419 protein-coding genes, 5 tRNA genes, 1 other RNA gene, 2 pseudogenes, 2 riboswitches and 2 other annotated features (2 of these 431 running past the window's edge) are annotated in these 461,373 nt (G+C 54.8%); of the genes and pseudogenes, 339 read left to right on the top strand and 88 right to left on the bottom strand.

The window, feature by feature from the left end:
• The 7 genes from alaS to MKY74_RS28365 form a co-directional block, all read left to right on the top strand.
• A protein-coding gene (alaS, locus tag MKY74_RS28395) for an alanine--tRNA ligase (RefSeq protein ID WP_076169643.1) crosses the window boundary here: on the top strand, positions 1–299 show its 3' portion. 2,326 nt of this gene lie to the left of the window's left edge; the window shows 299 of its 2,625 coding nt (coding positions 2,327–2,625); its start codon lies beyond the left edge, outside the window; the stop codon is at positions 297–299.
• A gap of 203 nt (positions 300–502) precedes the next feature.
• Entirely contained in the window at positions 503–763 is a 261-nt protein-coding gene (locus tag MKY74_RS28390) for an IreB family regulatory phosphoprotein (RefSeq protein ID WP_076169644.1), read from the top strand.
• A gap of 9 nt (positions 764–772) precedes the next feature.
• Positions 773–1,189 carry a Holliday junction resolvase RuvX gene (ruvX, locus tag MKY74_RS28385; protein ID WP_076169645.1) on the top strand — a complete coding sequence of 139 codons (417 nt, stop codon included), beginning with the start codon at positions 773–775 and terminating at the stop codon, positions 1,187–1,189.
• 11 nt (positions 1,190–1,200) lie between these two features.
• Positions 1,201–1,512 (top strand): DUF1292 domain-containing protein, encoded by a 312-nt coding sequence (locus tag MKY74_RS28380; RefSeq protein WP_076169646.1) that lies wholly within the window; start codon positions 1,201–1,203, stop codon positions 1,510–1,512.
• Positions 1,505–1,816, top strand: a complete 312-nt coding sequence (locus MKY74_RS28375) for a DUF1292 domain-containing protein (RefSeq protein WP_076169647.1) — start codon at positions 1,505–1,507, stop codon at positions 1,814–1,816. Before MKY74_RS28380 ends, MKY74_RS28375 begins: the two co-directional genes overlap by 8 nt.
• A gap of 111 nt (positions 1,817–1,927) precedes the next feature.
• Positions 1,928–2,995, top strand: coding sequence for an endolytic transglycosylase MltG (gene mltG / locus MKY74_RS28370; RefSeq protein ID WP_076169648.1), 1,068 nt, complete (start codon positions 1,928–1,930; stop codon positions 2,993–2,995).
• Positions 2,996–3,168: 173 nt separating this feature from the next.
• Positions 3,169–3,771 (top strand): DUF1349 domain-containing protein, encoded by a 603-nt coding sequence (locus MKY74_RS28365; RefSeq protein ID WP_076170128.1) that lies wholly within the window; start codon positions 3,169–3,171, stop codon positions 3,769–3,771.
• 197 nt (positions 3,772–3,968) lie between these two features.
• On the opposite strand, the gene MKY74_RS28360 is transcribed toward MKY74_RS28365, so the two are convergent.
• The 4 genes from MKY74_RS28360 to MKY74_RS28345 form a co-directional block, all read right to left on the bottom strand.
• A complete protein-coding gene (locus MKY74_RS28360) occupies positions 3,969–4,694 on the bottom strand; it encodes an HAD family hydrolase (RefSeq protein ID WP_076169649.1) in 726 nt (241 codons plus the stop codon).
• Between the two features lie 43 nt (positions 4,695–4,737).
• Complete coding sequence (locus tag MKY74_RS28355; protein ID WP_076169650.1) at positions 4,738–5,775, bottom strand: zinc-dependent alcohol dehydrogenase; 1,038 nt, start codon at positions 5,773–5,775, stop codon at positions 4,738–4,740.
• Positions 5,776–5,831: 56 nt separating this feature from the next.
• Entirely contained in the window at positions 5,832–7,070 is a 1,239-nt protein-coding gene (locus MKY74_RS28350; protein WP_076169651.1) for an aspartate aminotransferase family protein, read from the bottom strand.
• A gap of 99 nt (positions 7,071–7,169) precedes the next feature.
• Positions 7,170–8,369, bottom strand: coding sequence for an MFS transporter (locus MKY74_RS28345; RefSeq protein ID WP_076169652.1), 1,200 nt, complete (start codon positions 8,367–8,369; stop codon positions 7,170–7,172).
• A gap of 456 nt (positions 8,370–8,825) precedes the next feature.
• Between MKY74_RS28345 and MKY74_RS28340 the strand changes: the two genes are divergently transcribed.
• On the top strand, positions 8,826–11,000 hold the full coding sequence (locus MKY74_RS28340; protein WP_076169653.1) for a methyl-accepting chemotaxis protein: 2,175 nt from the start codon (positions 8,826–8,828) through the stop codon (positions 10,998–11,000).
• 229 nt (positions 11,001–11,229) lie between these two features.
• Complete coding sequence (locus tag MKY74_RS28335; protein WP_084203864.1) at positions 11,230–13,008, top strand: penicillin-binding transpeptidase domain-containing protein; 1,779 nt, start codon at positions 11,230–11,232, stop codon at positions 13,006–13,008.
• Here MKY74_RS28335 and MKY74_RS28330 read toward each other — a convergent pair.
• Positions 12,974–14,131, bottom strand: a complete 1,158-nt coding sequence (locus tag MKY74_RS28330) for an AI-2E family transporter (protein WP_076169654.1) — start codon at positions 14,129–14,131, stop codon at positions 12,974–12,976. The genes MKY74_RS28335 and MKY74_RS28330 overlap by 35 nt on opposite strands.
• Positions 14,132–14,327: 196 nt before the next feature.
• Here MKY74_RS28330 and MKY74_RS28325 point away from each other — a divergent pair, with 196 nt between their 5' ends.
• Positions 14,328–15,740 carry a polysaccharide deacetylase family protein gene (locus MKY74_RS28325; protein ID WP_076169655.1) on the top strand — a complete coding sequence of 471 codons (1,413 nt, stop codon included), beginning with the start codon at positions 14,328–14,330 and terminating at the stop codon, positions 15,738–15,740.
• A 210-nt stretch (positions 15,741–15,950) separates the two neighbouring features.
• On the opposite strand, the gene ilvD is transcribed toward MKY74_RS28325, so the two are convergent.
• Together ilvD and MKY74_RS28315 are read right to left on the bottom strand one after the other, a co-directional pair.
• A complete protein-coding gene (gene ilvD / locus MKY74_RS28320) occupies positions 15,951–17,636 on the bottom strand; it encodes a dihydroxy-acid dehydratase (RefSeq protein ID WP_179232034.1) in 1,686 nt (561 codons plus the stop codon).
• A 261-nt stretch (positions 17,637–17,897) separates the two neighbouring features.
• Positions 17,898–18,143: pseudogene (locus MKY74_RS28315) on the bottom strand (KGG domain-containing protein); the annotation flags it as partial.
• Positions 18,144–18,515: 372 nt separating this feature from the next.
• Here MKY74_RS28315 and MKY74_RS28310 point away from each other — a divergent pair.
• From MKY74_RS28310 to mgrA, 4 genes are all read left to right on the top strand, one after another.
• Positions 18,516–19,484: a sugar kinase gene (locus MKY74_RS28310; protein ID WP_076169656.1), complete on the top strand. Its 969-nt coding sequence runs from the start codon at positions 18,516–18,518 to the stop codon at positions 19,482–19,484.
• Positions 19,485–19,562: 78 nt separating this feature from the next.
• Positions 19,563–20,231: a bifunctional 2-keto-4-hydroxyglutarate aldolase/2-keto-3-deoxy-6-phosphogluconate aldolase gene (locus tag MKY74_RS28305; RefSeq protein WP_076170131.1), complete on the top strand. Its 669-nt coding sequence runs from the start codon at positions 19,563–19,565 to the stop codon at positions 20,229–20,231.
• A 199-nt stretch (positions 20,232–20,430) separates the two neighbouring features.
• The gene (locus MKY74_RS28300; RefSeq protein ID WP_076169657.1) at positions 20,431–21,174 is read left to right on the top strand and encodes an NAD-dependent protein deacylase; all 744 of its coding nucleotides are present in this window, start codon (positions 20,431–20,433) and stop codon (positions 21,172–21,174) included.
• Between the two features lie 180 nt (positions 21,175–21,354).
• The gene (gene mgrA, locus MKY74_RS28295) at positions 21,355–22,359 is read left to right on the top strand and encodes an L-glyceraldehyde 3-phosphate reductase (RefSeq protein WP_076169658.1); all 1,005 of its coding nucleotides are present in this window, start codon (positions 21,355–21,357) and stop codon (positions 22,357–22,359) included.
• Positions 22,360–22,648: 289 nt separating this feature from the next.
• Here the strand turns inward: mgrA and MKY74_RS28290 are convergent, their stop codons facing one another.
• On the bottom strand, positions 22,649–23,545 hold the full coding sequence (locus MKY74_RS28290) for an AraC family transcriptional regulator (RefSeq protein ID WP_076169659.1): 897 nt from the start codon (positions 23,543–23,545) through the stop codon (positions 22,649–22,651).
• 173 nt (positions 23,546–23,718) lie between these two features.
• Between MKY74_RS28290 and MKY74_RS28285 the strand changes: the two genes are divergently transcribed.
• The 4 genes from MKY74_RS28285 to MKY74_RS28270 all read left to right on the top strand — a co-directional run bounded on the left by MKY74_RS28285 (position 23,719) and on the right by MKY74_RS28270 (position 28,791).
• The gene (locus MKY74_RS28285; protein ID WP_076169660.1) at positions 23,719–24,897 is read left to right on the top strand and encodes a galactokinase; all 1,179 of its coding nucleotides are present in this window, start codon (positions 23,719–23,721) and stop codon (positions 24,895–24,897) included.
• 1 nt (position 24,898) lies between these two features.
• Positions 24,899–25,888, top strand: a complete 990-nt coding sequence (gene galE, locus MKY74_RS28280) for a UDP-glucose 4-epimerase GalE (RefSeq protein WP_076169661.1) — start codon at positions 24,899–24,901, stop codon at positions 25,886–25,888.
• Between the two features lie 12 nt (positions 25,889–25,900).
• Positions 25,901–27,490 (top strand): UDP-glucose--hexose-1-phosphate uridylyltransferase, encoded by a 1,590-nt coding sequence (locus MKY74_RS28275; RefSeq protein ID WP_076169662.1) that lies wholly within the window; start codon positions 25,901–25,903, stop codon positions 27,488–27,490.
• Between the two features lie 137 nt (positions 27,491–27,627).
• Positions 27,628–28,791, top strand: a complete 1,164-nt coding sequence (locus MKY74_RS28270) for an iron-containing alcohol dehydrogenase (protein WP_076169663.1) — start codon at positions 27,628–27,630, stop codon at positions 28,789–28,791.
• Between the two features lie 183 nt (positions 28,792–28,974).
• Here the strand turns inward: MKY74_RS28270 and MKY74_RS28265 are convergent, their stop codons facing one another.
• The 4 genes from MKY74_RS28265 to MKY74_RS28250 form a co-directional block, all read right to left on the bottom strand.
• Complete coding sequence (locus MKY74_RS28265) at positions 28,975–30,210, bottom strand: MFS transporter (protein ID WP_076169664.1); 1,236 nt, start codon at positions 30,208–30,210, stop codon at positions 28,975–28,977.
• Between the two features lie 100 nt (positions 30,211–30,310).
• Entirely contained in the window at positions 30,311–31,066 is a 756-nt protein-coding gene (locus MKY74_RS28260; RefSeq protein ID WP_244169250.1) for a helix-turn-helix transcriptional regulator, read from the bottom strand.
• 296 nt (positions 31,067–31,362) lie between these two features.
• Complete coding sequence (locus tag MKY74_RS28255) at positions 31,363–31,554, bottom strand: hypothetical protein (RefSeq protein WP_144025404.1); 192 nt, start codon at positions 31,552–31,554, stop codon at positions 31,363–31,365.
• Positions 31,555–31,818: 264 nt separating this feature from the next.
• The gene (locus MKY74_RS28250) at positions 31,819–32,664 is read right to left on the bottom strand and encodes an SDR family NAD(P)-dependent oxidoreductase (protein ID WP_076169667.1); all 846 of its coding nucleotides are present in this window, start codon (positions 32,662–32,664) and stop codon (positions 31,819–31,821) included.
• A 172-nt stretch (positions 32,665–32,836) separates the two neighbouring features.
• Here MKY74_RS28250 and MKY74_RS28245 point away from each other — a divergent pair, with 172 nt between their 5' ends.
• The 3 genes from MKY74_RS28245 to MKY74_RS28235 all read left to right on the top strand — a co-directional run bounded on the left by MKY74_RS28245 (position 32,837) and on the right by MKY74_RS28235 (position 35,473).
• Positions 32,837–33,256, top strand: a complete 420-nt coding sequence (locus MKY74_RS28245) for a MerR family transcriptional regulator (protein WP_076170132.1) — start codon at positions 32,837–32,839, stop codon at positions 33,254–33,256.
• A 145-nt stretch (positions 33,257–33,401) separates the two neighbouring features.
• A complete protein-coding gene (locus MKY74_RS28240) occupies positions 33,402–33,938 on the top strand; it encodes a protease (RefSeq protein ID WP_076169668.1) in 537 nt (178 codons plus the stop codon).
• Positions 33,938–35,473 (top strand): flotillin family protein, encoded by a 1,536-nt coding sequence (locus MKY74_RS28235; RefSeq protein WP_208629287.1) that lies wholly within the window; start codon positions 33,938–33,940, stop codon positions 35,471–35,473. The genes MKY74_RS28240 and MKY74_RS28235 overlap by 1 nt, the downstream gene beginning before the upstream one ends.
• Before the next feature lie 187 nt (positions 35,474–35,660).
• On the opposite strand, the gene MKY74_RS28230 is transcribed toward MKY74_RS28235, so the two are convergent.
• Together MKY74_RS28230 and MKY74_RS28225 are read right to left on the bottom strand one after the other, a co-directional pair.
• On the bottom strand, positions 35,661–36,428 hold the full coding sequence (locus tag MKY74_RS28230) for a sulfite exporter TauE/SafE family protein (RefSeq protein WP_076169669.1): 768 nt from the start codon (positions 36,426–36,428) through the stop codon (positions 35,661–35,663).
• Complete coding sequence (locus MKY74_RS28225) at positions 36,425–37,897, bottom strand: carboxylesterase/lipase family protein (protein WP_076169670.1); 1,473 nt, start codon at positions 37,895–37,897, stop codon at positions 36,425–36,427. Before MKY74_RS28225 ends, MKY74_RS28230 begins: the two co-directional genes overlap by 4 nt.
• A gap of 129 nt (positions 37,898–38,026) precedes the next feature.
• On the opposite strand from MKY74_RS28225, the gene MKY74_RS28220 reads away from it, so the two are divergent.
• From MKY74_RS28220 to ptsP (MKY74_RS28205), 4 genes are all read left to right on the top strand, one after another.
• The gene (locus MKY74_RS28220) at positions 38,027–38,929 is read left to right on the top strand and encodes a LysR family transcriptional regulator (protein ID WP_076169671.1); all 903 of its coding nucleotides are present in this window, start codon (positions 38,027–38,029) and stop codon (positions 38,927–38,929) included.
• A 116-nt stretch (positions 38,930–39,045) separates the two neighbouring features.
• Positions 39,046–39,900 (top strand): glucose PTS transporter transcription antiterminator GlcT, encoded by an 855-nt coding sequence (gene glcT / locus MKY74_RS28215; protein WP_076169672.1) that lies wholly within the window; start codon positions 39,046–39,048, stop codon positions 39,898–39,900.
• A 322-nt stretch (positions 39,901–40,222) separates the two neighbouring features.
• Positions 40,223–40,498 (top strand): HPr family phosphocarrier protein, encoded by a 276-nt coding sequence (locus MKY74_RS28210; protein WP_076169674.1) that lies wholly within the window; start codon positions 40,223–40,225, stop codon positions 40,496–40,498.
• Complete coding sequence (ptsP, locus tag MKY74_RS28205; protein WP_076169675.1) at positions 40,491–42,200, top strand: phosphoenolpyruvate--protein phosphotransferase; 1,710 nt, start codon at positions 40,491–40,493, stop codon at positions 42,198–42,200. The genes MKY74_RS28210 and ptsP (MKY74_RS28205) overlap by 8 nt, the downstream gene beginning before the upstream one ends.
• A gap of 285 nt (positions 42,201–42,485) precedes the next feature.
• On the opposite strand, the gene gcvPB is transcribed toward ptsP (MKY74_RS28205), so the two are convergent.
• From gcvPB to gcvT, 3 genes are read right to left on the bottom strand one after another with little or no spacing between them, the layout of a single operon-like run.
• A complete protein-coding gene (gcvPB, locus tag MKY74_RS28200) occupies positions 42,486–43,943 on the bottom strand; it encodes an aminomethyl-transferring glycine dehydrogenase subunit GcvPB (protein WP_076169676.1) in 1,458 nt (485 codons plus the stop codon).
• Positions 43,940–45,292: an aminomethyl-transferring glycine dehydrogenase subunit GcvPA gene (gene gcvPA, locus MKY74_RS28195; protein ID WP_186381892.1), complete on the bottom strand. Its 1,353-nt coding sequence runs from the start codon at positions 45,290–45,292 to the stop codon at positions 43,940–43,942. The genes gcvPB and gcvPA overlap by 4 nt, the downstream gene beginning before the upstream one ends.
• A 57-nt stretch (positions 45,293–45,349) precedes the next feature.
• Positions 45,350–46,456 carry a glycine cleavage system aminomethyltransferase GcvT gene (gene gcvT / locus MKY74_RS28190; protein ID WP_076169677.1) on the bottom strand — a complete coding sequence of 369 codons (1,107 nt, stop codon included), beginning with the start codon at positions 46,454–46,456 and terminating at the stop codon, positions 45,350–45,352.
• A 280-nt stretch (positions 46,457–46,736) separates the two neighbouring features.
• Positions 46,737–46,833, bottom strand: a riboswitch (glycine riboswitch).
• Positions 46,834–47,092: 259 nt separating this feature from the next.
• Between gcvT and MKY74_RS28185 the strand changes: the two genes are divergently transcribed.
• The 7 genes from MKY74_RS28185 to MKY74_RS28155 all read left to right on the top strand — a co-directional run bounded on the left by MKY74_RS28185 (position 47,093) and on the right by MKY74_RS28155 (position 54,793).
• Positions 47,093–47,932 (top strand): ROK family protein, encoded by an 840-nt coding sequence (locus MKY74_RS28185; RefSeq protein ID WP_076169678.1) that lies wholly within the window; start codon positions 47,093–47,095, stop codon positions 47,930–47,932.
• A 110-nt stretch (positions 47,933–48,042) separates the two neighbouring features.
• A riboswitch (glycine riboswitch) is annotated at positions 48,043–48,155 on the top strand.
• A 175-nt stretch (positions 48,156–48,330) separates the two neighbouring features.
• Positions 48,331–49,005 (top strand): L-serine ammonia-lyase, iron-sulfur-dependent subunit beta, encoded by a 675-nt coding sequence (sdaAB, locus tag MKY74_RS28180; protein WP_076169679.1) that lies wholly within the window; start codon positions 48,331–48,333, stop codon positions 49,003–49,005.
• Between the two features lie 7 nt (positions 49,006–49,012).
• Complete coding sequence (gene sdaAA, locus MKY74_RS28175; protein WP_076169680.1) at positions 49,013–49,933, top strand: L-serine ammonia-lyase, iron-sulfur-dependent, subunit alpha; 921 nt, start codon at positions 49,013–49,015, stop codon at positions 49,931–49,933.
• Between the two features lie 48 nt (positions 49,934–49,981).
• Positions 49,982–50,374 (top strand): glycine cleavage system protein GcvH, encoded by a 393-nt coding sequence (gene gcvH, locus MKY74_RS28170; RefSeq protein WP_076169681.1) that lies wholly within the window; start codon positions 49,982–49,984, stop codon positions 50,372–50,374.
• A gap of 411 nt (positions 50,375–50,785) precedes the next feature.
• Positions 50,786–53,122, top strand: coding sequence for a type I pullulanase (gene pulA, locus MKY74_RS28165; RefSeq protein WP_144025405.1), 2,337 nt, complete (start codon positions 50,786–50,788; stop codon positions 53,120–53,122).
• A 287-nt stretch (positions 53,123–53,409) separates the two neighbouring features.
• Positions 53,410–53,868 (top strand): cupin domain-containing protein, encoded by a 459-nt coding sequence (locus tag MKY74_RS28160; RefSeq protein WP_076169683.1) that lies wholly within the window; start codon positions 53,410–53,412, stop codon positions 53,866–53,868.
• A 292-nt stretch (positions 53,869–54,160) separates the two neighbouring features.
• Entirely contained in the window at positions 54,161–54,793 is a 633-nt protein-coding gene (locus MKY74_RS28155; protein WP_076169684.1) for a 50S ribosomal protein L25, read from the top strand.
• 133 nt (positions 54,794–54,926) lie between these two features.
• Here MKY74_RS28155 and abc-f read toward each other — a convergent pair whose 3' ends face one another.
• Positions 54,927–56,900 carry a ribosomal protection-like ABC-F family protein gene (gene abc-f / locus MKY74_RS28150; protein ID WP_076169685.1) on the bottom strand — a complete coding sequence of 658 codons (1,974 nt, stop codon included), beginning with the start codon at positions 56,898–56,900 and terminating at the stop codon, positions 54,927–54,929.
• A gap of 90 nt (positions 56,901–56,990) precedes the next feature.
• Positions 56,991–57,140 carry an RAxF-45 family protein gene (locus MKY74_RS28145; protein WP_279628456.1) on the bottom strand — a complete coding sequence of 50 codons (150 nt, stop codon included), beginning with the start codon at positions 57,138–57,140 and terminating at the stop codon, positions 56,991–56,993.
• Positions 57,141–57,412: 272 nt separating this feature from the next.
• Here MKY74_RS28145 and MKY74_RS28140 point away from each other — a divergent pair, with 272 nt between their 5' ends.
• From MKY74_RS28140 to MKY74_RS28125, 4 genes are all read left to right on the top strand, one after another.
• Entirely contained in the window at positions 57,413–58,486 is a 1,074-nt protein-coding gene (locus tag MKY74_RS28140) for an undecaprenyldiphospho-muramoylpentapeptide beta-N-acetylglucosaminyltransferase (RefSeq protein ID WP_076169686.1), read from the top strand.
• Positions 58,487–58,630: 144 nt separating this feature from the next.
• Positions 58,631–61,951 carry a DEAD/DEAH box helicase gene (locus MKY74_RS28135; protein ID WP_076169687.1) on the top strand — a complete coding sequence of 1,107 codons (3,321 nt, stop codon included), beginning with the start codon at positions 58,631–58,633 and terminating at the stop codon, positions 61,949–61,951.
• Between the two features lie 226 nt (positions 61,952–62,177).
• Positions 62,178–63,260 (top strand): hypothetical protein, encoded by a 1,083-nt coding sequence (locus MKY74_RS28130; RefSeq protein WP_076169688.1) that lies wholly within the window; start codon positions 62,178–62,180, stop codon positions 63,258–63,260.
• Between the two features lie 369 nt (positions 63,261–63,629).
• Positions 63,630–65,567, top strand: coding sequence for a DUF2207 domain-containing protein (locus MKY74_RS28125; RefSeq protein WP_084203866.1), 1,938 nt, complete (start codon positions 63,630–63,632; stop codon positions 65,565–65,567).
• Between the two features lie 220 nt (positions 65,568–65,787).
• On the opposite strand, the gene trhO is transcribed toward MKY74_RS28125, so the two are convergent.
• Positions 65,788–66,690, bottom strand: a complete 903-nt coding sequence (trhO, locus tag MKY74_RS28120) for an oxygen-dependent tRNA uridine(34) hydroxylase TrhO (protein ID WP_076169690.1) — start codon at positions 66,688–66,690, stop codon at positions 65,788–65,790.
• A gap of 472 nt (positions 66,691–67,162) precedes the next feature.
• Here trhO and MKY74_RS28115 point away from each other — a divergent pair, with 472 nt between their 5' ends.
• Positions 67,163–68,863 (top strand): DUF4127 family protein, encoded by a 1,701-nt coding sequence (locus MKY74_RS28115; RefSeq protein WP_076169691.1) that lies wholly within the window; start codon positions 67,163–67,165, stop codon positions 68,861–68,863.
• Positions 68,864–69,025: 162 nt separating this feature from the next.
• Here the strand turns inward: MKY74_RS28115 and MKY74_RS28110 are convergent, their stop codons facing one another.
• The 7 genes from MKY74_RS28110 to MKY74_RS28080 form a co-directional block, all read right to left on the bottom strand.
• Positions 69,026–69,871 (bottom strand): carbohydrate ABC transporter permease, encoded by an 846-nt coding sequence (locus MKY74_RS28110; protein WP_076169692.1) that lies wholly within the window; start codon positions 69,869–69,871, stop codon positions 69,026–69,028.
• 27 nt (positions 69,872–69,898) lie between these two features.
• Complete coding sequence (locus tag MKY74_RS28105) at positions 69,899–70,801, bottom strand: carbohydrate ABC transporter permease (RefSeq protein WP_076169693.1); 903 nt, start codon at positions 70,799–70,801, stop codon at positions 69,899–69,901.
• A gap of 93 nt (positions 70,802–70,894) precedes the next feature.
• Entirely contained in the window at positions 70,895–72,277 is a 1,383-nt protein-coding gene (locus tag MKY74_RS28100) for an ABC transporter substrate-binding protein (protein WP_144025406.1), read from the bottom strand.
• Between the two features lie 243 nt (positions 72,278–72,520).
• Positions 72,521–73,816 carry an ABC transporter substrate-binding protein gene (locus MKY74_RS28095; RefSeq protein ID WP_076169694.1) on the bottom strand — a complete coding sequence of 432 codons (1,296 nt, stop codon included), beginning with the start codon at positions 73,814–73,816 and terminating at the stop codon, positions 72,521–72,523.
• A gap of 29 nt (positions 73,817–73,845) precedes the next feature.
• A complete protein-coding gene (locus MKY74_RS28090; protein WP_076169695.1) occupies positions 73,846–74,829 on the bottom strand; it encodes a substrate-binding domain-containing protein in 984 nt (327 codons plus the stop codon).
• Between the two features lie 5 nt (positions 74,830–74,834).
• On the bottom strand, positions 74,835–76,634 hold the full coding sequence (locus MKY74_RS28085; RefSeq protein WP_076169696.1) for a cache domain-containing sensor histidine kinase: 1,800 nt from the start codon (positions 76,632–76,634) through the stop codon (positions 74,835–74,837).
• Positions 76,631–78,247, bottom strand: a complete 1,617-nt coding sequence (locus tag MKY74_RS28080; RefSeq protein WP_076169697.1) for a helix-turn-helix domain-containing protein — start codon at positions 78,245–78,247, stop codon at positions 76,631–76,633. The genes MKY74_RS28085 and MKY74_RS28080 overlap by 4 nt, the downstream gene beginning before the upstream one ends.
• Positions 78,248–78,471: 224 nt before the next feature.
• Here MKY74_RS28080 and MKY74_RS28075 point away from each other — a divergent pair, with 224 nt between their 5' ends.
• The 6 genes from MKY74_RS28075 (at position 78,472) to MKY74_RS28050 (ending at position 86,034) form a co-directional block, all read left to right on the top strand.
• Positions 78,472–79,482, top strand: coding sequence for a LacI family DNA-binding transcriptional regulator (locus MKY74_RS28075; RefSeq protein WP_076169698.1), 1,011 nt, complete (start codon positions 78,472–78,474; stop codon positions 79,480–79,482).
• 246 nt (positions 79,483–79,728) lie between these two features.
• Positions 79,729–81,054: an ABC transporter substrate-binding protein gene (locus tag MKY74_RS28070; RefSeq protein ID WP_076169699.1), complete on the top strand. Its 1,326-nt coding sequence runs from the start codon at positions 79,729–79,731 to the stop codon at positions 81,052–81,054.
• 119 nt (positions 81,055–81,173) lie between these two features.
• Entirely contained in the window at positions 81,174–82,070 is an 897-nt protein-coding gene (locus tag MKY74_RS28065; RefSeq protein ID WP_076169700.1) for a carbohydrate ABC transporter permease, read from the top strand.
• A gap of 15 nt (positions 82,071–82,085) precedes the next feature.
• The gene (locus MKY74_RS28060) at positions 82,086–82,925 is read left to right on the top strand and encodes a carbohydrate ABC transporter permease (protein ID WP_076169701.1); all 840 of its coding nucleotides are present in this window, start codon (positions 82,086–82,088) and stop codon (positions 82,923–82,925) included.
• Positions 82,926–82,968: 43 nt separating this feature from the next.
• On the top strand, positions 82,969–85,170 hold the full coding sequence (locus MKY74_RS28055; protein WP_076169702.1) for an alpha-L-rhamnosidase-related protein: 2,202 nt from the start codon (positions 82,969–82,971) through the stop codon (positions 85,168–85,170).
• Positions 85,171–85,428: 258 nt separating this feature from the next.
• Positions 85,429–86,034, top strand: coding sequence for a pentapeptide repeat-containing protein (locus tag MKY74_RS28050; protein WP_076169703.1), 606 nt, complete (start codon positions 85,429–85,431; stop codon positions 86,032–86,034).
• 37 nt (positions 86,035–86,071) lie between these two features.
• Here MKY74_RS28050 and MKY74_RS28045 read toward each other — a convergent pair whose 3' ends face one another.
• Together MKY74_RS28045 and MKY74_RS28040 are read right to left on the bottom strand one after the other, a co-directional pair.
• Positions 86,072–86,485 (bottom strand): GNAT family N-acetyltransferase, encoded by a 414-nt coding sequence (locus tag MKY74_RS28045; RefSeq protein ID WP_341013315.1) that lies wholly within the window; start codon positions 86,483–86,485, stop codon positions 86,072–86,074.
• Between the two features lie 142 nt (positions 86,486–86,627).
• Entirely contained in the window at positions 86,628–87,377 is a 750-nt protein-coding gene (locus MKY74_RS28040; protein WP_076169705.1) for an SDR family NAD(P)-dependent oxidoreductase, read from the bottom strand.
• Positions 87,378–87,747: 370 nt separating this feature from the next.
• On the opposite strand from MKY74_RS28040, the gene MKY74_RS28035 reads away from it, so the two are divergent.
• The 8 genes from MKY74_RS28035 (at position 87,748) to MKY74_RS28000 (ending at position 96,268) form a co-directional block, all read left to right on the top strand.
• Positions 87,748–88,821 carry a lactonase family protein gene (locus tag MKY74_RS28035; RefSeq protein ID WP_076170137.1) on the top strand — a complete coding sequence of 358 codons (1,074 nt, stop codon included), beginning with the start codon at positions 87,748–87,750 and terminating at the stop codon, positions 88,819–88,821.
• A 162-nt stretch (positions 88,822–88,983) separates the two neighbouring features.
• A complete protein-coding gene (locus tag MKY74_RS28030; protein ID WP_089550326.1) occupies positions 88,984–89,301 on the top strand; it encodes a metal-sensitive transcriptional regulator in 318 nt (105 codons plus the stop codon).
• Positions 89,302–89,503: 202 nt separating this feature from the next.
• A complete protein-coding gene (locus MKY74_RS28025) occupies positions 89,504–89,704 on the top strand; it encodes a cation transporter (RefSeq protein ID WP_076169707.1) in 201 nt (66 codons plus the stop codon).
• A gap of 28 nt (positions 89,705–89,732) precedes the next feature.
• Positions 89,733–92,195, top strand: a complete 2,463-nt coding sequence (locus MKY74_RS28020) for a heavy metal translocating P-type ATPase (protein WP_076169708.1) — start codon at positions 89,733–89,735, stop codon at positions 92,193–92,195.
• Positions 92,192–93,085, top strand: coding sequence for a hypothetical protein (locus MKY74_RS28015; RefSeq protein ID WP_076169709.1), 894 nt, complete (start codon positions 92,192–92,194; stop codon positions 93,083–93,085). The genes MKY74_RS28020 and MKY74_RS28015 overlap by 4 nt, the downstream gene beginning before the upstream one ends.
• A gap of 62 nt (positions 93,086–93,147) precedes the next feature.
• A complete protein-coding gene (locus MKY74_RS28010; RefSeq protein WP_076169710.1) occupies positions 93,148–93,804 on the top strand; it encodes a nitrite reductase in 657 nt (218 codons plus the stop codon).
• Positions 93,805–93,940: 136 nt separating this feature from the next.
• A complete protein-coding gene (gene sigK / locus MKY74_RS28005; RefSeq protein ID WP_076169711.1) occupies positions 93,941–94,642 on the top strand; it encodes an RNA polymerase sporulation sigma factor SigK in 702 nt (233 codons plus the stop codon).
• A 393-nt stretch (positions 94,643–95,035) separates the two neighbouring features.
• Positions 95,036–96,268, top strand: coding sequence for an MFS transporter (locus MKY74_RS28000; protein ID WP_076169712.1), 1,233 nt, complete (start codon positions 95,036–95,038; stop codon positions 96,266–96,268).
• 54 nt (positions 96,269–96,322) lie between these two features.
• On the opposite strand, the gene MKY74_RS27995 is transcribed toward MKY74_RS28000, so the two are convergent.
• Both MKY74_RS27995 and MKY74_RS27990 read right to left on the bottom strand, forming a co-directional pair.
• The gene (locus MKY74_RS27995; RefSeq protein WP_076169713.1) at positions 96,323–96,685 is read right to left on the bottom strand and encodes a winged helix-turn-helix transcriptional regulator; all 363 of its coding nucleotides are present in this window, start codon (positions 96,683–96,685) and stop codon (positions 96,323–96,325) included.
• A gap of 227 nt (positions 96,686–96,912) precedes the next feature.
• On the bottom strand, positions 96,913–97,929 hold the full coding sequence (locus MKY74_RS27990; RefSeq protein ID WP_076169714.1) for a LacI family DNA-binding transcriptional regulator: 1,017 nt from the start codon (positions 97,927–97,929) through the stop codon (positions 96,913–96,915).
• A 405-nt stretch (positions 97,930–98,334) separates the two neighbouring features.
• Here MKY74_RS27990 and MKY74_RS27985 point away from each other — a divergent pair, with 405 nt between their 5' ends.
• The 8 genes from MKY74_RS27985 (at position 98,335) to MKY74_RS27950 (ending at position 107,707) form a co-directional block, all read left to right on the top strand.
• Entirely contained in the window at positions 98,335–99,471 is a 1,137-nt protein-coding gene (locus MKY74_RS27985) for an ABC transporter substrate-binding protein (protein WP_144025407.1), read from the top strand.
• Between the two features lie 16 nt (positions 99,472–99,487).
• Positions 99,488–100,429, top strand: coding sequence for a carbohydrate ABC transporter permease (locus tag MKY74_RS27980; protein WP_076169716.1), 942 nt, complete (start codon positions 99,488–99,490; stop codon positions 100,427–100,429).
• 15 nt (positions 100,430–100,444) lie between these two features.
• The gene (locus MKY74_RS27975) at positions 100,445–101,269 is read left to right on the top strand and encodes a carbohydrate ABC transporter permease (RefSeq protein ID WP_076169717.1); all 825 of its coding nucleotides are present in this window, start codon (positions 100,445–100,447) and stop codon (positions 101,267–101,269) included.
• 32 nt (positions 101,270–101,301) lie between these two features.
• The gene (melA, locus tag MKY74_RS27970) at positions 101,302–102,603 is read left to right on the top strand and encodes an alpha-galactosidase (RefSeq protein ID WP_076169718.1); all 1,302 of its coding nucleotides are present in this window, start codon (positions 101,302–101,304) and stop codon (positions 102,601–102,603) included.
• The gene (locus MKY74_RS27965) at positions 102,600–103,556 is read left to right on the top strand and encodes a carbohydrate kinase family protein (RefSeq protein WP_076169719.1); all 957 of its coding nucleotides are present in this window, start codon (positions 102,600–102,602) and stop codon (positions 103,554–103,556) included. Before melA ends, MKY74_RS27965 begins: the two co-directional genes overlap by 4 nt.
• Positions 103,557–103,690: 134 nt before the next feature.
• Entirely contained in the window at positions 103,691–105,229 is a 1,539-nt protein-coding gene (locus MKY74_RS27960; protein ID WP_076169720.1) for a right-handed parallel beta-helix repeat-containing protein, read from the top strand.
• A gap of 256 nt (positions 105,230–105,485) precedes the next feature.
• Positions 105,486–106,457, top strand: coding sequence for a D-2-hydroxyacid dehydrogenase (locus MKY74_RS27955; RefSeq protein ID WP_076169721.1), 972 nt, complete (start codon positions 105,486–105,488; stop codon positions 106,455–106,457).
• Positions 106,458–106,570: 113 nt separating this feature from the next.
• Positions 106,571–107,707, top strand: a complete 1,137-nt coding sequence (locus MKY74_RS27950; protein WP_076169722.1) for a glycerate kinase — start codon at positions 106,571–106,573, stop codon at positions 107,705–107,707.
• Between the two features lie 220 nt (positions 107,708–107,927).
• Here the strand turns inward: MKY74_RS27950 and MKY74_RS27945 are convergent, their stop codons facing one another.
• A complete protein-coding gene (locus MKY74_RS27945; RefSeq protein ID WP_076169723.1) occupies positions 107,928–108,281 on the bottom strand; it encodes a LytTR family transcriptional regulator DNA-binding domain-containing protein in 354 nt (117 codons plus the stop codon).
• 222 nt (positions 108,282–108,503) lie between these two features.
• On the opposite strand from MKY74_RS27945, the gene MKY74_RS27940 reads away from it, so the two are divergent.
• A complete protein-coding gene (locus tag MKY74_RS27940) occupies positions 108,504–109,085 on the top strand; it encodes an NADPH-dependent FMN reductase (protein ID WP_076169724.1) in 582 nt (193 codons plus the stop codon).
• A gap of 158 nt (positions 109,086–109,243) precedes the next feature.
• Here the strand turns inward: MKY74_RS27940 and MKY74_RS27935 are convergent, their stop codons facing one another.
• Complete coding sequence (locus MKY74_RS27935; protein WP_076169725.1) at positions 109,244–110,317, bottom strand: M42 family metallopeptidase; 1,074 nt, start codon at positions 110,315–110,317, stop codon at positions 109,244–109,246.
• A 511-nt stretch (positions 110,318–110,828) separates the two neighbouring features.
• On the opposite strand from MKY74_RS27935, the gene spoVAC reads away from it, so the two are divergent.
• From spoVAC to MKY74_RS27785, 30 genes are all read left to right on the top strand, one after another.
• Positions 110,829–111,332: a stage V sporulation protein AC gene (gene spoVAC, locus MKY74_RS27930; RefSeq protein WP_076169727.1), complete on the top strand. Its 504-nt coding sequence runs from the start codon at positions 110,829–110,831 to the stop codon at positions 111,330–111,332.
• The gene (gene spoVAD / locus MKY74_RS27925) at positions 111,329–112,351 is read left to right on the top strand and encodes a stage V sporulation protein AD (RefSeq protein ID WP_076169728.1); all 1,023 of its coding nucleotides are present in this window, start codon (positions 111,329–111,331) and stop codon (positions 112,349–112,351) included. Before spoVAC ends, spoVAD begins: the two co-directional genes overlap by 4 nt.
• Positions 112,352–112,354: 3 nt before the next feature.
• Positions 112,355–112,705: a stage V sporulation protein AE gene (gene spoVAE, locus MKY74_RS27920; RefSeq protein ID WP_076169729.1), complete on the top strand. Its 351-nt coding sequence runs from the start codon at positions 112,355–112,357 to the stop codon at positions 112,703–112,705.
• A 285-nt stretch (positions 112,706–112,990) separates the two neighbouring features.
• Positions 112,991–113,947: an AAA family ATPase gene (locus MKY74_RS27915; protein WP_076169730.1), complete on the top strand. Its 957-nt coding sequence runs from the start codon at positions 112,991–112,993 to the stop codon at positions 113,945–113,947.
• A 3-nt stretch (positions 113,948–113,950) separates the two neighbouring features.
• Positions 113,951–115,195 (top strand): DUF58 domain-containing protein, encoded by a 1,245-nt coding sequence (locus MKY74_RS27910; protein ID WP_076170138.1) that lies wholly within the window; start codon positions 113,951–113,953, stop codon positions 115,193–115,195.
• Complete coding sequence (locus MKY74_RS27905; RefSeq protein ID WP_076169731.1) at positions 115,192–117,423, top strand: DUF4129 domain-containing transglutaminase family protein; 2,232 nt, start codon at positions 115,192–115,194, stop codon at positions 117,421–117,423. Before MKY74_RS27910 ends, MKY74_RS27905 begins: the two co-directional genes overlap by 4 nt.
• Before the next feature lie 119 nt (positions 117,424–117,542).
• Positions 117,543–118,070, top strand: a complete 528-nt coding sequence (locus MKY74_RS27900) for a YqeG family HAD IIIA-type phosphatase (protein ID WP_076169732.1) — start codon at positions 117,543–117,545, stop codon at positions 118,068–118,070.
• A complete protein-coding gene (gene yqeH / locus MKY74_RS27895) occupies positions 118,067–119,194 on the top strand; it encodes a ribosome biogenesis GTPase YqeH (protein ID WP_076169733.1) in 1,128 nt (375 codons plus the stop codon). Before MKY74_RS27900 ends, yqeH begins: the two co-directional genes overlap by 4 nt.
• A gap of 55 nt (positions 119,195–119,249) precedes the next feature.
• A complete protein-coding gene (locus MKY74_RS27890; protein ID WP_076169734.1) occupies positions 119,250–120,122 on the top strand; it encodes a shikimate dehydrogenase in 873 nt (290 codons plus the stop codon).
• Positions 120,123–120,164: 42 nt separating this feature from the next.
• Positions 120,165–120,455 carry a ribosome assembly RNA-binding protein YhbY gene (gene yhbY / locus MKY74_RS27885; RefSeq protein WP_076169735.1) on the top strand — a complete coding sequence of 97 codons (291 nt, stop codon included), beginning with the start codon at positions 120,165–120,167 and terminating at the stop codon, positions 120,453–120,455.
• 15 nt (positions 120,456–120,470) lie between these two features.
• The gene (nadD, locus tag MKY74_RS27880; protein ID WP_076169736.1) at positions 120,471–121,073 is read left to right on the top strand and encodes a nicotinate-nucleotide adenylyltransferase; all 603 of its coding nucleotides are present in this window, start codon (positions 120,471–120,473) and stop codon (positions 121,071–121,073) included.
• Complete coding sequence (gene yqeK, locus MKY74_RS27875; protein WP_076169737.1) at positions 121,045–121,623, top strand: bis(5'-nucleosyl)-tetraphosphatase (symmetrical) YqeK; 579 nt, start codon at positions 121,045–121,047, stop codon at positions 121,621–121,623. Before nadD ends, yqeK begins: the two co-directional genes overlap by 29 nt.
• Positions 121,620–121,967 (top strand): ribosome silencing factor, encoded by a 348-nt coding sequence (gene rsfS / locus MKY74_RS27870; RefSeq protein ID WP_076169738.1) that lies wholly within the window; start codon positions 121,620–121,622, stop codon positions 121,965–121,967. Before yqeK ends, rsfS begins: the two co-directional genes overlap by 4 nt.
• Entirely contained in the window at positions 121,964–122,884 is a 921-nt protein-coding gene (locus MKY74_RS27865) for a CvfB family protein (protein ID WP_076169739.1), read from the top strand. Before rsfS ends, MKY74_RS27865 begins: the two co-directional genes overlap by 4 nt.
• A gap of 48 nt (positions 122,885–122,932) precedes the next feature.
• Entirely contained in the window at positions 122,933–123,700 is a 768-nt protein-coding gene (locus MKY74_RS27860; RefSeq protein WP_076169740.1) for a class I SAM-dependent DNA methyltransferase, read from the top strand.
• Positions 123,701–123,881: 181 nt separating this feature from the next.
• The gene (locus MKY74_RS27855) at positions 123,882–124,601 is read left to right on the top strand and encodes a 3-ketoacyl-ACP reductase (RefSeq protein ID WP_076170139.1); all 720 of its coding nucleotides are present in this window, start codon (positions 123,882–123,884) and stop codon (positions 124,599–124,601) included.
• A 266-nt stretch (positions 124,602–124,867) separates the two neighbouring features.
• Entirely contained in the window at positions 124,868–125,716 is an 849-nt protein-coding gene (locus tag MKY74_RS27850) for a PHP domain-containing protein (protein WP_076169741.1), read from the top strand.
• Positions 125,717–125,729: 13 nt separating this feature from the next.
• Entirely contained in the window at positions 125,730–126,371 is a 642-nt protein-coding gene (locus MKY74_RS27845) for a DapH/DapD/GlmU-related protein (protein ID WP_076169742.1), read from the top strand.
• Positions 126,372–126,393: 22 nt separating this feature from the next.
• Positions 126,394–127,095 carry a GntR family transcriptional regulator gene (locus MKY74_RS27840; RefSeq protein WP_076169743.1) on the top strand — a complete coding sequence of 234 codons (702 nt, stop codon included), beginning with the start codon at positions 126,394–126,396 and terminating at the stop codon, positions 127,093–127,095.
• A gap of 58 nt (positions 127,096–127,153) precedes the next feature.
• Positions 127,154–127,579: a phosphonate C-P lyase system protein PhnG gene (phnG, locus tag MKY74_RS27835; RefSeq protein ID WP_076169744.1), complete on the top strand. Its 426-nt coding sequence runs from the start codon at positions 127,154–127,156 to the stop codon at positions 127,577–127,579.
• Between the two features lie 12 nt (positions 127,580–127,591).
• Positions 127,592–128,200 (top strand): phosphonate C-P lyase system protein PhnH, encoded by a 609-nt coding sequence (gene phnH, locus MKY74_RS27830; RefSeq protein ID WP_076169745.1) that lies wholly within the window; start codon positions 127,592–127,594, stop codon positions 128,198–128,200.
• Entirely contained in the window at positions 128,188–129,336 is a 1,149-nt protein-coding gene (locus MKY74_RS27825) for a carbon-phosphorus lyase complex subunit PhnI (RefSeq protein WP_076169746.1), read from the top strand. Before phnH ends, MKY74_RS27825 begins: the two co-directional genes overlap by 13 nt.
• Positions 129,327–130,190 (top strand): alpha-D-ribose 1-methylphosphonate 5-phosphate C-P-lyase PhnJ, encoded by an 864-nt coding sequence (locus tag MKY74_RS27820; protein ID WP_076169747.1) that lies wholly within the window; start codon positions 129,327–129,329, stop codon positions 130,188–130,190. Before MKY74_RS27825 ends, MKY74_RS27820 begins: the two co-directional genes overlap by 10 nt.
• Positions 130,187–131,032, top strand: coding sequence for an ATP-binding cassette domain-containing protein (locus MKY74_RS27815; protein ID WP_076169748.1), 846 nt, complete (start codon positions 130,187–130,189; stop codon positions 131,030–131,032). Before MKY74_RS27820 ends, MKY74_RS27815 begins: the two co-directional genes overlap by 4 nt.
• The gene (phnM, locus tag MKY74_RS27810) at positions 131,001–132,305 is read left to right on the top strand and encodes a phosphonate metabolism protein PhnM (protein ID WP_279628462.1); all 1,305 of its coding nucleotides are present in this window, start codon (positions 131,001–131,003) and stop codon (positions 132,303–132,305) included. The genes MKY74_RS27815 and phnM overlap by 32 nt, the downstream gene beginning before the upstream one ends.
• A complete protein-coding gene (locus MKY74_RS27805) occupies positions 132,253–132,999 on the top strand; it encodes a phosphonate C-P lyase system protein PhnL (RefSeq protein ID WP_076169749.1) in 747 nt (248 codons plus the stop codon). Before phnM ends, MKY74_RS27805 begins: the two co-directional genes overlap by 53 nt.
• 406 nt (positions 133,000–133,405) lie before the next feature.
• Positions 133,406–134,464: a phosphate/phosphite/phosphonate ABC transporter substrate-binding protein gene (locus MKY74_RS27800; protein WP_076169750.1), complete on the top strand. Its 1,059-nt coding sequence runs from the start codon at positions 133,406–133,408 to the stop codon at positions 134,462–134,464.
• Positions 134,465–134,512: 48 nt separating this feature from the next.
• The gene (phnC, locus tag MKY74_RS27795) at positions 134,513–135,301 is read left to right on the top strand and encodes a phosphonate ABC transporter ATP-binding protein (protein WP_076169751.1); all 789 of its coding nucleotides are present in this window, start codon (positions 134,513–134,515) and stop codon (positions 135,299–135,301) included.
• Positions 135,273–136,079, top strand: coding sequence for a PhnE/PtxC family ABC transporter permease (locus MKY74_RS27790; protein WP_244169258.1), 807 nt, complete (start codon positions 135,273–135,275; stop codon positions 136,077–136,079). The genes phnC and MKY74_RS27790 overlap by 29 nt, the downstream gene beginning before the upstream one ends.
• A gap of 20 nt (positions 136,080–136,099) precedes the next feature.
• On the top strand, positions 136,100–136,948 hold the full coding sequence (locus tag MKY74_RS27785) for a PhnE/PtxC family ABC transporter permease (RefSeq protein ID WP_144025413.1): 849 nt from the start codon (positions 136,100–136,102) through the stop codon (positions 136,946–136,948).
• 129 nt (positions 136,949–137,077) lie between these two features.
• On the opposite strand, the gene MKY74_RS27780 is transcribed toward MKY74_RS27785, so the two are convergent.
• On the bottom strand, positions 137,078–137,236 hold the full coding sequence (locus tag MKY74_RS27780; protein WP_076169753.1) for an asparagine synthase: 159 nt from the start codon (positions 137,234–137,236) through the stop codon (positions 137,078–137,080).
• Positions 137,237–137,660: 424 nt separating this feature from the next.
• Between MKY74_RS27780 and MKY74_RS27775 the strand changes: the two genes are divergently transcribed.
• A complete protein-coding gene (locus tag MKY74_RS27775; RefSeq protein ID WP_076169754.1) occupies positions 137,661–139,274 on the top strand; it encodes an extracellular solute-binding protein in 1,614 nt (537 codons plus the stop codon).
• A 79-nt stretch (positions 139,275–139,353) separates the two neighbouring features.
• Here the strand turns inward: MKY74_RS27775 and MKY74_RS27770 are convergent, their stop codons facing one another.
• Positions 139,354–140,196 carry an NAD-dependent epimerase/dehydratase family protein gene (locus tag MKY74_RS27770; RefSeq protein WP_076169755.1) on the bottom strand — a complete coding sequence of 281 codons (843 nt, stop codon included), beginning with the start codon at positions 140,194–140,196 and terminating at the stop codon, positions 139,354–139,356.
• Between the two features lie 117 nt (positions 140,197–140,313).
• On the opposite strand from MKY74_RS27770, the gene MKY74_RS27765 reads away from it, so the two are divergent.
• The gene (locus MKY74_RS27765) at positions 140,314–141,150 is read left to right on the top strand and encodes a helix-turn-helix transcriptional regulator (RefSeq protein WP_076169756.1); all 837 of its coding nucleotides are present in this window, start codon (positions 140,314–140,316) and stop codon (positions 141,148–141,150) included.
• Positions 141,151–141,163: 13 nt separating this feature from the next.
• On the opposite strand, the gene MKY74_RS27760 is transcribed toward MKY74_RS27765, so the two are convergent.
• The 3 genes from MKY74_RS27760 to MKY74_RS27750 form a co-directional block, all read right to left on the bottom strand.
• Positions 141,164–142,138 carry a phosphotransferase enzyme family protein gene (locus tag MKY74_RS27760; RefSeq protein ID WP_076169757.1) on the bottom strand — a complete coding sequence of 325 codons (975 nt, stop codon included), beginning with the start codon at positions 142,136–142,138 and terminating at the stop codon, positions 141,164–141,166.
• A 73-nt stretch (positions 142,139–142,211) separates the two neighbouring features.
• Positions 142,212–143,075 carry an AraC family transcriptional regulator gene (locus MKY74_RS27755; protein WP_076169758.1) on the bottom strand — a complete coding sequence of 288 codons (864 nt, stop codon included), beginning with the start codon at positions 143,073–143,075 and terminating at the stop codon, positions 142,212–142,214.
• A 153-nt stretch (positions 143,076–143,228) separates the two neighbouring features.
• Positions 143,229–145,529: a helix-turn-helix domain-containing protein gene (locus MKY74_RS27750; RefSeq protein ID WP_076169759.1), complete on the bottom strand. Its 2,301-nt coding sequence runs from the start codon at positions 145,527–145,529 to the stop codon at positions 143,229–143,231.
• A gap of 178 nt (positions 145,530–145,707) precedes the next feature.
• Positions 145,708–145,944 (top strand) — a binding site (T-box leader).
• 110 nt (positions 145,945–146,054) lie between these two features.
• On the opposite strand from MKY74_RS27750, the gene leuS reads away from it, so the two are divergent.
• A complete protein-coding gene (leuS, locus tag MKY74_RS27745; protein WP_076169760.1) occupies positions 146,055–148,499 on the top strand; it encodes a leucine--tRNA ligase in 2,445 nt (814 codons plus the stop codon).
• Here leuS and comER read toward each other — a convergent pair.
• Positions 148,496–149,329: a late competence protein ComER gene (gene comER / locus MKY74_RS27740; protein WP_076169761.1), complete on the bottom strand. Its 834-nt coding sequence runs from the start codon at positions 149,327–149,329 to the stop codon at positions 148,496–148,498. The genes leuS and comER overlap by 4 nt on opposite strands.
• Positions 149,330–149,523: 194 nt before the next feature.
• Here comER and MKY74_RS27735 point away from each other — a divergent pair, with 194 nt between their 5' ends.
• From MKY74_RS27735 to murA (MKY74_RS27705), 7 genes are all read left to right on the top strand, one after another.
• Positions 149,524–150,201 (top strand): ComEA family DNA-binding protein, encoded by a 678-nt coding sequence (locus MKY74_RS27735; protein ID WP_076169762.1) that lies wholly within the window; start codon positions 149,524–149,526, stop codon positions 150,199–150,201.
• Positions 150,202–150,308: 107 nt separating this feature from the next.
• Positions 150,309–150,827, top strand: coding sequence for a deoxycytidylate deaminase (locus MKY74_RS27730; protein WP_076169763.1), 519 nt, complete (start codon positions 150,309–150,311; stop codon positions 150,825–150,827).
• Positions 150,828–151,025: 198 nt separating this feature from the next.
• Positions 151,026–153,725 carry a ComEC/Rec2 family competence protein gene (locus tag MKY74_RS27725; protein WP_076169764.1) on the top strand — a complete coding sequence of 900 codons (2,700 nt, stop codon included), beginning with the start codon at positions 151,026–151,028 and terminating at the stop codon, positions 153,723–153,725.
• A gap of 364 nt (positions 153,726–154,089) precedes the next feature.
• The gene (locus tag MKY74_RS27720; protein WP_076169765.1) at positions 154,090–154,638 is read left to right on the top strand and encodes an RNA polymerase sigma factor; all 549 of its coding nucleotides are present in this window, start codon (positions 154,090–154,092) and stop codon (positions 154,636–154,638) included.
• Positions 154,635–155,888, top strand: coding sequence for a zf-HC2 domain-containing protein (locus tag MKY74_RS27715; protein WP_076169766.1), 1,254 nt, complete (start codon positions 154,635–154,637; stop codon positions 155,886–155,888). Before MKY74_RS27720 ends, MKY74_RS27715 begins: the two co-directional genes overlap by 4 nt.
• 378 nt (positions 155,889–156,266) lie before the next feature.
• Positions 156,267–157,286 (top strand): DNA polymerase III subunit delta, encoded by a 1,020-nt coding sequence (gene holA, locus MKY74_RS27710; protein WP_076169767.1) that lies wholly within the window; start codon positions 156,267–156,269, stop codon positions 157,284–157,286.
• Between the two features lie 239 nt (positions 157,287–157,525).
• The gene (gene murA / locus MKY74_RS27705) at positions 157,526–158,821 is read left to right on the top strand and encodes a UDP-N-acetylglucosamine 1-carboxyvinyltransferase (protein WP_076169768.1); all 1,296 of its coding nucleotides are present in this window, start codon (positions 157,526–157,528) and stop codon (positions 158,819–158,821) included.
• Between the two features lie 139 nt (positions 158,822–158,960).
• Here the strand turns inward: murA (MKY74_RS27705) and MKY74_RS27700 are convergent, their stop codons facing one another.
• On the bottom strand, positions 158,961–160,175 hold the full coding sequence (locus MKY74_RS27700) for an MFS transporter (protein WP_076169769.1): 1,215 nt from the start codon (positions 160,173–160,175) through the stop codon (positions 158,961–158,963).
• Between the two features lie 219 nt (positions 160,176–160,394).
• Positions 160,395–160,667, bottom strand: coding sequence for a 30S ribosomal protein S20 (rpsT, locus tag MKY74_RS27695; RefSeq protein ID WP_076169770.1), 273 nt, complete (start codon positions 160,665–160,667; stop codon positions 160,395–160,397).
• A gap of 230 nt (positions 160,668–160,897) precedes the next feature.
• On the opposite strand from rpsT, the gene gpr reads away from it, so the two are divergent.
• The 18 genes from gpr to MKY74_RS27605 all read left to right on the top strand — a co-directional run bounded on the left by gpr (position 160,898) and on the right by MKY74_RS27605 (position 179,577).
• Entirely contained in the window at positions 160,898–161,893 is a 996-nt protein-coding gene (gpr, locus tag MKY74_RS27690) for a GPR endopeptidase (RefSeq protein ID WP_076169771.1), read from the top strand.
• Between the two features lie 134 nt (positions 161,894–162,027).
• Entirely contained in the window at positions 162,028–163,410 is a 1,383-nt protein-coding gene (locus tag MKY74_RS27685) for a stage II sporulation protein P (RefSeq protein WP_076169772.1), read from the top strand.
• A gap of 29 nt (positions 163,411–163,439) precedes the next feature.
• Positions 163,440–163,850 carry a hypothetical protein gene (locus tag MKY74_RS27680; protein WP_084203869.1) on the top strand — a complete coding sequence of 137 codons (411 nt, stop codon included), beginning with the start codon at positions 163,440–163,442 and terminating at the stop codon, positions 163,848–163,850.
• A gap of 81 nt (positions 163,851–163,931) precedes the next feature.
• Complete coding sequence (gene lepA / locus MKY74_RS27675) at positions 163,932–165,749, top strand: translation elongation factor 4 (protein WP_076169773.1); 1,818 nt, start codon at positions 163,932–163,934, stop codon at positions 165,747–165,749.
• Between the two features lie 98 nt (positions 165,750–165,847).
• The gene (gene hemW, locus MKY74_RS27670) at positions 165,848–167,044 is read left to right on the top strand and encodes a radical SAM family heme chaperone HemW (protein ID WP_076170142.1); all 1,197 of its coding nucleotides are present in this window, start codon (positions 165,848–165,850) and stop codon (positions 167,042–167,044) included.
• A 72-nt stretch (positions 167,045–167,116) separates the two neighbouring features.
• Positions 167,117–167,584 carry an N-acetyltransferase gene (locus MKY74_RS27665; protein ID WP_076169774.1) on the top strand — a complete coding sequence of 156 codons (468 nt, stop codon included), beginning with the start codon at positions 167,117–167,119 and terminating at the stop codon, positions 167,582–167,584.
• Positions 167,585–167,690: 106 nt separating this feature from the next.
• Positions 167,691–168,725, top strand: coding sequence for a heat-inducible transcriptional repressor HrcA (gene hrcA, locus MKY74_RS27660; RefSeq protein WP_076169775.1), 1,035 nt, complete (start codon positions 167,691–167,693; stop codon positions 168,723–168,725).
• A 14-nt stretch (positions 168,726–168,739) separates the two neighbouring features.
• Complete coding sequence (locus tag MKY74_RS27655; protein ID WP_076169776.1) at positions 168,740–170,293, top strand: TCP-1/cpn60 chaperonin family protein; 1,554 nt, start codon at positions 168,740–168,742, stop codon at positions 170,291–170,293.
• 65 nt (positions 170,294–170,358) lie between these two features.
• The gene (grpE, locus tag MKY74_RS27650) at positions 170,359–170,982 is read left to right on the top strand and encodes a nucleotide exchange factor GrpE (RefSeq protein WP_076169777.1); all 624 of its coding nucleotides are present in this window, start codon (positions 170,359–170,361) and stop codon (positions 170,980–170,982) included.
• Between the two features lie 66 nt (positions 170,983–171,048).
• Positions 171,049–172,902 (top strand): molecular chaperone DnaK, encoded by a 1,854-nt coding sequence (gene dnaK, locus MKY74_RS27645; RefSeq protein ID WP_076169778.1) that lies wholly within the window; start codon positions 171,049–171,051, stop codon positions 172,900–172,902.
• A 112-nt stretch (positions 172,903–173,014) separates the two neighbouring features.
• Positions 173,015–174,133, top strand: coding sequence for a molecular chaperone DnaJ (gene dnaJ, locus MKY74_RS27640; protein WP_076169779.1), 1,119 nt, complete (start codon positions 173,015–173,017; stop codon positions 174,131–174,133).
• 232 nt (positions 174,134–174,365) lie between these two features.
• Complete coding sequence (locus tag MKY74_RS27635) at positions 174,366–174,734, top strand: hypothetical protein (RefSeq protein ID WP_076169780.1); 369 nt, start codon at positions 174,366–174,368, stop codon at positions 174,732–174,734.
• 68 nt (positions 174,735–174,802) lie between these two features.
• Positions 174,803–175,000: a YfhD family protein gene (locus MKY74_RS27630; RefSeq protein ID WP_076169781.1), complete on the top strand. Its 198-nt coding sequence runs from the start codon at positions 174,803–174,805 to the stop codon at positions 174,998–175,000.
• Positions 175,001–175,137: 137 nt separating this feature from the next.
• Positions 175,138–176,112 (top strand): 50S ribosomal protein L11 methyltransferase, encoded by a 975-nt coding sequence (prmA, locus tag MKY74_RS27625; protein ID WP_076169782.1) that lies wholly within the window; start codon positions 175,138–175,140, stop codon positions 176,110–176,112.
• Entirely contained in the window at positions 176,112–176,801 is a 690-nt protein-coding gene (locus MKY74_RS27620) for a site-2 protease family protein (protein WP_076169783.1), read from the top strand. The genes prmA and MKY74_RS27620 overlap by 1 nt, the downstream gene beginning before the upstream one ends.
• 117 nt (positions 176,802–176,918) lie before the next feature.
• Positions 176,919–177,683, top strand: a complete 765-nt coding sequence (locus tag MKY74_RS27615) for a 16S rRNA (uracil(1498)-N(3))-methyltransferase (protein WP_076169784.1) — start codon at positions 176,919–176,921, stop codon at positions 177,681–177,683.
• Between the two features lie 2 nt (positions 177,684–177,685).
• Entirely contained in the window at positions 177,686–179,026 is a 1,341-nt protein-coding gene (gene mtaB / locus MKY74_RS27610; protein ID WP_076169785.1) for a tRNA (N(6)-L-threonylcarbamoyladenosine(37)-C(2))-methylthiotransferase MtaB, read from the top strand.
• A gap of 122 nt (positions 179,027–179,148) precedes the next feature.
• The gene (locus tag MKY74_RS27605) at positions 179,149–179,577 is read left to right on the top strand and encodes an NUDIX hydrolase (protein WP_076169786.1); all 429 of its coding nucleotides are present in this window, start codon (positions 179,149–179,151) and stop codon (positions 179,575–179,577) included.
• Between the two features lie 64 nt (positions 179,578–179,641).
• Here the strand turns inward: MKY74_RS27605 and MKY74_RS27600 are convergent, their stop codons facing one another.
• Complete coding sequence (locus MKY74_RS27600) at positions 179,642–180,613, bottom strand: Na/Pi cotransporter family protein (RefSeq protein ID WP_076169787.1); 972 nt, start codon at positions 180,611–180,613, stop codon at positions 179,642–179,644.
• A 149-nt stretch (positions 180,614–180,762) separates the two neighbouring features.
• On the opposite strand from MKY74_RS27600, the gene MKY74_RS27595 reads away from it, so the two are divergent.
• Positions 180,763–182,133: a class I SAM-dependent rRNA methyltransferase gene (locus tag MKY74_RS27595; protein WP_076169788.1), complete on the top strand. Its 1,371-nt coding sequence runs from the start codon at positions 180,763–180,765 to the stop codon at positions 182,131–182,133.
• 168 nt (positions 182,134–182,301) lie between these two features.
• Positions 182,302–183,426, top strand: a complete 1,125-nt coding sequence (locus MKY74_RS27590) for a hypothetical protein (protein WP_076169789.1) — start codon at positions 182,302–182,304, stop codon at positions 183,424–183,426.
• Positions 183,427–183,610: 184 nt separating this feature from the next.
• Here MKY74_RS27590 and MKY74_RS27585 read toward each other — a convergent pair whose 3' ends face one another.
• Positions 183,611–183,931 carry a MazG nucleotide pyrophosphohydrolase domain-containing protein gene (locus tag MKY74_RS27585; protein WP_076169790.1) on the bottom strand — a complete coding sequence of 107 codons (321 nt, stop codon included), beginning with the start codon at positions 183,929–183,931 and terminating at the stop codon, positions 183,611–183,613.
• A 192-nt stretch (positions 183,932–184,123) separates the two neighbouring features.
• Positions 184,124–185,215 (bottom strand): hypothetical protein, encoded by a 1,092-nt coding sequence (locus MKY74_RS27580; RefSeq protein WP_341013290.1) that lies wholly within the window; start codon positions 185,213–185,215, stop codon positions 184,124–184,126.
• Positions 185,216–185,486: 271 nt separating this feature from the next.
• On the opposite strand from MKY74_RS27580, the gene MKY74_RS27575 reads away from it, so the two are divergent.
• The 31 genes from MKY74_RS27575 (at position 185,487) to rnpB (ending at position 222,549) form a co-directional block, all read left to right on the top strand.
• Positions 185,487–185,912 (top strand): SRPBCC family protein, encoded by a 426-nt coding sequence (locus tag MKY74_RS27575; RefSeq protein WP_076169791.1) that lies wholly within the window; start codon positions 185,487–185,489, stop codon positions 185,910–185,912.
• A gap of 2 nt (positions 185,913–185,914) precedes the next feature.
• Positions 185,915–186,292: an ArsR/SmtB family transcription factor gene (locus MKY74_RS27570; RefSeq protein WP_076169792.1), complete on the top strand. Its 378-nt coding sequence runs from the start codon at positions 185,915–185,917 to the stop codon at positions 186,290–186,292.
• A gap of 296 nt (positions 186,293–186,588) precedes the next feature.
• The gene (gene addB / locus MKY74_RS27565; protein WP_076169793.1) at positions 186,589–190,119 is read left to right on the top strand and encodes a helicase-exonuclease AddAB subunit AddB; all 3,531 of its coding nucleotides are present in this window, start codon (positions 186,589–186,591) and stop codon (positions 190,117–190,119) included.
• A complete protein-coding gene (gene addA, locus MKY74_RS27560) occupies positions 190,100–194,170 on the top strand; it encodes a helicase-exonuclease AddAB subunit AddA (RefSeq protein ID WP_144025409.1) in 4,071 nt (1,356 codons plus the stop codon). The genes addB and addA overlap by 20 nt, the downstream gene beginning before the upstream one ends.
• Before the next feature lie 306 nt (positions 194,171–194,476).
• Positions 194,477–195,649: an exonuclease SbcCD subunit D gene (locus tag MKY74_RS27555; RefSeq protein ID WP_076169795.1), complete on the top strand. Its 1,173-nt coding sequence runs from the start codon at positions 194,477–194,479 to the stop codon at positions 195,647–195,649.
• A 1-nt stretch (position 195,650) separates the two neighbouring features.
• Complete coding sequence (locus MKY74_RS27550) at positions 195,651–199,103, top strand: SbcC/MukB-like Walker B domain-containing protein (protein WP_076169796.1); 3,453 nt, start codon at positions 195,651–195,653, stop codon at positions 199,101–199,103.
• A 100-nt stretch (positions 199,104–199,203) separates the two neighbouring features.
• On the top strand, positions 199,204–199,779 hold the full coding sequence (locus MKY74_RS27545) for a hypothetical protein (protein WP_076169797.1): 576 nt from the start codon (positions 199,204–199,206) through the stop codon (positions 199,777–199,779).
• 185 nt (positions 199,780–199,964) lie between these two features.
• The gene (locus MKY74_RS27540; protein ID WP_076169798.1) at positions 199,965–200,324 is read left to right on the top strand and encodes a histidine triad nucleotide-binding protein; all 360 of its coding nucleotides are present in this window, start codon (positions 199,965–199,967) and stop codon (positions 200,322–200,324) included.
• A 138-nt stretch (positions 200,325–200,462) separates the two neighbouring features.
• Positions 200,463–200,636: a 30S ribosomal protein S21 gene (gene rpsU, locus MKY74_RS27535; protein WP_005547957.1), complete on the top strand. Its 174-nt coding sequence runs from the start codon at positions 200,463–200,465 to the stop codon at positions 200,634–200,636.
• A 16-nt stretch (positions 200,637–200,652) separates the two neighbouring features.
• The gene (locus MKY74_RS27530; RefSeq protein ID WP_076169799.1) at positions 200,653–201,096 is read left to right on the top strand and encodes a GatB/YqeY domain-containing protein; all 444 of its coding nucleotides are present in this window, start codon (positions 200,653–200,655) and stop codon (positions 201,094–201,096) included.
• Positions 201,097–201,256: 160 nt separating this feature from the next.
• A complete protein-coding gene (locus tag MKY74_RS27525) occupies positions 201,257–202,573 on the top strand; it encodes an NfeD family protein (RefSeq protein WP_076170144.1) in 1,317 nt (438 codons plus the stop codon).
• A 96-nt stretch (positions 202,574–202,669) separates the two neighbouring features.
• Positions 202,670–203,677 carry a flotillin-like protein FloA gene (floA, locus tag MKY74_RS27520; protein WP_076169800.1) on the top strand — a complete coding sequence of 336 codons (1,008 nt, stop codon included), beginning with the start codon at positions 202,670–202,672 and terminating at the stop codon, positions 203,675–203,677.
• A gap of 13 nt (positions 203,678–203,690) precedes the next feature.
• Positions 203,691–204,311 (top strand): hypothetical protein, encoded by a 621-nt coding sequence (locus MKY74_RS27515; RefSeq protein ID WP_076169801.1) that lies wholly within the window; start codon positions 203,691–203,693, stop codon positions 204,309–204,311.
• A gap of 239 nt (positions 204,312–204,550) precedes the next feature.
• The gene (gene yqfC, locus MKY74_RS27510) at positions 204,551–204,844 is read left to right on the top strand and encodes a sporulation protein YqfC (RefSeq protein ID WP_076169802.1); all 294 of its coding nucleotides are present in this window, start codon (positions 204,551–204,553) and stop codon (positions 204,842–204,844) included.
• Positions 204,841–206,037: a sporulation protein YqfD gene (gene yqfD / locus MKY74_RS27505; RefSeq protein WP_076169803.1), complete on the top strand. Its 1,197-nt coding sequence runs from the start codon at positions 204,841–204,843 to the stop codon at positions 206,035–206,037. The genes yqfC and yqfD overlap by 4 nt, the downstream gene beginning before the upstream one ends.
• Positions 206,038–206,097: 60 nt before the next feature.
• Positions 206,098–207,015, top strand: coding sequence for a PhoH family protein (locus tag MKY74_RS27500; protein WP_373309598.1), 918 nt, complete (start codon positions 206,098–206,100; stop codon positions 207,013–207,015).
• A 14-nt stretch (positions 207,016–207,029) separates the two neighbouring features.
• Positions 207,030–209,285: an HD family phosphohydrolase gene (locus tag MKY74_RS27495; protein WP_076169805.1), complete on the top strand. Its 2,256-nt coding sequence runs from the start codon at positions 207,030–207,032 to the stop codon at positions 209,283–209,285.
• A 3-nt stretch (positions 209,286–209,288) separates the two neighbouring features.
• Positions 209,289–209,786 carry an rRNA maturation RNase YbeY gene (ybeY, locus tag MKY74_RS27490; RefSeq protein WP_076169806.1) on the top strand — a complete coding sequence of 166 codons (498 nt, stop codon included), beginning with the start codon at positions 209,289–209,291 and terminating at the stop codon, positions 209,784–209,786.
• Positions 209,786–210,160 carry a diacylglycerol kinase family protein gene (locus tag MKY74_RS27485; protein ID WP_076169807.1) on the top strand — a complete coding sequence of 125 codons (375 nt, stop codon included), beginning with the start codon at positions 209,786–209,788 and terminating at the stop codon, positions 210,158–210,160. The genes ybeY and MKY74_RS27485 overlap by 1 nt, the downstream gene beginning before the upstream one ends.
• Positions 210,156–210,599: a cytidine deaminase gene (locus tag MKY74_RS27480; protein WP_432206605.1), complete on the top strand. Its 444-nt coding sequence runs from the start codon at positions 210,156–210,158 to the stop codon at positions 210,597–210,599. Before MKY74_RS27485 ends, MKY74_RS27480 begins: the two co-directional genes overlap by 5 nt.
• 149 nt (positions 210,600–210,748) lie before the next feature.
• The gene (gene era, locus MKY74_RS27475; RefSeq protein WP_076169809.1) at positions 210,749–211,648 is read left to right on the top strand and encodes a GTPase Era; all 900 of its coding nucleotides are present in this window, start codon (positions 210,749–210,751) and stop codon (positions 211,646–211,648) included.
• Positions 211,649–211,775: 127 nt separating this feature from the next.
• On the top strand, positions 211,776–211,931 hold the full coding sequence (locus MKY74_RS27470; RefSeq protein ID WP_076169810.1) for a YqzL family protein: 156 nt from the start codon (positions 211,776–211,778) through the stop codon (positions 211,929–211,931).
• A 36-nt stretch (positions 211,932–211,967) separates the two neighbouring features.
• Positions 211,968–212,729 (top strand): DNA repair protein RecO, encoded by a 762-nt coding sequence (gene recO / locus MKY74_RS27465; protein ID WP_076169811.1) that lies wholly within the window; start codon positions 211,968–211,970, stop codon positions 212,727–212,729.
• Between the two features lie 373 nt (positions 212,730–213,102).
• Complete coding sequence (gene glyQ, locus MKY74_RS27460) at positions 213,103–213,990, top strand: glycine--tRNA ligase subunit alpha (protein WP_076169812.1); 888 nt, start codon at positions 213,103–213,105, stop codon at positions 213,988–213,990.
• Positions 213,983–216,058 carry a glycine--tRNA ligase subunit beta gene (gene glyS, locus MKY74_RS27455; RefSeq protein WP_076169813.1) on the top strand — a complete coding sequence of 692 codons (2,076 nt, stop codon included), beginning with the start codon at positions 213,983–213,985 and terminating at the stop codon, positions 216,056–216,058. The genes glyQ and glyS overlap by 8 nt, the downstream gene beginning before the upstream one ends.
• 264 nt (positions 216,059–216,322) lie before the next feature.
• A complete protein-coding gene (locus MKY74_RS27450) occupies positions 216,323–216,781 on the top strand; it encodes a YaiI/YqxD family protein (RefSeq protein ID WP_076169814.1) in 459 nt (152 codons plus the stop codon).
• 48 nt (positions 216,782–216,829) lie between these two features.
• Positions 216,830–218,650, top strand: a complete 1,821-nt coding sequence (dnaG, locus tag MKY74_RS27445) for a DNA primase (protein WP_076170145.1) — start codon at positions 216,830–216,832, stop codon at positions 218,648–218,650.
• Positions 218,651–218,691: 41 nt separating this feature from the next.
• A complete protein-coding gene (gene rpoD, locus MKY74_RS27440; protein WP_076169815.1) occupies positions 218,692–219,825 on the top strand; it encodes an RNA polymerase sigma factor RpoD in 1,134 nt (377 codons plus the stop codon).
• 363 nt (positions 219,826–220,188) lie between these two features.
• Complete coding sequence (locus MKY74_RS27435; RefSeq protein WP_076169816.1) at positions 220,189–220,965, top strand: tRNA (adenine(22)-N(1))-methyltransferase; 777 nt, start codon at positions 220,189–220,191, stop codon at positions 220,963–220,965.
• A complete protein-coding gene (locus MKY74_RS27430; RefSeq protein WP_076169817.1) occupies positions 220,941–222,056 on the top strand; it encodes a Nif3-like dinuclear metal center hexameric protein in 1,116 nt (371 codons plus the stop codon). The genes MKY74_RS27435 and MKY74_RS27430 overlap by 25 nt, the downstream gene beginning before the upstream one ends.
• Before the next feature lie 82 nt (positions 222,057–222,138).
• Positions 222,139–222,549: RNase P RNA component class A (rnpB, locus tag MKY74_RS27425), an RNA gene on the top strand.
• A 513-nt stretch (positions 222,550–223,062) separates the two neighbouring features.
• On the opposite strand, the gene MKY74_RS27420 is transcribed toward rnpB, so the two are convergent.
• The gene (locus MKY74_RS27420) at positions 223,063–224,952 is read right to left on the bottom strand and encodes a S8 family peptidase (protein ID WP_076169819.1); all 1,890 of its coding nucleotides are present in this window, start codon (positions 224,950–224,952) and stop codon (positions 223,063–223,065) included.
• 249 nt (positions 224,953–225,201) lie between these two features.
• On the opposite strand from MKY74_RS27420, the gene MKY74_RS27415 reads away from it, so the two are divergent.
• The 6 genes from MKY74_RS27415 to thiI all read left to right on the top strand — a co-directional run bounded on the left by MKY74_RS27415 (position 225,202) and on the right by thiI (position 230,177).
• Positions 225,202–225,708 carry a YpuI family protein gene (locus tag MKY74_RS27415; protein WP_076169820.1) on the top strand — a complete coding sequence of 169 codons (507 nt, stop codon included), beginning with the start codon at positions 225,202–225,204 and terminating at the stop codon, positions 225,706–225,708.
• A 136-nt stretch (positions 225,709–225,844) separates the two neighbouring features.
• Positions 225,845–226,063, top strand: coding sequence for a DUF1540 domain-containing protein (locus MKY74_RS27410; protein ID WP_076169821.1), 219 nt, complete (start codon positions 225,845–225,847; stop codon positions 226,061–226,063).
• Positions 226,064–226,121: 58 nt separating this feature from the next.
• Entirely contained in the window at positions 226,122–226,763 is a 642-nt protein-coding gene (locus tag MKY74_RS27405) for a hypothetical protein (protein ID WP_318672617.1), read from the top strand.
• A gap of 163 nt (positions 226,764–226,926) precedes the next feature.
• Entirely contained in the window at positions 226,927–227,658 is a 732-nt protein-coding gene (locus MKY74_RS27400) for a lytic transglycosylase domain-containing protein (protein WP_076170147.1), read from the top strand.
• 132 nt (positions 227,659–227,790) lie between these two features.
• Complete coding sequence (locus tag MKY74_RS27395) at positions 227,791–228,951, top strand: cysteine desulfurase family protein (RefSeq protein ID WP_076169822.1); 1,161 nt, start codon at positions 227,791–227,793, stop codon at positions 228,949–228,951.
• On the top strand, positions 228,948–230,177 hold the full coding sequence (thiI, locus tag MKY74_RS27390; protein WP_076169823.1) for a tRNA uracil 4-sulfurtransferase ThiI: 1,230 nt from the start codon (positions 228,948–228,950) through the stop codon (positions 230,175–230,177). Before MKY74_RS27395 ends, thiI begins: the two co-directional genes overlap by 4 nt.
• An 84-nt stretch (positions 230,178–230,261) precedes the next feature.
• Here thiI and MKY74_RS27385 read toward each other — a convergent pair whose 3' ends face one another.
• Complete coding sequence (locus MKY74_RS27385) at positions 230,262–230,951, bottom strand: TerC family protein (protein ID WP_076169824.1); 690 nt, start codon at positions 230,949–230,951, stop codon at positions 230,262–230,264.
• Between the two features lie 132 nt (positions 230,952–231,083).
• Between MKY74_RS27385 and MKY74_RS27380 the strand changes: the two genes are divergently transcribed.
• From MKY74_RS27380 to MKY74_RS27360, 5 genes are all read left to right on the top strand, one after another.
• Entirely contained in the window at positions 231,084–231,746 is a 663-nt protein-coding gene (locus MKY74_RS27380; RefSeq protein WP_076169825.1) for a TerC family protein, read from the top strand.
• A gap of 251 nt (positions 231,747–231,997) precedes the next feature.
• A complete protein-coding gene (locus tag MKY74_RS27375; protein ID WP_076169826.1) occupies positions 231,998–232,507 on the top strand; it encodes a hypothetical protein in 510 nt (169 codons plus the stop codon).
• 151 nt (positions 232,508–232,658) lie between these two features.
• On the top strand, positions 232,659–234,500 hold the full coding sequence (gene typA / locus MKY74_RS27370) for a translational GTPase TypA (RefSeq protein ID WP_076169827.1): 1,842 nt from the start codon (positions 232,659–232,661) through the stop codon (positions 234,498–234,500).
• Positions 234,501–234,545: 45 nt separating this feature from the next.
• Complete coding sequence (locus MKY74_RS27365; protein ID WP_076169828.1) at positions 234,546–234,842, top strand: YlaH-like family protein; 297 nt, start codon at positions 234,546–234,548, stop codon at positions 234,840–234,842.
• A 93-nt stretch (positions 234,843–234,935) separates the two neighbouring features.
• Positions 234,936–236,015 (top strand): LCP family protein, encoded by a 1,080-nt coding sequence (locus MKY74_RS27360; RefSeq protein ID WP_076170148.1) that lies wholly within the window; start codon positions 234,936–234,938, stop codon positions 236,013–236,015.
• 273 nt (positions 236,016–236,288) lie between these two features.
• Here the strand turns inward: MKY74_RS27360 and MKY74_RS27355 are convergent, their stop codons facing one another.
• A complete protein-coding gene (locus MKY74_RS27355; RefSeq protein ID WP_256993151.1) occupies positions 236,289–236,846 on the bottom strand; it encodes a YhcN/YlaJ family sporulation lipoprotein in 558 nt (185 codons plus the stop codon).
• Between the two features lie 114 nt (positions 236,847–236,960).
• On the opposite strand from MKY74_RS27355, the gene MKY74_RS27350 reads away from it, so the two are divergent.
• Both MKY74_RS27350 and MKY74_RS27345 read left to right on the top strand, forming a co-directional pair.
• Complete coding sequence (locus MKY74_RS27350; protein ID WP_076169830.1) at positions 236,961–238,295, top strand: PhoH family protein; 1,335 nt, start codon at positions 236,961–236,963, stop codon at positions 238,293–238,295.
• 409 nt (positions 238,296–238,704) lie between these two features.
• Positions 238,705–239,925, top strand: coding sequence for an extracellular solute-binding protein (locus MKY74_RS27345; protein WP_076169831.1), 1,221 nt, complete (start codon positions 238,705–238,707; stop codon positions 239,923–239,925).
• Positions 239,926–239,964: 39 nt separating this feature from the next.
• Here the strand turns inward: MKY74_RS27345 and MKY74_RS27340 are convergent, their stop codons facing one another.
• Together MKY74_RS27340 and MKY74_RS27335 are read right to left on the bottom strand one after the other, a co-directional pair.
• Positions 239,965–241,065 (bottom strand): coiled-coil domain-containing protein, encoded by a 1,101-nt coding sequence (locus tag MKY74_RS27340; RefSeq protein WP_144025410.1) that lies wholly within the window; start codon positions 241,063–241,065, stop codon positions 239,965–239,967.
• Between the two features lie 219 nt (positions 241,066–241,284).
• Positions 241,285–241,521: a DUF2626 domain-containing protein gene (locus MKY74_RS27335; protein WP_076169833.1), complete on the bottom strand. Its 237-nt coding sequence runs from the start codon at positions 241,519–241,521 to the stop codon at positions 241,285–241,287.
• 329 nt (positions 241,522–241,850) lie between these two features.
• Here MKY74_RS27335 and MKY74_RS27330 point away from each other — a divergent pair, with 329 nt between their 5' ends.
• The 38 genes and pseudogenes from MKY74_RS27330 (at position 241,851) to MKY74_RS27145 (ending at position 285,388) form a co-directional block, all read left to right on the top strand.
• Positions 241,851–242,501: an RsfA family transcriptional regulator gene (locus MKY74_RS27330; protein WP_076169834.1), complete on the top strand. Its 651-nt coding sequence runs from the start codon at positions 241,851–241,853 to the stop codon at positions 242,499–242,501.
• Between the two features lie 153 nt (positions 242,502–242,654).
• Positions 242,655–243,623: a ketopantoate reductase family protein gene (locus tag MKY74_RS27325; protein ID WP_076169835.1), complete on the top strand. Its 969-nt coding sequence runs from the start codon at positions 242,655–242,657 to the stop codon at positions 243,621–243,623.
• A 6-nt stretch (positions 243,624–243,629) separates the two neighbouring features.
• Complete coding sequence (locus MKY74_RS27320) at positions 243,630–244,022, top strand: DUF3397 domain-containing protein (protein WP_076169836.1); 393 nt, start codon at positions 243,630–243,632, stop codon at positions 244,020–244,022.
• Positions 244,023–244,187: 165 nt separating this feature from the next.
• Positions 244,188–245,861: a peptide ABC transporter substrate-binding protein gene (locus MKY74_RS27315; protein ID WP_076169837.1), complete on the top strand. Its 1,674-nt coding sequence runs from the start codon at positions 244,188–244,190 to the stop codon at positions 245,859–245,861.
• Between the two features lie 234 nt (positions 245,862–246,095).
• The gene (locus MKY74_RS27310) at positions 246,096–247,028 is read left to right on the top strand and encodes an ABC transporter permease (RefSeq protein ID WP_076169838.1); all 933 of its coding nucleotides are present in this window, start codon (positions 246,096–246,098) and stop codon (positions 247,026–247,028) included.
• Between the two features lie 2 nt (positions 247,029–247,030).
• Entirely contained in the window at positions 247,031–247,978 is a 948-nt protein-coding gene (locus tag MKY74_RS27305) for an ABC transporter permease (protein ID WP_076169839.1), read from the top strand.
• Between the two features lie 14 nt (positions 247,979–247,992).
• A complete protein-coding gene (locus MKY74_RS27300; protein ID WP_076169840.1) occupies positions 247,993–248,988 on the top strand; it encodes an ABC transporter ATP-binding protein in 996 nt (331 codons plus the stop codon).
• On the top strand, positions 248,985–249,914 hold the full coding sequence (locus MKY74_RS27295; RefSeq protein ID WP_076169841.1) for an ABC transporter ATP-binding protein: 930 nt from the start codon (positions 248,985–248,987) through the stop codon (positions 249,912–249,914). Before MKY74_RS27300 ends, MKY74_RS27295 begins: the two co-directional genes overlap by 4 nt.
• A 143-nt stretch (positions 249,915–250,057) precedes the next feature.
• Positions 250,058–251,689 carry a bacillithiol biosynthesis cysteine-adding enzyme BshC gene (gene bshC / locus MKY74_RS27290; RefSeq protein ID WP_076169842.1) on the top strand — a complete coding sequence of 544 codons (1,632 nt, stop codon included), beginning with the start codon at positions 250,058–250,060 and terminating at the stop codon, positions 251,687–251,689.
• Positions 251,690–251,716: 27 nt separating this feature from the next.
• Positions 251,717–252,988, top strand: coding sequence for an adenosylhomocysteinase (locus MKY74_RS27285; RefSeq protein WP_076169843.1), 1,272 nt, complete (start codon positions 251,717–251,719; stop codon positions 252,986–252,988).
• Between the two features lie 215 nt (positions 252,989–253,203).
• Positions 253,204–253,641 carry a division/cell wall cluster transcriptional repressor MraZ gene (gene mraZ, locus MKY74_RS27280; protein WP_076169844.1) on the top strand — a complete coding sequence of 146 codons (438 nt, stop codon included), beginning with the start codon at positions 253,204–253,206 and terminating at the stop codon, positions 253,639–253,641.
• A 20-nt stretch (positions 253,642–253,661) separates the two neighbouring features.
• Positions 253,662–254,612, top strand: coding sequence for a 16S rRNA (cytosine(1402)-N(4))-methyltransferase RsmH (gene rsmH / locus MKY74_RS27275; RefSeq protein WP_076169845.1), 951 nt, complete (start codon positions 253,662–253,664; stop codon positions 254,610–254,612).
• A gap of 86 nt (positions 254,613–254,698) precedes the next feature.
• The gene (locus MKY74_RS27270; protein WP_076169846.1) at positions 254,699–255,115 is read left to right on the top strand and encodes a hypothetical protein; all 417 of its coding nucleotides are present in this window, start codon (positions 254,699–254,701) and stop codon (positions 255,113–255,115) included.
• 18 nt (positions 255,116–255,133) lie between these two features.
• Positions 255,134–257,413 carry a penicillin-binding transpeptidase domain-containing protein gene (locus tag MKY74_RS27265; protein ID WP_076169847.1) on the top strand — a complete coding sequence of 760 codons (2,280 nt, stop codon included), beginning with the start codon at positions 255,134–255,136 and terminating at the stop codon, positions 257,411–257,413.
• A gap of 93 nt (positions 257,414–257,506) precedes the next feature.
• Positions 257,507–259,528 carry a stage V sporulation protein D gene (locus tag MKY74_RS27260; protein WP_084203872.1) on the top strand — a complete coding sequence of 674 codons (2,022 nt, stop codon included), beginning with the start codon at positions 257,507–257,509 and terminating at the stop codon, positions 259,526–259,528.
• 47 nt (positions 259,529–259,575) lie between these two features.
• Entirely contained in the window at positions 259,576–261,063 is a 1,488-nt protein-coding gene (locus MKY74_RS27255) for a UDP-N-acetylmuramoyl-L-alanyl-D-glutamate--2,6-diaminopimelate ligase (RefSeq protein ID WP_076169848.1), read from the top strand.
• Positions 261,063–262,463, top strand: a complete 1,401-nt coding sequence (locus MKY74_RS27250; protein WP_318672623.1) for a UDP-N-acetylmuramoyl-tripeptide--D-alanyl-D-alanine ligase — start codon at positions 261,063–261,065, stop codon at positions 262,461–262,463. The genes MKY74_RS27255 and MKY74_RS27250 overlap by 1 nt, the downstream gene beginning before the upstream one ends.
• A gap of 19 nt (positions 262,464–262,482) precedes the next feature.
• The gene (gene mraY / locus MKY74_RS27245) at positions 262,483–263,448 is read left to right on the top strand and encodes a phospho-N-acetylmuramoyl-pentapeptide-transferase (protein WP_076169850.1); all 966 of its coding nucleotides are present in this window, start codon (positions 262,483–262,485) and stop codon (positions 263,446–263,448) included.
• A gap of 3 nt (positions 263,449–263,451) precedes the next feature.
• The gene (gene murD, locus MKY74_RS27240) at positions 263,452–264,873 is read left to right on the top strand and encodes a UDP-N-acetylmuramoyl-L-alanine--D-glutamate ligase (RefSeq protein ID WP_076169851.1); all 1,422 of its coding nucleotides are present in this window, start codon (positions 263,452–263,454) and stop codon (positions 264,871–264,873) included.
• 48 nt (positions 264,874–264,921) lie between these two features.
• Positions 264,922–266,019: a stage V sporulation protein E gene (gene spoVE / locus MKY74_RS27235; protein WP_076169852.1), complete on the top strand. Its 1,098-nt coding sequence runs from the start codon at positions 264,922–264,924 to the stop codon at positions 266,017–266,019.
• Positions 266,020–266,024: 5 nt separating this feature from the next.
• Positions 266,025–267,134, top strand: coding sequence for an undecaprenyldiphospho-muramoylpentapeptide beta-N-acetylglucosaminyltransferase (gene murG / locus MKY74_RS27230; RefSeq protein WP_076169853.1), 1,110 nt, complete (start codon positions 266,025–266,027; stop codon positions 267,132–267,134).
• Between the two features lie 159 nt (positions 267,135–267,293).
• The gene (gene murB, locus MKY74_RS27225) at positions 267,294–268,199 is read left to right on the top strand and encodes a UDP-N-acetylmuramate dehydrogenase (protein ID WP_076169854.1); all 906 of its coding nucleotides are present in this window, start codon (positions 267,294–267,296) and stop codon (positions 268,197–268,199) included.
• 16 nt (positions 268,200–268,215) lie between these two features.
• Complete coding sequence (murA, locus tag MKY74_RS27220; RefSeq protein WP_076169855.1) at positions 268,216–269,499, top strand: UDP-N-acetylglucosamine 1-carboxyvinyltransferase; 1,284 nt, start codon at positions 268,216–268,218, stop codon at positions 269,497–269,499.
• Between the two features lie 61 nt (positions 269,500–269,560).
• Complete coding sequence (locus MKY74_RS27215; protein ID WP_076169856.1) at positions 269,561–270,328, top strand: cell division protein FtsQ/DivIB; 768 nt, start codon at positions 269,561–269,563, stop codon at positions 270,326–270,328.
• A gap of 195 nt (positions 270,329–270,523) precedes the next feature.
• Positions 270,524–271,804: a cell division protein FtsA gene (gene ftsA, locus MKY74_RS27210; protein ID WP_076169857.1), complete on the top strand. Its 1,281-nt coding sequence runs from the start codon at positions 270,524–270,526 to the stop codon at positions 271,802–271,804.
• A gap of 61 nt (positions 271,805–271,865) precedes the next feature.
• Positions 271,866–272,993: a cell division protein FtsZ gene (ftsZ, locus tag MKY74_RS27205; protein WP_076169858.1), complete on the top strand. Its 1,128-nt coding sequence runs from the start codon at positions 271,866–271,868 to the stop codon at positions 272,991–272,993.
• Between the two features lie 479 nt (positions 272,994–273,472).
• Positions 273,473–274,438 carry a sigma-E processing peptidase SpoIIGA gene (gene spoIIGA, locus MKY74_RS27200; protein WP_076169859.1) on the top strand — a complete coding sequence of 322 codons (966 nt, stop codon included), beginning with the start codon at positions 273,473–273,475 and terminating at the stop codon, positions 274,436–274,438.
• Between the two features lie 375 nt (positions 274,439–274,813).
• Positions 274,814–275,536 carry an RNA polymerase sporulation sigma factor SigE gene (gene sigE / locus MKY74_RS27195; RefSeq protein ID WP_076169860.1) on the top strand — a complete coding sequence of 241 codons (723 nt, stop codon included), beginning with the start codon at positions 274,814–274,816 and terminating at the stop codon, positions 275,534–275,536.
• A gap of 77 nt (positions 275,537–275,613) precedes the next feature.
• A pseudogene (gene sigG, locus MKY74_RS27190) lies at positions 275,614–276,395 on the top strand (RNA polymerase sporulation sigma factor SigG).
• A 296-nt stretch (positions 276,396–276,691) separates the two neighbouring features.
• A complete protein-coding gene (locus tag MKY74_RS27185) occupies positions 276,692–277,009 on the top strand; it encodes a YlmC/YmxH family sporulation protein (protein WP_076170149.1) in 318 nt (105 codons plus the stop codon).
• A gap of 86 nt (positions 277,010–277,095) precedes the next feature.
• On the top strand, positions 277,096–277,962 hold the full coding sequence (gene pgeF, locus MKY74_RS27180) for a peptidoglycan editing factor PgeF (RefSeq protein WP_076170150.1): 867 nt from the start codon (positions 277,096–277,098) through the stop codon (positions 277,960–277,962).
• Complete coding sequence (locus tag MKY74_RS27175; protein WP_076169862.1) at positions 277,959–278,651, top strand: YggS family pyridoxal phosphate-dependent enzyme; 693 nt, start codon at positions 277,959–277,961, stop codon at positions 278,649–278,651. The genes pgeF and MKY74_RS27175 overlap by 4 nt, the downstream gene beginning before the upstream one ends.
• Complete coding sequence (locus tag MKY74_RS27170) at positions 278,651–279,097, top strand: cell division protein SepF (protein WP_076169863.1); 447 nt, start codon at positions 278,651–278,653, stop codon at positions 279,095–279,097. The genes MKY74_RS27175 and MKY74_RS27170 overlap by 1 nt, the downstream gene beginning before the upstream one ends.
• Positions 279,098–279,104: 7 nt before the next feature.
• Complete coding sequence (locus MKY74_RS27165; protein ID WP_076169864.1) at positions 279,105–279,377, top strand: YggT family protein; 273 nt, start codon at positions 279,105–279,107, stop codon at positions 279,375–279,377.
• A 9-nt stretch (positions 279,378–279,386) separates the two neighbouring features.
• Entirely contained in the window at positions 279,387–280,169 is a 783-nt protein-coding gene (locus MKY74_RS27160; RefSeq protein ID WP_076169865.1) for a YlmH family RNA-binding protein, read from the top strand.
• Positions 280,170–280,317: 148 nt separating this feature from the next.
• Positions 280,318–280,809 (top strand): DivIVA domain-containing protein, encoded by a 492-nt coding sequence (locus tag MKY74_RS27155; RefSeq protein WP_076169866.1) that lies wholly within the window; start codon positions 280,318–280,320, stop codon positions 280,807–280,809.
• A gap of 977 nt (positions 280,810–281,786) precedes the next feature.
• Positions 281,787–284,879 carry an isoleucine--tRNA ligase gene (ileS, locus tag MKY74_RS27150; protein WP_076170151.1) on the top strand — a complete coding sequence of 1,031 codons (3,093 nt, stop codon included), beginning with the start codon at positions 281,787–281,789 and terminating at the stop codon, positions 284,877–284,879.
• 179 nt (positions 284,880–285,058) lie between these two features.
• A complete protein-coding gene (locus MKY74_RS27145) occupies positions 285,059–285,388 on the top strand; it encodes a DUF5665 domain-containing protein (protein ID WP_089548180.1) in 330 nt (109 codons plus the stop codon).
• On the opposite strand, the gene MKY74_RS27140 is transcribed toward MKY74_RS27145, so the two are convergent.
• Positions 285,385–286,122: a TraR/DksA C4-type zinc finger protein gene (locus tag MKY74_RS27140; protein WP_076169867.1), complete on the bottom strand. Its 738-nt coding sequence runs from the start codon at positions 286,120–286,122 to the stop codon at positions 285,385–285,387. The two genes, MKY74_RS27145 and MKY74_RS27140, sit on opposite strands and share 4 nt — an antisense overlap.
• A gap of 227 nt (positions 286,123–286,349) precedes the next feature.
• On the opposite strand from MKY74_RS27140, the gene lspA reads away from it, so the two are divergent.
• The 12 genes from lspA to pyrE all read left to right on the top strand — a co-directional run bounded on the left by lspA (position 286,350) and on the right by pyrE (position 299,509).
• Entirely contained in the window at positions 286,350–286,847 is a 498-nt protein-coding gene (gene lspA, locus MKY74_RS27135; protein ID WP_076170153.1) for a signal peptidase II, read from the top strand.
• 47 nt (positions 286,848–286,894) lie between these two features.
• The gene (locus MKY74_RS27130; protein ID WP_240913311.1) at positions 286,895–287,803 is read left to right on the top strand and encodes an RluA family pseudouridine synthase; all 909 of its coding nucleotides are present in this window, start codon (positions 286,895–286,897) and stop codon (positions 287,801–287,803) included.
• Positions 287,804–287,898: 95 nt separating this feature from the next.
• Positions 287,899–289,152 (top strand): LL-diaminopimelate aminotransferase, encoded by a 1,254-nt coding sequence (locus MKY74_RS27125; protein ID WP_076169869.1) that lies wholly within the window; start codon positions 287,899–287,901, stop codon positions 289,150–289,152.
• A 219-nt stretch (positions 289,153–289,371) separates the two neighbouring features.
• Positions 289,372–290,115 (top strand): twin-arginine translocase subunit TatC, encoded by a 744-nt coding sequence (gene tatC / locus MKY74_RS27120; RefSeq protein ID WP_244169251.1) that lies wholly within the window; start codon positions 289,372–289,374, stop codon positions 290,113–290,115.
• Positions 290,116–290,206: 91 nt separating this feature from the next.
• On the top strand, positions 290,207–290,464 hold the full coding sequence (locus MKY74_RS27115; RefSeq protein WP_076169871.1) for a twin-arginine translocase TatA/TatE family subunit: 258 nt from the start codon (positions 290,207–290,209) through the stop codon (positions 290,462–290,464).
• A 346-nt stretch (positions 290,465–290,810) separates the two neighbouring features.
• Positions 290,811–291,365: a bifunctional pyr operon transcriptional regulator/uracil phosphoribosyltransferase PyrR gene (gene pyrR, locus MKY74_RS27110; protein ID WP_076169872.1), complete on the top strand. Its 555-nt coding sequence runs from the start codon at positions 290,811–290,813 to the stop codon at positions 291,363–291,365.
• A gap of 1 nt (position 291,366) precedes the next feature.
• Positions 291,367–292,275 (top strand): aspartate carbamoyltransferase catalytic subunit, encoded by a 909-nt coding sequence (locus MKY74_RS27105; RefSeq protein WP_076169873.1) that lies wholly within the window; start codon positions 291,367–291,369, stop codon positions 292,273–292,275.
• 110 nt (positions 292,276–292,385) lie between these two features.
• Positions 292,386–293,669, top strand: coding sequence for a dihydroorotase (locus MKY74_RS27100; protein WP_076169874.1), 1,284 nt, complete (start codon positions 292,386–292,388; stop codon positions 293,667–293,669).
• 98 nt (positions 293,670–293,767) lie between these two features.
• Positions 293,768–294,898, top strand: a complete 1,131-nt coding sequence (locus tag MKY74_RS27095; protein WP_076169875.1) for a carbamoyl phosphate synthase small subunit — start codon at positions 293,768–293,770, stop codon at positions 294,896–294,898.
• A 1-nt stretch (position 294,899) separates the two neighbouring features.
• On the top strand, positions 294,900–298,112 hold the full coding sequence (gene carB, locus MKY74_RS27090; RefSeq protein ID WP_076169876.1) for a carbamoyl-phosphate synthase large subunit: 3,213 nt from the start codon (positions 294,900–294,902) through the stop codon (positions 298,110–298,112).
• Positions 298,113–298,133: 21 nt separating this feature from the next.
• Positions 298,134–298,871, top strand: a complete 738-nt coding sequence (pyrF, locus tag MKY74_RS27085) for an orotidine-5'-phosphate decarboxylase (protein WP_076169877.1) — start codon at positions 298,134–298,136, stop codon at positions 298,869–298,871.
• Positions 298,868–299,509, top strand: a complete 642-nt coding sequence (gene pyrE, locus MKY74_RS27080; RefSeq protein WP_076169878.1) for an orotate phosphoribosyltransferase — start codon at positions 298,868–298,870, stop codon at positions 299,507–299,509. The genes pyrF and pyrE overlap by 4 nt, the downstream gene beginning before the upstream one ends.
• Positions 299,510–299,647: 138 nt before the next feature.
• Here pyrE and MKY74_RS27075 read toward each other — a convergent pair whose 3' ends face one another.
• Complete coding sequence (locus tag MKY74_RS27075; RefSeq protein ID WP_076170154.1) at positions 299,648–300,514, bottom strand: YitT family protein; 867 nt, start codon at positions 300,512–300,514, stop codon at positions 299,648–299,650.
• Between the two features lie 211 nt (positions 300,515–300,725).
• Here MKY74_RS27075 and MKY74_RS27070 point away from each other — a divergent pair, with 211 nt between their 5' ends.
• From MKY74_RS27070 to MKY74_RS27040, 7 genes are all read left to right on the top strand, one after another.
• Positions 300,726–300,890, top strand: a complete 165-nt coding sequence (locus MKY74_RS27070) for a hypothetical protein (protein WP_163879495.1) — start codon at positions 300,726–300,728, stop codon at positions 300,888–300,890.
• 106 nt (positions 300,891–300,996) lie between these two features.
• A tRNA-Met gene (locus tag MKY74_RS27065) sits at positions 300,997–301,073 on the top strand.
• A 38-nt stretch (positions 301,074–301,111) separates the two neighbouring features.
• A tRNA-Ile gene (locus tag MKY74_RS27060) sits at positions 301,112–301,188 on the top strand.
• A gap of 25 nt (positions 301,189–301,213) precedes the next feature.
• A tRNA-Leu gene (locus tag MKY74_RS27055) sits at positions 301,214–301,299 on the top strand.
• A 152-nt stretch (positions 301,300–301,451) separates the two neighbouring features.
• A tRNA-Leu gene (locus MKY74_RS27050) sits at positions 301,452–301,537 on the top strand.
• A 163-nt stretch (positions 301,538–301,700) separates the two neighbouring features.
• Complete coding sequence (locus MKY74_RS27045) at positions 301,701–302,369, top strand: uracil-DNA glycosylase (protein ID WP_076170155.1); 669 nt, start codon at positions 301,701–301,703, stop codon at positions 302,367–302,369.
• A 32-nt stretch (positions 302,370–302,401) separates the two neighbouring features.
• Positions 302,402–302,812, top strand: a complete 411-nt coding sequence (locus MKY74_RS27040) for a hypothetical protein (protein WP_076169879.1) — start codon at positions 302,402–302,404, stop codon at positions 302,810–302,812.
• A gap of 30 nt (positions 302,813–302,842) precedes the next feature.
• Here the strand turns inward: MKY74_RS27040 and MKY74_RS27035 are convergent, their stop codons facing one another.
• Positions 302,843–303,925: an AI-2E family transporter gene (locus MKY74_RS27035; protein WP_076169880.1), complete on the bottom strand. Its 1,083-nt coding sequence runs from the start codon at positions 303,923–303,925 to the stop codon at positions 302,843–302,845.
• Between the two features lie 213 nt (positions 303,926–304,138).
• Here MKY74_RS27035 and MKY74_RS27030 point away from each other — a divergent pair, with 213 nt between their 5' ends.
• Positions 304,139–304,252, top strand: a complete 114-nt coding sequence (locus MKY74_RS27030) for a sporulation protein YjcZ (protein ID WP_084203873.1) — start codon at positions 304,139–304,141, stop codon at positions 304,250–304,252.
• A gap of 104 nt (positions 304,253–304,356) precedes the next feature.
• Positions 304,357–304,848, top strand: a complete 492-nt coding sequence (locus tag MKY74_RS27025; protein WP_076169881.1) for a hypothetical protein — start codon at positions 304,357–304,359, stop codon at positions 304,846–304,848.
• 32 nt (positions 304,849–304,880) lie between these two features.
• Here the strand turns inward: MKY74_RS27025 and MKY74_RS27020 are convergent, their stop codons facing one another.
• Positions 304,881–305,042 (bottom strand): mechanosensitive ion channel protein MscL, encoded by a 162-nt coding sequence (locus tag MKY74_RS27020; protein ID WP_076169882.1) that lies wholly within the window; start codon positions 305,040–305,042, stop codon positions 304,881–304,883.
• Between the two features lie 173 nt (positions 305,043–305,215).
• Between MKY74_RS27020 and MKY74_RS27015 the strand changes: the two genes are divergently transcribed.
• A complete protein-coding gene (locus tag MKY74_RS27015; protein ID WP_076169883.1) occupies positions 305,216–305,956 on the top strand; it encodes a glycerophosphodiester phosphodiesterase in 741 nt (246 codons plus the stop codon).
• A gap of 77 nt (positions 305,957–306,033) precedes the next feature.
• Here the strand turns inward: MKY74_RS27015 and MKY74_RS27010 are convergent, their stop codons facing one another.
• From MKY74_RS27010 to MKY74_RS27000, 3 genes are all read right to left on the bottom strand, one after another.
• On the bottom strand, positions 306,034–306,207 hold the full coding sequence (locus MKY74_RS27010; RefSeq protein ID WP_167372867.1) for a hypothetical protein: 174 nt from the start codon (positions 306,205–306,207) through the stop codon (positions 306,034–306,036).
• A 166-nt stretch (positions 306,208–306,373) separates the two neighbouring features.
• Positions 306,374–306,568: a hypothetical protein gene (locus tag MKY74_RS27005; protein WP_076169884.1), complete on the bottom strand. Its 195-nt coding sequence runs from the start codon at positions 306,566–306,568 to the stop codon at positions 306,374–306,376.
• A 203-nt stretch (positions 306,569–306,771) separates the two neighbouring features.
• Positions 306,772–306,951: a YjfB family protein gene (locus MKY74_RS27000; RefSeq protein WP_412973929.1), complete on the bottom strand. Its 180-nt coding sequence runs from the start codon at positions 306,949–306,951 to the stop codon at positions 306,772–306,774.
• A 174-nt stretch (positions 306,952–307,125) separates the two neighbouring features.
• Between MKY74_RS27000 and MKY74_RS26995 the strand changes: the two genes are divergently transcribed.
• Positions 307,126–307,443 (top strand): hypothetical protein, encoded by a 318-nt coding sequence (locus MKY74_RS26995; RefSeq protein ID WP_143811878.1) that lies wholly within the window; start codon positions 307,126–307,128, stop codon positions 307,441–307,443.
• Positions 307,444–307,534: 91 nt separating this feature from the next.
• Here MKY74_RS26995 and MKY74_RS26990 read toward each other — a convergent pair.
• Positions 307,535–307,607 (bottom strand) — tRNA-Val (locus MKY74_RS26990).
• A gap of 167 nt (positions 307,608–307,774) precedes the next feature.
• Between MKY74_RS26990 and MKY74_RS26985 the strand changes: the two genes are divergently transcribed.
• The 3 genes from MKY74_RS26985 (at position 307,775) to MKY74_RS26975 (ending at position 309,133) form a co-directional block, all read left to right on the top strand.
• The gene (locus MKY74_RS26985; RefSeq protein WP_076169887.1) at positions 307,775–307,972 is read left to right on the top strand and encodes a hypothetical protein; all 198 of its coding nucleotides are present in this window, start codon (positions 307,775–307,777) and stop codon (positions 307,970–307,972) included.
• Between the two features lie 387 nt (positions 307,973–308,359).
• The gene (locus MKY74_RS26980) at positions 308,360–308,803 is read left to right on the top strand and encodes a GNAT family N-acetyltransferase (protein WP_076169888.1); all 444 of its coding nucleotides are present in this window, start codon (positions 308,360–308,362) and stop codon (positions 308,801–308,803) included.
• A 90-nt stretch (positions 308,804–308,893) separates the two neighbouring features.
• Positions 308,894–309,133 carry a DUF3892 domain-containing protein gene (locus tag MKY74_RS26975; RefSeq protein ID WP_076169889.1) on the top strand — a complete coding sequence of 80 codons (240 nt, stop codon included), beginning with the start codon at positions 308,894–308,896 and terminating at the stop codon, positions 309,131–309,133.
• Positions 309,134–309,239: 106 nt separating this feature from the next.
• Here MKY74_RS26975 and MKY74_RS26970 read toward each other — a convergent pair whose 3' ends face one another.
• A complete protein-coding gene (locus MKY74_RS26970; protein WP_076169890.1) occupies positions 309,240–309,977 on the bottom strand; it encodes an MBL fold metallo-hydrolase in 738 nt (245 codons plus the stop codon).
• Positions 309,978–310,109: 132 nt separating this feature from the next.
• On the opposite strand from MKY74_RS26970, the gene MKY74_RS26965 reads away from it, so the two are divergent.
• The 3 genes from MKY74_RS26965 (at position 310,110) to MKY74_RS26955 (ending at position 311,459) form a co-directional block, all read left to right on the top strand.
• Positions 310,110–310,301, top strand: a complete 192-nt coding sequence (locus tag MKY74_RS26965) for a hypothetical protein (RefSeq protein ID WP_076169891.1) — start codon at positions 310,110–310,112, stop codon at positions 310,299–310,301.
• A 195-nt stretch (positions 310,302–310,496) separates the two neighbouring features.
• Positions 310,497–311,048: a copper amine oxidase gene (locus tag MKY74_RS26960; protein ID WP_076169892.1), complete on the top strand. Its 552-nt coding sequence runs from the start codon at positions 310,497–310,499 to the stop codon at positions 311,046–311,048.
• Between the two features lie 93 nt (positions 311,049–311,141).
• A complete protein-coding gene (locus tag MKY74_RS26955; protein WP_076169893.1) occupies positions 311,142–311,459 on the top strand; it encodes a DUF1292 domain-containing protein in 318 nt (105 codons plus the stop codon).
• Positions 311,460–311,560: 101 nt separating this feature from the next.
• Here the strand turns inward: MKY74_RS26955 and MKY74_RS26950 are convergent, their stop codons facing one another.
• Complete coding sequence (locus tag MKY74_RS26950; RefSeq protein WP_076169894.1) at positions 311,561–313,036, bottom strand: aminotransferase class I/II-fold pyridoxal phosphate-dependent enzyme; 1,476 nt, start codon at positions 313,034–313,036, stop codon at positions 311,561–311,563.
• Between the two features lie 180 nt (positions 313,037–313,216).
• On the opposite strand from MKY74_RS26950, the gene MKY74_RS26945 reads away from it, so the two are divergent.
• Entirely contained in the window at positions 313,217–314,500 is a 1,284-nt protein-coding gene (locus MKY74_RS26945) for an MFS transporter (RefSeq protein WP_076170156.1), read from the top strand.
• Positions 314,501–314,586: 86 nt separating this feature from the next.
• Here MKY74_RS26945 and MKY74_RS26940 read toward each other — a convergent pair whose 3' ends face one another.
• A complete protein-coding gene (locus MKY74_RS26940; protein ID WP_076169895.1) occupies positions 314,587–315,213 on the bottom strand; it encodes a YktB family protein in 627 nt (208 codons plus the stop codon).
• A gap of 306 nt (positions 315,214–315,519) precedes the next feature.
• On the opposite strand from MKY74_RS26940, the gene MKY74_RS26935 reads away from it, so the two are divergent.
• Positions 315,520–316,116 carry a hypothetical protein gene (locus MKY74_RS26935; protein WP_076169896.1) on the top strand — a complete coding sequence of 199 codons (597 nt, stop codon included), beginning with the start codon at positions 315,520–315,522 and terminating at the stop codon, positions 316,114–316,116.
• Between the two features lie 181 nt (positions 316,117–316,297).
• Positions 316,298–317,710: an NADP-dependent phosphogluconate dehydrogenase gene (gene gndA / locus MKY74_RS26930; protein ID WP_076169897.1), complete on the top strand. Its 1,413-nt coding sequence runs from the start codon at positions 316,298–316,300 to the stop codon at positions 317,708–317,710.
• Here gndA and MKY74_RS26925 read toward each other — a convergent pair.
• Positions 317,701–318,036 carry a hypothetical protein gene (locus MKY74_RS26925; RefSeq protein WP_076169898.1) on the bottom strand — a complete coding sequence of 112 codons (336 nt, stop codon included), beginning with the start codon at positions 318,034–318,036 and terminating at the stop codon, positions 317,701–317,703. The two genes, gndA and MKY74_RS26925, sit on opposite strands and share 10 nt — an antisense overlap.
• A gap of 178 nt (positions 318,037–318,214) precedes the next feature.
• On the opposite strand from MKY74_RS26925, the gene MKY74_RS26920 reads away from it, so the two are divergent.
• On the top strand, positions 318,215–318,730 hold the full coding sequence (locus MKY74_RS26920) for a shikimate kinase (protein WP_244169252.1): 516 nt from the start codon (positions 318,215–318,217) through the stop codon (positions 318,728–318,730).
• A gap of 242 nt (positions 318,731–318,972) precedes the next feature.
• Here MKY74_RS26920 and MKY74_RS26915 read toward each other — a convergent pair whose 3' ends face one another.
• Complete coding sequence (locus MKY74_RS26915) at positions 318,973–319,275, bottom strand: rhodanese-like domain-containing protein (RefSeq protein WP_076169899.1); 303 nt, start codon at positions 319,273–319,275, stop codon at positions 318,973–318,975.
• A 135-nt stretch (positions 319,276–319,410) separates the two neighbouring features.
• On the opposite strand from MKY74_RS26915, the gene aroA reads away from it, so the two are divergent.
• The 4 genes from aroA (at position 319,411) to ptsP (MKY74_RS26895) (ending at position 325,005) form a co-directional block, all read left to right on the top strand.
• The gene (gene aroA / locus MKY74_RS26910) at positions 319,411–320,703 is read left to right on the top strand and encodes a 3-phosphoshikimate 1-carboxyvinyltransferase (RefSeq protein WP_076169900.1); all 1,293 of its coding nucleotides are present in this window, start codon (positions 319,411–319,413) and stop codon (positions 320,701–320,703) included.
• A 65-nt stretch (positions 320,704–320,768) separates the two neighbouring features.
• Complete coding sequence (locus MKY74_RS26905; RefSeq protein WP_076169901.1) at positions 320,769–321,212, top strand: CoA-binding protein; 444 nt, start codon at positions 320,769–320,771, stop codon at positions 321,210–321,212.
• A gap of 131 nt (positions 321,213–321,343) precedes the next feature.
• On the top strand, positions 321,344–323,230 hold the full coding sequence (locus tag MKY74_RS26900; protein WP_076169902.1) for a glucose PTS transporter subunit IIA: 1,887 nt from the start codon (positions 321,344–321,346) through the stop codon (positions 323,228–323,230).
• Positions 323,227–325,005, top strand: a complete 1,779-nt coding sequence (ptsP, locus tag MKY74_RS26895; RefSeq protein ID WP_076169903.1) for a phosphoenolpyruvate--protein phosphotransferase — start codon at positions 323,227–323,229, stop codon at positions 325,003–325,005. The genes MKY74_RS26900 and ptsP (MKY74_RS26895) overlap by 4 nt, the downstream gene beginning before the upstream one ends.
• Positions 325,006–325,113: 108 nt before the next feature.
• Here the strand turns inward: ptsP (MKY74_RS26895) and MKY74_RS26890 are convergent, their stop codons facing one another.
• Entirely contained in the window at positions 325,114–325,638 is a 525-nt protein-coding gene (locus MKY74_RS26890; protein WP_076170158.1) for a type 1 glutamine amidotransferase domain-containing protein, read from the bottom strand.
• A 353-nt stretch (positions 325,639–325,991) separates the two neighbouring features.
• On the opposite strand from MKY74_RS26890, the gene MKY74_RS26885 reads away from it, so the two are divergent.
• The 4 genes from MKY74_RS26885 to MKY74_RS26870 all read left to right on the top strand — a co-directional run bounded on the left by MKY74_RS26885 (position 325,992) and on the right by MKY74_RS26870 (position 328,765).
• The gene (locus tag MKY74_RS26885; RefSeq protein WP_144025411.1) at positions 325,992–326,297 is read left to right on the top strand and encodes a hypothetical protein; all 306 of its coding nucleotides are present in this window, start codon (positions 325,992–325,994) and stop codon (positions 326,295–326,297) included.
• Between the two features lie 112 nt (positions 326,298–326,409).
• On the top strand, positions 326,410–326,757 hold the full coding sequence (ytxJ, locus tag MKY74_RS26880; protein WP_076169905.1) for a bacillithiol system redox-active protein YtxJ: 348 nt from the start codon (positions 326,410–326,412) through the stop codon (positions 326,755–326,757).
• A 90-nt stretch (positions 326,758–326,847) separates the two neighbouring features.
• Entirely contained in the window at positions 326,848–327,861 is a 1,014-nt protein-coding gene (gene ccpA, locus MKY74_RS26875) for a catabolite control protein A (protein WP_076169906.1), read from the top strand.
• Positions 327,862–328,066: 205 nt separating this feature from the next.
• The gene (locus MKY74_RS26870) at positions 328,067–328,765 is read left to right on the top strand and encodes a 5'-methylthioadenosine/adenosylhomocysteine nucleosidase (protein ID WP_076169907.1); all 699 of its coding nucleotides are present in this window, start codon (positions 328,067–328,069) and stop codon (positions 328,763–328,765) included.
• A gap of 177 nt (positions 328,766–328,942) precedes the next feature.
• Here MKY74_RS26870 and MKY74_RS26865 read toward each other — a convergent pair whose 3' ends face one another.
• Positions 328,943–329,575, bottom strand: coding sequence for a GNAT family N-acetyltransferase (locus tag MKY74_RS26865; RefSeq protein ID WP_076169908.1), 633 nt, complete (start codon positions 329,573–329,575; stop codon positions 328,943–328,945).
• Between the two features lie 283 nt (positions 329,576–329,858).
• Between MKY74_RS26865 and acsA the strand changes: the two genes are divergently transcribed.
• Complete coding sequence (gene acsA / locus MKY74_RS26860) at positions 329,859–331,583, top strand: acetate--CoA ligase (RefSeq protein WP_076169909.1); 1,725 nt, start codon at positions 329,859–329,861, stop codon at positions 331,581–331,583.
• A 203-nt stretch (positions 331,584–331,786) separates the two neighbouring features.
• On the opposite strand, the gene MKY74_RS26855 is transcribed toward acsA, so the two are convergent.
• Positions 331,787–334,903 carry a transglycosylase domain-containing protein gene (locus MKY74_RS26855; RefSeq protein ID WP_076169910.1) on the bottom strand — a complete coding sequence of 1,039 codons (3,117 nt, stop codon included), beginning with the start codon at positions 334,901–334,903 and terminating at the stop codon, positions 331,787–331,789.
• 148 nt (positions 334,904–335,051) lie between these two features.
• Positions 335,052–335,315: a binding site (T-box leader), on the top strand.
• 57 nt (positions 335,316–335,372) lie between these two features.
• On the opposite strand from MKY74_RS26855, the gene tyrS reads away from it, so the two are divergent.
• Entirely contained in the window at positions 335,373–336,626 is a 1,254-nt protein-coding gene (gene tyrS, locus MKY74_RS26850; protein ID WP_076169911.1) for a tyrosine--tRNA ligase, read from the top strand.
• Positions 336,627–336,768: 142 nt separating this feature from the next.
• On the opposite strand, the gene rpsD is transcribed toward tyrS, so the two are convergent.
• Positions 336,769–337,368: a 30S ribosomal protein S4 gene (gene rpsD / locus MKY74_RS26845; protein ID WP_076169912.1), complete on the bottom strand. Its 600-nt coding sequence runs from the start codon at positions 337,366–337,368 to the stop codon at positions 336,769–336,771.
• A 476-nt stretch (positions 337,369–337,844) separates the two neighbouring features.
• Here rpsD and MKY74_RS26840 point away from each other — a divergent pair, with 476 nt between their 5' ends.
• The 5 genes from MKY74_RS26840 (at position 337,845) to MKY74_RS26820 (ending at position 343,099) form a co-directional block, all read left to right on the top strand.
• On the top strand, positions 337,845–339,830 hold the full coding sequence (locus MKY74_RS26840; protein ID WP_076169913.1) for a sensor domain-containing diguanylate cyclase: 1,986 nt from the start codon (positions 337,845–337,847) through the stop codon (positions 339,828–339,830).
• A gap of 136 nt (positions 339,831–339,966) precedes the next feature.
• A complete protein-coding gene (locus tag MKY74_RS26835; RefSeq protein ID WP_076169914.1) occupies positions 339,967–340,788 on the top strand; it encodes a hypothetical protein in 822 nt (273 codons plus the stop codon).
• A 207-nt stretch (positions 340,789–340,995) separates the two neighbouring features.
• Positions 340,996–342,111, top strand: a complete 1,116-nt coding sequence (locus MKY74_RS26830; protein WP_076169915.1) for an aminopeptidase — start codon at positions 340,996–340,998, stop codon at positions 342,109–342,111.
• A gap of 143 nt (positions 342,112–342,254) precedes the next feature.
• Complete coding sequence (locus tag MKY74_RS26825) at positions 342,255–342,500, top strand: HPr family phosphocarrier protein (protein ID WP_076169916.1); 246 nt, start codon at positions 342,255–342,257, stop codon at positions 342,498–342,500.
• Between the two features lie 308 nt (positions 342,501–342,808).
• Positions 342,809–343,099 carry a YlaN family protein gene (locus tag MKY74_RS26820; RefSeq protein ID WP_076169917.1) on the top strand — a complete coding sequence of 97 codons (291 nt, stop codon included), beginning with the start codon at positions 342,809–342,811 and terminating at the stop codon, positions 343,097–343,099.
• A gap of 215 nt (positions 343,100–343,314) precedes the next feature.
• On the opposite strand, the gene cax is transcribed toward MKY74_RS26820, so the two are convergent.
• The gene (gene cax, locus MKY74_RS26815) at positions 343,315–344,388 is read right to left on the bottom strand and encodes a calcium/proton exchanger (RefSeq protein WP_076169918.1); all 1,074 of its coding nucleotides are present in this window, start codon (positions 344,386–344,388) and stop codon (positions 343,315–343,317) included.
• A gap of 152 nt (positions 344,389–344,540) precedes the next feature.
• Between cax and MKY74_RS26810 the strand changes: the two genes are divergently transcribed.
• Positions 344,541–344,927: an Asp23/Gls24 family envelope stress response protein gene (locus tag MKY74_RS26810; protein ID WP_076169919.1), complete on the top strand. Its 387-nt coding sequence runs from the start codon at positions 344,541–344,543 to the stop codon at positions 344,925–344,927.
• A 97-nt stretch (positions 344,928–345,024) separates the two neighbouring features.
• On the opposite strand, the gene ftsW is transcribed toward MKY74_RS26810, so the two are convergent.
• Together ftsW and MKY74_RS26800 are read right to left on the bottom strand one after the other, a co-directional pair.
• Positions 345,025–346,284, bottom strand: a complete 1,260-nt coding sequence (gene ftsW / locus MKY74_RS26805) for a putative lipid II flippase FtsW (RefSeq protein ID WP_076169920.1) — start codon at positions 346,282–346,284, stop codon at positions 345,025–345,027.
• A gap of 11 nt (positions 346,285–346,295) precedes the next feature.
• Positions 346,296–346,643 carry a YugN family protein gene (locus MKY74_RS26800; RefSeq protein ID WP_076169921.1) on the bottom strand — a complete coding sequence of 116 codons (348 nt, stop codon included), beginning with the start codon at positions 346,641–346,643 and terminating at the stop codon, positions 346,296–346,298.
• A 206-nt stretch (positions 346,644–346,849) separates the two neighbouring features.
• Here MKY74_RS26800 and MKY74_RS26795 point away from each other — a divergent pair, with 206 nt between their 5' ends.
• The 9 genes from MKY74_RS26795 to thrS all read left to right on the top strand — a co-directional run bounded on the left by MKY74_RS26795 (position 346,850) and on the right by thrS (position 357,836).
• Positions 346,850–348,025 (top strand): M20 family metallopeptidase, encoded by a 1,176-nt coding sequence (locus tag MKY74_RS26795; protein ID WP_076169922.1) that lies wholly within the window; start codon positions 346,850–346,852, stop codon positions 348,023–348,025.
• 182 nt (positions 348,026–348,207) lie between these two features.
• Positions 348,208–349,971 (top strand): DNA repair helicase XPB, encoded by a 1,764-nt coding sequence (locus MKY74_RS26790; RefSeq protein ID WP_076170159.1) that lies wholly within the window; start codon positions 348,208–348,210, stop codon positions 349,969–349,971.
• Positions 349,968–351,881 (top strand): helicase-associated domain-containing protein, encoded by a 1,914-nt coding sequence (locus MKY74_RS26785; protein WP_076169923.1) that lies wholly within the window; start codon positions 349,968–349,970, stop codon positions 351,879–351,881. The genes MKY74_RS26790 and MKY74_RS26785 overlap by 4 nt, the downstream gene beginning before the upstream one ends.
• A 114-nt stretch (positions 351,882–351,995) precedes the next feature.
• A complete protein-coding gene (locus MKY74_RS26780; RefSeq protein WP_076170160.1) occupies positions 351,996–352,433 on the top strand; it encodes a YlbF family regulator in 438 nt (145 codons plus the stop codon).
• A gap of 35 nt (positions 352,434–352,468) precedes the next feature.
• Positions 352,469–352,732, top strand: coding sequence for a YlbG family protein (locus tag MKY74_RS26775; protein ID WP_076169924.1), 264 nt, complete (start codon positions 352,469–352,471; stop codon positions 352,730–352,732).
• Positions 352,733–353,046: 314 nt separating this feature from the next.
• A complete protein-coding gene (locus MKY74_RS26770; protein WP_076169925.1) occupies positions 353,047–353,484 on the top strand; it encodes a hypothetical protein in 438 nt (145 codons plus the stop codon).
• A 171-nt stretch (positions 353,485–353,655) separates the two neighbouring features.
• On the top strand, positions 353,656–354,561 hold the full coding sequence (locus tag MKY74_RS26765; RefSeq protein WP_076169926.1) for a selenium metabolism-associated LysR family transcriptional regulator: 906 nt from the start codon (positions 353,656–353,658) through the stop codon (positions 354,559–354,561).
• 59 nt (positions 354,562–354,620) lie between these two features.
• Entirely contained in the window at positions 354,621–355,481 is an 861-nt protein-coding gene (locus tag MKY74_RS26760) for a PHP domain-containing protein (protein WP_076169927.1), read from the top strand.
• A gap of 438 nt (positions 355,482–355,919) precedes the next feature.
• The gene (gene thrS, locus MKY74_RS26755) at positions 355,920–357,836 is read left to right on the top strand and encodes a threonine--tRNA ligase (protein ID WP_076170161.1); all 1,917 of its coding nucleotides are present in this window, start codon (positions 355,920–355,922) and stop codon (positions 357,834–357,836) included.
• A 168-nt stretch (positions 357,837–358,004) separates the two neighbouring features.
• Here thrS and MKY74_RS26750 read toward each other — a convergent pair whose 3' ends face one another.
• Complete coding sequence (locus tag MKY74_RS26750; protein ID WP_076169928.1) at positions 358,005–359,762, bottom strand: Rqc2 family fibronectin-binding protein; 1,758 nt, start codon at positions 359,760–359,762, stop codon at positions 358,005–358,007.
• Between the two features lie 190 nt (positions 359,763–359,952).
• Between MKY74_RS26750 and MKY74_RS26745 the strand changes: the two genes are divergently transcribed.
• The 19 genes from MKY74_RS26745 (at position 359,953) to spoVM (ending at position 381,050) form a co-directional block, all read left to right on the top strand.
• A complete protein-coding gene (locus MKY74_RS26745) occupies positions 359,953–362,748 on the top strand; it encodes a calcium-translocating P-type ATPase, SERCA-type (protein WP_076169929.1) in 2,796 nt (931 codons plus the stop codon).
• Positions 362,749–362,827: 79 nt separating this feature from the next.
• Positions 362,828–363,667 (top strand): diaminopimelate epimerase, encoded by an 840-nt coding sequence (dapF, locus tag MKY74_RS26740; RefSeq protein ID WP_076169930.1) that lies wholly within the window; start codon positions 362,828–362,830, stop codon positions 363,665–363,667.
• A gap of 211 nt (positions 363,668–363,878) precedes the next feature.
• Positions 363,879–365,762, top strand: a complete 1,884-nt coding sequence (locus MKY74_RS26735) for a bifunctional homocysteine S-methyltransferase/methylenetetrahydrofolate reductase (protein ID WP_076169931.1) — start codon at positions 363,879–363,881, stop codon at positions 365,760–365,762.
• Positions 365,763–365,797: 35 nt separating this feature from the next.
• Positions 365,798–366,694 carry a YicC/YloC family endoribonuclease gene (locus tag MKY74_RS26730; RefSeq protein ID WP_076169932.1) on the top strand — a complete coding sequence of 299 codons (897 nt, stop codon included), beginning with the start codon at positions 365,798–365,800 and terminating at the stop codon, positions 366,692–366,694.
• Positions 366,695–366,752: 58 nt separating this feature from the next.
• Positions 366,753–367,013 carry an extracellular matrix/biofilm regulator RemA gene (gene remA, locus MKY74_RS26725; RefSeq protein ID WP_006209218.1) on the top strand — a complete coding sequence of 87 codons (261 nt, stop codon included), beginning with the start codon at positions 366,753–366,755 and terminating at the stop codon, positions 367,011–367,013.
• 16 nt (positions 367,014–367,029) lie between these two features.
• Positions 367,030–367,602, top strand: a complete 573-nt coding sequence (gene gmk / locus MKY74_RS26720; RefSeq protein ID WP_076169933.1) for a guanylate kinase — start codon at positions 367,030–367,032, stop codon at positions 367,600–367,602.
• Positions 367,603–367,647: 45 nt separating this feature from the next.
• Positions 367,648–367,872: a DNA-directed RNA polymerase subunit omega gene (gene rpoZ / locus MKY74_RS26715; protein ID WP_076169934.1), complete on the top strand. Its 225-nt coding sequence runs from the start codon at positions 367,648–367,650 to the stop codon at positions 367,870–367,872.
• Positions 367,873–368,032: 160 nt separating this feature from the next.
• A complete protein-coding gene (gene coaBC, locus MKY74_RS26710; protein WP_076169935.1) occupies positions 368,033–369,259 on the top strand; it encodes a bifunctional phosphopantothenoylcysteine decarboxylase/phosphopantothenate--cysteine ligase CoaBC in 1,227 nt (408 codons plus the stop codon).
• A 5-nt stretch (positions 369,260–369,264) separates the two neighbouring features.
• On the top strand, positions 369,265–371,802 hold the full coding sequence (gene priA, locus MKY74_RS26705) for a primosomal protein N' (RefSeq protein ID WP_076170162.1): 2,538 nt from the start codon (positions 369,265–369,267) through the stop codon (positions 371,800–371,802).
• Between the two features lie 87 nt (positions 371,803–371,889).
• Entirely contained in the window at positions 371,890–372,372 is a 483-nt protein-coding gene (def, locus tag MKY74_RS26700) for a peptide deformylase (RefSeq protein WP_076169936.1), read from the top strand.
• A 6-nt stretch (positions 372,373–372,378) separates the two neighbouring features.
• Entirely contained in the window at positions 372,379–373,311 is a 933-nt protein-coding gene (fmt, locus tag MKY74_RS26695) for a methionyl-tRNA formyltransferase (protein WP_076169937.1), read from the top strand.
• A gap of 56 nt (positions 373,312–373,367) precedes the next feature.
• Complete coding sequence (gene rsmB, locus MKY74_RS26690; protein WP_144025416.1) at positions 373,368–374,693, top strand: 16S rRNA (cytosine(967)-C(5))-methyltransferase RsmB; 1,326 nt, start codon at positions 373,368–373,370, stop codon at positions 374,691–374,693.
• 154 nt (positions 374,694–374,847) lie between these two features.
• Positions 374,848–375,888 (top strand): 23S rRNA (adenine(2503)-C(2))-methyltransferase RlmN, encoded by a 1,041-nt coding sequence (gene rlmN, locus MKY74_RS26685; RefSeq protein WP_076170163.1) that lies wholly within the window; start codon positions 374,848–374,850, stop codon positions 375,886–375,888.
• Between the two features lie 7 nt (positions 375,889–375,895).
• Positions 375,896–376,672, top strand: coding sequence for a Stp1/IreP family PP2C-type Ser/Thr phosphatase (locus MKY74_RS26680; RefSeq protein ID WP_076169939.1), 777 nt, complete (start codon positions 375,896–375,898; stop codon positions 376,670–376,672).
• Positions 376,669–378,852 (top strand): Stk1 family PASTA domain-containing Ser/Thr kinase, encoded by a 2,184-nt coding sequence (gene pknB, locus MKY74_RS26675; protein WP_076169940.1) that lies wholly within the window; start codon positions 376,669–376,671, stop codon positions 378,850–378,852. Before MKY74_RS26680 ends, pknB begins: the two co-directional genes overlap by 4 nt.
• A 120-nt stretch (positions 378,853–378,972) precedes the next feature.
• A complete protein-coding gene (rsgA, locus tag MKY74_RS26670; RefSeq protein ID WP_076169941.1) occupies positions 378,973–379,887 on the top strand; it encodes a ribosome small subunit-dependent GTPase A in 915 nt (304 codons plus the stop codon).
• Between the two features lie 4 nt (positions 379,888–379,891).
• Complete coding sequence (rpe, locus tag MKY74_RS26665) at positions 379,892–380,554, top strand: ribulose-phosphate 3-epimerase (protein WP_076169942.1); 663 nt, start codon at positions 379,892–379,894, stop codon at positions 380,552–380,554.
• A 4-nt stretch (positions 380,555–380,558) separates the two neighbouring features.
• Positions 380,559–380,819 carry a hypothetical protein gene (locus tag MKY74_RS26660; protein ID WP_076169943.1) on the top strand — a complete coding sequence of 87 codons (261 nt, stop codon included), beginning with the start codon at positions 380,559–380,561 and terminating at the stop codon, positions 380,817–380,819.
• Between the two features lie 150 nt (positions 380,820–380,969).
• The gene (gene spoVM / locus MKY74_RS26655; RefSeq protein WP_036707696.1) at positions 380,970–381,050 is read left to right on the top strand and encodes a stage V sporulation protein SpoVM; all 81 of its coding nucleotides are present in this window, start codon (positions 380,970–380,972) and stop codon (positions 381,048–381,050) included.
• A 354-nt stretch (positions 381,051–381,404) separates the two neighbouring features.
• Here the strand turns inward: spoVM and rpmB are convergent, their stop codons facing one another.
• Positions 381,405–381,593, bottom strand: coding sequence for a 50S ribosomal protein L28 (gene rpmB / locus MKY74_RS26650; protein WP_047910965.1), 189 nt, complete (start codon positions 381,591–381,593; stop codon positions 381,405–381,407).
• Between the two features lie 284 nt (positions 381,594–381,877).
• On the opposite strand from rpmB, the gene MKY74_RS26645 reads away from it, so the two are divergent.
• The 8 genes from MKY74_RS26645 (at position 381,878) to MKY74_RS26610 (ending at position 390,546) form a co-directional block, all read left to right on the top strand.
• Positions 381,878–383,683: a DAK2 domain-containing protein gene (locus tag MKY74_RS26645; RefSeq protein WP_076169944.1), complete on the top strand. Its 1,806-nt coding sequence runs from the start codon at positions 381,878–381,880 to the stop codon at positions 383,681–383,683.
• A gap of 57 nt (positions 383,684–383,740) precedes the next feature.
• Positions 383,741–384,598 (top strand): DegV family protein, encoded by an 858-nt coding sequence (locus MKY74_RS26640; RefSeq protein WP_076169945.1) that lies wholly within the window; start codon positions 383,741–383,743, stop codon positions 384,596–384,598.
• A 13-nt stretch (positions 384,599–384,611) separates the two neighbouring features.
• On the top strand, positions 384,612–386,663 hold the full coding sequence (recG, locus tag MKY74_RS26635) for an ATP-dependent DNA helicase RecG (RefSeq protein WP_076169946.1): 2,052 nt from the start codon (positions 384,612–384,614) through the stop codon (positions 386,661–386,663).
• 62 nt (positions 386,664–386,725) lie between these two features.
• Positions 386,726–387,013, top strand: a complete 288-nt coding sequence (locus MKY74_RS26630; RefSeq protein WP_076169947.1) for a stage VI sporulation protein F — start codon at positions 386,726–386,728, stop codon at positions 387,011–387,013.
• A 309-nt stretch (positions 387,014–387,322) separates the two neighbouring features.
• Positions 387,323–388,111 (top strand): gluconate 2-dehydrogenase subunit 3 family protein, encoded by a 789-nt coding sequence (locus MKY74_RS26625; RefSeq protein WP_076169948.1) that lies wholly within the window; start codon positions 387,323–387,325, stop codon positions 388,109–388,111.
• A 67-nt stretch (positions 388,112–388,178) separates the two neighbouring features.
• The gene (locus MKY74_RS26620; RefSeq protein ID WP_076169949.1) at positions 388,179–389,858 is read left to right on the top strand and encodes a GMC family oxidoreductase; all 1,680 of its coding nucleotides are present in this window, start codon (positions 388,179–388,181) and stop codon (positions 389,856–389,858) included.
• A 68-nt stretch (positions 389,859–389,926) separates the two neighbouring features.
• Positions 389,927–390,118, top strand: coding sequence for a twin-arginine translocase TatA/TatE family subunit (tatA, locus tag MKY74_RS26615; protein WP_076169950.1), 192 nt, complete (start codon positions 389,927–389,929; stop codon positions 390,116–390,118).
• A gap of 41 nt (positions 390,119–390,159) precedes the next feature.
• Positions 390,160–390,546, top strand: coding sequence for a cupredoxin domain-containing protein (locus tag MKY74_RS26610; protein ID WP_076169951.1), 387 nt, complete (start codon positions 390,160–390,162; stop codon positions 390,544–390,546).
• A 127-nt stretch (positions 390,547–390,673) separates the two neighbouring features.
• Here the strand turns inward: MKY74_RS26610 and MKY74_RS26605 are convergent, their stop codons facing one another.
• Positions 390,674–391,348, bottom strand: a complete 675-nt coding sequence (locus MKY74_RS26605) for an SOS response-associated peptidase (RefSeq protein WP_076169952.1) — start codon at positions 391,346–391,348, stop codon at positions 390,674–390,676.
• Positions 391,349–391,650: 302 nt separating this feature from the next.
• On the opposite strand from MKY74_RS26605, the gene MKY74_RS26600 reads away from it, so the two are divergent.
• The 8 genes from MKY74_RS26600 to MKY74_RS26565 all read left to right on the top strand — a co-directional run bounded on the left by MKY74_RS26600 (position 391,651) and on the right by MKY74_RS26565 (position 402,380).
• Complete coding sequence (locus MKY74_RS26600) at positions 391,651–392,919, top strand: DNA polymerase IV (RefSeq protein WP_076169953.1); 1,269 nt, start codon at positions 391,651–391,653, stop codon at positions 392,917–392,919.
• On the top strand, positions 392,916–393,416 hold the full coding sequence (locus MKY74_RS26595; protein ID WP_076169954.1) for a hypothetical protein: 501 nt from the start codon (positions 392,916–392,918) through the stop codon (positions 393,414–393,416). Before MKY74_RS26600 ends, MKY74_RS26595 begins: the two co-directional genes overlap by 4 nt.
• A gap of 870 nt (positions 393,417–394,286) precedes the next feature.
• Complete coding sequence (locus tag MKY74_RS26590) at positions 394,287–396,521, top strand: hypothetical protein (RefSeq protein ID WP_076169955.1); 2,235 nt, start codon at positions 394,287–394,289, stop codon at positions 396,519–396,521.
• 36 nt (positions 396,522–396,557) lie between these two features.
• The gene (locus MKY74_RS26585) at positions 396,558–397,751 is read left to right on the top strand and encodes a HEAT repeat domain-containing protein (protein WP_076169956.1); all 1,194 of its coding nucleotides are present in this window, start codon (positions 396,558–396,560) and stop codon (positions 397,749–397,751) included.
• 43 nt (positions 397,752–397,794) lie between these two features.
• The gene (locus MKY74_RS26580) at positions 397,795–399,162 is read left to right on the top strand and encodes a glycosyltransferase family 2 protein (protein WP_179232149.1); all 1,368 of its coding nucleotides are present in this window, start codon (positions 397,795–397,797) and stop codon (positions 399,160–399,162) included.
• A gap of 49 nt (positions 399,163–399,211) precedes the next feature.
• Positions 399,212–400,018: a response regulator gene (locus MKY74_RS26575; RefSeq protein ID WP_076169957.1), complete on the top strand. Its 807-nt coding sequence runs from the start codon at positions 399,212–399,214 to the stop codon at positions 400,016–400,018.
• Positions 400,019–400,087: 69 nt separating this feature from the next.
• The gene (locus MKY74_RS26570) at positions 400,088–401,449 is read left to right on the top strand and encodes a nucleotide sugar dehydrogenase (RefSeq protein WP_076169958.1); all 1,362 of its coding nucleotides are present in this window, start codon (positions 400,088–400,090) and stop codon (positions 401,447–401,449) included.
• Between the two features lie 16 nt (positions 401,450–401,465).
• The gene (locus MKY74_RS26565) at positions 401,466–402,380 is read left to right on the top strand and encodes a hypothetical protein (protein WP_076169959.1); all 915 of its coding nucleotides are present in this window, start codon (positions 401,466–401,468) and stop codon (positions 402,378–402,380) included.
• A gap of 134 nt (positions 402,381–402,514) precedes the next feature.
• Here MKY74_RS26565 and MKY74_RS26560 read toward each other — a convergent pair whose 3' ends face one another.
• Positions 402,515–402,898 carry a hypothetical protein gene (locus MKY74_RS26560; protein WP_076169960.1) on the bottom strand — a complete coding sequence of 128 codons (384 nt, stop codon included), beginning with the start codon at positions 402,896–402,898 and terminating at the stop codon, positions 402,515–402,517.
• A 345-nt stretch (positions 402,899–403,243) separates the two neighbouring features.
• On the opposite strand from MKY74_RS26560, the gene MKY74_RS26555 reads away from it, so the two are divergent.
• Positions 403,244–403,741: a Crp/Fnr family transcriptional regulator gene (locus MKY74_RS26555; RefSeq protein WP_076169961.1), complete on the top strand. Its 498-nt coding sequence runs from the start codon at positions 403,244–403,246 to the stop codon at positions 403,739–403,741.
• Positions 403,742–404,035: 294 nt separating this feature from the next.
• On the opposite strand, the gene hmpA is transcribed toward MKY74_RS26555, so the two are convergent.
• A complete protein-coding gene (gene hmpA / locus MKY74_RS26550; protein ID WP_076169962.1) occupies positions 404,036–405,238 on the bottom strand; it encodes an NO-inducible flavohemoprotein in 1,203 nt (400 codons plus the stop codon).
• Positions 405,239–405,892: 654 nt separating this feature from the next.
• Between hmpA and MKY74_RS26545 the strand changes: the two genes are divergently transcribed.
• Complete coding sequence (locus MKY74_RS26545) at positions 405,893–406,597, top strand: YitT family protein (protein ID WP_076169963.1); 705 nt, start codon at positions 405,893–405,895, stop codon at positions 406,595–406,597.
• 152 nt (positions 406,598–406,749) lie between these two features.
• Here MKY74_RS26545 and MKY74_RS26540 read toward each other — a convergent pair whose 3' ends face one another.
• On the bottom strand, positions 406,750–407,214 hold the full coding sequence (locus MKY74_RS26540) for a DUF2188 domain-containing protein (RefSeq protein ID WP_076169964.1): 465 nt from the start codon (positions 407,212–407,214) through the stop codon (positions 406,750–406,752).
• Positions 407,215–407,341: 127 nt separating this feature from the next.
• Between MKY74_RS26540 and MKY74_RS26535 the strand changes: the two genes are divergently transcribed.
• Positions 407,342–408,133 (top strand): lipid II flippase family protein, encoded by a 792-nt coding sequence (locus MKY74_RS26535; protein WP_076169965.1) that lies wholly within the window; start codon positions 407,342–407,344, stop codon positions 408,131–408,133.
• 131 nt (positions 408,134–408,264) lie between these two features.
• Here MKY74_RS26535 and msrA read toward each other — a convergent pair whose 3' ends face one another.
• Together msrA and MKY74_RS26525 are read right to left on the bottom strand one after the other, a co-directional pair.
• A complete protein-coding gene (gene msrA, locus MKY74_RS26530) occupies positions 408,265–409,230 on the bottom strand; it encodes a peptide-methionine (S)-S-oxide reductase MsrA (protein WP_076169966.1) in 966 nt (321 codons plus the stop codon).
• 84 nt (positions 409,231–409,314) lie between these two features.
• Positions 409,315–409,929, bottom strand: coding sequence for a TVP38/TMEM64 family protein (locus MKY74_RS26525; RefSeq protein ID WP_076169967.1), 615 nt, complete (start codon positions 409,927–409,929; stop codon positions 409,315–409,317).
• A gap of 397 nt (positions 409,930–410,326) precedes the next feature.
• Here MKY74_RS26525 and MKY74_RS26520 point away from each other — a divergent pair, with 397 nt between their 5' ends.
• The 3 genes from MKY74_RS26520 (at position 410,327) to MKY74_RS26510 (ending at position 412,372) form a co-directional block, all read left to right on the top strand.
• On the top strand, positions 410,327–411,013 hold the full coding sequence (locus MKY74_RS26520; protein ID WP_076169968.1) for a TerC family protein: 687 nt from the start codon (positions 410,327–410,329) through the stop codon (positions 411,011–411,013).
• Between the two features lie 92 nt (positions 411,014–411,105).
• Positions 411,106–412,071 carry a Gfo/Idh/MocA family protein gene (locus MKY74_RS26515; protein ID WP_208629291.1) on the top strand — a complete coding sequence of 322 codons (966 nt, stop codon included), beginning with the start codon at positions 411,106–411,108 and terminating at the stop codon, positions 412,069–412,071.
• Positions 412,064–412,372: a hypothetical protein gene (locus MKY74_RS26510; protein WP_076169969.1), complete on the top strand. Its 309-nt coding sequence runs from the start codon at positions 412,064–412,066 to the stop codon at positions 412,370–412,372. Before MKY74_RS26515 ends, MKY74_RS26510 begins: the two co-directional genes overlap by 8 nt.
• 98 nt (positions 412,373–412,470) lie before the next feature.
• Here MKY74_RS26510 and MKY74_RS26505 read toward each other — a convergent pair whose 3' ends face one another.
• The 3 genes from MKY74_RS26505 to MKY74_RS26495 all read right to left on the bottom strand — a co-directional run bounded on the left by MKY74_RS26505 (position 412,471) and on the right by MKY74_RS26495 (position 415,823).
• A complete protein-coding gene (locus MKY74_RS26505; RefSeq protein WP_076169970.1) occupies positions 412,471–413,544 on the bottom strand; it encodes a glycosyltransferase WbsX family protein in 1,074 nt (357 codons plus the stop codon).
• 75 nt (positions 413,545–413,619) lie between these two features.
• Entirely contained in the window at positions 413,620–414,795 is a 1,176-nt protein-coding gene (locus MKY74_RS26500; RefSeq protein ID WP_076169971.1) for a glycosyltransferase family protein, read from the bottom strand.
• A 179-nt stretch (positions 414,796–414,974) separates the two neighbouring features.
• Positions 414,975–415,823, bottom strand: coding sequence for an AraC family transcriptional regulator (locus tag MKY74_RS26495; protein ID WP_076169972.1), 849 nt, complete (start codon positions 415,821–415,823; stop codon positions 414,975–414,977).
• 155 nt (positions 415,824–415,978) lie between these two features.
• Between MKY74_RS26495 and MKY74_RS26490 the strand changes: the two genes are divergently transcribed.
• The 9 genes from MKY74_RS26490 (at position 415,979) to infC (ending at position 423,642) form a co-directional block, all read left to right on the top strand.
• A complete protein-coding gene (locus MKY74_RS26490) occupies positions 415,979–417,028 on the top strand; it encodes a Gfo/Idh/MocA family protein (protein WP_076170166.1) in 1,050 nt (349 codons plus the stop codon).
• A 49-nt stretch (positions 417,029–417,077) separates the two neighbouring features.
• The gene (locus MKY74_RS26485) at positions 417,078–417,845 is read left to right on the top strand and encodes a sugar phosphate isomerase/epimerase family protein (protein WP_076169973.1); all 768 of its coding nucleotides are present in this window, start codon (positions 417,078–417,080) and stop codon (positions 417,843–417,845) included.
• Positions 417,838–418,932: a Gfo/Idh/MocA family protein gene (locus tag MKY74_RS26480; protein WP_076169974.1), complete on the top strand. Its 1,095-nt coding sequence runs from the start codon at positions 417,838–417,840 to the stop codon at positions 418,930–418,932. The genes MKY74_RS26485 and MKY74_RS26480 overlap by 8 nt, the downstream gene beginning before the upstream one ends.
• A gap of 62 nt (positions 418,933–418,994) precedes the next feature.
• On the top strand, positions 418,995–419,963 hold the full coding sequence (locus MKY74_RS26475) for a sugar phosphate isomerase/epimerase family protein (protein WP_076169975.1): 969 nt from the start codon (positions 418,995–418,997) through the stop codon (positions 419,961–419,963).
• Positions 419,964–419,975: 12 nt separating this feature from the next.
• On the top strand, positions 419,976–420,707 hold the full coding sequence (locus tag MKY74_RS26470; protein ID WP_076169976.1) for a ThuA domain-containing protein: 732 nt from the start codon (positions 419,976–419,978) through the stop codon (positions 420,705–420,707).
• Between the two features lie 273 nt (positions 420,708–420,980).
• A complete protein-coding gene (locus MKY74_RS26465) occupies positions 420,981–421,301 on the top strand; it encodes a winged helix-turn-helix transcriptional regulator (RefSeq protein ID WP_076169977.1) in 321 nt (106 codons plus the stop codon).
• A gap of 165 nt (positions 421,302–421,466) precedes the next feature.
• On the top strand, positions 421,467–422,189 hold the full coding sequence (locus tag MKY74_RS26460; RefSeq protein ID WP_076169978.1) for a hypothetical protein: 723 nt from the start codon (positions 421,467–421,469) through the stop codon (positions 422,187–422,189).
• 130 nt (positions 422,190–422,319) lie between these two features.
• Positions 422,320–423,048, top strand: a complete 729-nt coding sequence (locus MKY74_RS26455) for a hypothetical protein (protein ID WP_076169979.1) — start codon at positions 422,320–422,322, stop codon at positions 423,046–423,048.
• A gap of 111 nt (positions 423,049–423,159) precedes the next feature.
• Positions 423,160–423,642, top strand: coding sequence for a translation initiation factor IF-3 (infC, locus tag MKY74_RS26450; RefSeq protein WP_076169980.1), 483 nt, complete (start codon positions 423,160–423,162; stop codon positions 423,640–423,642).
• A gap of 63 nt (positions 423,643–423,705) precedes the next feature.
• Here infC and MKY74_RS26445 read toward each other — a convergent pair whose 3' ends face one another.
• Together MKY74_RS26445 and MKY74_RS26440 are read right to left on the bottom strand one after the other, a co-directional pair.
• Positions 423,706–424,590 (bottom strand): hypothetical protein, encoded by an 885-nt coding sequence (locus MKY74_RS26445; RefSeq protein ID WP_076169981.1) that lies wholly within the window; start codon positions 424,588–424,590, stop codon positions 423,706–423,708.
• A gap of 438 nt (positions 424,591–425,028) precedes the next feature.
• Positions 425,029–425,745, bottom strand: a complete 717-nt coding sequence (locus tag MKY74_RS26440) for a Crp/Fnr family transcriptional regulator (protein WP_076169982.1) — start codon at positions 425,743–425,745, stop codon at positions 425,029–425,031.
• Between the two features lie 247 nt (positions 425,746–425,992).
• On the opposite strand from MKY74_RS26440, the gene MKY74_RS26435 reads away from it, so the two are divergent.
• The 7 genes from MKY74_RS26435 to MKY74_RS26405 all read left to right on the top strand — a co-directional run bounded on the left by MKY74_RS26435 (position 425,993) and on the right by MKY74_RS26405 (position 436,284).
• Positions 425,993–427,378, top strand: a complete 1,386-nt coding sequence (locus MKY74_RS26435) for an ABC transporter substrate-binding protein (protein ID WP_179232148.1) — start codon at positions 425,993–425,995, stop codon at positions 427,376–427,378.
• Between the two features lie 126 nt (positions 427,379–427,504).
• Positions 427,505–428,389: a carbohydrate ABC transporter permease gene (locus MKY74_RS26430; RefSeq protein ID WP_076169984.1), complete on the top strand. Its 885-nt coding sequence runs from the start codon at positions 427,505–427,507 to the stop codon at positions 428,387–428,389.
• Positions 428,389–429,216: a carbohydrate ABC transporter permease gene (locus MKY74_RS26425; protein ID WP_076169985.1), complete on the top strand. Its 828-nt coding sequence runs from the start codon at positions 428,389–428,391 to the stop codon at positions 429,214–429,216. Before MKY74_RS26430 ends, MKY74_RS26425 begins: the two co-directional genes overlap by 1 nt.
• 25 nt (positions 429,217–429,241) lie before the next feature.
• Complete coding sequence (locus MKY74_RS26420) at positions 429,242–431,089, top strand: cache domain-containing sensor histidine kinase (protein WP_076169986.1); 1,848 nt, start codon at positions 429,242–429,244, stop codon at positions 431,087–431,089.
• A complete protein-coding gene (locus tag MKY74_RS26415) occupies positions 431,064–431,852 on the top strand; it encodes a response regulator transcription factor (protein WP_234489329.1) in 789 nt (262 codons plus the stop codon). The genes MKY74_RS26420 and MKY74_RS26415 overlap by 26 nt, the downstream gene beginning before the upstream one ends.
• Before the next feature lie 44 nt (positions 431,853–431,896).
• Positions 431,897–433,510: a beta-N-acetylhexosaminidase gene (gene nagZ, locus MKY74_RS26410; RefSeq protein ID WP_076169987.1), complete on the top strand. Its 1,614-nt coding sequence runs from the start codon at positions 431,897–431,899 to the stop codon at positions 433,508–433,510.
• Positions 433,511–433,797: 287 nt separating this feature from the next.
• Complete coding sequence (locus tag MKY74_RS26405) at positions 433,798–436,284, top strand: copper amine oxidase N-terminal domain-containing protein (RefSeq protein ID WP_076169988.1); 2,487 nt, start codon at positions 433,798–433,800, stop codon at positions 436,282–436,284.
• A 148-nt stretch (positions 436,285–436,432) separates the two neighbouring features.
• On the opposite strand, the gene MKY74_RS26400 is transcribed toward MKY74_RS26405, so the two are convergent.
• Both MKY74_RS26400 and MKY74_RS26395 read right to left on the bottom strand, forming a co-directional pair.
• Positions 436,433–437,491, bottom strand: a complete 1,059-nt coding sequence (locus MKY74_RS26400; RefSeq protein WP_076169989.1) for a FecCD family ABC transporter permease — start codon at positions 437,489–437,491, stop codon at positions 436,433–436,435.
• Positions 437,488–438,501, bottom strand: coding sequence for a FecCD family ABC transporter permease (locus MKY74_RS26395; protein WP_076169990.1), 1,014 nt, complete (start codon positions 438,499–438,501; stop codon positions 437,488–437,490). Before MKY74_RS26395 ends, MKY74_RS26400 begins: the two co-directional genes overlap by 4 nt.
• 300 nt (positions 438,502–438,801) lie before the next feature.
• On the opposite strand from MKY74_RS26395, the gene MKY74_RS26390 reads away from it, so the two are divergent.
• From MKY74_RS26390 to MKY74_RS26355, 8 genes are all read left to right on the top strand, one after another.
• On the top strand, positions 438,802–439,779 hold the full coding sequence (locus MKY74_RS26390) for an ABC transporter substrate-binding protein (RefSeq protein WP_076169991.1): 978 nt from the start codon (positions 438,802–438,804) through the stop codon (positions 439,777–439,779).
• A 140-nt stretch (positions 439,780–439,919) separates the two neighbouring features.
• Positions 439,920–440,387: a Fur family transcriptional regulator gene (locus tag MKY74_RS26385; RefSeq protein ID WP_076169992.1), complete on the top strand. Its 468-nt coding sequence runs from the start codon at positions 439,920–439,922 to the stop codon at positions 440,385–440,387.
• A 4-nt stretch (positions 440,388–440,391) separates the two neighbouring features.
• On the top strand, positions 440,392–440,673 hold the full coding sequence (yidD, locus tag MKY74_RS26380; RefSeq protein WP_076169993.1) for a membrane protein insertion efficiency factor YidD: 282 nt from the start codon (positions 440,392–440,394) through the stop codon (positions 440,671–440,673).
• 447 nt (positions 440,674–441,120) lie between these two features.
• Positions 441,121–443,103 carry a methionine--tRNA ligase gene (gene metG, locus MKY74_RS26375; protein ID WP_076169994.1) on the top strand — a complete coding sequence of 661 codons (1,983 nt, stop codon included), beginning with the start codon at positions 441,121–441,123 and terminating at the stop codon, positions 443,101–443,103.
• 261 nt (positions 443,104–443,364) lie between these two features.
• The gene (locus MKY74_RS26370) at positions 443,365–444,324 is read left to right on the top strand and encodes a metal ABC transporter substrate-binding protein (RefSeq protein WP_076170168.1); all 960 of its coding nucleotides are present in this window, start codon (positions 443,365–443,367) and stop codon (positions 444,322–444,324) included.
• Between the two features lie 32 nt (positions 444,325–444,356).
• Positions 444,357–445,109 carry a metal ABC transporter ATP-binding protein gene (locus MKY74_RS26365; RefSeq protein WP_244169253.1) on the top strand — a complete coding sequence of 251 codons (753 nt, stop codon included), beginning with the start codon at positions 444,357–444,359 and terminating at the stop codon, positions 445,107–445,109.
• A gap of 57 nt (positions 445,110–445,166) precedes the next feature.
• Positions 445,167–445,970 (top strand): metal ABC transporter permease, encoded by an 804-nt coding sequence (locus MKY74_RS26360; RefSeq protein ID WP_076170170.1) that lies wholly within the window; start codon positions 445,167–445,169, stop codon positions 445,968–445,970.
• Between the two features lie 13 nt (positions 445,971–445,983).
• Positions 445,984–446,697: a cytochrome c biogenesis CcdA family protein gene (locus MKY74_RS26355; protein WP_076169995.1), complete on the top strand. Its 714-nt coding sequence runs from the start codon at positions 445,984–445,986 to the stop codon at positions 446,695–446,697.
• Here the strand turns inward: MKY74_RS26355 and splB are convergent.
• Positions 446,694–447,764: a spore photoproduct lyase gene (splB, locus tag MKY74_RS26350; protein WP_076169996.1), complete on the bottom strand. Its 1,071-nt coding sequence runs from the start codon at positions 447,762–447,764 to the stop codon at positions 446,694–446,696. The two genes, MKY74_RS26355 and splB, sit on opposite strands and share 4 nt — an antisense overlap.
• A gap of 202 nt (positions 447,765–447,966) precedes the next feature.
• Between splB and mntR the strand changes: the two genes are divergently transcribed.
• The 3 genes from mntR to MKY74_RS26335 all read left to right on the top strand — a co-directional run bounded on the left by mntR (position 447,967) and on the right by MKY74_RS26335 (position 451,239).
• Positions 447,967–448,392 carry a transcriptional regulator MntR gene (mntR, locus tag MKY74_RS26345; protein WP_076169997.1) on the top strand — a complete coding sequence of 142 codons (426 nt, stop codon included), beginning with the start codon at positions 447,967–447,969 and terminating at the stop codon, positions 448,390–448,392.
• Between the two features lie 263 nt (positions 448,393–448,655).
• On the top strand, positions 448,656–450,239 hold the full coding sequence (locus tag MKY74_RS26340) for a family 10 glycosylhydrolase (protein WP_076169998.1): 1,584 nt from the start codon (positions 448,656–448,658) through the stop codon (positions 450,237–450,239).
• Between the two features lie 79 nt (positions 450,240–450,318).
• Positions 450,319–451,239, top strand: a complete 921-nt coding sequence (locus MKY74_RS26335) for a patatin-like phospholipase family protein (RefSeq protein WP_076169999.1) — start codon at positions 450,319–450,321, stop codon at positions 451,237–451,239.
• A gap of 86 nt (positions 451,240–451,325) precedes the next feature.
• Here MKY74_RS26335 and MKY74_RS26330 read toward each other — a convergent pair whose 3' ends face one another.
• Both MKY74_RS26330 and MKY74_RS26325 read right to left on the bottom strand, forming a co-directional pair.
• Complete coding sequence (locus MKY74_RS26330) at positions 451,326–451,646, bottom strand: hypothetical protein (RefSeq protein WP_076170000.1); 321 nt, start codon at positions 451,644–451,646, stop codon at positions 451,326–451,328.
• 6 nt (positions 451,647–451,652) lie between these two features.
• Entirely contained in the window at positions 451,653–452,648 is a 996-nt protein-coding gene (locus tag MKY74_RS26325; RefSeq protein ID WP_076170001.1) for a DUF1385 domain-containing protein, read from the bottom strand.
• A 129-nt stretch (positions 452,649–452,777) separates the two neighbouring features.
• Here MKY74_RS26325 and MKY74_RS26320 point away from each other — a divergent pair, with 129 nt between their 5' ends.
• The 5 genes from MKY74_RS26320 to MKY74_RS26300 all read left to right on the top strand — a co-directional run bounded on the left by MKY74_RS26320 (position 452,778) and on the right by MKY74_RS26300 (position 457,106).
• Positions 452,778–453,287, top strand: a complete 510-nt coding sequence (locus tag MKY74_RS26320; protein WP_240913293.1) for a YqhR family membrane protein — start codon at positions 452,778–452,780, stop codon at positions 453,285–453,287.
• 81 nt (positions 453,288–453,368) lie between these two features.
• Positions 453,369–453,815, top strand: a complete 447-nt coding sequence (gene aroQ / locus MKY74_RS26315) for a type II 3-dehydroquinate dehydratase (RefSeq protein ID WP_076170002.1) — start codon at positions 453,369–453,371, stop codon at positions 453,813–453,815.
• Positions 453,816–453,865: 50 nt separating this feature from the next.
• Positions 453,866–454,942 (top strand): M24 family metallopeptidase, encoded by a 1,077-nt coding sequence (locus tag MKY74_RS26310; RefSeq protein WP_076170003.1) that lies wholly within the window; start codon positions 453,866–453,868, stop codon positions 454,940–454,942.
• Between the two features lie 40 nt (positions 454,943–454,982).
• Positions 454,983–455,540, top strand: coding sequence for an elongation factor P (efp, locus tag MKY74_RS26305; protein WP_076170004.1), 558 nt, complete (start codon positions 454,983–454,985; stop codon positions 455,538–455,540).
• Positions 455,541–455,852: 312 nt separating this feature from the next.
• Entirely contained in the window at positions 455,853–457,106 is a 1,254-nt protein-coding gene (locus MKY74_RS26300) for an aspartate kinase (protein WP_076170005.1), read from the top strand.
• A gap of 76 nt (positions 457,107–457,182) precedes the next feature.
• Here MKY74_RS26300 and MKY74_RS26295 read toward each other — a convergent pair whose 3' ends face one another.
• Positions 457,183–457,920, bottom strand: a complete 738-nt coding sequence (locus MKY74_RS26295; RefSeq protein WP_076170006.1) for a 2-phosphosulfolactate phosphatase — start codon at positions 457,918–457,920, stop codon at positions 457,183–457,185.
• Positions 457,921–458,287: 367 nt separating this feature from the next.
• On the opposite strand from MKY74_RS26295, the gene MKY74_RS26290 reads away from it, so the two are divergent.
• The 6 genes from MKY74_RS26290 to spoIIIAE all read left to right on the top strand — a co-directional run.
• The gene (locus MKY74_RS26290) at positions 458,288–458,557 is read left to right on the top strand and encodes a YqhV family protein (protein ID WP_373309594.1); all 270 of its coding nucleotides are present in this window, start codon (positions 458,288–458,290) and stop codon (positions 458,555–458,557) included.
• A gap of 78 nt (positions 458,558–458,635) precedes the next feature.
• Positions 458,636–459,679 carry a stage III sporulation protein AA gene (gene spoIIIAA / locus MKY74_RS26285; protein WP_244169254.1) on the top strand — a complete coding sequence of 348 codons (1,044 nt, stop codon included), beginning with the start codon at positions 458,636–458,638 and terminating at the stop codon, positions 459,677–459,679.
• Positions 459,672–460,190: a stage III sporulation protein SpoIIIAB gene (gene spoIIIAB, locus MKY74_RS26280; RefSeq protein WP_076170007.1), complete on the top strand. Its 519-nt coding sequence runs from the start codon at positions 459,672–459,674 to the stop codon at positions 460,188–460,190. Before spoIIIAA ends, spoIIIAB begins: the two co-directional genes overlap by 8 nt.
• A gap of 14 nt (positions 460,191–460,204) precedes the next feature.
• Positions 460,205–460,408, top strand: coding sequence for a stage III sporulation protein AC (spoIIIAC, locus tag MKY74_RS26275; RefSeq protein ID WP_076170008.1), 204 nt, complete (start codon positions 460,205–460,207; stop codon positions 460,406–460,408).
• A gap of 12 nt (positions 460,409–460,420) precedes the next feature.
• Positions 460,421–460,810 (top strand): stage III sporulation protein AD, encoded by a 390-nt coding sequence (spoIIIAD, locus tag MKY74_RS26270; protein ID WP_076170009.1) that lies wholly within the window; start codon positions 460,421–460,423, stop codon positions 460,808–460,810.
• A 17-nt stretch (positions 460,811–460,827) separates the two neighbouring features.
• On the top strand, positions 460,828–461,373 hold the 5' portion of the coding sequence (gene spoIIIAE / locus MKY74_RS26265) for a stage III sporulation protein AE (RefSeq protein WP_076170010.1). Its footprint extends 645 nt past the window's final position; only the first 546 of its 1,191 coding nucleotides appear in the window; its start codon is at positions 460,828–460,830; the stop codon falls past the right edge of the window.

The following is a 461,373-nucleotide window of genomic DNA, read 5'->3' as shown; positions in this document are numbered from 1 at the left end:
TCAATGCGGGAAGCATGGACGCCCTGCGCTCGATTGCCGACGAACTGAAGGGCAAGCTCCCGAATGCCGTGCTGGTTCTCGGCGCAGCGATGGACGAGAAGGTGAACTTCGTCGTTTCCGTTCCGCAGGAGCTCGTGAAGTCAGGGCTTCATGCAGGCAAGCTGGTGAAGGAGATCGCGGCAGTCTGCGGCGGCGGAGGCGGCGGACGTCCCGATATGGCCCAGGCTGGCGGCAAGGACGCCAGCAAACTGGAAGACGCTTTGAAGCTGGCTGAGCAATTGGTTGGATCTGGAATTTAGGCATATCATCTTTGCCTTCTGCATCCAATACATTGTAAAGACTCCGGCGGCTACCCGGAACTTTGTAAAATTTTTGTTTTTTCTTTCCGTGGAATTTCCTTCGGCGCGGCCCGGTATGGTATGATAGAAAAAGTAGGAAACCTTAAAGATTCAATTCGTCAAAACATGCATGGACATGTTTTTGAAGAAGCGAGGTGTCACAAATGGATTCCATGGATAAGACAGTCAAGTTTAACGTGAAGGGTGATGAGAAGGAGGCCTCCGCGAAGGATATCCTTCTGACGGTATACGACGCGCTGGTGGAGAAGGATTATAACCCGATCAACCAGATCGTCGGCTACCTGATATCCGGAGACCCCGCTTATATACCGCGCCAGAACAACGCGAGAAGCCTGGTTCGAAAAAAAGAGCGTGATGAGTTGATTGAAGAGCTGGTCCGGTTCTATCTAGCCAATCACCGATAGGAGAGCTTTATGAGAATTATGGGACTCGATTACGGGGACCGCAAAATCGGGGTGGCCGTGAGCGATATGTTCGGCTGGACCGCCCAGGGGCTTGAAGTGGTCGAACGCCGCCGCGACGGGGCGGAAATGCAGCGAATTGCGGATCTGGTCCGCGAGCAGGAAGTGGAAGAAATCGTGGTTGGCCTCCCGAAGAACATGAACGGCAGCATTGGTCCGCGCGGCGAAATCTGCATTGCGTTTGCAGATCAGCTGAGAGACATGCTGAACTTGCCGGTTCATCTGTGGGATGAGCGGTTGACGACGGTATCCGCCGAAAGGACGCTGCTTGAAGCGGATGTCAGCCGGAAGAAACGCAGGCAGGTCGTGGATAAAATGGCTGCCAGCTTGATTTTGCAAAACTATTTGGACTCTAAGAGTAAAAGGTGAGGGTGATACAAATGGCTAATGACCGTAATCGTATGGAAGAAGAAGAACCGGAAATTATTTATATTCCCGATGACGAAGGCAATGAAGAGGAGTTTGAAGTCATCATGAAATTCGAGGTCGACGGCTCGGACTCCAAGTATATGATGGTCGTTCCGCTTGACTCCGAGGATGATGACTCCGACGAGGTCTATGCCTTCCGCTATGAGGAGGACGGAGACGATCTGAAGCTGTATATGATCGAGGACGACGAAGAGTGGGAAATCGTCGAGGAAACGTTCAATACGCTGGTTGCCGAACTTGATGGAGGGAATGAACATGAATGATTTCTCTGCAGATCAGGCCGTATGGACTTCCAAACTGAAGGAAGCCTTTGGTCCAACTGTGGAACTGGAAGATGAGAACGGAGCGACTTCCGTCTATGATCTTACAGCTGAGTTTGAAATCAACGGTCAGAGCTATGCTGTGCTCCAAAAGCCAGGAGATCAAAGCGGAGAATTCGATATCCTGAAAGTGGTCTCCTCGCCTGAAGGAACTCTTGGGCTTGTCACCATAGATGATGACGATGAATGGGAAAATATCAGCGAGCTGTACGACGAAATGACCTTTCCTGAGGACAGCGAAGATTAATCGGGCACAAGGTTTGATCAAGTACCAAAATTGATAACTCCGGAGTCCCCGCAAAGACAGCGGAATGCGTGAAACGGAGCATTGCGCTGCTTTGTGGGGATTTTTTTGGTTATGGAGGGTTGGATCGGTTTGAAAGCTGCCAAAAAGGCTCTGGTAGTGCTGGTGATCGTCTTGGTGATCATTGCCGGCGGGGCCTATTACGTCTGGAACGGCATGCAGCCGGTGAAGGCTTCGCAGAATGCCGTCAAGTTCACCATTGAGCAGGGGATGGGAACTTCGCGAATTGCCGGGGTTCTTAAGCAAAGTGGACTCATTAAAAACGATATGTTCTTTAAAATCTACTTGAAATGGAAAAACCAGGGCTCCCGTTTTCAGGCGGGAACCTATGAGGCGAAGCCGGGGGTAACCTACGACCAGCTGATTGCCAAGCTGAACAGCGGCGAAGTGGTAAAGGCGGAGATGATCCGCATTACGATTCCGGAAGGCTATACGCTGGAGCAGATCGCAAAGACGGTGGGAGAAGCAAGCCAGAGTGATCCGGCCGCGTTCGTAAAGCTGGCGGATACCGGCGGTCAGACGGACGTACCGGCCTTTAAGGAGATCCCCGCGGATACTTCGTTAAAGCATAAGGCGGAGGGGTACCTATTCCCGGACACGTACGAATTTAAAAAAGGAACCGGGCAGGAAGAGATCCTGACCCGAATGCTGGAGCAAATGCAGAGCAAGCTGGATCAGATCCCTGATCTGGAGCAGAAGCTGAAGGCTCATGGCCTTACATTGCACGAGATGCTGACGGTGGCTTCGCTCGTCGAACGGGAGGTTGTGGCCGACAAGGAGCGTCCGCTTGTTGCGGGGGTCATCTACAACCGTCTGCACAAGGAGATGAAGCTGGAAATCGATGCTACGGTGCAGTACGCTTTGAAGGAGCCGAAGGAACGGCTGCTGTATAAGGACCTGAAGGTGGACAGTCCATATAACACGTATTTGCATCCAGGGCTCCCGCCAGGACCGATCTGCAGTCCGAGCATCGCTTCGATCGAAGCCGCATTATCGCCGGAAGCCTCCGATTACTTGTATTACGTGACCAAGAAGGACGGCTCGCATGAGCATTTATTTGCGAAGACGTACCAGGAGCATTTGAACAACATTAAGAAAAGCAACAGCAATGCAAAGCAGTAGCTGCAGGGCAATGATCGACTAAAGTCCGTTTGCCGCTGCGAGCACCAAAGCACCTCAGACTCTGCCGGAGACACGCGCTTCCGCCGGGTCCGGGGTGCTTTTTAAGTACTGTGGATTCGTCATGGAAATCGTTCAAAATGGTAAAATTCGATTGGGGAGAGGGTGGCATGAAGATGACTAGACAAGTGATACCGTGGGCTAGCGGCCGCTGGTCGACGGAACCGGCTGCTTATGAAGAGAAGGACGGGGAGCTGATCGTTGAAGCGTGCCAGGGCAGTGACTATTGGCAAACGACCATGTACGGTTTTGAACGGGACAACGGCCACTCGCTTCTGCTGCCATGGGATGGGGAAGAGGCGGTAGAGGTAACCTTTCGTTTGACCGCCTTCGATCATTTGTATGATCAGGCAGGGCTGATGTTATGGAGCCATGGGCAGCAGTGGATCAAAGCTGGAATCGAGATGAATGACGGAGTCCCTCATCTCGGAGCGGTTGTGACCCACGGCTATTCGGATTGGTCGCTTGCGCCCGTCCCGGAGTGGATGGAGAAGATCGTGACGATCCGGGCGTCCCGTCTGAAAGATGCGGTTATTATCAGAGCCCGGACGGAAGGGGAAGACTGGAGAACCGTCCGCGTATGCCGGCTTACTCCGGATGAATGGCAAGCGGGACCGTATTTGTGCGCGCCGACGAGTGCTGGGCTCAAAGTGGCTTTTACCCGATGGGCAACGGCCCAGCCGGATGCGGATGTGCATGAACAGCCGCCGAAATTGTAAGGACGGCCATGCCTGACGGCCATGCCTGACGGCCATGCCTGACGGCTGAGCCTGCCCTTCGCTGGAGCAGGTCGACTTCATCGGCGAAAAAAGGCTGCAGACTCTTGTCCGAACCCGGACGGAGGCTGCAGCCTTTTGATGGTTGATTTCAGATCGGTTGTATCTTGAAGCCGGGCCGTATCAAACAGCCGCCAGCGTTATGCCTGCAAATCCAAAGGGACTGGAGCGAGCGGTTCGATGGACAGCATGTCCCGGATCGCTTCCATTTCAAGGTAGCTGGTGATGACATGGTCCGCCTGGGACAAATCCTGCCGGCCGGATCCGGGGTTAAGGTATCCGATGCAGCGCATGCCTGCGCTCTTTGCAGCCTTGACCCCATTGCGAGAATCCTCGATGACCAGGCATGATGAGGGCTCGGCTCCCAGCAGTTTGGCGGCCTGCAGAAAAATATCGGGTGCCGGTTTGCCGGACTTCACTTCTTCCCCGGAAAGCCGCACGCTGAAAAAGGCTCCAAGTCCGGTACGTTCCAAGATGAGCCGGATCAGGGACGGAGGCGAGGAAGAAGCTACCGCAAGCGGCACCTGACGGCTGCGCAGCCAATCCAGCCAAGGCGTTACGTGGGGAATCGGCTGCAGTTCGGGGTGTGCAGCCATGATGTCCAGCACGTTGTTCTGATGATAGGCGAGCACTTCTTCCAGCGGGAAGGAGAGCTTATGCTTCTCCAGCACCTGCCTCCACATGGACTCCAGCGTTACTCCCACGTAGCCGTGATGCTCCTCTTCCGTTACGGGAGCGCCGAAGTGGGCGAAAGAGCTGCGCTCAATCTCAAAATAGATCGGTTCGCTGTTTACGAGCACGCCGTCCATATCAAAAATAACGGCCTTTACCGGCGGGGCCTGCCATTCCTGCTTCTGCAATGTCATAAGCTTAACGCTCCTTTGTCGTTATTTTTCGGGATAAACGGCTTCAGACCGATTGCAGAATGACCTTGATCGCCTGGGACGAAGGGCTCAGCGAACGCCCGTCCAGATCACAGCCCAGGGCTTGGAAGGCTTCCCGGTATCGGGCCAAGGGATAGGTGTGGGTTATGATTTTTTGCGCGGGAATAATTTGGCGCTCGATCATGTAATGAGCGGTGGAAAAGGTGCCCAGGGAATCGATCGAGCCGATGATTTTGAGGCTCCGGTCGACGACCTCTTTGGGATTAAAGGTGCTGACGCCGTCTCTTAAGCCGACAAGCATGAGGTAACCGCCGTTTGCCAGGCTTGGAAGCACCTGCGTTCCGACCACGCCGGTCGTATCGACGATAAGATCCACTTGGCCGCCGCCGGATGAAGCCTCTGCTACGGCCGTTTCGAACGAATCGTAAGTTCTCCAGCGTTCCGGGGCGATACTCCCGGCGATGGCGAGCCTTTCTTTGGAGATGTCCACAATGCTTCCCGTTACGCCTTTGGAGGCCAGGGCATAGCTGTACAGAATGCCGATGGGCCCGGCGCCGAGAACGACCGTACGAAAATTCGGCAGGAGCCGGATTTGGTTGATTCCTGTCAGAATGCAGCTTAGCGGCTCCGTTAAGGTGGCCTCCTCGTAGCTGACATGATCTTTTAATGGATATAAAAAGCGGTCTTCGGTGACGTAATAATCGGTAAAGGTTCCGTTGGCGCTGACCCCGGTTTCCGTCACAGACTTATGGATGCAGTGATTTTGCCGGCCGGTTCGGCACATCTCACAGTGCCCGCAGTAATAAGTCGGGTCGATTACGACCCGATCGCCTGGCTTCAGCGTTGTGACTCCCCTGCCGACGCTAACGACATCTCCTGCCGATTCGTGGCCCAGGATGACGGAAGATACCGCATGATATTTGCCGCTCACAATGCCCAGATCGGTTCCGCACACGCCGGTGGCGCGAATGCGGACGAGAACCTGATGTTCCTCAGTAATGGACGGCTCCGGCCGTTCCTCAAGCGTTACGTCCCATGCCGAGTTGTATACCAATGCCTGCATCACGTATTACCTCCTTGGATATGGTTATTTGACTTATGCGAACATTAGCAGACCTGTTAACCGACGCTGGCCAGAACCGCGTCCAGTCTTTCCACGATCGTTACGATCTCATCCGTCGTTACGGTCAGGGACGGTCTGACCTTGACCACATTTCCGAATCCGTATCTGGACCCGCGAAGGATCAGATGCTGATCGGCAAAGGCGCGATCGATGACCGCGTTGGTCTTGGCGACATCCGGTGCCCCGTCCTCGTCCACGATTTCCAAACCCCACATCAGCCCGACTCCGCGTGCTTCGCCGATGCAGCCGTATTTGGTCTCAAGCTCATGCAGCAGGTCGCCGAGTATTTCCCCTTTCAGTTTGACTTCATCCAAAAATCCAGGCTCGGATACGACCTCCAGGGTGGACTTGGCTGCTGTAACGGATATCAGATTGCTGCCCGAGGTGAAGGAATGCTCATGCTTCTCCAGCACGTCCAGGCGGGATTGCATCAGCACGGCCGCCACCGGAACGCCGATACCGCCCAGGCCCTTGGCAAGGGTGATCATGTCCGGCTGAATGTCGAACCGTTCGCTGGCGAACATGTAACCGGTCCGCCCGATTCCGGTCTGAACCTCGTCGGCGATCAGAAGCAGCCCGTGTTCGTCGCAAAGCTTGCGCAGCAGCTTGAAATATCCTTCGGATGGAACGATATTCCCTCCGTTGCCGAGGATCGGCTCGATGATGATGCAGGCGACCGATCCGGAGCTTGCGTATTCGAGGTGGTCATGGATCGATTCGATGCATTGAAAACCGCAGTTCGGGCGGGAGGCGTTGAAGGGACAGCGGTAGCAGTAAGGAGCGGGAACGTGTATGCTGTTCGCTGCGGTCGAGTTGGGGAAGTGCTTGCGCCGGAAGGCGTTGCCGGAGATGGCGGTGGCAAACTGGGTTTGGCCGTGATGGGACAGAAACAGGCTGACGATGTCGGTGGCCTGCGTATATTTTTGCGCAATCTTGGTCGCGCATTCGTTGGCTGTGGAGCCGGTAATATCCCGCATCCAGCCGGTATCGATCCCATTCGGGGCGTGCTCGGTCAATTGGTCCAGCACTTCGTTCACATACGGCTCGGTAAAAGTGGAGGACATGTGAGTCAGGCGTCCCACCTGCTCCTGAACCTTTTCGACGACATGCGGATGGTTGTAGCCGAGCGAAAGATTGAACGTTCCGGACACGCCGTCCAAATACTCCGTGCCTGCATCATCGACCAACGTAATCCCTTTTCCAAACTTGAAACGATTTGTGGTTAAGGTTTGCATCCGTCTTCCCTCCAAAGGTTAGTTTTGATTACGATAATACGTTGTTAGAAGAATATTGTATTTCCGTATGGAACATCGAATTTCCCAAAAAGGGGGCCATCATCCCTCGTGGCCGTGCCCTATAAGGCTGCCTCCCAGCTTATGTTTCCTGGACTGCTGCTGCTTGGTCAGGATCAGGGACGCCAGCAGGATCAAGCTGAATCCGGCAAGGATCCAGACAGCCATTCCGGCCGACCATTGATCCATCGACCAGCCGATCAGATACTGCAGCACCGCGCCGCCGATCCCGCCGGATGCGATCAGGATGCTGGTGGTTGTCTCCGTCATTCCCGGAATGAGCACGTTGGCATACACGAGGGCGATGGAAAACAGCCCGGACATCGAGACGCCGACTCCAAAGACGAGCAGGTAGGCCGTCCATGCGTTCGCCCATAGAGCGAACCCGATGGTAAAGGCGAGGGTAGCCGCCGTGCTCCAGACCAAAAACGGGATATACCTTACCGTTTCCGCGATTCTACCCACGAACAGCCGCCCGATGACCATAGCAATCCACAGGATGGTGACGCCAAGGGAAGCGAGTGAATCTTTAACGTGCACCTTCTCGATCAGAATGGAAGGCAGAAAATTCATCAGACCCAGCTCAAGACCCATATATACAAAGAAAAAGATGATGAATATACCCAGCAGCCCGGCGTATCTACCCCGGTAGCGGCTTTTCTCCGGAGAACCAGCGGTTACCGCCTTGCCCAGCCGTGCGGAGCTCTCTGCCGGCATGGCCAGCCACAGGATCAACAGCATCAGCGATACCAGGGCAACCGTAAAAAAGGTGAGGAACCAGGCGTCCATCGTAAGAAACAGGCTGACTGCCGCGGGAATAAGGAGCGCGCCCAGACCGAAGTAAACGTCGAGCTTGGTCATGGCGACCGCTTTCTGTTCTTCGGCAAATTCAATCGTAAACGCGCCGATCGAAGACTCAATGATGCCGGAACCGAAACCGACGAGCAGGGTCATCAGAATGATCCAGGTCCAGGACGGAAGGCTTCCCATGACAATGCAGGCTGCGGTGATGCAGGCCAAGGAAACAGCAAGCATCCGCTTTCGGCCGAGCTGGGCCGACATGAAAGGCGAAGCCGTAACTCCGGCGAGAAAACCGAGAAACTGCAGGAAGAGCAGCGTTCCGCCGTCACCGTAATCCTTATGGTAATGGGCCAGGAGGACGGGAAGCATCGCGCCGAGCACCACGCTGGTGATTCCGATCAGCAGGTAAAATCCGCAGCTTAAGGCAAACAACCTCCGCAAGAATTCACGCTCCTTTGTCGATATTTTGGGAGATCTCCAAATCTATCAGCTGATGTAATACAATTTATACCATATTAGCCATAAAATAAATATGTTATTTTGTAAAATAATATTTTAAATGTAAAAAATATGTAATTAGAAGGAGAACGCAGCATCCGCATGGTTCCTTTCTCATACGAAAGAGAAAGAAGAGGCTTGACTGTTTTCGTCGAATAATAAGGTCTTCCGCCTCTGGCAGCCTCTGTTTCATCATCTTTAATGGGCATTCCAATTCATAGTTCAATAGAATTATGAGGTTTAGGAAAAAAGTTATAAAAAAATTGCCAAAAAAGCAAAGGTTCGAGATGTAAAATGTCGAAGAATAAAGTAGGCATTCGTTTTTTAAACTTACATACGACGTAATGCAAGAAATTGAAACGGCGGTGAGTGAGAGTGGGATGGATTCGAAAGAAAGATATGGGGGAAGAAAAACAGAAACAGAATAGCTCCAGCTCAAAGGAGCGAAGCGGCAGCAAGCGGAAGGCTTCAGCAGCATCAGGAGGGCCGGGAGATCCGAAAAAGCCGTCACGGTTCGCCAGCCTGCCGGGCATCAGCGGGGCACAGCTGCAAAATTTAAACCCGTTCAAGTCGGTGGGCGTGAAGCTGTTCCTGATTTTTTTCGTGGCGATAGCGGCGATCGTGCTGACCCTGGGTCTAACATCCTATAGCAAAGCCAAAAGCACCATCAAGAACAATACGGCGCTGGCGAACAGCCAGACGATCCAGCAAACTCAGGAAAAATTGGATATCATTCTGAAGCAGTATGAAGATATGGCGATGCAGATGTTTTTTGATCCGGAAATGCAGAGCGTCATCGACGAGCTGGCACGGAACCGGCAGGATGAATACCAGAATTTCGTGCTTACGGATCAGATCAATAAAAAATTGTCAAACCAGCTGAACAGCAACTCTTCGATCAAAGCGATTTATCTGGTTCCGCCCGAAGAGTCGCAGCGGATCATCTCTTCCGGTTCAGGCGGCCTGGACATCAATACGATCCGCGAAGTCGACTGGTTTAAAAATGCGAAGAAAACAAATCAGACATCATGGGTTCCTTCTTCAAAGGGTAAGGATGGAAGCGTTTCCTTCGAGCTGGTCCGCTCGCTGCAGAGCTTGTCCCGCGGCGGAGCCTACGTCATTATCGTGGAGCTTAAGACCGACGTCATCGAAAACCAGCTCAACGGAATCAGCCTGGGTGACGGAAGCAAGCTGCAGGTTGGCGACGCGAACGGTCAAGTCGTTGCCTCTACCGTGAACAGTGAAGCAGGAACCAAAGCCACACTTTCGTTCATGCAGGGACAGACAGAACCGACCAAGACCCTGGAAACGCAGGATAACGAAGGGAATGAAATCCTTGCCGTATACAACACCCTCGAGACGACAGGTTGGAGGCTAGTCGGAACCGTTCCGGTCGAAATGCTGGTCAAGGACGCTAAGGGAATTCTGGTTTTGACCATGGGAATGGCCGTTGGAGCGATCGTGGTCGCCATCCTGATCGGGTTCTGGATGGCCCGCATGATCGCAACCCCGCTCAGCAAGCTGAAGGATCTGATGCTGGAGGGAGCCAAGGGCAACCTGAACGTGCGGACGCAGCATAAGTCCAAGGATGAAATCGGCCAGCTGGGACAGGCTTTCAATCTGATGGTGGACCAAATTACGAAGCTCGTTCAGCAGACGAATACGACGGCCCAGCTCGTGCTTGAAACGGCGGGCGAGTTGACCGATGCTTCCAAGAAGACGGCGATCTCGGCCAAAGAAATTGCCATTGCGACCGAGGAAATCGCCAACGGGGCAAGCAGTCTGGCTACCGAGGCGGAGCGCGGAAACGAGATGACCGAGCATATGGCCAAGCAGATGGGATTGGTGATCACGGCCAATGAGGAAATGGGCAGCGCCGCGCGGCATGTTGAACAATCCAGCCAGTACGGAACCAAACAGCTGAACGAGCTGCTGGACAAAACGCATCAAACGGAAGAAATGACGCGTGAGCTGATGCACAAGGTGGATGCCTTGAAGCAGACGGCAAGCTCTGTCAACAAAGTGCTGGTCGTGCTGCAAAATATTACGAAGCAGACGAATATTCTGTCCCTGAACGCAACGATCGAAGCGGCGCGGGCCGGGGCGGCCGGACGAGGCTTTATGGTCGTGGCAGACGAAATTCGCCAGCTTGCGGACCAGTCCAGACAATCGATTGACATGGTAGGGCAGATCACCGGTCAAATCATGTCCGAGATGAATGAAACGGTCGAAGCGCTGTCGGACGCTTATCCGCTGTTCCAGCACCAAATGACTGCGGTGAAAGAAACGAACGAAATTTTCGTATCGGTTCAGGAACAGATGGGCGATTTCACGCAGCGGCTGCAATCCGTAACCGAGTCGATATCGGCGCTGCATGATTCGCACAGCGTTCTTTCGGAAGGCATGAGCAACGTCAGCGCGGTCGCAGAGGAATCCTCAGCGACCTCCGAGGAAGTCGCCTCGCTCAGCAATGAGCAGCAAAGCGTGGGCGATCATCTCGTTGAGCTCTCCGCCAAGCTGGAAAATGTATCGATTCAGCTGAAGGAATCGCTGTCCCGGTTTACGCTGAACTAAACGAAACATACGGAAGCATGTTCAAAACTTAGCTTTATTCGCAAGCAGCAACGTTTGCAGTGTAGAGCCAACCCAATAAACAGTTTTCACAGTGAGCCAACGTGTCCTCCGCTCGGGGATGCGTTGGCTTTCTGATTCTCTCCGGGAAATGGGCTGGTCTAAGCTTGGCGGGTTGGACATGCCTGCTGAAGGATATACTGAGTGGAAAAGGCATAAAGAGGGGTTCTTCTTGAGCGTAAAACATAAGCAGCGCATTTTCTATGTGCTGGTCATCCTTTCGTTTATGATGACGGTACTCATATTGAGGTTAGCCTACATCCAGCTCGTTATGAGGGTGTCGGAGCTGCCCGGAAGCCGGTTTACGATGCAGGAAATGTCGGTGCTGCAGCGGGAGCGAGGCGTGGTTTTGGACTCCGGGCGGGGCAAGTTTTATGACAGAAACGGCGAGCCCTTAACAGGGAAGACGGTTTCCGCCGCCGTGCTGTTCCCGGTTTCCGGCTCCATCCGGCAAGAGGCGAAGGACAAGCTGAATACGGTCACCCGGGTCCTGAAGACGGATCAGGCCGGCTTCCTGAAGGTATGGGACCACTTGAGCGTCCCTCTCGTGTGGCCGGACTCCCGCAAGAGCGATCCGCTGGGGTTGAAGGACAGCGAAGCGAAGCAGGTAAGGACGGCCGGAATCAGCGGCATCGAAGTGCTCCCGTATACCAAGCGGTATGAGGATGCTTCCAGCGGGATGCAGTGGCTCGGCTATTTAACGGAGCAGCCCGGGCAGAAGCATCTGATCCACACGGGATATGCCTTCCAGGAAGGGGCGGCCGGGCTGGAAAAGACGCTGGAGCCGCTTCTGCGCGGGATGGGTCCGACGACCGCCTATTATACGGTCGATGGAAGCGATCACCCCATTCCGGGTACGGGCATCCGGATTAAAGGACCGGGTAACGCCTATTATCCGCTCAAATTCCGCACCACGGTGGATCTGGAGCTGCAGCGGCAGATCGAGCAGCTGGCCAAGGAATCGGGGATGAAGGAGGGAGCCGTTGTCCTCCTTGATGCACAGACGGCCGATGTGGTGGCCATGGTATCGTTACCGTTCTACAATCCCTTGGACGTTAATCCGCAGCAAAGGGCATGGAATAACCGCGCTTTGCAGGCAGCCGTGCCTGGTTCCATATTCAAAACGGTCATCGCGGCAGCGGCGCTGGAGGCAGGCGTCACTACTCCGGGTGAAACCTTTACGTGCACCGGCGCATACGGTAAATATGGACTTTCCTGCCCCAAAGAGCATGGCGTGATTACGCTCGCGGAGGCTTATGCCGAATCTTGCAACGCCGTGTTTGCCGAACTGGCGGAGCGGCTGACAGCGGGCGAAATCGAAGCGGCCGCTCATAAGCTGGGCCTGGCGAGAATGGTGGGGTGGGAGGAAAAGGACATCCTCGGCCTGCCTCTTCTGCGCCCGTTCGATCATGAGGACAGCGGAAAAGTCTTTGCCGATCCGGATAAGGCCGACCGGGACGGGGGGATCCGCGCACAGACCGGCATCGGTCAGCGCGATGTACAGGTGACCCCGCTGCAGGCCGCCAACATGATCGTGACGCTTCTTCAGCAGGGACAAGTCCACGCGCCACGAATTCTGGAGAGCGTTTCGTATGCGAACGGCCAGCTGATGAAAGAGCTGAAGCCCCATTTGGCCCCGTCGTCCCTTGGTACCGTCCAGCCGGCAACCGCGGATTTGATTACCGGCTGGATGGAAAAGGTGGTCACCGAAGGAACGGGTCAGTCGATCCGCGGCGCGGCATGGCCGCTTGCCGGCAAATCGGGAACGGCCCAGGTGACCATAAACGGGCAGCCGCGTAATCATCAGTGGTTCATCGGGTACGGACCCTTGAACCAACCGAAATACGCGGCTGCAGTACTGTATCAAAATATGTCGCCGTCCTCCCGGAACCAGGCGACGGTGCTGTTCGGACGCATTATGAACCTGCTTGCGGCTCATCCGGCGGCGTAGCATCCGGCGTGCGGGTGGTCATATCAAACGGCGAGACGTCGAACTCTTCCTTCGGAAGGCGGATCCAGCTCTGCAAATATCCCTGCTGGAGCAGTTCCTTGATCAGGATCAGCAGCACGGGAGAGAGGATCAGTCCGGCGATGCCAAAGATCGACAGGGAGATGATCATGAACGAGAGCATCAGGAACGCCGACGACACGCCGATCGAATTGCCTGTAATCCGCGGTTCGAGCAGCTGGCGGGTGAGAAGCACCACGACGAGAAGGACGGAAAGGCCGATCGCCAGACTGAGATTGCCGACAATAAACAAATAAATGATCCATGGGATCAGGATAACCGGAACCCCGACGAGCGGCAGAATATCAAATACGGCACAAACCAAGGCTAGTGCAAGCTCGTTGCCTGTGCGCAGAATCAACAGCCCGGCATATACGAGCACGAGGGTGATGAGCACCATAATCAGCTGGGCCTTGATGTAGGAGCCGATGGCTTTCAGGACATATGTCTTCAGAAATGTATAGGCGTTCTTCAGCGTCTTCGGCGACTTGTCCCGCATCACTTTTCTCCAGCTGCCGATTTCGGTGCTGAGGAAAAACGCCAGGATGATCGCGATGCCGAAGTTGCCCATAAAGGACGAGAACGAACTGAACAGTCCGACCATATATTTAAAGAAAGCGGTGGCCCACCCGCTGGCATAATCCGTTAACGTTGTAAAATACTCATTCATTTTTGCAGTGACATTTGGCGGCAGGGCTGCGATTTTTTCCTGAAGAAATTGCGTCAGCTTGGTAAATTCCGTTTGAATCATATGCGTGTATTTGGGCAAATTATCTTGGACCTGGGCGAACTGGGAAACGACGATCAGTCCGACCCCGAACAGGATCCCCAGAATCACCAGAATAAACACCAGTACGGAAATGGCGGAAGCGAACGGTTTGGGCATGCCCCTCTTGTGTAAAAACTTGGCCAGCGGTTCGATCATAAAGAAGACGACGAAGGATAAAAATACGGGCGCGGCGATTTGGTACAGCTTGCTGAATATGTACATGACGAGGAAAACGGTAAGTACGATGAACCCGATATCCACAAAGGTTCGCCAGTATTTTTTGTACAGTGGAAGCATCGCGGGCGGATCTCTCCTTTTCACAACAGATTATTTTTCATTGTACACGATTTATAAAAAAACGCCTATTTCTTCAGTCACTGTGATAAAATAAGAGGTAGCGATTTTTATAGGGTGCCTATGAAAATTAAAGTTATTAAATAACACATGCCTTTCGGCAAGTCAAAGTCAATACAGAGAAAAGTGGGGATATGACATGCAGACTTTGCTGCTTTGGTTATTTTACATCTCATCGTTTTACGCGTTTATTCCCGGCTTGATCACCCGGATATTCGGTTTCCGCGTATTTCGCAGAGGGATCACGGAGCATGAATACGCGCTGACCTTCGATGACGGTCCCGATTCGGTGTACACTCCGAAATTGCTGGACCTGCTGAAAAGATACAACGCCAAGGCCACCTTCTTCGTCGTCGGCTCGCACGCGGAGCAGCATCCCGAAATCGTCAAGCGAATCTATGACGAAGGCCATCTGATCGGCATTCATAATTATGTCCATAAATCGAACTGGCTCATGCGGCCGGGAACGGTCAAGAAACAGATTATGAAGACCGACAAGGTTATTCATACGATTACCGGGGAGCGCAGTTCTTATTACCGTCCGCCGTGGGGAATCGTGAATCTGTTCGATTTTGCCAAGCGGAGCCAGTTCAAGATCGTCCTGTGGTCGTCCATGTTCGGCGACTGGCGGGAACGCATCGGCGCGGACCGGCTGACCGAGCGGATGCTGAACAAGCTTCAGCCCGGAGAAGTGATGCTGCTGCATGATTGCGGCCTCACGGCCGGAGCTAACCCGGACGCGCCGCAGCAGATGCTAATCGCTTTGGAGCGGGTGCTGGAGGAAGCGGAGCGCCGCGGAATGAAAGCCATCCGGATCGACGAGATGATCGAAGCGAAGGAGAAAGCGCCGGAGCGAAAGCTGCCGCGGCTGAAACGGGCTTCGGTCAAAGTTTGGCTGCTGTGGGAAACGCTGTTTCATGCGATGTTCCGGTTGAAATCAATCCGGCCTTATGATCCGTTCATCCATTACCGGCTGCGCACCTATAAGGGACAAACGGTGGAGATGAATGACGGCGCAACGCTGTCCAAGGGAGATAAAGTGATCGAGCTGCACTTCGATAACGAGAAGCTGTTCCGGCTCGGTGTCCGGTCCAGATCGATGGTGCACCTGGCCATCCAGATGATCCGCGCCACCGAAGATCAGTTCCCGGAACTGGCCCGGATCATCCTGAGCGACCCTGAACTGCAGCAGGCGAAGGCCATATACGGAATCACGATGATTAACCGGGGGCCAAAGAACTTTGGCTTCAAAATCGTCGATTTGAAAGACGGCTTATTCGCTAGATCGACGACGATGTATTTGAAGTTCCTGCTGCGGATCATTAATCCGTCCGGACAGGAACGGCTGAAGGACCATGCGGAACAGATGGTTCCGAAACTGCTGGTCATGTCTGTTGCTCAGCTAATCGAGCGGTTTTCCGAGAGCGGATCTCACCGCCGGCAGCAAGTGAAGGAGCCGTCCGATCCGCAAGAGGAGAAGAAGGGCGAGCTGCTTGACCTGAATCTGGTTGCTTCGTCGCAGGGTATCGGCAGCACGCCGCCTGCTATGTAAATCAAACAGCACTTATACGAAAATATGGATCGGGGCTGTCCCGGCTGTGGTAAAGACCGCAGCTGGAGACAGCCCTTTTGATGTTGAACCGGAAACCGAATGAAGCAGCCTTACTATTTAAAGCTTTATGCTTGATATAAAAAAGGTGCTTCATAAGTCGGAGCGACTTATGAAGCACCTCGGATGCATCTCACTTCGATGCAGAGTGGATTAGATTTTCATGACGCCGCCTTGGCTGGCGTTGGTAACGAGCTTGGAGTAACGGGCGAGATAGCCTGTTTTCACCTTCGGCTCGAAGCCTTTCCAATGGGTGCGGCGCTCGGCCAGCACTTCGTCGCTGACAAGAAGCTCGATTTTACGGTTGTTCAGGTCGAGCTCGATGATGTCCCCGTCTTCGACGAAGGCGATCGGACCGCCCTCAGCTGCTTCCGGAGAGATGTGGCCGATACTGATACCGCGGGATGCGCCGGAGAAGCGTCCGTCCGTGATCAGGCCGACTTTGGCTCCAAGGCCCATGCCGACGATTTGGGACGTAGGCGCCAGCATTTCCGGCATGCCTGGGCCGCCTTTAGGTCCTTCGTAACGAATAACGACGACGTGGCCTTCTTTAACCTTGCCGTTTGCGATGCCTTCCAGCGCCTCTTCCTGGGAGTCGAAGCAGATGGCAGGACCTTTATGATAGCCGCCGACGGATGGATCCACGGCGCCGACTTTGATGATGGATCCTTCCGGAGCCAGGTTGCCGTAGAGGACCGCCAGGCCTCCACGCTCGGAGTATGGCTGGTCGATCGGATGGATGACGTTCTTGTCCTGGATTTCGCAGCCGGTTACGTTCTCGGCCAGCGTCTTGCCGGTAACCGTCATGCAGTCGCCGTACAATGCGCCCGGCTTCTTGAGCAGCTCGTTCAGCACGGCGCTTACGCCGCCTGCGGTATGAACGTCTTCGATGAAGTAATCCGAAGCCGGTGCGAGCTTGGAGATATGCGGCACGCGGTTGGCGACTTCATTGATCCGCTCCAGCGGATAATCGATGCCGGCTTCCTGAGCGAGAGCCAGGGTGTGAAGCACGGTGTTCGTGGAGCCGCCCATGGCCATGTCGAGCGCAAAGGCGTTGTCGATGGATTCCCTGGTCACGATGTCACGCGGCTTCAGGTCCATCTTCACGAGTTCCATCAGCTGGCGTGCAGATTGCTTGACGAACTCTCTGCGTTCTTCGGCTACCGCCAGAATCGTGCCGTTGCCCGGCATTGCCAGTCCAAGGGCTTCCGCCAGACAGTTCATGGAGTTCGCGGTGAACATGCCCGAACAGGAACCGCAGGTAGGACAGCCGTATTGTTCAAGCTCCAGCAGATCGTCGTCGCTGATTTTGCCGACTTGGTGGGCACCGACGCCTTCGAATACGGATGTCAGGGACAGGCGGCGTCCTTTGCTGTCTACGCCGGCCTTCATCGGACCGCCGCTGACGAAGATCGTAGGGATGTTGACGCGCAGCGCGCCCATCAGCATGCCCGGCGTAATTTTGTCACAGTTCGGAATGCAGACCATGCCGTCGAACCAGTGTGCAGAGACGACGGTTTCGAGCGAGTCGGCGATGATTTCGCGGCTCGGCAGGGAATAACGCATGCCGATGTGCCCCATGGCGATGCCGTCATCGACGCCGATCGTGTTGAATTCAAACGGAACGCCACCGGCTTCGCGGATGGCCTCCTTGACCAATTTGCCGAATTCCTGAAGGTGGACGTGGCCGGGAACGATATCGATGTATGAGTTGCACACGGCGATAAACGGCTTGCCGAAATCCTCCTCTTTCACGCCCGCCGCGCGGAGCAAGCTGCGGTGAGGCGCGCGGTCAAAGCCCTTCTTGATCATGTCAGAGCGCATTTTATTAGCTGCCATGATGTCTTTTTCCCCCTAACTGTAAGTATCGCGCTTTAGCGCGGTTAACTATGAAAGTGCCCGTATAGAACGAAACGGTTTTAAATGAGTCTATCACAAAATGAAAGCTTTTTCTAGCAATGGTTCGAAAGATTCGGGGAACTTTAGGCCCAGGCAGGCGAACAGGAAAAGGCACCTTCCATTCGCTGGGAATGAAGGTGCCTGTTGGCTTATGTTCAATCCATCACTCGTTGTTGGCTGATGGTCAGGCAGGGATTAGTTTTTACCGCCTTTGCGGCCGATTTCTTTGTAGAACTCCTTGTCGTGAGACTCGGAAGTGGCTTCGCCGCCTTTTTGGCCGATCTCCTGATAGAATTCACGGTCGTGGTTTTTGGAAGTGGCTTCGCCGCCTTTGCGGCCGATTTCCTGATAAAATTCCTTGTCATGATTTTTGGCCGTTGCTTCCCCGCCCATACGACCTGCTTCTTCTCTGCTCATTTTACCGTTATTATCGTTGTTACGTGCCATTTCAAATCACTCCTTGGAAAGTATTTTTGATGGATATAGATTGAACTAAAGTGCACCTCCGGACCCGAAGTCCGTGCCCGCCTTCCGAAGAAGGCGCGGATGACGTTAGCCTTAGCTCACTCTATATTAGTTGCGCGCATCCTTTACTTACCACAGCCCTACTGGAGTGAAACAATTAAATTATGAAATCATTGGTAAATAACTTGCTTGGATACAGCCCCGTCGGAAGGAGGCATATCAGATCAGCCCTAGCGGATAAGCCCGTGGAGAGGAGGAGACAAATACGGCTCCGCTTCTATTGTTACATATTGACAACCCTTCTTCCTCCGCTGACAATAGGGACAGACCAAGTAACGGAAAGGGGAAGAAAACATGCAGGATAGTAACCTACCTGGATCACCCGAGCTTGTCACGTTCGGAGAAAGCATGGGGCTGTTCACGGCGCAGGATTCCCGCGGCCTGGAGTATGCTTCCACCTTACATAAATCCTTTGGCGGAGCGGAGAGCAATGTGGCCATCGGCGTCGCCCGTCTGGGTCACACCTCAGGCTGGTTCGGGGCGCTCGGAAAGGATCCTCTCGGGGATATGATTTACAAGTCAATCCGCGGCGAAGGCGTAGACGTGTCGCAAACGGTCCGCAGTGTTGACGCGCCAACAGGCATGATGATCCGTGAAAATACGGCGGGCCGCACATCGGTGTACTATTACCGGAAAGGCTCCGCGGCAAGCCGGATGCAGCCGGATCAGCTGAATGCTTCCTATATTGCCGGGGCCAAAATGCTGCACGTGACCGGCATTACGGCGGCGATCAGCCCGTCCGGACTGGCCTGCGTCGAAGCGGCTATAGACATCGCCGCGGCAGCCGGCGTCAAAATCAGCTTTGACCCCAATCTCCGCCTAAAGCTGTGGAGCCTGGAAGAGGCGCGGGGCGTGCTGCTGCGTCTGGCCGAAAAGGCGGATTACTTTTTACCGGGCCTCGACGAGCTGAAGCTGCTGTACGATACGGACGATGACGCGGCGATTTTTGCAAGCCTTTCCAAGCTGAAAGCCGTATCGATCGTCAAAGGCGGTCCCGACCTGACTTATGTGCTGGAGCAGGGGAACGTAACGGAGGTTCCGTACTTTAAAGCCGATAATGTACTGGATACCGTCGGAGCGGGTGACGGCTTCTGTGCCGGCTTTATCGCCGGGCTATTGAAGGGCGAAAGCGCCGTGGAAGCGACCCGTCTGGGGAATCTAACCGGATCTATGGTTATTCAAGCCGTGGGTGATTGGGAAGCGCTTCCGACTTGGGAGCAGGTCGAGGCGAAGCTCGGCAACAAGGCGCATATTGAGAGATAAAGCGAATGTTTGCAGGGTACTTTGGAAATAGACATCTTTCAGGCTTTTCCATATAATGAACACAAAGGAGCGGTCATTGTGAAAAAAATCCAGCTTTTGCAAAAAATTATCGATAACGGCGTCGTTGCCGTTCTGCGCGGAGATTCGGCCGATCAGGTGTTTGACATGGCGGAGGCGGCGATTGCCGGCGGGATCAAGGTCATCGAGGTTACGCTGACCGTGCCGGGGGCGCTGCATGCGATCGAGAAGCTCAGCCGGATGTACAGCTGGGAGACGAGCGACCCGGACAAATTCGCCATCATCGGAGCGGGAACGGTGCTGGAGCCTCAGACGGCGCGCGCTTCCATCATGGCCGGAGCCCAGTTTGTCGTCGGTCCTTCGCTGAATCCCGACACGGTTAAGCTGTGCAATTTGTACCGGGTGCCGATTCTGCCGGGCGTCATGACGATCGCCGAAGTGCAGCAGGCACTCGAGCTCGGGGTCGACATCGTGAAGCTGTTCCCTGGCAGCCTGTACGATCCGTCCATCATCAAGACGATGAAGGGGCCTCTGCCTCAAGCGGACTTTATGCCGACGGGCGGCGTATCGCTGTCCAATCTCGGCGACTGGATCAAAGGCGGGGCGGTGGCTGTGGGCATCGGCTCGGACCTGACCAACGAGGCTGTGAAGTCTGGGGATTTAAGCCATGTCCGCACGAAAGCGGAGCAGTACATGGAGGCTTACCGCAAGGCAAAGTCGGAGCTGTAAGCCGGCCGGAATGTTGTGAGCGGAATTATTGTATCATAAGTAAAACCGAAGCATTGTGAATCAAACCCGATCGTAACGGGTACTACACCATACAGCCTGCCGTCCCGCATGTGGAGGCGGGCTGGTCCCTTATTCCATTTGAAGCGAGAAGCCGCGGATCGGATCAAAAGGACCAACACTTGTGGAGGTGCACCATATCGTGCAGAACATAGATACGCTTGCCTCTTGGATTGAACAAAGCGGCAATATCGTTTTTTTTGGTGGAGCGGGAACGTCGACGGAAAGCGGCATTCCCGACTTCCGTTCCGCCGCCGGGCTGTATCAGACCGAACAGCATCTTCCATACCCGCCGGAGCAAATGCTGAGCCGGTCCTTTTTTATGAAGCTTCCCGAGGTGTTCTTTGATTTTTACCGCAGCAAAATGCTGCATCCCGATGCGGCTCCGAACGGCTGCCACCGGATGCTGGCCAAACTGGAGCAAGCCGGCAAGCTGAAGGCTGTCGTGACCCAGAACATCGACGGATTGCATCAGAAGGCGGGAAGCAAAGAGGTGCTGGAGCTGCACGGTTCTGTTCACCGCAACTACTGCATGGGCTGCGGGGCGTTTTACGACCTGGAGCACATCATGGCGACGAACAAGCTCGTTCCGCGCTGCCCAAGCTGCAGCGGGATCATCAAGCCCGATGTCGTCCTGTACGAGGAGCCGCTGGACCAGCAGGTGCTCTTTGGTGCGGTGGAGGCGATCTCCCAGGCGGATCTGCTCATCATCGGCGGCACCTCCCTGACGGTTCAGCCGGCAGCGGACCTGGTGTCCTATTTTCAAGGAAGCCGCACCGTCCTCCTGAATATGGACCCTACTCCATATGACCGCAAAGCGGATCTGCTGATCGCTGATAAAATCGGCGAAGTGATGGAGCAAGTGGAGCGGAAACTGGGTATTTAATGGGTGGCAGATGTTCATAGCGCGGTAAGCGTGGTAACAGCTTAGTCCATCCCTTTTTTAACAGGAAGGATATCAGTCGGGACCTCCAGCCCGTGTAATCGGTTTCTTGTCAAATGCCTTGCCGAGGATTTATGATGGTTCTAGTAGTCTATTAACCGTGAGAGAGAAGGGCGGATATCAATGGCATATACACCAAGCGAATCACGTTATGAAGAGATGACTTATAACCGCTGTGGCCGTTCGGGACTGAAGCTCCCGGCCATATCGCTGGGACTCTGGCATAATTTTGGCGGAATCAATACGTACGAAAATGCGCGGAACATGGTCACCCGCTCGTTTGATTTAGGAATTACCCACTTCGATCTGGCGAACAACTACGGTCCTCCACCAGGCTCGGCGGAAGAAACGTTTGGCCGGATTCTGGCCCAAGACCTGAAGAGCCACCGGGATGAATTGATTATCTCGTCCAAAGCCGGGTATTACATGTGGCCCGGTCCTTACGGGGAGTGGGGATCACGCAAGTATCTCGTCTCCAGCCTGGATCAAAGCTTAAAGCGGATGGGTCTCGATTATGTCGACATTTTTTATTCGCACCGCTTTGACCCGGATACTCCACTGGAAGAAACGATGATGGCGCTTGACCATATTGTGCGTTCCGGTAAAGCGCTGTACATCGGCATTTCGAATTATTCGGCGGAGCAGACGGCGGAAGCGGCCGCGATCCTGAAGCAGCTGGGAACGCCGCTCTTGATCCACCAGCCAAGCTATTCCATGCTGAACCGCTGGATCGAGAACGGCCTGCAGGACGTGCTGGATGAGCAGGGGATCGGCACGATTGCCTTTACCCCGCTGGCTCAAGGGCTGCTGACGAACAAATACCTGAACGGCATTCCGGAAGATTCGCGTGCCGCGAGCCCGTCGGTCTTCCTGAACGAGAGCAACATTACGCCGGATGTGCTTCGCAAAATTCGGGCGCTGAACCAGCTTGCGGCCGCCCGCGGCCAAAGCCTGGCCCAGCTGGCGCTGGCCTGGGTACTGCGCGGAGGGCGCGTGACTTCAGCCCTGATCGGAGCCAGCCGCGTCAGCCAAATCGAAGACAACGTGGCTGCACTGAAGAATCAGGAATTCAGCAAGGAAGAGCTGGACCGGATCGAAGCGATTTTGAAGACGGAAACCGAATCCTGATCCTGTGTATATCCTGCGGATCGATGAGAGGCAAATTCCGGTGACGGAAACTTAAGTCCATATTAGCGACCATCCTCGATTAACCCGTTAACACGGATAACTCGATTGCGGTTGACCTTGGCGTATATCAGGTGTATGACCGGCCTGGACTAAACTTACGCACATCTTAGGTGCAATAACTCTCTTGTCTGGCCCTTAGGCGGAATAACCCGCTTGTCATGGGCCTAACACACAATAACCCGCTTGTCTGCCAGAGGGCAGGGCATGCGGGTTATTGTGTGCCTGGCGCTTAGGATCCGCGCTGCGAGTCCGGCCGGGCGGAAGCGACGAGGTCCGGAGCCGTTACGACGGCGCGGTACGCCGTCGGGGACTGCCCGCACAGCCGCTTGAATTGGCGGGAAAAATACAGAGCGTCCGTCAGCCCGACGGAGGCGGCCACCTGCTCGATCGACAGCTCCGGCCGTTCGCGCAGCAGCTGGCGCGACTTATCGATGCGGAGCTTAAGCAAATAGGTCACCGGCGAGCATCCGGTTTCTTTCTTGAAAATCCGCGAAAGATAAGCCCGGTTATAGCCGAGGCTGTCGCACATTTGCTCAATGGAGACCGGATGGGCGTACTGTGCCGACATGTAGTGGATCATCTGCTTGACGGTCCGCTGCACCTGCGATTCCGTTCCCGTCAGCCGGGAATGGCTGGACAGGATATTCTGCGCTTCCGAGAAGATCAGGTACAGATAGCCGAGCGACGCCAGATCGGCGCTTTCCTGCTTCGTATAGAACGCTTCCTGCATCCGTTCAATAGAGCCGGGGATCATGGTGTCCCCGTCGGTAAAAAGCACCGGATGCAGCGGGTCGAAGCCGGCGTTCACCAGGAGACCCTGCGCCTCTCTGCCGGAGAAGGCGGTCCAGCGGTAGCGCCAAGGCTCGCCGGCGTCGGAGGCGTAGCTGACCAGCTGGCCGGGATGAATGAGAAAGCAGCTCCCTTGTCCGAGCTCGTAGGTGCGCTGCTCGGTTCGGAACGTCCCTTTTCCCTCTTCTACATAATGAAGCAGATAGTAATCATAAATTTTTGGCCCGACGGCATGCACAGGCCTGGTCTGGCTCTCTCCCGCAAACAGCACGTGCAGCGGGCCGTCGTCATGATAGACGGGGTTTGAAGCAACGGAGTAGGTCTCCTGCGGAATCATGGATTCATCGATCCTTTCACAACCATCAAAATAAATGCGGTCCTTCTTACACCATTATATGCTCCAAGGTCACATAAATCCATATCCAGTCAACATAATTGCATTAACGCGGACAGGAAGTCCTTTTATAATGAAAGAGCAGAACCATAAGGAAAGGATGGGTGCATATCCCTATGACATCGGAAACTTTATTACAGCAATTCATGACGAAATACGGTGACAGCAGCGAGGAAGTACGTGTGTTTCATGCTCCGGGCCGGGTTAACCTGATCGGGGAGCATATCGATTATAACGGAGGTTACGTCCTTCCCGCAGCGCTGGAGTTCGGCACGACGCTGCTCATTCGGGAGCGCGGGGACGATGTGATTCAGCTGGCCTCCACAAATTTGCCTTATGAATACAAACTAGCCGTCAAGGAAATCGGCAGCCACAAAACGGGCGAGTGGGTGGACTATGCCGTCGGCGTCATGGTCGAGAACGCGAATATCGGCTGTCCGGTTACGAAAGGCTATGACATCCTCTATCACGGCGATATTCCGAACGGCGCCGGATTGTCTTCTTCCGCCTCGATCGAAGTGGTCACTTCGTATGCGCTGCAGTCGATGGAAGGGTGCAGTACGGATACGGTGCAGATTGCGCTCCTGTCGCAAAAGGCCGAAAACCAGTACGTCGGCGTCAACTGCGGTATCATGGACCAGTTTGCCGTCGCGAACGGAAAGAAGGACCACGCGATCCTGCTCATGTGCGACACGCTGGAATACAAGCATGTTCCGTTCCAGACCGGGGTCTACAAGTTGGTGATCAGCAATACGAACAAGCGCAGAGGCCTGGTGGATTCGGCTTACAACGAACGCCGCTCGCAGTGCGAAACCGCCTTGGCCCAGCTTCAGGCAAAGATGCCTTCGCTTCAGTATTTGGCCGGCCTGACGCCCGATCAGTTCGAATCGCTGAAGGATGCTATCGCCGATGAGACGGTCGTAAGACGTGCCCGGCACGTGGTCGAAGAAAACCAGCGCGTGCTGGATTCCGTGGAAGCGTTGAAGCAGAACGATTTGCATACCTTCGGACAGCTGATGAACGCTTCGCACGCATCGCTGCGTGACCTGTACGAGGTCAGCTGCGAAGAGCTGGACGTTATGGTCGAAGAAGCGCAGCGGATCGAAGGCACGCTGGGCTCGCGGATGACCGGAGCCGGCTTTGGCGGCTGCACCGTGTCGCTCGTGCATGAAGATGCGGTGGAACGGTTCATTCAGCAGGTCGGCGAAGCGTATCAGGCGAGAACGGGCCTCAAGGCCGATTTCTATGTGTGCAGCGCAGGCGACGGAGTCAAAGAACTGAAGGGGGATCACTAACATGGCTATTCTCGTAACGGGTGGAGCAGGATATATCGGGTCGCATACGGTAGCGGCTCTTCTGGAGCGCGGCGAGGAAGTAGTCGTGCTGGACAATTTGCAAACGGGGCACCGCGGGGCGCTGCTCGGCGGCAAGCTGTACGAAGGAGATTTGCGGGACAAGGAGCTGCTGGCGAAGCTGTTCGCCGAGAACGAGATCGACGCGGTGATCCATTTCGCGGCGAATTCCCTCGTGGGCGAAAGTATGCAGAAGCCGGTGAAGTACTATGATAACAACGTCTACGGCACGCTCTGCCTGCTGGAAGCGATGGACGCGGCGAACGTGCGCCGGATCGTCTTTTCCTCCACAGCAGCGACTTACGGTGAACCTGAACGGGTGCCGATTGTCGAGAGCGACCGTACGCAGCCTACGAACGTGTACGGGGAGACCAAATTGATGATGGAGCGTATGATGTCCTGGTTCGACCAGGTGCTCGGCATCAAATACGTAGCCTTGCGTTATTTCAATGCGGCAGGGGCCCATGACAGCGGCAAAATCGGCGAGGACCACCGTCCTGAAAGCCATCTCATTCCGCTGGTGCTGCAAACCGCGCTGAAGCAGCGCGAGAGCATTGCCGTCTTCGGCGACGACTATCCGACGGCGGACGGATCCTGCGTCAGAGACTACATCCACGTGAGCGACCTGGCGGACGCGCACTTGCGGGCGGTCGATTATTTGCGCAAGGGCGAGGCCAGCAACGTGTTTAACCTGGGGATCGGGGAAGGCTTCTCCGTGAAGGAAGTGATCGAGACGGCCAAGAAGGTCACCGGGTTGGACATTCCGGTCGTAATGCAGGCCCGCCGTGCCGGCGATCCCGCTGTGCTCGTTGCATCTTCTGAAAAAGCCCGCACCGTGCTCGGATGGAACCCTTCGCGCACCAAGCTGGAGGACATTATCGAGAGCGCCTGGAGCTGGCATCAAAGCCATCCTGACGGATACGGCAAAGAATAAGGGGGAAGCGCATTGAATTCACAAACCGACACCACGAATCCCTTGAAAGAGCAAGCCTTGCAGGCAATCGACCGCCTCGTGCGTTTCGCCCTGGATCACCGGCTCATTCAGGCTGAAGACGCCGACTACAGCCGCAACCTGCTGCTGGATATGTTCGGAGCAAGCGAGCCTTCGCTGAACGAAGCTGTGCCGGAGGCCGCGGACAGCCCGCAGCCGATGATCGACACGCTGCTGGATTACGCATTTGAGATCGGACTGATGCCGGAAAACACCGACACCTACCGCGACCTGCTCGACGCCAAAATCATGGGCCTGCTCATGGCGCGGCCTTCGGAAGTGATTGCGGAGTTTGAGCGCACGGCACGAGAACAGGGAATCGAAGCGGCAACCGACCGATTTTACCGGCTGTCGATCGACTCGAACTACATCCGGATGGACCGGGTCAGCAAAAACGTATACTGGACGTATCCTTCGGAATACGGCGATATCGAAATGACCATCAACTTGTCCAAGCCGGAGAAAAGTCCGAAGGAAATCGCTATGGCAAAGCTGCTGCCGCCGCCGGTCTACCCCAAATGCCAGCTGTGCCGTGAGAACGTCGGTTATGCCGGCCGGGTCAACCATCCCGCACGCCAAAACCTGCGGATCATTCCGCTTGAGATGAACAACGAAAACTGGTTCTTCCAGTATTCGCCTTACGTGTACTACAACGAGCACTGTATCGTGTTCCACCATGATCACGTGCCGATGAAGCTGACGAAGGACAGCCTGCGTCGCCTGCTCGCTTTTGTAGACGTCTTCCCGCATTATTTTATCGGCTCGAATGCCGATCTGCCAATCGTGGGCGGGTCCATTCTAACCCACGACCACTTCCAGGGCGGGCGCCATACGTTCCCGATCCAGAACGCGCCGAAGGAAGCATCCTTCGCTCACCCGCAGTTCCCGGGCGTGACGGCCAGCATCGTCAAATGGCCGATGTCTGTGCTGCGGCTTGCGTCGGCGGACAGTGCCGTCCTGCTGGAATGCGCCGATTCCATCTACGAAGCCTGGAAGCAGTACAGCGATCCGGAAGCCGAGATTTATGCTTTTACAGAAGAAGGCGGGCAGCGGGTGCCGCATAACACGGTGACCCCGATCGTCCATCGGACGCCGGACGGGGCTTACGAAATGGACTTGGTGCTGCGCAACAACCGGACCAGCGAGGAGCATCCGGCGGGGATTTTCCACCCGCATGCCGAAATGCACCATATCAAGAAGGAAAACATCGGCCTCATTGAGGTGATGGGCCTGGCGATTCTGCCGGGACGGCTGAAGGAAGAGCTGGATCAGGTCGCGGATATTCTGTCCGGAAACCGCGGGCTGTATGAAGCGCTGCTCCAGGACGACAACCATCCGCTCCAAGTCCACAAACCGTGGATCACCCGCCTGGTGGAAGAACAGGGCATGGAGCGGGACAAAGCTGCCGCCGAAGAATGGGTCCGCGAGGAGGTTGGACGCATTTTCGTGGAGATTTTGGGCCACGCCGGCGTCTACAAACGGACGGAGGCCGGGCAGCAGGCGTTCCGCCGCTTCCTTACTGCGATGGGTTATACCGAGGCGTAATTTCTTATATCCGGGGGATGCGCCCCCTTCCTTACAAACCGCTTATTCCCTGCACGGGAAGGGCGGTTTGTTTCTTCTGCGGCCGGAGGGTTATAATATTTAGGGCAACTCATTACATCATGGAGGCGAATCCGACAATGAAAGCATTTGAATTTCATAACCCGACCAAGCTGATTTTCGGCCAAGGTCAGCTGGATAAATTAAAAACCGAAGTTCCGAAATACGGGAAAAAGGTGCTGCTGGTATACGGCGGCGGAAGCATCAAGCGCTCCGGCCTGTACGACAACGTGCTTGCGCTGCTCAAGGAAATCGGCGCCGAGGTGACCGAACTGGCAGGCGTAGAGCCGAATCCGCGCTTATCAACTGTACATAAAGGGGTGGACCTGTGCCGGACAAAAGGCATTGAGCTGATTCTTGCGGTAGGCGGCGGCAGCGTCCTGGACTGCTCCAAGGCGATTGCGGTCGGCGCCAAATACGACGGCGATATGTGGGACTTTGTGGAACGCAAAGCCGCTCCGCAGGCTGCCCTTCCGCTCGGCACGGTGCTGACGATGGCGGCGACAGGCTCGGAAATGAACGGAGGCTCGGTCATTACGAACGAGCAAACGAAAGAAAAGATGGGCTGGGGCAGCCCGTTTGCCTTCCCGGCATTTTCCATCCTGGATCCGGTGAACACGTATTCCCTGCCGAAAGACCAAACCGTTTACGGCATGGTAGACATGATGTCCCACGTGCTGGAGCATTACTTCCACCAGGAGACCAACACGCCGGTTCAGGACGGATTCTGCGAAACGGTCCTTCGTACCGTCATCGAAACCGCGCCGAAGCTGATTAACGATCTGGAAAACTACGAGTACCGTTCTACGATCATGTACTGCGGCACGATGGCGCTGAACGGTGTGCTGAACATGGGCATGTCCGGCGACTGGGCGACCCACAACATTGAACACGCCGTATCGGCCGTGTATGACATTCCGCACGGCGGGGGTTTGGCCATCCTGTTCCCGAACTGGATGAAATATAACCTGAGCGTGGATCCAGGCCGCTTCAAGCGCCTTGCCGTCAACGTGTTTAACGTGGATCCGGCCGGCAAGAGCGACGAGCAGGTCGGGGAAGAGGGCATCCAGGCGCTTCGCGATTTCTGGAGCTCTATCGGTGCGCCGGCCCGCCTTGCCGATTACGACATCGACGACAGCCAGATCGAAGTGATGGCTGAGAAGTCGGTCCGCTTCGGTCCGTTTGGCAACTTCCGCAAGTTGAACAAGGAAGACGTCATCGAAATTTACAAAATGTCGCTGTAAGCCGATAAGCGATCCGTCAGTGACCGGAGAGTTGGAGCATACTTCTTTTCTCTGCCAATATAGCCAAGGGGCTTCCCATAAGGTCGATCCGACCCGGGATAGCCCCTTTTTGCCGTTCCACATCTTTCCCGTGTCGAGGGTTCGGGTTGATGCTGCCCACGCCTAGGTCACTGAATTCACGGCTTACTTTATACCTCCTGATCCGGCTTGGATCTCTCGGCCTTCCATAGGGTCGGCCTCATGATAGCCCAGTCTCTTTCGGGAGCGCGCCAGCATCACTAAGCCCAGGAGGGCTGTCAGAACGGCAATCATGACCATAGGGCTGTATCGGTTGACCTGATAGAGAGTAGTGCTTGCAATAGGGGCGATAATGGCGGAAATCCCCTGCATGGCTGCAACCATGCCGGCAACGCCTCCTTGCTGTTCATGACTTACCGACAGAGAAGCGCCTGCCATAAATCCGGTCATCATAAGCCCAGCTCCTAAACCAAACACCAAAAACGCCAAATAGAAAAAGGGAAGCTGAATGGCAAAAAGGAATAGGAGCATGCTTGCGACGAGAATCAAAGATCCGAGCAGGATCATCGCCCGTGGTCCCCATTTCAGCCATTTGGACTGAACGACTTGTGAGATGAGCATAGCCAGGCCCGTAAACATGAGCCCGAAGGAAACGACCCCTGCCAACCGGTCAGACGGGAGACCGAGCTGATCCTGCAAATAAAAACCACCGACGACTTGAACCGTGACGAGCCCGATCATTGTCACCAACGCTGCAAGTAAATAGAGCCGTAAACCGGGTTGGAACGGACTGACTTTGACGCCCCCACCCCGAAGCGCCGGTTTCGTTGCAGGCATTAGCAGCAGAGTGACGACACAGGCGACAGCTGCCATCGTAATGCCAAAATATAAAGGCCACAATAAACCAATGATGGTGAAGATGCCGGCAACGGCCGGCCCCAGAACAAGCCCAAGCCCATTCGCAGCGCTGATGATCGCCATACCGCTTCCTCTGTTTTTCCCCTCAGTCACATCGCCGATATAAGCCTGTGAGGAGGACAGGATGGCCGGAATGAAGAAACCGACCAGGCTGCGGGCACCAATCATAAGAGACAGCAGGAGCCCGCCGCTAAGCCAGTGTTGGAGACCGGCATAAAACACGGCCGTCAACAATAAAGTACTGATGCACATGCCGATAAACCCGATCAGTATAACCGGTTTCCGTCCTTTCGCGTCACTGATATTCCCCCATACCGGAGCCATGACGGCCATCATGACCGATCCGCTGGAAATCAGGATTCCGGAGTAAATTTCCTTGAGCCCTAATTCCCGTATTAGTGAGGGTGTGATTGGAGCAAGAAGCATAAGCCCTAACATCGCTACAAAAACGCTGAAAAAGACACTTCCCTTTATTTTATTCATTCGCTGCACTCCTTTTCTCAAATGGATCATTTGAGTAGGAGTATAAGCAAAGTGGGCTGTGTGTTCTCCCTCGTTACGGATGGAACTGCGGTCAAACGGATTAAAATTGTTTTTTTACCTCGGAAGGCTTCATGCCGTATCTCCGAAAAAACTGCTCGGAAAATGCGCTAACGTTGCTGTACCCTACGGTCATCGCAGCCTTGGTCACATTGGCGGCCCGGTTTCGCAAAAGGCTCATCGCATGGTCGAGGCGGATCTGTCTTACATATTCGAACACGGTCAAGCCGAAGCATGCCTTGAATCCCATCTTCAGTTTAAAGTCGTTTAACTCGACCATCTTTGCCAATGCCAACAGCGAAGGAGGGTCTGCCATACACGATTCAAGGATTTGCTTTGCCTGGTGCAATTTTTGGACATCCCCTTTAGACAAACCGCTCGGAATAGGCGTCACAACAAATAGTTGATGCATATGCCGGTTCAGCAGCTCCAGTGCAACTGCTTCCATCATTAGCGGGGATCTGTCGGCATGTTTTAAATCCGAGATTAATTGCTCTATCAATATCATGCTTCTCGCATCGGGTTCAACATCAAAAGACCGGAATGTTTGCCCTTGCAGGAGCCGGTTAAAATCCAAATGGTTGTTTGGCGACGCTGCCGAGGGACTAGCCGCATAATCGAATAGAGCTACCGGGATAGCCAGTGATAATGAAGTATACGGCTCTTCAGCCGATGGATAAAACTGGGCTTGAAAGTCCTGAACGAAGGCAAGCGTACCCCGCCCGACCGGAGTTTCGTGTTCCCGGCCCGATACCACCACCTGCCGTTGACCGGACAGAGTGAACTGAAGTTCAACCATACGCCCTTTTGAGGCAAAACGAAAAGGATACGGCTTGTGATAGTGAACCTCATGGTATACGATTTCGATCCCGCTGTAAGTCGTGACCTTGTATGCTATGCCGGTGCCGACTTCGGGTCGAAGCTTATAAGAGATTCCGTTGTTTTGGCCGAATAAGGTTTCACCGAAATATCGCTGACAAATGGAAGTCAACGGTTCCACAATCATCACCTCTGACGACGATTATACCGGACGTTTGATTGCGTTTCGAGGGGATCATTCGAATCACGCAATCAGACAGGAATGAACGAGAGCTCTCAATGGTTCACCGGGCGGCTTCGCCGCACCCAATAATGAAGCCGGACCAACCAAATCGTCTTCATCATTCCCTTCAGTGGCAGAAGAACGGCCATCATCTTCAGCCAAAGGATGACGTCCGGCTGATAAATTTCTGCAATATGCCAAACCGGCACGACCTGAGTCATGCTCAATATGAGCACAATAAACAAACCTGCGAATTCCAGAACGATGTTGGCTATCACTTTGAAAGATTTTGCGGACGAGGCGGAAGGGTCAGGTCTCCATGGTCCAAGGCAGTTCCTGGCGGTTCGAGCGACCGTGTATAATAACCACGCGCTGAGTATGATTATAATTCCGTTAACAAGCAGATATTTCTGCATAATGCTTAGAAATGATCCACCTATCGGCTGCCCATTCAGGATGCTGATGACCCCGGTTGCGATGTGGGTCGTCGTGTTATTCCCGTCTCATAATCATTGTGCCCGTGCGGCATACTCGTTTTTGTAAATGCCCTGAACAAGTTCCAGCACTGGTCTGCCGGCTTCGGCATACTTCAACTCCGTGGGCTCGTTTTTCAACAGAAATACGCCGTTCAGGTTCTTGTGCTTGCCGAAAGCCGCTTCATACAGAAGCGAAGCGCCCTTTGAAGGAGGACTCATGACCAGTTTCATCGCTATTTTTATATACCAGGGCAGCCCGGAATTTTTTCCTTTTCGCATCGTATTGTTACCCCCGGGGTCGGCACTGCGGATCGTCAAGCCTTCGGCGGCTGCCAAGGGGGCGATTTCGCGGGTCCACAGTGACAACGCCAGCTTGGAAGCGGCGTAGGGACCGAACAACTTCTTGAACGTCCGCGGAGAGGCCAGCTCTGCCGGCTCGAAGCGGCGGACCATTTTCATTGCTGAGGACGACGTGTTGATGATCGTTTTGAAGGAACCTTGCTTTACCAAATCTTTCAGCTCCATAAAGATGATATAGGGAACTACGGTTTGAAGTTCGAAGTGCATCTCACGTCCCTGCTTGGAATACACAAGCTCAGGGAAGCTGCCCCCGGCATTGTTAAACAGTATGTCGATTTTGTCCTCCTTGCTCTTGATCTCGTCCAGCGTGCGCTGTAAGGCGGAGAAATCGGCGAGATCGGCTTTATATGGTCGAAGCTGCCGGGTGGCGAGAGCTTTCTGGATTAAGGCGTCGTCGCTGGGGAAAGCGGAACGAACCAAGGCAAGGACAGTCCAGCCTTCACCCAGCAGTCTGCGGGTCAGCTCCAGGCCGATGCCGTTGTTTGCCCCGGTAATCAGTGCAATTGAGTTGGTTTTCATATGTGCCTCCTAGCAGATGAATAGGTTTTTGTATTTGCGGTAAAGCCACTCTACAACTTGTAGTCGGCTACAAGTCAATCCCTATTTTCGAAAAACCTACCGGACTTGACCTGGAGTCAGCTCCAAGTTGTATGATGGTATGAACAGACCAGAAACGAAAGGGAAGAAAGCCATGACTGATGCATATACGATCAAAGAAGCCGCGGAGCATACCGGCATCCCCGAAGAAACGATTCGCTATTACGAACGGATCGGGATTCTGCCGCGCGCAGAGCGCAAACCAAACCGCCACCGGGTGTACCGGCCAAAGGATTTGGAGACGATGAAGCTGGTCACCTGCCTGAAGAAGACGGGTATGCCGCTGGAGGAGATGAAGCCGTTTTTGAAACTGTCGGTCGGCGATGACATCAGCGAGTATCCGGAGCTGCACGGTTTGATTTTGGAGCACCGGGCAAAAATCAGGGAACAGATGGACTCTCTTCAGCAGATCCTGGATTTCATTGATTCTCAGGTGATTGGAACAGCGCCTGAAGCGGAGTGTGGTTTGGCTGACCAGCCGAAACGATTCGGCTTCCTGAGCTTGAAACCGTGAGCCAGCCGGAAGGAAAAGAAAAGGAGGATTTTGGCGGAAAATTCCCGGAATCTTAACGAAAAAGGAAAATTTTGAAACAATTTAGGCACTTCTAACGTATACCCTTATATAGACAGTCAGGAATACGCGCAGGGGGGAACGGTGGATGGAAACGCTTTATTGGAGCTGCCTGGCAGGCGGAGTTATTTTTGCGGTGGTCAGCGTGGTGCTCGGCGATATTTTGAGCCATGCGCTGGATGGGTTTCTCGATTTTTTGTCCGTTGACGTGCTGAAGCCGATGGTGATTGCGACGGCGGTGACTGTATTCGGTGGCGCAGGGATTCTGCTGCTGCGTTACACCAATTTGCACCAGGGCTTAAGCGCACTCATTGCTGGAATCGGCGCCGTTGCTATGGCGGGTGTCGTCTATGTGGCGTATGTCAGGCCGATGGAGAACAGCGAAAATTCCACGGGATATTCCATCCGCGAGCTCGAAGGCCGCATCGGTGAAGTGACGATTCCCATTCCGCCGGAAGGGTTCGGTGAGGTGATGGTGAAGCTGGGGGCAGGCAACACGCTGCACATCGCCTCCAGTCTGGAGCGCCTTCCGCTGCCCGCCGGAACCCGCGTCGTCGTCGTGGATGTGCTGGACGGCGTCCTGCGCGTGACCGGACTTGAAGAGAGAAAAGGAGATGTGGTTTGATGACAGTGCCTGAATACCTGGTAATACCGCTGATCGTCATAGGGGTAATCGTCGTGCTAGGCTTGGCTTTCTGGGCCCGTTACAAAACGGTGGGACCGGATGAAGCCATGATCGTGACGGGATCGTTTCTGGGAAGCAAAAACATATCGGAGGATGAATCCGGGCGCAAAATCAAAATCGTTCGGGGCGGAGGGGCTTTTATTCTGCCCGTCTTCCAGCAGTCGGAATTCATATCACTGCTCTCCCACAAGCTGGATGTGTCTACGCCGGAGGTATACACGGAGCAGGGCGTGCCCGTCATCGCTGACGGCGTGGCCATCATCAAAGTAGGCGGCTCGATTGAGGACGTCGCGACCGCAGCCGAGCAGTTCATTGGCAAGCCGATCGAAGCCCTGAAGGGCGAGGCGCAGGAAGTGCTGGAAGGGCATCTGCGGGCTATTCTCGGTTCGATGACCGTGGAAGAGGTGTACCGGAACCGCGATAAGTTTGCCCAGGAGGTTCAGGGTGTAGCGGCGAGAGATTTGAAAAAAATGGGCCTGCAGATCGTCTCCTTTACGATCAAGGACGTACGCGACAAGCAGGGGTACCTCGATGCGCTCGGCAAGCCGCGGATCGCAGCGGTGAAACGGGACGCGGAGATCGCCGAGGCGGAAGCGATGCGCGATGCGCGGATCCAGAAGGCGAACGCCGAGGAACAGGGGCAGAAGGCCGAGCTGCTGCGCGATACGAATATCGCCGAAGCGACGAAGGCGAAGGAATTGAAGGTAGCTTCCTTTAAGAAGGAACAGGACACTGCCAAGGCGGAAGCCGACCAGGCGTACCACATCCAGGAAGCCCGCGCCAAGCAGACGATGGTGGAAGAGCAGATGAAGGTAGAGCTCGTTCGCAAGGAGCGGGAGATCGACCTGCAGGAGAAGGAAATTCTGGTGCGGCAGAAGCAGTATGATGCCGAAGTGAAGAAAAAAGCGGACGCCGACCGGTATGCAGTCGAAGTCGCGGCCGAAGCAGACAAGGCGAGAAAAATGCTGGAGGCCGAGGCGCTGCAGTACTCCATCGAAACCCAGGCGAAGGCATCGGCCGAGCAAAAGCGGCTGGACGGCCAGGCCATTGCCGATGCAGAACGTGCCAAAGGTACCGCCGAGGCGGAAGTCATCCGCCTGCGTGGTCTTGCGGAAGCCGATGCGAAAGAGAAGCTGGCTGAAGCCTTCCAGAAGTTCGGCGAAGCGGCCATCCTCGATATTATCGTGAAAATGCTGCCGGACCTGGCGGGCAAAATCGCCGAGCCGATCGCTTCCATCGACAAGCTGACGGTGGTGGACACCGGCAAGGGAGAGGGCGCGGCACGCGTGAGCAATTACGTTACGGAGTTGATGTCGACGGCTCCGGAAATGCTCAAGAACGTGTCTGGCATCGACGTGGAGAGCCTCATCCAAGGCTTGACGGGACGGAAAACGCCTCCGGCTGCATCCGCGGCGCCTGCGGCCGTGCAGCAGGATTTGGTTACCCTGGAAGTGGGGGCAACGAAGGAATCATAGAACTCTACGCGGGATAACCGGCGCTTCGCGAGCCGAATGATCGGCATGCGAAGCAGACGACGGGGATCCGATCCTCGATCAAACAGTAAAAGAAAGATAGTTTAAACGGCGGCTTTGGCTTTGGGTGTTTTTCCAAAGAAAAGCCGCCGTTTTTGTTTGAGGGATTTATCATAAGCATGGATTTACATTACAGCAGCAGTATCGCCGCACCCATCATCGGGGTGATGACCATGCATGTTTTCAGCCAACGGGCGGGAACACGCTTCGTAAATTTCGCCCCGACGTAAGAGCCGACCATCGTTCCGCACACCACCGCAATGAGCAGCCGGAAATCCAGGTACCCGATCGTAAAATAGCCTGCTCCGCCAGCCAGCGCGATCGGAATGATGACCATCATCGTCGTTCCTGCCGCATAGCGCATCGGCATGCCAAGCAGCAGCATGAGCCCCAGCTGGATGAACGGCGTGGAACCGATGCCGAACAGGCCGGACAGCATGCCGGTAACGACGCCGATCAGCAGCGCGAATGACCAATACCGCAGTCCCTTGGCGACAGGCGGAGCCTGGTTAACGGTCGCAACCGGCCGACGCGAAACGACGGCCATCCGCAGCCACAAGGCGAGCCCCGAGGCGAACAGCATGCCGGAAGTCATCCAGCCCAGTCTATCCTCCGGAATGAGCGTTGACCAGCTGGAGCTGACCCACGCCCCCGCCGCTCCGGCCAACCCGACGACCGCGCCCGACTTCAGCAGCATATTTCCTTCGCGGTAATGGCTGACCGAACCGGAAAGGGACGAGAAGAACATCGCCGCCAGCGCGGTCCCCAGCGCGATATGAATCGGATATCCGAACACAACGGTCAAGATCGAGATGATAAAACCGGAGCCGCCCGCGCCCACGAAGCCCAAGAGCAGACCGAGCAGAATCATAACGGCAGAGATATCGATCAACTTCATCGGTCCACCCTCCACACCTGATGGGGAACGCCGATTCCAGCCGGTTCCGGCAGGTCATCAGCAACGCGGCTGGCTGTGTCCAGCACCATGATGGCTGGTTTTGTCCCATAGACCGGCCATGCAGGCAGCGCATCGACATTGGGATCCCCGCTTCGTATGAACGTGACACAGGCTTCCCGCATACTTCTTGCGAGCGGGTATTGCTCAGCAGGTACTGCGTACGGGTCGCCGGCTGCAAGGGCAGCTGGAGGCTGCGCTTCCGGATCCCAATGAATTAGGCTGCCCTCATAGCCGTGCGTCGCTCCGAGAGCGCCGCCAGCGCGAAGCCGGTACATCCATACCGGCGTTCCTGAGGAAGCGAGGGCCTGTGCAAACTGCACAGCTCCAATCGTGTACAGATGCTCGGTTAACGTTGTACACCATGCGTCGGCTGGGGACATCCCCTCGGCATAATGCTGATAGGCATCCCATACGGCGGGAGCATGGCTTCCAAAAAATCTGTCGAGCGGTTCCATGCCAGGGGAGTGGAGCATGGAATCGTCCCGGATGAAGATCGACGCTTCGTTTTCGTTCGTGCCGATCAGGAGCGGCGGCAGGCCGGAACTTGCGGCAATGCCGGCCAAAGGGTCCAAGGGAATGACCCGGCCGTCTGCCACCGGGCCGAACATGTGCAGGCTGCGCGACGTATCCGATCCGACGGCGGACTGCGCTGCGATGAGCTGCTCGAACGGAAGCTCCAGCAGTTGGCTTGGATCTGCACCGGACAAGCCCAGCTCCTCGAGAATCCGGAGGGTGGTGACGTTGGCGGTGCGCCGATCCCGGATTGCTTGGGTGGCGCCGCTCTGTGCCACGGCCCGGTGGAATAACCCGCGTGCCGCTTCCGTGGCATAAAGCGAAGCGGTGCACTTGGCACCGGCGGAATTCCCGATCACAGTCACGCGGGCCGGATCACCGCCAAAAGCGGAAATGTTACGCTGAACCCACTGCAGCGCGGCCGCAATATCGAGCAGACCGTTGTTTCCCGAGGCTGCATATTCCTCGCCCAGCACTTCGCCCAAGTAGAGGAAGCCTAACGCGCCAAGGCGGTAATTGACCGATACGTAGACGATGCCATCCTCCGCCGCATGCCGCAAACCGTCGCAGTCCGCGCCGGTGCCCGATACGAATCCGCCGCCATGAATATACACCAATACGGGCATCGATTCTTTTTCGCATCCCCGGGTCCACACGTTCAAATACAAACAATCTTCGGACTGTATACGCGCAGCCCCTACTGAAGGATCGGTTTGCTGGGGGGCGAGCGGACCGAAGTGATCGCATTTTCTTACGCCGGGCCATGGTTGCGGAGGCGCCGGGGGCTGGAATCTCCGTTTGCCCGTCGGCGGCGCTGCATAGGGAATGCCCCGAAATACATAGGCCCCTTGTAAAGGTACTCCTGAAACTTTGCCTGATGCGGTTTGTACGATCAAGGTGCTCGACTCCTATTCCTGTTGATTTGTGAACTATTATAACTTGTTTATGCCATGAACTATAATATATATTGAATTATATTTATCATAACTTAAAGGTTATTATCGAGATCGAAAGAGGGATATGGAATGGAACTGCTGCAGCTAAAATATTTTCAGGTTGCCGCCCGGATGCAGCATATGACCCAGGCGGCCCGCAGCCTGCATATTTCGCAGCCGGCGCTCAGCAAAATGATCGCCTCGCTGGAAGCCGAGCTGGGGACGAAGCTGTTTGAGCGGGAGCCCAAAAGCATACGGCTGAACGAGCACGGCAAGTTATTTTTGCGCCAGGTGGATATCGCCCTGCAGGCCCTTGAGGACGGCAAGCTGCAGCTGCAGGACCTCGGCGGTACTGCTTCTCCCGCCGTCTCGCTCGACGTCCGTGTTTCCTCGCATCTACTGCCGGATCTGCTGGCCGATTTCCGCAAAGAATGCCCGGCCGCCGAGTTCCATTTGCTGCAGCATTCGACGTTCGAAGGGGCGGCGAGCTTCGATCTTTGCCTTTCCGACGGGGCCGAACTGCCGCCGGGAACAACGTCATTTTCTTTGCTGGAAGAGGAAATTTTCGTTGCGGTTCCCGCGGACCATCCGCTCGCTGACCGGACGCAAATCGGCTTGAAGGAGCTGAGGGAGGAGAGCTTCATCTCGCTGCCCCCGGGCAAATCGCTGCGCGAAACGACGGATGCTTTTTGCCGCCTAGCCGGTTTTACTCCGCGTATCCAGTTTGAGAGCGACGACCCGGCCATGGTTCGCGGTTTGATCCGCGCGGGTCAAGGCGTCGCGTTTCTGCCGGCTATTACTTGGGGCGGCTCAACCGGGCCGGACGTCGTTCTGCTGCGGCTCGAAGAAAGCTGGTGCAGACGCTCGATTGCCTTGTCCTGGCCGCAGGAACGGTATTTGACGCATACCGCTGCGCTATTTCGCGATTTTGCCGTGAACTATTTTGCCAGGCTGGCTGCATCGCATCATCAAGATGGTGGCCGAGGCGATTAAAACAGGGAATGCACGGTTCATGTCCGCCCGGTTTGACGAATCGGCCGATTTCTGATATTTTTTCTGTCTGTCAGAGATGATAAACTTATCAGGCGTCAGCAAACGAGGTGCATAGTGTGAGCAGTCTGCAAGTGAGCAAGGTGTTAAACAACAATGTCATCATTGCCGAACATCCCCAGCACGGCGAGGTGGTGGTCATCGGCAAAGGGATCGGCTTTAATCGGAAGTCCGGGCAGGCCATTCCGCTGGCTGAGGTAGAGAAGATGTTTATTTTGACCAAGCCGGAGGAGCAGGAGCAGTACAAACAGCTGCTGCCCCAGGTCGACGAGAAACTGATTGAAGCAGTCAACGAAATATTGCTGCATGCCGACCAGACAAGCTCAGGGGCATTGAACGAGCATGTCCATATCGCACTGACGGATCACATCGCATTTGCGATCAAGCGCATGCAGCAGGGCATTCATATCCATAATCCCTTTTTGTACGAGACCAAAGAAATGTACCCCGAGGAGTTTCGAATGGCGGAGTTCGCCGTCCGGCTGATTCATCAGAAGCTTGGCGTGGATCTGGGTGAAGAGGAAGCCGGATTCATCGCGCTGCACATCCACGGCGCGCTGACCAACCAGCATATTTCCGAAGTGCGCAAGCATTCCGAGCTGATCAGCGATCTGGTCCACATCGTGGAGACGGAGATGGACTTCCGGGTCCCGCGGGATTCGCTGGACTACTCGCGCCTGATTACGCACCTCCGCTTTGCTTTGGAGCGAATCCGCAGAGGCGAGGCCGTAGAGGAAACAGACACGCTCGACGCCTTGATGCAGCGGGAATATCCGGATACGTACCGGCTCGCTCAAAAGCTGACCGGAGTGATGGAGGAGCGCCTCGGCCGGCCTGTATATCCGGCGGAAGTGGGATATCTGACGATCCATCTCCAGCGTCTGGTTCACAAAAAGCAGGGGCGCGTGGAATGATCGATTGATCGTGAGTAGCGTATTGCGCCTTTGATCACGAAGGGTACCGCCGCGTTCGAATTGGAAGAAGCGCAGGCGCCTTTTTCGAATATCAAGCGCTTGCAACTTGGCGGGATGGGTGCTACAATACTGACTGTAATGAACCCAATTGAACATGCATACGTGTTACTGATACGATCAGGCATGAGTAAACCTGTAGATCTTGGTTGTTTTGCCCAATACTGGGGCAATCTAACGCTTAGCGGTAGAGACCAGGATCCCGAGCGGATACTCATGCCTTTTTGGTATTTACAAAATCTCAGCAGAAAGCAGGATGATCCTCATGCAGCAAACGTTTAAAATTATCGATGAAGACGGAATTCATGCGCGTCCGGCGACAGCGCTTGTCAATACAGCTACCAAATTCAAGGATACGGAGTGCTTTGCCGAGTCCGGCGGGAAGAAGGTTACTTTAAAATCGATTTTGGGCGTTCTGTCTCTGGATCTGGAGCAGGGCGACATCATTTCTCTGATCGCGGAAGGCGGCGATGAGCGCGCAGCGCTGGAAGCGCTTGAGCAGGTTATGGTTGGCGAGGGGCTGGGCGAGATTCATGAATAAGATCAAGGGAATCGCGGCATCGGCGGGAATTGCGATCGCCCGCGCATTCATCTTGGAGCATCCGGATTACGCGGTAAGCCGCAAGCAGGCGGATGACGTTCAGTCCGAGCTTGCGAAGCTGGATGATGCGCTGGCCAAGTCGCGGGTGGAGCTTGAGGCCATCAAGGCGCGGACGCTGGCGGAATTGGGCGAGAAAAAAGCGGAAATTTTCGAGTCGCATCTGCTTATTTTAAGCGATCCGGAGCTCATTGACCCGGTGAAGGACAAGATCCGGAGCGAATCGGTCAATGCGGAATATGCCCTGGATGAGACGGCAGCGCAGTTCATCCGGATGTTCGAAAATATGAAAAGCGCTTATCTTCAGGAACGCGCCGCGGATATGCGGGACGTGACCAAGCGCATTCTGAAGCATCTGCTCGGCCTTCAATACGTGAGCCCGTCGGAGATCGATGAGGAAGTGATCGTGATCGCCGAGGACCTGACTCCATCGGATACGGCCGGCTTAAACCGCAAGTTCGTGAAAGGCTTTACGACGAATATCGGCGGTCGAACGTCGCACTCGGCCATCATGGCCCGTTCGCTCGAAATTCCGGCGGTGGTCGGCACGAAAAGCGTTCTAAGCTCCGTGCAGAGCGGTGAGCTGGTGATCGTGGACGGGATGGAAGGTGATGTCATCATCCATCCGACCGAAGAGGTGATCGCCGAGTACACGGCAAAGCAGCAGGCCTATGCGAAGCAGATGGAGGAATGGAAGCAGCTCCGTACGGAACCGACCGTCTCGAAGGACGGGATTCATGTGGAGCTGGCGGCCAACATCGGTACGCCAAACGACGTGGCGGGCGTTCTTGACAACGGCGGCGAAGCGGTCGGATTGTACCGGACCGAATTCCTCTACATGGGCCGCGACAAGCTGCCTTCGGAGAATGTGCAGTACAACGCTTACAAGACCGTGCTGGAGCAGATGGAAGGCAAGCCGGTGGTCGTGCGCACGCTGGACATCGGCGGCGACAAGGAGCTGCCTTACTTGGACTTGCCGAAGGAGATGAATCCGTTTCTCGGATTCCGCGCGATTCGCCTCTGCCTGGATCGGCAGGACATCTTCCGGATCCAGCTGCGGGCTCTGCTGCGGGCCAGCGTGCACGGCAACCTTCGCATCATGTTCCCGATGATCGCCACGCTTGCCGAGTTCCGGGCAGCCAAGGCCGTTCTTCTGGAAGAGAAGGACAAGCTGGCGGCGGAAGGCATCGCCGTCGCACACGACATCCAGATCGGAATCATGGTCGAAATTCCCTCGACAGCCGTCCTGGCGGACGTATTCGCCAAGGAAGTGGATTTCTTCAGCATCGGCACCAATGACCTGATCCAGTACACGATGGCGGCCGACCGGATGAACGAACAGGTATCGTACCTGTATCAGCCCTATAATCCGGCGATCCTTCGTCTGGTCAAAATGGTCATCGATGCCGCGCACCGTGAGGGCAAATGGGTCGGCATGTGCGGTGAAATGGCCGGGGACGCCGTGGCCATCCCGATTCTGCTCGGCCTCGGGCTTGACGAGTTCAGCATGAGCGCCTCGTCCATTCTTCCGGCGCGCAGTCAGATCTCCAAGCTGTCCCGGGCGGACATGGAGCGGCTCGCCGAACAGGCGCTGCAGCTCGGCACGGCGGAGGAAGTGACGCAGCTGGTGCAGAGCCTTCAGTAGTGGATGGTTCTGCTGTTGACCCGCGGGATTTAGAAGGGCATCACGATTGATAACCCTTAGTTATCAACCTGAGCTTAGCTAAGCTCTGCACGCATAACGCATATCTTTATCCGAGCTTGGCCGGTATTCTTCGGAATGCCGGCCTTTTTTCATGCGGGTATGTCTCCGGTTTACAGAAAGTATATAAAAAAGAACACCCTCAAAAGGGTGTTCTTAGGTATTCTCTCCAATATCTGAATCCGCATTGAATCCGAATTAAAGCGAATCCGAATCCAAATCCGAAAATCAGCTGCAGGCGCAGTTCAGCACCGGCTTGCGTGCCGCGGTCGTTTCGTCCAGCCGCGTCACTGGCGTATCGTATGGCGCGTTCAGCAGCAGCTCCGGCTGCTCCTCCGCTTCCTTCGCGATGCGGATCATCGTATCGATAAAGGCGTCGAGCGTGTCCTTGCTCTCCGTTTCGGTCGGCTCGATCATAATGCACTCCTCCACGTTCAGCGGGAAGTAAATGGTCGGCGGGTGATAGCCGAAATCCAGCAGGCGTTTCGCCACGTCCAGCGTCCGGATGCCGTACTGCTTGAGCGGGGAGCCTGACATGACGAATTCGTGCTTGCAGACGCCCGGATACGGAATGTCGAAGTATGGCGCGAGCCGGCTCATCATATAGTTAGCGTTCAGCACGGCGCACTCCGATACGCGGCGAAGACCTTCCGGGCCGTAGCTGCGGATGTAGGTGTAAGCGCGGACGAGAATGCCGAAGTTGCCGTAGTACGCCTTGACCCGACCGATGGACTGGTCGCTGCCGCCTTCGAGCGTGTATTTGCCTTCAGCCGTTTTCGATACGAGCGGGCGGGGCAGGAACGGAATCAGGCGGCTCTTCACGCCGACCGGACCGGCTCCCGGACCGCCGCCGCCGTGCGGCGTGCTCATCGTTTTATGCAAATTCAGGTGCACGACGTCAAAGCCCATGTCTCCCGGGCGGGTGATGCCCATGATCGCGTTGGAGTTGGCTCCGTCGTAGTACAGCAGGCCCCCTGCCTCGTGGACGATGGCGGCAATTTCCTGGATCTGCTCCTCGAACAGGCCGAGCGTGTTCGGATTGGTGAGCATCAGCGCCGCGGTGTCGCTGCCGACGGCGGCACGCAGGGCGTCAAGGTCGACGAGGCCTTTGTCGGTCGACGGGATCGTGATCGTCTTCAGCCCCGCGACGGTGGCGCTGGCCGGATTGGTGCCGTGCGAGGAATCCGGCACGATGACCTTGTCGCGCTGCTCGCCGCGGCTTTCATGGTAGGCGCGGATCATCATGAGACCGGTCCATTCGCCATGCGCGCCGGCGGCCGGCTGCAGGGTCACGGCGTCCATGCCGGTCAGACCGGCCAAATCGTCCTGCAGGCGGTATAGCAGCTCAAGCGCGCCCTGAATGCTGTCCTCCGGCTGATACGGATGGATTTTGGCAAAGCCCGGATAACGGGCGACATCTTCGTTCACTTTCGGATTATATTTCATCGTGCAGGAGCCGAGCGGATAGAAGCCGTTGTCCACACCGAAATTGCGGCGGGACAGCTCGGTATAGTGACGGATGACGTCCACTTCATACACTTCAGGCAGCGCGGCCGGCTCCGACCGCAGCATCGAGCTTGGGATCAGCTCTTCGGTTTCCTCAACAGGGACGTCAAACTCCGGTAAAGAGTAGGCAATCCGTCCGGGATGGCTCAACTCGAAAATCAACGCTTTTTCCTGAATCATATGCAGCCCTCCAGCGCTTGAGCGAATTGGTCGATCTGTTCTTTGGTGCGGCGTTCCGTGACAGCAATCAGCATATGTCCTTCCAGTTCGGAATAAGCTCTGCCGAGGTCGTAGCCGCCGAGGATGCCTTTCTGCAGCAGCTTCGCATTGACTTCGGCCACGCGGGTTCCTTCCGGCAGCTTAATGACAAATTCGTTAAAATACGGGGACGTGAACGGCATGCTTACCCCTGAAATGCTGCCCAGCCGGCGTGCGGCGTAATGGCTCTTCTGCAGATTCAGCTGGCCGACCTCGATCATGCCCTGCTTGCCCATGACCGACAGGTATACGGATGCGCAGAGGGCGAGCAGCGCCTGGTTGGAGCAGATGTTGGACGTCGCTTTCTCGCGGCGGATATGCTGCTCGCGGGCCTGCAGCGTCAGAACGAAGCCGCGCTTGCCGTTCCGGTCGACCGTCTGGCCTACGATCCGTCCGGGCATGCGGCGCATATGGTCCTGCGATACGGCAAAGAATCCGCAGGTTGGCCCGCCCAAGGAAGATGAGATGCCGAGCGGCTGCGCGTCGCCGACGACGATGTCGGCTCCGAGCTTGCCCGGCGCTTCGAGAATGCCGAGGGAGATCGGGTTGGTGCTGACGACCATCAGCCCTTTGCTGGCATGGATGAGGTCGCCGATGGCGGCCAAATCCTCGATCGCTCCGAAGAAGTTCGGGCTCTGCACGAGTACGGCGGCCGTTTGGTCGGACACGGCTTCAGCCAGCTCGGCCAGGTTGGTGACGCCGTTTGCGGAAGGGACCTCCACGACGTCGAGACCGAGCCCTTTGGCATACGTGCGGACAACCTGACGGGCTTCCGGATGCACCGTGCTGGACACGAGCAGCTGCTTGCGCTTTGTGGCGGCGCTGGCCAGAGAGCCGGCTTCAGCGAGGGCGGTGGCCCCGTCATACATACTCGCATTGGCGACGGCCATGCCGGTCAGCTCGCAAATGTAAGACTGAAACTCGAAGATCGCCTGCAGCTCGCCTTGGCTGATTTCCGGTTGATACGGCGTGTAGGCCGTGTAAAATTCGGAACGGGACACGACATGGTTGATGACCGAAGGGATGTGGTGATCATAAATTCCCGCGCCCAGAAAGCTGGCATATTGGTCCGTATTGGCATTTTTCGCGGCAAGCTCCGACAGGTGCGTCGTCAGCGCGTATTCATTCAGTCCCGGGGATACGGGCAGGTCCCCTTTGAAGCGGATTTCTTCAGGAATGTCCTTGAACAGGTCCTCCAGAGAGGAGACGCCGATCGTATCCAGCATTTCCTGCTGGTCCTGTTCGGTCATAGGCAGATAACGGTGTTTCAAGTGGAGTCAGCTCCTTTAGATTAGGTTGAAAATCGTATCATGCTGTTAGCCTGCTATTTATTTGCGCTCGCGTTTGTAGAAAGGGGTGCTTACGACCTTGGCTTTGAGCCGCTTGCCCCGGACGTCGACTTCCACTTCGGTTCCAAGGGCGGAATAGCCGCTTTGAACGAGCGCGAGACCGAGATTACGCTTCAGCGTCGGGGACTGGGTTCCCGTCGTCACTTCGCCGATCTGCTCATCTCCCGCATATACGGGATAATGGGGGCGGGGGATGCCCCGGTCGATCATTTCGATGCCGACCAGTTTGCGCGGCACGCCGGCGTCTTTCTGCTGCTGCAGGGCCGCCTTGCCGATAAAATCGGCCGCTTTGCCCAGCTTGACGAAGAAGCCGATGCCGCCTTCGAGCGGGGAAATGTCCTTGGACAGCTCCTGTCCGTACAGCGGCAGCTTCGCTTCAAAGCGAAGCGTGTCGCGGGCGCCGAGCCCTGCTGGAATCAGGCCTGAGCTTTCGCCTTGCTCGAGCAATCCGCTCCAGACCGCAGGAGCATCCTGTGCGGCAAGGTAGATCTCAAAGCCGTCTTCCCCCGTATAACCGGTGCGGGAAATCAACGTACTAGCGCCGAACAGCTTCACATTTTGGATAAAATGAAACGGGGAAAGTTGCCCCAAATCGGCATCGACGAGCGGCTGCAGCACCGCTTCAGCTTTCGGCCCCTGTAGAGCCAGCAGTGCAGTTCCATCGGACTCGTTCACCATGTTCACGCCGTCCGGCCGGTGCTCCTGAAGCCAGGCCCAATCCTTGTCGATATTGGAGGCGTTCACAACCAGCATGTAGGACTCCACGCCCAGCTTGTAGACGAGCAGGTCGTCGACAACGCCCCCGTCCGGATAGCACAAAGCGCTGTACTGCGCCTGACCCGGCTCGAGAACCGATACGTCATTGACGGTCACGAGCTGGAGAAAATCTTCCGATCCCGGGCCGTCCACCTTGAACTCGCCCATGTGGGAAACGTCGAAGAGCCCGGCGGCCTCGCGGACCGCCTCATGCTCTTTGTGGATGCCGCTGAACTGGACGGGCAGCTCCCAGCCGCCAAAATCGATGCAGCGGACGCCGGAAACCTGTGCATAGAGCGGAAAAAGCGGTGTTCTTTTCAATTCGGACATGAGTCACCTCGGTTTTCACGTGTTACCACGGATTGTTTAGGCTTTTCATCATAAAAGTTCTTCCAAGCAGCACAAAAAGGACAGGGCGAAAGAATAAGCATGCGTGCTCGCATACTTTCTTTCAAGCTCTGTCCTTGGTACCTGAGAGTTACCTTACGGATGCCGGTGAATGGAGCGGCCCGGGGACTTCACAGGCGAAATTCGGGCTCCACATCAACCCCGGGCAACAAGCAAGTTTCCCCTTGGGTGATTCTTACGTTCAGAATTCTCTCCAGAGATGCGTCCGGTAATCGTCCTTTTGCCTGAGAGATTCACCCGGGTCCGGGCTTACTCCTTCGGCGTTACTGCTCGGCAGTAATCTCTCCCATTACCATCATCCGCTATACGATTGTTTGTTCACGACATCATAAAGCTCGAATCAAATGTTCGAGTTCGTTCTATATATTATTAATACTCAAAGTACAAACCGGTGTCAACAACATTATCATAATGCCTATTTACGAATATTACAATCAATTTATGTTCATAATGTTCGATTTTAGGTATTTTGGTCCAAGCGGCACTCCGGGGAGACTGTATCGTCCCAGAGCTGTCCGCCGAAGGTGAAGCGAATTAGAATATTTGGGAGGAGCCGTGATGATGAAGAACGTAGTAGGCGTCGATATGGGATGTACGAAAATGCTGATGGTTGCCGAGGTAGATGGGCAGCTTGTCGAGGGGAAGGTCCCTACCGGGCTTGATTGTTCGCTGGAATATCTGGCGGGGGAGATTGACCGTTTTATAGCAGGGCTCCCGTATGAGCCGGAGGGGCTGGGAATCGCGCTTCCGGGACTCGTAGAGGGAGACCGCCGCCTGCAGTTTTCCGATATCCGCGCGCTGTGCGGGGTGACGGCTGACGATTTTGCCAAAGGGCGCTTTCGCTGCCGTCTGATCAATGACGTGAAAGCGGCGACAGTTGCCGAGGCGGCCAATTATCCGGAAAAGGATACGGTCGCGGTGATGATGGCCGGCTCGGGGCTGGCGCTCGGGGTCTACTCCAAACAGCGGATGTATACCGGTGCAGGCGGGTTTGCCGGGGAGCTGGGCTACACCGTTATTGCGACTGAAGCCGGGCCGCGCAAGGTGGACGAATTGGCAGGCGGCATCGGAATTCTCGATAGGGCGGGCTGCGATATCGACGCCTTCCTCGCCAAGATCCGGGATGGAGACGGCGATTCGTTGGCCTTGCTGGAACGTGCCGGCTTTTACTGCGGGCTGGCCATCACCAACGTGCTGCACCTGTTTAACCCGGACGTTCTGGTGATTGGCGGCAGCACCTCCACTTACCCGGGATACATGGACACCGCTTTGCGGACGGCCGAGAAGCATACGCTGCCGGACATGTTCCAAGCGTGCTCCTTCGCATCCCCGAAAGACGGCAAGCGGATCGCGGCGCTCGGAGCGATGCAATTTTTGCGCACGGGAATGGAGTTTTAGACGAGGCCGCATATGTTATATTGACACCCGTATTCGCTCTGCTTTATTCTTAGTTCAGAGTTTAGAAAAGTAGAGCGGATGCTTGGAAAGTAATTGAATATTCAGCGGATGAACGCGCGCGGGAGAGACCGCCCATCGTTTAAGGGCGGCACCGAAGGAGCAAGCTGCAGGTAGGCACATGCAGGCAGCTAATCTCTCAGGTACAAGGAACCGCCGCGGGACGCGGCTCTGGAGAGAGCTATACGGCCACCCAAGGGGAACGCGGCGCACGATGCCGCACAAACTCTCAGGTACAAGGGACAGAGAAAAGGTGCTGACGCCTTTTTTGCTGTCCTTTTTTTCTGTCTAATTCATCGCAAAGCGCGTCGAAAAATAGCTAACGGGGAGCGTAGAACGAAGTGAGATTTAAAAATGTGTTTTCCATCATCGGTCCCTCCATGGTGGGGCCTTCCAGCTCGCACACCGCTGGAGCGGTACGCATCGGCAGAGTGGCGCGTCAGCTGCTGGGCAGCCAGCCGGAGACGGCCAAGATGACGCTGTTCGGTTCTTTTGCAGAGACGTATTGGGGACACGGAACCGATTTGGCGCTGACCGCCGGGCTGATGGATTATGAAACGGATGATCAGCGGATTCCGCAGGCGGACGTGCTGGCTGAAGAAGCAGGCATGACCCTGGAATGGGTTCAGGGCCGGGGCAACGGACCGCATCCGAACTCGGTCAAAATCCAGCTGACCGGGGGCGGCCGGACCGCTGAAATCGTAGCCGCCTCGATTGGCGGCGGGACGATCGCGGTATATTCGCTGAACGGTTTTGACGTCCAGATCACGGGCGAATACCCGACCCTGGCGGTGAAGCATTCCGACAGCCAGGGCGTTCTGGCCAACATGACCGCGCTGCTCAGCCGGGACGGATATAATATCGGATATATGGATGTGGACCGCAAGGGACGCAGCGGGGATGCGATGACCGTGTTCGAGCTGGATTCCGCTCCGGAGGAGACCACGATTCAGGCCATCCGCAAGCTTCCCCACATCAAGGAAGTAACGATGATCGATTTGACCAAAAGGAGCTAACCATCATATGAGATTCGAGACCCTCGAACAGCTGGCGGACATTTGCCGCCAGGAGAACAAGACGATTGCCGAGGTTATGCTTGAGGATCAGGCGCGAGAAACGGGCGTCTCCCGCGAGGAAGTATTCCGGCAAATGGCCGAATATTACGGTGTGATGAAGGAAGCGGTGCGCCAGGGGCTCACCGGCAATACCAAGTCGCGGAGCGGACTCACCGGCGGCGATGCCAAAAAGGTGTCCGATTATATGCAGCAGGGCGAAACATCGCTTGGCGGCCCTGCGGCCGAGGCGATGGCCTACGCGCTGGCGGTGTCGGAAGTGAACGCCTCGATGGGACGCATTATCGCGACGCCGACAGCGGGCTCGTGCGGAATCATCCCCGGCGTATTCGTCAGCGCCCAGGAACGCTTCGGCTGGGAAGACGAACATTTGGTCAAGGGCTTGTTCTGTGCCGGCGCCATAGGTTATGTTATAGCCAACAACGCCTCGATCTCGGGGGCGGAAGGCGGCTGCCAGGCAGAAGTCGGTTCGGCGATCGGCATGGCCGCGGGCGCGATGGTCGAGCTGCGCGGCGGTACGGCCCAGCAGGCCGTTCATGCTGTTGGCCTGGCGCTGAAGAACTGCCTCGGCCTGATCTGCGATCCGGTCGCCGGGCTGGTGGAAATTCCCTGCATCGTCCGGAACGGGCTGGGGGCCGTCACGGCCCTGGCGGCTTCGGACATGGCTCTTGCCGGCGTTGGCAGCGTTATCCCGGCCGATGAAGTGATCGGCGTCATGCTGGAGGTCGGAAGCGCCATGCCGGCCAAGCACCGCGAGACCGGGAAGGGAGGACTCGCCCAGACGCCAACTGGCCGCAAGCTGACCAAGGAACTGGTGGAACAGCGGCGCAGAAAGGCCAAAGAAGCCAAAGCGCCTGCCAAGGAAGATTAACTTATTAACGGCAGCCCCAAAATTGAAATCAAAGGAGACGCGAAATCGATGAGCAATGTGAAGGAGAACCGTTGGTACAGCAAGGATCATGAATGGGTGGAAAAGGCAGGCGGATCTGTGGTCCGCATCGGGATCAGCGACTTCGCCCAGCACCAGCTGGGGGACATCGTGTTTGTGGAGCTGCCGGAAGCCGGCGCCGACGTCGCGGCCGAAGAGAGCATCGGAACGATCGAGTCGGTCAAAACCGTGTCGGATCTGTTCAGTCCGGTGAGCGGGAAAGTGACCAAAATCAACGATGCGCTGGAAAGCGAGCCGGAGCTCGTCAATAGCGAGCCGTACGACGGAGGCTGGATGATCGAGGTAGAGGTTGAAGGAGATTTGGACGAGCAGCTGCAATCGCTGCTGACGGCAGAGCAGTATGAGCAATTTTTGAACGAATAATAACGATATCGAGACAGGGGCTGGGGCACATCGTGCCGCAGCCTCTTTGATTTTATACGACGATTTTATACGATGGCCCGATATCCCCGCGCAGCTTATTCCACCTGCAGCGCGGGTTATTTATGACCAAGGTTCGGTTTGTCGATAACAAGAACAAGAGGAGGGTACATACGCCGTTAAATGGAAGCTGCCCTGCATCTATTATTCTATGATTTGAAAGAACCGTGCAACTATGGGGTAAATGCTAGCGTACAAGCATATAATGATTTAACCATGCAGTCACAGCTGTCCCGTAAATTTGGGCAGGGAAAAGCTTATAGAACCCCTTACAAATGGCAAGAAAGTAACATAGGATGTAGTGAAAGCGATTTTTTGAGGCATTTATTCAGGTAAACCATGGTGGTGAGATGAATGATGATGAATAACGTGGAAATATATGAAGGCGGCGACCTGGGATGTCATTATACGCATCTTGAAAGTATATTCAAAGTTTGGGCGCCGACGGCGGCGAAGGTAACCCTCGCCTTGTATGACGATGCCGGAACTTATGACGGTGGAGCGCTTACCGATCACGCCGGAGGGTTCGAAATCGGCATGAGACGCGGGGAAGGCGGCGTATGGTCACTTCATTTCAGAGGCGATTTGGCCGGAAAATATTATATGTACAAGGTGGAGCACCCGGACGGACGGGAAGTTTATGCGGCCGATCCTTACGCCCGGGCGGTCAGTGCCAACGGGCAGCGGACGGCGATCGTCGACGTGAAGGCCGCAAGCCCGGAGGGCTGGGAAGAGGATGAAACTCCCGGTCTTCTGGGGGTGGAAGACTCGGTACTCTATGAACTGCATGTCAGGGATTTTTCGATCAGCCCGGATTCCGGGCTCCAGTATAAAGGCAAGTTCAAAGCGTTTACGGAGACAGGTGTGCGGGACGCAGCCGGGAGCCGGCTCGGCATCGATCATTTGGCCGAACTCGGCGTGACACATGTCCATCTGCTGCCGATTTTTGATTATGCGACGGTGAACGAGCTGACGGTCGATGATCCGGACTCGGCAGAACCGAAATTCAACTGGGGTTATGATCCCCAGCATTACAACGTGCCGGAAGGCTCCTACGCGACCGACCCGTCAAGCCCCGAAGTCCGGATCCGGGAATGCAAGGAGATGATCATGGCGCTGCACCGCAAAGGAATCCGGGTCGTGATGGATGTGGTGTACAATCATACCTACTCCGCAGGGGACGGCCTATTTGAGAAGCTTGTGCCGGGTTATTTTTACCGGACCGATGCGTCAGGGCGGTTCAGCAACGGCTCCGGCGTCGGGAACGAGCTGGCAACCGAGCGCCCGATGGTCCGCAAATACATCAAGGATTCCCTGCGGTATTGGGCGGAAGAATACCATATCAACGGATTCCGTTTTGACCTGATGGGTCTGATCGACACGGACACGATCGCGCAGATCACCGAGGAGCTCCGCCGCGAGCATCCGGGACTGCTGATTTACGGGGAGCCTTGGACAGGCGGTGAAACGCCGCTGAAGCAGCAAACCTTGAAAGGATCCCAAAGGGGCAAAGGCTTTGCCGTTTTCAACGACAATTTCCGGGGGGCCATCAAGGGAGACAGCGACGGTGCGGGAAAGGGCTTTGCCACGGGGCAGCCCGGCAAGGAAGCGGCGGTATTGGCCGGCGTTCAGGGGGCAATCGACGATTTCACCGGATCACCTACAGAGACGATCAACTATGTGACGGTTCACGACAACCTTAACCTGTGGGATAAAGTACTGATTACGCAGGGACTGGAAGGTGATCTGATCCGGGGTATCGATAACGGCCAACTTGCCGGAGGTGGAAGCCTCGAAGAAGCTGTCGCAGCCACCGATCCTTACCGGAGCATCGACCAGGACCTGCTGCTGGAGAACGAAAGCGTTCGGAGAGCGCTGCTGGCCAACGGCATCGTGCTGACTTCTCAGGGGATTCCGCTCATTCATGCGGGTGACGAGATGCTCCGCAGCAAATTCGGCGACCACAACAGCTACCGGAGCGGGGATGCGATCAACGCCATCCGCTGGGGCAACAAGTCCCGGTTCCTGCCGGTATTCGAGTACTACCAGGGGCTGATCGCGCTGCGCCGCGCCCACCGGGCGTTCCGTATGACGGACAAGGAGCAGATCAAACGGAGCATGGAGGTCATGCGCTGCGACGGCAATGTCGTCGCTTACCGGCTGAAGGATCATGCCAACGGCGATACGTGGAAAAATATCATCGTCATCTACAACGCAAACGTTCGGGAGGCGCAGGTCGACATTCCGTTTTCCATTACCGGCTGGAAGGTAGCCGTCAAAAACCTTCAGGCCCGGAACGGGGCGCTGGAGATGATCGTCGACGAAACGGTGAGCGTCCCAGGCCTGTCGGTCATGGTTCTGTATGAGGAAGAAGGCGGCCGTCCGCGCCTGCTCAAGACGGTGGAGCTGCATTATGAGCGCCAGGACCGCAAATATGACGGCTGGAACTTATGGGTATGGGGCAGCGGCATGCGGGAACGCCGGGTCGATTTTGACCGGATGGAGGACGGACGCGCTGTGGCGACGATATATGTCCCGCTGAACGTGCAGGAAATCGGATATATCGTGCGGCTGAACGAGTGGGAGGCGAAGGACTGCGACCAGGACCGGTTTATCAAGCTCGGATGGCATCACAGCAAGCTGAAGGTGCTTGTCCGGAGCGGATCGGACGACTGGAAGAAGATCAGCTGACGCCCGGGTGCCGGGAGGAGTGCGGCCGGCTGTGTAAGGGGGGCTGGCTGGAGCGTACGGCAACCTGGGAATGGAGCTGCTTAACAGGTTGGAAGGTTTGGCCGCTTTAGAAGCTTGCAAGCTGAGAAGCCTAGAAGCTTGGGGCGACGGTATGACGGAAATATGGAGCTTTCTTTTCTGTATCCGGGGATAGGGATGAATGCATTTTACAAAAACGGGTGATTCCTATAAAGTAAAGTGAGATTCCCTTGGATAGGGTGATATATAACAGAGAAAGAAGGCTTACGATGACCGAGAAACTGCTGTCGCCTCTGGTGAAAACCTTTGACATGCTGCCCCATCCCGAGGGCGGGTGGTACAAGGAGTTATGGAAAGCGTCCTTTGAAATCCCGAAAGACGTGCTGGATCCCAAGTATTCGGGTTCGCGCCCTTCGGCGACTTCGATTTATTTCCTGCTGCATCCGGAGGAATCCTCCGCGTGGCACCGCGTTTATTCCGATGAATTGTGGCTGTGGCATTCCGGCAGTCCGCTCGAGCTGCTGCTCGGAGGCGATGGGGAACAGCCGGGCGGGGAGACCAAAATCATTTTGGGAATGGACGTTGAGAACGGCCAGGTGCCGCAGGCGCTCGTTCCGGCCAATGTCTGGCAGGCGGCCAAGCCGCTGGGCGACGAGCCGGTGTTCGTCTCCTGCGTCGTTTCCCCAGGCTTTCATTTTGACGATTTTACGATGATATCCGGAAAATAAAACCTTCGGCAGCGGCATGTCCCGCTTCGCCGGGCCAGCCTAAATCCCGCACGGTTGAAATGACCGATGCGGGATTTTTTGTGATATTGGAAAGGACCGCTGCTAGACGTTTTTATTTAGATATACTGCTCCTTCCTTCAGTGTACTCCAGGCTAAGCAGCGTACTCCGTTTGTCTCAAAAGCAGCTGGCTGTTTTGCGCTGCAAGGTTTTGATTTCGCCAAAAATGGGTAATACATAGATATGCCTGTGTACTGCAGGGGACAGATTAAATATCAGAGGAGGTTGTAAAAGATGACATCTCATTCTCTTACAGCAGAACGAAGAACCGACACGAAGCATTCGAGCCTGCGCAGCTTGAGACAAAGCGGACGCATTCCGGCGGTGGTCTACGGGACACAGACCGAGAGCATGCCGGTCAGCGTCGATGCGAAGGAGCTGGCGAAAGTTGCCAGAACAGGCCGGTCCGAAGTGTTCAAGCTGAAGGTGGAAGGCTCGTCGGATCTGGACGTGATCATCAAGGATTACCAGCGCAAAGCCGGTGAGTGGATGCATGTGGACTTCATGCACATCTCCGCCAACAAGCCGATCAAGGTTCGCGTTCCGATCGACTTCCAAGGTACGGCTGCCGGCACCAAGGTGGGCGGCGTGCTTCAGCATCAGGAGACCGAGCTTGAAGTCGAGGCGCTTCCTGCAAATCTGCCATCCGCGATCACCGTGGACGTATCGCATATGGAAATCGGCGACAAGCTGGTAGCCGGAGACATCCAGCTGCCATCCGGCGTAACGCTCGTAGCCTCACCGGAAGAGCTGGTTGCTTCCGTAACGGCATCCCGCATGGCGACGGAGGCACAGGCTGCGGACGAATCCGTGGCAGCGGAGGGAGAAGAAGCGGCGGAAACGGCTGCAGAAGACAACAACGAATAAAACGTCTTATCATATACATGCTTGTGCAGGAAAACCCCTGGTCGTTCACGACCAGGGGTTTCTTTGCATGAGACATGTGTGAGATGCACTGCGAATCGCCTGTGTACGTTTCGCCCGCATAAGCATCACCTGCTTACGCGTCCTGCAGCTCGAGCCACTGCTCATACGCCGCGTCCAGCTGTGCCTGCAGCTGCTCCCGCTCCGCATGAAGCTGCTGCAGGCGCCCCAGATCCGTGGCGGCGCTTTCCTCGAGCATGTCGGCGTCGATCTGCCCCAGACGGCCCTCAAGCTCCTTGATCGACTGCTCGAGTGAAATAGAGGCGGAGGCGTCGCTTTTCCGGGAACGCCGCTCGCCGGTATCGGGGCGCGCAGCAGCCGGCTTGGATACCGGCTCCTTGCCCTGGCTGCCGGCTTCCGCGCCCTTTGAGCCAGCGGCCTCTGCCTTCCACGCCTGCGCCGCCGTTTCGGCTTCGCTCAGCTTGCGGATTTCCTGTTTGTAATCCTCGAAGTTACCGATGAAGGAACGGACCCGCCCGTGATCCAGGCTCCAAATTCTGGCCGCCAGCCTGTTGATAAAATACCGGTCGTGGGATACGCCGAAGATGGTGCCGGGGAACTCCTCGAGCGCCTCCTCCAGCGCTTCCCTGGCGTCAATGTCCAAATGGTTGGTCGGTTCGTCCAGAATCAGCAAATTCGGCTTCTGCTCCATCAGGATGGCGAAGCGCAGCCGCGTCCATTCCCCGCCGGAGAGGCTGCGGATGTCTTTGAATACATCGGCGCCGTAGAACAGGAATCGCGCCAGCCGGCCGCGGGCTTCACCTTCCTCGATGCCGGCCTGTTCCCGGTAGTACTGAAGCACGTTCTGCTTGACGGATTCCGGCGTTTCCTCCTGCGCGAGGTAACCGATGCTGACGCGCGAGCCGACGGCCACGCTCCCCTCCGTCGGTTCGAGCTCGCCCAGGGCCAGCTTGATCAGCGTACTCTTGCCGCTTCCGTTGCCGCCGAGCAGCATGACGGTTTCCCCGTACCGGAGCGTTTCGTTGACGCCTTGGAACAAGGTGCGCGTGCCGTACGATTTGCCCAGCTCCTCGAACACGAGCACCTGCTTGCCGGAGCGGTCTTCCTGCTGCAGCGACAAATCCATCGTCTTTCGTTCAAGCACTGGCCGCTTCAGCTTCACCATACGGTCGAGGGCCTTCTGCATGGAGGCGGCACGGCGGTGGAACCCGGCGTTCGGCGGGTTGGACCGGTTGCCCCACTCGATCAGCTGTTTGATGCTTTCCTGCATCTTTTTGATTTTTTTCTGCTGCTCCTGGTAATCGGCAAACTGCTGCAGGAGCCGTGCTTCCTTTTCCTTCTGATAACCGCTGTAGTCGGTGTGGTAGGTAAAAGCTTCTCCGTCTTCAATCTCGACCACCTTGGTCACGAGCTTGTCGAGAAAGTAACGGTCATGCGATATCGTAAGCACGGTGCCGCGGTATTCCTTCAGGAACTGCTCCAGCCATTCGATCGCCGCCATGTCCAAGTGGTTGGTCGGTTCGTCCAGCAGCAGCACATCAGGTTGCTCAAGCAGCAGGGAGGCGAGCCCGATTTTGGTCTTCTCTCCCCCGGAGAGGGAGGCGAAGGGGCGGGTGTACTGGCCCGCGGGGATGCCAAGGCCGCCGGCGATGCGGTCAATGGTCGCTTCCATTTCATAACCGCCGGCTGCTTCAAAGCGTTCCTGCAGCCTGCCGTATTCGGCGAGCCACTGCTCCGGCTCTTTGGCGCCGGAAGCGGAGGGGCCGGACATCAGCGCCTCCAGCTCGCGCATCCGCCGCTGCCATTCAAGCGGCGCCGTAAAAGCGCGCAGCAGGATGTCATACACCGTTTCGCCGTCTCCGGCTTGGGGAATTTGGGCGAGGAAGCCAAGCTTGGCGCCCCGCGAAATGGAGATTTCGCCTTGATCCGGCTTGTCTCCGCCGTTCAGCAAGTGGAGCATCGTCGTTTTTCCGCAGCCGTTGCGGCCGATCAGGGCCGCTTTTTCCCCTTCGCGGATTTCAAAGGATACATCGGACAAAACGAGCTGGGCACCATGGTATTTTTGTATGTTTTTGCATTGAATCATCATTGTATTTTCCTCCATAGATGCCGCATCTACAGAAAAAAACCGCAGGGAAATGTCCCTGCGGCTTGAACGTTCAACGCTTATCCGTTGAAGTTAAGGTAGGAGCGGCATTTCGCAATTTTGTAAAACAACCGGATTGTTAAAAATGGACAGACGGATCCCGTTAACGGGAACTCTGTAAAAAATGCCGGACAAAATCATCGGCAGTTGATTGATCCGGTCGTTTCCAAAATTGCGTACCACTTCTACCTCACCTCCATGTTAAAAAAAGTTAGCTTTATTGTATCCACAACGAGTGCTAAAAGCAAGCAATGGATGAAACATTTTATGAAAATGGCCATATCACCCGGATCAGAACCCTCAGCAGGCTTTGGATGTGTGGTTCCAATTCGGCTTCGGGCTGTCGAAGGGGTGTCGGTGTGTACAGCTGATTTGTAATAGCGGGACGGGCATTTATCTCCAGACCGGCATTATAATACAATAAGATGCAGTGGTTGAAACGAGTGGAGGTCCTCATGAAGAAAAAAATAATGTTTACCGGCGGAGGGTCCGCCGGACATGTCACGGTCAACCTGGCGCTGATCCCGCTGTTCCGGCAGGAAGGCTGGGCGGTGGAGTATATAGGCTCGGTCAATGGGATCGAGCGGGAGCTGGTGTCGCCGCTGCCGGACGTGGCGTATTTTCCGATATCGACTGGCAAGCTGCGCCGGTATTTGGACTGGCAAAACGCCAAGGATCCGTTCCGGATCGCCAAGGGCGTCTATCAGGCATACCGTCTCATCCGCCGCCGGAAACCGGATATTGTATTTTCCAAAGGCGGGTTCGTATCGGTGCCCGTCGTCATCGGTGCCTGGCTGAACCGGGTGCCGGTTATCATTCACGAGTCGGACATCACGCCGGGGCTGGCCAACCGGATTGCCATCCCGATGGCTGAAGCGGTGTGCACGACGTTCCCGGAAGCGGCTGCGCATATCGGCAAGGGCAAGGGCCGCCATGTCGGCGCCGTCATCCGGAATGAGCTGAAACAGGGCAGCGCTGCCGCCGGACGGAAGCTGTGCGGGTTCACCCCGGGGAGGCCCGTTCTGCTGGTGATGGGCGGCAGTCTTGGCGCGCAGAGCATTAACCGGGCGGTGCGCCAGGCGCTGCCTGAGCTGACGGAAGCTTTTCAAGTCGTGCACTTATGCGGGAAAGGGCAGCTCGATCCGGCGCTGACGGTTCCCGGCTATTGTCAATTCGAATACATTCGCGATGAACTGCCGGATGTGCTGGCGATGTCGGACTTGGTGATCACCCGTGCCGGCTCCAATTCGATCTTTGAGTTCCTTTCCTTGCGCAAGCCGATGCTTCTCATCCCATTGACCCGGCAGCAAAGCCGGGGCGATCAAATCCTTAACGCGCATTCGTTCGAAAAAGCGGGTTATGCCGAAGTGCTGGAAGAGGAAGGTCTGTCTCCGCAAACGCTGCTCGAGCGGGTTCGGGCATTGCATGCCCATCGGGATGCCTATGTATCGGCCATGGCGAGCGGCCAAAAGACGGACGCGCTTGCGGAAGTATTCAAGCTGATCAAAGAAACCGCAAAAAGCCGTTAAAGATCGTCTGCGCCAAGAAAAGGAACCTTATTTTACCTGAACGGATAGAGAACAAGAGTTCCTAATTTTTCGCTTTCCTGAGCCGAACTATGGTATATTGAGTACACGAGATTTTAGGACAGGAGACCGGAAAGGACGGAAGACATGCTGGCTTTTACTTCGCAAAGAATCAGATCATTATGCGGCGCATCCGCCTTTAAACGGGGTGAGGAATACTGCGCCTACGGTCAGGTCATGATCGTGGAACGCGATGACGATAACCGTTACATTGAAGCGGTAGTGCAGGACGAGGATATATACCGGGTGGAGGTCGATATCGACGGAGCGGATTTCAGCGCAACCTGCCACTGTGCGGGCTTCGGCGGATATTATCCTTACTGCAAGCATATCGCCGGCGTCTTGATCTATCTGCTGGAAGAAGAAAAGGGCGGGGCGGACCGGCTGCAGCCGCGGGGGGAGGTCGTCCCGATTCCGACGCCTGCGGTTTCCTCCAGGGACGTGCGGCTCACCAGCGGACTGATCGAGCTGTTTGAGCAGATGGCGGACAGCGAACGGCTGAAGACCGGCCAGAAAGCGGCGAGCGTGCTTAAGGAAACGCTGGCTGTGGAATGGACCTGCAAAGTGACGGACGAGTATCAGCCGGAACCGAAGTTCCGGATCGAGATGAAGGTCGGACCGAACCGGCTGTACGTCGTGCAAAATATCAGGCAGTTTCTGCTTCACATCGAGGAAGGAAGAAGCCTGCCCTTTACCAAGCTGTTCACTTACAACCCGAAGCAGCACACGTTCCGGCCCGAGGACTGGGCGGTCATCGACATGCTGATCCGGATTTGCGGCAGCGAGTTCGCGTATGATGAAGCAGGACGATCCATTCCTGGCTTCGCTGCCTCAGGCAGCCAGCGGATGCTGACGATCCCGCCGCTGGGCTGGAACGAGCTGCTGCCTTTGCTGGTCAAGGCCGGGGCTGCGATGGAGCGCGAGTATGCTTCACCTCAGCCGATTCAGCTGGGTGAAGGCCAGATCCCGCTGTCGTTCCATGTGGGCAGCATCGATAGCGGCGACGCCTATCATCTGGAAATCAACGGGCTGAAGCGGGTCGTTGTGATGACCGCGTACGGCTGCGCAGCTGTTGACGGCACGATATACCGGCTGCCGGTGCGCGACCTGCTCCTGCTGTCAGAGATGAAAACCTTGATATACCGCTATGACCATAAGCGGATTAACATATCACCGCACCAGATGGACGCACTGATGGAGAAGGTGGTTCCCGGCTTGCGGCGCATTGGGAAGGTCGGCATGGACGCCAGCGTCCGGGATCAGCTGGTGCAGCCGGACCTCGTGGCCAAGCTGTATTTGGACAGGGACGAAACCGAGCTGACCGCAAGGCTGGAATTCGTGTACGACGGGATTGTGATCGACGCATTTGCCGATACGGATGCCCGGAAAGACGGCGACTTTATTTTGGTCCGGGATACGGACAAGGAGCGGCGGATGATCGAGGCGTTGAAAGGAACGGACTTTGTGCAGAACGGACACGAAATGGTGCTGGACCTGTCGGAAGAAGACAGCGTATACGACGTCCTGTTTCATTTGCTGCCCAAGCTGGAGAAATGGGTCCAAGTATACGCCACTCCCGCTGTCAAGCAGCTGATGCACAATCCGAACAAGCCTCCGAAAATCAAGGCGGACACGGACCATGCGACCAACTGGCTCGAGATCAACTTTGAGCTGGACCATGTGAGCGACAAAGAAATCCGCAAGCTGCTGCTGAGCGTGATTGAGAAGCGGAAGTATTACCGTCTTCCCGGCGGTGCGTATGTGTCCCTGGAAAAGGAAGCCTTCCAAACCTTCGGCGAGCTGTATGACGAGCTCGGGATGAAAAAAGGCGATATTACCGGCAGCCGTATCCATCTTCCTCTGGTCAAGGGTCTGCAGCTCCGTGACAAGGAAGGCCGGGCTTATGGGGTACAGATGGGGAAATCGCTGCGGCAGCTGATTGATCATATGACGCATCCCGAGCAGATGGACTTCAATGTGCCCGAGGAGCTTGCCTCCGTGCTCCGGGATTACCAGCGCGACGGCTTCCAGTGGCTGAAGACGCTTGGCCATTACCGGTTCGGCGGGATTCTGGCCGACGACATGGGACTGGGCAAAACGCTGCAAAGCATTGCCTACATTGTGTCCGAACGCAGGGAGAAGGAAGGCGGGCACCTTCCGGTCCTGATCGTATCCCCCGCATCGCTCGTATATAACTGGGAGAGCGAGTTCCAGAAATTCGCTCCGTCCGTTCAGGTTCATGTGGCCCTTGGCGCACGGAAGGAGCGCAGCGATTCCCTGCTTCGCATAGCGGCTGCGGGCGCAGAAACCGAATCTCCTGACAGCCTTGCTGCGCAGCAGGCGGACGTAATTATCACCTCATATCCGTCCCTGCGCAAGGATATCCGGCTGTACCGGGAGATGGGCTTCAGCACTCTGTTTCTTGACGAAGCCCAGATGATCAAAAATTACGCGACGCAGACCGCTCAAGCGGTGCGGGAAATCCGTGCGGAGCGGCGGTTTGCGCTGACGGGCACGCCGATCGAAAACGCGGTGGATGAGCTGTGGTCGATTTTCGAGGCGGTATTCCCGGGTCTTTTTACGGGTCAGAAAGCTTTCCGCGGCCTGACCCGCGGCCAGATCTCCCGGATTGTGCAGCCGTTCATTTTACGCCGGTTAAGGGCTGATGTGCTGGACGAGCTGCCGGAACGGATCGAGACGGTTCAGCGCTCGGAGCTCAGCCTTGAGCAGAAGAAGCTGTACGCAACTTACCTCGAGGAATTCAAAGAAGAGACGATCCGTGACCTGGAGATGGAGGGGTTCCAGAAGAGCCGGATGAAAATATTGGCCGGCATCACGAGGCTTCGTCAGCTGTGCTGCCATCCCTCGCTGTTTGTGGACGGGTACGAAGGTCCGGCCGGCAAGCTCTCCCAGCTGCTGGACGTGGTCGACGAATGCCTCAGCAGCGGGCGGCGGATCCTGATCTTTTCCCAGTTTACGAGCATGCTCCGGATCATCCGCAGCGAGCTGGGTCAGCGGGGGATTCCGGTCTTTTATCTGGACGGGCAGACTCCGGCCAAGGAGAGGGTAGACACGTGCTCGCGGTTTAACCAGGGAGAGAACGACGTATTCCTGATCTCGCTCAAAGCGGGCGGGACAGGGCTGAACTTGACCGGAGCGGACACGGTCATCCTGTACGATTTGTGGTGGAATCCGGCGGTGGAAGAGCAGGCCGCGGGACGCGCCCACCGGATGGGGCAGAAAAACGTGGTCCAGGTTATTCGCCTGGTGACGAAGGGCACCGTGGAGGAAAAGATGCTGGAGCTGCAGCAGCGGAAGAAGGATTTGATCCGCGAAGTGATGGAGTCGGCGGATGACGCGGTCACGACCTTGACTGAGCAGGAAATCCGCGAGCTGCTTGCCTTATAGAGAGTCATTTTTATTCATGGAAGTACCATGAACCGGACCTGGGAGGGGCCGGTTTTTTTTCTTGTCCAGCTGCGAGAACCGGCTGAGCTCCTTTTGATCCCGATAAATTTTCATGAAAAAGATGCAGGAATATGAATGGCAATGGCGAAATTTACCTCTATGCTTTAGTATAAATGACCTATTACTTGTGATCCATTCACGGACTTGGGAATGAGGAGAAGAATGTATGCGAAATCGATACAATTACGGTATCCTAACCAATTCAGGGCCTCATCTGTACAGCATGGATACAGGGGGAAGCCGCGAACAGGGCGCAGATTCGACGCCTGTCAGCGGATATATGCCTCGTGACGAACATGCGGCTGCGTCAGCGGCAGCTGGCTCTATAGCCTCTCTTTTTTCGACCACACCGACATACAGCAGCGCTTATCTTAAGCGCCGTGAACTTATAAACCGGCAGCAGGGGCAGACCGCCTGGAACGAGGCGGAAAAGTTAGCGTTTGAGGCCGATTGGTATGACAATCAGCTGGAGTGGATCGCGACGATCGATCAAACTTACGGGGAGCCGGTATTCTGGGATGTTCTTGCCGCCATGGCTCCTCCGTTCCCGAGAGGGGAACAGGGACCGAAAGAGAAGCTGGCTGAGGGGAATTTGGCTGCGTTCCAGCCGACCCGTATCCAGAAGCTCCTCAAGCAGGACGCCATGATCCGGGAGGAGCTCGAAAGGCAGGTTCAGCTGGCCCGGGAAGAGGATCGTAAAGACTATCTGGCATGGAAAGCAGCCAACGATTTTGCACACGACATCCTGGACGGCAACCGTACCGCCTATTTGCGGGTTCTGGAAGAGATGGCCCCGCTGCAGGAATTGACGATGCTTGGGAGCGGCCTCGAGTTCAGCGTCCGAAGCAGCTCCGAGGTGGAAGTGGAACTGGATGTCAATTCCCAGCAGGTGATCCCGCGCGAGGCGAAAGTCCGCACCGAAGCAGGGGTAGCTTCGCCTGAACTGACCGTTCCCGAACGCAATGAACTGGAGCTGAAATACATCTGCGGCTCCGTCCTCCGGATTGCAGGCGAGCTGTTTGCCCTGCTCCCGCTGGAGTCGGTCGTCGTGCAGGCGAGGGACACCAAACTGAACGGAAAGACCGGGCAGGAGGAATACATTACGGTGCTGTCGATCCGCATCGAGCGGAAATTTTTTGCCGGCTATCATGCAGGACGTGAACGCTGCCTGGAAGCACTGATGCACTGCGCTCACCGGATGGAGTACGATCCCGGTACCGGTTTTGAAGCGGTTGACGACCTTCTGTAATCAGCATGTTCATTTACTGTAGGCTGCCTTTGGGTGACTGACCTTTTGTGTCGGTTGATCATCCGGGGCAGTTTTTTTTAGGTTATAACGCATAAAATGAGCAATCTGTCCTCCAATGAACACATACCGAAAGACGCTGACAGTATGCGACGGAAGACGTATATTCCAACAATAAATGGCGAAAAAACTCATATTTTGGTACCATATGCACTTGTTTTCCACTAGGGGGCATTTGTTAATATAATAGCAAAGGTCTATGGCAGCCGCTGTAAACGGAGAATACAGCTCTTTGAATGACAGGGAAGCGGCATTTTGAATCTGTGCATAGTCAGTAGAGAGAGCAAGAAGTATGGAGATGGGAGTGAGCGCATGAGGAGATGGTGGCTACTGCTGGGCAGCCTAGTCCTGGTCCTTGGGATAACCGGCTGCGGAGACAAGAAGAGCTACTCAATGGACCGCGTGGAATCCAGGGCTTACCTCGGGCCGGATGGAGACTTGTATGTCGAAGAACTGTTTACGTATACCTTTAAGGGCAGTTTTAACGGAATGACGCGTGCGATTGATCGGGCGGATCAGAAGGGGGTTGAATTTTTTGAAGCCTATGTACCCCCGGAACATCCGAAGCTAGGCAGTTTCTCCTACGAAAACTTGCAGCGGCTGGATGTCCAATGGGACGACGACGATGATACGTATTACATATACGATGCCGCGCAGAACGAAACGAAACAGGTTTATTACCGTTACCGGATTGACCATGCGGCAGTCAGGTATGGCGAAACGGGCAAGCTGGAATGGAGCTTCTTCAAAAATAACCAAGAGGATCTTCACCAGGTGTCCGTCGACTTGTTTATGCCCAGCGATTATAAGGACGGAGACGTTCATGCCTTTTTGCATGACCGTTCGGGCGGGAAGATTACAAGCGAAGGGCCGCCGGCGGTTCACTATGAAACCGATGATTTGAAGAGTGACGGCACGGCGCATATGGTGGTCTATTTTCCACCGGATCAGCTATCCCAAATGACGGCTTCCGAGGAACAGGTTTCTTTGCAAAAGCAGCTGTCTGCCGAGCAGAAATACCAGGAGCGGCTTGCCGCCCGTGACGATCGAATGAACGCCATCCGTCCGGTTGTGCAAGTCGGCATGGCTGTTTTCATTGTAGGTGCGCTGCTGTACGCTTTGTCGTGGAGAAAAATTTCGGCCTGGCTGCGGCGCGGGGATGTCACCCGGCAGGACATCGATGAAGCGGATCCGCTGCTTCTCATGTATATGCTGCGCAAAGGCCGGTTAAAAAGGGAAGACTTCATGGCCGGATTGTTATCGCTGCGCCAGAAGGGTTACGTGACCGTGAAGCAGGTCCCGGCTTCCAAACGCTTCCAGGAAGAGCCGACGGCGCCCGAATTCACGCTGCAGTTCACCTTTACGGGCAGGATGGACCAGCTCAACCCGGCGGAGAAGCATCTTGTCGGCTGGCTGTTCGAAGAAATCAACGGCAGTCTGATCTTCAAGCTGGATTCCTTGGCGGGACCAACGTTTAAGGAGCGGCAGAGCGCAAGGATCGTCAAGCAGTACCGGGCAAAGTCGGTTAAGCATGCCGACCGGCTGATGAAGTGGATCAGGCTGCTGTCGCGTACCCAGCCTTATTCGGGGCAGGTCCGGCCTAATCCGCTGCTCAAGCTGTTCATTCCGCTGACGGCTGCGGTGAATTACGGCCTGCTGCTGTATCTGCTGTTCACCGACGCGGCGTCCACGCTCATGATCGTGCTAACCGCCGTGCTGCTTGGTGCCGGAGGGGTATGGGCGTCCATCCGTTTCCGGAATAAGCTGTGGATCTTCCTGTTTCTGCTCGCATGCTTTATTATGGGCTCCCAAATCGTGCATGATATTTCGGGCGACTACCTGATCCTGACGGTATGTTCCGCTCTGTTTGTATGGAGCATTCCCGTTCATGTGCTGTCCTGGGAGACGCATCGCTATCGTTATGCACTCAAGGCACTTCGGAGTACGCTCGGAAAAGGAGAGATGTCCTACGCAGGCGAACCGCTGGAAACAGAGCAGGCCGCGGAATATGCCGCCCTGCTTGGGACCGTTCCGCGGTATATTAAACACCGTAAGCAGACCGGAACGTCAGGCGCCGCCTTGGCCGCAGCCGTGCCCGCACTATTCAGCGTGGAAATTATGGAATCCCTGAATTATACGCAAAATCACCTGCTCCTGAAGCCGATGGGCGTCGGAGGAAGCAGCAGCAGCTCCTCTTCCAGCTTCAGTGACGGCGGGGGAGGCGGAGGCGGGGGAACCGGCGCGTTCTAGCATACGCCAAATCGTCAACTGCACCGCCCAAGGAATAACGATAACGATTGAGATGACCACGTAAATCCGCAGCAGCCCGTTCCCTGGCATTCGAGGGACGGGCTGTTTTTATGCCTGGAGGATGGAAGAAAGCGGCTTTCCGCCCGCTACGTATTAACAAAAAAACGGCAAGCTCCTCTCAGAGAGAGGAACTGCCGTTTATTTGGATAGGTGGACCCGATCAGTTGGTCTTGGCCGCCATGATGACGTCCCGGCACTCGTCGGAGCAGAAGGACTGATGGATCTCTTCGCACTCTTCGCAGCAAACATGCTGTTTGTTGCAGGTCGGGTTGGCGCAGTTGATATAGCGGTCATGCGTTTTGCCGCAGTGGATGCACTTGGCGATCACGACGTCCTCTTCCGTACGGTTGATCGGCACCGAAATGCGCTCGTCAAAGACGTAGCATTTGCCGTCCCACAAATGTCCTTTGACTTTAGGGTCCTTGCCGTATGTTACGATGCCGCCCTCAAGCTGGGCAACATCTTGAAAGCCTTCTTTGATCATGAAGCCGGTCAGCTTCTCGCAGCGGATGCCGCCAGTGCAGTAGGTCAGAATTTTCTTGTCCTTGAACTGGCTCATATTGTTGCGAATCCATTCCGGAAATTCGCGGAACGATTCGACATCCGGACGGATGGCGCCGCGGAAATGTCCGATTTCGTATTCATAGCTGTTGCGTCCGTCCAGGACGATGACGTCATCCTGCTGAAGCAGCTCATGGAACTCTTCCGGAGACAGACGCTTCCCGCCGATGACGTTGGGATCAAGCGGCTCCTCGTAACGGAACGTGACGAGCTCTTTCTTGTGACGGACAAACATTTTCTTGAACGCATGGCCTTCCGACTCATCGATCTTGAAGACGATATCAGAGAACAGCGGATTCGCTTTCAGGTCGTTCATATACTTCTCGGTTTGTTCCACGGTGCCGGACAGCGTGCCGTTGATGCCTTCAGAGGCGATCAGAATGCGGCCTTTGACGCCCAGATCTTTGCAGTACTGCAGATGCTCCGCAGTGAACTGCTCAGGATCAGGGATGTTGACGAATTTATAATATAACAAAATACGGTATTCTTGCTTCGTTGTCATTGCTTCTTCACCTGTTCTTGTAAATTTACCTTATATATTGTAGATGAACAGGGCATACATAGTCAACTTGAAAGTATAGTAAGTGAAGGGAGGATTCCTAATAGCTTAGCTGAAAGACGCCATTTCGATGCGGTCTATAGATGAGAATGAATCCGAGAAATACTGGAAAATGCTCCGTCTGCTTGCGCAAATTTAGAGGGCGGCTATCCTTCTCATTGGAGGAATAAAAAACCAAATATTATATTGCGTATCGTAACGGTATATGATATTATAGGTTCACGGATCCGAATCAGCCGAAGATGGAAGGTGCCTCCCCTTAAAGAACGACGCGGCAGCGTCGGATATCCGGAAGTCCGATGCAGCTGTCCATGGAGTAAGCTTTCCTTCGGCATGATAAGCCATCTTGAGTTTAACCGTATTCAGCAGCGCCGCGTAATAGGACAAATCAAGCATGCAAAGGAGATGTTCTCTTATGAAAAAAGTGCTTTATGTGCCGCTGGACGACCGTCCTGCCAATTTGGATGATGTGATCGTGCAGGGGAGATCCGCAGGGATCCAGCTGATAGTCCCCGACCGCGAGGATATTGCCAATCGCCTCGATTCCAAGGCCGTGGCCGAAGGCGGCCAGCTGGTGAGCACCTCATCGCCGACGTACGGAAAGACGCGGAATATCCGCCGTTTTATCAGGGAACACGCCGCTCAGGCAGACGGATTTATCATTTCGACCGATATGCTGGCCTACGGCGGGTTAATCGGCAGCAGACGGCTTCGTTCAAGCGCGGGCGGCGCCTACCCTGATTACGACCCCGAGACCACCAAACTGCTGGACGTCGTTCGGGAAGTGAAGCGGGCCTACCCGCATAAGCCGGTCTATGTGCTGGATACGATCATGCGGCTGGCGACCACCGTGTTTGTGGAAGGCCTGACCCAGGCTGCATACGATGAAGCCAGAGCCTTTGCCCAGCAGCCGCGGGCGGTCGCAACTACGTTCGAGGGCATTTTGGAAGGGTATGACACGAAGCCCGACGGCACTTCGTTTGGAGAGCCAACCCTTTTTGACAAAGAGCAGTACTATAATGCCAGAAGGCATAAATTCAAGACCAACCGATATATCATTGAAAGGCTCGTCCGTGAGGGATACGTGGATTTTCTCGCAGTGGGGGTGGATGACTCCTACACCCAAGGGGTACAGGCTAACGAGATTGCTTACCTGGAAGCCTTTGTGAATGAGCATTTGGGCGGCACCGGCGGCCAGAATCCGGACAAAGCGATTATTCTCCCCGATGCCGATGCGCTGGGATACTCGCTGCTGGGCCGGATGGCGAAGGAGCTTCACCGGTACAGCTCCCGTCCGAAATACGGCGTCAAATATTTTGGGCCGGACGGGTCGACCATCGTCAATCCTTACGAGTATATGAGCGTGCACGATAATATCCGGCATCATGTGGATATCGTCGGCGGGGAGTTCGTTGACACGGCAGCCTATGATATCGAAATCGTGGCGGTGACCAGTGCCAGCGAGATCGGCGCCGCCGTGAGCCGGATGGAAGAGAACAGCGCCGGCCGGATCCCGACGCTGGTGATTGATTTTGTCGGGGGAGGCGCCGCCGATGCGACAGTAACCGAAGCGCTGCTCGACAGCGTGTCCACCGGACAGCTTCTGGGATACAGCGCGTGGAACACGGCCGGCAACAAAATCGGTATGGCCCTCGGCATGGCCCAGGCCCGATTCGTATACCTTGGCACGGAGAAGCGGCCGCCGGCGCTGCAGGAGGCAGTGAATGCACACGGATCGCTGCTGTTCAAGCGATTCCTCAAGGACTACTACTATAAGAAGATCACGATTGCCGAAATTCGGACGTACTCGCGGGCACACACTCTATACTCCAACGTACCGTATGCGGACCAAAACATTCGCCTGTTTAACTCGCCGGAAGACTATAAGGTTCTGGTCGAGATGCTTCGCGAACGCATGCAGGCGAACACGGAGGCGCTGGCTGCCAGAAAGGCCTTCGAGCTCGGCGTGTCGCAGAACGTGTGGCGGATCAAACCGTCCGGATGGTCATATGCGACGTATGCTTGCGCGACTCTGGACTACGACAATCCGGCATTCATTTGGGAGCGGGCGTTTGAGATTACGCTGGGGCCGGAAGTGACGCTGAAAGAGTGCTAGGGCGGGAAACGACTGGCGGCTCGTGGGGGCTGCAGGCATCCGGTGCCAGAGCGAGCACGGATACAACCGCATAGCTTGTTGACGTGCAGAACAAAAACAAAGCCCGGGGATTCCGGGCTTTTTTCTGTACGGCTGTGAGCGATGTCACCCGGCAACCCGGGATCACTTGATGGCCCCGGCCGTTATTCCGCTGGCGATCTGCCGCTGGAAGAACATGTACATAATCAGGACAGGGACGATGGTGATGAGCAGACCGGCGAAAAGGGGGCCCCATTCGGTACGGTACTGCATCTGGGCCTGCATCATTGCGATGCCGACAGGGAGGGTATAGTGCTTCGGATCGTTGACCAGAATCGTGCCGATAATGTATTCGTTCCAGATGTTCAGGACGTTGACGATGCCCACGGTAATAAGCCCCGGCTGCGAGAGCGGCAGCATCACCCGGAAGAAGATGCCGAAGTAGGAAGCTCCGTCCATGGCGGCGGCTTCTTCCAGCTCTTTGGGCAGGCTTTTGAAAAATCCGACGAGCACGAAAATGCCAAACGCAATCAGCGTAGAGGCATACACCAGGATCAGCCCTAAAGAAGAATTCGTCAGATGCATGGAGTTCATCAGGAAAAAGAGCGGGATGAGCGCCAGGCTGAACGGGATCATCATGGAGGCAATGTAAAGCAGGAACAGCGCCGTGCTTCCCCGGAAAGGGTAGCGGGCCAGAACGTAGGCGGTAGTGGCCGACAGCAGCAGCCCGAGCAGCGTGGAACCGATCGTCACCACGACGGAGTTCAGGAAGTAATCACCGAAGCTGAACTCCCGCCACACGTAGCTGAAGTTGCTCCACAGCAGCGGAAAGTCCGGCAGGGACCAGGGCATTTTGCGGAAAAATTGGTCGTTGTTTTTCAGCGAGTCCAGCAGGGTCCACAGCAGCGGATAAATCACCGATATGCCCCACAGGATCAGGATGGCGTAAAACACGATTTTGACCATCGGATTGGAAAGGCCTGATTTCATTATTTGTTCCTCCTGTGCCTAGAAAAATCAGCTGATTTCGATCGTTTCCTGGCGCATGAGCCGCTGCAGGATGATCGTCGTGATCATCGATAAGACCAGAATCAGCACGCCAATGGCCGCACCATAGCCAAAGTGGTACTGCGTGAAGGCCATTTGATACAAGTAGGACCCCATGACCTGGGTGGTGTTGTCCGGCCCGCCGTTCGTCATAATCATCACGATGACAAAAGAGCCGTTGAGCGTGGTCATCATAATGTTGAGGATGGACACCTTCATCTGTTCCCAGATCAGCGGCAGCGTGATATGGCGGAATTGGTGCCACTGGCCAGCGCCTTCAAGGCTTGAGGCCTCGTAGTAGGATTCCGGTATCCCCTGGATCGCGGCGATCAGGAGAATCATATAAAAGCCGATGCCGGCCCAGATGGCGGGCGGAAGCAGCATCCAGATCGTGTGGCTGGTGAAGCCGAGCCACGTAATGTCCACTTTGTCTTTGGTGAACAAGGACAGGAAGGAGTTCAGAAAGCCGATTTGCGGATTATAGATAAAATTCCAGAGGACGCCGATGACGACGACGGAAATGACGTTCGGAATGAAAAAAATCGAGCGAAAAAAATTGGCGAGCCGAAATTTGAAGCGGGTCAGAGCGACCGCAAAAAACGTCGCCAGAATCATGATGCCGATAATTTTGCCCGCGACGAGAAAATAGTCGTTGCCCATCCCGATCCAGATGATGGGGTCGTGAAGCATCTCCTTGAAATTGTCCAGGCCGATAAACGTTTTATTGTCCGAGGAGCCGGACCAGTCATACAGCGAGTAATACATCGCCTGCAGTACGGGGTATACCGTAAACACGCAGAAGAACAGGAACGTGGGAATGATGAAGGTTGCGATAAACAGGTTGCGCTGCCAGGCGTTCGTCCCCAATTTCATCTTCGTTCTCCCTGCCTTTCACCTAAAATGTACGGAGGATAACAGAGAGCGTTCATCCCCGTCATCCTCCGCGTTTCCTGCCGGTCTATCGCATTATTTTTTCACTTTCTTGGCGACGTCCACGACGCGCTGTACCCACTCTTCCGGCGTAATTTTGCCGATGGTCAGGGCATCCGTGGCATCCTGCATCGCCTTATCCACGTCCGCGTTAAAGGTAATGGACGGAACGACGACGGTGTTGGAATCGGTTAAATACCGCGCTGCATCTTTAACATGGCTTGGCGCGCTGGAGCTGCTGATGTCGCCCTTGATGTTGGACGGAGCGCCGCTCAGCTCGGCCCACTGCGAAGCCTGGGCTTCGGAGAAGATGAACTGCAGGAATGCTTTGGCCGCTTCCTTGTTTTTGGCGTTCTTGGCGATCGCCACGTTGGCGGTGGAAGTGTTGGCGACGACCTTGCCGCCTGAATCCTGCGTCACCGATGGAATGAAGCCGAAGGAGAATCCGCCCGGGACGTCCTTGGCCATTTCGTTTGGCAGCCAGAGGCCGTTCGGGATGAAGGCGTCTTTGTGCTGCAGGAATAGCATTTGCGAATCCGTGTGGTTGATCTGGATGGAGGCTTTGTCGATAAAGCCTTTGTCGCGAAGCTCGACGATTTTGTTCAGTGCGGTCAGCACGGCGGGCTGCTGGAAGGCTTCCACTTTGGAATCGGCCATGTCCTGCAGAATGGAAATATCGTTGTTGTTGGCGGATACGATCGCCGGGTACAAAATCGCACCGTTGATGTAGTACGGATATTTGCCGGTATGGATAAACGGAGTCACGCCCGCCGCTTTGATTTTGTCGCTGACGGCCAAGAAGGACTGCCAGTCTTTGGGCTCTTCCCAGCCTTTTTCCTGGAAGAGGGCTTTGTCCCAGAACACGCCCCAGGAGTTCAAAACGAGCGGGATGTCGTAGACCTTGCCGTCAAACAGCTGCGGCGGCTGCGCCAGAATGTCGCTGATTTTGGTGCCGTCGATGTTCGTGGCGTCCTTCATCCAATCCGTCAGGTCCTCCAGCTGGCCGTCCTCCACCATTTGGCGGTCGTTCAGGTTCGGTCCGTCAATATACACGAAGTCCGGCGGATTGCCGCCGACCCAGCGGGGCTTCATCTGGTCGTTGATTTTTGGCCCGCCGCTTTCTTTAACGTTCAAATCGGGGTTGGCCGCTTTAAAGTCGGCGATGACCTTTTTCCACCACTTATCGCCGTAGCCGCCGACGAAGTACTGGATTTCAAAGTCTCCGGTCAGTTTTTTGGTGCTGTCATCGTTCGTCGTGTTCGAGCTGGAATCGGTGTTGGTCGTTGTGGCGGTGGTTGAGGAGGACGCGTCTTCGGTTTTCGTCGAAGTAGACGAGTCCTTGGAGCCGCATCCGGCCAGCGGGGCGACGATCATCAAAGCCGCAAGGCTGAGTGCCGCCAAATGTCTCTTGAACATCATAAAAGCTAACCCTCCTTAAGTGATTGTTCAACGCCATAGTGGTTGTCTAACTTGGATTACAGCGCCTAAAACCATCATAAGGATTCGGGGGGAGAGGCTCTATCGAATATCTTCCATGAATTCTTTGTTATTTTCTGTTCGTGGGGAAAAAAGGAGGATAATCTTCTACTTGGGATGAGGCAGGAAAATGTGAGGTTGTGGAGCGGCCCCGTGCAGTGCTGCTGGGCCGCTGCCGCTTTCCCCTTACTCCGTTCCATGGACCTCCTTCTGCACCTTCTCGGCGTAACGCTGCAGCTCGTCCAGCGCCTCCTTCGGCGAGACGTGGTCGTGTAGGACCGCGTCGCCCATTTTCCGTGCGGTATCCATGATCGACTGCCATTCCGGCTGCTGGATCGGATAAAAGCTGGATTTCCGCAGCTCCGCCAGACGCTGCTTCACCATAGGATCCGCTGCTGACAGCTTGGCTCCGGCCTCCTCCATCACGGGCAGGAAGCCTTCCTGCGCGATGATTTCCTCATACACCGGGCTGGAATACAGATAATCCAGGAACGCGGAGAGCGCCTCCTTGTTGGTATGGTCTGTTTTGAACGAGACCAGGTTATCATGCACGCCGAACAGGAGCGGCTTGCGGCCGTCCTTGACGGGAATAGGGCCGGTGCCCCACTTCAGATTCGGGAACTCCCTCGGCATGACGGTGCCGAAATAATTGCCCGAAATCATCATCCCCAGTTTCCCGTCCCCGACGATGCGCTGCTTCTCGTCCCGGGTGGTGACGGTCGGCTCGGGATCGGTTAATCCTTCGTCGTACAGGTCCTTCAGAAAGGCCAGGCCCTCGACGTTTTCCGGCGAATTGATCGTCCATTTCCCGTCACGGAACCACCCGCCGCCCGCCCCAAGGAAGAAATAAGAGAGATAGGCCTGGATTTCGTTATCGCTCAAATCGACGCCGAAGCCGTGGGCCTTGCCGGTGTTTTTGATTTTGAGGGCATCCTTTTTCAGCTCCGACCAGGTGGCCGGTGCTTCGGATATGCCAGCCGCCTCGAAAAGGTCCCGATTGTAATACATATTCCGGGTGGACGAAACGTACGGAATGGCATACTGCTTGCCGTCCCATTGGTCGAGCTTCATCAGGTCCGGATAAAATTTCCGCTTCAGCTCCGGCGAAATGATCTCGTCCATGTCGTTCAGGAGGCCGTCCTTCGCAAAATGTGTGTACACGTTCGTGTTCAGCAGGTCCGGCGGCTGATTTTTACTGATCATCGTAGTATAGATGCCGTCGAGGATATCCCAGTTGGCCACCTGCAAATTGATGACGATCGACGGGTTCTTCAGCATGAAGTCCTGCACCAGGCTTTCGAGCAGGGGCCGCGTCTCCGAGCTGTACTCGGAGGCGACAAAATTGATGAGCGCAGTCTGCTCCTCCGGCGGCTTCATCACCGGTTTGGAATCTTGCGGGCCGGAGCAGGAGAGAAGGAGCGCCGGAATGCCCAGCAGGCAGAGGGAGATCCCGGCAAGCCGGGTCAGAAAACGGGAAGTCATCGGCTCTCGCACCTTTCGATGGTTATTGTTTATTTATCGATAAATGGAAAGAGGAGTTTCTGATTTTCCGGGGAATACATGTTGGCCTTGGTGACGACGATCGAATTGGTGTAGGTTTCCGGCTTGACCTTTTTTCCGTTGATGAGGTCGAGCACGGTTTGTACGCCCAAATATCCGATGTTAAAAGGCTGCTGCACGACGGTCGCGTTCAGGGTGCCTTCCTCGAGCAGCCGGATTTCACTGGCGGACGTGTCGAAGCCGATCAGCTGGACAAGCCCGGTCCGATGGGCTTCCTTGACCGCTTTGGCGGCGCCGAGGGCTGCGGATTCGTTCAGCGCGATGATGGCGTTCATGTCGCGGTGGTCCCGGATCAGCGTCTTGGCGATCAGGTACGAACGCTCCTCGGAATCGGAGCAGTAAAACGTGCCATAGATCGCCGAGGACGAGGCCTCAAGCGCTTGGCGGATGCCCTTTTCCCGCTCGGCCGATACGCCGGACGTCACGAAATCGCTGATGATCACTGCCCTTAGCGAACCGCCGGTCTGCTCCAGCGCCACTTTGCCGGCCTGGACGCCGGCAGTGACATGATCGTTCGACACGAAGGCCGGCGGCGATTTCAGGCTGAGGGGCGTATCGATAATGACGAGCGGGATGTCCTCATCCTGGATGTTCTTGAGCTCGTCCATGATGCGGTCGTCGTTGATCGGGGCGACGACGACGGCCTGCGGCTTCTGCTTGAGGACGCCCTTCAACAGCTGGAGCTGCGACTCGGCGTCCGTCTCCTGCAGCGGGCCGGTGATGCTGATGCTGGCCCCGGCCTCCTTGGCGGCCGCTTCGGCCCCGGCGCTCACCGTCTGCCAGAATTCGGAGCGGATGTTGTGCTCCTTGAGAATCACCGTCACGCTTCGCTCCTGAGGGGGCGTCGGAATAAACAGCTTGAAGTACAGGATGATGTAGACGCAGGATATGACAAAAATGATGGCCAACAGCAGCGTGGCACGTTGTATGCGCATGGGTGTTACTCCTTCATTTTGGGGATGGTGATGGTGACGCAGGTCCCTTCTTCCAGCTCGCTGCGGATTTGGATCCCGTACGTATCGCCGAAGTACAGCTTCACGCGCTCGTTGACGTTGGCAATCCCGATGCCGCTGGATTTCGTCCGGCCGGTCGTCCTGTCCTCCGGCGGGTTCCAGATGCGCCCGATTTGCTCCTCCGTCATGCCCAGCCCATCGTCCTCCACTTCAAATTGGATCATCTGGCCCAGGTCGCGGGCCCGGATGACGATTTTCCCCGGTTCGGGCTTGTTGCGGATGCCGTGATAAATGGCGTTTTCCACAAAGGGCTGCAGCAAAATTTTGAGCGTCATGAAACCTCTGATTTCCTCCGGCACGTCGATGTCGTATTCCAGCTGCTCGTTGTACCTCATCTTCTGTATAAGCAGATAGTTGGTGATATGCTCGACTTCCACCTTGATCGGCACCAATTCTTTGTCTTTCGTAATGCTGGCGCGGAACAGCTTGGCCAAAGCCGAGGTCATCAGGACGACTTCCTCGTGCTTCTTTTGCTCGCCCATCCATACGATCGAATCGAGCGTGTTGTACAGGAAGTGCGGATTGATCTGCGATTGGAGCAGCATCAGCTCGCTTTTTCGTTTGTTCTCCTGGTTGTGGATGATTTCCTGCATCAGGTTCTTGATCTGGGCAAGCATCAAATTAAACGACCGTCCGAGCTGGCCGATTTCGTTCGGCTGGTCGATCTTCGTGCGGATATTGAAGTTGCCGCGCTCGACCTTTTTCATATCCCGCTGCAGAATGCGGATCGGCTTGGACATGCGGTATGACAGCACGAGCGACAGCAGCAGGGAGAAGAGGATGCCCATGATGGCGTACAGCAGGATAGACCTGCGGATCGTGCCTTCGTTCGCGATCAGGTCGTCCGCATAGGCCACCCCGACGATTTTCCAGCCGAAGTTCGTGTCATGCACCGAGTAGATGCGCTTGCCCTTGTCGTCGTTGATCGTGAAGGAGGTACCGCTCTTGGCACCGGTGACCTTGGCGATCTGCTCCGTGCGCAGGTTGCTGTATATCAGCTGCTGCTGCGGGTGGTAAATGATGTTCCCGTTCTGGTCGACGATGAATACGTAGCCCTTTTTGCCCAGGTTAATCTTGCTGCAAATATCGTTGATGATGCTCAGGTTCAGGTCCACGAGAAAAATACCCTCGCCCCGGATCCCGTCCGTGCTCTTCAATTCGCGGCTGAGGGAGACGACCCACCGGTATTCGTTCTGGATGACGTTCTGCACGTGAGGCGGCGAAATGACGGATTGTCCGCCCTTGCTCTTCGCTTCCTTGTACCAGGACTGGTCCTCCAGCTTGGTGTTCGGGTTGAGCAGGGTAATCCGGCGGTCGGACACGTAATGGCCGTTGTATCCGAACACCATGATGGCTGAGATATCTTTGCGCGAGTACAGGATGGCCTGGAACAGGTCGGAGATGCGCTTTTCGTACGGCCGCCGGTCGCTTGTGCTGATAAACGTGTTGTTGGAGATGTAATACTTGACGTCTTTGTTGGTCATGGCCAAGAGGCTGATATTTTCCATGTTGTCGATGTAAGACTGGATGTTGGAGTTGACCTGCGTGATGATTTCCTGGACGTAGCTCTCCGAATTGGTCTCCATCGCGGCGACCGACAGGTTGTAGCTGTTCAGGCTGATGACCAGGACGGTAATCAGGATCAGGCAGGAGAAGGTGAAAAAGATGCTCGACTGGATGCTCTTAAACGGCAAAAAAGGAAGGAGGGAGGCGCGCTGTCTGGTCATGGCTGCGAGCTCTCCTTGGCCTGCCTGTCGCGGAATTCCCGCGGCGTCATGCCCGCATGCTTCTTGAACAGGATGCTGAAATAGTTCGGGTCGTTGTAGCCGACCTGACCGGCGATTTCGTAAAATTTGAGTCCGGTGTGTGCCAGCAGCTCCTTGGCTTTGTCCATTCGGGTCCGGGTCAGGTACTCGACGAAGGTTTCGCCTGTATGCTGCTTGAAGACGAGGCTGAAGTAGCTGGTGCTCATCAGGACGTGGCGGCACAGGTGCTGCAGCGAGATGTCTTCATCGGCATAATGCGTCTCGATGTAGTCGACGGCCTTGCGGATCTGCATACGGGTCAAATGATGGCGGTTTTCAGCAACGGCGTTCATGACGGAGGTGACCGTCTCTGTGAGCCAGGCTTCGATCTCGTCGAGCGTTTTGTATTTGTAGACGTCGGTCAGCAGGATCGAGCGCGATTCGTGCAAGCCCAGCTCCTGAATGGTGTTCATGAGGGAAAGGATGACCTTTTGGATGTGAAAAATGCATGAATCCATCGGTTCCATGCCCTGTTTCAGGTCGCAGACGAATTCCCGGATCAGCTGGCGGATTTCCTCCAGGGAGCCGGTCTTGACGGCGGAAGCCAATTGGCGGTCCCAATCCGCGCGGAGCCTCCCGGCGAGGGCGGGCCGGCCCTCCATGTCCAGCAGGCTGATCACCCGGTTTTTGCCGAGCAGAAAGCGGTAATCCAGCGCGGAAAGGGCGCTTGTGTACGATGCGGGAAGCTGCTGCGCTGCCTGTACTGCTTGTCCGACGCCGATGGTAACGGTGAATTTTAAATATTTATGAATGTAGAAGCGTGCTTCTTCGGCCACCCGGAACGCCTTTTCGTACACATCGGTATCCTCGGCGCCGTCCGAGACGACCAGCGCGATGCGCTCCTCGCGTGTGCGGAACAGCAGCAGGTCCTCGCGGAGGGCGATTTCCTCGAACACGTTGTAAGCGGCATAGCGTAGAATTTCCGTGTCCTGGCCGCTCTCGCTCTGCAGGGAACGGGAGCCGAAATCGTCGATATCAGCCACCATGGCCAGGCACGGCGAAGCCAGCGGTGTCAGGCCGAAATAGCGGAAGCGCTCCTGTGCTTCCTCGGCTTTCATCCCGGTAACGACGAGACGCTCCAGGAAGCGCTCCTTTAGAAGCGGCAGGCTCTGCTTTAGCTGGCTGTAGAGCCGGCTGAAATCCTCGCGCCTGCGCGTCTCTTCGTCCATCTCGGTCTTGACCTTCAGAAGCAGCTCGCGGATTTCCTGGGCAGTAATCGGTTTCAAAATAAAATCGGAAACCTTGAGGCGAATGGCCTGCTGCGCGTATTCGAACTCGTCGTAACCGGTCAGGATGATCATTTTGATATGCGGATATTTGGAGCCAGCGGCGGCCGTCAGCGCAAGACCGTCCATAAACGGCATGGAGATGTCCGAAATGATGAGATCCGGCATGTTCAGATCGATCGCCTCCAGCGCCTCGCGGCCGTTGGCGTAATCGCCGATCAGCTCGAAGCCGAGCTCCTGCCAGCCGATCGTTCGCTTCAGCCCGTCGCGGACAACCGCTTCATCGTCGACGATGAATACTTTGTACATGGTATGCCCCCTGTCTTTTGTTCGATGCCGTAAGGCTTCCGGACCCAGGGTCCTTGTTCACAAAAGCGTAATAATGCTGGAATAATTATACTGTAAAAGCGGATTTGTGGATATGGGGAATGTGCGAGTCAAAGATGGAACGTCCGAATTGCCGTATTTTGACATGATGCCAGCTCTATGCTTTAATATGAAAATATTAAGCCGGGACGGGAGGTGAGAGAAACATGGCAACGATCAAGGATGTGGCCAAGCATGCCAACGTATCGACGACGGTCGTCTCCAAGGCGCTGAACGGGTATTCGGACGTGAGCGAGGAGACGCGGAAAAAGGTGCTGAAAGCGGTCGAGGAGCTGAACTACTCCCCCAACATGCTGGCCAAAAATCTGAAGCAAAAAGTCACGAAATCGATCGCGCTGATCTTCTCCAATTTTGAGGGTTCAAGCGGCAAGGACGGCGTGCTGTTTCAGATGATGACGGGGATTTTCGAGGCGGCGTCGCATTACAATTACGAGGTTTTGCTGTACACACGGAACCTGTCGGAGCAGCAGGACAAGTCCTATTGGCAGTTCTGCAAGGAGCACAAGGTATCGGGCGCGGTTATAACGGGACTGAAGACGACCGATCCGTATTTTCAGGAAATCGTGGACAGTGATTTTCCGTGCGTCGTGATCGACGCTGACATTACGGGAAGCCACACCAGTTCGGTGATGACGGATAACGTCGGGGCGGCTCAGGCGGCCATCCAGCATCTGGTCGATCTCGGACACCGCCGGATCGGCATGGTCAACGGCCATAATTTTGCCGTGGTCAGCAACGAGCGTTTGAAGGGTTACCGACAGGCATTGCAAGCAAACGGCATCGAATTCGATCCAGGGCTGATCGTTAACGGCGATTATACAGAGGAGTATGCCTATGGTTCTGCAGAGTCCTATTTGCAGGATCATCCGGACGTGACGGCCGTTTTCTTCGCAAGCGATCTGATGGCGATCGGCTTCATGAACCGCTGCCGCGAGCTGAACGTCCGCATACCGGAGCAGCTGTCCGTGATCGGGTTTGACGATATCGTGCTGTCCAGCTACACGTCACCCAAGCTGACGACAGTAAGGCAGGATTTTAAGCGGATGGCTATGACGGCATTCGAGCAGGTCATTCATCTGCTGGAGCACAAAGGCACAGGAAAACATTTGAAAATTCCATTTCAAGTGGTTGACAGGGAAACGACGGCGATGCTATAATTTGCACGGAAGCGCTTTCAAATTTTCATATTTTTTTGTGGTAATCGAAATCGATTTCGGATCAAGGGTACCAATGCATTTCACCTTCATGCCAACAAGGAGCCGACAGGCCAAACTGCAGGGAGGGTGAATATTTTTTTCAAGGTTCCGAAATCGATTTGGGACCGCATCAGTACTCATTTTTTAGGTGATTGGGTTGCACGGCTTTCATATCGTTTCCAGTGAAAAAACAGGGAGGTCTATCCAATGAAAAAATGGTCTGCAAGTGTTGCGTTTGTTCTGCTGTTCAGCGTCATCCTGAGCGCCTGCTCATCCGGCTCGGGTTCCAAGGGAAACGACAGCGCCCAGGGGAGCGGTTCTTCTGATGGCGGCGGGTCCGGCAAGGTGGTTGAGCTTAAATTTACGACCTGGGGAGAGCTGTCGGCCGATTCGGTAGAGAAAAAGCTGGCCGACGAGTTCAATGCATCCCACCCGGGCATCAAGGTCACGTTTGAACCGGTTCCAGGAGACGGCTATGCCACGAAGCTGACGACTTCGCTGGCGGCGGGGCAGGCACCGGACGTCTTTTTGATCGGTGAAGGGGATTATTTCAAATACGTCGACAAGGGCGTGGTGGAGCCTCTGGATGAGTACATCAGCCAGGACAGCTCCTTCAAGACGGATATGTTCCAGCCGGATCTGCTGAACATGGGCAAAATCGGCGGCAAGCTGTACTACCTTCCGAAAGACTTCAATCCGCTCGCTTTATGGTACAACAAGCGCATGTTCGACGCCGCCAAGATCCCTTATCCGACCGACGACTGGACCTGGGACGACATGATCAGCGCAGCCAAGAAGCTGACTCAGAAGGACGGCAGCGGCAAAATCAAGGAATTCGGCTTTAACGCAACTAAATGGGAATATCCGATTTACATATACCTGTGGCTGAACGGAACCGACATCGGCAATGAAGACGGAACGAAAGCGGAAGGCTTCATGAACAGCGAGAAGACGGTGGCAGCCATGGAAAAATACGTGGCGCTGGCGCAAGGCGACGACCGCGTATCCCCGACGCCGCAGGACACTGAGACGCTGGGCGGGGACTCGTCGATGTTCATGACCGACAAGCTGGCCATGATGATTACCGGACGTTGGGTCAAGGGCGATCTCGACAAATCCGACGTGCAGTACGGTTCGGCATTGATCCCGAAAGGGGCAAGCGGAGAACGCGCAAGCATTATTGCCGCCGCCGGCTGGGCGATGAACGCAAACGGCAAGCACAAGAAGGAAGCGTATGAGCTGATGAAATGGCTGTCCGGCACCGAGGCGCAAAAGGCCCGCTCCGAAAAGGGTCAGGTGCTTCCGGCTACCATTGCGGAGCTGGATCAGGTCAAGAGTACGGAAGTGGTCGACAAACCGGTCATCGAAATGATGGATTATGCCAAAAAGCCGATATCCATGCGTTCGGCGAATGCGCCGACCTTTACGGAGGAATTCAATAAGGCGGTTGAAAAGGTGCTGCTGAATAAATCCACGGTGAAGGACGCCTTAAATGAGGCGGCCAAAAATGTGGACAGCAAGATCGCGAAGTAAGGATGACACAGGAAGCCATGAGTCTCCGATTCATGGCTTCCTCCTTCGTCGAACATCCAGATGCAACAGCCCGTGCTGCACCAGCCGGGCGCCATCCGTATCATCAAGGAGGTTACTTTATGCGGAATTCACGATCGGAAAGGGCGGGATACCTGTTTATTCTTCCTTGGTTTCTGGGCCTGCTGCTGTTTACGCTGGGTCCGATGCTTTTCTCGTTTGTCCTGTCCTTCAGCAAGTGGGACATCATTACCGGCATCGGATCGATCGAATTCGTCGGCCTGGACAACTTCAAGGCGATTTTTCACGATGAGCTGTTCTACCAGTCGCTGAAAGTCACCTTCATCTTTGCCCTCGTCTCCGTCCCTTTATATCAGATTGTCTCTCTTCTCATCGCGCTGCTGCTGAACATGCGGACCCGGGGCATGAAGCTGTTCCGCCTGATCTATTTCATGCCGTCGGTCATTCCGGCCGTAGCCGTGTCGATGATGTGGATCATGATTTTCAATCCGGAATACGGCATATTGAACCGGGCGCTGGGATGGTTCGGCATTCAGGGTCCGGCCTGGCTGCAGGATCCGAGCTATGCGCTTGGGGCGCTGATCGTCATGGGCATCTGGGGTGTCGGCAACACGATCATCATTTACCTGTCCGGGCTGCAGGGCGTTCCCGAGGAGCTGCATGAGGCGGCGCAGCTAGACGGTGCGGGAAGCATCCGCCGCTTTTTCAGCGTGACGATGCCGATGATTTCCCCGACGATTTTTTTCAATTTGATCATGGGGATCATCGGGGGCTTTCAGTACTTCACCCAGGCCTTTGTCATGACAAATGGAGGCCCGCTCAACTCAACGCTGTTCTACAACCTGTATTTGTATAACAAGGCGTTCGTGAACTACGAAATGGGATATGCTTCAGCTTTATCCTGGATTTTATTTGCGATCATCCTGTTCTTCACGCTTATTGTCATCCGCAGCTCCTCCATGTGGGTGTACTACAACGGCGATGACGACCGGGATTAAAAGGAGGGATCGCGTATGCATACGGCAATTCGAAAATGGAGTTTGTCGCGGATCCTGACGCTGCTGCTGCTGACTGCGGGCGCTGCGATCGTCCTGGTGCCGCTGCTCTGGACCGTATCCACCTCACTGAAAACGCCGGCCGAGGTCTTTCAGGATTCGTTCTTCCCCAAAACGTGGAAGTGGGGGAACTACCGGGACGCAGTGACCGCGGTGCCGTTTTTTCTGTTCCTGAAAAACACGGTGCTGATCCTGATTCCGGTCATGATCGGAACGGTGTTTACTTCAGCCCTGTGCGCATACGGCTTCGCTAGATTCAAATTCAAGGGCAAGCGCTGGCTGTTTCTCGTGCTGCTGGCGACGATGATGCTTCCGGGCCAGGTGACGATGATTCCGATGTTCATCATGTTCAAGGAGGCGGGCTGGGTCGATACGTTCCTGCCGCTGATCGTTCCGTCCTTTTTTGGCGGGGGCGCCTTCAACATCTTTTTGATCCGGCAGTTTATGCGGGGAATTCCCCGGGACCTTGATGAAGCCGCGTATATGGACGGGGCCAACCGGTGGAGCATTTTTACGCGGATCATGCTTCCGCTGAGCAAACCGCCGCTTATCGCGGTATCGATTTTTACCTTTATGGGCGTGTGGAACGATTTCCAGGGGCCGCTGATTTATTTGAACTCGAACGAAAAATATACGCTGGCCCTGGGGCTGTCCATGTTCAAGGGGCTCTATAACGTCGAATGGAACATGCTGATGGCCGCTACCGTGCTGATCATGCTGCCGGCGATCATCGTGTTTTTCTTCCTGCAGAAGTATTTCATCGAGGGGATTTCCCTCTCGTCCGCGATGAAGGGCTAGCCTTCGCGAAAGACCAATACACAAGAAGAAGAGGAGATTCCGAATGATAAAGCAAAGCAGCAGGCATCCATTCCCGATTTATTTGACGGCGGGTGAATATATCAAGGCGGTTGGTACGCAGGACGGCTATTTCCCCGACTTTGGACATCACGTTGCCGGTGAAATGGGGGGAGTATGGCTTCATCCCATCAAGCTGCTGGACGGCTTCTGGCTCCGGCTGACCGATCACCGCCGGAACATTTCCGTCTGGTCCAAGGCGGACGAGTTCATCAATCATCCTTGGGGCGCGGAATTCCGTTACGATCATGGCCTGGGTCATATCCCGGTCTCGATGAAGCGCGTCCAGTTTGCGCCTGACGAAGAAAAGGGCATGGTCGTCCGGTACGAAATCGTAAACTATGCGGCAGAGGAAACGGTGCTGGAGCTGGAAATGCTCTTTCGCTCCGATCTGCGCCCGGTGTGGTTTTCGGAGCAAATCGGTATCGAGGACGGGGAAGAGGACCGGTTTGAAGCAGTGTCGGAATCGGCCCTGATTGCCAAAGACAGCGGCAGCGAATGGTACGTGATGGTGGGTGCTGAAATGCCCGGCATCGGACCGGTCCAGATGACCACAGACCGTGCCCTGTTCGGCCCGGAGCGGACCGCAGGCGGCGGTTCCGGGGCTTCGCTCACTGCTTCTCTGAAGCTGGATCCAGGCGAAACCTTTGCTTTTCACGCCTTTATCGCGGGCTCCTACACATCCCGAGACGAATGCATCGCCACGTTCGACCGTCTCAAGCAGGAGCATGAACGGCTGTTTGAACAAAAGCTGCGCCTGCTGGAGAGCATCGATCAGAAATCCAAGCTGATCATCGAGGGGGAAGACGAGCTGAATGAAATCTTCTCCTGGACCAAATGGAATACGCAGTGGCTCGTGCAAAAGGTCGATTTTATCGGGCGCGGCCTGACTGCGGGCTCCCCGCATTATCCGTGGTGGTTTGGCTGCGACAACTCCTATACGGTGCAGGGACTTGCCGCTATGGGGGATTTTCGGCTCGCCAAGGATACGGTAGATATCCTCAGAAGCATTTCGCAGGAAGCCAACGGTAATGGACGCATCGTTCACGAAATTACGACGATGGGTGTGGTTGCCAACCCGGGGAATACGCAGGAAACCGCCCATTTCATCACGATGATCTGGGATCTGTTCACCTGGACCGGTGACCTGGAGATGCTGAGAGAGAACTACAACATTTGCGTGCAGGGTATGGATTGGCTGCTGCATGAAATGGACCCGGACGGCGATCTGTTCCCATCCGGCTACGGAATCATTGAAATTTCCGGCCTGAATATGGAATTGATCGATACCGCTGTGTATTCGGCGCAGGCGGCCGGAGCTCTCGCCAGCATGAGCGTGGCGCTTGGCGAAAGGCAGCGGGCGGAGGCGTACGAAGCGCTGGCAGACCGGATGAAGAAAGCCATCAACCGGGTATACTGGTCCGAGGAGGAAGGCCTATACGCCGATGCGGTCGCTCCGAAGAGCGACATTGTGCCGAAGGTCGACCATCTGGTGTCCGTTGCGGAGAAGCACGGCGTCCAGGGCTACCGGGACGTTCTGAACCGGGTGCTGGGCCGGGTGCAGGATGAGCAGGAAGACCGCGGCTGGCTGCTGAACAAAAACTGGGTGATCGTGACCCCGATGGAAACGGGGATCGCGGAGCGGGAGAAGGCGGTCCGGGCTCTCGGCAACATGAGAACGGAGGAATTCATTGGTCCGTACGGCACATACCTCTCAGGGGTATACCGGACCGAAACGATGACGATATCTACGGGCGTGCACGCCGTGGCAGAGGCGGTATACGGCTTTGCCGATGAGTCGCTTGATCTGCTCCGGCGGATGATGCGCACGTTCTCGATGGCGCTGCCGGGCTCGATGAACGAGATGTCGCCGGATTACGGCTGCGCAGTCCAGGCATGGACGCTGTATGCGATGGCCGTTCCGCTGATCCGCCACTTCTTCGGCGTTAAGCCGCATGCGCATCTGAACACCGTGCACATTGCGCCGCTCATTCCGTCCGTCTGGAATGGAAAAAAGATGACGCTTCAGCAGCTGCATATCGGCCAGGCAGTGATCGACCTGGAGCTCCGCTCCGAGGCGGGACGGCTGCATGCCGATATCGCGAATCCCGGTGGCCTGAAAGTTATCCTCGAATGGGCCGGCCAGACGGTGATCCGCGATGAGCCGCATATTCGGATGACACTGTAAGCAGGCGGCAGCACCTCAGAGCGCTGTACAGACGATTAGAAACAGACCATTCCCAGCAATGGTTACGCAGGGTAAAGAACAGAAGGCCCGGGATATGACCCCGGCCTTCTGTTTTTGTTTTTTTTCAGGGGAGGACATCGGAATGGTGCACCATAAGGCTTCACGACGATTGAGAAAGGAACATATGTTTGATAGGATAGAAAATAAGCTGTCTAAACAAACTTAAGGGTTATCGAATAAAACGTGGGGGATGAGCGGATGTATCAGTACATAGATGAGGAATACGTAAAGGTGGACTTTGGCCAAGCCGATCTGAAGGAAGGGGAACTGAAGGGATGCACCTTCCATCAGTGCAGCTTTCGCGGAGCCGCGCTGGATGAGGTCTGGACGACCGGCTGCCGGTTTATCGAATGCGACTTTGGGGGAGCGACGCTGAACGCTTCTGTTCATGCCCGGTCGGCGTTTACAAACTGCCGCTTTGCGGGAGCCAATTTGTTCGTAAGCAAGTTTGAGGATTGCAAAATGACGGGCAGCGACTTCTCCGGCGCATCGCTGGACGGCATCACAATCCAGGGCGGGGACTGGTCGTACACGAACCTGCGGCACGCCAATCTCGTCAAGCAGCAGCTGCGGGGCATCCGTTTTGTAGAGGCGGACTTGTCCGAATGCAATCTGCAAAAAGCGGATCTCCGTGAGGCGGATTTGAGCGGCGTCCGGCTGGCGAAGGCCGCGTTGAACGGTGCGGATCTCCGGGGCGCGAAGCTGGACCGCTTTGATTTCCGGTCGATCGACCTCACCGGGGTGCGGATCGACCTGGAGCAGGCGGTCGGCGTAGCCCGGGCCTACGGCGCCAAGGTGGACTAAGGACTTCACCGAGACTGCCGCCGATGGCCGCTCCGCCTTAGAACCGCCTGTACATGCCGACCGATGCCGGCGCCGTCTCCTCGAAGCCGAACTGCCGGTACAGCCGGTCGGCCGGCACGTCGGCGATCAGGCTGACATAGGCGGTGGGCGGAGCGTTATGGTCCAGGTAGCCGGTGATTTCGGCCATGATCCGCTTGCCCAGGCCTTGGCCTTGATGATCGGGATCAACAGCGATGTCCACGACGTGGTACATGCAGCCGCCGTCCCCGATGACTCGGCCCATGCCGATCAGTTTCCCTTCCAGGCGGAGGGTCACGATGAAGAGGGAGCCCTGAAGTCCTCTGCGGGAGGCCTCGATATCCTTGGGACTGAGACCGGCTTTTACCCGCAGCTTGTTGTACTCCTCGGCTTCCGGGACACCATGTCCTAGCTGAATGTGTGAATTCATCATCTCACTCCTTTGCTCCCAAGTATATCTGAAGCTATGGAAGGTGTCACCGCTCAACGGACAAGCAGGCGACTTGCTTACACCGCTGTGCCCGGGAGCCGCCAATCCACGCAGCGGGATGCTGCTTCCCCATCAAGCTTGAACGCTACCGCAGCATTATGGTGCCGCCGTCAACCATGATGGTTTGCCCGGTAATAAATTTGGCGTCCCTGCTTAGCAGGAAGCAGACGACCCGGCCGACGTCGTGCTCACAGTCGCCAAGCCGCCGCAAAGGGATGTTGTTGACCATTTTTTCGTAAGCTTCGGGCATCTTCTCTTTCCATTCCAGCACGCCTTCGGAAGCTGCGATCGGGCAGACGATGTTGACATTGATCTGATCCGGCCCCCATTCCTTGGCCGCCACGCGGGAAATGCCGCGCAGGGCTTCCTTGGCGGCTGCGTAGGAGGTTTGCGTGGGCATGCCTTCGAGCGCCGCTCCCGATGCAAAGTTCACGATCGAGCCCTGCGTTTCTTTTAAATAGGGGTAGCTCCATTTCATCAGATGAAAAGCGGGCAGAAAGCCTGTATGCAGCGCCAGTCTGAGCTCTTCTTCAGTCGTATCCAGAAAGGGCACGTTCCTGGAAGCCTGCGCGCAGTTCACCAATCCGTGGAGCGTTTTGAACCTTCCGATAACCTGCTTGAAGCCTTGAGCGACCTCATCTTTATCGAGCAGGTTGACTTTCACAAACATGCATTCCGCTCTTTCACTAACCTCCTTCTCCGTGATGCGTCCCTTTTCTTCGCTGCTGTCGAAAAAGGCTACCCTGGCGCCCTCTTTGGCGAGAGCCATAACGACCCCCCTGCCGATGCCCGCCGCGCCCCCATTGACGAGAATCGTATGATCCGCTAATTTCATAGGTTTGATCAGCCTCCTGATGTTGGGTTTGTTTGCGTTCGATCGCTCTATCCGAAGCGCCGTAATGATTTTTACATCCGGCTGTGATCCCAGATATTCCTTATGTTTAAGGATGATGTCGCCCGTACCATAATGACTGTAAGACGATTGAACAGATCCGCCAGTGATGCAGCAATTCCCGTTACACGCATCCGCCAATAACACCGACCGTATTACTATGTTCCTTCCCGAGGATAATTACACCATGGACCCGATGATCCGTCCCTTTCCCTTATGGATGGGTGAAAAAGAAGGCTGAGCCCCTTTTGCCGTATTCCACTAACAATGATACAATCATTTATACAAACACAAAGAGAGAGGCGAAGTGATCATGACAGCAAACGATCGCATGCTGGTGTTCGTCGGTTCATATGCCGAAGCGGCATCCGACGGAATCTACGTATACGAATTGAATGAAGGGAAAGGCGAGCTGACGCTGCTCGACAAGGTGGACGGCAACAAAAATCCGACGTTCCTGAACGTGGATCAGGCGGGAAACCTGCTGTACGCGATCGGCGAAACGGCAGACGAAGACGGAACGAAGACGAGCGAGGCCGCAGCTTATACGATCGATCCGGAAACAGGCAAGCTGACCGAAGCCAGCCGGGCGTACGGACTGAACGGTCCGGCATGCCACATTCAGCGGAGCGCAAACAACAAATATTTGACGCTGACCAGCTATCATAAAGGCACGATCAGCCTGGTGGAGCTTGCCGCCGGCGGCAAGGTGGGAAGCGTGCTGGATATCCAGCAGCATGTCGGACAAGGCGACTACAGCGGAGTGGCTCCGCATCTGCATTCCTCGTTCTACAGCCCGGATCAGCGCTTTTTGCTTGCGTGCGACCTTGGTCTGGATCTCATCCGTACATACCGGATCGACAAAGCCGAAGGCAAGCTCGTGCCCGTGAGCGACGCCCGGGTGGAGAAAGGCGCCGGACCGCGCCATCTGACTTTCCATCCGAACGGAAAATTCGCGTATGTCATCAATGAATTGAATTCGACGGTTACAGCCTTTCAATACGATGCGGAACACGGAACGCTCGAGACGCTGGAAACCGTGCCGACGCTGCCTGCCGAGTGGACGGGGAATAACGGCTGCGCGGAAATTACGATTTCTGCCGACGGCCGGTTCCTGTACGGCTCCAACCGCGGTCACGACAGCATTGTCGTCTATGCGGTCGATCCGGAATCCGGCAAGCTGACAACGGTGCAGCACGTGTCGACGGAAGGCCAGCACCCGCGCCATTTTTCCATCGTTCCCGGCGGTAAGCATGTGATCGCGGCCAATCGGGATACGAATAACCTGACGCTCTTCACCGTAGACCAGGATACCGGCAAATTAACGTATACAGGCCATTCGGTCGAAGTGTCCAAACCGGTCTGCGTGTGGGCTGTCCGCTTCTAAAACGATATTCCCCTGAAGATCCGGCGGGCTTTCGATGCCCGGCTGATCAAAGATCTTTACGAAACCGGACACCGGATGCACGATCCGGACTCATCAATCGGGGAAACGGATGGTACAATAGAGATAGCCAGTAAGAAAGGATGGATGCGTGTGGAAGAGACCATGGAAGAATCCGTCAAGCACGAGTCTTGCGGAACAGGCGAACGGAAGAGCCACCATTCCCCCAAAACGAAAAACAACCTGATCAGCCGCTTGAACCGGATCGAGGGGCAGATCCGCGGCATTAAAGGCTTAATCGAAAAGGATACGTACTGCGACGACGTGCTGAACCAGATTTCGTCGGTCCAATCCGCTTTGAACGGGGTCAGCAAGCTTCTGCTCGAGCATCATATGAAGAGCTGCCTGATCGAACGCATTCAGGACGGGGAGAATGAAGTAATCGACGAGCTGCTCATAACGATTAATAAATTGATGAAATAATCGAATACGGCTCGGATGATCAAAGGATTCGAAAGAATCCTTTTTTTGTAGGCAAAAATATAGATTAGGGGGGTATAGTAAAATAATGGTTGACTAATTATAGGGTAGGGGGGTGTACTTCATTACAAGGAGATGGTGATCGATGATTCGGGCTCATGCCAATACCATCTTCCAACTAAAACGATCCGAGGAGAGATGATATATGAACCAAGTTACATTACAGGTTAACGGCATGTCCTGCATGCACTGTGTCAATTCCATCGAAGGCTCGATGAAGGCGCTGGGTGCGGACGCCAAGGTCAACTTGGCCGACGGGACAGTCACGGTTGCGTATGACAGCGGCAAGCTGTCGCTTCAATCCATTAAGGAAGCCATTGAAGATCAAGGCTATGAGGTCGCCTAACGAATAAATGAAACGGGGTGTCGTTGCAATGGAAACTTACGGTAGGGAGCAGGAGCAAGCGTCTTTGCAGATCACAGGCATGACTTGTGCCGCATGTGCCAACCGGATTGAGAAGGGGCTGAAAAAGCTGGATGGCGTGTCTGAGGCCAACGTGAATTTTGCGATGGAGCGCGCCACGGTTACGTATGACCCGGACCGGACCAGCATGGATCATATGGAGGAAGCCGTCAAGAAGCTGGGGTACGATACGGCCAAAGAAGTGGTCGATCTGGATATTACCGGGATGTACTGCGCGGCCTGTGCGGTCAAAATTGAAAAAACGCTCAACAAGATGCCTGGGGTAAAGAGCGCCAACGTCAATTTTGCGATGGAGACGGCCAGAGTGGAATTTAACCCGCTGGAAGTCAACGCGGGCGACATGGAGAAGCGGATCGACAAGCTGGGATACAAGGCGACTCCCAAGCGGGAACAGACCGCTGATCCGGCAGAGCAGCGCAGCCGGGTAATCACGCAGCAGAAGCGCAAGCTGCTGATCTCCGCTCTCCTGTCTCTGCCGCTGCTGTGGTCCATGGTCAGCCACTTCTCCTTCCTGTCCTGGATCTGGATGCCGGAGTTGTTCATGAACCCGTGGTTCCAGCTCGCACTCGCCACCCCGGTACAGTTTTATATCGGAAGGCAGTTCTATAAAGGGGCGTTCAACGCCCTCCGCAACAAAAGCGCCAATATGGACGTTCTGGTCAGCCTGGGCACATCGGCCGCTTACTTTTACAGCCTGTATCTAACCATCGAGTGGGCTGCCGGAGGCGGAAGCCTTCATCACGGCCCGGAAATGTATTATGAAACAAGCGCCGTGCTGATTACGCTGGTCATTATGGGTAAGCTGTTCGAGCTGCTCGCGAAAGGACGGACGTCCGAAGCGATCAAAACGCTGATGGGGCTGCAGGCGAAGAATGCCGTCGTTATCAGAAACGGTGAAGAGCTCACCGTTCCGGTCGAAGAGGTTCTGGCCGGGGACATCGTCCTTGTAAAGCCGGGCGAAAAAATTCCGGTCGACGGACTCGTGCTCGAAGGGGCGTCGGCCGTCAACGAATCGATGCTGACCGGCGAGAGCATACCGGTTGAGAAAAAGGCCGGGGATTCCGTATTCGGAGCGACCGTCAACAAAAACGGGCGGCTGAAAATTCAGGCGACGAAGGTCGGCCGGGAAACGGCCCTCGCGCAAATTATCAAAGTGGTGGAGGAAGCGCAGGGCTCGAAGGCGCCGATCCAGCGGGTGGCGGACGTCATCTCCGGCATCTTCGTCCCGATCGTGGTCGGCATTGCCCTCCTGACGTTCGTCGTCTGGTACTTCTGGGTTTCCCCGTACGACTTTGCCAGTGCGCTGGAGAAGGCGATTGCGGTTCTGGTTATCGCCTGCCCGTGTGCCCTCGGACTCGCGACACCGACGTCGATCATGGCCGGGTCGGGCCGCGCCGCCGAGCTGGGCGTCCTGTTTAAGGGCGGCGAGTATCTGGAGTCGACGCACCATATCAATACGGTCATCCTGGACAAAACGGGCACGGTCACGAAAGGGAAGCCGGAGCTGACCGATGTGCTCACTGTATCAATGGATGAGCGCGAGTTTCTGCGGCTGGCCGGCTCGGCGGAGAAGCCTTCGGAGCATCCGCTCGCTGAGGCCATCATAGACGGCATCAAGGCCCGCGGCATTGCGCTTACCGAAGCCGGGGAATTCGAGGCGATCCCGGGTTACGGCATCCGGGCCGTCGTGGACGGCCGTGAGGTGCTCGCCGGAACCCGCAAGCTGATGGAGAAGCATGGCATCCTTGCCCGGGATGCCGAGAGCAGCATGACGAAGCTGGAGGAAGAGGGCAAAACGGCGATGCTCGTCGCAGTAGACGGTCGGTACACCGGACTGATCGCCGTTGCGGATACGATCAAGGAAAGCTCCAAGGCGGCGGTCGGCCGGTTGAAAGGCTTAGGCATTCAAGTGGTCATGATCACCGGGGACAATGAACGTACCGCCCAAGCGATCGCCCGGCAGGCGGGCATTAACGAGGTGCTTGCGGAGGTTCTGCCGGAAGGGAAAGCCGCCGAAGTTAAAAAGCTGCAGTCGCTTGGCAAAAAAGTGGCGATGGTCGGCGACGGCATCAACGATGCACCGGCCTTGGCGCAAGCCGATATCGGCATGGCCATCGGAACAGGGACGGACGTCGCCATGGAAGCGGCGGATGTGACGCTGATGCGAGGTGATTTGAACAGCATTGCCGATTCCATCGAAATGAGCCGGAAAACGATGCGCAATATCCGCCAAAACCTGTTCTGGGCGCTTGGCTACAACACGCTGGGCATTCCGGTCGCGGCCCTCGGACTGCTCGCTCCCTGGATTGCAGGGGCAGCGATGGCGCTGAGCTCGGTCTCGGTTGTCCTGAACGCACTCAGACTGCAGCGGATGAAACTGCAGATGAACCCGAAAGGAGAGCGGGCTGCATGAAACGTTCATTGGGACTCGCCGCACTGCTCGGACTCGCGGTGCTGACCGCCTGCGAGTCCGAAACAAAAGCGATAAAAGGAGATGGAGAACAAATGAACATGTCACATGATCATCACTCGGCCCATGGGCCGGCAAAGACGAACGGCGCAGAGGGCAGTACGCATAACCACGGCGGCGGCCAAACAGGAGAGCTTCAGGAAAAGGACGTGAACGTAAGTTGGACGTACGCAGATGGCCAAGCGCCGGAAGCCGGTGTAGATACGAAGATCACCATGGCATTTACGCATGACGGCAAGGCGATTGAATCCTTCGAAACGACGCATGAACAAAAAGAGCATCTCATTATCGTCAGCAAAGATCTGTCATACTTTCACCATATTCATCCGGAGTACCAGGGAGGAGGCGTGTTTGAAGTGAACAACCGCTTCCCCGCAGGCGGAGATTACAAGCTGATCGCCGACTTTGTTCCGGAAGGCGGAGGCGCGATGAATAAATCGGCGTGGCTTCAGGTGAAGGGTGCACCGCTGCCGGCTGCTCCCGTGAAGCCGGACGGGGAGCGGGTCAAAACGGTGGACGGACTGCGGGTGACCCTGGATTTTGACCGGCTTGCGGCAGGGCAGGAGCTGATGCTCACGTACACGATCGAGGATGCCGAGACCGGCGCACCGGTCACCGACCTGCAGCCGTACCTGGGCGCCGTCGGACACGTGGTCATTCTGTCCGAGGATGCGGAGCAGTACCTGCACGTCCACCCGATGGATGAAAAAGGCTCCGGGCCAAAGGCCGAGTTTATGACGACCTTTCCGCACGCCGGCATCTATAAAATATGGGGGCAATTCCAGCGTGACGGACGCGTCATTACCGTTCCCTTCGTCGTGAACGTGCCGTAATCTGCTGCCGACTGTCACCAGGTACCAGGTATATTCATCGAAGCGATAAGGAGTGAGGAAGGTTGGGTCAGCGCAAATTTGCGGTTACCCCCGGCTTCGGGGTCGGGGGAACCGTGTTCTCCCCGAAACAGCTTGCAGCGATCGGCGGCATGGCCGACAGAGTCGTCAACGTGGAAATGACCGGCTTCAAACAGCTGTACGTGACGGCAGAAGAAGAACGTCTCGCAGAGGTTCAGGAGGAACTCAGGGCCGCCGGGCTTCAAATTCACCCGGCGGGCTTTGTGACTAAGAGCCTGATCGCCTGCCAATTTTGCCGCGGAGCGGAAGAGGCCGGTTTGGATGTGGCGAGAGCTCTGGATCTGGCGATCGCGGGCATAGCGGTACCGAGTCCGCTGAGGATCGGGTACGCCGGCTGCGCACTCGGAACGAGCGAACCGCTGCTGAAGGATATCGCCGTTGTCAAGATGAAAGACAGCTACGATCTCTATGTCGGAGGTGAGCCGAAAGGGATCAAGGCCGAATTGGCCAAGCTGCTCTTGACGGGGCTTCAGGCGGAACAGCTGATTCCGGCCGTCACTCGGCTCATTGCCCAGTTTCAGGAGCATGGAAAAAGGAAGGAGTCCTACCGCCGTTTTGTCCAGCGGTTTACCCTCGAGAAGCTGCGCGAAGCCGCAGAGGACGCCGCCGGGGACACATCCTCGCAAGCAATGCAGGCCTAAAACGGCAGGATTTTCTTTTATACGTACAGGCACAGATGGGCCTTCGCCCACATAGAATGAACAGACCGCAGCCTAACAGCAGGAAGCAGCAGCCATGTTTTCGCGGTGCCCAGTCATTCAGCAGGAGGTGTCATCTTTGCCCGGACTTTTCAGCTTTATCGCCCTTTTCATTAAAGAATTAACGCTGCTGGTATCGTACGTCAAAAACAACGCCTTTCCGCAGCCGCTGACAGAGAAAGAGGAAAGTAAGTACCTTCAATTGATGGCGGAAGGAGACGCCCACGCCCGCAATATGCTGATCGAGCATAATCTGCGGCTGGTGGCGCACATTGTGAAAAAATTCGATAATACCGGCGAGGATCTGGAGGATCTGATCTCGATCGGTACCATCGGGCTCATCAAAGCTATTGAGAGCTTTCAGGCAAATAAAGGCACGAAGCTGGCCACGTTCGCAGCCCGCTGCATCGAAAATGAGATCCTGATGCATTTGCGTTCCTTGAAGAAAACGAGGAAGGACGTTTCCCTGCACGATCCGATCGGAACGGATAAAGAGGGAAATGAAATCACGTTGATTGATATTTTGGGCAGTGAGGCGGACGACGTGGCCGACATGGTCCAGCTCAAGATCGAGAAGAGCAAAATTTACCGGAACTTGGACATTCTCGATGAGCGCGAGCAGGAGGTCATCAAAGGCCGCTTCGGCCTGGAGCACGGCGGAGAAGAGCGGACACAGCGCGAAATCGCCAGGGAGCTCGGCATCAGCCGCAGCTACGTGTCGCGGATCGAGAAGCGTGCCCTGATGAAGCTGTACCATGAATTTTATAAATCCAAGCAATAGCTTGCAGCGCAGGAAACACCGATACTTTTGTCTAATTGACATAGGAAGCAGTGAGTTTGAGAAGATAAAGTAATGATTGATAGTCCGAAGGTTCGTGGCGTTTAACGTCACGGGCCTTTTTCTTTTTCTCGCCGATGGTCTTTGATGACTCCCATAATCCAGTATCAAAAAGTATCCTACCTTACAAAAATGATCGGACCATACAAAAAAGTGCGTACTATTCAGGCGTAGAGGAACTTGATAATCTTACCTATAGAACGATCGATCCAGATTTCGCCGAGCGGTGCGGTCGTTTAAATCACAGGTGAGGTGCGAAGGTATGCAGAAATATTAGCTTACTTTGAAAGATAAGAACGGCACTGTCCATAGAGATAGAGTAGGAGGGGATTTATATTGACTAGACAACATAAGCTTCTGACTTTGAATTTATTTTTATTGACTTTTGTCTTGGGAACCAGTGAATTTGTGATGGTCGGGTTGTTAACCGAAGTGGCCACGGACATGAAGATCGCCATATCGATCGCAGGTTCCTTGGTGTCGGCCTTTGCCCTGTCTTTTGCCATCGGTACCCCGATCTTCACGGCGTTATTCAGCCGATTCTCCAAGCGCCCGCTCATCCTTGCTCTGATCGGCGTATTTATTATCGGGAATATGATCACGGCGATATCCGGATCCTATGGTTTGCTTCTGTTTTCCAGAGTGATCACCGCCGTGGTTACTGGCGTCCTGATTGCACTTGCGATGGCTGTGGCCAGCGAAACGCTGCCACCGGAAAAGAGAGGGCCTGTGATCTCTATCATCTTTACGGGTTTCACTGTGGCCAGCGTTCTTGGCGTCCCCCTTGGCACATTCATCGGGCAATGGGGCGGGTGGCATATGTCTTATTGGTTTACGACGCTATTGGGGATTGTTTCACTGATAGCAAGCTCTGCAACGATCCCGAGGGGACTGAAGGGGGCGCGGAGTTCACTCAAAAACCAACTTCGATTATTTACCTATCCCAGAATTGTGCTTGCCTTCTTTATTCCAGCATTTAGCATAGCGGCAACCTATAGCGTCTATACGTATTTAGCTCCTATGCTGCAGGATGTGCTTTTTGTGCCGGCACGGTATATTAGCCTAGTCTTTTTGCTTTATGGTATCGTGTCCATCTTTAGTACCTTAATCGGGGGGAAGCTGGCTGCCGGTGGCGGGATGGGAAAAATTCGCTATATCTTCCTGGCCCAGGCTGTCATTCTCGCGTCGCTTTATGTATCTTCCGGCTCGCTTGCCGGGGGGCTCGTCAGCATCTCATTGATCGCCCTCGCTGTGTACCTTATGAACTCGACGATGCAGCTGTATTTCATGGATTGGGCCGATCGGCACGTTCCCGAGGCCAAAGACTTGGCTTCCTCCTTAACTTCCGTATCCATCAATGTCGGGATCGCGATGGGATCCGCTTTGGGAGGTGTCGTCACGAAGAATATGGAGCTCATTGATCTTTCCTGGTCCGGGGGAATGATGGCTGTTTTAGCATCCTTATTGGCTTGGATGACCTATCGTTTAGATCGGGGAGCCCGCAGCGTATCTAGAGAGAAGAATGGGCTGCGCACCAATACGAAGGAAGTTGGTGATCACGGAATATAAGAAGAAGAGGTACCCTTCCAGGGTACCTCTTTTTTCCACATTCGAAGCGGCTGTTCAGGCATGCTTTGGGCTGGTATAGGATACTTCATCGGGATAACTTTCGATATAGGCAGTGCCAAAATCGCATAACATCGTGAGCATGGGAGCAAATTGTTCGCCCAGCTTGGACAAGCCGTATTCCACTTTTGGTGGCGAAACCGGGTAAACCTTGCGAATAATGAGTCCGTCGTTTTCCAGCATCCGCAGCTGCATCGTGAGCATGCGTTGGGTCGCTTCGGGAAGCAGCCGCTGCAGCTGATTAAACCGTACCGGACCATTGGCTAATTCGTTTAATATGGATATCTTCCATTTACCGCTAACTAAGCTTAGTATAATTTCCGAGGTACAGCGATATGTTTTGTCTCTAAAGGTTATCATCTGTCGACACATCCCCTACAGAAGAATAGAAAAACCATGGGTTTTCCAGTTCAGTCAAATTATAGATCAGTCATTCCATATATTATGTTGAACCATGCCCCTTGTCAAGAACTTCTGGATCGACTAGTACATAATTAATGAAGGAAGCCCCTGCAGCCGAAAAAAGGCCTCTCTTACCGTCTGAAGTTCATTCTTCAGAGCGGAAAGAGGGGCCTTTTGCGCTGCGACTACACCTGCCAGATGCTGGACTGGCGGAAGATCGGTTCATACGGCAGCACGATTTTGACCGGCAGTGGGAAGGGATCCCCGGTGATCTGCAGGATCGTTCGCGCGGCCATGACGCCGATTTCGAACGTCGGAATATGAATGGTGGAGAGCGGAGGAACGGTATAGCGTGACGGTTCGTTGTCGTCGAAGCCGACGACGGCGAAGTCCTGGGGCATGCGGTAGCCTTTCTCGGATATGGCCCGCATGGCGGCCATCGCCATGATGTCACTGGCCGCGAAGACCGCCGTCGGGAGCTTACCCTGATGCTCCTCCAAAAAGGTCAGCATGAGTCGGTAGGCCCGGTCGGGCTCCCATTCGGCATTCAGCACATACTCCGGCTGAACCGGCAAGCCGGCCTGCTCCAGAGCCTGCTTGTACCCCCGGTACCTTTTCTCCCGGTCGAATTGGCCGGACAAGCCCGTACCTCCGATAAACATAATCTCGCGGTGGCCCTGTCCGGTCAAATGCTTGACGGCAATCGACGCCGCTTCGACGCGGTCGTACGAAATGGTCGGGATGCTCGGGTCGGAAACGTCGATTCCGACGACATGCGGAACGTGTTTTTTGAGATAGCTGTATAATTTGGGCTCAATGCCCTCGATCACGATTAAACCGTCGATTGAATCTTTGCCGGAGATTTGCTGCGAAATTTCATTTTTTTGCAAATCTTCTTGCGTGTAGGTAAAAGCGATCTGGTATCCGTGACGGGCCAGTTCCTTCTCAATCCCTTCAAAAATAACCGAAAAATAGGGATGGTAGCGCCGTCCCTGCATGGTGGATACGACGCATCCGATTTTTTTGACTGCGGCCTGGTCCTGGGGCGGCACCTTCGCCATGTATCCGAGCTCCTGCGCCGCGTCCCAGATCTTCCTTTTGGTCCCGCTGCTTGAGGAGCGATTCGAATCGTCGGCCAGTACGCGGGAAACGGTCGATATGGAGACGCCGACGCGTTCGGCAATATCTTTTAATGTGGGCATGTCATGACCTGCCTTTAATGTCAGATGAGGATTCTGCAAAACCTGTCGTTTGGATTGCTTACTCTATATGTTAAGTAAAATAAAATCACAGGTCAACTGAAAAACGGTGATAATGTTTTGCAAATTATAATAAAATTATTGCAAAATAGTTGCAAAAATTGATTGACTAACTTTTTCATCAGAGGTATGATTTTCATGAGATTGAGGTGATATAAGCAAAAAAATAAAGGGAAAGGGGTTATGTCATTGCGATATTTCAAAAGTTTCTCTGTTTTTGCTCTAATTTGCGTGTTATTTTTGCTGATTGGTTGCGCAAAGAATGATGGTTCTGATGCTTCCGCTACCTCTGCCGGTTCAACAGGCAAAACCAAACTTGTGTTTTGGAGTCATCAGGAAGATGCCATTATGAACGCTTATAAAGCGCTGATCGCCAAGTATCAATCTTTGCATCCCGACATTGAGATCGACTACCAGACTTTCCCTTACGACGTGTACAATCAGAAGCTCAAGGCATCCTTCTCCGCCAAAAATCCGCCCGATATCGCAGAAATGTTCGGTACCTGGGTACCGGAATATTCGAGAAACGGGGCGCTTGTGGAGATCCCGGAGGCCGAGCAGCTGCGGAAGGAGTATTACGAAGCCCCGCTCGGAGGGTACACGTTGAACGACAAGCTGTATGGACTGCCGCTCGAATTTAACATCGAGAACGGCGGAATGCTGATTCACCCGCAAATGCTGAAGGATCAGGGCATCGCGAGCCCTCCGGCTACATGGGACGAACTGGTTGAAGACGCCAAGAAACTGACGGTGCGGGACGCAAACGGCATCAAGGTGAAGGGATTCGATTTCGTCTCCAGCGACAATATTACCTTCACGTTCCTTTCCTTGATTCTGCAGCAAAACGGCAAGTATTGGGGCGATAATGACCATGTGGACTTTCAAACCCCTGAAGCACAAAAGGCGATGACCGCCTTAACCTCTTTGATCGCCACCGATAAAGTGGCGGACCTCATCACGTTTGGCGGTGAACTTGACACCTCAGACTACTTCTTTCAAGGCAGCTCGGCAATGACCTACCGGGGTCCATGGACGATTGCTGCAGGGCTGAATACATACAAGGTGAAAGACTTTGAGTATGTGCCCGTTCCTTCCTTTACGGCAAATCCGCCTTCATATGCGGCCGAATCAGGCTGGGGGCTCGTAGCTTCCCAGAAGGGCAAGCATCAGGATGCGGCCGTCGATTTTATCAAATTCATGTCATCCGACGATAATCTGCTCGAGTGGAACCAGGGAACGTTTACGGTTCCGGCCAAAAAAGCGGTGGCGCAAAATCCCGATTACGTCAAAGCGAATCCTTACATGAAAACATCGCTGGATATTTTGGAGCTGGGTCAGTGGATCGGGCCCATTGCCGACCGGGACTTTTTCTTTAAAACGATCAATGATCATTTCCAATTGATGGCGACCGGCCAGGAATCGGTGGAAAGCGGTCTGCAGCAGATTGAAAAAACCATCAACGACAGTCAGGATCAACATAAATGATCGGAGTGGTGTTTCCATGAAGCATGATGCTGCAGCAAGCAGCAGTCCAGGGATCGTCCCCGGTACCCCGAACCGCAGAGGGGAGAAAGGAAGGGGCCGCTGGTTCATCTATTTATCGCTGGCGCCGATCCTGCTGCTATTTGGTGTATTCGCTTTCATTCCTATTGGATGGAGCTTGGGACTTTCGGTATTTAAGTATAATCCGCTCAGCGCAAGCGCGCTGTTCGTCGGGGCGGACAATTATATCCGCATGCTGGGCGATTCCATTTTTATCAAGTCGCTTTGGGTCACCTTTAAGTTCGTCGTCATTGCCGTTGCGGTCAACATCCTTATCACCTTGATGTTTGCCGTCGCGATCCAGCGGATCCGTACGGGGTGGCTGCGGAACCTGATGCGAACCGTCTTTTTTCTGCCGACGATCGCGCCGCTGGCGGGAACGGCGATCGTATGGAGCACGATGTTCAATTACAATCACGGATTGTTTAATATCGTGCTGACCCAGCTCCACATGGCTCCCGTGCAGTGGCTGAGCGATCCTCATTATGCGCTGTACTCGGTAATTCTGATGACGCTGTGGGCTGATATCGGGTATAACATCGTGCTCTTTATCGCCGGTCTGGATTCCATTCCGGATATGTATTATGAAGCGGCCATTCTGGACGGGGCGAGCCGCTGGCATTCGTTCTGGCATGTGACGCTGCCGCTGCTCCGGCGCACGATGCTGTTTGTTTCGGTGACGACGGTCGTCTCCTATTTCCAGGCTTTCGCCCAGTTCCAGATCATGACCAAGGGTGAGCCGTTTAACGAGACCCGGGTGCTGGCGCTCCATATTTATGAGCAGGCGTTCTCCAATTCCAACATGGGATATGCGTCCGCGATGGCCACGGTGTTTCTGATCATTATTTTAGTGGTGACCCTGCTGCAGCTGAAGTTGGGGCGCACCGAGTGGGAGTACTGACAAGGGGGACTTTCGATGCACCGGAGGAATAGATGGTTCGACGGCATCGTCATGCTCGTGCTGATCGCAGCCGGATGCCTGATGCTGCTGCCGTATTTGTGGATGGTTTTGTCTTCTTTAAAAAGCAACATGGAAATCGTGTCCGGCTCGCATGCGCTTCTGCCGCAGCATCCCAGCCTGGAGGGGTACCGGACCGTCCTTGAAGACGCACCGTTCGGAAGGTGGTTTTTGAACAGCGCGATGACGTCGGTTGTCATTACGGCCGCGACGTTATTTACGAGCGCCCTGGCGGGATACATTTTCGCCAAGCATCAATTCAAGGGGCAGAAGCTGCTGTTCATCCTGATCTTGGCTACGATGATGATTCCGTTTCAGGTGGTCATGATTCCGACGTATTTAATTACGGCCAAACTGGGGCTGGTCAATCATTTGCTGGCGATTATCCTCCCCAATCTGGTCAGCTCCTACGGAGTGTTTCTGGCAAAGCAGTTTATCGAGGACATTCCCCAGGATCTGCTCGATGCCGCAAGGATCGACGGGGCGGGCGAGCTGCGGCTGATGGTCCGGATCATTGCGCCTCTGATTCTGCCGATGCTGTCGGCGCTTGGCATTTTTACGTTCATGAATGCCTGGAACAACTATTTATGGCCGCTCATTATTTTGAACGACGAGAGCAAAATGACCGTGCCGCTCGCCCTTGTTTATTTTAACGGAACCCATATGGTCAACTATAACGTCGTCATGTCGGCGGCTGTGCTCATCACCCTGCCGGTCATTGTGGTGTTCCTGATTTTCCAGAAGCAGTTTATTAAAGGACTTACGATGACAGGCATGAAATAAAAAGAGAAGAGACCATGAGGAGGAGAAACTGCATGACTAAAATATCGATTATCGGCGCAGGCAGCGCCTTTACGCAGGACATCGCTACGGACATTTTACTGATTGAAGGCATTGAGGGCGGTACGATCGCTTTGGTGGATATCGACGCGGAGCGGCTGGAGATCGCCCGCAAGCTGGTCGAGAAAATCATTGAGCTGTCCGGCAAGCGATGGAACGTTATCGCTTCGACCGATCGCAGGGAGGTCATCGGGGGCTCGCAGTTCGTCATCAACCAAATCGAAGTGGGCGGGCTGCAAACGGTCCGCTATGAGTACGAGATTCCTCTGAAATACGGGGTCAATCAATGCATCGGCGATACGCTGGGGCCGGGCGGACTGTTTAAAACGCTGCGCACGCTTCCGAGCTGGATGGACATCATCCGCGATGTGGAGGATTTGTGCCCGGATTCGACCATTCTGAACTATACGAATCCGATGTCGGCGGTGACCCTGCTGACGTCGCGGGTGACCTCCATTCCGGTCGTCGGCCTGTGCCATTCCATCCAGAATACGTCCCGGCAGTTAGCCAAATACGCCGGCGTACCTTACGAAGACATGCAGTGGAGGGCCGGAGGAATCAACCATATGTCCTGGTTTGTGGAGCTGACCCACGAGGGAAAAGATCTGTATCCTGTGCTTCGGGACAAGATCCAGAATCCCGACCTGCTGAAAAAGGACCCTGTGCGCTTTGACGCCATGAAGTACCTGGGCGCTTTTGTCTCGGAGTCCAGCGGGCACTTTTCAGAGTACATTCCGTACTACCGCAAACGGCAGTCCTTAATCGACAAGCACTGCAGCACCGGGTATAATGGCGCGACAGGCTACTATGCGGATAACTGGCCGATCTGGCGCAAGGAAAACGACGAAAAAATCGTCAAGCAGCTGGAAGGCTCGCTCCCGATCGAGCTTGCGCCAAGCAATGAATACGCGGCTATCATTATTGAAGCGATGCTGAAAAATGAACCGAAGGTGATTTACGGAAACGTGCCGAACGAAGGGCTGATTCACAATCTTCCCGGGGACGGGATCGTCGAAGTAGCCTGCATGGTCGACCGTAATGGCGTCAATCCATGCCGTTTCGGCAGCCTGCCTGAGCATCTGGCCGCGCTGTGCCGGTCCAACATGGCGTTCTTTGACCTGGCCGTCGGCGCTGTGCTGAATAACGACAAGGAAATGGCCCGCCATGCTCTGATGGTCGACCCGCTGTCCGCCGCTGTCTGTTCGCTGGATGAGATCAGCGGCATGTTCGAGGAGCTGTATGAAGCGGAGCGCGACTTCATACCGGTGCTGAAATGATGAGAGGGGACAAGAATAAACCGATTGTCGTTGTGGCCGGCGAGCTGAACGTGGATATCATTATTTCAGGAACGGACGTGATCCCGGAATGGAACCGGGAGAAAATCGTCGACGGTTTTGACGTCGTTCTCGGCTCCTCATCGGCGATTACCGCGAGCGCGCTGTCCAGCCTCGGCCTGGACGTGCGGTTCGTCAGCGTGGTGGGGGCGGATGACTTCGGCCGCTTCTGCCTGGGCGAGCTGCAGCGGCTGGGGGTGAACACCGATCATGTAGCGGTGCTGCCGGAGATCACAACGGGGGTTACCCTCTCGTTTACGACGCCTTCCGACCGCGGTTTGATCACGTATCCCGGAAGTATTCCGCTGTTGACGCCCGGCTATATTCCCGATGCTTTGATTCAGGAGGCGGATCATTTGCATTTTGGCTCCTACTATTTGCAGGACGGCATGCGGCCGCATTGGAAAGAGCTGTTCGGGAAGGCGCAGGACTTAGGGGTGAGCACATCTTTTGATACCGGATGGGATGTCCGTGGCCGGTGGGATGCTGCCGGGATCCGCGCACTGCTGGCCGTTACAGATTTGTTTATCCCCAGCGAGGAGGAGGCGCTGCATATTTTTGAGCGGGACAGCGTAGAAACGGTATTCGGCCAATTGGCGGCCGTTCCCGGTCTGATCGCCGTCAAACAAGGCTCAAAGGGTGCATCGCTCCGGTCTCCTGATGGTTCTGTCGTGTCGGCGCCCCCTTATCCGGTTACCCCCGCAGACACGACAGGAGCGGGGGATTGCTTCAATGCCGGCTTGATTTGCGGTTTCCTCCAAGGCTTGACCGGCAGAGAGCTGCTTGAGTACGCCAATGCCTGCGGCGCGTTATCCACGCTGGGCGTGGGGGGGACCGGCCATTTGCCGACAGCAGCGGCGGTATCGGCCCTGCAGGGAAGGCGGCAGCTCCAGTAAGCGCCTCGGCGGTGGAAGCTCAGGCAAAGGTTCATGAGAGTCCGGGCAAAGGGGGTGATCGACACATTACATAGCAAGTCTAAATCGGATTTTTTCATTTCAGTTCAAACTTTAATCATGGGAGTTGATATTTCGTGAAATTCGGTAAAACACTGATTGCAGGTATCAGTCTGGCTGTATTGGGGCTTGGCATCGGGTATGCGGCGTCGCAGACCGTCGAGGCTTCGGGCGCCGAGTACTACGTTGCTGTTAACGGAAGCGATTCGAATGCGGGTACGAGCGCCGCACCGTGGGCAACGCTGCAGCATGCAGCGGACACGGCCGGGCCGGGGAGCACGGTCTATGTCCGGGGCGGGGTGTATAACCAAAAGCTGAAGGTCACCAAATCCGGTTCCGCGGATCAAGGGCCGATCACCTTTGCCAATTACAGCGGCGAGACGCCGGTTATTGACGGTACGGGACTTTCCGTAAGCGGAACGGAAGGCATCGTTGACCTTGCCGACGTCAACTATGTGACCATTCAAGGTTTCGAAATTCGCAATTATACGACGACTGCTAACAACGTCATGCCCGTTGGGATTTATGTTCACGGCGCAGGCGGCAACATTACGCTGTCCAAAAACAAGATCCATGATATCAAAAACACGTCGACTCCTGCCGGCACCGACCTGCTGGGCCGGGATGCGCACGGCATCGCCGTGTACGGAACCAAGGCGCCGGAATCCATTCATGACGTGACAATCGACGGCAATGAGCTGTACAATCTGGTGCTGGGGTCCAGCGAAACGCTCGTTCTTAACGGAAATGTGGATACTTTTGCCGTGACGAACAATATCATTCACGACAACGACAACATCGGTATCGACGTGATCGGATTCGAAGGGAAGTCGCCGAACTCCGCCTACGACCAGGCACGAAACGGAATCATCAGCGGCAATAAAGTGTACAATATCACCTCCAATAACAATCCTTCCTACGGCAAAAAGCTTCCGAACAACAGCAATTCGGCGGACGGCATTTATGTCGATGGAGGTAAGGACAGCATTATCGAGCGAAACTACAGCTATAACAACGATATCGGGGTGGAAATCGCCTCCGAGCATGCCGGCAAGGCGACCAGCAACATTACGATCCGCAGCAACTTCATTTACAACAACCGTTTGACGGGTATCGCCATGGGCGGATACGACACAGATCGCGGCTCGACGGTAGGCTGCCACATCGTCAACAATACGCTGTACAAAAATGACACCATTGGCGACGGCAGCGGTCAGCTCTACGTGCAGTATGACACCCAGAACAACGTCATCCGTAACAACATTTTTGTGGCCAGTTCTACCGATGTGCTCATTTATAATGAATACACGAAAAATTCCGGCAACGTCGTGGATTACAATCTGTACTTCGCTCCCGGCGGAAGTTCGGATGCCAGCTGGACCTGGAAAAACAAAGAATACACCGGCTTTGCCGCTTATAAAAATGGAACGGGCAATGATGCCCATTCCGTCTTCGCCGATCCACTCCTTGTGAACGCCGCTGCCGGCGATTTACATCTGAAGGCAGGGTCTCCTGCCATTGATAAGGGCTTGACGAATTCGGACATCGGGTCGCTCGATATCGACGGGCAGCCCCGCGTTCAAGGGGCAAGCGTCAATATTGGCGCGGACGAATAACGTTCCTTCATCGTCACCGCTTGCCTAATTAGCAGCCTCCTTTCGCGGGGGGCTGCTTTTATTTTATGAGGAAAAGTCTAGTTCTCAGCAAAGGTTTCGCATCCGGATCTTAAAATGATTTCCCGCTTGGCGGGACTGTTGTCGAAACGGACTTGTTCACCCGGTACTGCCTGAATGGTATAGTAGATGTAACTATCCTGCTGCTAGCTGAAGAGGCGGGAATCTATTACACTTTCAGGAACAGGAGTTGACTGTAATGAACATCGTCGTGCTGGACGGACATACGCTGAACCCTGGGGATTTAAGCTGGGACGAGCTGGGAAAGCTCGGTTCTGTGACGGTCTATGACCGTACTCCTGCCGGGCTGATTCAGGAGCGGATCGGGCTCGCCGAGATCGTGCTGACGAATAAAACCCCGCTGACGCGGGAGGTGCTGGAGGCGGCAGAGAACCTCCGCTACGTCGGCGTGCTTGCGACCGGCTACAATGTAGTTGACATTGAAGCCGCTGCTGCGCGCGGGATTACGGTGACGAATGTTCCGACATACGGAACCGAGTCTGTCGCGCAGTTTGTGTTCGCGCTGCTGCTTGAGCTCTGCCACCAGATCGGGCGGCATGGAGACAGCGTACGCTCGGGAGATTGGGCGAAGGCGGTGGATTTCTCCTATGCGCTGACTCCGCAAATCGAGCTCTGGGGGAAAACGATGGGGATCGTCGGTTATGGCCGGATCGGCCGCCAGGTCGCGCGGCTGGCGGAGGCTTTCGGCATGCGTGTACTGGTATCCGGCAGACCGGGGAAGGCGGGCGGGAACGAAGACAGGGGCGTCCGGCGTGTCCCTCTCGAGCAGCTGCTGGCCGAGTCGGACGTGGTGAGCCTGCATTGTCCGCTGACGGCGGAAACCGACGGGCTCATCAACCGCGAACGCCTGGCGCTGATGAAGTCTTCGGCCTTCCTGATCAATACCGCCCGCGGCGGGCTGCTGCAGGAGCAGGATGTGGCTGATGCGCTGAACGAAGGCCGGCTTGCGGGCGCGGCACTTGACGTGCTTGCGGCAGAGCCTCCCGCCGCAGACCATCCGCTTGTGCATGCCCCGCGCTGCATCATAACCCCGCATATGGCATGGGCGGCGGTGGAAGCGCGGGAGCGGCTGATGAGAATCGCTGTGGGTAACGTCGCCGCGTTCCTGGAAGGCCGGCCGGTGAACACGGTTGGGCCGCATTCCCGCTGAGAATGGCGTACTGCCGGAAGGCGTGAAGGCTCTTTTGATTGTGCGGGGAGGATCCGTGCAAGGGAGGCATAGACATAATGCAAGGGAAGATTGTAAAAGGAGGGTTTAGCCGAATGAAAATCGTGATCGCTCCGGATTCGTTCAAAGGCAGCATCCGTGCCGCCGACGCGGCGGCCGCCATTGACAGGGGCATAAGACGCGCACTGCCTGGCGCGGAAACGGTACTTGTTCCCATGGCGGACGGCGGAGAGGGGACGCTGGACAGCTTGACCCGCTTTGGCGGTACCAAGGCCAACGTGCAGGTGTCCGATCCGCTGGGAAGGCCGGTCGACGCCGAGTACGGCCTCATCCACGGAGGGTCCACCTGCGTGGTGGAGCTGGCCAGCGCGTCCGGGCTTGAGCTGATCGCCGCTGAGGAGCGGGACCCGCTGCATACGACGACGTACGGAACCGGCGAAGTGATCCGCCGAGCGCTCGATGCGGGCTGCCGCCAATATATTATGGCGATCGGCGGCAGCGCCACGAACGACGGAGGCGCCGGCATCCTGCAGGCGCTGGGCGTGCGGCTGCTGGATGAGGACGGGCAGCCGGTCGGACGCGGGGGCCTGGAGCTGCAGCGCGTGGCGGCGATCGACATGGGCGGAATGGATGCACGGCTTGCCGAATCCACCTTCGTGATCGCTTCCGATGTGCAGAACCCGCTGCTCGGCCCTTACGGCGCGTCCCATGTGTATGGCCCGCAGAAGGGCGCAACGCCGGAGATGGTTGCGGTGCTGGAGCAGGGGATGCGCGTCTGGGCGGACCGCATCCTGGAGGCGACGGGCCTGCGCGTGCATGACCTGCCAGGAGCGGGCGCAGCCGGCGGCGTTGGAGCGGCGCTGCTCGCTTTTTTCAAAGCCGGAATGAGGAGCGGCATCGATCTCGTGATCGAGCATTCGGGATTCATGGCGCACTTGGAAGGCGCGGACCTCGTTATCACCGGCGAAGGCCGGATGGATGCGCAGACCGCATCCGGCAAGACGCCGGTGGGCGTCGCCCGGGAAGCGCGGCGGCACGGGGTTCCGGTCATCGCCCTGGCCGGATCGGTGGGGCCGGGGATCGATCCGCTGTATGATGCGGGAATCCTCAGCGTGCACAGCATCGTGAACGGACCGATGGCACTGGAGGAAGCGATGGCCCAGGCCGGAGAGCTGCTGGAGATGTCGGCCGAGCAGGTGATCCGGACTTTTGCCGGAATGGTCAGCGGGTAGAAATATGCCGTCAACGAATCGTCTTTTTAAAGGGCAATCTCATAAAGACTATCGAAGTACATGCCAAGAAGCCAGACCGCGTTTAGCGGAAAATGATTTGCGAGATCAGGATGTTTAGCCCAGGAAGATTATACTTTCGGATATAAAAAAAGCGGCAGTGTCCGGAAAGCCCGGCCAACTGCTGCTTTTTTCTGTGATGACCCCTTGATTCTGGCTTGTGTTATTTCTTCAGCGTCATATCCGTCAGCGGGCTGGACATCCGTTTCTTAATCTGCTCCAAAATGCGTTTGGAAACGGAAATGGTGCGGGGGTAAGCAAAATCATCGCGGAAGTGAAGGACGTTGCCTTCAAAGGAAGTAATTTTATTCACGTTGACATGGATGTTGGATGCGGCTCGGACAAAATTGGGCTGCGAGATCAAAGCGGAGATTTCCTGGCTCGTTAACCGTTTCTTGATAATATAGTTTCTGCCGTGGAAAATAACCTGTCCCTGACCGCCGACTTTAAAGAAAAACGCGTCCGTCACCGGATCAAATTGATGATATTCCTGCAGCACCTTGTCGGATGAAGTCATCTTACCAAAGCCCCCTTTTAGAAGATGATAAAGTGTTAGCGCTTTCATTCTACCACACTTTTTCGTCCTGCATAAGAGTAAATTTGTGAATTTTATGATTTTTTTTGTGAACTTGGACAAAAGCGCTCGCGGTATTGACCAAATTTTCCATTACGGCCACAATGGTCATAGACGGCTGCGATAAGCGCGGCCGCCCGCCAATGTCAAACCGAGAAAGGACGAATGCCTTTGAATTCAAGTCCTATAAAGATCACGGCGATTTCCGGAAGCCTCCGGAGACAATCGTCCAATACGAGCCTGATTCACGCCCTCTATCCGCTGGCGCCGGAAACGATGGAGATTTCGATATTTGAAGGCATCGGAGACCTGCCCCATTTTAACCCGGATATGGATGGAGACGACCCGGCCCCTTCGGTGGCACGGCTTCGTGACACGATCCGTCAGGCGGACGGCGTGATCATCAGCACCCCCGAATATGCCCATGGCGTGCCCGGCGTGCTGAAGAATGCGCTCGACTGGCTGGTATCGTCCGGAGAATTCGTCTACAAGCCCGTCGCTGTCGTCAGCGGATCGCCGATGGAAACCGGTGGAGAGAAGGCGCATGAATCCCTTCAGATGACCCTTAGGATGATGACGGCTGACCTGGTGGAGGGCGGGTCTTTCACGATACCTTTCCTCAATCAGAAACTTCGGGGCGGAGAGATTAAGGATGAGGAGCTGAACGAGAGGCTGAAGGGCATGCTCGGGAAGCTGGAAGAGGCTGTACGAGAGGCAGCTGCAAATGGTATGAACGGGTTCAGGTAAGTTAGATAACCGCATTTCGAAATACAAAAGCCTGCAACGCTCCAACTCTGAGATTTGGAGCGCGCAGGCTTCTTTGTGTTGCCGTGTCGGAACTTCGGACGGGGAAGCATGCTGTTTAGCAAGCAATGAGCTTTCGCCGCCGGAGGGAGAGCCGTGCTTCAGGCATTTTCGATAATGGTGTTCAGCGTCGTGCGGTCGAGGCCTTTGACCAGTTTGGTCAGCAGCTCCTTGGCTGCATCGTAATCGTCGGTATGGATAATCGACGAAGACGTATGAATGTAGCGGGCACAAATGCCGATGACGGTAGACGGCACACCGATTCCGCTTAAATGCACCTGCCCGGCGTCCGTGCCGCCAGGGGATACGAAATACTGATACTTAATGTTGTGGGTATCGGCCGTATCCTGCACATATTCCACGAGTCCGCGGTGGGTGATCATCGTCGGGTCGAATATGCGCAGCAGCGCTCCCTGTCCGATATGGCCGAAGGCACTCTTGTCGCCGGTCATATCGTTGGCTGCGCTCGCATCCAGCGCGAAGAAAATATCCGGCTGGATGAGGTTGGCCGACGTGCGCGCGCCGCGCAGTCCCAGCTCTTCCTGAACCGTTGCGCCGCAGTACAGCGTATTCGGCAGCTTCTCCTGGTGGAGCGCCTCCAGCAGTTCGATCGCAAGGCCGACCCCGTAGCGGTTGTCCCAGGCTTTGGCCATGATTTTCTTCGGATTGGCCAGCGGCGTAAATTCGCAGACCGGCAGCACCTGAAGCCCTGGACGGATGCCGAAGGATTCGGCTTCCTCGCGGTTATCCGCACCGATGTCGATGTACATGGCTTTGATGTCCACCGGTTTGCTGCGCTGCGATTCGTCCAGCAGGTGGGTCGGCGTCGATCCGACGACCCCGAATACCGGACCGTTTGGCGTGATGATCTGCAGCCGCTGGGAGAGCACGGCTTGGCTCCACCAGCCGCCGAGCGGCTGAAAGCGCACCATTCCGGCTTCGGTAATGCCGGTGACCAGGAAACCGACCTCGTCAAAATGGCCGGCCACCATGACTTTCGGGCCGTTCTCATCCCCGCGGAGAACGCCGAACAGACTGCCGAGGCGATCCTGTACGAACTCGTTCGTGAACGGGCTCACCGCCTCCTTGAAATATGCGCGCAGGTCTTTTTCAAATCCGGAAGCCGCGGGGAATTCCGTCAGCTTGCGGAACATATCTTTCGTTTTTTGATCCATTGTACCTTATCTCCTTTATCATGAATGTGGTTATGTATATAGATTGAACCAAAGTTTTGCATTGAACTTCCTGTTATTACGGCTCTTAGAGGCCTATAATATTCATTTCTTTAGTTCATTCTATGCAGTTGGCTGCACTCCTTAGTATGAACCCACTTGATCCGAATGTCCACGTCCGGCGGGCAGAAGCACAAATGGCGAACCTGATGAATAGGATATCCTGGACGGATGCCCTGAAGTCAGCCGGAAGGAGCCTGGTTATGGAACCGATACACATGGATCGCCGCCAAGAAAACATCCTGATCCTCGTATTGTTGATTTTGCTGGTCATTGTGCTTCTCTTCTTATTATAATCCGCCTGCCATGGATAGCCCTCATTAAACAGCCGCCAGGTTTCAAATATTAGCGCCCGGCTGCCTGGCGCTGTTTGCTGCCCGCCTCCGCATAACATACATAACTCTCCTGCAAATGACAAATAATGAAAAGGAATGATGAATAGGAGGTGCCTGTAATGCCTGCCAATACGAAGAACAGGGGAACCGGATTCAAGATCGATTCCTTGACGCCCGAGGAATATAAATCCATCAGCAAAAAGCATTCTCCTTCGCGCAGCACATTCAAAAACTGCGTAAGTGCTTTTGTGGTCGGCGGCTTGATCTGTCTGATCGGACAAGCGATTCAGCGGGCGTTCATGAGCTGGTTTGACATGACGGTCAAAGAAGCGGGCAATCCGACCGTTGCGGTGCTCATTATTATATCGGTCATCCTGACCAGCTTTGGCGTGTACGACAAAATCGCCCAATGGGCCGGAGCGGGAACGGCGGTACCGGTTACGGGCTTCGCCAACTCCATGTGCTCGGCGGCGCTTGAGCATAAAGCGGAAGGCTATGTCCTTGGCGTCGGGGCCAACATGTTCAAGCTCGCCGGCTCCGTGATCGTGTTCGGAACCGTCGCCGCCTTCGTCGTGGGACTCGTCTACGCCATCTTCGGCATCCAGGGAGTGCATCAGCCATGAAGCTGACAGGCCAGACCTGGGAGTTTGACACCAGGCCCGTTCTGATCGGAAGCGCCGCCGTCGTCGGTCCTGATGAGGGACAAGGTCCGCTGTCTCCCGATTTCGATTATGTGTATGACAATCTCGAAATCAATGAGAAAACATGGGAGAAAGCGGAGCGGAGGCTGCTGGAGCAGGCCGCCCAGCTTGCCGTCATCAAGTCGGGACTGGACAAGGAACAGATCCAGTTCTATGTTGGCGGGGATCTGATGAACCAGATCATCAGCAGCACGTTCTCCGCCCGCAAGCTTGGCGTGCCATACCTGGGCGTGTTCGGGGCCTGCTCGACGTCCATGGAAAGTCTGGCGATTTCCGCCCTGATGGTCGACACAGGGGCCGCGGAACGGGTGATGGCCGGAACGGGCAGCCATAACTGCACGGCCGAAAAGCAGTTCCGGTATCCGACCGAATACGGCTCGCAGAAGCCGCCGACCGCCCAATACACAGTCACCGGGGCGGGCTGCGGCGTTATCGCCAAAGGCGGGCAGGGCCAAACCGGCCCGAGAATCGCCCGGGCGACCATCGGCAGGATCATGGACCTTGGGGTCAAAGATCCGTTCAATATGGGCGCCGCGATGGCGCCGGCCGCTGCCGATACGATCGCCGCGCATTTCCGGGATACGGGGCTGTCTCCCGATTATTATGACTTGATTGTAACCGGCGATCTGGCTTCGGTCGGTCTGCCGATTGCGCAGGAGCTGCTGGAGAAGGAAGGTTACCAGATGGACGAGACGAAATTCGGCGATTGCGGGCTTATGATTTATAACCGTGAGAAGCAGAAGGCCGTCCTGGCCGGAGGAAGCGGCTGCGGCTGCTCGGCGGCGGTGACCTACGGCCATTTGGTCAAACGGATGTTACAACGCGAATTACATAAAGTGCTGGTCGTGGCGACCGGCTCGCTGCACTCCCCCTTGTCGGTTCAGCAGGGAGAGAGCATTCCGTGCATCGCCCACGCCGTAGCGCTGGAAATGGAGGATTAACCAATGCAGTTTTTATGGGCGTTTATTATCGGCGGTCTGATTTGTGTTATCGGCCAGCTCATGATGGACTTGTTCAAGATGACGCCGGCGCATACGATGAGCACGCTGGTGGTGGCGGGAGCGGTGGCTGACGGTCTCGGCTGGTACGATCCCCTCGTCAAATTTGCCGGTGCCGGCGCTTCCGTTCCCATCACCAGCTTCGGCAGCTCGCTTGTTCACGGAGCGCTGTCGGAGCTTCAGAGGGACGGCTGGATCGGGGTTGTGACAGGCATCTTCGAGGTCACCAGCGCGGGGATATCGGCGGCGATTATCTTTTCGTTTATCGCCGCGCTGTTCGTCCGTCCCCGCGGGTAATTCCACCAATCCGCCGTTTGCATTTCCTTGCTTGAACCGAAAATGGGTTGCCAGAATAAACACCCCGGAATTGTGTATTCCGGGGTGTTTTGCCGTTCATTTCGGCGGGTATGTGGGGGTATACGACGATTTTAGGAAATGTGCCCAATATACTTTCTGTTCTTCCTTCATGTACAATGTAAAATATATACTTATATGTATCCAGCTATTTTACGATGTTATCGATTTACCAGTGAACGCATCTGCGAGCATGTTCATTGATTACGAATTCTAGGAGGAACTGATATGCCCGTACGCAGCGAATTTCTTCACATTATTGCAGCAGTAAGATCCAATCTCGAATCTTGCATATTGGGAAAATCATTTGAAATACAGCTCCTTCTAACTGCTCTGCTGGCCGAAGGGCATGTTTTGATCGAAGATGTACCCGGAACGGGGAAGACGCAGCTCATCAAGGCGCTCGCCCGGTCCATGAGCGGCGATTACCGGCGTGTCCAGTGCAACCCGGACATTCTGCCGAGCGATATTACCGGCGTTTCCGTATTTCATCCGCGCGAGGAGCGGTTCTACTTCCGTCCGGGTCCGGTGATGACCAACATTCTGCTGGCTGACGAAATTAACCGGGCCACGACGAAGACCCAGTCGGCCCTGCTTGAGGTCATGGAAGAGCGCAACGTGACGGTGGACGGCGAAACGTATGAGCTTCCCCGTCCCTTCATGCTGTGCGCCACCCAGAACCCGATCGACTTTGAAGGCACTTACATGCTGCCCGAAGCGCAGCTTGACCGTTTTATGATGAAGATCAGCCTCGGCTACCCCGACGCGGCCACGGAAAAAAGCCTGCTGTACCAGCACAAGCAGGGCCAGCCGGTCGACCGGCTGACTCCGGTGACCAACATGGAACAGATCGCGGAGATGCAGCATGAAATCCGCAGCATTTATATCGACGAGGCGGTGACGGACTATCTGCTGAGCATCGTCCGCCGTACCCGGGAGCATGCCTCCGTCCTGCTCGGAGCCAGCCCGCGCGCTTCCCTGTCGTTTCTGAACGCGGTCAAGGCGTTTGCATTCCTGCAGCAGCGGGAGTACGTCCTTCCGGACGATATTAAGACGCTCGCTCCTTATGTTCTCGCCCACCGCATCATCCTTCGCCCGGAGTCCCGGCTGGACAACGTCAGTCCGGAATCCGTGCTGAAAAACATCCTTCAGCAGGTGCATGTGCCTGTGGCGATGGAGCGATAAATGATGACAAGGCTGTTAACCGGTATCCGATCCGGACTCAAAACCCCGAGGTATTGGGCCGTACTGCTCGTATGGGTCGCCAGCCTGTTCTATGTTCTGTTTCAGGGGGGCAAGACGTCCCTGATGCTGTTTGTCATGATCAGCGTCATCGTGCTGTATTTGATCGTGCTTGGCATCAGCGGCGTCCGGCTGACGCGGGGAACGCGCCAGCTGTCCACCGAAAGGGGACAAGGCACCGTGCTTCACGCCGGCGAGCAGATCAAGGTCAGGCTCCATTTTTCGATTCCGGGATTTCTGCCGATGCCCTACATCATCATCCGTGAAGTCATGAAGCGGCATAACGGAGATTCCTGGTCGTTTGAGGAAAGCGTCATTCCCAGTTACAGAGGCAGCGGTACCCTGATGTTCCAGACGCCGCCGCTGGAGCGGGGAAGATACTATTTTACCGAAACAGAATGTGTCAGCGAGGATATTTTCGGTTTTATCGAGCATAAAGGCCGTTTTCATGTGCCCGGCCAGTTTCGCGTGATGCCCCGGACCGTGTTTATCCCCACCTGGAAGCTGTTCGACCGGAATTCCCCGCTTGCGGGGCCGCAAACCGCCTCGGCAGCTTCACGCAAAGAAACGACCCAGATTAACGGCGTCCGCGATTATGTGTACGGGGACCGGATTTCCCGGATTCACTGGAACGCTACCGCGAAGACCGGACAGTGGAAATCCAAGGAATTCGAGTACGATTCCGTTCCGAAAACGATGCTTCTGCTGGACGCCACGAAGGCTCACTACGGCTCCGACGCGCAGTTTGAGCTGGCTGTTTCCACAGCGGCTTCCCTGCTCGAGTATGGCGGGCGCGGGAGAATGAACATGGGCCTCGCTACCCTCGGCGACACATTCAAATTGTTTCCGCCAAGCAGTGTGCAAGGAGACCGCCAGCGGATGATGCATCATCTGGTTGACCTGTCTGCCGACGGTTACGGTAAGCTGCTCCCGAAGCTGGAGCAGAACGCACGGTTTCTTCCGGCGGGGGCCTTCCTCGTTTTCATTTCACCGGCCAGCGGCCAGCAGGTGCTCGACATTCTGCGCTGGGCTGAAACCCGGGGTATGAGCTCTTCGCACATTCGGATCAGCTCAGGACGAGAAAAGGGCGTAGAAGGCTGGGGAGCGATGCTCGCTTCCCGCGGAACCTTTGCGTGCAGCATTCAATCGCTGAGTGAGCTGCCGGCCGCATTAGGGGGTGGAAGGGTTTGATCAACTGGCTGTATTCGCTGCGCACTTCGTTTTTCCGCACCTTATCCCTGGTGTGGTTGTGGATTATGGCGCTGCAGTGGATTTACTTTATGAACAACATTTGGTACAGCGAGACGACGGCCATCGTCATCATCAGCGTGACGGTCATCACGGCGATCGAAATTTTGCTGCCAATCAAAAGCATTTACCGGTACGCGCTGGAAGGCATCGCCGTGCTGTACATCATTCACCGGGAGATGATCGCGTACTGGATTTACTTTCCGGCAGGAAGCCTGCCGAACCGGATTCAGCAGTTTACGGGCAACGCGCTGCCGTACCTCGGTTTTGCCGTAGGCGCTTGGATTCTGCTGCTGTTCAGCGCCAAGCTGGTCAACAATCAGCGCAGAATCCTCGTGTTCACAGGCATGCTGATCGTGGCGTTCTCCATACTGGATTCCTTCACCGTGTACGATTTATGGAAGGAAGTCGCCTGGACGGTGTTTGCGGCGCTCGGCTGGCTGGTCAGCGAACATTTCCGCCGCTTCCAGCAGAAATACCCGCATGGCTGGCGCTATCTTCGGCAGTACCCGCTAAAAATGCTGCTGAACGTAGCGGTCATTTTTTCGCTCGTGTTTGCCGTCGGTGTTAACATGCCGGAAGTGCCGCCGTCCTTGACCGATCCCTATACGGCTTGGGTTGTCCAAGGCGAGACGGCTGCAACGGCAGGCATTGACGGGGATCCGGCCGAATCGGTGCTGCGGACTTCCTCGGGATACAGCCGCAATGATACCAAACTCGGCGGCGGGTTCAACTTTGACTACACGCCGGTGATGGAAATCAGCTCCGACCAGCGAAGCTATTGGCGCGGGGAGACCCGCAGGCTGTATACCGGCAGCGGCTGGGGGGACGAGCGCAATTCCGGCAGGGAGACCGATGAGGTGACGGCGGATACGAAGCTTTCCGGAGATGGACCAACCGCCGGCGATTCGATGACGGTAAAACAGACGGTTACGATGCTGAGTGACAATCAATACCCCGTTTTGTTCGGTGCGTATAACCTGTCCAAAGTAGAGCTTATCGATGACGGGAAAAATACAGGCAGCCTCCGCTGGAACAGTTCCCAGTCGGAGCTTCGCTGGACCGCCGAGTCAAAGCGGGACCGTTATCCGAAAACCTACACGGTGGTGTCCGAGGTTCCGGTCGTTTCGGAGGATGAAATCCGCCAGAAGTCGTTCGCCGACCTGTACGGCTCCCAAGGGACCGAGGATGCCTATCTGCAGGTGCCGAACGATTTTCCGAAGCGGGCCCGCGACCTTGCGGAAGAAGTGACGGCTTCCGGGGCAACGCCGTATGAAAAGATCGGTCTGCTTCAAAACTATTTAACAACGAATTACACATATACAAACGAGCCCGACTTGTCCAAAAAGGTGAGCGACGATTTCGTGGACAGCTTCCTGTTTGAGATCAAGGAAGGATACTGCGATTATTTCTCGACTTCGATGGTGATGATGGCCCGTTCCCTCGGCATCCCGGCGCGGTGGGTCAAAGGGTACGCTCCCGGCCAGGTGCAGGGAAGCAGCGCCGACGTGCAGGTCCAAGGCGTACAGGGCACCTCGGACTCCGGCGTGTATACGGTGACCAATGCGGATGCGCATTCGTGGGCCGAGGTCTATTTCGGGCCGTACGGCTGGATTCCGGTGGAAGCGACCCCCGGCTTCAGCATGCCGCTGCTCACGCATGACGCCCAGGCGCAAGATCCGGCCGAGCCGGAGAAACAGCCGGAAGTGGAGGAGGACCAGCCTGAGCAGGCGCCGCAACAGTCAGCGCAAGGCCAGGATCGCGGACCCGTGGTGCAAATCGTATACGGCGCTTCCCTCCTCATCCTTGCAGCATTTGCAGTGTATGTGTTGTGGCGGAATCGGCTCCAGCTCCGCTTTGGATGGCTTCGGCTTCGTACGGGACAGAAGCTGTCTCCCGACCAGAAGGTCATTGTCATGACCGAACGGTGGATCAAGGAGCTGCGCCGAAGAGGACTCAAACGCGGCGCGGACGAAACGCTCCGGGAGTCGGTCAGCCGCTGGGAAGGACGGTCCCCGGCGCTCGGATCCTTCCTGGAGCCCCTGCTGCAGCTGTTCGAGAAGGCGCGCTACAGCCCTTCATCGGTGTCAGAATCGGAATGGAGAAGCGTCCATGCCCATGCGAAGGAATTGAAAGCTGCGATGAAAAAGATACCGAAGAATGCAGCGTGATGGACTTTTTAGAAGGCGCCCTCCGGGCGTTTTCTTTTTTGTTTCGCCCGAACATAAGTTTTTTACTAACTACGCAGATTATGGTATAGTTTGTCCTATGAAACTGAGGTGACATCAATTTGTTTGAAATGCTTATCCCGAAAATGAAGGTAAAAACGGTGTTTGATCTGGATTTGGAGCGGCTGTACTCGCAGGGATTCCGTGGAATCATCACGGATCTGGACAATACGCTGGTCGGTGCCAAGGCTCCCTTGGCCACCCCCGAGCTGATCGCTTGGTTCGAAAAGGTGAAAAAGGCAGGGTTTCAGCTTGTCATCGTGTCCAATAACCAAATGGCGAGGGTATCGACTTTTGCCACCCCGCTGGATATCCGGTTTGTCCATGAAGCCCGCAAGCCGTCGAACGCGCCTTTCCGGAAAGCCATGCAGATGATGGGCCTGAAGAGCGAGGAGACGATCGTGGTCGGCGACCAGATGCTGACCGATGTGTATGGCGGTAACCGGCTCGGCCTGTTTACCGTGCTGGTGCTCCCGATATCCATTCAGGATGAAGGCTGGGGTACGCGCATGAACCGGCGTCTGGAGAAAATTGCGCTCGCACGATTGCGGAAAAAGGGATTATGGCTGGAGGAGGAACACCAACAATGAAAGACCCGATAGACGGCAGTCAAGCCGTAAAATGCAGCGGCTGCGGGATTGCCATCCAAACGGAACAGCCCGAGCTACCGGGGTATACCCCGGAGAAAGCGATGGACCGGGATCCGGTCATCTGCCAGCGCTGCTTCCGGATTAAAAACTACAACGAGGCTTCTTCCGTTGCCGTCGACCAGGATGAATTCCTGCGTCTGCTCAGCCAAATCGGAGGGAAGAACGCGCTCGTTATTCATATTGTAGATCTGTTCGATTTTGAAGGAAGCCTCATTTCAGGCTTGCAGCGGTTTGTCGGTAACAATCCGGTCATTCTCGCCGTGAACAAAATCGACCTTCTGCCTAAAGTGACGAACTGGAATAAGGTGCTTAACTGGGTGCAGAAACAATGCAAGGAGCACGGCCTCAAGACAGAAGAAATCGTCCTTTGCAGCGCCAAGAAAAATCAGGGCTTCGACCGCCTGCTGGACACGGTTGCCTCATATCGCGGAGACCGCGACGTTTATGTGGTAGGGGCGACCAATGTCGGCAAATCGACGCTGATCAACCGGCTGATCCGGGATTACAGCGATTTGGAGCAGGAGCTGACCGTATCGCGTTATCCGGGAACGACCCTGGATATGGTCAACATTCCGCTCGACGACGGCCGCTTTATTATCGACACGCCGGGGATCGTATACCCTTGGCGCTACAGTGAGCTCGTCACTCGTGAGGACCTGGGCGCCGTCATGCCGGACAACCCGTTGAAGCCGGCCGTGTACCAGCTGAACGAAGGACAGACGCTGTTTTTCGGAGCCATGGCACGGTTTGACTTTATTCAGGGCGAGCGCCAGTCGTTTACCTGCTTTGTCGGCAGCCGCGTAGGCATACACCGCACCAAGCTGGAGCGTGCCGATGAGCTTTACGCGGAGCATGCCGGAGAATTGCTGTCCCCGCCGAACCGGGAGAACATCGGGAAGCTGCCGGAATGGACAAGGCATGAATTCCGCATCAAGCGCGGTATGCGCATGGATCTGTTCGTCTCCGGATTGGGCTGGGTTAAAGTGAACAGCGATCAGGGAGCCCTGTGCGCTATTCATGCGCCGCGGGGAGTCAAGGTGCTGGCAAGACCTTCTTTAATCTGACGCTGCCTTTGAACGTTGCAAGAGCTGACAGGTGAGAGCAGGGAAAGGGGAAACCATGAATTTGGCTAAACCGGAGTTACTGAAACATACAGGGGAGCTGCTGCTGGGCGTCATCGGGGATCCGATCGCCCATTCCAAATCGCCCGTGATGCATAAGGCGGCGCTGGCCGCACTCGGCATCCCGGGCGCCTATGTTCCGATGCGCGTATCGCGGGAGCAGGTCGGAAAGGCGCTGGAAGGCATCAAGGCGCTTGGCTTTCGGGGAATCAACGTCACGATTCCGCACAAGCTGGAGGTTATTCCGTTCCTGAACGAGCTGGACGAAACGGCCTTGAAGATCGGAGCCGTCAACACGATCGTGAATGACGGAGGCTACCTCACGGGGTATAATACAGACGGTATAGGTTATGTCCGTTCCCTGAAGGAAGAAGCGATTGCCGAGCTGAAAGGCAAAAGCATTCTGGTGCTCGGAGCCGGAGGTGCCGCTCGCGGTATCGTATACGCCCTGACGCTGGAGCATCCGGACCGGATTTATGTCGCCAACCGGACGGCCGATAAAGCCGAGGCGCTGGCGGCTGAATGGAAAGCGCTGGCGGACATTCGCGGGATGGCCATGGACGGCATTCCGGCCATTCTAGGCGAAGTAGATGTAATCATTAATACGACATCGGTCGGCATGCATCCGCATATGGACGGAACACCGCTAGATTCCGAGCGGATTCCTCCGGGAATCGTGGTTAGCGACCTGATCTATAATCCGCTGAAGACCCGGCTGCTCGCTGACAGCGAGAAGAAGGGCTGCGTCATTCACGGCGGTCTCGGGATGTTTGTGAATCAGGGAGCCTTTGCCCTGGAGTATTGGACCGGACTGCCCGCCCCGGTAGAGGCGATGCGCAGCGCGGTTCTGGCCAGTATGAAGGAATCATGATTATTGAATTGTACATTGAAGATTAAGGAGTTTTGACATTTTATGTTAACAGGTAAGCAAAAACGCTATCTCCGGTCCCAGGCGCATCATTTGGACCCGATTTTTCAAGTCGGCAAGGGCGGAACGAACGACCAGTTAATCCGTCATATCGTCGAGGCCATTGAGAAGAGGGAGCTGATGAAGGTCAGCATTCTCAACAACTGCTTGGAAGACAAGCACGAAATCGCCGAGGAATTGGCCGAAAAATCGGGCTCTGAACTGGTGCAGGTGATCGGCAGCACGATTATTTTATATAAAGAATCCAAAGATCATAAGCAGATTGAATTGCCATAAGCGGGAGGGATCAGCATGAAGGTAGGTATCATGGGAGGTACCTTTGATCCGATCCACATCGGACATCTGCTCGCTGCCGAGGCGGCCCGGGACACGTTCGGACTGGACGAGGTTTGGTTTATGCCCAGTCATATTCCGCCCCATAAGGAACAGGCGGGAGCTACCGGCGAACAGCGTCTCGGCATGGTCGCTGAAGCGATTGCGGACCATCCCTGCTTTCGGACCCTCGATATTGAAATCAGAAGAGGCGGGGTTTCTTATACGATCGACACGGTCAAGGAAATCCGCAGCTCGTTTGACAACATCGAATTTCATTTCATTATCGGGGCCGATATGGTCAATTATTTGCCGAAGTGGGAGGGCATTGAGGAACTGGTTGAACTGATGAGCTTTATCGGTGTCGGGCGTCCGGGCTCCACGCTGAACTTGGACGCGCTCCCCGCTTATTTGAAGGGAAAAATTCTACTGGCCGACATGCCCGAGGTGGACATCTCGTCGACCGAAATCCGGGAAAGACTGGCCACCGGACACTCCATTCGTTATATGGTGACAGACAGTGTCTACGACTATATCAGAAGGAGGGGAATGTATGGCATTCAGCCGCGAAGAACTGATTAAAGCCGTGTCCGGACAAATGCCGGCCATGCGCTGGAAGCACACAGAAGGCGTGATGCAATCCGCAGTCATGCTTGCGGAGCGTTACGGAGCGGACCCTGTTAAGGCCGAAACGGCGGCGATTCTTCACGACGTGGCCAAATACTGGCCCGTGAAGCAAATGGAAGCGATCATTAAGGAAAACGATCTGTCCAAGGATCTGCTGTTTTACGATAAACCGCTCTGGCATGCCGAAGTAGGTGCGTTTGTAGCGGAACGGGATTACGGGATTACCGATCCTGAAATTTTGGATGCGATCCGGTATCATACCTCCGGCCGCATCGGCATGACCCTGCTGGACAAGGTCGTGTGCCTGGCGGATTACATCGAACCGGGAAGGGATTTTCCGGGCGTGAATAATATCCGGGAACTGGCCAACCATAGCCTTGAAGAGGGATTGATCGCCGGGCTGGACTCCACGATCAGTCTGCTCATCTCCCGCCGTCAGATCATTTACCCGCTGACCGTATTTGCCCGCAATGATCTTATTAAACAGTTGGAGGCGAATGTATGACCTTGAAACCTGAAGAATTGTTAAACCTGGCCGTGGCTGCCGCTGAAGATAAAAAGGCCATGAACGTCGTGGCGCTCGACCTGCGGGGGATTTCCCTCATTTCCGATTATTTCGTCATCTGTCACGGGAATTCGGATACCCAGGTCCAATCCATCGCGACCGAAATCCGCAAGCGCGTGCATGAAGCAGGCCTCGAAATCCGCGGCGTGGAAGGAATGGATTCCGCACGCTGGGTGCTGATGGACCTGGGCGACGTGATCGTGCACATTTTCCACCGGGATGAACGGGATTATTACAACATCGAACGCCTGTGGTCGGATGCCAAGGTCGTGGAAACGGTATGAGTCCGATTGCAGGAACGATTCAAACCTATGAGGTGATGCGCGAAGTATCGCCTTACGGCTATTTTCTCGATGCTGGCGGACAAGATGTTCTGCTCCATTACACGGAGCTGACCCGGAAGATCGAGCCGGGAGATCGCGTGGAAGTGTTTATTTTTTACGATACGGAAGACCGGCTGGCGGCAACGATGAAAAAGCCGTATTTGACCTTGGGCGAGATGGCGAAGCTGGTTGTGGCGGACGTGCATCCAAGACTGGGATGCTTTCTCGAGATGGGGCTAGGCCGTCAGCTGCTGCTGCCGATCCGCGAGCTGCCCGAACTGAGAGAGCTTCATCCACGGGTCGGGGACTCGGTGTTCGTCATTATGGAGCATGACAAGCAGGGACGGCTGCGGGCGAAGCTGGCCGGCGAACAGGAGCTGTCGCAGCATACGTTCCAGGCGCCGCAGTCCTGGGTAAACCAGTGGTTCACCGCCACGGTGTACCGCCCGCTGCAGATGGGAACGTTTGTAATCGTGGACGGGGGAGTGCTCGGCTTCGGCGCCATCGGCATGATCCACTCCTCGGAGCGAACCCGCATGCTGCGTCTGGGCGAAGAGCTGCAGGTGCGGGTCAGCCACATTCGTGAGGACGGACGCGTCAACCTATCCATGGCGCAGCGCAAGGAAGTTGGCCGGGATTTGGATGCCGACCGCCTGCTGGAGTTCCTGAAGGAACGTCCGAACGGAGGCATGCCGTATTCGGATGCAACGCCTCCGGACATTATCAAGCAGCGCTTCGGCATCAGCAAGTCGGCATTCAAGCGCGCACTCGGCAAATTGATGAAGGAAGGTCTTATCACGCAGAAGGAGAACTGGACTTATCTGGTTCAGCCGGAAAGTTCCAAACCGGAAACGGGCGGGAACGCCGATCCGTCCTAACAGGGCTGGGAGGATTTTCGGAACGTTAACAGAAAGTGCGGTGTCATCATGTCCTCTTACAGAAAATTTGCATATGTTTACGATGAACTGATGGAAGATATGCCGTATCCCGATTGGCTCAGGTTTGCACGACAGGCCTGGGAAAAATACGGCATGCCGAAAAGTGTGGTAGAACTGGGATGCGGCACGGGCAGCATCACGATTCCGCTTGTGAACTCGGGGTTCGAAGTGACAGGGATCGACCTGTCGGCGGACATGCTGTCCGTAGCAAGGCGGAAGATGGAGAAGACGCCGCAGGGCAGCCGGCTGTTCCGGGAGGGCTCCATCCGCTGGGTGCAGCAGGATATGCGCGCTTGGGAGCTGCCCGAGCCCGTCGATGCGGTCATTTCATTTTGCGACTGCATCAGTTACCTGCTGGAAGAAGCCGATATCGTCGCGACCTTTAGACAGACCTACAACGGGCTGAAGGACAAGGGGATCTTCGTGTTTGACGTGCATCATCCGAATACGATCATCCGCTATGACGAGGAGCAGCCGTTCGTATGGGACGACAAGTCGGTTTCGTACATCTGGACCTGCGACCTGGACGCGCCGCGGTGCGAAATCGAGCATCATTTGAGCATCTTTGCGAAGGAAGAAGACAGCGATTTGTACCGCCGCTTTGAAGAAGTGCACGTGCAGCGGGGCTATGATCCAAAATGGATGAAGAGCGAGCTGCTCAAGGCCGGATTCCGGGACGTGCAGACGTATGCCGACTTTGAGTGGGTGGAAGCGGACGACGAGGCGCAGCGGCTGTTTTTCGTCGCGGTCAAATAGGCTGAGAATATCATGTCCTTGCAAAGCATCTGGTCTATATTGGAGAGGATGCTTTGCGGGATTTTGCCTCGGAACGAAGGTTCCGGGGCTATTTGCGGCTAATAGTATAATGGGAGATGCCTACATGGAGGCATCGTCTTCAACAAATTCAAACAGAAACGGAGAGAACATGATGAGTTTGATGGATCTACAAGGAAAAACGGCGGTTATTACCGGAGCGGGCAAAGGAATCGGCTTGGCGATTGCTGAGCTGCTGGCCAAAGAAGGCGTGAATCTGGGCCTCATTTCCCGCACCGCCTCCGATTTGGATGCGCTGAAGGCTTCGCTGGCCGGCGAACACGGCATCCGTGTTGCGACAGCAGCGGCGGATGTATCAAAGCGGGAGGAAGCGGAAAGCGCGGTGAGTGCGCTGAAGGCAGAGCTCGGCACGATCGATATTCTGATCAATAACGCGGGCATCGCTTCGTTCGGGACCGTACTCGAAATGGATCCGGCCCAGTGGGAACAAATCATTCAGGTAAACCTGATGGGTACATATTACATGTCCCGGGCCGTCCTGCCGGATATGGTGGGGCAAAACAGCGGCAGCATCATTAACATCTCCTCCACAGCCGGGGAAAAAGGCTTTGCCACGGGCTCTGCATACTGCGCGTCCAAATTTGCGGTCATGGGGCTGACAGAATCGCTGCTTCAGGAAGTGCGCAAGAACAACATCCGCGTCGTTGCCTTGACGCCAAGCACCGTCAATACGGCGCTGGCCCGCGACAACAACCTGAAGATCGGCGATGAGGACCGCATGATGCAGCCGGAAGACGTGGCCGAGCTGGCGCTCGCCACGCTGAAGCTGCCGCAGCGCGTATTTGTGAAATCGGCCGGCATCTGGACGACCAACCCGCAATAACAACATTGTACGGACTGTAAGCCTGTCTCTTATGGATCGGAAGCCGATCTGCTAAGAGGCAGGCTTTTTTTGTGCGAAAAATCTAGAGACGAGGCAAAATTTACGGTTACGGCGTTTATTTTTACAGAAGCTTTACCGTGCCTTAACCCTTGCAACTTGGCACCAAGTTAGACTGTCACTACAGACAGCCGAAGCGATGCAGCGGGCGTGAATCATCGGTTGTGGCGTCGGTTGTCTGCTTATCCAAGATAAGGTGGTGCTGAGCGATCAAGACGGAACTGCATTGTCATACGACCATTTCGGACGGTTCGTATTCATTTGAGGAATTGGCCGAGGCAGCATTGAATGAGAACATTGGTGTGCTGGCGGTCACAAACCACGATACGACAAAGGGACTTGTCGCCATGCTGGAACGGGGAAGAGACCTTGGCCTTGACATGATCCCGGGGATCGAAATATCCGCCTATGACATGGAAAGAGGCAGGAGGGTACATATCCTGGGCTATTTCATCGAGCCGGGGCATCCGGCTCTGGAGCAGCTATGTAGCCCGATGATCGCTAAGCGGCATGAAGCTTCCCGTGTGATGGTGGAACGGCTGATTGAGGCGGGGTACGGCATCACCTGGGACCAGGTTCTGCGGTATGCGGATGGGGGAACCGGCGTATACAAGCAGCACATTATGCACGCGCTGATCGACAATGGCTATGCCAAATCCATATATGGTGAGCTGTACAAAAAATTGTTTTCCCGCGGAGGAAACGGAGAAGAGCCCGGTATGGCTTACGTCAAGCTGGACTACCTTCACGCCCGTGACGCCATTGAGGCCGTCATTCAGGCTGGCGGGGTGCCCGTTCTGGCCCATCCTGGCCAATACGGCAACTTTGAATATGTCCGCGAGCTGGTGGGCATGGGGCTTCAGGGTATTGAAGTGTGGCATTCGCTGCATGGTGTCGATGACGAGGAGCGGGCCATGGAGTTTGCGCGCCGTTACGATCTCGTCATGACCGGAGGATCCGACTTTCACGGGTTCTATGGGGAGAAGGAGGTTCGGCTGGGAAGCAAAGATCCGGGCATTTCCTGTGTCGAAGAGCTCAAGAAGCGCAGACCGAAGTAAAGGGGGAACATTCATGGAAAAGCATTCGATTCATCGCCCCGCGGAAAATAAACGGCTGAGCCCGGATCCTGATATTCACGAAAGCGCGCATATTCTTCACAGCACGTTCGGATCCTGGACCTCCGTCGGTCCAGGCAATCAAATTATCGAATCCGATATCGGGGATTACACCTACACCATGGACGACGTGACGATCAACTACACGGAAGTCGGCAAATATACTTCGATTGCCTCGCATGTATGCATCAACCCGGTGGATCATCCCATGGAGCGGGTTTCGCAGCATCATATGACTTACCGGAGAAGGGATTACGGTTTTGCCGGCACCGATGACGAGGCGATTTTCAACCGGAGGCGGGGCAACCGGGTAACGATCGGGCACGATGTCTGGATCGGTCACGGCGCGATCATCATGAAGGGGGTTCATATCGGCACCGGAGCGGTGATCGGATCCGGAGCAATCGTCACCAAAGATGTCGAACCGTATGCCATCGTCGTCGGCGTTACCGCCAAACCGGTCCGAAAGAGATTTTCGGAGGATGTCATCGCGAAGCTCCTGCAGGTCGCATGGTGGGATTGGCCGCGGGAGGTCATCCAGGAGCGGTTCGAAGAGTTAAACGATACGGATTCTTTTATCCGGAAGTACGGGGTTTAAAAGAGGAGGGTGAGCATAAGGGATGCATGACGAAATGGAGATCATGGATAAGCTCATAGCCGATATGGAGGCAGGCATCTATGAGCCGGATGACAAGCTGCCGTCGGAGAACGATTTGGCCAGGTTGTTCAAAGTGCCCCGCATGACGGCCCGAAAAGCTTACGAGAAGCTGCAGGACCTGGGGTATGTGTACTCCAGGCAGGGCAAGGGCAGCTTTGTCCGCGACCAGCATCAGCGCATCCCGCTCCTCTTTTCGGGTAACGAAAGCTTCAGCCGGAAAATGATCCACATGGGGTATGACTATCAGTCGCGCAACATTTTTTGCGATCCCATCGAGTATAACCACAAAGTGTATAAAGCGCTTGAAGCACAGCCGGAAGAGAAGGTATACCGCATCGGCAGGCTCCGTCTCATCGACAACCGTCCGATTGCGATTCACACGTCGTATGTGGCGGAGTCGATGTTTCCGGACATCGGACGGACAGGCAGGGACATTACCTCGATGTTCGATTTCTACCGGGGAAAAGGGTATACGGGGTTCGAGTCGATGAAGACGCTGCTCAGCGTGACCTATCCCGGCAGGAAAGAAAGGGAGCTGCTCGCCTGCACCAGCCTCATTCCACTGCTCGTCGTGGAGACCGGCTGTCTGGACAGCCAGACGAACAAGCCGCTGGAATATACGAGAATTATGTACCGGAGCGACTACTTTACGTACGAGCTCTAAAAGTGCGTGCTCAAAAGCGGATTTTTTGAACAACCTCAAACAGGGAGGCCGGGAATGGATGAAACGAAGACAACGGACTGAAATTCTGGTTGAAGGCTCCAGGGAACTCGCCGCCCGTATGGCGCAGGCTATTGCTGACCGTTATGAAGTGAAGCTGGTCGAGCAGCCAAGCCAGGGACTGGTCATGGTCAAAGTGAGAGAGACCGCCAAGCGTAGCTTGTTCTATCTGGGGGAAGTGCTGGTGAGCGAATGCAAGGTGCAGGTCGAAGGCAGCATGGGCATCGGCGTGGTCAAAGGGCATGACCATGAGCTGGCCTATCAGCTTGCACTCATCGATGCGGCGTATCAGGCCGGACTGCAGGAGACCAGGGCATGGGATCAGACGCTGCTGGACGAAGAAGCCCGGATCGCTGCTACGCGCAGCCAGGCTTTCGCCGAGATCGCCAAAACGAAGGTCGATTTTGAAACGATGGATGTGGATTAGGGGGAGAGAGCGATGAACTTCGACGCAGTTCATGATATACAGCGCGCCTACCGCAAAGTGGTAGATTCCATGTCGAGACCCGGCTTGATTTCGGATCTGACGGCGGAAGCGGCTAAGGCCGACGCACAGTGGGGAGGGCTACCCGTCACCTGGGTGCTCGCATTGATGCTGCTGGATACGGAGGTTACGTTCTGCATCTGCTCGCAGCGGGAAGCGGAGCTTACGCGGCTCCTGAACCAGCTGACCTTCGCCGTCCGGACGGAGCCGGAGAAAGCGGATTACATTTTTGTCCTGCATGATGCCAAGGAAGGGGAGTTGCTGAAGGCTCTGCAGAGCGCCAAAGTCGGTACGCTGGCCGATCCGCATGCCTCTGCCACTGTGATCGTGGAGTCGGGGGAGCTGTCCGGAGACTTTGAGCTGAGCCTCAAAGGGCCGGGCATCGAGGGTGAAAGCTTTGTCCGGATTCCGCTGGCTCCCGGTTGGCTGGAGGCGCGGGCGGAGAAAAACGCGGAGTATCCTCTGGGAATTGACATGCTGGTCGTCGACAAAAACAACAAGCTGCTGTGCCTGCCCCGGACGACGCAAATCGAGGAGAGGGAGGTGCTTCTATGGGATATGTAGCGGTAAAAGGCGGAACGCTTGCGATCGAGGAATCCTTGAAGCGGATCAAATTCGAACGGATCAAGCAGGGAAAGGTACTGGACGTCACCCGCATTGAAGGCGGGATGAGAGGGCTGATCGATCAGATCATGTCGGAGAGCAGTCTGTACGATGAAACGCTGGCGGCGCTGGCAATCAAGCAGGCGGAAGGAAGCCCGGAGGAAGCGGTGTTTCTGCTGAGGGCCTACCGCTCTACGCTTCCCCGGAAGCATTATTCTCGAGCGGTGCACACCCGCGAGATGAGGGTTGAGCGGCGGATCTCCGCCAGTTTCAAGGACATCCCGGGCGGGCAAATTCTCGGCGCTTCGGTCGATTACAGCCATCGGCTCCTGGACTTTGACCTGATGCATGAAACGGATGAGGATGCCGCCCGGTGGTTGGAGGCTTTTGCGGGTGAGCTCGGAAGCTTGCCGGAGGCCGGCCGCCCGCCAGAGCTGATGAAGGTCATGGACTATTTGATCGAGCAGGGACTCATGGCCTGTCCCGTGGACGATCATACCGAACCGGATGATGTGACGCGCCGAAGCATCACGTTTCCGGCAAGCCGCAGCCAGAAGCTGCAGGTGCTGACCCGGGGCCAGACCGGGACGGTTACCTCGCTCGCTTACGCGGTCATCCGCGGATACGGCGTATCGCATCCCACCGTTGGCGAGCTGCGGGTCGGGCGCGTGCCGGTATGCATCGATGATCCACTCGGATCCAGTGCAGATGCTGAGGACAGTTATTACATCGGCGAAATCAAGGTAACGGAGGCGGAAATGCTCATGTCTGCCGCGGTGGTGAAGGAGCAGGGCGGGAAGGAATTGTCCTTTGAGATTGGCTACGGGCTCTGCTACGGGCAAAACGAGACGAAGGCGATTGCCATGGGCATTCTGGATCACAGCCTGGAGCAGGGAGACAGCCGTTTTCCGACCCAGGATCAGGAGTTTGTGCTGTACCATATCGATTCCGTGGAATCCACCGGTTTCATGTCCCACTTGAAGCTGCCGCATTACGTCACGTTCCAGTCCAAAATGAACGACGTGCGGAAAACGAAGACGACTGCGACGACTCCTGAGGCGGACGAAACGGAGGAGGTAGAGAAACTATGCAAATAAACTACAATTTCGCGTTTTTTGACGAAGGCTCCAAAAGGGAAATCCGCCGAGCGACGCTAAAGGCGATCGCCATTCCGGGGTACCAGGTTCCTTTTGCCTCCCGGGAAATGCCGATTGCCAGGGGATGGGGAACCGGGGGGCTGCAGCTCACCCTGTCATTGATAGGTCGAGACGATATAGTCAAGGTAATTGACCAAGGCTCCGATGAGTCCGTCAATGCCGTCAGCATCAAGAAGCTGGTCCGGAACACGACGGATATCCGCACGACGGATGAGACGGCGGAGGCGACGCTGATTCAATCCAGGCACCGCGTTCCGGAAATTCCGCTTCGGGCGGGTCAAATTTTGGTGCTGCAGGTGCCCATGCCGGAACCGCTGCGGATGTATGAACCGCGGGAAGCCGAGACGAAGAAGCTGCACTCCGAAAAAGAATACAGCGGTGCCTGGCTCATGCTGTTCGAGCAAATTATGAATTACGGCAGCATGACGACCGGCGCTGACCACCCGGTGATGGTCCATGACCGGTATGTGATGGCACCAAGCCCGATCCCCAAATTCGACAATGCGAAGCTGAATGCTTCCGAAGCGCTCATTCTGCTCGGGGCCGGACGGGAAAAGAAGATTTACGCGGTGCCGCCTTACACCAGGGTCGTATCTCTTGATTTTGAGGACTACCCGTTTGAAACGGAGTCATTTGAAGACCGGTCCTGCAGGCTATGCGGAGCTACCGGCGTGTTTATGGATGAACTGTACGATGATGCCAGCGGCACGGCTTATTTTCAATGTAATGATACGAGCTACTGTTTGGAGCGGATGAATGAACAATCGTGGCGGGAAGGTGCTGAGAGCCGATGATCCAGACGGAACAACCGATGATTTCCGTAAAATATTTAAACAAGCAGTTCGGGCCGGGCTGTCCGCACTGCATGAATCCGGAGAGCCGGAAGCTTCACAAAAACTTTTGCACCGTCTGCCATACCGTATATTCCTGCCAAGACGTGTCGTTTGACCTTTATCCGGGAGAAATCATTGGAGTGGTGGGGGAAAGCGGCAGCGGAAAATCCACCATGATGAGATGCCTCTATTTTGACCAGGAGGCGACGAGCGGCGAAGTCTATCTCCAGGCTTACAAAGACGGTTCTCGAAACCTGTTTGCAGAGTCGACGCAGCAGAAGCGTTATATCCGGAATCACCTCATGGGAAAAGTGTACCAGAACCCGATGCTCGGTCTGCGGATGGATTTCACGTCCATCGGCAACATCGCGGAGAAAATGATCGCTGCGGGCAGCCGCCGCGTCTCCGAGATGGAAGATCGGGGCATGGAGCTGCTGGAAAAAGTCCATATCCCGCTTCACCGGATCAAGGAAGCGCCTAAGCATTTTTCCGGGGGGATGCAGCAGCGGGTCCAGATTGCCAAAGCGTTGTCGAACCGTCCCCCGGTGCTGCTGCTCGATGAAGTGACCACCGGCCTCGACCTGTCCGTTCAGGCCAGCGTGCTGGATCTGATCAAGGCGCTGCAAAGGGAGCTTGGCATCAGCATTGTGCTCGTCTCCCATGACCTCGGCGTGGTCCGGATGCTCGCCGACCGGACGCTGGTCATGCTCGACGGGAAAGTCGTGGAGGAGGGCTTGACCGATCAAATTTTGGAGGACCCGCAGGAAGCTTATACCCAGCAGCTGGTTCACTCCCTGCTCTAGCTTATTTTCGAAGGAGGAGTCGCCTTTGTATCTCATTACGAACGCACGCATTATCACGGAGGAAGGGGTTCTGAGCGGATACGACCTGCTTATTCAGGGAGACCGCATCGGCAGAATCGCCCCGCATGGCGTCATTGCTGTGGATACGCAAACGGAGGTCTTGGACGCCGCAGGCGGGTATCTGTCCCCGGGGTTCATCGATATTCATTCCGATTACATTGAGCATATGGCTGCCCCGAGGCCGACATCGCTGATGGATTTTCGTCTGAGCCTCAGGGAAACGGAAAAAGAGCTGATCACGCACGGCATTACGACGATGTTTCATTCCTTGTCTATTTTCAGGGGGTCGGAGTACAAATACCGCCCGATCCGCGAGCCGGAAAACGTGCGCAAGCTGCTGGAGCTGATCGAGGAATCGCATACGAGCCAGCATTTGGTACGCCATCGTTTCCATGCAAGGTTTGAAATCGATAACCTGCTGGAGGTAGACAATCTTAGAAACTACATTGCCGAAAAGAAGGTTCACCTCGTTTCGTTTATGGATCATACTCCCGGCCAAGGACAATACAGGGATCTGGAGATTTACAAGGCCACCGTGAAAGGCTATGACGATATGACCGACGAGGGGATCGACGAGTTGATTCGGAAGCACCAGAGCAAGGAGAAAATGACCATCGAAAGCATCCGCGAAATTGCCGGACTGGCGCGGGAAGCCGGAATCGCGGTCGCTTCGCATGATGACGACTCTCTCGATAAGCTGGAGCTCGTCCAGGGCTTCGGCGCAACGATCAGCGAGTTTCCGATTACGCTGGAGATTGCCCGGCGGGCCAAACAGCAGGGCATGTACACCGTGGCCGGGGCGCCGAACGTCATCCTTGGCGGCTCGCACAGCGGGAACTTGTCCGCAGCTGAGGCGATTCAGGAGAAGAGCATCGACATTTTGTGCAGCGATTATTATCCGGCGGCACTGCTTCACGCGGTATTTTACCTCGTGGACCGCTGCGGGCAGGAACTGGCCGACATGTTCCGCCTGGTGACGCTTCATCCCGCGCGGGCCGTCAATCTGGATCATGAAATCGGCTCGGTGCGCGAGGGAAAAAAAGCGGATCTGATCCTGATCGAGAAGATCGACGGGGATTTCCCGGTCATTACGGCCGTATTTGTGGACGGAAAGCTCATTCAGAGAACCCATTACAGGGATCATGAAGGGGGTAAAGGGATTGAACAGTCTGCTCACGATCGAACACTTGTCCAAAACGTTCACTCTGTATAACCTGGATCAGCAGATCGAGGCCGCCGCAGACGTCAGCCTGCATGTGGACGAAGGCGAATTTATCGGCATTACGGGCAAAAGCGGGAGTGGGAAGTCGACCGTCCTCCGCTGTATTTACCGGACCTATCTCCCCCAGAAAGGGACCATCCGGTACCAATCGGCAGCGTACGGTGAAATCGATCTGGCCTCTGCGCCGGACCGGGTGATGATCGACCTGAGAAAGCGGGAGATTGGCTACGTCTCGCAGTTTCTGAACGTCATGCCGCGGACGACGGCCCGGGAGCTGGTCACGCAGGCTCTGCTGGAAATGGGCAAGGATCCCCATCAGGCTGCCCGGGAGACAGAGCGCATGCTGGATCATTTTGAGCTGGATGCCAAGCTCCGCGACAGCTATCCCGCCACGTTCTCCGGAGGGGAAAAGCTGCGCCTCAACATCGCCAGAGCAATGGTGAAGCGGCCCCGACTGCTCCTTCTTGACGAGCCTACCGCCAGTCTGGACCATGCCTCCAAGGTCAAGGTGAAAACGCTGATCGAGCAGCTGATGCACGAAGGAACGACGATGCTCGGGATCTTTCACGACCTGGAATTTATGGAGGGCCTGTGCAGCCGCCAATACCATATGCAGGACGGCCGGTTTCATGAAGGCGGCAGACCGGAAGTGGCGGGTCGTTTCTTAAGAGATCAGAAAGTATGAGTTTCGGAGCCTTGGTTTCCTGATCTCGCAAGAAAGACTTCCGCTAAAAGCGGTCTGTCTATTTTGAAGGTACGGCGATAGACGTTTTTCTTATGATATCAACAAGTATAAACACAAGAGCCATGGCTTCCTGATATTGCAAGAAAAATTACCTTTAAACGCGGTCTGTCTACTTTGAAGGTACGTCGATAGACGTTTCTTATAATATCAGAAAGTATAAACACCAGAGCCTTGGCTTCCTGATCTCGCAAGAAAGACTTCCTTTAAACGCGGTCTGTCTACTTTGAAGGTACTGCGATGGACGTTTTTCTTACACAAACATGTCCCCCCGTTAATCTTCTGCTGACCGTTCATCTTCATCATGAAATTGTATCCCATTATCCAAGGAAAAAGGGGCGCTGAAACCATGAAAAGATCGATTTCACTTCTCTTGATGCTGATACTGGCTGTGACCGTTGCCGGATGTTCTTCAGGGGCGGCTTCATTAGGCCTGAACGTTGGCGGTTCGAAGGACAAAAACACCCTGACAATCGTGTGGTATCCGAACGAATCCGCAGCGGATTTGAAGGATGCGCGCGACGAGGTCGGAAAGATCGTGGAGCAGGCTACAGGCAAAAAAGTGGAGCATAAGATGACGACCGATTACAACATCGCCATCGAGGCGATTGCAAGCGGAAGCGCAGACCTGGCCTATATGGGCCCTCAGGGTTATGTGGAAGCAAGAAACAAGACCGAGGACGTGAAGCCGCTGTTCACCAACAGCGGGGAATCGGGAACGCTGGACGACGCCGTATATTATTCCTGGCTGAACGTCCGGAAAGGCGACGAAGGCGAGTTTAAAAGCGGGGACGGTTTTACCCTGGACCCTCTTCCCGGGAAAAAGTTCTCCTTTGTATCGAACAGCTCGACTTCGGGATTCAAGGTGCCGTCTGCAGGCATCATCAGCTATTTTGGAAAGATGGACAAGTACAAGGATTTGAAGGAAGACGATTTGATGCAGGGCGGCAAAGATAAATTTTTTAGCGACGTTCTGTTTGGCGGCTCCCATCAGGGTTCGGCGGTGAATCTGCTGACCGGCAAGGCGGACGTCGCCGCGTTTTGCGATACGTGCGTATCCAATTACGTGGAGCTGGCGGACGGAACGGCCAACAAACCCGGGGCTGTCTATAAAGTAAAGGATGGCGCTTCTGAACCTTTCAATACGCTCTCCGGAAAAGAGTTTGTGGTGATTTCCGTGACACCGGTCCTCAATTCCCCGTTTGTGGCGAACACGAAAACGGTGAGCGAGGATGAACAGAAGAAGATTACCGAGGCGTTTACATCCGATGACGTGACGCATAATCCGAAAATTTTCCTTCCCAAAGATTCCAAAGACAGCGGGCTGTTCAAGCAAAAAAGCGGGAATGAACGGTTCCTGCCGGTCGACGACGCCTGGTTCGAACCGATCCGCGAGCTGTCCAAATAACCGGCAGCCGGCATATGAACTCCATACCAAACCGCCTGGAGGTGTACGATGACTGCGTTATTGGAATTCAAGCATGTGTCCAAGCAGTATGGATCTGAAACACGGGCATTAACGGATGTAAGCTTTTCGGTGAGGAGTGGGGAATTTGTATCGATCATCGGCCCCTCGGGGGCCGGGAAATCGACACTGCTCCGGTGTATCAACCGCATGATCGATGCCAGCAGCGGAGAAATATGCATCGAAGGCAAAAATGTGCTGGAATTTAGCAAGAAAGAGCTGAAGCGGATGCGGACGAGCATCGGTATGATTTTTCAGCACTACAATCTGGTAGACCGGCTGAGCGTGATGGAAAATGTCCTGCACGGCAGGCTCGGCTACAAATCCACGCTTGCCGGCATGCTGGGGCTGTACCGTGAAGAGGAGAAGCAGCAGGCGTACCAAATTCTCGGCATTCTCGGCCTGGAAGAGCAGGTCTACAAGCGCTGCGACCAGCTCAGCGGGGGACAGAAGCAGCGGGTCGGTATCGCCAGGGCGCTGATTCAGGGGCCCAAAATGCTCCTCTGCGATGAGCCGATCGCTTCCCTGGACCCGAATGCATCCAAGGTGATCATGGATCATTTAAGGCACATCTCCACGAATTTGGGCATCACCGTGATCGTCAATCTGCATCAGGTGGAGACCGCTCTGAAATATTCCGACCGGATCATCGGGGTCAATCAAGGGAAAATCGTCTACAACGGAACACCGGGACAAATGACATCCGAAGAGCTCCAGCGAATTTACGGAAGCGAGAGGAGAGAGCCGCGTGCTGATCAAGGCGAGACGCAAGCAGGTTGATTACTTCACGGCCAAACGAAGGCATGCGTATTTGTTTTGGGGGCTTCTTCTGTTTGTAACCTATGCTGCAGCCGTACTGACCCAGTATGATTTCGTCCAGGGGCTGAGCTCCATCCCGGGCGCATTGGTATGGGGCGTCACCCATTTTTATCCCAATGCCGAATCTCTGGCCAAGTTTCCCGACGTTCTCCGCACGCTCGTCGAAACGCTGCTGATGTCCATCGCCGCTTCAACCGTCGCTTCGGTGTTTGCGCTCGTGTTCGCCCTTCTGGGCTCCCAGACGATCGGCGTTCACGCGGGGATTAAGCTGGTCAGCCGTTCGATCGCGACCGTATTCCGGAATATTGATGTCACGGCGTGGTCGATGATCCTTCTGTTTTCATTCGGGCAAAACGTAATGACCGGTTATTTCGCCTTGTTCTTTGGATCCTTCGGGTTTTTGACCCGCGCCTTCCTGGAGTCCATCGATGAGACGGGAGGCCATTCGGCGGAAGCGCTGCGGGCAACCGGGGCCGGTTATGTCTCCGTCATTTGCCAATCCGTCATCCCGGCGGCGCTGCCCCAGCTCATCAGCTGGATCCTGTTCATGATCGAAACGAACATCCGCAACGCGACGCTGATCGGCATTCTGACCGGCACCGGCGTTGGGTTCCTGTTCAATCTGTACTATAAAAATCTCGATTACAACGCAGCCAGCCTGATTGTATTCGTCATCGTGATCTCCATATTGGTCATCGAATTCACCTCGAATTATATCCGAAAGGTGATGATCGGATGAGCACCGAGGCCGTCGACAAGATGATTGCCGCCGAACTCCATCTCCGTCCGGACCGAAGACTTCCGGACATCCCGCTTAAGAAGCCTTTTAGCAAGACCAACTTAACGATCAGGCTGACCTTAATAGGGCTAAGCCTGCTGACCGTGCTCGCCTTCGTCAGCTTTGACTACAAAGGGATCCAGGTCTTTCAAGGCATCTACGCCACGCTGCTGAACCTGAAGACGATGTTTCTGCAGCCCCGTTTACACCATTTCACCTTTGCCGCCGCTTTGTTCGAAGTGCTGATTACGCTGGGGCTTGCTTTTCTTTCCACCTTGTTCGGAGCGGTTATTGCGCTGTTTCTCGGCCTGTTCTCGGCCCGCAATTTGTCATCGCCGCTCGTGTCCGCCGTCATTAAAGGCCTGGTCGCGTTCATCCGCGCGGTGCCTACGGTCATGTGGGTGCTGATTTTTGCCGTCGCAGCAGGACTTGGCAGCGTCGCCGCCGTCATCGGCATGACCTTTCACTCCATCGGTTATTTGATCAAAGCCTACTCGGAAGCCTTTGAGGAGATGGACAAGGGCACGATCGAAGCGCTGAAGGCCAGCGGTGCGAACTGGTGGCAAATCGTGTTCCAAGCTGTCATTCCGTCCTCCTTATCCTATTTGATGTCCTGGACGCTGCTCCGGTTCGAAATCAACTTCTCCGTGGCGGTTGCCATGGGAGCGGCCGCGGGGGCAGGGGGGATCGGATACGATATGTTTATGGCCAGCGGCTTTTATTTTGATCTGCAGGAAATCGGAGCGATCACCTACTTTATTCTGGGCTTTGCCATTCTGCTGGAAATCGCCGCAAACCGTGCAAAGCGGAAGCTCAAGCAGGGAAAATAACAGGCAGCCGCAGGGTGTGCGTCTCCATTGGGATCGGCCGCCTGCACAAATAAAGAACCTTGGACAGGGAATGTCCAAGGTTCTTTATGTCCGAAGCGCGTAACACTTGCGGACGGTCCTCCAAACGGATTACCGGTGTTCGATCAGATCGATCGCACCCAGTACGATGTGGGCCAGACCGAATCCGACAATCCCCGTGGCGGCAAGCTTATACTTGCTGCCCAGCAGTGCGGCGCCGGAAGCGGTAACTACAGTTCCAAGAACGGCAGGAATCATTCCTTCACGCATGACGACACTCCTTTGGCTGTTGGTTTGGATAGACAAAGGTTATTTTTGTTTACCGTCCGGCGAATTATTCACCGCCAGCAAACATGGTGGGGGTGGAATTCAGACCGATATGTAGATTTTCCCAATGGCATATTTGACATACTTGCTATACAATGGCTTAGCACTGCTATTTTCCGCATCCCTGTTAAACATTGGAGTTTGTATACATATTCAACATATCAAAAATAACATATTTACGCGAAACCGGCCTGTTACTACACTTTTTGTAAACGCTAACAAACAAAGCGCAGCAGCAGCCGAAACCATCCTTCACCCAGAGCTGCGGAGAAAAAGCGTGGAGTAGGCTTTAGTCCGAATTCAAGGGGGGAAACTCCGAAGGGCCAACGTAAAGCCGCGCACAACAATGAACAGGAGGAATCATCTGATGAGAAAACGTTTAAAGCCTTGGGCCATCGTATTGTGCCTGTCCATGGTCGTCTCGCTGCTGGCCGCATGCGGTTCCGGCTCGAAAGATAGCGGGGACGGCGGTCAAGCCTCCGGCTCGGCGGATAGTGTACACAAGGAGGGCTTCCCGATCGTCGACAAGCCGATTACGCTGTCGGTATTTGCGCCTGACGTGGGCAGCGCCAAGTGGGATACGATGCAGGTATTTAAAGACATGGAGAAAATGACGAACATCAAGCTCACATTCCAAACGGTTCCGGTCGACAGCTTCGAGACCAAGAAAAATCTGATTTTTGCGAGCGGCGACCTGCCGGATATTTTCTACGCTTCGGCTTTGACGCCGGCTGAGCAGGTGACGTACGGAAGTCAGGGAACGCTGATTCCGCTGGAAAAGCTGATTGATGAATATGCGCCGAACATCAAGAAGCTGCTGGACGAAAATCCGGACGTGCGGAAGTCGATCACGACCCCCGACGGTCATATTTACGCCCTGCCTTACGTGGATAAAGGTGCGGTATGGTACAAGAGCCCGCTGTACTATAACGGCAGCTTCCTCAAGAAGCTTGGCGTAACCAAGCTTCCGGAAACGCCGGACGAGCTGTACGATTACCTGAAACGGGTCAAGACCGAGGATCCGAACGGCAACGGCAAGGCGGATGAAATTCCGCTCACGTCGACCAAGCTGAAGGATATCCGTGTGCAGATGCTGGGCTTCTGGGGCATCTATGACGAGGTGTATTATGCCGACAAGCAGGGGAAAGTTCACTACACACCGCAGGAGGAAGGCTTCAAAGAGTATCTGACCTTCCTGAACCGGCTGTGGAAGGACGATCTGCTTGACCATGAAACGTTCTCCCAGACCGACGACCAGAAGAAAGCCAAGGGCAAAAACAATCAGGTGGCCTTGTTCAACGACTGGCTGCCGTACTTTATGCTGGGCGGTGAGCCGAACACCGACAACCCGTTTATGGAGCCCCTGAAAACGGGCTTCCCGGACTCGCCGGTGGTGGCCAAGAATTCGGGAATTTCGAAGAACGGAACGTTTGCCATTTCGAGCACCAACCCTGCTCCGGAGGCAACGATGCGCTGGGTGGACTACCAGTACAGCTATGAAGGTTCTACGCTGTTCAACCAAGGGCCGGAAGGCGTGTTGTGGAAATACAAAGACGAGGCAAACCACGTCAAAGAATGGCTTCCGGTACCGGATGGAGGCGACCGCGAAAACTACCGCGGCAAGCTGACTCCGAACTACGGCATCACGACGCCGGGCGTCAGCCTTCCGGAAGTGAGCAAGGGGCTCCGTTCCGACATCGACGAATGGGTCGAAAAGGAGAACCAGGATAAAATTTTGCCATATGCCAAAGTGCCGTATCCGAACGTATTCCTGACGGAAGAGGAACAAACCGAGGTGACTTCGCTGCTGTCGGACCTGAACAACTACGTCGAGCAGATGGAAGCCAAGTTTGTGACCGGGCAGGAGCCGCTGTCGAACTGGGACAAGTATAAAGCCCAGGTGAAGAAAATGGGCGGAGACCGCATCGTGGAAATCTATCAGGCAGCCTACGACCGTTGGGACGGTCAGGAATCCAAGTAGATCAGCCAGTGAACTATGCAACGCATAAAAAAGAAAGGTCGCCGATATGGCGGCCTTTCTTTGATAAATGGGGACTGATCTATATTGCACCTGCATCCCTTGCCGAATAGAACGACGGGTAAATTGGTCGATAGTGTAATTCATCTCTTATACGCGTTGTATCGACGACCATGTCCCATGGATCAAAATCCTGCTGCAGCGCTTCGCACGATATATCGCTATGATAAAGCTGAAGCAGCTCCGAAACCGAGATCGGGGCATCGTCGCCAACATTGTAGATTCGCCCATCAATACCTGGTGTGGAAGCTGCGAGCATCAGGGCTTGACTTACATCCGCATGGTGCGCCATAGAGAATCGTTTGGCTGGATTCCAATTACGCAATATCGGCAGAAATTCTGCGATATGGGGGTCGCCATCACCATAGACAAATGGAAGCCGTAGAATTCGTACGCCTAATCCCTGTTCGCGATGAAGCCGCAGCAGTGCCGCTTCGGCTTCAACTTTGGATTGAGGATAAGGAAAGGCAGGCCTAGGCTCGTCATCTTCACGGTTGGGTCTCGAATGCTGCCCGGAACCGTACACATGATTGGTGCTGGAAAAAACAAACCTTGGCACTTCCGCCATGAGTGCAGCGCGAGCTAGAGCTATGCTGCCATCGATGTTTGAAATTCTGGTGGTATGTTCGTCCACACCACGGAACTGTGCTGCCAAATGAACCACTGCATCCGTGCCCCGGAGAGCATCAGCATAACTGTCCGGCTGTAAAAGATCGCCTTCTACAACGTCAGCCCCTTGCCGCTGAAGCCAATCCGCCTTGGCAGCGTCCCTAACCAACAATTTAACGTGATGACCGCGCTGTAACATACGCGGAACAAAACGGCTTCCTACTTTACCCGTGGTTCCTGTTACGAAAAGGTTCATTTTCATATCCTCCTAAGTTTTTTAAACGGTATATCGGCAGTATAATAGAATGAGCCAGCAGCTACCTTCCTGCGTTTATCGTACGATTGAAAGTGTCAGGATAAGGAGGAGTTAATCATGGAAGGGACTTCTTCCGGAATGTCATTAGGTGAATTTTTGCGTTCGCGGCGAGAACGTCTTACACCAGAAGATGTCGGGTTAATATCCTATGGAAGACGACGGACCTCGGGCCTTCGAAGGGAAGAAGTTGCCCAGCTTGCCCATATTGGAACGTCGTGGTATACCTCATTGGAACAAGGCAGAAGTGTCAATCCATCAGAGGACGTACTTAATAACATCGCCAAAGCGCTGCGTTTGACGGAGGATGAACGCCACCATCTCCATCTTCTTGCAAGACCGGTGCAACAGGAAAAGGTAGAAGATCAGCAATTAAATATTGGTTTGGAACGGGTAATAAGGGCTCTTGAACCTAATCCGGCATTCGTAATCGGAAGATACTGGGATTTATTGCTGTGGAACAAAGCAGCTGAGATCGTTTTTCGAATCCCGCCGCTTTCAAATCATATGCAGCTGAGACCCAATTGGATGAGACATCTCTTAATGGATGCCAAGCTCGGATCGGACATACAGGACTGGGAATCCAGAGTACAGGTCTTGATTGCACACTTTCGTGCAGATTACGCGCATTTTCCTAATGATACGAGGTTTAAAGAGCTTATTGAGGAATTTATGCAGAACAGCCCGTTGTTTCGCGAGCTCTGGCCCCTGCATGACGTTCAGGCCGTAACGGATCGCCACAAACAAAGGTACGACCCTCGAATCGGAGAGATGGAGTTTGAACATGTGACCTTGCAATCGTCAGCCAATCCGGACGTGAAAATTATGATTTATACAGCTTCAAGGGATACGGCTGCGCGTTTAAAACGTATAATTAGCAATCTGGAGAATGGATAAGTCTATTGGCGTTTTATTCCCAACATGGCGTACCTGTAAATAAAAAACCTTCCCCATTTACATACCTGCCAAATTCGCGAGAAGCACACTTTTTCGCATGCGTCGGCAATCCCTGCTTCGATTCAGGCATACCAAGAGCGTTCCTCATCCCGATTAGCCCTAGCGAAATAAATAATGCTTCGATCTGGGCCACATACTCATTGGGCAGCGGAAAGTGCTTTCCGTACCAATCGATGTACTGCTGTCTGGCAGTGGGATGAATAAAGGTACATGTGATGGCCAGGTCAGTGAGAAAAGGACCGAATCCGCACGCGCCAAAGTCAATGGGATGGGCAGCCCCGTCTGCAAACACGATATTGGGAGGAACGATATCGCCGTGCAATACACCCCAAGTCATCTTGTTTTGAGGGAGTGTGTCCAGCAAAGCCATCGCTTTTTCCCCGGCGGCTTCAAGAATCTGAACATCATGTGCATCTAATAAGCCTTCCCGTACCTTCGGCTTGAGCAGGTCCAGCGCATTCTGTATGCGTTCACGATGAACCGTTGGCCGGATAAAAGACGAAGGGGGCTGCCACATACTGGCATGCTGATGCAAAGCTGCCGTCATTTCAGCGGTGGACTTCAATTCCTGATCGCTGGTAAAATATTGTTTTTGCTCGCCTTCCACCCAACTGAGCATCGTACAACTTATATCGTCCACTTGTGTAACATAAGAACCCAGCCGATTGCGTTTTGGCATAGGGAGGGTGAGATGGGTGTCACGGTTAAGCGCATCCAGCCATACCAGCTCAGATTCCAGTACATCCCGGCGCGTCCACATGGTTTCAAGCGTACTGATTTTAGATTTGTGAACACGCAGGCTGTACAGCAGCCCATGATGATCTTCAATTTTGAAAACCATGGCACCGCTTTGTGCTACGGGCGACACGGATACAGCATTTATATCGTACTGGGCAAGCGCATGCTGCGCGATGATTGCAAGATCCATTCGATTCACACCTTCTAAAGGAAATAGCCCCTAACACCGGGGGATTGATATAATACTGCGCTCTAGAGCTGAACTACAGCTTAACGACAGGAATCCAAACCTCCATTTCGTACAGGTTGTTACCGCGATCGTAAGTCATTTCAAATTCGGGACCGTTTGCAGCTTCGTAATGAGCGCTTGGAAACCACTCGCCCCAGATCCGCCTCCACAATCCATGAATGTCATTCTGTCCACTCGGATTGATTCCGGTTGAAAAAATCGCATAAGACTGCGGGGGGATTTGCAGCTTTTCAAATCCTTCAGGCAAGCCGCTTTGGGGTAAAAAGTAACCGATCATGTACGAAAGTTGTTCTCCTTGCTTGTTGTATAAAACTGCATGGAGCTGGCCGTGTTCGCCTAAACCTGCGGCAGCGCGGATTCGTTTGACGGTTCCATCGGAAATACACTTTTGCCAAAACGCGGGTATTTCGATAAACGGATTCTCGCCGTCGGCATGGATCACAGTCGAAACACCGAACATTTCAAAGGCAGGTTTTCCTTCCATTCTGTAGTTCATCTCGACATCTCCGCGAATCGAAATGTGAAAGGATAAGCGAGGATAAGCCTTAAGGGATACACCGTTGTCGCGAGCAGCCTTTGGCATGACTCCGTGCATTTTTTTGAACGCCCTGGAAAACGCCTCGGGTGATTCGTAACCATACTTCAGTGCCATATCGATCACCTTTACGCCACCGGATTGCAGTTCAAAAGCGGCAAGGGTAAGCCGTCTGCGCCGAATATACTCGGACAGCGAAACGTTTGTGATGAACGAAAACATGCGTTGAAAATGGTAAGCCGAGCAGCAGGCCGTTCCGGCCACTTGGTCATAGTCGATCTCTTCCGACAGATGCGTTTCGATGTATTCCAACGCATGATTCATGCGTTTCAGCCAATCCATACAGATCATCCCTTCAACATTAATTATACGGAGTACCGAAAATAAAGCCTTGCATTCCATGCACAGAAATATCAGGTATTCCGCCTTGCCTTACCCCATACGCTGCACTTCCTAAAAGAAAAACGAACAGCTGAACAAATCAGCTGTTCGTTGTCAGTCCTGGAGCATTTCGCCGAGCAACACGCCGTCCGGATGGTTCAGCTTGCGGAATTGTCCCGGCGTGTAGCCGGTTTCCTTTTTAAACTTACGGATAAAATTCGGGGTGTCGGCATACCCGACCCGGCCGATGATTTCCTTGAGCGGTTCCTGGGTCGTCATGAGCAGCCGCTTGACCTCCTCCATCCTTTTCTGCCAGATATACTGGGTAAAGTTCAGCCCCACATTTTCCTTAAACGTCCGGCTGAAATGCGAAGGAGAAATTTCAAACAGATCCGCCAGGCTCTCCAGGCTCAGGCTGTGATCCATAAAGTGCTGGTCAATATAGCCGAGCATCTGGTCCTTGAGCGAGCTCTCCTTATGCTTCGTCTCCTGCTGCACCTGCGTGCAAATATGGGAGGCCAGCTTCCTGAGCTGCCCCTCGAATTCATCCAGGGACTGAAAGGCGCTGCTGGTCGGAATCTCCTGCGTAATATGGTGGATGCCAAGCTCTGATGCGGTCTTGAGCATCGTATTGAGAATGTCAAAGCAGATGCAGCGGGAGAGCAGCGGTGACGGGCTGCCCTCTTTCAGGCTCGTCATCGCTTCGCCGATCATATGGGCGGAGACGTCATGGCTGCCCTGTTTCAAGCTTTGGGACAGCTTCAGCAGCACGTTTTTCGGAATCCAGAAGGCTTCCTCGCTCGCCGGCGCCAGTTTTTCAAAAAACGTAATACCGCCTTTCTCCGACGGAGTATGGAATTCCAGCGCCGAGCAGGCTTCGATAAACGACTGATTAAGCTGCCCCGCCTGTGAATATCCGGTACCTACCCCCATGATGGGGTTAAAGTCGAACGCCTCCAGGATATTGCTGCGGACGGCATCGACGATCCGGCTCATATGGATGAAGCTCCCCATCGCCGGGTGCGGGTCAAAGGAGACGATGAGGGCCATCTGGTCCCGGCGCGGGAGCTCCACGCTGTAAGCGGATGCCCGGAGCCCGGGGATGTCCACTTCGGCTAGGAGGGAAGCGAGCGTCTGCCAATCCTGGTAATCCTGGGAAGGGTCAGCAAGCTCGCCTCGTTCCATGGCGATGACAAAAAACTGCGAACGGTCAAACCGGATATTAAAGGCTTCCAGCAGATTCGGCTCGAGCTCCCGGTCTTCTCCCTGCTGGAGCAGTCTCAGCAGAAGATGGTTCCGTGCGTACGGTTCCTGCAGATCGGCACGGGAGCTGTATTCCTGCAGCGCGGAGCGGATATGCTCCAGTTCATTGCCCGGAAGGAGCGCATCTCCCGTTCCCCGGTCGTTTCTGGACTTGGAATTGGCGAAATCGACCAGGGCCGAAATCGGGTGATATTGTCTGCGGGCCAGAAGCAGGGCTATGCCGATGCCTGCCAGCACCACGATGCTAAACAGCATGATGATAAAGCTGCGGATGTGCAGCACGCTGCTGAAAAACTGATCGCTCGGCATCAGCGTCACATACGTCCAGCCGTTCATGTCCGATTTGGTGGACACGACGGAATGCGCTTTTCCGCCCAGCTCCACGCTGTGAATGCCCGGATCGAGGGAAAACAGATGTCCCGTGTCCAAGCCGTTGATCGTTTCACCGTGATTGTTGGCGGCCAGCACCTGTCCGTGATTGTCAAAAATGTACGCCAGCCCCTTGTAGCTGCCCAGAATGGAATCGATCAGACCCGTGAGCTCCGACTCATCGATCAAATACATGACCGTTGCATGGGGATTCGGGCTGTTCGGCGTAATCGGCACCAGGTAGGCAAGCAGCGACTGCTGCCTGTAAGTGCCCCGGATCACCCGGTCCGCCGGACGCATGGTGGGAAAAGACACGTCGTTCAAATCGCCCATCAGGCTGTCTTTGGACCAATTCTGGAATATGTACTTCTCGCTGAACACGTCCAGGCTGCTAAGCCCCTGCGAGGAGTAAATCCGGTCGTCATGATGAAAATATAAAAATACATCTCCGATGATGGAGCTGGTTGACTTATATTGATCCAGAGCGTCGATCGCCTCCCGCGAATAGAACGGATCATGAACCCGGTAAGAGATCAGGCGGTCGTCATAGGCGATCCTTGAGGCGATGTCGCCGAGCTCCTTCATCCGGCCGTCGACGATGCTTTCCGCCTGCGTCAGCTGGTTCAGATGGCTTTGTTCGATTTCCTCCCGGAGGTTGCCCGCGGCGCTTTGGTAGATGAAGACGGTTACAAAAACGAGAGGAAGCAGCAAAATAAACAGATAAGACCATATATATTTTAAAAACAGCTTCGATTTCAAGTACCTTCTGAGGTTACGCTTCAAACTTTCCGCCTCCCTTTGGTTTAATCATAACAAAAAATTCCCTATCGGACATGGAATAATTCCGGCTGGCGGGGGTTTCGGCGGGAAAAGCGGGGCTTGTCCGCCAGGCTGGATACGTTGACTCGATGGATTTTTTTATATATAATATGTTTCAATGTTTCAACCATGAAAAACTGTAAATGAAGCGATGATAAGGGGTATTAGTTCCAGGGATGTCATACAGAGAGCCGGCGGTGGGTGCAAGCCGGTTGACGATTTGGGATGAACTCGCCTTTGAGCTATGATGTGAAGCGCGTGCGAAAGCGCGTCAAGGATCATCGATTCACCCGCGTTAAGGGTGCAAAGGGAGCGGGGATAAAGCATGTCCTCCGCTAACTAGGGTGGTACCACGGGAATCAAACCTCTCGTCCCTAGCGATGATACGCTATGGATGAGAGGTTTTTTTGTTGCAAACATGAAAGACGAGCGCCGTGCCGTACCGTAATAACGGGCGGGCAGCGGGCGCATTTTAGGAGGCAAATGAGCATGAGTAACCAAGAGCAGGTTCAAGGCCAGGGCTACCAGCACAAGGTGATTGAACCGAAATGGCAGAAGTATTGGGATGAGCATCACACATTCAAGACGACAGAGGATCCTGAAAAGCCGAAATTTTACGCGCTGGATATGTTTCCTTACCCGTCCGGAGCCGGACTTCATGTCGGCCACCCGGAAGGGTACACGGCGACGGACATCGTCTCCCGCTTCAAACGGATGAAGGGCTATAACGTGCTGCATCCGATGGGTTGGGACGCATTCGGCCTGCCGGCGGAGCAGCATGCGATGGATAAGGGCGAGCACCCTCGTGAAATCACGATCAAGAACATTAACACGTTCCGGCGTCAGATCAAGTCGCTCGGCTTCTCTTATGACTGGGACCGCGAGATCAGCACAACCGATCCGGAATATTATAAATGGACGCAGTGGATTTTCATCCAGCTGTACAAACGCGGCCTCGCCTATGTTGCCGAAGTGCCCGTGAACTGGTGTGAAGCCCTCGGGACCGTACTGGCCAACGAGGAAGTCATCGACGGGAAGAGCGAGCGCGGCGGCCATCCGGTCGTCCGCAAGCCGATGCGCCAATGGATTCTGAAGATTACCGAGTATGCCGACCGGCTGCTGGAAGATCTGGATGACCTGGATTGGAGCGAAAGCCTGAAGGATATGCAGCGCAACTGGATCGGAAGATCGAAGGGAGCTGAAGTGCAGTTCGACATCGAAGGGCATGACGCCAAGCTGACGGTATTTACGACCCGTCCCGACACGCTGTTTGGCGCTACTTATTGCGTGCTCGCTCCGGAACAGGAGCTGGTAGAGCGCATTACGACGCCTGAACAGAAGGATGCGGTGAAGGCCTACCAGGAGCAGGCAGCCCGCAAGAGCGATCTGGAGCGCACCGATTTGGCTAAAGACAAAACCGGTGTGTTTACCGGAGCCTATGCCGTCAATCCGGTGAGCGGCGAGAAGCTGCCGATCTGGATTGCGGATTACGTGCTGGCAGGTTACGGAACCGGAGCCATTATGGCGGTGCCGGGGCATGATTCCCGCGACTGGGAATTCGCCAAGAAATTCGGCCTGAACATCGTGGAAGTGGTCAAAGGCGGAAACGTGCAGGAGGAAGCTTATACCGGGGACGGAGAGCATGTGAACTCAGGCCCGCTGAACGGACTGCACACCGAAGAAGCCATCGCTGCAATGATCGCGTGGCTTGAGGAGAACGGCAAAGGCCAGGGCAAGGTAACCTACCGCCTGCGTGACTGGCTGTTCAGCCGCCAGCGCTATTGGGGCGAGCCGATTCCGATTCTGCATCTGGAGGACGGCACGATGAAGACCGTTCCGGAGGACCAGCTTCCGCTGCTGCTGCCGGATGTGGATCAAATCAAGCCGTCGGGTACAGGGGAGTCGCCGCTGGCCAACGTCACCGACTGGGTGGAGACGATCGATCCCGAGACGGGCATGAAAGCCCGCCGCGAGACCAATACGATGCCGCAATGGGCCGGCAGCTGCTGGTATTACCTGCGCTACATCGATCCGCATAATGCGGATGAGCTGTGCTCGACGGAGAAGCAGGAGGCATGGCTGCCTGTCGATCTGTACATCGGCGGAGCCGAGCATGCGGTGCTTCACCTGCTGTATGCCCGTTTCTGGCATAAATTCCTGTACGACCTCGGTGTCGTCACGACCAAGGAACCGTTCCAGAAGCTGATCAACCAAGGCATGATTCTGGGAACGAACAATGAGAAAATGAGCAAATCGCGCGGCAACGTCATTAATCCGGACGAAATCGTCGAGCAGTTCGGTGCCGACACGCTGCGCGTGTACGAAATGTTTATGGGGCCTCTGGAAGCGACCAAGCCTTGGAACGAGAACGGCGTGGAAGGCGCGCACCGCTTCCTCTCCCGCGTGTGGCGCCTGATCGTCAGCGAGGACGGCAGCCTCAGCAGCAAAATTACGGACGGCGACGGCAGCGATGAATTCAAGCGGACATGGCATAAAACGATTAAGAAAGTGACCGACGACCTGGAGAATCTGCGCTTCAACACCGCGATCAGCCAGCTGATGATTTTTATCAACGAAGCCTACAAAGCGGATGCGCTGCCGCGTCTGGCGATCGAGAACTTCGTGCAGATGCTGTCGCCGCTCGCTCCGCACATCGCGGAAGAGCTTTGGGAGCGTCTGGGCCATCAGGAGAGCATTACTTACGTACCGTGGCCGTCCTATGACGAATCCTGGACTGTGGAATCGGAAGTCGAAATCGTCATTCAGGTCAACGGCAAAATCGTTCAGCGGGCGATGATCGCCAAAGACATGAGCCAGGAAGCCATGCAGGAACACGCCATGTCGCTGCAGAACGTACAGCAGGCCATTGACGGGAAAACCGTCCGTAAGGTCATTGCAGTACCCGGCAAGCTTGTGAACATCGTCGCGAACTAATCGGCACCGGGGCCGCCGAACTGGGCGTCACACTTTTCCAGATCTTCTTTGTATTTGCCGTGGGTTGTGGCGATCAGACGGTGAAAGACGCCGGTTAAGCTGCTGTCCAGCAGGGCAAGCGCCTCGGCGGTAATGCCGCCGGGAACGGTTACCCGCTTCTGCAGCTCAAGGGGCGTAAAGCCTCCCTGCGTCAGCAGTTTACCCGTACCGAGCAGCATTTCCCCGGCGATCCACGTCAGTTCGCCGCGGTCCATGCCGGTCGTTTCTACGGCGGCGTTGATCCACTGATCCAGAAAAAAGCTTAAAAAGGCAGGCCCGCAGCTGGATAAATCCGATGTGATCCTGACAAAGGATTCATCGATGAGGATGGGCTTGCTGATGGGAGACAGGAGATGCTCGATGAGCTGCCTGTCTTCCTCTTTTATCCGGCTGCCATACATACATAGACAGACGCCGCTTTGAACGCGGTGGGCCACGCTCGGAATGATCTTGGCCACCTTACAGCACAAAGCCGACTCCAGGTGATGGATCTGCACCGGACTCGTGATGGATACCACCATTTGATCGGGCCGAAGCGTGCTTCCGATTTCATCCAGAATTGCTTTAAATTGAAGCGGCTTCACGCACAAAAAGATCAGATCGCTGTTGTGCGCGGTTTCCGCGTTGCTGGTGCATACATGCAGTCCGGGGTGTCGCTGCTGGAGCCGGATAACCTTCTCGGGGGTACGGTTGCTGGCATAGACCTGGTTTGGAGCGAGCGAACCCGAATCAATCAGGGCCTCAAGCAGCAGGCTGCCCATGCTGCCGGTTCCGATAAATCCTACCTTCATATAGGTTCCCTCCTTTCGTGCTTCGCAGTAACGACATGATCGTTCCCATTAGTGTATGCGCTATAACTTGGCCACCATGACGGCTAATTCCGCATTATAGAGTTATAAATTTTCAGTGTATGTTATTCTGTACTTCATCTATGGACCGACAGCGAGTCATTTCAAGTCATTTCATAGAATCGGGGTGTCATGTTGTGAAAAGAATATCGGCAGTCGTCAGCATCGTTTGTGCCGTGCTGGGAAGCGGGGCCATTCTGCTGTCTGGAGTTCATACAAGCAGCGGCATGGAGCAGTGGCAGCCGCTCAACGGCAGGGTTGAAAGCGTGCTGAACGAAAAAGCGGGCGGTTCGGCAGGCGATTTGCCTAAAGGCGCCGCGGCAGCGGATGACAAACAAAAGCAGGAGCAAGGTTCTAAGCAGGACGCCAACCCGGCTGCCAAACAGGACGCCGTACCCTCAGGACCCGCGCAGGCGAATGAAAGCCGAAATACGGAAGATAAAGCGCAGAGTTCGGGGGATGAAGCGGCGGCGGGCCAAGCGGCAAACGGAAGCACTCATTCTGACGCTGGACTTGCGGCGAATGCCGCTTCGGGGCCGTCAGAAACTTCGTCCGAGCAGCCACCGGCTGGAGGTTCGGCAGACGCGGTGTCCGGTTCGCAGACAGATGCCGGAGGGCAGGGCAAAAAGGTCAACGTCAATACCGCAGGACTAACGGAGTTGACCGATCTTCCGGGGATCGGTGAGGCCAAGGCCAAAGCCATTCTGGAATACCGCAATCAGCACGGGCCGTTCAAATCGGTTGCGGATTTGGACAAGGTCAAAGGCATCGGACCCAAAATGCTGGAAAAAATGAAGCCGTACATCCAGCTGTAGGTTATCCGTTAGACGCTAAATGCGTTGTCTCCCATGCAGGTATATCGGTAAACGTTTTTCTTGTGATACAATATGTACACATTCTACGGAAATCAGGTGATGGATTCATGACGGTTGATACCCGAAAAGACTGGGACACTTACTTTATGGATATTGCATATATGGTATCGACGCGTTCCCGCTGTTCCCGGCGCCATGTCGGAGCCGTGCTCGTTCAGGGGAAGAAGCTGCTGGGCACCGCGTATAACGGAGCGCCGATGGGCGTGCCGGACTGCTCGGAAGCGGGTTGCATGATCGCTGAGGAGTACGAGCTTGTGGACGTGGACGGAAAGCAGGAAATGGTGAAAAAGCAGCGCTGCGTCCGGACGATTCATGCCGAGCAAAACCTGCTGCTGTTCACCGACCGTATCGACCGGGAAGGCAGCTCCGTCTATGTTACGGACGAGCCCTGCTGGACCTGCGCCAACATGCTGGCGAACAGCGGCGTGACCGAGATCGTGTATCACCGTCCGTATCCTAAGGATACGGAGAAGGTGACGGAAATGATGCGGCAGAAGGGCATTACCTTCCGCCGGCTGCCGGTCTATGAGCCGCCACGGGAAACGGTGATGACGGTGGCGGATTAAAAATTGGCGGTAAGACTGAACATACGGTTACACAGGAATATTCGGAAATATGGAATAAATCATCAATAGGGGAAGGACCTCTGTCCGCAGCACGGCTGCCGGCAGGGGTCCTTTTTTGGTTTTTGTAAAAGAAGGCGCAGGCGAAGTGCGCATGAGAAACCGTCGGAAGCCTATATGCAAAGAAGGGAAGTGTGTGATATGAAACAAAGACCGCTGATCGTATTCACGGTAAGCTGGATCGCCGGCAGCAGCGCAGCGTATGCCTGCTCGGGTTCAAGGCTGCTTCTTCTGATCGCAGGCGCATCGCTGCTGCTGGCAGCGCTCGGTATGTACCGGAGAGACTTCCTCCGGACCGTGATCATCATCTGGTGTGCCTTAGCCGCGTCGGGAGCGTATTGGGAGCTGCAGGAAGCCGCAAATGTATCCAAGCTTCCCGAAGCCCTTCAGGCGGCTGATGCTGCCCAAATGGACGGAGCCAGTGCCCGAATGACAGGCATGATCGCCTCCGCCGTCGAAGTCGACGGAGACCGAGCCGATTTTGTCATGAGCGTACGGCAAGCGGTACCCATCGGCGGGACCGCAGCGAACGGCAAACCTAACTCACGGGATGCCGGAACGAGTACGGGCAGCGAGCCTATGGTGTCCGAAAAGGTCATGGTGCAGGTCAAGCTAAAGAGCCGGCAGGAGCAGGAAGCAGCCCGCCAATGGCAGCGGGGGGACCGGGTCCGGATTTCCGGCAGCCTTGCGCAGCCGCAGAGCGCACGGAACTTCGGCGGCTTCGATTACCGTCAGTACCTGGTGACCCAGAAAATTCACTGGTTGTTTAAAGCGGCTGGTGCCTCCAATGTTCAGGCTTCAGCTCCGTCCGGCATTGGCATGACCCTTCTTCTGCGCTGGAACGATCAGGCGAGGAACGGCCTGAGCGGAATGATCGACCGGATTTTCCAGGAACCCCATGCCGGTTATATGAAGGGGCTGATCATCGGGCTTCAAGACGACCTGGATCCCGAAACCTACGCAGAATTCTCTCAACTGGGCCTGACCCATATTTTGGCGATCTCGGGTATGCACGTCGCCGTGTACGTTGGCTGTTTGCTCTATATCTTTTCCCTGCTGCGGCTCTCCCGTGAAAAATCGCTGCTGCTTGTCATGCTGCTCGTACCCCTGTACGTTCTGCTGTCCGGTGTCAGTCCGTCCGTCGTGCGGGCGGGGATTATGAGTATGATCGGGCTGTATGCAGCCAGAAAGGGGTTGCTGAAGGACGGATTGAACATCCTCAGCGCGGCGGCGCTGCTCATGCTGCTCTGGAATCCATATTATCTGCTGAGCGTAAGCTTCCAGTTGTCATTTCTCGTGACGGCAGGCCTGATGGTCTATGTTCCCTTGATACATCCGCAGCTGTCCTTTCTGCCGTCCAAAATCGCCGGTGCGGTCGGCGTTACCCTCATTGCCCAACTCGTGTCTTTTCCGCTGACGATCTATTACTTCAATCAGTTCTCATTACTATCGTTTGCAGCCAATTTTGTGCTCGTTCCCTTCATTACCTTTCTCGTTCTCCCTGTGGGGACGGCAGCGCTGCTCATCGGCTCGCTATGGCTGCCCGGGGGCAAGATGCTGGCGGCGGCAGCCGAGTGGCTGGACGATCTGTCTTTCTGGCTGGTGAAATGGATGAACGGGTATCCGCAATTCGTGACGATCTGGAAGTCACCTTCGCCAGTTTGGATCGCTTCCTATTTTATAGCGTTGTATGGGCTGCTCTATTTCGGAAAAGGGTGGTCGCTGAGCCGGCGGCAGATGGCAGTAGAGCCGGACGCGACCGTGCCGCTGGGCGTGCCCCCTGCAGCCCGCCGCCCGGAAGCGGCTTTGCCGTCCAGGACGAAAACCCGGCTTGCCGCCGGAGCGCTTGGGGGACTATGCATACTCATCGTTCTTCTGTACGCGGGATACCAGCCGGAGCACTTCCGCGGGGCCGGAGCGGTTCAGGTGCTGGATGTGGGGCAGGGTGACAGCATTTTGATCACGACTCCGCAAGGAAAGCACCTTCTGGTCGACGGGGGCGGAACCGTCAGCTTCCGCAAGGCGGAGGACGGGTGGAAGGAGCGGAAGCAGCCGTTTGAGGTCGGCGCCAAGGTTCTTGTTCCATTATTAAAGAAGCGGGGAATCCATAGGCTGGACGCGGTCATCGTGACGCACGGGGACCAGGATCACGCCGGAGGTATGCAGGCGGTGCTGGAACAGATTCCGGTCGGGGCGTTTTTATTCAATGGGACGATGGCCGGTACGGCTGCCTTTGATCGGCTGATGGCTGCCGCCGTAGACAAGGATATTCCGATTTATGCCATTCACCAAGGAATGAACTATGACCCGGACGGCCGGACGCAGCTGGTTTTTCTCGGCCCGGTCCTGTCGCAGACCGATCAGGAGGCGCTGCCGGTCGTCAAGGACCAGAACCATGACTCGGTCGTGTTCCTGCTCGAAATGAACGGGGGACGCTTCCTGTTCACCGGAGATATGGACAAGGCGTCCGAGGAGCAGCTTCTTGAGACACTGGACTCTGGCCGGTTTGGTGAGGCGGTGGCGGATAATGGGCAAACCGTCGATGATCGGGCACTGCAAACCGTAAGCGAGCTGCTGGAAGCACCCGTGGATGTGATTAAAATTGCCCATCACGGCAGCAAGACAGCCAGTTCAGCGGAATGGCTGAGCCGGTGGAATCCCGCCGCAGCCGTTATTTCGGCCGGCGTGAACAATCTGTACGGACATCCGCATGCCGATGTGCTGCAGCGGATTTCCGAGGAAGGAGCGGCCGTTTACAGGACCGATCTGCAGGGGGAAATCCAATTTTCGGTAAAATCCGGGAAAATCCGTGTCAGAACCAAGCTGATAACAAAATCGTAATGATTTGTCTATGAAAAACGCTTAGAATGATGAAGTTGGCCGCAGAATCTTCAGGTGACTCCGCCTCTGGAATTTGGTATTCTTAATTGTGGTTTTCATCAGCAGAGATGAAGTAAAACGGTGGTGTCACCCTTGACGTACATACCTTCCGGATTTTTACGGGAAGCAGATTTAACAAAACGATTACGGGTGGATCGAAGCAGAAGAAAAAACCGCTTTCGGTTGAAGGTTATATCCGGTTTTATTAGGAATGGCAAGCACTCCCGGGGCCTGCCTTTTCAGCAACTTTAAAAATGTGGTTACAAATTGCAACAATTTGCTGGTCTTACACGTCTGTAAGATTGCAGGGAGAGGGGGATCCTTTGTGGTAGAGCAGGGACTCATCAGAGCCGCTCAATCGGGCGATCGCGACGCTCTAATCACCCTATTAAGAGAAATTGAACAACATGTTTACAGGACAGCTTTTTATATTCTGAATAATGAGCAGGATGCGCTCGACGCTTCCCAGGAAGCATTGATTCGGATTTATACCAAAATCGATTCCTATGAAGAGAAGGCACAGTTTAAAACGTGGATACAGCGGATCGTCACGAACATCTGTATCGACAAGTTCCGGCGGACGAAGCCTACAGTTTCGATCGACGAACATGAGCTCGTTTTTCAGGACAAACAGAATGTTGAGAAAGAGGTTTTATCCTCTTATTTGGCCCAGGACATCCAGGAGGCCATCAATCAACTGCCGGATCATCACCGGACTGTGATCGTCCTTAGATATTTGCAGGATTTCTCCTACAATGAAATCGCTGACTGTCTCAACCTGCCGCTGAATACGGTGAAATCCTATTTATTCAGGGCCAGACAGCAGCTACAGAACATGCTCCAAGAGCATCAGAAAGGTGGTGTATCAGGATGAAGTGTCCAGAGGTGGTGGAGTGGATGCACCGTTACTTGGATTACGACTTGGACGAAGAGGAAACCGTCAAGCTCTATGAACATTTGAAGACATGTCCTGAGTGTGCGGATACCTTTCGGCTGCTGAAATCGTTGTCCAGAGACCTCGAAGATTTGCCAAAAGTAACGCCTAAGTTCAGTCTCGTCGATGCCATCATGCCTCAGCTGGATGCGATCGATCAGGCGCGCCACGAGAAGAGCGCATCGCTCGAAGAAATGCCGGCACCTGCCGAAATGGTACCTGTTCCGTCCCGTCCGGCCCGCAAGGGCAAGTTCTGGAATACGGTAGCTGGACGTACAGCGCTCGGAGGCGCTGCGGCTGTAGTCATTCTTGGGGTGGCGGTGCTGAATTATAATCCGAAGCAACTATCTACGGCGGAAGAGCCGCCTGTTAATACGGCAGCCTCCAAGGAGGCAAGCGGCATGGACGCGGCGGCGACCTCAGGCGCAGAACAATCCAAGAGCAATGTTGTCGAACAAAATACGGGTTCTTCCGAGCCCGCACAGGATCCTTCAGAAGAGAAAACGCCGGCATCATCGGATCCTTCGCAGCTCAGCGAGAGCCAAGACGCCGGCAGCGACGCAGCGTCTAGCGACAAGGCCACCGGCCAGGAGGCCCAGACCTATGCGCAGCAGCAGGACTCGTCCAACACTCCGGCCCAGGATCCGGAGACCAGCCGGAAAGCGGACACCGGGAGCCAGGACAATGCCGGCAAAGCCGGGTCCACCGAGTCGGCTGACAATAGCACCGGCAACCAGGAAGGGGATGGAGGCCAGGCGACGCTTAGCGCTCCAACCGACACGGAGAGCCCGCCTCCGAAAGGGGATGGGGTTCAGAAGGATATCGTTCCTCCGAATGGAGACGGTGGTCAAGCGGCCGATAGCACCGCCCCTGAGGTTAACGGATCTCAAGAAGGCGACACGTCGGGACAAATGGGCATTATGGCCATCAAACCTAAGGAAGATTCGAACAAGTTCTATTCTCCTGACGGTCAGTATGCGGCCTCTGTCGAAAACAAAAAGCTGGTCATCTACAGCGTAACTTCGGACGGAAGCTCCAAGCAGGTAAGTTCCCTTGATCTGCCGGGAACGTGGGTATCGGGCGTGTGGTCTGCCGACAGCACCGTTTTTACGTACCAGACCACGGATGCCAGCGGCTCGACGGTAAGCCAGACGTATCAGGTGGGCAAACAGGACGGCTCCACACCGTAAGCCGCCTGATGACAAAGCATAAAAAATGTGCTGCTCATGATGCACACATGATAGAGATATGGAATAGGTTATATTACGCAGGATCCAAAACGTCGTATGACCACCGGCGGTTAAGTTTCTAGAGCTTTTCACGCCGGTGTTTATAATAGATGTGCTGGAACAAAGGGACCTTATGCGAACCGCAGGGGTCCTTTTGTTGTTGCGCGTTCACCCACCGTAATTCGGCCTGACGGGGGAGGCCTGTTTTTCTTCCCCGCCGTTTTTGGTAAAATGGATGTATCGCTTTTTTGGCCGGATGGACAGGGTATCGGAATGATGTACCTTGCGGAACGGGATTAGCAGATATCAATGGGCATGGATAGAGAAGGGGGAGCAACAATGGATGTAAAGGCGGCGGTGAAAGCGATCAGACAGGGTGATGTATCGCCGGTCTACCTCCTGTACGGAACTGAGAAATACCAGATGAATGAATTTACCTCACTGATGGAGGACCAGCTGCTGCAGAAGGAGGAGCGGGATTTTGCGATCGTACACTATGATCTGGCCGACACCCCGATCCAGGAAGTCGTGGAAGAGGCAGAAATGATTCCTTTTATGGTGCAGCGAAAGCTTATTTTCGTTCGGGATGCAGCCGTATTTACCGCAGGGAAGGACTCAGGCAAAGTCGAACACCGCATGGAATCACTGCTTGAGTACATCGGCAATCCGGCAGATTACAGCGTGCTGATCTTCCTGGTGAACAACGAGAAGCTGGACGAGCGCAAAAAGGTCGTTAAGGCCGTTAAAAGCGCCGGCACGGTGCTTTCCTTTATGCCGATGGGCAGCGACGAGCTGCTGCGGTGGATCGAGAAGAAGGCCAAGCAGCGCGAATGCAGCTTCGCCCCGGGGGCGGCGGAGATGCTGGTCCGCAACGCGGGCACACAGCTGCAGACGCTTGCAGCCGAAGTGGACAAGCTGTGCCTGTATGCCGGCAGCGGCGGCACCGTGACGACGGACATCGTGGACCGGCTGGTGGCGCGGAGCACGGAGCAGAACGTATTCGCCCTCGTCGAGGAGATCGCCAACCTGCGGCTGGACCAGGCGCTGGGCATCTTCTATGAGCTGTTGAAGCAGAAGGAGGAGCCGATCAAAATCGCCGCGCTGATCGCCCGCCAATTCCGCATTATTTTGCAGGTGAAGGACCTCGGCGGCCAAAGCTTTTCGCAGCAGCAAATTGCTTCCCAACTGGGACTGCATCCTTATGCGGTCAAGATTGCCGGGGAGCAGGCGCGCAAGTTTCAGCCGAACCAGCTGAAGGCGATCCTCAGCAGGCTCGGAGATCTGGATTACCAGATGAAGACCGGGGCTATTGATAAAGTGCTCGGCCTGGAGCTGTTCCTGCTCAGACTGGCGGGGTAGCAGCGTAACAATCGAATTGATGTGAAGGAGGCACCGTTTTTGCGCTTTGGAGCGTAAGGGCGGTGTTTTTTATTCTATCATTCATTCCATCAGGTCAGAGGGCAAGGAGGCATGCTGCTGTGCCTTAACCGGGGTGCGAGGCTATTTCTCTAATTCAGATTGTCCTCCGGCAAGTGTGCAGCATATTCTACCTTATGATTGTTCCAGACCAAAAACTATATAGAAATGGTGGAGTTCGCATGCGCTGGTTAGAAGTGAAGCAGAGAGGCCCGCTCGACGGGAGCGTGATCATTCCAGGGTCCAAGAATAGTTCCCTCGCCCTCATCGCCGCTGCCGTTCTTGGAGACACACCGACAATACTGGAGGGCATACCGGATATTAACGATATCCGCGCCATTGGAGAAATTGGAAGCCGCATCGGCCTGCAGGTGAGCAAAAATGATGACGGCCATTTTGTTGTGGATTCAACCCGGATTCATTCATCCGTCCTCGATCAGGCGCTGACGTCTTCGTTCCGCGCTTCCTATTATCTGATCGGGGGGCTTCTTAGTAAGTACAAGCGGGTGACGCTCGGTTATCCGGGGGGGGATAATTTCGTGGAGCGGCCCATTGACCAGCATATGAAAATATTCAGGGCGTTCGGGGCGGACGTGACCCTGGAAGAGAAACAGTACACGGTATCGGCAGAAAAGCTCACGGGCACCGACTTTTGCTTCGATCTGCTGACATCCGGCGCAACGATCAATGCGGTGCTGCTCGCTTCGCTGGCGGCCGGAATCACCCATCTGCACAACTGCGCGACGGATCCGGAAGTGGTGGACGTCTGCCAGCTGCTGAACCGGATGGGAGCCGACATCACTGGAGCCGGTACGGACACGATCCGTATACGCGGCGTGAAGTCTCTGACAGGATGCCGGTATCGGGTGATCCCCGATCGTCTCATTGCGGGGGCGTTTATGATGACGGTGGGCATCACGGGCGGTACGCTGACACTAAAGCAGGTCATTCCCGAGCATATGCGGTCCATCATGGCCAAGCTGAGCGAAATCGGCATTGAATTTGAAAGCGGGGACGATTACATTATCGCCAGCAGCCAGGGGAATATCAAGCCGACGCGGGTACGGACGGGCATGTATCCCGTGTTCAACTCCGACATGCAGCAGCCGATTACGAGCCTGCTCCTGAAGGCGCCGGGCTACAGTGCCGTTAGGGAAAAGGTGTACCCGTACCGTTTCAGTCATGTTGCCCAATTAAACCGGCTTGGCGCCGATATCCAGGCGAAGAACGGCTATGCCATCATTAAAGGCGGCAGACCGCTGCACGGCGGCTACGCCCATGCGACCGATGTCCGGGCGGGAACCTGCCTGATCATGGCCGGCCTGCAGTCGGAGCAGGCAACGCGAATCACGGGCATCGAGCATATTGAGCGCGGCTATGAGGACGCGGTGCATTTGTTCGGCCAGGCGGGGATCGGGCTGGTGATCCACGAAGGCGAACCCGCTCCGGACGGCACGGAATATACGACAACGGCGTGAGCGTCGGCCGGCTGCTTAGGGCTGTTTTAGCTTACGTGTTCTTGACGGCAAACAGCCCCCAAACCGGAAGAACGGCAGAGGGGGCTATTTCGATTAGTTTTATGACTCGGATCAATCTTATACGAGACACAAAACGGTTCTAGCCGTCAATCGCTTTAGTCGAGGCCTGCTGAGCGGACAAGCTCCCGAAACGCTGGGACCAGTAGGCGAGGCCCATCGTCAGCAGCAGGAATAACCCTGTAATGAGGAACACGGTATGAATGCTGAACACGCCGCTGATCGCGCCGCCCGCAAGCGGTCCCAGCATGCCGCCGAGCTGGTTCGCGGTCTGGTTGAGGCTGAAGGCCCTTCCGCGGAAATCGCTCGGCGTAGACCGGACGACAAGCCCGTTCAGCGCCGGGAATACGGCGCAGAAGAAGCAGCCGTACAGGAAGCGGACGACCGAGAACGCCCAAATGTTATGAAACGGGATCTGGAGGAGCGAACCTATGCCTCCGGCGAACAAGCCGATCATCAGTATTTTCTGGAACCCGACCTTGTCGGCCAGCTTGCCCCAGCGCGGGGCGAAGATGATGCTGGCGATTCCGACGAGCGAGAAGATGAAGCCCGCCAGGATGGACGCATCCGATGCCGAGTGGCCGATCTCCACAATATAGAGGGAGAGCACCGGCTCGATGGTCATGACCGAGAACTGTGTCACCATGGTGAGCACCAGGACAATCATCAGCATTTTGTTGACAGCTGCCTGCTTCAGCGTGTTAAACACCGAAAGTTTGCCTTTGCTCGGGACGAATTTTTCCTCTTTGACATAAAAGATAACGAGCAGCGTGGCCAGAAAGCACAGCACGCCCGCACTGCCGAAGGCCAGCCGGTTGTCGAACACCTTGGAGAGCACGCCGCCGAGGAGGGGCCCCATGATGCTTCCCGTAGCCGTGGCCGTGGACATGGTGGACAGCGCGTAGCCCACCCTTTTCTCCGGGGTGTTGGTACCGACAATTGCAATGGCTCCCGGAATAAATCCGGAGAGAAGCCCCTGCAAAATACGCAGGATGAGCAGCTGCACCGGATGCGTGACAAACGCCGTCAGCAAATAAATGATGCACAGCACAAAACCTGCGCGGATGATCATCGGCTTGCGGCCGTATTTGTCGCCGACGGATCCCCAGAACGGAGATGAAAGCGCTCCCGCAAAAAACGCTGCGCTGAACAGCAGACCGGACCACATCTCAATGTTTTTGGTGACACCGATTTCAATCAGAAACAAGGGAAGAAAGGGTACCACCATCGAGAAGCTTGAGGACACGATCAGCGAGCCGAACCATAAAACCCATAGATTTTTCTTCCAGCTTTCCATAGACGTCATCTCCTGTTAAACCTAGTATACAGCACATGGGTTGTCCACTTGCTTCATGAGGCTGCTTCGAACATGGCTGTCCGTGCTATATAAAAGAGCAAAAGGCGCGCCGCTATGGCGTTGTCAGCTCTGTACGCGTTTCGAAAGAAAATTTAAAAGTCCTGATCAGCTTGGGAGCTGCTCAGGACTTTTCCATTTCATCGTATGGATAGCGCTCCCTTAGGCTTGTGCACTGAGAGCGTTAAGTTTTTTCGCCAGGCGGGACTTCTTGCGGCTGGCTGCGTTCTTGTGGATCAGGCCTTTAGTTACGGCTTTGTCCAGTTTTTGGGATGCAGCTTGAACAGCAGCTTTAGCAGCTTCGACTTCATTATTCGTCAGCGCAGAATCGGCAGCCTTCACAGCTGTACGAAGCGCGGATTTTTGGGAAGCATTAAGCGCACGGCGTTTGTCGCTTGTTTTCACGCGTTTAACGGCGGATTTAATGTTTGGCATTGCATTCACCTCCTGTAAGGCATTCGAATAGCTCGAAATGATTCACAACTTAAAATAGTTTAGCATGGGGTACTCTAAAAAGCAATACTATCATCGCGTTCCAAAGGTTTGGATTTTAAGAGGCACATGGATCGGCGTCGTATGAACGGTGTCCGGTGTAAAAAGGTTGTGCATAAACTGGCCGCCGCTCCCGCAAACTATCCATAACAAGCCAAAGGAGGCAGATGTATATGGAGTTGGATTTGCAGCGCTATTCCGTGCGGACCGACCTGGCGGTCGACGCCAGGGAAATGGCGGGCCATGCCGGACCGATCCCGGGGGTCGATGAAGAGATTACGGAGAAGGACGGCATCAAGATTACCCGCCTTAACGTGCTGAATGAGGCCGGTTCCCAGGCCATCGGCCGCGTCAAAGGGCATTATATTACCTTGGAGGTTCCCGGACTCCGCAACGGGGACACGAAGCTGCAGGAGCAGGTAGCTGAGGCCTTCGCGCGCGAGTTTGAGGATTTCCTGGCGCTGATCGGGATTCAGAAGAAACAGACGGTTCTGATCGTCGGGCTTGGCAACTGGAATGTGACGCCCGATTCGCTGGGACCGCTTGTGGTGGAGAACGTTCTCGTCACCCGGCAGTATTTTCAGCTGATGCCGGATCAGGTGGCCCCGGGATACCGGGAAATCAGCGCCATCGCCCCGGGGGTGCTTGGACTGACGGGGATCGAGTCCAGTGAGATCGTGCAGGGGATCGTGGAACGGACGAAGCCGGACCTGATCATCGCGATCGACGCGCTGGCATCCAAATCGCTGGAGCGCGTCAACACGACGATCCAGATCGCCGACATCGGCATCCATCCCGGCTCTGGCATCGGCAACAAGCGCCGCGGCCTCACCAAGGAAGTGCTTGGCGTTCCGGTCGTTGCCATCGGCGTGCCGACCGTATGCTACGCTTCGACGATTGTGAACAATGTCATGGAAATGATGAAGAATCATTTCGGCCAGGAGACGAACCAGACCCGGCAAATTATGGGGATGCTGGACGATATCAACGAGCAGGAGCGCCTCGCTCTGGTCAAGGAAGTGCTCGAACCGCTCGGCCACGATCTGATCGTCACGCCGAAAGAGATTGACGAATTTATCGAAGATATCGCCAATATTGTCGCGAGCGGTTTGAACGCCGCCCTGCATGACGCGGTAGACCCCGGAAACACGGGAGCCTACACGCACTAGGAGGTGCAGCTCCTCCTCTCTCTCTTCTATCATAAATGAGGGAGCCCGAATCTATCGGGCTTTCTTTTTTTGGTTCTATCGAATCTCTCCGGCTCATAGAGTTGAAGTATAAGAGATTTCAGGAGGACAACAGAATGAAGAGGAATGGTTTTCAGCTTTGGAATATCGGCAAATGGAGAGCCAGACTGCTGTATTTTCTGTCTATGGGACGTACCTTTGTGCTGCTGGTGGTCGGATCGCTGCTGTTTTTCTTACTTCTGGGATTGGGAGGGATGGCCGAGCAGAAAATCAACGATTCTCCGGTTTCTTCTATGAAAGGATTCGCCGGCTCCGTATCAAGCAATTTCTTCATTGATATGTTAGGCATGGAACTGCCCCACCTGAATAAAGAAAAAGGGAACTCGACTTTCTCCGGGGAAAACATGACGACATTCGTATTCCAGATGCTGACCAGCGTCAACCCTAAGGATCCGAAAAGCCTGCTGGCCCGGGAAATGCCGGGCATGGGGGCGAACGATCCGGTGCTGCTGAGGCATTCGGCAGGCAATGACAACGTCGTTCCTCCCGAAGATTATAATCCGCCTGCGGAAACGGCGGGACAAACGGATACGGCCGGACAAAGCGATAACGCTTCAGCCGATCCTCAGAAGAACGGTGCGGGTCAGGCCGGAACCGATCCCGGAAAGATCACCGACTCCGGCAAGGGCACAGACAAGCAGCAGGATGCGCCGTCCGGTCAGGTACCGGACGCCGGCGGCAAGAAAGGTGCCGGAGAAGGAACGCCTTCCAAGGACAATGGAGGTACGGGACAATCTTCGGCGGTGAACTCCAAAAACAAATCGATCCTGATCTATCACTCTCATCCGAGAGAAGCGTACAACCCGCTGCTGGGTAAAACCAGCGACAACCCCAGCTCTACGTCTCCGTCGCAAAACGTTATGCTGGTCGGAAGCTATGTGGCGAAGAAGCTTGAGCAGCTCGGCATCGGCACCGCCCATTCGGAGCAGGATTACATGACGACGGTGGCCGACTATAACTATAACTTTTCCTATAAATATTCCCGCGAGACGGTGAAGGCTGCGATGAGCCAGAACAGCGGCATGAAATACCTGATCGACATTCACCGGGATTCTCAAGGGCACAGCCGGACGACGAAAGACATTAACGGCAAAAGCTACGCACAGGTCTTCTTCATCATCGGGCACGGCAACAAAAACTGGCGCAAAAACGAAGCCTTCGCCAATTCCATCCATGAACGGCTGGAAAAAGCCTATCCCGGATTGTCCCGCGGCATTTGGGGGAAAGATTCCTCCATGGGCAACGGGGAATATAACCAATCGCTGTCGGAGAACAGCATTTTGATCGAGGTCGGCGGGATCGACAGCACCGATGCGGAGCTGAAGCGGACGTCGGAAGTATTGGCACAGACGATCGCGGACGTCTATTACGCGGATCAAAAGGCGGAAAAGGCCAGCACCGATCAAACGGCTCCCGCCAAGAAAGATAATAAAAGCTGAGAAAGCAATGAGCCAAGGGAGGTATGATCATGTCAAAATGGGCTAAAAAAGTGTGCGTGCTTGGAATTTGGGCAGGCATCGGCGTACTGGTCGGCATGCAGCTGGCCAGTCCGGATGCTCCGGCGCCCGCGCCGCAGGCGCAGACGGCGGCTGCCGCGGTGCAGGCCGGGCCGCAGCAGGGAGCTTCTACGCAGCAGCGGCAACAGCCTTCCCAGCCGCGCCAAAGCTCGAACCGGTTCAAGGCGGCGGACGAGCAGCCGCAGCAGGAACAGGTCGAGGTCCAGGACTGGCATGAGAAGACTCCCGAACAGTTGCTGGTGGACCAGGGCGGCACGCCGACGGTCGACGTGCTGGCAGATAAGACGGCAGGCCTGCTGCAGGAGCTGTCCCAAAAGGGAATCCGCCTCGTCGTCTCCCTCTTCAGCAACGTGACGGAATAATGCGGCAGGTGGGATTGCTGGCCTTTCCTCCAACTGTTATAATGAATTGATTACACATCAGGCTGTTTTTGGGGGTAAGGCATGACAGACGTACAAGCAAGGCAAAAGAACATTCGAAATTTCTCCATTATCGCCCATATAGACCATGGCAAGTCGACGCTTGCGGACCGTATTCTTGAATATACGGGCGCCCTCACCTCGCGTGAAATGCAGGATCAGGTGCTGGACCAGATGGATCTCGAACGCGAGCGGGGGATTACCATCAAGCTTCAGGCCGTTCACCTGACTTATCGCGCCGATGACGGCGAGGAATATTTGCTGAACCTGATCGATACTCCCGGACACGTCGACTTTACGTATGAAGTTTCCCGAAGCCTGGCCGCCTGCGAAGGCGCGCTGCTGGTGGTGGACGCCGCCCAGGGAATCGAAGCGCAGACGCTGGCCAACGTCTATTTGGCACTGGATAACAACCTGGAGATTCTTCCGGTCATTAACAAAATCGACCTACCGAGCGCCGATCCGGACCGCGTGAAGCAGGAAATTGAAGACGTTATCGGTCTGGACGCAAGCGACGCCGTTCTCGCCTCGGCGAAGGCCGGCATCGGCATCAAGGAAATTTTGGAGCAGATCGTCCAGCAGGTACCGCCGCCAAACGGTGATCCGGATCAGCCGCTGAAGGCGCTCATTTTTGACTCGCATTATGATCCTTACAAAGGCGTTATCGTGTATGTGCGCGTCATTGACGGCAGCATCAAAGCGGGCTCGAAAATCAAGATGATGGCTACGAACAAGACGTTCGAGGTCATCGAAGTCGGCGCGTTTAAACCGCGGATGACGATCGTGGACGAGCTTAGGGTCGGCGATGTCGGCTTTATCGTAGCGGGCATCAAGCACGTGGGTGATACCCGGGTCGGCGATACGGTCACTGATGCCAAAAATCCGACACCCGAGGCGCTGCCCGGCTACCGCAAAATCAACCCGATGGTATACTGCGGTTTGTACCCGATCGAGACGTCCGATTACAATGACCTGCGCGAGGCGCTGGAGAAGCTGCAGCTGAACGACGCTTCGCTGAGCTTCGAGCCGGAGACGTCGAGCGCGCTCGGCTTCGGCTTCCGCTGCGGCTTCCTCGGGCTGCTTCATATGGAGATTATCCAGGAGCGGATCGAACGCGAATTCAACATCCCGCTCATTACGACGGCGCCGAGCGTTATTTACCGCATTACGCTGACGAACGGCGACACGATCGAAATCGACAACCCGTCCAACTATCCGGAAATCGGGAAAATCGAATACGTCGAGGAGCCGTACGTCAAGGCGGCGATCATCGTGCCGAACGATTACGTGGGCACCATCATGGAGCTGTGCCAGAGCAAACGCGGCGAATTCGTCAATATGGAATACCTGGATACGACCCGGGTTACGATCACGTACGAAATTCCGCTGTCCGAAATCGTGTACGACTTCTTCGATCAGCTGAAGTCCGGCACGAAGGGCTATGCTTCCTTTGATTACGAGCTGTCCGGCTACCGCCGCTCCAACCTCGTGAAGATGGACATCCTGCTGAACGGGGAGCAGGTCGACGCTCTCTCCTTCATCGTGCACCGCGACCGCGCATACCACCGCGGACGCGGCATCTGCGAGAAGCTGCGCGAGCTCATTCCGCGGCAAATGTTCGAGGTGCCGATCCAGGCTTCGGTCGGGACGAAGGTCGTCGCCCGCGAGACGGTCAAGGCGATGCGCAAGAACGTCCTCGCCAAGTGTTACGGCGGCGATATTTCGCGGAAGCGGAAGCTTCTCGAGAAGCAGAAGGAAGGCAAGAAGCGCATGAAGCAGGTCGGCAGCGTCGAAGTGCCGCAGGAAGCCTTTATGGCTGTCCTGAAAATCGACGACAACTAGTCAGTTTTTACCAAGCTTATAGAGATCATTGGACCATTCCACGGGAGAGCCGCTGCGGCTTTCCCTTTCTAAATATAAGGAGGGAATTTGCGATGGCGATGTTGAATCCGCAAGGGACGCCAAGAGTTAAGTATCAGGGGAACCGTAAACCCCAAGCGGTTTATCTGCACATTCCCTTTTGCACGAATAAATGCTTTTACTGCGATTTCAATTCCTATGTGCTGAAGAACCAGCCGGTGATGGAATATTTGCAGGGGCTGGAGCGGGAAATGGAACGAACCGTCAAAGAGGTTCCTCCCGGTAAAATAACGAGCATTTTCGTCGGCGGGGGAACCCCGACCGTGCTGAAGCCGGACGAAATGGAGTATTTCCTGAAGACGGTCAAGACGTATTTTCCGGACTGGTCGGAAGATATTGAATTTTCGATGGAGGCCAATCCGGGGACAACTGACCTCGAGAAGCTGGCTGTGATGAGAGCGGGCGGCGTTAACCGCGTAAGCTTCGGCGTACAGGCGTTTCAGAACGAGCTGCTGAGCGGCATCGGGCGTATCCATGATACGGATGATGTGTACCAGAGCCTGGAGAATGCGCGCAAAGCCGGCTTTGACAATATGTCGATCGACCTGATGTTCGGCCTGCCAAACCAGACGGTGAACATGCTGGCAGAGAGCGTGAGCAAGGCGCTTGCGCTGAATTTGCCGCACTATTCGATCTACAGCCTGAAGGTTGAGGAGAACACGCTTTTCCATACGATGTACCAGAAGAATCAACTGCCGCTGCCCAATGAGGACGACGAGCTAAAGATGTATTTGCTGCTGATGGAGAAAATGAAGGAAGCGGGTTACGAGCAGTACGAAATCAGCAACTTTGCGAAGCCCGGATTCCACAGCCGCCACAATATGGCCTACTGGCTGAACGAAGATTATTACGGCCTTGGCGCGGGTGCCCACGGGTATGTCGGCGGCATGCGGCATATGAATATCAAAGGGGTTAATCCGTATACGGAAGCGACCAAAGAGGGACTGCCGAGAATGGAGAGCTTCGAGGTGCCCCGGGAAGAGGCGATGGAGGATTTCCTCATGGTCGGCCTGCGTGTCTTGAAGGGAGTGTCCCGGACGCATTTCGAAGAGCAGTTCGGCGTATCGATGGAAGACATGTTTGCCAAACCGCTGCATAAAATGCTGAATGCGGGGCTGCTCGAGGAGACGGGCGACGGGTACCGCCTCAGCGAACGGGGAATCCTGTTCGGCAATGACGTTTTCGGCGAATTTATAGGCTCGCTCACCGTAAAATAACCGCTTGAACTTCTATGCGTGTTGTTGTATATTTATTCATATCATTGACAGCACGTGTGAGGGGGAATGGCCATGCCGGCGGTAGTTATTTGCCGTAAAGCGGTGCCAGAGGACGTAGAACCGCTTTTCGAAATGATCGATGGTTATGCACAGAAGGGGATCATGCTGCCGCGCTCTCGCAAAGTGCTTGAGGAGCAGCTGGACCAGTTTGTCGTGGCCGAGGCGGACGGGAAAGTGATCGGCTGCGGCTCGCTCTGCCAGTTAGGCGCAGACCTGGTGGAGATCCGCTCCCTGGGAATTGCGGAAGGGCACAAGGGGACGGGAATCGGCTCCAAACTGGTGAGCAAGCTCACGGAAGAGGCGAGAAGACAAGGCATTCCCAAAATTATGGCCCTGACGTACGAAGTATCGTTTTTTCTGAAAAACGGATTTTCGGTTGTGGAAAAAGAGATTTTTCCCGAGAAGGTTTGGACCGATTGCGTGAACTGCGCCAAGCAGCATGCATGCGATGAAATAGCTGTTCTTAAGATGCTGAACTGACTTGACAATGCTCATGTCAGTTTGGTATTTTTGTATTAACGGTTAGCACTCATCTCTTTAGAGTGCTAACGATGCTCGAAATAAAGGTCACCAAGGGGGGAATGGTATGCTTACCGAACGTCAAAGAATGATACTGAATGCCATTGTGGACGACTATATTCGCTCCGCTGAACCCGTAGGCTCCCGCAGCATTTCGAAACGAGGCGATGTCGGCTACAGTCCGGCGACAATCCGCAACGAAATGGCTGATCTGGAAGAGCTGGGCTTTTTGGAACAGCCCCATACTTCGGCCGGCCGCATTCCATCTCATAAAGGTTACCGGTATTATGTCGATCATCTGGATCCGGCCTATTCGGCGCCTCCGGGGGAAATTCGGCTGCTCCGCAAGTTTTTTGCCGAGAAGCTCAGCGCGATGGAGCAGGTGATCCAGCATGCAGCCATGATACTATCCCATATGACGAATTACACTTCCATCCTGCTTGGACCGGAAGTTTTTCATACTTCACTGCGGCATTTTCAGCTGCTTCCGCTTAACGAGGAAACCGCCGTCGCGATTATCGTGACGAGCACGGGACAGGTGGAGAACAAGACGGTTCAGCTTCCGCCGGATGTGCCGGTCTCCGAGATCGAGAAAGTCGTCAACCTGCTGAACAGCAAGCTGATGAATGTACCTATATATAAGCTGAAGACAAGATTATATACAGAACTCGGCCAGGAGATGGAGCGCCATATTTCCAACTATGAAGAAATCATGAAGGTGCTGGACAACATATTCCTGGACGGTGAGGCCGACCATCAGCGGCTGTATTTGAGCGGAACGACCAACATGCTGACCCAGCCGGAGTTCAAGGATGTCGATAAAGTGAAGACGATCCTGGACCTGCTCGAAGAGACGCCGACGCTTACGAAGATGATGGCGCCCCAGGATGGGGGCGGCATTCAGGTGCGGATCGGCACGGAGAACGACCATGAGGCGTTTGCCAACTGCAGCCTGATCACGGCGACTTACTCGCTTGAAGGGGAAGCGCTCGGCACCATCGGCATTTTGGGCCCGACGCGGATGGAATACGCAAGGGTCATGAGCATTTTGAACATATTGTCCAAGGATCTGACGGCCATGCTGTCACACTGGTATAAATAAGGGGGAGAGGACGGATGAGTCAAGGCCAGCAGCCGGTTCGCGAGGGTGAAGAACGCTACGCAGCCCTGCTTAACAACAGCAATGCGGTCCGTGCCATCACCTCTGCGGTGGAAGGGACGCTCGGCCCCAAGGGGCTGGACGTCATGCTGGTCGGCTCCCGCGGGGAAGTCATTATTACCAATGACGGCGTGACGATCCTCGACAAAATGGACGTAACGCATCCCGCCGCCAGATTGCTGATCCAGGTGGCCCGCAGCCAGCAGAAGCAGGTCGGCGACGGAACGACGACGGCAACGGTGCTCGCGGGAGCGCTGGTGCAGGAAGGCGTTGCGCAAATCGTCAGAGGTGTCCCTGCTTCCAAAGTGGTCGCCGGGATGCAGCAGGGCATTCGCATGGCGGTGGAAGCGCTGCGGCGCCGGACCCGGGTTATTGAAGGGCTGGACGATCCGCTGCTTGCCAAGGCGGCTTATGTCGCCGGACGCGAGCGCGAGGATATCGTCCGCCTTGTCATGGAAGCCGCTTCGAAGGTGGGGACCCGGAAGCTGAGGGAACCCGGCTATTTGCTAGCCGATGCGGTTACCGCCCACGAGAAAGGCGATAATGAAGTATATGAAGGCATTCTTTTGAAGCAGAAGCCGCTTCATTCGCATGATAGACCCGTGCTGAAGAGCACGAAGATTCTCGTCCTGCACGACGCGCTCGAGCCGGAGACGCTGGATGAAGAGGTTTTGACGACGGAAGCCGGCTTTGCCCGGTACATGGAGCTGCGCGACCGCTTCAGCAGCGAGCTTCACGTGCTGGCCGACCTCGGGGTGGGGCTTGTTCTGCTGGAACGGGGAATCCATCCCGATGCCGAGCAGTTCTGCATGGACCACGGCATCATGGTGGTGCCGCGCGTGAGCCGCAGCGACCTGCTGCGCGTCAGCGAGATGACAGGGGCGGTGCCCATGCGGCGCACCGCCTTACATAAGGAGCGCGATTCGCTTGCCAAGCTTCTGGGGAATTCCCCCTATGTGGCTTATGACGAAAGGCTGGAACGCGTGCGGGTCAGCAGCGGGGGGCAGGAGCGCGAGCCGTTTGTCACGCTGATCGTCGGGGCGAGCACCGCGGAAGTCGTCGGGGAATCCGCCCGGATTGCCGCGGATGCGGCCTCGGCTGTACAAGCCGCCGTTTCCGGCGGGGTGCTTCCGGGCGGAGGTACGGCCGAGCTGGCCGTCTCCTACGAGCTGGAGCATCAGCGGGAGGCGGTGAAGGGCATGGAAGCCTTCGGCATTGCCGCCGTGGCAGCGGCACTGCGCAAGCCCATGGCACAGATTTTGCTGAACGCCGGCTACAACCCGCTGGAGAAGATGGAAGAGGCGCGTGCCGCCCAGCTTGCGGAAGACTCCGACTCCATGGGCATCGACTGCGATACCGGGCTCGTCATTCGCTATGAGGAGCGGGGGATCGTCGATCCGGCCCTGGTGAAGATTCATGGGCTGGAGGCCGCGGGTGAGGTGGCGGCTGCCGTGCTCCGCATTCATAATGTCATCAAAATGAGAGGCTATGGCGGTCAGGATGAAGATTGAGTTCTTCGGACCGCATGAACCGATGAACAAAAGCATGATCAGTTTACCAAGGAGGTGAAGACATCTTGAACGAAAATCAACCATTTCAAGACAGTGAAAACGAATTGAACCAACAAACCAATGAAGAAGTGAATGAACATACAGCCGAGGCGGAGGCTAGCCAAGCTGGTGAGACAGCTTCGGAGGATGCTTCTGAAGGGACGGCTGCGGAGAATGAAGCATTGGACGCTGCTGCTCTGAAGAGCGAAGTGGAGCGTCTGCAGGGGCTGGCTGACGATTATCAGCAGCGTGCCATCCGTACGCAGGCCGACTTCGACAATTTCCGCAAACGGACCCAGAAGGAAAAAGAGGACCTGGCCAAGTATGCATCCACTAAACTCGTGACCGAGCTGCTGCCTGTCGTGGATAATTTCGAACGGGCTCTCGCCGCTGCCGGCGAAGGCAGCGAAATAGAGTCCTTTACGAAAGGCGTAAGCATGATTTTCCGCCAATTGGAAGGCGTGCTTCAAGCGGAAGGGCTGCAGGCTATGGTTACCGTCGGCGAGCCGTTTAATCCGGAATATCATCAAGCCATCATGCAGGTGGAAAGCGATGAATACGAGGAAGGCATCGTCGTTGAGGAAGTGCAAAAAGGCTATATGCTGAAAGACAAAGTGCTTCGTCCAGCCATGGTTAAAGTCAGCATGTAAATCCCTGCTGTTTAACATATAAGTATTGATCCACCATTTCTTATATCCCAGAGGAGGAAACCATACATGAGTAAAGTTATCGGTATTGACCTTGGTACGACTAACTCCTGCGTAGCCGTCATGGAAGGCGGCGAGGCTGTCGTTATCCCGAATCCGGAAGGTGCGCGTACGACCCCTTCGGTTGTCGGCTTCAAGAAAGACGGCGAGCGCATCGTCGGCGAAACGGCAAAGCGCCAGTCCATTACGAACCCTGACCGTACAATTATTTCGATCAAACGCCACATGGGTACAAACCATAAGGAAACGATTGACGGCAAAGAGTTTACGCCTCAAGAAATTTCCGCAATGATTCTGCAAAAGCTGAAATCCGATGCCGAGGCTTATTTGGGCCAACCGGTAACCCAAGCGGTTATTACGGTTCCGGCATACTTTAATGACAGCCAGCGCCAAGCGACCAAGGACGCCGGTAAAATCGCCGGTCTGGAAGTGCTGCGGATCGTCAACGAGCCGACAGCTGCGGCTCTCGCTTACGGTCTGGAAAAAGCGGAAGATCAAACGATCCTCGTATACGACCTTGGCGGCGGTACGTTTGACGTTTCGATCCTGGAGCTGGGCGACGGCTTCTTCGAAGTTAAAGCGACGAGCGGGGACAACCACCTCGGCGGCGACGACTTCGACCAAGTGATCATCGATTACCTCGTAAGCGAATTTAAGAAAGACCAAGGCATCGACCTGAGCAAGGACAAAGCGGCAGTTCAACGTCTGAAAGACGCTGCGGAAAAAGCGAAAAAGGAATTGTCCGGCGTTCTGACGACGACGATTTCCCTGCCATTTATTACGGTGGCGGACGGCGTACCTCAGCACTTGGAGGTTAACCTGACCCGTGCCAAGTTTGAAGAGCTGTCTGCCGATCTGGTGGAACGTACTCTTGGACCAACCCGTCAAGCGCTCAGCGATGCGGGCATGAGCTCCAGCGACATCGACAAGATCGTCCTTGTCGGCGGTTCCACGCGGATTCCGGCCGTACAGGAAGCGATCAAGCGTCTGACCGGCAAAGAGCCTCATAAAGGCGTTAACCCGGACGAAGTGGTGGCCCTCGGTGCTGCGGTGCAAGCCGGCGTGCTGACAGGCGACGTGAAAGACGTCGTGCTTCTCGACGTCACTCCGCTCTCCCTCGGTATCGAAACCGCAGGCGGCGTATTTACGAAAATGATCGAGCGCAACACGACGATCCCAACCAGCAAATCGCAAATTTTCTCGACGTATGCGGATAACCAGCCAAGCGTTGAAATCCACGTACTGCAGGGCGAACGCCAAATGGCGGCGGGCAACAAAACGCTCGGACGCTTTATCCTGGGCGACATTCCGCCAGCACCTCGCGGCGTACCGCAAATCGAAGTTACATTCGACATCGACGCCAACGGTATCGTGAACGTATCGGCTACCGATAAAGGAACGAACAAAACGCAGAAGATCACGATTACGTCTTCGAGCGGTCTCAGCGACGACGAAGTGGAACGCATGATGAAGGACGCCGAGGCGCATGCCGAGGAAGACCGTCAGCGTAAAGAACTGATCGAAGCGAAGAACAACGCCGACCAGCTCGTGTACTCCACCGAAAAAACGATTAAGGACCTTGGCGACAAAGTCGACGCTTCCGAAGTCGAAAAAGCCAATGCTGCGAAGGACAAAGTCAAAGCGGCCATCGACTCCGACGACCTGGAGCAGATCAAATCCGCTACCGAAGAGCTGACCGAAATCGTGCAGCAGCTGTCCGTGAAGCTGTATGAGCAGGCTGCTCAAGCACAGCAGGCTCAAGGCGGCGAAGGCAATGCCGACGGCGCAGCAGGCTCCGCGAAGAAGGACAATGTCGTTGACGCGGACTACGAGGTTGTTGACGAGGACAAAAATCAAGGTTAACCTATAGAAAGTTATGTTCAGGAATAGGGAAGTCAAAGCCGGGGCATCCCGCTGCTTTGGCTTTCCTTTTGTCCATGAACCGGAGCATGACTGAAATATTGGGGGTGGAAGAGTGGCTGAAAAGCGTGACTATTATGAAGTCCTGGGCGTCGGCAAGGACGCTTCGGATGATGATATCAAAAAAGCTTACCGGAAGCTGGCCAGGCAGTATCACCCGGACGTGAACAAGGCGGATGACGCCGAGGCCAAGTTCAAAGAGGTCAAGGAAGCCTACGATGTGCTCAGCGACGGGCAGAAGCGTGCGACCTACGACCAGTACGGCCATATCGATCCGAACCAGGGCATGGGCGGAGGATTCTCCGGTGCGGACTTCGGCGGCATCGGTGATATTTTCGACATGTTCTTCGGGGGCGGAGGACGCCGTGACCCGAACGCGCCGCAGCGGGGGAACGATCTGCAGTATACGATGACGATCGAGTTCAAGGAAGCGGTATTCGGCAAGGAATCGGATATTACCATCCCTAGAACCGAAAACTGTGACACTTGCCACGGCTCGGGAGCCAAACCGGGAACGAAGCCGCAAACCTGTTCCGTCTGCCACGGCAGCGGGCAGCAGGAAGTCGTCCAGAACACGCCGTTCGGACGGATGGTCAACCGTCGTACCTGCTCCAACTGTAACGGTACGGGTCAAATCATCAAGGACAAATGTACGACCTGCCACGGCAGCGGCAAAGTGAAAAAGCAGCGCAAAATTCACGTGCGCATTCCTGCGGGCGTGGACGACGGCGCCCAGCTGCGCATGACCGGCGAAGGGGAAGGCGGTCTGCGGGGCGGCCCGTCGGGCGACCTGTACATCGTCATCCGCGTGAAGCCTCACGACTTCTTCGAGCGGGAAGGCGACGATATTTACTGCGAGGTTCCGCTCACCTTTGCCCAGGCGGCGCTTGGCGACGAGATCGAGATCCCGACGCTGACCGAGAAGGTCAAGCTGAAAATTCCAGCCGGTACGCAAACGGGTACGTTCTTCCGACTCAAAGGCAAAGGCGTTCCGCGTCTGCGCGGCATCGGACAGGGCGACCAGCACGTGAAGGTCGTCGTCGTTACGCCTAGCAAGCTCAGTGACGAGCAGAAGGACCTGCTGCGCCAGTTTGCCTCCCTGGACGGCGAGCAGACGCATGAGCAGGAGCAGTCTTTTTTTGACCGCATGAAAAAAGCGTTCCGCGGGGAGTAACCGCGCAATTGCAGTATATAGGTAAGACGTCTTCCGATAACCTTCAGGAAGATGGATCGTATTTAGAAAGTCCGGCCGTGGCGGCCGGGCTTTTTTTGCATGCAAACCCATAGACGTTTCCAGTTCCCGGCCCGGTTGTTTCCTGCGCATAAAAGGGACCGCGCTTGCACAGCCTAAAACCGCACGTGAGAAGCCGTAAACGCTTAATCCATATAAAAAGCAGGTGATGCAAGTGTCTGAAAAGAGCATTCTGGCCTATTTTAAAAGTCCGGAAGAAGCCGAGGGTGTAGCCAAAAAGCTGCGCGCCCTGCGGGTGGTAGACCTGTCCATCGACCGCTTCAGCCGGTTTCCGAGGGCTTCGATGTACAGCACCGGCCCATTTACGGGTGGGATGCCCAGCCTGACGTCTGTGACTTATGGCACAACATACAGCGATAAGGATGTCTCCATTCTGGCCGCAGCCGATCCGTCCGCAAGCGGGATGAGCGACGGCGGACAGGGAGGGCCGACCGGCCGGGATATCATTCTGAGCGTTGTGGTCGAGGAAGAATCGTTCGAGAAGGCAAGGAGAATCGTCGAGGAAGCCGGCGGCTTCGTCTAGGCGCGAAAGTGGGACCGTAACATTTTCTAAAGGTGAATAGTTTCGTTCAAGGAAAGGATGGGAGCTTGATGGCTAGCCGCGATAAAAAAGGCAAAATCATGACCAAGACGGAAAAAATCAAGGAACTGATGTCGATGAAAAACGAGGATGTCGAGTTCTCAGGCGTTCTGGCCGATGCGGACGATGTGGAAGCGCTCCGCCGCAGCGAGGAGGCTGACGAGCGTCAGCTCCGCAAAATGGATACCGGCTGGACGGATGAAGATTAAGAATGCATAAAACCGTGGGAAAGCGCGATGCGGACCTGCGGTTTTTTTGTTAGCGGGGAGCCCTAAATTTTGTACTCGGCCGCCGATGTATAGTACAATGGTACTTATGCATAGGTCGAGGAGGAATTTAACGAATTATGTTATGGCATGAATTTACAATACATACCACGGAAGAAGCCGTGGAAATGATTTCAAATTTTTTGCATGAGGCCGGCGCTGGCGGTGTATCCATCGAAGAGTCGGGAACCCTGAACAAGAAACGGGATACGTCGTTCGGGCAATGGTACGAGATGCCTCTCAACGATATTCCGGAAGGACAGGCGGAAATCAAAGGGTATTTTTCCGAGGAGTCCCCTGTGGAGCAGATCATTGCCGAGGTTAAGGAACGGATCGGGCAGCTGCATGAGTACGGAATCGACACGGGAGAACTGCGCTACGAGCTCAAGACAGTGAATGAGGACGACTGGGCTACCGCCTGGAAAGCTTACTTTAAACCGCTGAAGGTATCGGAGCGGCTGACGATCAAGCCGACCTGGGAGGACTACACGCCGGCGAATGAGGCGGAGAAAATCATCGAGCTCGATCCTGGAATGGCGTTCGGCACAGGAACCCATCCGACGACGGCGCTCTGCCTGCGCACGCTGGAGAAGGTTATCCGGGGCGGGGAGGAAGTTATCGACGTCGGAACGGGCTCCGGCATTTTGGCCATTGGGGCCGTCCTGCTCGGCGCGAAGCATGTGCTTGCACTGGACCTGGATCCGGTGGCGGTGTCGAGCGCCAAGGAAAACAGCCAATTGAACGGCATGCTGGATCATCAGATTACGGTCAAGGAAAGCGATCTGCTGTCCCTGTTAAGCGGTGATCAGCGCGAAGATCTGGGCGTTACCCTGCCGGTCCAAGTGATCGTCGCCAACATTTTGGCCGAAATCATTCTGCTCTTTATCGACGACGTGTACCGTGCACTCGAGCCGGGAGGCGTCTACATCGCCTCAGGCATTTACAAAAATAAGGAAGACGTCGTTCAGCAGGCGCTGAAGGACTCCGGGTTTGAGATCGAGGACGTTTGCCGTGACGAAGACTGGGTAGCCTTTGTCGCGAGAAAGAGGTCGTGATGGATTTTCTGAACAATATTCTCAGGTTTCCGCTGGAAGAGCTTCCGTTCGTCCTGATCGTGCTGGTGATCGCCTTTACGGTGCATGAATTTTCGCATGCGTATTTTGCCTATAAATTTGGAGATCCTACAGCCAAACTGCTGGGCAGGGTAACGCTGAATCCGGCGGTTCACTTCGATTTTCTCGGCGTCCTGCTGCTGGTGATCGCAGGGTTTGGCTGGGCCAGACCAGTCCCGGTCAACCGCGACAACTTCAAAAATCCCCGCCTCATGGGCGTGGTCGTGTCGGCGGCGGGGCCGCTGAGCAACTTCGTTCTGGGTATCATCGGGGCATTCATTTACGCCCTCCTGATCGCCACGGGGGTGCTGGACGGGATTACGAACGAAAGGCTGCTGTTCGCGATCACGACGTTTTTGCGCTATTTCTGCTTCATGAACTTTTTCCTGTTCTTATTCAACCTTATCCCGCTTCCGCCGCTGGACGGATACCGCATCGTCGAAGATATCGTTCCGCCGCGGGTACGGATGAAGCTGCAGCAGTTTGAGCAGTGGTCCATCTTTATTTTCCTGCTGATTCTGTTCATTCCGGTGCTGCAGATGTATACAATCAGTCCGCTGTATATGTGGGCTAACAGCATCAACTACCAGTTCGTGTTCTCCTTCCTGAAATTGTTCGGCGTGTCGATATAATCGGAGCGGGAACGCGAACGTTCGAGGCCGTATTCGCTTGTTGAATAGGGTCTGGTCATGCGAACCTAAAAGTTGTATGATGAAGTTTGTGATTTTGGAAATAGGATGTTGATAAAGGTGCAGAGATATTTTGTATCACAGGAGCAGTTTAAAGGCGATACCGTCGAGATTACCGGTGAGGATGCACGGCATATCGCCAAGGTTATGCGCAGCAAAGAAGGGGACACCTTTATCGTCAGCGACGGCCGCGAGCGGGAAGCGCTGGTGGAAATCCGGTCGATCGACCAAGGGGTTGTCACCACCGCTGTCGTCGAGATGCTGGCGATGACCCAGGAGCCGCGGGTTAAAGTCACTATTGCCCAGAGCCTCCCTAAAGGAGACAAGATGGAGACGGTGATCCAGAAATGCACCGAGATCGGTGCGGCGGCATTTGTTCCTTTTTTGTCGGAGCGAACCATCGTGCAGTACGATGCCAAGAAGGAAGAGAAGCGCATCGTCCGCTGGAGCAAAATCGCCAAAGAGGCGGCTGAACAGAGCCACCGCAACCGGGTGCCCGAGGTCGGTTATCCGATCCATTGGAAAAACCTGCTGGCTTCGTTTTCGGCGTATGATGCGGTATATTTCTGCTATGAGAAAGAACACGGTCTTCAGCTGCGGGATGCAGTGAAGCCTTGGATAGAGAAGACCGGCGCTGCCGCAGGCCTGCAGGTGCTTCTGATCGTGGGGCCGGAAGGCGGCTTCAGCGTAGAGGAGTGCCGGGCGGCGGAGGAAGCCGGCGCGGTCAGCATCGGCCTGGGACGGAGAATCCTGCGCTGCGAGACGGCGGGTATGGTTGCCCTGGCCTGCATACTTTATGAATCCGGAGAAATGGGGGGAGCTTGAACATGCCATCCGTTGCATTTTATACGTTGGGCTGTAAAGTGAATTTTTACGATACAGAGGCCATTTGGCAGCTGTTTAAAAATGAAGGCTACGAGCAGGTGGATTTCGAACAAAACGCAGACGTTTATTTAATTAATACCTGTACCGTAACCAATACAGGCGATAAGAAGAGCCGGCAGATCATCCGTCGCGCCGTGCGCCAAAATCCGGAAGCGATCGTCGCCGTGACGGGCTGTTATGCGCAGACCTCACCGGCCGAAATTTTGGACATTCCCGGGGTTGACCTCGTCATCGGGAACCAGGATCGGGATAAAATCATTCCGTACGTGAATCAAATCCGCCAGTCCCGCGAGCCGATCAATGCGGTACGCAACATTATGAAGACGCGCGTATTTGAAGAAATGGACGTTCCTGATTTTGCTGACAGAACCCGGGCGTTTCTGAAAATCCAGGACGGCTGCAACAACTTCTGCACGTTCTGCATCATTCCATGGTCGCGCGGGCTTTCACGCAGCCGGGATCCGAAGAGCATCGTGACTCAGGCGCATCAGCTGGTGGAAGCGGGATACAAGGAAATCGTTCTGACCGGCATCCATACCGGCGGCTACGGCGACGACCTGGACAGCTACCGCCTGTCGGACCTGCTGTGGGATCTCGACAAGGTGGACGGGCTGGAACGCGTACGCATCAGCTCCATCGAGGCTAGCCAAATCGACGAGCGGATGCTCGACGTGCTGAACCGTTCCTCGAAAATGTGCCGCCACCTGCACATTCCGCTGCAAGCGGGGGATGACACGGTGCTCAAGCGGATGCGCCGCAAGTATACGACAGAAGAGTTTTACAACAAAATGCAGCTGATCCGCCAGGCGATGCCGGATGTCGGCATTACGACGGACGTTATCGTCGGGTTCCCGGGCGAAACGGACGAAATGTACCGGAACGGCTATGAGCTGATGAAGGCGATCGGGTTCTCGGAAATGCACGTCTTTCCGTATTCCCAGCGGAACGGCACGCCGGCCGCGCGGATGACCGACCAGGTGAGCGAGGAAGTGAAGCATGCGCGGGTGCGCGAATTAATCGCGCTGTCCGAGCAGATGCAGCTGGCGTATGCCCAAAAATTCGTCGGCCAGGTGCTGGACGTCATTCCGGAAGGCACTTCCAAAGGAACCCATGGTCCGGGCAAAATGCACGGCTTCAGCGATAACTATCTGCAGCTGATCTTTGACGGTCCGGAAGACCTGCAAGGCAAGCTGTGCCGAGTTAAGCTGACCAAAGCCGGCGTTCACGAGTGCGAAGGTCAGCTGGTGCGTGTGCTGGACGAAAGACCGGGACAAGCGGTTTAATTTGTATATAGCAAGGTCCCTGTGCATTTCGGGATCTTGGGCGAATGGCAAGGATTTCATTTCCGGCAGCACCGGAGGTGAAATCCTTGTTTGTACTAGGGCATGAGGAGGAGGAGCGGGTGATGAGGAAGGAAATATCGGCAGGAGGTGTCGTGTTCCGCCGCATCGGCGGCCAGCTGGAGATTCAGCTGATTCTGGACCGCTACGGCAAAATTTCGATGGCCAAAGGCAAAATGGAGCCGGGCGAAACCGTTGAGCAGACCGCGCTGCGCGAAATCGAGGAAGAGACGGGCATTATCGGCAGCATCATTTCCCCCGTGGACATTATTAAATATATGTACAACCATCCGATTCATGGCCAGGTTCAAAAAGAAGTTCATTATTACCTGGTAGAGGCGGTCGGCGGATCGCATCGGCCTCAGGTGGAGGAGATCAGCGGTGTGGCCTGGTATGAGCCGCTGGAGGCATGGCTCCGGCAGGATCAGAACGGGTATGATAATAATGACCGGATCGTGCGGAAAGGGCTGTCCTTGCTCGGCATCGAGGTTTAAGACTTATCTTAGGTCGGCCTGAGGAACTGTCCTCCTACGAAGCGCTTAAGGGTGAGCTATACACTCAGGCGTGTGCGGCTTTTTTCCAGATGGGCAGGTAGCATAGAGGCAGAGCGGCCAAGGAGCTGATCACATTAAACAGCGTCTGGGCGTGGGCGATTTGCGCGCCTTCACTGCCGGTGATGGCCGCTATAGCCCAGTGCAGCTGCGGAATCAAGGGCATGAAGACGAGGGCTCCGCCGACGTTCAGAACCACATGGGTCCAGGCGACGAATCGGCCAGAGGCAGAGCTGCCGATGGAGGCGAGAACTGCGGTCACGCAGGTGCCGACGTTCGCGCCGAGCACGATGGCGATGCCGACGTCGACTGGCAGCGTTCCCGAGGAGGCCAGAGCGATAGCCAGGCCGATGACGGCGGCGCTGCTGTGCATCAGGGCGGTTAGTACCGCGCCGGCGGCAATGCCCCACCATACGCTGTCGGCTGCGCGGTCCAGGAACCAGCTGAACAAACCGGACTGCTCCAGGGCCGGACCAATCTTCTGCATGACGCGGATGCCCAGCATGACCAGGGCAAAGCCGGCGATCGCCAGCGACAGGAACTGGACGGGCATCATCAGGTGCTGAATGCGGCGGATTCCCGGCGGGGAGCTCTCGCTGAAAAAGACGGCGGCCGCCCACACGATCAGGGAGACGGTCAAGAGCGGCAGGGCGATCCGTCCGATCTGCAGGCCGATCAGCTCGGTGGTCAGGCAGGTGCCGATGTTGCTGCCGAGTATAATGCCGAGGGTGCGTTCGTACGTCAGCAGCCCGGCGTTGACCAGGCCCATCGTAATGACGGTGACGGCCGTGCTGCTCTGCAGGACGGCCGTGATGCCGGTGCTGAAGAGGAGCCCCTTCAGCGGCGAAGCGGTAGCCTTTTGCAGGAAGGCGGACAGGAGGGGCCCTGCCCATTTGCCGAGGGCCGCCTCCATCACCTTCATGCCGGCCATAAAAATAACAAACCCGTACACGACGGGAAACACGACAGTTTGAAACACGCGGTAAGTCCTCCTTGGGGTTGTTTATGGAGTCAACCATAATTACGTATATGTCCAGCCCTGGACAACCATGACTCCAAGAGGGGCTTCAGCCGGGGACTTGCCGGAATCCATATATCCATTTTTGAAACGTTGAAGGAGTGAATCGATTGGCATCGGTCGTATTGGAGCGCAGCCGGAAGAAGCGGCTGGAACAGGGGCATCCCTGGATTTACAACAATGAAATTGCCTCGGTGGAGGGCAGCCCGGAGCCGGGCGACCTCGTGAATGTGGTCAATCATCAAGGGCGGTACCTGGCCACAGGCTATTACAATCCGGCCTCGCAAATTACGGTCCGGGTCATCTCGTACCGTCCCGTCGAGACGATGGACCGTGCCTACTTTGCCGAACGCTTCCGCGGCTGCCTTGAGCACCGGGAGCGTTTCCTGAAAGGAGACAATGCATACCGCCTCGTGTATGGGGAAGCGGATTTTCTTCCCGGGCTGATCGTGGACCGCTTCGGCGATGTACTGGTCGTACAGCTGCTGACGCTGGGTATGGACGTGCATCGTACGGATATCGTCGACGCGCTGGTCGAGGTGCTGAGCCCGCAGGGAATCTATGAACGCAGCGACGTTCCCGTGCGCGAGCTGGAAGGGCTTGAGCAGACCAAGGGACCGCTGTACGGGGAATGCCCGCGCCACGTGACCGTGACGGAGAACGGTCTGTTCGTGAAGGTCGACATTGAAGAAGGCCAGAAAACGGGCTATTTCTTCGACCAGCGGGAAAACCGGGCTTCGATCGCTCCGCTGATGACCGGCTGGGGAGGCCACAGTGGAATTACGCTGCAGGAAGTAGAACAGGACGGAGAGCGCGTCAGCCTTCCGGTGAACAAAAGCGGCAAAGTCGTCACCTTCCCTTATTGGGACGGGGCCACAGTGCTGGAATGCTTTTCGCATACGGGCAGCTTCACGCTGAACGCCTGCAAATATGGAGCCAAAAAGGTCACCTGCCTCGATATTTCCCAGCACGCGATTGAGAGCGCCAGGGAAAACGTCGTGCTGAACGGCTTTGAGGACCGGGTGGAATTTGTTGTCGCCGACGCCTTCCAATATTTGCGTGATCAGGTTAAAGGTGTGGAGGAACGGCGGCAGCGGGCGGCAGGGAACGAGGAGAAGGTCGATACCTCGAAGAAAATGACCGCAGGGGGCGGCCGGACGTGGGACGTCGTTATTTTGGACCCGCCGGCTTTTGCCAAGACGAAAAGCGCCGTGAAGGGCGCCTGCCGCGGCTATAAGGATATCAACCTGCACGGCATGAAGCTGGTGAACGAGGGAGGATACCTCGTCACGGCCAGCTGCTCGTACCATATGCGCCCGGACCTGTTCCTGGCCACGATCCAGGAAGCGGCAGCCGATGCCGGCAAAATTTTGCGCCTGATCGAATGGCGTGCGGCCGGCAAGGACCATCCGCAAATTCTCGGCGTCGATGAAGGCCATTACCTCAAGTTTGCTGTATTTGAAGTTCGCAGCAGGGCTTAACTTTGATCTTGAAAGACCAAACCTTTCCGTGATGGACGGAAAGGTTTTTTTGTTTTCGCAGCGGCAGCTCAGCTGAAAAAGAAGCAAGCGTAACCTTCGGGGGATTGTTAGCGTCTAGGAAGTAAGACGTTCCAAAAAAAGGGATTCAGCATACGACGGGGTGACGTAATGAAAAAAGCAGTCATCGCATTAACCTTACTGATGATGTTAACAATAGCAGCCTCAGGCTGCACCTCACCAGCTGCCAACCATTCGGAAGGGTGCTGTACATACCCGGTTACCCAGACGGCGCCGGGGCAATACCGGGACGCTGCAGGCTTTTCGAATTTAGAACAGAAAACCATCGATCCGATCGGGGTGAAGGAGCCGTTCTATGGCGTGCGCCTTCTGAACCGGGACGGAACGACCGTTCAGGAGTGGCCGCTTGATTCCTTAACATCGTATCAACCCGTTTGGGACGATGAGGAGGAGCATGGACCCGGGATGCTGGTGTACAGCTTGAGTGGCAGGCTGCCTTCGATTTTGCAGCAGAACGGTTCGATAAGCGTGCTATCCCAGCCGAAATGGGCGCCGCCTCAGGTGGAGTTTACGAACGATTTTGGGCTGAATGTTCAATATGCGGACCGGCTTGGTGAGCATGAGATCTATGCCGTCAATGGCCATTTGAAGCTGTACCGGGTAAATACCCGATCCGGAGTGTCCCAGGAGCTGTACGAGTCCGCCCGCCCGGTCTACGGTATAGCCGCATCACCTGACAACGACCGTGTGGCGCTGCTGGTTGCTTCGGACGACACGTTTGGCCCGGATGCCGACTTGATTGTGCTGGACCGGGACGGGAACCAGCTGCTCCACCGGCCGAGAGTGAGCTATTTGTCACACAGCGACGGATTCCTGTTTATTTATCCTTTAGCCTGGAACGATAACGAGACCGTTTCGGTCCCTGTTGACGGATATAAGGAGGGCCGAACCCGTGGCGTTCTTCATATCCGTCTGAACCGGGAGGAGGCGTCCTACGAAGCCGATCCCAAGCTGCCGGCCGCGGCCAGGCGAATATTAGCTCAGCACGCAAGGGTTGCAAAGGAAACGGACATCACCAGATTTACCGCCGCATCCGGGAATCCCTCCGGTTTGTATGCGGTCCAACTGGCCAATCGTGACGTATGGATTGTCGATATTCTGAAAGGGAAGGCGCTCGAAGCAGGCGTCGGCTATCCGCTGCGCTGGACGAAGGATAACCGGCTGTGGCTGGCGGCCAACCGCTCGGAGCTGCCGGTCTATTACAGCGGTATGTAATATGCCAAGCGAGGCAAAATGATGATGCATTCGATGATCCGCGTATCATTTATCCAAACCCCGAACGCCAAAATGTTAAAAATCCCTTCTCGCCGGATGCGAAAAGGGATTTTTGAATTTTTTACCCAGGCTAGTGTGCTTTTTCAATTCCAGGGCTAGCGCTATTGCTTTGTCCGGGTTACCATCATTCCTCCTTATAGCGATGAACCAGCTTGTCCCGGTGGGAAGCAAAAATGTCCTCCAGGCCGATGTCGTATTTGTTCGCGATCACAATCAGATTCCCCAGCACGTCGCCAAGTTCTTCCACAAGCTCCTGCTTATGCTCGTCATACGTACCCGCGGCCTCATCCGGCCGGTCCCGGCCGATTTCAAGCGCCCGAATCGCCCGGGCCACTTCGCCGGTCTCCTCCGCCAAAAAGCCGATCCGGATAAAGATATCGAGCTCCGACCAGCCCCGCTGTTCGTAATACTCCTTGACCCACTGCTGAAATGCGTTCACATCCACAGTTTCTGCCTCCTCCTGCAATTCATGTTCTAGTGATAGGCACTTCTATAAGTATAAGGGATGGAGGCAAGAGGTTGGTGTGTTATTCAAAGGCTGGATTGAGGGCAAAAACCATTATTTATATTTTGGTACACATTAAATAGACTGAAAAATCATTGAAAGGAAGGGAAATCCGAATAGGCTGCTAGGAGATCACGTGGAACGGCCGGTAATTTCAGGGTTGGACGCCATGATCGTTTCCGCCGCGCGCCATATCTCCGGCAAAAAGTCGATGACCGCAGCGGCACGCGTGCTGAAGTCCTGGACGGAGTGAAAGCCGAGATCGGCCAGAAATGCTTCCAGACCGGGGGCAAGCTCCTTTTGCACTTTCGGATCGCTGTCTGCGGCGAGAATTTTATGGCAGCGCGCGAAGGTGGCTCCCATCCAAAACACCGCCTCGCGGTGGAGTCCTTGTTCAATTAACGTTATGCTCCCGTCGATGGCGATCGGGCGGGAAACCGGGGAAATATCGCTGCTGAAGAAAAAGGGCGTTTTGGCGGCCGCGGCCGCGGTGTCGAAGGTCCGCTCGAGCGACCTGACATGCTGCATCGCCCGCTCCGGCTCCAAATCGGCACAGCCGAGATGGCGAAGCAGCTCGGGGTACAGCGAGCTCAGGCCGTAATCTTCCAATACGCCGCGGACGGCTGCATAGCGGAGCCGCACCGTCGGGTTTTTCAGGGCGGCGAGCAGCAGCACATGCGTGGTGATGCCCGTAGGGAAGAGCCAGGATGTGAACAAGTCATGCAGCGGCAGGGACAAGTCGAGGCCGAGCAGAGAACGCTTGATTTGCTGCAGGACGTTTTCGCACCGCTGCCTCACCCAGACCTCATCGGCAAAATGCCGGGATACTTCTGAATACAGGCGATGCAAATGGCCATGGGGATCGGAGATGATCGTATTCACCCGGAACGGGCCTGCCAGATGGTGTGAGACGAGCACCTTCTGCACCGAGGACAGCTCGGATAGGGAGATGTAAGAGCCTTCGATCAGGGTATTCCGATATATGAACTTACCCGGTTTTAACGGCGGCTCCGCCAGTTCAGACACGACCATCACGTCGATATCGGAGCTTGGAGACATCGGGGCATCTTCCGGCATTCCGATTGTGGAACCCGTGAAATAAGCGCCCATAAATCCTTTTTCCTTTGAGGCTTGGTGCATCACCCAGTCCGCTGCAGCGGCTCTTGCGGAACCGACCGTCCCGGGCTGATTTTCAGACGAGCTTGAAGAATCCTTGATATCCACCGTCTTTCCTCCCTTTGCCTTAAAGTGAGAACGTCCTCATTATAGAATGTCAGGTGAAAAATGGTAGACTGTTTGTTTTTGGAAATATGAGCTATAATAACAATATAAGGAGCCGAAAGGCTCCTTTTTTCGTTGAATTCCGGCTTACGGGCCGCAGAAGGACAAGGGGTTGACATGAAACCAAAAGGTTTCGTATAATTCATATGAAACCAAATGGTTTCGCATTCGAATGTAAACCGGGTTGATTGACTGCATATGGAGGTACTTATACATGGAAAACTCAACAAACAATGCTTTGCCTGATATCCGCCACACTGGCGTATTCCAGGCTCCGATCCAGAAAGTGTGGGAGGCGGTGGCGACTCCCGAAGGGCTGTCCGCCTGGTTCATGCCCAATGACATGCAGCCCGTCGTAGGCCACGAATTTCACATTAATGCCGGTCCGTACGGCATGTCGCCGTGCAAGGTGACCGAAGTGGATCCGCCGCACCGGCTGGCGTTCCGCTGGGGCAAGGACTGGACGCTTGTTTTCGAGCTGAAGGAGCTGGACGGCAAAACGGAAGTGACGCTCATCCACTCCGGCTGGAGCGCGGACCAAGTGACCGAGTTCAACCAGCCGCATACGGTCGTGCGCGAGACGATGGACCAAGGCTGGGCCGGACTCCACCAGAAGCTGGGCAGATACGTCGAGGCTTAAGCATGACGGCGACTGCGTCCAAGCACGACGTGTTTCAGGCCGTGGCCGACCCGACCCGGCGCCAGCTGCTCAAGCTGCTGTCCGATCAGGAGATGCCCGTAACGGTGCTCAGCAGCCATTTTCCGATGAGCCGGACGGCGGTTTCCAAGCATCTGCGGATTCTGTCGGAGGCAGGGCTGGTGAAGGAAAGGAAGGTCGGCCGCGAGACGAGGTACCGGCTGGACCCGGGGCCTTTGCAGGAGCTCAAGGATTGGTACTCCTATTTTGAACGCTTCTGGGAGAACAAGATGGCAGCCCTGCAGCACTTCGTGGAGTCGGATGGTTCCGAACGCTTCCCTGCCCCGCTGACCCTTGTGGATAAGGAGAAGGAACAAAATTAGCCGGTGATTCAATCGCTCTATACTGAACCATGATCCCTGCATGATGGCCATGGAAACTAGCATTCGTACAAATCAAGCAAAACAAGAGACAGCGGTACAAGAGGATCACCTCCTCCTGTACCGCTGTTTGGCATGCCGGGACACGGCGTTCCTTCGGGTTGAGCGTATCGGATAAATGCAAAAAACGGTAAGTGCCTCCTTTTTACAGTTCCGCAAACATACGTTCTTTTCAAAAAAGGTTGTGTTATACTTATATTTAATAGTTTTCAAGGTTTACATACGAAGGAGGCAACACCATGTCGGTTCATTTTCTGATCGGACGATCCGGTAGCGGCAAGACGACGGCGATCCTAAGCGAGATTACGTCCCGGCTGAAAGTAGAGCCTAAGGGCAGCCCGCTGATCCTGCTCGTTCCCGAGCAGGGCTCATTCCAGGCGGAGCACAGCCTGGTATCGTCGGGCGCTGTCAAAGGCAGCGTCCGTGCGCAGGTTCTCAGCTTCCGGCGCCTGGCGTACCGGGTGATGCAGGAGACCGGCGGGTCGGCGAGAGTCGGCATCAGCGAAGAAGGCAAAAAAATGCTGCTGTACAAAATCATTCAGCGCCGCAAAGAGGAGCTGAAGCTGTTCGGCGCCTCCGGTGACCAGCTGGGTTTCATAGGCAAGCTGAACGAGTTGTATACCGAGCTCAAGCGGTACTGCGTAGATTCCGCCGTGCTGGAAGAGCATTTGACCCAGCTGACGGAGCAGAAGGCGGCCGCCCCGATCCTGCGCTATAAGCTTGAGGATTTATGGACGGTGTACCGCGACTTTGAACAGGAAATATCACCGCTTTATATAGATGATGAAGATACGCTCGTCACTTTGGCTGAAGGGATTCGCAGCTCGTCGTATGTCAAAGGTGCGGACGTATGGATCGACGGCTTCCACGGGATGACTCCGCAGGAATACGGGGTTGTTCGCGAGCTGATGGCCCATGCGTCATCGGTCACCATTGTGCTCACGCTGGACAAGCCGTACCACGGCAGCATGCAGCCGCATGAGCTGGACCTGTTTCACCCGACTGCCACGACTTACATCAAGCTGAGAGGAATGGCCGACGAGCTGGGCATCGAAACGAACGATTCGATACTGCCGGCATCGGACCTGCCCAAATTCCGCCTCAGCCCGCGGCTTGCTCATTTAGAGCGCGGTTATGACCGGCGGATTCCCTGGAAGGGGCAGGAGAGAGAGCAGGTTCAGGAAACCGAAGGGATTTCCCTCTATGCCGCCGAGAATCGGCGTACCGAAGTGGAAGGGGCTTTGAGGGAGATGCTGCGCCTGGCCAGAGAGGAAGGGGCGAGATACCGCGAAATGGCCGTGTTCGTCCGTAATTTGGGCGATTACGAGCATTTGGTGGAGCCCCTGTTCCGGGACTACGGCATTCCGTTCTTTCTCGACCAGAAGCGAAGCGAGCTGCACCATCCGCTGGTGGAGTTTATTCGTTCCGCACTGGATGTCGTGCGCCGGAACTGGCGGCATGAGGACGTATTCCGCTGCATCAAGAGCGACCTGCTGCTTCCGCTGGACGGGTCGCTGGGGCGGGAGGATATGGACGTGCTCGAGAACTATGCCCTCGCCTGCGGAATTCAGGGATACCGCTGGACGGACGGCCGCCCGTGGAAAGCTATTCCGAGCCTGTCCCTGGAGGAAAACGGCGGAGAGCGACGCAGATCCGGAGAGCAGCTTCTCAGCCTGATGGAGCACTGCCGGAGGGTGGTCAGCGAGCCGCTGCTGGCCTTCGGCAAGCGGGTGAAGAAGGCGGGCAGCGCCGAGGAGCTCAGCACAGCGGTCTTCCGTCTGCTCGAGGAAGCCGACATTCCCGAGAAGCTGGACCTGTGGAGCCGCGAAGCGCTGGAGTCCGGGCGCCCGGAGGCGGCGAGGGAACACCGCCAGCTGTGGGATGCGGTCCTGGAGCTGCTGGATCAGATTGTGGAAATGATGGGTACGGAGAAGATGGCCTTCGAGCTGTTTGCCGGCATTCTGGAAACGGGACTGAGCGAACTGAAGCTGGGCCTCGTTCCGCCTGCGCTCGATCAGGTGCTGGTCGGCAATATGGACCGGACGCGGACGGGTGGCGTAAAGTACGCGTTTCTGCTCGGCGTCAACGACGGAGTCATCCCGGCCGTGTTTCAGGATGACGGGGTGCTGACCGAACAGGAGCGCTCCCTGCTGTCGCAAACCGGAATGGAGCTGGCGCCTGGCATTTCGCGCAAGCTGCTCGACGAACGGTTCCTGATTTACAACGCCTTGACCTCGGCCAGCAGGCATGTATGGGTCAGCTATCCGGCCGCAGACGATGAGGGCAAGGAGCTGCTGCCGTCCGAAGTGGTGCGGCATGTCCGTAAAATGTTCCCGGGTCTGCCGGTTCGCCGCCTGTCGGCGCAGCCATCGGCAGAGCAGCGGGAAGAAGAGCTGCTTGCGTATTTGTCCCACCCCCGCCAGAGCCTCAGCCATTTGATCATTCAGCTGCGCAAATGGAAGCAGGGCGCGGAAATTCCGCAGCTGTGGTGGGATGTGTACAACTGGTATATCCGGGAACGGGAATGGAAGGGACCGCTGGATATGCTGCTGCGGTCGCTGTTTTACCGCAACGATACCCGCCAGTTGGAGCCGCAGACCAGCCGCAGGCTGTACGGTGCCAAAATCCGGACGAGCGTATCCCGCATGGAGCGGTTCGTGGCCTGCCCGTTTTCGCACTTCGCTTCACACGGGCTGAAGCTGCGCGAACGGCAGCTGTACCGCCTGCAGGCGCCGGATATCGGCCAGCTGTTCCACGCGGCGCTGACCCAAATGGCGCTGCGGCTGCAGGAACAGAAGCGGAGCTGGGGAAGCCTGACGGCCGAAGAGTGCCGGCGCGAAGCGGAAACAACGGTAGAGCGCCTCGCTCCGATGCTGCAAGGAGAGATTTTGATGAGCAGCAAGCGGTACGGCTACATTTCACGCAAGCTCAAAAATATCGTAAGCCGCGCCTCCGTCATCCTGGGCGAACAGGCACGGCGGGGAAGCTTTGAGCCGATCGGCCTGGAGCTGGATTTTGGCCCGGGTAAACCGCTGCCTCCGCTGACCTTCTCCCTCGAGAACGGAACGGTGATGGAGGTCATCGGGCGAATCGACCGGGTGGATATGGCCCAAGGTGAAAACGGACTGCTGCTGCGTGTAATCGATTATAAGTCCGGACAGAAGGACCTGCGGCTTCATGAGATTTACTACGGCTTGTCCCTGCAGATGCTGACCTATCTGGACGTGCTGTTGACCTATGCGGAGCACTGGCTGGGCAGCAAGGCGCTGCCGGCGGGAACGCTGTATTTTCACGTGCATGATCCGATCCTGCAGTCGAGCAACGGGCTGACGATGGAGCAGGCGGCGGAAGAGCTGCTCAAACGGTTTAAAATGAAGGGGCTGCTGCTGGCCGACCGCGACGTCATATCCAAAATGGACGCATCTCTGGACAAAGGCCATTCATCCATCCTTCCGGTTGCCGTCAAATCGGACGGAAGCTTCTACAGCTCCGCATCGGTCGCTACGCCAGAGCAGTGGGATACGCTGCTGTCTTCCGTCAGGGACAATATCACCCGGATTGGAACGAGAATTACCGAGGGGGACGTGGACATCGAGCCTTACCGCATCCAGCAGGAGACGGCATGCACGTTCTGTCCGTTTAAGCCAGTGTGCCAGTTTGACGAAAATGTCGAGGGTAACCATTACCATATGCTCGGCAAGCCAAATAAATCGCAGGTATGGGAAATGATGTCCAGCCGCCAAGGAGGAGATGCGCATGATCGAAATTGAAAAGCCGGCAGGCAGCATGTGGAGCGACGATCAGTGGAAGGCGATTTCGCTTCACGGCGATCACATTCTGGTCGCGGCGGCGGCAGGCTCAGGGAAAACGGCCGTACTGGTCGAACGGATCATCCGGAAAATTTTGAATGAGGAGCAGGGCTTCAGCGTGGACCGGCTGCTTGTCGCCACGTTCACTAAGGCGGCTGCGGCCGAGATGCGTGAGCGCATCCGCGACGCGCTGGACCGGCAGCTGGAGAAGGATCCGGAGAATACCCACCTCCGGCGGCAGCTGTCCCTGCTCGGGCGTGCTTCCATCACGACGCTTCACTCCTTCTGTCTTGAAGTGATCCGCAGGTACTATCAGATGATCCCGATCGATCCGGGGTTCCGGATCCTGAACGAGAATGAAGCCGAGCTGATGCGCCAGGAAATCCTGGAGGAGCTGTTCGAGGAGAAATACGGGGAGCAGCCGGAGGACAGCGATTTTATCGCGCTGGTGGATTGGTTCAGCGGTGAGCGTACGGACGATGCCGTCCGCCATTTAGTGCAGAGGCTCTACGATTTCTCACGCAGCCACTCCTGGCCCGATCAGTGGCTGCGGAATATGGCCGAGTCCTTTTTGCTGCCGGATACGGCAAGTCTGGGCGAAAGCCAGTGGGTCAAGAGCATCCTTCAGGATGCGAAGCTGGCGCTTGCCGGGGCCGAAGGACTGCTGGAGCAGGCCCGGCGTCTGACACTGCTGCCCGGAGGACCGGGGCCCTATCTGGATAACCTGAACGCGGATCTGGAGGTAGTTCAGTCGCTCAGGGATGCGCTGGACAACCGTCCGTGGGACGAGCTGTTCGAACGCTTTCAGACGGTGTCGTTCAGCAAGCTGAAGAGCTGCCGCAAGGAGGAGACCGACCCGGCACTGCAGGAGAGGGTCAAGGAACTGCGGGAAGCGGTCAAGAAAACGGTGCAGGATCTGAAGGGGGCGCTGTTTGGCCGGCCGGCCGATGCCTTTCTGGCCGAGCTGCACAGGGCGGCGCCGCTCATGAAGGAGCTGGCGGAGCTCGTCATTGAGTTCGGCGACCGGTATCTTCATGAAAAGCAGAGAAGAAACGCGGTGGATTTCAGCGATCTGGAGCACTACTGCCTGCAAATTTTGCGCCACCCGGATTCGGTGCCGGGTCAGCCGCTCCCTTCGGACGCAGCCATGGAATATCAGGAACAGTTCGACGAGGTGCTGCTGGACGAGTATCAGGACACCAACAGTGTGCAGGAAGATATCGTCAAGCTGATTTCGCGCGAGCTGCCGGGGAACCGGTTCATGGTCGGCGACGTCAAGCAGAGCATCTACCGCTTCCGCCTGGCGGAGCCTAGCCTGTTCTTGGACAAGTACCGCAGGTATGCTTCCGCCGAGGGCGGCGGCATCCGTATCGACCTTGCCCGTAACTTCCGCAGCCGGCTGGAAGTGGTGCATGCCGTGAACATGGTGTTCCGCCAGCTGATGAATGAGACGGTGGCGGAGATCAGCTACGATGAGCGGGCGGAGCTCGTTTACGGAGCTTCTTATCCGGAAGCCCAGCCTGAAGGGGCTTCAGGGCCGTCTCCGTACGTGCCGGAGCTGGTGCTGATTGACAAGGCCAGAGGCGGGGAGGTGTCTGAGGAAGAGCCTCAGGACAGCGACAACGGAGGTCTGATCCAGGAGAGCGAGGCCGCCGAAATGGAGACGGCTCAGCTTGAGGCCAGAGCGATTGCCAAAAAAATACGCGCGCTCATGGGTGACACATCACCTAGGCCAATGCAGGTGTTCGACAAGGAGACCAAAGCGATGCGGCCTGTCCGTTACGGCGACATGGTCATCCTGCTTCGGTCCGCCTATATTTGGGGGCCGCTGATCATGGAGGAGCTGCGCCAGCTCGGCATCCCTGCCGACGGGGAGCAGAATCAGGGGTATTTCCAGGCGACCGAAGTGGAAATTATGCTGTCCCTGCTTCAGATTATCGATAACCCCCGGCAGGACATTCCGCTTGCAGGCGTGCTGCGCTCGCCGATCGTCGGCCTGACCGAAGAAGATCTGGCACAGGTCCGGTTATGCGGGAAGGGGACGTTCTATGAGGCCGTCATGGCGGCTGCAGGAGGGACGGTTCCCGCGTCTGCGGAGCCTGGAGATTCAATTTCGATTCCGGACGAAGAAGGGACGCTCTCTGCCTACGCTGAAAGTGCCGCCGCCCTGGAGTGGGCGGAACAAACGGAATCAGTGGATGAGGAATTCAGCCTCTCTCCAGAACTGCAGCGGAAGCTGGCAGGGTTCCTGGCTTCGCTGGAACGCTGGCGAAATATTGCCCGTCAAGGCGGCCTGGGGGATCTGATCTGGCTGCTGTACCGGGAAACGGGATATTTGGATTGGGTAGGCGGCCTTCCGGGAGGAATGCAGCGGCAGGACAATCTGAAGGCGCTGCACGACCGGGCGGTCCAGTTTGAACAGACGACGTCTTCCCGCGGACTGTTCCGCTTTTTGACGTTTATTTCCAGACTGCGTGACAACGGATCGGATTTGGGCGGACCAGGCACGGCTGAAAGCCGGGACAACGCAGTGCGGATTATGACAATCCATAAGAGTAAGGGCCTCGAATTTCCGGTCGTGTTTTTGGCAGGCATGTCCAAAATGTTCAACCAGCAGGATTTGAACGCATCGTTCCTGATGCATAAAGAGCTTGGCTTCGGACCGAAATTTGTGGATACCGAGAAGAGGGTCAGCTATCCGACGCTCCCGAACCTGGCCATCCGCCGCCGATCCCAGCTTGAGCTGCTTGCCGAGGAAATGCGTGTGCTCTACGTAGGCCTGACCCGGCCGAAAGAAAAGATGATCTTGATCGGGACGGTGAAGGATCTGGAGAAAAAGGTGTCCTCCTGGGCCCAGGTGCAGAGCCGGCCAGAGCTGATGCTCCCCGATTACCTCTTGGCCAGGGGCAGAAGCTACCTCGACTGGGTCGGGCCTGCTCTGATCCGCCACCCGGCGGCCGCCAAGCTGCGCGAGCTCGGCGGTTTGGAAAGCGAGACAGCCTCCGCGCTGGAGAGCGATCCGGCGGATTGGCGCATTTCGATCCTCTCCACAGAGGATCTCACGCTGGCGGCGCTTGGGGGCTGGGAGGAAGCGGAAGAATCGACGCCGGAGCGCCGGCGCAAGCTGAATTCGCTTCTTCGCAGAGAGACGGTACTCCCGGGCAGCGATGCGCCGGATGGAGGTTCTTTTTTGTCACCTGACCAAATATCCGCCCGGCTGAACTGGCAGTATCCGCATGCTGCCGCCAGCCGGCTCTCGGCCAAAACGTCCGTGACCGAAATGAAAAGGCTGCTTGCCCTGCAGGACGGGCCCACGCTGGACTGGGTCGAGGAGACCCGGGTTCGGCGGGAGCATAGTTTGCCTGCCTCCCAGCAGACAGGTACGCTTGCCCTGCGCCGGCCCAAATTTATGGAGCAGAGCCGGATGAGTCCTACGGAACGGGGAACGGTGTACCATACCGTCATGCAGCACATCCCTCTGGATGCGGGATTGGTAGATTTGCGGGTCGTGGAAGCGACGCTGCAGCGATTGGTCGACCTGGCGATCCTTACAAGCTCGCAGGCGGAGATCGTGGAGCCGGAGCAAATCGCCTCCTTTTTTGACAGCGACATCGGAAAGAGACTGCAGTCGGCGGAGTGGGTGTCGAGGGAAATGCCTTTCAGCTACGGTCTTCCGGCTCATGAGGCGCATCAAGCGCTGCTTGCGACCGAGCGTTTTAACGAAGGGAACATCATACCGATGAAGGCATCGGATGCAGGAACCCGGGCTTCGGACGAAGTGGTGCTCATTCAAGGGATCGTCGACTGCCTGTTCCGTCAGGACGGTAAATATGTCATCGTCGACTATAAAACCGACCGGGTGCTGGAACACCGCGGCGGAATAGCCGCTCTGGCGGAGAGCTATCGGTTCCAGCTGGAACTGTACGCCCGGGCGCTGGAAGATATATTAGGTGAGGCGGTCCAGGAGAAATGGCTGTACTTTGTGGATGCCAAGCAGTCCGTCTTGCTGTAGTGGAGTGTTCAGTGCTTTTTGATTTGGTAGTATTTTCGATTGGACAGGTTTCTTCGGTTGATAGGTTTCTTGATCTGATTGTTTTTTAAATGGCAGTTTGATCGTTTTTTAGAATTGATAATTTATAGAGTCGATAGTTTAATAGAATCGATCGTTTAGTAGAATTTGAATGTATTCTCAGACGCGATCGGGTTTAGGAATGGATCGTTGGCTGAGTGTTTTCATTTTTAGGTGTGACCCATACACGGCATGAATCCGTCTGGGTTCACGGCTTGCGCGAAAGCAAGTTCAGGAGGGAGAAGCAGGATGCGCATACTTCACACGGGTGACTGGCACTTTGGACGGACGCTCGAGGGCCGGAGCCGGATGAAAGAGCAGGAAGATTTCGTTGAGGAACTGGTCCGGATCGTACACGATCAGAAGATTGATCTGGTCATGATGGCCGGGGATGTCTATGATTCGGTCAATCCGCCGGCGGCAGCGGAACAGCTGTTTTATGAGGCGGCGGCCCGGCTGACGGAAGGAGGGACGCCGCTCGTGGTCATTGCGGGCAATCATGATCAGCCCGAGCGGGTTTCGTCGGTAACGCCGCTGGTCGCCCGGCAGGGAATCACGTTGGTCGGGCTTCCCGTGGCCGAAGCCGTCACGGTTCAAGCGGTCCGGACCGGGGAGATCGCCAAGATTGCGGCGCTCCCTTATCCGTCCGAAGCCCGCTTAAATGAGCTGCTCGCCGCCGAAGGCGACGAAGAGGAGCTCCGCCGGGCATACAGCGCCCGCGTAGGCATGCTGATGCGGAAATTGGCGTCAAGCTTTACGCCCGAGACCGTCAATTTGGCCATGAGCCACATTTACGTGCTTGGCGGCGTGGAAAGCGACTCGGAACGGCCGATACAGGTCGGAGGCGCGTATACGGTGGACCCATCGGCGCTTGCGGTTGGAGCCCAGTATACGGCGCTTGGCCACCTGCACCGGCCTCAGGCGGTCAAGGGTGATGGAATGATCCGCTACAGCGGGTCCCCGCTCGCCTACAGCTTTTCCGAGGCCGGTCAAGCGAAGTCCGTTTCCATCATCGATGTGGCCCCGGGGCAGCAGCCCGTAATGGAGGAGGTTTATTTGTCCTGCGGCCGGCCGTTAATCCGGTGGAAAGCAAAGGGTGGACTGGAGGAAGTTCATCGCTGGCTGGATGAAGGCAGGGATGCGAACGGTTTTATCGATCTGGAGATTTCGCTGACCGAAGCGATGTCTCTTGGGGATATTCACAGGCTGCGCAAAAGTCACGAAGGGTTCGTACATATCCGTCCCGTGTATCCCGAGATGGAACAGGTCGAGGTGGAGTACAGCCGGTCGAGCCTGCCGGTGCCGGAGCTCTTCCGGAAGTTCTACCAGCGCCAGACCGGAGGAGCCGAGCCGGATGATGCGCTCGTTGAATTGTTCCTTGCGCTCACTTCGGAAGACGCAGAGGTAAAGGAGGAAGCGTAACATGAAGCCGATCACACTGAAGTTGTCGGGTCTGCAGAGCTATCGCGAAATGCAGCAGATCGATTTTGACGAGCTGTGCCAGATGGGGCTGTTCGGTATTTTTGGACCGACAGGCAGCGGCAAATCGACGCTTCTGGACGCAATGACCCTGGCTCTGTACGGCAAAGTCGAACGTGCGGTGAACGGCACGCAGGGCATCATGAACCATTCGGAAGATGCACTGTACGTCTCCTTTACCTTTGAACTCAGTTCCGCGGACGGACCGAAGCGGTACAGAGTGGAGCGCCGTTTTAAAAGAACCAACGAGCTGTCAGTCAGCAATACGGTTAGCCGGTTTATCGAGGTCACCGCGGAAGGTGAAACGGTTATGGCAGACAAGCTGGCTGAAGTCACCCGCTGCGTGGAAGACAAAATCGGTCTGAAAATGGAAGACTTTACGCGGGCCGTCGTCCTTCCCCAGGGGAAGTTTGCCGAGTTTCTGTCGCTGAAGGGCAGTGAGCGCAGGCAGATGCTGCAGCGCCTGTTCCATTTGGAAAAATACGGCGACCTGCTCGCGCAGAAGCTCAGCCGGCGGGTGAAGGACAACGATGCTGCACTGAAGGAAGTGGAGGCGGAGCAGCAAGGCCTCGGCAGCGCAGGCGCGGAAGCGGTGGACGAAGCGAGGAACAGACTCAAGGAAGCCGCCTTGGAGGCGGAGGCTTCGCGGCTGAAGCTGCGGCAAATGACCGAGGAGGCTGAGAAGGCCGGCAAATTCAGGGAGATGCAGCTGGAGAAGGAGCGGCGCGAACAGGAACTCCACCGGCTGTCCGCTGAAGAAGAAGCGATTGTCCGGCTTGAACGCCAGCTGGGACAGTCTGCTGCGGCACGGGCGATCATGCCTTTGTATACGCAGTGGACGGACAGCAGGCAGGAATGGGACAAACGCACCCGGGAGGCGGAGCAGCTTCAGACAAAGGCTGAGGCCGCGGATACGGCGGCCCGGGAGGCCGCTGCGGCCGACGATGCGTCGCACCGGGAGCTTGCCGCTGAGGAGCCGAAGCTGCTGCAGCGCCAGGAGCAGCTGGAGCAGGCGGTACTGCTGCAGCGGGAGCGGGACGAGCTGAAGACTGTGCTGCAGCAGCTGGCTGAGCAGCGGTCAAAGACGGCCCATGAAAGCAAGGAACGGACTGAAGCTCTGGCCAAGGAGCAGGAGCTGCTCGCCAAAGGGCTCAAGCGGCAGTCTGAGCTGCAGGAAAGCCTGAAGGGGCTGGAAGTGAAAGCGAAAGACCGTGAACGGCTGCATAAGGCGATGCGGCACGTTCAGCAGCTGGGAGCAAGCGAGCAGCGGCTGCGGAGCGCTGAGGATGAATTTAAAGAGCATGGCGAGAAGCAAAGCAGAGCCGAAGCGCTGTTGAAGCAGGCTGCGCAGGAGCGGGAGCAGCATTTGCAGGAGCAGAAGCGGTTCGCGCTCGCGGTTTCGGCCCATATGGAGCAGGTTCTGGGCCATGACAGCCGGATGGAGGCGGCGTTGTCCCGCCTCGACCAGGAAGAGGCGCTGGTCCGTTCTTCCTCCAAAGAGCGGGAGCTCCACGCGCTTTCGCTGGCGCTGGCCGCCGAGCTGCGCCCGGGAGAACCGTGTCCGGTATGCGGTTCATCCCATCATCCGGCACCGGTATCTCCGGATCAGGATGCGCCTGTTGCGGATGACGGTCTGCTGGAACTGCTGCGGCTTCTCCGCCAGCAGCTGCAGGAGCTGCGGCTCAGCGGGCGTCAGCTTGTACATGAGACCCGGAGCTTGCTCGAATCGTACGAGCCCGGGGTCCAGGTGGAGGCAGGGGCACCCTTCCAGGCCGGTTCTGGCCCGCTGGAAGGCGCAGGCGAAGCGGCCGCTGCCCTCGAGCTGGTCTCGGATCCGGAGCAAGTGGAGTCATTTTCCAGGCCCGCGTGGGAATCCCGGATCCGGAAAATGGAGGAGGACGCCGAAGCGTTGGCATCATCCACGAGACAGCTTCAGCGCGAGCATGCCGCGCTGAAGGAGCGGGGGGAAGCGCTGAGCGCGCTGCAGGTGAAGCGAACGGCTGAAATCGAGTCGCTTCGGGAAACGTTCACCAAGCTGGGCGACCGATTTGAAACGGAGAAGCGGGAATACCTAAGGCTTCAGGAGGAGTGGCGCCGGGAGCTTCCGGACCTTCAGCCGGAGCAGGCGGACCGCTTGTCCGCGGAAATCCAGCAGAAGGATGCGCAGGCCGAAGAGATCCGCGAGCGGCTGCAGATCAGCATCCCTTTTATCGAGGAGAAAACGGCCTCGGTCCAATCGCTGGAGCGGCAGATCAACGATCTCGACAAGTCGCTCATTCAATGGGATGCCCAGCTGCAGGGCAAGCAGGATTTGCTGGCCGAGAAGGAGCGGCGCCTTCAGGCATGGGTCGGCAGCGAGTCCGCCGACCGGCTGCTGGAAGGCTGCAAGCAGCGCCTGCTCTCCCTTCGGGAAGCTGCGGCGCGCTCCAAAGAGAAGCGCCAGGCAGCCGAGCAGCTTAAGCATGAAGCAGCCAAAGCGGCGGCGATGGCAGCCCAGGCGGCGGAATCCGCGGAGGAGCACTGCCGAAAAGCGCAGGCCCGCTGGGACGAGCAGCTGGCGGCTTCTCCGTTCGCCACGTCGGAGGAAGTGGCAGACGCCTGCATGCCGCCTGACGAAGAAGTGCACAGCGCGGAGCGGGTCCGGCTGCACCGCGAACGGGAGCAGGAGATCAAGGTGCAGCTCCGCCATTTGGCAGAGCAGCTGGACGGCCGCGGCGTGACCGAAGAAGAGTGGCAGCGGATCTCCGCGGAGCTGGCTGCCTGCCGGGAGCGCGATGAGACGGCGCTTCAGCAGCGGGCAAGGGCGGAGCGGGACCTGGACGACGTGGAGAAGCGTCATGTCCGCTGGTCGCAGCTGGAACTGATCCGCAAGCAGCGGCAGCAGGCAGCCGAGAAGCTCTCCAAGCTGCAGTCCTGTCTCCGGGGCAATGCCTTCGTCGAATACATTGCCGAGGAGCAGCTGATGCAGGTCAGCCAGGCTGCTTCACAGCGTCTGCGCTTCTTGACCAAGCAGCGCTATGCGCTGGAGGTCGATTCCGGGGGAGGCTTCCTGATTCGGGATGATGCCAACGGCGGGGTGCGCCGTCCGGTGTCCACCCTGTCCGGAGGCGAGACCTTCTTGACCTCCCTGTCCCTTGCGCTGGCCTTGTCTGCGCAAATTCAGCTCCGGGGCCAATATCCTTTGCAGTTTTTCTTCCTTGACGAAGGATTCGGTACGCTGGATCCCGAGCTGCTCGATACGGTAATCACTTCTTTGGAGAAGCTGCATAACGATCATTTGTCGGTCGGCATCATCAGCCATGTGCCCGAGCTGCGGGCCCGTCTTCCGCGCAAGCTGATCGTGATGCCTGCCGAGCAGGCCGGAGGCGGCTCGCGGATCGTTCCTGAAACGCTGTAGGCCATCATCCATAATTTTTTGAAAAAGACAGTAGCCATTCGCCCAGCCTTGAATACGATGTTGATGTAAATCTTCTGAAATTGGGAGGCTGTGAAGGGCAATGGAAAAGTTTGAGGCCATAGAGTTATGCAAAAAACATATGTACCGCTATGTCCGCGCGACAATGGCGGACGGAAGCGTACATGACGGATTTGTGGAAAGTGTTGATGAGGAGAAGCTGTATCTGGCAGTACCGGTAGGCCATGAAAACGTGTCGCCTGCACATGTGTCGCCGAATGCGAACGTAGCTCCGACGTATGTGTCACCTGCACATGTGTCGCCGAACGCGAACGTAGCTCCGACGTATGTGTCGCCTGCAAACGTGTCACCGAACGCAAACGTAGCTCCGACGTATGTGTCGCCTGCTAACGTGTCACCAAACGTGGCTCCGGCTCATGTGGCTCCGGCTCATGTAGCTCCGGCCAACGTGGCGCCAGCGGTCATGCCGGTCCATCATGGCTGCTACCACCCTTGCGGAGGTTTCCCGGGATATGACTACCGAGCATTTTTCCCAGGGTTCTATCCTCCGTTTGGATACGGCTACGGCTTTGGGTACCCGTTCTACGGACGCCGCTTTAACCGTTTGATTCTGCCTCTGGCCGGATTGACGGCGCTGTCGCTGCTGCCATTTTTTTAATATGTGATATAACGTACGAATCTGAAGAGGGATACCGAGAGAACCGGCGTCCCTTTTCTTTTGGATTCGGCGCGCCAGCCGAACTATTTCTAAGTAGGATACAGCGGGGACATTGGACGGGTCATTTTATATCCGGTATGATAAGAAAAGAAAATCTCTTACATATTAAAGGAGGCAACAATCCGATGGATTGCCTGTTTTGCAAAATCGTTGAAGGGAGCATCCCTTCCCAGAAAGTCTTTGAAAACGAACGGATCCTGGTATTTCGTGACATTCAGCCGGCCGCGCCGGTTCACGTGCTGATCATCCCGAAAAAGCATATCGCCTCAATGAACGAGGTTCAGGAGGAGGATCTCCCGCTGATCGCCGAAATGCATCAGGTGGCCCAGCAGGTTGCCAAGGATCTGGGCGTCAATGAGTCGGGATACCGGCTCATCAACAATTGCGGACCGGATAGCGGACAAGCGGTCCATCATATCCACTATCACCTGCTCGGAGGGGCCAAACTGGGCGCCCTGACCGGAATTTCCGACTCTCACGCATAAGCTTGTACCCCGGCAAATCCGGCCTTTGGTGAAAAAATAGGCCCTGAGGTTGACACCCTATTTCTCTTTCACCTATAATTAAGTTTGATGAACCGTGTTATTGCTCTTGGACGGTCTGGTCGGAGGGAGGGAAAACTGGTGTCTGAAACTAAAGTTCGCAAAAACGAGACTATTGATGCTGCACTTCGCCGCTTTAAGCGCTCCATCGCTAAGGATGGCGTATTGGCTGAGGTGAAGAAACGTAAGCATTATGAAAAGCCAAGCGTAAAGCGCAAGAAAAAGTCCGAGGCTGCTCGTAAGAGAAAGTTTTAGGAGGATTTGAACTAGCATGAATCTTAGCGAACGATTGAACGAAGATATGAAGCAGGCGATGAAGAGTAAAGACAAGTTCAAACTCTCCACGATTCGAATGGTTCGTTCGACGATCAAGAATCTTGAAATAGATTTGAAAAGAACTTTGGATGACAACGAAGTGCTTGATATCCTCAGTCGTGAAATCAAACAGCGCAAAGATGCCCTCCAAGAATTTCAAAAAGCAGACCGCGAGGACCTTGCGGAACATGCAAAAGCAGAAATCGAGATTATCGGTCAGTATCTTCCCGCACAGCTTTCCGAAGAAGAAATTAAAGTTATTGTACAGCAGACCATCCAGGAAACCGGTGCTTCTTCGAAAGCCGACATGGGGAAAGTGATGAGCGCGCTCATGCCGAAGGTAAAGGGACGCTCAGACGGCAAACTTGTGAACCAAGTGGTTCAACAATTTCTGCAATAAACATAAGTGAAACACCCCTGATTTCAGGGGTGTTTTTTCATTTTGTGAAACGATTCCCTTCTATGATGCGTAATAACTACCATATGATGGACAATATAACGGGAATGTGGAAAGGAGGGGTAAGGTGAATTTGGCCAAAAAGGGGCTTAAGTCTCTCGTAATGATGCTGATGCTCATATTTTTGGTTGCCGGCAGCTGGCTTCCCGGGTGGGCATCCGCCGAAACCGGTGAGAAGAGCGGCCCGGTCTATATTATACCGGTAGACCAGGAAATTGAGACGGGGCTTGAGAAGTTCATGCGCCGCGGTTTTAACGAAGCGGCCAAGATGAATGCCGGGCTCGTTGTGCTCGAGATCAACACGCCGGGCGGGCTTGTCGATACCGCCGACAAAATCGGGCAGATGATCCGTGACAGCAAGATCCCTACACTTGCTTACATTCAAGGCAATGCCGCTTCGGCCGGCAGCTATATCGCGCTGAATGCCGATAAAATCGCCATGAAGCCAGGCAGCATGATCGGTGCCGCCGCCATGGTGGACCGTACGGGAAAACGCGTGGATGATGCCAAGCTGGTCGCGTACTGGAAGTCGAAAATGAGCGCAGCGGCTGAGTCCAGCGGACGGGACAGCAAAATCGCCGAGGGTATGGCGGATATCAACATGGTCGTCGACATGCCGGCGATCGGTGAGAAGAAAGAGAAAGGCGATATTATCGCCTTGTCGAGCGAACAGGCTTTGAAGGTCGGATATGCCGATCATATCGCATCAACGCCTGAAGAAGCGATTCAATGGATGGGGTACTCGACGGATGACGTTTTCCGGGTCGAGCATACCGGTGCGGAGAAGGTGGCAGCCTTTCTGACACATCCAACCGTAATGATCATTTTGCTGTTCCTGGGGATCGCCGGTGTCGTCATCGAGCTGATGATACCTGGCTTTGGCGTTCCGGGGATCGTGGGCGTAGTTGCCTTTGTACTGTATTTCTTCGGTAACTATGTGGCGGGCTTCGCAGGATCCGAGACGTGGCTGCTCTTTATTATCGGGCTCATTCTTATGATTCTTGAAATGTTTGTCCCGAGCTTCGGCATCCTCGGTATTCTGGGCGCTGTCAGCCTGATTGCGGGCGTTGTCCGGGCAGCTTACGATACGACGCACGCCTTGTTCTCGCTCGGGATCGCATTTGCGGCGGCCGTCGTGGTCGTGGTGATCGTCGCGATCATATTTAAGGAGAAGGGCATCTGGAACCGCTTCATCCTGAAAGAATCGCTGACCAAGGAGCAGGGCTTCGTTCCGACCGATGCGAAGGAGGATTTGCTTGGAAAATCAGGCGTTAGCGTGACTCCGCTCCGTCCGGCCGGTACCGTGGATGTGGAAGGCGAGCGGATCGACGTCGTAACGGACGGAGAGTTTGTTGCGGCAGGCACACCGGTCAAGGTCGTTCGCGTCGAAGGTGCGAGAATTGTCGTAAAGCCGGAATAATGCTGGCTTTTTAGCGAGATTCGTGTAACATGTTGTAAAGAACCTGGAAAGAATGTCACATGAAACCAATTGATTACCTGGAGGTTGATAGGCAGTATGGATGGAACTTCTCTTATCACGGTATTACTGATTGCGGTTGTCATCATTATTGTGCTCAGCGTATTTTTCAGCTTTTTCCCGGTCATGCTCTGGATCTCGGCTTTAGCGTCCGGCGTCCGGATCGGAATTATTACGCTGGTGGCCATGAGACTGCGGCGCGTCACGCCGAGCCGGATCGTCAATCCGCTCATCAAGGCGACGAAGGCGGGGCTGGGTCTTAACATCAATCAGCTGGAAAGCCACTATTTGGCCGGTGGTAACGTGGACCGGGTAGTTAACGCCCTCATTGCGGCCCAGCGCGCCAACATTCCGCTCGAATTTACGCGCGCCGCCGCCATCGACCTGGCTGGCCGCGACGTACTGCAGGCCGTTCAGATGAGCGTCAACCCGAGAGTTATTGAGACTCCGGTCGTAGCCGCCGTTGCGAAGAACGGGATTGAAGTGAAGGTTAAGGCCCGGGTTACGGTCCGTGCCAATATCGACCGTCTCGTCGGCGGTGCGGGTGAAGAAACGATTATTGCCCGCGTAGGCGAAGGGATCGTAACGACCGTCGGCTCCAGTGACATGCACAAGGACGTGCTGGAGAACCCGGACTCCATTTCCCGGACCGTATTGGCCAAGGGGCTGGATGCGGGAACCGCTTTTGAAATTCTGTCGATCGATATCGCCGACGTGGATGTAGGCAAGAACATCGGGGCTTACCTGCAGACCGAGCAGGCCGAAGCCGATAAGCGGATCGCCCAGGCGAAAGCCGAGGAACGCCGCGCGATGGCTGTAGCTCAAGAACAGGAAATGAAGGCTCGCGTCGTCGAGATGAGAGCGCGGGTTGTGGAATCCGAATCCGAAGTGCCGCTCGCCATGGCGGAAGCCCTTCGCTCAGGAAAGATTGGCGTCATGGATTACATGAACCTGAAGAACATTGAAGCCGATACCCAAATGCGCGGCTCGCTGGGCAAAATGGGGGATAGCGGAGATGGCGGCGGCAGTCCGAAAAATAACAAGTAGGGAATGAGCATCCATGTGGATCATTGAACACTTTTACTGGATCCTGATCATTGGATTTGCGGTCATCTCTGCGCTGAGCAAAAGAGGAAACAAATCGAAGCAGAGGCAGCAGCCCCGAGGCATGCCCACGTTCGGGGGAGAAGGCCGCCCGTATCAACGACGGGACGAAGCGGACGATTACGATGAGGACGAGGATGAGGAATACGATGAGGGCCGTCCAGATCCGGCATACGGCTCCCGGCCACGGCCCCAGGAACCTGCCGGCAGAAGGAGCTCTCCGTTCGGATCGTATGATTCGTCAGCCCCTGAACCGCCTGTATATTCCCAAGACTACCGTCCGGCTCCGGACTATGATACCGGCGAAGGAGTATCCTCGATGTGGGCGGAGGAGAAGCCGTCCCCGGTACAGGCTACGCTGGAGGATCGAACCCGTACCATGCAGCAGGAGATCAACAGGGTGAACGCTTCTCTGGACAAAATATCGACGCAAATGGATATGGGGGCTGACAGGGCGGCTGACCGTGAGGCAGCTGTCCCGGTATCCCCTTTGGCCGAGCAGGCCAGACAAGGGATCATCTGGGCTGAAATTCTCGGCCCGCCCCGCTCCAAACGCCCGTTGAATCCGCGAAAATAACGATAATTTAGAAGAGAGGCCTCTTTCGGCCCGGGAAGATCATGATATCTTTTCGGGCAGCGGAAGAGGCTTTTCATTTTGGATCGCACAGCCTGTCCGCTGTGATCTAACGCCGAGAGGCGTTTTTTTTCGTGCTGCGCAAGGCGTGTGATCTTATGGCTTGAACTTCCCTGAAAAGCTTCATAAACCGGGCTTTGCGCGCATAAGGTGTAGAGTACAGGAAGGGGGAAGACCTTCGTATGGCCGGGATCAGCCGCAGGCTGCGGAAGTGGACGAACGAAATGCTGGATGTTCCGCAAGACGTTTTGTTCGATCTGCCGCGCATCACTATGGTGGGAAACAAAGAACTCTATATCGAAAATCATCGGGGCGTCCGGCATTTTTCACCCGATAAAATGGTCCTTTCCCTGTCCCAGGGACTGCTCGAGATCGAAGGCTCCGGGCTTATGATCCGGTCGATTCTGCCGGAAGAAGTGATGATCGAAGGATCGGTAACGAACATTAAATATACAGGAACGGAGGAGAGTCCATGAAAATCCCGACGTTAACCCGGGTTCGCGGCTGCGTGCGGATTGCTGTCCGGGGGGAGCATGTGGAGTATTTCATCAATGCATTGGCGGAGAACGGTGTACCGGTATGGGACATCGAGCCCAAAAACGGAAATTTGGCAGAGATGAAGGTGCTGCTGAGGGATTTTCATGCTCTTCGTCCCTTGTTGAAACGGACAGGCTGCCGGGTGCATGTACAGGGCCGGATCGGTTTGCCCTTTACGCTGGTCAAGCTGTATAAGCGCAAGTTTTTTATGGTGGGCATCGTGCTGTTTTTCGTTCTGCTCTTTCTGCTGTCGTCGATGGTGTGGAACGTCAGGGTAACTGGCAACGAAAAGATCGCGACCGAAGACGTGCTCGAAGCGGCGAAGAAGGAGGGGGTCCGCCCGTTCCAGTGGATTTTTCGCTTAGATTCGCCGGACAAGCTGTCGCGTGAGCTGAGCATCCGGCTTCCGGGCACGTCCTGGATCGGGGTGGAGCGCAAGGGCACCACCATTACGATCCAGATCGTGGAGGCGGCCGAACCGCCGAAGCAGCCGCTGACCGACCCGCGCCATCTGGTCAGCCGGACGGACGCGGTCGTCACGAGCATCTATGCGGAGCAGGGTCGGCCGCTCGTCGAGAAGAACTCCCGTGTGAAAAAGGGACAGGTGCTCATATCGGGCATTCTTGGCGTTGATGGCGGAAACACCGAGGTCGTCGTGGCCAAAGGGGAGGTCAAAGGGCTGGTTTGGCACGAATACAGCCTTACGGTTCCGCTGGTCCAGAAGCATAAAGTGTATACCGGGGAACGAAAGACCAAGTCTTATTTTGTGATCGGTGACCGCGCGGTGCAGCTGTGGGGCTACGGAAAGGATCCGTACAAGGCTTCCGAAACGCTAACGGAGCATGATCCTCTAACCTGGCGCTCCTTCAAGCTCCCCGTCGGATGGATGACGGAAAAAGTCATGGAAGTGCGGGAAAGCCAAGAAACACTGACCGTCGAAGAGGCCAAAAAACAGGGATTGGACGGAGCCGTGCGGGATATTTTGGCGAAATATGGGACGGATTCGCAGATCATCAGCCAAAAAATTTTGCATGAGAAGAAAGAGAATGGTAAAGTTTATATGAAAGTGCTTTTCGAGGTGGAAGAGAAGATTGCCGAAGAGCTTCCCATAGTTCACAACCAAGGAGAATGAGGCTATTTGTCAGAAAAAAATCACAGCGCACAAATCTTACTTCAAAGTGCAAGCGAAGGGATGTCCATTTTCGGACCGCAAGACACCTTTCTGAAGATGATCGAAGCGGAGATTCCCGCCCAGATCGTGTCGAGGGAAGCGGAAATTACCGTCCGCGGCAGCGACCGCGACGTACAGGTGCTGACCGAGCTGTTTGAGGTGCTTCTCCAGCTTGTCCGCAACGGTTACATTCTGACCGAACGCGACGTATCCTATGCGATCGACTTGGCGAAGGACTTCCGGGCGGATCAGCTGCTCGACCTGTTCAAGGGTGAAATCACGACCACGTTCCGGGGCAAACCGATCCGGGTCAAGACGATCGGCCAGAAGCACTACGTCACCACGATCCGCAAGCGTGACATTGTATTCGGCATCGGGCCTGCGGGAACAGGCAAGACCTATCTAGCGGTTGTTTTGGCGGTTGCGGCCTTGAAGGAGGGCTCCGTCAAGCGGATCGTGCTGACGCGTCCGGCTGTCGAAGCGGGGGAAAGCCTGGGCTTTCTGCCGGGTGACCTTCAGGAGAAGGTAGACCCGTATTTGCGTCCGCTGTACGATGCGCTCTATGACGTTATGGGACCTGAACAGACTGCAAAGTCGCTGGAACGGGGATTGATTGAGATCGCTCCGCTCGCCTATATGCGGGGACGGACGCTGGATGATTCTTTTATCATATTGGACGAGGCCCAGAACACGACACCTGAACAAATGAAAATGTTTCTTACCCGTCTTGGGTTCGGCTCGAAGATGGTCATCACGGGCGACGTAACCCAGATTGACCTGCCGAGAGGCAAGAAGTCCGGGCTGGTTGAAGCCAAGTCGATCTTGAGCGGCATTGAAGAGATCGGGTTTGTGCAGTTCGCCGAGCAGGATGTCGTGCGTCACTCCCTAGTGCAGAAAATCATTGTTGCTTACGACAAAGCTGCAGAAAACCAAGATTAGAGGGGATTATCTTTATGACTTCGAAAGAAGCGTCATCAGGCAAATCTTTCTCAACTAAAAATATCGGATGGAAACATAGCGCGGCAACCCGCTATGTTCTCTTTTTATGTCTGGCCATTCTGTTCTACGTGAGCCTGGCGCCGGATCTGCTTCCGGAAAAATACAATATTCAGGTCGGCACGCACAGCGAGAAGGAAATTACGGCGCCGATGCAGATTCCGAACAACAAAGCGACCCTGAAGGCGCAGGAGGAAGCTGCTGAACGCGTGCAGCCGATTTATACCATCGTTCCGATCCGGAACGACAGCCTGATCGCCTCGCTGCTTGACCGGATCGACAAGCTCAATCAGGACGACCAGGTTTCCCGGGAGGACAAGGTGGCGATCTACCGTCAGGAGATTCCGCAGCGCGCCCAGGACTTTGTGCAGAACTACGTTAATAATACGCGGAGTTCGGGTACCTATTCCGAAGCGCTGCTGAACGAAATGCTGAGGGTGACCAACCAGCAGGTCTATAAAATTCCGGAAGAGACCTTCATCAAAATCCCGCGTCTGACCTCTGCCGATATTACCGAGATGAAGCCGGTGGCGCGTGAAATCGTATCGCGGCTGACCAACGACCAGATCGTGGACGCCCAGACCGCAAGGGCCAAGGTGGCCGAGCTGGTCAGCACGAGCTCTCTGAGCCAGCGCACCGCGCGCGAGGTAGTGCAGGAGCTGTCGAAGATCGCGATTACGGCCAACAAGTTCTATGACGAAGAGGCGACGAAGGAAGCCAAAGTTCAGGCCCGGGAAAATACCCCTACGGTATATATCAAGCAGGGCGGCGTGCTTGTCGCCAAAGGCGAGCTGATTACGGAAGAGCTGTACAACCTGCTGGATGATAACGGCCTGCTCAAAAATGACGTCAACTATTGGCCGCAGTTTGGGCTGCTGCTTTTGTCTCTTCTGCTGGCCTTAGGACTCATGATGTTTATCCGGCAGCTTAACGGGGGCAAGTTTGGGTATAACAATTCCCAGCTGCTGATGCTTGTTCTTATTTTTATTATTACGATCGTTTCCATGCATGTCGCCGGCATTTTGCAGAGCAGCGAGCGCCCCTATCTGGGCTATTTGGCGCCGGTTGCCATCGGTTCGATGCTGGTCACGCTGCTGCTGGACATGTCGCTCGCGTTTTTCTGCGCCATGATCTTCAGTATTCTATCCAGCGTCATCCTGAATGTGCATCAGGGGCAAATGTTTGATTTTAAGTTCGGCTTGTTCTCGCTGATCGTATCCTACGTGGCGATTTTTACGATCCATAAGGCAAGCCAGCGGTCGACCCTGCTGAAGGGCGGGATCATGGTTTGCTTGTTCGGCTCGTTGACTGTATTTTTGATTAATTTGATCGACAATGATGACTGGCAGCAAATGTCGACGCTGTACGCGCTGGGGTTTGCCTTTGCAGGCGGACTGCTGACTGCGATTCTGGTCATCGGCCTCATGCCGTTTTTTGAGGTCACGTTCGGCATTCTGTCAGCCCTGAAGTTGGTGGAGCTGTCGAATCCGAATCACCCGCTCCTGCGTAAGCTGCTTACCGAAACGCCGGGAACGTACCACCACAGCGTCATGGTTGGCAATTTGTCGGAGGCGGCGGCCGAAGCGATCGGCGCCAACGGGCTGCTGTGCCGGGTCGGATCGTATTACCATGATATTGGGAAGACGAAACGGCCAAGCTATTTTATAGAAAACCAGAACAATATGGAGAACCCCCACGACTCGATCGATCCGAAGCTGAGCAAGTCGATCATTATTGCGCATGCGAGGGACGGGGTCGAAATGCTCAAGGATTATAAGCTGCCGAAGCCGATTCGTGATATCGCCGAGCAGCACCATGGCACCACCTTCCTGCATTTCTTCTACCACAAGGCGCTTCGTCTGGCGGAGGAGCAGGGCAAAGAGCCGGATTTCACGGAAGAGGATTTCCGTTACCCCGGTCCGAAGGCTCAGTCCAAAGAGTCGGCCGTCATCGGTATCGCGGACAGCGTCGAAGCTGCCGTGCGGTCCCTCCGTAATCCGACCGTCACTCAGGTGGAATCGGTGATCGAGAAAATCATCAAGAGCCGGCTGGACGATCACCAGTTTAACGAGTGCGATCTGACGATGAAGGAATTGGATATTATCGCAAAGACGCTGAAAGAAAGCGTCATGGGGATTTTCCACTCCCGGATCGAGTATCCGGAAGAAATCAAGAAAACGAAGATGGATGAAGAGAATAGAAGGAGCGGTTGAAAGATGGGTCTGCATCTGGCTTGGAACAATGAACAAAATGAGCATCCGGTCAGCGAGGAGCTGATTGCCACGCTGGAGGTCATCCTGCAGAAGGCGGGAGAAGCGGAAGGCGTGGAGGACGGCGAAGTGGCGCTCACATTCGTCGACGATAAGCAGATTCATGAACTGAACCTCGAGTACCGCGGCATCGACCGTCCGACAGACGTCTTGTCCTTCGCAATGAACGAGAGCCTGGACGAAGAGCTGGACATCGTGTATGAGCTGGAAGAGGACGAGGAGCTGCACGATATGCCGGAGGTGCTCGGCGACATCATTATCTCCCTCGACCGGGCCAAGGCGCAAAGTGAAGAATACGGTCACTCCGTGGAGCGTGAAATCGGCTTCCTGTTCGTTCACGGATTTCTGCACTTGCTCGGGTACGACCATCAGGATGCGGAAAGCGAAGCGGAGATGATGGGCAAACAGGAGGCTGTCCTGGCCCAGGTGGGGTTGACTCGGTAATGGCCAAGCGCTCCTTCCTTGCTTCATTCAGTTATGCCGCGGAAGGAATCGGATATGCATTGAAAACCCAGCGGAACATGCGGTTTCATGCCGTGGCGGCGGTTGTGGTCATTGCCGCTGCCGCCCTGCTGCAGCTGACGTGGCAGAGGTGGCTGTTCCTGCTCGTCGCGATCACGATGGTGATGGCCGCCGAGCTGCTGAACACCGCCGTCGAGGTCGTTGTGGATATGGTTTCACCGGAGCCGCATCCTATGGCGAAGGCGGCGAAAGATACCGCAGCCGGCGCCGTGCTGCTGACGGCTATCTTTGCCGTCGTCGTCGCCATTATTGTGTTCTATCAGCCTGTCGCAGCATGGCTGGGAAGTCAACATTAGAAGTTACAGGAGGAATCATACTATGGACACAGCTCAATTAATGCAAGAAGCGATTAAGGCACGGACCAAGGCCTACACCCCTTATTCCCACTTCGGCGTAGGAGCGGCCCTGCTGGACGCCGAGGGCCATATCCATCACGGCTGCAACGTGGAGAACGCGGCGTACGGGCCGACCAACTGTGCGGAACGGACCGCGCTGTTTCGCGCTGTCGCAGACGGACATCAGCCGGGCAGCTTCCAGGCGATTGCCGTTGTTGGAGATACCGAAGGTCCGATCTCGCCGTGCGGCGTGTGCCGCCAGGTCCTGGTGGAGCTGTGTGCTCCCGACATGAAAGTCATCATGGGCAATCTGAAGGGGGACATCCAGGAAACCACGGTGCGGGATCTGCTGCCGGGTGCGTTCGGACCTTCCGACTTGAAACATAGTGACAACGAATAAGCTGCACGATCTATTGGAATACACACTTATAAAACCTGGGGCCCCATCTTTGGCAGCCGGTGAGCATCAATGCTTCGCCGCGGTACGAAGAATGCGGGCCCTGATGGTCTTCCTGCTTAAGGAAGCATTATAGGAGGGTAATGACTTACATGGCGAAACCGTCATTCAAATCAGGCTTTGTAGCCATTATTGGCAGACCGAACGTGGGGAAATCGACGCTGATGAATCAAGTCATCGGCCAGAAAATCGCCATCATGTCGGATAAACCGCAAACGACGCGCAACAAAATTCACGGCGTATATACGACGGATCACTCCCAAATCGTGTTTCTTGATACGCCGGGTATTCACAAGCGCCAGTCCAAGCTTGGCGATTTCATGAACAATACCGCGCTGAATACACTGCAGGAGGTGGAGGCCGTACTGTTCCTGGCCGATACGTCCGAAGGTTTCGGCGGCGGGGACCGCTTTATTATCGAGCAGCTGAAGAAGGTGAAGACGCCGGTCATTCTCGTGCTCAACAAGATTGACAAAATCGAACCTCCGGCGCTGCTTCCGATTATCGAGGAGTACCGCAAGCTGCATGATTTCGCCGAAATCGTGCCGATTTCGGCCATGCTGGGCAATAACGTGAACACCTTGCTCGAGCAGGTGGAGAAGTATTTGCCCGAAGGGCCGCAGTACTATCCGGAAGATCAGGTCACGGACCATCCCGAGCAGTTCGTCTGCGCGGAGCTGATCCGGGAGAAAATTTTGCATATGACCCGCGAAGAGGTTCCGCATTCCATCGCGGTCACGATCGAGGATATGCGCGTGCAGGACAACGGCGTCGTGTATATTTCGGCGGTGATTTTCGTGGAACGGGATTCGCAGAAGGGTATCATTATCGGCAAGCAGGGCTCGCTGCTGAAGGAAGTCGGCAAGCAGGCGCGGCAGGATATCCAAAACCTGCTTGGCTCGAAAATTTTCCTCGAGCTGTGGGTAAAAGTGAAAAAAGACTGGCGCAACCAAGAGCGGGTTCTTCGCGATCTGGGCTTTAACCGCGACTAGTGAGCATCCGATGCCAGGCGGGGGGAATCCCGGCTTGGCAGGAATTGCAACACATAGTTTCACGGCTTTCGTAACATCCTATTTTTTGAAGATGCAGACGCCATTTCCGAAGAAAGGATGAATACGAATGCGAGATTTTTCGTGGAAGTATTTTGCGATGACTGGAGATGTGGATGCTTACTTGCTCTATAAACAGGCCGCCGGCATGACGGCGGATGAAGCGGAGACGGCGGCTGCTACGCAGCTGCTGGATGAGACGGATACCTATGAAGAGAACGAATGATCTTTGGCTGCTCCGGGAATGGCTGGGGGAAGAAGCATGCTATACAGGGTGGAAGGGATCGTCATCCGCAGCATGGACTACGGCGAAGGGAACAAAATCATTACGATTTGCACCGAAAACGCGGGTAAAGTAGGCGTACTTGTCCGTGGCGCCAAAAAGGTGAAAAGCCGCCATGCTGCACTGACACAGCTGTTTACGACAGCGGAATACGTATTTTTCAGAAACGGCACGGGACTCGGCACGCTGAATGCAGGGGAAATTATGCAGTCCCATCATGTGCTGCGCGAGGACATCGTTCTTGCCGCTTTTGCCTCCTACGCCTGCGAGCTGCTTGACCGCGTGCTTCAGGACGAGGAGACGGGGAGCTTCTGGTTCCAGCAGCTTAAGGCGTGTCTAGACGCGCTGGAAGATGGCAAAGACCCCGCCGTCATTATCAACTTGTATGAGATGAAAATATTGCAGACTGCAGGATACGGTCCCGAACTGTCATCCTGCATTTCTTGTGGAATGGATATTTCACCACAGGAGGAACGGTATTGGGTGAGTCCGCGGCTCGGAGGCGTACTGTGCCGGGCGTGCAAGCACCTGGATTCTCAGGCCATGGGGATTTCGCCCCGGACGATGAAGCTGCTGCGTCTGTTTGCCCAGCTCGATTTGAGGCGCCTCGGCCACGTCGATGTGAAGGAAGAGACCAAGGCGGAGCTGAAAGCCGTCATGCGGGCATTTATGGATATGCAGCTGGGGCTGAATTTGAAGTCGCGGGGTTTCCTCGATCAGATGGAGAAGTACGGGCTGTAGGATCTGTTGCAGTAGATCTTGACTATCGGAATCATTTCCTGTAGTATATATTAAGTTTCTAATTAAATTGTCTGACACGCAATGATCGAAGAAGTAGTGGGTCTTCCATTCCTGTTAGCGAGCCGGGGAGGGTGCAAGCCTGGCGGAAGGAATCCATGAACCGGCACTTCGGGAGTGTGAAATGAAATCGGAAAAGTGGGTTGTTCTTAGCTAAAGCGAGGGGCAGCCAAGTAGGGTGGAACCGCGGGATCAGCTCTCGTCCCTATGTCTGTACAACAGGCATAGGGCGGGAGCTTTTTGTTGTACAGAAATGTGATCATTTTTGACGGGTATCCGTCCATTCCCCCCAATTTTCAATGAAGGAGAGTCGTATATGAACTTTCAGCAGATGATTCTGACGCTGCAGCAGTTCTGGGCCAATCAGAATTGCATTATCGTGAATCCCTATGATACGGAAAAAGGGGCCGGCACGATGAACCCGATGACGTTTTTGCGTTCTCTCGGACCGGAACCCTGGAAGGTAGCGTATGTAGAACCTTCCCGCCGGCCATCGGACGGCCGTTACGGGGAGAACCCGAACCGGCTCTATCAGCATCACCAGTTCCAGGTGATCATCAAGCCGAGCCCGGACAACATTCAGGAGCTGTATCTCGACAGCCTGAAGGCGCTCGGAGTGGATGCGCTCGACCACGATATCCGCTTTGTCGAGGACAACTGGGAGAACCCTTCGCTAGGATGCGCGGGTCTCGGCTGGGAAGTATGGCTGGACGGTATGGAAATCACCCAGTTCACATACTTCCAGCAGGTGGGCGGTATCGAAACGAACCCGGTCGCCGTGGAAATTACCTACGGGATGGAGCGCCTGGCTTCCTACATTCAGGAGAAGGAGAACGTATTTGACCTGGAGTGGGTTGACGGCATTTCTTACGGTGATGTGTTCCATCAAGCGGAAGTGGAGCATTCCACGTATACGTTTGAAGTGTCCGACGTGAAAATGCTGTTTACGCTGTTCAACATGTACGAGCAGGAAGCAGGCAAGGCGATGGAGCGGAATCTCGTATTTCCGGCATACGACTACGTCCTGAAATGCTCGCACACGTTCAACCTTCTCGACGCAAGGGGAGCCATCAGCGTTACGGAGCGTACCGGCTATATTACGCGGGTGCGCAATCTGGCCCGCCAGGTGGCGGCAACCTACATGGAGGAGCGCGAGAAGCTCGGCTTCCCGCTGCTGAAGAAAGGAGGCGACCTGAATGTCTAAGGACCTGTTGTTTGAAATCGGCCTGGAGGAAGTGCCGGCACGGTTTTTACGTGCAGCGATGGAGCAATTGGAAGAACGCATGGTGAAATGGCTGGAGCAGTCCCGGATCGCCTACGGCGAAGTTCACTCCTACGCAACCCCCCGCCGCTTGGCCGTGCTTGTTAAATCGGTAGCGGAGAAGCAGGAGGACGTGCAGGAGGAAGTGAAGGGCCCGTCCCGCAAAATCGCCCTCGACGAGAACGGCAACTGGAGCAAAGCCGCGCTTGGCTTCGCCCGCGGACAAGGCGTAGATCCCGAGCAGTTTACGTTCAAAGAGCTGAACGGCGTGGAATACATTTACGTCACGAAGAGCAGCAACGGTGTTGAAACTTCTGCGCTGCTGTCTGAGGCACTGCTCGGCATTCTCCCTTCGATGACATTCCCTAAGCATATGCGCTGGGGCAGCTATGAATATAAATTTATCCGTCCGATCCGCTGGATTACAGCCCTGTTCGGCACAGACGTCATTGATTTGGAAGTGACCGGCGTGAAGTCGGGCAACGTGACCCGCGGCCACCGTTTCCTCGGAACGGAAGCCGTCGTGCCGGAAGCCGGCGCTTATCAGGAAGTATTGCGCGGCCAGCACGTCATCGTAGACGTGAAGGAACGCGAAGGCATGATTCTGGAGCAGATCGAGTCGCTTGCTGCAGAGAAAAACTGGACCATTGCGGTCAAGGACGATCTGCTGGAAGAAGTGCTGTTTCTGGTGGAAACCCCGACGGTGCTTTTCGGAACATTCGATCCGGCTTTCCTGAACATTCCACAGGAAGTACTGATCACTTCCATGCGGGAGCATCAGCGTTACTTCCCTGTTCTGGATGGCCAGGGGCAGCTGCTGCCGTTCTTCGTAACGGTGCGCAACGGCGACAAGCGGTCGCTTGACGTGATCGCCAAAGGGAACGAAAAGGTGCTTCGCGCCCGCCTGTCGGACGCCAAGTTCTTCTATGAGGAAGACCAGAAGTTGGAGATCAAGGACGCGCTCTCCAAACTGGAAAGCATCGTCTTCCACGAGGAAATCGGCACGGTTGGCGATAAGGTCCGCCGGATCCGCCGTATCGCCGACCAGATCGGAGAAGCGCTGCAAATTTCCGGCACGGACAGTGAATCGGTAAGCCGCGCTGCGGACATCTGCAAGTTCGACCTCGTTACGCAAATGGTGTATGAATTCCCTGAACTGCAAGGGGTCATGGGCGAAGACTATGCCCGCAAAGCCGGCGAACGGGAAGACGTCGCGAAGGCGGTATTCGAGCATTACCAGCCGCGTTCGGCATCGGACGACGTTCCATCAAGCCTGGTGGGTTCCATCGTCAGCATTGCGGATAAAATCGACACGATCGTCGGCTGCTTCTCGATCGGTATCATCCCGACCGGCTCCCAGGACCCTTATGCACTGAGACGTCAGTCCCAGGGCATCGTGCAGATTTTGCTGGCTAAGCAGATGCCGCTCACGCTGTCCCAGCTGTTCGGCATCGCGCTCGGCGTGCATGCAGAGCTTCGCAGCTTGGACCGCCAGCCGGACGACATCCGCAAGGATCTGGCCGAGTTCTTCAGCCTTCGCGTGAAGAAACTGCTCTCCGAGACGCTCCGCTACGACGTGGTGGACGCGGTCATTTCCGCCGGCTTCGACGATGTCATCTCCGTTGTATCCCGCGGGGAAGCGCTGATGCAGGCGGTTAACAGCGGAGACGACTTCAAGACGACGGTTGAATCCTTCAACCGGGTCAGCAATCTGGCAGCCAAAGCGGAAAAGGCAGAAGTTCAGGAGCCACTCTTCGTGGAAGAGGCCGAGTCTAATCTGTTCCGCGCATGGCAGTCCATCACCGCCGATTACCATGCAGCGCTGTCGGAGCGGGATGGCGCCAAAGCCCTTGCGCTTCTTGCAGACATTAAGGAAGCCGTTACGAAGTTTTTCGATTCCGTCATGGTCATGGCCGAGGATGAGCGGGTCCGGGCTAACCGTCTGGGTCTATTGGCATCGATCGACCGCGATTTGAAGCAGTTTGCCGATTTTAACAAGCTGGTGTGGTAAACCTGTAAAGGTTTCGGGTAAAAGAATACGGAAGCGGGACGAAACAAATCGGTCCCGTTTTCGTATCTTTTTCATGTATATAGATTGAACTGAAGTTTTTCATTCAGCTTCCTGTTTTATTTTTCTTTAGTTCATTCTATGCACCCAAAAGTTTCCTGCAGCACTGTCAGAAGTTGTAATGTCCGTCCCGGAAGGATTTTTATAGGACAGGCTCGTATATAATAGTACGGAATACCAAGAATGACAGGTGGGCTCGAATCGGCTATGGATGACAGACAAATCGTTGTGGACGGCGATGCCTGTCCGGTGAAACAGGAGATTGCCGCAGCGGCTAAGGCTTTGGGCGTTCCTGTGCTGATGGTCTCTTCGTTCGATCACTTGATCCAGGCCGGGGAGGGTGTGCGGACCGTTCAGGTGGACCGGAGCGATCAGAGCGCCGACCTATACATCGCCAATCATATCCGCCGGGGGGACGTTGTGATTACCCAGGACTACGGACTGGCCGCCTTGGCCTTGTCGAAACATTGCTATGTGCTCTCCTTTCGGGGCATGCAGTTTCATAACGAGGACATCGAGTTTATGCTCGACCGCAGGCACCATCAGGCCAAAGCGCGTAGGAACGGCAAGCATTCCAAAGGTCCGAAACCGATCACGGCGGAGGATAAAAGAATTTTTCAACAGAAACTGACAAAACTTTTGCAGGATTTGCAGGAGAACGTATAACGATAGCGAATTATATTTTACGTGCAAAAAGAGATGAAGGTGGTTATGATGAGTGCCGGACATGGAAGCATTCCGGAGAAGGTCATCGACGCGGTGCTGGAGCAGCATGATATCGTCGATACGGTAAGCAGGTACGTTCATCTGACCAAGCAGGGGAAATACATGAAAGGCCTCTGCCCGTTTCATTCGGAGAAAACACCGTCTTTCACGGTCACGCCTGAGCGGCAAATCTTTTACTGCTACGGCTGCGGCAAGGGTGGAAATGCCATCAAATTCAGGATGGAAATCGAAGGATTATCTTTTCCCGAAGCCGTTAAAGTCATGGCGGAAGAGAGCCACATCGCGGTACCGGAAGGGCTGGGGGGACCGGCGCATCAGCCGAATCCCGAGAGAGACCGCCTGCTTCAGGCCTACGAATGGACAGCGAAGTTTTATCACTATTTACTGAAAAATACGGAGCATGGCAAGGCAGCCATGGATTATTTGCGGCAGCGGGGCTTCACTGACAAGATGATCGATTTGTTCCAGATCGGGTACGCTCCGGATACGTGGAATACGCTGGTCCAGTTTCTGTCCAGGCGCTCCTTTGATCTCGAAGAGGCGGAGAAGGGCGGATTGCTGACCAAGCGCAGTGACGGCGGGGATTACTTGGACCGTTTCCGGGACCGGATCATGTTTCCGATCCATGACCGCAGCGGCAAGGTGATCGCTTTCGCCGGCAGGATTCTCGGCGAAGGGCAGCCGAAGTATTTGAATTCGCCTGAGAGCAAGCTCTTTAACAAAAGCCGGACGCTGTACAACCTGCATCAGGCCAGACCGTCCATTCGCAAATCGCGGCAGATCGTTCTTTTTGAAGGATACGGGGACGTGATCTCGGCATGGGAGGCAGGGGTTCAGAACGGCGTAGCCACGATGGGGACGTCCTTAACGGAGAATCACGCCTCTCTGATGAAGACGATGGCGGACGAAGTGCTGGTGTGTTACGACGGAGACCGGGCCGGACAAGCTGCGGCAATGAAGGTGATTCCGCTGCTTGAAAACGTGGGGCTGAACATCAGGATCGCGGTGCTCAGCGATGGGCTGGATCCTGACGAATTCATCCGTAAATACGGGGCGGAACGGTTCATGCGGCAGATTATCGAGGGCGCCGTTTCAACTACAAAATTTAAGCTTATATATCTGAAAAAAAACCATATACTCCTAGAAGAAGATGGAAAAATCGCCTACACGAAGGAAGTCCTGCCCATCATCGCGGTGCTGCCTTCTTCCACCGAACGGGAAGTATATTTAAGGGAATTATCTTCAGAATTGCAGCTTTCCTTTGACAGCTTGAAGCAGGATTGCAACGAGATCCGCCAGTCGATGCAAAAAAACATGCCGGATGGGGATAATAACGACAAAAGGTGGAATAATGGTAGGCATAAAAAAGGGCATGTTCCCGCCCCGACATTACTGCCGGCTTATCATACCGGAGAACGTCGCCTTTTAGCCATGATGCTGCAGGATGCCGAGGCCGCCCGCTACGTGGAAGAACGGCTTGGGGACGCGTTTAACATTGATGATCATGCAGCGATTGCTGCTTATCTATATGCCTATTATGCACAGGGCAAATCACCGGATATCAGCCGGTTTATGTCGTCGCTCCACGACGATCGCCTCGAGAAAACCGTCAGCTCCATCTCCATGATGGATATGCCGCGGGAGTGGAGCGTGCAAGAGCTGGATGATTGCATTCGGGAGGTACAAAAGGTCCCGCAACAACGGAAAATAGAGCAGAAGAAAGAAGAAATGATATCTGCCGAACGGTCCGGAGACTTTTTGCGTGCTGCACAAATTGCAAGTGAGATTATAGCCCTAGAGAGACAGTAATCGTTGGCTTCGATGGTTTCTAGGGAGGAGGGAGTCGAAATATGGCGAATGATCAGCATACTGAACTAGAGACAGAATTTACGCTTGATCAGGTAAAGGATCAGCTGATTGAGCAGGGTAAAAAGAGATCGTCACTGAATTACAAAGATATTATGGAAAAACTATCGCCGTTCGACCAAGACCCTGAACAGATGGATGAGTTCTATGAGCATCTGGGCGATTTGGGTATTGAAGTGGTCAATGAGAATGACGAGGAAGTCAGCAATTTGCGTCAAGGCGACGACCATGAAGGTAGCGACAACGACGACTTTAATTTTGACGATGACCTGTCTTTGCCGCCAGGCATTAAGATCAACGATCCCGTACGGATGTATCTCAAGGAAATCGGCCGGGTGCCTCTCTTGTCCGCTGACGATGAGGTGGAACTGGCTAAGCGGATTATGAACGGGGACGAGGAAGCGAAGCGCCGGCTGGCTGAAGCGAACCTGCGTCTCGTTGTCAGTATCGCCAAACGCTACGTCGGCCGCGGCATGCTCTTCCTTGATTTGATTCAGGAAGGCAACATGGGCCTGATCAAGGCCGTTGAGAAATTTGACCATAACAAAGGGTTCAAATTCAGTACGTATGCCACTTGGTGGATTCGCCAGGCCATTACGCGCGCGATCGCGGACCAAGCGAGAACGATCCGGATTCCGGTTCATATGGTGGAAACGATCAACAAGCTGATTCGGGTATCCCGTCAGCTGCTGCAGGAATTGGGGCGCGAACCAACGCCGGAAGAAATCGCGGCCGAGATGGAACTCAGTGTGGAGAAGGTCCGGGAAATCATGAAGATTGCCCAAGAGCCGGTGTCGCTTGAGACGCCGATCGGGGAAGAGGATGATTCCCACCTGGGGGATTTTATCGAGGATCAGGAGGCGCTTGCTCCTGCGGATGCGGCGGCCTACGAGCTGCTGAAGGAACAGCTGGAAGACGTGCTCGATACGCTGACTGAACGTGAGGAGAATGTGCTCCGGCTTCGTTTCGGTCTGGATGACGGCCGGACCCGGACGCTTGAGGAAGTGGGCAAAGTGTTTGGCGTTACCCGTGAACGGATTCGCCAAATCGAAGCCAAAGCGCTCCGGAAGCTTCGCCATCCAAGCCGCAGCAAACGGCTTAAGGATTTTCTCGAATAGCGAAACCAACTTGGACCTTCTGCGGCGTGCCGCCAGCAAGGTCCTTTTTTTAGATATAAGATTGGATATAAGCTTTGGAGGTTGGGCTTTCTTATATCGCAGCGAGCAGGCTATGTATTTCTTAGGCTTCGGCCGGACAGCCTGCTTGTAAGTTCTGTTTTCTTTTAGAATTATTTCCTTAATTTGTTTTTATTTTAGCGCTTTTAACGAGCCAATGCAAATGATCTGGACATTTATCCAAAGATTGGAAGTGTATATTGCAGGGGGCCGCTTCCGCTTCTGCCGCTGCCGATTTGCAGAAAGGACCTGCCGTTTGGTAGGGTAAAGGAAGGGATAAAAATAACTGATGGTGACGGTGGACATATGAAATTATCAAGAAGATTACAGCTTATTATGGAGCAAATTCCCGATGGAAGCCGCCTCGCGGATATTGGCTCGGACCACGCGCTTCTTCCGGTAGCAGCCGTTGAGGCGGGGAGAGCTATAAAAGCCGTGGCGGGAGAAGTCAACCAAGGCCCGCTACAGGCGGCGGCCAAGCAGGTGGCCGAAGCTGGACGGGGTGAGTACATTTCGGTGCGGCTCGGAGACGGTCTGGCGGTCATTTCGCCGGGGGAAGTGGATGTGATTACGATCGCCGGCATGGGCGGAAGCCTGATCGCGAGCATTTTAAACGAGGGGCAGGACAAACTGTCCGGGGTGAAGCGGCTCATCCTGCAGCCGAACGTCGGCGAAGATTTGCTGCGCCGGTGGCTGCTCGATCATGCCTGGGTGCTGGTGTCCGAGATGATTATCGAGGAAGACGGCAAAATATATGAGATTTTGACAGCTGTACCGGAGCATTCATCACCCCTACGGTCGAATGAGGAGTTGTACCGGGAGCGCTCATGGAAAGCCGGGGAAGCCAGCGGGGACGTAATCCTTTCGAGGGAGCTGTTGATCCGCATGGGTCCTTGGCTGCTGGAGCAGCCAAATGAAGTGTTTGTGGCCAAATGGCAGGGCGAACTGGTGAAGATGGAAGGCATCCTGAAGTCCGTGTCGTCCTCCAAGCTACCTTCTGCTGCAGCCAAGGCCAGAGAACTGACCGAGGAAATGAAACAAATCAGGGAGGTGCTTGCATGTTTGCAAAAGGACAAACGGTAATTCAATATATGGAGCAGCTGGCCCCCAAGCACTTGGCGGTGCCGGACGACCGGATCGGGCTGCAGCTGGGCAGCCTGCAGAAGGAGATCCGGAGCGTGCTGGTGGCGCTGGATGTCAATGACGAGGTGGTCGAGGAGGCTATTGCGATGGGCGCGGATTTGATCGTAGCGCATCACGCCATCATTTTCCGTCCGCTCAAACAGCTTCAGACCGACAACCCGATGGGAAAAATGTATGAGAAGCTGATCAAGCATGACATCGCCGTCTATATCAGCCACACCAATCTCGATATTGCCGAGGGAGGCATGAACGACTGGATGGCTGAAGTGCTTGGCATTGCGGACGGCGTACCGCTGGATGAGGTGCATGCCGAGAAGCTGTACAAGCTGGTCGTGTTTGTTCCGGCTGCCCATGCCGACAAGGTCCGGACCGCCATGCTGGACGCAGGAGCCGGTGCTATCGGTAATTACAGCCACTGCAGCTTTAACGTGCAGGGCACGGGCACCTTTTTGCCACAGGAAGGAACGGAACCTTATATCGGCAAGCCAGGGAAGCTGGAGCAGGTGGAAGAGGTTCGGATCGAGACCATCGTCCCTCAAGGGATCCGAAACAAGATCGTTCAGGCAATGATCAAGGCGCATCCTTATGAAGAGGTGGCTTACGATCTGTATCCGGTTGACTTGAAAGGGCGCAGTTACGGGCTTGGCCGGGTAGGGAAGCTTCGGGAACCGGTGACGCTGGCCGAATTCGTCGACGTGGTCAAGGAAAAGCTGGATGTGCCGCATGTCCGGGTCGTTGGCGACTTGAACCGTATGATCGGCAAGGCCGCCGTTCTTGGCGGATCTGGCAGCCGCTACGTGAATTCCGCGATATTCCGCGGGGCTGACGTGCTCGTGACCGGAGACATCGATTATCACACCGCGCAGGATGCGCTAATGGCCGGGATTGCCCTGATCGATCCGGGGCACAATGCCGAGAAAATCATGAAGGCCAAAACAGCCGAATGGCTGCAGGCCAAGCTGTCGGACAGCCGCTATGATACGAAAGTCGCCGCGTCCCAAATCAACACCGAGCCGTTCCGCTTTATGTAAAAACGGTAATTTCCGTTAAATTAATAGGCATTTGCCATTGTGTCCGGCGGCAATTCCTAGTATAATATTTTTTGTTGTCCGGAAAGTTTGACAGACAATCGCTGGCGGCGCGTAAGGCGCCGCGAGAGGAAAGTCCGGGCTCCGTAGGGCAGGGTGCTGGATAACGTCCAGTCAGCGCGAGTTGAAGGATAGTGCCACAGAAATGGACCGCCGATGGCTGCTGCTTGCAGCAGCACAGGCAAGGATGGAACCGAGGTGTAAGAGACCCCGAGGAGCGTTGGTGACTTCGTTCCTGGTAAACCCCACCTGGAGCAAGACCTAATGGAACGCAGCTTCTTCGAGAAGCAGCCTTTGCCCGAGGCGCGTTCGGGTTGGTCGCTGGAGCCAATCAGTAATGGTTGGCCTAGATAGATGATTGTCGCTTATCCGTGGGAGGGTAGTTCCCGAATGCACCACGACGAGCACAGAACCCGGCTTACGTAAAACTTTCCTAACTGCCAACAGTTCTTATTAGGATGACGTAATCAAGGCGGTATCCCGTAATTTTACGGGATACCGCCTTTTTGCTGTCCGGTCACCGGGCCAAGCCTGTTTTAGACGGATACCTTTCAGCTAAGGACAGACGTACAATCCCGATTAGGATCTCCATAATAGACTATATTAAATTTATGAAGGGAGATGCTTATCGAATGAGCCACTGCTTTAATTGTCCTCCTGCAGATCCGGTTTATACCGATCCGACTGTGGTTTATCAAGATTATTACTATCCGCAGGTCGTTCCGATTGTCCACACGGTTGAAATTGTAAAAAGACATCACTGTGTCCCCGTCCCTAAACACTGCTATAACTATGTCGTTCGCGAAGAAAACATTGTAGGTACCGTTTCCGCTTACAGAGGTCCGAAACGCGCAGCCCGCAAGTCGAGAGCCAAACGTACACGGTAACTTCTGCTTTAAAAAAGGCAACCCGCTCCTGAAAGGGGCGGATTGCCTTTTTTTGCCGGAATTTATTTGGTTTTCATGCTCTCACTGCCCATGATCGAATTCATCTGGTTCTGTACATGCTGAGGCCACAGCTGAAGCGGAGAATTGCCGCCACCTGCTGCCTGCAGCGCTCTATAGATATCAATTTGACCGTTGCCGTAATATTTGTCATGTCCTTTCGGCCCAAGATCAATGGTGCTTTGGCACATAATGTCCATCACTTGTTTATTGGTCAAGTCCGGGTTCCGCGAGCGGATCAGCGCGGCCATGGCAGCGACATGCGGACTGGCCATCGACGTACCGGACAGGGCGGCGTACTGGTTACCCGGATAGGTGCTGGCAATGCTCGTCCCAGGCGCGGCTACGTCGATATAATCCCCGTAATTGGAATAGGAGGCTTTCTTCATGTTCGCATCGGTCGCAGCAACGGCGAGTACTTCGGGATAGGCCGCAGGGAAGCCCGGCCGCTCGGTGTTGTCGTTCCCTGCCGCGGAAACGAGCACGACGTCCTTGTCGTAGGCGTATCTCACCGCATCGTGCAGGAACTGGGAATCGGCGTAGTTGCCCAAGCTCAGATTAATGACTTTGGCTCCATGATCCGCCGCCCAGATGATGCCTTCCGACACCGAATAAGTCGTGCCCGATCCGGATTTATCGAGCGCCTTCACCGGCAATATTTTGTTATACCAGCTGATACCGGCCACGCCTTCATTATTGTTGACGACGGCCCCGATGATGCCGGCCACATGCGTGCCGTGACCTACATCGTCCAGCGGGTCGCTGCCGGGATCCACGACGTTGTAGCCGGACAGCAGCTGGCCTTGAAGATCCGGATGGTTAATGTCTGCACCGGTGTCCACGATACCGACAATAACATCGTTGCTTCCTTTGGATAAATCCCAGCCCTGGTTCGTTTCGATCGCTGGGAGGTTCCACTGGTACTTCGCAAACAGCAGGTCATTCGGCACGTTCGGAAGGCTGCCTGTTTCCGGCACGGTATCGTTGGTTAAATATAAATAATGCGGCTCTACATAATGCGGATTCCAGTGGTTTAAGAAATATACTTTCAACTGGCTGTAATCCATCGTACTGGAACGGAAGACGTAAGCATATCCGAGTTTTCGGGCGGATTCCGCTTTGACGTCACCTTTGATCCGGTTCATCTCGTCCGGAGACGGGTCCTGGCGGAAGCGGACGACGATTTCGTTCTCGTAGAAGTGGCTTGCGTTTTCGTTATCATGTCCCGTCTTGACGGTCAAATCGCGCAGCGTGTCGGCGTGAACCGATTCGACTTTAAATTTGCCCTCTCTCGGGTAGGGGATCAGCCGCAGGTTTTTCTTCTGATGATTTTCCACGTCGAGCAGTATTTTTTGATTCATTAAGGCGATGACGCTCTGATTGCTTTTGGCCGACGGTTCTGCGATGACGAAATACTGCTTGCCCGCCATTTTGAAGGAGGGGGACTGGTACGTCTGGTGATTCTTTACCTGCTGCTTGGCTATACTTAAATAATGATCCAGCCTTTTCCTGTCCTGGGAGGTCCAAGAGTCTTCTTTTTTGGCAAATTTAAGCGGTTGATTCAGCTTAGGATCCTGCCACACCAGCATGGAAATATGGTCATGAGTTTTCTGCAAATTTCGTACATAATCGGTAATCTGCTTTGGCTTTGCGCTGTCCAGATTGTTCAGCATCGCCGTCAGATGCTGTCTCGCATCCAGCCGGGTCAAATGGTCGGTTGAAGCGATATCCTGCGCCATCATGCTCTTCTTTAAACGATGCTCCTGATGCGGAGCCGGGACCGGAGGGGATTCGGCGGCCTGCTGCCGGCTGTCCGAGCGCGGGAGCAGCAAAAATAACGCGAGCGCGCCGCAAACGGTTGCCGTTCCGATGCCCACCCATTTTCCTTTCGACATAAAAAGTACCTCCTTGAGAATGATAAGTACCTTTAGCGTGAGAAATGGGAAGCTATTTTATACCCCGGCGGCCGACTCAGGCAAAAACCTGCTCAATTCGTCCAAATCGTGACCAGAAAGGGATACCGTTCCAGTTTGTTTTATGTTAGGATAGTACATGAAAATTGATCCTTGCTTCAAACGATGGTGATGAAATTTCGGATCCTCTCCAGGACCGAAAGGAACAAATTAAGGGGGAGCTAATTAGCTATGTCAGCAGGTAATGTTCAAAAATTGTGTGAGACCACGAAAGAGAAGCTGAAATCCGCGATCGAGAAACTGGAACAATTCCTCAATGAGAATTCGATTCCGCAGCTTGCGCCAGACAATAATGAGGAAACGCTGCAATTTTACAAAGGATTTTTGTCTGACCTGCGGCATCTTCTGGTTTTCTCCGAAGTATCAGCCGAGAAACTGGGAATTGCGTTGCGCCGTGCCAATTTTGACACTGATTTTGCTGAAAAAGCTCTCTATAATGTGTATCATCATTGCGTTAACAACTTCTTTTATCCGAAAAGCGAAAGCTATTCCGAAGATGGGCGTTATGCATACACGGGACAGGACGCTATCCGTTTCCGGGTAAAACCGGTTCGGCCGGTAAGAGACATCATTCTCGATATCACCAAAGTATATGAAGAGCTTCGGGACGATCTGACTTATTACGAAAGCGATTATTTAACGGAGCGCCGGATGCACAACCAGCGTTCGCACGCTTAAACCTTATACGATTACACCAAAGATGCCTGATGATGGCATCTTTTTTTATTTTCCTCATGACGACCATCAACTGACAAGATGCAGCAGGGATACGCCGATATGGAGCAGGGGACAATGAAGCTTGAGGTGATAAATAATGAAGGATCCAAGAACCTACGTAAAATGCAGCGTCAGCAACTGCAGCTACTGGGGTGAAGAGAACGTCTGCAAAGCCGAGCAAATCCTGATCGAAATCGACAAGCACGCCTCCGCCAAGTACAGCGAGGAGTACGGCAGCGAGCTTGGAGAGCACAAAGACCGGGCTGTAAATTCTTCGGCTACCTGCTGTCTGACCTTCAAGCCCAAAACTTCTTAATTCAAGCGCCCGACTCCATTTATGCACTTATCCATCTGTCGTGAGGAGGCTTCTAATCATGGATGAATTCAACAAACGTGAACAGGAACACAAGACGGACAGCCCATTCGCAGGACAAGGAATCACTCCCGTTTCAACGAATAACGTTTCCCGCACGAATCACCGAGAAGAATATGCAGCTGAAGCGGGTACTACTCCCTCTGCAACCCGGGATAACGAGTTCCGGCAGGCGATCGCCACACGGATCCGTACCGATTACCCGCGCAGGGACGCCCATAAAGAGGAGTATGCCTCAGAGGTAACATCCCCTGAAGTCACAAGCCGTGAGGCCGGATATTCGGTCCGGGACGACCGGAAGGCGGATGCCGCTGTGAAGAGAACGGATTTGTACAAAAAAGATCGCGAGGAGTACGCGGCAGAAGTAGCTCCGGCACCATCGGTCCGCAGGGACGAGGTCCGTACCTCGGATGATGCCGAAAACCGGAACGCCGTTCAAAACTATGGACGTACAGCCGGTTATGTCGGTGTAGGCTTCGGCGTCCTGTCCTTGTTTATGTGGTCCATTATCCTGGGCCCGCTGGCTGCGGTCATTGGCTTTTATGCGTACAGCCAAGGCAGCAAGGTATGGGGCGGATGGGCGATGGGACTCGGCATTTTGGCGACGATCAGCTACTTTGTGCTGGTTCCATTCGCACGGTAAATCAAACGGGCATAAAGCGTCTTTGGCCGCTGATGAAGCGGCTGAGGGCGCTTTTTTCATGTCAGCGTTTTTTGGAAGAGGTCTGGCGCAAGACGGCGGAATCATGGTAAAATAAATCCAATCCGCATGGACGAGATTATGAAGGAAAATGAGGTTTGAGATGATGCAAATCGATCCGGCTGCAGCGCAGCAGTTGTTGGCAATGCAGGACAACAGCCGTATTCAAAATAGAGACGAGCTTCTCCAGGACATTATCGAGAATGGCAGCACCTCTGATTTTGGTGTTATTCTGAACCAGCTGCTGGATGACTCCAGCGCGGCAGCTGCAGAAATCGATGCTTCCGTACAACCGACGGTGCCCGGCGTATCGTGGAGTGACGGTCTGCTGTGGCAGCAGCTGGGAGAGGCGAATACCTCGCCGGTGGAACATGTTGACGAAGTGTCCAAGCCGGCTCATTCCGATTCCGGCTCCGGCAAATCGACCGCTTACAACGACTTGATTGAACAGGCAAGCCGCAAGTACGGTGTGTCCGAATCGCTAATCAAGGCCGTCATCGAGACGGAGTCCACCTTTAATCCGAATGTCGTATCTTCTGCGGGGGCCAAAGGCCTGATGCAGCTGATGGACGGCACGGCGCAAGGACTCGGGGTCAGCGATCCGTTCGACCCGGCGCAGAACATCGATGCCGGCACGAAATACCTTTCGTATCAGCTGAGCCGCTTCGGTGGGCAGGAAAATATGGCGCTGGCGGCATACAATGCGGGGCCTAACCGGGTGCTCAAACTCGGAGTATCGACCGATGCCGAATTGATGCAGCAATTGGACCGGCTTCCTGCAGAAACAAGGAACTATATCCGTAAAATTGCGGATGCCAGGGCAAAATATGAAGGTTAATACCAATCGCATAGCGTTTTAAGTTACGGGATCAAACTCGGGAGAACGGGAAGCGGCTCGATATGAAGCGCTTCTTCCGATGTTTGATCTCTTTATATTGCTTCGGGTGATCCGTGTAAAGGAGGAAACGTGATGATTTATTGGGACCATGCGGCAAGTACGCCACCCTACGAAGAAGTGATCCAGACGATGGCGGAAGTGATGAGACAGCATTACGGCAATCCTTCATCCATTCACCGGATGGGCGAGGACGCTGCCAAGCTAATCAAGCGTTCCCGGGAAGTATGCTCCGCCGCCCTTGGTGTTAAACCGGCCGAGATCATCTTGACCTCAGGCGCAACGGAAGGCAACAATATGGCCATTAAAGGTACAGCCTTTCAATATGCCGGCAGGGGTAAGCACATCATAACAACTGCAACGGAGCATCCGTCCGTCTACGACAGCTGTTTATATCTTCGGGAACACGGATTCGAGGTAACCTTTCTTGATGTGGACCAGAAAGGCCGGATCAATCCTGACCAGCTGCGCAGCCTCATTAGAAAGGACACCATCCTGGTCAGCATCATGCATGTCAACAATGAGACCGGAGCCGTGCAGCCGCTGGAGGCGGCGGGGCGGATCATTAAACAGTGCAACCCGCTGACCCTGTTCCATGTGGACGGTGTTCAGGGCTTCGGCAAGCTCCCTGTCGACCTGCAGGCGTGGCAGGCAGACTTATATACGTTATCCGCACACAAACTCCGCGGTCCCAAAGGAGCCGGCGTATTATTTCGCAGGGAAGGCGTTCAGCTTCATCCGCTGCTGTCGGGAGGCAAGCAGGAGTCCGGCATGCGCTCGGGGACGGAAAATTATCCGGGGATCGTCGCCATGGCGAAAGCCATGCGGATGGCTAAAGAGCAGTTAGGGACTTTCAGTGAGCAGGTCGGGGCGCTGCGGGACGAATTGCTCGCATTTATCCGAACGATACCGGCCCTTGCGCTGAACAGCGACGAAGACGGGGCGCCGCATATCGTTAACGTGTCCTTTTCCGGAATGAAAGCCGAGGTCCTTCTGCATTCGCTTGAGGAGCACGGCATGCTCGTGTCCACCAAATCGGCCTGCTCTTCCAAGACGGCGGAGCCAAGCCGTGTCCTGCTTGCCATGGGACGGAGCGAGGATGAGGCCTCCAGCGCAATCCGGATCAGCATGGGACTTACCAACACCAAGAATGATGTAGAGCGGTTGAAGAACGCGCTTCAGGATGCGGTCGAACGGCTGACGCCTTTAATGACAGGAAGGAATGAAATCCATTGAAATATGATATGCTTCTGCTCCGTTATGGAGAAATTACACTCAAGGGAAAAAACCGGGGGCGCTTCGAAAATGCGGTGATCTCGCATATCCGGTCCGTTCTTAAGGATTTTCCCAAAGCGAAAATTCGCAAGGAATACGGAAGACTGTACGTTGAACTGAACGGGGAAGAGGTGGAACCACTGATCGCCTCGCTCCAAAAAATATTCGGGCTGACGTCGATCAGCCCGGTAGTTGTCAGCTCTACGGAGCTGGATTCTATTTTGGAAGCTTCATCAGCATTTATCGGGCAGATGGACATGGAGGAAGAGGTCACCTTTAAGGTTCATGCCCGCAGAGTGTGGAAGGCTTTCCCGCACTCGTCCCATGAGATGAACCATCTGGTGGGTGCGCCGCTGCTGAAGAAGTATCCCCTGTTAAAAGTGAGCATGAAGGATCCCGAGCTCACCCTGAATGTGGAGATCCGCGAGCAGGGAACCTATATATTCTGTCAGACGATTCCCGCCGTCGGCGGATTTCCGCGGGGAAGCAACGGCAAGGCCATGCTGCTCCTCTCCGGCGGAATCGACAGCCCGGTCGCAGGGTGGTCCTCCATGCGCAGAGGGCTGGAAGTGGAGTGCGTTCACTTCTACAGCTACCCGTTTACAAGCCGGCTCGCCAAAGAGAAGGTCATCGAGCTGGCGAAGGTGCTCTCAGGTTATGCAGGGGAGATCAAGATTCATCTGGTGCCGTTTACCGAAGTGCAGACGTCCTTTACGGGCATTGGACAGGACAATTTGATCATTACCCTGATGCGGCGTTCGATGCTCAGAATTGCCGAACTGCTGGCCAAGCGTGAAGGGGCACTTGCGATCGTTACCGGAGACAGCCTCGGGCAGGTCGCCAGCCAAACCCTGCCAAGCATGAACGTGATCGGCCGGGCGACCGAGCTGCCGCTTCTGCGGCCGCTGATCATGATGGACAAAAACGAGATCATCCGGATTTCCAAAGAGATCGGCACATACGAAACCTCGATTCTTCCTTATGAAGACTGCTGCACGCTGTTCGTGCCCAAGTCACCGACGACGAATCCGAATTTGCGGGTTGTCGAGAACGTAGAGGCGTCGATCGAGAAGCTCCCTGAGCTGATCCAAGACGCCTTTGAGCGGACCGAAACTTTGGTGCTCACCAAGGATTATGTGATTGGAGAGGAAGAAGAAGCAGGCGGCGTTAACGAGGATTGGTTCTAAAACTCAGAGGATTAGGAAACAAAAAAAGGAGGCTCTTCATTGAAGAGCCTCCTTTTGTATGACAACAAGCCGGATATGTGTGTTCTAACTATACGAATGTTCGTCTTTCCGTTTCTTCATCGACGCGCGTTTCAGGTATCCGAGGGCAAGAATGGCTATGACGACGATCACGATAAACAGCACCCGGAGAACCGGATATTGTTCAAAAAACGGAGCAAACCGCTTTTCTTCCGTAATCATGTTGGATGCCGTGTAACCGAGTACCGCCGAACCAAGGTAAATAATCCATGGAAACTTGTTAATCAGCTTAATAAACAGGGTGCTTCCCCAAACGACAATCGGAACGCTGATAAGCAGTCCGAGAATGACGAGGATGATATTCTGCTCGGCTGCGCCGGCCACGGCAATCACGTTGTCCAGGCCCATCGCGGCATCCGCTACGATGATAGTCCGTACAGCTCCCCATAACGTTTGGCCTGCCTTGATGTCCGTGTGATCGTCGTTATCGGCCAGCAGCTTGTAGGCGATCCATACGAGCATGATACCGCCAACGGCAAGCAGCCACGGCACTTTCAGCAGCCAGACGACGACGATCGTCGCAATGATCCGAAGCAGGACTGCGCCTCCGGTTCCATAAAAAATAGCCTTTTTCTGAGTCGAGGGGGCAAGATTCCTCGCAGCAAGGCCAATTACGATGGCGTTATCGCCAGCCAATATTAAATCCAAAAAGACGATTTTGATCAAATTAACTAAAAATTCTGTTACACTGTCCAAGTCAGGTCACTCCTTATTATGACTGTATACGGAGTTCAATAGCAAATCGATTCATTATAGGCTAATTTTTCATGTGAAGTCAAGCATAGCCTGGCCAACTCCCACATAGATGTAGAGTGGGGGTGTTGACCTTTGGAATCGATTTGGCTGCTCATTCAGATCCTGATGATCAATTTGGTCCTAAGCGGCGACAATGCCGTCGTGATTGCTCTGGCGAGCAAGGACCTGCCGGAGAAGCAGCGTAAACAGGCGGTATGGTGGGGAGCGCTCGGCGCTGTTATCCTAAGGTGCTTGTTGACTTTTATTGCGGTCATTCTGCTGAAAATCCCTTATGTTCAGGCGGTCGGCGGGTTCATGCTCATCTGGATCGCCTTAAATCTGCTGATCGAAAACAAGGATGAGCTCCGGCTGCAGGAATCCTCCACCATTTGGAAAGCGGTCAGGACTATTCTTGCGGCGGATTTCATTATGAGCCTCGACAACGTACTGGCCATTGCCGGACTCGCCAACGGCGATCTCGCACTGATCGTGATCGGCATTGCGATCAGCATACCGATCGTCGTCTGGGGCAGCAATTTGATCGTCACCTGGCTTCACCGTTTCCCGGTGCTCGTGTACATCGGGGCGGGCATTCTAGCTTATACAGCCGGTGAGATGCTCCTCCAGGACCACAGGCTTGGGGCTCTCCTCTCCGCATCTCTGCCGGAACTCCACCATCTCATTCCCGGCGTATTGGCCGGCTTGGTGATCGTCTCCGGCGGTATCAAGCAGCTGCTGCTGCGGCCGCGCTCATAAGCAGGACAATCTCGTTAAAAACCGGGTTGAACCCGGTTTTTTTCTTGTTATGGACATAAAAATCGCAAAGTATTGGAATCATTCGGGCTTGCGGCAGGACCTTTCCTTTGCGGGGTTATTTTGGGCTCCAGTGCCTAAAAAATTACAGGCGCAATCTGGTTTTTTTCACAGGTTTCAGATAAACTAAAGATGAAAATATGTCGTTTTTTGCGTATGGCGTAAGGGACGGCTATAGAGAAGAGGGTGGGAGAATGTCCTCAAGGAACGACTTGAAGCTGGGCCTGTTCATTGTCATTGCTGGGATCGTCATTTTGCTTGGCAAGCTTGGAGTTTTCGGTTTTTTGGGCCGCACGCTGTGGCCGCTGGTCCTTTTGATTCCCGGACTGGTTCTGCATATGCTGTTTTTCGGCAACCGGGCGCGTGCAACGGTGCTTGTACCCGGCGGTATTTTGACGGTGTACGGGCTGCTCTTTTTACTGTGCAGCACGATCAGCTGGGGGCTGATGTCCTACTTGTGGCCCGCCCTTCTGCTCGGGATCGCGGTCGGGCTGTACGAGTATTACCTGTTTGAAAAGACGCGTCCGTCCTCCTTGCTTCCTGCCTCTGTCATTTTGGGACTGGCTTCGCTGGTACTGTTCTTCATCAGCCTTCTTCATACCGCGGTGATCTATATCCTCGCCGTGCTTCTGATTGCCTTGGGCATTTGGCTGATTGCCGGAAGGGGGAAATCCAGAAACCGGAAGTGGAAGAGCGGCTGGTAAATCAGGCCTTCTATTTTCTGTAAAACACTTGTTTTTTTCTGAAACTTCATTATAATATAAGGGATGTAGAAGCGTCGGCGCTACCGCCTGACGCTTCATTTGTTGAAAGACTTCGTTACGATTTGAAAGGGAAAGGATCTGGATAAAAGCCATGCATTCAAGAGATAAAATTCGCAACATTGCGATTATTGCGCACGTTGACCACGGCAAGACGACCCTGGTTGACCAGTTGCTGCAGCAATCGGGGATATTCGCCAAGCACGAACACCTGCAGGAACGCGCCATGGACTCCAACGATTTGGAGCGCGAACGCGGCATTACCATCCTGGCCAAGAACACGGCCATTACGTATAAAGATTTTCTGATTAACATTGTGGACACCCCGGGACACGCCGACTTCGGCGGCGAGGTGGAACGGATTATGAAGATGGTCGACGGCGTACTGCTCGTCGTTGACGCATATGAAGGCTGCATGCCTCAGACCAAATTCGTGCTCCGCAAAGCGCTTGAGGCGAATCTGACGCCGATCGTCGTCGTCAACAAGATCGACCGTCCGGCAGCCCGTCCGGCCGAAGTTATTGACGAAGTGCTCGACCTCTTTATCGAGCTTGAAGCAAACGACGACCAGCTGAACTTCCCGGTCGTTTACGCTTCGGCGCTGAACGGAACCTCGAGCCTGGATCCAGACAAGCAGGACGACAACATGCTTGCCCTGTATGAAACGATTACCGAGCACATTCCTTCTCCGACAGAGAAGGTTGATGAGCCGCTCCAGTTCCTCGTTACACTGATGGACTACAATGAGTACCTTGGCCGGATTGCGATCGGCCGGGTTAACCGCGGCGTGATCAAGCAAGGCCAAGCCGTTACGGTCATCATGCGCGACGGCAAGAGCAAATCCGCCCGGATCGAGAAGCTGTTCGGCTTCCAAGGACTGAAGCGTGTGGAGCAGGAAGAAGCCGGAGCAGGCGACATCATCGCGATCGCCGGGATCAAGGACATCAATATCGGGGAGACGATCGCCGATCCGAACCATCCTGAAGCACTGCCGGTTCTTAAGATTGACGAGCCGACCCTGCAAATGACCTTCCTGGTCAACAACAGCCCGTTTGCCGGACGCGAGGGCAAGTGGGTTACGTCCCGCAAGCTGCGTGAGCGTCTGATGAAGGAACTGGAGACAGACGTCAGCCTGCGCGTTGAAGAGACGGACAGTCCGGATGCGTTTATCGTGTCGGGACGCGGTGAGCTTCACCTCGGCATCCTGATCGAGAACATGCGCCGCGAAGGGTACGAAATGCAGGTTTCCAAGCCTGAAGTTATCGTCAAGGAAATCGACGGAGCCAAGATGGAGCCGATCGAGCGTCTTCTGATCGATGTCCCTGAAGAGAGCATGGGCGCGGTTATGGAAAGCCTCGGTTCCCGTAAGGCCGAAATGGTGAACATGGTCAACACCGGCAACGGTCAGGTACGTCTGGAGTTCCTGATTCCGGCACGTGGTCTGATCGGTTATCGTACGCACTTCCTGACGCTGACCCGTGGTTATGGCGTCATGAACCATGCGTTTGACAGCTACGGTCCGCTGCACAGCGGCCAAGTCGGCGGACGCCATCAGGGCGTGCTGGTTTCCAGCGAGACCGGAACGAGCACCTTCTACGGCATGATGGGCGTCGAAGACCGGGGTATCCTGTTCCTGGAGCCCGGAACTGAAATTTATGAAGGCATGATCGTTGGCGAGCATACGCGCGATAACGACATCGTCGTAAATATCTGCAAAGAGAAGCAGCTGACAAACGTGCGTTCCGCGACAAAAGATGATACAGTAAAAATGAAGACGCCTCGTCTATTCTCACTTGAACAGGCGCTTGAATATTTGAATGACGACGAGTACTGTGAAATCACGCCGAAATCGGTCCGTCTGCGCAAGAAGATTCTGAACAAGAGTGAGCGCGAACGTGCCGAGAAGCACCGCAAGATGGCCGAAGCCAACATGTAATCCGGGTAAGGTCCTCACCTCATTTCTGGAAGGAGTGAACTGTCCGTGCAAGCTTGGTTAGCAGCGCATCCGATTATCTCCTACATCATCATCTTTGTGCTGATCACCTATGTATACAACAAGGTGTTTCGGGTCAAACAGAAGCTTCCGCTTCTCAAAGAGATTCTGCTGTATATTCTGATGGCCATCGGCTCCGGGATGCTGCTGATTTTTCAGCACGACAAGCTTCCGATCATCCAATGTCTGCTTGTCGCGGTAGCTCTGATGTTCACGGTGCGCATCCGCTATTTCGTGGAAGCGCGGCAGAAGAAGAAAGCCGAAGCGGCTGCCAAGCGGGTGTAATGCGCCCGCTGTGGCCCGGCTCTTTGCAACTTTACGAAGGTCGTCATCGTTTATAGAGAGATTACCTCAAAATAAATGAAAAAGGTGTTTGAGATGAGTCCCAGCAATACGAGTCTACCTCCAAGATCTCATGGCGGCACCCCGAAAGGGAAAGTGCCTCCAAAGAAGAAAAAGAAGAAAAGCGGGTTCAAAACGTTTTTGAAATTCGTATTGATTCTGATTATATTAGCTGTACTCGCCGTAGCGGGATACGCGGGATATTTGTACTATAAAGCGGATCATGGCGTTCTGGACACAGGTGTAGATGCACCGGTCGCTCCTTCCCAATCCGCCAAGGTCAAACCGATTACAATGCTGCTGCTTGGAACGGACTATCGTCCGGAGACGAAGACACACCTGTCTGACGTCATCATGATCGCCGCCTTTAATCCGGATACGAAATCGGCAACGTTAGTGTCGGTTCCGCGCGATACCAAGATCGAGCTGAAGGGCTATCGGGAGAACAAGGCCAATGCCTATTATCCGAATTTCCTGGCCGATGAGAAGCAATCCGGGATCAAGGCGACCGATGAGATGAAGACGATGTTCTCCAAGTATTTGGACATCGATATCGATTACGTGACGGTGCTGAATTTCCAGGCCTTCCGTGATGCGGTAGATGCACTGGGCGGCGTTGACGTGACAGTCGACAAGAACATGTGCTACCGGGATAAAGCTGACGGAACGGACATCAACCTGAAGAAGGGTGAGCAGGAACTGAACGGGAAGCAGGCGCTCGATTTTGTGCGCTACCGGAAGTCCAACTGCCGTCCGAGAACGGACGCTTCCGACGATTTTGACCGCAACCGCAGACAGAACGAAGTTCTTCACTCCCTGATCGACAAGATGCAGACGTTCAAGGGCGTTACGAGCCTGGGCGGAGTGCTGGATGCCATGAATAACAACATGGAAACCGACATCGAGAAGGATCAATTGAAGAACATGATTGCAACCTATTGGAAAATTAAAAAAGAAGACGTCAAATTCATGCCGATTACCGGCAACTGGAAAAGTCCTTATGTGTATGTAGACGATGACGAGCTGGATAAAGCAAAGCAGGCATTGAAGGACGAGCTTGCCGGCAAGGCTGCCGTGGAAGCCGGTACTTCAGCGGATGAAAGCTCGAATCCGTAAAGTTGGGTGCAAGTTTTGGGACGACATATAATATACTAGAGTACAATGGAACCTGTACAGGAGGTCAGTGCGATGTCCGAGACGGTTACGAAGTGGACTCCAATATATGAAATGCAACGTCAACCAGCTGTTCATCTCTCTGTGCCGACTTCTGCTGAATCCGGTGTATGTTTTGACGCGCCATGCAAAAAAGCCTAGTGATCTGATCACTGGGCTTTTTTCTTTTTTTGCAAAATTTGTTGAATTCGGCTGGTATTTCGCCTGTCCTGTGCTTTAGCGGGTTGGGCTTGGCGAAGAAGGGCTATTCTGACGCGATTTGACATCGCGCGGGAGCTGCGGCACAATCCGGCCGACAATATCCGCCAGTTCGGAAGCGAATCCCGATACGGGTTCCCCTTTTTGAATATGCTGACCGATTTCGGCAATCCGGCTGGACAAATCCATATCGGCCGTCACGAGGGCGTTTTTGCCCCGAGGATCCTTTTTGAGTGCTTCGGCAACGGTATATTTGATGGTTCCGACGCGGGAACGCGTCAAATTGCCGTCTACGTCGATGCCCACAACGGCAGTATTGCCTAACACGACTGCGTGCGCTTTTTTCACACCGTTCACCTTTTCGGCGATGTTTTCCAAATGGTCTTTTAAAGCCAGGTCCGTTGTATCTTCTGCGGAACGCACGGCTGTGTTTCCTGCAGACCGGAGTGAAAGGCGGTGATGGTCGCCGGTTGATGCGGCTGTCGGCCCCTGTTGACTTTGAGGAGAGGGTGATGCAGTGTTCTGATGATTACAACCGCTCAGTAGAGCCATAGTTAACACAACGAGCAAAAACATTCTCATATGTGATCGTCCTTTCCAGGTCATAAATTGGCATGACGGGTTGTAACTTAGGATGTCCATGACGAAATAATTTATGTGTTTATTATGAGTTCAGTGGAGGGAGAAAGTATGAGAAAGATATTTGTACTGGATACCAATGTGCTGCTGCATGATCCCCGGGCGATATTTGCGTTTGATGAACATGAAGTCGTGATTCCGGCCGTCGTACTGGAAGAAATAGACTCCAAGAAACGGAATGCCGACGAAATCGGGAGAAATGCGCGGACGGTGTCCCGCCTGCTGGACGGATTGAGGGAAAACGGCGGCCATTTGCACAGCGGGGTGCTTCTGGAAAACAAAGGCAGCCTGAAAGTGGAGCTGAATCACCGCAGTTTTGTGAAAGTACAAGAAATGTTCGGCGAAATGTCCAATGATAACCGCATTTTGGCAGTCGCCTTAAATTATCATCTGGAGGAGCAGGGCAAGGAGGACCCGACGTCGGTAGTGCTGGTAAGCAAGGACGTGCTCGTTCGCATCAAGGCGGACGTGCTTGGTCTGGTGACCCAGGATTACTTATCCGACCGCACCGTAGGTCCCGGAGATCTGTATACCGGATATTCTACGCTTAAGGTGCATCCTTCCATCATCGACGAGTTTTATTCGTACCGTTTTTTGTCCATCAAGCCGCTGCAGCTGCCATATCCGCTGTATCCGCATGAATTCGTCATCCTAAAGGACGAGATGGGGAGCACGAAATCGGCCTTGCTGAAGGTGAATACGGATGCGCTCCGGCTGGAACCGCTCTTTTTGAGCAATGAGTCCGTATGGGGAATCAGCGCACGCAATGCACAACAGCGCATGGCGCTGGAGCTGCTGCTGAACGACGATATTCCGATCGTAACGATTACCGGAAAGGCCGGTACGGGCAAAACGCTGCTTGCCTTGGCAGCCGGGCTGATGAAGGTCGAAGATGAGCATAAGTACAAAAAGCTGCTGATCGCAAGGCCGGTCGTTCCGATGGGCAAGGATATCGGTTATCTGCCCGGTGAGAAAGAAGAGAAGCTCCGTCCGTGGATGCAGCCGATTTACGACAACCTGGAGTTTTTGTTTGATACGAAAAAGTCGGGCGATATCGATAAAATTTTAATGGGTCTGGGCAGCATTCAGGTCGAGGCGCTTACGTATATCCGCGGACGCTCCATCCCCGGCCAGTTTATCATCGTGGACGAAGCCCAGAACCTGTCCCGCCACGAAGTAAAAACGATCGTCTCCAGGGTAGGGGAGGGAAGCAAGATTATTCTGATGGGGGACCCCGAGCAAATCGATCACCCGTATCTGGATGCATCGAGCAACGGCCTGTCATATATCGTGGAGAAATTCAAGCAGGAAGGGATCAGCGGGCACATTACCTTGGAAAAGGGCGAGCGCTCCAAGCTGGCCCAGCTCGCAGCCGATCTGCTGTGATTTCATAAGCTGGTACTATTTCCCGAGAAATGATGCCACCACCTGCCAGCACATAAAAAGAAGTCCCCCTTGTCCGGTTCATTGGAACCGGCTGGGGGCTTTTTTAGAGGGGATCAGAACGTATCCATTTCAGAGCCTCCACTTCTTGATCTCGCAAGGAAATTTCCACTTAAAGCGGTCAGTCTTCTTAGAAGATATGTCGATAGACGTCTTTCTTTAGTTTTAACAATTTCAGGCACCGGATCAAATATACTCGAATTACAATAAGGACATTCGCAGTTAGCCACATGGTGTGGCTCATCGGCTTATTGCTTGCCCGTCCGTTAAACATTTCCAGAAAAAAATAGGACAAGCGCCCTATGAATTTGCTAAAATATTGTATAAGTATTGTGAGGGGAGGCCTAGAGACTTGAGGCGGAAAAATTACTGGCTTCTGTTTGCCATTTTGCTGCTCTCTTTAACCGCTTTATCCCAGGGGCAGGATTTATCGCAGACCCCATCGGGTCATGAAGAGGAAGATGACGCGTCTCTGTTTCCGCAGCCTTCCACACAAGAGCGAACGTCCCAATCCCCCATCCGGGTCACCGTGCACCTGAGCGATGAGGATTTTAAGCAGCTCGAGGAGCTGAATCATACATATGTTACCGACACGGGAGCCACGGTGGAATTGAACAACATCCCGGATGCCGATTCGTACCTTCAGCTGACGTCCGCTTTGGCCGTAGGGGAAGGCCCCGATGTCATGCTCATCAACAGCTCGTGGGTCCGCCCGATGGCTTCCCGAGGCTACCTGCTGCCAGTCGAATTCTATACAAGCAATCGTGCGGATAGTGATACCATCAACCCGCTGCTGCAAGAGGTGGAATGGAACGGCTACCAGTGGGGAACGCCCGCCGACATGGATCCTTATGTGCTGGCATGGAATATGAAAGCGTTGAATTCGCTTGGAGTGACGGATATTCCAGGCGGTATTAGCAGTTGGAAAGAGCTGCTGAGCAAAGCGAAGAACCGAGGACATCAGCAGCTGCTTGAGATTTCGTCCGGGGACGGCTATGATGCTGCAGCTTTGATGGGAGCACTGGGCACCGATCCGTTAAGCCCGAGCCAGGCATCCCTGGAATGGATCGACAAGGCACGCGCATTCATGCAAATCGATCAGACCGAGCAAGGCGCTGACGGAGCCCAGCTTCCGCTAACCATTTCCGCCGTTTCGGAAGCGGCAAAGTCCCAGACAGCAAATACGGAACTGCGGATGCCCGAGCAGCTGTACGCCATCTATCCGTCGCTCCTGCGCAGCCGAAGCTACGCCGTATCGGCGGGATCGCAGCATGCCAAGGAAGCGGCCGAATGGATCGCGTATATGAGCTCAGCAGTCGTTCAGCAGGAATGGTACCAGGCTACGGGTAAACTTCCGGCGCTGAAGAGCCTGTACGACGATACGGTATTCAATCCGGCCGGACTGCCGTTCCATCTCAACTCCCTGCTTCAGACGGCAGGTACCGATAAGGACACAGGCAGGCTGCAGGCGAAATGGGATGTGTTTGTCAAAGCATCAGGCGATTATATTACAGGCAAATCTGCGGCCGCAGATTACGTTGAGGCTGTTAGAGGGGAAGCCGGAGGAAGCTGATCCGATACTCGCGGGCAGTTCGTCTCCGGCTTTTTTGTGTTACATGGACAGCTTAAGCGTAACATGGAGGTTTTTATCCGTACTTTTCACCTCGGTCGCCTTTACGAAGGAGACGATTTGCTGCGGATAAAATCCCAAATCGAACTCTTCCTCCATTTGGCGGCATGTCGTATCGGGCAGTTCATAGCCGTTAAATACGAGCTTATCCACATGGAACATGATGGAGTTCTGCGGCTGCTCCTCGACGCTGTAGTGGCCCTGAACTTCGAGGGACAGCGTGCCGCTTTGGCCGGAGGCCGTAATCTCGTCTTCGCTAAAGTGGAAGGCAAACTGCTTGAACAGATCGTTCTTGGAGCGGAGGAAAGCGTTCAGATCGTCCTCCTTGATGTCGATATTATAGGTCGTTCCGTTGGTGCGGATCGCTCCGTCCTGATTCTGAATAAACTCCGGGAGGTCGTTCATGGCAGAGGCGAGCGCGTCAAAATAGGTTTTTACCTCGTTAAGCCCGACATTTTCCCAATAAAGCGTAAATTCCTCAATCATGTTCTTGAGCGCTTCCGGATCGCTGCTTGAGGCGATTCCCTGATCGACCTTTTGCTGCAGGGCCGATACCCGTGCCCGCTGCTCAATGAGATTGGACTTCATTTCTTCCAGGTCGGCCGTCTTTTTCTCCATGGCCAGCTTCGTGTTTTTAATCTCCTTGTACTCCGATTGATACGCATCAAGAACCGTGCGGTCATGCTCCATAATCATATCGTAGACATCATACATATGAATGAGGCTGCCCAAATCTTTGGCGGACAGCACGGCAACGAGCAGGCCTTCCCTTTCCCCCATGTAATAAGAACGAATGACGGCTCCCGCGCGGCTCTGCTGATCCTGGATCTGAAGCAGCTTGTCTTCCAGCTGCCCGGACAGCTTGTTCAGCTCCTGCTGGATGGTCTCCTGCTGCGCGGTGATCCGCTCAATCTCCCGGTCGATTTCCACAACAGACAGGCTGTTCTGCAATATTTCTCGGTCGTCTGTGCTGGCGCCGGCGGACGGGTCGGCCCGAAGTTCTGGTACGGGGCGGAGCAGCGACAGGCAGAGCATCGGCAGAAGCAGGCAGAGGATTCGCAGGCGTCGATTGTAAGGCTTCAATGGATTTGATCCCTCCCCCATGGTTGTCCATTGTAAATATATGATTCAACGGTAAAAAATATCATCTCTCTTGGAGCCTGTCAGATTTGGCAAGCCAAATAACCCCAGCAGGCAGATACAGATTTATGCAGGTGCCCCCGATAAAAGTCGGCAAAAGCGAAAAAAGCGACCCGGCATTGGATGTCGGATCGCTTTCCTTTGGGTTCTCTAATGATCGGATTAAAGCGGTAAGCCCATTTTGAATACTGTCCAATAGCTGAAACCGGTAAACGTCACGATCATATAGCCCCAGAAGAGAAGAATGTAAGTTCTCTCCGTAAATTTCAGATACCCCAAGATGACGAAAAATGCGGTCTGTACGAAGAACAACAGAGCCATCTCGACCATGTTGCCGGCATATGCCATAAGCCCGATTGCGAGCGTAAAGAACCCGAGTACTCGAAACATGCGTGCCACGTTATATCCCCCTCTCCTTATGTACGGTCATAGCTAAGCTACGTATCATTATATCGTTAACCCAAAATTGTGTAAACGAAAAAGTTGCTTTTTATTATTGTGGTCCCATGATGACAAAGTATACATCGCCATGCATCGGCAAATTTCCAATATGAGGGTATGAGCACTTTGCAAATTGGCAATACAATTTAGTATCAAATAGATTCTATGAACTCTATGAGAAGCATAGAAATGAAAATAAGCAGCTGTTATACCTTATTCAGTACCCGGTGAACAATCCGGTTATGGAGACGGGTTATTTTAGGATGTTGTTAGGAGGGTTTTGTTGCATGACAGCAGTTAGACAAGATGCATGGAGCAGCGAGGATGACCTTATTTTGGCGGAAGTAACCTTAAGGCATATCCGGGAAGGAAGCACTCAGCTGGCCGCTTTTGAGGAAGTAGGCGAAAAAATCGGAAGGACGGCGGCAGCCTGCGGATTCCGATGGAACAGCTGTGTCCGTAAAAAGTATGAGGAAGCAATCAGCCTGGCCAAGACGCAGCGCCAGAAACGGAGCTACTATAAGAAGCAGCCGGCAAATTCGGGGATCCAGGTGGCCGGTTTAGGTCTGTCCGAAGCTGAGGCGGGTTATTACAAAATGGAGGGAGCCAGTGAAGAGACACTCTCCATCGATGCGGTCATCCGCTTTTTGAAGCAGTGGAAAGGGAGCCTCCAGGAAAACGGACGCCAGCTGAAAATGCTGGAGAAGGAGCTCCGTGAAAAGGAAGAAGAGCTGAACAATTTGAGAAGGGTCAACGAGCGGCTCTCCAGGGAAGTCAGTGAAGTCCAAACCGATTACAGGGTCGTTAATGACGACTACAAAGCGCTTATTCAAATTATGGACCGGGCACGGAGGCTTGCCTTTTTGAACGAAGAGGACGAGGAACTGAAGTCGCGGTTCAAGATGGATGCCAACGGCAATCTGGAGCGGATTGAGTAAAAGTCATACACAACGATGCAATACAGATCCCGTGCGGATGCGTGAAGTTTGCGCAGACCGAACGGGTTTTTTCGTGCGTGTAAGCCTTATGTGATGCCGGATGCGCTATAATAGGGACACGGATAGTAACCATTAGACACGGAGGGCAGGCTAATGCTGATCGATATTGTGGGCGCGGGATCGCTCGGACTGCTGTTTGGGGGAAAATTGGCCGGGTCCGGCAGCCGAGTGCGGATCTGGAGCCGCAGCGCCGGGCAGGCGGAGGAGCTCCGTCATTCCGGTATTCATATCGCCAAAGACGGTGAGAGCGGATTAAAGGTGGACCCCGCGCATTTTCAATCCGGTACGGTCGAACAGCTCGGACAAGCTTGGGAGACGAAGCCGGGAGATTATGTGCTTGTGATGACCAAACAAAAGGATACGGAGGCGGTATGCCGCTATTTATCACAAGTCAGGCTTCCGCAAGGATCCAGCCGGCCGGTCGTCGTTTGTTTTCAAAACGGCCATGGGCATATGGACAGGCTGAAGGCGATTCTGCCCGGATGGACTATGCTGGCTGCGGTGACGACTGAAGGTGCAAAGAGAACATCGTATACAGAAGTGTTTCATGCGGGATCCGGGGATACGGTGATCGGCGAGAGCGGTATAGGGCATGTCTCCAACAAGATTGGCGGCCGATGGTTAAATCTTGTTCAGGCCCTAAAACAAGCAGGATTTTACCCGGTATTGTCGAATGACATCGATAACATGATGTTTCGTAAATTGCTGATCAACGCGGTGATCAATCCGCTGACCGCACTCTGGAGGATTCCGAACGGAGAGCTGTTGAAAAGTCCGATGAGGATGAAGCTGATGAAGGAATTATATGAAGAGACCATAGCGGTTTACGACGCATGCGGAATTCGGTATGAGGACGACATGTGGGATCAAATATTGAATGTGTGCAGAGCGACTTCCGGGAATACCTCGTCCATGCTGAAGGATGTGCTTGCCGGTTCGCCGACGGAAATCGGCTGGATTAATGGAAGCATCGCGGACATGGCGCTGAAGGCGGGGGTTCAGGCTCCTGTCAACGAGCTGGTGACCCGGCTCATCGAAGGATTAATCGCAGAGGAGGAGTGAGGAATCTTGGATTTCTTGAGAAATTCATTTATTTTTTTGAGCATCCTTCCGTTTTTCCCGTTTTTGCTCGTGTATTTAGGAGGATATTACTGGCGGAAAAACAGCAGAAACCGCGCGCTGCTGCTGGCCATGGACGTCACTACATTGTTTTTGATCTTTTCCGTTGCGGCGCTGTTCAACAATACGTTCCATACCCGGTTCGGCTTTTATTTGATCCTCTTGTTCATGCTCATCGCGGTGGGGTTGATCGGCGGGGCGCAGAACCGGCTCAAAGGCAGGATTGATGCCAGGAAAATCGCCAAAGTCGTATGGAGAATGTCCTTTATGCTCATGAGCGCAAGCTACATCATATTTACATTAATCGGTATTTTTAAATACATAATACAGACTGGGGCCTAATTTTTTACAATTTTAATCAACAAAAAGACAGGGGAAATCGTTGTTTTTGGCCGTTTGTCACAAGAAAGTAAAATTTTCATGTTTTTCTGTGTAGATTTTTTTGACCACTGGTTGTATAATTTCTTACCATACACATAATTAATTTACCTTTAGGGGGAACAGTTAATGAAAAGGAAAAGCCTGCTCATGCTTCTGACGCTGATCCTCGTTGTTGGCACTGTACTTGCTGGGTGCGGTTCCAAGAATGACAATGGCGGAAGCACGGCTAGCGGCGGCGACAAAGGAAGTTCGTCGGCTGCTAAAGAACAAGTACTTCACATTAACCTGAGCGCTGAGCCGCCAACGTTTGACCCGGCGCAAGCCCAGGACACTCAAGCTAACACCGTACTGAAAATGATGTACGAAGGCCTTGTGCGTATTGACAAGGATAACAACCCGATTCCGGGTGTGGCCGAGAAGTGGGATGTTTCCTCCGACGGTCTGAAGTACGTGTTCCATCTGCGTAAAGACGCGAAGTGGAGCAACGGCGACCCTGTAACGGCAAAAGACTTCGTCTTCGCTTGGGAGCGGGTTTTGAATCCGGCTACAAGCCCAGCACCGCCTTATGCATATCAGCTTTATTACATTAAAGGCGCAGAAGACTACAACAGCAAAAAAATTACCGACTTTAACCAAGTTGGCGTAAAAGCGACAGATGACAACACACTGGAAGTAACCTTGAACAATCCGACTCCTTATTTCCTGGGTCTGACTTCGTTCTACACGTTCTATCCGGTGCACCAATCGGTGAAAGACAACGCCAAATGGGCAACCGATCCGAAGCTGATGGTAACGAACGGACCATTCACGCTCACAACTTGGACAACCGGTCAGAAGATCGAAGTGACCAAAAACGCAAACTACTGGGATAACCAGAACATCAAGCTGACCAAAGTTACGATGTCGCTGTCCAACAGCAGTGCAACGGAACTGTCCAGCTATAAGGCTGGCCAGCTTGACTATGCAGGTAACCCGAATGGAACGATTCCTACGGACCAAATGCCTGCAGTGAAGAACGAGCTGAAGGACGAGCTCGATTTGAAACCGATCGGCAGCATTTACTACTACGTGTTCAACACAACAGCGAAACCGTTTGACAACGTAAAAATCCGTAAGGCGTTCTCGATGGCCATCAGCCGTCAGGATATCGTCGATAAAGTAACGATGAGTGAAGAAACCCCTGCGTTCGGATTCGTGCCGCCAGGCATTTCCGGTGACAAGGGTGAATACCGTACCGAATTCAAGGACGATTTCTTCACCGAAGATATGGAAGAAGCCAAGAAGCTGCTTGCTGAAGGCATGCAGGAAGAAGGATACACGACGCTTCCTCCGATCACTTTGATCTACAACTCCGATGACAAGCATAAGAAAATTGCGCTTGCCATTGCAGATATGTGGAAGAAAAATCTTGGCGTTGAAGTGAAAACCGAAAACCAAGAATGGGGCGTGTTCCTCAAGAACCGTCAAAACCTGAACTACCAAATCGCACGTGCCGGCTGGAGCCCGGACTACAACGATCCGATGACTTTCTTCGATCTGTGGACTTCGACCAGCGGCAACAACGATTCCGGCTTCAAAAACAAAGAGTATGATGCTTTGATCAAAGACGCATTCTCTACACCTGACACAGCAAAACGTATGGAAGATTTTAAAAAGGCTGAAACGATGATTATTAAAGATCAGCAGGTCGTGCTGCCAATTTACTACTATACAAACGTTGCCTTGATCAAACCGAATCTTAAAGGCGTTGTTATTGACTATGCCGGTCAAGTAGACTTTACAAGAGCTTATTTCGAATAAATTTCGAATGGTCTAACAAAAGCAGCTTAGCTTGATAAATACTGTTCGGGATATATGTGTGGAGCTTCCATATATATCCCGTTTTTTTTGCTTAGTATATATCTTTACCAAGGATTTCTTCAATTTGAAATATATAGCATGGACAAATAGATTCGGCATTCTTTAAAATTAAAATATGGTCCGCGATGGTTGGTGCCATGTTATATGAAGTTTAGCGGGGAGGGTAAATCGGACATGGTACGTTACGTACTGAGCAAGTTTTTCTATATGCTGGTATCGCTCTTTATTTTGATATCGGCTACATTTTTTCTGATGAAGGCCATTCCTGGTAACCCTTTTATGTCCGAGAAAAATGTACCGCCTGAAATCCAAGCCCGGCTGATGGAACAGTATGGATTGGACAAGCCGGTATATCAGCAATACTTCAAATACTTGGGGGATATTGCAACAGGTGACCTGGGGATTTCCATGAAGCATCAGAACCAGGAGGTAGGGGGCATTATTCTGCAGACCTTCTCTGCATCCCTGAAACTGGGTATCTTCGCCATCGTTATTTCCGTAATTGTCGGTGTGCTCCTCGGCATGCTCGCCGCGCTGTACCACCGAAAGCTTATTGATAATATCGCTATGGTGCTGGCGGTGCTGGGCATCGCCGTTCCGAGCTTCGTGCTGGCATCGCTGATCCAGTATCTGTTTGCGCAGAAGCTGGGCTGGTTCAACGTCATGGGCTTTGACGGCCCGCTTGACTACGTTCTGCCGGTCGCCGCGTTGTCGGCGCAGCCGATTGCCTTTATCGCCCGCTTGACGCGCTCGAGCATGCTCGAAGTGCTGCATGCGGATTATATCAAGACAGCCAAGGCCAAGGGCCTCAACTGGATGACCATTATGTTCAAGCACGTGATCCGTAACGGCATTTTGCCTGTGGTTACTTATATCGGACCGATGACCGCCAACGTCATTACGGGTTCCGTCGTTATCGAGCAGATTTTCGGAATCGGCGGGATTGGTAAAGTGTTCGTCGAATGTATTACCAACCGGGATTACACGATGATTATGGGTGTGACGATTTTCTACGGCGTACTGCTGATGCTGGCCCGTTTCATCACCGATATCGTATACGTGCTGGTTGATCCGCGCATTAAATTAACCGGCGGGAAGGAGGGCTAACGATGGCTGTACAGGAACCAACCTTGATGAATAACAACGTAGAGCTGACGCCCGAAGACTTCCGGAAAATCGGTACCGATGAGAAAGAGGCTGAAATTATTCAGCGGGAAAGTATTTCGGCGTGGAGAGACGCGTGGCAGCGTCTACGTAAAAATAAACTCGCCATGGCGAGCTTGGTCGTTCTCATCTTGATCATTCTGGCTGCGATTATCGGGCCAATCATTTCGAAATTCGATTCGGCAACCAACGATTTGCTGGCAACGAATCAGCCTCCTTCCAAGGAGCACTGGTTCGGCACCGACGACTTGGGTCGCGACATGTTCGTCCGGACGTGGATGGGCGCCCGTATTTCCTTGGTCGTCGGCCTGGCTGCCGCACTCATTGACCTCTTGATCGGTGTCATTTACGGCGGCATCATGGGGTATTTTGGTGGACGCGTCGACGCCATCATGAACAAGTTTTCCGAAATTTTGTATTCCATTCCTTATATGCTGGTTACGATTCTGCTGCTCGTCGTCTTTGAGCCGAGTATCGGAACGATTATTCTGGCGCTGACCATTACCGGCTGGATTAACATGTCGTGGATCGTCCGCGGTGAAATCATGCAGCTGAAGAACAGGGAATACGTTCTGGCATCCCGTTCCATGGGAGCAGGCTCCGGCCGGCTGCTGTTCCGCCACCTGCTGCCGAATGCGGTTGGTCCGATCATCGTCACTTTGACGCTGTCGGTACCGAACGCGATTTTCTCGGAAGCCTTCCTTAGCTTCCTCGGTCTTGGTGTCCGGGCACCGATCGCTTCGCTCGGTTCGATGGTCAACGACGCACTGACTGGCTGGATGTACTATCCTTGGCGGATGCTGTTCCCGGCCATTCTGATCAGTTTGACAATGCTCGCATTTAACATTTTCGGTGATGGCCTCCGCGATGCGCTCGATCCGAAATTGAAATAACAGGAGGTGAGATCATGGAGCCGATTTTACAAGTAAAAGACCTGCATGTATCCTTTCACGTCAAAGGCGGCGAAGTCAAAGCCGTCCGCGGCATGAATTTTGAAATAGGCAGAGGAGAAACGGTGGCGATCGTCGGTGAATCCGGCAGTGGTAAGAGTGTGACCGCGCAGACGATCATGCGCTTGATCCCGTCTCCTCCTTCTGACATCAAGAGCGGTCAGATTATTTTCCAGGGCGAAGATATTCTGAAGAAAACCAATAAAGAAATGGAAGCGATCCGCGGGAAAGACATCGGCATGATTTTCCAGGATCCGATGACTTCCCTGAATCCGACGATTAAGGTCGGCAAGCAAATTACCGAGGTTCTGATCAAGCATCAAAAGCTGTCCTCCGCAGAAGCGAAAGAGCGCGGTTTGGAAATGCTGAGACTTGTCGGCATCAAGAACCCGGAAGAACGCTTCAATCAATACCCGCACGAATTCTCCGGCGGGATGCGCCAGCGCGTCATGATTGCAATCGCTTTGGCGTGCCGCCCGGCGCTCCTGATCGCCGACGAACCGACGACAGCGCTGGATGTGACGATCCAGGCGCAAATCATGGACGTCATGAAGGAAATGCAGCAGAAGCTCGGAACTTCCATTATCCTGATTACGCATGACCTCGGCGTCGTTGCCGGCATGTGTGACCGCGTTATCGTCATGTACGCCGGTGAAGTGGTAGAGACGGGGACGAAGTGGGAGATTTTCAAAAACCCGCAGCACCCGTATACGAAAGGCCTGCTGCGTTCGATGCCGCGTCTTGACCAGAAGAAGGGCGAGCCGCTGATTCCGATTATCGGTACGCCGCCGGACCTGATTAAACCGCCGGTCGGCTGCGCGTTCTGCGCCCGCTGCGATGAAGCGATGAAAGTATGCGAACGGATCAATCCGGGAGCGACGGTATTCAGCGACACCCAAATGGCGCGCTGCTGGAATCTTCATCCGATGGCCAAGGAGGTTCAATCGTCATGAAAGAGAACCATTTGATCGAAGTCGAAGGCCTCAAGAAATACTTTAACGTCGGCGGCGGCAAGATCGTCAAAGCCGTGGACAACATTAACTTTTTCATCCGCGAAGGCGAAACGCTCGGCATGGTGGGCGAATCGGGCTGCGGCAAGTCGACCGCGGGCCGTACGATTCTCCGCCTGTACGAGCCGACTGCCGGCAGCGTCAAGTTTAACGGAACGGATATTTACAAGCTGTCGCCTTCCAAGATGAAAGCGATGCGCCGCGACATGCAGATGATTTTCCAGGATCCATACGCTTCCTTGAACCCGCGGTTTACCGTGTCGGACATTATCGGCGAAGCGCTGGATATCCACAACCTGGCCGGCAGCCGCAAAGAGCGGAAGAAGCGCGTGGAGGAATTGCTGGATATGGTCGGTCTGAATCCGGATCATGCCACCCGTTATCCACATGAGTTCTCCGGCGGTCAGCGGCAGCGGATCGGGATTGCCCGTGCGCTTGCCGTCAATCCGAAGTTCATTATTTGCGACGAGCCGATCTCGGCGCTGGACGTGTCCATTCAGGCACAGGTCGTCAACCTGCTGAAGGATTTGCAGGACCGGCTTGGGCTGACCTATCTGTTCATTGCCCATGACCTGTCGATGGTCAAGCATATCAGTGACCGCGTAGCGGTGATGTACCTGGGCAAAATGGTAGAGCTGGCAGACAGTGAGGAACTGTATGCCAATCCGATTCACCCGTATACAAAAACGCTCCTCTCGGCGATTCCGATCCCGGATCCCGAAGTGGAGGAGAACAAGAAGCGGATCTTGATGAACGACGAAAAGTCGGGTCCGATTCACTCCGCCAAAGGCGGAGATGCAGCGGATCAGGAAGACACGAGACTTGTGGAAGTTTCCAAAGGCCATTGGGTCGCTGCTCCATATGCCTAAGCTATGACAGCTTTACCGCCGGGTGATCCCGGCGGTTTTTTGTTTGCTTTGACGGATACAACAACATTGGTTACAATCAAGAAAGATTGCGGTAGTATAAAGTAAGCATGGAAGTGATTGGGCACAGAATAGGAGGCATACCCATGAATGTGGTTTCCGACTCACTCAAGAGCGGTTCGGCTCTTGCAGATGATTATATAAACCGTTTTAGCGAAGTACAGCCTTTATACGGTGAAGATTTTCGCGATGAAGCAAGCTGGCTGAAACGTGTGGAATGGCTTGACCAATCGGAGTCCGTCCGGGTAAACCGGGGCGAATTGGCAGAAGTTTTACGGCGGTATAACAGCCGGCACAATAACCATCAGGCGGTACATAATGCACTGGATTTGCTGGCGAAGGAAGGAACGCTGGCCGTGGTGGGGGGACAGCAGAGCGGATTGTTTACCGGTTCGCTGCTGGTGATCTATAAAGCCATGACCATAATCCAGTCGGCGCAAGAAGCGGCCAAGAAATTCAACCGGCCGGTGGTGCCCGTCTTCTGGATCGCGGGTGAGGACCATGACTTCGATGAAGTGAACCATACGTACGTCATGACACCGGAGCTGAAGGTCGCCAAAATCAAGATGGAAGCGAAGCCGGGACCCCGCTCGTCGGTGAGTGCGATTCCGATCGGTCCAAACGAATGGAAGCAGTCCTTCGACCAGCTGGGCAGATGGCTTCCGGACAGTGAAAACAAGCCGGAGATTTTGAAATGGATCCATGAGGCGTCGGAGCAGTCGGATAATCTCAGCGACGCTTTCGCCAAGCTGCTGGGCCGGTTGTTTGGCGAGTACGGCTTGATTCTGCTCGATTCGGCGGATCCTGAACTGCGCAAGCTGGAAGTTCCGGTGTTTGAAAAAATGATCGAGCGCAACGACGGGCTGGAACAGGCTTATCAGCAGGCGGCGGCGTGTATTACCGGCAAAGGCTACTCGCTTCAGGCGGAAGTTGCGGCCGGCGGGGCCAATTTGTTCTATATATATGAAGGAAACCGTCTGCTGCTGTATAAACAGGATGGCAAGTTCACCGATCGCAAAGGGATCGTCAGCTTAAGCCAGAGTGAGCTGCTGGAGCAGCTTCGCACTCATCCGGAGCGGTTCAGCAACAATGTGCTGACGCGCCCGATGATGCAGGAATCGATGTTCCCGGTACTCTGTACCGTGCTTGGGCAAGGAGAAATTTCCTATTGGGCTATTACGAAGCAGGCTTTTGAAATCCTTGGGCTCCGGATGCCGATCCTGCTGCCGCGGATGTCCTTTACCTTGATCGAAGGCGCCTTGCAGAAATACATGGATAAGTTCGGCGTGACCTTCCAGGATGTTCAGCACCGGTTTGCAGAAGCCCGCCAGCAGTGGCTTTCGAGCCAGGAGGAATTCCATATCGAGCCGAAATTCGCCGAGACGCGCCGGGCTTTTGAGCAGCTGTACGAACCGCTGATCCGCGAGCTGGGTACGATTCAGTCCGGTTTGATCCCGCTCAGCGAGAAAAACAAGGGCAAAATTTTGGAGCAAATTTCTTATCTGGAACGCAAAACACGCGAAGCGGTGGAGAAGAAGCATGAAGCCGAGCTGCGGCAGTGGGACCGGATCGGTGTCTCCCTGTTTCCGCTGGGCAAGCCGCAGGAACGGGTGTTTAATATTTTCTACTATTTAAACCGCTACGGCCTCGAATGGATTCATGACTTGATCCGCACTTCGGATCATTTTACGGCGGAGCATCGCATTATCGAATGTTAATCAAATAGAGGATAGGGAGGCAATGAGATGAGTTCATCTTCACTGCAAAACAGCGTGGTCAAGGATATGGCGCTGGCACCGGAAGGCCATTTGAAAATCGATTGGGTGGAGGTCCATATGCCGGTGTTAAACGAAATCCGCAAGCAGTTTGAAGCGGAGCAGCCGTTTAAGGGGCTGAAGGTCACCATTTCGCTGCATTTGGAGGCCAAGACGGCATACCTGGCTAAAGTGGTAAAGGCCGGCGGTGCGGAAGTAACGATCACAGGCAGCAACCCGTTGTCCACACAGGATGATGTTTGTGCGGCGCTCGTGGAAGACGGTGTGACCGTGCTGGCCAAATACAATCCGGATCCGGTGGAGTACAAGGAATTTCTGATCCGGGCGCTGGAGACCAAACCCGACCTCATTATCGATGACGGTGGAGACCTGGTGACGATCCTTCACTCGGAACGGCCGGACCTGCTGGAGACGATCCGCGGGGGCGCGGAAGAGACGACGACCGGTATTATTCGCTTGAAGGCCTTGGAAAAAGACGGGCTGCTGAAGTTTCCGATGGTGGCCGTTAATGACGCTTACTGCAAGTATTTATTCGATAACCGTTACGGTACGGGACAATCGGTATTCGATGCGATCAACCGTACGACAAACCTCGTCGTAGCCGGCAAAACCGTTGTCGTTGTAGGCTACGGATGGTGCGGCAAAGGCGTAGCGATGCGGGCCAAAGGACTCGGCGCCAAAGTTATCGTGACGGAAGTCAATGCAATCCGCGCGGTGGAAGCACATATGGACGGCTTTGAAGTCATGCCGATGCTGGAAGCCGCGAAGCACGGCGATTTCTTCGTGACCGTGACGGGCAACCGGGACGTCATCACCGGTGAGCATTACGACGTGATGAAGGACGGGGCGATCCTGTCGAATGCCGGCCACTTCGATGTCGAAGTCAACAAACCGGAGCTGGCGGCACGAGCCGAGTCGGTACGCACCGTGCGCCGCAACATTGAAGAATACAAGCTGACGGACGGCCGCAAAATTTACCTTCTGGCCGAAGGCCGCCTTGTCAATCTTGGGGCGGGAGACGGGCATCCGGCGGAAATTATGGATATGACGTTCGCCCTCCAGGCGATGTCTCTGAAATACGTGAATGACAACTATCAAAACCTGGGTGCTCAGGTGCTGAATGTGCCGCTCGAAATCGACGAGCAGGTCGCACGCCATAAATTGGCAAGCCTGGGGATTCAGATCGACCGGCTGAGCCAGGAGCAGATCCGGTATTTGGAAAGCTGGTCCACCCACGAATAATCGGTAAATTGTGGTTATCCACATGTGGAAAACCCCCTTGATTCTTCGCGAATCAGGGGGTTTTTGCTGTTTTTCCGCGCAGGACGGTAATGGAATTATCCACAAAAAAACATGTGGATAAGGCAGGATTTTGATTTTATCCGGCGAATCTAGTATCCTTAAGTGGTGGAAAGTGGTGCAAAGTGGGGATTTGGGGTTAAAGGGGTGAGTGAACGGTGTTTATGGGGGAATATCAACACAGCTTAGACGATAAAGGCCGCGTCACCATCCCTGCCAAATTCCGCGAGCTGCTTGGCTCCTCCTTTGTGGTCACCCGGGGCTTGGACCAATGCCTATTTGTATATCCTATGAATGAATGGCAAATTTTGGAACAAAAGCTGAAGTCACTGTCCCTGATGAAATCCGACGCGCGTGCGTTTACCCGGTTTTTTTTCTCGGGTGCAACGGAATGCGAATGGGATAAACAGGGAAGGGTAAATTTACCGGGGAATCTCCGCCAATACGCAAAGCTGGAGAAAGAATGCGTGGTGCTCGGCGTATCGAACCGGGTGGAGATTTGGAGCAAGGATACTTGGGAGGAATACTTCCAGCAATCCGAAGAGACGTTTAACGATATTGCTGAGAAGCTGGTTGATTTGAATTTTGATTTGTAGAGAGTTTGGAGGGCTGCAGCTTGTTTCATCACATCACGGTGCTTAAAGAAGAAGCGACAGAAGGGCTGCGCGTGAAGAGAGACGGCATATATGTCGATTGCACGCTTGGGGGGGCGGGGCACAGTTCCCTGATCGCGTCCAAGCTGGGGGAATACGGCAGGCTGATCGCGTTGGACCAGGATGACTGGGCGCTCGATAACGCAAAGGAAAGGCTGGCCCCGTACGCAGACCGCGTATCCCTGGTCAAGACGAATTTCCGGCATCTGGAGGAAACCCTCCGGGAGCTGGCTGTTCCGAGCAAGGACGGCATTCCGCAGGTGGACGGCATTTTGTTCGATCTGGGCGTGTCCTCTCCCCAGTTTGACGAAGGGGACCGGGGATTCAGCTACAATTACGATGCGCCGCTCGATATGCGGATGGATCAGTCGGCGTCCTTGACGGCTGCCGAAATTGTAAACGAATGGCCTGAGCAGGAAATTGCCCGGATTTTGTTCCAATACGGGGAGGAAAAGTTCTCAAGACGGATTGCCAGAGTGATCAGCGAGCGCAGAGCGCAGAAAGCCATTCAAACAACGGGCGAGTTGGTCGATATTATTAAAGAAGGCATTCCGGCGGCAGCGCGGAGAACAGGCGGTCATCCGGCCAAACGAAGCTTCCAGGCCCTTCGGATCGCGGTGAACGACGAGCTTGGCGCTTTTGAAGAAGCGCTGCATCAAGCGGTGCGCTGTCTTGCTCCCGGCGGAAGGGTATCGGTGATTACGTTCCATTCGCTGGAGGACCGGATATGCAAGCAAATTTTGAACAGCTACGTAGGCAAATGCACCTGCCCGCCGGACTTTCCGATGTGCGTGTGCGGCGGGAAGGGTGAAATGAAACTGGTCAACCGCAAGCCGATCGTGCCGGGTGAAGATGAACTTGCACAGAACCCGCGTGCGCGTTCAGCCAAGCTGAGAGTTGCTGAGAAAATATAACCTAACGCATCTGACACACGATTCATATTTTTGAAGGCAAGGACTCATGTTCAGGGCGTAGAGACTAAGACAAAGGGGAATCAGACATGGCCTATACGCGTGGTAACCTGGCAGTTAAGGAGAAGGTCGCTGAACGAACTTCTCCCGGGTACCGGGAGAAGACGAAAGTCGTTACTCACCGTACATATCTGCCGATCAAGGAAAAGCTGCTCTATTTGCTGACGGTTGGAATATGCGTCATGGTGGCGAGCCTGATCATCTGGCAGAACGCCAACATTTACGACCTGAACAAGCAGGGGCAGAAGGTCGACAAGAACATTAAGAACATGAACGTGACTATTAAAGAGCTTAAGGCAGAGAAGCAGCGCCTTGAGGTCGGAATCCGTGAGAAAGCGATCCAGCTTGGTTACCAAGAACCGGGCAAGGAGGCGCTTACCGTTCCGCGTTCCAATACGACAAGTACGGATAACGCCGGAACAGGGTCGGAAACGGCAAAAAAATAGAGCTTGTGAGGGTTGAGCATGGTAAAAAGAATAAAACTTCGCACACTGCTCCTAGGAGGATTCATCACCCTCCTTTTTGTTGTTCTGTTAATTCGGGTATTTGCACTGCAGGTGGTTAACGGGGATGACTGGCATGATCGGGCGGTCGCCCAGTGGACGAAAAAAGTCCCGATTCCGGCATCCCGCGGCACGATTACGGACCGCAATGGCGATATTCTCGCATCCGACGTCCCGGCCTATACCGTTATCGTCAATCCGGCCGTTATCCACGAGAACGGGCTGGAGAACGAAATCATCGAAGGGCTGCACAAGATTTTAGGCAAGGATGAAAGCGAGCTTAAGGAACTTGTAAACGCCAAAGACAAGGACGGGGAGTACCTTACCAACCGGGAGGTCCGGAACGAAGGGTGGAAAATTGACGAAACGAAGAAGGCCCAGATCGAAGATCTCAACAAAGAGTTGAAGGCACAGCTTAAAAAAGAAAAAAAGGTGCTTGAAACCGGGCTGGACATGATCAAGGAGCAGAAGCGCTATTATCCGAAGGGGACGCTTGCGGCTCATATTTTGGGTTACACGAACCGGGATGGTGAGGCTGTCGCCGGACTTGAGGCAAGTCTAGATGATTACCTCAAAGGCACCTCAGGACTCATGAAATACGAAAGCGACCGGCAAGGGGACCAGCTTCCCGAAGCGAATATGGTGTACAAGCCGGCTGTCAATGGTAAAAATTTAAAGCTGACGATCGACGACACGATCCAGTATTATATCGAAGACGCGATGAAAGAGACGTACGAAAAGTACCAACCGATCAGCATGACGGTCATTGCGGCCGATCCGAAGACGATGGAAATACTCGGGATGGCCAACCTGCCGACATTCAACCCGAATACGTACTGGAACACGAAGGACCAGAAGGACTTCTTCAACTATGCCGTAAAAGCTACGTACGAGCCGGGTTCCACGTTCAAAATCGTAACGCTGGCAGGGGCGGTGCAGGAAAAGCTGTTTAATCCAAATGCGATTTACCAGTCAGGGCAGATCCAGGTTAAAGGGACTCATACGTACCTTCATGATATCAACCGTTCCGGATGGGGACCGATCACGTTTCTGGAAGGTGTCAAGCGTTCCAGTAACGTTGCCTTCGTCAAGCTGGGCTCGGAAATGCTCGGGAAAGAGCGCCTGCTGAAATATATCAACGACTTCGGTTTCGGTAAGAAGACGGGCATCGAGCTTCCCGGCGAAGTTACCACGACGATCAATCTGCCAGGTCCGGTCGAAGTGGCGACCGCTTCCTACGGACACGGTGTGTCCGTGACGCCGATCCAGCAGCTGGCGGCGATCAGCGCGGTGGCGAACGGCGGCAAATTGAAAACACCGCATATCATCAAAGAGATTACCGATCCGGATACAGGCAAAGTTGTATTAGCTCCGGATACGAGCAAGGTCGTCCGTCAGGTTATCTCACCGGAAGCCGCCAAGGAAACGAGCAGCTACCTGGAACAGGTCGTCGCGGACCAGGTAAAAGGTACCGGACGCAACGCCTACATCGACGGGTACCGCGTTGCCGGTAAAACCGGAACCGCGGTCAAATACGGCGCCGACGGCAAACCGGATTATTCGAAATCCGTCGTCTCCTTTATCGGCTTTGCTCCGGTGAACGATCCGAAGATCGCCCTTATTGTCATTGTGGACCAGCCGAATGACCCTGATGTCGGCGGGGGAACGGTGGCGGCGCCGATCTTTAAGAAAATCGTGTCCCAGGCTTTGCCGTACATGGGCGTGCCGAAGGCCACCACGAAGAAGACGTCGGACGGCAAAACGACAGTGGATCGCCCAGCCGCTCCGACGCTCACGAAGCTGGCCGTGAAGGACGCGAAGCAAAAGCTGCTGAACGCAGGCATTGACTTCGAGACGATCGGCAAGGGTACCTCGGTCATCCGGCAGTATCCGGCAGCGGGAACGCCGATGAGCCCGGGGCAGCGTATCTATCTGCTCACCGAGGAGACCGACAAGATGACCGTGCCGGACCTAAAAGGCGAATCGCTGCGTGATGCGCTGGATATTTTGACCTTGCTGAAATGCTCGGTTACCGTCGAAGGCCAAGGATACGTCAGCGAGCAGCTGGTCACGGACAAGAACGGCAAGCGTTCCGTCCAGCTGACGCTGAAGCCGGTCAAGGATGAAGAGGCATCGCAGGATACCTCATCCTCCTCCACGGAGGACGATTCCGGTTCGAAGGATACGTCGGCCGGCGATTCGGCCGACGGCAAGTCCGGCGAAGAAGCCAGCGATAACTGATAAGCGGCAACAGCTTGTTCTATCCCCTGGTTGTCCCGAATATTCATGATATGAACAGTCATGAAGCTGTAGGGAAGCGGGGAGGGATAACAAATGAAGGTTTCAAACGTCACCATGAGGCGGAGGCTGCTGTGGAGCTTGCTGATCCTGTGCCTGTTGTTCGCTGCTCTGATCGTTAGGCTAGCCTATGTGCAGCTAGGAAAGAGCAGCGAATTATCCGCCAAGGCCGAGGAGAACTGGCGCCGGGAAATTCCGTCAACGGCCAAGAGGGGCGAGATTCAGGACCGCAATGGGACGCCCTTGGCTTATAATATAAGCACGCCGACGATCATGGCGATCCCTGTTCAGATCAAGGAGCCCGAGAAAACGGCGAAGACGCTGGCTCCTCTGCTGGGTATGAGCGAAGACAAGATTATGAAGTCTATTACGAAGAAATCAAGGATTGAACGACTGCAACCCGGTGGACGCAAAATTACGATGGAGCTTGCTCAGAAAATTCGTGATTTAGAGCTGCCGGGTATCGTCGTTGCTGAGGACAATAAGCGATTTTACCCCTACGGCGACCTGGCCGGGCACATTCTGGGCTTTACGGGCATCGACAACCAGGGCTTGACCGGAATCGAGCAGAGATATGACACCAAGCTGCAGGGGATTAACGGCAGCGTCTCCTACTTGTCCGATGCGGGGGGCAGGCTCATGCCGGGATCTTCCGAGAAATACGAGGAGCCCAGAGACGGCCTTAACCTCCAGCTGACGATCGACAAATCGATTCAGTCGATTATGGAGAGGGAGCTAGATCAGGCTATGGTTCAGTATCAGGCCCGCGGCGCCTGGTCGATCGCCATGAACCCGAAAACCGGAGAGATTCTGGGAATGGCCAGCCGTCCGGGATTTGAGCCGGCGAACTATCAGGAATACCCATCCGAAGTGTACAACCGGAACCTGCCGATCTGGATGACGTACGAGCCCGGTTCGACCTTCAAGATTATTACGCTGGCGGCCGCCCTTCAGGAGAAGAAGGTGGACCTCAAGAATGAGCAGTTTTTTGATCCGGGATATATCAAGGTCGGGGGAGCCAGCCTGAGGTGCTGGAAGCGGGGCGGCCACGGCAGCGAAACGTTCCTGCAGGTCGTTGAAAACTCCTGTAACCCGGGTTTTGTCGTTCTGGGCCAGCGGTTGGGCAAAGATTCGCTGTTTAACTATATCCGCAATTTCGGATTCGGCTCCAAAACGGGCATCGATCTGAACGGGGAAGAAAACGGCATCCTGTTCAAGCCGTCCCAGGTGGGCCCGGTCGAACTGGCCACGACGGCTTTCGGACAAGGGGTGTCCGTGACGCCGATCCAGCAGGTGGCCGCCGTGTCGGCTGCCGTCAACGGGGGCAAGCTGTTTAAGCCTTACGTTGCCAAAGCCTGGATTAATCCGGAGACCGGCGAAACGGTGAGCGAAACGAAGCCGACGCTGGTCAGACAAGTTATATCGGAGGATACGTCCAAGCAGGTGCGCGAAGCGCTGGAGAGCGTAGTGGCCAAAGGGACGGGCAGACCCGCTTTTATCGACGGATACCGAGTCGGCGGCAAGACGGGTACCGCCCAGATCGTCGTCAACGGCCGCTACTCCTCCACGGAGCATATCGTTTCGTTCATCGGCTTTGCACCTGCGGACGACCCGCAAATCGTTGTTTACACCGCGGTGGATAATCCGGCCGGTATTCAATTCGGCGGCGTCGTGGCGGCGCCGATTGTCCAGCACATTCTCGAGGATTCGCTGCATGTGCTGAAGGTGCCGGAGCGCAAGGATCAGCTGCCGAAAACTTATAAATACGGGGATACGCCGATCGACACCGTTCCTGACCTGGTAGGGGCAACGGTTCAAGATTTATATGAGGATCTGAACATGAATTTTACGCTGGCTAAGTCCGGTACCGGGAACACGGTCATCAGCCAGGCGCCCAAACCGGGCAGCCGGGTCGAGCGGGGGTCGACGATCCGGATTTATATGGGAACGAACGCGGACGTGAAGGATCATAGCGATGCGGACGAAGCGCAGGATGATCCGGAAGCGCCTCAGGACGGAACCGGCACACAGCAGAATGATGCCTCAACCCATAATTGATTGCGGCGATATTCGAGACTAATAGAACTAGAGTGAGGGATCAAGAGATGAAACTAAATGAACTGGCATCAGCATTAACGACGGCACAAATTATCGGAGACGGCGACATTACGATTACGAACATCCAGGTGGATTCGCGTAAAGTGGCGCCGGGAGACCTGTTTATCTGCCTCCCGGGCCACACGGTCGACGGTCATGACTATGCCGGCCAGGCTGCGGAACAAGGGGCGGTGGCGCTCGTTGTCGAGCGGAAGCTGGACATTGACCTCCCGCAGATCGTGGTCAAGGACTGCCGGTTTGCCATGGCCGTTCTGGCCGATGCGTTTTTCGGGTCGCCGAGCTCCCATATGAAAATGATTGGCGTGACGGGAACCAACGGCAAGACGACCACAACCTACCTCATCGAAAAATTGATGAGCGACCAAGGGGTCAACACCGGTCTGATCGGCACGATCCAGATGCGCTACGGCGGACGGACCTTCCCGATGTCGGGCACGACGCCGGAAGCGCTGGAGCTTCAGCGTTCCCTGGATGACATGACGGCGAACGGCGTAGAGTGCTGCGTGATGGAGGTTTCCTCCCATGCGCTGGAGCAGGGACGGGTAAAGGGCACCGACTTCCGTACCGCCATTTTCACCAACCTGACTCAGGACCACCTCGATTATCATAAAACGATGGAGGAATACCGCGCGGCCAAAGGCTTGTTTTTCGCCCGCCTGGGCAACAAATTCGCCCATCAGCCGGAGCAGCGCAAGTTTGCCGTGCTGAATGCGGATGATGAAGCATCCTCCTACTTCGCCAAAATTACGGCAGCCGAAGTCATTACATACGGTGTTGAGAACAGCGCGGACGTCCGGGCAACCGGCGTCAAGGTAACGGCGCAGGGAACTTCCTTCCATGTGGACACCTTCCGGGGCAGTGCCGATATCCAGCTGAGAATGGTCGGCAAGTTCAACGTCTACAATGCGCTGGCCGCCATCACCGCCGGCTTGCTGGAAGGCATTGAACTGGACAATATCAAGCGCAGCCTTGAATCGGTACCGGGCGTGGACGGACGGGTCGAATCGGTGGATGCCGGACAGCCTTTTGCCGTTATCGTCGATTACGCGCATACGCCTGACGGTCTGGAGAACGTGCTGAAGACGGTCAACGAATTCGCTGAAGGCCGGGTCATCACCGTGTTTGGCTGCGGCGGAGACCGGGACCGGACCAAACGTCCGATCATGGGCAAAATCGCGGCCAAGTACAGCGACTTCATTTTTGTCACATCCGACAACCCGAGAACGGAAGATCCGGAGCTGATTCTGAAGGACATCGAGCAGGGTCTGAAGGATGACAGCGTTCCGCAGGAGCGCTACGAGATGATCGTGGACCGGCGGACGGCTATACAAAAGGCTATTGAAATGGCAAGCCCTCAGGATGTAGTATTGATTGCGGGGAAAGGTCATGAGACCTATCAAACCATTGGTACGACGAATTATGACTTCGACGACCGTGAAGTTGCCAAGGAAGCGATAAGGGGATTGGATAAGTGATTACGACGACTTTAGGCCAAATGGCCGCCATGTGCGGAGGAACACTCTCGCAGGAACAACACCGGGAGCTGCCGATTCAAGGCGTGTTTACGGACTCCCGACAAATAAAGCAAGGAAGCCTGTTCGTCCCGCTCGTCGGGGAACGTTTTGATGGACACGCTTATGCCGAATCCGTACTGAAGGACGGAGCGGGCGCGACGCTGTGGCAGCGCGACCGGGGCGAGGCGCCGGCGGGAGCTGTCATTCTTGTCGATGATACGCTTGCGGCGCTGCAGACCCTGGCTGAGGCCTATTTGGCGGAAGTAGGCTGCCGCGTAGTCGGCATTACGGGCAGCAACGGCAAAACGACGACGAAGGATATGGTGTATACCCTTCTGTCTACGACCTATAAAGTTCATAAAACCGGGGGCAATTTCAATAATCATATTGGACTGCCCTTAACCATTTTAGAGATGCCGGCGGATACGGAAATCGCCGTATTGGAGATGGGAATGAGCGGCCGGCATGAGATCGAGCGTCTCTCCCAAATCGCCCGTCCTGATGTGGCGGTCATTACAAATATCGGGGAAGCGCATCTGCTTCAGCTCGGTTCAAGACATGAAATCGCCCGGGCCAAGGTGGAAATTATCAGCGGCATGAAGCCCGGCGGCCTGCTGATCTACCATGGCGACGAGCCGCTGATTCCTACGGTGCTCGGCGAAGCCGAGACGGTGAAACCCGAAGGGCTCCGGACCTTTACGTTCGGGTTGGATCAGAGCAACGATGATTACCCCACAGGGATGATGTTCCACAGCAAGGGGATTATTTTTACGTCACTGCTGCATCCGGAGGAAGGGCTGGATCTGCCGCTCCTCGGCCAGCATAACGTCATTAACTGCCTTGCAGCTCTCGCGGTGGCCCGCCATTTCGGCATTACCGAGGAGAACATCCGCACGGGACTGACCGGACTGCATTTGACCGGGATGCGAATCGAGCAAATCGTGGCGCCGAGCGGGCTGACCATTCTGAACGACGCCTACAACGCCAGCCCGACCTCCATGAAGGCTGCGATCGACGCGCTTCATAGTCTCAAAGGCTATCATCACAAGGTAGCCGTGCTGGGGGACATGCTGGAGCTTGGGCCGCAGGAGAAGGAGTTCCATGCCGAGATCGGGCAGTATGCCGCGGCGGACCGGGTGGATGTGCTGTACACATACGGACCGTTGTCGGAGGAGACCGCTGAAGCGGCCCGGAAGATTCGTCCGGACCTGAGCGTATTTTCTTTTACGGATAAAGCTGAGCTGATCCCTCATCTCATCAAGCGCGTTCATGCCAAAGATGTGGTGCTTGTCAAGGCGTCGCGGGGTATGAAGCTCGAGGAAATTGTGGATGCTCTAGTTAAGGAAAACTTGCAGAAATAGCGCACGAGGGGGTGAATCCATGGACTATCAACTATTGCTGTTAACGATCGGTGTATCTTTTATTCTCGCGGTGATTGCCGCTCCGCTGCTTATTCCGCTGCTCAGGCGTATGAAGTTCGGCCAGCAGGTCCGCGACGACGGGCCGCAAACCCATTTGAAGAAGGCGGGAACGCCGACAATGGGCGGAATCGTCATTATTTTGGCTTTTACGCTTGCTTTTCTGAAATTTTCCGTCATTAATACGGATTTTTACGTGCTGCTCGTAGCCACACTTGGCTTCGGCCTGATCGGATTTCTTGATGATTATATTAAAATCGTGTTCAAGCGTTCGCTCGGACTGACGGCGAAACAGAAGCTTATCCTGCAGCTGCTCTTCGCCGCGATCATGTGTTACCTGCTCATCAAGAACGGCCACAGTACGGCGATCAGCGTGCCGGGAACGTCGTGGTCGTTTGACTGGGGCGGATGGTTCTATTATCCGTTCATCGTCATTATGATGATGGCCGTGACCAACGCGGTCAATTTCACGGACGGGGTCGACGGACTGCTGTCCGGCGTCAGCGCCATCGCTTTTGCCGCATTCGCCATCGTCGCCATGCAGGCGACCTCGCTGTCGGCCGCCGTTTGTGCCGCTGCCATGATCGGGGCGGTGCTCGGGTTTCTTGTATTTAACGCCCACCCGGCCAAAGTTTTCATGGGGGATACAGGTTCGCTCGGCATTGGCGGAGCCATCGGCGGCATCGCCATCGTCACCAAAACCGAGCTGCTGTTTATCGTGATCGGCGGCGTGTTCGTCATCGAAATGCTGTCCGTCGTTCTTCAGGTCGCATCATTCAAGACCCGGGGCAAACGCATCTTTAAAATGAGTCCGATTCACCATCACTTCGAGCTGACCGGATGGTCCGAATGGCGGGTTGTCATGACCTTCTGGGCGGTAGGCATCGTGCTCGCGGGACTTGGACTTTACTTGAACAAGGGGTTGTAGAAGATGAAGCATCCAGATTCGTACAGGGGTAAAGAAATCGTAGTGCTCGGGCTTGCCCGAAGCGGCGTGCAGGTCGCCAAAGTACTGCACCAGGCCGGAGCGATTGTTACTGTGAATGATCGAAAGGAAAAGGATCAATGTCCCGAAGCCGGGGAACTGGAGCCCTTGGGAATCACCGTCATTTGCGGTGGTCATCCCGAGGGGCTGGTTCATCCCGGTATTTCTCTGCTCGTCAAAAATCCGGGGATTCCGTACACAGCTCCGCCGGTGCAGGAGGCGCTGAAGCTCGGGATCGAAGTGGTGACCGAGGTGGAAGTCGCCTATCACATCTGCGAGGCGCCGATTATCGGGATCACCGGCTCCAACGGCAAAACGACCACCACGACGTGGGTGGGCAACATGCTGGAAGCGGCCGGTATGCGTCCGATCGTCGCCGGCAACATCGGCACGCCGCTGTGTGAAGCGGCGCAGCATGCCGATGCGGGCAACTGGATGGTGACCGAGCTCAGCAGCTTCCAGCTGAAAGGGACGACGGATTTTCGTCCGCGTATCGGCTGCCTGCTGAACCTGACGGAAACCCATCTTGATTATCATGGCAGCATGGAAGACTATGCTTCTTCCAAAGCGAAAATGTTCGCCAACCAGAAAGAGGATGATACCGCGGTCCTCAATTGGGATGATTCTTACTGCCGCAGCCTGGTGCCTTATATAAAGGCCAAGCTGCTTCCGTTCTCGGTGACGGAAGAACTGCAAGTCGGCGTGTATGTGAGCCCGCCTTATATTCCGGACACGGAAGACGACCTAGAGCGCAGCATCGTATACCGCGATTCGGACGGGCGGTCCCAGGTAATCATCCCCGTGAAGGAAATCGGTATTCCCGGCCGGTTTAATGTCGCAAATGCCGCAGCGGCCTGCGCGATCGCGATTGCAGCCGGCGCCGCACCAGAACGCTTGGCCGAACCCCTGGCTTCGTTCCACGGGGTGGAGCACCGCTTGGAGTATGTCAGAGACGTCGGCGGCGCTGCCTATTACAACAATTCCAAAGCGACGAACGCCAAAGCTACAGGCATGGCGCTCACCTCGTTCCATCAGCCGGTCGTGCTGATTGCCGGCGGTCTGGATCGCGGCTCGGATTACATGGAGCTGATGCCGCTGCTGAGCGAGCACGTCAAGGCGGTTGTGGTGCTCGGCGAAACGGCGGATAAAATCGCGAAAGTTGCCGAAATGGCCGGATTAAAGCATATCCGCAAGGCCGATACTGGTGAGGACGCCGCCGCTGTGCTGCGTTCCGCGGTACAAGAGGCCGCAGCTCTCGCCGAAGCCGGGGATGTCGTTTTGCTCTCGCCGGCCTGCGCGAGCTGGGACATGTTTACCTCATATGAGGAGCGCGGACGCATTTTTAAAGAGGCGGTGCATAATCTTTAAGTAGGGGGGTGGATAAGCCCCTACTTCCTGGCAAAAGGTGGCCTCCTCATGAACAAGACACGACCGGCGCCGGATCTGTGGCTCCTTCTTTGTATTTTGGGCCTGCTGACGATCGGCATGATCATGGTATACAGTGCAGGCTCCGTACTGGGCTTTCACGATTACGGCGACTCATTCTATTTCGTCAAGCGACAGATGCTGTTTGCCGGACTCGGACTGGTCGCGATGTTTTTTACCGCAAATTTGGACTACCATGTATGGAAAAAATACGCCAAGGCGGGACTGATCATCTGCTTCGGGCTGCTCGTCATCGTCCTGATTCCGGGCATCGGCGTTGTGCGCGGGGGTGCACGGAGCTGGCTCGGGATCAGCTCCTTCGGCATTCAGCCCTCGGAATTTATGAAGCTCGGGATGATTCTGTTCCTGTCCAAGTGGCTGAGCAGCGAGAACTTCAACATTACGGCGTTTGGCAAAGGCCTGCTCCCGCCTCTCGGTCTGATTGGACTGGCCTTCGGGCTGATCATGATGCAGCCGGATTTGGGAACCGGTACGGTGATGCTTGGCGCGGCGATGATGATCGTTTTTACGGCAGGGGCCAAGCTGAGCCATCTGGGCTTTCTCGGGCTCGGCGGGGTAGCCGGCTTTGCGGGCCTGATCATTGCCGCGCCCTACCGGCTGAAGCGTATTACCGCTTTTCTTGACCCATGGTCGGATCCGCTCGGCGCCGGCTACCAGATCATCCAGTCGCTGTATGCGATCGGCCCCGGCGGACTCGGGGGGCTCGGACTCGGGATGAGCCGGCAGAAGTACAGCTACGTGCCCGAGCCCCAGACCGACTTTATTTTCTCCATCCTGGCGGAGGAGCTCGGATTCATCGGCGGTCTGATCGTACTGCTGCTGTTCCTCGTGCTCGTATGGCGGGGGATGCGTGTGGCCATGACGATCCCCGACCGGTTCGGAAGCCTACTGGCCGTGGGCATTATCGGCATGGTTGCCGTCCAGGTCGTCATTAACATCGGCGTGGTCATCGGCATGATGCCGGTCACCGGAATTACGCTCCCGCTGATCAGTTACGGAGGCTCGTCGTTAACTCTGATGCTGACCGCGCTCGGCATTTTACTTAATCTATCACGTTATGCGAGGTGAATACATTGCGCGTCGTATTATCCGGCGGCGGAACGGGAGGACATATCTACCCGGCCGTCGCTGTCGCGAGACAATGTGAAGCGGAAGATCCTGATTCCGAATTTTTATATATTGGCGGTACCCGGGGGCTGGAGAGCAAGCTCGTCCCTCAAGAAAATCTCCCTTTCGAAGCCATCGACATTACGGGGTTTCGCCGTAAGCTATCGATGGACAATGTGAAAACGGTTATGCGTTTTCTAAAAGGAGTCCAAACATCCAAGAAGCTGCTGAAGAAATTTAAGCCGGACGTTGTCATCGGCACCGGCGGCTATGTCTGCGGTCCCGTGGTGTACGCGGCTGCGAAGCTCGGCATTCCGAGCATCATTCATGAACAGAATGCCATCCCCGGGCTGACGAATCAGTTTCTGAGCCGGTACGTCAGCACGGTCGCCGTAAGCTTTGAAGGTTCCGAAGGCGCCTTTCCCAAAGCCAAACGGGTGATTTACACCGGGAATCCGCGGGCGACGACGGTTCAGACGGCGAACCGGGAAAGAGGTTTTGCCACCCTGGGCATTCCGATGAACAGCTCCGTCGTTCTGATTGTGGGCGGCAGCAGAGGTGCCAAGGCGATTAACGACGCCATGATCGAAATGGCGCCGCGGCTTGAGAAGCTGAAGCATATCCATTTCGTTTACGTGACCGGAGAAACTTATTTTGACCAAACGCGTGAGGATATCAGGAGCCGGCTTGGAAGCCTTCCTAATCATCTTCACGTTTTGCCGTATATTCATAACATGCCGGAAGTGCTTGCGGCGACTTCCCTGATTGTCAACCGTGCAGGGGCTTCATTCCTCGCGGAGATCACATCGCTCGGGATTCCATCCGTTCTCATTCCTTCCCCGAATGTGACCAACAACCATCAGGTGGCCAACGCAAGACAGCTGGAGAAGGCCGGCGCGGCCAAAGTCATCCTGGAGAAAGAACTGACGGGCAAGCGGCTCTATGAGTCCATTGAAGATATCATGATGAATTACAATCTGCAGCAGGAAATGTCCGCAAGCTCCCGGAGCTTGGGCAAACCGAATTCGGCCAAGGTGATCGTTGAAGAAATGCGCCGCCTGTCGCAGGGCCGCTGAAAGCCGTGGGCGATTGTCACACACGCGGTATGTACTACATAAGATACTCTATAATCGTGACAATCACCCATGGAATACCGGCACGGTTCTACGATCGGCCGCAGTATACCGGTCCACACCGCTTCTTTCCCGCTTAACGATAAAGGAGGATGCTTTGCGATGCAGCAGTGGAAGTCCCTACTGTCCGAAGCCCATGTCGGAACGATTCGCTGGAATGAACCTCTGGAGAGCTATACCACCTGGAAAATCGGCGGTCCTGCCGACGCGCTTGTCATCCCGGGCAGCGTGGAGCAGCTGGTAAGCCTGATTTCCCTGCTGCATGCGAATCAAATCCCCTGGCTGCAGATCGGCCGCGGCTCCAACCTGCTCGTTGCCGACAAAGGCTTTCGCGGCGTCGTGATTAAACTGGGCGGGGAGCTCGATCATGCCCATTTTCAGGGAAACCGGGTTACCGCCGGAGGAGGCTTCTCCCTCGTAAAGCTTAGTGTCCTGGCCGGAAAAGAAGGTTTAACAGGCCTCGAGTTTGCGGGAGGGATACCCGGAAGTGCAGGCGGTGCCGTGTATATGAACGCCGGAGCCCACGGATCTGATGTGTCACGCATATTCAAGTCCGCTGAGATTGTACTGGATACAGGAGAATTGGTGACTTACACTGCAGAAGAGATGGCCTTTGCCTATCGTCACTCCATCCTTCATGAGCGCAAAGGGATCGTGGCAAGAGCCGTGTTTGAGCTGCGGCCTGGAGACCGCAAGCAAATTGCGGAAGCGATGGCCCGCTTCAAAGAATACCGGCGCTGCACCCAGCCGCTGCAGATGGCCTGCGCGGGGAGCGTGTTCCGCAATCCTCCAGGCGATCATGCCGCCAGGCTGGTGGAGCATGCCGGTTTGAAGGGCAAACGGATCGGAGGGGCAGAAGTGTCCATGCAGCACGCCAATTTCATTGTAAACACCGGTCAAGCGACAGCAGAGGACGTGCTCACATTAATGCATCACATTCAGGAGACGATTCAAACTGAATACGGCATCGAACTGATGCCGGAAGTGTATGCGGTTGGTGAGCGGTAAACTCGGAGGTGATACATTGGACAAATTGGTGATTGAGGGTGGCAAAGCCCTATCAGGAACCATACGTATCCATGGAGCAAAAAATGCCGCATTGCCGATTTTGGCAGCAAGCTTGCTGGCCGCAGGCGAAGTTCGGCTGAATAATGTCCCCCGGCTGCTGGACATTGATGTGATGCTGGGCATTCTCGAAAGGATCGGCTGCAAGACGCTGCATGAGCAGGAGACGGTCACCGTGGATACATCGTCCGCCAATTCGTTTCATGTGCCGGAAGACTTAATGGGGCAAATGCGTTCCTCCATATTTCTGATGGGTCCCCTTCTGGCCAGGTTCGGCGAGGTTGCCGTTTATCAGCCGGGCGGATGTGCGATTGGCGAACGGAAAATCGACCTTCATCTGCGGGGGCTTCAGGAGCTTGGTGCGGAAATTGAGGAGAGAGATCAGCAAATTATTTGCAGGGCGCGCAAATTAACCGGTGCCGACATCCATTTGGATTTTCCCAGCGTAGGGGCTACCGAAAACATTATGATGGCGGCGGCCACCGCCAGCGGAACGACGACGATTTCGAACGCTGCGCGCGAACCGGAAATCCAGGACTTGGCCAACTTCTTGAACAGGATGGGAGCCAGCATTATCGGCGCGGGTACCGATACGATCACGATCCAAGGGGTTCAGCAGCTGACCCCGTGCACTTATGAAATTATTCCTGACCGGATCGTAGCCGGAACCGTCATGATTGCCGCGGCGGCGACGCGGGGGAACGTCACTTTGACGCACTGCAATCCCGCGCACTTGTCTTCGCTTATCCACGTGCTGAAGCGCGCTGGTGTTCAAATCAGTATTCTCAATGATATAATGAGCGTAAGCTGCATGAGCCGCCCCAAAGCGGTGGAACGGATCGTAACATCACCGTATCCGTCGTTTCCCACCGACTTGCAGTCCCAGGTCATGGTGCTGCTGTCGTTAGCCGACGGTTTCAGCGTCATGAAGGAGACGGTATTTGAAGGCCGGTTCAAGCATGTCGACGAGCTGACCCGTATGGGCGCGGATATTACAATCGACCTGAACAGCGCTTTTATCCGCGGGGTGCAGCGCCTATACGGGGCCACGGTTGAAGCCACGGACTTGCGGGCCGGCGCGGCGCTGGTCATTGCCGGTCTGGCTGCGCAGGGCAAAACGGTTGTGGAGCAGGTGCATCATATCGACCGCGGTTATGATCATATCGAAATGCTGTTCCAAAAACTAGGAGCGGATATACATCGGTTTACGCCGGTACCCAAACCGCTTGATTTAGCTAATTAACGCCACGCTTATCCCCTTCGTCAGTTGAAGGGGATAAGAGGCATTTTATGGAGAGTATCCTATGCCTAACGCCCAAATTCCTGTTTTAAAAGAAGACAAGCCTAAAAGAAAAGCCAGCAAACGTATTATTTGGATCCTGCTGCTGCTATTTATCGTGATCCTATCCGTCCTGTTCTTTCGTTCGACGATGAGCCAGGTCACGGAGGTTCATTTCAAAGGCAATACATTTACGACAAGGGACGAGCTGCTGAAGGCCAGCGGTCTTCAGGTTGGCAGCCAGTTCTTCGGTGTATCTCCGTCCAAGGTGGAGAGCAGCCTGCTTAAGGTGAAATCGATCCAAAAGGCGATGGTGGACAAGCAGTTTCCGGGCGTCATTAACGTCACGATCGAGGAGTATCCTACCGTTGCGTACGAGCTTGCCGCGGAGGGGGATCTGCAGGCGATCCTTTCCAGCGGTGCGACGGTGTCGGTGAACAACACCGGAATCGCGGTGGAGAAGCCGATCCTGACGAAGTGGAATGCCTCCGATCCGAACAAAGCGGCGCTCTGCAAGGTGCTGGGGCAAATTCCGAATGAACTGACCTCCGACATCTCGGAGATCATCCCGTCGCCGACGGAGTCCTTTCCGGACCGGATCAAGCTGTACACCCGCTCGCGGTTTGAGGTCATTACGGCCATCTCGCTATTAAAAGACAAGGTCGAATATCTTAATCAAGTCATAGAGACGGAAGAGCCGGGTATCATCACAATGCTGGAGGCTGATTCCTACGTTCCTTTCGAGCCTTCCGGCGAGGAAAACGGCGACCAAAATGCCACTACTCATGAATAGTAAAAAATGCTACAATTAAAATTACGGACAAGTATGAAATCTCCCTCTTTTTTCTTCTGATTTTGAAGAGATTCGTAACAAAGATTGGCAATTGAAAAATTTGTAGAAAAAAGAGGGAAAGAATCATGTATGTTGAATATGTAAAGTTGAGTGTCTTTTTACGCAGTTATTTTATAAAAACAGGAGGTGCCACGGTTGAGCAACAATGACATCATTGTTAGTTTGGACATCGGTACATCCAAAGTTCGTGCTATTATTGGGGAAGTTAATAATGGAACCTTTAATATTATTGGAGTTGGATCTGCCGACTCGGAAGGAATTCGCAAGGGTGCAATCGTAGATATTGACCAGACTGTACAATCCATCCGCAGTGCCGTTGACCACGCGGAGCGTATGGTCGGTATTCAAATATCGGAGGTCTATGTCGGCATTTCGGGGAATACTATCGGACTTCAATCAAGCCACGGTGTTGTGGCGGTATCGAATGAGGATCGGGAAATCGGCGAGGAAGACATCGAACGCGTGCTTAAGGCCGCTGAAGTTGTCGCTCTACCGCCGGACCGGGAAATTATTGATGTAGTTGCCAAACAATATGTTGTAGACGGGCTGGAGGGAATTCATGACCCGCGCGGCATGATCGGTGTCCGCTTGGAAGTGGAGGCCATCATTATTACCGGCGCTAAGACAGCCATACATAATCTTTTGCGCTGTGTGGAGAAGGCAGGACTCAAGATCAAGGATTTGGTCCTGATGTCTTTGGGAGCGGGCCAGCTGGCTTTGTCCAAGGATGAGAAGACGATGGGATCCGTTCTGGTCGACATCGGAGCGGGCTCAACGACGATTGCCGTGTTTGAAGCGGGAACGATCGCAGCGACATCCTCTTTGCCGATCGGCGGGGAATTCGTAACCAACGATATCGCTTACGGGTTGCGGACGCTGACCGACCAGGCTGAGAAAGTGAAACTGAAATACGGCTGTGCGTTAATGGCCGATGCCGCTCCGGACGTCACCTTCAAGGTGGTCCGCATCGGAAGCAACGTGGAGAAGGAGTTTACCCAGGAGGACTTGGCGGCTATCGTTGAGCCCCGGGTACAGGAAATTTTCCACCTGATCCGCGAAGAAGTGAAGCGGCTTGGTTACAGTGAGCTGCCTGGAGGTTATATTCTTACAGGCGGAACTGTTTCCATGCCTGGTGTGCTTCAGGTGGCACAGGGCGAGCTGGCGGCTTCGGTCCGAATCGCCGTGCCTGATTATATCGGGGTCAGAGATCCCGGATATACGAGCGGTGTGGGGGTTCTGCACAACGTGATCCGCAACATTCGCGTGCGCAGCACCAACAACACGGCGAGTGCCAATACCAGCAATGTGAAGAAAACAGTGAACCGACCGAAAGCGAATCCTGCTACCAACTCGGAGTCAGCCCAGAATCCGGGTATTATCGAACGGTTGAAGAAAATGTTCAGCGAATTCATCTAAGCAGGTTTTCCATATAACGTGGACGGGCCATCCATGCACAATGAGGGGGAGATGGGGAAATATGTTGGAATTTGATTTTGAAATGGAGAGCTTGGCTCAAATTAAAGTGATCGGTGTGGGCGGCGGCGGCAGCAACGCTGTAAACCGGATGATCGAGAATGGCGTGCAAGGCGTAGAATTCATTACGGTGAACACAGACGCCCAAGCATTGCATATGGCCAAATCGGAACACAAACTGCAAATCGGGGACAAACTGACCCGCGGATTGGGCGCAGGCGCAAATCCGGAGGTCGGCAAGAAAGCAGCCGAAGAATCCCGCGATTTGATTATGAATACGCTGAAGGGTGCAGATATGGTCTTCGTTACTGCGGGGATGGGCGGAGGTACCGGAACGGGTGCCGCTCCTGTCATCGCGGAAATCGCCAAGGAATGCGGCGCACTGACGGTCGGTGTGGTAACACGGCCGTTTACATTTGAAGGACGCAAGCGTTCCACCCAGGCTGTGCTCGGTATCGAAGCCTTAAAGGAAAAAGTCGATACACTTATCGTTATTCCGAATGATCGCCTATTAGAAATCGTTGATAAAAAAACACCGATGATGGAGGCATTCCGCGAGGCGGACAACGTGCTGCGTCAAGCGGTACAGGGCATTTCGGACTTGATCAAAGTGCCCGGCCTGATCAACCTTGACTTCGCCGACGTCAAAACGATCATGACCGAACGCGGTTCGGCTTTGATGGGGATCGGCATAGCGACAGGCGAAAACCGTGCAGCTGAAGCTGCACGTAAAGCGATTATGAGCCCGCTGCTCGAAACTTCGATCGAAGGCGCACTCGGCGTCATCATGAACATTACGGGAGGCGCGAATTTGTCGCTGTATGAAGTCAATGAAGCGGCGGAAATCGTTACCTCGGCATCGGATCCGGAGGTCAATATGATCTTCGGTGCTATTATTGAAGAGAGCATGAAGGATGAAATCAAAGTAACGGTCATCGCGACCGGGTTTGAGAACCGTCCTGTGCAGCAGCCTCAGGTGCGCAAGCAGGGAACACCGGCGCCGTCGGAACCTGCGGAATCGCGCAGCAACAACACGAACAATCTGCGTCCGTTCGGGAACCAGACAAGCAGCGATCAATTGGACATTCCAACGTTCCTGCGGAATCGTTCCCGTCAGAACAATAACGACTAAGGATGTCATTCCATCCGTCAAACACCCGCATTTCTTCGGAAATGCGGGTGTTTTTTTTGTGGAAGCGGGAATCCGTAGGAAACGAAACATCGCTGCTCAAAAAACTTTTGTGTGAGCGGGCTCGGTCATTTCTGTCATCCGTGCCAGTGCCTGAAGGCGTTCCTCTTTACAGAGTTCATCATATGTCATTAAAGCCGGATGTAATACTTATAACAATTTGATGATAGATATGGGAGTGTCGAATCCCATGCCAACGGCGGCTTACGCTTCTTTTTCCCCGAAACTTCCTCTATAAAAGAACGGAACTCGACAAAAAAAGTTCAGGAGTCCCTTCCAATTTTAGACAGACTTTGAACCGTATTGTTTTTATACTAATCACATCTCCCAAAAATGCTTAAGAGAATATCGGCGGTACCCGTGTATGCGTTATGGATCCAATCATTCCATAAACATGAAAGGCGTCAGGCAGGTGATAAGCACTGGTTGTGTATATTGATTTGATATTCATCACGAATCTGCTGATCGACGGTGCACTGCTCTGGCTTACAGCCTGGATGCGGAAGCTGAAGCCCCCGTGGTGGAGATTGATTGTGGCGGCTGTGGTGGGTGCCCTGTATGTCGTCATGATGTTTGTGCCGCAGCTCTCGTTTATGTATACCTTTTTAGTCAAGCTGGGTTTATCCCTGCTGATGTTATGGATAACCTTCGGTTTTGGAAGTCTTCAAAACTATATCCGGAATATGGGGGCCTTTTATATTATCAATTTTGCGGTGGCCGGGGGGATTATCGGGATACATTATTTGCTGCAAAATTCGGGAGAAATTTTTAACGGGATTTGGTTCACGGCTTCCGGCGGCATGTCGTTTGAGCTGAAGATCGGGTTCTGGTTTACCTTCATCGGGGTGTTTGGCATGCTGCTGTGGTTCAAAATGGTTCACTCGACCCGGAAGCAGCTGGAAAGCCGTTCCGTATTTATGGGCGAGGTCGCCGTCGAGATCGGCGGTCACCGGGTGAGCTGCAGAGGGCTGCTGGATACGGGCAATCAGCTGAGCGATCCGCTGACGAGAACGCCGGTGATGGTCATGGAAGCTTCGCTGTGGGCGGACCGCCTGCCTTCGGGATGGTGCGAAAGACTGGCCGATGGAGAGCCGGACAAACTGGTAATGGAGCTGGAACATATGGATTTTGCGTGGCAGGACCGGCTTCGTCTCGTTCCCTATCGGGGGGTGAACCGCAGCGCCTCGTTCATGCTGGCCATCAAGCCGGACACCGTTGAGGTTCGGATCGGCGATGGCGTCCATCGTTCCAGCAAGGTGCTAATCGGCCTGGACGGCGGGCAGTTGTCGGGCGACCGGTCGTATCAGGCCATTATCCATCCGAAGCTGGTTGAGGATGATGTCCAGAGTCCAGCAGCGGAGCCATTGGAAAAGGCGGGTAACCTGTGATCGCAGGGAAAGGTCGAAGACCGTTTGCCTGCGGAAGACGAAACAGACGCTTACGAAGATCGTTTTCCTATGGAAAACTAATGCTTATGCTTACGAAGATCGTTTTCCTATGGAAAACTAATGCTTATGCTTACGAAGATCGTTTTCCTATGGAAAACTAATGCTTATGCTTACGAAGATCGTTTTCCTATGGAAAACTAATGCTTATGCTTACGAAGATCGTTTTCCTATGGAAAACTAATGCTTATGCTTACGAAGATCGTTTTCCTATGGAAAACTAATGCTTATGCTTACGAAGATCGTTTTCCTATGGAAAACTAATGCTTATGCTTACGAAGATCGTTTTCCTGCGGAAAACGTATAGGAGGATCAATTATGCGTGTGAAATGGAGATTGGTGGCGCAGCTGCAGTACTACAGATTCCTGTTTCTCTTAGGACTCAAAAGCGAAGAAATCTATTACATAGGCGGCAGCGAGGCTCTCCCTCCTCCCCTGACACGCGAAGAGGAAGAATATTTGCTCCAGCGGCTGTCCACCGGGGATGCGGCCATCCGGGCGATGCTGATCGAGCGCAACCTGCGGCTCGTCGTGTACATCGCCCGCAAGTTCGAGAATACGGGCATCAACATCGAGGACCTGGTGTCCATCGGAGCGATCGGTCTGATTAAGGCGGTCAACACGTTTGACCCGGAGAAAAAAATCAAACTGGCCACGTATGCCTCCCGCTGCATCGAAAACGAAATTTTGATGTATCTGCGGCGAAACAGCAAAATCCGGAGCGAGGTCTCTTTCGATGAGCCGCTCAATATCGATTGGGACGGAAACGAGCTGCTGCTTTCCGATGTGCTCGGAACCGAAAATGATACGATTTACCGGAACATTGAGGAGCAGGTCGACCGCAAGCTTTTGCACAAGGCGCTCGACAAGCTGACCGACCGGGAGCGAACCATTATGGAGCTGCGTTTTGGCCTTCAGGACGGGGAGGAGAAGACGCAAAAGGACGTGGCGGATATGCTAGGCATTTCCCAATCCTACATTTCCCGACTTGAAAAACGCATCATCAAGCGGCTGCGCAAGGAGTTCAACAAAATGGTCTAGGCAAAATTTTTATCAGGAATAAAATGACCCTCCAGGGAGATAATGTACATTAGTTTCTCCTTGGGAGGTATATCATCATGACCCGAAACAAAGTCGAGATCTGCGGTGTGGATACTTCGAAGCTGCCCGTCCTGACCAATGTGGAAATGCGGGAGCTGTTCCATGACTTACAGCAAAACAACGAACGTACAGCCAGAGAAAAGCTGGTGAACGGCAACCTGAGACTGGTGCTCAGCGTCATCCAGCGATTCAACAATCGGGGGAGTTTGTCGACGATTTGTTTCAGGTGGGCTGTATCGGACTAATGAAAGCCATTGATAATTTTGATTTGTCTCAAAATGTGAAATTCTCAACCTATGCGGTGCCGATGATCATCGGGGAAATTCGCAGGTATTTGCGGGACAACAACCCGATCCGGGTATCCCGATCGCTGCGGGATATTGCGTACAAAGCGCTGCAGGTTCGTGATTCCTTAACGAATCAAAACTCAAGGGAACCGACGATTTTCGAAATTTCGGAAGTGCTGAACGTCCCCAAAGAGGACGTCGTCTTCGCACTGGATGCCATCCAGGACCCGGTGTCGCTGTTCGAACCGATCTACCATGACGGCGGCGACCCGATCTACGTGATGGACCAGATCAGCGATGACAAAAACAAGGACGTCTCCTGGATTGAGGAGATCGCGCTGCGTGAAGCGATGCAGAGACTGGGACAGCGGGAAAAAATGATTTTGTCCATGCGCTTCTTCGAAGGTAAAACCCAGATGGAGGTCGCCGATGAAATCGGCATTTCCCAAGCTCAAGTATCACGTCTTGAAAAATCGGCCATCCAGCAAATGCAAAAGCACGTGAAATCGTGAATAGATGAAGTAAAGCAAGGCGGTCCGCGCTACGGGCCGTCTTTTTTTATGGATGAGATGCTGACTGCTGCTCGGCTTCTGTCATGGGTCGTCAACTTAAAGTTCTGAGAAACCGTACACAAAGCCCCTTCAAACCAACACGGAGAGGCTGAGTATTGCGGAGGATTTCGCATCAAAACATGGGCATTTTGCCCGGCGCCGGCATATATTAATCATATATATTGAACGAGTCTGATGAATAGACTGCTAAAGGAGAGGAACATGTGAATCCAGAACGTTGGGCGGTGGACAGAAACATGAAAATATCCGATTTTCAAACGAAGGATGTCATCAACATCGTGGACGGCAAAAGGCTGGGGCAGATCAGCGATCTGGAGCTCGACCTCCGCCAGGGGCGGATCGAAGCGATCGTTGTCCCAAGCTACAGCAAGTTCAGGGGGCTGTTCGGAGGCGGCAGCGACCTGATCATTCCTTGGAGCAATATCGTCAAAATCGGATCGGATGTCGTCCTCGTCAAGATGGAGGAACTGCGGACGCTCCAGGACGAGAAGGAAGCCGCCTCCTACAGAGAGAGAACGGAGCAGGCGGACCGCCGCGGCTACCGGGATGTGTAAGGAAAGGACCGCCTTGTCAAACCAACCATTTTTGGTTTTATGCAAGCCGTGTCCATGTGGTACACTGGAGGTTGAGGTGATTGAAATTGGAACCGTTCAAGTTAAAAGAGGGCGATTCGCGCCCTTCGTTATTTATGCTGGAGCCGTGGGTTCATGAATGGAACGGCATCAGCGCCGGATTTACCGGACGGCATGGCGGCGCGGGAAGCGCGCCTTACGATACGCTTAACACCGCCTTTCATGTGGGAGACCAGCCGGAGACGGTGGTAGCCAACCGCTTGAAGGTTGCGGAAGAGCTGGGCTTTACGTTAGATGACTGGACGTGCGGGGAACAGGTTCACCGGGCGGACATCGCGGTGGTGACGAATGAAGGCCGTGGACGCGGCAGCCGGAACAGAGAGTCGGGATTTCAGGATACAGACGGGCTTCTGACGAACGTGCCCGGGGTGCTGCTGACGTCGTTTTATGCGGACTGCGTACCGCTATATTTTTACGATCCCGTTCACCAGGCTGTCGGACTGGCCCATGCCGGCTGGAAAGGGACTGTGGCCCGGATTGCCGCGGCTATGGTGGAGAAGATGGGGCAGGCTTATGGCAGCCGGCCTGAGGAGATACGCGCCGCAATCGGTCCGTCCATCGGCTCCTGCTGTTACGAGGTAGATGACAAAGTGATGAGTCATGTGCACGATTTGGCAAGTCATTTCCTGGGTAATGAACAGTACTCCCCTGCCGATTTTTACATTGCCAAACCCGACGGCAAAAGCATGCTGAACTTGAAAGAATTAAATCGACAGATTATGATGAAAGCAGGAATATTGCCGACTCATATCGAATGTACATCATGGTGTACGAGCTGTCGCAACGATTTGTTCTTTTCCTACAGAAAAGACGGTGGAACGACAGGGCGTATGGCGAGTTGGATCGGGCTTAGAGAAGGGGTGAATCTTCCTTGACATTGGAAGAACGGATAAGAGAAGTCAACGCGCGCATCGAGGAAGCCTGCCTTCGCAGCGGTAGATCCAGGGAAGACGTCAATGTGATCGCTGTAACCAAGTATGTGTCGACATCCATGACAGAACGAGTGCTGGACAGCGGTTTGACGCATATCGGCGAGAATCGCTGGCAGAACGCCGAGGAGAAATGGAATGCGCTTGGTTCCCGCGGGACCTGGCATTTTATTGGACATCTGCAGACCAACAAAGTCAAAGACGTGGCAGGCAAATTCGAATATATACATTCGCTGGACCGGCTTTCATTAGCCAAAGAGCTGGAGAAGGTGGCGTCAGCCCGGAATCTGGAAATTAAAACCTTTGTTCAGGTTAACATTTCTGGAGAAGATACCAAATACGGTTTGGAGCCGGAGCAGGCCGTCCCTTTTTTGAAAGAACTTCATCAATTTCCTCATATCAAGGTCGCCGGCTTGATGACCATGGCCCCCTTTGAAGGGGAGGCGGAGGATACCCGGCCCGTTTTTCGCGGGCTGCGGGAGCTAAGAGACGACATAAACCGGCATGCAATTACGCGAGAGCCATTAATCGATCTTTCCATGGGAATGTCCAACGATTTCGAAGTGGCCATTGAAGAGGGAGCCACCTGGATCCGTTTGGGCTCGATTCTAGTAGGTAAACAGGAAGGGGAATGATGAGCGTGATGAACAAGTTTATGTCTTTTTTGGGATTACAAGAGCAGGAGGAAGTCGTAGAACGGGAGCAGCTGCCGGTGGAGGAAGAAGAAGTTGAAACCCCGAGCATTGAGACACGTAGAAATACTAGAACCAACAATGTGGTCAGCATTCACTCCCAGAAAAATGTAAAGGTCATTTTGCATGAGCCGCATTCGTATGACGAAGCACAGGCCATTGCCGACCATCTGCGTGCGCACCGCACGGTGGTTGTCAATCTGCAGCGGGTCCGTTCGGATCAGGCGCTCCGCATTATCGATTTTCTCAGTGGGACGGTTTATGCCCTGAACGGCGGTATTTCCAAGATCGGCCATAACATCTTTTTGTGCACACCGGATACGGTCGAGATTCAGGGTGCCATTTCGGAATTATTATCCGAGGAACATGATTACAACAGAATGAGGTGAGCCAAGTTTGGCCCAAAACATTGATACGATTTTAACGCTGCTCTTTAATATCTACTTCTACATGATCATCATCTATGTTCTCATGTCATGGCTTCCGAACATTCGCGAGAGCTTTATCGGTGAGCTGCTCGGCAAGCTCGTGGAGCCATACCTGTCCCCTTTCCGCAAAATTATCCCGCCAATCTTCGGCATGCTGGATATTTCCCCGATCGTCGCTCTGTTCGTGCTCCAGTTCGCTATGCAGGGATTGCGGTTCATTATTTTTTCACTATTGTTTTAGGTGACTGAGATGAAATTAGACATCTATGATCACTTTCACCCGGATGAACGCGAGTTTGTGGATCGGGCATGGGAATGGGTCGTTCACGCCGGGGAATATCACGAAGTCAAGCTTACCGATTTTTTGGACCCGCGGCAGGCTTTTATTTTGCAGTCGCTGGTGAACCGACACCCCGACGTTCAGGTGCGCCTGGACGGCGGATATGAGGGAGCGGAGCGCTGCCGGGCGCTGGTGGCTCCCGATTACCGGGATTTAAGCCAAGAGGATATGGGACTGAAGGTGCTTAGCATCTACTCCGGGGATCAGAAATTTTTATCGCTGGAGCATGGCGATTATATGGGCTCCATTCTGGGACTCGGCGTAAAACGAAGCAAAATCGGGGATATCCATGTCCTTGAGGATGGATGCCACACCGTGGTTTGCGAAGAGATCAGTATGTTTCTCGACATGAACTTAACACAGGTGCACCGGATTCACGTGCTGCGCGAAATTTTGCCGATCGAACAACTGCGGACAAGCCAGGTTGAGCTGGAGCTGCAGGATATTACGGTCGCTTCTTTGCGTTTAGATGGAATTGCTTCTGATGCTTACCGCATCAGCCGGACCAAAGTGGTCGTTCCCATCCGCGCCGGCCGCTGCCGCGTCAATTGGAAAGTCGTCGAGGATCCTTCCTATCTGCTCAAAGAAGGCGACCTCGTCTCGATGCAGGGGTTCGGGCGGTTTAAAGTGATCGAAGCGAGCGGTATGACGAAAAAAGGACGCCAGCGCGTAAAAATAGGGAAATTTGTGTAGACCTACAGCAGGAATTGTCTTTTTGCTGTCGAAATGAATTATCCAAGAATATTAAAGATATCGTAACTTTTGACCGATACATTTGGGTGAGGCCCATCAGGACCGCTCGTCGACAGGGAAACCTGAACATTTTAGGAGGTGCGCATCAATGCCATTAACACCACTGGATATACATAACAAGGAGTTTGCCCGCCGAATCCGGGGTTATGACGAAGATGAAGTGAACGAGTTTCTCGACCAAGTCATTAAGGATTATGAGAGCGTGATCCGCGAGAACAAGGAACTTCAAGGTCAGCTGGCCTCATTGCAGGAAAGACTTGACCATTTCGTGAACATCGAGGAGACGCTGTCCAAGACCATCATCGTTGCGCAGGAAGCTGCGGATGAAGTGAAGAACAACGCGAAGAAGGAAGCGCAGCTCATCATCAAGGAATCGGAGAAGAATGCTGACCGCATCATTAACGAATCCTTGTCGAAGGCCCGCAAGATCGCGATGGAAGTCGAAGAGCTGAAGAAGCAAGCATCGATTTACCGTACCCGTTTCCGGACGCTGGTGGAAGCCCAGCTCGAGCTGCTCAGCCAGGATGGATGGGAAGCGCTGGAAACCCGGGAGACGCGCGAAGCGAACGAAGTATACTAGGCTTCTGCTTGGTTGACTTTTGCGGCAAAAAGGAATATAAATATATTCATATCGGTTTTTTTACAAGTGATTGGGTTAGACTTGAAACGTAATATGAATTCGATGACGGGATAAGTAAGCTTGGGATTTGTTCCCCAGAGAGTTGGCGTATGCTGAAAGCCAATGTTCAGACCGAAGCCGAAGATCCTCCCTGAGAAGTGAAGCTGAAACGCAGGTTTGCGTGCGTAAGCCGAACCGGGCCGCCGAACGTTATATCGGCTCCATGCCGGAAGCTTGGCATGGACTGAGGAGTCATTCTTTGATCAATGTGCTTGACCTTGCGGTTCAAGGACGATTGTTGAAAGAATGGAATTAGGGTGGTCACGCGAGCAGAAGCCTCGTCCCTTAGGGGATGAGGCTTATTTGTTTTGTTTCGGATCCCCCTAAATCCCCCTTATCCTAAGGGGGACCCCAGAGGGTTCTACCCTCTGGACACCCGAAAGTCTCCGAGGACGGAGCTGGTTTGGAGTATTGATGCTACGGTAGGTGAGGTGCCCGGTTCCTCTCCGGCTGCCCCCTTTAGGGGACCGCCTTCGGAACCTCTCATGCGAGATGGGTCTTACGCGGCTTCGCACCCGCTCGACCTGGGGCACATGCGCAGGCTGTGTGCCGGGCTGGCGGAGATCATTTGGCGTACGGGGCGTGCGTTAGGTTGGGAATGGGGAAGTATGTAGAAAATCTAACTAACCAGTAGCTAGCTAATCTAACTAAACCAGTAACAAGGTAACACCAACGTCAAGAGTGCCCATCTTCACTTTGCGGGGCAAAGGAAGATGGGCGGCAAGCGGGGATACGCTCAAGCACAACTAAGTCCGCTCCAAATGATGCGCCACGGAGGTTTCCGGGTGTCCAGAGGGCAGCGCCCTCGGGGTCCCTCTTACGAAGAGGGATTTAGGGAGATGGGAAATCTTTTAAAGATTACGAAAGGTTGGATAATCATGCATAAGGTCGATGTCAAAGAAAAAGCGCGCACGAGAGATCAGCGCATCCTGAAAAAATGGAACGAAGAAGGCACCTTCAAAAAATCCATCGAAAACCGTTCGGGCAAGCCGAACTTCGTATTTTTCGAAGGCCCGCCGACAGCCAACGGGGCTCCGCATATCGGGCACGTGCTGGGGCGCGTGATCAAGGATTTTGTGCCGCGTTACAAAACGATGAAGGGCTACCGCGTCGTGCGTAAAGCCGGCTGGGACACCCACGGTCTGCCGGTGGAGCTCGGCGTAGAGAAGCAGCTCGGCATCTCCGGTAAGCAGGATATCGAGAAATACGGCGTGGAAGAGTTTGTGAAGAAATGTAAGGACAGCGTGTTCGAGTACGAGAAGCAGTGGAGAGAGCTGACCGAAGCGATCGGGTACTGGACGGATCTGGACCATCCGTACATCACGCTGGAGAACAATTACATCGAGAGCGTATGGAACATCCTGTCCACGATTCACGGCAAAGGGCTGCTGTACCGCGGACACCGCGTCAGCCCGTACTGCCCTTGCTGCCAGACGACGCTCAGCTCCCACGAAGTGGCGCAGGGCTACGAAGACGTCAAGGATTTGAGTGCTACGGCCAAATTCAAGCTGCATGACAGCGGCGATTATGTGCTGGCCTGGACGACCACGCCTTGGACGCTGCCGTCCCACGTGGCGCTGGCCATGAACCCGGATATGGAATATGCCCGCGTCCAGCAGGACGACGGCGTCTACATCGTCGCCAAAAACCTGGTTGAAGACGTGATGAAAGGCGACTATACGGTTTTGTCCACACACAAAGGCTCCGAATTTGTCGGCCAGAGCTACACGCCGCCGTTTACTTACTTCAAGCCGGAAAAAGGCAACATCATCGTCGGCGCATCCTTTGTTACGGATTCGAGTGGTACGGGGATCGTGCATATGGCGCCGGCCCACGGGGAAGACGACTACAAAACCTGCCGGGAAAACGGCATCAGCTTCGTGAGCGTAGTGAACGCCCAAGGACGCTATACCGATGAGGTTACCGACTTCGCGGGACGCTTCGTGAAAGATTGCGATCTGGACATCGTGAAGATGATGTCGGAAAAAGGAACGTTGTACAGCAAGGAAAAATATGAGCACAGCTATCCGTTCTGCTGGCGCTGTAAGTCTCCGCTTCTCTATTATGCGATGGAGAGCTGGTTTATCGAAACGACGGCCGTCAAGGATCAGCTGATCGCCAACAACAATAGCGTTACCTGGTATCCGGCCCATGTCCGTGAAGGACGCTTCGGCAAGTTCCTGGAAGAGCTGGTGGATTGGAATATCAGCCGTAACCGCTATTGGGGCACGCCGCTAAACGTTTGGGTCTGCGAATCGTGTAAAGGCGAATTTTCGCCGCACAGCTTTGCGGAACTGAAGGCGCAGGCGGTCGGCGAAATCAGCGACGATCTGGAGCTGCATAAGCCTTATGTCGATGAGGTCAAAGTGCGCTGTCCGCACTGCGAAGGCGGCGTGATGGAGCGGACATCCGAAGTGATCGACGTTTGGTTCGACAGCGGCTCGATGCCGTTCGCGCAGCACCATTATCCGTTTGAGAACGTGGACACGTTTGAGGAGCAGTTCCCGGCGGATATGATCTGCGAAGGGATCGACCAGACCCGCGGCTGGTTCTACAGCCTGCTGGCGGTCTCCACCCTGTTCAAAGGCGTTGCGCCTTACAAATCGGTCATCGCCACGGGGCATATCCTAGACGAAAACGGCCAAAAAATGTCCAAATCGAAGGGCAACGTCATCGACCCTTGGGACATCATCAACGAATACGGCACGGACGCGTTCCGCTGGGCGCTCCTTTCGGACAGCGCGCCTTGGAACAGCAAACGCTTCTCCAAAGGCATTGTCGGTGAAGCCAAATCCAAAGTGATCGACACGCTGGTCAACACGCACGCGTTCCTGACGCTGTATGCGAACATCGACGGCTACAACCCGGCGGAGCATCCGTACCAACCGTCGGAAAACAAACTCGACCGCTGGATCCTGTCCCGTCTGAACAGCCTGATCCTGCTGGTGGACAAAGCGCTGGAAAGCAATGACTTCCTCAACTCGGCCAAGGCCATCGAAGGATTCGTCGACGAGCTGAGCAACTGGTATATCCGCCGTTCGCGCGACCGCTTCTGGGGCAGCGGACTCGGAGAAGACAAACTGGCCGCTTACGGCACACTGACGCATGTGCTGGTCACGCTGGCCCAACTAATGGCGCCATACACGCCGCTGCTGTCGGAAGATATCTACACGAACCTGACCGGCGGGGAAAGCGTTCATCTGACCGATTATCCGGTTGCCGATGAGGCTCGGATCGACAAGGCGCTCGAGGAAGATATGGAAACCGCCCGCCAGGTCGTCGAGCTCGCCCGCAACGTGCGGAACGAAACGGGAATCAAGACCCGCCAGCCGTTGTCCGAGTTGATTGTGTCGCTGGACCGCGATTTTGATGTGGCCGGATACGAGGAGATCATCAAGGAAGAAATCAACGTGAAGAACATCGTCGTGGAGACGAGCGACAGCGGATTCGTCGACTTTACGCTGAAGATGAACCTGAAGGTAGCCGGCAAGAAATACGGTAAAAACATCGGGTTCCTCCAGGGCTTCCTGAAAGCGATGAGTCCGGAGGATACGCGGAACGTCGTCAATACCGGCAGCCTGAACGTCACTTCGCCGGATGGTGATGAGCTTCAGATTACAGCCGACGAGCTGCTCGTCGAGAAGCAGGCGAAAGCCGGATTTGCATCGGCCTCGGGCTATGGCATCACCGTTGCCCTCAATACAGAAATCACGCCTGAACTGGAACAGGAAGGCTGGGTCCGCGAAGTGGTGCGTGCCGTACAGGACTACCGCAAAAAACTCGACCTGCCGATCGAAAAACGCGTCACCCTGGTTCTTGATGCGGATGAAGAATTGACGGCTGCCATCCAGGCATTTGAGCATGTGCTCCGGGAAAACGTGCTGGTGAACGAGCTTGCGTTCGGGCAAGAAGCCGAAATGGAGCGCGTTGATCTCGCCGGCAAAACGCTGGGTATCCGCATTGCCGGATAATCTGCCTTTTTACCGCCATTGAATGGCAATCGCCGCTTTGGCGCATAATAGCACAACAAACGAACAAACGAGCCTTCTGGCCCGTGCGGAAATGAAAGACCATTTTCGCGTCGGCTTCGGCTCGTTTGTTGTTCATCGGAACGATGGATACCGCGCTGATCCGAGAGGAGAATGCAGAGATGGCGAATAAGAAGAGCATCATTCCCGAATCGGAAGAGGAGAAGCTGAACGTCGTGTATCGCTTGACCGTGCGGATTGCCGAAGAATTGGAGCAGGCCCGGATTGCGGAATATACCCAGCTTTTGCACAGACCTTTCCGGTTGATTATGTTAAACCTGCTGTCCGGTGCGGCGCGCGGCGTCGGGGTCGCCATCGGGTTCACCTTTTTTGCCGCTACAATTATATATGTGCTGCAGGTGCTGGGAGCGCTCAATCTTCCGATTATCGGAGACTATATTGCCGATATCGTCCGGATCGTCCAGCGGCAGCTTGAGCTGAAAACGTATTAAATGAACCCTTCATCCTCTTCGCCGAGCTGGTCCATACTGACCCCTTCGCCTTGGTCCATATATTTTCGGTACTCTTGGTTACGGACAAATTCGATCTGATTCCCGTAAATATCGGTGGCGACAAAAGCTTCATACGGCTCTACGCAGCCTTCCAGCTCGTCGGAAGCTTCGATTTCGAGCTCGTTGTAGCTGTGGACCTCACGGTCTTCAGCATAAGCCGGGCTGGTGGAGCTGCCGAAGTTTTCTACGATTTGCCACGCGTCTTCGCCGTCGAAACCGTTCTGGTCATCGCGTTCGTCCAGGCTCGTCCGGCCAAAAGGAGGCATCAGAAATTCCTCTTCAACCGGGCGGTAATTCTCGACATGCACTTTAGGCGAATGCTCTTTGCAAAAAGACGTCGTCGGAACGGCTTCCAACCGCTCGTACGGGATTGGCTTTCCGCATTCCTCGCAGACGCCATAGGTTCCCTGCTGGAATCGGTCCAGCGCCATTTCAATGCGGTCCATGTGATGGTCATCAAGGTCCTGCAGCGTTAAATCGACTTCCCTGGAGTAAAGCTCGGTAGCCACATCGCCGGGATGGTTGTCGATGTTCGACAGCTCGCCGGTCTGGTCGCGCATGGAGTCTTCCAGGCCGTAATGCTCGTTGCTGTCATCCTTTTGGCGGATGGATTCCTGCTGTTCCTTAAGCATGCTGTGCAAATGATCCAGCTGTGATTGTGTGAGATGCTGCATGACAAAGCCCCTTTCCGCTTCGGATCAACAAAACGATAAAGACGATTTCTTTTCATATCTAGAATGTGCTGATGAAGCCTGTTTTACAGAAGGAAATTGTTTTCGCCATTCCCCGTTTATGGACGGTTTCCGGCGCCCTATGCTACAATAAACAAGTCTTTACATGACGTGAAAGGCTGTGTCCGAGCGGACGGGCCTAATGAATAAGAACGGAGTGACAAATGGCTGTGGTGTACTACTTAATCGCTTTAATCGTGTTTTTGGTGGATCAGGGCGCCAAGTATTTAATTGCCACCAGATTGGAATTAGCAGAGGAAATTCCGGTGATTGGCAACTTTTTTCTGATTACCTCCCACCGGAACACGGGTGCAGCCTTCGGTATTCTTCCCAACCAGCGCTGGTTTTTTATCGTGATTACCATCGTCGTGGTGGTGGCGATTATCTGGTATATGAACCGGGTGAGAAAATCGTCTTCGCGCAAGCTGCTTCCGGTAGCGCTTAGCCTCGTCCTGGGAGGGGCGATCGGCAACTTTCTCGACCGTGCGCTGAACGGCGAAGTGGTGGACTTTTTACAATTCAATTTCGGCAGCTATACGTTTCCGATTTTTAATGTGGCCGACTCCTGCATCGTGATCGGGGTGGCGCTCATTATACTGGATTCGCTGATGGACATGAACCGAACCGAATCGAACAACAAGAGCAATGAAGGGAATGAACCGGTTTGATCGAAGAACAAACATCCGGAGCGGGGGAAAACCCGGAGAGTGCGGATATCAGGGAGTGGGTCGTTGACCCTGTCCATGCCAAAGAACGCATCGATAAATATATTACGGAATCCTGGGAGGAGGACATTTCCCGGTCCCAGGTCCAGCTCTGGATCAGCGCAGGCCATGTGCTTGTGAACGGTCAGCCGGTCAAAGCCAATTATAAGCTGGCGGCGGGCGACCGCTTGGAAGTGACCGTCCCGGAGCCGGCCGCCGTCGAGATCGTACCGGAGGACATTCCACTGAATGTCGCTTTCGAGGACAAGGATGTCATCGTGGTCAACAAGCCGCGGGGGATGGTCGTTCATCCTGCGCCCGGGCATGCCTCGGGGACTCTGGTGAATGCGCTGATGTACCACTGTAAGGATTTGTCCGGCATTAACGGGGAGCTGCGTCCAGGCATCGTTCACCGGATCGATAAGGACACTTCCGGCTTGATCATGGCCGCAAAGAACGATATGGCCCACGCCTCTTTGGCCGCCCAGCTCAAAGACCACAGCGTGACCCGGCGCTATTATGCCCTGGTCCACGGCAATGTCAGCCATGATCAAGGAACGATAGACGCTCCGATCGGGCGCGATCCAATCGACCGCAAAATGTATACCGTGACGGAGAAGAACAGCAAGCACGCCGTCACCCATTTTACGGTCAAGGAGCGCTTTGGCGATTACACCCTGCTGGAGCTTCAGCTCGAAACCGGGCGGACTCACCAGATCCGGGTGCACATGAAGTTCATCGGCCATCCGCTCGTAGGAGATCCGGTGTACGGACGGAGCAAAGGCATCAAAATGAACGGACAAGCGCTGCACGCCGGCGTGCTTGGGTTCATCCATCCGGCAAGCGGCGAATATATGGAGTTCTCAGCGCCGATTCCCGGCGATATGGAGGATCTGCTGACATCGCTGCGCAGCCGTTGAAAGTACAAATCATACGATAATTAGTCCATGGCATTCCGCCATGGATTCCTTCATATTTAGGGGTGTAGAAATTGAAGTAGGAGATGAAAGAATACATGAGCATCGAACAGTACCAACAAACGTACATTCAGAACAGCTTTGCGGACCGGATCGGCGGTTCCAATTATGGTAAAGACACAGCCATCTATAAATTTGAAAAAATCAAGCGGGCCAAAGCCCAGGCTAAAAAGGACTTCCCTGACGTAGAACTGATCGACCTTGGCGTAGGCGAACCGGATGAAATGGCTGATGCCGGCATCGTGGCCAAGCTTGCGGAAGAAGCGGCCAAGCCGGAGAACCGCGGCTATGCAGATAACGGAATTCCTGAATTCAAGGAAGCAGCAGCCAAATACTTGAAGGAAGTCTTCAACGTGGACGGCATCGATCCGCAGACAGAAGTGCTCCACTCCATCGGCTCCAAGCCAGCCCTGGCGATGCTTCCATCGGTGTTCATCAACCCTGGCGACGTGACTATCATCACCGTGCCTGGTTATCCCGTTCTGGGAACCCACACGAAATACCTCGGCGGGGAAGTATACACCATTGAGCTGAAGAAGGAAAACAACTTCCTGCCGGATCTGAAGAGCATTCCGGAAGACATCGCTCAGCGCGCCAAGCTGATCTACCTGAACTATCCGAACAACCCGACGGGCGCAAGCGCCACGGTCGAGTTCTTCACCGAAGTGGTGGAATGGGCGAAGAAGTACGACATCGTCGTCGTTCATGACGCTCCTTACGCAGCCCTGACTTATGACGGACTGAAGCCGCTGAGCTTCCTGTCGATTCCAGGTGCGAAGGACGTAGGTGTCGAGCTGCACTCCCTGTCCAAATCCTACAACATGACCGGCTGGCGGATCGGCTTTATCGCTGGTAACCCGCTCGTGGTGAAAGCCTTCGGCGACGTGAAAGACAACAACGACTCCGGCCAGTTTATCGCCATCCAGAAAGCGGCCGCTTACGGTCTCGCCCATCCGGAAATTACGGAGAAAATTGCGGAGAAATATTCCCGCCGCCACGATATGCTGGTAGCCGTGCTGAACGAGCTGGGCTTCCAGGCCGAGAAACCGAAAGGCTCCTTCTTCCTCTATGTGGAAGCGCCTAAAGGCATTAAAGGCGGAGTCCGCTTCAATTCCGGCGAGGACTTCTCCCAGTTCTTGATCCGCGAGAAGCTGATCTCCACCGTGCCTTGGGATGATGCCGGCAGCTTTGTCCGTTTCTCCGTCACTTTCGAAGCGAAGGGCCAAGAAGACGAGAAGCGCGTCATTGCCGAAATTAAACGCCGCCTGAGCGACGTGGAATTCGAGTTTTAATTCAATGTGCAGCAAGATCCGTCCCTGACATGCAGGGCGGATCTTTTTTTTGGCCGCAGCGTTAAACAGCCTGCCGGAGCGGCTGAAGGAACTGGAAACAAGCCCATGATTTTTGCGGCCAAACATGGTAAAGTGGACATAGCAATACGGGCGCTTGTTTTTGAGAACAAGGCCTGAAGTGGGAGTTGAGCAGCTCTGTTTAAACATTGGAAATGGGATTTGTATGTCGAACATTTGGGCGAATTGCGGAAGCGCCTGTTCTGGATTTTGGGCGCGTTTTTGGTGTCAATGATCGCGGCGCTGTTCGTGGTGGGCGACGTGCTTCACTTCTTGAGGGGCAGGCCGCCGGCCTCACTGGTCGAATGGAACGCGTTCAGCCCGTGGGAAGGCGTTCGCATGTATATGTACATTGCCGCAGCCTTGTCGCTGGTCGTAGCGGTACCTTTTACGATGCTGCAAATTTGGGCTTTTGCCAAAAAGGGACTGCGCAAGAGCGAGCAGAAAGCGGCGCTAAAGTATGTGCCAGCTGCGTTCGTACTGCTGCTTGTCGGGTTTGCTTTTGCCTATTTTGTCGTGTTCCCGATGGCGTTTCGCTTTACGACGAGTATGACCAAAAACCTGGGATTGGTGGAGACGTACGGCATTGCGCAGTACTTTACGTTTCTGACCAACATCGTGGTTCCGGTGTCGCTTGCCTTTGAGCTGCCGGTGCTGGTGATGCTGCTGACAAGGCTGCGTGTCATCAACCCGGGACTGCTGGGGAAAATGCGTAAAGTCTCGTACATGGTGCTGGTTTTCATCGCGTGCATGATTTCTCCGCCGGAGTTTTTTTCGCATATTTCGGTGTCGGTACCGTTTATTCTGCTGTACGAAATCAGCGTTTTGATGTCCAAGCTGGTATACCGCAAGCAAATGCAGATGGATGCGGGAACCAAGGACCGGATGAATTATGGATCTGCTTAATGCAGGTTCGACCGTGGGCGTTGAAAGTGTACTGAAATCAAGTGGAGAAGATGGTTTATAAATTGGGTTTTAAGGGAGGACGATTTACGTTATGCTAAGCGATATCGGTTTGCCGGGTTTCATATTGCTGGCCGTGCTTGCGCTGCTATTATTCGGACCAAACAAGCTGCCCGGACTGGGCCGCTCGGCCGGACGCATGCTGCGGGAATTTAAAAACGAAATGAGCGACATTATGGGCGACTCGCCGCGCCAGAAGCGCAGCTCCGCCCAGGAGCCCATAACGGAACAGGGGCAGCAGCCTCAAGCGGCTCGGACGGAATCCGCCGCATCCCCGCGTCTGCCGGAATAAAATTCCACGGATCGGGAAGGCTAAGCTCGGTTGACAGCAGACGTTCAGTCTGTCATAATCATCTTTAGTTGAATAGCACCTTTAAATCAGTCCCGTGAGACTGGCAAGGTAACGTGAACCGAGGTTCACTTCGCGGCAGCATACTGTCTGCTTTAAGCCGCCCAGCGAATCTCTATGTCTATCAGCGCATGCTGATGGCTTCTAACTCCTTGCCTACGGGCAGGGAGTTTTTTTGTTATCTGGGTCCCCTCCAAGCATCTGAAGAGGCATCAAAGCCTCGCTTTGTGGGGAACCTTCACGGGTCAGCTATTTAAATCCCTTTTAGACGGAAGAAGGAGTGTGGAGCATGAGCAACGAGGTGCATGTCATTATGGATGAAACGGCAATCCGCCGTGCACTGACAAGGATTGCACACGAAATACTGGAGAAGAACAAGGGGATTGAAAATTGCGTGTTCATCGGCATCAAAACCAGGGGAGAATTTCTGGCCCAGCGCATCGCCGGCAAAATTCTCGAAATCGAAGGCACACCGGTTCCGTGGGGCGCTGTTGACGTCACCCGGTACCGGGACGACCAGAAAGACAGCGCAGCTTCCTTGACTGAAGCAAACATTGGCCTGGAAAAGCTCGATATTCATGATAAAAAAGTGATTTTGTTCGACGACGTGCTGTACACGGGACGGACGATCCGCGCCGCAATGGACGCCCTGATGGACTGCGGCCGGCCGCAGATGATCCAGCTGGCGGTGCTGGCGGACCGGGGACACCGGGAGCTGCCAATTCGGCCGGATTATATCGGCAAGAACGTACCGACGGCAAGGTCCGAGCAAATTGAAGTAGCCCTCACGGAAACGGACGGCAAGGACGAAGTGACGATTATGCAAAACCGGGAGGAGAAATAACATGCTAACGATGACGCAGCTGAAGGACCGGAGCCTGCTCGGACTGAAGGATCTGGGCCGCGACGAAATCGAATCGATCCTGAACCGGGCCGCATACTGGGAAGCACAGCACGAAAAGCTGGTGCAGGTGCTGGCCTCCAAATTCGTAGCCAACATGTTTTTTGAGAACAGCACGCGGACGCGCTTTTCCTTCGAAATGGCAGAGAAACGCCTGGGCGCCCAGGTGCTGAACTTTACGGCGGCTGCTTCGAGCGTAGAGAAAGGCGAATCGATCTACGACACGGTAAGAACGCTCGAATCGATGGGGATTGACGCAGGCGTCATTCGGCTGAAGCCGGCCGGGGTACTGGAGGAGTTGTCCAGCAAAATCTCGGTTCCGCTCATCAATGCAGGGGACGGAAACAATGAGCATCCGACGCAGGCGCTGCTCGACCTGTACACGATGAAGAAACGGTTCGGCAGCCTTCAAGGCTTGACGGTGTCGATCATCGGCGACATTAAGCACAGCCGGGTGGCCCGATCGGACCTGTGGGCGCTGCGCAAGTTCGGGGCCGAAGTCAAATTCTGCGCGCCGAATAATATGACGGCACCGGAGCTGGAGCCGTTTGCCAGATACGTAACGATGGAAGAGGCGCTCCGCTCGGATGTGGTCATGATGCTGCGGGTTCAGCTTGAGCGTCATGCGACCGGCATGCTGAAATCGGCGGAGGAATACAGAGCGCAGTACGGATTGACGGAGGAGCGGGCTTCCAAATTGTCCAAGCATACACTAATTATGCATCCTGCTCCGGTGAACCGGAACGTGGAGATCGACGATGCGGTTGTCGAGAGTGAACAGTCGGCGATCTTCCCGCAAATGAGCAACGGCGTTCCGATCCGTATGGCGGTCATGGAACGGGCGATGAAATAATCAGGGATATATAGGCATAAACAAAAATTATTAATAAATATACACAAAAATGAATTATTATTATACAATAGATTGGAAGCCACAGTGCCAATCAACGACCGGAGGTACTCATGATACAGATCATAACGAACGCCAGCGTACTGAACGAACAAGGGGAACAGGTAAGCAAGCATATCGTCATCGAGGACGGCATCATCAAAACATTGGTCGAACCCGATGCCGGCTGGAGTGCTCCCGAAGGGGCGGAAGTGACGGACGCTGCCGGCAAGCTGGTTACGCCCGGCTTGATCGATATGCATGTCCATCTGCGCGAACCTGGATTTGAACATAAGGAAACGATCGAGACCGGGAGCCGCTCGGCTGCCAAAGGCGGCTTCACGACCATCGCCTGCATGCCGAACACGAAACCGGTGACCGACAACCCGGAAACGGTCCAGCTGGTGCTGGAGAAGGCCCGCGAGGCGGGAATCGTGAAGGTGCTCCCTTATGCTGCGATAACGGTACGGGAGCTCGGACGGGAGCTGACGGATTTTGAAGCGCTCAAAGCAGCGGGGGCGGTCGGCTTCACCGACGACGGCGTTGGCGTACAGAACGCCAAGATGATGAAAGACGCCATGCGCCGGGCGAAAGAGCTGAACATGCCGGTGATTGCGCACTGTGAAGAGAACTCCCTGGTCGAAGGGGGGAGCGTGACGGAAGGCAAGTTTGCCGAGCAGCACGGACTGATCGGTATTCCGAACGAGTCGGAAGCGATTCATGTGGGGCGGGACATCCTGCTGGCAGAAGCGACGGGCGTGCACTACCATGTATGCCACGTCAGCACGGAACAATCAGTCCGGCTGATCCGCCAGGCCAAGGAAGTCGGCATTCACGTCACCGCCGAGGTGTGTCCGCACCATCTGCTGCTGTCGGATGAAGACATTCCGGGGCTGGACGCCAACTGGAAAATGAATCCTCCGCTGCGCTCGCCGCGGGACGTGGAAGCCTGCATCGAAGGGCTGCTGGACGGAACGCTCGACATCATCGTGACGGATCATGCGCCGCATGCGGCGGAAGAGAAAGCGAAAGGCATGGAAATGGCGCCTTTTGGCATCGTTGGCTTCGAGACGGCCTTCCCGCTCTTGTACACCAAGTTTGTGGCGACTGGCAAATGGGATCTGGCCATGCTGGTTCAGCGGATGACTTCCGATCCGGCGCGGGTGTTCGGTTTGAACACCGGGCGGCTTGAGGAAGGCGCTCCTGCTGACCTGACGATGATTGACCTGGAAACCGAAAAAGCGGTGAATCCGGAAGAGTTTGCCTCAAAGGGACGGAACACGCCGTTTACCGGGTGGAAGCTGAAGGGCTGGCCGGTTAAAACGTGGATGGACGGCAAAGTCGTGTTTGAAGCCTAAAACCGGATATAACCGGGCCGGATCGGTTGATAAAAAAGAAACAGATATAGATACTACTAGATACTAACTTAACGTAATTTGACAGAGGAGTGAGTGGGATGCAGGCAAGATTGCTGCTGGAGGACGGAACACTGTTTACGGGCAGTGCTTTCGGAGCAGAAGGTGAAACGACGGGCGAAGTCGTGTTTAATACAGGGATTACGGGATATCAAGAGGTGCTGTCAGACCCGTCGTACTGCGGGCAAATCGTCACGATGACGTTCCCGCTGATCGGCAACTACGGCATTACGCGCGACGATTTTGAGTCGGTTGCGCCATATGTGCACGGATTTGTCGTACGCCGCCATGAAACGGTGCCGAGCAACTGGCGCGCCGAGTACAGCGTGGATACGCTGCTGAAGGAATACGGGATCGTCGGCATCAGCGACATCGATACCCGCATGCTGACCCGCCTTATCCGCAGCCACGGCACGATGAAGGGGATTCTGACGACATCCGCTCAGTCCGTCGAGGAGCTGAGAGAGCGTCTTGCTGCGAGCACCCTGATGACCGATCAGGTGTCGCGCGTGTCCACGAAGCATACTTACAGCAGCCCGGGCGCTAGAGAACGGATCGTACTTATCGACTACGGCGCCAAGAGCGGTATTTTGCGCGAACTGACTTCCCGCGGCTGCGACGTGGTGGTTGTTCCGCATGATACGACGGCCGAGGAAATCCGCCGCCTGAATCCGGACGGCATTCAGCTGTCCAACGGCCCTGGGGATCCTAAAGATGTACCACACGCGATCCAGACGATCAAGGAACTGCTCGGCGAATATCCGATCTTCGGCATCTGCCTGGGTCACCAACTGTTCGCCCTGGCTTGCGGCGCCGACACCGAGAAGCTGAAATTCGGCCATCGCGGCGGCAACCATCCGGTGAAGGACTTGGCGACGAACCGCTGCTATATCACATCGCAGAACCATGGCTACACGGTTAAGGATGACTCCATTGCCGGCACAGAGCTCGAGGTTACGCATATCAACAACAACGACAAGACGGTGGAAGGGCTCAAACATAAGAAATACCCGGCCTTTACCGTGCAATACCACCCGGAAGCGGCCCCTGGCCCTTACGACAACAGCTATCTGTTTGACGAGTTCTTGAAAATGATTGCCGATCATAAACAGCAAAAACCTGCAAAACCGCGCCAGGCTGAACTGGCTGCAGCCGTGAAAGGAGCACGATAATATGCCTATCAATAAACAGCTTAAGAAAATCCTCGTTATCGGTTCTGGACCGATCGTCATCGGCCAGGCGGCTGAGTTCGACTATGCGGGCACGCAGGCATGCGAAGCGCTGAAAGAGGAAGGCGTTGAGGTTGTCCTGATCAACAGCAACCCGGCGACCATCATGACCGACACGAACACGGCGGATAAAGTATACATCGAGCCGATCACCCTGGACTTTGTAACCCAGGTCATCCGCCAGGAGCGCCCGGACGGACTGCTGCCGACGCTCGGCGGCCAGACCGGCCTTAACATGGCGGTGGAACTGGCGAGAGCAGGCGTGCTGGAGCAGGAAAACGTTAAACTGCTGGGCACCCAGCTTCATTCGATCGAAAAAGCCGAAGACCGCGACCTGTTCCGCGAACTGATGCGCGAGCTGGAACAGCCGGTACCGGAAAGCACGATCGTCACTACACTGGAAGAAGCGCTCGACTTCGCCGAAGAGATCGGCTACCCGCTGATCGTCCGTCCGGCGTACACACTCGGCGGAACCGGCGGCGGCATCTGCGCGAATGAAGAAGAACTGCGTGAGACGGTAAGTTCCGGTATCCGTTACAGCCCGATCGGCCAGTGCTTGATCGAGAAGAGCATCGCGGGTATGAAGGAAGTCGAATACGAAGTCATGCGCGATGCCAACGACAACTGCATCGTCGTATGTAACATGGAGAACTTTGATCCGGTTGGCGTTCACACCGGTGACAGTATCGTCGTAGCCCCGTCCCAAACGCTCTCGGATCGTGAATACCAAATGCTGAGATCGGCGTCGCTGAAAATTATCCGCGCGCTGAACATCGAAGGCGGATGTAACGTGCAGTTCGCCCTGGATCCGCACAGCTACCAATACTATGTCATCGAGGTTAACCCTCGCGTCAGCCGCTCTTCGGCGCTCGCTTCCAAAGCGACCGGGTACCCGATCGCCAAGATGGCGGCAAAGATCGCCCTCGGCTACACCCTGGACGAAATCGTCAACCCGGTAACCGGGCAGACTTACGCTTGCTTCGAGCCGACGCTGGACTACATCGTCAGCAAAATTCCGCGCTGGCCGTTCGATAAATTCGTACAGGCGAACCGCAAGCTGGGTACGCAAATGAAAGCGACCGGCGAAGTAATGGCTATCGGCCGCACGTTCGAGGAATCGATCCATAAAGCGATCCGCTCCCTGGAAATCGGAGTGCACCGCTTCTATCTGAAAGGTACGGAAGAGCTGAGCGAGGAAGTGCTCCGCGAGCGCCTCATCAAAGCCGACGACGAGCGGATCTTCCTGATCGCGGAAGCGTTCCGCCGCGGCTACGGCTTGCAGGAAGTTCAGGACCTGACCAAGATCGACTGGTGGTTCCTCGATAAAATCCAGGGACTGATCGCGTTCGAAGAGCAGCTTCAGGAAGACACGCTTTCTTATGAAACGCTGTACCTGGCGAAACGCCGCGGTTTCACCGACCGGGCGATTGCCGAGATCCGCAGCCAGAGCCAGGCTGGAAGCCTGACGACGGAGACGGAAGTTCGCGAGTTCCGCCTCTCGAACGGTCTGCGTCCGGTCTACAAAATGGTTGACACCTGCGCGGCCGAATTCGAAGCGACAACGCCTTACTACTACTCGACCTACGAGACGGAGAACGAAGTAACGCCGTCCAACAAGGAGAAAGTGGTCGTGCTGGGCTCCGGACCGATCCGGATCGGCCAAGGCATCGAGTTCGACTACTCGACCGTACACGCCGTGTGGGCAATTCAGAAGGCCGGATACGAAGCGGTTATCATCAACAATAACCCGGAAACGGTATCCACGGACTTCAACACGTCAGACCGCCTGTACTTCGAGCCGCTGTTCTTCGAGGACGTCATGAACGTTATCGAGCAGGAGAAGCCGATCGGCGTCATCGTGCAGTTCGGCGGCCAAACGGCCATCAACCTGGCCGGACCGCTGAGCAGAGCGGGCGTGAACATTCTCGGCACCAGCCTCGAAAGTATCGACGAAGCTGAGGACCGCAAGAAGTTTGAGGCGCTGCTCTCGAGACTGCAAATCGCCCAGCCGAAAGGCAGCACGGTTACATCGGTCGACGAAGCCGTAGACACGGCCCAATCGCTCGGCTATCCGGTGCTGGTCCGTCCATCCTACGTCCTTGGCGGACGCGCGATGGAAATCGTCTACTCCGATGACGAGCTGCTGAGCTATATGGAGCAGGCTGTTAAGATCAATCCGGAGCATCCGGTCTTGATCGACCGCTACATGCTGGGTAAAGAGGTGGAAGTCGACGCGATCTGCGACGGCGAAACCGTGGTCATCCCGGGCATCATGGAGCATATCGAGCGCGCAGGCGTGCACTCCGGCGACTCGATCGCGGTATATCCGCCGCAGCACCTGGAGGATCATCTCAAGGAGAAGATCGTATCCATCACGACGCGGATTGCGAAGGAACTGAAAACGATCGGCCTGGTCAACATCCAGTTCGTCATTTACAACGACGAAGTGTATGTCATTGAGGTAAACCCGCGCTCTTCCCGGACGGTACCGTTCCTGAGCAAAGTGACGACGATTCCGATGGCGAACCTGGCCACGCAGGCGATCCTCGGCCGCAAGCTGAAGGACGCAGGCTACAAGGAAGGCCTCTGGCCGGAAAGCGACTACGTTTCCGTCAAAGTGCCGGTGTTCTCCTTCGCGAAGCTGCGTAGAGTCGAGCCGACACTCGGACCGGAAATGAAATCGACCGGCGAAGTTATGGGACGCGACCTGCAATACGCCAAAGCGCTGTACAAAGGCTTGATCGGCGCAGGCATGAAAATTCCGGCATCGGGTGCGATCATCGTCACCGTGGCCGACAAAGATAAGGAAGAAGCTGTGGAGCTCATGAAGGGCTACAAGCGCCTTGGTTACAAGATCTATGCAACCGAAGGTACGGCTCAAGCTTTGAACGAAGCCGGACTCAACGTGACGACCGTGCAGAAGCTCAGCGACGGCACACCGAACATTCTGGATCTGATCCGCAATGGTGAGGCGCAGTTCGTATTCAACACCCTGACCAAAGGAAAAACGCCGCAGCGCGACGGATTCCGTATCCGCCGGGAAGCGGTAGAGAACGGCGTGGTCTGCATGACCTCGCTGGACACGGTCAGAGCGCTGATGAATATGCTGGATACCCTCAACTTCTCTTCGCAGGCTATGCCGGCTTTTGCGAACTGAGAAGGGGGATATTCGAGAAGCATGAATGATAAGTATACAGAAATGGCGGGCCGCTTGATCGTGGCCCTGGACTACCCGGATGCCGAAGCGGCATCCGCGCTGGTCCGCGAACTGGAAGGTATTCCCTGCTACTTGAAGGTGGGCATGCAGCTGTATTATGCTGCAGGGCCTGCTTTTGTGCGGGAATTGAAGTCTAAAGGCTACAGCGTATTTCTTGATCTGAAAATGCATGACATACCCAATACGGTAAGGGGTGGAGCAGAGAGCATCACCCGTCTTGGTGTGGACATGTTTAACGTCCATGCTGCCGGAGGTACGGCGATGATGAAAGCCGCGCTTGATGGAGCTGAATCCGCGCTTGTGGCCGATCCCGGCCTGAGCAGGCCGGTCATTATCGCGGTCACCCAGCTGACCAGCACCAGCCAGGAGACGCTCAACAGCGAGATCGGCATTCAAGGCAGCGTGCAGGACGCCGTGGTACACTACGCCAAGCTGACGCAGTCGGCCGGACTGGACGGCGTCGTCGCCTCGGCCCAGGAATCGGCGCTGATCCGCGAGGCTTGCGGCCAGCAATTTATCACGGTCACGCCGGGTATCCGGCCTGCGGGCTCCGCAGCAGGCGACCAGGCGCGCGTCCTGACGCCGGGCGAAGCCATTCGCCAAGGCAGCCATTACATCGTCGTCGGGCGTCCGATTACGGCGGCGGAAAACCCGCGTGAAGCTGCCGAACACATTATCAAGGAGATGATCGAAGCTTGACTACCCTAGCAGAAATTCCAGCCCGTATCGCATCCCATTTGCTTGAGATCGGAGCGGTGGCGCTCCGGCCGAAACAGCCGTTCACTTGGACCTCGGGCATCAAGTCGCCTATCTACTGCGATAACCGTCTGACGATGTCTTACCCTGAAATCCGGGAGCTTATCGCCGAATCGTTCGCTGCGATCATCCGGGCGCAGTATCCGGACGCGGAAGTCATTGCGGGAACGGCGACGGCCGGTATCCCTCATGCGGCGTGGGTTGCCCAGAAGCTGAATCTGCCGATGGCCTATATCCGCGACAAAGCGAAGGGGCACGGCAAGGAGAACCTGATCGAGGGCATCATCAAGCCGGGGCAAAAAGTCGTCGTCATCGAAGACTTGATCTCGACCGGCGGCAGCTCGCTCAAAGCGGCGGTAGCCGTGAAGGATGCCGGTGCCGAGCCGCTTGCCGTGCTCGCCATCTTCAGCTATCAGCTCGATAAAGGGGTACAAGCCTTTGCCGAAGCAGGGATTCCGCTGCAGACGTTGTCCAACTATGCAGCGCTGATGGAAGTGGCCCTGGAAAAGGGAGCCATTCAGCAGGAGGACGTCGAAGCGCTCAAAGCGTGGAGAGAAGATCCGTCATCGTTCGGAAACTAAGAGGACGACGCTTGTGTGAATTTCCTCAAATGGCTTTATAAAATGATACAGCAAAGGCAGCCCTAAGGGCTGCCTTTTTAAGTTGTTTACACGGATGATCGACCTTGCCGTAACCTTAAGCTTGAGGTTGCAAATGATTTAGTGGATGGCATTTTTCTCAAAATTGCCGCCGAGCACATCGGACACATGCTCAATGGCAATAAAGGCTTTGGGATCGATCTCCTGCACGAGCGCCTTCAGTTTGGCCAGCTCAAGCCGGGTGACGACGCAATAGATGACTTGTGTATCTTCCTTCGAGTAGCCGCCTCTGGCGTACATGAAGGTCGTGCTGCGTCCCAGCCGATCCTGAATCGTTTGGGAAATTTCCTCGTATTCGTTCGAGATGATGGTGACCGACTTGGACTCGTTCAAGCCCTCAACCACGATATCCATCACTTTGGAGGCCATATAGTATGTAAATATGGAGTACATCGCGGAATCCCAACCGAAAACGAATCCGGCAACAATGAAAATGAAGACGTTCATGATCATGATGATTTGGCCGACCGGCATGCGGAGCTTTTTAGACAGCAGAATCGCGACAATTTCGGTTCCGTCGAGCGAGCCGCCGAAACGGATGACGAGTCCGACGCCAAGGCCCAGAATAAGGCCGCCGAACAGGACCGCTAATATTTTCTCATTGGTAAAAGGACTGACATGATGCAGCAGCTGCGTCGTTACAGACATGACGGCGATGCCGTAAAGGGTAGAAAAGGCGAACGTTTTTCCGATCTGCTTGTATCCCAGAAATAAAAAGGGGAGGTTGATAATAAACAGAAAAATACCGAGCGGAAAGGTCGTTACTTTGGATAAGACGATCGAAATCCCGGTGATGCCGCCATCGATGATTTCATTGGGAACCAGAAATACCTCGAGCGCTACGGCCATAAGCACGGCCCCTACCGTAATAAATACAAATTTTTTGACCAGATCCGCAAAAGACAGCTTTTTATGTGTTTTTGCCATGGACATTCCCCGCTTTCCTGAAAATTAAAATGTTAAACAACTTAGTTATCAGTATAAACGATTTTTCCGCTCAGCACAAAGCAATCTCGCTTTTTTTCGAACGTTTTCGACATTTTACTAGCCGAGATTTCTGCTGCTATGAATGAACCATGGCGTTTGCGGCAACAATAGGCATCAAAACAGCTCATCTATGAAAGGAGGGTTAGCAGTAATGCGGTGGGTGTATTTCGGCAAGCTCTACCGGACGAAATTCCAGGCAGGGTGCCTGGCGAAGAGGCTGGAGCAGGACAGCTGGATTTACGGTTATGAAGAGCCGCGGCTCGTTGAAATTTTCCGTTCAAGGAGAGGCAGGTACGGTGTCCGCTTCTTGCCATGACATGGTAGGCTCCAGTGTCCTAACACCAATTCCATAAATAAATACTTGACGCAGTGGGTACATATGCTGTATATTAATTCTTGTCGCTATTTGATATGGTTAATGACGCGGGGTGGAGCAGTCCGGTAGCTCGTCGGGCTCATAACCCGAAGGCCGCAGGTTCAAATCCTGCCCCCGCAACCAATTTAACAGCCATTATCTGTACGGTATATACTTGATCAGGGCCCTTAGCTCAGTTGGTTAGAGCGGTCGGCTCATAACCGACTGGTCGGGGGTTCGAGTCCCTCAGGGCCCACCATATAGCAATATGTAAGAAACAGCATGCCGGGGTGGCGGAATTGGCAGACGCACAGGACTTAAAATCCTGCGGTAGGTGACTACCGTACCGGTTCGAGCCCGGTCCTCGGCATACAGGTAAACCATTCGAAGGAAGCCGGTTCAGTCTTTGACTGAGCCGGTTTTTTTGTGCTCATGGGCGGTAAAAGGAATGGCAATTAAAGGATTGCCGGTATAGGCAAAACATGTTATATTAAATTTTGTCGTCACAAAAGTGATAGACAAGCCGGGATGGCGGAATTGGCAGACGCACAGGACTTAAAATCCTGCGGTAGGTGACTACCGTACCGGTTCGAGCCCGGTTCTCGGCATTGGATTGGAACAAGATGAACAGGGTAAGCTGGTCCGGATCGGGGCCGGCTTATTTTTTTAGCTGCCGTTCAATGCGGTCTGACTTTCATTGATTGTGCGTCGGAAGACGTTTTTCTATAAAAATAGGTTTATATATTTACGAGAGAGGAGAAATGCTTCATGATATTTAATAACGATTGGGACGAGCAGCTGAAGGAAGAAACCGAAAAGGACTATTTTCAGGAACTCCGTTATAAGCTGGCCAAGGAATACAAGCTTCACAAAGTGTACCCGCCGAAAGAGGACCTCTTTAAAGCGCTCAAGCTGACCCCCTATGAGGATACCAAAGTGGTCATTTTGGGACAGGATCCTTATCATGGACCCGGACAGGCCCACGGCCTTAGCTTTTCGGTCAAACCCGGCGTGCGGATTCCGCCTTCCCTCGTGAACATTTACAAAGAGCTGCACAGCGATTTGGGCGTGCCGATTCCAAGCCATGGGACGCTGGTGCATTGGGCCGAGCAAGGGGTGCTGCTGCTCAATACGGTGCTGACCGTCCGGGATGGCGAGGCAAATTCGCATAAAGGATTAGGATGGGAGCGATTTACCGATGCTGTCATTGAGAAGCTGAATGAGCGGGATAAGCCGGTCGTGTTCATTCTATGGGGAAGCCATGCCCAGAAAAAAGGAGCTTTTATCGATCGGAAAAAGCATCTGGTGATCCAGTCGGTTCACCCGAGTCCGCTGTCGGTGCACCGCGGTTTTTTTGGAAGCAGGCCGTTTTCCAAAGCCAACGCGTTTTTAGCAGCCCATGGGATCAAGCCGGTCGATTGGGCGATTCCTGACAGGTAACTCATTTTCATGAGAAAGGAGGCGAAAGGGCCATGAAGAACTGGATCGGCAGGCGGGTTACCATCCTGTGCAACGACAAGCTGCATTCCCGGGTCAAGGGGACGCTTCGCAAATGGGATGAACATAACGAATGGCTCGTGCTCGGGCCGCACGACCTGAAGCTGCCGTTTGGTGAGGTTTGTACGATCCGGCTTCTTCCCGAAGGGAAAAATGCCCCTGACGCCGCGCCTCATTCGGTCGGATATATCATGAAGGACAAACGGCAGTTCGATAACGCCGTGTTGTTCGGGTCCGAGGTCATGATCTGGCGGAAGGACCGTCTGGAAGCATACAGGGCCACCCTGAGCTCGCATAATGCGGAGACGGTGACCCTATCGGACGGCCGGACTTTTCGGAAAGCGGAGTGCACTTGCGTTGTCCGGTCATTACGTGGCATGCTGTGAGACATTGGTCCTGCGGCATGCTTTTTTTCTTTACTCTTTCATGTCATCGACCTTTTCCGCCAAAAACAGCCCATACCCCCGGACGATAATGATCTTGGCAATCATGTAGACGGGAATGGCCAAAATGACGCCGATGATCCCGGATACGTCTCCGCCGATCAGCAGCAGGACGATCGCCGTCATCGGATGAATGTCCAGCTGCTTGCCGTAAATAATCGGTGTCAGCAGATTATCCTGGATCTGCTGGGAGATGATGATCACGACGAGCGACCATACGGCAACGGAAGGCGAATCGATAAAACCGATGATAACGACCGGAATGGCAGCGATGATCGCACCTACGTATGGAATCAGGTTCAGGACGATCGAGATCAGCGCGAGCAGCAGAGAGTATGGAAGCCCGATAATGAGGAAGCCGATGTACATCAGCACGCCTAGAATGAGATTCAGCACGACCCTGCCGACGATAAAGTTGCTGAGCGCCGTATCGATTTCCCGCAGCGCTTCTTTCCCTTCCTTCCGGTATTTTCGTGGAAGGATGTGCAAAATTTTAGGGGGAAGCTTGCTGCTTTCTTTCAGCATGTAATACAGCACGATCGGAACGGTAGCAATAATGACCACGACATTGGATACGACGGATATAAAATTGGAGATCGAATCCGTTACGGCCATAATCAGTCCGTTGAGATATTCACTCACGCGGGCATAAATTTCCGACTCGCTTGGCAGCGCCCTGGCGAAAAAGCTGTTTTTCTGAAGCGCCTCAAACTGCTTCTGCAAATCTTCCACGAAATAAGGCGCGTTTTCGGCAAAAGTGATCACCTGCTCGCGCAGTGTTGGCCATACCAGCACCGAAAACAGGGCGATCAGACCAACGAACACGAGGTAGATCGACAGAATCGAAAGCGACCTTTTCCAGTGGTGCTTTTCCAAGTAATTTACGATGGGCCTCAGCAAGTAGTACATGAAACCGGCCAGCATCACAGGGACCAGCAGCAGCTTGAACAGCAGCACGATCGGATTGAAAATAAACTTTACTTTGGCACCCAAATAAATAATTAAAAGTGCCGCGATGATACCCAGACATGTACGAAAATATTTGCTCTGCAGCAATCAAATCCCCCCAGCCTTCATGGACCAGCCTATGTAACGGTCTGTTTCCTCTTTTACAACCCATTAACCAAATGTCATAAGGATGATTCAGGGAGCTCCTGCCATCGCTTCTGGAAGCGGTAACCGTTTGAGGCAATCCGGGTATTCGTACAGTCAAACCGCAGGTGAACTACATAATATAGGTTGACCCCATGAAAAAGGAGGTTCAAACCTATGAGCGGAGTCGTAGGCGGCGTTGGTTATCCAGGCGGAGTTTTCAAATCGACGGGAGCGATCTTGGTCCTTTTCATCCTTTTGGTCATTATTTTGAGCTCCTGTTTTTGTTAAGGCGTAACACAACACATCCTGGCGGTATTCGGCCGGGATGTTTTTTTATGCCCGCGTTAGTTTACCTAATTACATACAGTCATTTAACCTGGGAGGGATTGAGGATGAACCAACTCGTGATCGCATTGTTCCGGACGAGACAGGATACGGCGCTGGCGGTCAGCGCGCTTTGGGAGCGTCATTTTGACAAAAAGGACGTGTCGCTGCTTGCCCTTGACAAGAGACAGTTATCTATCGTATGCCGGGATACCGGCTTGAAAGAACCCGTGTCCAGGCATGGTACCAGCGGGTTGTTCGGCGAAATCCGGGATTTAACCTCCAGCCTGACGCTGCGGGATCAAGTCACCTGGGCATCGGGACCGGCAGCGGCCAAACTTGGGGGGGCGGAAGTCGGCGGGAAGAACGACGGGCTGATTGTCAGTCTGGTGGGGATTGGCGTCCCCGAAGGGGATGCAGAAAACTATGAGAAGCTGCTGATTCAGGGGCATTTTATGGTCATAGTGGAGTGCAGTAAGGAGCGAAGCATCGAGGCGCAGCATGTTCTTGAGGCCCATCCGTGCGTAGAGACGAGAAAAGAAAAGCGTGTATCGACATAAAAAAAGGCGATCGAGTACCGATCCCCTTCCGGTCAATAAATGATTCTCCGGCTTAAGTTAACGGCCGTTCCGTATTTTTTGCTGAGGATCTTGGCCTCTTCGGTGACGTAGGCGAGGATATGCTGCAGCCGCTGGGTGGCCGGCCGGATGGTTTCTTTGACTTCTCCGTGGACGATGACGTCAAACACGATCATGATCGAATACCTCCTTATATGCGGGATAAATCCATGATAAAATACAATCATCAGAGAGGAATCAATTTGGATGGAGCGGTTTGTAAACTCTACGGTTTATACTCGCATTACATAAGACGGGTACGATAAGTTGGTAAGGTTTGCGAGAATACCAGTCGGGAGGTTGTGAGAAGTTGGATTCGATTATTAATTTTGCCCACCGGGGCGCATCTGCGGTATGTCCGGAAAATACGATGGCCGCTTTTGCCCGCAGTTTGGAGCTTGGTGCCACAGGGATTGAAACCGATGTTCAGTTAACCCGGGACGGCCGGCTTGTCCTGATTCACGACGAAACGTTGTCCCGGACGACAAACGGGAGCGGGTGGGTCAAAGACCACGACCTGGAAGAGCTGCGCAAGCTGGACGCCGGCAGCTGGTTCCATCCCGATTTTGCGGAGGAGCGCCTTCCGCTGCTGGAAGAGCTGCTGGAGCTGGTTCAGGACACCGGGACCGTCGTCAACATCGAGTTGAAAAATACGAAGGTACCTTATGCAGGGCTTGAGGAAAAGGTCATCGACTTGGTAAGAAGCTATAACCTGAGCGGGCGGATCGTCATCTCAAGCTTCAATCACTATTCCCTGCGGCTCTGCAAGCAGCTCGCGCCTGAAATCCGCACCGGCATTTTGTACATGGAGGGACTGTATGAGCCGTGGGAATATGCCCGCAGCGTTGAAGCCGACGCCCTGCACGCCTACCATTTTGCGGTGCTGCCTGAATTTGTGGCGGGAGCGAAGGCGGCCGGTAAGGTATACCACCCATGGACGGTCAACGAAGAAGAGGAAATGCGGCGTCTTATCGACGCAGGGGCAGCGGGTATCATCACCGACTACCCGGATAAGCTGGCGGCGCTGCTGAGCGCTTCAGTGCGCTCTTAAACAATGATAACCCGATGCCACGGCGGCATCGGGTTATTTTGTGCCCGTATACGTCTCCAGAACAGTGAGGGAATGCTTCACCCTTGATGATCCGGTGAATCCTCGTTCGACGGATGTTTACCTTTCTTCAATTCCCGCGCCCCTTCTTCCAGCACGTCTTCAATCATGTCCGTGGATGACGGCGTTTCATGATCGGGATCCGGAATGGGGTCGACCCCGGGGAAACGATCCTCTTCATTCGGTGTATTCATCGCCACACGTCCTTCCTATAGAATCGTTGGTACTTCCATAGTGTGTTCCTTATATGTAAGGATAAACCGTTCCAAGCGCTGCTGAACCACATTTTCCTGCACCTTCCGAGCTGAAAGATTAATCGTTATATAAAAAAATAAAGCCGCCCAGGCAGGGCAGCGAATATTAACGAATATGAATGAGGCGTGACAGATAGCCGACTTCATCCAGCGGAATCCACATGGAGCCGTACACCGTCCGCATCTTTAAAGTGCCCGGATCATCGGATTTCTCGGGGATGCCGGTAATGGATTCACCATCCAAATTTTGAACGAATAATTGATGGCCGCGGCGGATCGCCATTTCAATTTCCTTTTCCATGAGACTATTCTCCCGTATCCACATACTGGTAAGACTTTTGTATCAATAACTATCTTTATCATAAGATAATTTTCGTCTGTTGGATAGAGAACGGATGTTTGATTGGTGGGGATATGGACCTAAAATATGAATTTAATTTGAACAGTTGTGCTGAAAAATAAAAAAACCCTCCGTCTGGAGGGGCAGAAAAGAATGCCGAGCAGTTAAATCCGGATGTCTAGACGGTTTCCCAAATGGGGTGCGGCGCTGCTATCCAGCATTTTGACCAGGGATTGACCGTCCTGCGAGGCTTGATCCTTAGCGATTTTAAGCACCTGGATGCTCACATTTTGAGCCAGCCGGGACTGGCTCATGGCCATCGATAAAGCAGGGATATCCATCATAAGCCTCCTCTATGTAAAATGGGTAACATCTATGTTATCGGATGTTCGGTGTGATTTATAAAATAGATGCCGCCCGGGAACCAAGTTCCCGGGCGTGCGATCAGGGAGGTGTCATGCTGATTTCATCCGAAAAATCCGGAATTAATACATGTCTCCACCGAAGTGATCGCGACAGTGGCATCTTTTATGGTGGCGTTTTTTGAAGTGGTGGTGCTGTTTGTGAATCTTATGGCAGGAAACATGCTTTTCTTTGTGGACCTTTTTGATTACAGGCTCCCAGTCCACTTTGACGAATATCGTTTTCTTGATTTCTTTTTTAAGGATGACTGGTTTTGGTCTGCGGACATGGCAGTCACGACGGTGATCATGTTCGTGGAAAAAGAATTTACCCATTTGGTTACCCCACCTTTGTTGGAAAATGTGAAACCTGAGATATCGTATGTAATGGTTTCCTTCGCAAACACGGCGGAGGTCCATGTGGGAACAAAATAGATGATTATCTTAACGGGACAGGGCCAAAACTCTGCGGCTAATTGTGAACAAAAAAACTCTTGAAGCCTTAAGCTTCAAGAGTTTCTATAGATGATCTGCAGTGGGCTCGAACCACTGACCCCCACCCTGTCAAGATGGTGCTCTCCCAGCTGAGCTAGCAGATCGTATAAGTCAGATACATTTAATATAATAACAGCGCCATAGTTAGCTGTCAATCATTTTATTTTGCTCACGGTGAATGGCATGCTCAATTTGTTTGCCGCTCATGATTAGAAGCTAGCCAAACGGGCGAAAACTAAAGTATATTTCGAAACAGAAGGAGTGGCACGGTATGCCGAACAAAGGCGGGCTGCTCGCGGCAGGGATGTGCCTGCTGCTTGCCGGATGCTCCCCCGCGGGTGAGTTTTCGGATGCGCAGGAGCCGATCAAGCCCGGTTCAACCATGGCCGATTCACCGATTATGCTGGACGTTTACGGCAAATCGGTCAGCGAGGATGTGTATTCCAAGGGCCCTATTACGCCGCCCTGATTCTTTGGACAAGACAAGGGCCCGTGCTCCGACTGCACCGGCCCTTGTTTTTTTAGATATAGGAAAGTATTTACATCGGAGATTCGGTTTCCTTATATCGCAAGAAAAACTTCCGCAAAACGCGGCCTATCTTCCGTGAGTGTTCGTCGATAAACGTTTTTCTTATTCCTCATCCCATTTGCGCGAATACCCTTTTTGGATGACATAAATGAAAGAATAGATTAAGATGGCTGATAAAATGACGATCAGCGCAATGGTCATGCCCATAACGATCCATGGTCTCCCTTCCATAGAGCTCTCATGAGTCAACTATACAGGAAAATCATTTTTTTGTATAATGATTCAATCGTGTTTTTTATATTGATTGCATGAAAGAGAGGGTAACCGATGCCTGCAGAAATAGTATACGTGACGACCCCCGAGCAGCTGGAACATGCGCTGGACATCCGCCAGGAGGTGTTCGTCAAGGAACAAAACGTGCCCGCCGACCTGGAGATCGACGAATACGATGTGATCAGCGACAATGTTCATCATATCCTCCTTCAGGACAAGGATCAGTATGTGGCCACCGGCCGGATCATTTATTATAACAGCGATACCGCCAAGATGCAGCGAATCGCGGTTCGCCGCGAGTTCCGCACCCACGGGTTCGGCCGCATTTTGCTGATGGCGATGGAAGAGCGGGCGAGGGAACTGGGGCTGGCCTATTCCATCCTGGATGCACAGTGCCAAGCTGAACAGTTCTATGCAAAACAAGGCTACGAGGTCATTTCCAAGGAGCCGTTCGATGACGCGGGCATTCCGCATGTCCGTATGAAGAAAACACTGTAGGCTTCGTTTCTTCGTATAAATCCATGTTCTCAGGGAACGATATCCATATGTCACCTTGATATATCATGACAACTTAAGGAGTGGATATCGATGGGAAACCCGGGAAGAGAACAATTTATCGCAGTACAGAAGAACGGTGACGGCGACTTGACGGCCTTTCAAACGTCGTCGGGCCGGGTGCTCGATTACGAGCAGGCGCTGCAGGAAGTAAAAGCGGGTGCCATTGCCGGAGTAAACGTCTTTAAAGGCCGTGACGGCGAGATGTACATCCGCGGGGACGCCGACGGCGATCCGTCGAATAATCTCGATAACTTGCCTACTTTTGAATAAAAGACGAGCGTCATGTTTCCAAAAATAACAGCCGGCTGCAGAGAAGGTTCATCTTTCTGCAGCCGGCTGTGTTTTTTCACCCGTAATCCACATCGACCAGCAAGGGTTACAGCGTATTTACGTGCCCTTGCTCAAGGAAGGTCATTTCTCCGGTTTTTCCTACAAACTCGTCTTTATTATCCGCATAATGCATCAATCGGATCATACGCTGAACCGGCTCCGGCAGCGAAAGCAGCTCACTGAGCGTCGTATGCACCTCGCCCGGTCCTTCCAGCTGGACCTCGTGCAGGATCGTATCACAGCCGCGTTCCCCTACGAGCTTGTCCAGCAGCCCAGGGTCGAAGGTCATGTCCGCGCTGTAGAAAATCCGGCCGTTAATATAGAGGGAGAAGCTGTCTTTGCCCGGAATGTGGCGGTTCGGGATGAGCTCCAGCTCGATTTGCTCCGACAGGCGGCAGGGAACTCCCGGCTGAAGCGTATGTACATCGAAGGCGTCCTCGAGGCAGGTGATTTGGCCGGGTTGGGACAGACCGCCCTTCAGCGTGTGCTCCCACAGCACATCACGCAAAGCTTCCGCGATATAAAGCTTCATTTTGCGATGGTACGCATATTTCATCTGGAAGGCAAGCTCCTCCAGGCCGCCGACATGATCGCCATGAATATGGGTGATCAGCACGGCATCCAAGTCATTAAACGTTTTGCCCAGTTGGTGAAGGGCGAGGGGGGCCGTAATTCCGCAATCGATCAGCAAAGTGAACGACCCGTCCCCGAGCAGGGCATTATTGTTGAAATACTTTTTGGCAAAAGCGCTGCCTGTCCCCAGCATCTGAAGCTGCAAGCTCATCGGTTGATCCTCCTGTGAATGAGCGGCATGCCGAGCATGCCGTTCGTATTTTTTTCTTTCATTATACACCACAGTTCCCAATTTCCATCTACCCCCATAATATGCTGTAAACGCGCGAAATGGGGTTTTGTCATGGCGAAGGGAAAAAGCAAAAAACCGGCACAAGCCAAAGGGGAAAAGGTCATTCGAGGCATGAGGCTCGTGACCTCCGACGTATGCGAGGCCTGTAAAACGCCCTGTGCCCGGGGAATGGCGTACGCGGCACGGATGAGAGTTCCGGGTGCGATCGGCAAAGGGGTGCCCTGTATTTTAACCAAGAAATAAGGAGAGAAATTAGTAACTGAACCAAAATTTGGAGCTATAGTCCCACAAGGTGGGGCTTTTTTTGTATTCCTGGAACAAAATTCCTTCACTTTTGAGAAAAAATGTGAGTTTTGCCCGTATGGACAGCGCAACTTGCGTTTGTACTTTTCGTATATACATACAACATCACGATGGAAATGGAGGGAAACGAACAAGATGAATTGGAAGAAAGTTATGGTATGCGTATTCGCCTTTTCCCTGATGGGGGGTTCTGTGTTTGCAGATTCAATTACCCAAAAAGTCAGGGTGTGGATGAACGGCAAGGAAATCCAGGACGGCGGTTATATCATCGACGGCAAAACCTATGTCCCGATTCGGGAGTTTGACGGGGTCGTAAAGTTTAATTCAGATACGAACAAGGTTGAATTCATTAAGCCTAACGTACATATATTTCTGTTTAATGGAGATACCGTCTTCGGTAACGTCAATAAAGGGAAGCTCAAGTTTAACGTATTCTGCCAGGTGGACAGCCTATCGGACGATGTGGCGAGCGTAAAGGTGGCTATTACAGATCCTTCGGGAAAGATCAAGGATATCCAGTCTCAGGACGTGAGCGGCAGCCAGAAGGATAATTTCTGGTTCCGGACTTACGATTTTACGTATGATTTCAGCAGCGCGGGCAAATATAAAGTGGGGTTCTACATTAAAGCCACCAAGACCAGCGATTACGTCCTCGTATCGCAAAAAGTGATCACTGCGCTGAACTGACAACCCCAAGGAGGATAAATTGACCAGATCATGCGGACGTGATACGATACGGTGGTATGATCCATTCCAACCATAAGTGAGGTTTTTGTTAAAATGAGCGATCACAAGCATGAACACGGCGAAGCCTGCAATCATGATCATGACCATGATCACGAGCATGAGGAATTTGTTCTGACGCTGACAGATGAGAACGGCAAAGACGTGGAAATGGTTCTTGTCGAAACATTCGATGTAGGCGAGAACGTTTATGCACTGCTGCTGGAACGTGAGAATCCTGAAGCGGACGGCATCATCCTTCGCGTCGAGGAAGAGGACGAGGAAATGATGCTTTACAATATTGAAGACGAAGAAGAATGGAACAAAGTGGAAGCCGCTTATAACGAGCTGGTTGCCCAGTTGGACCAGGAGTAATCCTTTTCGCCACAAGCCCTACACCAAGAAACCCCCGAACCGCAGCGAAAGCGGGACCGGGGGTTTCTTTTTTTGGTGCAGGCGGTAAACAGCCGCGCGTATTAAAAAATCGGATCGGTTTCCACAATGACCTTGACGTTTTGGATATACCGGTCTTCCGGTCCTTTTACCGGCAGCCCGACGTCCACATGGTCGACGATGTAATCGATATTGTCTTGGGAGATAACCTCTCCCGGAAGAAGGATCGGAATGCCCGGCGGATACACATAAATAAACTCGGCGATAATGCGTCCGGCCGATTCCTTGAACGGAATGACTTCCGTATCCCCGTAGAAGGCATCCCTTGGAATGAGGGACAGCTGCGGAATTTCCGGAATTTTAACAACCAGCTCGTTGGCTGTGTTTACATTATAATAGGTCTGTGCCAGCTCGCGGAGCGCATTCACCAGGATGGAGATGGTCTCCTCGTTATCCCCTGGCGTAATCAGGCACAGGATGTTGTACATGTCGCTCAGCTCGACTTCGATATTATACTTTTCGCGAAGCCAGTTTTCGGTCTCATAACCGGTGATGCCCAGGTGGCGGACATGGATGGTCAGCTTGGTCGGATCATAATCGTAAGTCGCTTCCCCGCCGAGAATTTCCTTGCCGAAGCAGTAGAGACCTTCAATTTCATTGATTTGCTTGCGGGCGGACTGCGCCATGTCGATGGCACTTTGGGCCATGGCATATCCGTTCAGCGCCAGGTTCCGTCTTGAGGTATCCAGCGAAGCGAGCAAAATGTAGGAAGTCGACGTCGTGGTCAGCATACTGATGATCGTTTGCACGCGCTGCGGATTGACATAGCCGTTCTTCGTGTTCAAATTCAACACGGAGCTCTGCGTCATGGAGCCGCCCAGCTTATGCACGCTCGTCGCGGCCATATCCGCTCCGGCATCCATAGCGGACATCGGCAGTTCCGGATGGAAATGGGTCAGCACGCCGTGGGCTTCGTCCACGAGGACGGGTACATGCCGGCTGTGGGCGAGGTCCACGATCTCCTTCAGATTGGCGGAGACGCCGAAGTACGTCGGATTAATGACGAGAACCGCCTTGGTGTCCGGATGACGGTCCAAGGCCCGCTGCACGGAGCGGACGGTAATGCCGTGGTCGATCCCTAAATTTTCGTCGCGGGCCGGCGAAACGAAGACGGGCTTGGCACCGGAGAAAATAATCGCGGACATGACCGACTTATGGACATTCCGGGGAACGATGATTTTGTCGCCGGGAGAGCACATCGTCAGAATCATGGTCATGATCGCGCCGCTGGTCCCCTGTACGCTGAAATACGTGTAATCGGCGCCGAAGGCGTCAGCAGCCAGAATCTGGGCTTCCTCGATGACGCCCGTCGGCTGGTGAAGGTCGTCCAGCGGGGCAATATTGATCAGATCTATAGAGAGGGCGTTATCGCCGATAAATTCTCTGAATTCGGTATCGGTCCCCATTCCCTTCTTGTGGCCGGGAATATGGAACTGAACGGGATTTTTTGCCGCGTGCTGTGTGAGTGCTGTAAATAAAGGGGTACGGCTATGGTCCATGTATGCTGTCACAACCTTTCATCTGTTAAAATTACAAAGCTCAGTATAGCAAATCGGGGGGCGAATGCAAGCGGCTTTTTGACCCTGTGAAAATCTCGTCCCCATATGGGGTACACTATTAGTATAGACCATACTGCTGGGAGGATTCGCACAAACCAAAATAGGGAAGTGGTGAAACGCGTGTCGCAAATAACGGAAGCGGCGGCAGCCCGCCGGCTGATTTCGCCCTTTTTCATCGGGCTGCTGACGATTCTATTTCTCGTGGAATTTATGAAAGGGTCGCTTTTGGTGGCCATTTTGCCGGTTTATATGAAAAACTCGCTCGGTCTCGGCGCCCATACGATCGGTCTCGCTTTTTCCCTTCAATATATCGGAGACAACCTGTTCCGCAGCCCGTCGGGCTGGATCGCCGAGCGGCTGGGGTACCGCAGAACGCTGACAGGGGCGCTGGTGCTGACCATCGTCGCGGTTGGCATGATCGCCTTCTTATCCGGCGCAGGCTGGCTGTCGCTTGCCTGTTTTATTCTTGGGGTAGGCACTTCGCCGCTGTGGCCATGCGCCATGACCGGGACGACGGCCATTTCGGGTCCGAGAGGCAACAGCGGACAAATGATCGGCATGCTTGAGATCGCTTCGCTGGGCGGAACAGGCGCAGGACCGATCGTCATGAATTTTTTGATGGACCGTACGAACAAAAACTATCAGACGCTATTTTTTATCCTTATCGGCTGCTGCATCATCGTAGTTCTGGTTGCATTGCTCCTCCCGGGAAGAGTCAAGGCCAATGGGCAGGGGATGGAAAGAAGGACGGAATCTGCGAGGGGGGTCCTTCCCCAACTGCTCGGGAAGGTGAATCATCTTTTTGCCAGCATCCGCAAGACGCTGTACGAAATCAGGCACAACCTGAAGGTCAGCTGGCTGGTATTTCCGGCGCTGTTTCTCCAATCCTTCGTCATCGGGCTGCTCAGCCCGGTGATCACGCTGTACGTTCAAAATGAGCTGCACCTGTCTCCAAATATGTACAGCCTGCTGCTGATCGCGGGCGGAGGCATTACGGTGCTGGCGATCATTCCATGCGGGAAGCTGGTCGACCGGTTCGGAACCGCCCCCTTCCTGAATGCCGGGTTTCTGCTGGCGGCTATTTCCCTCATCATGTTCTCGGCGGTGCGCTCGCTGCCGGTTGTGTTCGCCACCGTAGGCGTGGTGGGCATCAGCTATGCCATGATCCTGCCTGCCTGGAATACCTTTGTATCGACACATGTGCCGAAAGGCGAGCGGGGAGCGGTCTGGGGATTTTTCCTCACCCTCCAGGGCTCGGGCATGGTTGTCGGGCCGATCGTTTCAGGTCAGCTCTGGGACCGTATCGGGCATTCGGTGCCTTTTGTCGCCAGCAGCATCGTCATGGCCGTGCTGTTTGTGATCCACCTCGTTTTGTCGCGCAAAAAGCGGGCAGAGGCGCAGTAACAAACAAAAAAAAGGATAGGGTGCCAGCGCGCTTATGCGTACCGGCTGCTCTATCCTTTAATATTTGACTGCACCGTAAGCGGCGGTTAGAACGCCATTTTATACAGCGGCAGCAGCTGTTCAAAGGTGGAATGAATGACGGACACCAATTGGTCTCTGTCCTCCAGCACGGGATCCCCTTTTTCAATCCGGAGTCCGCACAGCACCTCGGATTTTTTGACGTTCTTCAGCTTGTCCGCCATTTTGGCGAAGTCTGCGGCCGTCATTTCAGACTGCGGGGTAAAGCCGGGATCCATATGGTCCATCGACCAATAGAACGTTTTGGGGAGCTTTTTGACAGCCGCGATTCCTTTCTTCCCTTCCAGATGATCGGCGAATACCGACTTGTTCGTGCTCTCGTAAATGATCGCAAAGATGATGAACAGATGCGTGCCGAACATGCCCACCTGAAAATGGGGGAGGGCTTTGTAGCCGCGTTTGTTGGCCGCCCAAGCCACCCAGGTATCGTTCGGCGGGTTTACCGTCCGGCGGGCATGCTTGGCCACGTGAACGAACATTTCCTCTCCGCAAAGCGCGGACAGGAAGGGTACGATTTCGCTGCCTAATATTTCAAGTTTGGGGCGAACCCGCTCAATGAGCACTTCCATCCGGGGCTCCAGTCCCTCCACATTAAACACTTCAAAATCCTGCGCGTTAAATCCTGCAAACGGCATTCTTGCTGCCTCCTCCATCCAAATGCGTGTTGAATTTTTGTCCCATTATACCACAATCCGCGGCGGATCTTTAATTGGCAGGGCTTCCGGCCGGTCTTTTCCGTTTGATGCTGCGCCCTGTCGGGTAAAAATAGTCAATAAACCAAGTTACCGTTACATAGGATAAAGTATAAAATATAGCAAAGCTGTTTAGCCATCAGCTTGATAACGAAGCTGAAGAATCACCGGCCGATTCCAGCCCGCCGGTCTTAAGAAGCGGGAGAAGGAAATAGCCAAAGGCGGTCCAATTTTGAAGGAGGGAGTGCCGTGAATAAGAGCTATGAAGTGGAATACTGCAATTTGGAGCTTCGGTTTAACCGGCGGCATATTCAGGACCTGATCAAGGATTTGATTCAAGACGGCTATTCGTTGTACTGGAGCGAAAACGAAACCCTGTTCATCATCTCCGTCCGAACGGGGCGCAAACTCGTCAAGCTGCGGTTTAACCGGACGAAAAACGGTTATAAGATGGTTGGGGATTACACGATCCGGGACGCCAAGCTGGCGGAATGGATGGAGAAGCTGATCGAGGATACCCGCGGTCATGCGATCGTCAAACGTTTCAAGGACCGCCAAATTCTGATCGAGAGCATTCTATTCGGCGAGGTGATCCGGCTTGTCGAAATTTCAGGCTATCAGCAAAAAGTATTGTATCAGAAGGGTCCTTTTATGACGGAGCAGGAGATTTCCAAAATGTATTTCTCCAAAGAGGGCGACCTGCGCCTGCAGCTCCTGAGGCTTGAGCTGGATGACGAGCTGGAGCGCCTGTACGAGGCGATGCAGGCTGGAGATGCCGAAAAAGCGGAGAAAAGCAAGGAGAAGCTCGCCGCCTTGTCCAAGGATTTAATGATGCTTGAATGGTAACTTACCTTTTGTACGACAATAGAATGGAAGATCGTTCATAAACACCTCGGATGCGCTGCGGGGTGTTTTATCACGGGCAGCTGACTGCCGAACCCGGACTTCACTTTCACGCGTAAACACGTTAAAATAGGCTTGTTCTAAAATTTTCATCAAAAAATCGCAAAGAATGGAGAAAAAACATATGTCGAAACAACAAATTGGTGTCATCGGCCTTGCTGTCATGGGCAAAAATCTGGCACTCAACATTGAGAGCAGAGGCTTCACCGTTTCCGTGTTTAACCGCTCTCCAGAAAAAACGCATGATCTTTTGAAGGAAGCCGAAGGAAAAAATCTGACGGGGACTTTCTCGATTGAGGAATTTGTGAACTCGCTGGAAACACCGCGAAAAATTTTAATTATGGTACAAGCCGGCAAGGCGACCGACGCCACGATCGAGCAGCTGGTGCCTCACTTGGACGAAGGGGACATCATCATCGACGGAGGCAACGCGTACTTCCCGGATACACAGCGCCGCAGCGCGGAGCTGGAAGCAAAAGGACTGCGCTTTATCGGGACAGGCGTATCCGGCGGGGAAGAGGGAGCTCTGAAGGGACCTTCCATTATGCCTGGGGGACAAAGAAGCGCCTACGAACTGGTGGAACCGATTCTGACGGCGATTTCCGCCAAAGTGAACGGGGAGCCTTGCTGTACATATATCGGACCGGACGGTGCCGGACATTACGTAAAAATGGTGCATAACGGCATCGAATACGGCGACATGCAGCTGATCTGTGAAGCTTACCAGCTTCTGAAGGATACGCTGGATTTGAGCGCCGAAGAACTGCATGAAATTTTCTCCGACTGGAACAAGGGCGAGCTCGACAGCTACCTGATCGAAATTACGGCCGATATTTTCGCGCAAAAGGATCCGGAGACGGGCAAACCGATGGTGGACGTTATTTTGGACTCAGCCGGCCAAAAAGGCACGGGCAAGTGGACAAGCCAAAGCTCCCTGGATTTGGGCGTGCCGCTGTCTATGATCACGGAATCCGTATTCTCCCGCTTCCTGTCGGCCATGAAGGAAGAACGCGTAGAAGCGAGCAAAATTTTGAACGGCCCGAAAAAAGCACCGTTCCAAGGAGACAAAGCCGAGTTTATCGAGAACGTCCGCAAGGCGCTGTTTGCAAGTAAAATCGTATCCTACGCCCAAGGCTTCGCGCAGCTGCGCGTCGCTTCCGACGAGTACGGCTGGGATCTGCAGTACGGCAACCTGGCGAAAATCTGGCGCGGCGGCTGCATTATCCGCTCCCGCTTCCTGCAGAACATCACCGACGCCTACGAGAAAGATCCGGGCCTGAAAAACCTGCTTCTGGACCCGTTCTTCAAGGACATCATCGAGAACTACCAGGAAGCATGGCGTACGACGGTAGCGACGGCCGTGGCTCAAGGCGTTCCGGTTCCCGGCTTTGCCAGCGCCCTGGCCTATTTCGACAGCTACCGCACGGAGCGGCTGCCGGCGAACCTGCTTCAGGCGCAGCGCGATTACTTCGGGGCCCACACGTTCAAGCGCGTGGACAAGGAAGGCGTCTTCCATCACAACTGGATTCAGGAGTAATCGTTACTTGGGGGAGCCGCTTCGTTTTCTCCGCTCTGGAAAAGACCGTGCATCGCCTCCAGCAGGCAGACGCGGATCCTCTCGTTGTCGAGCCCTTGGGCAGATGACCGGCTGAGCAGGAGGACGGCGGCCTCGCCGAAATATTGAAAATTGCGCATTAGACGTGGCTTGGGAAGCTCCAGCAGGGCTGGATCTTTCTGGGCCACTTTTTTTTGGACGTAATGAAGCACCCAGAGCAGATCGTCCCGGCACAAAATGTGCTGGGGATCGAAAATTTGCTCTATCCGTTTGGGGCCTCCTAGTAAAGGGCTATGGGAATCATGCATGGCTCCTCTCGACCACTCCTCATATTCTACTGGTTATCAAGTTGATGTATGTATATGATAGAGTTCCTGCAAATAGACTTGCAGGCGAAGGACGGCATTGTCGAAAGTTTTTGGCCTGTGTTATGATATGTAGCAAGTAACGGCATGGGCAGCAGCAAGTGCAAAAAGGGGTGTTCTATTGAACCGGACTAAACAAAATATTATCTTGATCGGTATGATGGGCACGGGCAAGTCAACCGTCGGCGATCTGCTGGCTATGGAGCTCGGATACCGGCTGATCGATCTGGATGCCGCCGTTGTGGAAAAGGTCGGCATGACGATCCCGGAGATCTTCGAGCGGCATGGCGAGCCGCATTTCCGCGAGCTCGAGAACGAGACGCTGCGGCAGGTGCTCGACTCCGGAGAAGGAGTGATCGTCGCCACGGGAGGCGGCGCGGTGCTGCGCCCGGACAACTGCGAGCTGATGCTGCAGGGCGGTCTCGTCGTGGCGCTCACCGCGGATGCGGAGCATATTATTGCCAGGGTCCAAGGAGACCGGAACCGGCCGCTGCTTGCGGGCAATGCGGAGGAGCGGGTGAGAGCGCTGCTTGAGGTGCGGAGAGACGCATATCGCTTTGCCCACTGCACGGTGGACACATCGGGCCTTGCGGCGGAAGAAGTCATGCGTGCAATTTTAGCGCATTACCGCGTCTAAGCTTATCTCTGTGAAAAGCAGCAGCAGCCTGACCGGGGTCAAGCTGCTGCTGCAGTAGCTTAGGTTGCGGAAGGGCATCCAAGCCATAACTTCCCTTTGTGGGGATGATGTTTTTCGGGGCACCCCGCAAAGTACCTGAATAGGCATCGAAGCGAAAGCTTCACTTTGTGGGGATAATGTTTTCGGGGCTCCCCGCAAAGTACCTGAATAGGCATCGAAGCAAAAGCTTCACTTTGTGGGGATTATTCTTCTTCTTCCTCGTTCCATTGAAGCATGCCGCCGACCATGTTGACGCAGTCGATGCCGTGCTGCGACAGGTACTGGCAGGCGCGCATGCTGCGGCCGCCGCTGCGGCAGATCATGATGACTTCGCCGTCTCTCGGGATTTCGTCCAGACGGGCGGGGATTTCACCCAGCGGGATATGCTTGGCGCCGCTGATCATGCCCTGGGCCACTTCATCGTCCTCACGGACGTCGATCATCTGCAGGGACTCGCCGGCAAGCAGGCGGCGTCTCACCTCAGAAGGCTCTATTTCACGAAACATTGACAATGTTAAAACCTCTTTTCGACTGTAATCATACTGTTCATCACCTATGATAACCAAGCAGTAAATCGGCTGTCAATCCGGACAGACCCGCGGGAAGAGCCATACTACCGACTAGTGCAAAGGAGATTACACATGGACATGATCGTACATCCGACTCCCCGGCTGAGCGGGGAAATCGGAGCTCTCTCATCCAAAAACTATACGACCCGCTACCTGCTGGTGGCGGCGCTGGCCGAAGGGACAAGCACGGTATACTTCCCGGCTCACAGCGAGGACAGCGACGCCATGCGCCGCTGTATCCAGGACCTCGGCGCCACGCTCGTCGAAGACGACGAGAAGGCCGTCATTACCGGCTTCGGCAGGCATCCGCGTGACGTCAAGGAGCTGAACGTAGGCAACGCCGGCGCGGTGCTGCGCTTCCTGATGGGGACCGCCGCCCTCTGTCCGGAGGTGACGTTCGTCAATACGTATCCGGACTCGCTGGGCAAGCGCCCGCACGACGACCTGATCACTGCGCTTGAGCAAATCGGCGTGCAGGTGGAGCACAACAACGGGCGCCTGCCGATCACGATTCGAGGCGGGCAGGCGAAAGGCGGCCGAATTACGGTATCGGGCGAAGTAAGCTCGCAGTACTTGAGCTCTCTGCTGTTCCTGACGCCGCTGCTGGCGGAGGACAGCGAGATTGAGGTGACGGGCGACCTGAAATCGAAAGTCGTCATCGGTCAGACGCTGGAAGTGCTGGAGCAGGCAGGGATCGTCATTCATGCCAGCGACGACTACACGCATTTCCGCGTTCCCGGCAACCAGTCCTATCAGGCGAAAACCTATACCGTTCAGGGCGACTACCCCGGATCGGCGGCGGTGCTGGCCGCGGCAGCGGTCACGGAATCGGACGTGCTGATCAAGCGCCTGCCGGTGCAGAGCAAGCAGGGAGAGCGCGCGGTTGTCGACGTGCTTCAGATGATGCAGACTCCCCTGACGCATGAGAACGACGAAGTTCATGTTCGCGGCAACGGGAAGCTCAAAGCCGTCGAGTTTGACGGGGACGCAGCCACGGATGCCGTGCTGGCCATGGTGGCGGCCGCCGTGTTTGCGGAAGGAACCTCCCGCTTCTATAACGTGGAAAATTTGCGCTACAAGGAATGCGACCGCATCACCGATTACCTGGCTGAGCTGCGCAAAGCCGGGGCCAACGTGGAGGAGCGCCAGGCGGAGATCATCGTCCACGGGCGGCCGGAAGGGGTCGAGGGGGGCGTCGAGATCAACGCCCATTACGACCACCGGGTCATCATGGCGCTGACCATCGTCGGCTTGCGCTCCAAGCAGCCGCTGCGGATCAAGGACGCACACCACGTCGCCAAATCGTATCCGCAGTTCTTCGACCATATGAAGGCGCTTGGCGCCCAGGTGGAATGGGTAAAGTAACTCATAAGTTATAAGTACAAGTAAATCCGATCTTGAAGAAAAAAAGAGCAAAGGCGGGATGAACGATGTCATTTGAAAATCCGACCCGGGAAGAAATCAAGGAAATTCTGGAGCAGGCCGGCAACATTGCGGTCGTCGGCCTGTCCGACAAGCCGGACCGCACTTCTTATATGATTGCGGAAGCGATGCAGCAGCGCGGCTACCGGATCATTCCCGTGAACCCGACCGTTCAGGGAACCATCCTTGGCGAAACGGTCTACGCCTCGCTGAAAGACATTCCCGAACCCGTCGATATTGTCGATGTGTTCCGGCGCAGCGAATACTGCGCGGACGTGGCCAGGGAGGCTGCCGACATCGGCGCGCGGGTACTGTGGCTGCAGCTCGGCGTTGTCAACGATGAAGCCGCCAGCATCGGCGAAGAGAACGGCATGCGGGTCATTATGGACCGCTGCATCAAGGTTGAGGACTCCGTTACCCGGCCGAACCGTCCCGGCCAAAAGAACGGATAATACCTTCACTGAATACGAGGCAAGAAAGGGCCGTGCAGAGCAATCTGCAGGTCCTTTTTTCTTTTTGACAAAAAGTTGAACAACGCGTACCATTTTAAATATGTGTGTGTGTTGAGAGGAGAGTGCATGTCTTGAACTGGCTTGGATCGCTGCAGCAGCTCGGCAGAGCAGTGATGCTGCCTACGATGGTTCTGCCGTCGGCCGCCATACTGCTGTGTGTCGGCAGTCTGCCATGGGCAGCCTGGGGGCTGCCGGGCGTCGCAGAGGTGTGCACTTGGGCAGGACAGGGTATTTTTTATTTCCTCCCGTATCTGTTTGCGGTAGGAGTGGCCTGGGGACTGGCGAACCAGGCGGGACCGGCTGGCCTTGGGGCTCTGGCCGGGATGTTTATCTATGATCAAATTACGAGGCATCTGGGTAATGGTGGCATTCAGCCTTCCACGCTGATCGGCATCATTTTCGGCATGATCGCCGGCTCTGCCTATAACCGGTATAAACATATCAAGCTGCCTGAGATTGTCCAGTTTTTTGGCGGCTCGCGCTTCGTGCTTTTGTTTATGGGGCTGTTCTCCGCCTTGTTTTCGTGGGTAATGGTCTTCATCGCTCCGCTGCTGCAGAAGGCGCTGAACGAGCTGACCATGCTCATGGCGCATATGGGCGGATTCGGTCTGTTTTTATACGGCATTTTGTACCGGATCCTGACGGCGTTCGGCCTTCATCATCTGCTCAACAATGTTTTCTGGTTCCAGCTGGGAACTTACAAAACCCCGTCGGGCAGCATCGTGCAGGGGGATTTGCCGCGTTATTTTGCGGGGGATCCGACCGCCGGTACATTCATGGCCGGACTGTTCCCAATTATGATGTTCGCACTGCCGGGCATCGCCTTGGCGATCATCCAGGAAGCGCGGGAAGATCTGAAGCCGAAGGTCAAGAAGACGTTTTTGACGGCGGCCTTGGTCTGCTTTTTGACCGGGGTGTCCGAACAGATCGAGTTTGCCTTCTTGTTCGCAGCGCCTTATTTGTTCATCCTGCATTCGATCCTGTCGGGGATCGCGATGTGGATTACGTATGCGCTCGATATTCATCACGGGTTTTCCTATTCCGCAGGGGCGATCGATTATCTGCTGAACTTCCATCTGTCGCATAACGCGCTTCTGATTATTCCGATCGGGCTCGGATACGGCCTTATGTACTATTTTCTGTTCCGCTGGGCCATTCGGCGGTTTCAGATTCCGACTCCCGGACGCGAGGAAGGCTCCACGCTGGAGGACTGGGCAGGCAACATCCCTTATCAGGCGCCGCTCATTCTGGAAGCGCTCGGGGGCAAGGACAACATCGTTCAGGTGGAATCCTGCATCACCCGGCTGCGGCTGACAGTCAAGAACGACCGCATGATCGACAGCAATGCGCTGAAGCTGCTCGGCTCCGCGGGGCTGATCAAGCTCGGCGGGGGCAACGTGCAGGTCGTATTCGGCACCTATTCGGAGCTGATCCGCGAGGAAGTGAACAAGCTGCTGCACCGGGATTTGCCGCAGGTTCTGTTCAGCGCGCCGGTCCAAGGGAAAATGATCCCGATCGAAGAAGTGCCCGATCATATTTTCGCCGCGAAGCTGGTGGGAGACGGGGTGGCGTTCATGCCGGAGAAAGGGGAGCTCGTGTCTCCGGTATACGGGACAATCATGCACCTGTACCCGACGATGCATGCCATCGGGATCTCGACACCGGAAGGGCTCGAGGTGCTGCTTCACATCGGCATCGATACGTCCCAGCTCAAGGGCGGGCATTTTACTGCGGTCGTACAAGAAGGAGACGCGGTGGAGCCCGGCCAGCTGCTGGTTAAATTTGATATCAACTATATCCGAAGTCATGCTTCATCGCTTGCCACGCCGATGGTGATCACCAACCCGGACCGCGTTAAGTCATGGAGCTTCGCTCCGTTCAAAGCCGTCAAGAAGGGGCAGACGTCGGTTATGTCCGTAGTTTTACACGACAGAAATGTTGGAGGTTTGGAATCATGATACAAGGCATCGGTGCATCTGCCGGGGTAGCGATTGGAAAAGCATTTGTACTGCCGAACTGGGAATGGGACCTGCCCGAGACCGGGATCGACGCAGTAGATCTGGCCAACGAATTTGAACGGTTGTATGAGGGGATACGCACCTCCAAAAATGAGATTGAGTTTATTAAAAACGAGTTCAGGGATATGGTCGGGGAAGAGGAGTCGAGCATTTTTGACGCCCATTTGGCCATCCTGGACGATCCGGTGTTCATGGATGAAATCCAGGGCGTTATTGAGCGCCAGTATAAAGCGGCCGAGGTCGCGGTAAAAGAGGCGATCGATCATTTCGTCACGATGTTCGACCTGCTGGATGACGAATACATGAAGGAGCGGGCGATGGACATCAAGGATGTCGGCAACCGCCTGCTCAAGCATCTGCTCGGCGCGCCGGAGATTACGCTGCCTGCGGATACCCAGCCGTATATCCTCGTGGCCAAGGAGCTGTCCCCGTCCCAGCTGGCGCATTTGAATCCTTCCCACGTGCTTGGCATCGTGACGATGGTCGGCGGGAAGACGTCCCATTCGGCCATTATGGCACGGGCTCTCGGTATCCCGCTCGTTGCGGGGCTGGAGAACAAGCTGAAGGATCCGATCCAGACCGGGGATTTGCTGGTCATTGACGGAGATACAGGAGCGCTGTATCTCAATCCGGACGATGCTCTCGTGGAAGAATATGTGCGGATCCGGGAACGCCAGCTGGCGAAGAAGGAGCAGCTGGAGCTGCTGGCTGCCGTCGAAGCGATCACGAAGGACGGCTGCGAGCTTCACCTGGCCGCGAACATCAGCTCCGCCAAAGAAGTGGAATCGGCCTTGAAATACGGCGCCAATGGCGTAGGGCTGTTCCGGACGGAATTTTTGTACATGGACCGCAGCACGTTTCCGAGCGAAGAAGAACAGTTTGAGGTGTACCGCCAGGTAGCCCAGCAAGTGGGTGAGCTTGGGGCGGTGATCCGCACGCTCGACATCGGCGGCGACAAGCAGCTGGATTATTTTGCGCTGCCGGATGAGGATAACCCGGTTCTAGGCTATCGGGCGATCCGGATCAGCCTTGACCGCCAGGAGCTTTTTCAGACGCAGCTGACCGCCATTCTTCGGGCGAGCGCGTTCGGCAGGGTGAAAATTATGTACCCGATGATTTCATCGGTCGACGAAATCAGACAAGCCAATGAAGTGCTGCATCGGGCCATGGCCGATCTTGACGCAAGGGGCATCGCTTACGACAAGGACATCCCGGTCGGCATCATGATCGAGATTCCCGCGGCGGTCATCATCGCCGATCTACTCGCGGAAGAATGCGACTTTTTCAGCATCGGCACGAACGATCTGGTGCAGTACGTATTGGCTGTTGACCGGATGAACGAGCAGATCGCCCATATGTATCATCCGTTCCATCCGGCGATTCTGCGGATGCTGCGCACGACGGTGGAAGCCGCGCACCGGGCGGGCATTCCCGTCAGCGTGTGCGGCGAAATGGCCGGCGATGAACGCTCGGTACCGATCTGGCTGGAGCTGGGCGTGGACCATCTGAGCATGTCGATCCAGTCCCTGCTGAAGCTGAAGCATCGGATACTTAACACGACGGCTTCCGATGCGAAGCGGACGGCGCAGACATGCTACCAGTTGAAGAGCAGCGTCGAAATCGAACGCCTGCTGACCGAATTTGCCGAGCCTGCCTGCGGAAATAACGAAAGCGTAAATCAGCCTCGGGGCGAAAAGGGCAGCAACGCTTCCTGACCGCCTGCCTGCCCCTGCCGTCTAAATACAGAAAAGAGCCCGCCGATCCACCAAGTGGACGGTCAGGCTCTTTTTTTTTGACCCGGCTGACTGCCTTTGGCCTGCTGCTTATTGCCCCGCAAGCGCATCGCAAAAGGCTTTGCCGTAAGGCGGAAGATCCGGCGGACGGCGAGCGGACACGATATGTCCGTCAGTGACAACCGCCTCGTCCTTCCAGATCGCGCCGGCGTTCTCCATGTCGTCCCGGATGCCCGGAGTGGAGGTCACGGTAACGCCCTGCAAAATTTTAGCCGAGACCAGCACCCAGCCTGCATGGCAGATTTGCCCAATAGGCTTGCGGTCCTCGTGCATTTCCTGCACCAGCTGCAGCACCTTTCCGTAACGGCGCAGCTTGTCCGGCGCCCAGCCCCCGGGCACCAAAATGCCGTCGTAATCCCGGCTGTCCACTTCTTCAAACGAATAGTCCGATACGGCAGGAACGCCATATTTGCCGATGTAGGAATGTCCCTTCTTGTCCCCGACCAGGTGCACCTCGGCGCCTTCCTCCCTCACCCGGTATACGGGATACCACAGCTCCAAGTCTTCAAACTGGTCATCGACGAGCGCAATGACCTTCTTTCTGGCTAATCTCATGTTCAGCATGCTCCCTCCTGAGTAAATGTCCTTATGTTTCCAGTGTAACAAAAATGAATAGAACAATCATGCTTTACAAGAAAGGGATGGGCCGTTTGGTAAATAAAACAGGTGGGCTGGAGAGGAAGGAATCCAGCGCGGGCAGGGCGAATACGAAGGGGAACGATGATTTTTACAATGACTATATAAAGATGTAAAAAGATATATGGGGTGGAAATATGGGATCAAAATGTAAATGTGGGGAAGTCCTTAGACTTGACCTCCGCACGGTGATGTATACCCGTAATGTAATCATACGGCATGTTCCGGTGCTTGCTTGTGACGATTGTTCGAATTATGAGCTGCTGCCATGCATGAGACCGGTGCTGAAGAAATGCGTCGAGACGCTCGGGGAGCGTCCTTCCCGTCGAAGCTTTTCTTTGGCAGACCACCATGAGCTGGCAGGAATGGTTCGCGAGGTGTTCCTGCGTCCCGACAGCCTGTCCCGCGAAGATTTGGAGCTGCAGATTGAAACCGAGGTCAGGGACCGTATCAACCTGCTTCTGGACTTATACAGCTTTGCCGAACAGACGGAGGACCACGAGTGGGTGGAAAATATCCGGGAGCGGCTGTCCCAGCTGTCGGCGATGCTCCCTGAATTGAACCAATTTTACGCCTGATTTACGTTTTACTGCATTTTTTCGGGTTTTTCGCTAGGTATGTTGGATTTTTCACGAGCTTTTTGATACGATAGATTCAGGATTTGAATCGAAAAAAGGGGATGTATATCAAATGGCGACAATGACTAAACTGACTACTAGCGATCAGCTGCAATCCGCATTGGAAGCCTCCACAGATAAGCCTCTGCTGCTGTTTAAGCACAGTACACGCTGCCCGATCAGCGCCGGGGCGTATCGGGAAATGATGTCTTACTTGGAAGATCAGCCAAATGAAGCCGTACAGTATGGTCTGATCCATGTTGTCGAAGACCGTCCGGTATCGATGGAAGCGGCGGATCGTCTTGGGGTGCAGCATGAATCGCCTCAGGTTATTCTGGTTCAAAATCAGGCGCCCATCTGGCATACGTCTCATTCTCATATTACTTCTGAAGTGATTAAAGAGCATTTGCAACAGCTGTAAGTGTAATCATTGCACAATGCAAAATTTTGTCGTATCATTGAGTTTAATGGGTTGACGAATGAAAATTTATTTGCAATGGAGAGAAGGAATTTGACGGTAACCATTTACGATGTGGCGCGTGAAGCAGGCGTATCGATGGCCACGGTATCGCGGGTTGTCAACAACAATCCGAACGTGAAGCCTCAGACCCGGAAGAAAGTATATGAAGCAATTGAACGTTTAGGATATCGTCCGAACGCGGTGGCAAGAGGACTTGCCAGCAAGAAAACGACAACCGTGGGTGTCGTGATTCCGGACATATCCAACTCCATTTTTGCGGAGATCGCCCGGGGTATCGAAGATATCGCCAACATGTACCACTACAATATCATTTTGTGTAACGCTGACAAGAGAAAAGACAAGGAAATTCGCGTCATCAACACGCTGCTTGAGAAGCAGGTGGACGGGCTGCTCTTCATGGGCGGAACCGTAACGGACGAGCATATTCAGGCTTTCCAGACTTCGGCTGTGCCGATCGTGCTCTGTGCGACGCGCGACGAGAACGGCATTTATCCTTCCGTGGATATCGATCATGAGGCGGCCGCCTTTGACGCGGTAAATACGCTGATTCGTCACGGTCACCGGGACATCGCCATGATCAGCGGAACGCTTCAGGACCCGGCGAACGGCTATGCCCGTTTCCAAGGCTACAAGAGAGCGCTGGAAGCTGCCGGCATCGAGTATCAGGAAGACCTGGTTCGCATCGGCAACTACCGGTACGAGTCCGGTGTGGAAGCGATGAAGTATTTCCTCGGGCTGAAGAAGAAGCCTACGGCGATCTTTGCGGCCACCGACGAGATGGCGATCGGCGCCATTCACAGCATTCAAGACGAAGGTCTGAAGGTTCCCGATGACTTCTCGATCATCAGTGTGGATAACATCCGCATGGCTTCGATGGTTCGTCCGCAGCTGACGACTGTAGCGCAGCCGATGTACGATTTGGGTGCGGTAGCGATGCGTCTCTTGACCAAGCTGATGAAGAAAGAAAATGTGGACAACCCTCGGGTCATTCTTCCTCACGAAACGATTTTGCGGCTCTCCGTAAGTCATGTGAACGAGGAATAAATAGACATATCCAAATATGAAAAAGGTTGAATACTCGTGAAAAAAGCTCCTTCAGGGAGCTTTTTTTGGGATGTGCGGCTCTTAACAGATACGATGCGGCCATGTGCCTGTTTTCATAGCCATTAAGTCCTAATCGTCTGAAATCATATTTTTGCACAAAAATAGCATCATCGAGAACTGACCGCTTGAAAGGATTGGAGATGACATGCCAGAAATGATAGGAATCATCGGAGCCATGGATGAGGAAGTGGAACTGCTCCTTGCCGGGATGGAAGGGGCGGAGACGGTTACGAAAGCGGGCGTCAAATATGCCCGGGGTACATACAGAGGCAAGCCGGTTATCGTTTGCAAATCCGGCGTGGGCAAAGTCAATGCGGCGGTAACGACGCAAATTTTGATCGACCAGTTTGGCGTCGGCAAAGTGCTGTTTACCGGTGTGGCCGGAGCCGTTCATCCGGAACTGAACATCGGCGATATCGTCATTTCGTCGGACTGCGTGCAGCATGATATGGATGTCAGCCCGCTCGGATATGCACGTGGCGTAATCCCTTACCAGGAAGTATCGGAGTTCAAGGCGGACGCAAGTCTCATCGCTTTGGCGCAGGAAGCTTGCCAGGCTCTCGGAGAGGTCAACTGCAAGGTGGGACGTATTCTCTCGGGGGACCAGTTTATCGCGAACGTCGATCAGGTATCCTGGTTTTATGAGCATATGGAAGGAGCCTGCGTCGAAATGGAAGGCTCTGCCGTAGCCCAAGTCTGCTATATGAACGGCGTGCCGTTTGTTGTGATCCGGTCGATGTCCGACAAGGCCGACGGTTCGGCACATGCCAATTTTGCTGAATTTACGGTGGCGTCGTCACGCCGCTCCCATGCGATTTTGGATTACATGGTGCAGCGGTTGTAGTCGGCGGCTCGACAAGCATCGAAACGATTGGAATCTAACTAAAAATCCCCAGTCCCTTGAAGAGAGGATGGAGCCTCACGATGATCGGCTCGCTTCGTCTCTCTTCCGGGAGACCGGGGATTTTTTCGGCTTGTCCGGCATATGGCAAAGGCCATCTCCGAAACATTGTGTATATGGTTAATACATAAATCGCTGCTGGAAACGGATCCGGTCAAACTGTTCCTTTGAGGATAGCGGAACGTCCCGACCGATGCGGACCATAAGGCAGTTGGCCGGATGGGAACAGATCTCCGGATCGTCGGTGGCGTACCATACCATGTCCACGACTTTCATCAGCCGTTCCATCATTTTGCGATAGTCCCATACGCTGAGGCCGCTGGTTTTGAGGTCCCAATGCCAATAATACTCGGTCGTAAAGACAATATAGGGTTCCATTTGGCCGCCTTCAAAAGCGGTTGTGATCATTTTCTGCCCGAGTCCCAGCGAACGGTAGCTGTTGGCCACCTCAATCGCTCCCAGCTCGATCAGGTCGGCCATATGGCCCTGCGACCAGCGTTCCTGCTCGTCCGGGTAATGGAAGGTGACATAGCCGACGATCACGTTTTCATCCCGGGTAATGATGATTCTCCCTTCCGGAAGGCCGGCGATTTCGATCAACGCCTTGTGCTGCTCGGCCGGCTTGCGGAAAGCGTCGAGATCCGGATGCATCGTAAGCTCCGCGAGTCTTCCCGGCGGTACGGGACCTTCGACAATCAGGCAGCGGTCCTCGCGGGACAGCGGATGGACATGATACAGTTTGAGGTGTTCCATCTGGACGCTCCTTTCTGCTTCTAACCTACTTATAGCAAAAAAACAAATAAATGAAAAGGGAATGGCAGGGGCATACATCCTGTGCTATAATATCTCTGACATAAATTAGTCACATTTTTTGCTGTTTCCGTAAGTGCTTAACCTGTATGCTATACCCTTTCAGCAATCATTCAAAACTCTCGTAAATCAAGTCATGATGTGTATGGTGTCAATCTATTGGCATGAACTCATACAAGATTGTAAGCGCTGCCCTAGCATGGGAGAACAGAGGGAGGATGAAAGTATGGATCAAATTCACAATGAAATCTTGCCGAGCGTGGTTTCATCATCCAATATGGGCGATTATGAACAGGCTCGTTCCGAGTTTCAATGGGAAGATGTGGAGAAACATTTCACCTGGTATGACACAGGCAAGGTAAATATGGCTTACGAGGCAATTGACCGCCATGTGGCGGAAGGACGCGGATCGAAGACGGCGCTCCTGTACAGCGATGCTTCCCGTGACGAGTCATATACCTTTGCGGAGATGAAGGAGCAGTCCGACAAATTCGGTAACGTGCTGCGTAAATACGGTATCGGTAAGGGAGACCGGGTGTTTATTTTTATGCCGCGGAGTCCGGAGCTTTATTTCTCCCTCATGGGTATTTTGAAAGTGGGAGCCGTCGTTGGACCGCTCTTTGAAGCGTTTATGGAGACGGCCGTCAAGGATCGGCTCGAAGACAGCGGGGCCGTCGCCCTGATTACGACGCCACAGCTGCTTGGGCGCGTCAAGAAGGATGAGCTTCCCGACTTGAAGCATATTTTCGTCGTTGGCGACAATGTACAGACGGACGACAGCATTATTGATTATAAGCAGGAAATGAACGAAGCGCCTGCGGACCTGCAGATCGAATGGCTGGACCGCAGCGACGGATTGATTATTCATTATACTTCCGGTTCCACCGGCAAGCCGAAGGGCGTATACCACGTTCAGAATGCGATGATTCAGCATTACTATACGGGGCGGATCGTCCTTGATCTTCGGGAAGACGATACCTATTGGTGTACGGCTGACCCGGGCTGGGTAACAGGGACATCGTACGGCATTTTTGCCCCATGGCTGAACGGGGTAACCAATGTCATCCGCGGCGGACGCTTCAGTCCGCAGGATTGGTACGGCACGATTGATAAATATAAAGTCACGGTGTGGTACAGCGCTCCGACTGCTTTCCGGATGCTGATGGGGGCCGGGGCCGATGTGATCTCCCAGTTTGACCTCAGCAGCCTCCGCCACGTTCTGTCCGTTGGCGAGCCGCTGAACCCTGAAGTCGTCCGCTGGGGCGAGAAGGTATACGGGCAGCGCATTCACGATACATGGTGGATGACCGAAACGGGCGGGCAGCTGATCTGTAACTATCCTTCCATGGCCATCAAGCCTGGCTCGATGGGACGCCCGCTTCCAGGGATCGAGGCCGCTATCCTGGACGATAATGGCAAGGAAGTGGCGCCATATACGATGGGCAATCTGGCCATTAAGGCCCCTTGGCCCTCGATGATGAACCAGATTTGGAAAAACCCGGCCAAGTATCAGGAGTATTTCAGAATTACCGGCTGGTATATTTCCGGGGACTCGGCATACATGGACGAAGAAGGTTATTTCTGGTTCCAAGGCCGGATCGACGATGTCATCAACTCGTCCGGCGAGCGGATCGGACCGTTCGAAGTCGAGAGCAAGCTTGTCGAGCACCCGGCGGTTGCAGAAGCCGGCGTCATCGGCAAGCCGGATGCGACGAGAGGCGAAATCATCAAGGCGTTTATCTCGCTTCGCGAAGGTTACACCGAGTCGCAGGAGCTTAAGGACGAGATCTACCGCTTCGTCAAAGAGGGATTATCGGCCCATGCTGCACCGCGCGAAATTGAGTTCAAGGATAAACTGCCGAAGACGCGTTCCGGTAAAATTATGCGGCGCGTGCTGAAGGCCTGGGAGTTAAACCTTCCGACAGGCGATTTGTCCACAATTGAAGACTAAGCACTGAATCTAGCGTTACCTTTGCTAACGGTAAGGGATAACGCCGTAAACAGAATAAAGAACAGCCGGTTGCTCAGGGTTATACCCTGACAGCCGGCTGTTTTCGTTATCCCGATTTTTCGGATAAACCGCTCTATACAATACAAGAGGCAATCCCATACCGGGATTGCCTCTTGTGATGCTATATCTGCTTGCCAGGTCCATTACTTTTTCTCAAAGTAGGCGCCCGGCGATTTTGGCGATTCGCCTGCGCTATTTACCGCAGATACGAAGAAGTAACCTTTGATTGGAGTCGATGTGGTGTACGATAAGCCAGGCTCCGTGCTGGTGCCTAATTTAACATACGGACCGTTCGGATTCGTACTGTAATAAACATCGTACTCTGTGACCATTTCCTGGGCTCCTGCGGCGGTCCACTGGAATTGGATTCCGGTCTCCGTAGCAGCCATTTGAAGCCCGCTAGGGGCGGCTGGAGCCGTCTGAGGCGCCTGTTCCGTTCCCGGTGTCTCTCCGGATGCCACACCGCCGTCCGGATTGTCCTGCCCGTCGTTTTGTCCTTGTTCCCCGGACGGATTGTCCGTGCCTCCGATAATGTTGGTCAATCCGCCGCCCAGGCCGACGGTCATGCTCGGTGCGGACTCCTTGCCGGCCACGTCCACGGCCGTGACATAGAAGCTGGATCCGCCGCTCGCAGCGCTGGTAAAGGATGACCCTTCTCCGACGAGGAGGCTGGCCTGTCTCCGGTAGGAGCCGCCGTTATCCGAGCGGTACAGCCGGTAGCCGACGACATCGGATTGTCCGGTAGGGCTGAAGGAGATGACGGCCTTGCTGCCGTTCCACGAGATCGAAGCGTTCGATGGGGCAGCCGGTGCGGCGCCGTCGTCTACGCGCGGATCGATCTTGGTCGGCATGTCGCTGTTGGCATCCCTCGGGATGTAGTAAGACAGCGCATTGTGGCCGCCCTTCATTTTGGCAAACGCGTTCTCCAGCTCTTTGATCAGCTCGGAAATCGGTTTTTCCCGTTTGACGACGACCTTCTCCTTGAGCATGTCATCCGGCGTACCATCCTGCGGGATATAGTTTACGCCGTTGTAGGTAATGTACTTCTCTTTGGCTATGCCGTCGTCGCTTTCCGTCGGAACGTATTTGCTGTTGAAAATGTCGGTCACGAACCGGTCCGTGAGCGATGTCGGCAATTTGCCGCTGTAGGCGGACACCGTCTTGGTTACGATGCCGTCCGGTTTATCGAACTTCGAAGTCTTGAACAGCTCCGGTTCTCTGTCGATCACCTCGTTCATCACGAGGGTCCAGATGGACTGGGCGCGTTTCTTCGCCGCCTTGGTGGTCAAGGTGTTCTTTTGTTCCTTATAGCCAGCCCAGACCCCAAGCGTCACGTCAGGGGAATAGCCCAAAAACCAGACGTCTCCGTAATTCTGGGTCGTACCCGTTTTGCCGACGATCGGCACGGTTTTAAAATGCTTGTAATTTTTGCGGACGACATCGCCGGTTCCTTCGGTGATGACGGTCCGCAGCATGTCGGTCATCAGATAGGCCGTCTGCTTGGAAAAAGCCTGCACCGGCTTGGCTTCGTGCTGATACACGATGTTGCCTTTGGAGTCGGTGATTTTTTCGATCATGTAGGCGTCGTTAAACTGGCCGTTGTTCGCAATGGCGCTGTAAGCATTGGTCAGCTCTTCAACCGTCACACCGTAAACGAGGCCGCCCAGCACGCCGGTCTTTGCACCATAATCATCCGGTTGCAGGGTCGTGATCCCGAGCTTCTTGGCAAAGCTCCAAGCGTTCTGGATTCCGACAACGTTATTGTATAGTTTAAGCGCGACCGTATTCACGGAATTGTTGAGTGCGGAGCGCGCCGTCATCAATCCTTTATATCCCGAAGTTGAGTTTTTGGGAATATGATACCCTTTTTGCCAGTCCGGCAAAATGATCGGCGAATCGTCAACCACGCTTGCCGGTTGAATTGCGCCGGACTCAATCGCCGGCAGGTAAGCCGCAATCGGCTTCATCGTCGATCCCGGCTGGCGGATCATCTGGGTCGCATAGTTCATCTGTTCTTTGTTAAAATCACGGCCCTCGATCATGCCGAGAATGGCGCCGGTCTTGTTGTTGATCATCATGGCCGCCGTTTGCTCGGCCCCCTTGGTTTTGCTGTCAGGGGAGAAGTTGCTGTCATCCTCGGCGATTTTATGCATCGTATTGTACACCTTTTTATCAATGGTGGTATAGATCCGATACCCGCCCGTGCTGAGCTGCTGCCGGGCTTCTTCAAGCAGGTCGCCGTCCTGCTTCGCATCGTCCCCGGGAACCTTGCCTTCCGCCTGCTCATTCAGCTGCATGATGATTTGGGCGCCTTGGCGCTCCGTTTCCATCATCAGATAAGGGAAGGTCGCGTATGCCTTCTCCACATGGGGAGCCAGCTGTTTACGGATGTCGAAAGCGAGCGCTTCCTTATACTGGGCTTCCGTGATTTTGTTCTCCTCAAGCATACGCCGGAGCACCAGATGCTGCCGGTCGATGGCGCGCTTAAAGTTAGCTTCGTTAAACTCGCCTTTGCCGTTGAAGGCCGAATATCTTGAAGGCAGCTGAGGAAGACCGGCCAAATAAGCCGCCTCGGCGACGTTCAATTTACTGAGATCACTAATATTAAAAATGCCTTTGGCTGCGGCCTGAATACCGTACAGATTGTAGCCGCTGGATCCGTTGCCAAACGGAACCTTGTTTAAGTATGCCGTTAAAATTTCTTCTTTCGTCATAAACCGCTCCAGCCGGAGCGCGAGCAAAATTTCCTTGAATTTCCGGTCTTCCGTTTTGTCCAGGTTCAGGAAAACGCGTCTGGCCAGCTGCTGGGTGAGCGTGCTTCCTCCGGTCTGCACGGATTCATGCAGAAGCTTCTGTTTGACGGCACGGAGCGTGCCCTTGATGTCAACACCCTTATGTGTAAAAAAGTTATTGTCTTCAATCGATACGACGGCGTCGATGACGATGGGCGGTATCTGCTTATACTCCACGGGGCGTCTGTCCTCATCGGTCCGAAGCTGTCCGATGGGGGTGCCGTCACGGAAGTAGGCGAATCCCGTAATGGAGTTCTCGCTCATCTTCTGGTCAATCAATGCCCTGGAACGGACCGGATCATCCTTCACGATGGAAGTGAGGTACCCGGCTGCCGTACCGCCGGCGAACAGCGCTCCCATAACGATAACGACCAGCGTCCACATCGCGGTAAGGCCGATGATGCGGCCGTAGGACCGTTTTTTCGGAGCGATCTGCTCTTCCGGCTTTTGTTTGTTATCTTCAACCATTCGTGGCTATCCTCCTTTTGACGGAACTATTATAGCATAAATTGCGTATTTTGAATGCAGAGATCGAATCGTGGCCAAATGGATGGCAAACATTGACTTTTTTCGGGTGTGTGGTATAAATAGGGTTAATCCAAAAAGAACATATCGTCAAAAGGCAAAGAAAGACTCCAGTAGAAGGGAGCCTGAGCTGATCAGAGAGCCGGTGGGTGGTGCAAACCGGCAGCCTCTCCCTTTGAATTACCGTCTTGAGCCGTCCGGAGGAACGCGCGTCACCAGGAGCGTAAGTAGTCTGGCACCGGACCTGGCAGTCCGTTATCGTAATGAAGTGAAAGCAGTATGTGGAAGGGAATCGTCCCGTAACGGCTGCTTTAATTAGGGTGGTAACGCGAGCAGGCTCCTTCTCGTCCCTTGGGACGCGAAGGAGCCTTTTTGCTGTACATTCTAACGGATCAGAGAGAGGTTGATGACGATGAACTGGGAACAACTCACGCCGGCCCAGAAGGAAGAGGTTGAACGCCAACTGGCTGTCATCAGGAGGGGGACGGTCGAAATCCTGCCGAACGAAGAGCTGGAACGCAAGGTGATCCGGTCGGTTGTGCAAGGACGGCCGCTCAAGGTAAAGCTGGGTCTTGATCCATCCGCTCCGGACATTCATATGGGGCACACGGTAGTGCTGCACAAGCTGCGGCAGTTTCAGGAGCTGGGCCATGAGGTGCAGCTGATCATCGGGGATTTCACGGGCCGGATCGGCGACCCGACCGGGAAATCGGAAACCCGCAGGCAGCTGACGGAAGAGGACGTGAAGCGGAATGCGGAAACGTACCAGGCTCAGGCGTTCAAAATATTAAGTCCGGACAAAGCGAAGGTATACTACAACTCCGAATGGCTCGGACCGATGACCTTTGCCGACGTGATCGGGCTCGGTTCCAAAGTGACGGTGGCCCGGATGCTGGAGCGAGACGATTTTTCCAAACGGTATGCCGGCGGTCTCCCGATCAGCATTCACGAGTTTTTCTACCCGCTGATGCAGGGCATGGATTCGGTGGCGCTGGAGACGGATATCGAGATCGGCGGTACGGATCAGACGTTTAATCTCATGATGGGCCGCACCTTGCAGAAGGAATACGGGGCAGAGCCGCAGGTGGCGGTCACGCTGCCGCTGCTGGAAGGGCTGGATGGCGTGCAGAAGATGAGCAAAAGCCTCGGTAATTACATCGGAATCGATGACGCACCGAACGAAATGTTCGGCAAAACGATGTCGGTGCCGGATGGGCTGATGGTGAAATACTTCGAGCTGGCCACGGATATAACGAATGAAGACCTTCAGATTCTGCGCGAAGGATTGGAAGGCGGCCGTATCCATCCAAGGGATGCCAAAATGAGCCTGGCGGCAGCCTTTGTCCGGATGTATCACGGGCAGGAGGCGGCCGAAGCGGCCCGGCAGCATTTCGTCACTGTCTTTCAGCAGCGTGCGCTTCCTGAAGATATCGAGCTGCGCGATATCCCCGAAAACGAGCTGCAGGGAGGGGCCATCCGGCTGGTCCGGCTGCTGACCCTTATCGGATTTGCTTCTTCCAACAGCGAGGCCAGAAGGAGCATTCAGCAAGGAGCGGTCAAGCTGAATGAAGTGAAAATCGAGGATCCCCATGCGGAGATCACGGTCCGGGACGGCGATATCGTTCAAGCGGGAAGACGCAAATTTGCCAAGCTCCGGCTGCTATAGAAGATGTAAGAAGCCGTGAGAAGGCTGGGAGAGGCCGGGGGATACTACCACGATACACAGGGCTGCCAGTCAGCCCTGTTTTTCATCCAGAATAAACAAAAAAGCCCGGAACATAAAGTTCCAGGCTTGGTTGCAGCAAATATTAACGGTTGTAGAATTCGACGATTTGTCTTTCGTCGATGTCTTGGGAAAGCTCGGCGCGCTCTGGGAAACGGATGTATTTACCTTCCAAAGCTCCATCGTTGTACTCCAGGTAGCCTGGCAGATGCGTACGGTTTTCCAGCGCTTCTTTAATAGAAGAGAGGCTGCGGCTTCTTTCGCGAAGACCGATCACGTCGCCTGTGCTTACTTGGTAGGAAGCAACGTTTACTTTCTTGCCGTTAACAGTCACGTGACCGTGAGCGACCAATTGGCGCGCTCCTGCACGGGAGTTAGCGAAACCAAGACGGTAAACAAGGTTGTCCAAACGGCTTTCCAGCAAGAACATGAAGTTTTCACCGGCAATACCTTGCATTTTTTGCGCTCTGTCGAACAGCGTGCGGAATTGCTTTTCACCCAAACCGTACATGTGGCGCAATTTTTGTTTTTCTTGAAGCTGCATACCGTAGTTGCTCATTTTTCTCCGTTGGTTAGGACCGTGCTGTCCCGGAGGAAAAGGGCGTTTCAATTCTTTACCAGTACCGCTCAGGGAAATTCCCAGACGACGGCTCAATTTGAACTTTGGACCTGTGTAACGTGCCATGTTATAGTAGACTCCTTTATTTTTCGAATAATTTACAGTAGGGCTCTATTTGCGCCGTATTTGTTTACCTGTGCGTTCTAGTACGAACCGCACAACTGACGGGAAAGTTCAGCCGCTGTCCTGTCAGCAACAAATGACGTGAGGGTGACACAACGTTACGCCCAAATCAAGACTATATTGCAGTCTTTTTCAACAATAGATTTTATATTATAGAGTAGGCAAAAGTCAAGGCCTGACATTGTGCTGGAAAAGTCTAATTTTGTCGATAGGGCTATAGTCCTAAAAAAGTAGGACGAATATCTGAAATATGAGTGCAAAATTGCTTGGAACAGAGTAGAATATGATTATTATAACACATCCGACATAACCCGACTTTGTCAGGGGATTTTCATATTGCAAGGATGACAATGATTGATTGTGATTCTATGGTGCCTTGAAAGACACCCTCTGGGCACGGTGTAAAGGAGCGCCTGTCTATGTCAGAACACCAACGAGAAACAACCAAGCATCAAAGCCTGTTCCAGACGAATACCGAGCTGGCGTTTCCCTCAGAGTCGGCTACTTCCTGGCTGCAGGAGATCGACTTGTCCATTCATGATTTGCCCTATGTGGATCACGTGATTCAGGAAGCCTTTCTCCAATGGCGCACTGAAGGGCAGGCGCTGACGTTAAGCGGACAAGCCCTGTGGGCCGTGACGGATTACGAGGGGCGGTGGATCGAAGGCGATGAAGCTCTCCTTGCGGAACCTTTCTGCGGTTTGACGGGAGAGATCGGGCGCTGCCTGGAGTCCGGGGAACAAGTCTGGGTCCATCCTGATGACCCGGCGGATCGCGGAAGCTCCTGGGTCACGACGGTTATTCCGGTCTTTACACGCCGGGACCATGCGCTGGTGTGCCTTCTGGTCTGCGGAATCCCCGCACGCTTTTTTGATGAAGGAATCCGGGACACCGTTGCCGCGATGGCGCTTCACTACCGTTCCTGCCTGTACAAAAGCTTTAAGTTCGCCCTCGTATCGGATATTCTGAAGGTACAGGAAAGCACGGAACGGGAAGCCAACCGCCGGTCCATCCTGTTCCAAATCATGCAGCGGATGCATGATCAGATCGACGTCGAAACCGTGCTGACGGAAGTTCTGGACAGCCTTGAAGTACTGTACCCCACCATCCGGGCGAGGCTGCTCATGTCCCAGGACCATCAAAGCCGCAATCCGCGGGTAGAACCGCTCGTGTTTCACCCCTGGGGCGAGGATATCTGCGTCAGGTCTTTTATGGATGGAAGGCTCATGATGCAGGATGGCAGCGGCGAAGGAATGGAAGGCCAGACCGAAATCGCGATACCGCTCGGCGGCAAGCAGGGCGTCTACGGGGTGCTGCATCTGGTGATGTCCCGGGAGCTCCGGGAAGATTTAGATCTGCAGCTGATCAGCATGGTGGTCGACACGGCGGGGAACGCGTTCGAGAATGCGAAGCTCTACGAGCAGTCGAACCTGCTGATTCATGAGCTGCGCCTCATTAACGAATTGACCCACCGGCTGAACCAGAGCCTCAAGCTGGGGGATATCTACAAGTTTGCCAGCGAGGAGATGCTGGATATTTTTCAGGCGGATTACTGCTGCTTCCTGCAGTACAATGAGGAGCGGGACGTTCTGGAGGTCATGGCATCCAACGTTCCCGGTCTTGCCCCGTCTTTTGACGCAGAGTACGGCTTCGGCGGACTTGTTTTTCATAAAAAGGAACCTGTAATTCTGTCAGACTATTCGCTGAACGGCAAAGTCCCCTCAAAGCTGATGGAAATCACGCATTCGCAATCCCTCATCGCTTCACCGCTGACCGTAAACGGCAAGGTAATGGGGGCGATTCTGCTGACGCACCGCAGCCCTCATTATTTTTCCTATGACAACTACCGGCTTCTGCAGACCTTGTCCAGCCATATCGGCCTGTCGGTGAGCAACGCGCTGCTCCACGCCGAGCTGAGACGGATGGCCAACCGGGATATGCTGACCGACATGTACGCCCGCCATTACCTTGATAAGATGATCCAGCAGTATCAAGTGAGCGATTTTTGCGGGTCTCTGATCGTGGTGGACATTGATGAATTCAAACAGGTTAACGATACATACGGCCACCAGAAAGGGGACGACATTCTCAGGCAGGTCAGCGATATCGTGAAATCCTCCATTCGGGAGGAAGACGTGCCTGCACGCTGGGGCGGGGAAGAGCTGGCTGTGTATATGCCGCAGCTAGGGGTGCACCAGGCGGTCAAAGTCGCTGAAGTGATCCGGAGCCGGGTCGCCCGGGAGACAAGCCCGTCCGTAACGATTTCAAGCGGAATCGCGGAATGGTGCTGGACGGACCCGCAGGTGAGTGTAGACAGCTTGTTCTACAGAGCGGATATGGCCCTCTACAGGGCAAAGAACAGCGGACGCAACCAAATCCAAATGGAAAACATGAACGATATGTAGCAGGCGGCCTCACTCTCGGGTGGGGGCGCCTTATTTTTGCATGAACTGGCCGGGCGGGGGACAGCCTATAAAGCAAAAAGGACCTATGATCGAAAAATGAACCTTGGTTCATTTTGTCCGGAAAGGCAGTTTTCCCATGATGAAAAAAATGGTACTTCCCGCCTTGCTGCTGCTCGGCCTTTGCGGCGGTTTGACAGGCTGCGGCATGTTTCAGGACTCGAAATCGCCGGAGGAGTGGTTTTCCCAGACGATTACCGGACTTGCCGGCATCGATTCGTTTTCATTTAGCGGACTGGCTTCGGTTCGTGCCCAGGATCAGGGGCAGGTGCAGAACTTTGCTTACACCGGCAGGCTCACGGGGCACGACCAGCTGACCATGGAGAGCGTGATCCCTACTGGGGAGGCGGTTCAGACCACGGGACTCCAGGCACGGGGAATCACCGGGAAGACCGTAAAGGTGACGAATTTCCGCAGGCAGGACGGGGGATGGGTGAGGCTGTCGAGTGAAGCGAACCCTGAGGATAACTCTCCTTCATTAACCCGGTTAAACCCTCTGCAGCAGCTCGACGGCATTCATGGGCTTCCCAAAAGCATCAAGGTGGAGTCCAGCGCGGGCCGCGGCACTAAAGTGCTGCGGATCGAACTGGAAGGCTCCAGTGCAAAGGACTTTTTGGCGAAGCAGCTTGAATCGGAAATGGAGGGTCTCCGCAAGCAGCCGGGATACACCCATGCACAGTCCGGGCAAAAGCAAAAGCTGCAGACGCTCTGGAATCAGGGGGACAAGCAGCTGCGGCAGATGCTGAACGATGCCCAGGTCAGCACGGTCTATCATTTGACGATTAACCGAAAGTCCGGATTTCCGGTTCGTCTGACCTCCGAGAGCGCGATCGACTATATCAATCTGGACGGTGCGCAGACGCGGGAGACGATGGTCAATGATGTATCATTCCAGCCTTAGGCTCGCCCGGTGACGACAAGTTCCATACCGGACGATCGGGCGGCTGCTCATTTGGTCATCATCCGACAGGCAGACTTGGGGCTTTCCGCCTGCATCCGGAGGGCTCATGCTGACGGGACTTGCCATGCGTGCTACAATAAGTCTGAATGAATTAACCTTTGTTCAAATAAATAGCTTACAGGTTATGTCAAGGGGAGGAAATAAGTAATGCGTGATCCTAGAATTCAAAAACTGGCGGAAAACCTCGTCGGTTATTCCGTGAACGTACAGCCGGGGGAGAACGTCCTTGTCGAGATGATCGGCTCGGAGCGCGACCTGCTGAAGGCCGTCATTGATGAAGTTGGCAAACGGGGAGGACGTCCGTTCGTACAAATTACCGACAAATCGGTGCAGCGTACGATGCTGATGAACGCGAGCGAAGAGATGCTCAAGACATGGGCGGACATCGACCTGAACCGGATGAAGCAGATGGACTGCTATATCGGCATCCGCGCCGGAGAGAACGTCAACGATCTGGCCGACGTTCCTGACGAAAAGGTAAAACTGTTCAATTCGCTCTATAATCATCCGGTACATAGCGGGCAGCGCGTCAACCACACCAAATGGGTGGTGCTGCGTTATCCGAACCCAAGCATGGCGCAGTTGGCCAATATGAGCACGGAAGCCTTTGAGGACTTCTATTTTGACGTATGCAACCTCGATTACGCCAAGATGGACAAAGCGCAGGATCCGCTTGCCGAGCTGATGAGAAAGACGGACAAGGTCCGTATCGTCGGCCCGGGCACCGATCTCAGCTTTTCCATTAAGGGAATCGGCGCCGAAAAATGCGCAGGCGAGAAGAACATTCCGGACGGCGAGGTATACAGCGCACCGGTACGTGATTCGGTCAACGGCACGATCAGCTACAACACCAGCACGGTATACAACGGCATTTCGTTCGAAAATATCAAGTTTACCTTCAAGGACGGAAAGATCGTGGAAGCGACCAGCAACGATACCGAGCGCCTGAACAACATTTTGGACTCGGATGAAGGGGCACGCTATATCGGCGAATTCGCGATCGGGTTTAATCCATACATTTTGCACCCGATGAAGGACATTCTGTTCGACGAAAAAATTGCCGGCAGCATCCACTTCACCCCGGGTCAAGCCTATGAAGTAACGGATAACGGCAACCGCTCCTCCATCCACTGGGATATCGTGCTGATTCAGCGTGAAGACTACGGCGGCGGGGAGATCTACTTCGACGACGTGCTGATCCGCAAAGACGGCATCTTCGTCATTCCGGAACTGCAGGGGCTGAACCCTGAAAACTTGAAATAGGAATAGCTGAAGAAGGGAACCCGGCCCGTGAGGCCCACGGTTCAGCGCTTTTAGAAATTCCTTGCGCGAGAAAGCGGATTCAATGTATCATAAAAGTGGTAAAATCATAGTATACTTGATATCAAAAGCTACGGAGGGATCCTATGTCCAGTAACAACGCAGCTGTTGTAGAAATCGCCCAAACGGCAAGCCAATTTACCTCTTCGATCGTACTTCAAGCGGAAAACAAGTACATCGATGTCAAAAGTATCCTCGGTCTGTTTACGACACTCGTAAGCAGCCAAAGCTATGAGCTTCATGTTCATGGACCGGATGCGGACGAGGCTAAAACGGCGATGAAGGAAGTGTTTGCCAAACACGGCCTGAACGTCAACGTGGTCTCTGAGTAAGCGATGAAGAAGAGCGCACCTGCTGGCAACAGTAAGGGCGCTTTTTTTAAAGTCATAACCTTGATATGTACCGGGGTTATTCTAGAACCTTGCACCGCCGCCAGCCTTCCCCTTAGAGTCCCTTTGCGCCGCGCTTGGCATTGAAACCCGGGGCCTTTGCGGACGATGGGCCAGAGTTTCCTGTTCCTTCGGCTTCCCGGGGACGTTTTTCTGGGCCAGGTTCTTGTATTGGTGTTCAATTTCGTCTAATATTAAGAATAGAATACAAGGGTGTAATTGTAGGATTTTGGACATAGGGGGGAAGATGCATGACTTCATCTGAGCTGCAGGAGCAGTTGAATATTAAGGCGATTAATCTGCTGAAAGATGATGCAGAGAAAATAGAGAAGCTTATTGAAGTACAAATGGAGAATCTGGCCACACGCTATTGCCCTCTCTATGAGGAAGTGCTGGACACCCAGATGTACGGATTTTCACGTGAGGTTGATTTTGCCGTACGTGCCGGTCTTGTGCCCGAACTTACAGGCAAACAGCTGGTCAGTGAGCTGGAGAAGAATCTGGCCAACCTCTATGAAGCCCTGAACAACAGGGAAGCCTAAATCATCAGCCTGTCGCAAGCAGGCTTACATAAGATGCAGAATACAGACCACCTGTGTTTCTGTATCACACGATGATGAGTAGTTGCAGCTTGGCCTTCACATTGGAGGTCCCGAGATTTATAAATTTATACGTATAAAAAGGCATGCGCTCCAGCGGAGTGCATGCCTTTTTTGCGTTTCCCTGCTATGCAGGGTTAAGAGCTTAAGCTGCCTTGCTACACCAAGAAAAACGATACGCCCAAAATAACGTATACGACCAGCAGCAGCAGACCTTCATACCAGTTCGTTTTGCCATCCTGGATAATAGACTTGGCGATAAATACCGACACGCCAATCGCAAGCAGCTCTATGGTCGTAAACACCAGGTCCATCGTGGTAGGCCCGAAGAAGTAGCTGACCAGCACCAGCACGGGGGCGACGAACAAAGCGATCTGCAGGCTGCTGCCTACGGCGATTTCGACCGCTGCGCCGATCTTGTTCTTCATAGCCAGCATGACGGCCGCACTGTGCTCTGCCGCATTGCCGATGATGGCCACGAGGAACGCACCTACGAACAGCTCACTAAGCCCAAATCGCGTCGTAAAGGTCTCCAGCGTATCTACCAGCCATTCGCTCACGAAAGCGACCATAACGGTCGCCAGAAGGAGATACAGGATCGATTTGCCCTTGGACCATTCCGGCTCGCGTTCATGAGGCAGCTCTTCATCTTCTTCGTCGGTGACATCCGCCAAGTATTTCTTGTGCGTAATCATCGAGAAGACCAGCCAGGCAAGGTAAGCCACGATTAAGATACAAGCTACGATAAGGCTCAGCAGCTGGGTATCGCTTCCGGTAATGGAATGGCTGCGCAGGAAGACCGCAGGCACGATCAGAGCGATCACGGCGACGAGCATCAGGGAGCCGTTCATACCCGCCAATGATACGTTGAAGCTCTGAACTTTAAACTTCAGTCCCCCGGCAAAAATGCTGAGTCCCAGTACCAGCAGCAAGTTTCCGATTACCGAGCCGGTCAGACTGGCTTTGACCATGTCGAACAAGCCTTCCTTCACGAGGAAGATGGCGATAATCAGCTCCGCTGCGTTACCGAAGGTGGCGTTCAGGAATCCACCGAGCCGCTGTCCGGCATAATGCGATACGTTCTCCGTCGCTTTGCCCAAAAATCCGGCCACAAAGATGACAGAAATCGCGGACAGAATAAACTGCAGCGTTGCGTCCCAGCCTGCGAAATGTCCCACAGCACTAAGGATAAAGAAGGCGATGAGCAGGGTGGGGCTGATCCATTTTTTCAATTTTTGACACCTCTTGCCTTATGTAAGTTCGATTCTTATTCAATATACCCAAATTGCATAAGGTTGTAAACAAATCGGCAGGGCTTGGGATTTGCTTTTTGGGCCTGTTAGGATTTACAATAACGGATAATGGATGTAAAGGAGGATGGAGCATGTCGGAACAACTCCAACTAGAGAATGGAACCATACGGATTGCAGATGATGTCGTAGCGAAAATCGCCGGACTGGCCGCACTCGAAACACCAGGGATCGCAGCTATGTCGGGTGGTTTGTCGGAAGGATGGGCCAAGCGCCTGAGCGGAAAAAACGTGCAGAAGGGTGTCACGGTGGAGGTTGGCCAGCTGGAAGCGGCCATTGACCTGCGAATCATCGTGCTGTACGAAACCCCGATTCACGAAGTATCCCGCATGCTTCAGCAAAACGTGCGTGAAGCTGTCGAAAGCATGACCGGTCTGCGTGTGGTCGAAGTGAACGTGAAAGTGGAAGGCGTCGCTTTTAAAGATGACATGATTGAAGAGGTACCTACGCGCACCAAATAAGCACACGAACACACGAATAAGACGAAAAAAAGACTAGGGGACTTAGGCGTCCTCTAGTCTTTTTGGTATGAGTCGCTTCAGGGTATCCCCTGAAGGTTCAGTTGAAGCGGCGCGTCTGATTGCGGGAGGAGACGGCGACCGACGGTTTCTTGACGGTCACCGACTTCACCTGTTCCTGCTTCGACGGCAGCGTACTGATCCGCGAGATGCTGAGCATGATCCCCATGCTCGCCATCATGATCAGCAGGGAAGTTCCGCCGTAACTGATGAACGGCAGGGTTACCCCGGTCAGCGGGATCGTTTGGGTGACGCCTCCGATGTTGATGAACGCCTGAATGGCAATCAAGCCCATAATCCCGATGCCGACAAGCGTTCCGAACGGATCGGGGCACCTCAGTGCGATGATGATTCCGCGCCAGATGAAGTAAATATAGACGATCAGGAAGATCGACGTTCCGATAAATCCGAACTCTTCGCCGATGACGGAGAAGATAAAGTCGTTATAGGGGTTAGGCAAATAATGAAGCTTCTGGACGCTTTTGCCGAATCCGGCTCCGGTCAACTGCCCTTCACCGATAGCGGTCAGCGACTGCAGCAGATTGTAGCCCTCCCCCTGAGGATCCTTAGTCGGGTCCAAGAAGGCGTTAATCCGGCCGAGCTTATAGTTGCTCGATTGCACCGCCTGCTCCCCGCTATGGGACACCGACTTGATCAGGGCGTTAGCTCCGAGCACGAGGCTCGCACCGAGGATCAGCAGCAGGGCTGACCCTATCATATGCTTGAGGCTCGCGCCGCCGGCATAGATGATCAGGGCGCTCGTGGCTACCAGAATGAGGCAGGAGCCGAGGTCCGGCTGCATCATGATGAGCCCGGCGACGAAGCCGACAATAACCATGACCGGGATATAGCCTGTCCGCAGGTCTCGGAAGCGCTCCCCTTTTTTGCTGATCAAAGCGGAAAGGTACAGGATAATCGCGATCTTCGCGATCTCCGTCGGCTGGATACCGAGACCAGCGAAGCCGAACCAGCTTCTGGCGCCATTGTTAACCTGGCCGACCAGAAGGACCAAAACCAACAGAATGACCGTCACGATAAACAGCGGGGCAAACAGCTTCTTGTACCTGGTATATGGAATGTTCATCGCAACAAACATTGCAACGGTACCCAGAGCGGCGAATATGAACTGTCTTTTCGTAAAATAAAGCGAGTCATAGTGAAACTTCTTGCTAGCGATGGCCAAGCTCGAACTGGCGCTGAATACCATGACCAGCCCAAAACCAACCAACAGCAAGGTAAGGATGAGCAGTTGGAAATCCGGCGTCCCTCTCTTGGTTTGTTGGGGTTTTTCTTCTCTCATAAGAGACCTGCTTAGGCTTCCAGAGCGGCTTTAAACTGCTGAAGCTTCTTGGTTGCAATCCCCATGATGGACGACGGAATCGGAGATTCGTATTCCAGCCCGTGAGGGAAGGTCGCTTTGCCCATATACACAGCTTCAATTTGCAGCACAGCGCTTGGGTGTTCCAGCTTGCCCTCCACCGCACGGGTGTTGATCCGTACGAAATACTCCGAATTGGTGTTTTTATCTTCGATCTTATAGTCATATGTAGCGCGGTAGTATTCCCACTGCCAGCGGACAAAGCCTACTTTCTCGGCTACTTCGTCCATAAACGCCAGGTCGGCTTTGATGCCGTCCAGTCCCGTATTTTCAAAAATCATGGTTACTAAATCCTCCTCTATTGGTTGCCTGTAAAGTTCTTTACTCATGATATTATGTTTTAAACACTTGTGCAAGCCTTGGCAGTATTGGGGCGATACCCCATCTTAAGCGTTTCTGCTACAATAGAAAAAAGGGTTCACAACCGCGATGTGGGATGACATATCGGCAACTTAACATCCATTCTATGGCGAGAGGACGGATACATATGAAAGAAGAAGCATTGCTGAGCAAGCTGCAGCCGCAAATGGTGGAGTGGAGGCGGTATCTGCACCGGCATCCGGAGCTGTCTTACCACGAGGAGAAGACGTCGGCGTTCGTGGCGGACAGGCTGCGGGAGTTGGGGATCGACGTCCGGACGCGGTTTGGCGGCGGATACGGGGTAGTCGGCGTATTAAAAGGAAGCAAGCCGGGGAAAACGGTCGTGCTCCGGGCGGACATGGACGCGCTTCCGATCCAGGATGAAAAGTCGTGCGATTATTCGTCCGAAGTTCCGGGCGTCATGCATGCTTGCGGTCACGACGGGCATACGTCGATCCTGCTGGCGGTGGCGACATACTTCAGCGCCCGGAAGGAAGATCTTCCTGGAGAGATCCGGTTCGTATTTCAACCGGCGGAGGAGGTATGTCCGGGCGGAGCCAAGGGGATGATCGAGGCCGGCGTTCTGGAGGGGGCCGACGCGGTGTACGGCGTGCACTTATGGACGCCGTTCCCGGCAGGAACCGCGGCCAGCACGCCGGGGCCGATGATGGCGGCAGCGGATGAGTTCTTTATCGATATCATCGGTAAAGGCGGCCACGGTGGCATGCCGCACGTGACGGTGGACAGCGTGGTGGCCGGATCGGCGCTGGTCATGCAGCTGCAGAGCATCGTCAGCCGTTCGGTCAACCCGCTTCGGCCGGCGGTCGTTACGATCGGAACGATCCAGGGCGGAAGCGCGCAGAACGTCATCGCCGAATCGTGCCGGATTACCGGGACCGTACGGACATTTGATGAGGAGACGCGCCAATTTATCCGCGAACGGATCGAAGAAATAACTCGGCTTACGGCGCAGACTTATGGAGCGGAGTCGAAAATTCAATATTTGATGGGTTACCCGCCGCTTGTGAATGATGAAGCGGAGACGGAAAGGTTTTTCCGCGAAGCGCCGAAGGTGTTCGGGGAGTCGAAGGTGGAGCGCTGCGAGAAGATTATGCCTGCGGAGGACTTCGCATATTATTTGCAGGAAATCCCCGGGTGCTTTATGTTTGTGGGCGCAGGCAACGAAGAGCTTCAGGCCGTCTACCCGCACCATCATCCAAGGTTTGACTTTGACGAATCGGCCATGCTGAGCGCCGCCAAGCTGCTGGTGACGATGACCCAATCCTATCAGGGATGGGAATAGGCAGGCTCGGGCCGCCGAGTCTCCCCGGTCTTGCAGGAGTGGGTTCCTGAAGGCACGAATGTTTTGGCGGACGATGGGAAAACTTGAAATGGAAGAGGAAAAGTTCATTTCCGCTCTAGGAGATGAACTTTTTCATATGTTTGAGGCTGAAAGAACCATTCGGATTGAAAGAAGGGGATTTGATGAGCGATACAAAAGCGTGCATCGTGCAGCGGGACCGGACCGTCCTGCTGGAATGCGGACATCCGGGCTTTGAGGAAGCCCGCGGGAAGCTGGCCCATTTTGCAGAGCTGGTCAAGAGTCCTTCTGCGTTTCATACGTACCGGATCACTCCGTTATCGCTGTGGAATGCCGCTTCGCTGGGATGGACCGCGGAGGAAATCGTCGTCGCCCTGGCTTCGATTTCCAGATGGGAGGTTCCATCCGCGTTAATCCAGGACATCCGCAGCCTGGTGGGCAGATACGGGAAGCTCCGGATCGAGGCGGGGAAGGCGGAAGCCGGGAAGCTGCGGCTGACGGCATCCGATCCGCAGCTGCTGGATGAAGTGCTGGCGATACCCGCCGTGCAGGCCAGCGGGCTGCGGCGCGCCGCGCCGGAGCAGGCCGAGCTTGATGCGGTCCGCCGCGGACGGATCAAGCAGGAGCTGACGCGGCTCGGATATCCGGTCCTAGACTTGGCCGGATATCATGAGGGACAGCCGCTGCAGTTGGGCTGGAAAGCGCAGGGCGGCTCATTTGCGTTGCGGGACTACCAGCAGGCGGCGGCCGACGCTTTTGAAGGGGTGGCCGGGAGCGGAGGCAGCGGGGTGCTGGTGCTCCCTTGCGGAGCCGGGAAAACGGTCATCGGCCTTGGCGTGCTGGAGAAGCAGCAGTGCGAGTGTCTGATTCTGACGTCGAACGCGACCTCCGTCGGACAGTGGATCGCGGAGCTAACCGACAAGACGACGCTCGATCCTTCCCAGATCGGGGAGTATACAGGGCAGAAAAAGGAGGTGCGCCCGGTCACCGTGGCCACCTATCAAATTTTGACGCACCGCCGCTCCAAAGAGGACGAGTTTGAGCATATGCGTCTGTTTAACGAACGGAACTGGGGGCTCATCATTTACGATGAGGTGCATCTGCTGCCGGCTCCGGTGTTCCGGGCGACGGCCGATATCCAGGCGACCCGCCGGCTTGGACTGACCGCTACGCTCGTACGGGAGGACGGCTGCGAGCAGGATGTATTTTCGCTGATCGGGCCGAAACGCTACGAGATGCCATGGAAGGAGCTGGAGTCCATGGGCTGGATTGCGAAGGTCGAATGCACGGAAGTCCGGGTGGCGATGGAGCCGGAGCTGCGTGAAGCATACGCGTATGCAGAGGGCAAGGAGAAGTTCCGCATCGCCGCCGAAAATCCCGGCAAGCTCGAGGTCGTCCGCAGGCTGCTCGCTAAGCACCCTGACGAGAGCATCCTTATTATCGGCCAGTATATCGATCAGCTGAAGCAGCTGTCCGAATCGCTGGGCATTCCGCTGATTTCGGGGCGAATGGCGCACAAGGAACGCGGAAGGCTCTACGAGTCTTTTAAACGGGGAGAGATCAGAGTGCTGGCCGTTTCCAAGGTAGCCAATTTCGCCGTCGACCTGCCGGACGCTTCCGTGGCGATTGAAATATCGGGCAGCTTCGGCTCCAGGCAGGAGGAAGCCCAGCGCCTGGGGCGGATTTTGCGTCCGAAAACCGGAAACAACCGGGCATATTTTTACGCACTGGTGTCCCAAGAAAGCAAAGAAGAGGACTTTGCCATCCGCCGTCAGCTGTTCCTTGTCGAACAGGGGTACGAGTATTCCGTCCGATATGATTCGGATCCCGAGCTGTTTCGTTCGGGGTCCAGTCATGAGCGGGCTTCTTCCCGTCCTGCGAAGGACCGTCCCATTCCAGACCTAAAGGAGGCATCATCCCGACCATGAGCACTGAAATGAACGAAGACCGGCCGCAGGAATCCGCGATCCGGTCCATCCTGCGTACGCTGGCTCCGGAGGACGCCGAGCTGCTTAAACGGCTGATCGTCCGTTTTGCCGGGCAGCCGTTCAGCGACGACGCCCGAATCACGGTGAAGAGCAGCGGCCGGAGCGGTGCGGAGCTCGAGCTGTCCTTTATCCGCTTGAGACGAGCCGGCCTGATCCAGGCGGTGAAAAAGGCTTGGGGAGAAAAGCTCTACTACATTCCCCTGGAAAGCCTGGGTCTATTGTATCGGCAGTTTTTCACCCCCAAAGCGGAAGCTGTCCCGGATTCAAATGTGCGTCGGATCAGCGAAGCCAAGCCGGGCCTCGCCTTGGATCTGCTGCATGCGCTTGCGGCTGCGGCCGAGCACGGGCTTCCCTTAACGGCGAAAGGAACGGTACATAAGAAAAATATCCAGAAGCTGCTGGAAGCCGTGCACCTGAAAGGATCCGACCTTGAAGCGCTGCAGCTCCAATACGCGCATGCTGAAACCTATCCGATGGTGGTTGCGGTGCTGCTCGATATGATGCTGTGCCTCGGCCTTGCGGTGAAAGAAAGCCAGGGGATTCTGCTGGAAGAAGAGCAGCTCGGCGAGTGGCTGGGGCTGTCTGAACAGGAGATGAACCGGGTGCTGCTCCCGGCGGTGTTGGACCGATATGGCATGAGCAGCCCGGCGCTGCAGCATTTCCGTTACCTTCTTTGCCATCCTTCTTTCCAACCCGGCGTCTGGTACGATATGACGAATATGCTGGATTGGATGGAGCGGGAGGTTCTGCTCACCCGGTCCGTTTCGGAAGCGGGAGCCCGGGCATGGATGACGGCGATGGCGGGGTTTGGCTGGGGCGATACCGGTGAGGACGGCAGCGGACGCTGCTGTTTCCGGTGGGCCATGGATCCGGCCTTCGTTCTGGCTTCGGGCGGCGAAGATCGAGAGATGGCGGGAGAGGGGCGCTTCTATGTACAGCCGGATTTTGACGTCATCGTTCCACCGGATGTGCCGTACCGGATCCGATGGAAGCTGCTTGCCTGCTCGGAGCGGGTACAGAGTGAACGGATGTCCATATACCGTTTGACCCGCAGCAGCACGGCCCGGGCGGTGGAGAACGGCATGAGCGCGGCCGAAATGACGCAGCTGCTGGACAACTTCTCGAGCGGCGGCGTTCCGGAGAACGTAAGGCTGGCTTTGGAGCAGTGGGGTCGGGAAATCGGCCGGACCCGCTTTGAGGAAGCCATGCTGCTGTCGTGTTCGGTTGAAGAAGACGGCGATCGGATCGAAGGGCATCCGAAGCTGAAGGGGCATTTGCAGCGGATCGGTCCGAAGCATTTTCTCGTGAACCCTGACGCGGTGCCGGAAGTGCGGAAAATTCTGGATTCGTCGGGACTCTCTCCTTTAAAGGCGATCGCTGAACCCGGCCGGACCGTTTCCGCATATCCGCTGATCCATGACTCCACACCGGACCTGGCAGGGCAGCGGATCGATGAAGAAAAGTTCCGCCAAACCGGGCTTTCCGCCGCCGGCGGTCTGGTGTACAGCGGCCGGAATATCCAGTATTTCGAGCCGGATTCCGACATTCCGAAGCCGGAGTCCCTGTTCCCGGGTTACGGGCAGGTTCCGAAAATGTGGACCCAGGATTTCCGGAACTATCACGGAACGACGGCCCAGCACATTATGGAACAGGCCTTGGAATGGCAGACCAAGGTGCTCATATCCCGCGGAGGCAGCCGTTTGGAATTCATCCCCCGGGCGATTCGGAGCCACCCATGGGCGGTGGAAGGAACTCTCTTTGATCCGGAACGGGACGGGTATGAGGACGGGACTCTGCTCTCGCCGGGGGATTGGGAGCAAATCCGGTTGATTGTGCCTTCTTTCACCTGAGGGTATCAGCAGGAAGTGCGTTCAAACCTCTTCTTATGGGCCAAAGGTTATGATATGATAAAAGAGTCTACTCCAGACGGAGGAGAACATTCTTATAGAATTGGGATGAAGTTCATGAGCGTATCGGAGATCAACACGGTCGACATGGCAGCCGTGCTGATGAACGCCTATGAATTAGGCGATATGATCAATCAGTCGGTTGAGGTGTCCGATTATTTATATTGGAAGCAGCAGGTTGGCAGCAATCCGGCCGTACAGGAGCTGGTCCGGCTTCTGGCGAAGAAGAAGGAGCTTTTCGAAGAGACCCAGCGTTTCGGCCATTTCCATCCGAATTACCACAGTGCCAAGGATGAGGTCAAGGCAGTGGAGCAGCAGCTGGAGCAGTTCGAGGAAGTGAGACGCTTCAAGCTGGCCGAGCAGAACTTGGATGACATGCTGCACCAAATGTCCGAAATGATCGCTTATTCCGTATCGGATACGATCAAGGTGCCGGGCAACGATTCGCATCTGAAAGGATGCGGCGGCGGGGGCAAATGCTCCTGCGGCGGGTAAAATATAGAGAGCCAGTATAAGTGAGGTGGGAAATCATGTTTGCAGAACGGACGGGGTATATCATTTGGGTTAGCGATATCAAGGCAGCGCGGAATTTGGAGAAGTACGGGACCGTTCACTATATATCTCGCCGGATGCACTATGTCGTCATGTACGTGAATGCGGACCGGGCTGAGGAAGTAGCCAAAAATATCCGGCGCCTTTCCTATGTGCGTAAAATCGAACGCTCCTACCGCAACGAGATCAAAACGGAATATTCGAGCGACGTAACGGATAAGACCAGATTTTATGGCTTATAGTAGGAGGTTCATCTGCCTGTCATCAGTTTCAATCCCACCTGGAAAGTAATCGTATGGTCAGGAAGCAGCCGAATTCGGCTGCTTCTTTTTTTAGATCATGGCTTCCGGCTTCAGCGCCGGCAAAGCCTGTGCATCATCAAGTAAATATCCGATTTGCACGGATATAGACTGCCTAAATGTGTCGGTCCTCTTTTATGTATATGAAAATATGCCGGGATACGTAGTTTGGAGCTTGTGAAGAACGTGGTAATGATGTAATATAATAGGCATAAATACATAGATACAAAGTCCTATGTAGTGGAGAGTGATAGTCCATGCGCGACAAAGGAATGGAAAGATGGAGCACCTATGAACCTTTTTTTGTGACCTTAGGGGATAAGCGGGTGGCCGACATCGTCATTACCCATCATGCGAAGACAAGGTACAACGACCGGATTCATAGTGATATCCATAGTATAGATGATATAGCCGCATGGATGTGGGAGTGCCTGAAGCAGGGCCGGATCGCTCCCTACTACCGGAATGAGAAGGACGTTTACCTGATTGACGAGGATCTTGTCGTCGTCGCGGAATTTGCGGAGATCGAAGGGGAAACCGACATCAGCGGAAATCCGCTGCACAAGATGATTATCGTGACGTTCCTTGGCAAAATGTCGGAGACGATCGAACTGAGGGACCTGAAGTCTTATTATTCCTGGCTGCGCCATTCGCGGAGAATGACGTTGATTAAAAATACTCGCAAGCGGAAATAACCGCGTTTTGTAAGCGTGAGCATGGATTCCCCCTCCGGGAAGCCATGCTCATTTTTGTTGATTCATGTGCCGGGTTTCGCAGTCTTTATCTGCCGCTGAAATGTTAAACGGCGTTGGTGGTTCACGGCCGAATCGGATACAATATAAGAACGACGAGGGGGAGAGCATGCCATGAATTTTCACCAGCTCCACATTTTTTATACCGTGGCGGAACGTGGGAGCTTCTCGGCGGCGGCGAGCGCGCTGCACATGACCCAGCCGGCCGTTACGATGCAGATTCAGTCCCTGGAGGAATATTTCGGGACGCGCCTGCTGATCCGCTCCACCAAGAAGATCGAGCTGACCGAAGCGGGGATCACCCTTTTGCCGTATGCGGCAAAGAGCATCGCCCTGGTCAAGGAAACGGACAATGCGATGGCATCGCATACCCATATGCTGCAGGACCGGCTTCAGCTCGGCTCCAGCCTCACGATCGGCGAATACTTCCTGCCGCGGCTGCTCGGTCCGTTTGGACAGCAGTATCCGCACATCAGCATTATGATGAAAGTGATGAACACCACACAGATCATCGAAGAGATTACGAAGCATCAGCTGAATTTCGGCCTGATCGAGGCGACGATCCACCATCCGGATATGGTCATCGATCCCGTCATGCAGGACGAGCTGAAGCTGATCGTCCCCATCGGCCATCCCTTGGCGGAACGGGAATCGGTCGAGCTGGAAGAAGTGCTTGCCTATCCGTTTGTGCTGCGGGAAAAAGGGTCGGGCACGCGTCAGGTGATGGAAAGTGTGCTGATCCACAAGGGGATCGATCCGCAAAGCCTGCAGACCGCGATGGAGCTTGGCAGCACGGGAGCGGTGAAATCCGCCGTCGAGGCCGGTTTCGGCATTACGATGCTGTCGCCGGCCTCGGTCAAGCATGAAACCGCACTGAATCTGGTTACCATCATTCCGATCCGAGACGCCGAATTTAAGCGGCAGTTTTATGCCATTCATTTGAAATCCACCCTGCTTCCGCTGTCTGCCGTGACCTTTCTGAATTTTCTCAAACAGCAGCAGGATCAGCAGGGGGAATAGGGCCAAGCCGACAGTTAAAGGAATATTACAGCTTAAAACACTGAATGAGTGAAGGAGGAATGGACTTGTCTGCAGATCAGAAATATGGTGACCTGCATACGCATACGACGGCTTCCGACGGTATGCAGCCACCCGCAGAGAACGTTCGGATAGCTCAGGAAAAAGGGCTAGCAGCGGTGGCGATTACCGACCATGACACCGTGGGAGGCATTCCGGAAGCACTGGAAGCCGGGCAGCGGCTCGGCATCACCGTCGTTCCCGGCGTCGAAATCAGCACCCGTGCCGGCGGCAAGGATATACACGTCCTGGGCTATTACATCGACATAACACATGAGCCGTTTTTGAACCATCTCGCCGAGCTGAGACAGACTCGGGAACGGCGTAACGATCAGATGATCGCGAAGCTGCAGCAGCTTGGAATTTCCATCACGCTCGAGGAGGTCATTGCCGGGCTGGGGCGCGAGCTGAAGCCGGATGAAAGCGTCGGGCGGCCGCATATGGCCGATGTATTGGTCAAGAAGGGCTATGCCTCTGACATGCGGGACGCCTTTAACCGCTTTTTGGGCGAGGATGCGCCTGCCTACGTATCCGTTCCGCGGATCACGCCCGCGGATGCCTGCGCCTGGATCCGGGAAGCCGGCGGAACGCCTGTGCTGGCCCATCCGGGGATCTACGGCGACGACGCGCTGGTGGAGCGGATTGTTAGGGAAGCGAAACCTGCCGGAATCGAAGTCTACCATTCCGACCACGGCCCGGCCGATGAGAAACGGTACCTGAGGATGGCTGATGAGCATGGGCTGATCGTCACGGCGGGCTCCGATTTTCACGGGGAACGGCAGGGCGTCGTCTTCCATGGCGATATCGGCAGCCGTACAATCCCGGTGACTGTATTGGAACAGCTTCAACGGGGAACAAAATAGTCATGGGTACCCGGGCGGGTTTTAACCTTTTTTTGCAAAATTGGAAAATTGGGCTTGCGCCGGGCTTGCAGGCCGTACTATAATGTTGAACCAAGCAACAAACACAAACTTGTAAGGCGATGACCAAAGACATGATTTCGATCCAGGACTGCCCAGAGAGAGAAGTGAGTGGTGCAAGCTTCTCCTGACACCGGTTCAGAAATTACCCCTTTGCAGCTGTCCCTTTGAACCCGCTGTCCCAAGCGGCGGCAGTAGAAGGAACCGGTTAATCCCCGATATCGGATGCTTAATAAGGACTTTGCATATGTACGTGTTCGGATGAACCGTCGGATGCAGGTCGAATTAGGGTGGAACCACGAGCTGAACGCACTCGTCCCTTGGGATGAGATGCGTTTTTTTGCGTTCACCAAATCGACCGAATTTGACGGAGGGAAAAACATGAACAAGGAAATACAAGTCAAGCTGCCGGACGGCTCGGTAAGAGCATTCGAGCAAGGCGTCCGGCTGGAGAGCATCGCCGAATCGATCAGCAGCAGCCTCGTAAAAAATGCCGCAGCAGGCAAAATTGACGGGATCCTGGTGGATCTCAGTACGCCGGTGGAGCAGGACAGCAGCATTGAAATCGTGACGGTGGACAGTCCGGAAGGGATCGAGGTGTACCGGCACAGCACAGCGCATTTATTGGCGCAGGCTGTGAAGCGTTTATTCGGAGCATCTTCCGTCAAGCTGGGGATCGGGCCGGTCATCGAGGACGGATTTTATTACGACATGGATCTTCCAAGCCCGCTGACGAGCGAGGATTTATCCCGGATCGAACGGGAAATGAAGCGGATTGCGGAAGAGGATCTGCCGATCCGGCGGAAGGCGGTCAGCCGGAAGGAAGCGCTGGACCTGTTCGCGCAGCTGCAGGAGCCGCTGAAGCTTGAGCTTATCCGGGACCTGCCCGAGGACGCCGAAATTTCGATTTACGAGCAGGGAGAGTTTGTGGACCTGTGCCGAGGACCGCACCTTCCTTCCACGGGTAAAATCAAAGCGTTCAAGCTGCTGAGCGTAGCCGGAGCCTATTGGCGCGGAAGCTCGGACAACAAGATGCTGCAGCGGATTTACGGCACCGCCTTCCCCAAGAAGGCTCAGCTTGACGAGCATCTTGACATGCTCGAGGAAGCGAAGAAGCGCGACCATCGCAAGCTGGGCAAGGAGCAGGGATTGTTCCTGTTTTCGGAGGAAGCGCCGGGCATGCCGTTTTACCTCCCTAAAGGCATGACCATCCGCAACGAGTTGGAGAAGCTGGAGCGTGAGCTGAACGCCGCTAGAGGATATGAAGAGGTCCGCACGCCGCTTATGATGAACAAGCGGATGTGGGAGGAATCCGGGCACTGGGATCACTACAAGGACAACATGTATTTTACCCAGGTGGACGAGACGGAATATGCGCTGAAGCCGATGAACTGCCCGGGGCATATGCTGATTTTCAAAAGCGGCCTCCGCTCCTACCGCGAGCTGCCGATCCGGCTGGCCGAATTCGGACAGGTTCACCGCCACGAATATTCGGGCGCGCTGAGCGGCATGATGCGTGTGCGGACGTTTTGCCAGGATGACGCTCACCTCTTTGTCAGACCTGACCAAATCGAGGAGGAAATCGCCGGCGTTATCGACCTGATCGACGATATGTACGCCATATTCGGCTTCTCATACCGGATCGAACTGTCGACGCGGCCGGAGGATTCCATGGGCTCGGATGAGCTGTGGGAGCAGGCCGAGCAGTCGCTGCGCAGCGTGCTGGAGCGGAGGGGGATCGAATACCGCCTGAACGAGGGAGACGGAGCTTTCTACGGTCCGAAAATCGATTTTCATATTCTCGATGCCCTGAAGCGCAGCTGGCAGTGCGGGACGATCCAGCTCGATTTTCAAATGCCGGAGAAGTTTGGTCTCAGCTATGTCGGTGAATACAATCAGAAGCATCGCCCGGTCATCATTCACCGTGCCGTCTACGGCTCCATCGACCGTTTCATCGGCATTCTGACGGAGCATTACTCGGGAGCTTTTCCGCTGTGGCTGGCACCGGTCCAGGCCAAGGTCGTCCCGGTATCCGAGCACGATCTGGATTATGCTTATCAGGTTAAGCAGTCGCTTGCGAAAGAGGGCATTCGGGTTGAGGTCAGTGCCAAAAACGAGAAGCTGGGCTATAAAATCCGCGAAGCCGAGCTGGAAAAAGTGCCGTACGTGCTCGTCGTCGGCAAGAGCGAGCAGGAGGCGGGTGCAGCGGCGGTCCGCAAGCGGGGCGAAGGGGATCTTGGCATGCAGCAGCTGCCGGACATCATCGAGCGCTTAAACCGGGAAATCCGGGAGAAATAAACCGGACAGACAATAAATCAGGAAGACATCAAAAAAGGCTGTATCCCACCCGCTCTCAGGAACGGAGGATATAGCCTTTTCTATTATGGGTGCTGAAGCTTACGGACGTTCATTGAGCACGGCTCAACCGTCTTCTTTCTATATTTAGAAATCTAAAGCTTTGTATGATTATTTAATGACGCTCGGAAGCGACTTGATCAATTCCTCGTCAGGCGTGACGATCAGCGTCCGCTGGTGATCATAAATGACAAAGCCCGGTTTGGCGCCGCTCGGCTTATGCACATGGCGGATCAGGGTGCAGTCGACCGGCACGCTGCTGGATTCCTTGGCCTGGCTGAAGTAGGCGGCCAGTTGGGCGGCTTCCTCCAGGGTCTGGTCCCCGAACTGGCTGCTGCGGATGACGACGTGGGACCCGGGGATATCCTTGGTGTGCAGCCACGTATCACTGCCGCTGGCCAGTTTGTTGGTTACGTATTCGTTCTGCAGGTTGTTTTTGCCTACGTAAATTTCGATGCCCTCGGATGATGTGAACACATGCAGCGTAGGGCGGTCGTTTTTCTTCTTTTTGCGCGTTTTTTTGCTGCGGTCGCGGAGATATCCCTGCTGAACGAGCTCCTCACGGATTTCGTCGATATCGTTCATGGATGCATGGGCCAGCTGCTGGAGCAGGTCGTCCATGTAGCGGATCTCTTCCTTCGTTATAGCAAGCTGCTCGTCGATGACGGCCAGACTGTTTTTGTACTTATTATATTTCTTGAAATACCGCTGTGCGTTATCAGAAGGACTGAGCAGCGGGTCCAGCGGAATGGCCACTTCCTTCTGGTCTTCGTCGTAGAAGTTGGTCAGCACCGCCTCCTTGTCCCCCTTTGCAATCGTATGCAGGGAGGCAAACAGCAGCTCGCCGTAAATCCGGTATTGGTCCGCATCGGCGGCTTCCTCCAGATCGGCGTGCAGGTGGTCCAGCTTTTTAATGTTTTTGGCGCGCTCATTGTGCAGGAAACGCAGCAGATCGCTCGTTTTTTGCTTGACGGTGTCGCGCTCGGCTTTTTCACCGTAATAATCCTCCATGCATGTGCTGATGGATTCATAGCGTTTGACCTCTTCCTGAATCATCGTCAGCTCGACGGCGGAAAAAACCATTTTCCCCTTGGTGTTCGCCCCTGACATCGGCTGGTACGCCTGCTGTCTGACGCTGTCCATCAGCCCGGTAAAGGCGTTCCATAGGGCGCTTCGGCGTGCTTCGCCAGCTTCGGGCCCTTCTTCCGAGTAGGACTGAAGGCCGGCGCGGTGCACGATCTCCTGCGCAACCAGCGGGCTTACGCCGCTGAACGTATCCACGATCCACGAGATCGGTTCTGCATCCGCTTCCTCGGTATATTTTTGTGCAAATAGCTCTCCTGTAACCTCAAGCGGATTCAGCTTATGCTGCTGCGGAGGCTCCGTATAGGAAAAGCCCGGCATGACGACCCGGTAGCTGCTGATGCTCGGGGTGACATGGTGGATGCCGTCCAGAATCGTCCCGCTCGAAGGGTCTGACAAAATAATGTTGCTGTGCCGGCCCATCAATTCGATGATGAGCTGCTTTGAAGAGATGTCCCCCAGCTCATCCCGCTGTCTGACGGTAATATGAATGATCCGCTCCATTCCAATCTGCCGGATGTCTTCGATGATGCCTCCTTCGCAGTGCTTGCGCAGCAGCATGCAGAACATCGGCGCCTCCTGCGGATTCAGAAAGCTTCGCTCGGTGAAGTGCACCCGCGGATACGTCGGGTTGGCCGACAGCAGCAGCTTGGCGTTGCCCTCCCGGGTCCGGAGGTGAAAGAGCAGGTCGTGATCGTTGGGCTGGTATATTTTACTGATCCGGGCGCCCTGAATGCTTTGCAGCTCATGGACAAGGGCCCGCGTTACGATTCCATCTAATGCCATAGTGTATCTCCCATCTTTATGCTGTACTTGGTTACGATTGCCTCCATACTATGATGCCATAGTTTGGCCAAAAACTTAAGAGGCCAGGCTTGTGATATTTTAGGCCCTGTCCGAATACATTTACGATAGAACAGGTGGAAAAGCTGTTGAACACCCGCAGCGCACAAAGACCGGGAGGGAAAGGGAAGCTATGGAACAAAAAAAATGGCATCAGTTGGACGCGGAAGAACTGCAGCATGTCCTCGGCGTTCACCCGCATCAGGGCCTTTCGGAAGAAGAGGCGGAGGAAAGACGGAAGAAAAACGGATGGAACGAGCTTTCGGAAGGAAAGCGTATTTCTCCTTTGGCCTTATTTTTGAACCAATTTAAAGATTTCATGGTGCTGGTGCTGATGGGGGCAACGCTGGTTTCGGGCCTCCTCGGCGAATACCTGGACGCCATCACCATTATCGCCATCATTTTGCTGAACGGGGTCCTCGGTTTCATCCAGGAGTTCAAGGCGGAACGCTCCCTGCGCGCGCTGAAGCAGCTGTCCGCTCCGGGAGCGAAGGTGCTTCGGGGAGGCAAGGTAGTTCAGGTGCCGGCCAAAATGCTCGTTCCCGGGGACGTTGTTCTGCTGGAAAGCGGAGACCGTGTGCCCGCCGATGTCCGCTGGCTGGAAACGAGCAGCTGTTACATTGAAGAATCCGCGCTGACCGGGGAATCGGTGCCGGTAGGCAAGCATGCCAAGCCTATTCAAGAAGCGGACGTGCCCCTTGGCGATCAGAAGAACACCGGCTTCATGGGAACCATGATGACGCGGGGGACCGCCAAAGGCGTTGTCGTACGCACCGGCATGGATACGGAAATGGGGAAAATCGCCGATCTGATCCAGAATACAGACTCGCAGGAAACGCCGCTTCAGCACCGCCTGGAGCAGCTCGGCAAAATGCTCATCATCCTGTCGCTGGGGCTTACGGTCATGGTCGTCGTTGCCGGAATTTTGCATGGACAGCCTGCCGTCGGCATGTTCCTGGCCGGCGTCAGCCTGGCCGTAGCGGCGATTCCCGAAGGACTGCCTGCCATCGTGACCGTGGCGCTGGCGCTCGGCGTGCAGCGGATGATCAAGCGGAAGGCGATCGTGCGCAAGCTGCCGTCGGTCGAAACGCTGGGCTGCGCATCGGTCATCTGCTCCGATAAAACCGGAACGCTGACGCAGAACAAAATGACCGTTACGCGCGTATGGGTCGGGGGAAGAAGCCTGGAGGTCACCGGCGACGGTTATGCGCCAACCGGACAAATCCTCGAAGAGAAGAAGCCGGTCGACGTGAAGAACGACCAGGGGCTGCGCAGGCTGCTCCAGATCAGCGCGCTGTGCAACAACGCGGAAATTTACGAAACGGCGGCTCCGGAGTCGCACGGCAAGCGCAAAGGCAAGGAGGAGCCTCAAGGCCCGGTATGGGAGCTGAAAGGGGATCCGACCGAAGGGGCGCTCATTACCCTCGCTTCCAAAATGGGGATGACGACGCAGTCCTTGTCGGCACTGTATCAGCGGGATAAGGAATTTCCGTTTGATTCCGAACGGAAGCTGATGTCGGTCGTGGTGAGCCACCAGGGCGGCAAAATTTTATGCACCAAGGGCGCGCCAGACGTGCTGTTGAACCAGTGCACTTATATATTGTGGGAAGGCAACGTTGTGCCGTTTACCGGCACGCTCCGGCAGAAGGTGCTTGCCGCCAACGAAGAGATGGCTTCCTCCGCGCTTCGCGTGCTGGGGACGGCATACCGCGACCTGCGCCCGCATGATTCGCTGGACAGCGAAGCGGACGCCGAGAGCCAGCTCGTCTTCGTCGGCCTCGCCGGCATGATCGATCCGCCGCGCCGCGAAGTGCGCGATGCGATCAGCACCTGCCGCCGCGCGGGCATCAAGACGGTGATGATCACCGGCGACCATGGCACGACTGCCGAGGCGATCGCCCAGCAGCTTGGCATTATGCCGCGCGGAGGCGAAGCCATGTCCGGCCAGGAGCTGTCCCAGATCGATGACCAGGAGCTCGATGCGAAGGTCGACAACGTGTACGTGTACTCGCGCGTATCTCCTGAACATAAGCTGCGCATCGTCAAATCGCTGCAGCGCAAAGGCCATGTCGTCGCCATGACCGGCGACGGCGTCAACGATGCGCCGGCCATCAAGGCGGCGGACATCGGCATTGCCATGGGCATTACCGGTACCGACGTCACCAAGGAAGCATCGGCGCTCATCCTGAGCGACGACAACTTCTCGACGATCGTGGCGGCAATCGAGGAAGGCCGGAGCATCTATGAGAATATCCGCAAATTCATCCGGTATTTGCTTGCATCGAACGTCGGCGAAATCTTGACGATGTTCTTTGCGATGATGCTCGCCCTGCCGCTGCCGCTGCTGCCGATCCAGATTTTGTGGGTCAACCTCGTGACCGACGGCCTGCCGGCGATGGCCCTGGGCGTGGATCAGCCGGAGAAGGACCTCATGGAGCACAAGCCGCGCGGGGCCAAAGAAAATATATTCGCCCGCCGGCTGGGATGGAAGATCATCAGCCGCGGCTTCCTGATCGGTCTGTGCACGCTCGGCGCGTTCTGGCTCACTCTCCGCGTGGATCCGCACAACGCCGCTCAGGTCACCAAAGCCCAATCGGTAGCTTTCGCCACGCTCGTTATGGCCCAGCTCATCCACGTGTTCGACTGCCGGAGCTCCAGATCGATCTTCCACCGCAACCCGCTGCAAAACAAGTACCTGGTGCTGGCGGTGCTGTCCTCGGTCCTGCTCATGCTCGGCGTCATGTACATCGAGCCGCTGCAGCCGATCTTTAAAACCGTGCCGCTCGGCTTCCGCGAATGGTGCATTACGATCGTCGGCGCCGGCGTGCCTACCTTCCTGATGGGCATCGGCAGCGTATGGGGCGGAAGACGCAACAAGCGGCGGGGAAGCGGCCGCCTCGTGGCGAAAAGTACAAACATTTCTGCATAAAGTCAATAGCACGGCCCGGTCCTTTGAGGTATGCTAGTGGACAGTAAAAAGCTAGCATAACAAAGGAGTGGCACCATCCATGGAATTTACAAAAATGCACGGACTCGGGAACGACTTTATCGTAATCTACGGCGAGAAGGCTCTGCCGGACAACGGGGCAGAGCTCGCCTTGAAATGGTGCGACCGCTATTTCGGCATCGGAGCGGACGGACTGGTATATATTTTGCCGTCGGAGAAGGCGGATTTTCGCATGCGCATCATCAACTCGGACGGCTCGGAAGCGGAGCAGTGCGGCAACGCCATCCGCTGCGTGGCAAAATACGTGTACGACCACGGCTATGTCAGCAGTGAGCAAATTACGATCGAAACGCTTGGAGCCGGCGTGCAGCCGGTAACGATCCATGTGGACAACGGCCTGGCCGCCACCGTCACGGTGGATATGGGCGAGCCCGTGCTCGACGGATTGAGTGTACCGACGACGATTGACGCGAACCCGGTCGTGGATGCGCCGATCGAGGCTGACGGCCGGCAGTTCCGGTTTACGGCCGTGTCGATGGGCAATCCGCACTGTGTCATTTACGTGGACGACGCGGTGAACTTCGACCTCGCCACCTGGGGACCAAAGCTGGAAGTGCATCCGGTATTCCCGAAAAAGGTGAACGTCGAATTCGCGACCGTGAAAGACCGCGGTACCGTGGACATGCGCGTCTGGGAGCGCGGCGCCGGTCCGACGCTGGCCTGCGGAACCGGGGCGTGTGCAACCCTCGTATCCTCCGTGCTGAACGGTTTGACCGACCGGTCGGCATCGATCCGGCTGAAAGGCGGAGACCTGTTCATCGAGTGGAGCGAGAAAGACAACCACGTCTATATGACAGGCCCAGCGGCTGTCGTGTATACGGGAAGCGTCCAGGACGTTTAATCGCCCGGACCTTTAAAAAACCTGCGTTAACACCTTAATAGCCCGGGGAGCGTATCGGCGGATACGATCCGCCGGGCTTTCCTGCTTCTCGGGGGTGCAGATCTTCCAAATCCGACTCTAGTAAAATAACTGGAGGATTCTATGACTTATCTTGTGCGCTGATTTATGATACATTAATGTGAAACTACTTTTTCGGGGTGGAGGAGCCAACATGAAACCGGATTTGCGTCAAGCGTGGGATCAACAGGTGCTGATCGGCGACGGAGCGATGGGCACTTTTCTATATCAAATGGGCTTTCCTGTGGGAATTTCCTATGAAGAACTGAACCTGACCTCACCGGAGGTCATCAAGGATGTTCACCGGCGTTATGTGGAAGCCGGGGCTCAAATCATTGAGACCAATACGTTTTCGGCCAACTTCGACAAGCTGTCCAAATACGGGCTGGAGTCGAAGGTGGAGGATATCAACCGGGCGGGTGTCCGGATTGCACGGGAAGTAGCGGGAACCGCCGGCTATGTGGTCGGAGCCATCGGTTCCATCCGCGGCGGCAAACGGACCAACGTGTCGACGGCCGAGCTTAAGAAATATTTCGAGCAGCAGATTCAGGCCCTTCTGCAAGAAGGAGTGGACGGCATCCTGCTCGAAACCTTCTACGATGTGGAAGAACTGTATCTGGCCTTGTCTATCGTGCGCAAGCTCAGCCCGCTGCCGGTCATCTGCCAGTTCGCGGTTGAGGATGTAGCCCGGACCTTGGACGGCTATACGATGCCGGAAGCGTTCCGGATGATGCAGCAGCAGGGCGCGGACGTGATCGGCTTCAACTGCCGCACGGGCCCTAACGGCATCATGAGCGCGATGAAGACCCTCGGCGGCCACTTATCCGTGCCGATGTCGGTGTATCCGAATGCCGGGGTCGCCGATTATGTGGATGGGGAATATCAGTACGGGGCCAAGCCGGATTATTTCGGCCAGATGGCGGTGAAATTCGCCGATCTCGGCTCCCGGATCATCGGCGGCTGCTGCGGGACGACGCCCGCGCATATCGCGGCGATTTCGTCCGCGCTTCAGGGCTACGAGCCGCAGCCGATTACGTACGGGCCGATTGACATCGCCCCTGCCCCGATTGAAATTCATGAACATCTCGCGCCAGACGGCGGCGGTGAAGGCAAAGGCGGCAGCCCGAACCTGGTCGACCTCGTCAAAGAGCGTCACACCGTCATCGTGGAGCTGGACCCTCCGCGCGATTTGGATATCGCCAAATTTATGAAGGGGGCGCAGGTGCTGAAGGATGCCGGGGCGGACGCGCTGACCCTCGCCGACAACTCGCTTGCGGTTACGCGGATGAGCAATATGGCTCTCGGCCATCTGGTGCAGGCGCAGACCGGTTTGCGCCCGCTGGTGCACATCGCCTGCCGGGACCGCAACCTGATCGGAACGCAGTCGCACCTTATGGGCTTTGACGCCCTTGGCATCGATCACGTGCTGGCTGTCACGGGCGACCCCGCACGCTTCGGCGATTTGCCGGGATCGAGCTCCGTATACGATTTGACTTCTTTTGAGATTATACGAATGATCAAGCAGTTAAATGAGGGAATCGCCTTCTCCGGCAAGCCGCTCAAGCAAAAGGCGAACTTCGTCGTCGGCGCGGCGTTTAACCCTCACGGGAAGCATCTCGATAAAGCCGTGCTGCGATTGGAACGCAAAATCGCTGCCGGCGCCGATTATATTATGACCCAGCCGGTGTACGATCCGGAGCTGATCCGCGCACTGAAGGAAGCGACGAGCCACCTCGACATTCCGATCTTCCTCGGCATCATGCCGCTGGCGAGCGGGCGCAATGCGGAATACCTGCACAACGAGGTGCCGGGAATTCAGCTCTCGGACGATGTGCGCCGCCGGATGAGCGGCCTGGAAGGCGAAGAAGGAAGAGCCATGGGGGTTGCCATTGCCAAAGAGCTGCTCGACGTGGCGATGGAGCATTTTAACGGAATTTACTTAATGACGCCGTTTATGCTGTATGAGATGAGCGCCCAGCTCATCAGCCATGTGTGGGAGAAATCCGGACGCCGGCAGTCCCCCTTGTTTCACAGATAGTTATCAATTACAATAGTGTAATGGATGTGGTGCCGATGTCTTTCAGCATGACCGGTTACGGTCAATCCGCCCTTCATTTCGGAGGGTATAAAGTGGAAATTGAAGTGAAATCCGTGAACCACCGATACTGCGAAGTGGTCATACGCCTGCCGCGTGAATGGACACGCTTTGAGGACCCTTTGAGAAGAACGGTACAGCGGTTTGTCAAGCGCGGCCGGATCGATGTCTTTATTAACAAGGAGGCGGAAGAGAATACCGCTCCGCCTGTTTTGTTAAATCATAAAGCCGTCAATACTTATATGGAGGCGGCGCGTGAGGTATCCGAGAGGCATGGCCTGAACGGCGAACTGACGGTAAGAGACCTGCTGTCCCTGCCGGGCGTCTTTCTCACACCCGAGGAAGTCGGGACAAACCAGGATCCGGAGCCTGAAGAGTGGGGACGCGTGCTTGAAGAAGGTCTTGTAAAGGCCATGGAAGGACTCGTTGCGATGAGGACTTCCGAAGGAAGCTTCCTTGCCCGTGATGTGGAGCAGCGCCTGAACCGGCTGGAGAAGCTTCACGGAGAAATGGTACAGCTCGCACCCAGCGTAGTCGAAGAATACCGCAATAAGCTCAGACAAAGGCTGGCTGAACTGAATGACGGTTCGTTTGCTTTTGATGAACATAAATTTGGCATGGAAATTGCTATTTTTGCAGACCGCTGCAATATCGATGAGGAATTGATACGTCTGCACAGCCATTTTGAGCAATGCAAAGGATTACTTCGTGCGGATGAACCGGTCGGAAGAAAACTCGATTTTCTGATTCAGGAAATGAACAGGGAAGTCAATACGATTGGATCCAAGGCCAATCATCTGACTCTGGTAAACCGTGTTGTCGAAATGAAAGCGGAGCTGGAAAAAATTAGAGAGCAACTGGCCAATATAGAGTAAGGCACAATTTCGACAGAAAACAGGAGAGAGTCAAATGAATAGGGGGAAGAACCTGAATATGGCAATCAAACTCATTAACATCGGCTTCGGGAATATTGTATCGGCTAACCGTATCATTTCGATTGTAAGCCCCGAATCAGCGCCTATTAAGCGGATTATTCAGGAAGCAAGAGATCGGCACATGCTGATCGATGCGACCTATGGGCGCAGGACGCGCGCCGTAATCATTACGGACAGCGACCATGTCATCCTGTCAGCGGTGCAGCCGGAGACGGTGGCTCATCGCCTGTCCAGCAAAGATGACGATAATGACGAATAACAAGATGGGGAGTAATATGTCAAAAGGAATATTGTTTGTATTGTCAGGACCTTCCGGGGTCGGTAAAGGAACCGTGTGCAGCGCGCTGCGCGGGAAGCTGCCGGATTTGGTCTATTCGGTATCGGCGACGACACGGAGTCCGCGCCAGGGAGAAGTGAACGGGGTCAATTATTTTTTCAAAACCCGTGACGAATTTCTGGATATGATGCAGAATGACCAGCTCCTGGAGTATGCGGAGTACGTGGGGAACTATTACGGAACGCCTCGCGATTTCGTAGAGAAGACGCTGGAGAGCGGAAACGATATTATTCTGGAAATTGAGGTACAGGGTGCCCTTCAGGTCAAACAGAAGTTTCCCGAGGGGGTATTTATTTTCCTGCTGCCGCCTTCTTTGGACGAACTCAAGGACCGGATCATCGGGCGCGGTACGGAGAACCAGGCGACGATCGACCACCGCATGACGGTGGCGGTTGACGAAATCAATTTGATGCAGCATTATGACTATGCGGTGGTTAACGATCAGATTGATTGCGCCTGCAAACGAATAGAATCGATTATTATCGCCGAACATTGTAAAATTAAGAAATAAACGAAGACAGCAGCCATTTGAGAATAATAAAAGAGGTGTCGCCAAGTGTTGTACCCATCGATTGATGAAATGATGAATAAAGTCGACAGTAAATACTCGCTGGTCGTCGCGGCCTCCCGCCGTGCGAGACAGCTGCGCGAGGGCGCAAAGACCGACCTGAAGCATCCAAGATCCCACAAATACGTGGGCGTGGCGCTTGAGGAAATTTATGGGGATATGATTCGGGTGATTCCGGAACCGGTCGCCGAACGGGATGAGAATAAGGCGTAAGCCTGTTCTTCCCGGGACGGGGCTTTTTCTGCTGTTATGCGGCAGGTCTAACAAGAACTCATATTAAGTTTGCAGCAAGAGCGTATAGACGTCTTCCAGATACAACCGCAAGGTTGTATTTTTTTCTCTATCTAAATGAAACGGAAAGCGGGGAAATCGTATGTTAACCGGCAAAACCATCGTGCTCGGCGTGACGGGTGGAATCGCGGCGTTCAAGGCGGCCAGTCTGTGCAGCAAGCTGGTGCAAAAAGGCGCAGATGTCCACGTGATCATGACGGAATCGGCGAAGCAGTTTATTACGGAGCTGACCTTTCAGAGTCTGTCCAAAAATCCGGTATACAGCGACACGTTCGATGAGCGCGATCCATCCGTTGTCTCCCATATCCATTTGGCCGATGAGGCCGACCTCGTTCTCATCGCACCGGCTACAGCCAATATGATCGCAAAAATGGCCCATGGTCTGGCGGACGACATGCTGTCGACGACGCTGCTCGCCACCGAGGCGCCGGTCATGATCGCACCGGCCATGAACGTGCATATGTATGCCCATCCGGCGGTTCAGGCCAATATGCGGCTGCTCGAGTCCCGGGGCGTGATGATGATCGAGCCCGGCGAAGGACTGCTTGCCTGCGGCTATGTGGGCAAGGGACGGCTGGAGGAGCCGGAAACGATCGTCCAGGTGGTGGAGCGCTTTTTTGCGGCTCGCAATGAATCCGTACAAGGGCAGGGTCTGCTCCGCGGGAAAAAGGTCATCGTCACCTCAGGCGGAACGGTTGAACGGATCGACCCGGTGCGTTACATCACCAATGATTCTTCCGGGAAAATGGGGTTTGCCATCGCCAAGGCCGCCAAAGACATGGGCGCGGAGGTGCATGTCGTTTACGGCCATACGGACGTTGAGCCCCCTTCGGACGTGGACGCGGTGAAAGTCCAGTCCGCCGAGGATATGTACCGGGCGGTGCTGGAACATTGGGAGGACAGCGACCTGGTCATCAAGGCGGCGGCTGTCGCGGATTACCGTCCGAAGGTGACGGCCGCAAGCAAAATGAAAAAGTCGGGGGATACGATGACGCTCGAGCTCGTCAAAACGGTGGATATTCTGGAGGAGCTCGGCAAGACGAAGACAAAGCAGTTTTTGATCGGATTCGCAGCTGAGACGAATGATGTGGAGAAATATGCCCAGGATAAGCTGAAACGGAAAAACGCCGATCTGATCGTGGCCAATGACGTAACGGCGGAGGGAGCCGGCTTCAGATCCGATACCAACATCGTTCAGGTATACGATGCCGGCGGACTGGTCGAACAAATGCCCGTAATGACCAAGGACGAAGTGGCCCGGCGCCTGCTGACGATCGCTGCGGCCCGGATGAATGGGGCTTTGTCCTGATGGAGATGCGTGTGGCAAAGGTGATCGTCGACGTCCCGGTGCGTGATACCGACCGTCCCTTTGACTATCTCATTCCCGAATCCATGCGGGCATGGATCGAGGTGGGAAGCCGGGTAGGTGTGCCGTTCGGCCACCGCGCGGTCCAGGGATTCGTGGTCGGCCTTGAGCCGGAGCCGGCGGCTGCCGGCATGAAGCTTAAGGCCATCCAGGAAGTGCTTGACGTCATTCCGCCGCTGTCCGAAGAGCTGGTTGAACTGGCCGGGTGGATGAGCCGCAGGTATGCCTGCCGGATGATTACGGCGCTTCAGGTCATGGTGCCTACGGCCCTCAAGGGCAAGGCCGAACGGTTTATCTCGCTCGGAACCCCGCAGCCGAAGGAGCCTGAGGATTTGTATTCCGGCGGCTTGTTCGAATTGGAACTGGAGCCTTCCGGGGGCGAGCGGGCGATTCTTGATTTCGTCGAAAAAAAGGGTGAGGTCACCTCCAAGCAGCTGAGCAGACAGTTTCCGGACAGCGCACCGGTGATCAAATCGCTGCTGCGCCGGGGCGTGCTGCAGGAAAACCAATCCATCAAGGACAAGCTGCAGATCAAGACGCTGAAAGCCGTCGATCTGGCGGTAACGCCGGACGAAGCGGAGGCTGCGCTGGCGTCGTTCGCGCCGAAAGCACAGCGTCAGCGCGAGGTGCTGCAGTTTATTGTGGAAATGAAAGAGATGCTTCCGCTTGCGCTGAAGGATGTCCTGGCGACGCTGCAGGTGTCGGCCGCGACCGTGAAAGGGCTGGCGGATAAGGGTTACATTACGATTGAGGACAAAGAAGCGTTCAGGGATCCTTACCGGGGTCGCTGGTTTAAGCCAAGCGATCCGCTGCCGCTGACCGCGGAGCAGCAGAACGCCTATGACCGTATTGTCTCGGTGCTCGATGCGCAGCGGCACGGGGTGTTTCTGCTGCATGGGGTTACAGGCAGCGGGAAGACCGAAATCTACCTGCAGAGCATCCAGCGCTGCATTGCGCAGGGCCGGCAGGCCATCGTACTCGTGCCGGAAATTTCGCTGACGCCGCAGATGGTGGAACGGTTCAAAGGGCGCTTCGGCGACCAGGTCGCCGTTATGCACAGCCGCCTGTCGGGCGGGGAGCGCTACGACGAATGGCGTAAAATCCGCGAAGGCCGGGCGGCCGTTGCCATCGGCGCCAGATCGGCGGTGTTCGCGCCGTTTGCCAAGATCGGGCTCATCATTATGGACGAGGAACATGAAACGTCGTACAAGCAGGAAGAAAGCCCGAAATACCATGCCCGGGACGTGGCCGTCCAGCGGGCGATGCAGCACGGCGCGGCGGTCATTCTGGGCTCGGCGACGCCTTCGCTTGAGAGCTACCATGCCGCGAGATCGCAGGCGAACGACGAGTTTGCGCCAATGCTGCTCGAGATGAAGGCCCGGGCGCTCGGCAATGAGCTGCCGGGAGTACAAATCATCGATATGCGGGAAGAATTAAAAGAAGGCAACCGCTCCATGTTCAGCCGTTCGCTGCATCAGGCGGTTGCGGACCGGCTGGAACGCAAGGAGCAGACCGTGCTGCTGCTCAACCGGCGCGGCTACTCCACGTTCGTCATGTGCCGCAGCTGCGGCTACGTGGCCGGCTGCCCCGAATGCGACATTTCGCTGACGTACCATCAGAAATCGAACAACCTCCGCTGCCATTACTGCGGCTATGCCGAGCCGGCGCCGTCCGTGTGCCCGGAATGCGGAAGCGAGCATATCCGCTATTTCGGCACCGGTACACAGCGCGTTGAGGAAGAGCTCGCGAAGCTGTTTCCGGGGATCCGGGTGATCCGGATGGACGTGGATACCACGACGGAGAAGGGATCGCACGAGAAGCTGCTGAAGCAGTTCCGGGACAAAAAAGCGGACGTGCTGCTGGGCACCCAGATGGTAGCCAAAGGGCTCGACTTTCCGGACGTAACGCTGGTCGGCGTCATTACGGCCGACTCGGCGCTCAACCTGCCGGATTTCCGCGCCGCCGAGAAGACGTTCCAGCTGCTGACCCAGGTCGCCGGCCGTGCCGGCCGCCACCAGCTGCCCGGGGAGGTCATGATCCAGTCCTATACGCCGGATCATTATTCGATCATTCACGCCAGCGGGCACGATTACGATTCGTTTGTCCGGGAGGAGCTGAAGCATCGGCGGAACCTGCATTATCCGCCGTACTGCCGGCTGATTCTGGTCACGCTGTCGCATGAGCAGCTGCCGTTTCTCGTCCGGATGGCGGAGAACATGGTATCCGTCCTCCAGGGCAAAGCCCGGCAGAAGGGCTGGTACGGCAGCCTGGACCGGCTGACCTCGGACGCTTTTGACGTGCTGGGGCCGGTGGCATCTCCTGTGCCCCGGATAAAAAATAGATACAGATTTCAATGTATGATAAAATGGCGTGGGACCATCGACGCTGTCGGCCTGGTCAGGGAAGCCGCCGAGCAGCTCGAGGATACCGCGCAGAATCCGAAGCTTCAAATCAGTATCGATGTAGACCCGCAAATGCTGATGTAGCGTTCTTAAGCGGCGTACCGTCATCATATGGAATCATGGATGAATAACCAACAATGAATATTTGAACCCGATAAGGAAGGTGTCAGCATGGCGATCCGAATTATTGTGAAAGAACCGGATGAGGTTTTGCATAAAACCGCTAAAGAAGTGAAAGAAGTTACCCCCAATGTCAAAAAGCTGCTGAACGACATGGCGGACACGATGTACGACGCGGAGGGCGTTGGCCTGGCCGCGCCGCAGGTCGGCATTTTGAAGAGACTGATCGTCGTCGATGTCGGCGATGAGCACGGCCTGATCAAGATGGTCAACCCGGAAATCGTAGCCAAGGATGGCGAGCAGTTCGGCCCGGAGGGCTGCCTGAGCATTCCCGGATTAAACGGAGACGTGCGCCGTGCCGAGCAGGTTACGGTGAAAGGGCTGGATGAGAACGGCAAGGAAGTGACGATTACGGGCACCGGCCTGCTGGCCCGCTGCTTCCAGCACGAAATCGATCATTTGGACGGCGTGCTGTTTACCGACATTGCAGAAAGAGTGTATGAGTATACGCCGGAACGCGCCGGAAAGGAGTAATGCCTGATGAAGATCGTTTTTATGGGGACGCCCGCGTTTGCCGTTCCCAGTCTCCGTATGCTGCTTGCAGAGGGCTACAACGTCGTGGCCGTCGTCACGCAGCCGGACCGTCCGCAGGGACGAAAGAAGATGCTGATGCCGACGCCCGTCAAGGAAGTGGCGCTTGAGCACGGTCTGCCGGTGCTGCAGCCGCAGCGCATGCGCAACCCCGAAGCGGTAAGTGAGCTGGCGGCCTATAAGCCCGACCTGATCGTTACGGCCGCCTACGGGCAAATTTTGCCGAAAGCGGTGCTGGATCTGCCGGCCAAGGGCTGCGTTAACGTCCACGGCTCGCTTTTGCCGAAATACAGAGGCGGTGCACCGATTCAGCGCTGCATCATCAATGGCGAGACGGTGACGGGCATTACGCTCATGTACATGGCCGAAGGGCTGGACACGGGCGACATGATCGCCCAAGTGGAGGTGCCCATCACCGACGAGGATACCTCGGGAACGCTGTTCGAGAAGCTGAGCACCGCCGGGGCGGCGCTGCTCAAGGAGCAGATGCCGCGGCTGCTGGAAGGCGGCGTCCCGGTGACGGTACAGGATGACTCGCAGGCTACATACGCCCCGAACCTGAAGCGTGAAGACGAGAAAATCGACTGGAGCAAGTCCACGCGTGATATTTACAATCAAATTCGCGGCCTGGTGCCTTTTTCCGGGGCGTTTACGTTCTGGAACGACGACGTGTTCAAGGTCTGGGGCTCCCGCAAAGGAGAGAAGGCATCCAAGGAAGCGGCTCCGGGAACGGTGCTTCAGCTTACGCCGGAGGGCATTGAAGTGAAAACCGGCGACGGGGCCCTGTGGCTGACTGATATTCAGCCGAGCGGCAAGAAGGCGATGGATGCCGGGCAGTTTATCCGGGGAACCAGCATGACGCCCGGGACGGTGCTGAAGTGAGCGGACGCGGAACCCAAGAACGGAAGGGCCGCCAGCCCTCGGCGCGCGAACTGGCGATGGATATCCTGACGCGCGTGGAGCAGGAAGGCGCCTACAGCAACCTGCAGCTGAACGCTGCGCTGCAGCGCGCGAACCTGTCCCGCGAGGATGCCGGCCTTGCGACCGAGCTCGTGTACGGTCCGATCTCCCGGATGAACACGCTGGATTATTTCCTGAACCGCTTTGTCAGCAAAGGCGTGAGCAAGCTGCAGCCCTGGGTGAGAAGCCTGCTGCGGCTCAGTCTGTACCAGATCATGTACCTGGACCGCATTCCTTCCCATGCCGTAGTCAATGAGGCTGTGAACTTGGCCAAGCGCCGCGGCCACCAGGGTATTTCCGGCATGGTGAACGGTGTGCTCCGGAACGTGCTGCGCAGTCCCGACAAGCTGGTTCTGCCGGAAAGTCTCGGACCGGCCGAACGGATCGCGCTGGAGCATTCCCATCCTGAATGGCTGGTTCAGCGCTGGATCGGGCAGTACGGGGAAGAAGCGGCCGAGGCGATCTGCCGGGCGAACAATGAGCCTCCGGCCGTCAGCGTCCGGGTCAACACGACAATGATCAGCCGCGACGGCCTGCTTGGCGAGATGGAGGAGAAAGGCATGGACGCGGTGCCGTCTCCGCTTACGCCGGAAGGCATTCTCGTCCGCAGCGGGGGCAACATGGCTCTGACCGGCTGGTACCGGGACGGCCAGCTGTCCGTGCAGGACGAGAGCTCGATGCTGGTCGGGGATGCGGTAGGTCCCGAGCCCGGCATGAGGGTGCTCGACTGCTGTGCCGCTCCCGGAGGCAAGACGGCGCATATGGCCGAGCTCATGCGGGACGAGGGGAAAATCATCGCCAACGATCTGCACGAGCATAAGCAGAAGCTGATCCGCGAGCAGGCCGAGCGGCTCGGGCTGGATGCCATCGAGCCGGTAACCGGCGATGCGCTGGAACTGGCCGGACGGTATCCGGCAGCGTCCTTCGACCGCATTCTGCTGGATGCCCCATGCTCCGGCCTTGGCGTTATCCGGCGCAAGCCGGACCTGAAATGGGCCAAGACCCCGGGGGACATCGAGGAGATCGCGGCCCTGCAGTACCGGCTGCTGGAATCGGTGTCGGCTCTGCTCCGGCCCGGCGGCATTCTCGTGTACAGCACGTGTACGATCGAGCCGCGGGAGAACGAGGAGAACGTCGAGCGGTTCCTGCGGAACCACCCGGAGTTCGCCATAGCGCCGGAAGCGCCCCCTGCCTGGGAACGGCTGCTGGGCACGGCGCTGCCGCGGGGCGGCGGCGTGCAGATTTTGCCCCAGCATTTTCATAGCGACGGATTTTACATTGCACGGATTCAGAGACTCTCCTAAACTAGCGGACCGCCCGCACGGGCAGCCGCTGCTTCCTGTAACCCGCCGGGCGCGAGCTTGGCGGGTTTTCTCTTTTACCGCTACTTTTATTTGTGTTAAAATAGGAAGAATGAGAAACAATAAGCATATGAATGAAAAGACAGGTGTGGTGAAGATGAAACCTTTTATATATGATTTGAATTTGGAAGACCTGCAAGATTGGGCGAAGGAAAACGGCGAGCCCGCGTTCCGCGCCGGCCAGATTTTTGACTGGCTCTACGTCAAACGGGTCAACAGCTTTGACGAAATGACGAACCTCTCCAAGGAGCTCCGCAAAAAGCTGGACGACCAGTTCCAGTTTGTGACGCTGCAGGAAATTACGAAGCTGGAATCTAAGGACGGAACCGTCAAGTTTCTGTTCGGCCTGCATGACGACCATGCGATTGAAACGGTCATCATGAAGCATAGCTACGGCAACAGCATCTGTGTCACGACCCAGGTCGGCTGCCGTATCGGCTGCACCTTTTGCGCCTCGACGCTGGGCGGTCTGAAGCGGAACCTGACGGCCGGGGAGATCGTTGCCCAGGTGGTGCAGGCCCAGAAGATTCTGGACGAGAAAGGGGAGCGCGTCAGCAGCATCGTCATCATGGGCTCGGGCGAGCCTTTTGAAAACTATGAAGCGACGATGAAGTTCCTGCGTATTATGATTCATGAAAAAGGACTGAACATCGGGCAGCGGCATATTACCGTCTCCACGAGCGGCATCGTGCCGAACATTTATAAATTCGCGAACGAGGACACCCAGATCAATCTGGCGATTTCCATTCATGCGCCAAACGATGTGCTCCGCTCGAAGCTGATGCCCGTGAACCGCCGTTATCCGTTCGAGGATGTTATGGAATCCCTTCGCTATTACCTGGCCAAAACAGGCCGGCGGATTACGTTTGAGTACGCGCTGATCGGCGGTGTTAACGACCGTCCGGAGCATGCCCAGGAGCTGGCGAACGTGCTCAAGGATATGCTGTGCCACGTCAACCTGATTCCGGTCAATCACGTACCGGAGCGGAAGTATGTCAGAACGTCCCGTAACGATATATTCCAGTTTCAACGGGTTCTCGCCGATAGCGGCGTGAACGTGACGATCCGCCGCGAGCAGGGCCACGATATCGCGGCTGCCTGCGGACAGCTGCGGGCCAAGCACATGGAGTTGAGGTGAGAGGAATTTGATCAAAACTGTTCATGTCAGTAACGTTGGCCGGGTTCGCTCGGTCAATGAAGACTCGGTATGGGTCGGCCAGCTGCCGCAGGGCTATACCCTCGGGATCGTCGCTGACGGCATGGGAGGGCATCAGGCAGGCGATACGGCCAGCCGGCTGGCCGTCGAAACCATGACGGGCGACCTGTCCTCGCTAGAATCCGGCATTTCGCCGGAAGGCCTGAAGGCCGCGCTTAGTGACGCTATCCTGCACGCCAATGATGTGATTTATACCGAGGCCTCCAAACACGAGGAATTTTACAATATGGGAACGACGGTCGTGGCCCTGCTCCTGAGCGGGGAATCCGGCTACATTGGACATATCGGCGACAGCCGGGCCTACAAGGTTGCCGGCGGCGAGGTCGTCCAATTAACGGAAGACCATAAACTGGTGTATGAATTGTACAAACGCGGACAAATCAGCCTGGAGAACATGAAAGTCCATCCGATGCGCAATGCGATTACGCGCGCACTTGGAACGGACGCCGACGTGTCCGTGGACCTGTATCCCATCAGCCTCTCCCCCGGAGAGGTGCTGCTCTTGTGCAGCGACGGCTTAAGCGATCTGGTCAGCTCCGAGCACATCGGGCAAATATCCGGAAACCGCGAGCTGCCGCTGGAAGAAAGAGCGGACCGTTTACTTCAACTGGCACTTCTCGCCGGAGGCGATGACAACATTACCGTCGCCCTGTTCGAACTTCAAGACGAAGTCGCCGGGCAAAGCATAAAGGAGTGGGATTCATGATCGGACACGAATTGGGCGGTCGTTATGAGGTGATCGAGCGGATCGGTGGCGGCGGAATGGCACTCGTTTACAAAGCTCATGATATTTTATTGGGCAGGAACGTAGCCATTAAGGTGCTGCGCCAACAGTTTGTGCACGATGAGGAATTTATTCGCCGTTTCCGCCGGGAGGCACAGTCAGCGGCTTCGCTATCGCATTCGAACGTGGTCAGCATTTATGATGTGGGCCAGGAAGACGACATTCATTATATCGTTATGGAATACGTCGAAGGACATAATCTCGACGAGATCATCAAGGAGCGGGCTCCCCTGCAGGTGGACGAAGCGGTGCGAATCGCCTCGCAGATTTGCGACGCGCTGGATCATGCGCATCAGAATCAAATCATCCACCGGGATATCAAGCCGCATAACATTATGATCGGCCGCAACGGCCGGGTAAAGGTAACGGATTTCGGAATCGCGCGTGCCGTTACGTCGACGACAATTACGCAGACGGGTTCGGTGGTCGGATCGGTACATTATTTTTCTCCGGAGCATGCCAAAGGCGTGGTGACAGGGGAAAAGTCGGATTTATATTCTCTTGGTATCGTACTGTACCAGATGCTGACCGCACGTCTGCCGTTTTTGGGGGAGAGCCCGATCAGCGTGGCGCTTAAGCATCTTCAAGAGGAGTTTGAGGAGCCGCGTGAGGTGAATCCTCTCATTCCGCAGAGTGTCGAGAACATTATTCTGAAATCGATGCGCAAAAATCCGCAGGAGCGTTACCAGTCTGCCAAGGAAATGCTTCAAGACCTGGAGACCTGCCTGCTGCCGGAGCGCCGGAATGAGCCGAAGATCGAGTTTGACGATATGGACGATGAGGATCGGACCCGCGTCATTCCGGCCATCAAGCCACAGCCGCGCTCCATTTCGAGAGCGAAAGCGCAGGCCGTGGAGGACGATGACGAGGCGGACGAGCCGGCGGTCGGCAAAGGCAAGCCAAAGAAGAAAAAGTCGGGCAGGGCGGCGCTGTGGATCAGCTTGACCCTGGTCGTTCTATTGGCTTTGGGCGGTGTGGTGTGGTACGTCAACCAGAAGCTGGTCGTGCCGAATGTCACCGTGCCGAGCGTCATTAACATGACCGAAGATCAGGCGCGCAAAGCGCTCAGCGACAAGGGGCTGCTGGTGGAAGATCCGGTCATCCGGAAGTACAACAAGGACTTTGGCGATGGCATCGTCTATAAACAGAGCAGGCCGGAGGGCACGGTCGTCAAAGAAGGCGCGGCGATTCAGCTGACGGTGAGCACGGAGAAGCCGAAGGTGTCAATGCCTGACGTGAAGAACCTGACGTTTGACGATGCGAGAAAGGCGCTGCTTGCCAAGGGTATCAAAGACGATAACATCAAGCAGGATGAGGATTTTAGCGACAGTGTTGAAAAGGGACTGATCATCAGCTCCGATCCGGGAGCCAATGCTGAAATCGATACAGATAATACGCAAATTACTTTAGTGGTCAGCAAAGGCCAGGAAACGATAAAAATGCCGGATCTAATCGGCAAAACGCAGCAGGAAGCGACGGACCTGATCGAGAAAAACGGCCTGAAGCTGCTGCGGGTCGTCGAGGAAGACAGCTATACGGTGGAAAAAGGGAAAGTCATCAAGCAGTTCCCGTTTGATCCGAATACCCAGGCCACACCGAATGCCGAAATCACACTCACGATAAGCAAAGGCTACCCGGCGGATGCCTTGAACTATACGCTGAACCTGCCTGTGGCTCCGGTCGAGGAAGGCAAAAATACGAAAATCCAGATCAAATACTCGGACGCCCATACCGAAGGCAAAACGGTCGATTGGGGAACGAAGACCGTCCAAACGACGCAGGTGCTGCCGATCGATCTGGTGGTCGATCCGAACAGGGACGCCGTCGTCACGGTGCTTCGCGACGGACAGGTGTTCGATACGTACTCGGTGCGGTATACCGATGTACAGAACGGCACCGTGCCGCAGATCGAGCTCCCGGCCATGGGAGGCGAGGATCCCGGCGATCCGGGCCATGAGGGTGATCCCGGTGATCAGGGAGATTCCGGCAACGGGGATGGTCAAGGAGCAGACGAGACCGGATTTCTGAACGACCACCCGGGGAAGGGCAAAGGCAAGGACAAGGGCAAGGGGCCCGACACCGAAAACGTCATTTACAGATAACCAACGTGTCATTCGGACATATTGAATAGATGTCAAAGTTAGTTAACTTTTAACAATCATATTATCTCCGGCTCCTGCCTCACCGGCAGAAGCCGGAAAGAAAGAGAGGCCTTGCAATGTATGCCTGATGGAGTAATCGTGAAAGCTCTGAGCGGATACTACTATGTCAAACCGCTGGAGAACGGAAAAGCCGTAGGAAGCGCCGAAGCCGTACAGTGCCGCGCGCGGGGGATCTTCAAGAAGAGAGGCACCTCTCCGCTTGTCGGGGATCATGTGGTGTACTCCCTTACCGAGAACGGTGAGGGGATGGTGGATGAGATCAAGCCCCGCCGATCCGAACTGATCCGCCCGCCTGTTGCCAATGCGGAGCTTGCGGTCTTGCTGTTTTCCGTTCGTGAACCGGATCTCAACCTGTCCCTGCTTGACAAATTTCTGGTCCATATTGAGCATTCCGGCCTGGAGACGATCATTTGTCTCACCAAACAGGATCTGCTTGCCGCGGATACGGATGCCCAGGACCCGGTAATGGCCGTCAAGGAGCTTTATGAGCGGATCGGCTATGAGGTTCTGGTTACGAGTTCACGTTCCGGCCTGGGAAGCAGCGAGCTGAAGGAACGCCTTACGGGCGTCATCAGCGTGTTTTCGGGCCAATCGGGCGTCGGCAAGTCCTCGCTTCTGAACCGGCTCGTTCCCGGACTTTCCCTCGAGACGAGCGCCATCAGCATGAGACTGGGGCGCGGGAAGCATACGACCCGCCACGTGGAGCTGATCGAGCTCGATAACGGCGGGTTTGTCGCCGATACACCGGGGTTCAGCCAGCTCGATTTCCTGGAGCTCGGCGTCGAGGAATTGTCCACCTGCTTCCGGGAATTTGCGCCTTATGCGGAGCTATGCAAATTCCGCGGCTGCAGTCATACGCACGAACCGGGCTGCAAAGTCATTGAGGCGAAGGAGAGCGGGGATATCGCATCAAGCCGCTACGAGCATTATGTGCAGTTTTATACGGAAATGAAAGAAAAGAAGCGGAGGTATTAACACGATGATTAAAATCGCACCATCGATATTGTCGGCGGACTTCGCCAAACTGGGTCAGGAGGTTGCCGAAGCGGAGAAGTCCGGAGCCGACTGGATTCATGTGGATGTCATGGACGGGCACTTTGTGCCGAATATTACGCTGGGGGCGCCGATCGTCAGCGCTATTGCCCCCCACACAACCCTGCCGCTGGATGTGCATCTGATGATCGAAAATCCGGAGCGGTACATCCCGGATTTCGCCAAGGCGGGAGCGGCTTTCATTACAGTGCATGCGGAAGCCTGCACGCATTTGCACCGCGTTGTGCATATGATTAAAGAGCTGGGCGTAAAGGCGGGGGTTGCCCTGAATCCGGGCACACCGGCGTCTGCGATCAGCGAAGTGCTGGAGGATCTGGACCTGGTGCTGGTCATGACCGTTAACCCGGGCTTCGGCGGACAGGCGTTCATTCCGCGCACCGTTCACAAAATCCGCCAAATCCGCCAGCGGCTCAACGAACTGTCGCTGTTTAACGTCCATATCGAAGTGGACGGCGGCATTACGTCCGAGACGGCGCCGCTGGTCACCGAGGCGGGTGCCGACGTGCTGGTGGCGGGAAGCGCCGTGTACGCACAGTCCGACAGAGCCGCTGCCATTTCGGCCATTCGCCGCAGCGTCGGGGGAAAATAATTTCATGAAATTCAAAGACGCGCTGTATCTGACTTTGGCCAGTATCGGAACAGGCCTGTTACTCGGTATATTTTCCATTCTGAAATCGCCGTTTAATGCCATCGCCTCGCTGATCGCGGTGGTGCTGGCCATTTATTATTTCCGGAAAAACGAACGCAAGGGATTAAGGATCGGCTACGTCATCTTTTCGATCCTGTACTACCTGCTGTTTATCTTTATGCTGTCGGTCTACCAATTTTATCAATTGTCTCCGGCCTCAGCTTGAGGCTTAAGGCATAGGGCGTGCTCTTTGAGCATACATATGGTTACATGAGTCAAGGTTCTCATGTAACCTTTTTTTTGTTCCGTCTTAACATTGATCTGGTTCAGGGCATACCATACCGTGATGACATGAGAATGATGGGGAGGGTGAGATATGAAATTTTATACGTTTAAGCTGCCAAAGTTTTTGGGAGGATTCGTGAAGGCTCTTTTAAACACGTTTCACAAAAGCTGATCTTGATACCCTTTGGTATGCCGCTTGCACAACCGTAAACGGCTTCGCCTTATTGAAGATCATAGAACATACAAGGTTCAGCGGAGCTGAACGATTCTATGATCGCAAGAAAAACTTCTGCTTCACGCGGTCTGTCTTCCCATGAGAGCGCATCAATAGACGTTTTTCTTACAGGCGGAGCTCACGTTTCGCGGATGAAATATAAGGCCGGTATAAGAACACAGGCGGATTGACCCTTATATTTCAAAAAAAACCTCTGACAGATGCCAGCGGCATGGCTGCCAACTGATACCGGCCAAAGGCATTAAAAAAGCACCTGCTGGAAACTAGGTGCTTTTTGCTTATATGTCATTACTAAACGCGGGTAACTTTACCTGCTTTCAACGCGCGAGTGCTTACATAAACGCGCTTCGGTTTGCCGTCAACGAGGATACGAACCTTTTGAACGTTTACACCCCAAGAACGACGGTTACGGTTGTTAGCGTGGGATACGTGGTTACCGCTGCCTGGTTTTTTGCCAGTCACATAACATTTGCGAGACATAGATTACACCTCCTTAGCTCCAAACACCTGCATAAAACAATACTTGTATATTTTATCATAGCAAAAAATGCTTCGTCAACCGCCTGCAAAAACATTTATTTCTGGGGTGTCTTATAGTACAATGTTGATTAGCCCATACTATTTTGAGATGGGATCAATTAACATTTATTTTTTTGAATAGGATTATCCGAAAATTGGACGAATGGCGAAACGAAAACGTGCATTGATTCGTATTTATAAGGACGCCAATGGCTTAGGGATCAAGCTAGGAAGGGGATTTATCATTGAGTAAGCGTTCTTTGAATGGAACTGATTTTACCGCTATGGTTCTGGCTGGGGCGGAACAATTGCAGCAGCATGCCGAGCATGTCAATTCATTGAATGTGTTTCCGGTACCTGATGGTGATACGGGCACGAACATGAATCTGACGATGGGTGCCGGTGTCGCTGAACTGAAGAGAAACAATTCGAATTCGATCGGGCACAGCGCAGGCGTGCTGTCCAAGGGACTGCTCATGGGCGCGCGGGGGAACTCCGGCGTGATTACCTCCCAATTGTTCCGGGGTTTTGGACGCTATGCCGCAACCTATGATGAACTGAATGCGGTTCAGTTCGCGCAGGCGCTGCAGACCGGAGTTGACGCAGCTTACAAGGCGGTGGTCAAGCCGGTGGAGGGCACGATCCTGACGGTTGCGAAAGAAGCCGCGAAGCATGCGGTATTTTTAGCACGGCGCACACCGGATATTACGGAGCTCATGGAACAGGTGCTCGCCAAAGCAAAAGAAACGTTAGCCCAGACTCCGGAGATGCTCCCTGTCCTGAAGCAGGTGGGGGTTGTCGATTCGGGGGGACAAGGTCTGGTTTATATTTACGAGGGATTTTTGCAATATTTGCACAGCGTCAGCGAAGGCGGTTATGACTACCAGTCCTTTGCGGCACCGAGTGCGGTACAGCCGGCCCAGGATCAACCGGTGACAGCAAGAACCCAGGTAAAGCCAGCGCCCGTGGCGACAGAAGTGCCGGATATTGCGCAGTCCCGCCTGGAAACGGAAGACATCGAATTTTTATATGATATGGAATTTTTCATTAACCGGAAGTTAGGGGATGCGGCAGGTACGCATTTCGACGAGGATCAATTCAGGAAAGCGTTGTCAATGAACGGGGATTCGATTATCGTCATTGCCGATGACGAGATCATCAAGGTTCACGTGCATTCCAAAGCACCGGGCGAGGTGCTGAATTTGGCGCTGCGTTACGGCGAAATTACCCAGATTCATATTCTGAATATGCGCGAGCAGCACCGGGATCTGCTGTCGGCCGGGATGGACATCGCACCGATGCCGGAGATTTTTGCTGATATTCCGGTCGAATCGATGGATCATACGCCGGAAGAGGCGCCCGCCGAGCCGCCGGCCGATGAACTGGCACCTTACGGGTTTATCGCTGTGGCCTCCGGACAGGGGATTGCGGACATTTTCAAGAGCCTGGGTGTCGATGTCGTCCTCTCGGGCGGCCAGACAATGAACCCGAGCACGGAGGACTTTGTGAACGCGATCGCGTCCATTTCCGCGCACCATATTTACATTTTGCCGAACAATTCCAATATCGTGCTGGCCGCCCAGCAGGCGGGAGAACTGCTTGAGGGCGAACGCAGCGTGAAGGTCATTCCGAGCAAGACGGTGCCTCAGGGCATTGCCGCGGCATTCGCCTTTTCGGAGGAAGATTCCGAGGAGACGAATACGAGCAGCATGCTGGAAGCGATCGGCCGGATCAAGTCGGGTCAAGTGACCAACGCCGTTCGCGACTCGCAAATCGATCAACTGGATATTAAAGCCGGCCAGTTTATCGGCATCGAAAATTCGAAGATCGTGACGGCTGCCGAGGGTCTTCTGCCTGCATGCCAGGAGCTTCTGACCAAGATGCTGGAGAACGGGGACGAAATTGTGACCATTCTCGCCGGGGAAGAAGCGAACCCGGAAATGACGGGCGAGTTGGCTGCGTGGCTGGCAGAGCAGTACCCGGATGCGGAAATTGAAGTGCATCAGGGCGGACAGCCGCTGTACTATTACATTTTTTCAGTTGAATCTTGAGAGCAGCCTTGGGACCGAAAATCGAAGTTTGAATGAAAATGAAGGAGGCCCCATTCGATGACCCAACCGGTAATTGTAACGGACAGTACGGCCGACATACCCGAGGATATCGCGAAGCAGCATGACATTCACGTCGTTCCGCTCCGGCTGATGTTCGGCGAGGATACCTTTGAAGACGGCGTGGATATTTCTGCCGAGGTGTTCTACAAACGGCTTGTCCAGTCCGATCAGCTTCCGACTACGTCGCAGGCTTCTCCAGCAGATTATATGCAGGTTTATCAAGAAATTATGAATGAATATCCGGGCTCGCCGATTATTTCCTTTCATATTTCTTCCGGGCTGAGCGGCACGTATCAATCGGCCACGATTGCCAAGTCCATGCTGGAGGGCGACCCGGATATTACGATCGTCGATTCCAAATCGGCGTCCTACGGATTCGGCCTGCTGGTCGTGCATGCAGCCAGACTGGCTGCCGAAGGCAAAACTGTAGAGGAGATCGTGCGTTCCGTTGAAGAGGTACGCAGGCAGCGCAAGCTGTATTTTCTCGTGGACACGCTGGAATATTTGCAAAAGGGAGGACGAATCGGCAAGGCGGCAGCGATGATCGGCAACCTGCTGAACATCAAGCCGATTCTGTCCATTGACGAAGAAGGCATTATTTATGCGGTGGAGAAGGTCAGAGGCCGCAAGAAGGCGCTGGCCCGGATCCTGGAGCGTTTTCGGGAGGATTTGGGCGGCGTTCAAAACATCAATGTGGCAGTGGGCCATACGGCCGACCCGGCTTCAGCCGAGCCCGTGCTTGAGGATCTGTCGCGGGACTTCCGGCTGCAGGAGGTCGTTCTGACGAACATCGGACCGGTCGTCGGAACCCATGTCGGGCCGGGGACGCTGGCCGTGTTTATATGGCCCGCTTAAATGAGGGATAACCATGAGTCTGAGTCTTGAACAAATATCGGTACGGCAGGTCCGCGGCGTGAGCGCCCTCAAGGAAGGGGAGCTTCACGCCTTTGGCATCTTTACGGTGAAGGATTTGCTGGAATATTATCCGTTCCGGTACGAGGATTACCGGCTCCGTTCGCTGCAGGACGTGAAGGACGGGGACAAAATTACGATCCAGGCGAAGGTGATGGGCGTTCCCGTACTGCAGCGGTACGGGCGAAAGTCCCGCCTCAGCTGCAAAATGATGGCTGAGGAGTGGATGTTCACCGCCATCTGGTTCAATCGGCATTTTCTGAAGGATCAGCTGACCTCCGGGCGCGAAATCGTGCTCGTCGGCAAATGGGACCAGCGCCGTATGCAGCTGACCGTGTCGGAGTCGGAGTTTCCGGACCAGGGGGCATGGCGCAGCGGTACGGTGCAGCCGGTCTATTCGGTCGGGGGCAAAATTACGCAGACCTGGATGCGCAAAACGATGACCCAGGCGCTCGAGCAGTACGGGGAAATGATCCCGGAAATTTTGCCGGAGGAACTGCTGCGGAGGTACCATCTGATGCCGCGGAAAAAGGCGATCGCTACGATCCACCAGCCCCAGGATACCGGGGAAGGGCAGCAGGGGCGCGAGCGGATGGTCTATGAGGAGCTGTTTCTGTTTCAGTTGAAAATGCAGGCGTTCCGCGCCCTGAACCGGGAGCGGATGGACGGCGTCGTCCATACGGTGGACAACAAAACGATGCGCGAGTTCGTGCGCAGCCTGCCGTTCGAGCTCACCGATGCGCAGAAGAAGGTCGAGCTCGAAATTTTGCAGGACATGCGCTCGCCGCACTGCATGAACCGGCTGCTGCAGGGAGACGTCGGCTCCGGCAAAACGGTGCTGGCCGCGATCGCCTTGTACGCGTCGGTGCGTTCGGGCTATCAGGGCGCGCTGATGGTGCCGACCGAAATTTTGGCCGAGCAGCATACGCGCTCGCTGCAGAAGCTGTTTGAGCCGTTCGGCATCACCGTCGGCCTGCTGACCGGCAGCGTTACGGGGCGCAAGCGCAAGGATCTGCTCGCCTCGCTGCAGATGGGCTTGACCGACATCGTCGTCGGAACGCACGCCCTGATCCAGGAGGACGTGTTTTTCCGCAAGCTGGGCGTGGTGGTTACCGACGAGCAGCACCGGTTCGGTGTCAACCAGCGCGGCATTCTGCGGCGCAAGGGGTATAATCCGGACGTGCTGACGATGACCGCGACGCCGATCCCGCGGACGCTGGCGATTACAGCGTTCGGCGATATGGACGTGTCCACGCTGTCGGAGCGCCCAAAAGGACGGATCCCGATCACGACGTACTGGGTCAAGCACAATATGCTCGACCGGGTGCTGGGCTTCATCGCCCGCGAGGTGGACCAGGGGCGCCAGGCGTACCTGATCTGTCCGCTGATCGAGGAGTCGGACAAGCTGGACGTGCAGAACGCGATCGATCTGCATGTGCAGATGCAGCAGGCGTTCCCTTCCTACAAGGTGGGCCTGCTGCACGGCCGTATGACGCCGGCGGAGAAGGAGGAAGTGATGCGGGCCTTCTACGAAAACGAGGTGCAGCTGCTCGTCTCGACCACGGTCGTCGAGGTCGGGGTGGACGTGCCGAACGCGACGCTGATGGTCATTATGGACGCGGACCGTTTCGGCCTGTCGCAGCTGCATCAGCTTCGGGGCCGTGTCGGACGTGGTGAGCACGCTTCCTACTGCGTGCTGATCGCCGATCCGAAGTCGGAGGTCGGTCAGGAGCGCATGAACGTCATGACCGAGACGGACGACGGCTTTGAAGTATCCCGGCGCGACCTGGATCTTCGCGGACCGGGAGATTTCTTCGGCACGAAGCAGAGCGGTCTGCCCGAGTTCCGCCTGGCGGACATGGTCAGCGACTTTGCCGTGCTGGAGCAGGCGAGGGATGACGCCGCCCGGCTGGTGGTGGATCCGGCGTTTTGGACCTCCCCGGCGTACGGGCCTCTGCGGGACTATTTGCAGCAGGAGCAGATTTTTCAAGGAGATTTGGTCGATTAGGTCAGTGGACAACCCCTCCCGTCATATACTTAGTTGGACTGCATTAGACGGGAGGTGCCAATATGGGTTATCAGCAGTACGGAATCAGCCCCCAATTGGTCGCACGGATCAAGCTGAAGATGAAAAATCCGGCCACCAAGGAGCGCATTAAAAAATTGATCGAAGGCGTAAACAAACAGGACCTGCAGGATCCGGCCAGGGTACAGCGGCTGGTCAAGTCGGCATCGTCCATCCTGAACGAGAAGCTGACCGGCGCCGAGGAAGGACAAATCGTCCGGTTTGTGATCGCCCAAAAGATCGATCCCAATAATACGTTCCACCTGATCAAGTTGTGGGGAATGTTTCGCTAAAAAAGCATACAAGCGCTTAGAATGCAGCCCTCCGGGAGAAACCCGGGGGGCTTTTTTTTGTATTCAAAGCAGGCAGCAGCGAGACCTGCCCGAACTTCTTGACGTATTCGGCTGTCAGGTGTTTTGCGGACTCTCTTCCTTTGAAAATCAATGCGGCGGTTGTGATGGAAACCGCGAGGTTCGTCCTAGTCATTTGGTCGCAATATGACGTCTGATGTCAGATATTGCGTTTGAAACAGAGAAATTTTGGGTAACTGATTCGAAGTGGTCTTCTTTATTGCATCCACAATATTCATAATTGGAGGGATCATGTTGCCAGGACTGAAATTGGGGAAGAGCAGCAAGCCGGCCCGGTCGAAAGAACCGGATGAATCCCGGCGGAAATTTTTGAAAGCCTCGGGAATGACGCTTGGCGGTCTGGTCGTCGGCGGTGTGTTCGGGGGCGTCCTGACGGACAGTCTGGAGAAAAATCAGGCCCCCAAGACGGCGCCTGCCGACAGCAAGCCTGAGGCTTCGCTGCAGGATGCGCTGATGTTCTTTAACCAGGAGCAGTTTAAAATGACCGAAGCGGCGGCCGAAAGGATTTATCCCGAAGATGAGAATGGTCCCGGTGCCAAGGCGCTGGGCGTCGCTTTTTTTATTGATCATCAGCTCGCAGGACCATGGGGATATAACGCGCGGGACTATATGATGGGTCCTTTTGTCCAGGCCCAGGCAACGCAGGGGGAGCAGTCGCGGCTGAAGCGCAATGAGATGTTCACGCTGGGCCTGGAGGGACTGAAGAGCTACTGCCAGCAAAAGCACCAAAAGGCTTTTACGGAGCTTGAGGGCCAGCAGCAGGACGAAGTGCTGACCGCCATGGAGAAAGGGGACAAATTCCCCATGCGCGGGGTGACGAGCAGCATCTTCTTCAACATGCTGAAAAATTTGACGATCGAGGGCGTATACGCCGATCCGCTCTATGGAGGCAACCGGAATATGAACGGGTGGAAGATGCGGAATTTTCCGGGCAACCAGATGAGCTACGCCCAGCAGATTACGAAGGAAGGGCTGGTCCAGATCCAGCCGAAAAGCCTGCAGGCTCACATGAGCGAATAAATTTCACAGATATAAGGGGACATCAGAATTGGCCAAATTACCTAAAGTACCAGTAGTTATTGTTGGAATGGGCTGGGTCGGCGGCATCATTGCGGCCGAGCTGACCAAAGCGGGCGTCCAGGTCGTCGGACTGGAGCGCGGAAAAAGCCGGAGTACGGAAGATTATTTCATGGATCATGATGAGCTGCGGTATGCGCGGCGTTTTGAACTGATGCAGGACTTGTCCAAGGAAACGATCACGTTCCGCAATACGGAATCGATGAGGGCGCTGCCGATGCGCAGCTATGGATCTTTTCTGCTGGGGGACGGGCTCGGCGGTGCCGGATCGCATTGGAACGGGCAGACGCACCGCTTCCTGCCGTATGACTTTGAGATTTACAGCCAGACGGTCGATCGGTACGGAAAAGGCAAAATTCCCGCCGGCATGCAGCTGCAGGACTGGGGAATCACGTATGATGAAATCGAGCCGTATTACGACAAGTTCGAGCAGATGGCCGGCATTTCCGGGGAATCGGAAGCGAACCCGATGCTTGGCAAACGGTCCCATCCGTTTCCGACGCCGCCGATGAAAAAAACGCCGATCCTGCAAAGGTTCGAGGAGGCTTCGAAAAAGCTCGGGTACCATCCGTACATGATCCCTTCGGCCAACCTGAGCGAGAACTACAAAAACCCGGACGGCGTCTCCCGTGCGGCCTGCCAGTACTGCGGATTTTGCGAGCGGTTTGGCTGTGAGTACGGCGCCAAGGCGGATCCGGTCGTGACGGTGATCCCGACGGCGATGGCCACCGGCAAGCTGGAGGTGCGCACGTTCTCGAACGTGACCGAAATTCTCCATGACGGCAAAAAGGCGACCGGGGTCGTGTACATCAACACGGTAACCGGGGAAGAGGTGACCCAGCCGGCGGACGTGGTCATTCTCGGCAGCTTCGTGCTGAATAACGTGCGCCTGCTGCTGAGCTCCAAGCTCGGAACGCCCTATGACCGGAAAACCGGCCGGGGAACAATCGGCCGGAATTATGCGTATCAGGTCAACTCCGGGCACGCGGTCGGCTTTTACGATGATGAGGAATTCAGCACGTTCATGGGCGCCGGCGCGCTCGGGATGGAGTTCGACGATTTCAACGGGGATAACTTTGACCATTCCGATTTGAAGTTTCTGCACGGGGCGGGCATCCGGATCAGCCAGAACGGCCTGCGCCCGATTGAGAACAATCCGGCGCCGAAGGGCACGCCGACCTGGGGCAAGGAATGGAAGAAGACCACGCTGAAGTACGCCAACCGCGTGCTGACCGTAGCGACGCAGGGGGCAAGCTTGCCCTGGAAGCACCACTATTTGGATCTCGATCCGACCTATAAGGATATTTACGGCAAACCGCTGCTGCGGATTACGTTTGATTTCGAAGATCAGGACCGTGAGCTGACGAAGTTTCTGGCAGACAAGGCCGGTGAGGTCATGAAGGAGATGGGTCCTTCCCATGTGGAGGTCAAGGACAAGCTCGATCCGTACAATATCGTTCCTTACCAATCCACCCACAATACTGGCGGGGTCATTATGGGCGCGGACCCGGAAACGTCGGCGGTGAACAGTTACCTGCAGATGTGGGAAGCGGAAAACGTGTTTGTGGTAGGTGCTTCGGCATTTCCGCATAACAGCGGCTACAATCCGACCGATACCGTCGGCGCGCTTGCCTACCGGGCGGCGGAAGGGATCCAGAAGTATTTGAAACAGGGAGGCATGCTTGTCTGAACTGGCAGTGCTTTCGGGCTACTGCGTGACGGTCATGCGACTTCAAAATGGAAAAGGAGGGATCGGCCATGCTTTCGACGATCGGAATACCGGGGCTGCTGCTGTTGCTGCTGCTCGTCCTGCTGCTGTTCGGGCCGTCCAAGCTGCCGCAGCTCGGCAAGGCGGTGGGAACGACGCTTCACGAATTCCGCAGCTCTGCGCGGCAACTGACGGAAGAGGATGAGGAGAAGCAAGATGCGGGGCGCCGCCAGGAAGGATAACAGAACAACATACTTATTTATTTTAAATGGAGGGATTTAACATGAAAAAATGGATGCTGATGGGACTTACACTGCTGCTGGTTTTTGTGCTTAGCGCCTGCGGAAGCAGCGGCGGAAGCGGGAGCGGCTCGTCGGACGAGTCTTCATCTTCCGGCGGCTCGGACGGCGTGAAAGAAATTAAGGTGACGGCGTCAAACTTTAAGTTTGAGCCATCCGAGATCAAGGTCAAAAAGGGCGAAAAAGTCAAAATTACGCTGGAGAACAAAGATGGAAACCACGGTCTGGCCATTCCCGATTTCAACGTGGACCTGCAGAAGCCAAGCTCGGCAGAATTTACTGCTGATCAAGCAGGTGAGCATGAGTTCCACTGCTCCGTCATGTGCGGTGCCGGCCACAGCGATATGAAGGGGACCCTGATTGTTGAATAAATTGACTTGGCAGATGATGGAGCACCGGACTGCCTTCTGACGACACAGGAGGCAGAATCGAGAAAGCGCCGCCCAGCCGGACCGTAAAGGTTCGCGCAAGGCGGCGCTTTTTTTGCATATAAAACGGTTACGCGCCTTCCGGCACCCGTTCGATGCAATCGGGCGTATCGTTTTTAACCGAATTGACCGTCCTTGCGACCGGGTAAGCTTCCATTTCCTCGGCAGAATAGGGAACCAGCAGCTTCTGCAGGGCGTTTACGTCCGTCTGCCCTCGGTCCAGCCAGGCCATTTCGTCCTCCGGGCGCAAAATGACGGGCATCCGGTCATGGATCGGCGCCATCAGCGCATTGGGCCCGGAAGTGATGACTGTGCAGGTGCTCAGCTTGCTGCCGTCCTCCTGCAGCCAGGTGTCGTAGAGGCCGGCCATGCTGAAGATTCCCCCACCCCGGAGGGTAATCCGGTAAGGGACTTTGCCGCTGTCGGTTTTCATCCATTCATAAAATCCGTCGGCGGGGATCAGGCACCGCTTCCTCGCAAAAGGCAGCTTATAGGCCGGCTTGTCCGCCAGCGTTTCGCTTCTGGCGTTGATCATCCTGCTCCCCATGCTGCTGTCCTTGGCCCAGGACGGGACCAGCCCCCATTTAAGCTGACCGGCGCGAAGGCTGCTTCCATCATGAATGACGGCCAGTACGTTCTGCGCCGGAGCGATATTGTAACGGGGATGAAAGTTCAGCGCAAGCTCAAGCTCATAGCGCAGCATCAATTCTTCCATCGACACGGTCAGTGTATAACGGCCGCACATCAGGCACTCCCCCTTTTGTGGAATGATCGTTGTAAACAGTGTACCGCGGGATGCCGGTTTACGCCAGCCTGTCTGCCAGCAGCAAGGGAAGGCTGTCAAAAAATACATTTGCATAGAGAACATGTGTTTGGTATATAATACGAATATACGTTCGCTTACCGAGTGAGCATGCTTCGTGGAGAGGGAAGCGGCCCGGATCGTTTTTTTCGACGAGCGGTCTTTAGGGAGCTGGAGCTTCTCGGAGCTGCCCGGCCCAAACCGGTTTAACGAAATGCCAAAGTGGATGTGGAGGGTGTGTGCGCTTGAGCAGATCAAAGGAGAGAATTATATTTTTGGCCGATTGTCAGAGCTTTTATGCAAGCGTAGAGAAGGCGGATCATCCGGAGTATAAAGACAGGCCGCTCGCCGTTGCCGGAGACCCGATGCGCAGATCGGGCATCATTCTTGCCGCATGCCCGATCGCCAAGAGCTACGGGGTATCGACCGCCGAGCGGCTGGGGGAGGCGCTCAAGAAGTGCCCGGATCTCGTCATTATGCGCCCAAGAATGCAGCATTATATCGATGTCTCGCTTCAGATTACCCGGATTTACGAGGAATATACCGATCTGGTCGAAATATTCAGCATCGACGAGCAGTTTCTGGACGTGACCGGCAGCCTGGCTCTCTTCGGCGACCCCGTGAGCATTGCCAAGTCGATCCAGCAGAAGGTGATGGAGGAGACGGGAGTCTGGGTACGGGTCGGCATCAGCTCGAACAAAATTTTGGCTAAAATCGCCACCGACATTTGGGCGAAGAAGAACAAGGAGGGCATTTTTATACTGCCCAAAGCCGACATCGAGAAGAATCTGTGGCCGCAGCCGGTCCATAAAATGTTTGGAGTGGGCTCGCGCATGACGGCCCATTTTGCCAAGCTCGGCATGACGACGATCGGGGATGTGGCGAGAACGCCTCTTCCCCAGCTGAAGGATAAATTCCGGGCGCGGTTCGGCAAGCAGTCGGATATCCAGGCCGAAGTGATGTGGCGCACCGCCAACGGCATGGACGACAGCAAGGTGACCCCGGAAACGTTCGACAAGCCTCCCAAATCGGTCGGGCATATGATGACGCTGCCCCGGGACTACGCCATCCCCAAGGAGGTCGACACGATTCTGCTGGAGCTGACGGAAGAAGTATGCCGCGACTGCCGCCGGAAGGGATATATGGGTTCGGTCGTCACGGTCAGCTGCATGTGCAGCCCTTATGACGCGCCGACAGGCTTTTCCCGGCAAATGAAAATGCCGGATCCCACGAACAACACGAACAAGGTGTATGAAGCCGTAAAAACGATTTTTTATAAGCACTGGGACCGCATGCCCGTTAGGCGTGCCGGGGTCATGCTGAGCGAGCTCAGCGACGACCGGAATTACCAGCTGACGCTGTTTGAAGACCAGGAGCGGCTGCGGGCTCTGGAAAAGGCGACGGACCATATCAAGCAGCGGTACGGCAGCATGGCGATCGTAAGAGCCTCTTCCCTTACGGGCGCCGGCCAGGCGGCGGAGCGGTCCATGAAAATCGGGGGGCATTATAAATGAGCAAGAAGCTTGAGAATAACGGGATTTGGGAATCCAGCCGCATGATGCTGCCACAGCACCGGGAGGAACTGCTGAAGCGGCGCTCGCAGCAGCCGGAGGAGCACCGGCCGCCCCGCAGGGAGGACCTGGAGCTGATGCGGGACAGAATCCTGCTGCCGGTCATGATATCGATTGTGAAGAAGCGGATCCAGGCGATCGAGGCGTCAAGCGAGGCTTTGAAACACCTTTATTCGAAGGTGGCCCAGGTCCTGCTGCAGGACATCCAGAAGGATTTGTCCAAGGTGGAGCAAACCATGCTCGATGAGCGCATCGATCTGACCCAGGAGGGAAAGGACACCCAGATGATCTGGTACCGGTATTCGTTTCATGGGTATGAGGATACCTTCACGATCACGCGGGATTATATGCGCACGGAGGTCAGCGTAAGAATCGGACGGTACTCGGACCGGCTGATTACGGCATTGTACGCCCGTCTGCAGGATCATAAGCAGAAATAACCGAATGGAGCCCGTTGTCTTGTCTGGGAGACAACGGGCTTTTGGCCGTGTCGTATCTGGGCGAGATCAGGATCGGCGGACATCCAGGCCGCTGTGGCCATAACGATGGATAGGAAGCGTACAGCAGAAATTACCAGGTTCAGCCGCCGGGATTCAGGGTAGGTATGGGAGTGGAACGCCCAGGAACGGAATGGGGCCTGTTTCCTATTTTGGAAATCCGGGGGATCATACGTTTTGCAATTCGGCGGGAAAAAGGCCGCCAATGGTAAATTTCAACAAATTGCGATTTTAAAAAAAGCCCCCATATCGATTGATTTTTGAAAAACCTGCCCGATGATCCTAGTCAAAAAGGAGCGGGGGAACGGGGAGGAAGGACCACAAAAATGACCGAAAAGTCTGGTAATTGAAATCCAGTAAATGGAATGATTTGGTGAAAAAAAGACAGGAGGTCCTACCCGGGACCACGTTCTCATTTTTGTAATGTGACATAAATTGGCAAACGTTGATGTGACGCGGTTTTTCGCTGTCGCTTTATCGGACTATGGTATCAATTTTGTAATCTTTATGGATAAAGCTGTTAAATAGACCACAACTTTAGCAATTTTGAGGCGTATAAATGTCCAGTTAACCTGTCGCCTCAAGGCTTGGTTTACGTTTCTTTGTTATTCGTAACGGGGCCGGTTGACAGGGGATGGCAGGGCTCTATGGTCCGCACGAGGGAGTGGCGGGCTAGGTCGACGGGGTGGGAAATTTCCAACTACTAGCCTAGTTTACAGATCGGGGCCGAATAGTTAAAAATTAGATTTAGGCGAAGGCCAAGCCCCGGACCGATGAGGCAAAAATCGAAAACGAGGTGGGAACGAAGAGGCGATGATCAGACGTAAAACACTATTTATTTGGATCACGGCGGCTGCGGTTCTCATAGCCGGAGGCGGGGCGGCGGGACTGATGTTGAAGAACCCGACGGCTGCGGCCTACAAAGATCCGGACGGTACGAGATTTACGTTTAAAACCCAGGGGGACCGTTTCCTGAAGTACGAGAAGGACGGGACATGGAAAGAGATATTCGTTAAAGGCGTTAATCTTGGCGCCACGGTACCGGGACATTTTCCGGGGGAGCTGCCGGCGACCGAGGAAGATTATCTGCGCTGGTTTAAAGAAATTGACGACATGGGCGCTAACGTCATACGGGTCTATACGATTCACCAGCCCGTATTCTATCAGGCTCTCGTCAAGTACAACAAAGACAAGGGGGACGACCCTCTGTACTTTATGCAGGGGATCTGGTCGCCTGAAGAACAGCTGATCGAGCAGCAGGACGCCTATTCGGGGGATATTACGAAACAGTTCAAAGAGGAAATCAAGAAAGCGGTGGCCGCGGTATACGGCGATGTCACGATCCCGCAGAAGCAGGGTGCGGCAAGCGGGGAGTACAAGGCGAATGCCGGCAAGTACTTGATGGCATGGCATCTTGGAACCGAATGGGACCCGGGTATGGTCAAAAATACGAACAAGGTGCACAGCGACGTGAAGGCCTATCAGGGCAAGTATTTTTCGGGTACAAAAGACGCGGCTCCGTTCGAAAACTGGCTGGCCAGCTTGCTTGACTATACGGCCGAGCAGGAGGAGCATTACGGTTGGGAGCATCCCGTGACTTTCACCAACTGGGTCACGACCGATGTGCTCAGCCACCCTGGCGAACCGCTGTTCGAGGAAGACATGGCGAGCGTTGATGCCCGGCATGTTCAGCCTACCGGCTGGAAAGGCGGTTATTTTGCGGCCTATCACGTCTATCCGTATTACCCGGACTTTTTCCGGACGGATTCGACGCTCCAGACGATCAAGGACGACCAGGGGAACTACAATACCTACAAAGCTTATCTCCGTCAGCTAAAGGCCAAGTATAAGGACATGCCGCTGATGGTCACGGAGTACGGTGTTCCTTCTTCTGTCGGCGTGTCGCATTTTGGCGCCGGAGGGCGCGACCAAGGCGGCCATAACGAACAGGAACAGGGAGTGATCGATGCATCACTGACCAAAGACATTCACGACGAAGGCTACGCTGGCGCCATCCTGTTCATGTGGCAGGACGAATGGTTCAAGAAAACCTGGAACACGATGCCGATGGAGCTGCCTGAAGACCGGAGGTCCTATTGGATCAATGTTCTGACCAATGAGAAAATGTTCGGCCTGCTCGGCATGCTGCCGGGCAAGGAGAAGCTGATTACGATTGACGGCAATCTCACCGACTGGGACAGGCTCCCGGAAGGGGAAGTACAGCACTGGCAGGGCAAGATCCCGGGAGTCCAGGATATGAAAATTACGCATGATGAGGGCTACCTGTACATCGGCATGAAGCTGGATCATCCATTTGATCCGGCCAAGTCGAAGCTCTACATCGGTGCCGATACGATCACAGGCGGCAACCAGCCGTCCGCGAAGCAGCTTCCCGGGAGGAAGCTGGAAGGCGGGGCGCCCGAGACGCTGATCGAAATCGGCAAGGACGAGGAGTCCCAGGTGGAAATCGCGGCCGATTATGATTTTCACCAGCGGCTGTACGGCAAAGACGGTTATTGGATGCTGCCCGAGGCCGAGGCAGGAAACACGGCGCCGTTCCATCCGTGGAAGCTGGCGATCAGCCTGCTCATGAATCCGCCGGATACGCGCTTTTCGCATCCGTTCATCGACAAGACGATTGGTACGCTGAAAAGAGGGACGACGGACCGCAGCAAGGAGACGTTCGACTCGCTGACTTCTTGGCAGTACAGCGGTGATTCGATAGAGATGCGAATCCCGTGGATGCTGCTGGGCTTCTCGGATCCGAGCTCCCTTCAGGTCATCGACTACGGTCCGCTGAAGGAACGGAGTTACTTCGGCACGACCACAACCGACGGGATACGGCTTATTCCGTGGATCGTCCAGCGTGACGGAAGCGGCGTGTCCTGGCCCGGAGGAGACCAGAAGACGCTGAACGTGCAAAGCCTGCCGCTGTATACCTGGAAGCAGTGGGACACGGTGCAGTACAGTGAACAGTTGAAGCAGAGCTATTACATCATGAAGGATGCTTTTACGAAAATTTCCGGCCCTAAAGAGAAAAAGGAGTAGGAGAATTGACTTTCTAAAAAGGAGGAACCTGCTAACATGTTTCATTTAACCGTTGCCTATATTTTCATCTATGTGTGCCTCGGCTTGATTGCCCTAGGGATTCTGCTGTTGTTCCAGATGAAAATATCGCATAACCGGGAACAGCGGAACCGTGAAGCGTATGCGAAGAAGCATCATGACTACTTTGTGTACGTTCAAGCCAATCTGCAGGACAATGTCGAATTGAGGCTTCCGCCCGGCAAGCTGAAGAAGCTTGAGAAGAGAGTGATTCAAGATAAATTCATCGAGTGGATCGAGCAGTTTAAAGGGGATTACCGTTCCAAGCTGATCGAGCTGTGCCGTGAGGCCGGCTTTGTGGAGGAGGACCTGAAAGCACTCCGCAGCATCCGGTACGGCCGGAGGCTGGAGGCGGCCTACCGTTTGGGAGGCATGCGCGCACCGGAGGCGGTGCCGATGCTGCAGAACATCCTGCAAAAACGCAAATACAGCTCGCTGTCGATCGTTCTGGCCCGCTCTATTGCGAAAGCGGCGGATAACAGCGAGGATCTGCTCCAGATGCTGCGCGCCCTCTTGTCTCACGGCAAGCCGATCCATAACCTGGCGGCGGATATTATGCTGGAGACGGGGCTCGATTCGAGTGCGATTTTGCTCAAGCTGCTGAACGACTCCGATTCCGCCCTGGTCAAGGTGGGACTGGTGGCCATGTGGGGACAGGCTGTACCGGAAGTCATGCCGGTTTTGGGACGTTTGGTCGGTGCGGAAGAGAAGGACGTTCGCGCCGAAGCGGTCAAGCTGTATCTCACTACAAATCCAGCGCTCAAGGACGATACGATCGCCCAGCTGATGAGCGACCGAAGCTGGGAGGTCCGGGCCGAGGCGGCGAGAGCGCTTGGCCAGCTGCACGCCGCAGGCAGCATTCCGCTGCTGACCGATGCGCTCCGCGACTCCAGCTGGAAGGTGCGCTATAACAGCGCCGAGAGCTTGGCGGAGCTGGGAGAAGCCGGCTTTGAGGCCCTGTGCCAGGCCGCGCTGACCGGCGCCGGTATCCAGCGCGAGGCTGCGCTGCACCGGATCGAGCTGGTGATGGAAAAGGAGCGCGAGCACAGCGCGATCGAACAAATGGTGGCTTACAACAAGAAACGGCTTCTGTACGACCGTTATTTCGGCGTGAAGCAGCCGGCCAAACGGGTTGGCGGGGTAGCCGCTGTAGGAGGGGATTACTCTGCTTAGAGACATACTTATGTATTACGGCATGGTCGCCGTGTATTACGTCATGATCGTTAACATTTTGTACTTTACCATTATGATCCTATCGTACCGGAATATCGGGACCATCTACCGGAGGTCCAAATATTCCAATTACAATACGCTGTCCGGCTCGGAGCTGGTGCCGCCGGTATCGCTGCTGGTGCCGGCCTTCAATGAGGAACTGACCATCAGCGAGAACGTCAACTGCCTGCTGACGCTCAACTATCCGACCTACGAGGTCATCGTCATTAACGACGGGTCCAGCGACAATACGGTGGATGTGCTCATCAAGGAGTTCCGGCTCAAGAAAATGCCGAATCCGGAGTTCCGGGGGACGATCGACACGCAGGAGATTCGAGGCGTTTATCATAATCCCGATTATCCCTCCCTGTTTGTAATAGATAAGGAAAACGGCGGCAAGGCCGATTCGCTGAATGCCGGTATCAACTTGTCGCATTATCCGCTGATCTCTTCCATCGACGCGGACTCGCTGCTGGAGAAGGATGCCCTGATCCGCATGGCCCGCATGTACATGGAGAATCCGGAGGAAATGGTGGCGATCGGCGGCGACGTGCGTATTGCCAACGGCTGTCTGATCGAGAACGGTGCGGTGCAGAAAGTGTCGCTACCGCGCAAAATCTGGCCGATGTTCCAGTCCATCGAGTATATGAAAGCCTTCCTGGGCGGACGGATCGGCTGGAGCCACATGAACGGCCTGATCATTGTCTCGGGCGCGTTCGGCCTGTTCCGCAAGGACTACGTCATTGCTGTCGGCGGGTACCGCGGCGGTTATCCGGGAGAAGACATGAACATCATCATCAAGCTTCACCGGTACATGCTCAGCCATAAAATCCCGTACAAGGTAGCTTTTTGCCCTGAAGCGGTCTGCTGGACACAGGCACCGGATACGTACAAGATTATCTCCAACCAGCGCAAGCGCTGGGGGCGGGGAAATCTGAAGAACATGATCGAGAACCGCGGAATGCTGTTCAATCCGAAGTACAAGGTCATGGGTATGATCACGATGCCTTACAACGTCCTGTTTGAAACGTTAAACCCTTATTTTAGAATCACGGGCCTGTTGGCTCTGGTAGGATATACGCTGCTGGACATGACTCACTGGCGCATTCTATTGACTTTCTTCCTTCTGAACTTCCTGAGCGGCTATCTGCTCAGCGTCGGTGCCATCATCCTGGAGGAAATCGCCTTCCGGCGATACAAGAAATTGTCCGATCTGTGGAAAATGCTGCTGTTCTCCGCGCTGAAGTTTTTCGGATACCATCAGCTCGGCGTGCTGTGGCGCGTCCAAGGACATATCCAGTATCTCCAGAACAATAATTCCTGGGGAACGATGACCCGGCAAAGCTGGAGCGAAGAAAGCAAAACGGCCTGATGGGCCCCGATTCAAAGATTTATACATTTGAGAGAGGTGGGAGTGGATTATGCCGCAAACCGTAACTTTACAGAGAGAACAGACGACCGATGTGTACCACCATCTGGGAGAACGTTTGAAGGAAACGTCGCCGGACACTTGCGGAATCATGTTTCTGTACAGCAGTGCGAACCCTCCGCAGCTGGAAGAGCGGGTTCGGGAGATTTTGCAGCATGGTTCCGGGCTCAACTATGAGGTGCTGAAGGATGCGCAAACCCGGACGCTAGCGATTCTGCTGCCGGGACTTACGCTGGATGCGGCCCATTACCAGGCGCTGCTTCTGAAGCAGCAGCTGCAAGAGACGGTGAAGGATGCCGATCCGCGGATTACGCTGACTGTATTCCCGGGGCAGGTCGAACCTACGCCTGGCGTTCTCAAACAGATGGCCGAGTCTACAAAGCTCAGCACATCGTCCGATATTCATATATTTACGAAAGAGGAGGCCGCGGAAGAGGCTGGAAGAATTTTGATCGTCGACAATGACGCCACCGTCCGCGAGTTTCTCCAGATTCGTCTGAAAATGCAGGGCTACGAGACGCTGGCCGCTCATGACGGCACGTCCGCCCTGGAACTGATCGAGAAATGGGAGCCGGATCTGGTGCTGACGGAGCTCAACCTTTACGGGATTGACGGGCTGCCGTTCATTCACCAAATCCAGCAGCTGCCGGTCGACAACACGCCGAAAATCGTCGTGCTGACCGAACAGCGCGTGGAGCAAACCATCAGCCAGTGCTTTAAACACGGAGTAGACGACTATGTGACCAAGCCTTTCTCTCCGGTAGAGCTGGATGCCCGTATACACCGGTGCTTTCACTAAATCATCCGCTTTTCTTGAGCGTTACTTAGCAGCAGACCAAAACTTACATCTAATGGAGGTTGAGTGCTTGTGAATCACGAATATGAGCAGTTGTTGGAAGGAATTAAAACCAAAAAGGCCGTATTGGGCGTAGTAGGACTGGGATACGTAGGACTTCCGCTGGCCGTGGAAATGGTCAAGCAGGGCTTTACCGTAATCGGTATCGACGTGGATCCTGCGAAAATCGATAAAATCTATCAGGGCGAATCCTATATCACGGATATCTCTTCTGAAGACTTGGCCGCGGTCGTGGCTAGCGGACGCTTCAAGCCGACGACGGACTACAGCATGATCGCCGTCATCGACGCGCTCAGCATTTGCGTGCCGACACCGCTCAGCGAAAACCAGGATCCGGATACGTCCTACATTACGAGCGTTGTGGATCAAATCAAGCTGCACATGAAAAAAGGCATGCTGATTACCCTGGAAAGCACGACTTACCCGGGTACGACCGAAGAGCTGATCCAGACGGAAATCGAAGCGCTCGGCTACAAGGTGGGCGAAGACTTCTTCCTCTGCTTCTCTCCGGAGCGGGTGGACCCTTCCAATGTGCGCTTTAACACCTTCAATACGCCAAAAGTTATCGGCGGTACGACCGAAGCCTGCCTTGAGCTGGGGACGGCGCTCTACTCCCAGTATGTACAGACGGTGGTGCCCGTCACTTCGCCGAAAGTGGCCGAAATGTCCAAGCTGCTGGAAAACACGTTCCGCAGCGTAAACATTGCCTTCATCAACGAAATGGCCATGATGTGCGACCGCATGGGCATCGACATTTGGGAAGTCATCGACGCAGCGGCAACCAAGCCGTTCGGCTTTATGCCGTTCTATCCGGGTCCTGGCATCGGTGGACACTGCATTCCGCTCGATCCGATGTACCTGTCTTGGAAGGCGAAAGGCTTCCGCTTCTACAGCAAATTTATCGAGCTGGCACAGTCGACCAACGACAACATGCCGTATTACGTTATCGGCAAGACGTCGACGATTCTGAATGAATACGCGAAGTCTATCAAGAAATCGTCGATTCTCATCCTCGGCATGGCTTACAAGCCGGACATCAGCGACCTGCGCGAATCTCCGGGGCTTGAAGTCTACGAACTGTTCAAAGAGAACGGCGCGAATGTGGAATACTACGATCCGTACGCTGTCAGCTTCCGCGACAAACACGGCGAGACCGTGCACAGCGTAGCCTACGATCCGGCGCAGTTTAAAAAATACGACTGCATGGTGCTGATCACCAATCACAGCGGACTCGACTACGGCGAAATCGCGGCGATGGGCGTGCCGATCATCGATACGCGCAATGCATTCAAAAACTACACCCTGCCTCATATTTATAAAATCGGACATTCGGTGCAGCACGTGGAAGAGCCGGATGTGGCGTTAATCGTATAATAAAGGAGGGGATGGTTTGGGAGAGCTGCTCAAAAAAGCGAAAATCCCGGTGATCATAGTCATCTGCGGCTTGCTGCTCCTGCCTCTCCTGTTAAAATCGTCAACAATGGAAGATCAAAAAGCGACCTGGCTGTGGGATACCGAGCTGATCAAGGATCCCGGCAAAATTATAGCATTCTGCAGGGAGCAGAACGTAGGCACGATCTTCCTTCAGGTTCAGAAAAAGGTTAGCGATGAGGACTACCGCCGCTTTATTGCGGCAGCCTATGAGGAAGGCATTGCCGTGCATGCGCTGGACGGGCAGCCCGATTGGGCCTATGAACGCCAGAGCAGGGAGGCGGATCAATTTCTGCAGTGGGTGTTTGATTATAATGCAAAAGCAGCCCCAAGCGAGAAGTTTACCGGCATCCAGCTGGATGTGGAGCCCTATCAGTTAAGACGCTGGCAGAGGGATCAGGACGGCGTAGTCCGCGAATGGAGCAGCAATGTGGAAAAATGGGTAGCCCAGGGCAAGGAGAATGGCCTGTACATGAGTGCGGCCGTTCCCTTCTGGCTGGGCAACGTTAAGGATGCCAACGGCAGCGGGAACCTGAGCCGGTGGATGATCAGCCAGTTTGATGCCGTCGCCGTCATGTCGTACCGGGACAGTGGACGGAAGATTTACGATGTGGCCCGCGAGCAGTTGGATGAAGCGGACCAGCTCGGTAAATCGGTATGGATCGGCATGGAGCTGGGCGACACCGAAGAAGGTTCGCACATCACGTTTTTTGGCAAGGCCGTGCCTGTGATGGAGGAAGAGATGAAGTCTGTGAACAGTTTGGGCGACAGCCATCCTTCCTTTGCCGGACTGGCGGTACACCATTATGAAATTTGGCAGGACAAAATCGCTTCAGCGGCTTCGGACGAGAAGCCCGAGAAGTCCAATCAGTAAATGAAATCAGGCGTGCGAAGAGGGAAACCATTCGCACGCTTTTTTTCGTGGATGGAGAGCAGCCTCGGCACCGCACAAGGTTGAACGTACATCGCACACCGATATAAAAGGCACCGCTTGCCGGGGGCTTCGTTTCAGGCATCCGGCATCCGGATGCCGAGATAACGGCTGAGCACGAGCCCCGATTCCGCCTGCACGTACGTCCAGAGCATGGCGAACCGCCGCTGGTATCCGCGGCACAGATACGACGCCTCAATGCCCTTGGCGGTCCGGGTCTCCTCGTAGACCCGAATGCCTCGGGCCTTCATCTCGCGGCGGATCGACGTCAGGCTCGCCATAATCTGATCCTGGATGGACGACAGGGCGCGGATATACAGCTGTGCCATCTTCAGCGGGACCGTGCCGATCAGGCGAACGTCCTGCTCCAGCGCATCAAGCAAAACCACGTGCAGCAGGTAGGCTTTGACCAGACGGCCGTCTTCTTCCGAGGGGGCCGGAGGGGAGAGGGATGCTTTCATGAGGCATGGCACTTCCTTACTAACAGTATAGGAACATACGTTCTAATTATACTCATGTTAAGGCAAAAGTATTCGGGAAGGCAATAACGAATTTATGGAAGCGCGCAGAGTTTCGGTCCGGACGGGTGGATTTGGTATAATAAAGAGAAGCGTTTATTAAATGCACTCTCAGGATTTTTACCACAGCCGGGAAAACGTGGAGCAGTGATGATAGCCGGGGAACGGTTGTCAGCTCCACAGAAGCCAAAATTTTGTATTTTGCGATGAGGCCCTGGTCAGCTTCGCAGAAGCGGCATTGAACAAAAGAAACTTGGAATCGCGGAACTTTAGGTTGGAGGAAAAATCATGTTTTTGAACAAAGGAGAAATTTTATTCAGACAGGGGGACAGCGGGGAGTTTTTATACCATATCAAGAGCGGTTTGTTCAAGGTAACACGGCTCCACAAAAACGGGAACAGCGTTCTGTTTAACGTGCTTTATCCGGGGGAAACGGTGCCTCACCATTCGTTGATCACCCCGAAGGATACCCACGGTACGGCAACGGCCCTGATGCGCAGCGAAGTCGAGAAAATTCCGGCAGAGGAGTGGTACCGCGAGCTCAGGGAGCATCCGGAGAAGGCGCTTGAAATCGCCCTTTTGCTGCAGGAAAAGGTGCGCTTTATGCAGCAGCGGATCGACCACTTAACCGTCGGAACTCCGGCCGAGAGGCTGGCGCTGCTGACCGATTGGCTGGACAGCTACGCTCACGGTATCCACTTTACCGAGCTGCTGACCCAGGAGGAGATCGGCCAGCTGATCGGGGTACGCAGGGAAACGATCAACCGGCTGCTTCGAGGGCATTAACATAACGCCATCCAGCCATCCAGCCATCCGCCATACGCAAACGGTCCGGTAAACAAACAAAAGGGCTGCCCATTCAGGTTCTCTGAACCTGGGGCAGCCCTTTTGTGCATTTTAGTAAATCGTATTGGCCGGTTTGGAAATCGCATAGGCTAACTCAGTGCATTGCATTAGCTAAATCAGCGCATCGCATTGACCAATCCGTGCGTTGCATTGGCTTCAAATGACACCGTAGTCCGATAGGCGGGTTATCCCGCGAGCTGACAAGCTAACCGAGCTTGGCCCGCCGCCGATACGTTAGTCGAGCTGGCCTGCCGGGCCGAAAAATTCGTAATGGATCCGCTCTGCGGGGATTCCCAGCTCCTTAAGGGCGCTGTAGACGGTGCGCATGAACGGAACCGGACCGCAGAAGTAAAAATCAGCGTTTGGATCGACGATTTGCTGCAGCCATGCAGCGTCGATATATCCGGTTTTATGGCAGCTGTCGCCTTCAAGCGGTGTCTCATAGCAGAGGTAGGAGGACATTTGCGGATGCGCGCCTTCAAGGTCGGCGATATGCTCCTTCATCGCATGATGGCTTCCGTTTATCGCGGCGTGAACATAAGTGACTTTACGGGCCGGCTGTTCTTTCAGCAGCGTCTCCAGCATGCTGACCATTGGCGTCAGGCCGACCCCGCCGCTGATCAGCACGACGGGAATGTCTTGGGTCTGATCCAGCGTAAACGTGCCTGCCGGTGCACTGATTTCAAGGACGGTGCCTTCTTGGGCATGCTCGTGCAGATAGTTGGAGACGACGCCTGCCGGTTTACCCGGCGCGGCATCTTCGCGGCGCACCGAAATCTGGTAGGAAGAACCGCCCGGCGCAGTGGACAAGCTGTAGTGGCGGATCTGCGTATACGGCTGGCCTTCAGGCTGAACGCGGACCGTGATGTATTGTCCCGGTAAATAAGAGGCGATCGGTCCGCCGTCTTGCGGTTTTAAATAGAAGGAAGTGATCACTTCGCTCTCCTTCACTCTCCGTTCCACGACGAATGGGCGGAAACCGGACCAGCCTCCCGGTGCGGCTTCAGCTTCCCGGTACATTTCCGCTTCCACGCTGATAAATGCGTTTGCAATGACGCCGTAAGCCTCTTTCCAGGCTTCAAGAATTTCCGGTGTGGCCGCGTCGCCAAGAACTTCCTTGATGGCCCCAAGCAAATACTGCCCGACGATCGGGTAATGCTCCGGCTTGATTTGCAGCGCCCGGTGCTTCTGCCCGATCTGCTTGACGGCTGGAATAATATCCTCGAGATGATCGATATGCGCGGCTGCGGCATAGACGGCGCCCGCCAAGGCGGCCGACTGCCGTCCTTGACGCTGGTTGGCATGGTTGAATATGTTCAGAAGCTCCGGATGATCCTTGAAGAGATTGTTATAAAAGACGGATGTAATGGACTGTCCGTGTACTTCCAGTACCGGAACGGTCGATTTGATCGTATCAATGGTTTGTTGGCTCAGCATAAAGGGCTCCTTCTTTCAACGTAATATTTAACGATTTCATACGTTAAGTATAGAAAAGCCGACCACCCTTTATTGTGATTTCAGTCACATAAAAAATTGACATTGTGTGAACGTGAATTTACGTTCTGAAGACATGATCCGACGGAATAGGGCATAGGATATGACACGGTATCACGGTATCATTCCTGAAATCTGGATGACAGCGCCTGCGGCATAGAAGCCCTTCTTTTAGATATAAGAAAAGGTATAAGTTTCGGAGACTGGTTTCCTTATATCGCAACCAAAACTATCATATAAACGCGGTCCGGCTTCTTGGAATGCACGACGATAGACGTTTCTAACGCATTCTCCTCAGCAAGCTGTTTAGCAGGCAGTGCAACTGTGGTATAATAAGTATAGAAGTTATCAAACAAAAGAAAGGATCAGGATACCATGTGTCCCCGAAGGAACATTCCCCAAAGGACGATTTGGAAACGTTATGATCTCTCTTACACTTAGCTTCCATCGTAGAGAACAAGCGCCCGGATATTGGGTTGTGACAAACTTCTCGCGAAAGAAGGAAGCTTAAGATGCGAAGGACTCGGTCCTACAGGTTTCTTCCCGCGGAAGTTAGTCGCGTCCCTGACCAACTAACTACGATGAGGGGTAACCTGTATGAGGAAGAAAGACCATGTAATTTCAACGCTTCGACCAATCGCTATTATGATGTTAGGTACTTTTTTGCTGGCTTTTACGTATTATCACATTAATTTTCAGAATCATCTGTCCGAGGGCGGCTTCGTTGGCCTGTCGCTGCTCGGCAAGTACGCATTCGGATTTGACCCGGCAGTGACCGTGCTGATCCTGGATATTCCGGTGATCCTCGTTGCGCTGCTGCTGAATGGACGCAAATTTATTGTGAACACGCTTGTGGCGACCGTTTCGTTTTCCGTTTTTTACGATCTGATGGAACGCTACTCTGCGCTTGACATCAATCTTCACGGCAACCTGCTGCTTGCAGCGCTGCTGTCAGGCGTCTTGTCCGGCTTTGCAACCGGACTGGTGCTGCGGTTCGGAGGAGCGACAGGCGGCGACGATATCGTGTCACTGCTGCTCAGCCGTCTCACCGGCCTTAAAGTCGGCACCGTATTTATTCTGCTCGATGCGGCCGTCCTGCTCGTATCCTTGTTCTACCTGCCTCTGCAGGAAACGTTGTTTACGATTTTGGCCGTGAGTATTGCAGGGAAAATGATTACGTATACGGTCTCGTTTCGTGCGCATCGTACCTCGCCGGCAGCGGGAAATGCAGCACCTAAGATGACCGCGGGTCAGGTACAGCCTGCAGCCAAACCCGTTCACAAAGTTCGGAGTGTCCACTGATAGATAACCGCCTGGTTCCTGAGGGAATCAGGCGGTTTGCTGTTTATGGCAGGTATGGCAGGGCGGGCGGGCACCGTAAGGAGCCTCCCCGCGAAGACATACCACGAATCGCTCGATTTTGCCGTCTTGCGTGAACGCTGGTATGAACAGCATCACGAATAACTTCGATTGCTCTCGATTTTGCCGTCTTTGCCGTGAACGATGGCATGGACATCGTGTTTCGAGGCGTAGTCTTCCGCCTCGTCCATGGCTTCCTTCTTCGATCCAAAAGTCGACAAGGGCTTGTCTTTGCCTTCCACCTTGAGCGCCCATCCGTCCTCATGGGTGACGACATGGACGTCGGCATCGCCGCCCCGGCCGCTGCGGGAACGGGAAGTCTTGCCTGCGTGCTCGTCCCGCTCGTCATCCGAACGGCCGGATGCATGCTTCGATTGCCCTTCCTCACCGGCAGGGTGGTCCTCATTCCACTTTTCCGCCTGAGCGGTGCCGATGGCAATGGCGCGCCCTTCCTCATAGCCTTCCTCGAGCAGCGCATTGGCGATTTCGACCGCCTTATTCCGCACCCGGGGCTCCAGGTTTTTCATGGATACTGGGTAATCATGCTTATTCCAAGGCATTGTCAATCCCTCCAAACCAGTTCTCGTTTACCCCTATATTACCCGGCGCCGTGCGAATCAAACGATGTTCATCCGCCCGATATGCATTATAATGGAAAAGATTGAGAATAAAGGAGTGGGAAGCGTGATGATGCAGATGCTGCTGGTACTGCTCTTGACGGGGATCATCCATACCGTGGACAGCCTTTCCTATGCTCTGCGGCTCGGCGGGCCGCGCAGCCGGCGGATTACGCTGGCCCTGTCCCTGTCGGGGCTGCTTGTGATCGTGTCGAGGACTTCCAACATGGCGCAGGGGCCGATGGTCGGCAGCATGGTGGACAAGGCGCTGGCGTCGGCCTCCTTTCATTTGGAGTCGAGGCTGCATTGGATCATCGCCGCCGCCACAGCCGGTACAGCCGCAGCCATGCTGCTGTTTCCGAGCGTGGTGCGGATTTGCTCGCGGCTGGTCGTCCATTTGGAGGCTGCCGGTTCCATCCCGCAAATGGTAAGGCAGCTGACTGCCGGGCGAAAATGGAAGAACGGGGCGGCGTACGTCAAGCTGCCGAATCTCCAGATGCTGCGCAGCCTTTTTCAAGGCCGCCTGCCCAGACGCCTGATGGCGATCAATATGGCCGTCACGGCCATTTATACCGTCGGCGTGCTGTCCGCGCTGTATGCCGCTTATTTATGGCCGGCTTCCCGGCTGGCGGCATCGACCTCCTCCGGTCTGATCAACGGGGTGGCGACGATTCTGCTGACGCTGCTCGTCGACCCGCGGATCGCCCTGCTGTCGGACCGGACATTGCGGGGAGAGTCGCGTCTGGGGCGGATGAATCAGGTGCTCGGCCTGATGCTCGTGTCCCGCTGCGCCGGGACGATCGCGGCCCAGCTGCTGCTCGTTCCCTGCGCGTTCTGGATCGGCTGGCTTATCTCCGGCTGACCTCATGCAGCTGGAAAAAGGGAACGCGCATGAAAAAGAGGGTAAGGCTGCAAGCCTTACCCTCTTTTCGTATAAAGAACGAACCCCAGCGCCTATCGCTTGCTGGTCTCAAAATAGAACGGCAGAACCGTTTATTCAAACAGCACTTTATATTCGGAATATCCTTCCTTATCCAGGTCTTCCTTCGGAATAAAGCGAAGCGCCGCGGAGTTGATGCAGTAGCGGAGGCCGTTCGGCCCCGGCCCATCGTCAAATACATGGCCCAGATGGGAATCCGAGCCTTTGCTGCGCACTTCGGTCCGTACCATCATATGGCTCAGGTCCAGCTTCTCTTTAATGTGGTAATCGCGGATCGGCCGGGTAAAGCTCGGCCAGCCGCAGCCCGAATCATATTTGTCCGTGGAGCTGAACAGCGGCTCGCCGGACACGATGTCGACGTAAATGCCGTCGCCGTGATGATCCCAGAACTCGTTTTGGAACGGCCGCTCCGTGGCGTTGTTCTGGGTGACTTCGTATTGAAGCGGCGTCAGGCGCTGTTTCAGCTCTTCCTTGTTTATCTTGGGAGCCCAGTGCTTTTCCAGGAAGTCATCGCGGCCCGATCCTTTCCGGTACCGTTTGTAATGTCCAGGGTTTTTCTTGTGGTAGTCCTGATGGTAATCTTCCGCTTCATAGAACGGGCCGGCAGGCAAAATCGGCGTAACGATCGGCTTGTCAAAGCGGCCGCTTCTTTCGAGCGCCTGCTTGGACGCTTCGGCCTTCTCGCGCTGCTCCTCGCTGTGATAGAAAATAGCGGTCTGGTAGGAAGAACCGCGATCGTAGAACTGCCCGCCCGCATCGGTTGGATCGATCTGCTGCCAGAACAGCTCGAGCAGCTTTTCATAAGGAAAAATGTCCGGGTTGAACGTAATCTGCACCGCTTCGACATGCCCCGTCGTTTCAGAGCATACTTCCTCGTAAGTCGGGTTCGGCTTATGGCCGCCGGTATACCCGGACACGATGCTGACGATGCCCGGCAGCTCCTCAAACGGGGTTACCATGCACCAAAAGCATCCACCCGCAAAAGTGGCTTTATGTTCAACTGGCTGTACGTAGCTCATGATATCACTCCGTTTCTTTCAAATCGTAAGTAAGGTGTACAACTCCATTATAATCCATCCGCGCAAGGGAACCAAGGAGCCCGGTTATTTCGGTCTCGTGCGGGAGAGGCGGCGGTACATTACCGCGATCAGTCCGAGCAAGAGGACATAAGCGGAGGCCGCAGCGGCGGAGATCCACGGGTGCGCAGACAGATTGCCGCCCAGGTAGGCATACAGCAGGATGCCCGGCACTTTGCCGATCCCGGAAGCGGCGGTGTAGCTCCAGAAGGGAAGCGCGGCGGCCCCGGCGAATATATTGACCGCCATCTGCGGAACGATCGGAATAACCCGCGCGGCGGCGATACTGACAAACGGATGCGTTTCAATGAATGCGGTGAAAGTCTGCAGCGGCTTGATCCGTTCCAGATACCTCCTGCCACGGTCCCGAAACAGGTAGCGGACAAGTCCGTACAGAATCGTGGCCGCCAGCATCGTTCCGATCCAGGAGACGACCGCCGCCCACAGGGTCCCGTAAGCGTAACCGAGCGCTGCGATGACCAGCTTATAGGGAACGACAGGGAACAGGGCGACCAGGGCAACAATTCCGACTAGCAGAAGGAAGGACGGCCTTTCGCCCAGCGCCTTCATGATCGCGTCCCGGTACAGGAAAGCCCAAACGAGCAGAAGGATGTACAAGAGGGGCAGCAGCCATTTTTTCATGGTGATTTCCTTTCCACTTAGCCTATAATCTCCATCATACCAAAAATTAATGAATAAAAATCATAGTAATTGCCTTAGAGTTTTGCTATAATGGTTCCAACAAGTGAATAGTTCCCAAAGGGGAGTAGCTCATGCAATAAAGTCGTCATTACGGGATCGGTATCCCCGGCTTTATTGGCAACGATTATGTTGTTTTGCGAGACCTTTGCCTGATTTTTCATTAGGTAAAGGTCTTTTTTGGTGGGCAAAAAGCGCCATTTTACCTAATGAAGGTAAGGGGCGCTTTTTTTAGTGCGGCGACTAATCATTCTATCTATATAGAATGAACTAAAGAAATGAACGTTATAGGTAAAACTTTAGTTCATTCTATCTCAAACAACAGAAAGGTGGAAATCGTATGGAATTGTTTACTATGGCATTTTGGGCAGCGCTCATGTCCATCGTCATCATTGACCTGGTTCTTGCCGGCGATAACGCCATTGTAATCGGGCTCGCCGCACGGAACGTCAAAAAAGAAGACCAGAAAAAAGTCATTATTTGGGGGACCGTGGGCGCTGTCGTCATCCGGGTCATCGCCACGCTGCTGGTCGTGCAGCTGCTGCTGATCCCTGGACTGCGGCTTGTCGGGGGAATCGCGCTTGTATGGATCGCGTATAAGCTGCTGATTGACGAGAAAAAGCATGACATATCCGCAGGCAACCAAATGTGGGCGGCCATCCGCACGATCATTATCGCCGATGCCATGATGGGTCTCGACAACGTGCTGGCGGTAGCCGGAGCGGCCCATGGAGACTTCCTGCTCGTCATTATCGGACTGGCGATTTCGGTGCCGATTATGGTATGGGGCAGCACGATCATCCTGAAGCTGACGGAACGCTTCCCGGTCATTATTACGATCGGTGCGGCGGTGCTCGCCTGGACGGCATCCAAAATGCTGGTGGAAGAGCCGCTGATTCACGACTGGTTTGCCAGCCCGATCCTGAAGTACGGGTTTGAAGTGGTGGTCATTGCCGCCGTCGTTGCTTTGGGACTGATGACCAAAAAGAAAAAGCAGAAGGAAAACCGGGCGGCAGAGTCGATGTAACGACTTAAATTTGCCGGCCAAAAGCGGTATAATGGGTATCTGTCCGGCATGTCCGGAAGGTTCGTTGGATGGAAGAAAGGTGGACCATAGGCATGAATGTGATAAACCGTAAGCGGAAGGTTGCGCTGGCGGGGCTCGGTGATATCGCCCACAAGGTATATCTTCCGCTGCTGGCCCACCACGAGAAGGTGGAGGTTGCCGGGGTGATGAGCCGCTCCGAAGCTACGGTCCAGCGCGTGACGCAGACTTACCGGTTTCCTCAGGGGACGACCGATTTGGAAGAACTGCTGTCATGGGACCTGGATGCCGTTTTTGTCCACAGCCCGACAGAAACCCATTATGACGTGGTTAAAGCTTGTTTGGAACGCGGGGTATCCGTCTATGTCGACAAGCCGCTGACGACGGATCTCGCCAAGTCCAGGGAACTGGCCGCCCTGGCTTCAAAGAAAGGACTGCTGCTCGCGGTAGGCTTTAACCGCCGGTTTGCTCCATTATATGTGCGGGCAAAGGCATGGGTCGAGGAGACCGGCGGATTTGTCCAGGCCGCTGCAGCCAAGCACCGGACCACCCTGCAGAAAGGGAGCAGCAGCGACACGATTTACGACGATCTGATCCATATGCTGGACCTGCTGCTCTGGCTGGGCGGAAGTGACTACGAGCTGCTTCATCACCATCTAAGCGAAGATGAACAGGGCCGGCTGCTGCACACCTCCGGCGAGCTTGGCCTCGGTCGGAACGTCACAGGAAGGTACAGTATGATCCGGCAGGCCGGAGCGGATATGGAGAAGCTCGAGCTGCACGGAAGCGGCCGGTCGGCGGAAATCGTAAATCTGGAGCGTGCGGTTCTGTGTGAGCATGGAAGGCCGCCCGAGACCCGCGAATTTGGAAGCTGGGAACCGATCCTGCATCGGCGCGGCTTCAGCGGGGCCGTGGATCATTTTCTGGAACATCTTGCTTCTCCGGAAGACTGTACTATTCGCGCTGAGCGGGTCATGCGCAGCCATGAGCTGGCATCAAGACTGGCGGAGCAGCAGAAGGGGGGGACTGACAATGGATGAACGGCAGAAGTCGCTGGAAGAAGGCATCGTGGAAAGCTACCGGCAGGATGAGGATATGATGATCCTGGTTTTTGCCCAGTGGTGCGTTAACCACGGATTGGACCCCCTGGAGCTGTACCGGCAGGCGTACCCGCAGCAGGGTGACAACGAGCGACTGCAGCGGGTGCTGGACCTGACCGTACCTAAAGAGGAGGCCGGGCCGATTCCGGACGATACTGTGCTTGGCGTGTTGTCGCTGTTCGGCAACGAAGACTTGGCGTTTGTCGTATCCGAAACGATTGCGGCGAGAGCCAAAAAATAAGCACCAGCACTTTGGCTGCAGCTTGAATGGTAAAAGCAGCCCAGAAGCCATGCCCCATATCCGGGGCATGGCTTCTTTGCTCATAGGGCGGGAGAGCGTTATTTGCGGCCGGTATAACTCGCGGATGCTTCCAGCGCACTTTTCACCGCCTTCAAATATTGATAGCCGTGATGCCGGTCCGGTTCAAGGTAAGCTCCCTCTGCCCATTCGTTCCAGGCGTTGATAAACAGAAACTCGCTGCGGTACAGCCGGCTTGCCCTTTCGATCTGTCTCGCCAGATACCAGCCGAACTTGCGCGGGGAAGCCCCCATGCTGCTTTGCCCGTGGGCGCCGAGTCGCGGCGTGTTGTCCCAGTTGACGAAAGCGCCCGGGAAAATCGTCTCCCCGGCACGATGAGGCGAACGGTTCAATATGTTTTCCCAGACATGATCATAATCCACAACGATGTGCGGGTCGCTGCCGTACGTATTGACATAGCTCCAGATTTGCTGGGAACGGCTGTGACCGAACGTATAGTGCGGTTCGAACTCCAGGCTTGCTTCGAAGCCAGCTTGGTTGGGAAGGGGGAACCCCCCTAGCGTGCGTACAAAATAAATGCCTTCAAGCCCGTTTCTCCGGGCCAAATCGTTCCATAACCGGATCATCTCCTCACAGCGGGGGATGTTTCCGGGCCGATAGATGATAAACATCGGTTTCTCTTGAACACGGATGTATCTCTCATCCCGGAAGGCATCCAGCAGCGCATAAAAGTGCTCTTCCCAGTCACGTTCATCCCCGTAATCCTGCGGCATCAGCAGGTGATGATCACCGCCGTCCCACCTCCGGGTCCACGGCTCGTTGGCCCAGGACAGGCAGAACGGGATCCGGGGCTCACCCAGCCGCAGCACTTCGTTAAAAGGCTTTTCGAGCAGCCGCTTTCCTTTGAACCAGTAGTGGTAATAACAAAAGCCGTAAATGCCGTAGGACTGGGCGGTGTCCGCCTGCCACATCCGCGCGGCAGGGTCGGTCAAATCGTAGTAATACTGATCGAAGGGCTCATTGGGCTGCTTGTGCCCCGGGTACAAGGGGACGGCCTTTCGGGTATTTGTCCACTCTGTAAAACCCTCCCCCCACCACAAATCGTTTTCGGGTATTGGGTGAAACTGCGGTAGTAAAAATGCGATAAGCTTCAAGTTGACTTACCTCCCATACAACTTCGACGGCGGCTCAATCCTGATCCCGGCAGGCTGCCCGGACGGTTTGCATTCCTAGCGCCGAGCGGCGAGATGGAGCAGCTTCAGCACCATTTGCAAGCACGAATTGCGGTATTTGCTGCCGTACAGAGCGTTGGTCGACACATACCGCATGAGCTCAGGCCGGTCCCAATAATAGCCGAGTTTTTCCTGCAGGTCGCCGGCGGAGCGGAAGATGACGATATCTTCGTCCGGCCGCATGTACTCGTATAGATTGGGATCGTTCTCCGCCAGCAGAAAGCCTCCGCATGCGCCAATGGCCAAAACCTGCCCGGGCTCCGGCTGCGCATAAATGATTACGGTGGCGCCGTTATAGTATTCCTGGATATCGGCCAGCGGCCGCACGCAGGTTACGCCGTCTTCGGGCTGCCATCCTAAGCCCATGGCAAACACTTTTTTGTCCGCGAGCAGCGGCTTCATGCCGGCGAACATCTCCCGGGTACGCGGATCCGCATTTCCGATGAACAGAATGTCGGATTGATACGCGATATTCACGGCTTTGGGGAAATACACGGATGGATCCGCGGCAAAGGGCAAATATACGATCTGTCTGCAGCCCATATAGCGGTATAGAGGTATGTGGTTGATATTTTGCGTGAATACGAGGTCGAATGCATCCGCAATCGAAGCCAGCTGTTCGGCAGGCGCGGCGGCATCCGCCAGCCAGACCGCTTTTACCGGGGAGCCGGACAGGACCGGATCCCGCAATTCGTCAAAAAAGTTCGCATCGGGATTGCCGAGCACCAGCAGGAGATCGAACGGAATGGCAGTCAGCCCTACGGGCAGGTTATAGAGGTGCTTCACGGGAGCGGCCGCCTGTGTGACCAGCCTGAGCCCGTCAAGAATGGACTGTTCGGTATGCCAATGGCTATCTTCCGAGAGCAGCGACCGCACAAGAACTTTCATTTGTTTGGTATCCACCGGGCCCGGGGGGTTGCGTGCTCCGTCCAATTCAGCGAGAACGGTTGGCGCCGCGGCCGGTTGCTCGGAAGGCACTGTTTCCGTTTCGGCAGCAACGGGGGGGCCTGGCAGACTTGGGGCCGCGCCGGGAAGGGGAGCTGGCACCTGCGGTGTTCCACCGCTGTTTTTCTTCAGCACGCGGACCACCATTTTGGCGATGCGCTGCTCGGTAACGGGATGCAAACGGATCTGGGTGCGGCGGGATCGCTCGCGGCTCCTTTTTTTGTTCATGGCGTTTGATTTCCCTCCTCATCGCCTTAGCATAGTGTCATACCAGTGTATGGTTGTATCGTGAAAGCTGCCCCACGGACAACTGACCTGAAAAGGAAAAAAAGGGCGGATGCTGAAGCCGGCAGCACAAAAAAACCGGCGCTTATCCGCGCCGGCTTCAGCCTGTCTTATCCGATGTTCTAATTCGGCGAACGGACGCCGATCCCGGTCTGGATCTGCTCCCTGTTCTCCATGCGGTATTCCTTGGGCGACTTGCCGAACCGGGACCGGAATACCCGGTGGAAATACGTATAGCTGCCGAATCCCGAAGTTTCCGCAATGTCTTCGAGCGACATCGGACTAAACACGATCCGCTCGCGGGCCATTTCCAGCCGTACGTCCAGCGTATATTGCATAATGCTCGTCCCGAAGGCCTCCTTAAACAGATGGACCGCCCTCGAGACGCTGATGCCGACATGTGAAGCGACATCCTCCAGCTTGAAGGATAACGAGGCGTGTTCTTCAATAAAATGCTTCATGCGGTAAGCCAGGTACGTTCTCGGGGTCGTGGAGGGATGCTCGCTAAGGAGGCGGTCCGTTTCGAGGCATAAAATCCGCATATAGTATCCGGATATTTCGGGATACGGGTTGGACATTCTCCGCTGCTCCAGCACGATCTGGCGGAACAGGCTGATCAGGCTCTCGTTAAGCGGGACGCGGATACGCGTCGGCCGTTTCTGCTTGGCCCACCACTGGTCGATCCATTCCCCGCCGAAAAAAATATGATAGTCGCCGCTTTCTACGGCAAGCTCGCCCTGAGCGTTCGGCTCCTCGCCGATCAACAGCTCGTACGGCTCGTCAGGGGAATAAATCAACAGATCGCCCGATTCGACGGGAACAAGCTCACCGTCTACCAGTGCGCGGCATCTTCCGTCGGTCTGCAGACGCATGAGGTAATTTTTAACGCCGTCCATCTCGCTCATGTAGAACGGTTTATGATGAAATGAAAATCCTGCTGTATAAATGTGCACTGAATCTTGGGTGGACATGATAGGGCTCCCTTTGCAATCCAAAAAATAATGACCAGATTGTTCATGTTTCGATCATATAATTCATTTTAATATAAATAAATTCGGAATACCATGTTACTAGATTGTTGAATACGCATTCAGCATCGTAAGGAGTGACTTTCGTGGAGAACAAAATGAAAGCCGGCATTATCGGCTGCGGCAACATCAGTGCCATTTACCTGGAGAATTTAAAGAAAAGCCCGGTTGTTGAAGTGGTGGCGGTTGCCGATCTGGTGACTGAACGCGCCCAGGCGCGGGCTGAAGAGTTTGGGATTGCAAACGCATACACCGTGGATGAGCTGCTCGGTGACAAAGAGATTGAGCTCGTCATCAACCTGACGATTCCCGGCAGCCATGCCTCCATTGATTTGGCGGCGCTTGAAGCCGGCAAGCATGTATACGCAGAGAAGCCGCTGGCGACCTCGCTGCAGGACGGCAAGCGCGTGGTTGAACTGGCCGAGCAGAAAGGACTGCGCGCCGGAAGCGCGCCGGATACGTTCCTCGGATCAGGCGTGCAGACCGCCAAAGCGGCGATCGAAGCCGGAAAGATCGGCATACCGGTGGCGGCAACCGCATTTATGATGGGCGGCGGCCCGGAGGGCTGGCATCCGGACCCTGAATTTTTCTACGCGCCGGGCGGCGGTCCGATGCTGGACATGGGTCCGTATTACCTGACGGCGCTGGTTGAGCTGCTGGGTTCGATCCGCCGGATCAGCGCTTCGGTAGGTGCCCAGATCCCGATGCGGACCATCGGCTCGGGGCCGAAGAGCGGCCAGCAGATTCAGGTGCAGACACCGACCCATCTGGCAGGCACCATCGATTTTAAACAAGGCGCCATCGCCACGATGATAACCAGCTTTGATATTAAAGCCGGGGCCAATCTGCCGTGGATTGAAATTTACGGTACGGAAGGAACGCTCAGCCTGCCGGATCCGAACTTCTTTAACGGCGACGTCAAGCTTCGCCGAAGCGGTTCCAGCGAATGGGAAGTGCTGACGCCCGTTTTTGAGAGCACCCAGAACGAACGCGGCCGCGGTGTAAACGACATGGTCGAAGCGATCCGCTCGGGGCGCAAGCACCGGGCCAACGGCAACCTGGCCTACCACGTGCTGGAAGCCATGTATGCTTTTGAAGAGTCATCCATCAGCGGCAGCCATGTCGTACTTGCGAGCAGCCATGAATAACGGTCATCCCCATAAGGTGACCTATAAGCGAATACAGGGGTGAACCAATATGTTGAAGCTTGGCCTGCAGTTATATACGGTTCGTGAAGAAATGGAAAAGGATTTTGAGGGTACGTTGAAGAAAGTAGCAGAGCTGGGTTATCAGGGCGTGGAATTCCACACCTTCTTCGGACGCTCCAGCGCCGAGGTCAAGAAGCTGCTGGACGAGAACGGTCTGGTCGCCATCGGGACCCATACGCCGTACGACCGGATGCAAAACGCACTGGACGAGGAAATCGCCTATAACAAGGAGATCGGCAGCAGCAGCCTGATCGTTCCTTACCTTGGTGAGGAGCAGCGCAAGTGGGACGAAGTGTTTGACAACCTGAAGCGTATCGGTGAGAAATGCGCCGCGCAGGGGGCCACACTGCTGTACCATAACCACGATTTTGAATTTACGGAAACACGCGGCGAGGAAACGGTGTTCGACGCGATGTACGAAGCGGTGCCCGCCGACCTGCTGAAGGTGGAGCTGGATACGTGCTGGGTATATTTTGCCGGCTACGATCCGGTGGAGTACATCGAGAAGTATGCGGGGCGCCTTCCGATTGTGCACTGGAAGGACGTCAAGCGGAAAGAGGACGGCACGCCGCAGACGGTCGAGCTCGGCGCAGGCGAAGTCAATCTGGAAGCCGTAGCCGAAGCAGCGGACCAAGCCGGCGTGGAATGGATCGTTGTGGAGCAGGATTTCTGTGAAAGACCACCGCTCGAAAGCATTGCAGCCAGCATGGAATGGATCAAATCTTATGCCAGAAACGGAGGACCCGTAAATGTCTAGCTCAAGCAAAACCCTGAAAATCGGCATCATCGGCTGCGGAGGAATCGCAAACGGCAAGCATATGCCGAGTCTCAAGAAGCAGCCTCAGGCGGAAATGGTTGCGTTCTGCGATATCGTGCAGGAGCGCGCAGAGAAGGCCGCTGCCGAATTCGGCGCAGAAGGCGCCAAAGTGTATACAGATTTCCGCGAACTGCTGAAGGACGCAAGCATCGACGTCATTCATGTATGTACGCCGAACGATTCCCACTCCGTCATTTCGGTGGCGGCGCTGGAAGCCGGCAAGCATGTCATGTGCGAGAAGCCGATGGCCAAGACGGCCGCCGAGGCCAAAGCGATGGTGGAAGCCGCCAAGCGCACCGGCAAGAAGCTGACGATCGGCTACCAGAACCGCTTCCGCAACGACAGCCAATACTTGAAGGAGCTGTGCGAGAACGGGGAGCTCGGCGACATTTATTACGGTAAAGCGCTGGCCATCCGCCGCCGTGCCGTTCCGACCTGGGGCGTGTTCCTTGACGAAGAGAAGCAGGGCGGGGGACCGCTGATCGATATCGGCACCCACGCGCTCGACCTGACGCTGTGGCTGATGGACAACTATAAGCCGAAGAGCGTGCTCGGGAGCACCTTCCACAAGCTGGGCCATAAAGAGAATGCGGCCAACGCGTTCGGCCCTTGGAATCCGGAAGAGTTCAAGGTAGAGGATTCCGCATTCGGTTTCATCACGATGCAGAACGGCGCAACGATCGTGCTGGAGTCCAGCTGGGCGCTGAACGTCGTGGAAACCGGGGAAGCGAAGACGGTTCTTGCCGGCACGGAAGGCGGGGCTGACATGAAAGACGGCCTGCGCATCAACGGCGAGAAAATGAGCCGCCTCTATGAAACCACGGTGGATCTGAACGCCGGCGGCGTAGCCTTCTACTCCGGGTCGGCAGAGACCGATGCCGACAAGGAGCAGCGCCTGTGGCTCGAAGCCATCCTGGAAGATAAAGAGCCGGTGGTCAAGCCGGAGCAGGCCTATGTGGTCACGCAGATCCTCGAAGCCATTTACGAGTCTGCCAAAACAGGCAAAGCCGTTTATTTTGAGGAATAGTCATCCTTTGCATAGAAGCAATTATTTATAGCTACGATAACCAAGAATGAGGAGGAGTACACTTGAAACTGGGAGTATTTATGGTATTGTTTGGTGGACGCAAACTGGAGGACGCTTTGGACTATGTCGTCTCCAAAGGATTGAAGGCTGTTGAAATCGGAACAGGGGGCAATCCCGGCAACGCGCACTGCAAGCCGGCGGAGCTGCTGAAGGACGAAGCCGCATTGAAGCAATTCAAGGACGCAATCGAGTCCCGCGGCCTGACGATCAGCTCGCTGAGCTGCCACGGCAACCCGCTGCATCCGCAGAAGCATCTGGCTCAGGCCGACCACGAGGATTTCGTGAACTCGGTGCTGCTGGCTGAGAGATTGGGCGTTGAAGTGGTCACCACGTTCTCCGGATGCCCTGGCGACCATGAGGATGCCAAATATCCGAACTGGCCGGTAGCGCCTTGGCCAAACGATTATCAGGAAGTGCTCGCATGGCAGTGGGAGAACAAAGTCATCCCTTACTGGACCGAACAAGCGAAGTTTGCCAAAGAGCATAATGTAAAAATCGCGCTTGAGCTCCACGGCGGTTTCTCGGTGCATACGCCTGCGACACTGCTCCGCCTGCGCGAAGCTGCCGGCGAAACGATCGGCGCCAACCTGGATCCGAGCCACATGTGGTGGCAGGGCATCGATCCGGTGCAGGCGATCCACATTTTGGGCCGTGAGGGTGCGATCCATCACTTCCATGCAAAGGATACCGTGATCGATCCGATCAATGTTAACAAATACGGCCTGACCGATATGCAGTCCTACACGAACATGCTGGACCGCGCTTGGCAGTTCCGCAGCGTAGGCTACGGACACGATGTAAAAACGTGGGCTGACATTATCAGCGCACTGCGCCTCGTCGGCTATGATTATGTCGTCAGCATCGAGCATGAAGACGGCCTGATGTCTGTTGAAGAAGGCTTCTCCAAAGCCGTTCAAAACCTGCAGCAAGTACTTATTGAAGAGCCACTCGGCGAGATGTGGTGGGTCTAGGGGGATAAATCATTGATTAATGTAACCATTTGGAACGAATTCGTTCATGAAAATATTCACGACGAAGTGAAGGCAGTCTATCCGGAAGGCATTCATGCCGCACTGGCCGCAGGGCTGGACGGCAACGGCTTTGCGATTACAACGGCAACGCTGGACCAGCCGGAGCATGGATTGACCGAAGAAGTGCTGAATGCCACGGACGTGCTCGTATGGTGGGGCCATATGGCCCACGACCAGGTCAGCGACGAAGTGGTGGCGCGTGTCGTAAAACGCGTGCTAGGCGGCATGGGACTCATCGTGCTGCACTCCGGCCATTTCTCCAAACCGTTTAAAGCGTTGATGGGAACCTCCTGCGACCTCAAGTGGAGAGAAGCAGGGGAGCAGGAAATCATTTGGAACGTGAACCCGTCCCATCCGATTTCCATGGGCATTGACGCCAAAATTATCCTCGAGCATGAGGAAATGTACGGCGAATTTTTCGATATTCCGGCTCCGGATGAGCTCGTGTTTATCAGTAATTTTGAAGGTGGCGAAGTGTTCAGAAGCGGATGCACCTTCCGCAGAGGCCAAGGGAAGATCTTCTATTTCCGTCCAGGCCATGAGACGTTCCCGACCTATTACCAGCCGGAAATCCTGAAAGTCATCGCCAACGCGATCAATTGGGCGTATCCTCTCCAAACGCCGGCTCCGGTATTCGGCAACATGCAGCCGGTCAGAGAACTAAAGCCGGCGGCAGTATTGTAAGTTTTCGCAAGGCGCATCAGCCTAAAGCGGCGGTCCAACCGCCGCTTTTTTGCTTGCTTGCAGAGCATGCATGATTTTCGGATGATCTGTAGATCATGGGATCAGCAAGGAATCGGGAGTCCCGTTTTGAAAGGGAGAGAACATTTGCGGAGCTTTCCAGCAGTTGTCTTGTTTCATTTTGCGCAAAAATGTGGTAAAATGAAATATACTAACTTAATGTAAGCGTTCATGAGACGTAACTGTTTACATGGATTCTGTAAAGAGGTGAAGATCATGAATCAACAACAATTTAACATGTGTCCGCGATTCGAAAATGCTTTCTCCATATTAGGGAAACGCTGGAACGGCTTAATCGTCTTTTCCCTGATGGATGGTCCGAAACGGTTCAAGGATATATCGAAATTAATTCCTTCGATGAGCGATAAGATGCTGTCCGAACGCATGAAAGACTTGGAAACGGAAGGAATTCTGGTTCGGCACGTTTATCCCGAAACGCCTGTCCGTATCGAATATGAGCTGACGGATAAAGGCCGAGCGCTGCGTCCCGTTATGGAGCAGGTTCAAGAGTGGGCAGAACAGTGGGTTGAGCTGTAAAACCGTCCGAAAGGTACGGTTCTACGGGAAACCCGTTAACGACAAACCTTCCTTCCATTAAGGAGGGTTTTTGTTAATTATAGGAAAAGACTTGCACCAAATGACGGAGTCTGTAGTATAATTGGTAAAAAACTGCCTTTTCGGCGTATAAGGAGGCGGATGACGATGAGGAAGATCATATTCTCCCAGGGAATCGGGTACGGCAAGGACGATGTACACGAGCTTGAAAGCGCTTCGGTCAAGGTTCGGGGCATTTACGACAAGACACTCAGCATGCTGAGCCGGTATTGGCCGGAATCGATTTGGAAACGCTGGACTTTAGACAGGCCTGCTCAGGCGTCACCTGCCGACGAAGACAAAGACAAGAGCAGTACGATTTTTCAGAAATGGATTCAAGGTCCTACGGGCTGGAAATGCATCGGCTGTGAGCGGCATAATGTCGAGAGCCTTGATGCGAATCATGCCTCGGACGGAACGTCCAAGCATGAATACATCTTTCACAACGGCCGGCATCAGAGCATGCTGCTGCAGGTCATCATCTGGTCCCAGTATGAAGAAATCACCATGTTTCACCCCTTTCTCGGCGACACTCCTTTTTTCACAGAAGAAGAACTGGAGGTCATCTCCACTTATTTTGTGCCTACCTATGTCCATGAAGCCCCTCTGATCCAGCTTGGCAAAAGTTACAAGAAACACAACACGAAATTTCCGATCTACCAGGAATATATTTCAGCTCCGCCGCTGATGCTGCAGTTTGGGGGAGAGGTGCTGGAGGGCACGTGGATGACAGGCGTATACGTGGACCAGGCGAATTTTCTCGGTTTGGGCCCTTATTTGAAAAATACCGACGGCACTCGGACGTTCATGGAGCCTCTTATCGATTCATAGGAAACATCTGCCGGAATGCGCGGATTATGCGGGCCCGGCTCGAATATGGTAAAATAGAGTCCTCAGGGGAGGGCTCTATTTGCGTTTTGGAAGAGTCCTGCGAGATTGCGGAAGCAAAGGTGGTTATTCGATGAGGAAGCCGGTTTTACACGCTGCATTCATCATGTTGATCATAGCAGCACTGCTGCTGACAGGCTGCAAACAAGCCGACCAGGAGGAGGCATCGGCCAACGTTTATTCGAATGACGTCAATGGGGAGGTCTCTCTCTCTGAAAAAGACGGCTTCTTCTCACCGGCGGTCATCCAAAATTTACAGCAATATTTGCAGCAGGGCGTGACGGTCCGGGAAGGGTTGAAGAGAAGCGGCATTGTCGGTTTTAGCGACAACGGAAGCGTCCTGACGATCAGCCAGGTGTCCCTGGATCCTTTATTTGAGTGGGCATTTGAAATCAATGGCAAGAAGCTGGGCAAGGATAATCTCGACACCGTCCTGCAGGACCATGATGAAATTTCCATCAACATTCAGTACGCTGATCCCAAAAAGGACGGGAAAGATGCAAAGGCTCCCGAATTTACCGTGTTGAAGCTGGACGGCGGGTCCATGAAGCCTGATATGACGCATTCTTATGTATTTCCGTACACGAATAATCAAAGCGTCAGGGACGTTATGGCGCACAGCGGTTTCGTGAAGCTGACGGACAATAAAATGTACGTAGACACCGTCCAGGGGTACAGTCCCAAATCGGTGGAGAAGTGGGTCGTCAAGGTGAACGGGAAGGAACTGGTGGACAGCGGTTTGGAAATGAAGCTGACGCCGCAGGATGAAGTGGAAATCAGGCTGGAACGGGCAAGCGTATAATGGACAAACCCAATAGAAGCAAATGGACAAGCCCGAATTGGCTGACAGCGAATGTGAAATGAAAATCCAGAATAAATGATACATGTCGTGTGTAAAAGGAAGGGTACCCCTATGTGGATGAATGAGAAGATCAAGGCTTCCGAGGTGGAATTAACCGGCTTGAACGGCGAGAATATCGGAGTCGTCCCGACCAGGGAAGCATTGGCCATGGCCCGCAAGCTGAAAGTAGACCTCGTCTGCACGTCGCTGATGAGCAGTCCGCCGCCTTGCCGGCTGGTGGCTGCCGCCGACGCCAAGAAGGAAGCCCAGGCAGCCAAAGCCAAATCTTCCGACCGGGTAGTAAAGGTGAAGGAGATCCGGCTGACCCCGAACATCGAGGAGCACGATCTGGACACGAAGAAGCAGCAGGCCGTGCGAATATTACAAGCGGGAAATGCCGTCATGCTGGTGGTCCGGGTGCAGGGCAAGGAGGGCGCCGCCGCCAAGGTTCTGCTGGAGGACCAGGTTCGGGAATTAAAGGAGTGGGGCCGCGCCAAAACAGGCATCCAGGTGAGCGGCAAGCAGGCTGCCGTACAGATCGATCCGGTCGCATAAATAAAAGACAAAGCCCCCGGGCGCCGTTAATTCAGGCACTCAGGGGCTTTTCTGCGGTTCGGGTTAGTCTATAAGCGATCTCCAGCCGTCGAGGTCGTGGACGGACACCCCTGCGAATGAGGTGTTGACCTGCGCCAATTGCTGCAGCTTGCCCAACTGGGAGTCCATATAAGCTTTTCCTTCCTCATAGAAGGTAATAAATTCGCCTTCGCTGCTCGGCTTCGTTTCGACAGAAGCAAAGGCCGGCTTGCCGAGATAGTTCGCCTCTTCCAGTTCGCGCTTGGCGGTGCTGTAGATGCCGTCGGCGGTATCCCGGTAGGACATGATCGCAACGGCGTCATATTGGCTGATCATGAAGCGGCTCAGCGTGCTTGTTCCGTCCGCTGTCGTATAGTTGCAGAGCCAAAACGGAATATCGGCGGCAACGGGAAGATTCATTTCACGCACATGATCGGTTAAATACTGGACGTTCTCCTGCCATTGGCGGATGACCGAGGTCTGGTCCGACTTCCATTGAGGCAGCACGTGGGGTTCGATGTCGACATGAACGCCCTGGAACTTCTCGTCCTCTGCAGCGCCGTTCTGGTACGCCTTCACCCAATCGAGGAAGCTTGTGATTTTGTAACGTTCCGACGTAAGTCCCCAGGACGGGGCGCCGCTGAGCGCATCGACCCGGATATCCAAAGCTCCGGCCTGCTTAATGAAGCTCTTATAGTAGGAAGCAGGAATATCGCTGTTGGTCTGGAGATAAATCGTACGGACGCCGTGATCGGCCGAAAATTTCAGCATCTCCTTGGCTTCCGTCTTGATCAGCACCGTGTTCCACAGCCAGGTGGCTTTGGTGTAACCTTCCGCTTTAGCCTCATTTCCGGGGAAGAGACCTGCGGCAAACCATAATACAACGAAGGCGGCAATCCATCCTGAACGCAATGAATATTTACTTGACATGACAATCGGTACACTCCTTTATATGATATGCGGTACTACCTGATTCGATGGACCCTCTTTCACGACAAACACGATTCCTTATGACCAGATCTGACAGCGGGTATGACTTATGATGTTCCTGGTATTGGCGGATCTCAGTCCTCCTTACAAGGATCTGTAGTCTGATAGCAGGCCCACGACATAATAGGTAGATCTGCGTAGTGGATGAGTCCTTGGAAATAGGTGCTATCCAATTGATCGGTTCTTTATTCCGCATTATATATAGGTCTTAAGAATCATTTAATAGTATATGAAGAAAGCGCTTTAATGAATATAGGTATTTGGAAGGGTGGAAAGAGAAAAATTAGAGGGTGGTAGAAAGGAATCGAAGCGATACAGCCTCCTTGTAGCGCATGAAAAACCCCCTGCGCTGCACGCAGAGGGAAGTGATGATTTTTCTTAAATCCGGCATATTTCCTTCGGACAATGCTCACAGTGACAGATGCCCTGCAGATGAGAAATGTCGTTAATGACAATCAGGCCGTCCACAATGTCCACCGCACCGCATTTGCGGAGGTCGCCCAGCATCCGGTTGACGCTTTCGCGCGTAGCTCCGATCAGGTTCGAAAGATCCGTGTTGGTAAGCTTTTTATGGATGATGATACGCCCTCCGGTATGTTCTCCGTACGTATTGCCGAGCCGGATCAGTGTCGAACAGAGCGCGCCGGGCTTGCCGTACATCATAAGATCCCGGAACTTGGTCTGCGTGAGGCGGTGATGATTGCCCATCCATTTCATAAAGTCCATCGCAAAAGCGCCGTCCTGGCAAATGAGGAATTCCATATCCTGCTGGTCGATCACGCCGACGACGCTGTCCTCAAGCACCTCGGCGGTATAGCTGTGCGTACGGCTGCCGATCGGGTCAGCCTGGCCGACGATATCGCCGCTTGTATACATATAGACGATAAGCTCTTTCCCTTCGACCGAAGATTTGCTTAATTTAACGCATCCGCTGTAGATATAGTAAAATCTGTCGGCAGCATCCCCTTCCCAGAACAGGTGGGAACCCGCAGGCATCTTGATTTCCGTCATCATGGAAAGCATCCGTGTGAAGTTGGCGTCCGAGAAGCAGCATGTATTCCGGACCGTGTCCTCGAGTGCAGGCAGTGTGCTCATCGTTCATTTCCCCTTTTTGACTTGCTGTAATGTGATTGCCTTTGTCCATATTATAGCGGGAATACGAGCGGCTTAGTGCGCGCCGGGCGGGCGAAAAGTGTCAAATTTCTAACAATGTGATTATTTTCACTTGTTGTAGAAGATTTTCCCCCTGCATTAGCGGAATATTCTCCTTACGGATCTGGCGGCCGCTTCTTATAATTAAGCATGTAAACCAGATTGCTAAGGGGGGCTAAACCAGATGAAGATGAAAAGAAGTTTGATGCTGCTGATCTCGTTATGTTTTGCGGCGTCGCTCGCGTTATCCGGTTGTGGAAGCGATAACAAATCGGCCGGAGAGACGGGCGGGGGTTCATCGGGAACGGAGCCGAAGACGGAGGAAGCGCAAAAGGCCGAACCGTTCGAGCTGACACTGAGACATACGCAGGTTGGCCAGGACAAAGAGAAGCGTTTTGCCATTTTGCAGGACGTCGTGAAAAAGACGGAGGGCGAAATCGAAGGGTTAACGTTCAAGCTGGATGGCGTGGAATCCGACGTCAACCGGAAAGAGAAGCTGCGCGGCGAAATGGCGGCAGGCAATCCGCCTGATATTTTCGACCTGTTCGGCAGCCCCGATTCCAAAGTGTACGCCAAAGAGGGCAAGCTGCTTGATTTGACGCCGATCATTGAGGAGCTGGGGATCAAGGATAAGTTCAGCTCGCTCGAGCCGTTCACTTACGAAGGTAAGGTCTACGGACTGCCGATCGGCGGATCTGGCGAAGGTTTCTTCTACAACAAGGAGTATTACGATAAAAAGGGCTGGGCGCCGCCTAAAACGTTCGCCGAGCTGGAAGAGCAGCTGGCCGCGATCAAGGCCGACGGCAAGGTGCCTATGGCGGCAGCTTCCAAGGCAGGCTGGGTGCCGCTGATGCTGACCAACCATCTGTGGTCGCGCTACGCGGGACCGGACATTACGAATAAATTCGCTACCGGCGAAGCCAAATGGAACGATCCGAACATGGTCAAGGCGTTTGCGAAGCATAAGGAATGGGTCGACAAGGGCTATTTCAAAAAGGGCGAGCTGGGCTTTGAATACGCCGAGTACACGACCCAATTTACGAGCGGGGAAGCCATTCTGATGTATGACGGAACCTGGAAGTCTTCGGTGTTCAAGCAAGGGGAATCCGGCGAAGGCATGATCGGTAAAGTCGGCTTCTTCAACCTTCCGCCGGTGGACGGCGGTGTAGGCGATCAGACGGCGCTGATGCGCGACGTCAACAACGGCTACGGCTTCTCGTCCGCGGTCGCCAAGGATCCGCGCAAGCTGGAAGCAGTGAAAGCGTTTATCAAGAACCTGTTTAATGAGGAAATGCAGATCCGCGGCTTGGTGGAAGACGGGGTCCTGCCGGCCATGAAGCTGGACGCATCTGTGCTGGAGTCGAGCATTACTGACGATCTGATGAAGCAAATCGTCGACGTGCTGAACTCGGCCCAATCCTCCTTCCCGGCATTCGACTCGCTCGTACAGGCTGACGTGACGACGGAAATCAGCAACATTCAGATTCAAAAGCTGATCGGCAACCAGACGACGCCTGAGAAGATGGGCGAAGCGCTCCAGAAGGCACAAGAGGAAGCGAATTCACTGGAAGAATAACGGCAGCTGATGCGGTGTGCCTCGGGTCAAACCGGGGCACCTGTTTTTTACTCAACCCCCTCAAGTCTGAGGGAGCATGACATTTTTTCGGGCGGACGACCAAGCGCCCGCGTTGGGAGGAACTCCATGAACAAAGCATTGAAGAATCCTGCGCTCTACGTCCTGTTTATTCTTCCCTGCTTGATTTTGTTTGCCATGTTTTTTCTGTATCCGATTGTAAGCTCGATCCGTTACAGCCTGACGAGCTGGAACGGCGTATCCAGCGATCCGAAATTCATCGGCTTCGACAACTTCGTGAAGGCGCTGACGGAGAAGCGGTTTTGGACCGCAGTCCGAAACAACGGCTATTTCATTTTGTTTTCCTGCGGAATCCAAGTGCCGCTGATCGTCTTTTTTTCGCTCCTGATCGCCCATGTCAAAAAATTGAAGGGGCTGTACAAGACGGCGGTATTTTTGCCTTCGATTATGTCCACCGCCGTGATCGGCATCCTCTGGGGATTTATTTATGAGCCGAACATCGGGCTGCTGAACAATATTTTGAAAGTGTTCGGCATCGAACCGCTGTATTGGCTGTCCGACGAAAAATACGCGATGCTGTCCATCCTGATTACCAATGCCTGGCAGTGGACCGGCTTTTATATCGTCATGGTTCTCGCCGCCATTATTTCCATTCCCCGCGAGCTGGACGAAGCCGCCGCCATCGACGGGGCAACGGCTGTACAGCGGGCGTTCTCCATTACGCTGCCGCTCATTAAGCCGATCATCTCCGTCGTCATTATGCTGTCCATCGCAGGCGCGATGAAAGCCGCGGACATCGTCATCGTCATGACGAAGGGCGGACCGGCGGGTTCGACCGACGTGATGGCCACCTACATGATCAAATATGCCATTACCAACTTCAAATACGGGTACGGCAACAGCATTTCCGTTCTCATCTTCGTCTTTACATTAATACTGACCGCCCTGTACCAACTGTTGATTGCAAGGCGCAGCGAAAGGATTGAATACTGATGAACAGGCTCAAAAAACTGCTGCCCCACATCGTCTTGATGGCCTACTTATTAGTTATTCTTTTCCCGTTCCTGTTCGTGCTCTTCTCTTCGGTCAAAAAGGATAACAATGCGATCGCCCTGAACCCGTTCGGCATACCAAAGCAGTTTGCGTTAGGTAATTACGTGGAGGCATGGGTCAACGCCAAGATCAGCACCTATTTTTTCAACAGTCTGTATATCTCGATTCTGTCGGCCGTCGTATCGATCCTGATCGCCGCGATGTTTGCGTTTGCGATAACCCGCATGCGGCATTTCAAAATCAGCGCGCTGCTGTCCGGCCTGATCCTGGTCGGCATGCTCATCCCGAACAACGCGCTTATGCTCCCGATTTATCTGCTCGTACGCAAGCTTGGGATCCTGGATACGCATCTGGCGCTCATCATTCCTTACATCGCCAATGCGCTCCCGTTCTCGGTCATCATTCTGGCGGCGTTCATGCGGTCCCTGCCCGGTGAAATCGAGGAAGCAGCCGTCATGGACGGGTTGAAAGCCCAGGGTATATTTGCTAGAATTGTCGTACCCCTGACGGTTCCGGCCATGGTTACGGTGTTTATCGTGAACTTCCTCGGCAACTGGAACGAATTTTTGCTAGCCAACTACTTCCTCTCCAATGATTCGCTGCGGACCCTCCCGGTCGGGATGGTGCAGTTCCGGGATCAATACCAGATGAATTACGCGCAGATGTCAGCCGGCATCGTCTACAGCGTCGTACCTGTCATCGTGATTTACGCGATCCTTCAGGAGAAAATCATTGAAGGCGTTACAGCAGGCAGTGTTAAGGGATAACATGCGAAGAAACGGATGAATGCCAATGAATTTGCGGGTAAAATTGTTTACGGCATTTGTTACACTGATCATCGTTCCGCTGTGCGTGCTGGGCGTCGTCACCTTTATGGTGACCTCTCATTCGATTGAGACCAAATACAGCCGGCAGACGGAATATTCCCTTAAAGCGATCAGCTACAGCATCAACAGCGTGCTGAAGCAGATGGACAACGTGACGGATAACGGCATCGCGACCTCGGTGTTTCATATGGCGCTCATCGCCAAGGACCCGACCAAACAGGATTTGAACGATGCCGAGCAGCTGAACCTGAACAACAGCCAGCGCAACTTCCGGAGCCTGCTGTACAACCATCCTGCCATCAGTTATGCCTATCTGTACAACCTGCAGGGCAGCGGACCGTCGAGCACGGTCTCCATTTTCACCAAGGAAGACTTTAATACGCTGTCATTCGAAGAGTTTAAAGCCCATCCGTTATATCAAGAAGTTATGGCCCTGAACGGGGTCCCCAAATGGCTCGGACCGCATGAATACCCGGAAATCACCGGATCCGACCCGGTGTTTACACAAATTCGGCTCATCAAGGAGCTGAGCTATTTTAAAAATATCGGGATTTTGGTGACCCAAATCAAAAACTGGGATATCGAGCTGATCTTCCGCAACCTGTCTTTAAACCGAGATATGCAGTCCACCGATTTTATGCTCGTAAACGATAAAGGACTTATTCTGTATGATCCGAATAAAGTGCTGGACGGCCAGCCAATCCAGTCCGTGATGAAGAGGGACGTCAAGTTCGGCGGTGATTTTCAGAGCTTCAAGACGGCGTTTAACGGGGAAAAAAGCATCGTTTCGATTTATCATATGAAAGAATACAATTGGAGTCTCGTTTCCGTCACTTCGTGGAGCTCCCTGTCACAGGAAACGCTGGTCTTTGCCAAATGGTTTATCGGCATTACGCTCGTCTGCCTTTTGGCGGCGGTGACCTTCAACATGGTCTTCATGAACCGGATTACCGGCTCGATCGCGGTCATCGTCCGCTTCATGCGTAAAGTGGAAGGCGGGGACTTCAATGTCCAGGTGCACCACCGGGGCAAAGACGAGCTGCATATTCTGGCGAAGGGCTTTAACGATCTGGTTGAACGGGTCAACGGCCTGTTCCAACAGATCCAGAAGGAGCAGAAGCAGAAGGCGAAGGCAGAGCTGCGGGTGCTCCAGGCCCAGATCAAGCCGCATTTTCTGTTCAATACGCTCGAGTCGATCAACGTCCTTGCGGTTCAGAACGAAGGGGAGAAGGTCAGCGAAATGGTGCACCGGCTTGGCAACATTTTGCGGATCAGCATCCAGGACAATGAGGAGATTACGCTTGGCCAGGAAATCGAGCATTTGCAGAGCTATTTGGAAATCCAGAAATTCAGGTTTCAGGATTTGTTTGAATATGAGATCGATATTCCGCCGGAGCTGCGGAGCCGCAGCGTGCTGAAGCTGACCCTGCAGCCGCTCGTCGAGAACTGCATCCAGCACGGCTTTGAAGGGATCGGCTATAAGGGCATGATTTATGTGTCCTGCTGGAAAGAGCGCGGCCGGCTCGTACTGCAGGTACAGGACAACGGCATCGGCATCAGTCCGCGGCAGCTGGCGGCTTTTGAATACATGAAGAGCGATGGCGGGGAACCGCCGGAATCGAAGGATATGCAGGTGAACCACGAGCGGAGGGGACTCGGCGTACGCAGTGTTGCCGACCGCATCCGGATTCACTACGGCGATGTATACGGGTTGTTCATTTGTTCGTCCGGGACCACCGGAACGATAATCCAATGTATCATACCAGACAACGAGTGGAGGGACATGGATGATTCTGAACGTGCTGCTGGTTGATGATGAAGCCCCGATTCTGAACAATCTGAAAAGCGTTATTCCGTGGAACGACATGCAGATGCAGGTCTATACCGCCCGGAGCGGACAGGAGGCGTTGGACATTTGCAGTCTCCATACCCCCGATATCGTGCTGTGCGACATTCGCATGCCGGTGATGGACGGCCTGACCCTGATCGGCGAGCTGCGCAAAGGCGGATCCGCCGCTGAAATCATTCTTCTAACGGGATATCAGGAATTTGAGTATGCCCGGCAGGCGATCAAGTATAATGTCAGGGAGTACATTTGCAAGCCGATCCATTACAAGGAGCTGGAGAATACGATCCGCTCCGCCCGTGAGGATATTCTCCGGAAACGGCGGAGCGATCCGTTCCAGGTGACCGTCGCCCGGATAGAGGAGGACAGCAGCGACAGCGGGGCAAGAAAGACCCCGCAGCAGCTGATGTCGGAAGCGATTCTTTATATCGGCGAACGGCTGGGCAGCGATCTGGGCATCGAGGAGCTGGCGGGACACCTGGGCATCAGCTGCAGCTATTTTTGCCTGCTGTTCAAAAATCATCTCGGCGTCACCTTTGTCGAGTATTTGACAGGGAAACGGATCGAAACCGCTAAATATCTGCTTACCCACAGCGACAAAAGCATCACGCAAATCGGCAGCAGCATCGGCTACCAGGAGCGGAGGTACTTTACCAAAGTGTTCCAGCGTCATACCGGGCTGACACCGTCCGAATTCCGTGACCAGACGAAGGGAAGAACGGCGGGTTAGCGGACGATCGGCGGAGCAATATATGAATAGGGAGTGGGCATGTCATGTTAGTATCGGATCTACCGCTTGAGCAAAAAATCGGGCAAATGTTCATCTGCGGGTTCCACGCGCAGGAGCCGGATGAGCAAATCCGCCGTCTGATTGAGGAGTACCATGTAGGCGGCGTCATCTATTTCCGCCGGAACATCGGTGAGCCGGAACAGGTGGCCGCGATGTCTTCCTCCCTGCAGGAGATGGCCGCGAAGCAGGGGAAGCTGCCGATGTGGATCGCCATCGACCAGGAAGGCGGCATGGTGGCCCGCATCGACCATCGCAGGGTGAGCCGCATTCCGGGAAACATGTCACTTGGGGCGACGGGAAACCCGGATTTTACCTACCGGGTGTCCGCTATAAGTGCCCAGGAGCTGCATGCGCTTGGGATCAATATGAACTTCGCGCCTGTGCTTGACGTGAACAACAACCCGCGGAATCCGGTCATCGGCGTCCGATCGTTCGGCGAAGATCCGGAGCAGGTGGCTGAGCACGGCTCGGCCGCCATTCGGGCGTACCAGGAGCACGGCGTATCGGCGGCAGCGAAGCATTTTCCGGGGCATGGCGATACCAGCGTCGACAGCCATCTGGGGTTGGCATCGGTAGAGCACGGCATGGAGCGGCTGCGCGAGGTGGAGCTGAAGCCGTTCGTCCGGGCGATTCGGGACGGGGTGGACGTCATTATGACGGCACATGTCGTCTTCCCGGCCATCGAGAAGGAGGCGGTTCCGGCGACGTTGTCCAAAGCGGTGCTCACCGGTTTGCTCCGCGACCAGCTCGGTTACGAGGGCGTCATCGTGACCGACTGCCTGGAAATGCACGCGATTGCCAAGCATTTTGGCGTGGGCGAAGGCGCGGTGCTTGCCGTGGAAGCGGGAGCGGACATCGTCTTGGTCAGCCATACGCTTCAGGATCAAATCGAAGCGGTTGAAGCGGTCACGGCGGCTGTGCGCAGCGGAAGAATTCCGGAGAGCGTTATTGACGCTGCGGTGAGCCGGGTTCTGAAACTGAAGGAGAAGCGGCTGCAGCCTTCGGGTACCCAGGAAAGCGCGCCAGCCTTCCTTGAACGGCACGAAAAGCCGGAAACCGAGCGGCTGCTGAGGGAAGTGGCAGCGGGCAGCATTACGCTCGTCAAAGACGATGGTCAGCTGCCGCTTCAGGAAGACGAGCCGGTCCTTGTCGTGTGGCCGGAGCTCCGCTCGGAAACACAGGTGGATGAGCCATGGACGGAAGCGAAGACCCTCGGGCAGGCGCTGTCGGAATACATACAGGACGTAAATGAGCTGACGATCAGCGCGGAGCCGGACCTGCACGAGGTTGAACAGGTGCTGGCCGCCGCCAAAGGATATCGTCAGGTCGTCGTCGCTACATACACGGCCGGCAGCGAGCTTCCTGCAGGTCAGCGCAAGCTCGTCGAAGGGCTGATCGCGCTTCAGCCGCAGCGGCTCGTGGTGGCCTCCACACGCAACCCGTACGATCTGGCAGCGGTACCGGCCTCGCCGGCATACCTGTGCTGCTACGAAAATACGCCTTATTTTATGGAAGGGCTGGCTTCCATTCTAACGGGGCATGCTAAGGCCGGAGGGACGCTGCCGGTTAGCCTTGGCAGTCAAACCACGGCGTCCTAGTGAACGGGATAATCCGCAAGAAAAAGGCATGCGGTATAGATTTACCAAAGGTTGGATGCCCATTTGGGATATCCTTCCTTTTTTCTTTTGGAGATCTGTAAAATCGAGAGCAACTTTTCAGGGAATGAAGCGTCTAATACTATGTCTTTTCAATGATATCAGAAAAAAATAAGCTTGATGGATCTGATGTCGGGGGGAACTAGCGTCAGCCTCTTTTTTTTGTATGGGGTCAGGAGGCTCGTTAGAACAGAACGTGATTTAAAAATGGGAGCAGAAGGAGTCTGGAGATGAATTTCAAGAAATTGACCATGATTGCAGTGTTAGCTGCATCACAAACCGCTCTGGTCTTGCCGGCCGGCGCGGAAACCGCGGTACAGGTCCAGCAAAATGCGGGGACGGTCCAAGGTGTAGACAATGCAGCGGCAAGCGCAGTCACCAATAACATCACGAGCAGCACGACCAATACTGGCAATTCCAGCAATTCGGGCGCTGCAAGCACGAACGGAACAACAGGAACTGCAGGCACGTCCAGCACGACAGGTACAACCGGAAATGCAGGGGGAACGAACGGCACGACGGGAATGGAAAGCGGTACAAGCACCACTACGACAACTTCCGGCCAAGACTCCACAGGCTCGGGAACCGCAGGAACGACCGGAAACACAAGTAACACCGGGCAAGGCGCTGTGCAGAACGGCGGCACGACAGACGGAACAAGCACTTCCGGTCAAACCGACGGCAGCACCGGGAACACGAATGACGGTGGCCAAGCGGCGGACGGCCAAAATACCGGCACGCAAGGAAACGAAGGACAGTCCGAAGGTACGGCAGGCGGCACCACAACAACCACCGATCCGCAGGGAATTACGGCGACGGGAAGCACGACAACCGGTCAGGCCGGCCAGCTGATCCTCATGATGAACAGCAACAAAATGTACCAAGACGGCAAACTGTACTTGGCCGGCCAGCCGATGGCCGTCAAGAACGGCGTATCTTATGTGGCGATCCGCGCCATGGTGGAGCGCGTCGGTCTGAAGCTGACGTACGACGCCAAGACGAAAGAAACGATTATTATTAAAGATAACAACGAGCTCCGGTTCAAAACGAACAGCAGCAGCTACCGCGTCAACGGAGTGGCGAAACCGATGAAGGGCCCTGCGTATCAGTACAAAAATACGTTTATGGTTCCGCTCACGTCGATCACGCAGGCACTTGGCATTCCTTACACGGTCGACCAGCCCGGAAAGCGCGTCATTCTGAACCTGTCGACGAAGCCGGTAGCCACATTCAGCGTTGGTCCAACTGAAATTTTTGCAGGTGAGACGACGGTGAACTACATTTCCCAAGCGACCTCTCCAAGCGGACTGCCAATTATTGACGAGCGCTGGGAAGGGAAAGAGGACATTTTCCAAGAACCCGGACTGCATACAGTGACCCACTATGTTCAGGATTCCAGCGGACAGTGGAGTGATCCGTACAGCATCACGGTGAACGTGCTCAAGCCGAACGAGCCGCCGGTGGCTAGTTTTACAACCGACAAAGAACAATACAAAATGGGTGAATTGATCACCATTACCGACCAGAGTACGGATGATGAAGACGCGATCGTCAGCCGCGAATGGCTGAACGACCGCAAGGCGTTCTTCCAGCCTGGACCGCAGACAATCCGGCTCAAAGTAACGGACAAACACGGCGCGATAAGCGAGTTCCAGAAGACCGTCGTCATTACGAACGAAACGTTGTACACCGAAGACGAGTTCAACAAGCTCTTTACGCCGGTGGGAGACAAATTTACGTTCAACGGCGGATCAGTGCCTAGCTGGAAAACGGCGACCTTTACGACAACTTCCGATCCAGCCACGCTGATCCGCAGCAACAGTCCGGAGACGGTATATTCCGAAGGCCTCCTGTATCAGGAAACGGCGCTCGGAAGCACCCGGTTTATGCTCCACCATGTCAATGCTACGAATAAAAACATGCAGGTTTACGTCATCGCCACCAACACGATGCTGGACATGAGCAGCACGATCAACATCCAGAACTTCGGCATGGGGGGACCTAGCCCGTATGCGACGGGCCACGGCAGAGCATCCGTGATGCGCTACTTTGATTCCATGACGAGCGGTTCGGGCCGTCAGGATATCACCCTCGCCCCTGGCGAGAGCAAGGTCATTATGACGAATATCAACAACATTAAAATGAAACCGGGTGAAGGCATTTCCGTTCTGGCGGACGCATTCAGCAACTATCCGGTAAAATACAGCGTCATTATGCTCGACGCCACGAAGGATCCGCTGCAGTCGCTGCCATTCCTTCCGGCCCTTGACCGCGACGTACACAACCGGGGCACGTATCCGAATTCCGTCGTGAACATGTCGACCGACGAAGTGCTTGGCAGCACCGAGACACGTATCGTTCTCGGCGACAATAACATCGATCCGAACCTGAAGGGACTGGACGGGATCTATGGAACCGAAGCTTCAAATGCAGGCAACTTTGGTGTATTGTACAAAATCAAGCTGAACCACGTCGCTCCGAATACGCTGATTACGCTTAATCCTCGCGGCGGCGTATACAACGGCATTTTTCTGGTGAACGGCCAGCAGGTGCAGGCAGCGAACAACACCCAGGATGTCAACGCCCCGAACGAAACGAGCGTTCTGTACCGTACCGGAAACTATGAGCAAAGCGTAGAAATTTGGTACACGGCGGCGCCGGGCAGCAACCTGCCGATTAACCTGCTCCTGATGCCGATGCCGCAGATGAAGCAGTAAACAAAAGCAGTAACGGATTATGATTATGGAAGACAGCAATTATTCTTTCTTATTCTTATAGGCAATGAAAAGACCCCCATCCACTGCAGCTGCGGTAGATGGGGGTCTTCTTTGTCTTTTTTATAATGCATTCGCTGCCGTATTCGTACTAGGAAGAGCTGCGGCTCTTCCATAACAGGAATATGAAGAACGGCGCGCCGACAGCCGATGTAAACACGCCGACCGGAATATCCAGCGGGGTGAACAGGTTGCGGGCGAGGACATCCGCCACGACAACGATGATGGCCCCGCATAGAGCGCTGGCCGGAAGCAGGGAGCCGTAAGACGATCCGATCAGCTTCCGGGCGATGTGGGGGGCGAGGAGGGCAACAAAGCCGATCGCTCCGCCGACGGAGATGCCGGCCCCGGCGAGCCCGACGGCCATGAAGAGCAGGATCGTCCGGTCGCGCTCCACCCGGCTGCCGGCCCCGGCGGCCAAGTCGTCGCCGAGCTGCAGCATGTTGATGCGCCGGGCGAAGATCAGGCTGAGCGCGCCCAGCGCGATGAACCATGGCAGCATCATGTTGACATGCTTCCAGGAGCTGCCGTACACGCTGCCCAGCAGCCAGTTGAAGGCTTTCTGGGCGACGTCGGTCGGGCCTGTGACGAGCAGCATCGTAGAGATAGCCGAAGCGACCGCCCCGATGCCGACGCCGATCAGGACCAGCATAAGCGGGTTGACGCCCTTTTTCCACGAGAGCACATAAATCAGCAGCGTGGTGAGCGCGGCGCCGACAAAGGCGGCCGGCGGCAGCCAGAAGACGCTGGCCGACGGAATCAGCGTAATGATGGCCGTCGTCGCGACAGAGGCGCCGCTCGTGACGCCCATAACGTCCGGAGAAGCCAGCGGATTCCGGATCAGTCCCTGCGTGATCGCCCCGGACATGGCGAGGCAGGCCCCGACCAATGCGCCGACGATGACCCTGGGAAGCCGGAGCTTCTGCACGACCACAACGTCCAGCTTGTTCCCTTGGCCGAAGATCGCCTGGGTCACCTCCCAGGGATTCACGTATTTGGTGCCGAAGCCGATGCTGATGATGACCGCAAGTAAAAGGACAATGGCTAGAATGCACAGAATGGCAATCTGGCGCTTCGATGTGAGAAAGGAAACCGCATCCCCGCCCATGCGGACGCTGATGGGGCCTTTCGGTCTGGATGAACGGCTCATTGGCGAAGCAACCCCTTTCTCGCAGCGTGGATGAAGAATGGCACTCCGATGATCGCCGTCATGACGCCGATGGGGATCTCCCGGGGCATGGCGATAAAGCGGGACGCAATATCCGCAAGAAGGAGCAGAATGCCGCCCAGCAGCGCGCTGTAGGCGACCAGCCAGCGGGTATCCCGGCCGACGAGAGCTCTGGCGATGTGCGGGATAACGAGCCCGACAAACCCGATCGGTCCGGCGACGGCGACCGAGCTGCCTGCCAGCACGACGATAAGCAGTCCCATGGTCAGCTTGAGGAGTACGGTTTTCTGCCCCAAGCTGCGTGCCACGTCCTCACCGAGCATGAGCGTGTTGACGGATGACGCGATAAGAAGGGCGACGATCCAGGCGGCAAGCATGTAAGGCAGAAGGCCCAGCAAAATGCTCAGGCTCCGGCCTTCCACGGAACCGGACATCCAGAACAGCACTTCCTCCATGGCCCTGCCGCTGATGATGAGCATGCCGTTGGTCAGCGAGCTGCAGAAGGCGGTAATGGCCGCCCCGGCGAGCGTGATTTTCAGCGGCGTTAAGCCTTGCCTCCCGGCGGAGCCGAGAATAAATACGAACAGGCAGCTGACAGCCGCCCCGAGGAAAGCGATCCAGGTGAAGGAAGCAAGCGAGCTGACGCCGAGCAGGACGAATGAAGCTACGACAAGCAGGGAGGCGCCGGCATTAATACCGAATATCCCTGCATCCGCAAGCGGATTTTTGGTCAGGGATTGCAGCAGCACGCCGCAAATTCCCAGGCTTCCGCCGACGAAGGCGGCGATCAGCGCGCGCGGCACGCGGACGTCCCGGACGATAATGTGCTCATTGCTTCCATTAAACGAAGTAAAGGCTTCGACAACTTCCCTCCAATTGGTGCTGTGCACGCCAAAGAGGATGCTCGCAGCAACACATAAGAGCAGGAGGACGAGCCCTGCGATCAAACCGGTCCATTTGGCAGATGATCTATGTAACCATTCCGGCTGCACGGCATACCCCTCTTTTCAATCAGGCTGTAAATAAATAGATTGAACTAAAGTTGTGCATTGAACTTCCTGTTATAAGGGCCTGATACGTCCTATATCATTCATTTCTTTAGTTCATTCTATGTAACATATTAAAGTTTAAGTGGAGCGCATAGGCTTGTCAATGAGGCTGATTCTCAATTTCAATATCCGTTTTTTGTACTTCCATACAGGAAGTTTATTGACATTACAGGCGCTATGAATTAGGATTAGGACGATACTGAGAATCATTATCAGGAGATTAGAAGGGGAGAGCTTTTACTTATGAGAAAATGGAACGGCCTTATACTTATGCTGTTGGCTGCTGTGCTGGTACTGTCCGCATGCGGCAAAGACAGCGGCAGCGGCAGCACCGCTTCTGGAAGTACAGGAGAGAGCAGTACGGAAGCGGGAGCTGCGAACGATGCAGACCGCACAATTGAGACGGTTATGGGGCAGGTCAAAGTACCGGCACATCCGAAGAAAATCGTCGTGTTGACCAATGAAGGAACCGAGGCGCTGCTGTCCATGGGCATCAAACCGGTGGGCGCCGTCAAATCTTGGACCGGCGATCCATGGTATCCCCATATTAAGGATCAAATGCAGGGCGTAGAAAATGTAGGCGACGAGGGCCAGCCGAACGTGGAAGCGATCGCTGCGCTCGAACCGGACCTCATCCTGGGCACGAAAATGCGCCAGGAGAAAATTTACGAGCAGCTGTCCGCCATCGCTCCAACCGTATTTTCCGAAACGCTCCGCGGTGAGTGGAAGGAGAACTTCAAGTTGTGGGCCGACGCGGTCGATGAGAAAGAGAAGGGCGACCAGGTACTGGCCGACTATGATAAGCATGTGGCTGACGTGAAAGCGCAGATCGGCGACAAATTGAGCACGAAAGTGTCGATGGTCCGGTTTATGCCGGGCAAGGCACGGATTTACTATAACGACACGTTCTCCGGCATCATTTTGAAGGAAGTGGGCCTCGCCCGTCCGGCGGTGCAGGATAATCCCGGGTTCTCCGACGATGTCGGCAAAGAGCGCATTCCGGACATGAACGGCGACATTCTGTTCTACTTTACCTATGAAACCGGCGACGGCGAAGGCAGCAAGATGGAGAAGGAATGGACCGAAGACAAACTTTGGAAAAACCTTGAGGTGGTCAAGAAGGGCAACGCGCACCGCGTGGACGACGCCATCTGGAACACCGCAGGCGGGGTCCTTGCGGCCAATCTGATGCTAGACCAGCTGGCATCCTACTTTAAATAAAATCTAAGCGCACAGGGGGCTCCGTCAGGGGTCCCCTGCTTCATTGACGGAGGCCCGGATTTGAGGCATTATTAATAGTAGACAAATGTTGTAAACAAGAGTGGCTTACGGCTTTAAGCATAGAATGGGAGGATGAGCGTATGCTTTCGACGGAGAAGATTATTGACGCCATGTCCGAGCAGGGACTGCGCATAACCGACCAGCGCAAGACGCTCGCCAAATTATTTGGTGAACATTCGGGTTATTTGTCAGCCAAGGATGTCTATGAGTTTATGGGCAAAAAATACAGCGGACTCAGTTTCGATACCGTATACCGCAATCTGCGGGTTATGCAGGAGCTGGGCGTTCTCGAACAGATCGTGTTTGAGGACGGGGTCAAATTCAAAGCCAGCTGCAGCGAAGACCACCACCATCATCACATGATCTGCCTGCAATGCGAGAAGACGTATCCGATCAGCTTCTGCCCAGTGTCGATGGCGGATACGCCCGACGAATTTCAGGTCGTGAAGCATAAATTTGAAGTATTCGGATATTGTAAAGACTGCCGGCAGCCTGCGGATGCGGGGCTGAGTGTCAATCCGCTGTCCGGGCACACCGGGGAGCATTAATGCTATGGGCGTATCCCGAAGAATCGTCCAAGGCCCCATCGTCATTTACCGCAAATACATTTCGCCGTTAAAACCGCCGACCTGCCGTTTCTACCCGACATGCTCGGCGTACGCAATGGAAGCGATCGAGGTGCACGGGGCCGCCAAAGGATCGTGGCTCGCCATGAAACGGATCGCCAAATGCCATCCATTTCATCCGGGCGGCGTGGATCTGGTTCCCCCGCGGAAGGAGAGGGGGGGCGCAGGCGCCCCTCATCCTTCCGAAGGCGAGGGACACCTGACTTGACACGCGGTATCCGGGTTCAGTATATTATGGAATATATGACATTTCCGAGGAACGGATGAGTACGAGAACAGTAGCTTATTGCAGAGAGCCGGGGCAGCTGAGAGCCGGTATAAGCGAAGTCTCCGAAGATGGTCCGGGAGGAACCGCTTTCGAGCAGCATCCTGAATCAGAGGATGCGTAAGGGAGCGGCGTGATCCAGCGATAATGGACAGTGCGCGGCTGAGACATGCCGGTACTGATGGAGCCTGCCGCCTGCGAGGGCGCAGGGAATTTGGGTGGTAACACGTGAGGAATCTCTCGTCCCATTAGGGGCGGGAGTTTTTTGTATCCTCGGGGCCCCCGCATAGTACCTGAACAGGGTATCACAGCAAAAGCCCCACTTCGTGGGGTTATTTTGTGTTCGCACAGAAGATACAGGAACGCCGATTTTGGAAAGGAAGATGAACGATGGCTGACAAGAAAACATTTTATTTGACGACGCCGATCTATTATCCGAGCGACAAGCTGCATATCGGGCATGCATACACGACCGTGGCCGGCGACGCGATGGTTCGTTACAAGAAGCTGCGCGGCTACGATGTGCGCTATTTGACGGGAACCGACGAGCATGGTCAGAAGATTGAACGCAAGGCTGCTGAAGCGGGCAAAACGCCGCAGCAGTTCGTCGACGATATCGTGGCGGGGATCAAGGAGCTGTGGAAGAAGCTCGACATCTCCAACGATGACTTTATCCGGACGACGGAACCGCGCCATACGAAGGTCGTTCAAGAAGTGTTCGAACGCTTGCTGGCGCAGGGCGATATTTACAAGGGCGAGTATGAAGGCTGGTACTGTACGCCGGATGAATCGTTTTTCCTGGAACGGCAGCTCGTAGACGGCAAATGTCCGGACTGCGGCCGGCCGGTGGAACGCGTGAAGGAAGAGAGCTATTTCTTCCGGATGAGCAAATATGTAGACCGGCTCCTCCAATACTATGAGGACCATCCGGACTTTATTCAGCCGGTGTCCCGCAAGAACGAAATGGTCAACAACTTCATCAAGCCGGGACTGGAAGACCTGGCGGTGTCCCGTACGACCTACGAATGGGGCGTCAAGGTGAAGAGCGATCCGAAGCACGTCGTATACGTCTGGATTGACGCGCTGCTGAACTATATCACCGCGCTGGGTTACGGCTCGGAAGATACGAGCCTGTTCGATAAGTACTGGCCGGCTGACGTTCATCTCATGAGCAAGGAAATCGTCCGCTTCCATACGATCTACTGGCCGATCATCCTGATGGCGCTGGACCTGCCGCTGCCGAAGAAAGTGTTTGCACACGGCTGGCTGCTGATGAAGGACGGCAAGATGTCCAAATCGAAAGGCAACGTCGTCGATCCGGTCACGCTCATCGACCGTTACGGTCTGGACGCCCTTCGCTATTACCTGCTGCGTGAGGTTCCGTTCGGCGCGGACGGCACGTTTACGCCGGAGAGCTTCGTGGAGCGCGTCAACTCCGATCTGGCCAATGACCTCGGCAACCTCCTGAACCGCACCGTGGCGATGGTGGACAAATATTTCGAGGGCCGGGTTCCTGGGTACCGCTCCGGCGTGACTCCGTTTGACGCGTCGCTCGAGGAAGCGGCCAAGGATGTTTACGGAAAAGTTGAAGAAGCGATGGAAAATATGGAGTTCTCCGTTGCGCTGACGGCCATCGGCCAGTTTATCAGCCGCAGCAACAAATATATCGACGAAACGCAGCCTTGGGCGCTGGCAAAAGATGAGTCCAAACGCGAAGAGCTGGCGTCTGTCATGACCCATCTGGTCGAAAGCCTGCGGATCGGCTCGATCCTGCTGCAGCCGTTCCTGACCCAGGCTCCGCTGAAGATTTGGGAGCAGCTGGGCATTCAGCAAGGCGAGCTGACCGAATGGGACAGCGGCAAGACGTTCGGCTTGATTCCGGAAGGAACGCAGCTGGTGAAGGGCAACCCGATCTTCCCGCGCCTGGACGCGGAAGAAGAGGTGGCATACATCAAGCAGGCAATGACCGGATCCGAAGCTCCCGCGAAGGAAGCGGAAGCCGGCAACTCTGCCGAAGCGGCTGCGCCGCAGGAAGCGCCTGAGCTGAAGGAAGAAATCGGCATTGAAGATTTTGCCAAGGTCGAACTGCGCGTAGCTCAAGTTATCGCCTGCGAGCCTGTCAAGAAAGCCGACAAGCTGCTCAAGCTGCAGCTGGATCTCGGCTTCGAGCAGCGGCAGGTCGTTTCGGGCATCGCGAAGTTCTATACGCCGGAAGAGCTGGTCGGACGCAAGGTCATCTGCGTCACCAACCTGAAGCCGGTGAAGCTGCGCGGCGAGCTGTCACAGGGCATGATTCTGGCAGCATCCCAAGGCGATCAGCTGACGCTGGCGACGGTGCCGGACAGCATGCCGAACGGAGCGGTCGTGAAGTAGGAGCACGAAGTATAGTATAGTGCGCACCTATAAGTAAGTATGGTCGATAGGAAGACGGAATCCCGTTAGCAGCGGGTTTCCGTCTTTTTGTCGTCCAGGTATATCGATCTCTTGGGAGAGACGCCAAGCTCCAAAGAACTCCACGGCAGGTATCGTTCGCTTTCCTCTGTTAATTTTGCACCCAAGGTTGACAAATAAAATAAGCCCATTCATAATCTTATTAGTAAAAGTTACGATTAGTGGGAGCGTACATCTGTGAATATGAGAAATGTGATCAAGCGGATTCTGGCGCCTTCGTTTCTTCTGATGGCCATGCTGGTTTTTGCCGGCTGCGATAACTCAGGGAACGCACAGCTGGATCCGGATAAAGTGAATGTCATGACGACGTTCTATCCGATTTATGAGTTTGCCAAGGAAATCGGCGGCGAGGACGCCAACGTCATCAATCTACTGCCGGCAGGCGTCGAACCGCATGATTGGACGCCGCGGAGCCAGGATATTGTGAACACGTCCAAGTCGCAATTGTTTTTATATAACGGGGCCGGACTCGAAGGCTGGGTACCGAATTTTCTGAAAGGGCTGAACCGGGACTCCAAGGTGAAAGCCGTTGAGGTCAGCCAGGGCATCCAGCTGATCGAAGGCGAAGAGGACGGCGGGCATGATCTCGAAGGAGAGGGCATGGGGACCGGGCACAAGCATCACATCGACCCCCACACGTGGGTCAGCCCGAAATCGGCCATCATTATGGCCGAGAACATCAAGAACAGCTATGTGGAGGCCGATCCACAGCATGCACAGGCTTACGAAGCGCGGTACGCAGAGCTTAGCCGGAAACTGCAGGAGCTTGACCGCAAGTTCGAGACGGAGCTGGCGCAGGTTCCGCATCACAAAATCGTCGTATCCCATCAGGCCTTCGGCTACTTGTGCCGCGATTACGGCTTGGAGCAGCATCCCATCATGGGCTTGTCGCCGGATGCCGAGCCCCGGGCCCGCGATTTGGTGGAGCTGTCGAACCTGGTGAAGTCGGAAGGAATCAAATATATCTTTTTCGAAGAGCTGGTCTCCGACCGGCTGGCCAAAACGCTGGCTTCCGAGACCGGAGCGACCGTGTCCGTCCTGAATCCCCTCGAGGGACTGACACAGGAGGAGCAGGAGAAGGGCGACGACTATTTTACCTTGATGGACAAAAATTTGCATAATCTCATTCTCGCATTACAATAAAATGAAGCAGCTAACAGAAAGGCGGATTTCGCATGTTTACGCCGATGATTGACGATTGTCATCAACCGATTATCGAGATGGAGAACATCTCCTTTTCATACAGGGACCAAAAGGTCATCAACGATCTGAACTTTACCGTAAAAGAACGCGATTTTGTCGGCATTATCGGCTCCAACGGGGCGGGCAAGACGACGCTGCTTCGGATGATCGTCGGCCTTTTGCCCAGCGGCCAGGGCAGCATCCGGCTGTTCGGCCAGCCGATCCGCAGGTTCAAAGACTGGGAGCGGGTAGGCTATGTCCCGCAGAAAAATTCGTTTAACCCGTTGTTCCCGGCTACTGTTCGCGAGGTGGTTCTTTCCGGGCTGTACAATAACAAAAACCTGTTCCGCCGGGTAAACAGACACATGCAGCAGCAGTGTGACGATGCGCTTGAGGTGATGCGGATTCAAGACATCGCCGGCAAACGGATCGGTGAGCTGTCCGGCGGTCAGCAGCAGCGCGCCTTCCTGGCGCGGGCGTTGATCAACAACCCGGATCTGCTCATCCTGGACGAGCCCACGGTGGGCATTGACGCGGAGACGCAGGCCGGATTTTTCGAGCTGATTACCCACATGCACCGGCATCATCATATGACGCTGCTGATGGTGTCGCACGATATGGACATGATCGAGGGATATTTGGGCGAGAAGCCGAAGCAGAAGAACGGCAAGATCGAATTTTTCGTCAGACATTCCCATGAGATTCAGGACTGCGAGGTTCAGGACCTGCAGCACTCATTGTCATAAAAAGCACGATCGTTTACAAAATATTAAAAGCATCCGAAGGAGTCGTTATTGTTGGCTATAGAAATTATCCTCAGTGATTTTTTTCAAAGGGCGCTGGCCGGCGGTCTGCTGATCGGGATCACCGCTCCGCTGATCGGCATTTTTCTCGTGCTGCGGCGCCTGTCCATGATCGGGGACACGCTTGCACATGTAACGATCGCCGGGGTGGCGCTCGGTTTTCTGATTAATCTGTATCCTCTGGGGGCAGGTCTTGTATTTGCGGTTCTGGCTTCTTTTGCGATAGAAAAGCTCAGAAAAGCTTATAAAAGCTATGCCGAGCTGTCGATAGCGATCATTATGTCCGGCGGCGTTGCGCTGGCTTCTTTGTTTTTCACACTCGGGATGGGTTACAATACAGATGTGATGAGCTATTTGTTCGGCAGCATTTATACGCTGGATACCCAGGATCTGTACGTGGTAGGGGCTGTGACGCTGGTCGTCGTGGTCGTTATTACGCTCTTTTTCAAAGAGTTTTTCCTGCTGAGCTTTGAAGAAGACGCCGCAAGCGTAAGCGGTCTGCCTGTGCGCATGATGAACATGCTGATCACCGTCCTGACGGCCCTCGTCATCAGCACGGCCATCAAAATCGTCGGCGCTTTGCTCGTATCGGCACTGCTGACCATTCCTGTCGCTATCAGCCTCCTGATCGCCAGAAGCTTCAAATCTTCCGTCATCCTGTCGGTGGTCATTTCGGAGATTGCGGTTGTGGGGGGACTTGTGATTGCCGGCGTTTGGAACCTGGCTCCGGGAGCAACCATCGTGCTGCTGCTGATTGCGCTGCTGATCTTGACGATGGCGGGCAAGAAGGGATTATCAACGTAGGAGGTACTTGTCCTTGTCAAACTTGAATATATGGCTTGCCTTCTTCGCCGGACTGGCTTCCTTTATTTCTCCGTGCTGCCTGCCGCTGTATCCGTCCTACATTTCCTACATTACCGGGATGTCGGTACAAACGCTGAAGACGGAGCAGAACAAAAAAGAAGTCCGTTACCGGACGATGAGTCATACGCTGGCCTTTATTTTAGGTTTTTCCGCCGTATTCTATACGCTCGGGGTCGGAGCCGGCTTGTTCGGCAGCTTCTTTAACAACAACCGGGATCTGATCCGCCAGCTGTCGGCGCTGTTAATCATTTTGATGGGGCTGTTTCTGATCGGCATCTTTCAGCCGCGCTTTTTGATGCGTGAATTTAAGATGGATCTGAAGTTCAAGCCCGCAGGTTACATAGGTTCATTTATTTTCGGGATCGGCTTTTCCGCCGGATGGTCTCCTTGCGTCGGCCCGATCCTGGCGGCGATCATCGCTTTGGCAACGACCGAACCCGGTGCTTGGTTTCCGCTGATTACGGCCTATACCGTCGGATTTGCCATTCCATTTTTTGTGCTTGCCTTCTTCATCGGGTCCACCAAATGGATTGTGAAGTACTCGGGGATGATGATGAAGATCGGCGGGGCGCTCATGCTGTTTATGGGCGTACTGCTGTTCACGAACCAAATGACCAAAATTACGATTTGGCTGCAGGCCATCACGCCCGAATGGCTTAAGTTTTAGGTGAAGTAGTCGATGGTAGCTTCCGGAAAATGCTCAAAAATCCGCTCTGTGATAAACTCGCGCAGGGCGTTTTGCTGTTCATCCGGGTACACGTATTTGAATTGGCCCCAGCGTCCCCATTTTTGCTTGCGCCTCGCGATATCCATCTCCAGCTTGGTTTTGGGATAGCGCTGCTCAATGATGTTTTTGGCGGTTTTCGTGAAGCGGTGCTGAATCATTTCGAACGTCAAATCCTTCGTTGCCTCGGCCGGGAGCGTATCCGCCAGACGCTTCAGAAGCTCGGCATAGCCGTCCTGCCAGCCGTCATACCAAATGATCGGGGCGATGATGAAACCGAGCGGATAGCCGGCCCTGGCGACCTTTCCCGCGGCCTCGATCCGTTCCTCGAAGTGCGACGTGGACGGCTCGAAGTTGCGGATGACGTAGTCCGAGTTGATGCTGAACCGGATGCGGGTATGGCCGTTATGCTTCAGCGGGAGCAGCGGATCGACATGGTGATACTTGGTCACGAACCGGAGTCTGCCGAATTCTTCGCCAGCCATGAAGGTAATCAGCTCCGCGAGGGAGCCCGTAATATGCTCCAGTCCCACCGGGTCAGATGTACAAGCGGCTTCAAACCGGGTGATTTCCGGCGCGCGTTCCTCAATGTATTGCTTGGCAGCGCCAATGATATCGGGTGTGTTGACATAGACACGGACATAGGGCTTGGCCCCGAGCGTCGTCTGCAGATAGCAGTAATGGCAGTGACCCATGCACCCGGTTGAGATTGGGATGGCGTATTCGGCCGAAGGCTTGGACTGGTCGAACTTCAGCGTTTTCCGCACGCCGACGACGAGCGTTCGTTTGGCGTTCCTGTATTTTTCCTGATCGGTTTCACCTGGTAAATTGGTGATGCGGTTATGAGAGCTGGTCATACGGTAAGGGATGTCTTTGGACTTGACCCATTCCATGATGTGCTGGCCTTTGGGATAGTTCAGCGCATCCGGTTCAAAATAAACAAGATCGGGGACAAACGGCTTGGTCGGCCGCAGCGTCCGCCTGGGCTTTTCTTTAACGCCAGTACCCATAGAACGGCTCCTTTCGCGGAAAATATGGTGCTTCAGTTTAGTATGTGTGCGGGTAGCAGGGGCAACCCGTGGCAATTACTGACCAGGATGGGAAGCGCGGCAGGCGGCAGGACTTGCCAAGTCCTCTTGAGAACATGTATCATTACAAGAGCAGGTAATCGGGCCAGATGATTGACGTTTATTACAGAAAAGAGGGAATATAATGCCAACGCCCAGCATGGAGGATTATTTGGAGCGTATCTATAAATTGATTGACGAGAAGGGATACGCGCGTGTTTCGGACATTGCCGAAGGCTTGGAGGTTCATCCCTCATCCGTTACCAAAATGATCCAGAAATTGGACAAGGACGAATATTTGATTTATGAAAAATACCGCGGCCTTGTTCTGACTAGCAAAGGTAAGAAAATGGGCAAACGCCTGGTTGACCGGCATCAGCTTCTGGAGGAATTCCTGACGATGATCGGGGTTCAGCAGGAAAATATTTATGGAGATGTCGAAGGCATCGAGCATCACTTAAGCTGGGATTCCATAACGCGTATCGAGACGCTGGTGGAGTATTTCCGCCGGGATGGACAGCGTCTGGAGGAGCTGCGGAACATTCATAATGAATTGGTCAGCGATTCGTAAACAAGGCATCTGTCCGCACCCTCAAACGACAGGTGCCTCTTTCATTCCCAGCACGTAATCCGGTAATTTTAAGGGCCAAGACTGGCAAAACCCGGATTGCACACGCAGCAAAGGTTACAGCTTTTCTGCCCGATCGGTCGTTTGCGCTTTATTCAGCAGATCATGATTTCAAGGTTGTCTGATGCCGGCTAGTGATCTCAAGATAGAGCGTGAATGACCGATTTTTTTACCCGCAAATCTATCAATAGTGGAGGATTAGTAGAATGGGTTTTCGGAAGTTTCATAGGTGGATCGTGGCATCGCTGCTGTTGGTGCTGCTGATTCCGTTTACGGGGCAGCAGGCGAAGGCTGCAAACAACATCACGATGGTCCTGGACGGGAAGCAGCTGGTCAGCGATATCCCCCCGTACATCATGCCAAAAGTGAATGTGACGATGGTTCCGATCCGCGTGATCAGCGAAGGGCTGGGGGCGGCCGTCGCATGGAAACAAAGTGCGAAAACCGCTGATATTTCGGGCGGAGGTCATACGATTACGTTGACCAGCGGCAAAAAGACGGCTTTGGTGGATGGAGCCTCTGTCGCCCTTGATGCCTCCGTGCAGCTTCGGGGCGGCCGCGTGCTGGTCCCTCTCCGTTTTGTCGGCGAACAGCTCGGTCTGCAGGTAGACTGGGACCAGGTGGCAAGAACGATTACCTTAACATCAAGTGCTTACATACCTACCGAGCCGCCTGCTGAGGGCGGGGGAAGCAGCTCCAGCCAGCTCCGGGGAGCCTGGATCTCGACCGTGTACAACCTGGATTGGCCGACAACGTCCTCTTACGGCAAAATCGAGCAGCAGAAGCAGGAATATTCCGCTCTGCTCGACAAGCTGCAGGCCATGGGGCTGAACGCGGTGTTCGTTCAGGTTCGGACGGCCGGCGATGCGCTGTATCCGTCGGATCTGGTTCCGTGGTCGAAGGTGCTTACCGGCACCCAAGGCAAGGATCCGGGATATGATCCGCTCCAGTATATGATCGAGGAAACCCACAAGCGGGGGATGCAGTTCCATGCCTGGTTTAATCCGTTCCGGGCCAATCTGGACACGACCACAAGCAAGCTGGCGGCCAATCACGTGGCGGTTCAGCATCCCGACTGGGTCGTATCCGTCAATAACCAGCTGATCATCAACCCGGGAATTCCGGATGCGAGACAGCATATTATCGACGTCGTGATGGAAGTGGTGAGCAAGTACGATATCGACGGCGTTCATCTGGACGATTATTTCTATCCGTCGAGCGGAACGTTTAACGATGATGCTGCTTTCGAGGCATACAATACGCAGGGCTTGAGCAAAGCGGATTGGCGCCGCGATAACATTAACCAGTTCGTGCAGCAGCTGGGCCAGTCGATTCACGCGTCCAAGCCGGCCGTTCAGTTTGGCATCAGCCCGTTCGGCGTATGGCGCAACCAGTCTACCGATCCGACGGGTTCTGATACCAAAGCGGGCGTTACGGCGTACGACTCCATGTCCGCGGATGTGAGAACCTGGGTGAAGCAGCACTGGATCGATTACGTTGCACCGCAAATTTATTGGAGCATGTCCTTCAAGAACGCCCAGTACGACAAGCTCGTCGACTGGTGGGCGCAAGAAGTGCAGGGCACCGGCGTGGATCTCTATATCGGCCATGCCCCGTACAAGCTGGGAACCGCCGAGGCTGGGTGGCAGTCGGCGCAGGAGATCATCAACCAGCTTCAATACAACACCAAATACGACGCAGTCAAAGGCAGCATTTTTTACAGCGCCAAGGATTTGATCAAAAATCCACTTGGCATCGTTCAGGCACTGACCGCCTATTACCAGCAATGATAAATTCATAGAACATTGTCATGAATGACCCCCCGTGCTCATATCTTACTGTGGGATAATGAGACACGGGGGTTTTATTATGATCGTCAACGCGGTGTTCGAGGGCGGCGGAGTGAAAGGAATATCACTGGCGGGGGCCGTCAAAGCTGCGGAGCAAGCCGGCGTTGTGTTTAACCGGGTGGCGGGTACGTCGTCGGGTTCCATTGTGGCGGCGCTGCTGGCGGCAGGGTTTTCGGCCGACGAAATGAGCGAGATCGTGAAGACGACCCCTTTTGAGTCCTTTCTTCACCGCGCGCCGATATTCAATACCAAAGTAATCGGACCCGCCGCGCGTTTGTTTCTGAAGAAAGGGCTGTATTCCGGAGAAGCGCTCGAAGTCTGGATCCACCATATTTTGGCGGCCAAAGGGGTCAAGACGTTTGCTGATATCCCCCAAGGCAAGCTGATGATCATCGCCTCGGATATTACGAACGGGCGCATTCTGGTGCTTCCCGAAGACCTTGGCAAGCTGGGCGCCAACCCGTCCAGGTTTGCGGTTTCCAAGGCCATCCGGATGAGTACGAGCATTCCTTACTTTTTTGATCCGGTCATGCTGAGAATGACAGGCGAAGCGGCCAGGGGAAAATCGTTCGTTGACCAGTTTGTCTATATAGTAGACGGGGGGCTGCTCAGCAACTTCCCGCTGTGGCTCTTTGACGACGCTACGGAAGGAGCCGGTCAAAAGCCGGTTCCGACGATCGGATTCCAAATGGTCGGCAGGACGACGAACAAGCCGCATCTGATCCGCGGGCCTCTCAGCATGCTGCAGGCGATGTTTGAAACGATGCTGTCCGCTCATGATGAGCGGTACATCGAGCAGGAAAACCGTTTCCGGACGATCAAAATTCCGACTCTCGGCGTCGGAACGACGCAGTTTCATATTACACCGGAAGAAAGCCAGCAGCTGTATGAGTCCGGCATGCAGGCCGGGAAAAAGTTTTTTGCGGGCTGGAAGCCGTGACATCGCAGAAAAAATAAAAGGCATTCGCTGGTCCTCCTTTTAGAAGGAGGGGCGAATGCCTTGTTTTTGATATGTTCAAACTGCGCTTAGTGGTATTTCGGTTGTTGATCGTCATTCTTACCCTTTGAGCCTTCAATCACCTGGAAAGGGTAATTTTTGCGCTTGGCCGAAGATTGACCGCGTTTGGACGCATTGTATTTCTCCATCGTCCGCTGGGACGGCTTAACCTTGGGCCGCTTGTTGTAACGGGCAGGCGGGAATTTGTACAGCAGGAAAACCACACCGAACACGATCAAGGGCACAAGCAAATTCATAAGCGATCCTGCACCGCCAAACAAAATGTTGCCGAGCAGTCCGATGGCTGCCAGTACAATGGCAATCCAGAAAATTACAGCCTGCCTTTTCATGTCATCTCATCCTTTCAGGGGATCCAAGACTCCGTTTCTCACAGGTTGTTCCGCCCCGGGAGCTTTCTCCATCTGGGCGTCAAGCTCAAGCATGCGGTTGAAGGAGGCGATGGACACCTCAACCTGGTCATCCTTCGGTTCCTTCGTCGTCAACAGCTGAAGCCAAAGGCCCGGGTAACCGAGATACCGCAGCACCGGTACGTCGCGAAGCGCGTTGGTCAGTTTCAGAAACTCAAACGAAATGGCAATGACGACCGGAAGCAGAATGATCCGCTGCAGAACCCGCTGCGTCATATTATCCCACGGAACGAGCGAATAAATCAGTACGCCCAGTACGATCGTCAGCATCATGAAGCTGCTGCCGCAGCGGTAATGCAGACGGCTGTGCTTCTGCACGTTGGCTACCGTCAGCTCTTCACCCGCTTCATAGGTGCTGATCACCTTATGCTCCGCTCCATGGTACTGGAACAACCGCTTGATCACCGGGGTCTGGGAAATGCCCCATAGGTAAACGAGCAGCAGCAGCAGTTTAATGCCGCCTTCTATAAGGTTATGCAGGATATAGTTGTCAAACATCTTGCCGAAAATGAAATTCTCTAAAAATACAGGCACCAGCGTCAGCACCAGCTTGCCCACGAGAAACGAAAGCACGCCGACCGCTGCAACGCCGATAATCATCCCTAAGCTCCAGCCGGATTCTTCTTTCTGCTTTTGCTTGGCGCGCTCCTCCGGCTCCACTTCGTCATCCGCGTAGGATTCCGCCGAGTAATTCAGGTGCTTCGTACCTTTGGCGCTTGCATCTATAATACTGACAATACCGCGAAGGAAAGGGATTTTGCGCAATTTGCCGACCCAAGGCTTATCCTCGCGCGGCACCTCCAAAAATGTAATCTCCTGATTCTTCCGCCGCACAGCGGTGACATTGACGTGCTTACCGCCAAACATAACGCCTTCAATGACGGCTTGGCCACCGTAGCTGACCGTTTTGGATTGCTCCGACAAACAATTCACCTTCCCCGAATGTTTAGTTGTGATGCCTTTATTGTAACGAATTTCCCGTACGATTTCTAGTTGGATTAGCCCCGGCCCCAAATGAACATACTAAGAAAAACAAAAAGGGTGATATTCAAAGTGAGTTCACAGGGAGCTGCCATCCGGCAGCATACGAATACTGGCCATACCAATCCGCTCAGCTTCTCGCTGGAGCTCGGCTTTTTTGCCGGGTTGCTCTGGGGGGCGGTCCACTGGGTTTTCCATTGGCTGCGGTTCACGATCGTCATTCCGGCCTTTTTGGCCGAGCCTTTCTTCAAGCATTCTTTTTTGAAAAGCGGGTCAGGAGATCTGCTTGGCTGGCTCTTTTTCATTGCGTTTTCCATGGTCGCGGCCGTCATCTATACGCTGCTGTTCCGGAAGCTGGCCGGTCCGTGGCCGGGTATCGTATACGGTATTTGCTGGTGGGCCGTTCTGTTTGTGGCGGGTCCCGCACTCGGTATGATGAATCGTCTCAACCATCTGACATGGAACACGATCATCACCGAATTTTGCTTGTACCTGCTGTGGGGACTGTTCATCGGATACACGGCGGCTTTCGAATTTACGGATGAGCGCAAACGGGAACCCGGCAGGGCGAAGGCGCACTAGAGCAAAAAAACTTCTCAAGAAGACATCCCCTATGTTAAAATAGCAGATGGTTATTTGACGACAAAGGGTGGGAATACCATTTTGAGAACCATTTGGGTGATCAACGGACCGAACCTGAATCTACTCGGACTCCGGGAGCCTGGCGTGTACGGCTCTCAAAGTCTTGCGTCGATTGAAGAAGGCCTGCTTGAGAAAGCGGAGGCCCTGGGCGTGTCCGTCACATTTTATCAGTCCAACCATGAGGGAGATATCATTGACAGGATCCACGCCGCGCTGGATCATGCCGACGGCATCGTTCTGAATCCGGGCGCGCTGACTCATTACAGCTATGCCGTCCGGGACGCCATCAGTTCCGTTAAAATTCCGACGGTGGAAGTCCATTTGTCGAACATTCACGCAAGGGAGACGTTCCGCCATACTTCCGTGATTGCTCCCGTGGCCGTAGGTCAAATTGCCGGATTCGGCGCTGTCAGCTATGAACTCGGCATGATGGCACTGCTGCGCCACTTGGAAAGTCAGGGACAGTAGTCGCTGCCTCTTTCCCCGGGGAAAGCTGTACATGAGAGAGGAGTGTAACGATGAGCATCAATCGAGTGAACAAGCTGCGTGAAGCGATGCAGCAATCCAATGTGGAAGCGATGTTTGTAACCAGTTCCATTAACCGCCGTTATTTGACGGGATTTACCGGTTCATCGGGATACGTCCTCATCACTTTGCATGATGCGTACCTGCTGACCGACTTTCGTTACATGACCCAGGCACCGCAGCAAGCGAAGGGATTTACGATCGTCGAGCACGGGCCGAAGGTAACGGAAACGGTAAAGGAGCTGCTGATTTCCGCAAACATCGGCAAGCTTGGCTTCGAGCAGGATGACGTATCTTTTGCCGGATACACCGCTTACGCGGAGCAGCTTAAGCCAATCCAGCTCGTGCCGGTTTCCGGCCTTGTGGAGAAGCTTCGCATCTTCAAGGATGAAGAAGAGCTGAAGGTGATGCAGAGAGCGGCGGATTTAGCCGACGATACGTTCAAGCATATTCTCGGGTTTATCAAGACGGGAATGACGGAGCGGGAAGTCGACCTGGAGATGGAGTTTTACATGCGCCGCCACGGTGCCACTTCATCCTCCTTCGATACGATCGTCGCATCCGGAGAACGTTCCGCCATGCCGCACGGCGTTGCCAGCGAACGGGTGATTGCCGGAAACGAGCTCATCACGTTCGATTTCGGCGCATTGCTTGACGGATACTGCTCCGATTTGACGCGGACGATTGCGATCGGGGATCCGGATCCGAAGCTTAAAGAAATTTATGACATTGTGCTGGAAGCCCAGCTCCACACACTTCAGAACATCAAGCCGGGGATGACCGGCCGCGAAGCGGACGCGCTTGCACGCGATATCATCACGAAGTACGGCTACGGCGACAATTTCGGCCACAGCACGGGGCACGGCCTCGGCATGGAGGTTCATGAAATGCCTCGCCTGTCCAAGCTGAGCGACGATGTACTTAAGCCGGGTATGGTCGTGACCGTGGAACCGGGAATTTACCTGCCGGGTCTCGGCGGCGTGCGCATTGAAGACGATATTGTGATCACGGAGACGGGAATTGTGATCTTGACGCATTCGTCTAAAGATTTCACCGTATTACCGGCGTGATAAATGCAATATATACTTAAACCTTTAGGAGGGCATTTCAGTGATTTCAGTTAACGATTTTAAAACAGGTCTGACGGTGGAAGTCGATGGCGACATCTTTACCGTTCTCGATTTTCAGCACGTTAAACCGGGTAAAGGGGCAGCCTTCGTACGTTCGAAGCTGAAAAACCTCCGTAACGGCAACACCGTTGAGCGCACATTCCGCGCAGGTGAAACGATCGGCCGTGCCATTATCGAAAACCGCGGCGTTTCTTATCTGTATGCAAGCGGTCAAGAGCATACGTTCATGGACAACGAAACCTACGACCAGTTCACGCTGGACAGCAAGCAGCTGGAGTGGGAACTGAACTTCCTCAAAGAGAATATGAACGTGAACATCGTCAGCTACCAGGGCGAAATTCTCGGAATCAACCTGCCGACCAGCGTCGAGCTGAAGGTTGTTGAAACCGAGCCGGGCATTAAAGGAAATACGGCTACAGGGGCGACGAAGAACGCGAAGCTGGAAACAGGCCTGAACGTTCAGGTGCCTTTGTTCATCAATGAAGGCGATGTGCTTCTGATCGATACCCGTGAAGGCAAATATATCTCCCGCGCGTAAAGCCGGCGATAGAATTGCTTAACACCCGACAGGGCTTAGCCGATCCTCCTTTCCTTCCGAAAGGAGGATTTTTTGTATAATCCCATGAAAAAACATTAACAATCGGGCGTACTTTCGTATTATACTAGTTTAAAGCGTAAAATTAGACAGTTGTCAGCATTTTGCAACATGAGATCCTGCTTTTTTCACCATGGCCAGTCTATTGGCGAAAAGGGTGCTGATCGCATATAGAAATAGGATCGGGCGGTTTTACCGGCGTGGGAAATGATTGCATAATGCCCAGTTGTACAATGAGTGGGGAGTGAATCGAAGTTGTCACTGTACGTCATGAAATTCGGAGGCAGTTCCGTCGGAGATATTGAGCGCATGCAGCGCGTGGCCCGGCGTATCGTCGAGAAACAGGACGAAGGACACCAGTGTGTAGTAGTCGTTTCCGCGATGGGGGATACGACGGATGATTTGATCGATCAGGCGATGCTGCTCAATCCAAATCCGCCTGCACGCGAGATGGATATGCTGATGACCACCGGGGAGCAGATTTCCATGTCGCTTCTGTCGATGGCCATTCATCAGCTTGGCCGCAACGCCGTTTCGCTGACAGGCTGGCAGGCGGGATTCCGGACAGAGCCGGTGCACGGCAAAGCGAGAATTATGGATATCATTCCGGACCGGGTGATCGGAGCCCTGCAGGAAGGAAACATCGTGATCGTGGCCGGATTCCAGGGCATGACCGAAGAAGGAGAAATCACGACGCTCGGCCGCGGGGGATCCGATACGACAGCCGTTGCGCTGGCTGCGGCGATTAACGCCGACGTGTGCGAGATTTATACCGACGTGGACGGCATTTATTCGACCGATCCGCGAATCGTGAAATGCGCCCGCAAGCTTGAGGAAATTTCGTATGACGAAATGCTGGAGCTGGCCAACCTGGGGGCGGCTGTTCTTCATCCGCGCGCGGTGGAGTACGCGAAGCATCACCAGGTGAAGCTCGTCGTCAGATCCAGCTTTAACTATAATGAAGGCACGGTTGTGAAGGAGGAAACCAGCATGGAGCAGGGAGTAGTGGTAAGCGGCATCGCTTATGATAAAAATGTGGCCAGAATCAGTATTTTGGGAGTGGAAGACGTTCCCGGTGTTCTTGCCACGGTGTTCGGAGCGCTCGCCGGCGCCGGTATCAACGTGGACATCATCGTGCAGAGCGGCGTTCAGGACGGCAAGGCGGACTTTTCCTTTACCACCTCTCTGTCGGAGAGCGGCCAGGCACTTCAAGTCATCAAGGATTTGAGATCCACCCTTCCGTACCGTGAAGTCACCTCGGAAGACAATCTGGTCAAAGTATCGATCGTAGGTGCGGGCATGATCAGCCATCCCGGCGTTGCCGCCGAAATGTTCGATGTCATTTCCAAGCAGGGCGTCAGCATTAAAATGGTCAGCACGTCCGAGATTAAAACGTCCTGCGTCATCGAGGGCGGCAATCTGGAGCAGGTCGTCAGAGCGCTTCATACTGCCTACAACCTCGATACCGATGCGCAGGTGTTTGTGGGAGGCCCACAGGACCGCCGCTAGGTCAGAATGCAAATACTCATACAAAAAGCCGTCCCCACAGCAGGGGGCGGCTTTGTTTATTTCAGCGCGGCTCGGATTATCCGCGGTTCGCAGCAATTGCGAACAACGGCGTCAGGATCATTTCCGACTTCGCATACGGCACGACAGGGACCGTGTCGATCCCTGTGCAGTATTCGACGTCATGCGTAAATCCCAGCTTGACCAGCTGCTTCGCCGCGCATCCTTCCATTACGGTTTCAAACAGGGATCCCTTGCACTGCCGGTACGCATGCTTCATCGCCAGGCCCAGATCATTCAGCTGAAGCGGCGCTTCCGAAATGGACTCCATCGCATCGATGATCATTCCCGCGCACAGGCCATCTTCCAGCGAAAAATCGTTGCGGCATCCCGAGCACAGCAGGATGGCATCTTTCCCGAACGATAACAGAGCCGACGCACAGGCCGTCCCATTCATAAATGAAGCGGCAAATATTCTGGCGGCCTTATGGGATTTGAGCAGCCCTCGGGTCCCGTTCGATGTGGTCAGCACCACCAGCTTTCCGGCAACCTCAGGGGTCATATAATCATGCGGCGAATTCCCGGCCTGAAACCCGGGGATTTTTTTATAATACCGTTCTCCACCGACAAACGTTTGGTCTCCCCGCATCTGCTGGGCTTGAGGAACCGTTTCAACGGGCATCAGCCCGGTAGCGCCTTGGGCCAGAGCCGTAATCATCGTACTGGTTGCCCGCAGCACGTCAATCACAACGGCGCTCTTGTGCACAAACTCCTCCGATCTTACTTCGTCCACATTGGCAATGACATCCACCCGCATGGATAAATCCTCCTTATGCATCTGTAAATAATACGACACCTCTTTCAGCTGCTTAGCCCTGAAGATGCCGATGGTTGAACGGTCCTCTCTTGGTTGGCCGGATGCAGGCAGTTTGTCTGCAGACGGATCCAACCCAGGCAACTGACAAGCGGATAGGTATTTCACCAAACAATATATGCAAGCCCGGAGCATTTTGTTCCGAATATAGGAGTTATTAAATAGAAGTTTTGTCATGACTCTTTTGATAATCCGTGAAGCAGCTCCGTTTTGCCAAGTTATTTTCCGTATCTTTCTTGTAAAAGACAACTAAAAAGAGAGAGTCCCGCATATCTATGAGGTTAGAAGTACAATCTCGCAAAAGGGGGTCATTTTAGTGGACAAGTTCGTGCTCAGCATGGCTACGCTGCGTTTTATCTCCGGAAGTCTGGAAATCGCCGCCGCGCTGCTGATGCTAAAGCTCGCTCAGGTAGATAAGGCGCTGGCGGTCAATTCCCTGCTGGCATTCGTCGGGCCGACGGTGCTCATCCTGACGACTTCCATCGGGCTCATCGGCGTGGCTGATAAGCTCTCCTGGGGAAAGATGGCGTGGATCTTTTTCGGCGTGTCCTGTCTCTTAATCGGCATTCTCAAAAAATGATAGATTACAGTGGTCATAAATTTAAGGGCCAAGCATAGACATAAGTAAGAAAACATCTAGTAGTTTATCCATCAGAAGTTGAACAAGCTTGCAGAAGAAAGGCAGCACGGGGGTGGTCCTATTACAAATCCAAACTGGCTGGAGTTATTTCCGGAGCCGGTCAAATCGATCCTTCACCAGCTCCCTCATCATATTCTGAGTGTCGTGGAGGAGGTACGCATCCGTGAAGGCAGGCCGCTGGAAATCAACGGCGCAGGCTCACACCACTATGTTACGGGACAAAGCACGCTGACACTGGATGCGGACAAGGCGTACAAGCCGCAGCGGGAGGTCAGCCGAAGGTTGCTCGATCTGATCAGCAACCATTCGTTGTACACGATGGAGGAAGAGCTTCGCAAAGGCTTTATCACCATTCCCGGCGGACACCGCATCGGCTTGGCAGGTAGAACGGTGCTTCACGCCGGACATGTCGAGCATATCCGCGATATCAGCGGATTCAATGTGCGGATTGCCCGGGAAGTGAAGGGTGCCGCTGACGGCATCCTCCCCTTTCTGATCGATAGGGAAGGAAACAGGATTCGGCATACGCTTCTGCTCTCGGCACCGCAGCAGGGCAAGACGACCCTCCTGCGGGATTTGGCGAGACAGATCAGCAGCGGGCTGCCCGGGCTGGGCAAATCCAGCCTGCCGGGGATGAAAGTGGGCATCGTCGACGAGCGTTCCGAAATCGCCGGCTGCCTCAAAGGCGTGCCGAGCTTTGACGTCGGACCCCGCACCGACGTGATGGATGCCTGTCCGAAGGCGGAAGGCATGATGATGATGATCCGGTCCATGTCGCCGGATGTTCTCATGGTGGATGAGATCGGCCGGGGAGAGGACGCCGAATCGGTGACGGAAGCGCTGCATGCGGGCATTACGGTCGTCGCCACGGCGCATGCCGGCGGCATCGAAGAGCTGAAGCACCGGCCCGCCCTGGCCGGACTCGTAGAAACCGGAATGTTTGAGAGGTACGTTCTTTTAAAAAGGAAGGCACAAGGGTTAAGCTGCCGGATCCTCGACCAGCAGCACCGGCCGCTGCAGCTTCAGACGGGCAGCCAGAGAGGGGTGAACTTTCTTGCTTAAGCTTTTTGGCGCCGTGCTGATTCTGCTGTCCGGCACACTGGCCGGATTCCATCAGGCCAGGCAGTTTGCCAGCCGGCCGAAGCAGATCCGGGAGCTGATCCTGGCCCTGCAGCGGCTGTCTACCGAAATCACCTATGGATTTACCCCACTTCCGGAAGCACTTCGCAAAATAGCGGATCAAATGCGGGAGCCTCTCCATACCTTTTTTCTGAATGCAGCACGTGAGATGGGGCCGGCCACAGGACTGACCGCCCAGGAGAGCCTCCAGCGTTCTCTCCATGAGAACTGGAAGCGGACCTCCATGAAGGCACCTGAACGCGAGGTGCTGCATCAGCTCAGCTTCACGCTCGGGACAAGCGACCGACAGGACCAAATCAAGCACATCCAGCTGGCCGTCGAGCAGTTGAAGCATGAAGAAGCAACAGCCAGGGACGACCAGGCCAAATACGAGAAGATCAGTAAAAGTCTCGGGCTGCTCATCGGAGCATTGATCGTTATTTTGATCTTTTAGCGAGGTGCCTAGGAATGAACTTTGAAGTGAACGCAATTTTCCAGATTGCGGGAATCGGCATCATCATTGCCATGATTCACACAGTGCTGAAGCAAATGGGAAAAGAGGATATGGCTCATTGGGTGACGGTCATTGGTTTTGTCGTGGTGCTGTTCATGGTCGTCCGGCTGCTCGATAACCTGCTGCAGGAGATCAAAACCATCTTTTTGTTCCAGTAGGGGTTGCTAACCATGGAAATTATTCAAGTGGTAGGCCTTGGGCTTCTGTCCACGATTCTGATCCTCGTCATCAAGGAGCACAAGCCGATGTTCGCTTTCGTCCTGGCCGCCGCGACCGGCGTGCTGATCTTCATGTTCCTGATCGGCAAAATCGGTATGGTGATCCAGGAGCTCCAACGGCTTGCCGAGGCGTCGGGAGTCCAGATGATCTACCTGAAAACGATACTGAAAATTATAGGGATCGCTTATATCGCCGAGTTTGGGGCGCAGCTCGTCAGAGACGCCGGGCAGGAAAGCATCGCTTCCAAAATCGAACTCGCGGGCAAGGTGCTGATCATGGTGCTTGCCATCCCCATTATCGGCATTATCATCGAAACGGTGCTTAAGCTGCTGCCAGCCTGAAGGAGAGGGGTGAAGACATGCCGGGACTGCGGAGGCTGCCGGACAAGATGCACATCGTTATTTTGTTTATCGTGTTCATGGTGGCAGGGATCACCCGGGTCTTTGCGGCTTCACCCACGGATCAGCTGATCCAGAGCCAGGCGGAGAATTTGCCGAAGGATCAGGTGGAGAAGTACTGGGACACCTTGATGAAGGAATACGGGGGATTTTTTCCGGACCAGAAAACACCATCCTTCATGGATATGCTCCTTCCCGGCGGCAGCGGCTTCAGCCTCAAATCGGTGCTGACCGCTGCAGGGACCTTTATGTGGCATGAGGTGCTGTACAATGGCAAGCTGCTCGTCACGATCGTCATCCTGAGCATCATGAGCATGATTCTGGAGACGCTTCAGGCGGCTTTTGAGAGGAAAACGGTCAGCAAAGTCGCATACGCCCTATGCTATATGGTTATCATCGTGCTGGCCATCAACAGCTTCAACGTCGCGATCGGTTATGCCAAAGAGGCGATCGACCGGATGATCGACTTCATGATGGCGATGGTACCGCTGCTGTTCGCACTGCTG

Source organism: Paenibacillus sp. FSL R5-0378 (assembly GCF_038009285.1).
In the GTDB taxonomy this organism is placed as follows: domain Bacteria; phylum Bacillota; class Bacilli; order Paenibacillales; family Paenibacillaceae; genus Paenibacillus_AQ; species Paenibacillus_AQ favisporus.
Note: the sequence above shows the minus strand (reverse complement) of the source record. Positions and strands in the feature narration are given on the sequence as shown.

What these genes read in the sequence shown, in the direction of transcription:
- MKY74_RS27725 (WP_076169764.1), top strand. Translation starts at nt 151,026, where the DNA reads ATGAAACAAAGACCGCTGATCGTATTCACGGTAAGCTGGATCGCCGGC.
- MKY74_RS27265 (WP_076169847.1), top strand. Translation starts at nt 255,134, where the DNA reads ATGGTAAAAAGAATAAAACTTCGCACACTGCTCCTAGGAGGATTCATC.
- pyrR (WP_076169872.1), top strand. Translation starts at nt 290,811, where the DNA reads ATGAGCAACGAGGTGCATGTCATTATGGATGAAACGGCAATCCGCCGT.
- gpr (WP_076169771.1), top strand. Translation starts at nt 160,898, where the DNA reads ATGGAGTTGGATTTGCAGCGCTATTCCGTGCGGACCGACCTGGCGGTC.
- rpsT (WP_076169770.1), bottom strand. Translation starts at nt 160,667, where the DNA reads ATGCCAAACATTAAATCCGCCGTTAAACGCGTGAAAACAAGCGACAAA.
- MKY74_RS26555 (WP_076169961.1), top strand. Translation starts at nt 403,244, where the DNA reads ATGTTTTTGAACAAAGGAGAAATTTTATTCAGACAGGGGGACAGCGGG.
- MKY74_RS27300 (WP_076169840.1), top strand. Translation starts at nt 247,993, where the DNA reads ATGGAGCCGATTTTACAAGTAAAAGACCTGCATGTATCCTTTCACGTC.
- MKY74_RS28115 (WP_076169691.1), top strand. Translation starts at nt 67,163, where the DNA reads ATGAAAAAAGTGCTTTATGTGCCGCTGGACGACCGTCCTGCCAATTTG.
- MKY74_RS27030 (WP_084203873.1), top strand. Translation starts at nt 304,139, where the DNA reads ATGAGCGGAGTCGTAGGCGGCGTTGGTTATCCAGGCGGAGTTTTCAAA.
- MKY74_RS27590 (WP_076169789.1), top strand. Translation starts at nt 182,302, where the DNA reads ATGAAAAAAGCAGTCATCGCATTAACCTTACTGATGATGTTAACAATA.
- MKY74_RS26660 (WP_076169943.1), top strand. Translation starts at nt 380,559, where the DNA reads ATGAAATTCAAAGACGCGCTGTATCTGACTTTGGCCAGTATCGGAACA.
- MKY74_RS26885 (WP_144025411.1), top strand. Translation starts at nt 325,992, where the DNA reads ATGAGACCGGTGCTGAAGAAATGCGTCGAGACGCTCGGGGAGCGTCCT.
- MKY74_RS27665 (WP_076169774.1), top strand. Translation starts at nt 167,117, where the DNA reads ATGCCGGCGGTAGTTATTTGCCGTAAAGCGGTGCCAGAGGACGTAGAA.
- MKY74_RS27005 (WP_076169884.1), bottom strand. Translation starts at nt 306,568, where the DNA reads ATGGAAAAGGAAATTGAAATGGCGATCCGCCGCGGCCATCAATTATTC.
- MKY74_RS26400 (WP_076169989.1), bottom strand. Translation starts at nt 437,491, where the DNA reads ATGAGCCGTTCATCCAGACCGAAAGGCCCCATCAGCGTCCGCATGGGC.
- spoVAE (WP_076169729.1), top strand. Translation starts at nt 112,355, where the DNA reads ATGCAGTTTTTATGGGCGTTTATTATCGGCGGTCTGATTTGTGTTATC.
- MKY74_RS26425 (WP_076169985.1), top strand. Translation starts at nt 428,389, where the DNA reads ATGAACAGGCTCAAAAAACTGCTGCCCCACATCGTCTTGATGGCCTAC.
- bshC (WP_076169842.1), top strand. Translation starts at nt 250,058, where the DNA reads ATGAATGTGGTTTCCGACTCACTCAAGAGCGGTTCGGCTCTTGCAGAT.
- ftsW (WP_076169920.1), bottom strand. Translation starts at nt 346,284, where the DNA reads ATGAGAGAAGAAAAACCCCAACAAACCAAGAGAGGGACGCCGGATTTC.
- gndA (WP_076169897.1), top strand. Translation starts at nt 316,298, where the DNA reads ATGTCGAAACAACAAATTGGTGTCATCGGCCTTGCTGTCATGGGCAAA.
- pknB (WP_076169940.1), top strand. Translation starts at nt 376,669, where the DNA reads ATGATCGGACACGAATTGGGCGGTCGTTATGAGGTGATCGAGCGGATC.
- rpoD (WP_076169815.1), top strand. Translation starts at nt 218,692, where the DNA reads ATGGCGAATGATCAGCATACTGAACTAGAGACAGAATTTACGCTTGAT.
- MKY74_RS27350 (WP_076169830.1), top strand. Translation starts at nt 236,961, where the DNA reads ATGAGAAAGATATTTGTACTGGATACCAATGTGCTGCTGCATGATCCC.
- glyS (WP_076169813.1), top strand. Translation starts at nt 213,983, where the DNA reads ATGTCTAAGGACCTGTTGTTTGAAATCGGCCTGGAGGAAGTGCCGGCA.
- MKY74_RS28380 (WP_076169646.1), top strand. Translation starts at nt 1,201, where the DNA reads ATGGCTAATGACCGTAATCGTATGGAAGAAGAAGAACCGGAAATTATT.
- MKY74_RS27395 (WP_076169822.1), top strand. Translation starts at nt 227,791, where the DNA reads ATGATTTATTGGGACCATGCGGCAAGTACGCCACCCTACGAAGAAGTG.
- recG (WP_076169946.1), top strand. Translation starts at nt 384,612, where the DNA reads ATGAGTCTGAGTCTTGAACAAATATCGGTACGGCAGGTCCGCGGCGTG.
- MKY74_RS27685 (WP_076169772.1), top strand. Translation starts at nt 162,028, where the DNA reads ATGAAGAGGAATGGTTTTCAGCTTTGGAATATCGGCAAATGGAGAGCC.
- MKY74_RS26975 (WP_076169889.1), top strand. Translation starts at nt 308,894, where the DNA reads ATGGGAAACCCGGGAAGAGAACAATTTATCGCAGTACAGAAGAACGGT.
- MKY74_RS26785 (WP_076169923.1), top strand. Translation starts at nt 349,968, where the DNA reads ATGAGCACTGAAATGAACGAAGACCGGCCGCAGGAATCCGCGATCCGG.
- MKY74_RS28065 (WP_076169700.1), top strand. Translation starts at nt 81,174, where the DNA reads ATGCGGAATTCACGATCGGAAAGGGCGGGATACCTGTTTATTCTTCCT.
- MKY74_RS26790 (WP_076170159.1), top strand. Translation starts at nt 348,208, where the DNA reads ATGAGCGATACAAAAGCGTGCATCGTGCAGCGGGACCGGACCGTCCTG.
- ptsP (WP_076169903.1), top strand. Translation starts at nt 323,227, where the DNA reads ATGATACAAGGCATCGGTGCATCTGCCGGGGTAGCGATTGGAAAAGCA.
- mgrA (WP_076169658.1), top strand. Translation starts at nt 21,355, where the DNA reads ATGGCATATACACCAAGCGAATCACGTTATGAAGAGATGACTTATAAC.
- spoIIIAD (WP_076170009.1), top strand. Translation starts at nt 460,421, where the DNA reads ATGGAAATTATTCAAGTGGTAGGCCTTGGGCTTCTGTCCACGATTCTG.
- MKY74_RS27140 (WP_076169867.1), bottom strand. Translation starts at nt 286,122, where the DNA reads ATGCAGCATCTCACACAATCACAGCTGGATCATTTGCACAGCATGCTT.
- carB (WP_076169876.1), top strand. Translation starts at nt 294,900, where the DNA reads ATGCCTATCAATAAACAGCTTAAGAAAATCCTCGTTATCGGTTCTGGA.
- MKY74_RS26640 (WP_076169945.1), top strand. Translation starts at nt 383,741, where the DNA reads ATGACCCAACCGGTAATTGTAACGGACAGTACGGCCGACATACCCGAG.
- holA (WP_076169767.1), top strand. Translation starts at nt 156,267, where the DNA reads ATGGATGTAAAGGCGGCGGTGAAAGCGATCAGACAGGGTGATGTATCG.
- rsfS (WP_076169738.1), top strand. Translation starts at nt 121,620, where the DNA reads ATGACCTTGAAACCTGAAGAATTGTTAAACCTGGCCGTGGCTGCCGCT.
- spoVE (WP_076169852.1), top strand. Translation starts at nt 264,922, where the DNA reads ATGAACAAGACACGACCGGCGCCGGATCTGTGGCTCCTTCTTTGTATT.
- yqeK (WP_076169737.1), top strand. Translation starts at nt 121,045, where the DNA reads ATGGCATTCAGCCGCGAAGAACTGATTAAAGCCGTGTCCGGACAAATG.
- MKY74_RS28130 (WP_076169688.1), top strand. Translation starts at nt 62,178, where the DNA reads ATGCGAAATCGATACAATTACGGTATCCTAACCAATTCAGGGCCTCAT.
- nagZ (WP_076169987.1), top strand. Translation starts at nt 431,897, where the DNA reads ATGTTAGTATCGGATCTACCGCTTGAGCAAAAAATCGGGCAAATGTTC.
- MKY74_RS28230 (WP_076169669.1), bottom strand. Translation starts at nt 36,428, where the DNA reads ATGAAGTTGATCGATATCTCTGCCGTTATGATTCTGCTCGGTCTGCTC.
- ybeY (WP_076169806.1), top strand. Translation starts at nt 209,289, where the DNA reads ATGGGTCTGCATCTGGCTTGGAACAATGAACAAAATGAGCATCCGGTC.
- coaBC (WP_076169935.1), top strand. Translation starts at nt 368,033, where the DNA reads ATGTTAACCGGCAAAACCATCGTGCTCGGCGTGACGGGTGGAATCGCG.
- MKY74_RS27450 (WP_076169814.1), top strand. Translation starts at nt 216,323, where the DNA reads ATGGATGACAGACAAATCGTTGTGGACGGCGATGCCTGTCCGGTGAAA.
- murB (WP_076169854.1), top strand. Translation starts at nt 267,294, where the DNA reads ATGCAGCAGTGGAAGTCCCTACTGTCCGAAGCCCATGTCGGAACGATT.
- MKY74_RS27765 (WP_076169756.1), top strand. Translation starts at nt 140,314, where the DNA reads ATGGAAGGGACTTCTTCCGGAATGTCATTAGGTGAATTTTTGCGTTCG.
- prmA (WP_076169782.1), top strand. Translation starts at nt 175,138, where the DNA reads ATGTTATGGCATGAATTTACAATACATACCACGGAAGAAGCCGTGGAA.
- MKY74_RS26630 (WP_076169947.1), top strand. Translation starts at nt 386,726, where the DNA reads ATGGGTTATCAGCAGTACGGAATCAGCCCCCAATTGGTCGCACGGATC.
- MKY74_RS26795 (WP_076169922.1), top strand. Translation starts at nt 346,850, where the DNA reads ATGAAAGAAGAAGCATTGCTGAGCAAGCTGCAGCCGCAAATGGTGGAG.
- MKY74_RS27815 (WP_076169748.1), top strand. Translation starts at nt 130,187, where the DNA reads ATGATCCAGACGGAACAACCGATGATTTCCGTAAAATATTTAAACAAG.
- MKY74_RS27545 (WP_076169797.1), top strand. Translation starts at nt 199,204, where the DNA reads ATGGAAAAGTTTGAGGCCATAGAGTTATGCAAAAAACATATGTACCGC.
- melA (WP_076169718.1), top strand. Translation starts at nt 101,302, where the DNA reads ATGACTAAAATATCGATTATCGGCGCAGGCAGCGCCTTTACGCAGGAC.
- MKY74_RS26460 (WP_076169978.1), top strand. Translation starts at nt 421,467, where the DNA reads ATGAGGAAGATCATATTCTCCCAGGGAATCGGGTACGGCAAGGACGAT.
- MKY74_RS26590 (WP_076169955.1), top strand. Translation starts at nt 394,287, where the DNA reads ATGATCAGACGTAAAACACTATTTATTTGGATCACGGCGGCTGCGGTT.
- MKY74_RS27950 (WP_076169722.1), top strand. Translation starts at nt 106,571, where the DNA reads ATGAAAATCGTGATCGCTCCGGATTCGTTCAAAGGCAGCATCCGTGCC.
- MKY74_RS27405 (WP_318672617.1), top strand. Translation starts at nt 226,122, where the DNA reads ATGGATGAATTCAACAAACGTGAACAGGAACACAAGACGGACAGCCCA.
- MKY74_RS26440 (WP_076169982.1), bottom strand. Translation starts at nt 425,745, where the DNA reads ATGAGCACACTGCCTGCACTCGAGGACACGGTCCGGAATACATGCTGC.
- MKY74_RS28265 (WP_076169664.1), bottom strand. Translation starts at nt 30,210, where the DNA reads ATGAATAAAATAAAGGGAAGTGTCTTTTTCAGCGTTTTTGTAGCGATG.
- MKY74_RS28110 (WP_076169692.1), bottom strand. Translation starts at nt 69,871, where the DNA reads ATGAAATCAGGCCTTTCCAATCCGATGGTCAAAATCGTGTTTTACGCC.
- MKY74_RS27550 (WP_076169796.1), top strand. Translation starts at nt 195,651, where the DNA reads ATGAAGCCGATCACACTGAAGTTGTCGGGTCTGCAGAGCTATCGCGAA.
- MKY74_RS27915 (WP_076169730.1), top strand. Translation starts at nt 112,991, where the DNA reads ATGCCCGTACGCAGCGAATTTCTTCACATTATTGCAGCAGTAAGATCC.
- phnC (WP_076169751.1), top strand. Translation starts at nt 134,513, where the DNA reads ATGACTGCGTTATTGGAATTCAAGCATGTGTCCAAGCAGTATGGATCT.
- MKY74_RS26980 (WP_076169888.1), top strand. Translation starts at nt 308,360, where the DNA reads ATGCCTGCAGAAATAGTATACGTGACGACCCCCGAGCAGCTGGAACAT.
- msrA (WP_076169966.1), bottom strand. Translation starts at nt 409,230, where the DNA reads ATGAGCTACGTACAGCCAGTTGAACATAAAGCCACTTTTGCGGGTGGA.
- MKY74_RS26405 (WP_076169988.1), top strand. Translation starts at nt 433,798, where the DNA reads ATGAATTTCAAGAAATTGACCATGATTGCAGTGTTAGCTGCATCACAA.
- recO (WP_076169811.1), top strand. Translation starts at nt 211,968, where the DNA reads ATGCTATACAGGGTGGAAGGGATCGTCATCCGCAGCATGGACTACGGC.
- rsgA (WP_076169941.1), top strand. Translation starts at nt 378,973, where the DNA reads ATGCCTGATGGAGTAATCGTGAAAGCTCTGAGCGGATACTACTATGTC.
- MKY74_RS26455 (WP_076169979.1), top strand. Translation starts at nt 422,320, where the DNA reads ATGAGGAAGCCGGTTTTACACGCTGCATTCATCATGTTGATCATAGCA.
- MKY74_RS27025 (WP_076169881.1), top strand. Translation starts at nt 304,357, where the DNA reads ATGAACCAACTCGTGATCGCATTGTTCCGGACGAGACAGGATACGGCG.
- MKY74_RS28025 (WP_076169707.1), top strand. Translation starts at nt 89,504, where the DNA reads ATGAACCAAGTTACATTACAGGTTAACGGCATGTCCTGCATGCACTGT.
- MKY74_RS27215 (WP_076169856.1), top strand. Translation starts at nt 269,561, where the DNA reads ATGCCTAACGCCCAAATTCCTGTTTTAAAAGAAGACAAGCCTAAAAGA.
- MKY74_RS26560 (WP_076169960.1), bottom strand. Translation starts at nt 402,898, where the DNA reads ATGAAAGCATCCCTCTCCCCTCCGGCCCCCTCGGAAGAAGACGGCCGT.
- MKY74_RS27400 (WP_076170147.1), top strand. Translation starts at nt 226,927, where the DNA reads ATGCAAATCGATCCGGCTGCAGCGCAGCAGTTGTTGGCAATGCAGGAC.
- dnaG (WP_076170145.1), top strand. Translation starts at nt 216,830, where the DNA reads ATGAGTGCCGGACATGGAAGCATTCCGGAGAAGGTCATCGACGCGGTG.
- MKY74_RS27255 (WP_076169848.1), top strand. Translation starts at nt 259,576, where the DNA reads ATGAAACTAAATGAACTGGCATCAGCATTAACGACGGCACAAATTATC.
- rpe (WP_076169942.1), top strand. Translation starts at nt 379,892, where the DNA reads ATGATTAAAATCGCACCATCGATATTGTCGGCGGACTTCGCCAAACTG.
- MKY74_RS27715 (WP_076169766.1), top strand. Translation starts at nt 154,635, where the DNA reads ATGAAGTGTCCAGAGGTGGTGGAGTGGATGCACCGTTACTTGGATTAC.
- MKY74_RS26295 (WP_076170006.1), bottom strand. Translation starts at nt 457,920, where the DNA reads ATGCGGGTGGATGTCATTGCCAATGTGGACGAAGTAAGATCGGAGGAG.
- hemW (WP_076170142.1), top strand. Translation starts at nt 165,848, where the DNA reads ATGTTGAATCCGCAAGGGACGCCAAGAGTTAAGTATCAGGGGAACCGT.
- spoVAD (WP_076169728.1), top strand. Translation starts at nt 111,329, where the DNA reads ATGAAGCTGACAGGCCAGACCTGGGAGTTTGACACCAGGCCCGTTCTG.
- MKY74_RS27525 (WP_076170144.1), top strand. Translation starts at nt 201,257, where the DNA reads ATGATGCTGATGCTCATATTTTTGGTTGCCGGCAGCTGGCTTCCCGGG.
- addB (WP_076169793.1), top strand. Translation starts at nt 186,589, where the DNA reads ATGTCGGTTCATTTTCTGATCGGACGATCCGGTAGCGGCAAGACGACG.
- MKY74_RS26780 (WP_076170160.1), top strand. Translation starts at nt 351,996, where the DNA reads ATGAGCGTATCGGAGATCAACACGGTCGACATGGCAGCCGTGCTGATG.
- MKY74_RS27420 (WP_076169819.1), bottom strand. Translation starts at nt 224,952, where the DNA reads ATGTCGAAAGGAAAATGGGTGGGCATCGGAACGGCAACCGTTTGCGGC.
- phnG (WP_076169744.1), top strand. Translation starts at nt 127,154, where the DNA reads ATGAAACGAAGACAACGGACTGAAATTCTGGTTGAAGGCTCCAGGGAA.
- MKY74_RS26730 (WP_076169932.1), top strand. Translation starts at nt 365,798, where the DNA reads ATGTCTTTCAGCATGACCGGTTACGGTCAATCCGCCCTTCATTTCGGA.
- MKY74_RS26620 (WP_076169949.1), top strand. Translation starts at nt 388,179, where the DNA reads ATGGGCTGGGTCGGCGGCATCATTGCGGCCGAGCTGACCAAAGCGGGC.
- MKY74_RS26950 (WP_076169894.1), bottom strand. Translation starts at nt 313,036, where the DNA reads ATGGACCATAGCCGTACCCCTTTATTTACAGCACTCACACAGCACGCG.
- MKY74_RS28270 (WP_076169663.1), top strand. Translation starts at nt 27,628, where the DNA reads ATGAAAGCATTTGAATTTCATAACCCGACCAAGCTGATTTTCGGCCAA.
- MKY74_RS27330 (WP_076169834.1), top strand. Translation starts at nt 241,851, where the DNA reads ATGACAGCAGTTAGACAAGATGCATGGAGCAGCGAGGATGACCTTATT.
- mntR (WP_076169997.1), top strand. Translation starts at nt 447,967, where the DNA reads ATGCCAACGCCCAGCATGGAGGATTATTTGGAGCGTATCTATAAATTG.
- MKY74_RS27575 (WP_076169791.1), top strand. Translation starts at nt 185,487, where the DNA reads ATGGAAAACTCAACAAACAATGCTTTGCCTGATATCCGCCACACTGGC.
- MKY74_RS26770 (WP_076169925.1), top strand. Translation starts at nt 353,047, where the DNA reads ATGCGCGACAAAGGAATGGAAAGATGGAGCACCTATGAACCTTTTTTT.
- MKY74_RS27965 (WP_076169719.1), top strand. Translation starts at nt 102,600, where the DNA reads ATGATGAGAGGGGACAAGAATAAACCGATTGTCGTTGTGGCCGGCGAG.
- MKY74_RS28285 (WP_076169660.1), top strand. Translation starts at nt 23,719, where the DNA reads ATGACATCGGAAACTTTATTACAGCAATTCATGACGAAATACGGTGAC.
- MKY74_RS27485 (WP_076169807.1), top strand. Translation starts at nt 209,786, where the DNA reads ATGGCCAAGCGCTCCTTCCTTGCTTCATTCAGTTATGCCGCGGAAGGA.
- MKY74_RS27185 (WP_076170149.1), top strand. Translation starts at nt 276,692, where the DNA reads ATGAAAATATCCGATTTTCAAACGAAGGATGTCATCAACATCGTGGAC.
- MKY74_RS27170 (WP_076169863.1), top strand. Translation starts at nt 278,651, where the DNA reads ATGAGCGTGATGAACAAGTTTATGTCTTTTTTGGGATTACAAGAGCAG.
- glyQ (WP_076169812.1), top strand. Translation starts at nt 213,103, where the DNA reads ATGAACTTTCAGCAGATGATTCTGACGCTGCAGCAGTTCTGGGCCAAT.
- MKY74_RS28375 (WP_076169647.1), top strand. Translation starts at nt 1,505, where the DNA reads ATGAATGATTTCTCTGCAGATCAGGCCGTATGGACTTCCAAACTGAAG.
- MKY74_RS28090 (WP_076169695.1), bottom strand. Translation starts at nt 74,829, where the DNA reads ATGCGCATACAACGTGCCACGCTGCTGTTGGCCATCATTTTTGTCATA.
- MKY74_RS26820 (WP_076169917.1), top strand. Translation starts at nt 342,809, where the DNA reads ATGACTTCATCTGAGCTGCAGGAGCAGTTGAATATTAAGGCGATTAAT.
- gcvPB (WP_076169676.1), bottom strand. Translation starts at nt 43,943, where the DNA reads ATGATTCAGGAAAAAGCGTTGATTTTCGAGTTGAGCCATCCCGGACGG.
- MKY74_RS26585 (WP_076169956.1), top strand. Translation starts at nt 396,558, where the DNA reads ATGTTTCATTTAACCGTTGCCTATATTTTCATCTATGTGTGCCTCGGC.
- MKY74_RS26340 (WP_076169998.1), top strand. Translation starts at nt 448,656, where the DNA reads ATGGGTTTTCGGAAGTTTCATAGGTGGATCGTGGCATCGCTGCTGTTG.
- remA (WP_006209218.1), top strand. Translation starts at nt 366,753, where the DNA reads ATGGCAATCAAACTCATTAACATCGGCTTCGGGAATATTGTATCGGCT.
- MKY74_RS26800 (WP_076169921.1), bottom strand. Translation starts at nt 346,643, where the DNA reads ATGATTTTTGAAAATACGGGACTGGACGGCATCAAAGCCGACCTGGCG.
- MKY74_RS26825 (WP_076169916.1), top strand. Translation starts at nt 342,255, where the DNA reads ATGTCCAGTAACAACGCAGCTGTTGTAGAAATCGCCCAAACGGCAAGC.
- MKY74_RS26970 (WP_076169890.1), bottom strand. Translation starts at nt 309,977, where the DNA reads ATGAGCTTGCAGCTTCAGATGCTGGGGACAGGCAGCGCTTTTGCCAAA.
- MKY74_RS26775 (WP_076169924.1), top strand. Translation starts at nt 352,469, where the DNA reads ATGTTTGCAGAACGGACGGGGTATATCATTTGGGTTAGCGATATCAAG.
- MKY74_RS28105 (WP_076169693.1), bottom strand. Translation starts at nt 70,801, where the DNA reads ATGAAATTGGGGACGAACGCCTGGCAGCGCAACCTGTTTATCGCAACC.
- MKY74_RS27860 (WP_076169740.1), top strand. Translation starts at nt 122,933, where the DNA reads ATGTCCTCTTACAGAAAATTTGCATATGTTTACGATGAACTGATGGAA.
- MKY74_RS26435 (WP_179232148.1), top strand. Translation starts at nt 425,993, where the DNA reads ATGAAAAGAAGTTTGATGCTGCTGATCTCGTTATGTTTTGCGGCGTCG.
- MKY74_RS28185 (WP_076169678.1), top strand. Translation starts at nt 47,093, where the DNA reads ATGATGAAGAACGTAGTAGGCGTCGATATGGGATGTACGAAAATGCTG.
- ptsP (WP_076169675.1), top strand. Translation starts at nt 40,491, where the DNA reads ATGAATAAGATCAAGGGAATCGCGGCATCGGCGGGAATTGCGATCGCC.
- rpsD (WP_076169912.1), bottom strand. Translation starts at nt 337,368, where the DNA reads ATGGCACGTTACACAGGTCCAAAGTTCAAATTGAGCCGTCGTCTGGGA.
- acsA (WP_076169909.1), top strand. Translation starts at nt 329,859, where the DNA reads ATGGATCAAATTCACAATGAAATCTTGCCGAGCGTGGTTTCATCATCC.
- MKY74_RS26525 (WP_076169967.1), bottom strand. Translation starts at nt 409,929, where the DNA reads ATGAAAAAATGGCTGCTGCCCCTCTTGTACATCCTTCTGCTCGTTTGG.
- MKY74_RS27555 (WP_076169795.1), top strand. Translation starts at nt 194,477, where the DNA reads ATGCGCATACTTCACACGGGTGACTGGCACTTTGGACGGACGCTCGAG.
- MKY74_RS26810 (WP_076169919.1), top strand. Translation starts at nt 344,541, where the DNA reads ATGTCGGAACAACTCCAACTAGAGAATGGAACCATACGGATTGCAGAT.
- MKY74_RS27730 (WP_076169763.1), top strand. Translation starts at nt 150,309, where the DNA reads ATGACGGTTGATACCCGAAAAGACTGGGACACTTACTTTATGGATATT.
- MKY74_RS26510 (WP_076169969.1), top strand. Translation starts at nt 412,064, where the DNA reads ATGGATGAACGGCAGAAGTCGCTGGAAGAAGGCATCGTGGAAAGCTAC.
- MKY74_RS26925 (WP_076169898.1), bottom strand. Translation starts at nt 318,036, where the DNA reads ATGCATGATTCCCATAGCCCTTTACTAGGAGGCCCCAAACGGATAGAG.
- dapF (WP_076169930.1), top strand. Translation starts at nt 362,828, where the DNA reads ATGGAATTTACAAAAATGCACGGACTCGGGAACGACTTTATCGTAATC.
- gcvH (WP_076169681.1), top strand. Translation starts at nt 49,982, where the DNA reads ATGAGCAATGTGAAGGAGAACCGTTGGTACAGCAAGGATCATGAATGG.
- MKY74_RS27980 (WP_076169716.1), top strand. Translation starts at nt 99,488, where the DNA reads ATGAAGCATGATGCTGCAGCAAGCAGCAGTCCAGGGATCGTCCCCGGT.
- MKY74_RS27430 (WP_076169817.1), top strand. Translation starts at nt 220,941, where the DNA reads ATGTTTGCAAAAGGACAAACGGTAATTCAATATATGGAGCAGCTGGCC.
- MKY74_RS26830 (WP_076169915.1), top strand. Translation starts at nt 340,996, where the DNA reads ATGCGTGATCCTAGAATTCAAAAACTGGCGGAAAACCTCGTCGGTTAT.
- MKY74_RS27620 (WP_076169783.1), top strand. Translation starts at nt 176,112, where the DNA reads ATGGATTTTCTGAACAATATTCTCAGGTTTCCGCTGGAAGAGCTTCCG.
- MKY74_RS27990 (WP_076169714.1), bottom strand. Translation starts at nt 97,929, where the DNA reads ATGCCCACATTAAAAGATATTGCCGAACGCGTCGGCGTCTCCATATCG.
- MKY74_RS27500 (WP_373309598.1), top strand. Translation starts at nt 206,098, where the DNA reads ATGTCCATTTTCGGACCGCAAGACACCTTTCTGAAGATGATCGAAGCG.
- MKY74_RS27155 (WP_076169866.1), top strand. Translation starts at nt 280,318, where the DNA reads ATGCCATTAACACCACTGGATATACATAACAAGGAGTTTGCCCGCCGA.
- priA (WP_076170162.1), top strand. Translation starts at nt 369,265, where the DNA reads ATGCGTGTGGCAAAGGTGATCGTCGACGTCCCGGTGCGTGATACCGAC.
- MKY74_RS26465 (WP_076169977.1), top strand. Translation starts at nt 420,981, where the DNA reads ATGAATCAACAACAATTTAACATGTGTCCGCGATTCGAAAATGCTTTC.
- MKY74_RS26955 (WP_076169893.1), top strand. Translation starts at nt 311,142, where the DNA reads ATGAGCGATCACAAGCATGAACACGGCGAAGCCTGCAATCATGATCAT.
- MKY74_RS27435 (WP_076169816.1), top strand. Translation starts at nt 220,189, where the DNA reads ATGAAATTATCAAGAAGATTACAGCTTATTATGGAGCAAATTCCCGAT.
- MKY74_RS26915 (WP_076169899.1), bottom strand. Translation starts at nt 319,275, where the DNA reads ATGTTTCGTGAAATAGAGCCTTCTGAGGTGAGACGCCGCCTGCTTGCC.
- MKY74_RS27755 (WP_076169758.1), bottom strand. Translation starts at nt 143,075, where the DNA reads ATGGATTGGCTGAAACGCATGAATCATGCGTTGGAATACATCGAAACG.
- MKY74_RS26960 (WP_076169892.1), top strand. Translation starts at nt 310,497, where the DNA reads ATGAATTGGAAGAAAGTTATGGTATGCGTATTCGCCTTTTCCCTGATG.
- MKY74_RS26540 (WP_076169964.1), bottom strand. Translation starts at nt 407,214, where the DNA reads ATGCCTTGGAATAAGCATGATTACCCAGTATCCATGAAAAACCTGGAG.
- MKY74_RS28155 (WP_076169684.1), top strand. Translation starts at nt 54,161, where the DNA reads ATGACATCTCATTCTCTTACAGCAGAACGAAGAACCGACACGAAGCAT.
- MKY74_RS27820 (WP_076169747.1), top strand. Translation starts at nt 129,327, where the DNA reads ATGCAAATAAACTACAATTTCGCGTTTTTTGACGAAGGCTCCAAAAGG.
- MKY74_RS26535 (WP_076169965.1), top strand. Translation starts at nt 407,342, where the DNA reads ATGATGCAGATGCTGCTGGTACTGCTCTTGACGGGGATCATCCATACC.
- spoIIIAC (WP_076170008.1), top strand. Translation starts at nt 460,205, where the DNA reads ATGAACTTTGAAGTGAACGCAATTTTCCAGATTGCGGGAATCGGCATC.
- MKY74_RS26495 (WP_076169972.1), bottom strand. Translation starts at nt 415,823, where the DNA reads ATGTCCACCCAAGATTCAGTGCACATTTATACAGCAGGATTTTCATTT.
- MKY74_RS26835 (WP_076169914.1), top strand. Translation starts at nt 339,967, where the DNA reads ATGATGAAAAAAATGGTACTTCCCGCCTTGCTGCTGCTCGGCCTTTGC.
- ilvD (WP_179232034.1), bottom strand. Translation starts at nt 17,636, where the DNA reads ATGGCAGCTAATAAAATGCGCTCTGACATGATCAAGAAGGGCTTTGAC.
- ileS (WP_076170151.1), top strand. Translation starts at nt 281,787, where the DNA reads ATGCATAAGGTCGATGTCAAAGAAAAAGCGCGCACGAGAGATCAGCGC.
- MKY74_RS28310 (WP_076169656.1), top strand. Translation starts at nt 18,516, where the DNA reads ATGCAGGATAGTAACCTACCTGGATCACCCGAGCTTGTCACGTTCGGA.
- MKY74_RS28075 (WP_076169698.1), top strand. Translation starts at nt 78,472, where the DNA reads ATGGCAACGATCAAGGATGTGGCCAAGCATGCCAACGTATCGACGACG.
- aroA (WP_076169900.1), top strand. Translation starts at nt 319,411, where the DNA reads ATGGACATGATCGTACATCCGACTCCCCGGCTGAGCGGGGAAATCGGA.
- MKY74_RS28220 (WP_076169671.1), top strand. Translation starts at nt 38,027, where the DNA reads ATGGAACTGCTGCAGCTAAAATATTTTCAGGTTGCCGCCCGGATGCAG.
- MKY74_RS26575 (WP_076169957.1), top strand. Translation starts at nt 399,212, where the DNA reads ATGCCGCAAACCGTAACTTTACAGAGAGAACAGACGACCGATGTGTAC.
- ytxJ (WP_076169905.1), top strand. Translation starts at nt 326,410, where the DNA reads ATGGCGACAATGACTAAACTGACTACTAGCGATCAGCTGCAATCCGCA.
- MKY74_RS27100 (WP_076169874.1), top strand. Translation starts at nt 292,386, where the DNA reads ATGATACAGATCATAACGAACGCCAGCGTACTGAACGAACAAGGGGAA.
- MKY74_RS28095 (WP_076169694.1), bottom strand. Translation starts at nt 73,816, where the DNA reads ATGACTTCCCGTTTTCTGACCCGGCTTGCCGGGATCTCCCTCTGCCTG.
- pyrF (WP_076169877.1), top strand. Translation starts at nt 298,134, where the DNA reads ATGAATGATAAGTATACAGAAATGGCGGGCCGCTTGATCGTGGCCCTG.
- MKY74_RS26370 (WP_076170168.1), top strand. Translation starts at nt 443,365, where the DNA reads ATGAGAAATGTGATCAAGCGGATTCTGGCGCCTTCGTTTCTTCTGATG.
- murD (WP_076169851.1), top strand. Translation starts at nt 263,452, where the DNA reads ATGAAGCATCCAGATTCGTACAGGGGTAAAGAAATCGTAGTGCTCGGG.
- MKY74_RS26390 (WP_076169991.1), top strand. Translation starts at nt 438,802, where the DNA reads ATGAGAAAATGGAACGGCCTTATACTTATGCTGTTGGCTGCTGTGCTG.
- MKY74_RS27865 (WP_076169739.1), top strand. Translation starts at nt 121,964, where the DNA reads ATGAGTCCGATTGCAGGAACGATTCAAACCTATGAGGTGATGCGCGAA.
- yqfC (WP_076169802.1), top strand. Translation starts at nt 204,551, where the DNA reads ATGGCCGGGATCAGCCGCAGGCTGCGGAAGTGGACGAACGAAATGCTG.
- murA (WP_076169768.1), top strand. Translation starts at nt 157,526, where the DNA reads ATGCGCTGGTTAGAAGTGAAGCAGAGAGGCCCGCTCGACGGGAGCGTG.
- ruvX (WP_076169645.1), top strand. Translation starts at nt 773, where the DNA reads ATGAGAATTATGGGACTCGATTACGGGGACCGCAAAATCGGGGTGGCC.
- MKY74_RS26595 (WP_076169954.1), top strand. Translation starts at nt 392,916, where the DNA reads ATGAGCAAGAAGCTTGAGAATAACGGGATTTGGGAATCCAGCCGCATG.
- MKY74_RS27040 (WP_076169879.1), top strand. Translation starts at nt 302,402, where the DNA reads ATGAAGAACTGGATCGGCAGGCGGGTTACCATCCTGTGCAACGACAAG.
- MKY74_RS28360 (WP_076169649.1), bottom strand. Translation starts at nt 4,694, where the DNA reads ATGACATTGCAGAAGCAGGAATGGCAGGCCCCGCCGGTAAAGGCCGTT.
- MKY74_RS27955 (WP_076169721.1), top strand. Translation starts at nt 105,486, where the DNA reads ATGAACATCGTCGTGCTGGACGGACATACGCTGAACCCTGGGGATTTA.
- MKY74_RS27540 (WP_076169798.1), top strand. Translation starts at nt 199,965, where the DNA reads ATGGATTGCCTGTTTTGCAAAATCGTTGAAGGGAGCATCCCTTCCCAG.
- MKY74_RS27315 (WP_076169837.1), top strand. Translation starts at nt 244,188, where the DNA reads ATGAAAAGGAAAAGCCTGCTCATGCTTCTGACGCTGATCCTCGTTGTT.
- yqeH (WP_076169733.1), top strand. Translation starts at nt 118,067, where the DNA reads ATGAAAGACCCGATAGACGGCAGTCAAGCCGTAAAATGCAGCGGCTGC.
- MKY74_RS27910 (WP_076170138.1), top strand. Translation starts at nt 113,951, where the DNA reads ATGACAAGGCTGTTAACCGGTATCCGATCCGGACTCAAAACCCCGAGG.
- MKY74_RS27105 (WP_076169873.1), top strand. Translation starts at nt 291,367, where the DNA reads ATGCTAACGATGACGCAGCTGAAGGACCGGAGCCTGCTCGGACTGAAG.
- MKY74_RS26415 (WP_234489329.1), top strand. Translation starts at nt 431,064, where the DNA reads ATGATTCTGAACGTGCTGCTGGTTGATGATGAAGCCCCGATTCTGAAC.
- def (WP_076169936.1), top strand. Translation starts at nt 371,890, where the DNA reads ATGGCGATCCGAATTATTGTGAAAGAACCGGATGAGGTTTTGCATAAA.
- MKY74_RS26605 (WP_076169952.1), bottom strand. Translation starts at nt 391,348, where the DNA reads ATGTGCGGCCGTTATACACTGACCGTGTCGATGGAAGAATTGATGCTG.
- MKY74_RS27270 (WP_076169846.1), top strand. Translation starts at nt 254,699, where the DNA reads ATGGCCTATACGCGTGGTAACCTGGCAGTTAAGGAGAAGGTCGCTGAA.
- MKY74_RS27530 (WP_076169799.1), top strand. Translation starts at nt 200,653, where the DNA reads ATGAATCTTAGCGAACGATTGAACGAAGATATGAAGCAGGCGATGAAG.
- hmpA (WP_076169962.1), bottom strand. Translation starts at nt 405,238, where the DNA reads ATGCTGAGCCAACAAACCATTGATACGATCAAATCGACCGTTCCGGTA.
- typA (WP_076169827.1), top strand. Translation starts at nt 232,659, where the DNA reads ATGCATTCAAGAGATAAAATTCGCAACATTGCGATTATTGCGCACGTT.
- MKY74_RS28350 (WP_076169651.1), bottom strand. Translation starts at nt 7,070, where the DNA reads ATGCAAACCTTAACCACAAATCGTTTCAAGTTTGGAAAAGGGATTACG.
- MKY74_RS27655 (WP_076169776.1), top strand. Translation starts at nt 168,740, where the DNA reads ATGAGTCAAGGCCAGCAGCCGGTTCGCGAGGGTGAAGAACGCTACGCA.
- MKY74_RS26890 (WP_076170158.1), bottom strand. Translation starts at nt 325,638, where the DNA reads ATGAGATTAGCCAGAAAGAAGGTCATTGCGCTCGTCGATGACCAGTTT.
- MKY74_RS28040 (WP_076169705.1), bottom strand. Translation starts at nt 87,377, where the DNA reads ATGAAATTAGCGGATCATACGATTCTCGTCAATGGGGGCGCGGCGGGC.
- MKY74_RS26480 (WP_076169974.1), top strand. Translation starts at nt 417,838, where the DNA reads ATGTCTAGCTCAAGCAAAACCCTGAAAATCGGCATCATCGGCTGCGGA.
- MKY74_RS26905 (WP_076169901.1), top strand. Translation starts at nt 320,769, where the DNA reads ATGTCATTTGAAAATCCGACCCGGGAAGAAATCAAGGAAATTCTGGAG.
- dnaK (WP_076169778.1), top strand. Translation starts at nt 171,049, where the DNA reads ATGAGTAAAGTTATCGGTATTGACCTTGGTACGACTAACTCCTGCGTA.
- MKY74_RS27570 (WP_076169792.1), top strand. Translation starts at nt 185,915, where the DNA reads ATGACGGCGACTGCGTCCAAGCACGACGTGTTTCAGGCCGTGGCCGAC.
- MKY74_RS27095 (WP_076169875.1), top strand. Translation starts at nt 293,768, where the DNA reads ATGCAGGCAAGATTGCTGCTGGAGGACGGAACACTGTTTACGGGCAGT.
- MKY74_RS26750 (WP_076169928.1), bottom strand. Translation starts at nt 359,762, where the DNA reads ATGGCATTAGATGGAATCGTAACGCGGGCCCTTGTCCATGAGCTGCAA.
- pulA (WP_144025405.1), top strand. Translation starts at nt 50,786, where the DNA reads ATGATGATGAATAACGTGGAAATATATGAAGGCGGCGACCTGGGATGT.
- nadD (WP_076169736.1), top strand. Translation starts at nt 120,471, where the DNA reads ATGAAGGTAGGTATCATGGGAGGTACCTTTGATCCGATCCACATCGGA.
- MKY74_RS27305 (WP_076169839.1), top strand. Translation starts at nt 247,031, where the DNA reads ATGGCTGTACAGGAACCAACCTTGATGAATAACAACGTAGAGCTGACG.
- MKY74_RS28070 (WP_076169699.1), top strand. Translation starts at nt 79,729, where the DNA reads ATGAAAAAATGGTCTGCAAGTGTTGCGTTTGTTCTGCTGTTCAGCGTC.
- MKY74_RS28055 (WP_076169702.1), top strand. Translation starts at nt 82,969, where the DNA reads ATGATAAAGCAAAGCAGCAGGCATCCATTCCCGATTTATTTGACGGCG.
- yidD (WP_076169993.1), top strand. Translation starts at nt 440,392, where the DNA reads ATGGGCGTATCCCGAAGAATCGTCCAAGGCCCCATCGTCATTTACCGC.
- abc-f (WP_076169685.1), bottom strand. Translation starts at nt 56,900, where the DNA reads ATGATGATTCAATGCAAAAACATACAAAAATACCATGGTGCCCAGCTC.
- MKY74_RS27855 (WP_076170139.1), top strand. Translation starts at nt 123,882, where the DNA reads ATGGATCTACAAGGAAAAACGGCGGTTATTACCGGAGCGGGCAAAGGA.
- MKY74_RS27415 (WP_076169820.1), top strand. Translation starts at nt 225,202, where the DNA reads ATGTCAGCAGGTAATGTTCAAAAATTGTGTGAGACCACGAAAGAGAAG.
- MKY74_RS27355 (WP_256993151.1), bottom strand. Translation starts at nt 236,846, where the DNA reads ATGTTTTTGCTCGTTGTGTTAACTATGGCTCTACTGAGCGGTTGTAAT.
- leuS (WP_076169760.1), top strand. Translation starts at nt 146,055, where the DNA reads ATGAGTAACCAAGAGCAGGTTCAAGGCCAGGGCTACCAGCACAAGGTG.
- MKY74_RS27020 (WP_076169882.1), bottom strand. Translation starts at nt 305,042, where the DNA reads ATGATCGTGTTTGACGTCATCGTCCACGGAGAAGTCAAAGAAACCATC.
- MKY74_RS28355 (WP_076169650.1), bottom strand. Translation starts at nt 5,775, where the DNA reads ATGCAGGCATTGGTATACAACTCGGCATGGGACGTAACGCTTGAGGAA.
- rsmB (WP_144025416.1), top strand. Translation starts at nt 373,368, where the DNA reads ATGGATATCCTGACGCGCGTGGAGCAGGAAGGCGCCTACAGCAACCTG.
- MKY74_RS27310 (WP_076169838.1), top strand. Translation starts at nt 246,096, where the DNA reads ATGGTACGTTACGTACTGAGCAAGTTTTTCTATATGCTGGTATCGCTC.
- MKY74_RS28210 (WP_076169674.1), top strand. Translation starts at nt 40,223, where the DNA reads ATGCAGCAAACGTTTAAAATTATCGATGAAGACGGAATTCATGCGCGT.
- MKY74_RS27125 (WP_076169869.1), top strand. Translation starts at nt 287,899, where the DNA reads ATGAGCATCGAACAGTACCAACAAACGTACATTCAGAACAGCTTTGCG.
- MKY74_RS27800 (WP_076169750.1), top strand. Translation starts at nt 133,406, where the DNA reads ATGAAAAGATCGATTTCACTTCTCTTGATGCTGATACTGGCTGTGACC.
- mltG (WP_076169648.1), top strand. Translation starts at nt 1,928, where the DNA reads ATGGAGGGTTGGATCGGTTTGAAAGCTGCCAAAAAGGCTCTGGTAGTG.
- MKY74_RS26735 (WP_076169931.1), top strand. Translation starts at nt 363,879, where the DNA reads ATGAAACCGGATTTGCGTCAAGCGTGGGATCAACAGGTGCTGATCGGC.
- MKY74_RS27840 (WP_076169743.1), top strand. Translation starts at nt 126,394, where the DNA reads ATGCATGACGAAATGGAGATCATGGATAAGCTCATAGCCGATATGGAG.
- MKY74_RS26985 (WP_076169887.1), top strand. Translation starts at nt 307,775, where the DNA reads ATGCCGAACAAAGGCGGGCTGCTCGCGGCAGGGATGTGCCTGCTGCTT.
- floA (WP_076169800.1), top strand. Translation starts at nt 202,670, where the DNA reads ATGGATGGAACTTCTCTTATCACGGTATTACTGATTGCGGTTGTCATC.
- MKY74_RS27845 (WP_076169742.1), top strand. Translation starts at nt 125,730, where the DNA reads ATGGAAAAGCATTCGATTCATCGCCCCGCGGAAAATAAACGGCTGAGC.
- MKY74_RS27995 (WP_076169713.1), bottom strand. Translation starts at nt 96,685, where the DNA reads ATGATAACCTTTAGAGACAAAACATATCGCTGTACCTCGGAAATTATA.
- MKY74_RS27785 (WP_144025413.1), top strand. Translation starts at nt 136,100, where the DNA reads ATGATTGCCGCCGAACTCCATCTCCGTCCGGACCGAAGACTTCCGGAC.
- MKY74_RS26515 (WP_208629291.1), top strand. Translation starts at nt 411,106, where the DNA reads ATGAATGTGATAAACCGTAAGCGGAAGGTTGCGCTGGCGGGGCTCGGT.
- MKY74_RS26625 (WP_076169948.1), top strand. Translation starts at nt 387,323, where the DNA reads ATGTTGCCAGGACTGAAATTGGGGAAGAGCAGCAAGCCGGCCCGGTCG.
- MKY74_RS27630 (WP_076169781.1), top strand. Translation starts at nt 174,803, where the DNA reads ATGGCTAGCCGCGATAAAAAAGGCAAAATCATGACCAAGACGGAAAAA.
- MKY74_RS26420 (WP_076169986.1), top strand. Translation starts at nt 429,242, where the DNA reads ATGAATTTGCGGGTAAAATTGTTTACGGCATTTGTTACACTGATCATC.
- MKY74_RS26485 (WP_076169973.1), top strand. Translation starts at nt 417,078, where the DNA reads ATGTTGAAGCTTGGCCTGCAGTTATATACGGTTCGTGAAGAAATGGAA.
- MKY74_RS27360 (WP_076170148.1), top strand. Translation starts at nt 234,936, where the DNA reads ATGAGTCCCAGCAATACGAGTCTACCTCCAAGATCTCATGGCGGCACC.
- MKY74_RS28365 (WP_076170128.1), top strand. Translation starts at nt 3,169, where the DNA reads ATGACTAGACAAGTGATACCGTGGGCTAGCGGCCGCTGGTCGACGGAA.
- MKY74_RS28390 (WP_076169644.1), top strand. Translation starts at nt 503, where the DNA reads ATGGATTCCATGGATAAGACAGTCAAGTTTAACGTGAAGGGTGATGAG.
- MKY74_RS27470 (WP_076169810.1), top strand. Translation starts at nt 211,776, where the DNA reads ATGCGAGATTTTTCGTGGAAGTATTTTGCGATGACTGGAGATGTGGAT.
- MKY74_RS27700 (WP_076169769.1), bottom strand. Translation starts at nt 160,175, where the DNA reads ATGGAAAGCTGGAAGAAAAATCTATGGGTTTTATGGTTCGGCTCGCTG.
- MKY74_RS27975 (WP_076169717.1), top strand. Translation starts at nt 100,445, where the DNA reads ATGCACCGGAGGAATAGATGGTTCGACGGCATCGTCATGCTCGTGCTG.
- MKY74_RS27890 (WP_076169734.1), top strand. Translation starts at nt 119,250, where the DNA reads ATGAATTTGGCTAAACCGGAGTTACTGAAACATACAGGGGAGCTGCTG.
- MKY74_RS26765 (WP_076169926.1), top strand. Translation starts at nt 353,656, where the DNA reads ATGAATTTTCACCAGCTCCACATTTTTTATACCGTGGCGGAACGTGGG.
- rlmN (WP_076170163.1), top strand. Translation starts at nt 374,848, where the DNA reads ATGAAACCTTTTATATATGATTTGAATTTGGAAGACCTGCAAGATTGG.
- gcvT (WP_076169677.1), bottom strand. Translation starts at nt 46,456, where the DNA reads ATGTCCGAATTGAAAAGAACACCGCTTTTTCCGCTCTATGCACAGGTT.
- MKY74_RS26330 (WP_076170000.1), bottom strand. Translation starts at nt 451,646, where the DNA reads ATGAAAAGGCAGGCTGTAATTTTCTGGATTGCCATTGTACTGGCAGCC.
- MKY74_RS28045 (WP_341013315.1), bottom strand. Translation starts at nt 86,485, where the DNA reads ATGATGAATTCACACATTCAGCTAGGACATGGTGTCCCGGAAGCCGAG.
- MKY74_RS27010 (WP_167372867.1), bottom strand. Translation starts at nt 306,207, where the DNA reads ATGAATACACCGAATGAAGAGGATCGTTTCCCCGGGGTCGACCCCATT.
- MKY74_RS28035 (WP_076170137.1), top strand. Translation starts at nt 87,748, where the DNA reads ATGACAGCAAACGATCGCATGCTGGTGTTCGTCGGTTCATATGCCGAA.
- MKY74_RS27160 (WP_076169865.1), top strand. Translation starts at nt 279,387, where the DNA reads ATGAAATTAGACATCTATGATCACTTTCACCCGGATGAACGCGAGTTT.
- MKY74_RS26500 (WP_076169971.1), bottom strand. Translation starts at nt 414,795, where the DNA reads ATGAACAAAAAAAGGAGCCGCGAGCGATCCCGCCGCACCCAGATCCGT.
- MKY74_RS28030 (WP_089550326.1), top strand. Translation starts at nt 88,984, where the DNA reads ATGGAAGAATCCGTCAAGCACGAGTCTTGCGGAACAGGCGAACGGAAG.
- tatA (WP_076169950.1), top strand. Translation starts at nt 389,927, where the DNA reads ATGCTTTCGACGATCGGAATACCGGGGCTGCTGCTGTTGCTGCTGCTC.
- MKY74_RS26490 (WP_076170166.1), top strand. Translation starts at nt 415,979, where the DNA reads ATGAAAGCCGGCATTATCGGCTGCGGCAACATCAGTGCCATTTACCTG.
- MKY74_RS28340 (WP_076169653.1), top strand. Translation starts at nt 8,826, where the DNA reads ATGGGGGAAGAAAAACAGAAACAGAATAGCTCCAGCTCAAAGGAGCGA.
- MKY74_RS26840 (WP_076169913.1), top strand. Translation starts at nt 337,845, where the DNA reads ATGTCAGAACACCAACGAGAAACAACCAAGCATCAAAGCCTGTTCCAG.
- MKY74_RS26940 (WP_076169895.1), bottom strand. Translation starts at nt 315,213, where the DNA reads ATGCCGTTTGCAGGATTTAACGCGCAGGATTTTGAAGTGTTTAATGTG.
- galE (WP_076169661.1), top strand. Translation starts at nt 24,899, where the DNA reads ATGGCTATTCTCGTAACGGGTGGAGCAGGATATATCGGGTCGCATACG.
- MKY74_RS26760 (WP_076169927.1), top strand. Translation starts at nt 354,621, where the DNA reads ATGGACTTGTCTGCAGATCAGAAATATGGTGACCTGCATACGCATACG.
- MKY74_RS27780 (WP_076169753.1), bottom strand. Translation starts at nt 137,236, where the DNA reads ATGCGTGAAGGAATGATTCCTGCCGTTCTTGGAACTGTAGTTACCGCT.
- MKY74_RS27935 (WP_076169725.1), bottom strand. Translation starts at nt 110,317, where the DNA reads ATGGATCAAAAAACGAAAGATATGTTCCGCAAGCTGACGGAATTCCCC.
- MKY74_RS27770 (WP_076169755.1), bottom strand. Translation starts at nt 140,196, where the DNA reads ATGAACCTTTTCGTAACAGGAACCACGGGTAAAGTAGGAAGCCGTTTT.
- MKY74_RS27985 (WP_144025407.1), top strand. Translation starts at nt 98,335, where the DNA reads ATGAACGCTTATAAAGCGCTGATCGCCAAGTATCAATCTTTGCATCCC.
- MKY74_RS26965 (WP_076169891.1), top strand. Translation starts at nt 310,110, where the DNA reads ATGGCGAAGGGAAAAAGCAAAAAACCGGCACAAGCCAAAGGGGAAAAG.
- MKY74_RS28085 (WP_076169696.1), bottom strand. Translation starts at nt 76,634, where the DNA reads ATGACCAGACAGCGCGCCTCCCTCCTTCCTTTTTTGCCGTTTAAGAGC.
- lepA (WP_076169773.1), top strand. Translation starts at nt 163,932, where the DNA reads ATGACAGACGTACAAGCAAGGCAAAAGAACATTCGAAATTTCTCCATT.
- MKY74_RS27410 (WP_076169821.1), top strand. Translation starts at nt 225,845, where the DNA reads ATGAAGGATCCAAGAACCTACGTAAAATGCAGCGTCAGCAACTGCAGC.
- MKY74_RS27495 (WP_076169805.1), top strand. Translation starts at nt 207,030, where the DNA reads ATGACTTCGAAAGAAGCGTCATCAGGCAAATCTTTCTCAACTAAAAAT.
- MKY74_RS28100 (WP_144025406.1), bottom strand. Translation starts at nt 72,277, where the DNA reads ATGATGTTCAAGAGACATTTGGCGGCACTCAGCCTTGCGGCTTTGATG.
- MKY74_RS26580 (WP_179232149.1), top strand. Translation starts at nt 397,795, where the DNA reads ATGATCGTTAACATTTTGTACTTTACCATTATGATCCTATCGTACCGG.
- yqfD (WP_076169803.1), top strand. Translation starts at nt 204,841, where the DNA reads ATGAAAATCCCGACGTTAACCCGGGTTCGCGGCTGCGTGCGGATTGCT.
- fmt (WP_076169937.1), top strand. Translation starts at nt 372,379, where the DNA reads ATGAAGATCGTTTTTATGGGGACGCCCGCGTTTGCCGTTCCCAGTCTC.
- MKY74_RS26335 (WP_076169999.1), top strand. Translation starts at nt 450,319, where the DNA reads ATGATCGTCAACGCGGTGTTCGAGGGCGGCGGAGTGAAAGGAATATCA.
- MKY74_RS27260 (WP_084203872.1), top strand. Translation starts at nt 257,507, where the DNA reads ATGAAGGTTTCAAACGTCACCATGAGGCGGAGGCTGCTGTGGAGCTTG.
- MKY74_RS27070 (WP_163879495.1), top strand. Translation starts at nt 300,726, where the DNA reads ATGCGGTGGGTGTATTTCGGCAAGCTCTACCGGACGAAATTCCAGGCA.
- MKY74_RS26520 (WP_076169968.1), top strand. Translation starts at nt 410,327, where the DNA reads ATGGAATTGTTTACTATGGCATTTTGGGCAGCGCTCATGTCCATCGTC.
- MKY74_RS27285 (WP_076169843.1), top strand. Translation starts at nt 251,717, where the DNA reads ATGAGTTCATCTTCACTGCAAAACAGCGTGGTCAAGGATATGGCGCTG.
- era (WP_076169809.1), top strand. Translation starts at nt 210,749, where the DNA reads ATGGCGAAACCGTCATTCAAATCAGGCTTTGTAGCCATTATTGGCAGA.
- MKY74_RS26445 (WP_076169981.1), bottom strand. Translation starts at nt 424,590, where the DNA reads ATGTCAAGTAAATATTCATTGCGTTCAGGATGGATTGCCGCCTTCGTT.
- MKY74_RS26865 (WP_076169908.1), bottom strand. Translation starts at nt 329,575, where the DNA reads ATGGAACACCTCAAACTGTATCATGTCCATCCGCTGTCCCGCGAGGAC.
- spoVAC (WP_076169727.1), top strand. Translation starts at nt 110,829, where the DNA reads ATGCCTGCCAATACGAAGAACAGGGGAACCGGATTCAAGATCGATTCC.
- MKY74_RS28325 (WP_076169655.1), top strand. Translation starts at nt 14,328, where the DNA reads ATGCAGACTTTGCTGCTTTGGTTATTTTACATCTCATCGTTTTACGCG.
- MKY74_RS28250 (WP_076169667.1), bottom strand. Translation starts at nt 32,664, where the DNA reads ATGAAAACCAACTCAATTGCACTGATTACCGGGGCAAACAACGGCATC.
- MKY74_RS28020 (WP_076169708.1), top strand. Translation starts at nt 89,733, where the DNA reads ATGGAAACTTACGGTAGGGAGCAGGAGCAAGCGTCTTTGCAGATCACA.
- tyrS (WP_076169911.1), top strand. Translation starts at nt 335,373, where the DNA reads ATGAACTGGGAACAACTCACGCCGGCCCAGAAGGAAGAGGTTGAACGC.
- thrS (WP_076170161.1), top strand. Translation starts at nt 355,920, where the DNA reads ATGAACAAGGAAATACAAGTCAAGCTGCCGGACGGCTCGGTAAGAGCA.
- splB (WP_076169996.1), bottom strand. Translation starts at nt 447,764, where the DNA reads ATGGGTACTGGCGTTAAAGAAAAGCCCAGGCGGACGCTGCGGCCGACC.
- MKY74_RS28240 (WP_076169668.1), top strand. Translation starts at nt 33,402, where the DNA reads ATGGAAACGCTTTATTGGAGCTGCCTGGCAGGCGGAGTTATTTTTGCG.
- MKY74_RS27775 (WP_076169754.1), top strand. Translation starts at nt 137,661, where the DNA reads ATGAGAAAACGTTTAAAGCCTTGGGCCATCGTATTGTGCCTGTCCATG.
- MKY74_RS27680 (WP_084203869.1), top strand. Translation starts at nt 163,440, where the DNA reads ATGTCAAAATGGGCTAAAAAAGTGTGCGTGCTTGGAATTTGGGCAGGC.
- MKY74_RS26310 (WP_076170003.1), top strand. Translation starts at nt 453,866, where the DNA reads ATGAGCATCAATCGAGTGAACAAGCTGCGTGAAGCGATGCAGCAATCC.
- MKY74_RS28245 (WP_076170132.1), top strand. Translation starts at nt 32,837, where the DNA reads ATGACTGATGCATATACGATCAAAGAAGCCGCGGAGCATACCGGCATC.
- MKY74_RS28140 (WP_076169686.1), top strand. Translation starts at nt 57,413, where the DNA reads ATGAAGAAAAAAATAATGTTTACCGGCGGAGGGTCCGCCGGACATGTC.
- infC (WP_076169980.1), top strand. Translation starts at nt 423,160, where the DNA reads ATGTGGATGAATGAGAAGATCAAGGCTTCCGAGGTGGAATTAACCGGC.
- MKY74_RS26545 (WP_076169963.1), top strand. Translation starts at nt 405,893, where the DNA reads ATGAGGAAGAAAGACCATGTAATTTCAACGCTTCGACCAATCGCTATT.
- yhbY (WP_076169735.1), top strand. Translation starts at nt 120,165, where the DNA reads ATGTTAACAGGTAAGCAAAAACGCTATCTCCGGTCCCAGGCGCATCAT.
- metG (WP_076169994.1), top strand. Translation starts at nt 441,121, where the DNA reads ATGGCTGACAAGAAAACATTTTATTTGACGACGCCGATCTATTATCCG.
- MKY74_RS27940 (WP_076169724.1), top strand. Translation starts at nt 108,504, where the DNA reads ATGCCTTTGAATTCAAGTCCTATAAAGATCACGGCGATTTCCGGAAGC.
- MKY74_RS27825 (WP_076169746.1), top strand. Translation starts at nt 128,188, where the DNA reads ATGGGATATGTAGCGGTAAAAGGCGGAACGCTTGCGATCGAGGAATCC.
- MKY74_RS27145 (WP_089548180.1), top strand. Translation starts at nt 285,059, where the DNA reads ATGGCGAATAAGAAGAGCATCATTCCCGAATCGGAAGAGGAGAAGCTG.
- sdaAA (WP_076169680.1), top strand. Translation starts at nt 49,013, where the DNA reads ATGAGATTCGAGACCCTCGAACAGCTGGCGGACATTTGCCGCCAGGAG.
- mraY (WP_076169850.1), top strand. Translation starts at nt 262,483, where the DNA reads ATGGACTATCAACTATTGCTGTTAACGATCGGTGTATCTTTTATTCTC.
- MKY74_RS27515 (WP_076169801.1), top strand. Translation starts at nt 203,691, where the DNA reads ATGTGGATCATTGAACACTTTTACTGGATCCTGATCATTGGATTTGCG.
- MKY74_RS28160 (WP_076169683.1), top strand. Translation starts at nt 53,410, where the DNA reads ATGACCGAGAAACTGCTGTCGCCTCTGGTGAAAACCTTTGACATGCTG.
- MKY74_RS27325 (WP_076169835.1), top strand. Translation starts at nt 242,655, where the DNA reads ATGCTGATCGATATTGTGGGCGCGGGATCGCTCGGACTGCTGTTTGGG.
- MKY74_RS27375 (WP_076169826.1), top strand. Translation starts at nt 231,998, where the DNA reads ATGTCCTCAAGGAACGACTTGAAGCTGGGCCTGTTCATTGTCATTGCT.
- MKY74_RS26430 (WP_076169984.1), top strand. Translation starts at nt 427,505, where the DNA reads ATGAACAAAGCATTGAAGAATCCTGCGCTCTACGTCCTGTTTATTCTT.
- MKY74_RS28050 (WP_076169703.1), top strand. Translation starts at nt 85,429, where the DNA reads ATGTATCAGTACATAGATGAGGAATACGTAAAGGTGGACTTTGGCCAA.
- MKY74_RS27760 (WP_076169757.1), bottom strand. Translation starts at nt 142,138, where the DNA reads ATGGATCTTGCAATCATCGCGCAGCATGCGCTTGCCCAGTACGATATA.
- MKY74_RS26610 (WP_076169951.1), top strand. Translation starts at nt 390,160, where the DNA reads ATGAAAAAATGGATGCTGATGGGACTTACACTGCTGCTGGTTTTTGTG.
- MKY74_RS28235 (WP_208629287.1), top strand. Translation starts at nt 33,938, where the DNA reads ATGACAGTGCCTGAATACCTGGTAATACCGCTGATCGTCATAGGGGTA.
- MKY74_RS26365 (WP_244169253.1), top strand. Translation starts at nt 444,357, where the DNA reads ATGTTTACGCCGATGATTGACGATTGTCATCAACCGATTATCGAGATG.
- MKY74_RS28330 (WP_076169654.1), bottom strand. Translation starts at nt 14,131, where the DNA reads ATGCTTCCACTGTACAAAAAATACTGGCGAACCTTTGTGGATATCGGG.
- comER (WP_076169761.1), bottom strand. Translation starts at nt 149,329, where the DNA reads ATGAAGGTAGGATTTATCGGAACCGGCAGCATGGGCAGCCTGCTGCTT.
- spoVM (WP_036707696.1), top strand. Translation starts at nt 380,970, where the DNA reads ATGAAATTTTATACGTTTAAGCTGCCAAAGTTTTTGGGAGGATTCGTG.
- MKY74_RS26870 (WP_076169907.1), top strand. Translation starts at nt 328,067, where the DNA reads ATGCCAGAAATGATAGGAATCATCGGAGCCATGGATGAGGAAGTGGAA.
- rpmB (WP_047910965.1), bottom strand. Translation starts at nt 381,593, where the DNA reads ATGTCTCGCAAATGTTATGTGACTGGCAAAAAACCAGGCAGCGGTAAC.
- MKY74_RS26385 (WP_076169992.1), top strand. Translation starts at nt 439,920, where the DNA reads ATGCTTTCGACGGAGAAGATTATTGACGCCATGTCCGAGCAGGGACTG.
- trhO (WP_076169690.1), bottom strand. Translation starts at nt 66,690, where the DNA reads ATGACAACGAAGCAAGAATACCGTATTTTGTTATATTATAAATTCGTC.
- MKY74_RS28260 (WP_244169250.1), bottom strand. Translation starts at nt 31,066, where the DNA reads ATGGTTGAACTTCAGTTCACTCTGTCCGGTCAACGGCAGGTGGTGGTA.
- ftsZ (WP_076169858.1), top strand. Translation starts at nt 271,866, where the DNA reads ATGTTGGAATTTGATTTTGAAATGGAGAGCTTGGCTCAAATTAAAGTG.
- MKY74_RS28125 (WP_084203866.1), top strand. Translation starts at nt 63,630, where the DNA reads ATGAGGAGATGGTGGCTACTGCTGGGCAGCCTAGTCCTGGTCCTTGGG.
- addA (WP_144025409.1), top strand. Translation starts at nt 190,100, where the DNA reads ATGCGCATGATCGAAATTGAAAAGCCGGCAGGCAGCATGTGGAGCGAC.
- MKY74_RS26745 (WP_076169929.1), top strand. Translation starts at nt 359,953, where the DNA reads ATGGAACAAAAAAAATGGCATCAGTTGGACGCGGAAGAACTGCAGCAT.
- MKY74_RS27945 (WP_076169723.1), bottom strand. Translation starts at nt 108,281, where the DNA reads ATGACTTCATCCGACAAGGTGCTGCAGGAATATCATCAATTTGATCCG.
- MKY74_RS28060 (WP_076169701.1), top strand. Translation starts at nt 82,086, where the DNA reads ATGCATACGGCAATTCGAAAATGGAGTTTGTCGCGGATCCTGACGCTG.
- MKY74_RS27000 (WP_412973929.1), bottom strand. Translation starts at nt 306,951, where the DNA reads ATGATGGATATCCCTGCTTTATCGATGGCCATGAGCCAGTCCCGGCTG.
- MKY74_RS26855 (WP_076169910.1), bottom strand. Translation starts at nt 334,903, where the DNA reads ATGGTTGAAGATAACAAACAAAAGCCGGAAGAGCAGATCGCTCCGAAA.
- phnH (WP_076169745.1), top strand. Translation starts at nt 127,592, where the DNA reads ATGAACTTCGACGCAGTTCATGATATACAGCGCGCCTACCGCAAAGTG.
- MKY74_RS27295 (WP_076169841.1), top strand. Translation starts at nt 248,985, where the DNA reads ATGAAAGAGAACCATTTGATCGAAGTCGAAGGCCTCAAGAAATACTTT.
- MKY74_RS28015 (WP_076169709.1), top strand. Translation starts at nt 92,192, where the DNA reads ATGAAACGTTCATTGGGACTCGCCGCACTGCTCGGACTCGCGGTGCTG.
- sigE (WP_076169860.1), top strand. Translation starts at nt 274,814, where the DNA reads ATGCGTGTGAAATGGAGATTGGTGGCGCAGCTGCAGTACTACAGATTC.
- MKY74_RS28080 (WP_076169697.1), bottom strand. Translation starts at nt 78,247, where the DNA reads ATGTACAAAGTATTCATCGTCGACGATGAAGCGGTTGTCCGCGACGGG.
- gmk (WP_076169933.1), top strand. Translation starts at nt 367,030, where the DNA reads ATGTCAAAAGGAATATTGTTTGTATTGTCAGGACCTTCCGGGGTCGGT.
- hrcA (WP_076169775.1), top strand. Translation starts at nt 167,691, where the DNA reads ATGCTTACCGAACGTCAAAGAATGATACTGAATGCCATTGTGGACGAC.
- MKY74_RS28135 (WP_076169687.1), top strand. Translation starts at nt 58,631, where the DNA reads ATGCTGGCTTTTACTTCGCAAAGAATCAGATCATTATGCGGCGCATCC.
- MKY74_RS28290 (WP_076169659.1), bottom strand. Translation starts at nt 23,545, where the DNA reads ATGATTCCGCAGGAGACCTACTCCGTTGCTTCAAACCCCGTCTATCAT.
- MKY74_RS27605 (WP_076169786.1), top strand. Translation starts at nt 179,149, where the DNA reads ATGAGGAAGGAAATATCGGCAGGAGGTGTCGTGTTCCGCCGCATCGGC.
- mtaB (WP_076169785.1), top strand. Translation starts at nt 177,686, where the DNA reads ATGCCATCCGTTGCATTTTATACGTTGGGCTGTAAAGTGAATTTTTAC.
- MKY74_RS27075 (WP_076170154.1), bottom strand. Translation starts at nt 300,514, where the DNA reads ATGGCAAAAACACATAAAAAGCTGTCTTTTGCGGATCTGGTCAAAAAA.
- MKY74_RS27115 (WP_076169871.1), top strand. Translation starts at nt 290,207, where the DNA reads ATGCTAAGCGATATCGGTTTGCCGGGTTTCATATTGCTGGCCGTGCTT.